Annotated in this window: 403 protein-coding genes, 13 tRNA genes, 3 pseudogenes and 1 riboswitch (2 of these 420 only partly in view); of the genes and pseudogenes, 228 read left to right on the top strand and 191 right to left on the bottom strand. The window is 71.3% G+C overall.

Features of this window, described 5'->3' with window-relative positions; translation table 11 throughout:
- The 17 genes from ACUYMY_RS10070 to ACUYMY_RS09990 all read left to right on the top strand — a co-directional run.
- Positions 1–1,308, top strand: partial view of a carbon starvation CstA family protein gene (locus ACUYMY_RS10070; protein WP_481703431.1) — the 3' portion only. 981 nt of this gene lie to the left of the window's left edge; 1,308 of the gene's 2,289 nt are visible here — the last part of the coding sequence; its start codon lies off the left edge, out of view; the stop codon is at positions 1,306–1,308.
- Positions 1,260–1,535 (top strand): YbdD/YjiX family protein, encoded by a 276-nt coding sequence (locus ACUYMY_RS10065; RefSeq protein ID WP_481703430.1) that lies wholly within the window; start codon positions 1,260–1,262, stop codon positions 1,533–1,535. The genes ACUYMY_RS10070 and ACUYMY_RS10065 overlap by 49 nt, the downstream gene beginning before the upstream one ends.
- 25 nt (positions 1,536–1,560) lie before the next feature.
- Positions 1,561–2,739: a histidine kinase gene (locus ACUYMY_RS10060; protein ID WP_481703429.1), complete on the top strand. Its 1,179-nt coding sequence runs from the start codon at positions 1,561–1,563 to the stop codon at positions 2,737–2,739.
- Positions 2,736–3,506, top strand: coding sequence for a LytR/AlgR family response regulator transcription factor (locus tag ACUYMY_RS10055; protein ID WP_481703428.1), 771 nt, complete (start codon positions 2,736–2,738; stop codon positions 3,504–3,506). The genes ACUYMY_RS10060 and ACUYMY_RS10055 overlap by 4 nt, the downstream gene beginning before the upstream one ends.
- Positions 3,503–3,922, top strand: coding sequence for a DUF4212 domain-containing protein (locus ACUYMY_RS10050; protein WP_481703427.1), 420 nt, complete (start codon positions 3,503–3,505; stop codon positions 3,920–3,922). The genes ACUYMY_RS10055 and ACUYMY_RS10050 overlap by 4 nt, the downstream gene beginning before the upstream one ends.
- Positions 3,919–5,376, top strand: a complete 1,458-nt coding sequence (locus tag ACUYMY_RS10045) for a sodium/solute symporter (RefSeq protein WP_481703426.1) — start codon at positions 3,919–3,921, stop codon at positions 5,374–5,376. The genes ACUYMY_RS10050 and ACUYMY_RS10045 overlap by 4 nt, the downstream gene beginning before the upstream one ends.
- Positions 5,377–5,410: 34 nt before the next feature.
- A complete protein-coding gene (locus ACUYMY_RS10040; RefSeq protein ID WP_481703425.1) occupies positions 5,411–6,373 on the top strand; it encodes a hypothetical protein in 963 nt (320 codons plus the stop codon).
- Positions 6,374–6,427: 54 nt separating this feature from the next.
- Positions 6,428–6,910: a ribose-5-phosphate isomerase gene (locus tag ACUYMY_RS10035; RefSeq protein ID WP_481703424.1), complete on the top strand. Its 483-nt coding sequence runs from the start codon at positions 6,428–6,430 to the stop codon at positions 6,908–6,910.
- A 17-nt stretch (positions 6,911–6,927) separates the two neighbouring features.
- Positions 6,928–7,851, top strand: a complete 924-nt coding sequence (locus ACUYMY_RS10030) for an Fpg/Nei family DNA glycosylase (protein ID WP_481703423.1) — start codon at positions 6,928–6,930, stop codon at positions 7,849–7,851.
- Positions 7,852–7,898: 47 nt separating this feature from the next.
- Positions 7,899–7,969, top strand: a tRNA-Gly gene (locus ACUYMY_RS10025).
- 161 nt (positions 7,970–8,130) lie between these two features.
- Positions 8,131–8,913 carry a glycoside hydrolase family 16 protein gene (locus tag ACUYMY_RS10020; protein WP_481703422.1) on the top strand — a complete coding sequence of 261 codons (783 nt, stop codon included), beginning with the start codon at positions 8,131–8,133 and terminating at the stop codon, positions 8,911–8,913.
- A gap of 79 nt (positions 8,914–8,992) precedes the next feature.
- Positions 8,993–9,067 (top strand) — tRNA-Pro (locus ACUYMY_RS10015).
- A 66-nt stretch (positions 9,068–9,133) separates the two neighbouring features.
- Positions 9,134–10,513, top strand: a complete 1,380-nt coding sequence (tig, locus tag ACUYMY_RS10010; protein ID WP_481703421.1) for a trigger factor — start codon at positions 9,134–9,136, stop codon at positions 10,511–10,513.
- 221 nt (positions 10,514–10,734) lie between these two features.
- Positions 10,735–11,361 carry an ATP-dependent Clp protease proteolytic subunit gene (locus tag ACUYMY_RS10005; protein ID WP_481703420.1) on the top strand — a complete coding sequence of 209 codons (627 nt, stop codon included), beginning with the start codon at positions 10,735–10,737 and terminating at the stop codon, positions 11,359–11,361.
- A gap of 30 nt (positions 11,362–11,391) precedes the next feature.
- Complete coding sequence (locus ACUYMY_RS10000) at positions 11,392–12,051, top strand: ATP-dependent Clp protease proteolytic subunit (RefSeq protein WP_481703419.1); 660 nt, start codon at positions 11,392–11,394, stop codon at positions 12,049–12,051.
- Between the two features lie 116 nt (positions 12,052–12,167).
- Complete coding sequence (gene clpX, locus ACUYMY_RS09995; RefSeq protein WP_481703418.1) at positions 12,168–13,457, top strand: ATP-dependent Clp protease ATP-binding subunit ClpX; 1,290 nt, start codon at positions 12,168–12,170, stop codon at positions 13,455–13,457.
- 69 nt (positions 13,458–13,526) lie between these two features.
- On the top strand, positions 13,527–14,150 hold the full coding sequence (locus ACUYMY_RS09990; protein ID WP_481703417.1) for a mycothiol-dependent nitroreductase Rv2466c family protein: 624 nt from the start codon (positions 13,527–13,529) through the stop codon (positions 14,148–14,150).
- Between the two features lie 362 nt (positions 14,151–14,512).
- Here ACUYMY_RS09990 and valS read toward each other — a convergent pair whose 3' ends face one another.
- Positions 14,513–17,137, bottom strand: coding sequence for a valine--tRNA ligase (gene valS / locus ACUYMY_RS09985; RefSeq protein WP_481703416.1), 2,625 nt, complete (start codon positions 17,135–17,137; stop codon positions 14,513–14,515).
- A 70-nt stretch (positions 17,138–17,207) separates the two neighbouring features.
- On the opposite strand from valS, the gene ACUYMY_RS09980 reads away from it, so the two are divergent.
- Positions 17,208–17,561, top strand: coding sequence for a DUF488 domain-containing protein (locus tag ACUYMY_RS09980; protein WP_481703415.1), 354 nt, complete (start codon positions 17,208–17,210; stop codon positions 17,559–17,561).
- 17 nt (positions 17,562–17,578) lie between these two features.
- Here ACUYMY_RS09980 and ACUYMY_RS09975 read toward each other — a convergent pair whose 3' ends face one another.
- A complete protein-coding gene (locus tag ACUYMY_RS09975) occupies positions 17,579–18,127 on the bottom strand; it encodes a hypothetical protein (RefSeq protein ID WP_481703414.1) in 549 nt (182 codons plus the stop codon).
- A 367-nt stretch (positions 18,128–18,494) separates the two neighbouring features.
- On the opposite strand from ACUYMY_RS09975, the gene ileS reads away from it, so the two are divergent.
- Genes ileS through ndk form a run of 4 tightly spaced genes read left to right on the top strand, consistent with a single transcriptional unit; the run spans position 18,495 to position 24,159 of the window.
- A complete protein-coding gene (ileS, locus tag ACUYMY_RS09970; protein ID WP_481703413.1) occupies positions 18,495–21,872 on the top strand; it encodes an isoleucine--tRNA ligase in 3,378 nt (1,125 codons plus the stop codon).
- Positions 21,869–23,242 (top strand): bifunctional folylpolyglutamate synthase/dihydrofolate synthase, encoded by a 1,374-nt coding sequence (locus ACUYMY_RS09965; RefSeq protein ID WP_481703412.1) that lies wholly within the window; start codon positions 21,869–21,871, stop codon positions 23,240–23,242. Before ileS ends, ACUYMY_RS09965 begins: the two co-directional genes overlap by 4 nt.
- On the top strand, positions 23,242–23,700 hold the full coding sequence (locus tag ACUYMY_RS09960) for a DUF4233 domain-containing protein (protein ID WP_481703411.1): 459 nt from the start codon (positions 23,242–23,244) through the stop codon (positions 23,698–23,700). Before ACUYMY_RS09965 ends, ACUYMY_RS09960 begins: the two co-directional genes overlap by 1 nt.
- A 39-nt stretch (positions 23,701–23,739) precedes the next feature.
- Positions 23,740–24,159 carry a nucleoside-diphosphate kinase gene (ndk, locus tag ACUYMY_RS09955; protein ID WP_481703410.1) on the top strand — a complete coding sequence of 140 codons (420 nt, stop codon included), beginning with the start codon at positions 23,740–23,742 and terminating at the stop codon, positions 24,157–24,159.
- Between the two features lie 100 nt (positions 24,160–24,259).
- Here the strand turns inward: ndk and ACUYMY_RS09950 are convergent, their stop codons facing one another.
- Positions 24,260–24,889 carry a vitamin K epoxide reductase family protein gene (locus tag ACUYMY_RS09950; protein WP_481703409.1) on the bottom strand — a complete coding sequence of 210 codons (630 nt, stop codon included), beginning with the start codon at positions 24,887–24,889 and terminating at the stop codon, positions 24,260–24,262.
- 399 nt (positions 24,890–25,288) lie between these two features.
- Here ACUYMY_RS09950 and ACUYMY_RS09945 point away from each other — a divergent pair, with 399 nt between their 5' ends.
- From ACUYMY_RS09945 to ACUYMY_RS09875, 15 genes are all read left to right on the top strand, one after another.
- On the top strand, positions 25,289–28,792 hold the full coding sequence (locus ACUYMY_RS09945) for an Rne/Rng family ribonuclease (RefSeq protein WP_481703408.1): 3,504 nt from the start codon (positions 25,289–25,291) through the stop codon (positions 28,790–28,792).
- A gap of 11 nt (positions 28,793–28,803) precedes the next feature.
- Positions 28,804–30,312, top strand: coding sequence for a bifunctional hydroxymethylpyrimidine kinase/phosphomethylpyrimidine kinase (thiD, locus tag ACUYMY_RS09940; RefSeq protein ID WP_481703407.1), 1,509 nt, complete (start codon positions 28,804–28,806; stop codon positions 30,310–30,312).
- 285 nt (positions 30,313–30,597) lie between these two features.
- On the top strand, positions 30,598–30,909 hold the full coding sequence (gene rplU, locus ACUYMY_RS09935; protein ID WP_481705033.1) for a 50S ribosomal protein L21: 312 nt from the start codon (positions 30,598–30,600) through the stop codon (positions 30,907–30,909).
- Between the two features lie 55 nt (positions 30,910–30,964).
- Positions 30,965–31,216, top strand: coding sequence for a 50S ribosomal protein L27 (rpmA, locus tag ACUYMY_RS09930; protein ID WP_481703406.1), 252 nt, complete (start codon positions 30,965–30,967; stop codon positions 31,214–31,216).
- Positions 31,217–31,373: 157 nt separating this feature from the next.
- The gene (obgE, locus tag ACUYMY_RS09925) at positions 31,374–32,987 is read left to right on the top strand and encodes a GTPase ObgE (RefSeq protein ID WP_481703405.1); all 1,614 of its coding nucleotides are present in this window, start codon (positions 31,374–31,376) and stop codon (positions 32,985–32,987) included.
- Positions 32,971–34,107 carry a glutamate 5-kinase gene (gene proB, locus ACUYMY_RS09920; RefSeq protein ID WP_481703404.1) on the top strand — a complete coding sequence of 379 codons (1,137 nt, stop codon included), beginning with the start codon at positions 32,971–32,973 and terminating at the stop codon, positions 34,105–34,107. The genes obgE and proB overlap by 17 nt, the downstream gene beginning before the upstream one ends.
- Positions 34,108–34,181: 74 nt before the next feature.
- Positions 34,182–35,528: a glutamate-5-semialdehyde dehydrogenase gene (locus ACUYMY_RS09915; protein WP_481703403.1), complete on the top strand. Its 1,347-nt coding sequence runs from the start codon at positions 34,182–34,184 to the stop codon at positions 35,526–35,528.
- Positions 35,529–35,632: 104 nt separating this feature from the next.
- Positions 35,633–35,875 (top strand): hypothetical protein, encoded by a 243-nt coding sequence (locus ACUYMY_RS09910; protein ID WP_481703402.1) that lies wholly within the window; start codon positions 35,633–35,635, stop codon positions 35,873–35,875.
- Positions 35,876–35,937: 62 nt separating this feature from the next.
- Positions 35,938–36,570, top strand: a complete 633-nt coding sequence (gene nadD, locus ACUYMY_RS09905; protein ID WP_481705032.1) for a nicotinate-nucleotide adenylyltransferase — start codon at positions 35,938–35,940, stop codon at positions 36,568–36,570.
- On the top strand, positions 36,567–37,967 hold the full coding sequence (locus ACUYMY_RS09900; RefSeq protein ID WP_481703401.1) for a hypothetical protein: 1,401 nt from the start codon (positions 36,567–36,569) through the stop codon (positions 37,965–37,967). The genes nadD and ACUYMY_RS09900 overlap by 4 nt, the downstream gene beginning before the upstream one ends.
- A 33-nt stretch (positions 37,968–38,000) precedes the next feature.
- Positions 38,001–38,393 carry a ribosome silencing factor gene (rsfS, locus tag ACUYMY_RS09895; protein ID WP_481703400.1) on the top strand — a complete coding sequence of 131 codons (393 nt, stop codon included), beginning with the start codon at positions 38,001–38,003 and terminating at the stop codon, positions 38,391–38,393.
- Positions 38,394–39,059, top strand: a complete 666-nt coding sequence (locus ACUYMY_RS09890; protein WP_481703399.1) for a histidine phosphatase family protein — start codon at positions 38,394–38,396, stop codon at positions 39,057–39,059. It abuts the gene before it with no gap.
- A gap of 121 nt (positions 39,060–39,180) precedes the next feature.
- A tRNA-Ala gene (locus tag ACUYMY_RS09885) sits at positions 39,181–39,253 on the top strand.
- Between the two features lies 1 nt (position 39,254).
- Positions 39,255–39,330: transfer RNA gene (locus ACUYMY_RS09880), tRNA-Ala, on the top strand.
- 144 nt (positions 39,331–39,474) lie between these two features.
- A complete protein-coding gene (locus ACUYMY_RS09875; RefSeq protein ID WP_481703398.1) occupies positions 39,475–39,891 on the top strand; it encodes a MarR family winged helix-turn-helix transcriptional regulator in 417 nt (138 codons plus the stop codon).
- Between the two features lie 93 nt (positions 39,892–39,984).
- On the opposite strand, the gene ACUYMY_RS09870 is transcribed toward ACUYMY_RS09875, so the two are convergent.
- From ACUYMY_RS09870 to ACUYMY_RS09860, 3 genes are all read right to left on the bottom strand, one after another.
- Positions 39,985–40,944, bottom strand: a complete 960-nt coding sequence (locus tag ACUYMY_RS09870) for a 2-hydroxyacid dehydrogenase (protein WP_481703397.1) — start codon at positions 40,942–40,944, stop codon at positions 39,985–39,987.
- Positions 40,941–42,140: a pyridoxal phosphate-dependent aminotransferase gene (locus ACUYMY_RS09865; protein ID WP_481703396.1), complete on the bottom strand. Its 1,200-nt coding sequence runs from the start codon at positions 42,138–42,140 to the stop codon at positions 40,941–40,943. Before ACUYMY_RS09865 ends, ACUYMY_RS09870 begins: the two co-directional genes overlap by 4 nt.
- Before the next feature lie 192 nt (positions 42,141–42,332).
- Positions 42,333–42,710 (bottom strand): cupin domain-containing protein, encoded by a 378-nt coding sequence (locus tag ACUYMY_RS09860; protein ID WP_481703395.1) that lies wholly within the window; start codon positions 42,708–42,710, stop codon positions 42,333–42,335.
- Between the two features lie 51 nt (positions 42,711–42,761).
- Here ACUYMY_RS09860 and ACUYMY_RS09855 point away from each other — a divergent pair, with 51 nt between their 5' ends.
- Complete coding sequence (locus tag ACUYMY_RS09855) at positions 42,762–43,430, top strand: alpha/beta hydrolase family protein (RefSeq protein WP_481703394.1); 669 nt, start codon at positions 42,762–42,764, stop codon at positions 43,428–43,430.
- A 15-nt stretch (positions 43,431–43,445) separates the two neighbouring features.
- The gene (locus ACUYMY_RS09850) at positions 43,446–43,739 is read left to right on the top strand and encodes a DUF1905 domain-containing protein (protein ID WP_481703393.1); all 294 of its coding nucleotides are present in this window, start codon (positions 43,446–43,448) and stop codon (positions 43,737–43,739) included.
- A 42-nt stretch (positions 43,740–43,781) separates the two neighbouring features.
- Here the strand turns inward: ACUYMY_RS09850 and ACUYMY_RS09845 are convergent, their stop codons facing one another.
- On the bottom strand, positions 43,782–45,614 hold the full coding sequence (locus tag ACUYMY_RS09845; protein ID WP_481703392.1) for a SulP family inorganic anion transporter: 1,833 nt from the start codon (positions 45,612–45,614) through the stop codon (positions 43,782–43,784).
- 77 nt (positions 45,615–45,691) lie between these two features.
- Here ACUYMY_RS09845 and ACUYMY_RS09840 point away from each other — a divergent pair, with 77 nt between their 5' ends.
- Together ACUYMY_RS09840 and ACUYMY_RS09835 are read left to right on the top strand one after the other, a co-directional pair.
- A complete protein-coding gene (locus tag ACUYMY_RS09840) occupies positions 45,692–47,119 on the top strand; it encodes a phytoene desaturase family protein (protein WP_481703391.1) in 1,428 nt (475 codons plus the stop codon).
- 21 nt (positions 47,120–47,140) lie between these two features.
- Entirely contained in the window at positions 47,141–48,289 is a 1,149-nt protein-coding gene (locus ACUYMY_RS09835; protein WP_481703390.1) for a class I SAM-dependent methyltransferase, read from the top strand.
- Here ACUYMY_RS09835 and ACUYMY_RS09830 read toward each other — a convergent pair.
- Positions 48,264–49,250 (bottom strand): aminoglycoside phosphotransferase family protein, encoded by a 987-nt coding sequence (locus ACUYMY_RS09830; protein WP_481703389.1) that lies wholly within the window; start codon positions 49,248–49,250, stop codon positions 48,264–48,266. The genes ACUYMY_RS09835 and ACUYMY_RS09830 overlap by 26 nt on opposite strands.
- Positions 49,251–49,378: 128 nt before the next feature.
- Here ACUYMY_RS09830 and ACUYMY_RS09825 point away from each other — a divergent pair, with 128 nt between their 5' ends.
- The 8 genes and pseudogenes from ACUYMY_RS09825 to ACUYMY_RS09790 form a co-directional block, all read left to right on the top strand.
- A complete protein-coding gene (locus ACUYMY_RS09825; protein WP_481703388.1) occupies positions 49,379–50,638 on the top strand; it encodes an ROK family protein in 1,260 nt (419 codons plus the stop codon).
- 26 nt (positions 50,639–50,664) lie between these two features.
- Positions 50,665–51,708 carry an AAA family ATPase gene (locus ACUYMY_RS09820; RefSeq protein WP_481703387.1) on the top strand — a complete coding sequence of 348 codons (1,044 nt, stop codon included), beginning with the start codon at positions 50,665–50,667 and terminating at the stop codon, positions 51,706–51,708.
- A gap of 9 nt (positions 51,709–51,717) precedes the next feature.
- A complete protein-coding gene (locus tag ACUYMY_RS09815) occupies positions 51,718–52,599 on the top strand; it encodes a DUF58 domain-containing protein (RefSeq protein WP_481703386.1) in 882 nt (293 codons plus the stop codon).
- Positions 52,589–53,056: a hypothetical protein gene (locus tag ACUYMY_RS09810; protein ID WP_481703385.1), complete on the top strand. Its 468-nt coding sequence runs from the start codon at positions 52,589–52,591 to the stop codon at positions 53,054–53,056. Before ACUYMY_RS09815 ends, ACUYMY_RS09810 begins: the two co-directional genes overlap by 11 nt.
- On the top strand, positions 53,047–54,027 hold the full coding sequence (locus ACUYMY_RS09805) for a vWA domain-containing protein (RefSeq protein WP_481703384.1): 981 nt from the start codon (positions 53,047–53,049) through the stop codon (positions 54,025–54,027). Before ACUYMY_RS09810 ends, ACUYMY_RS09805 begins: the two co-directional genes overlap by 10 nt.
- Complete coding sequence (locus ACUYMY_RS09800) at positions 54,024–55,022, top strand: vWA domain-containing protein (protein WP_481703383.1); 999 nt, start codon at positions 54,024–54,026, stop codon at positions 55,020–55,022. Before ACUYMY_RS09805 ends, ACUYMY_RS09800 begins: the two co-directional genes overlap by 4 nt.
- Positions 55,019–55,849: a tetratricopeptide repeat protein gene (locus ACUYMY_RS09795; RefSeq protein WP_481703382.1), complete on the top strand. Its 831-nt coding sequence runs from the start codon at positions 55,019–55,021 to the stop codon at positions 55,847–55,849. Before ACUYMY_RS09800 ends, ACUYMY_RS09795 begins: the two co-directional genes overlap by 4 nt.
- A 139-nt stretch (positions 55,850–55,988) precedes the next feature.
- Positions 55,989–56,572: pseudogene (locus ACUYMY_RS09790) on the top strand (hypothetical protein); the annotation flags it as partial.
- A 48-nt stretch (positions 56,573–56,620) separates the two neighbouring features.
- On the opposite strand, the gene ACUYMY_RS09785 reads toward ACUYMY_RS09790, so the two are convergent.
- Genes ACUYMY_RS09785 through ACUYMY_RS09775 form a run of 3 tightly spaced genes read right to left on the bottom strand, consistent with a single transcriptional unit; the run spans position 56,621 to position 58,965 of the window.
- Positions 56,621–57,124: a DUF2004 domain-containing protein gene (locus ACUYMY_RS09785; protein WP_481703381.1), complete on the bottom strand. Its 504-nt coding sequence runs from the start codon at positions 57,122–57,124 to the stop codon at positions 56,621–56,623.
- Between the two features lie 60 nt (positions 57,125–57,184).
- Positions 57,185–58,012, bottom strand: a complete 828-nt coding sequence (locus ACUYMY_RS09780; RefSeq protein ID WP_481703380.1) for a DUF72 domain-containing protein — start codon at positions 58,010–58,012, stop codon at positions 57,185–57,187.
- Between the two features lie 26 nt (positions 58,013–58,038).
- Entirely contained in the window at positions 58,039–58,965 is a 927-nt protein-coding gene (locus ACUYMY_RS09775) for a LysR family transcriptional regulator (RefSeq protein ID WP_481703379.1), read from the bottom strand.
- 395 nt (positions 58,966–59,360) lie between these two features.
- Between ACUYMY_RS09775 and nrdH the strand changes: the two genes are divergently transcribed.
- From nrdH to nrdF, 4 genes are read left to right on the top strand one after another with little or no spacing between them, the layout of a single operon-like run.
- Positions 59,361–59,609, top strand: coding sequence for a glutaredoxin-like protein NrdH (gene nrdH / locus ACUYMY_RS09770; RefSeq protein WP_077487782.1), 249 nt, complete (start codon positions 59,361–59,363; stop codon positions 59,607–59,609).
- A 34-nt stretch (positions 59,610–59,643) separates the two neighbouring features.
- Entirely contained in the window at positions 59,644–60,129 is a 486-nt protein-coding gene (gene nrdI / locus ACUYMY_RS09765) for a class Ib ribonucleoside-diphosphate reductase assembly flavoprotein NrdI (RefSeq protein ID WP_481703378.1), read from the top strand.
- Complete coding sequence (nrdE, locus tag ACUYMY_RS09760; RefSeq protein ID WP_481703377.1) at positions 60,099–62,270, top strand: class 1b ribonucleoside-diphosphate reductase subunit alpha; 2,172 nt, start codon at positions 60,099–60,101, stop codon at positions 62,268–62,270. Before nrdI ends, nrdE begins: the two co-directional genes overlap by 31 nt.
- A gap of 37 nt (positions 62,271–62,307) precedes the next feature.
- Entirely contained in the window at positions 62,308–63,285 is a 978-nt protein-coding gene (nrdF, locus tag ACUYMY_RS09755; protein ID WP_481703376.1) for a class 1b ribonucleoside-diphosphate reductase subunit beta, read from the top strand.
- Positions 63,286–63,342: 57 nt separating this feature from the next.
- On the opposite strand, the gene ACUYMY_RS09750 is transcribed toward nrdF, so the two are convergent.
- From ACUYMY_RS09750 to ACUYMY_RS09705, 10 genes are all read right to left on the bottom strand, one after another.
- Positions 63,343–64,410, bottom strand: coding sequence for a hypothetical protein (locus tag ACUYMY_RS09750; protein ID WP_481703375.1), 1,068 nt, complete (start codon positions 64,408–64,410; stop codon positions 63,343–63,345).
- Between the two features lie 9 nt (positions 64,411–64,419).
- A complete protein-coding gene (locus tag ACUYMY_RS09745; protein WP_481703374.1) occupies positions 64,420–65,631 on the bottom strand; it encodes a cobalamin-independent methionine synthase II family protein in 1,212 nt (403 codons plus the stop codon).
- 68 nt (positions 65,632–65,699) lie between these two features.
- Positions 65,700–66,383, bottom strand: coding sequence for a 4-carboxy-4-hydroxy-2-oxoadipate aldolase/oxaloacetate decarboxylase (locus ACUYMY_RS09740; RefSeq protein ID WP_481703373.1), 684 nt, complete (start codon positions 66,381–66,383; stop codon positions 65,700–65,702).
- Between the two features lie 39 nt (positions 66,384–66,422).
- Positions 66,423–67,448, bottom strand: a complete 1,026-nt coding sequence (locus ACUYMY_RS09735) for an amidohydrolase family protein (RefSeq protein WP_481703372.1) — start codon at positions 67,446–67,448, stop codon at positions 66,423–66,425.
- Between the two features lie 20 nt (positions 67,449–67,468).
- Complete coding sequence (locus ACUYMY_RS09730; protein WP_481703371.1) at positions 67,469–68,728, bottom strand: ABC transporter substrate-binding protein; 1,260 nt, start codon at positions 68,726–68,728, stop codon at positions 67,469–67,471.
- Complete coding sequence (locus ACUYMY_RS09725) at positions 68,725–69,855, bottom strand: branched-chain amino acid ABC transporter permease (RefSeq protein ID WP_481703370.1); 1,131 nt, start codon at positions 69,853–69,855, stop codon at positions 68,725–68,727. The genes ACUYMY_RS09730 and ACUYMY_RS09725 overlap by 4 nt, the downstream gene beginning before the upstream one ends.
- Entirely contained in the window at positions 69,855–70,736 is an 882-nt protein-coding gene (locus ACUYMY_RS09720; protein ID WP_481703369.1) for a branched-chain amino acid ABC transporter permease, read from the bottom strand. The genes ACUYMY_RS09725 and ACUYMY_RS09720 overlap by 1 nt, the downstream gene beginning before the upstream one ends.
- Positions 70,737–70,740: 4 nt before the next feature.
- Positions 70,741–71,451 (bottom strand): ABC transporter ATP-binding protein, encoded by a 711-nt coding sequence (locus ACUYMY_RS09715; protein WP_481703368.1) that lies wholly within the window; start codon positions 71,449–71,451, stop codon positions 70,741–70,743.
- Entirely contained in the window at positions 71,438–72,220 is a 783-nt protein-coding gene (locus ACUYMY_RS09710; protein ID WP_481703367.1) for an ABC transporter ATP-binding protein, read from the bottom strand. Before ACUYMY_RS09710 ends, ACUYMY_RS09715 begins: the two co-directional genes overlap by 14 nt.
- A 65-nt stretch (positions 72,221–72,285) precedes the next feature.
- Positions 72,286–73,110: a DUF1932 domain-containing protein gene (locus ACUYMY_RS09705; protein ID WP_481703366.1), complete on the bottom strand. Its 825-nt coding sequence runs from the start codon at positions 73,108–73,110 to the stop codon at positions 72,286–72,288.
- Between the two features lie 102 nt (positions 73,111–73,212).
- Between ACUYMY_RS09705 and ACUYMY_RS09700 the strand changes: the two genes are divergently transcribed.
- Entirely contained in the window at positions 73,213–73,881 is a 669-nt protein-coding gene (locus ACUYMY_RS09700) for a GntR family transcriptional regulator (protein ID WP_481703365.1), read from the top strand.
- Positions 73,882–73,894: 13 nt separating this feature from the next.
- Here ACUYMY_RS09700 and ligM (ACUYMY_RS09695) read toward each other — a convergent pair whose 3' ends face one another.
- Positions 73,895–75,298 (bottom strand): vanillate/3-O-methylgallate O-demethylase, encoded by a 1,404-nt coding sequence (gene ligM, locus ACUYMY_RS09695; RefSeq protein ID WP_481703364.1) that lies wholly within the window; start codon positions 75,296–75,298, stop codon positions 73,895–73,897.
- 178 nt (positions 75,299–75,476) lie between these two features.
- On the opposite strand from ligM (ACUYMY_RS09695), the gene ACUYMY_RS09690 reads away from it, so the two are divergent.
- The 13 genes from ACUYMY_RS09690 to ACUYMY_RS09630 all read left to right on the top strand — a co-directional run bounded on the left by ACUYMY_RS09690 (position 75,477) and on the right by ACUYMY_RS09630 (position 89,807).
- The gene (locus ACUYMY_RS09690) at positions 75,477–76,841 is read left to right on the top strand and encodes an aminomethyl transferase family protein (RefSeq protein WP_481703363.1); all 1,365 of its coding nucleotides are present in this window, start codon (positions 75,477–75,479) and stop codon (positions 76,839–76,841) included.
- 21 nt (positions 76,842–76,862) lie between these two features.
- A complete protein-coding gene (locus ACUYMY_RS09685; RefSeq protein WP_481703362.1) occupies positions 76,863–77,960 on the top strand; it encodes a 4-oxalomesaconate tautomerase in 1,098 nt (365 codons plus the stop codon).
- A gap of 15 nt (positions 77,961–77,975) precedes the next feature.
- Positions 77,976–78,929 carry a VOC family protein gene (locus tag ACUYMY_RS09680; RefSeq protein WP_481703361.1) on the top strand — a complete coding sequence of 318 codons (954 nt, stop codon included), beginning with the start codon at positions 77,976–77,978 and terminating at the stop codon, positions 78,927–78,929.
- A gap of 45 nt (positions 78,930–78,974) precedes the next feature.
- Complete coding sequence (locus ACUYMY_RS09675; RefSeq protein ID WP_481703360.1) at positions 78,975–80,477, top strand: aldehyde dehydrogenase family protein; 1,503 nt, start codon at positions 78,975–78,977, stop codon at positions 80,475–80,477.
- 18 nt (positions 80,478–80,495) lie between these two features.
- On the top strand, positions 80,496–81,764 hold the full coding sequence (locus tag ACUYMY_RS09670) for an MFS transporter (protein WP_481703359.1): 1,269 nt from the start codon (positions 80,496–80,498) through the stop codon (positions 81,762–81,764).
- An 81-nt stretch (positions 81,765–81,845) separates the two neighbouring features.
- Positions 81,846–82,733, top strand: coding sequence for a methylenetetrahydrofolate reductase (locus tag ACUYMY_RS09665; RefSeq protein WP_481703358.1), 888 nt, complete (start codon positions 81,846–81,848; stop codon positions 82,731–82,733).
- A 10-nt stretch (positions 82,734–82,743) separates the two neighbouring features.
- Entirely contained in the window at positions 82,744–83,616 is an 873-nt protein-coding gene (gene purU, locus ACUYMY_RS09660) for a formyltetrahydrofolate deformylase (protein WP_481703357.1), read from the top strand.
- A 26-nt stretch (positions 83,617–83,642) separates the two neighbouring features.
- Entirely contained in the window at positions 83,643–85,058 is a 1,416-nt protein-coding gene (ligM, locus tag ACUYMY_RS09655; RefSeq protein WP_481703356.1) for a vanillate/3-O-methylgallate O-demethylase, read from the top strand.
- A 58-nt stretch (positions 85,059–85,116) separates the two neighbouring features.
- Positions 85,117–85,770, top strand: coding sequence for a PadR family transcriptional regulator (locus tag ACUYMY_RS09650; RefSeq protein WP_481703355.1), 654 nt, complete (start codon positions 85,117–85,119; stop codon positions 85,768–85,770).
- A gap of 41 nt (positions 85,771–85,811) precedes the next feature.
- Positions 85,812–86,687 (top strand): hypothetical protein, encoded by an 876-nt coding sequence (locus ACUYMY_RS09645; RefSeq protein ID WP_481703354.1) that lies wholly within the window; start codon positions 85,812–85,814, stop codon positions 86,685–86,687.
- A 128-nt stretch (positions 86,688–86,815) separates the two neighbouring features.
- Positions 86,816–87,235, top strand: a complete 420-nt coding sequence (locus ACUYMY_RS09640) for a YciI family protein (RefSeq protein WP_481703353.1) — start codon at positions 86,816–86,818, stop codon at positions 87,233–87,235.
- Entirely contained in the window at positions 87,232–88,551 is a 1,320-nt protein-coding gene (locus ACUYMY_RS09635) for an RNA polymerase sigma factor (protein ID WP_481705031.1), read from the top strand. The genes ACUYMY_RS09640 and ACUYMY_RS09635 overlap by 4 nt, the downstream gene beginning before the upstream one ends.
- 92 nt (positions 88,552–88,643) lie before the next feature.
- On the top strand, positions 88,644–89,807 hold the full coding sequence (locus tag ACUYMY_RS09630) for a hypothetical protein (protein WP_481703352.1): 1,164 nt from the start codon (positions 88,644–88,646) through the stop codon (positions 89,805–89,807).
- 11 nt (positions 89,808–89,818) lie between these two features.
- Here ACUYMY_RS09630 and ACUYMY_RS09625 read toward each other — a convergent pair whose 3' ends face one another.
- Together ACUYMY_RS09625 and ACUYMY_RS09620 are read right to left on the bottom strand one after the other, a co-directional pair.
- Positions 89,819–91,558, bottom strand: a complete 1,740-nt coding sequence (locus ACUYMY_RS09625) for an alpha-amylase family protein (protein WP_481703351.1) — start codon at positions 91,556–91,558, stop codon at positions 89,819–89,821.
- Between the two features lie 19 nt (positions 91,559–91,577).
- Positions 91,578–92,576 (bottom strand): TIGR03885 family FMN-dependent LLM class oxidoreductase, encoded by a 999-nt coding sequence (locus ACUYMY_RS09620; protein ID WP_481703350.1) that lies wholly within the window; start codon positions 92,574–92,576, stop codon positions 91,578–91,580.
- A gap of 103 nt (positions 92,577–92,679) precedes the next feature.
- Between ACUYMY_RS09620 and ACUYMY_RS09615 the strand changes: the two genes are divergently transcribed.
- From ACUYMY_RS09615 to ACUYMY_RS09600, 4 genes are all read left to right on the top strand, one after another.
- The gene (locus tag ACUYMY_RS09615) at positions 92,680–93,255 is read left to right on the top strand and encodes a DedA family protein (RefSeq protein ID WP_481703349.1); all 576 of its coding nucleotides are present in this window, start codon (positions 92,680–92,682) and stop codon (positions 93,253–93,255) included.
- Positions 93,239–94,057, top strand: a complete 819-nt coding sequence (locus ACUYMY_RS09610; protein WP_481703348.1) for a thioesterase family protein — start codon at positions 93,239–93,241, stop codon at positions 94,055–94,057. The genes ACUYMY_RS09615 and ACUYMY_RS09610 overlap by 17 nt, the downstream gene beginning before the upstream one ends.
- A gap of 3 nt (positions 94,058–94,060) precedes the next feature.
- Complete coding sequence (locus ACUYMY_RS09605; protein WP_481703347.1) at positions 94,061–94,828, top strand: lipoate--protein ligase family protein; 768 nt, start codon at positions 94,061–94,063, stop codon at positions 94,826–94,828.
- A gap of 78 nt (positions 94,829–94,906) precedes the next feature.
- The gene (locus tag ACUYMY_RS09600; protein ID WP_481703346.1) at positions 94,907–97,201 is read left to right on the top strand and encodes an FdhF/YdeP family oxidoreductase; all 2,295 of its coding nucleotides are present in this window, start codon (positions 94,907–94,909) and stop codon (positions 97,199–97,201) included.
- A gap of 22 nt (positions 97,202–97,223) precedes the next feature.
- Here the strand turns inward: ACUYMY_RS09600 and ACUYMY_RS09595 are convergent, their stop codons facing one another.
- Positions 97,224–97,484 carry a mycoredoxin gene (locus ACUYMY_RS09595; RefSeq protein ID WP_481703345.1) on the bottom strand — a complete coding sequence of 87 codons (261 nt, stop codon included), beginning with the start codon at positions 97,482–97,484 and terminating at the stop codon, positions 97,224–97,226.
- A gap of 111 nt (positions 97,485–97,595) precedes the next feature.
- Entirely contained in the window at positions 97,596–98,342 is a 747-nt protein-coding gene (locus tag ACUYMY_RS09590; protein ID WP_481703344.1) for an SOS response-associated peptidase, read from the bottom strand.
- A gap of 192 nt (positions 98,343–98,534) precedes the next feature.
- Between ACUYMY_RS09590 and ACUYMY_RS09585 the strand changes: the two genes are divergently transcribed.
- From ACUYMY_RS09585 to ACUYMY_RS09550, 8 genes are all read left to right on the top strand, one after another.
- Positions 98,535–98,867 carry a hypothetical protein gene (locus ACUYMY_RS09585; RefSeq protein ID WP_481703343.1) on the top strand — a complete coding sequence of 111 codons (333 nt, stop codon included), beginning with the start codon at positions 98,535–98,537 and terminating at the stop codon, positions 98,865–98,867.
- A gap of 10 nt (positions 98,868–98,877) precedes the next feature.
- Complete coding sequence (locus ACUYMY_RS09580; protein ID WP_481703342.1) at positions 98,878–102,324, top strand: DNA polymerase III subunit alpha; 3,447 nt, start codon at positions 98,878–98,880, stop codon at positions 102,322–102,324.
- A 124-nt stretch (positions 102,325–102,448) separates the two neighbouring features.
- On the top strand, positions 102,449–104,464 hold the full coding sequence (gene thrS / locus ACUYMY_RS09575; protein ID WP_481703341.1) for a threonine--tRNA ligase: 2,016 nt from the start codon (positions 102,449–102,451) through the stop codon (positions 104,462–104,464).
- Position 104,465: 1 nt separating this feature from the next.
- A complete protein-coding gene (locus ACUYMY_RS09570) occupies positions 104,466–105,143 on the top strand; it encodes an HIT family protein (RefSeq protein WP_481703340.1) in 678 nt (225 codons plus the stop codon).
- The gene (gene pgsA / locus ACUYMY_RS09565; protein WP_481703339.1) at positions 105,133–105,759 is read left to right on the top strand and encodes a phosphatidylinositol phosphate synthase; all 627 of its coding nucleotides are present in this window, start codon (positions 105,133–105,135) and stop codon (positions 105,757–105,759) included. The genes ACUYMY_RS09570 and pgsA overlap by 11 nt, the downstream gene beginning before the upstream one ends.
- A 134-nt stretch (positions 105,760–105,893) precedes the next feature.
- Positions 105,894–106,802, top strand: a complete 909-nt coding sequence (pdxS, locus tag ACUYMY_RS09560) for a pyridoxal 5'-phosphate synthase lyase subunit PdxS (protein WP_481703338.1) — start codon at positions 105,894–105,896, stop codon at positions 106,800–106,802.
- Between the two features lie 596 nt (positions 106,803–107,398).
- On the top strand, positions 107,399–107,911 hold the full coding sequence (locus tag ACUYMY_RS09555) for an SRPBCC family protein (RefSeq protein WP_481703337.1): 513 nt from the start codon (positions 107,399–107,401) through the stop codon (positions 107,909–107,911).
- Between the two features lie 555 nt (positions 107,912–108,466).
- On the top strand, positions 108,467–111,250 hold the full coding sequence (locus ACUYMY_RS09550) for a phytase (RefSeq protein WP_481703336.1): 2,784 nt from the start codon (positions 108,467–108,469) through the stop codon (positions 111,248–111,250).
- A gap of 129 nt (positions 111,251–111,379) precedes the next feature.
- Here ACUYMY_RS09550 and ACUYMY_RS09545 read toward each other — a convergent pair whose 3' ends face one another.
- The 3 genes from ACUYMY_RS09545 to asnB form a co-directional block, all read right to left on the bottom strand.
- The gene (locus ACUYMY_RS09545; protein WP_481703335.1) at positions 111,380–112,687 is read right to left on the bottom strand and encodes a phosphoribosyltransferase family protein; all 1,308 of its coding nucleotides are present in this window, start codon (positions 112,685–112,687) and stop codon (positions 111,380–111,382) included.
- Positions 112,688–112,795: 108 nt separating this feature from the next.
- On the bottom strand, positions 112,796–114,808 hold the full coding sequence (locus ACUYMY_RS09540; RefSeq protein ID WP_481703334.1) for a M3 family metallopeptidase: 2,013 nt from the start codon (positions 114,806–114,808) through the stop codon (positions 112,796–112,798).
- A gap of 66 nt (positions 114,809–114,874) precedes the next feature.
- Entirely contained in the window at positions 114,875–117,538 is a 2,664-nt protein-coding gene (asnB, locus tag ACUYMY_RS09535; RefSeq protein WP_481703333.1) for an asparagine synthase (glutamine-hydrolyzing), read from the bottom strand.
- Between the two features lie 140 nt (positions 117,539–117,678).
- Between asnB and pdxT the strand changes: the two genes are divergently transcribed.
- The 9 genes from pdxT (at position 117,679) to ACUYMY_RS09490 (ending at position 127,699) form a co-directional block, all read left to right on the top strand.
- Complete coding sequence (gene pdxT / locus ACUYMY_RS09530) at positions 117,679–118,353, top strand: pyridoxal 5'-phosphate synthase glutaminase subunit PdxT (RefSeq protein ID WP_481703332.1); 675 nt, start codon at positions 117,679–117,681, stop codon at positions 118,351–118,353.
- A 2-nt stretch (positions 118,354–118,355) separates the two neighbouring features.
- Positions 118,356–119,111: a YebC/PmpR family DNA-binding transcriptional regulator gene (locus ACUYMY_RS09525; protein WP_481703331.1), complete on the top strand. Its 756-nt coding sequence runs from the start codon at positions 118,356–118,358 to the stop codon at positions 119,109–119,111.
- Between the two features lie 21 nt (positions 119,112–119,132).
- A complete protein-coding gene (gene ruvC, locus ACUYMY_RS09520; protein ID WP_481705030.1) occupies positions 119,133–119,774 on the top strand; it encodes a crossover junction endodeoxyribonuclease RuvC in 642 nt (213 codons plus the stop codon).
- A 236-nt stretch (positions 119,775–120,010) separates the two neighbouring features.
- Positions 120,011–120,661: a Holliday junction branch migration protein RuvA gene (ruvA, locus tag ACUYMY_RS09515; RefSeq protein WP_481703330.1), complete on the top strand. Its 651-nt coding sequence runs from the start codon at positions 120,011–120,013 to the stop codon at positions 120,659–120,661.
- Positions 120,654–121,736 (top strand): Holliday junction branch migration DNA helicase RuvB, encoded by a 1,083-nt coding sequence (ruvB, locus tag ACUYMY_RS09510; protein ID WP_481703329.1) that lies wholly within the window; start codon positions 120,654–120,656, stop codon positions 121,734–121,736. Before ruvA ends, ruvB begins: the two co-directional genes overlap by 8 nt.
- A 129-nt stretch (positions 121,737–121,865) precedes the next feature.
- A complete protein-coding gene (gene yajC, locus ACUYMY_RS09505) occupies positions 121,866–122,333 on the top strand; it encodes a preprotein translocase subunit YajC (protein ID WP_481705029.1) in 468 nt (155 codons plus the stop codon).
- Positions 122,334–122,431: 98 nt separating this feature from the next.
- Positions 122,432–124,201, top strand: a complete 1,770-nt coding sequence (gene secD, locus ACUYMY_RS09500; RefSeq protein WP_481703328.1) for a protein translocase subunit SecD — start codon at positions 122,432–122,434, stop codon at positions 124,199–124,201.
- A complete protein-coding gene (gene secF, locus ACUYMY_RS09495; protein ID WP_481703327.1) occupies positions 124,201–125,199 on the top strand; it encodes a protein translocase subunit SecF in 999 nt (332 codons plus the stop codon). The genes secD and secF overlap by 1 nt, the downstream gene beginning before the upstream one ends.
- Positions 125,200–125,257: 58 nt before the next feature.
- Positions 125,258–127,699, top strand: coding sequence for a RelA/SpoT family protein (locus ACUYMY_RS09490; RefSeq protein WP_481703326.1), 2,442 nt, complete (start codon positions 125,258–125,260; stop codon positions 127,697–127,699).
- Here ACUYMY_RS09490 and ACUYMY_RS09485 read toward each other — a convergent pair whose 3' ends face one another.
- From ACUYMY_RS09485 to ACUYMY_RS09475, 3 genes are all read right to left on the bottom strand, one after another.
- A complete protein-coding gene (locus tag ACUYMY_RS09485; RefSeq protein ID WP_481703325.1) occupies positions 127,700–128,302 on the bottom strand; it encodes a hypothetical protein in 603 nt (200 codons plus the stop codon). It lies immediately after the preceding gene.
- 153 nt (positions 128,303–128,455) lie between these two features.
- Positions 128,456–129,892, bottom strand: a complete 1,437-nt coding sequence (locus ACUYMY_RS09480) for a DUF349 domain-containing protein (protein WP_481705028.1) — start codon at positions 129,890–129,892, stop codon at positions 128,456–128,458.
- A gap of 5 nt (positions 129,893–129,897) precedes the next feature.
- Entirely contained in the window at positions 129,898–130,638 is a 741-nt protein-coding gene (locus ACUYMY_RS09475; protein WP_481705027.1) for a peptidylprolyl isomerase, read from the bottom strand.
- 117 nt (positions 130,639–130,755) lie between these two features.
- Between ACUYMY_RS09475 and hisS the strand changes: the two genes are divergently transcribed.
- On the top strand, positions 130,756–132,114 hold the full coding sequence (gene hisS / locus ACUYMY_RS09470; protein ID WP_481703324.1) for a histidine--tRNA ligase: 1,359 nt from the start codon (positions 130,756–130,758) through the stop codon (positions 132,112–132,114).
- Between the two features lie 25 nt (positions 132,115–132,139).
- On the opposite strand, the gene ACUYMY_RS09465 is transcribed toward hisS, so the two are convergent.
- On the bottom strand, positions 132,140–133,399 hold the full coding sequence (locus tag ACUYMY_RS09465) for an APC family permease (RefSeq protein ID WP_481703323.1): 1,260 nt from the start codon (positions 133,397–133,399) through the stop codon (positions 132,140–132,142).
- Between the two features lie 56 nt (positions 133,400–133,455).
- Here ACUYMY_RS09465 and aspS point away from each other — a divergent pair, with 56 nt between their 5' ends.
- The 15 genes from aspS (at position 133,456) to nusB (ending at position 149,271) form a co-directional block, all read left to right on the top strand.
- Positions 133,456–135,231 (top strand): aspartate--tRNA ligase, encoded by a 1,776-nt coding sequence (gene aspS, locus ACUYMY_RS09460; protein ID WP_481703322.1) that lies wholly within the window; start codon positions 133,456–133,458, stop codon positions 135,229–135,231.
- A gap of 175 nt (positions 135,232–135,406) precedes the next feature.
- On the top strand, positions 135,407–136,837 hold the full coding sequence (locus tag ACUYMY_RS09455) for a replication-associated recombination protein A (RefSeq protein ID WP_481703321.1): 1,431 nt from the start codon (positions 135,407–135,409) through the stop codon (positions 136,835–136,837).
- A 184-nt stretch (positions 136,838–137,021) separates the two neighbouring features.
- Positions 137,022–137,645: a 30S ribosomal protein S4 gene (rpsD, locus tag ACUYMY_RS09450; RefSeq protein ID WP_481703320.1), complete on the top strand. Its 624-nt coding sequence runs from the start codon at positions 137,022–137,024 to the stop codon at positions 137,643–137,645.
- A gap of 148 nt (positions 137,646–137,793) precedes the next feature.
- On the top strand, positions 137,794–138,168 hold the full coding sequence (locus ACUYMY_RS09445) for a DUF948 domain-containing protein (RefSeq protein ID WP_481703319.1): 375 nt from the start codon (positions 137,794–137,796) through the stop codon (positions 138,166–138,168).
- A gap of 59 nt (positions 138,169–138,227) precedes the next feature.
- Positions 138,228–138,440: a hypothetical protein gene (locus ACUYMY_RS09440; RefSeq protein WP_481703318.1), complete on the top strand. Its 213-nt coding sequence runs from the start codon at positions 138,228–138,230 to the stop codon at positions 138,438–138,440.
- A 103-nt stretch (positions 138,441–138,543) separates the two neighbouring features.
- On the top strand, positions 138,544–141,231 hold the full coding sequence (gene alaS / locus ACUYMY_RS09435) for an alanine--tRNA ligase (protein ID WP_481703317.1): 2,688 nt from the start codon (positions 138,544–138,546) through the stop codon (positions 141,229–141,231).
- A 12-nt stretch (positions 141,232–141,243) separates the two neighbouring features.
- Positions 141,244–141,795: a Holliday junction resolvase RuvX gene (gene ruvX / locus ACUYMY_RS09430; protein ID WP_481703316.1), complete on the top strand. Its 552-nt coding sequence runs from the start codon at positions 141,244–141,246 to the stop codon at positions 141,793–141,795.
- Positions 141,796–141,800: 5 nt separating this feature from the next.
- Positions 141,801–143,903, top strand: coding sequence for an endolytic transglycosylase MltG (gene mltG, locus ACUYMY_RS09425; protein WP_481703315.1), 2,103 nt, complete (start codon positions 141,801–141,803; stop codon positions 143,901–143,903).
- Entirely contained in the window at positions 143,900–144,793 is an 894-nt protein-coding gene (locus ACUYMY_RS09420; RefSeq protein ID WP_481703314.1) for a shikimate dehydrogenase, read from the top strand. The genes mltG and ACUYMY_RS09420 overlap by 4 nt, the downstream gene beginning before the upstream one ends.
- Positions 144,794–144,819: 26 nt before the next feature.
- Entirely contained in the window at positions 144,820–146,019 is a 1,200-nt protein-coding gene (gene aroC / locus ACUYMY_RS09415; protein ID WP_481703313.1) for a chorismate synthase, read from the top strand.
- Entirely contained in the window at positions 146,016–146,585 is a 570-nt protein-coding gene (locus tag ACUYMY_RS09410; protein WP_481703312.1) for a shikimate kinase, read from the top strand. Before aroC ends, ACUYMY_RS09410 begins: the two co-directional genes overlap by 4 nt.
- Positions 146,582–147,694 (top strand): 3-dehydroquinate synthase, encoded by a 1,113-nt coding sequence (gene aroB / locus ACUYMY_RS09405; RefSeq protein ID WP_481703311.1) that lies wholly within the window; start codon positions 146,582–146,584, stop codon positions 147,692–147,694. The genes ACUYMY_RS09410 and aroB overlap by 4 nt, the downstream gene beginning before the upstream one ends.
- On the top strand, positions 147,691–148,200 hold the full coding sequence (locus ACUYMY_RS09400; protein WP_481703310.1) for a tetratricopeptide repeat protein: 510 nt from the start codon (positions 147,691–147,693) through the stop codon (positions 148,198–148,200). The genes aroB and ACUYMY_RS09400 overlap by 4 nt, the downstream gene beginning before the upstream one ends.
- Positions 148,201–148,297: 97 nt before the next feature.
- A complete protein-coding gene (gene efp, locus ACUYMY_RS09395; RefSeq protein ID WP_481703309.1) occupies positions 148,298–148,861 on the top strand; it encodes an elongation factor P in 564 nt (187 codons plus the stop codon).
- Positions 148,861–149,271: a transcription antitermination factor NusB gene (gene nusB, locus ACUYMY_RS09390; RefSeq protein WP_481703308.1), complete on the top strand. Its 411-nt coding sequence runs from the start codon at positions 148,861–148,863 to the stop codon at positions 149,269–149,271. Before efp ends, nusB begins: the two co-directional genes overlap by 1 nt.
- A 119-nt stretch (positions 149,272–149,390) precedes the next feature.
- Here the strand turns inward: nusB and ACUYMY_RS09385 are convergent, their stop codons facing one another.
- On the bottom strand, positions 149,391–150,491 hold the full coding sequence (locus ACUYMY_RS09385) for a PrsW family intramembrane metalloprotease (protein ID WP_481703307.1): 1,101 nt from the start codon (positions 150,489–150,491) through the stop codon (positions 149,391–149,393).
- A 446-nt stretch (positions 150,492–150,937) separates the two neighbouring features.
- On the opposite strand from ACUYMY_RS09385, the gene pyrR reads away from it, so the two are divergent.
- The 13 genes from pyrR to ACUYMY_RS09320 all read left to right on the top strand — a co-directional run bounded on the left by pyrR (position 150,938) and on the right by ACUYMY_RS09320 (position 165,884).
- A complete protein-coding gene (gene pyrR / locus ACUYMY_RS09380; protein ID WP_481705026.1) occupies positions 150,938–151,513 on the top strand; it encodes a bifunctional pyr operon transcriptional regulator/uracil phosphoribosyltransferase PyrR in 576 nt (191 codons plus the stop codon).
- A complete protein-coding gene (locus ACUYMY_RS09375) occupies positions 151,510–152,517 on the top strand; it encodes an aspartate carbamoyltransferase catalytic subunit (RefSeq protein ID WP_481703306.1) in 1,008 nt (335 codons plus the stop codon). The genes pyrR and ACUYMY_RS09375 overlap by 4 nt, the downstream gene beginning before the upstream one ends.
- Positions 152,514–153,842 (top strand): dihydroorotase, encoded by a 1,329-nt coding sequence (locus ACUYMY_RS09370; protein ID WP_481703305.1) that lies wholly within the window; start codon positions 152,514–152,516, stop codon positions 153,840–153,842. Before ACUYMY_RS09375 ends, ACUYMY_RS09370 begins: the two co-directional genes overlap by 4 nt.
- Positions 153,842–154,375, top strand: a complete 534-nt coding sequence (locus ACUYMY_RS09365) for a PH-like domain-containing protein (protein ID WP_481703304.1) — start codon at positions 153,842–153,844, stop codon at positions 154,373–154,375. Before ACUYMY_RS09370 ends, ACUYMY_RS09365 begins: the two co-directional genes overlap by 1 nt.
- 11 nt (positions 154,376–154,386) lie before the next feature.
- Complete coding sequence (carA, locus tag ACUYMY_RS09360; protein WP_481705025.1) at positions 154,387–155,565, top strand: glutamine-hydrolyzing carbamoyl-phosphate synthase small subunit; 1,179 nt, start codon at positions 154,387–154,389, stop codon at positions 155,563–155,565.
- Positions 155,565–158,903, top strand: coding sequence for a carbamoyl-phosphate synthase large subunit (carB, locus tag ACUYMY_RS09355; protein WP_481703303.1), 3,339 nt, complete (start codon positions 155,565–155,567; stop codon positions 158,901–158,903). Before carA ends, carB begins: the two co-directional genes overlap by 1 nt.
- The gene (gene pyrF / locus ACUYMY_RS09350) at positions 158,896–159,780 is read left to right on the top strand and encodes an orotidine-5'-phosphate decarboxylase (RefSeq protein ID WP_481703302.1); all 885 of its coding nucleotides are present in this window, start codon (positions 158,896–158,898) and stop codon (positions 159,778–159,780) included. Before carB ends, pyrF begins: the two co-directional genes overlap by 8 nt.
- A 121-nt stretch (positions 159,781–159,901) precedes the next feature.
- Positions 159,902–160,234, top strand: coding sequence for an integration host factor, actinobacterial type (gene mihF / locus ACUYMY_RS09345; protein WP_481703301.1), 333 nt, complete (start codon positions 159,902–159,904; stop codon positions 160,232–160,234).
- Positions 160,235–160,248: 14 nt separating this feature from the next.
- Entirely contained in the window at positions 160,249–160,869 is a 621-nt protein-coding gene (gene gmk / locus ACUYMY_RS09340) for a guanylate kinase (RefSeq protein WP_481703300.1), read from the top strand.
- A 42-nt stretch (positions 160,870–160,911) separates the two neighbouring features.
- On the top strand, positions 160,912–161,187 hold the full coding sequence (gene rpoZ / locus ACUYMY_RS09335; protein ID WP_481703299.1) for a DNA-directed RNA polymerase subunit omega: 276 nt from the start codon (positions 160,912–160,914) through the stop codon (positions 161,185–161,187).
- A 37-nt stretch (positions 161,188–161,224) separates the two neighbouring features.
- A complete protein-coding gene (coaBC, locus tag ACUYMY_RS09330) occupies positions 161,225–162,478 on the top strand; it encodes a bifunctional phosphopantothenoylcysteine decarboxylase/phosphopantothenate--cysteine ligase CoaBC (protein ID WP_481703298.1) in 1,254 nt (417 codons plus the stop codon).
- Positions 162,475–163,710 (top strand): methionine adenosyltransferase, encoded by a 1,236-nt coding sequence (gene metK, locus ACUYMY_RS09325; protein ID WP_481703297.1) that lies wholly within the window; start codon positions 162,475–162,477, stop codon positions 163,708–163,710. Before coaBC ends, metK begins: the two co-directional genes overlap by 4 nt.
- Positions 163,711–163,781: 71 nt before the next feature.
- Positions 163,782–165,884, top strand: a complete 2,103-nt coding sequence (locus ACUYMY_RS09320) for a primosomal protein N' family DNA-binding protein (RefSeq protein WP_481703296.1) — start codon at positions 163,782–163,784, stop codon at positions 165,882–165,884.
- Positions 165,885–165,891: 7 nt separating this feature from the next.
- Here the strand turns inward: ACUYMY_RS09320 and ACUYMY_RS09315 are convergent, their stop codons facing one another.
- The 3 genes from ACUYMY_RS09315 to ACUYMY_RS09305 all read right to left on the bottom strand — a co-directional run bounded on the left by ACUYMY_RS09315 (position 165,892) and on the right by ACUYMY_RS09305 (position 168,971).
- Positions 165,892–167,034, bottom strand: coding sequence for a glycosyltransferase family 4 protein (locus ACUYMY_RS09315; protein ID WP_481703295.1), 1,143 nt, complete (start codon positions 167,032–167,034; stop codon positions 165,892–165,894).
- Positions 167,031–167,960 carry an alpha/beta fold hydrolase gene (locus ACUYMY_RS09310; protein ID WP_481703294.1) on the bottom strand — a complete coding sequence of 310 codons (930 nt, stop codon included), beginning with the start codon at positions 167,958–167,960 and terminating at the stop codon, positions 167,031–167,033. The genes ACUYMY_RS09315 and ACUYMY_RS09310 overlap by 4 nt, the downstream gene beginning before the upstream one ends.
- A gap of 87 nt (positions 167,961–168,047) precedes the next feature.
- A complete protein-coding gene (locus tag ACUYMY_RS09305; RefSeq protein ID WP_481705024.1) occupies positions 168,048–168,971 on the bottom strand; it encodes a sugar-binding transcriptional regulator in 924 nt (307 codons plus the stop codon).
- Between the two features lie 206 nt (positions 168,972–169,177).
- Between ACUYMY_RS09305 and ACUYMY_RS09300 the strand changes: the two genes are divergently transcribed.
- From ACUYMY_RS09300 to glpK, 3 genes are read left to right on the top strand one after another with little or no spacing between them, the layout of a single operon-like run.
- Positions 169,178–170,899 carry a glycerol-3-phosphate dehydrogenase/oxidase gene (locus ACUYMY_RS09300; protein WP_481703293.1) on the top strand — a complete coding sequence of 574 codons (1,722 nt, stop codon included), beginning with the start codon at positions 169,178–169,180 and terminating at the stop codon, positions 170,897–170,899.
- A 28-nt stretch (positions 170,900–170,927) separates the two neighbouring features.
- Positions 170,928–171,680, top strand: a complete 753-nt coding sequence (locus tag ACUYMY_RS09295; protein ID WP_481703292.1) for an MIP/aquaporin family protein — start codon at positions 170,928–170,930, stop codon at positions 171,678–171,680.
- 53 nt (positions 171,681–171,733) lie between these two features.
- Positions 171,734–173,269 (top strand): glycerol kinase GlpK, encoded by a 1,536-nt coding sequence (gene glpK, locus ACUYMY_RS09290; protein ID WP_481703291.1) that lies wholly within the window; start codon positions 171,734–171,736, stop codon positions 173,267–173,269.
- Positions 173,270–173,344: 75 nt separating this feature from the next.
- On the opposite strand, the gene ACUYMY_RS09285 is transcribed toward glpK, so the two are convergent.
- The 4 genes from ACUYMY_RS09285 to ACUYMY_RS09270 are packed head-to-tail and all read right to left on the bottom strand — an operon-like array spanning position 173,345 to position 181,045.
- Entirely contained in the window at positions 173,345–174,241 is an 897-nt protein-coding gene (locus tag ACUYMY_RS09285; protein WP_481703290.1) for a hypothetical protein, read from the bottom strand.
- 27 nt (positions 174,242–174,268) lie between these two features.
- On the bottom strand, positions 174,269–177,406 hold the full coding sequence (locus tag ACUYMY_RS09280; RefSeq protein WP_481703289.1) for an efflux RND transporter permease subunit: 3,138 nt from the start codon (positions 177,404–177,406) through the stop codon (positions 174,269–174,271).
- A 1-nt stretch (position 177,407) separates the two neighbouring features.
- Positions 177,408–177,884, bottom strand: coding sequence for a hypothetical protein (locus ACUYMY_RS09275; protein WP_481703288.1), 477 nt, complete (start codon positions 177,882–177,884; stop codon positions 177,408–177,410).
- Positions 177,881–181,045, bottom strand: coding sequence for an efflux RND transporter permease subunit (locus ACUYMY_RS09270; protein ID WP_481703287.1), 3,165 nt, complete (start codon positions 181,043–181,045; stop codon positions 177,881–177,883). Before ACUYMY_RS09270 ends, ACUYMY_RS09275 begins: the two co-directional genes overlap by 4 nt.
- A gap of 473 nt (positions 181,046–181,518) precedes the next feature.
- On the opposite strand from ACUYMY_RS09270, the gene leuS reads away from it, so the two are divergent.
- From leuS to holA, 5 genes are all read left to right on the top strand, one after another.
- Positions 181,519–184,050, top strand: a complete 2,532-nt coding sequence (gene leuS, locus ACUYMY_RS09265; protein ID WP_481703286.1) for a leucine--tRNA ligase — start codon at positions 181,519–181,521, stop codon at positions 184,048–184,050.
- Between the two features lie 11 nt (positions 184,051–184,061).
- Positions 184,062–185,066: a DegV family protein gene (locus tag ACUYMY_RS09260; protein ID WP_481703285.1), complete on the top strand. Its 1,005-nt coding sequence runs from the start codon at positions 184,062–184,064 to the stop codon at positions 185,064–185,066.
- A 437-nt stretch (positions 185,067–185,503) separates the two neighbouring features.
- The gene (locus ACUYMY_RS09255; RefSeq protein WP_481703284.1) at positions 185,504–186,202 is read left to right on the top strand and encodes a ComEA family DNA-binding protein; all 699 of its coding nucleotides are present in this window, start codon (positions 185,504–185,506) and stop codon (positions 186,200–186,202) included.
- Positions 186,202–188,991 carry a ComEC/Rec2 family competence protein gene (locus ACUYMY_RS09250; RefSeq protein WP_481703283.1) on the top strand — a complete coding sequence of 930 codons (2,790 nt, stop codon included), beginning with the start codon at positions 186,202–186,204 and terminating at the stop codon, positions 188,989–188,991. The genes ACUYMY_RS09255 and ACUYMY_RS09250 overlap by 1 nt, the downstream gene beginning before the upstream one ends.
- A 241-nt stretch (positions 188,992–189,232) precedes the next feature.
- Complete coding sequence (holA, locus tag ACUYMY_RS09245) at positions 189,233–190,186, top strand: DNA polymerase III subunit delta (protein ID WP_481705023.1); 954 nt, start codon at positions 189,233–189,235, stop codon at positions 190,184–190,186.
- A 105-nt stretch (positions 190,187–190,291) separates the two neighbouring features.
- Here the strand turns inward: holA and rpsT are convergent, their stop codons facing one another.
- Together rpsT and ACUYMY_RS09235 are read right to left on the bottom strand one after the other, a co-directional pair.
- Complete coding sequence (gene rpsT, locus ACUYMY_RS09240; protein ID WP_481703282.1) at positions 190,292–190,552, bottom strand: 30S ribosomal protein S20; 261 nt, start codon at positions 190,550–190,552, stop codon at positions 190,292–190,294.
- Positions 190,553–190,725: 173 nt separating this feature from the next.
- On the bottom strand, positions 190,726–191,298 hold the full coding sequence (locus ACUYMY_RS09235) for a type II toxin-antitoxin system PemK/MazF family toxin (protein WP_481703281.1): 573 nt from the start codon (positions 191,296–191,298) through the stop codon (positions 190,726–190,728).
- 114 nt (positions 191,299–191,412) lie between these two features.
- Between ACUYMY_RS09235 and lepA the strand changes: the two genes are divergently transcribed.
- Both lepA and hemW read left to right on the top strand, forming a co-directional pair.
- Positions 191,413–193,269: a translation elongation factor 4 gene (lepA, locus tag ACUYMY_RS09230; RefSeq protein ID WP_481703280.1), complete on the top strand. Its 1,857-nt coding sequence runs from the start codon at positions 191,413–191,415 to the stop codon at positions 193,267–193,269.
- A 41-nt stretch (positions 193,270–193,310) separates the two neighbouring features.
- Entirely contained in the window at positions 193,311–194,561 is a 1,251-nt protein-coding gene (hemW, locus tag ACUYMY_RS09225; protein ID WP_481703279.1) for a radical SAM family heme chaperone HemW, read from the top strand.
- 42 nt (positions 194,562–194,603) lie between these two features.
- On the opposite strand, the gene ACUYMY_RS09220 is transcribed toward hemW, so the two are convergent.
- Together ACUYMY_RS09220 and ACUYMY_RS09215 are read right to left on the bottom strand one after the other, a co-directional pair.
- Positions 194,604–195,008 (bottom strand): DUF4870 domain-containing protein, encoded by a 405-nt coding sequence (locus ACUYMY_RS09220; RefSeq protein WP_481703278.1) that lies wholly within the window; start codon positions 195,006–195,008, stop codon positions 194,604–194,606.
- 95 nt (positions 195,009–195,103) lie between these two features.
- Positions 195,104–195,946, bottom strand: a complete 843-nt coding sequence (locus tag ACUYMY_RS09215; protein ID WP_481705022.1) for a DUF3097 domain-containing protein — start codon at positions 195,944–195,946, stop codon at positions 195,104–195,106.
- A 240-nt stretch (positions 195,947–196,186) separates the two neighbouring features.
- Between ACUYMY_RS09215 and hrcA the strand changes: the two genes are divergently transcribed.
- From hrcA to ACUYMY_RS09200, 3 genes are read left to right on the top strand one after another with little or no spacing between them, the layout of a single operon-like run.
- Positions 196,187–197,203, top strand: coding sequence for a heat-inducible transcriptional repressor HrcA (hrcA, locus tag ACUYMY_RS09210; RefSeq protein ID WP_481703277.1), 1,017 nt, complete (start codon positions 196,187–196,189; stop codon positions 197,201–197,203).
- 22 nt (positions 197,204–197,225) lie between these two features.
- Positions 197,226–198,356, top strand: a complete 1,131-nt coding sequence (dnaJ, locus tag ACUYMY_RS09205) for a molecular chaperone DnaJ (RefSeq protein WP_481703276.1) — start codon at positions 197,226–197,228, stop codon at positions 198,354–198,356.
- Between the two features lie 2 nt (positions 198,357–198,358).
- Positions 198,359–199,165 carry a 16S rRNA (uracil(1498)-N(3))-methyltransferase gene (locus ACUYMY_RS09200; protein ID WP_481703275.1) on the top strand — a complete coding sequence of 269 codons (807 nt, stop codon included), beginning with the start codon at positions 198,359–198,361 and terminating at the stop codon, positions 199,163–199,165.
- 39 nt (positions 199,166–199,204) lie between these two features.
- Here ACUYMY_RS09200 and ACUYMY_RS09195 read toward each other — a convergent pair whose 3' ends face one another.
- A complete protein-coding gene (locus ACUYMY_RS09195) occupies positions 199,205–200,170 on the bottom strand; it encodes a GerMN domain-containing protein (protein ID WP_481703274.1) in 966 nt (321 codons plus the stop codon).
- 320 nt (positions 200,171–200,490) lie between these two features.
- Here ACUYMY_RS09195 and ACUYMY_RS09190 point away from each other — a divergent pair, with 320 nt between their 5' ends.
- From ACUYMY_RS09190 to ACUYMY_RS09170, 5 genes are all read left to right on the top strand, one after another.
- The gene (locus tag ACUYMY_RS09190) at positions 200,491–201,501 is read left to right on the top strand and encodes a PhoH family protein (protein ID WP_481705021.1); all 1,011 of its coding nucleotides are present in this window, start codon (positions 200,491–200,493) and stop codon (positions 201,499–201,501) included.
- Between the two features lie 17 nt (positions 201,502–201,518).
- Positions 201,519–201,992, top strand: a complete 474-nt coding sequence (ybeY, locus tag ACUYMY_RS09185) for an rRNA maturation RNase YbeY (RefSeq protein ID WP_481703273.1) — start codon at positions 201,519–201,521, stop codon at positions 201,990–201,992.
- On the top strand, positions 201,989–203,293 hold the full coding sequence (locus ACUYMY_RS09180; protein WP_481703272.1) for a hemolysin family protein: 1,305 nt from the start codon (positions 201,989–201,991) through the stop codon (positions 203,291–203,293). Before ybeY ends, ACUYMY_RS09180 begins: the two co-directional genes overlap by 4 nt.
- Entirely contained in the window at positions 203,286–204,242 is a 957-nt protein-coding gene (era, locus tag ACUYMY_RS09175) for a GTPase Era (RefSeq protein WP_481703271.1), read from the top strand. Before ACUYMY_RS09180 ends, era begins: the two co-directional genes overlap by 8 nt.
- Before the next feature lie 87 nt (positions 204,243–204,329).
- Positions 204,330–205,859, top strand: coding sequence for an LCP family protein (locus ACUYMY_RS09170; protein WP_481703270.1), 1,530 nt, complete (start codon positions 204,330–204,332; stop codon positions 205,857–205,859).
- Between the two features lie 57 nt (positions 205,860–205,916).
- Here ACUYMY_RS09170 and ACUYMY_RS09165 read toward each other — a convergent pair whose 3' ends face one another.
- A complete protein-coding gene (locus ACUYMY_RS09165; protein WP_481703269.1) occupies positions 205,917–207,881 on the bottom strand; it encodes a M13 family metallopeptidase in 1,965 nt (654 codons plus the stop codon).
- Between the two features lie 232 nt (positions 207,882–208,113).
- Here ACUYMY_RS09165 and leuA point away from each other — a divergent pair, with 232 nt between their 5' ends.
- The 3 genes from leuA to ACUYMY_RS09150 all read left to right on the top strand — a co-directional run bounded on the left by leuA (position 208,114) and on the right by ACUYMY_RS09150 (position 211,638).
- Positions 208,114–209,859, top strand: coding sequence for a 2-isopropylmalate synthase (gene leuA / locus ACUYMY_RS09160; protein ID WP_481703268.1), 1,746 nt, complete (start codon positions 208,114–208,116; stop codon positions 209,857–209,859).
- A gap of 103 nt (positions 209,860–209,962) precedes the next feature.
- Entirely contained in the window at positions 209,963–210,727 is a 765-nt protein-coding gene (gene recO, locus ACUYMY_RS09155; protein WP_481703267.1) for a DNA repair protein RecO, read from the top strand.
- A 95-nt stretch (positions 210,728–210,822) separates the two neighbouring features.
- On the top strand, positions 210,823–211,638 hold the full coding sequence (locus ACUYMY_RS09150) for an isoprenyl transferase (protein WP_481703266.1): 816 nt from the start codon (positions 210,823–210,825) through the stop codon (positions 211,636–211,638).
- A 3-nt stretch (positions 211,639–211,641) separates the two neighbouring features.
- On the opposite strand, the gene ACUYMY_RS09145 is transcribed toward ACUYMY_RS09150, so the two are convergent.
- The gene (locus ACUYMY_RS09145; protein WP_481703265.1) at positions 211,642–212,631 is read right to left on the bottom strand and encodes an alpha/beta hydrolase; all 990 of its coding nucleotides are present in this window, start codon (positions 212,629–212,631) and stop codon (positions 211,642–211,644) included.
- A gap of 100 nt (positions 212,632–212,731) precedes the next feature.
- Here ACUYMY_RS09145 and ACUYMY_RS09140 point away from each other — a divergent pair, with 100 nt between their 5' ends.
- Entirely contained in the window at positions 212,732–213,817 is a 1,086-nt protein-coding gene (locus ACUYMY_RS09140) for a quinone-dependent dihydroorotate dehydrogenase (protein ID WP_481703264.1), read from the top strand.
- 100 nt (positions 213,818–213,917) lie between these two features.
- Here ACUYMY_RS09140 and ACUYMY_RS09135 read toward each other — a convergent pair whose 3' ends face one another.
- Positions 213,918–214,505 (bottom strand): DUF3043 domain-containing protein, encoded by a 588-nt coding sequence (locus ACUYMY_RS09135; RefSeq protein WP_481703263.1) that lies wholly within the window; start codon positions 214,503–214,505, stop codon positions 213,918–213,920.
- 69 nt (positions 214,506–214,574) lie between these two features.
- On the opposite strand from ACUYMY_RS09135, the gene ACUYMY_RS09130 reads away from it, so the two are divergent.
- The 6 genes from ACUYMY_RS09130 to ACUYMY_RS09105 all read left to right on the top strand — a co-directional run bounded on the left by ACUYMY_RS09130 (position 214,575) and on the right by ACUYMY_RS09105 (position 220,697).
- The gene (locus ACUYMY_RS09130) at positions 214,575–215,999 is read left to right on the top strand and encodes a M20/M25/M40 family metallo-hydrolase (protein WP_481703262.1); all 1,425 of its coding nucleotides are present in this window, start codon (positions 214,575–214,577) and stop codon (positions 215,997–215,999) included.
- Positions 216,000–216,148: 149 nt separating this feature from the next.
- Positions 216,149–216,514, top strand: a complete 366-nt coding sequence (gene erpA, locus ACUYMY_RS09125; protein WP_481703261.1) for an iron-sulfur cluster insertion protein ErpA — start codon at positions 216,149–216,151, stop codon at positions 216,512–216,514.
- A 208-nt stretch (positions 216,515–216,722) separates the two neighbouring features.
- A complete protein-coding gene (gene ctaC / locus ACUYMY_RS09120; RefSeq protein ID WP_481703260.1) occupies positions 216,723–217,580 on the top strand; it encodes an aa3-type cytochrome oxidase subunit II in 858 nt (285 codons plus the stop codon).
- Positions 217,581–217,586: 6 nt separating this feature from the next.
- Complete coding sequence (gene ctaD, locus ACUYMY_RS09115; protein ID WP_481703259.1) at positions 217,587–219,308, top strand: aa3-type cytochrome oxidase subunit I; 1,722 nt, start codon at positions 217,587–217,589, stop codon at positions 219,306–219,308.
- Complete coding sequence (locus ACUYMY_RS09110; RefSeq protein WP_481703258.1) at positions 219,305–219,706, top strand: cytochrome c oxidase subunit 4; 402 nt, start codon at positions 219,305–219,307, stop codon at positions 219,704–219,706. The genes ctaD and ACUYMY_RS09110 overlap by 4 nt, the downstream gene beginning before the upstream one ends.
- Before the next feature lie 256 nt (positions 219,707–219,962).
- Positions 219,963–220,697 carry a GntR family transcriptional regulator gene (locus tag ACUYMY_RS09105; RefSeq protein ID WP_481705019.1) on the top strand — a complete coding sequence of 245 codons (735 nt, stop codon included), beginning with the start codon at positions 219,963–219,965 and terminating at the stop codon, positions 220,695–220,697.
- A gap of 91 nt (positions 220,698–220,788) precedes the next feature.
- On the opposite strand, the gene qcrB is transcribed toward ACUYMY_RS09105, so the two are convergent.
- The 4 genes from qcrB to ctaE all read right to left on the bottom strand — a co-directional run bounded on the left by qcrB (position 220,789) and on the right by ctaE (position 225,118).
- Complete coding sequence (gene qcrB, locus ACUYMY_RS09100) at positions 220,789–222,477, bottom strand: cytochrome bc1 complex cytochrome b subunit (RefSeq protein WP_481703257.1); 1,689 nt, start codon at positions 222,475–222,477, stop codon at positions 220,789–220,791.
- On the bottom strand, positions 222,474–223,529 hold the full coding sequence (qcrA, locus tag ACUYMY_RS09095; RefSeq protein WP_481703256.1) for a cytochrome bc1 complex Rieske iron-sulfur subunit: 1,056 nt from the start codon (positions 223,527–223,529) through the stop codon (positions 222,474–222,476). Before qcrA ends, qcrB begins: the two co-directional genes overlap by 4 nt.
- 94 nt (positions 223,530–223,623) lie before the next feature.
- Entirely contained in the window at positions 223,624–224,409 is a 786-nt protein-coding gene (qcrC, locus tag ACUYMY_RS09090) for a cytochrome bc1 complex diheme cytochrome c subunit (RefSeq protein ID WP_481703255.1), read from the bottom strand.
- Positions 224,410–224,479: 70 nt separating this feature from the next.
- Positions 224,480–225,118, bottom strand: coding sequence for an aa3-type cytochrome oxidase subunit III (ctaE, locus tag ACUYMY_RS09085; protein ID WP_481703254.1), 639 nt, complete (start codon positions 225,116–225,118; stop codon positions 224,480–224,482).
- A 170-nt stretch (positions 225,119–225,288) separates the two neighbouring features.
- On the opposite strand from ctaE, the gene trpD reads away from it, so the two are divergent.
- Positions 225,289–226,368, top strand: coding sequence for an anthranilate phosphoribosyltransferase (trpD, locus tag ACUYMY_RS09080; RefSeq protein WP_481703253.1), 1,080 nt, complete (start codon positions 225,289–225,291; stop codon positions 226,366–226,368).
- 21 nt (positions 226,369–226,389) lie between these two features.
- Here the strand turns inward: trpD and ACUYMY_RS09075 are convergent, their stop codons facing one another.
- Positions 226,390–226,668, bottom strand: coding sequence for an Lrp/AsnC family transcriptional regulator (locus ACUYMY_RS09075; RefSeq protein WP_481703252.1), 279 nt, complete (start codon positions 226,666–226,668; stop codon positions 226,390–226,392).
- Positions 226,669–226,705: 37 nt separating this feature from the next.
- Positions 226,706–227,110, bottom strand: a complete 405-nt coding sequence (locus ACUYMY_RS09070) for a DUF3054 domain-containing protein (RefSeq protein ID WP_481703251.1) — start codon at positions 227,108–227,110, stop codon at positions 226,706–226,708.
- A gap of 113 nt (positions 227,111–227,223) precedes the next feature.
- Here ACUYMY_RS09070 and ACUYMY_RS09065 point away from each other — a divergent pair, with 113 nt between their 5' ends.
- On the top strand, positions 227,224–227,703 hold the full coding sequence (locus tag ACUYMY_RS09065; protein ID WP_481703250.1) for a VOC family protein: 480 nt from the start codon (positions 227,224–227,226) through the stop codon (positions 227,701–227,703).
- A gap of 12 nt (positions 227,704–227,715) precedes the next feature.
- Here the strand turns inward: ACUYMY_RS09065 and ACUYMY_RS09060 are convergent, their stop codons facing one another.
- Positions 227,716–228,378 (bottom strand): transmembrane-type terpene cyclase, encoded by a 663-nt coding sequence (locus tag ACUYMY_RS09060; protein ID WP_481703249.1) that lies wholly within the window; start codon positions 228,376–228,378, stop codon positions 227,716–227,718.
- An 82-nt stretch (positions 228,379–228,460) separates the two neighbouring features.
- On the opposite strand from ACUYMY_RS09060, the gene ACUYMY_RS09055 reads away from it, so the two are divergent.
- Both ACUYMY_RS09055 and ACUYMY_RS09050 read left to right on the top strand, forming a co-directional pair.
- Positions 228,461–229,336 (top strand): FRG domain-containing protein, encoded by an 876-nt coding sequence (locus ACUYMY_RS09055; RefSeq protein WP_481703248.1) that lies wholly within the window; start codon positions 228,461–228,463, stop codon positions 229,334–229,336.
- A gap of 313 nt (positions 229,337–229,649) precedes the next feature.
- Positions 229,650–229,829, top strand: coding sequence for a hypothetical protein (locus ACUYMY_RS09050; RefSeq protein WP_481703247.1), 180 nt, complete (start codon positions 229,650–229,652; stop codon positions 229,827–229,829).
- Positions 229,830–229,989: 160 nt separating this feature from the next.
- Here ACUYMY_RS09050 and ACUYMY_RS09045 read toward each other — a convergent pair whose 3' ends face one another.
- Together ACUYMY_RS09045 and ACUYMY_RS09040 are read right to left on the bottom strand one after the other, a co-directional pair.
- Positions 229,990–230,172, bottom strand: coding sequence for a hypothetical protein (locus ACUYMY_RS09045; protein WP_481703246.1), 183 nt, complete (start codon positions 230,170–230,172; stop codon positions 229,990–229,992).
- The gene (locus ACUYMY_RS09040) at positions 230,169–230,381 is read right to left on the bottom strand and encodes a hypothetical protein (RefSeq protein WP_481703245.1); all 213 of its coding nucleotides are present in this window, start codon (positions 230,379–230,381) and stop codon (positions 230,169–230,171) included. The genes ACUYMY_RS09045 and ACUYMY_RS09040 overlap by 4 nt, the downstream gene beginning before the upstream one ends.
- 324 nt (positions 230,382–230,705) lie before the next feature.
- On the opposite strand from ACUYMY_RS09040, the gene ACUYMY_RS09035 reads away from it, so the two are divergent.
- The gene (locus tag ACUYMY_RS09035) at positions 230,706–232,136 is read left to right on the top strand and encodes a GntR family transcriptional regulator (protein WP_481703244.1); all 1,431 of its coding nucleotides are present in this window, start codon (positions 230,706–230,708) and stop codon (positions 232,134–232,136) included.
- A 376-nt stretch (positions 232,137–232,512) separates the two neighbouring features.
- On the opposite strand, the gene ACUYMY_RS09030 is transcribed toward ACUYMY_RS09035, so the two are convergent.
- Entirely contained in the window at positions 232,513–233,433 is a 921-nt protein-coding gene (locus ACUYMY_RS09030) for a LysR substrate-binding domain-containing protein (RefSeq protein WP_481703243.1), read from the bottom strand.
- Between the two features lie 170 nt (positions 233,434–233,603).
- On the opposite strand from ACUYMY_RS09030, the gene solA reads away from it, so the two are divergent.
- The 3 genes from solA to ACUYMY_RS09015 all read left to right on the top strand — a co-directional run bounded on the left by solA (position 233,604) and on the right by ACUYMY_RS09015 (position 236,687).
- Positions 233,604–234,788 carry an N-methyl-L-tryptophan oxidase gene (gene solA, locus ACUYMY_RS09025; RefSeq protein ID WP_481703242.1) on the top strand — a complete coding sequence of 395 codons (1,185 nt, stop codon included), beginning with the start codon at positions 233,604–233,606 and terminating at the stop codon, positions 234,786–234,788.
- 95 nt (positions 234,789–234,883) lie between these two features.
- On the top strand, positions 234,884–235,558 hold the full coding sequence (locus ACUYMY_RS09020) for a haloacid dehalogenase type II (RefSeq protein ID WP_481703241.1): 675 nt from the start codon (positions 234,884–234,886) through the stop codon (positions 235,556–235,558).
- A 184-nt stretch (positions 235,559–235,742) separates the two neighbouring features.
- A complete protein-coding gene (locus ACUYMY_RS09015; RefSeq protein ID WP_481703240.1) occupies positions 235,743–236,687 on the top strand; it encodes a phosphoglycerate dehydrogenase in 945 nt (314 codons plus the stop codon).
- 914 nt (positions 236,688–237,601) lie between these two features.
- Here the strand turns inward: ACUYMY_RS09015 and otnC are convergent.
- The 4 genes from otnC to ACUYMY_RS08995 all read right to left on the bottom strand — a co-directional run bounded on the left by otnC (position 237,602) and on the right by ACUYMY_RS08995 (position 240,705).
- Positions 237,602–238,222 (bottom strand): 3-oxo-tetronate 4-phosphate decarboxylase, encoded by a 621-nt coding sequence (gene otnC, locus ACUYMY_RS09010; RefSeq protein WP_481705018.1) that lies wholly within the window; start codon positions 238,220–238,222, stop codon positions 237,602–237,604.
- A gap of 5 nt (positions 238,223–238,227) precedes the next feature.
- Positions 238,228–239,514: a 3-oxo-tetronate kinase gene (gene otnK / locus ACUYMY_RS09005; protein WP_481703239.1), complete on the bottom strand. Its 1,287-nt coding sequence runs from the start codon at positions 239,512–239,514 to the stop codon at positions 238,228–238,230.
- A 31-nt stretch (positions 239,515–239,545) separates the two neighbouring features.
- A complete protein-coding gene (locus tag ACUYMY_RS09000; RefSeq protein ID WP_481703238.1) occupies positions 239,546–240,295 on the bottom strand; it encodes an aspartate/glutamate racemase family protein in 750 nt (249 codons plus the stop codon).
- Between the two features lie 65 nt (positions 240,296–240,360).
- The gene (locus ACUYMY_RS08995; protein WP_481703237.1) at positions 240,361–240,705 is read right to left on the bottom strand and encodes a cupin domain-containing protein; all 345 of its coding nucleotides are present in this window, start codon (positions 240,703–240,705) and stop codon (positions 240,361–240,363) included.
- A 328-nt stretch (positions 240,706–241,033) separates the two neighbouring features.
- Here ACUYMY_RS08995 and ACUYMY_RS08990 point away from each other — a divergent pair, with 328 nt between their 5' ends.
- The gene (locus tag ACUYMY_RS08990; protein WP_481703236.1) at positions 241,034–241,393 is read left to right on the top strand and encodes a cupin domain-containing protein; all 360 of its coding nucleotides are present in this window, start codon (positions 241,034–241,036) and stop codon (positions 241,391–241,393) included.
- 113 nt (positions 241,394–241,506) lie between these two features.
- Here ACUYMY_RS08990 and ACUYMY_RS08985 read toward each other — a convergent pair whose 3' ends face one another.
- From ACUYMY_RS08985 to ACUYMY_RS08940, 10 genes are all read right to left on the bottom strand, one after another.
- Positions 241,507–241,854 carry a cupin domain-containing protein gene (locus ACUYMY_RS08985; protein ID WP_481703235.1) on the bottom strand — a complete coding sequence of 116 codons (348 nt, stop codon included), beginning with the start codon at positions 241,852–241,854 and terminating at the stop codon, positions 241,507–241,509.
- A gap of 192 nt (positions 241,855–242,046) precedes the next feature.
- Positions 242,047–242,580, bottom strand: a complete 534-nt coding sequence (locus ACUYMY_RS08980; RefSeq protein ID WP_481703234.1) for a DUF488 domain-containing protein — start codon at positions 242,578–242,580, stop codon at positions 242,047–242,049.
- A gap of 180 nt (positions 242,581–242,760) precedes the next feature.
- A complete protein-coding gene (locus tag ACUYMY_RS08975) occupies positions 242,761–243,018 on the bottom strand; it encodes an ATP-binding protein (RefSeq protein ID WP_481703233.1) in 258 nt (85 codons plus the stop codon).
- Between the two features lie 134 nt (positions 243,019–243,152).
- Positions 243,153–243,806 carry an NUDIX domain-containing protein gene (locus ACUYMY_RS08970; protein ID WP_481703232.1) on the bottom strand — a complete coding sequence of 218 codons (654 nt, stop codon included), beginning with the start codon at positions 243,804–243,806 and terminating at the stop codon, positions 243,153–243,155.
- Between the two features lie 67 nt (positions 243,807–243,873).
- Positions 243,874–245,394 (bottom strand): nicotinate phosphoribosyltransferase, encoded by a 1,521-nt coding sequence (locus ACUYMY_RS08965; RefSeq protein WP_481703231.1) that lies wholly within the window; start codon positions 245,392–245,394, stop codon positions 243,874–243,876.
- 3 nt (positions 245,395–245,397) lie between these two features.
- A complete protein-coding gene (locus ACUYMY_RS08960) occupies positions 245,398–246,228 on the bottom strand; it encodes a phosphoribosyltransferase family protein (protein WP_481703230.1) in 831 nt (276 codons plus the stop codon).
- A gap of 91 nt (positions 246,229–246,319) precedes the next feature.
- A complete protein-coding gene (locus tag ACUYMY_RS08955; protein WP_481703229.1) occupies positions 246,320–248,710 on the bottom strand; it encodes an ATP-binding cassette domain-containing protein in 2,391 nt (796 codons plus the stop codon).
- Between the two features lie 87 nt (positions 248,711–248,797).
- Positions 248,798–249,241, bottom strand: coding sequence for a helix-turn-helix transcriptional regulator (locus tag ACUYMY_RS08950; RefSeq protein ID WP_481703228.1), 444 nt, complete (start codon positions 249,239–249,241; stop codon positions 248,798–248,800).
- A gap of 409 nt (positions 249,242–249,650) precedes the next feature.
- Positions 249,651–250,304, bottom strand: a complete 654-nt coding sequence (locus ACUYMY_RS08945) for a hypothetical protein (protein ID WP_481703227.1) — start codon at positions 250,302–250,304, stop codon at positions 249,651–249,653.
- Positions 250,305–250,726: 422 nt separating this feature from the next.
- Positions 250,727–251,818 carry an LCP family protein gene (locus ACUYMY_RS08940; RefSeq protein WP_481703226.1) on the bottom strand — a complete coding sequence of 364 codons (1,092 nt, stop codon included), beginning with the start codon at positions 251,816–251,818 and terminating at the stop codon, positions 250,727–250,729.
- A gap of 107 nt (positions 251,819–251,925) precedes the next feature.
- Between ACUYMY_RS08940 and ACUYMY_RS08935 the strand changes: the two genes are divergently transcribed.
- Positions 251,926–253,050, top strand: coding sequence for an FUSC family protein (locus ACUYMY_RS08935; protein ID WP_481703225.1), 1,125 nt, complete (start codon positions 251,926–251,928; stop codon positions 253,048–253,050).
- A gap of 34 nt (positions 253,051–253,084) precedes the next feature.
- Here ACUYMY_RS08935 and ACUYMY_RS08930 read toward each other — a convergent pair whose 3' ends face one another.
- From ACUYMY_RS08930 to ACUYMY_RS08910, 5 genes are all read right to left on the bottom strand, one after another.
- On the bottom strand, positions 253,085–254,884 hold the full coding sequence (locus ACUYMY_RS08930; protein ID WP_481703224.1) for a family 16 glycosylhydrolase: 1,800 nt from the start codon (positions 254,882–254,884) through the stop codon (positions 253,085–253,087).
- A 64-nt stretch (positions 254,885–254,948) separates the two neighbouring features.
- A complete protein-coding gene (locus tag ACUYMY_RS08925) occupies positions 254,949–255,125 on the bottom strand; it encodes a hypothetical protein (protein WP_481703223.1) in 177 nt (58 codons plus the stop codon).
- Positions 255,126–255,278: 153 nt separating this feature from the next.
- The gene (locus ACUYMY_RS08920) at positions 255,279–256,091 is read right to left on the bottom strand and encodes an SDR family oxidoreductase (protein WP_481703222.1); all 813 of its coding nucleotides are present in this window, start codon (positions 256,089–256,091) and stop codon (positions 255,279–255,281) included.
- A gap of 72 nt (positions 256,092–256,163) precedes the next feature.
- A complete protein-coding gene (locus tag ACUYMY_RS08915) occupies positions 256,164–257,264 on the bottom strand; it encodes a PHP domain-containing protein (RefSeq protein ID WP_481703221.1) in 1,101 nt (366 codons plus the stop codon).
- 70 nt (positions 257,265–257,334) lie between these two features.
- Positions 257,335–258,381 (bottom strand): YeiH family protein, encoded by a 1,047-nt coding sequence (locus tag ACUYMY_RS08910; protein ID WP_481703220.1) that lies wholly within the window; start codon positions 258,379–258,381, stop codon positions 257,335–257,337.
- Between the two features lie 70 nt (positions 258,382–258,451).
- On the opposite strand from ACUYMY_RS08910, the gene ACUYMY_RS08905 reads away from it, so the two are divergent.
- Positions 258,452–259,339, top strand: a complete 888-nt coding sequence (locus ACUYMY_RS08905) for a LysR family transcriptional regulator (protein WP_481703219.1) — start codon at positions 258,452–258,454, stop codon at positions 259,337–259,339.
- Between the two features lie 54 nt (positions 259,340–259,393).
- Positions 259,394–260,083, top strand: a complete 690-nt coding sequence (locus tag ACUYMY_RS08900) for a peptide deformylase (protein WP_481703218.1) — start codon at positions 259,394–259,396, stop codon at positions 260,081–260,083.
- Here the strand turns inward: ACUYMY_RS08900 and ACUYMY_RS08895 are convergent.
- Entirely contained in the window at positions 260,080–262,182 is a 2,103-nt protein-coding gene (locus tag ACUYMY_RS08895) for a S9 family peptidase (protein WP_481703217.1), read from the bottom strand. The two genes, ACUYMY_RS08900 and ACUYMY_RS08895, sit on opposite strands and share 4 nt — an antisense overlap.
- Positions 262,183–262,263: 81 nt before the next feature.
- Between ACUYMY_RS08895 and ACUYMY_RS08890 the strand changes: the two genes are divergently transcribed.
- On the top strand, positions 262,264–263,097 hold the full coding sequence (locus ACUYMY_RS08890) for a methyltransferase domain-containing protein (RefSeq protein ID WP_481703216.1): 834 nt from the start codon (positions 262,264–262,266) through the stop codon (positions 263,095–263,097).
- On the opposite strand, the gene yczE is transcribed toward ACUYMY_RS08890, so the two are convergent.
- Positions 263,075–263,788 carry a membrane protein YczE gene (gene yczE / locus ACUYMY_RS08885; RefSeq protein ID WP_481703215.1) on the bottom strand — a complete coding sequence of 238 codons (714 nt, stop codon included), beginning with the start codon at positions 263,786–263,788 and terminating at the stop codon, positions 263,075–263,077. The genes ACUYMY_RS08890 and yczE overlap by 23 nt on opposite strands.
- Positions 263,789–263,850: 62 nt before the next feature.
- Between yczE and yczR the strand changes: the two genes are divergently transcribed.
- The 4 genes from yczR (at position 263,851) to ACUYMY_RS08865 (ending at position 267,466) form a co-directional block, all read left to right on the top strand.
- Positions 263,851–265,245, top strand: a complete 1,395-nt coding sequence (gene yczR / locus ACUYMY_RS08880; protein WP_481703214.1) for a MocR-like transcription factor YczR — start codon at positions 263,851–263,853, stop codon at positions 265,243–265,245.
- A gap of 89 nt (positions 265,246–265,334) precedes the next feature.
- Positions 265,335–265,799, top strand: coding sequence for an NfeD family protein (locus ACUYMY_RS08875; RefSeq protein WP_481703213.1), 465 nt, complete (start codon positions 265,335–265,337; stop codon positions 265,797–265,799).
- 44 nt (positions 265,800–265,843) lie between these two features.
- A complete protein-coding gene (locus ACUYMY_RS08870; protein WP_481703212.1) occupies positions 265,844–266,995 on the top strand; it encodes an SPFH domain-containing protein in 1,152 nt (383 codons plus the stop codon).
- 135 nt (positions 266,996–267,130) lie between these two features.
- A complete protein-coding gene (locus ACUYMY_RS08865) occupies positions 267,131–267,466 on the top strand; it encodes an RNA polymerase-binding protein RbpA (RefSeq protein ID WP_481703211.1) in 336 nt (111 codons plus the stop codon).
- Positions 267,467–267,548: 82 nt separating this feature from the next.
- Here the strand turns inward: ACUYMY_RS08865 and ACUYMY_RS08860 are convergent, their stop codons facing one another.
- The 18 genes from ACUYMY_RS08860 to ACUYMY_RS08775 form a co-directional block, all read right to left on the bottom strand.
- Positions 267,549–268,286 carry a polyprenol monophosphomannose synthase gene (locus tag ACUYMY_RS08860; RefSeq protein ID WP_481703210.1) on the bottom strand — a complete coding sequence of 246 codons (738 nt, stop codon included), beginning with the start codon at positions 268,284–268,286 and terminating at the stop codon, positions 267,549–267,551.
- A gap of 343 nt (positions 268,287–268,629) precedes the next feature.
- Positions 268,630–270,291, bottom strand: coding sequence for an amidohydrolase (locus tag ACUYMY_RS08855; protein WP_481703209.1), 1,662 nt, complete (start codon positions 270,289–270,291; stop codon positions 268,630–268,632).
- Between the two features lie 76 nt (positions 270,292–270,367).
- Entirely contained in the window at positions 270,368–273,415 is a 3,048-nt protein-coding gene (locus ACUYMY_RS08850) for a DEAD/DEAH box helicase (protein WP_481703208.1), read from the bottom strand.
- 26 nt (positions 273,416–273,441) lie between these two features.
- Positions 273,442–274,236, bottom strand: a complete 795-nt coding sequence (tatC, locus tag ACUYMY_RS08845; RefSeq protein ID WP_481705017.1) for a twin-arginine translocase subunit TatC — start codon at positions 274,234–274,236, stop codon at positions 273,442–273,444.
- Between the two features lie 44 nt (positions 274,237–274,280).
- Complete coding sequence (gene tatA, locus ACUYMY_RS08840; protein WP_481703207.1) at positions 274,281–274,556, bottom strand: Sec-independent protein translocase subunit TatA; 276 nt, start codon at positions 274,554–274,556, stop codon at positions 274,281–274,283.
- Between the two features lie 27 nt (positions 274,557–274,583).
- A complete protein-coding gene (locus ACUYMY_RS08835; protein WP_481703206.1) occupies positions 274,584–274,973 on the bottom strand; it encodes a hypothetical protein in 390 nt (129 codons plus the stop codon).
- A 10-nt stretch (positions 274,974–274,983) separates the two neighbouring features.
- A complete protein-coding gene (locus tag ACUYMY_RS08830) occupies positions 274,984–276,987 on the bottom strand; it encodes a helix-turn-helix transcriptional regulator (RefSeq protein WP_481703205.1) in 2,004 nt (667 codons plus the stop codon).
- 77 nt (positions 276,988–277,064) lie between these two features.
- Positions 277,065–277,460, bottom strand: a complete 396-nt coding sequence (locus ACUYMY_RS08825; protein WP_077488455.1) for an FKBP-type peptidyl-prolyl cis-trans isomerase — start codon at positions 277,458–277,460, stop codon at positions 277,065–277,067.
- 55 nt (positions 277,461–277,515) lie between these two features.
- A complete protein-coding gene (locus ACUYMY_RS08820; RefSeq protein WP_481703204.1) occupies positions 277,516–278,436 on the bottom strand; it encodes an FKBP-type peptidyl-prolyl cis-trans isomerase in 921 nt (306 codons plus the stop codon).
- A gap of 79 nt (positions 278,437–278,515) precedes the next feature.
- The gene (gene pafA, locus ACUYMY_RS08815) at positions 278,516–279,892 is read right to left on the bottom strand and encodes a Pup--protein ligase (RefSeq protein WP_481703203.1); all 1,377 of its coding nucleotides are present in this window, start codon (positions 279,890–279,892) and stop codon (positions 278,516–278,518) included.
- Positions 279,893–280,588 (bottom strand): proteasome subunit alpha, encoded by a 696-nt coding sequence (gene prcA, locus ACUYMY_RS08810; protein WP_481703202.1) that lies wholly within the window; start codon positions 280,586–280,588, stop codon positions 279,893–279,895.
- Position 280,589: 1 nt separating this feature from the next.
- Positions 280,590–281,399 carry a proteasome subunit beta gene (prcB, locus tag ACUYMY_RS08805; protein WP_481703201.1) on the bottom strand — a complete coding sequence of 270 codons (810 nt, stop codon included), beginning with the start codon at positions 281,397–281,399 and terminating at the stop codon, positions 280,590–280,592.
- A 7-nt stretch (positions 281,400–281,406) separates the two neighbouring features.
- The gene (locus ACUYMY_RS08800; RefSeq protein WP_481703200.1) at positions 281,407–281,610 is read right to left on the bottom strand and encodes a ubiquitin-like protein Pup; all 204 of its coding nucleotides are present in this window, start codon (positions 281,608–281,610) and stop codon (positions 281,407–281,409) included.
- A gap of 152 nt (positions 281,611–281,762) precedes the next feature.
- Positions 281,763–283,418 carry a depupylase/deamidase Dop gene (gene dop / locus ACUYMY_RS08795; RefSeq protein WP_481703199.1) on the bottom strand — a complete coding sequence of 552 codons (1,656 nt, stop codon included), beginning with the start codon at positions 283,416–283,418 and terminating at the stop codon, positions 281,763–281,765.
- An 8-nt stretch (positions 283,419–283,426) separates the two neighbouring features.
- Positions 283,427–285,178 carry a proteasome ATPase gene (gene arc / locus ACUYMY_RS08790; protein WP_481703198.1) on the bottom strand — a complete coding sequence of 584 codons (1,752 nt, stop codon included), beginning with the start codon at positions 285,176–285,178 and terminating at the stop codon, positions 283,427–283,429.
- A gap of 176 nt (positions 285,179–285,354) precedes the next feature.
- Entirely contained in the window at positions 285,355–286,374 is a 1,020-nt protein-coding gene (locus ACUYMY_RS08785; RefSeq protein WP_481703197.1) for a tRNA (adenine-N1)-methyltransferase, read from the bottom strand.
- Positions 286,375–286,426: 52 nt separating this feature from the next.
- Complete coding sequence (locus ACUYMY_RS08780) at positions 286,427–287,569, bottom strand: site-2 protease family protein (protein ID WP_481703196.1); 1,143 nt, start codon at positions 287,567–287,569, stop codon at positions 286,427–286,429.
- On the bottom strand, positions 287,566–288,309 hold the full coding sequence (locus tag ACUYMY_RS08775) for an HAD family hydrolase (protein WP_481703195.1): 744 nt from the start codon (positions 288,307–288,309) through the stop codon (positions 287,566–287,568). Before ACUYMY_RS08775 ends, ACUYMY_RS08780 begins: the two co-directional genes overlap by 4 nt.
- A 141-nt stretch (positions 288,310–288,450) precedes the next feature.
- Here ACUYMY_RS08775 and ACUYMY_RS08770 point away from each other — a divergent pair, with 141 nt between their 5' ends.
- Entirely contained in the window at positions 288,451–289,350 is a 900-nt protein-coding gene (locus ACUYMY_RS08770) for a PAC2 family protein (protein ID WP_481703194.1), read from the top strand.
- 83 nt (positions 289,351–289,433) lie between these two features.
- Here ACUYMY_RS08770 and mshC read toward each other — a convergent pair whose 3' ends face one another.
- From mshC to ACUYMY_RS08755, 3 genes are read right to left on the bottom strand one after another with little or no spacing between them, the layout of a single operon-like run.
- Complete coding sequence (mshC, locus tag ACUYMY_RS08765; RefSeq protein WP_481703193.1) at positions 289,434–290,717, bottom strand: cysteine--1-D-myo-inosityl 2-amino-2-deoxy-alpha-D-glucopyranoside ligase; 1,284 nt, start codon at positions 290,715–290,717, stop codon at positions 289,434–289,436.
- 9 nt (positions 290,718–290,726) lie between these two features.
- The gene (locus ACUYMY_RS08760; RefSeq protein ID WP_481703192.1) at positions 290,727–291,566 is read right to left on the bottom strand and encodes an undecaprenyl-diphosphate phosphatase; all 840 of its coding nucleotides are present in this window, start codon (positions 291,564–291,566) and stop codon (positions 290,727–290,729) included.
- Positions 291,567–291,602: 36 nt separating this feature from the next.
- Positions 291,603–291,908: a hypothetical protein gene (locus tag ACUYMY_RS08755; RefSeq protein WP_481703191.1), complete on the bottom strand. Its 306-nt coding sequence runs from the start codon at positions 291,906–291,908 to the stop codon at positions 291,603–291,605.
- Between the two features lie 120 nt (positions 291,909–292,028).
- Between ACUYMY_RS08755 and ACUYMY_RS08750 the strand changes: the two genes are divergently transcribed.
- Entirely contained in the window at positions 292,029–292,262 is a 234-nt protein-coding gene (locus ACUYMY_RS08750) for a DUF5703 family protein (RefSeq protein WP_481703190.1), read from the top strand.
- A 12-nt stretch (positions 292,263–292,274) separates the two neighbouring features.
- Here ACUYMY_RS08750 and ACUYMY_RS08745 read toward each other — a convergent pair whose 3' ends face one another.
- Entirely contained in the window at positions 292,275–293,429 is a 1,155-nt protein-coding gene (locus ACUYMY_RS08745) for an acyl-CoA dehydrogenase family protein (RefSeq protein WP_481705016.1), read from the bottom strand.
- Between the two features lie 17 nt (positions 293,430–293,446).
- Complete coding sequence (locus tag ACUYMY_RS08740; RefSeq protein WP_481703189.1) at positions 293,447–294,769, bottom strand: M20/M25/M40 family metallo-hydrolase; 1,323 nt, start codon at positions 294,767–294,769, stop codon at positions 293,447–293,449.
- Between the two features lie 149 nt (positions 294,770–294,918).
- Between ACUYMY_RS08740 and ACUYMY_RS08735 the strand changes: the two genes are divergently transcribed.
- Positions 294,919–295,005 (top strand) — tRNA-Leu (locus ACUYMY_RS08735).
- Here ACUYMY_RS08735 and ACUYMY_RS08730 read toward each other — a convergent pair.
- Positions 294,984–295,877: a hypothetical protein gene (locus ACUYMY_RS08730; RefSeq protein ID WP_481703188.1), complete on the bottom strand. Its 894-nt coding sequence runs from the start codon at positions 295,875–295,877 to the stop codon at positions 294,984–294,986. The two genes, ACUYMY_RS08735 and ACUYMY_RS08730, sit on opposite strands and share 22 nt — an antisense overlap.
- A 169-nt stretch (positions 295,878–296,046) precedes the next feature.
- Between ACUYMY_RS08730 and ACUYMY_RS08725 the strand changes: the two genes are divergently transcribed.
- Positions 296,047–296,130, top strand: a tRNA-Leu gene (locus tag ACUYMY_RS08725).
- A gap of 64 nt (positions 296,131–296,194) precedes the next feature.
- On the opposite strand, the gene ACUYMY_RS08720 is transcribed toward ACUYMY_RS08725, so the two are convergent.
- The 4 genes from ACUYMY_RS08720 to ACUYMY_RS08705 form a co-directional block, all read right to left on the bottom strand.
- A complete protein-coding gene (locus ACUYMY_RS08720; RefSeq protein WP_481703187.1) occupies positions 296,195–296,983 on the bottom strand; it encodes a ZIP family metal transporter in 789 nt (262 codons plus the stop codon).
- Positions 296,984–297,085: 102 nt separating this feature from the next.
- Positions 297,086–298,048 carry a MaoC/PaaZ C-terminal domain-containing protein gene (locus ACUYMY_RS08715; RefSeq protein WP_481703186.1) on the bottom strand — a complete coding sequence of 321 codons (963 nt, stop codon included), beginning with the start codon at positions 298,046–298,048 and terminating at the stop codon, positions 297,086–297,088.
- Positions 298,048–299,457: a 3-oxoacyl-ACP reductase gene (locus tag ACUYMY_RS08710; protein ID WP_481703185.1), complete on the bottom strand. Its 1,410-nt coding sequence runs from the start codon at positions 299,455–299,457 to the stop codon at positions 298,048–298,050. Before ACUYMY_RS08710 ends, ACUYMY_RS08715 begins: the two co-directional genes overlap by 1 nt.
- Positions 299,458–299,466: 9 nt before the next feature.
- Complete coding sequence (locus tag ACUYMY_RS08705) at positions 299,467–300,798, bottom strand: acetyl-CoA C-acetyltransferase (protein ID WP_481703184.1); 1,332 nt, start codon at positions 300,796–300,798, stop codon at positions 299,467–299,469.
- Between the two features lie 66 nt (positions 300,799–300,864).
- Here ACUYMY_RS08705 and ACUYMY_RS08700 point away from each other — a divergent pair, with 66 nt between their 5' ends.
- From ACUYMY_RS08700 to ACUYMY_RS08690, 3 genes are all read left to right on the top strand, one after another.
- Positions 300,865–301,596, top strand: coding sequence for a TetR/AcrR family transcriptional regulator (locus tag ACUYMY_RS08700; protein WP_481703183.1), 732 nt, complete (start codon positions 300,865–300,867; stop codon positions 301,594–301,596).
- Complete coding sequence (locus tag ACUYMY_RS08695) at positions 301,593–303,725, top strand: acyl-CoA dehydrogenase family protein (protein ID WP_481703182.1); 2,133 nt, start codon at positions 301,593–301,595, stop codon at positions 303,723–303,725. The genes ACUYMY_RS08700 and ACUYMY_RS08695 overlap by 4 nt, the downstream gene beginning before the upstream one ends.
- Before the next feature lie 128 nt (positions 303,726–303,853).
- Positions 303,854–304,297, top strand: coding sequence for an Hsp20/alpha crystallin family protein (locus ACUYMY_RS08690; RefSeq protein ID WP_481703181.1), 444 nt, complete (start codon positions 303,854–303,856; stop codon positions 304,295–304,297).
- An 88-nt stretch (positions 304,298–304,385) separates the two neighbouring features.
- Here ACUYMY_RS08690 and glgA read toward each other — a convergent pair whose 3' ends face one another.
- Positions 304,386–305,579, bottom strand: a complete 1,194-nt coding sequence (glgA, locus tag ACUYMY_RS08685; protein ID WP_481703180.1) for a glycogen synthase — start codon at positions 305,577–305,579, stop codon at positions 304,386–304,388.
- Positions 305,580–305,749: 170 nt separating this feature from the next.
- Between glgA and ACUYMY_RS08680 the strand changes: the two genes are divergently transcribed.
- Positions 305,750–307,141 (top strand): glucose-1-phosphate adenylyltransferase, encoded by a 1,392-nt coding sequence (locus ACUYMY_RS08680; RefSeq protein ID WP_481705015.1) that lies wholly within the window; start codon positions 305,750–305,752, stop codon positions 307,139–307,141.
- Positions 307,142–307,198: 57 nt separating this feature from the next.
- A complete protein-coding gene (locus ACUYMY_RS08675) occupies positions 307,199–308,662 on the top strand; it encodes an SDR family NAD(P)-dependent oxidoreductase (RefSeq protein ID WP_481703179.1) in 1,464 nt (487 codons plus the stop codon).
- 143 nt (positions 308,663–308,805) lie between these two features.
- Here the strand turns inward: ACUYMY_RS08675 and ACUYMY_RS08670 are convergent, their stop codons facing one another.
- The 4 genes from ACUYMY_RS08670 to ACUYMY_RS08655 form a co-directional block, all read right to left on the bottom strand.
- Positions 308,806–309,726: a hypothetical protein gene (locus ACUYMY_RS08670; RefSeq protein WP_481703178.1), complete on the bottom strand. Its 921-nt coding sequence runs from the start codon at positions 309,724–309,726 to the stop codon at positions 308,806–308,808.
- 186 nt (positions 309,727–309,912) lie between these two features.
- Positions 309,913–310,764, bottom strand: coding sequence for a transglutaminase family protein (locus tag ACUYMY_RS08665; protein WP_481703177.1), 852 nt, complete (start codon positions 310,762–310,764; stop codon positions 309,913–309,915).
- A complete protein-coding gene (locus tag ACUYMY_RS08660; RefSeq protein WP_481703176.1) occupies positions 310,761–311,687 on the bottom strand; it encodes an alpha-E domain-containing protein in 927 nt (308 codons plus the stop codon). The genes ACUYMY_RS08665 and ACUYMY_RS08660 overlap by 4 nt, the downstream gene beginning before the upstream one ends.
- Before the next feature lie 87 nt (positions 311,688–311,774).
- On the bottom strand, positions 311,775–313,340 hold the full coding sequence (locus tag ACUYMY_RS08655) for a circularly permuted type 2 ATP-grasp protein (RefSeq protein ID WP_481703175.1): 1,566 nt from the start codon (positions 313,338–313,340) through the stop codon (positions 311,775–311,777).
- Positions 313,341–313,427: 87 nt separating this feature from the next.
- Here ACUYMY_RS08655 and pepN point away from each other — a divergent pair, with 87 nt between their 5' ends.
- The 3 genes from pepN (at position 313,428) to ACUYMY_RS08640 (ending at position 317,823) form a co-directional block, all read left to right on the top strand.
- Positions 313,428–316,109: an aminopeptidase N gene (gene pepN, locus ACUYMY_RS08650; RefSeq protein ID WP_481703174.1), complete on the top strand. Its 2,682-nt coding sequence runs from the start codon at positions 313,428–313,430 to the stop codon at positions 316,107–316,109.
- On the top strand, positions 316,097–316,738 hold the full coding sequence (locus tag ACUYMY_RS08645; protein ID WP_481703173.1) for a dihydrofolate reductase family protein: 642 nt from the start codon (positions 316,097–316,099) through the stop codon (positions 316,736–316,738). Before pepN ends, ACUYMY_RS08645 begins: the two co-directional genes overlap by 13 nt.
- Before the next feature lie 332 nt (positions 316,739–317,070).
- Positions 317,071–317,823: a polysaccharide deacetylase family protein gene (locus tag ACUYMY_RS08640; RefSeq protein ID WP_481703172.1), complete on the top strand. Its 753-nt coding sequence runs from the start codon at positions 317,071–317,073 to the stop codon at positions 317,821–317,823.
- A gap of 39 nt (positions 317,824–317,862) precedes the next feature.
- Here ACUYMY_RS08640 and lplAB read toward each other — a convergent pair whose 3' ends face one another.
- The 4 genes from lplAB to ACUYMY_RS08620 all read right to left on the bottom strand — a co-directional run bounded on the left by lplAB (position 317,863) and on the right by ACUYMY_RS08620 (position 320,274).
- Entirely contained in the window at positions 317,863–318,921 is a 1,059-nt protein-coding gene (gene lplAB, locus ACUYMY_RS08635; RefSeq protein ID WP_481703171.1) for a lipoate-protein ligase LplAB, read from the bottom strand.
- 107 nt (positions 318,922–319,028) lie between these two features.
- Entirely contained in the window at positions 319,029–319,286 is a 258-nt protein-coding gene (locus ACUYMY_RS08630; protein WP_481703170.1) for a type B 50S ribosomal protein L31, read from the bottom strand.
- Between the two features lie 145 nt (positions 319,287–319,431).
- Positions 319,432–319,854, bottom strand: a complete 423-nt coding sequence (locus ACUYMY_RS08625) for a ChaB family protein (RefSeq protein ID WP_481703169.1) — start codon at positions 319,852–319,854, stop codon at positions 319,432–319,434.
- Positions 319,855–319,935: 81 nt separating this feature from the next.
- The gene (locus ACUYMY_RS08620) at positions 319,936–320,274 is read right to left on the bottom strand and encodes a hypothetical protein (RefSeq protein ID WP_481703168.1); all 339 of its coding nucleotides are present in this window, start codon (positions 320,272–320,274) and stop codon (positions 319,936–319,938) included.
- Between the two features lie 392 nt (positions 320,275–320,666).
- Between ACUYMY_RS08620 and ACUYMY_RS08615 the strand changes: the two genes are divergently transcribed.
- From ACUYMY_RS08615 to ACUYMY_RS08605, 3 genes are all read left to right on the top strand, one after another.
- Positions 320,667–322,133, top strand: a complete 1,467-nt coding sequence (locus tag ACUYMY_RS08615; RefSeq protein WP_481703167.1) for a MinD/ParA family ATP-binding protein — start codon at positions 320,667–320,669, stop codon at positions 322,131–322,133.
- A gap of 399 nt (positions 322,134–322,532) precedes the next feature.
- Positions 322,533–322,688, top strand: coding sequence for a hypothetical protein (locus tag ACUYMY_RS08610; protein WP_481703166.1), 156 nt, complete (start codon positions 322,533–322,535; stop codon positions 322,686–322,688).
- A gap of 529 nt (positions 322,689–323,217) precedes the next feature.
- On the top strand, positions 323,218–324,252 hold the full coding sequence (locus ACUYMY_RS08605; RefSeq protein ID WP_481703165.1) for an AAA family ATPase: 1,035 nt from the start codon (positions 323,218–323,220) through the stop codon (positions 324,250–324,252).
- 66 nt (positions 324,253–324,318) lie between these two features.
- On the opposite strand, the gene ACUYMY_RS08600 is transcribed toward ACUYMY_RS08605, so the two are convergent.
- From ACUYMY_RS08600 to ACUYMY_RS08585, 4 genes and pseudogenes are all read right to left on the bottom strand, one after another.
- Positions 324,319–325,218: an RNA polymerase sigma-70 factor gene (locus ACUYMY_RS08600; protein WP_481703164.1), complete on the bottom strand. Its 900-nt coding sequence runs from the start codon at positions 325,216–325,218 to the stop codon at positions 324,319–324,321.
- Between the two features lie 5 nt (positions 325,219–325,223).
- Positions 325,224–325,805: a carboxymuconolactone decarboxylase family protein gene (locus tag ACUYMY_RS08595; protein ID WP_481703163.1), complete on the bottom strand. Its 582-nt coding sequence runs from the start codon at positions 325,803–325,805 to the stop codon at positions 325,224–325,226.
- 257 nt (positions 325,806–326,062) lie between these two features.
- Entirely contained in the window at positions 326,063–327,079 is a 1,017-nt protein-coding gene (locus ACUYMY_RS08590; protein WP_481703162.1) for a glycoside hydrolase family 16 protein, read from the bottom strand.
- An 857-nt stretch (positions 327,080–327,936) separates the two neighbouring features.
- Positions 327,937–328,173 (bottom strand): annotated as a pseudogene (locus ACUYMY_RS08585) (TrmH family RNA methyltransferase); the annotation flags it as partial.
- Positions 328,174–328,996: 823 nt separating this feature from the next.
- Here ACUYMY_RS08585 and ACUYMY_RS08580 point away from each other — a divergent pair.
- A complete protein-coding gene (locus ACUYMY_RS08580) occupies positions 328,997–330,382 on the top strand; it encodes an NAD(P)-binding protein (protein WP_481703161.1) in 1,386 nt (461 codons plus the stop codon).
- Positions 330,383–330,636: 254 nt separating this feature from the next.
- Here ACUYMY_RS08580 and ACUYMY_RS08575 read toward each other — a convergent pair whose 3' ends face one another.
- The 3 genes from ACUYMY_RS08575 to ACUYMY_RS08565 all read right to left on the bottom strand — a co-directional run bounded on the left by ACUYMY_RS08575 (position 330,637) and on the right by ACUYMY_RS08565 (position 333,168).
- Positions 330,637–331,455: a TrmH family RNA methyltransferase gene (locus tag ACUYMY_RS08575; RefSeq protein ID WP_481705014.1), complete on the bottom strand. Its 819-nt coding sequence runs from the start codon at positions 331,453–331,455 to the stop codon at positions 330,637–330,639.
- A 79-nt stretch (positions 331,456–331,534) separates the two neighbouring features.
- On the bottom strand, positions 331,535–332,335 hold the full coding sequence (locus ACUYMY_RS08570) for a sulfite exporter TauE/SafE family protein (RefSeq protein WP_481705013.1): 801 nt from the start codon (positions 332,333–332,335) through the stop codon (positions 331,535–331,537).
- Between the two features lie 8 nt (positions 332,336–332,343).
- Positions 332,344–333,168, bottom strand: a complete 825-nt coding sequence (locus ACUYMY_RS08565; RefSeq protein WP_481703160.1) for an ABC transporter ATP-binding protein — start codon at positions 333,166–333,168, stop codon at positions 332,344–332,346.
- A gap of 69 nt (positions 333,169–333,237) precedes the next feature.
- On the opposite strand from ACUYMY_RS08565, the gene serB reads away from it, so the two are divergent.
- Positions 333,238–334,113 (top strand): phosphoserine phosphatase SerB, encoded by an 876-nt coding sequence (serB, locus tag ACUYMY_RS08560; protein WP_481703159.1) that lies wholly within the window; start codon positions 333,238–333,240, stop codon positions 334,111–334,113.
- A gap of 103 nt (positions 334,114–334,216) precedes the next feature.
- On the opposite strand, the gene ACUYMY_RS08555 is transcribed toward serB, so the two are convergent.
- A complete protein-coding gene (locus ACUYMY_RS08555; protein WP_481703158.1) occupies positions 334,217–334,960 on the bottom strand; it encodes an SDR family oxidoreductase in 744 nt (247 codons plus the stop codon).
- Between the two features lie 118 nt (positions 334,961–335,078).
- Positions 335,079–335,804, bottom strand: coding sequence for a 3-oxoacyl-ACP reductase FabG (fabG, locus tag ACUYMY_RS08550; RefSeq protein WP_481703157.1), 726 nt, complete (start codon positions 335,802–335,804; stop codon positions 335,079–335,081).
- A 181-nt stretch (positions 335,805–335,985) separates the two neighbouring features.
- Here fabG and ACUYMY_RS08545 point away from each other — a divergent pair, with 181 nt between their 5' ends.
- From ACUYMY_RS08545 to ACUYMY_RS08530, 4 genes are read left to right on the top strand one after another with little or no spacing between them, the layout of a single operon-like run.
- Positions 335,986–336,450, top strand: a complete 465-nt coding sequence (locus tag ACUYMY_RS08545) for a DUF3099 domain-containing protein (protein WP_481703156.1) — start codon at positions 335,986–335,988, stop codon at positions 336,448–336,450.
- Positions 336,447–336,728, top strand: coding sequence for a hypothetical protein (locus ACUYMY_RS08540; RefSeq protein ID WP_481703155.1), 282 nt, complete (start codon positions 336,447–336,449; stop codon positions 336,726–336,728). The genes ACUYMY_RS08545 and ACUYMY_RS08540 overlap by 4 nt, the downstream gene beginning before the upstream one ends.
- On the top strand, positions 336,728–337,642 hold the full coding sequence (locus ACUYMY_RS08535; protein WP_481703154.1) for an SURF1 family cytochrome oxidase biogenesis protein: 915 nt from the start codon (positions 336,728–336,730) through the stop codon (positions 337,640–337,642). Before ACUYMY_RS08540 ends, ACUYMY_RS08535 begins: the two co-directional genes overlap by 1 nt.
- A gap of 59 nt (positions 337,643–337,701) precedes the next feature.
- Complete coding sequence (locus tag ACUYMY_RS08530) at positions 337,702–338,196, top strand: YbaK/EbsC family protein (RefSeq protein ID WP_481705012.1); 495 nt, start codon at positions 337,702–337,704, stop codon at positions 338,194–338,196.
- A gap of 14 nt (positions 338,197–338,210) precedes the next feature.
- Here ACUYMY_RS08530 and ACUYMY_RS08525 read toward each other — a convergent pair whose 3' ends face one another.
- Both ACUYMY_RS08525 and ACUYMY_RS08520 read right to left on the bottom strand, forming a co-directional pair.
- Positions 338,211–339,812 carry an ABC-F family ATP-binding cassette domain-containing protein gene (locus ACUYMY_RS08525; RefSeq protein ID WP_481703153.1) on the bottom strand — a complete coding sequence of 534 codons (1,602 nt, stop codon included), beginning with the start codon at positions 339,810–339,812 and terminating at the stop codon, positions 338,211–338,213.
- Positions 339,813–339,862: 50 nt separating this feature from the next.
- Positions 339,863–341,554, bottom strand: coding sequence for a RecQ family ATP-dependent DNA helicase (locus ACUYMY_RS08520; RefSeq protein WP_481703152.1), 1,692 nt, complete (start codon positions 341,552–341,554; stop codon positions 339,863–339,865).
- 211 nt (positions 341,555–341,765) lie between these two features.
- Between ACUYMY_RS08520 and ACUYMY_RS08515 the strand changes: the two genes are divergently transcribed.
- The 3 genes from ACUYMY_RS08515 to ACUYMY_RS08505 are packed head-to-tail and all read left to right on the top strand — an operon-like array spanning position 341,766 to position 343,767.
- The gene (locus tag ACUYMY_RS08515) at positions 341,766–342,413 is read left to right on the top strand and encodes a biotin transporter BioY (protein WP_481703151.1); all 648 of its coding nucleotides are present in this window, start codon (positions 341,766–341,768) and stop codon (positions 342,411–342,413) included.
- Positions 342,410–343,144: an energy-coupling factor ABC transporter ATP-binding protein gene (locus ACUYMY_RS08510; RefSeq protein ID WP_481703150.1), complete on the top strand. Its 735-nt coding sequence runs from the start codon at positions 342,410–342,412 to the stop codon at positions 343,142–343,144. The genes ACUYMY_RS08515 and ACUYMY_RS08510 overlap by 4 nt, the downstream gene beginning before the upstream one ends.
- On the top strand, positions 343,144–343,767 hold the full coding sequence (locus ACUYMY_RS08505; protein ID WP_481703149.1) for an energy-coupling factor transporter transmembrane component T family protein: 624 nt from the start codon (positions 343,144–343,146) through the stop codon (positions 343,765–343,767). Before ACUYMY_RS08510 ends, ACUYMY_RS08505 begins: the two co-directional genes overlap by 1 nt.
- 387 nt (positions 343,768–344,154) lie before the next feature.
- Here the strand turns inward: ACUYMY_RS08505 and ACUYMY_RS08500 are convergent, their stop codons facing one another.
- Together ACUYMY_RS08500 and ACUYMY_RS08495 are read right to left on the bottom strand one after the other, a co-directional pair.
- A complete protein-coding gene (locus ACUYMY_RS08500) occupies positions 344,155–345,363 on the bottom strand; it encodes a thiolase family protein (RefSeq protein ID WP_481703148.1) in 1,209 nt (402 codons plus the stop codon).
- 34 nt (positions 345,364–345,397) lie between these two features.
- Positions 345,398–346,819 carry a class I adenylate-forming enzyme family protein gene (locus tag ACUYMY_RS08495; RefSeq protein WP_481703147.1) on the bottom strand — a complete coding sequence of 474 codons (1,422 nt, stop codon included), beginning with the start codon at positions 346,817–346,819 and terminating at the stop codon, positions 345,398–345,400.
- Between the two features lie 41 nt (positions 346,820–346,860).
- On the opposite strand from ACUYMY_RS08495, the gene ypfJ reads away from it, so the two are divergent.
- Positions 346,861–347,760, top strand: a complete 900-nt coding sequence (gene ypfJ, locus ACUYMY_RS08490) for a KPN_02809 family neutral zinc metallopeptidase (RefSeq protein ID WP_481703146.1) — start codon at positions 346,861–346,863, stop codon at positions 347,758–347,760.
- A gap of 7 nt (positions 347,761–347,767) precedes the next feature.
- Positions 347,768–348,868, top strand: a complete 1,101-nt coding sequence (locus tag ACUYMY_RS08485; protein ID WP_481703145.1) for a S1C family serine protease — start codon at positions 347,768–347,770, stop codon at positions 348,866–348,868.
- 103 nt (positions 348,869–348,971) lie between these two features.
- Here ACUYMY_RS08485 and ACUYMY_RS08480 read toward each other — a convergent pair whose 3' ends face one another.
- Genes ACUYMY_RS08480 through ACUYMY_RS08460 form a run of 5 tightly spaced genes read right to left on the bottom strand, consistent with a single transcriptional unit; the run spans position 348,972 to position 353,698 of the window.
- Positions 348,972–349,301 carry a metal-sulfur cluster assembly factor gene (locus tag ACUYMY_RS08480; protein WP_481703144.1) on the bottom strand — a complete coding sequence of 110 codons (330 nt, stop codon included), beginning with the start codon at positions 349,299–349,301 and terminating at the stop codon, positions 348,972–348,974.
- 11 nt (positions 349,302–349,312) lie between these two features.
- Complete coding sequence (sufC, locus tag ACUYMY_RS08475; protein ID WP_481703143.1) at positions 349,313–350,083, bottom strand: Fe-S cluster assembly ATPase SufC; 771 nt, start codon at positions 350,081–350,083, stop codon at positions 349,313–349,315.
- A gap of 51 nt (positions 350,084–350,134) precedes the next feature.
- A complete protein-coding gene (gene sufD / locus ACUYMY_RS08470) occupies positions 350,135–351,448 on the bottom strand; it encodes a Fe-S cluster assembly protein SufD (protein ID WP_481705011.1) in 1,314 nt (437 codons plus the stop codon).
- Between the two features lie 10 nt (positions 351,449–351,458).
- The gene (sufB, locus tag ACUYMY_RS08465; RefSeq protein WP_481703142.1) at positions 351,459–352,928 is read right to left on the bottom strand and encodes a Fe-S cluster assembly protein SufB; all 1,470 of its coding nucleotides are present in this window, start codon (positions 352,926–352,928) and stop codon (positions 351,459–351,461) included.
- Positions 352,928–353,698, bottom strand: coding sequence for a helix-turn-helix transcriptional regulator (locus ACUYMY_RS08460; RefSeq protein ID WP_481703141.1), 771 nt, complete (start codon positions 353,696–353,698; stop codon positions 352,928–352,930). Before ACUYMY_RS08460 ends, sufB begins: the two co-directional genes overlap by 1 nt.
- Positions 353,699–353,811: 113 nt before the next feature.
- On the opposite strand from ACUYMY_RS08460, the gene ACUYMY_RS08455 reads away from it, so the two are divergent.
- From ACUYMY_RS08455 to ACUYMY_RS08445, 3 genes are read left to right on the top strand one after another with little or no spacing between them, the layout of a single operon-like run.
- Positions 353,812–354,801 carry an ABC transporter ATP-binding protein gene (locus ACUYMY_RS08455; protein WP_481703140.1) on the top strand — a complete coding sequence of 330 codons (990 nt, stop codon included), beginning with the start codon at positions 353,812–353,814 and terminating at the stop codon, positions 354,799–354,801.
- Entirely contained in the window at positions 354,798–355,538 is a 741-nt protein-coding gene (locus ACUYMY_RS08450; protein WP_481703139.1) for an ABC transporter permease, read from the top strand. Before ACUYMY_RS08455 ends, ACUYMY_RS08450 begins: the two co-directional genes overlap by 4 nt.
- Before the next feature lie 5 nt (positions 355,539–355,543).
- Positions 355,544–356,482, top strand: a complete 939-nt coding sequence (locus ACUYMY_RS08445) for a COX15/CtaA family protein (protein ID WP_481703138.1) — start codon at positions 355,544–355,546, stop codon at positions 356,480–356,482.
- Between the two features lie 861 nt (positions 356,483–357,343).
- Here ACUYMY_RS08445 and ACUYMY_RS08440 read toward each other — a convergent pair.
- Positions 357,344–358,105, bottom strand: a complete 762-nt coding sequence (locus ACUYMY_RS08440) for an IclR family transcriptional regulator (RefSeq protein WP_481703137.1) — start codon at positions 358,103–358,105, stop codon at positions 357,344–357,346.
- A 227-nt stretch (positions 358,106–358,332) separates the two neighbouring features.
- On the opposite strand from ACUYMY_RS08440, the gene ACUYMY_RS08435 reads away from it, so the two are divergent.
- The 6 genes from ACUYMY_RS08435 (at position 358,333) to ACUYMY_RS08410 (ending at position 365,322) form a co-directional block, all read left to right on the top strand.
- A complete protein-coding gene (locus ACUYMY_RS08435; RefSeq protein WP_481703136.1) occupies positions 358,333–359,688 on the top strand; it encodes an FAD-dependent oxidoreductase in 1,356 nt (451 codons plus the stop codon).
- Between the two features lie 35 nt (positions 359,689–359,723).
- A complete protein-coding gene (locus ACUYMY_RS08430; protein ID WP_481703135.1) occupies positions 359,724–361,115 on the top strand; it encodes an FAD-dependent oxidoreductase in 1,392 nt (463 codons plus the stop codon).
- Between the two features lie 9 nt (positions 361,116–361,124).
- Positions 361,125–362,717: an FAD-dependent oxidoreductase gene (locus ACUYMY_RS08425; protein WP_481703134.1), complete on the top strand. Its 1,593-nt coding sequence runs from the start codon at positions 361,125–361,127 to the stop codon at positions 362,715–362,717.
- Positions 362,714–363,511, top strand: a complete 798-nt coding sequence (locus tag ACUYMY_RS08420; protein WP_481703133.1) for an SDR family NAD(P)-dependent oxidoreductase — start codon at positions 362,714–362,716, stop codon at positions 363,509–363,511. The genes ACUYMY_RS08425 and ACUYMY_RS08420 overlap by 4 nt, the downstream gene beginning before the upstream one ends.
- Positions 363,512–363,573: 62 nt before the next feature.
- Entirely contained in the window at positions 363,574–364,941 is a 1,368-nt protein-coding gene (locus ACUYMY_RS08415; RefSeq protein ID WP_481703132.1) for an MFS transporter, read from the top strand.
- A 15-nt stretch (positions 364,942–364,956) separates the two neighbouring features.
- Entirely contained in the window at positions 364,957–365,322 is a 366-nt protein-coding gene (locus ACUYMY_RS08410; RefSeq protein ID WP_481703131.1) for an NIPSNAP family protein, read from the top strand.
- Between the two features lie 511 nt (positions 365,323–365,833).
- Here ACUYMY_RS08410 and ACUYMY_RS08405 read toward each other — a convergent pair.
- Positions 365,834–366,784: a heme o synthase gene (locus ACUYMY_RS08405; RefSeq protein WP_481703130.1), complete on the bottom strand. Its 951-nt coding sequence runs from the start codon at positions 366,782–366,784 to the stop codon at positions 365,834–365,836.
- A 491-nt stretch (positions 366,785–367,275) separates the two neighbouring features.
- Here ACUYMY_RS08405 and tkt point away from each other — a divergent pair, with 491 nt between their 5' ends.
- The 6 genes from tkt to pgl are packed head-to-tail and all read left to right on the top strand — an operon-like array spanning position 367,276 to position 375,512.
- On the top strand, positions 367,276–369,402 hold the full coding sequence (tkt, locus tag ACUYMY_RS08400) for a transketolase (protein ID WP_481703129.1): 2,127 nt from the start codon (positions 367,276–367,278) through the stop codon (positions 369,400–369,402).
- Positions 369,403–369,455: 53 nt separating this feature from the next.
- Entirely contained in the window at positions 369,456–370,580 is a 1,125-nt protein-coding gene (gene tal / locus ACUYMY_RS08395) for a transaldolase (protein ID WP_481703128.1), read from the top strand.
- A 2-nt stretch (positions 370,581–370,582) separates the two neighbouring features.
- Complete coding sequence (locus ACUYMY_RS08390) at positions 370,583–372,193, top strand: glucose-6-phosphate isomerase (protein WP_481703127.1); 1,611 nt, start codon at positions 370,583–370,585, stop codon at positions 372,191–372,193.
- A 19-nt stretch (positions 372,194–372,212) separates the two neighbouring features.
- Positions 372,213–373,766: a glucose-6-phosphate dehydrogenase gene (gene zwf / locus ACUYMY_RS08385; RefSeq protein ID WP_481703126.1), complete on the top strand. Its 1,554-nt coding sequence runs from the start codon at positions 372,213–372,215 to the stop codon at positions 373,764–373,766.
- On the top strand, positions 373,763–374,704 hold the full coding sequence (locus tag ACUYMY_RS08380) for a glucose-6-phosphate dehydrogenase assembly protein OpcA (protein ID WP_481703125.1): 942 nt from the start codon (positions 373,763–373,765) through the stop codon (positions 374,702–374,704). The genes zwf and ACUYMY_RS08380 overlap by 4 nt, the downstream gene beginning before the upstream one ends.
- Positions 374,694–375,512 (top strand): 6-phosphogluconolactonase, encoded by an 819-nt coding sequence (pgl, locus tag ACUYMY_RS08375; RefSeq protein WP_481703124.1) that lies wholly within the window; start codon positions 374,694–374,696, stop codon positions 375,510–375,512. The genes ACUYMY_RS08380 and pgl overlap by 11 nt, the downstream gene beginning before the upstream one ends.
- A 94-nt stretch (positions 375,513–375,606) precedes the next feature.
- On the opposite strand, the gene secG is transcribed toward pgl, so the two are convergent.
- The 13 genes from secG to ACUYMY_RS08310 form a co-directional block, all read right to left on the bottom strand.
- On the bottom strand, positions 375,607–375,864 hold the full coding sequence (gene secG / locus ACUYMY_RS08370; RefSeq protein ID WP_481703123.1) for a preprotein translocase subunit SecG: 258 nt from the start codon (positions 375,862–375,864) through the stop codon (positions 375,607–375,609).
- Between the two features lie 57 nt (positions 375,865–375,921).
- Positions 375,922–376,734: a triose-phosphate isomerase gene (gene tpiA, locus ACUYMY_RS08365; RefSeq protein WP_481703122.1), complete on the bottom strand. Its 813-nt coding sequence runs from the start codon at positions 376,732–376,734 to the stop codon at positions 375,922–375,924.
- Between the two features lie 91 nt (positions 376,735–376,825).
- A complete protein-coding gene (locus tag ACUYMY_RS08360) occupies positions 376,826–378,070 on the bottom strand; it encodes a phosphoglycerate kinase (RefSeq protein ID WP_481703121.1) in 1,245 nt (414 codons plus the stop codon).
- Positions 378,071–378,108: 38 nt separating this feature from the next.
- Positions 378,109–379,113 carry a type I glyceraldehyde-3-phosphate dehydrogenase gene (gene gap, locus ACUYMY_RS08355; RefSeq protein WP_481703120.1) on the bottom strand — a complete coding sequence of 335 codons (1,005 nt, stop codon included), beginning with the start codon at positions 379,111–379,113 and terminating at the stop codon, positions 378,109–378,111.
- 235 nt (positions 379,114–379,348) lie between these two features.
- On the bottom strand, positions 379,349–379,984 hold the full coding sequence (locus tag ACUYMY_RS08350) for a superoxide dismutase (protein WP_481703119.1): 636 nt from the start codon (positions 379,982–379,984) through the stop codon (positions 379,349–379,351).
- A gap of 89 nt (positions 379,985–380,073) precedes the next feature.
- Positions 380,074–381,054: a DNA-binding protein WhiA gene (gene whiA, locus ACUYMY_RS08345; protein ID WP_481703118.1), complete on the bottom strand. Its 981-nt coding sequence runs from the start codon at positions 381,052–381,054 to the stop codon at positions 380,074–380,076.
- A 49-nt stretch (positions 381,055–381,103) separates the two neighbouring features.
- Entirely contained in the window at positions 381,104–382,135 is a 1,032-nt protein-coding gene (locus ACUYMY_RS08340) for a gluconeogenesis factor YvcK family protein (RefSeq protein ID WP_481703117.1), read from the bottom strand.
- Positions 382,132–383,052, bottom strand: a complete 921-nt coding sequence (gene rapZ, locus ACUYMY_RS08335; RefSeq protein ID WP_481703116.1) for an RNase adapter RapZ — start codon at positions 383,050–383,052, stop codon at positions 382,132–382,134. The genes ACUYMY_RS08340 and rapZ overlap by 4 nt, the downstream gene beginning before the upstream one ends.
- 13 nt (positions 383,053–383,065) lie before the next feature.
- Positions 383,066–385,009, bottom strand: a complete 1,944-nt coding sequence (gene uvrC, locus ACUYMY_RS08330) for an excinuclease ABC subunit UvrC (RefSeq protein ID WP_481703115.1) — start codon at positions 385,007–385,009, stop codon at positions 383,066–383,068.
- 78 nt (positions 385,010–385,087) lie between these two features.
- A complete protein-coding gene (locus tag ACUYMY_RS08325) occupies positions 385,088–385,756 on the bottom strand; it encodes a lysophospholipid acyltransferase family protein (protein ID WP_481703114.1) in 669 nt (222 codons plus the stop codon).
- Positions 385,750–386,517, bottom strand: coding sequence for an HAD hydrolase-like protein (locus ACUYMY_RS08320; RefSeq protein WP_481703113.1), 768 nt, complete (start codon positions 386,515–386,517; stop codon positions 385,750–385,752). The genes ACUYMY_RS08325 and ACUYMY_RS08320 overlap by 7 nt, the downstream gene beginning before the upstream one ends.
- 133 nt (positions 386,518–386,650) lie before the next feature.
- Positions 386,651–389,497, bottom strand: coding sequence for an excinuclease ABC subunit UvrA (gene uvrA, locus ACUYMY_RS08315; RefSeq protein WP_481705010.1), 2,847 nt, complete (start codon positions 389,495–389,497; stop codon positions 386,651–386,653).
- A 179-nt stretch (positions 389,498–389,676) separates the two neighbouring features.
- A complete protein-coding gene (locus tag ACUYMY_RS08310) occupies positions 389,677–390,054 on the bottom strand; it encodes a GntR family transcriptional regulator (RefSeq protein WP_481703112.1) in 378 nt (125 codons plus the stop codon).
- A gap of 38 nt (positions 390,055–390,092) precedes the next feature.
- Here ACUYMY_RS08310 and ACUYMY_RS08305 point away from each other — a divergent pair, with 38 nt between their 5' ends.
- Complete coding sequence (locus ACUYMY_RS08305) at positions 390,093–390,752, top strand: MBL fold metallo-hydrolase (protein WP_481703111.1); 660 nt, start codon at positions 390,093–390,095, stop codon at positions 390,750–390,752.
- Positions 390,753–390,929: 177 nt separating this feature from the next.
- Positions 390,930–391,076 (top strand): annotated as a pseudogene (locus ACUYMY_RS08300) (AMIN-like domain-containing (lipo)protein); the annotation flags it as partial.
- A 6-nt stretch (positions 391,077–391,082) separates the two neighbouring features.
- Here ACUYMY_RS08300 and ACUYMY_RS08295 read toward each other — a convergent pair.
- From ACUYMY_RS08295 to ACUYMY_RS08285, 3 genes are all read right to left on the bottom strand, one after another.
- Complete coding sequence (locus ACUYMY_RS08295) at positions 391,083–392,363, bottom strand: ArgE/DapE family deacylase (RefSeq protein ID WP_481705009.1); 1,281 nt, start codon at positions 392,361–392,363, stop codon at positions 391,083–391,085.
- 14 nt (positions 392,364–392,377) lie between these two features.
- Positions 392,378–393,697, bottom strand: coding sequence for an MFS transporter (locus ACUYMY_RS08290; protein WP_481703110.1), 1,320 nt, complete (start codon positions 393,695–393,697; stop codon positions 392,378–392,380).
- Between the two features lie 272 nt (positions 393,698–393,969).
- A complete protein-coding gene (locus tag ACUYMY_RS08285) occupies positions 393,970–395,160 on the bottom strand; it encodes a helix-turn-helix domain-containing protein (RefSeq protein WP_481703109.1) in 1,191 nt (396 codons plus the stop codon).
- A gap of 92 nt (positions 395,161–395,252) precedes the next feature.
- Between ACUYMY_RS08285 and ACUYMY_RS08280 the strand changes: the two genes are divergently transcribed.
- Entirely contained in the window at positions 395,253–396,947 is a 1,695-nt protein-coding gene (locus ACUYMY_RS08280; RefSeq protein ID WP_481703108.1) for an amidohydrolase, read from the top strand.
- On the top strand, positions 396,944–398,197 hold the full coding sequence (locus tag ACUYMY_RS08275) for a M20 family metallo-hydrolase (protein WP_481703107.1): 1,254 nt from the start codon (positions 396,944–396,946) through the stop codon (positions 398,195–398,197). The genes ACUYMY_RS08280 and ACUYMY_RS08275 overlap by 4 nt, the downstream gene beginning before the upstream one ends.
- A gap of 1 nt (position 398,198) precedes the next feature.
- Here the strand turns inward: ACUYMY_RS08275 and ACUYMY_RS08270 are convergent, their stop codons facing one another.
- Positions 398,199–398,996 carry a trans-aconitate 2-methyltransferase gene (locus tag ACUYMY_RS08270; protein WP_481703106.1) on the bottom strand — a complete coding sequence of 266 codons (798 nt, stop codon included), beginning with the start codon at positions 398,994–398,996 and terminating at the stop codon, positions 398,199–398,201.
- A 34-nt stretch (positions 398,997–399,030) separates the two neighbouring features.
- Between ACUYMY_RS08270 and ACUYMY_RS08265 the strand changes: the two genes are divergently transcribed.
- From ACUYMY_RS08265 to ACUYMY_RS08245, 5 genes are read left to right on the top strand one after another with little or no spacing between them, the layout of a single operon-like run.
- The gene (locus ACUYMY_RS08265; RefSeq protein WP_481703105.1) at positions 399,031–401,592 is read left to right on the top strand and encodes a DEAD/DEAH box helicase; all 2,562 of its coding nucleotides are present in this window, start codon (positions 399,031–399,033) and stop codon (positions 401,590–401,592) included.
- A 24-nt stretch (positions 401,593–401,616) separates the two neighbouring features.
- Positions 401,617–402,141, top strand: coding sequence for an N-acetyltransferase family protein (locus tag ACUYMY_RS08260; protein ID WP_481705008.1), 525 nt, complete (start codon positions 401,617–401,619; stop codon positions 402,139–402,141).
- The gene (locus tag ACUYMY_RS08255) at positions 402,138–403,490 is read left to right on the top strand and encodes an alpha/beta fold hydrolase (RefSeq protein ID WP_481703104.1); all 1,353 of its coding nucleotides are present in this window, start codon (positions 402,138–402,140) and stop codon (positions 403,488–403,490) included. The genes ACUYMY_RS08260 and ACUYMY_RS08255 overlap by 4 nt, the downstream gene beginning before the upstream one ends.
- Positions 403,491–403,550: 60 nt before the next feature.
- Positions 403,551–403,970: a hypothetical protein gene (locus ACUYMY_RS08250; RefSeq protein WP_481703103.1), complete on the top strand. Its 420-nt coding sequence runs from the start codon at positions 403,551–403,553 to the stop codon at positions 403,968–403,970.
- Positions 403,895–405,337: an HNH endonuclease gene (locus tag ACUYMY_RS08245; RefSeq protein ID WP_481703102.1), complete on the top strand. Its 1,443-nt coding sequence runs from the start codon at positions 403,895–403,897 to the stop codon at positions 405,335–405,337. Before ACUYMY_RS08250 ends, ACUYMY_RS08245 begins: the two co-directional genes overlap by 76 nt.
- Before the next feature lie 91 nt (positions 405,338–405,428).
- On the opposite strand, the gene ACUYMY_RS08240 is transcribed toward ACUYMY_RS08245, so the two are convergent.
- The 3 genes from ACUYMY_RS08240 to coaE are packed head-to-tail and all read right to left on the bottom strand — an operon-like array spanning position 405,429 to position 409,779.
- Positions 405,429–406,994 carry an MFS transporter gene (locus ACUYMY_RS08240; protein ID WP_481703101.1) on the bottom strand — a complete coding sequence of 522 codons (1,566 nt, stop codon included), beginning with the start codon at positions 406,992–406,994 and terminating at the stop codon, positions 405,429–405,431.
- The gene (gene uvrB, locus ACUYMY_RS08235) at positions 406,987–409,095 is read right to left on the bottom strand and encodes an excinuclease ABC subunit UvrB (RefSeq protein ID WP_481703100.1); all 2,109 of its coding nucleotides are present in this window, start codon (positions 409,093–409,095) and stop codon (positions 406,987–406,989) included. Before uvrB ends, ACUYMY_RS08240 begins: the two co-directional genes overlap by 8 nt.
- Positions 409,096–409,143: 48 nt before the next feature.
- Complete coding sequence (gene coaE / locus ACUYMY_RS08230; RefSeq protein WP_481703099.1) at positions 409,144–409,779, bottom strand: dephospho-CoA kinase; 636 nt, start codon at positions 409,777–409,779, stop codon at positions 409,144–409,146.
- A 111-nt stretch (positions 409,780–409,890) separates the two neighbouring features.
- Between coaE and ACUYMY_RS08225 the strand changes: the two genes are divergently transcribed.
- Positions 409,891–410,544 (top strand): IMPACT family protein, encoded by a 654-nt coding sequence (locus ACUYMY_RS08225; protein WP_481705007.1) that lies wholly within the window; start codon positions 409,891–409,893, stop codon positions 410,542–410,544.
- A 122-nt stretch (positions 410,545–410,666) separates the two neighbouring features.
- Here ACUYMY_RS08225 and rpsA read toward each other — a convergent pair whose 3' ends face one another.
- The 3 genes from rpsA to polA form a co-directional block, all read right to left on the bottom strand.
- Entirely contained in the window at positions 410,667–412,130 is a 1,464-nt protein-coding gene (gene rpsA, locus ACUYMY_RS08220; RefSeq protein WP_481703098.1) for a 30S ribosomal protein S1, read from the bottom strand.
- A gap of 158 nt (positions 412,131–412,288) precedes the next feature.
- A complete protein-coding gene (locus ACUYMY_RS08215) occupies positions 412,289–413,653 on the bottom strand; it encodes a GNAT family N-acetyltransferase (protein WP_481703097.1) in 1,365 nt (454 codons plus the stop codon).
- Positions 413,650–416,319 carry a DNA polymerase I gene (polA, locus tag ACUYMY_RS08210; protein WP_481705006.1) on the bottom strand — a complete coding sequence of 890 codons (2,670 nt, stop codon included), beginning with the start codon at positions 416,317–416,319 and terminating at the stop codon, positions 413,650–413,652. The genes ACUYMY_RS08215 and polA overlap by 4 nt, the downstream gene beginning before the upstream one ends.
- Positions 416,320–416,440: 121 nt before the next feature.
- Between polA and ACUYMY_RS08205 the strand changes: the two genes are divergently transcribed.
- The gene (locus ACUYMY_RS08205; protein ID WP_481703096.1) at positions 416,441–417,049 is read left to right on the top strand and encodes a hotdog fold thioesterase; all 609 of its coding nucleotides are present in this window, start codon (positions 416,441–416,443) and stop codon (positions 417,047–417,049) included.
- Between the two features lie 30 nt (positions 417,050–417,079).
- Here ACUYMY_RS08205 and ACUYMY_RS08200 read toward each other — a convergent pair whose 3' ends face one another.
- The 3 genes from ACUYMY_RS08200 to ACUYMY_RS08190 form a co-directional block, all read right to left on the bottom strand.
- Entirely contained in the window at positions 417,080–417,619 is a 540-nt protein-coding gene (locus ACUYMY_RS08200; protein ID WP_481703095.1) for a dihydrofolate reductase family protein, read from the bottom strand.
- Positions 417,620–417,708: 89 nt separating this feature from the next.
- Complete coding sequence (locus ACUYMY_RS08195) at positions 417,709–417,930, bottom strand: hypothetical protein (protein WP_481703094.1); 222 nt, start codon at positions 417,928–417,930, stop codon at positions 417,709–417,711.
- Positions 417,927–419,114 carry an inorganic phosphate transporter gene (locus ACUYMY_RS08190; protein WP_481703093.1) on the bottom strand — a complete coding sequence of 396 codons (1,188 nt, stop codon included), beginning with the start codon at positions 419,112–419,114 and terminating at the stop codon, positions 417,927–417,929. The genes ACUYMY_RS08195 and ACUYMY_RS08190 overlap by 4 nt, the downstream gene beginning before the upstream one ends.
- Positions 419,115–419,367: 253 nt before the next feature.
- Here ACUYMY_RS08190 and ACUYMY_RS08185 point away from each other — a divergent pair, with 253 nt between their 5' ends.
- The 3 genes from ACUYMY_RS08185 (at position 419,368) to ligD (ending at position 421,897) form a co-directional block, all read left to right on the top strand.
- Positions 419,368–420,183 (top strand): hypothetical protein, encoded by an 816-nt coding sequence (locus ACUYMY_RS08185; protein ID WP_481703092.1) that lies wholly within the window; start codon positions 419,368–419,370, stop codon positions 420,181–420,183.
- Positions 420,180–420,578, top strand: a complete 399-nt coding sequence (locus ACUYMY_RS08180) for a VOC family protein (protein ID WP_481703091.1) — start codon at positions 420,180–420,182, stop codon at positions 420,576–420,578. Before ACUYMY_RS08185 ends, ACUYMY_RS08180 begins: the two co-directional genes overlap by 4 nt.
- Positions 420,579–420,652: 74 nt before the next feature.
- Positions 420,653–421,897 carry a non-homologous end-joining DNA ligase gene (gene ligD, locus ACUYMY_RS08175; protein WP_481703090.1) on the top strand — a complete coding sequence of 415 codons (1,245 nt, stop codon included), beginning with the start codon at positions 420,653–420,655 and terminating at the stop codon, positions 421,895–421,897.
- A 99-nt stretch (positions 421,898–421,996) separates the two neighbouring features.
- On the opposite strand, the gene ACUYMY_RS08170 is transcribed toward ligD, so the two are convergent.
- Positions 421,997–422,078 (bottom strand) — tRNA-Leu (locus tag ACUYMY_RS08170).
- A 150-nt stretch (positions 422,079–422,228) separates the two neighbouring features.
- Here ACUYMY_RS08170 and ACUYMY_RS08165 point away from each other — a divergent pair.
- Positions 422,229–422,855, top strand: coding sequence for an ANTAR domain-containing response regulator (locus ACUYMY_RS08165; RefSeq protein ID WP_481703089.1), 627 nt, complete (start codon positions 422,229–422,231; stop codon positions 422,853–422,855).
- A 119-nt stretch (positions 422,856–422,974) separates the two neighbouring features.
- On the opposite strand, the gene pyk is transcribed toward ACUYMY_RS08165, so the two are convergent.
- The 11 genes from pyk to hisI form a co-directional block, all read right to left on the bottom strand.
- On the bottom strand, positions 422,975–424,483 hold the full coding sequence (gene pyk, locus ACUYMY_RS08160; protein WP_481703088.1) for a pyruvate kinase: 1,509 nt from the start codon (positions 424,481–424,483) through the stop codon (positions 422,975–422,977).
- Positions 424,484–424,592: 109 nt separating this feature from the next.
- Positions 424,593–426,050 (bottom strand): glutamate synthase subunit beta, encoded by a 1,458-nt coding sequence (locus ACUYMY_RS08155; RefSeq protein ID WP_481703087.1) that lies wholly within the window; start codon positions 426,048–426,050, stop codon positions 424,593–424,595.
- Positions 426,043–430,650, bottom strand: coding sequence for a glutamate synthase large subunit (gene gltB / locus ACUYMY_RS08150; protein WP_481703086.1), 4,608 nt, complete (start codon positions 430,648–430,650; stop codon positions 426,043–426,045). Before gltB ends, ACUYMY_RS08155 begins: the two co-directional genes overlap by 8 nt.
- A gap of 454 nt (positions 430,651–431,104) precedes the next feature.
- Positions 431,105–432,136, bottom strand: a complete 1,032-nt coding sequence (gene lgt / locus ACUYMY_RS08145) for a prolipoprotein diacylglyceryl transferase (RefSeq protein ID WP_481703085.1) — start codon at positions 432,134–432,136, stop codon at positions 431,105–431,107.
- A gap of 5 nt (positions 432,137–432,141) precedes the next feature.
- Positions 432,142–432,951 (bottom strand): tryptophan synthase subunit alpha, encoded by an 810-nt coding sequence (trpA, locus tag ACUYMY_RS08140; RefSeq protein WP_481703084.1) that lies wholly within the window; start codon positions 432,949–432,951, stop codon positions 432,142–432,144.
- Positions 432,948–434,249: a tryptophan synthase subunit beta gene (gene trpB / locus ACUYMY_RS08135; RefSeq protein WP_481705005.1), complete on the bottom strand. Its 1,302-nt coding sequence runs from the start codon at positions 434,247–434,249 to the stop codon at positions 432,948–432,950. The genes trpA and trpB overlap by 4 nt, the downstream gene beginning before the upstream one ends.
- 157 nt (positions 434,250–434,406) lie before the next feature.
- Complete coding sequence (trpC, locus tag ACUYMY_RS08130; RefSeq protein WP_481703083.1) at positions 434,407–435,234, bottom strand: indole-3-glycerol phosphate synthase TrpC; 828 nt, start codon at positions 435,232–435,234, stop codon at positions 434,407–434,409.
- Positions 435,234–435,494, bottom strand: coding sequence for an HGxxPAAW family protein (locus tag ACUYMY_RS08125; RefSeq protein WP_481703082.1), 261 nt, complete (start codon positions 435,492–435,494; stop codon positions 435,234–435,236). Before ACUYMY_RS08125 ends, trpC begins: the two co-directional genes overlap by 1 nt.
- A gap of 87 nt (positions 435,495–435,581) precedes the next feature.
- Complete coding sequence (locus tag ACUYMY_RS08120; RefSeq protein ID WP_481703081.1) at positions 435,582–436,196, bottom strand: Trp biosynthesis-associated membrane protein; 615 nt, start codon at positions 436,194–436,196, stop codon at positions 435,582–435,584.
- Entirely contained in the window at positions 436,189–437,760 is a 1,572-nt protein-coding gene (locus ACUYMY_RS08115) for an anthranilate synthase component I (RefSeq protein WP_481703080.1), read from the bottom strand. Before ACUYMY_RS08115 ends, ACUYMY_RS08120 begins: the two co-directional genes overlap by 8 nt.
- A gap of 78 nt (positions 437,761–437,838) precedes the next feature.
- Complete coding sequence (gene hisI / locus ACUYMY_RS08110) at positions 437,839–438,261, bottom strand: phosphoribosyl-AMP cyclohydrolase (protein WP_481703079.1); 423 nt, start codon at positions 438,259–438,261, stop codon at positions 437,839–437,841.
- Positions 438,262–438,393: 132 nt separating this feature from the next.
- Here hisI and ACUYMY_RS08105 point away from each other — a divergent pair, with 132 nt between their 5' ends.
- Positions 438,394–439,038, top strand: a complete 645-nt coding sequence (locus ACUYMY_RS08105) for a TIGR03085 family metal-binding protein (protein WP_481703078.1) — start codon at positions 438,394–438,396, stop codon at positions 439,036–439,038.
- A 43-nt stretch (positions 439,039–439,081) separates the two neighbouring features.
- Here the strand turns inward: ACUYMY_RS08105 and hisF are convergent, their stop codons facing one another.
- The 14 genes from hisF to ACUYMY_RS08035 all read right to left on the bottom strand — a co-directional run bounded on the left by hisF (position 439,082) and on the right by ACUYMY_RS08035 (position 450,318).
- Positions 439,082–439,855 carry an imidazole glycerol phosphate synthase subunit HisF gene (hisF, locus tag ACUYMY_RS08100; RefSeq protein WP_481703077.1) on the bottom strand — a complete coding sequence of 258 codons (774 nt, stop codon included), beginning with the start codon at positions 439,853–439,855 and terminating at the stop codon, positions 439,082–439,084.
- A gap of 14 nt (positions 439,856–439,869) precedes the next feature.
- Positions 439,870–440,730 carry an ATP phosphoribosyltransferase gene (gene hisG / locus ACUYMY_RS08095; protein WP_481703076.1) on the bottom strand — a complete coding sequence of 287 codons (861 nt, stop codon included), beginning with the start codon at positions 440,728–440,730 and terminating at the stop codon, positions 439,870–439,872.
- A gap of 84 nt (positions 440,731–440,814) precedes the next feature.
- Positions 440,815–441,078, bottom strand: a complete 264-nt coding sequence (locus ACUYMY_RS08090) for a phosphoribosyl-ATP diphosphatase (RefSeq protein WP_481703075.1) — start codon at positions 441,076–441,078, stop codon at positions 440,815–440,817.
- A 110-nt stretch (positions 441,079–441,188) separates the two neighbouring features.
- Positions 441,189–441,662: a 6,7-dimethyl-8-ribityllumazine synthase gene (ribH, locus tag ACUYMY_RS08085; RefSeq protein ID WP_481703074.1), complete on the bottom strand. Its 474-nt coding sequence runs from the start codon at positions 441,660–441,662 to the stop codon at positions 441,189–441,191.
- Between the two features lie 65 nt (positions 441,663–441,727).
- Complete coding sequence (gene ribA, locus ACUYMY_RS08080; RefSeq protein ID WP_481703073.1) at positions 441,728–442,408, bottom strand: GTP cyclohydrolase II; 681 nt, start codon at positions 442,406–442,408, stop codon at positions 441,728–441,730.
- Positions 442,405–443,055 (bottom strand): 3,4-dihydroxy-2-butanone-4-phosphate synthase, encoded by a 651-nt coding sequence (ribB, locus tag ACUYMY_RS08075; RefSeq protein ID WP_481703072.1) that lies wholly within the window; start codon positions 443,053–443,055, stop codon positions 442,405–442,407. The genes ribA and ribB overlap by 4 nt, the downstream gene beginning before the upstream one ends.
- Entirely contained in the window at positions 443,052–443,690 is a 639-nt protein-coding gene (locus ACUYMY_RS08070; protein ID WP_481703071.1) for a riboflavin synthase, read from the bottom strand. The genes ribB and ACUYMY_RS08070 overlap by 4 nt, the downstream gene beginning before the upstream one ends.
- Positions 443,690–444,820, bottom strand: a complete 1,131-nt coding sequence (ribD, locus tag ACUYMY_RS08065) for a bifunctional diaminohydroxyphosphoribosylaminopyrimidine deaminase/5-amino-6-(5-phosphoribosylamino)uracil reductase RibD (protein WP_481703070.1) — start codon at positions 444,818–444,820, stop codon at positions 443,690–443,692. The genes ACUYMY_RS08070 and ribD overlap by 1 nt, the downstream gene beginning before the upstream one ends.
- A gap of 80 nt (positions 444,821–444,900) precedes the next feature.
- A riboswitch (FMN riboswitch) is annotated at positions 444,901–445,042 on the bottom strand.
- 149 nt (positions 445,043–445,191) lie between these two features.
- Positions 445,192–445,884 carry a ribulose-phosphate 3-epimerase gene (gene rpe, locus ACUYMY_RS08060; protein ID WP_481703069.1) on the bottom strand — a complete coding sequence of 231 codons (693 nt, stop codon included), beginning with the start codon at positions 445,882–445,884 and terminating at the stop codon, positions 445,192–445,194.
- Entirely contained in the window at positions 445,885–447,579 is a 1,695-nt protein-coding gene (locus ACUYMY_RS08055) for an RsmB/NOP family class I SAM-dependent RNA methyltransferase (RefSeq protein WP_481703068.1), read from the bottom strand.
- Positions 447,576–448,496: a methionyl-tRNA formyltransferase gene (locus ACUYMY_RS08050; RefSeq protein WP_481703067.1), complete on the bottom strand. Its 921-nt coding sequence runs from the start codon at positions 448,494–448,496 to the stop codon at positions 447,576–447,578. The genes ACUYMY_RS08055 and ACUYMY_RS08050 overlap by 4 nt, the downstream gene beginning before the upstream one ends.
- Complete coding sequence (gene def / locus ACUYMY_RS08045) at positions 448,493–449,056, bottom strand: peptide deformylase (protein WP_481703066.1); 564 nt, start codon at positions 449,054–449,056, stop codon at positions 448,493–448,495. The genes ACUYMY_RS08050 and def overlap by 4 nt, the downstream gene beginning before the upstream one ends.
- A gap of 164 nt (positions 449,057–449,220) precedes the next feature.
- Positions 449,221–450,117 (bottom strand): cytochrome, encoded by an 897-nt coding sequence (locus tag ACUYMY_RS08040; protein ID WP_481703065.1) that lies wholly within the window; start codon positions 450,115–450,117, stop codon positions 449,221–449,223.
- A 129-nt stretch (positions 450,118–450,246) separates the two neighbouring features.
- Positions 450,247–450,318 (bottom strand) — tRNA-Val (locus tag ACUYMY_RS08035).
- A gap of 320 nt (positions 450,319–450,638) precedes the next feature.
- Between ACUYMY_RS08035 and ACUYMY_RS08030 the strand changes: the two genes are divergently transcribed.
- The 6 genes from ACUYMY_RS08030 to ACUYMY_RS08005 all read left to right on the top strand — a co-directional run bounded on the left by ACUYMY_RS08030 (position 450,639) and on the right by ACUYMY_RS08005 (position 452,666).
- Positions 450,639–450,711 (top strand) — tRNA-Gly (locus ACUYMY_RS08030).
- 41 nt (positions 450,712–450,752) lie between these two features.
- A tRNA-Cys gene (locus ACUYMY_RS08025) sits at positions 450,753–450,823 on the top strand.
- 33 nt (positions 450,824–450,856) lie between these two features.
- Positions 450,857–450,928, top strand: a tRNA-Val gene (locus ACUYMY_RS08020).
- Between the two features lie 23 nt (positions 450,929–450,951).
- Positions 450,952–451,024: transfer RNA gene (locus ACUYMY_RS08015), tRNA-Gly, on the top strand.
- A gap of 47 nt (positions 451,025–451,071) precedes the next feature.
- Positions 451,072–451,143, top strand: a tRNA-Val gene (locus tag ACUYMY_RS08010).
- Between the two features lie 269 nt (positions 451,144–451,412).
- Complete coding sequence (locus tag ACUYMY_RS08005) at positions 451,413–452,666, top strand: benzoate/H(+) symporter BenE family transporter (protein ID WP_481703064.1); 1,254 nt, start codon at positions 451,413–451,415, stop codon at positions 452,664–452,666.
- 78 nt (positions 452,667–452,744) lie between these two features.
- Here the strand turns inward: ACUYMY_RS08005 and zapE are convergent, their stop codons facing one another.
- Positions 452,745–453,782 (bottom strand): cell division protein ZapE, encoded by a 1,038-nt coding sequence (zapE, locus tag ACUYMY_RS08000; protein WP_481703063.1) that lies wholly within the window; start codon positions 453,780–453,782, stop codon positions 452,745–452,747.
- 189 nt (positions 453,783–453,971) lie between these two features.
- On the opposite strand from zapE, the gene ACUYMY_RS07995 reads away from it, so the two are divergent.
- The 3 genes from ACUYMY_RS07995 (at position 453,972) to ybaK (ending at position 456,072) form a co-directional block, all read left to right on the top strand.
- Positions 453,972–454,886 (top strand): sulfurtransferase, encoded by a 915-nt coding sequence (locus tag ACUYMY_RS07995; protein WP_481703062.1) that lies wholly within the window; start codon positions 453,972–453,974, stop codon positions 454,884–454,886.
- 204 nt (positions 454,887–455,090) lie between these two features.
- Positions 455,091–455,564 (top strand): SufE family protein, encoded by a 474-nt coding sequence (locus ACUYMY_RS07990; protein ID WP_481703061.1) that lies wholly within the window; start codon positions 455,091–455,093, stop codon positions 455,562–455,564.
- A 1-nt stretch (position 455,565) separates the two neighbouring features.
- Positions 455,566–456,072, top strand: coding sequence for a Cys-tRNA(Pro) deacylase (gene ybaK / locus ACUYMY_RS07985; RefSeq protein ID WP_481703060.1), 507 nt, complete (start codon positions 455,566–455,568; stop codon positions 456,070–456,072).
- A gap of 25 nt (positions 456,073–456,097) precedes the next feature.
- On the opposite strand, the gene ACUYMY_RS07980 is transcribed toward ybaK, so the two are convergent.
- Positions 456,098–456,302: the end of an alpha/beta hydrolase family protein gene (locus ACUYMY_RS07980; RefSeq protein ID WP_481703059.1), read on the bottom strand. 1,070 nt of this gene lie beyond the right edge of the window; the window shows 205 of its 1,275 coding nt (coding positions 1,071–1,275); its start codon lies beyond the right edge, outside the window; it ends in the stop codon at positions 456,098–456,100.

Below are 456,302 nucleotides of genomic sequence, written 5' to 3'. Positions count from 1 at the left end.
GTCATCGTCATGCTCGCCGGGGCCATTGTGCTCGTCCGTCCCGAGGTCGCGGTGCCCGCATTCAGCGAGTTCGCGGGCGGTGAGCGCGGGCCCGTGTTCTCCGGTTCCCTGTTCCCCTTCTTGTTCGTGACGATCGCCTGCGGTGCCCTGTCGGGGTTCCACGCGCTGATCGCCTCGGGGACGACGCCGAAGCTCATCGAGAAGGAGCGCCAGACGCGCTTCATCGGATACGGCGGCATGCTCATGGAGTCGTTCGTTGCGATCATGGCGCTCGTTGCGGCCATCTCGCTCGACCGCGGCATCTACTTCGCGATGAACTCCTCCGCCGCGGCCACCGGCGGAACCGTCGAGGGTGCCGTCGCCTTCGTCAACTCGCTCGGCCTCGCCGGGGTCAACCTGACGCCCGACATGCTGACCTCGACGGCTGCGGCGGTCGGCGAGGAGTCGATCGTCTCCCGAACGGGCGGGGCTCCGACCCTCGCCCTCGGCCTGGCGCAGATCATGCAGCAGGCCTTCGGCGGAGCGGCCATGGCGGGCTTCTGGTACCACTTCGCGATCATGTTCGAGGCGCTCTTCATCCTCACGGCCGTCGACGCCGGAACCCGTGTGGCGCGCTTCATGCTGCAGGACTCCATCGGCAACGTCCTTCCGAGATTCAAGGACACCGCCTGGCGCCCAGGCGTCTGGATCACGACCGGCATCATGGTGGCTGGGTGGGGGTACATCCTGATCCTGGGAGTCACGGATCCCCTCGGAGGCATCAACACCTTCTTCCCGCTGTTCGGCATCGCCAACCAGCTGCTGGCGGTGATCGCCCTGGCCGTGGTGCTGGCGATCGTCGCGAAGAGGGGACGCAGCTACTTCAGGTGGCTCTGGATCGTGGCCCTGCCGCTCGCGTTCACCGCGGTCGTCACGATCAGCGCGTCGATGTTCAAGATCTTCTCGCCTGTGCCGCAGGTGGGCTACTGGGCCAACCACGTGGCCTTCCGGAATGCCCTCGATGCGGGCGAGACCTCCTTCGGCACGGCACGGACGGTCGAGGCCATGGAGGCCGTCGTGCGAAACACCTTCGTGCAGGGCACCCTGTCGGTCGTGTTCGTCACGTTGGCGATCGTCGTGCTCGTGGCCTCGGTCATCTCGACCGCGAAGGCCCTGCGGAACGGCGGCGGCGACAACCTCGAGGACCCGCCCGTGGCATCCCGCCGTTTTGCTCCGGCCGGACTCGTCGCCACCAAGGCGGAGAAGGCGATCGAGGACGCATGGTCGACGCTTCCTGCGGGTCGGCGGCCCGAGGCGGTGCATCACTGATGTCGTCACTCGGTACGTCGGTCGGTATGTCGATCCGGCCTCTTTCCCGCGTGGCCCGGGCCGTGCGCTGGTACGTGCAGGAGCTTATGGGCGAAAGCTCGTATCGGAGATATCTTGAACATCACCTAGCACACCAGGGCATCGACCACCCTCCGCTGAGCGAACGCGAGTTCTGGCGGCGGAGGATGGATGACCAGGACCGCAACCCGGGAGCCCGCTGCTGCTGACGTTCGACGTGACGAGGAGCCGCACATGATCGAGGATGTGTGGCTCCTCGTCTTCGCCGGCACCGGCATTGGCGCGGCAGCGACCCTCCTGCTCCAACTCCTGTGGAGGCTCGCCCGGGGCTCGCGTGATCTTGGCAGCGATGCGGAACGTGCGACGTTCCGGACGCTCTCGCTCGCATCGCGCGCTGCAGTGCACCTGCGCGGTGGCCTCGAGAACGGCGACCTGCATCGTGCCGCCCGTTCCTTGCGTCTGCTGCTCGGCAGCGATGCCATCGCCATCGCCGATCGGCATGGCATCGTGTCGATCGACGGGCGGGCGAATCTCTCGGACGCAGCATGGCAGGTGGCGTCCAGCGTCATCTCGACGGGCCAGGCGCAGCTGCTCGCCGATGCCGACTCCCATGCAGTCGGAGCGCCGATCGTCGCGAACGGGCGGGCCGTTGGCGTCATCGTGGCGTTCGCCGCCAAGGTGCGGCCTCCCCTCGTGCGGGCAACGACCGAAGTCGCCACGTGGTGCGGCGCCCAGATCGAACTCGGCGAGCTCGAGACCTCCCGTGCCGCCCTCGCCGAGGCCGAGCTGCGCGCCCTGCGCGCGCAGATCAGCCCGCACTTCATCTACAACGCACTGGGCGCCATTGCCTCGTACATCAGCACCGACCCCGAACGCGCCCGGGACCTCGTGCTGGACTTCGCCGACTTCACCAGGTACTCCTTTCGGCGGCAGGGGGAGTTCACGACGCTGGCCGAGGAGCTCAAGAGCGTTCACTCCTACGTCGAGCTTGAGCGCGCCCGCTTCGAGGAGCGCCTGAGCGTCACCCTCCAGATAGCCCCCGAGACGCTGGCGACCGTCATCCCCTTCCTCAGCGTTCAGCCCCTCGTCGAGAACGCGGTGCGGCATGGGCTCGAGCCTCGGGAGCGCGGCGGAACCATCGTGATCGCCGCGCACGACGACGGCACCCACACCGAGATCAGCGTCGACGACGACGGTGTCGGTATGCAGCCGGCGCAGCTTCGGGCGCTGCTCACGGCCAGTGGGCCGACGGACCACGTCGGCCTGCGCAACGTGGATGCCCGGGTGCGGCGCATCTACGGCGACGACCACGCGCTGGTGATCGAGACCAATCCCGGTGCAGGGACGATGGTGCGCATGCGCATCCCCAAATCCCAGCCGTTCAATGAGACTGAAAGGGCCCTGAACCGATGAACCCGGCCAGCGATCCAGACCCCGGCACGGGGGCAGGAGCGCTCGATGTGCTCATCGCCGACGATGAGCGTCCCGTGCTGGACGAGCTCGAGCTGCTGCTGCGCCGCGACTCCCGTATCCGGCACATCCGGCGGGCATCGTCGGGATCCGAGGCGCTGCGCCTGCTCGCGGAGCAAGCAGTGGATGCCGCGTTCCTCGACATCCACATGCCCGGGCTCTCGGGCTTCGATCTGGCGCGCGCCCTCTCCCGGTTCAGCGCGCCGCCGGCGATCGTGTTCGTCACCGCCGACGAAGCGGGGGCACTCGAAGCGTTCGATGTCGCCGCCGTCGACTACATCCTCAAACCGATCCGCCGCGAAAGGCTGCACCGTGCCATCGGTCGCATCCTCGCCGGACGGGAGCCTGCCGAGGAGCCCGAAGCCCTCGACGACGAGAGCATCCCCGTGCGCGTCGGGCACAACTTGCACGTCGTCCACCGTAGCGACGTGCGATGGGTGCAGGCGCAGGGCGACTACTCTCGGCTCGTCACCGACACGGACAGTCACCTGGTCCGCGAGACCATCTCCGAGCTCGAGGAGCGTTGGGCGGGGGCGGGCTTCCTCCGCGTCCACCGCTCATTCCTCGTCGACCGCTCGGCGATCAGGGCCGTGCGACTGACCGGATCACACCCCTCCGTCACGATTGCAGGCGAGGAGATCCCGGTCAGCCGGCGATCGATCGCCGCGGTCCGCGAAGCGATCCTGCAGACACCCGAGGACCGACGATGACCGACGCGGAGGAGACGCAGAACGGCGCCCCTGCCGAGCGGCGGCGCGGCAACGGCAGGCCGGTTCGCGAGCGGGTCACATCCGCGGACCTGACTCCGAACCGGGCCCAGCCCCTGGTGCGGATCGGCAGCAAGCAGGTCGGCGAGCCCCAGAGGGTGTTCACGCGCAGCCTGATGCGCACCCAGCTGCGCCTGGCCCTGGCCTGCCTGGTTTCCTTCCTGGCCGCGGTGGCCTTCTTCTCGTTCCTCATCACAGAGGTTCCAGCGCTGCGCGAGGTGGCGATCGCCGGCGTGCCTCTCCCGTGGCTCATGCGGGCCTACGGCTTCTACCCGATCATCATCGTCTCCGCGGTGGTCTACGCGATTGCCGCCGTGCGGATCGAACGACGGTTCGCGGCCCTCGTGGAGGATGATTGAACCCCCTGCTCATCGGGGGCGCGATTGCGGCGGTGCTGGTCATCACGGCCGTGATCGGCATGTACGGCCTGCGCATCTCACGCACCACGAGTGACTTCTTCGTCGCCTCGCGCACAGTCCGCCCGGTCTGGAACGCCTCCGCCATCAGCGGCGAATACCTCTCCGCGGGAACCTTCCTCGGCCTCTCGGGACTCGTCCTGCTCTCTGGCTCCGACGCGTTCTGGTTCCCCATCGGCTACGCGGCGGGATACCTTCTCGTCCTGATGCTCGTGGCCAGCCCTCTGCGTCGCAGCGGCGCCTACACCATCCCCGACTTCGTCCACGCGCGGCTGGACTCCATCGCCGCGCGGCGGATCACGAGCGTGCTGGTGCTCGTGATCGGCTGGCTCTACATCGTGCCGCAGCTGCATGGTGCGGCGCTCGCCATCACGGTCGTGGCCGACATCCCACGCTGGGTCGGTGCAGTCGCGGTCGCCGTCGTCGTCAGCGGCTCGGTCGCGGCCGGTGGGATGCGGTCCATCACCTTCGTGCAGGCATTCCTGTTCTGGCTGAAGCTAGGGGCGCTCGCGGTTCCCGCCGTCTTCTTCATGATCACCCTCAGCGGACGCGAGCCGAGCATCGACCCCACGCTCGTCTTCCCGGCCGACAGCGGTTCGAACGGGCTCGGCACCTACCTCACCGTTTCGCTGCTGCTCGCCCTGCTCTGCGGCACGATCGGCCTTCCCCACGTCGTCGTGCGCTTCTACACGAGCCCCACAGGGAACTCCGCCCGATGGACGACCGTCATCGTCATCGTGCTGATCAGTGCCTTCTACATGACCTCGGGCACGATCGGCCTCATTGCCCGGGTCACCGCACCGGATCTCGCACAGCCAGACGTTGCCGACACCGTCGCGCTCCTGCTCCCATCGCGGCTCATCCCGGGCACGGTCGGAGACCTGCTCACGGCACTCGTGGTCGCCGGGGCACTGGCCGCGTTCCTCGGAACGTCCTCTGGCCTCGTCGTGTCGCTGTCGAGCGTCGTCAGCCAGGACCTCTTCCACGGCACTGTCCGCTCGTTCCGGTGGGCGGCCCTGTTCTCGAGCGCGGTGCCGCTCGCCGTCGCGGTGGCGACTGTCCCGCAGGCGCTCGTCACCTCCGTCGCCAACGTCTTCGTGTTCGCCGCCTCTGCGCTCACACCGGTCATCGTGCTCGGGATCTGGTGGCGGCCCCTCACCGCGCGAGGGGCGATTGCCGGGATGCTGGTCGGGACAGTGCTCTGCGCCGCCGCGCTCACCGCGGCGTCGCTGCTCGGGCGGCAGGCCGGCCCTGCGGCCGCTGTTCTCGCCCAGCCCGGGGCGTGGACGATCACCGCCAGCACGCTGACCACGATCGCCGTCTCGCTGCTCGACCGCCGGAAGCCGCCGAACACCGAACGGATGCTGAGCCGGCTGCACACCCCCGAGCTCCGCTGAGCGTCGTGGCGTTCCCGTGCAGTAGCGTGGGGGCATGGCCAGCGGGACGGAGCAGAAGTGGGACCGGCGGGCCCTGCGCTTCGCGCTCATGTTCCCCCTCCTGCTCGGCGCCGGCTTCGCCCTCGCCGCCTTCACCTTCCGCGGCCGCGTACCCGAGCCGGTCGCGTTCCTGTGGGACGCCGACGGCGGGCGCGCCTTCGTCCCGTTCGCCGGCTATCTCGCTGGCGGCGCTGGTGTCGTAGCCCTTGTCGGCGCGCTCGCGTGCCTCCCGGCGGCGCGGCTGTCCAGGCCGCCGATCGCGCGCAGGATCATGATGGGCGGGGGCGTCGGATTGGCCATGTTCCTCACGACCGTCCTCGCCGCGGGCCTCATGGGCCAGGTCGGGCTGGCCGACGCGCACGAGTCCCGCCCGGACGCCATCGTCCTGGCCATGGGCAGCGGCGCGACCCTCGCCCTCGCCGTCGTCATGATGATGGCCTTCAAGCCCGACGAGCAGTGGAGCCCCCGGGACGAGGCCGCCCTCCTGGCCGAGCTCGAGCCGGAGCGCACCCGATCGACGTTCGTGTACTGGGCCCATGCGCGCTCCTCGGTCTTCGTCATGCTGAGCGTGATCGCAGTCCAGCTGTCCCTGCTGCTCCTGCTCGTCTCCGTCTGGATCAGCGCGCTCCTGACGCTCGCGGGGCTCGTCGCAGCGGCATCCCTCGTGCTGCGGGTGTCGGTGAGCCCGGAGCGGGTCCGGCTGCGCGCGGGAGGGCTCGTTCCCGTCCTGTCCTTCGCCCCGGAAAGCGTCCTGCGGGCCGGGGCGCGCGACGTCGCCGCACGCGAGTTCGGCGGCTGGGGCTACCGCCGGCGCGGCGCCGACACCTCCGTGCTCGTCGCGAGCGGCCGAGCCGTCGAGGTGATCCTCGAGGACGGGCGCCGGTGCACGTTCTCCGGCCGTGATGCCGAGACGTCGCAGCGGGTCGTCGAGGTGCTCCGGGCATCCTCCGGCGCGTAGGCTTGACTCCGGTCCGTCAGGGCCCCGAGAGCCGCCCACAGAGAGAGGAACGCCGTGCCCAAGCCGCGCGTCCACATTGCCACCGACCACGCGGGGATGGAGCTGAGCGCCCACCTCGCCGAGCACCTGCGCGGCCAGGGCTTCGAGGTCGTCGACCACGGCCCGACGGAGTACGACCCGCTCGACGACTACCCGGCCTTCTGCATCAACGCGGCCCGCGCCGTCGTCGCCGACCAGGAGGCAGGCACCCACGCGCTCGGGATCGTCCTCGGCGGCTCCGGCAACGGCGAGCAGATCGCCGCGAACAAGGTCAAGGGCGTCCGCGCCGCGCTGGCCTGGAACCTCGACACGGCGCGCCTCGCCCGGGAGCACAACGACGCGAACGTCATCGCCGTCGGCGGCCGGCAGCACAGCCTCGAGGAGGCCACCGCGATCATCGAGGCCTTCCTCACCGAGCCCTTCAGCAACGACGAGCGCCACGTGCGCCGCATCGGCAAGATCGCGACGTACGAGACCACCGGCGAGATCGTCGAGTGACTGCCGAGTAGCCACCGTTGCCTGAGGGTCACTCCGTCCACCGCCTCGCGCGCCAGTTCACGGACGTCTTCGCCGGCCAGCGGCTCGCCGTCACGAGCCCCCAGGGCCGCTTCGCCGCCGGCGCTGCCCTGCTCGACAGCCGCGTCCTGCTCGGCGCCCGCGCGCACGGCAAGCAGCTCTTCCTCCGCTTCGAGGGCGGCCTCGTCCTGAGGGTCCACCTCGGCCTGTATGGGGCATGGGACTTCGGCGGGGACGAGACGTTCCGCGGGGCCTCGAGCATTGGCGCCCCGCGGCGCGTCGGGGAGCGGGAGATCGCGGACCACGGCGTGCTGCCGGCCGGCGGGGCGCGCGGGGCGGCGGAGCCGCCGGCGCCCGTCGGGGCCGTCCGGGTCAGGCTCGTGTCCGAGCACGGCTGGGCCGACCTGCGGGGCGCGAGCGTGTGCGCGGCGGAGACCGAGGCCGAGGCCGAGGCGGTGCGGGCGAGGCTGGGGCCGGACCCGCTCCACGCTGATCCCCTCGATGGCAAGGAGGCCACGGCGGGCGGCGAGGAGTTCGCCCGCCGGATCACGCGCCGTCGGACGCCCGTCGGCCAGCTGCTCATGGACCAGGCGGTCGTCGCTGGGATCGGCAACGTCTACCGCGCCGAGCTGCTCTTCCGGGCCGGGCTCGACCCTGCGCTGCCGGGCGTGCACCTCGGCGCGGAGCGGGCCCGCGCCCTGTGGCTCGACGCGTGTGCGGCCCTCGCGCAGGGCGTCCGGGACGGGCGCATCATCACGACCGATCCCGCGCTCTGGCCACAGACGGGTGAGCTGCCCCCGGCCGACCATGCCCACTACGTGTACCGGCGCCACGGGCTTCCCTGCCGCCGCTGCGGCTCCGAGGTGGCCCTGGCCGAGGCTGCCGGCAGGAAGCTCTACTGGTGCCCGGCGTGCCAGGCGTGAGGGGATTTGACAGAGGGCGGCCCCGGCGGCTTTAGTGGAAGGCGCTCGGGGACGTAGCTCAATGGTAGAGCCTCAGTCTTCCAAACTGATTACGCGGGTTCGATTCCCGTCGTCCCCTCTGAGTTCCCGCAGGTCAGAGGCGGATCGGAAGACCACTGTTGATGTGGTCTTCCGATCCTCCGCTGGCGGGGTGATGCCCCCTACAATCACTGTGACGCACACCATCCTCGGCGCCGATGACGCGCAGGATCCTCGGCGCCTCCTCGCCAGGAGGATGACATGTCCGGGAGGAAGGCACTGGCTGCGGCAGGGGCGGGACTCGCGCTCCTGCTCTCCGGCTGCACCGCGACGTCGACGCCGACCCCGACTCCGATCTCGGAAGACGGGGCGACTGCTGCGGCGGCCTTCGACTGGGGCGCTCCAGTAGCGGGGGACGAGTTCAACTACACCGGCCCGCCAGAGGCGGCCAAGTGGAACGTCTACAACGGCGCGGGCCACGACGGCAAGGGAATCCGCAGTCCTCAGCAGGCGTCTGTTGACGGCTCCAAGCTCGTCATCACCGGCACCCACGGCGGCACCACCGCTGGCTTGAGCGCGAAGTTCGCCAACCAGAAGTACGGACGCTGGGAGGTCCGGGCAGCAGGCTCGGGCGACGACGAGTACCACATGGTCTCGATCCTGTGGCCTGACAGTGAGAATTGGCCGTGCGACGGCGAGGTCGACTACGCCGAGACCACCGGCGACTGGAACGCTATCCACTTCTTCCTGCACTACTCCTGCTCCAACTCACAGGTGCAGGCAGCGAAGGCCCTGGACGTGTCCCAGTTCCACAACTACGCCGTGGACTGGTCCCCTGCGGGGATGGTCGGCTACGTGGACGGGGTGGAGTGGTTCCGCGACACCGACCCTGCTCACCAGCCGCCCGGTTCGATGCACCAGACGCTGCAGCTCGACTGGTTCCCCGACGGGACCGCGGACGGCGCGGGGCAGATGCTGGTGGACTGGGTCCGGGTGTACGCGGCGGGCGGCGAAACCCCGACGCCTGCATCGCCCTCCCCCTGATCGGAGGGGCCCACCCGCGTCCCGGGCCCAATGTGCATTGCCGCGTTGCGTCACTGTATCGTGGTCTGTGCACCAAAGACGGGGTGTAGCTCAGCTTGGCTAGAGCGCCTGCTTTGGGAGCAGGAAGTCGCAGGTTCAAATCCTGTCACCCCGACAGTCGCGTCCTGAGGCAGACGGCCCAGGGCGGCACCCCCATCCGACCATCCAGGAGAGCCACGCTGTGAAGAGCGCTGCCGAGAACCTCAGCCCCACCCGGGTCAAGCTCAACGTCGAGGTCCCGTTCGACGAACTGAAGCCGAACATCGACGCCGCCTACAAGGCCGTCGCTGAGCAGATCCAGGTCCCGGGCTTCCGCAAGGGCAAGGTCCCGGCCCGCCTCATCGACCAGCGCGTCGGCCGCGGCTACGTCCTCGAGACGGCCATCAACGAGGGCCTCAACGACTGGTACCAGCAGGCCGTTGCCGAGACGGGCATCCGCCCGCTCGCGCGCCCCGAGGTCGAGATCACCGAGGTTCCCGACCCGTCCGCCACCGACGGCGAGCTCAAGTTCACCGTCGAGGTCGACGTGCGCCCCGAGGTCGAGCTGCCCGACTACTCCGGCATCAAGGTCGACGTCGCTGCCGCCGAGGCCTCCGACGAGGACGTCGAGAAGGCCCTCGACGAGCTCCGCGGCCGCTTCGGCACGCTCAAGCCCGTCGACCGCCCGGCCCAGGCCAAGGACTTCCTCACGATCGACATCACCGCGTCGATCGAGGGCGAGGAGGTCGACTCCGCATCGGGCCTCTCCTACGAGGTCGGCTCCGGCACGATGCTCGAGGGCCTCGACGAGGCCGTGACCGGCCTCTCCGTCGGCGAGGAGGCCGTGTTCGAGACGAAGCTGGCCGGCGGCGAGCACGCCGGCGAGGACGCCTCCGTCAAGGTCAAGGTCACCGCGGTCAAGGAGCGCGAGCTCCCCGAGGCCGACGACGACTTCGCCCAGCTCGCGTCCGAGTTCGACACGATCGCCGAGCTCCGCGAGGACCTCACGAAGCAGGCGGCCCAGTCCAAGGTCGTCGGCCAGGGCGTCGAGGCCCGCGACAAGGTCCTCGACAAGCTCGTCGAGCTCATCGAGGTGCCCGTCCCCGAGGCCGTCCTGGCCGAGCAGGTCGAGTCGCACTTCAACCAGGCCAATGGCGGCCACGCGGCCGGCGAGGACCACGACACCGAGGAGCACCGCGCCGAGGTCCAGGCCAACACGGAGCGCGCCTTCAAGAACGAGGTCATCCTCGACGCGATCGCGGACAAGGAGGAGATCGGCGTCTCCCAGTCCGAGCTCATCGAGTACCTCGTCACGACCGCGAGCCAGTACGGCATGGACCCGAACCAGTTCGCGCAGATCATGGACCAGTCCGGCCAGGTCCCGATGATGGTCGGCGAGGTCCGCCGCCGCAAGGCACTCGCCGTCGTCCTCGGCCAGGCCGAGGTCACCGACTCCGAGGGCAACCCCGTCGACCTGAGCGAGTTCGTCCGCCCCGCCGGCGAGGAGCCGGCCGCGGAAGCGGCTGGCGAGGAGGCCGCAGAGGTCGTCCCGAGCGACGACCCCGCCGCCGCCAAGTTCTAGAGGCACGCCGTCCGGTCCGTTGGACCCGGCCGGCTTCCACGGCCGCCGCGCCCAGCCATGCGCTGGGCGCGGCGGCCGTTCCGCATGGGCCTGCATGGCAGCCCGCGGGGGTATGCGCCGTCAGCGAACAGTGCCCGCGCGGGCGCCACGGGCACGCCGAAAGCGGCTAGTGTCCCTGTAGCAGCATTCGCACACTGCAGCAGATGGAGAAGGATCGCACCATGACCACCCAGCAGGAGAGCATGCCCCGGCTCGCAGCGCCCGCCGAGGCGAACGGCCAGGACAACTTCATCTACCAGCGGCTCCTCAAGGAGCGCATCATCTGGCTCGGCTCGGAGGTCCGGGACGAGAACGCCAACACCATCTGCTCCCAGCTCCTCCTCCTCTCGGCCGAGGACCCGGAGAAGGACATCTACCTCTACATCAACTCGCCCGGCGGGTCGGTCACGGCCGGGATGGCCATCTACGACACGATGCAGTTCATCCCGAACGACGTCGTCACCGTCGCGACCGGCCTCGCGGCCTCGATGGGGCAGTTCCTGCTCTCCTCCGGGACGAAGGGCAAGCGCTACGCGACGCCGCACGCCCGCATCCTCATGCACCAGCCGTCGGGCGGCATCGGGGGCACGGCCTCGGACATCAAGATCCAGGCCGAGCTCATCCTGCACATGAAGCGGGTCATGGCCGAGCTCACGGCGGAGCAGACGGGCCAGACGGTCGACACGATCCTCAAGGACAACGACCGCGACAAGTGGTTCACGGCGACAGAGGCCCTCGAATACGGGTTCTTCGACAAGATCGCCGCGCGTGCCGGGCACGTCTCCGGCGGCGGCGGAACCGACAAGTAGAGACGCCTGAGCAGGCAAGGAGCATTCGAGATGGACATGAGCATGGGCGTCAACCCCGCCGGCCTCCCCACGGCCCGCTACGTTCTCCCGCAGTTCGAGGAGCGCACCCCCTACGGCTTCAAGCGGCAGGACCCGTACACCAAGCTGTTCGAGGACCGCATCATCTTCATGGGCGTGCAGGTCGACGACGCGTCCGCCGACGACATCATGGCGCAGCTGCTCGTCCTCGAGGCGAACGATCCTGACCGGGACATCACGATGTACATCAACTCCCCGGGCGGCTCGTTCACCGCGATGACGGCGATCTACGACACGATGCAGTTCATCCGCCCGGAGATCCAGACCGTGTGCCTCGGCATGGCGGCCTCGGCGGCGGCCGTGATCCTGGCGGCGGGCACCCCGGGGAAGCGCCTCGCGCTGCCGAACTCCACGGTCATGATCCACCAGCCGGCCCTCTCGGGCGGCTCGGGCGGCCAGGCGACGGACCTCGAGATCCAGGCCCGCGAGGTCCTGCGCATGCGCGAGTGGCTCGAGCGCACGTGGGCCAAGCACACGAACAAGACCCCCGAGGAGATCAGCGCCGACATCGAGCGCGACAAGTTCCTCACGGCTGAGGAGGCCAGGGACTACGGGCTCGTGGACGAGGTCTTGCAGTCCCGGAAGATCCGCCCGAGCGCGATCGCGCGCTGAGGCCCTGCGGCGCCGGTGTCCGGTCGATCCGGACACCGGCGTCGTGCTTCCCGACGAGTGTCGGCGGGGTGGCCTACAGTGGGAAGGTCACAGCTTCTGCAGAAGGGAAACGACGAATGGCGCGCATAGGCGAGAGCGCAGACCTGCTGAAGTGTTCCTTCTGCGGGAAGAGCCAGAAGCAGGTCCGGAAGCTCATTGCCGGCCCCGGTGTCTACATCTGCGACGAGTGCATCGAGCTCTGCAACGAGATCATCGAGGAGGAGCTCGCGGAGGTCTCGGACCTCGGCTCGTTCGAGCTGCCCAAGCCGCGGGAGATCTTCGACTTCCTCCAGGAGTACGTGATCGGCCAGGAGCCCGCCAAGCGTGCCCTCGCCGTCGCCGTCTACAACCACTACAAGCGCATCCAGTCCGGCCATCCGTCGAAGTCGGGCTCGCTCGCCGAGGGGCACGCCCACGACGACGTCGAGGTCGCCAAGTCGAACATCCTCCTCATCGGCCCCACGGGCTGCGGCAAGACCTACCTCGCGCAGACCCTCGCGCGCCGCCTCAACGTCCCCTTCGCCGTCGCCGACGCCACGGCCCTGACCGAGGCCGGCTACGTGGGCGAGGACGTCGAGAACATCCTCCTCAAGCTCATCCAGGCCGCCGACTACGACGTCAAGAAGGCCGAGCAGGGCATCATCTACATCGACGAGATCGACAAGATCTCGCGCAAGAGCGAGAACCCCTCGATCACGCGAGACGTCTCCGGCGAGGGCGTCCAGCAGGCCCTGCTGAAGATCCTCGAGGGGACGGTGGCCTCGGTTCCGCCGCAGGGCGGGCGCAAGCACCCGCATCAGGAGTTCATCCAGATCGACACGACGAACGTCCTGTTCATCGTGGCGGGCGCGTTCGCGGGCCTCGAGGAGATCATCGGCCAGCGGGCGGGCAAGAAGGGCATCGGGTTCGGGGCGCCCCTGAGCTCGATCACGAAGCACGAGAGCACGTACGCGGACGTCATGCCCGAGGACCTGCTCAAGTTCGGGCTCATCCCCGAGTTCATCGGCCGCCTGCCCGTCATCACGACCGTCGAGAACCTCGACCGGACCGCGCTCATGCAGATCCTCACGCAGCCGAAGAACGCGCTCGTCAAGCAGTACCAGAAGATGTTCCACCTCGACGGGATCGAGCTGCACTTCGAGGACGAGGCCCTCGAGGCCGTCGCCGACCTGGCCCTCGACCGGGGCACCGGCGCGCGAGGACTCCGCGCCATCCTCGAGGAGGTCCTCCTCCCCGTCATGTTCGACCTCCCGAGCCGCGACGACATCGCGGGTGCGGTCGTGACGCGTGACGTGGTGCTGGGGAAGGCCCAGCCGACGCTGATCCCGCACAGCGTCGTCGCCAAGCGGCGGAACAAGTCCGCCTGAGACTCCAGTGCCCGGCGGCGCGCCGGGCCCCACACCCTGCACGAGCAGCAGCGCAAGGAGAGCACACCCATGACCGCTGAGGCCTCAGCCGCGAAGCAGACGGCAGACTTCTGGTTCGACCCCGCGTGCCCGTTCGCCTGGGTCACGTCGAGGTGGATCGAGGAGGTCGAGAAGGTCCGCGACATCGACACGCGGTGGCACGTCATGAGCCTTTCGGTGCTCAACGAGGGCCGCGAACTCGACCATGACTACCAGCGCCGCATGGACGAGAACTGGGGGCCGGTCCGGGTCATCATCGCGGCCTCGGAGCTGCACGGGCCGGAGCACATCAAGCCGCTCTACGACGCGATGGGCACGCTCATCCACAACGAAGGCGTCACCGACCGGACGGAGGTGGTCCGCCGGGCCCTCGAGCAGGTCGGCCTGCCCGCGGAGCTGGCCTCGGCCGCTGACTCCGACGACTTCGACCCCCAGCTGCGCGCGAGCCACAAGGAGGGCATCGACAAGGTCGGCCAGGAGGTCGGGACCCCTATCGTGGCGTTCAACGGCACGGCCTTCTTCGGACCGGTCATTACGCGCGTCCCCGCGGGTGAGGAGGCCGGCCGGATGTGGGACGCGTCGGTGACGCTCGCCGCCAATCCCCACTTCTTCGAGATCAAGCGCACGCGCACCGAGCGGCCCAAGGCCGTCTGACAGCCGCGGGGGAGGGCGCTAAGGGCCCCCAGAACTACATGAGAGTAGTTTTCCCGAGGCCCTTGCGCACCCCCGTGAGGCGCATCACAATAATCAGTACCTCATCCGAGAGGATGAGGACGTGGAAACCAAAGATTCAGTGACAATTGTTCGACGCAGCCTCAGGCAAAGCCGACAATTGACCGCCAGTGACGGAGCGGTAAGACCTGGATTCCAAGGATTCCACCAGACTGCAAGAACGTCACCGCGCAGCCGAAAAGTCGAAGCCCCACCAACGTTCTCGCTGATGGGGCTTCCCCTTTGCCCGAATTCCGCCCGGACGCGGGGGCCGGCCCGGAGGGCCGGCCGCCGCTGCAGTTGGCCTAGGCCTCTGTCGGGGCGAGCTCGACGGCGCTCACCGTGAGCTCGTCGGCCCCGTTGACGAGCTCGATCGTACGGGCGTTGGCCGCCGCCCGCAGGTCTCCCAGGCCGCCCTCGAGCTGCGCGAGCTGCTCGGCCGGGGCCGAGACGACGGCGGAGAGCACTTCGGTGCGCTGCTTGACCTTCGCCTCGGACTTGGCCTTGCGGATGCCGGACAGCGCGGCGCCGACCGTCGGCAGCATGCCCGTGTCGCCGTCGGCCACGGCAACCGGCGAAGGCCACGCGGCGCGGTGCACCGAGCCCGAGCGCCACCAGCTCCACACCTCGTCGGTCGCGAAGGGCAGGATCGGGGCGAAGAGCCGCAGGAGCGCGTCGAGCGTCGTGGCGAGGGCCGCGAGGACCGAGGCCTTCTGCTCGTCGCCCTGGGCACCGTAGGCGCGGTCCTTGACGAGCTCGACATAGTCGTCGGTGAACTGCCAGAAGAAGGACTCGGTGATCTGCAGCGCCTTGGCCGGGTCATAGGCGGCGAAGGCAGCGCCGGCCTGCTCCACGACGTCAGCGAGCTGGGCGAGGAGCGCGCGGTCGAGGGCGTTGACGAGGACGGGGTCCGAGCCGTCAGCGAGGACGTCCGCCTCCGTCGCGCCGAGGCCGAGGACGAACTTGGACGCGTTGAGGATCTTGATCGCGAGGCGCCGGCCGATCTTCATCTGGGCGACCTCGAACGCCGTGTCCGCGCCGAGCCGGGCCGAGGCGGCCCAGTACCGGACGGCGTCCGCGCCGTACTCCTCGAGGATGTCCGTCGGGACCACGACGTTGCCCTTGGACTTGGACATCTTCTTGCGGTCAGGGTCGAGGACCCAGCCCGAGATCGCGGCGTGCTTCCACGGCACCTGGCCGTGCAGCTCCTCCGCGCGGACCACGGTCGCGAAGAGCCACGTGCGGATGATCTCGTGGGCCTGCGGGCGCAGGTCGAAGGGGAACACCTTGCTGTAGAACTCGTCGTCGGTGCTCCAGCCGCCCACGATCTGCGGCGTCAGCGAGGACGTCGCCCACGTGTCGAAGATGTCGGGATCGCCCGTGAAGCCGCCGGGGACGTCGCGCTGCGACTCCTCGTACCCGGGCGCCGGCTCCGCGACGGGGTCCACGGGGAGCGCCTCATCTGCGGGGACGATCGGCGAGGCGTAGTCCGGGTTGCCGTCCTCGTCGAGGCGGTACCAGACGGGGATCGGAACACCGAAGAAGCGCTGGCGCGAGATGAGCCAGTCGCCGTTGAGGCCCTCGACCCAGTTCTCGTAGCGCGAGCGCATGAACGCGGGATGCCACTCGAGCTCCCGGCCCCGCGTGATGAAGGTCGCCCGCCGGTCCTCGTCCCGGCCGCCATTGCGGATGTACCACTGGCGGCTCGTGACGACCTCGAGCGGCTTGTCGCCCTTCTCGTAGAAGTTCACGGGGTGCAGGATCTTCTTCGGCTCGCCGTCGAGGAGTCCGCGCTCGGTGAGCATCTTCACGACCGCCTCCTTGGCGGAGAACGCCGTCTTGCCCGCGATCTCGGCGTAGGCCTCCCGGCCCTCGTCGGTCGTGATCCAGTCCGGGGTCTCGCTCTGGATGCGGCCGTCGCGGCCGATGATGGCCCGCGTGGGCAGCTGGAGCTCGCGCCACCACGTGACGTCCGTGAGGTCGCCGAAGGTGCAGACCATTGCGATGCCCGAGCCCTTGTCGGGCTTCGCGAGCGGATGGGCCTTCACCTCGACCTCGACGCCGAAGAGCGGCGAGGTCACCTTCGTGCCGAAGAGGTGCTGGAAGCGCTCGTCGTCCGGGTGCGCGACGAGGGCCGCGCAGGCCGCGAGGAGCTCGGGGCGCGTCGTCTCGATGTGGATGGGCTCGCCGTCTGGCGTCGTGAAGGCGTAGCGGTAGTACGCGCCGGGGACCTCGCGGTCCTCGAGCTCTGCCTGGGCGACGGCGGTGCGGAACGTCACGTCCCACAGGGTCGGCGCCTCGGCGAGGTAGGCGTCGCCGTCCGCGAAGTTCTTGAGGAACGCCCGCTGGGACACCGCACGCGATGTCGCATCGATGGTCCGGTACGTCAGGTTCCAGTCGACCGAGAGGCCGAGCGTCTTGAAGAGGTGCTCGAAGACCTTCTCGTCCTCGACCGCGAGCTCCTCGCACAGCTCGATGAAGTTCCGGCGCGAGACGACGTCGAAGTCGCGCTGGTTCTTGGCGGGCTGCGCCGGCGGGCGGTAGTCGGCGTCGTACGGAATCGAGGGGTCGCAGCGCACGCCGTAGTAGTTCTGCACGCGCCGCTCGGTCGGCAGGCCGTTGTCGTCCCAGCCCATCGGGTAGAACACGTTCTTGCCCGTCATGCGCTGGTAGCGCGCGAGCAGGTCGGTCTGCGTGAAGGAGAACATGTGGCCGACATGCAGGGAGCCCGAGGCCGTGGGTGGGGGAGTGTCGATCGAGTAGACCTGCTCCCGCGTGGTCTCGGGGTCGAACCGGTAGGTCCCCTCTGCGAGCCAGCGCTCGGTGAGCTTGGACTCGAGGCCCTCGAGGGCCGGCTTGTCGGGAACTGTCGTTCGGGTGTGCAGGGTGCTTCCGGGCGTGTCTGTACCCGCGGTGGCTGCTTCAGGCATGGGCCCAATTCTTCCATGGATTGCGCCTGTATCGGCGACGGAACGGTGGGTGCGGCCTAGCATGGGGCGCATGGGCGCGATCGGCATCCGCCGGGTCTACGAGGCCTCGCCGGAGGGGACGTACCGGATCCTCGTCGACAGGGTCTGGCCGCGCGGGTTGAGCAAGGACGACGCCGCCGTCGACCTCTGGCTCAAGGAGGTCGCCCCGTCGACGGAGCTCAGGACGTGGTTCGGCCACGATCCGGGGCGCTTCGAGGAGTTCGAGCGCCGGTACCGGGACGAGCTCGCGGGCTCCGATGCCCTCGCCACGCTGGCCGACGCCGCGAAGGGCCACCACGCCGTCGAGCTCGTCTACGGGGCGCGCGACGAGGAGCACAACCAGGCGGTTGTCCTGCGGAAGCTGCTCGCACGGAAGGTGCGCTGACCCGCGGGGCGATCACCTCATGCGGACGTCGCGGCCCAGAGGCTCAACCGGCGGCCCCTGAGCCTCCCGGGCCACCTGGTCGACCGGCGCCACGGCCGTGCCGAGGAGTTCGGAGCCGGGAAGCGGGCCAGGAGCGAGAAGCCGTCTGGGCTCATGCCCGCCCGGAGTGCGCCGCCGGCGCGTGCCGCGTGCTGCTCGAGGGCAGCGATGTCCGCCCCGGCGGTGAGCAGCTGCCCGAGCGACGTCTCCCCGGGGGTGTCAGTGAGGCGCAGCTCGAGGCCGCCGGGCGACCAGTGGAGCTCGAGCACGACCGGCGACGCCGCGTCCGCGTGCGCGGCGGCGTTGGCGAGGCCCTCGCGGATGACGCGATAGGCGGCCGCCTCGCGAGCGGGCCCGAGGGACACGGGACTCCCGGTCTGCGCGATCTGCAGGCGCAGGCCGAGGCGGCGTCCGGCGCGGACGAGGCCCTCGGCCTGCGCAAGGCTCGGGCCGGCTGGACCGGACGGCGTCCGCGTGCCGTCGAGCGTCCACCGGGTTCGGGTCCAGGGGCTGGACAAGCGGGGCATGGGGCCTCCTCGGGAAGGGCTCATCAGGTGCCGACCCCAGCAGTATCGGCGGCCACTGCCAATAAGTCCAGTTGCTAGATAAATTGTCATTTGTTCCCGCCGGCCCCGCTTCGACACGCGCGGGCGGCTCGCCGTAGACTTGACCCCAAAGCATTGACCCGGCCATCACCGGTGAGCTTCCGGAAGAACGGCACGCGCCTGTTTGCGGCGGCCCAGTAGAACCGGACGGGCAGGCCCGTCACAGCCGCAATGAGAGGCCCGCTGTGCAGGCATGACGCCGGCGGGCAAGTGAGGTGGTACCGCGGTGCCTCCCGGCAGATCCGGGCGGAGGCCGTCCTCGCATCGTCAGCAGCGAGCCAGGATCCGAGTGAGCGTGTACCCCAAGGCCACCAGCGCAGCGGACGCAGTCAGCAGCGAGAGCACCCCCAGCCGGACGCAGCCCGGCGCTGTGCGCTTCCCCGAGGTGGAGGAGCGCATCCTGAAGTACTGGGACGAGGACGGCACGTTCCAGGCCTCCATCGACGCCCGGGACGCCGGCCGCAACGGCGACAACGAGTTCGTCTTCTACGACGGCCCGCCCTTCGCCAACGGCCTGCCCCACTACGGCCACCTGCTCACGGGCTACGCGAAGGACCTCGTGGCCCGCTACCAGACCCAGCGCGGCCGCCGCGTCGAGCGCCGCTTCGGGTGGGACACCCACGGCCTGCCCGCCGAGCTCGAGGCCATGAAGCAGCTCGGCATCAGCGACAAGGCCCACATCGACCGCATGGGCGTCGACCGGTTCAACGACGCGTGCCGGGCCTCGGTCCTGAAGTACACCCACGAGTGGGAGGCGTACGTCAAGCGCCAGGCCCGCTGGGTCGACTTCGAAAACGACTACAAGACGCTCAACGTCGAGTACATGGAGAGCGTCATCTGGGCCTTCAAGACGCTCTACGAGAAGGGCATGACCTACAACGGCTACCGCGTCCTGCCGTACTGCTGGAAGGACGAGACACCGCTGTCCAACCACGAGCTGCGGATGGACGACGACGTCTACAAGGACCGCCAGGACCAGACCGTCACCGTCACGTTCCCCCTGCGCGCCGGCGAGTCCGAGCTCTCGCGCGAGCTCGAGGGCGTGCTCGCCCTCGCGTGGACGACGACGCCCTGGACCCTGCCCACGAACCTCGCCCTCGCCGTCGGGCCCGAGGTGCGCTACGCCGTGGTGCCCGTAGGGCCGAACGGGGTGAAGGCCGCTGGCGAGGGCGCGTTCGACGGCGCGAGGTTCCTCCTCGCCGAGGACCTGCTCGGCTCCTACGCCAAGGATCTGGGGTACGACGACGGCGCTGCCGCCCTCTCCGCCGTCGAGCGCACCCTCGCCGGGGCCGAGCTCGAGGGCATCCGCTACGAGCCGCTCTGGGACTACTACGCCGACGCCTCGACGTGGGGCACGCAGAACGCGTGGCAGATCCTCGTCGCCGACTACGTCACGACGACCGACGGCACCGGCGTCGTCCACCAGGCCCCGGCCTACGGCGAGGACGACCAGAAGGTCTGCGAGGCCGCCGGCATCCACGTGATCCTGTCCGTGGACGAGGGGGCGCGCTTCCTCTCGACCTTCGCGTCCGGCCCGCTCGCCGACATCGCCGGCCTGCAGGTCTTCGAGGCCAACAAGCCCATCACGCGCGTGCTGCGCGAGCAGGGCCGCCTCGTCAAGCAGGCCAGCTACGAGCACAGCTACCCGCACTGCTGGCGCTGCCGCAACCCGCTGATCTACCGCGCGGTCTCGAGCTGGTTCGTCGAGGTCACGAAGATCAAGGACCGCATGATCGAGCTCAACGAGCAGATCACCTGGATCCCCGGCAACGTCAAGCACGGCCAGTTCGGCAAGTGGCTCGAGAACGCGCGCGACTGGTCCATCAGCCGCAACCGGTACTGGGGCAGCCCGATCCCGGTCTGGGTGTCGGACGACCCGGAGTACCCGCGGACCGACGTCTACGGCTCGCTCGCCGAGATCGAGCGCGACTTCGGCCGGCTGCCTCTCAACCACGCCGGCGAGCCTGACCTGCACCGGCCGTTCATCGACGAGCTCACGCGCCCCAACCCGGACGATCCGCGCAGCCCCGAGGAGGGGCAGTCGACGATGCGGCGCGTCCCCGACGTCCTCGACGTCTGGTTCGACTCCGGCTCGATGCCCTACGCCCAGGTGCACTACCCGCACGAGAACCAGGACTGGTTCGAGACGCACAACCCGGGCGACTTCATCGTCGAGTACATCGGGCAGACGCGCGGCTGGTTCTACACCCTGCACATCCTCGCGACGGCGCTCTTCGACCGCCCGGCGTTCCGCAACGTCATCAGCCACGGGATCGTCCTCGGCTCCGACGGGCAGAAGATGTCCAAGAGCCTGCGGAACTACCCGGACGTCTCCGAGGTCCTCGACCGGGACGGCTCGGACGCGATGCGCTGGTTCCTCATGTCGAGCCCGATCCTGCGCGGCGGCAACCTCATCGTCACCGAGCAGGGCATCCGCGACGGCGTGCGCCAGGTGATCCTCCCGCTGTGGAACGTGTACAGCTTCTTCACGCTCTATGCGAACGCTGCGGGGGAGTCCGGCTACGAGGCGCGCCTGCGGTACGACGGCTACACCGAGCCGCTGGACCGCTACCTCCTCGCCGAGACCGGGCGCCTCGTGGAGGCCATGCAGGGGCACCTCGACGCCTACGACATCTCGAGTGCGTGCGACGTCCTGCGCGAGTACCTCGACATGCTGACCAACTGGTACGTGCGCCGCTCCCGCCAGCGCTTCTTCGACGAGGACGCGGACGCGTTCGACGCGCTCTACACCGCCCTCGAGGCCGTGTGCCGCGCGTCGGCGTCGCTCCTGCCGCTCGTGACCGAGGAGATCTGGCGCGGCCTGACCGGCGGGCGCTCGGTGCACCTCGCCGACTGGCCCGACGCCGGCCTCTTCGCCGACGACGCGGCGCTCGTGGCGCAGATGGACCGCACCCAGGCCGTGTGCTCGGCCGGGTCGTCGCTGCGCAAGGCCGCGAAGCTGCGGGTGCGGCTGCCGCTGCGGGCGCTCACCGTCGTCGTGCCCGACGCCGGCGCGCTGGCCGGCACCGAGCCGGTGATCGCCGACGAGCTCAACCTCAAGTCCGTCCGGCTGCTCGACGCTGCCGAGGCGAGCGAGGAGGAGTTCGGCATCGAGCGGAAGCTCGTCGTCAACGCCCGCGCCGCCGGCCCGCGCCTCGGCAAGGGCGTCCAGCAGGCCATCAAGGGCAGCAAGAGCGGCGACTGGTCCGTCTCCGACGCCGGCACCGTGACCGCGGGCGGGCTCAAGCTCGAGCCGCACGAGTACACGCTCGAGACGGTCGTGGACCCGGCGAAGGCCGGCGCCTCCGCCGCCGTGGCCATGCTCCCGGGCGGCGGCTTCGTGGTCCTCGACACCGAGGTCACCCCGGAGCTCGAGGCCGAGGGCCTCGCCCGCGACCTCGTCCGCACGGTCCAGCAGGCCCGCAAGGACGCCGACCTCAACGTGAGCGACCGCATCCGCACCACGATCACGGCGCGCGGCGACGTCCTCGCCGCCGCCCGCGCCCACGAGGAGCTCGTGGCCGGGGAGACCCTGAGCGTCGAGCTTGTGCTCGTCGAGGCCGACGCCGAGCCGTCGGCCGCCGTCGAGGTCCTCGCGTCAGCGGAGTCTGCTGCACCGGCGGGCGCGCAGTCCGCGGGGCAGCCGGCAGGGGAGGGTGCACTGTGAGCGGCGGCCTGTCGGAGCTGACGACCGTCGAGGAGGTCTACGCCGAGCTCCTCGGCCGTGCCCCCGAGAACAAGATGGAGCCGCGGCTCGCGCCGCTCTTCCGCGCCATGGACGTCCTCGGCGAGCCGAACAGGGCCTTCCCGATCGTCCACATCACCGGAACGAACGGCAAGACGTCCACGGCCCGCATGATCGAGGCGGGCCTGCGGGCCCACGGCCTTCGCACGGGACGCTACACGAGCCCGCACCTCGTGAAGGTGACCGAGCGGATCAGCATCGACGGCGAGCCCGTGCCCGACGCGACATTCGTGCGGATCTGGAACGAGATCGCCCCCTACCTGGGGATTGTCGACGCCGAGCTCGAGGCCGCAGGGCAGCCCCGGCTGACGTACTTCGAGTGCGTGACGATCCTCGGCTTCGCGGTCTTCGCCGACGAGCCCGTCGACGTCGCCGTGATCGAGGTCGGCCTCGGCGGCATCACCGACGCGACCAACGTCGGGGACGGCGCCGTCTCGGTGGTCACCCCGATCTCCCTCGACCACACCGACCTGCTCGGCGACACCGAGGCGGACATCGCCGCGGAGAAGGCCGGCATCATCAAGCCGGGCGGCTTCCTCGTGAGCGCCGCCCAGCCCGCCGAGGCCGCCCAGGTCCTGCTCGAGAAGGCCCGCGAGGTCGGCGCGGCCTACCGGTTCGAGGGCGTCGAGTTCGGCGTCGAGTCCCGCTCGCTCGCCGTCGGCGGGCAGCTCGTGACCGTCCAGGGGCTCGCGGGCCGCTACGACGACATCCCCGTGCCGCTGCACGGGGCGCACCAGGCGCAGAACGCCGCCGTCGCCATCGCGGCCCTCGAGGCGTTCATCGGCGGGGGCGAGCGCGAGCTCGATGCCGACGTCCTGCGGGAGGCCTTCGCGTCCGTGAGCTCGCCCGGCCGGCTCGAGGTCGTGCGCACCTCGCCCACGATCGTGCTCGACGCCGCCCACAACCCCGAGGGGATCCGCGTCAGCTCGGTCGCCCTGGCCGAGGCGTTCGACTTCTCGGTGCTCGTCGTCGTCCTCGGCGTGCTCCGCGAGAAGGACGCCGAGGAGATCCTGCGGACCCTGCAGGAGGAGCTCGCCGAGCTGCCGGTCGAATACTGCTTCACCCAGTCCGGCTCCCCGCGCGCGATCCCCGCCGAGGAGCTCGCCGAGCTCGCCCTGGACCTCGGCTTCGCCGAGGACGCGGTACACGTCGAGGCGAAGCTCGACGACGCCCTCGAGTACGCGGTCGAGCGCGCCGACGCCGCGGGCGACTTCGGCGGCGGGGTGCTCGTGACCGGCTCGATCACGGTTGTCGGCGAGGCTCGGCTCCTGCTCGGGAAGGGGGCCTCGTGATGGCCCGCCTGACCAAGGCGCAGCGCGAGTGGCGCCCCGGCATGCCGAAGAAGCGCCGCAGCGTCAGGGTCATGTTCGCGTCCCTGACGCTCGTGACCGAGGCGTTCGTCGTGTTCTTCGCGACGCTCGTCGTGTTCGGCCTGCGCGGGCGGGAGCTCGGCGCGCCCCTCGTCCTGCTCGGCGGCTTCGGCCTCGTTGTCGTCTTCGTCCTGGCCTGCGCCGTCGTCGCACGGCCGTGGGGCGTCTGGGTGGGGTGGGCGCTCCAGGCCGTGCTGGTCGCGATGGGCTTCCTCGAGCCCATGATGTTCGCCGTCGGCGGCGTCCTGGCCCTCACGTGGTGGTACGGCCTCGTCACGGGCGCGCGGATCGACCGCGAGAGCGCCCAGCGCGAGCGGGAGCAGGCCGAGTGGGAGAAGGCGCACCCGGAGGAGGCCGGTGGGGCCTCCGACGGAAAGTAGACTGGCACGGAACCCCAGTACCCCGATCCAGGAGCATCTGTGAGCACTGAACGCACCCTTGTCCTCGTCAAGCCGGACGGCGTGGCCCGCGGGCTGACCGGGACGATCCTTGCCCGCGTCGAGGCCAAGGGCTACCGCCTCGCCGAGCTCAAGCAGCTCGTGCCGAGCCGGGACCTGCTGGCCGAGCACTACGCCGAGCACGAGGGCAAGCCGTTCTACGAGCCGCTCCTCGAGTTCATGGCCGGCGGCCCCGTCGTCGCCGCAGTGTTCGAGGGCCACCGCGTCATCGAGGGCTTCCGCTCGCTCGCCGGCACCACCGACCCGACGACGGCGGCCCCGGGCACCATCCGCGGCGACTTCGGCCGCGACTGGGGCCTCAAGGTCCAGCAGAACCTCGTCCACGGCTCCGACTCGTCCGAGTCGGCTGAGCGCGAGATCAAGATCTGGTTCGGCGCGTGAGCCGCTGAGCCGAGGCGAAGGGCGCCTCCCGCAGATGCGGGAGGCGCCCTTCGTGCCTCTGGGGGGCCGCCGTGGACAGAAGCCGCGCCTGGCCGGGCAGCTACATCGTCGAGGGCACGAACATGTGGATGAACCGGAAGAAGATCGACGCCGCGACGCCCACGAAGAGGACGGCCACGATGACCCAGCCCCAGTCGGCGAGGCCGCGGACGACGGCGGGCGGGGCCGGGATGACGCCCTGGATCACGTTCCGGGCGGTCGTCCAGACGAACATCGGGATCATCATGGCCCACACGACCATGCAGAGCGGGCACAGGATCCCGATCGCGTAGAGCGCCTGGGTCCACAGCCACACGACGAACGCGAAGCCGAGCGTGACCCCGACCTGGAGCCCGATCCAGTACGGCCGCCCGAAGCGGGCGCCCGCGAGGAGGCCGACCGCCGTCGTGATGGTCACCGCGAAGGCGACGATCCCGATGAACATGTTCGGGAAGCCGAAGACCGAGCTCTGCCACGTCTCCATGACCTCGCCGCACGAGATCCAGGGGTTCACGTCGCAGACGGTCACGTGGTCCGGGTTCTCGAGCTTCTCGAGCTTCTCGAGGACGAGCGCGCCCGAGGCGAGCCAGCCGACGATGCTCGTGCCGAGGAGCAGCCAGGCGAACGGCCGGGTGCGGGCCATCGCGGGTCCGGTCTCGGCGGCCGGCACGGTGGGGGTCTGGGTGAACATGGGTGAGCGGTCCTTCCTCGCCTACTGGCGGCATTCTAGGACGGCAGGCTGGACGCGGGCCGTACGGATCGCCCGGCTTCGTCTCCTGGAGGGCGGCCGTGTGAGAGAATGCCAGTGGCCGGGCACTGTCCCACATGCAGTGGCCGGTCCGGTGTTCAGCGCGAAGACCGCCGGCCCCCTGAGGGCCCCGCCGGATCGATGGTCCGCACGGGGACGGGGGGCCAGAGCGGCACCTGGCCGGCCCTGACGGTAGGCGGGTTGCACGCGGCACCGGCCCTGCGCGGCGCACCCGCGCGGGCAACGGACTGACTTCTGTCGGCGCCTGCGGGTGCCGGCTCGTGGTGCCGCCGCGAGCGCCGTATGTGGGGGCGCTTGGGGCGGCCTTTGGAGTACGCACAGATGGATATCGAACAGCAGGCCGGCGAGACGGCCCCTGAAGCAGCCCCTGCGGAGGAGACGGAGAAGCCTCGTCGCCGGACGGCTCGGCGGCGGACCGCCGCCACGACGACCGCTCCCGCGGACGCCGCCGACGCGGGGACGGAGGCGTCCGACGCCCCCGCCTCCGGGGAGGCGGCAGCACCGGCCGCGGAGGCGGCCGAGGCCGCGTCAACCGCGGAGCTCGCCCCCGAGAAGCCCAAGCGCGCGCCGCGCAGCCGCAAGAAGACCGCCCCGGCCGAGGAGGCCGCGGAGGAGCCTGCACACGAGCAGGGGAGCGCTGTGCAGGAGGGCGCCGCGCAGGCCGAGGCCGCGCAGGCTGAGGCTGCGCGGTCTGAAGCCGCACTGCCTAGGGCCGACCAGCCCGGGGCCGACCAGCCCGAGGCGGACCAGCCCGAGGCGGCGCCGCGCGAACCCGCCCCCGTGCGCTCCCGCCGTCGTGCAAGCGCCCGCGCAGCGGCCGCCCAGGCCGACTCGAAGTCCGCCGCGGCGACGCCTGCCCCCGAGGCTGTGGCCCCGGCGCCGGCCGAGGCCCCCGTCGCAGAGTCCGCGGCGCCTGCGTCCCGCGCGAAGAGCTCGGTCCGCGCCCGGCGCCGCGCCGCCGGGGCGTCGGCTGCCCCCGTGGCAGCCCCCGTCACCCCCTCGGGCGCGACCGAGGCCGACACCGTGCAGGCTGAGGTGCCTCAGGCCGTTGCCCCCCAGGCCGCTGTCCAGCAGGCCGCTGTCCAGCAGGCGCCGGCCGCGAAGGAGGCTGCCCCCGCTCCGGTCGAGGCAGCTGCCTCCCCCGAGGCCGAGGAGGCGACCCAGGACCAGGAGCTCAGCGGGTTCGCGGCCCTGTTCAGCGACGCCGTCTCTCCGACCTCGCTCCTGTTCCAGGCCCCGGACCTGAGCGCGATCGTCCGCCCGGCCCCTGCGGAGGAGCCCGAGGAGGAGGAGACCGAGGAGGACGAGGAGACGCTGCCCTCGCGCCGCCGTCGTCGCAGCCGGGGCCGCCGCGGGCGCTCTCGCGTCAGCGACGAGACGGGCGAGGAGGGCGCCGAGGAGGGCGAGGACGAGGAGGCCGACGCCGACGAGGTCACCTCGCGCCGTCGTCGTCGCCGCCGCCGTGGCGAGGCCGACCTCGAGCTCACGGGCGGCGAGGACGACGATCCGCCCAACACCATCACGCGGGTCCGCGCGCCGCGCACCCCCTCCGAGGGGACGTCCAACCGCGTCCAGAGCGTCAAGGGCTCGACGCGCCTCGAGGCGAAGAAGCAGCGCCGCCGCGAGTCCCGCGAGTCTGGCCGCCGCCGGCACGTCATCACCGAGGCCGAGTTCCTCGCGCGCCGCGAGTCGGTCGACCGGCAGATGGTCGTGCGGCAGAAGGAGGACCGCATCCAGATCGCGGTCCTCGAGGACGGCGTGCTCGCCGAGCACTTCGTCTCGAAGACGCAGCAGGACTCGCTCATCGGCAACGTGTACCTCGGCAAGGTCCAGAACGTCCTGCCGTCGATGGAGGCCGCGTTCGTCGACATCGGGCGCGGGCGCAACGCCGTGCTCTACGCGGGCGAGGTCAACTGGGACGCGGCGGGCCTCGAGGGCGCCCCGCGGCGCATAGAGAACGCGCTCAAGTCCGGCGACTCCGTGCTCGTCCAGGTCACGAAGGACCCGGTCGGCCACAAGGGTGCCCGCCTGACGAGCCAGATCTCCCTCCCGGGCCGGTACCTCGTGTACGTTCCCGGCGGGTCCATGACGGGCATCTCGCGCAAGCTGCCCGACGTCGAGCGCAACCGGCTCAAGCGGATCCTCAAGGACCGGCTCCCCGAGGACGCCGGCGTGATCGTGCGCACCGCGGCCGAGGGGGCGAGCGAGGAGGAGCTCACCCACGACATCAACCGCCTGCGGGCGCAGTGGGAGTCGATCCAGTCCCAGGCGTCCTCGACGAAGGTGCTCGCCCCCGAGCTCCTCTACGGCGAGCCGGACCTGACCATCAAGGTGGTCAGGGACGTGTTCAACGAGGACTTCTCGAAGCTCATCGTGAGCGGCGAGGAGGCGTGGGACACGATCGAGGCCTACGTGACGTATGTGGCCCCGGACCTCCTCGGCCGGCTCGAGAAGTACCAGGGCGAGGACGACGTCTTCGCGCAGTGGCGCATCGACGAGCAGATCCACAAGGCCCTCGACCGCAAGGTGTTCCTGCCCTCGGGCGGCTCCCTCGTGATCGACCGCACCGAGGCCATGACGGTCATCGATGTCAACACGGGGAAGTTCACCGGCTCGGGCGGCAACCTCGAGGAGACGGTCACGAAGAACAACCTCGAGGCCGCCGAGGAGATCGTCCGCCAGCTGCGCCTGCGCGACGTGGGCGGGATCATCGTCATCGACTTCATCGACATGGTCCTCGAGTCGAACCGCGACCTCGTGCTGCGCCGCCTCGTCGAGTGCCTCGGCCGCGACCGCACCAAGCACCAGGTCGCCGAGGTCACGTCCCTGGGCCTCGTCCAGATGACCCGCAAGCGCATGGGCACGGGCCTGCTCGAGGTCTTCAGCGAGACCTGCGAGGTGTGCGCGGGCCGCGGCGTGATCACCCACGACGAGCCGATCGAGCGCGGCGGCCGCCCCTCGATCCCGGCTGCGGAGCCCCAGCAGCCCCGCTCCGACGCCAACGGCGCCGGCGCCGGTGCTGGCCGCAAGCGGCGCCGGCGTGGGGGCCAGGCCGGCGAGGCCGTGCCGGCCCCGGCACCGGCGCCCGCTCCGGTCCCCGCGGACGAGGCCCAGCGGCAGGCCCGGGCCCAGGCGACGCGCGCTGCCCTCGCGGCGGTCGCCGCGGCGGCCCACGCTGCGCACCTGCACGACGACGAGGTGGCCGCGGCCCGCGCGGCCGAGGCCCAGTCGCACGCAGCCGAGGCACTCGCGTCCCAGCCGGCCACCCCAGCCCCGGCCGCCGCGGGCGCACCGGCCCACGCCGCCCGTGGCGAGGGCGAGGCCGAGGCGCCCGAGGTCCCCGCGGCCTTCGCCGCCCCGCCTGCGCCCGAGGTCGCCACGGGTCCGCTCGGCCTGCCGCTGCCCACCGCCTCGACGCCGCGCCTGCCGGCGCCCCCGGCCTCCGGCCACGGCGCCCCGGCCGTGCTGACCATCGGCGGGGAGCGGATCCAGTTGCCGCACGGAGAGGGAGTGCCCGAGGCCCCCGCGCCGGCCCCGATCCTGAGCCTCGACGACCTCAGCCACGCCTTCGACCAGCTCACGGGCGAGCGGCACACGCCCGCCGAGGGAGAGCGCCCGGGCCGACGCCGCCGCAGCCGCGGCGCGCGCAGCGGCCAGGGCTCGGCTGAGGTGACCCGCGTCGAGCAGTCCACGGGCGCCGTCGGCGGCCAGACGCGGTCCGTCTCGGCCCCCGCGAAGCCCCAGCAGGCCGAGCCGGCCACCGGCACCGACGAGGGCGATGGCCCGCTGATCCTGGGCGTCGGCGTGCCGGCGTCGGAACTCTAGAGGTGGCGCTGGTGGCGCGCGTCCCCCGCGTGCTCAGCATCGCCGGATCCGACCCCTCCGGCGGCGCGGGCATCCAGGCGGACCTCAAGAGCATCGCGGCCATGGGCGGCTACGGCATGAGCGCCATCACGGCGCTCACGGCCCAGAACACGCGGGGCGTCACCGCAGTGCACACGCCCCCCGCCGACTTCCTCGCGGCGCAGCTCGACGCCGTGTCGAGCGACATCGCGATCGACGCCGTCAAGATCGGCATGCTCGCCGACGCCGAGGTGATCCGCACGGTCGGGGAGTGGCTCGAGCGGACCCGGCCCGGCGTCGTCGTGCTCGACCCGGTCATGGTGGCCACGAGCGGCGACCGGCTGCTCGCGGCGGAGGCCGAGGAGGCGCTGCGGGGGCTCCTGTCCCGCGCGCACCTCGTGACGCCGAACCTCCCCGAGCTCGCGGCCCTCCTCTCGGAGCCCGAGGCCGAGACGTGGACGGAGGCGCTCGGGCAGGGCCTGCGGCTCTCCGAGCGCACCGGGGCCGCCGTGCTCGTCAAGGGCGGGCACCTCGACGGCGCCGAGTGCCCGGACGCGCTCGTCGACGCGGCGGCGCCGGGCGACGGCCGAGTCCTCGAGGTCCCCGGCCTGCGCGTGGACACGCCGAACACCCACGGCACGGGCTGCTCGCTCTCCTCGGCCCTCGCGACCGTCCAGGCGCGGACGGGCGACTGGGCCCGCTCCCTCACCGTGGTCAAGCAGTGGCTCCGGGGCGCGCTCGAGGCCTCGGCGGTCCTCGAGGTCGGCGGCGGCCACGGACCCGTGCACCACTTCCACCATGCCGAGGCGGCCGTGCCGCTGGCTGAGGGGGAGTTCGCCGGGGCGCTGTGGGACGCGACGGAGAAGGTGCGGGCGGAGATCGACGCGCTGCCGTTCATCGCGGAGCTCGACGCCGGCACGCTCGCCGAGCGGGACTTCGCCTACTACCTCGCCCAGGACGCCCAGTACCTCAACGGCTACTCCCGGGTCCTCGCCCGCGCGAGCGCGCTCGCGCCGACCGAGGCGGAGCAGGCCTTCTGGGCGGAGGGCGCTCGGGTGTGCCTCGAGGTCGAGGCGGAGCTGCACTGCACGTGGCTCTCGCGCCATCCGCAGGACGGCGGGAGCCTCACCCTCGGGCCGGTCACGAAGGCCTACGTGGACCACCTGCTCGCGGCCTCGGCCTCGGGCAGCTACGCCGTGCTCACGGCCGCCGTCCTCCCGTGCTACTGGATCTACGCAGAGGTGGGGGCCGCGCTGCACGCGCGCCTCGTGTCCCGGCGGGAGGCCGGAGAGCACGGGGACGCCGGGGAGCACCCGTACGCGGACTGGATCGCGACCTACGCGGACGAGGGCTTCGCCGAGGCCACACGCCGCGCGATCGCGTACACGGACGCGGCCGGGCGGGCTGCGGCGGCGGGGGAGCGGCAGGCGATGCGCGCGGCCTTCGCGGCCTCGGCCGTGTACGAGCGTGAGTTCTTCGACGCGCCGCGCCGGTATGCGTGAGCCGGCGGACCGCCGGCATGGTCTAGACTAGAGGAGCGTGCTTTCCGGCCCAGCCGTCCTTTCCGGCTGACGGGCCGGACCGGCTCATTTGCAGCCGGGCTGAGGACTGGCGTATCCTTGATCCTCGGTGCTTTCGCCGTCATTTGGGCTCTGCTCCCAGGGATTCCCTCGCGGACTCACGGCACGAAGCACAGCTGGGCGCCTGACTCCCCGTGCATGGGCACGGACGCCGGGCGCCGCGCGCAAAGAGCTTTAGAAATATCGTCGAGAGAAGTGAGTTCCCAAGTGGTGTACGCGATTGTCCGCGCTGGCGGCCGCCAGGAGAAGGTTTCCGTCGGAGACTTCGTGACCCTCAACCGCGTGGCCGGCGCCGCCGGCAGCACCATTGAGCTGCCCGCGCTGCTCCTGGTCGACGGCGACAAGGTCACCTCTGCCCAGGCCGAGCTGGCCAAGGTCACGGTCACGGCCGAGGTCCTCGAGGACCTCCGTGGTCCGAAGATCGTCATCCAGAAGTACAAGAACAAGACCGGGTACAAGAAGCGCCAGGGCCACCGCCAGGAGCTGACCAAGGTCAAGATCACCGGCATCAACGCCTGAACCTGATCTTTCTGTAGTTCCCCAGATTTCCTGATTCCCTAGGGAGGCATAGCTCATGGCACACAAGAAGGGCGCAAGCTCCACCCGCAACGGCCGCGACTCGAACGCGCAGCGCCTCGGCGTCAAGCGCTTCGGCGGCCAGACCGTCAACGCCGGCGAGATCCTCGTCCGCCAGCGCGGCACGCACTTCCACCCGGGCAACGGCGTGGGCCGCGGCAAGGACGACACCCTGTTCGCCCTCACCGCGGGCGCCGTCCAGTTCGGCACCCGCCGCGGCCGCCGCGTCGTCGACATCGTCGCCGCGTAGCGAACAGCACCGCAGCTTTCCGCGCCCCCACTCGGGGGCGCACACCACGCACAGGGTGGAGCGGGCCAGTGGTCCGCTCCACCCTTTGCTGTGCCCGGGCAGTCCCGGGCTGCACCACTAGACTCGGGGGAGACCCCGACGACCTAAGGAGAACACCGTGGCGAGCTTCGTGGACCGCGTCGTGCTGCATGTCTCGGGCGGCAACGGAGGCCACGGCTGTGTCTCCATCCGGCGCGAGAAGTTCAAGCCCCTCGCCGGCCCCGACGGGGGCAACGGCGGCAACGGCGGCAGCGTGATCCTGCGCGTGTCGTCGCAGACGACGACGCTGCTCGACTACCACCACTCGCCGCACCGGCACGCCGAGAACGGCGGGCCCGGCATGGGCGACTGGCGCGCCGGGCACCAGGGCGCCCCGCTCATCCTGCCCGTCCCGGACGGCACGGTCGTCAAGTCGCGCGACGGCGAGGTCCTCGCTGACCTCGTCGGCGAGGGCGCCGAGTACGTCGCGGCCGAGGGCGGCCAGGGCGGCCTCGGGAACGCCGCGCTCGCCTCCGCCAAGCGCAAGGCCCCCGGCTTCGCCCTGCTCGGGATCGAGGGCGAGGCCCGAGACATCGTCCTCGAGGTCAAGACGATCGCGGACATCGCGCTCGTGGGCTACCCCTCCGCGGGCAAGTCGAGTCTCATCGCAGCGATGTCCGCGGCCCGGCCGAAGATCGCCGACTACCCGTTCACGACCCTCGTGCCCAATCTCGGCGTCGTCCAGGCCGGCGACGTGCGCTTCACGATCGCCGACGTCCCCGGGCTCATCGAGGGCGCGAGCGAGGGCCGCGGCCTCGGCCACGACTTCCTGCGGCACGTCGAGCGCTGCGCGGCGCTCGTGCACGTGCTCGACTGCGGCACGCTCGAGGCGGACCGCAACCCGCTCGACGACCTCGCGGTGATCGAGGCGGAGCTCGAGAAGTACTCGGCGGACATGGGCTTCGCCGGGGCCGACGGCGAGGTCGTGCCGCTCAACGAGCGCCCCCGCCTCGTCGCCCTGAACAAGGTGGACCTGCCCGACGGGCGGGACATGGCCGAGATGGTCCGGCCCGAGCTCGAGCGCCGCGGCTACCGCGTGTTCGAGGTCTCGGCGACGAGCCACGCGGGCCTCAAGGCGCTCGGCTTCGCCATGGCGGAGATCGTCCAGGCCGCGCGTGACGCCGTCAAGGCCGCGCCGCCCAAGGTCGCGCCCGCCGTCCTCCGCCCCCGCGCCGTCAACGAGACCGGCTTCCGGATCCGGCGTGAGGAGCGGAACCTCGAGCCGCTGTTCCGCGTGATCGGAGAGAAGCCCGAGCGCTGGGTCAAGCAGACCGACTTCGCGAACGAGGAGGCCATCGGCTACCTCGCCGACCGGCTCAACCGGCTCGGGGTCGAGGACGAGCTGTTCAAGGCCGGCGCCAAGGCCGGGGACACGGTCGTGATCGGCGAGGAGGACGGCGTCGTCTTCGACTGGGAGCCGACCATGATGACCGGTGCCGAGGTCCTCACGGGCCCGCGCGGCACGGACCTCCGCCTCGCCGACTGGGAGCGGCCCACGCGCGCCCAGAAGCGCGAGGAGCACGAGGAGCGCAAGGCCGCCAAGGCCGCGGCCCGCGCCGAGCTCGAGGCAGAGCGCCGCGCCGGCATCTGGACCGAGTCGAGCCGCCGCCGGCAGCAGCCGGCCACGGACCGGGAGGCCGTCGCCGGCGACGCGGCCGCGGAGGGGGAATGGGCGGATGACGACGACCTCTGAGACGCTCGTGCGCGGGCGCGAATGGCTCCCCGAGGCGCAGCGGATCGTGGTCAAGGTGGGCTCGTCGTCCCTCACGACCATCCGGGGAGGTATCTCCGAGAAGGCCCTCGCCGCGCTCGTGGACACGCTCGCCGAGCGCGCCAACGCCGGCACCGAGATCGTGCTCGTCTCCTCGGGCGCGATCGCCGCGGGCCTCGCCCCCCTGGGCCTGGCCCGGCGCCCCAAGGACCTCGCGACGCAGCAGGCCGCCGCGAGCGTCGGCCAGGGCCTGCTCATGGCCCGATACACGCAGGCCTTCGCAGCCCACGGCGTGACCGTGAGCCAGGTGCTGCTCACCGCGGAGGACCTCGTGCGCCGCACGCAGTACGCCAACGCGCACCGGGCCCTCGAGCGGCTCCTGAACCTCGGCGTCGTGCCGATCGTGAACGAGAACGACACCGTGGCCACGCACGAGATCCGCTTCGGCGACAACGACCGCCTCGCGGCCCTCGTCGCGCACCTCGTCCACGCCGACGCGCTCGTGCTCCTCTCTGACGTCGACTCCGTCTACACGGGCCCGCCCGCCGAGGGCGGCGTGCGGATCGAGCACGTCCGTGGGCCCGAGGACCTCGACGGCGTCCGGATCGGCAGCGCGGGCAAGGCCGGCGTCGGCACCGGCGGGATGGCCACGAAGGTCGAGGCCGCCGGGATCGCGGCCGGCTCCGGCATCCCCGCGCTCGTGACCTCGACGGCCGCCGCGGCGCGCGCCCTCGCGGGCGAGGACGTCGGCACCTGGTTCAGCGTGAACGGCCGCCGCAAGCCCGTCCGGCTCCTGTGGCTCGCGCACCTCGCCGCGACCCGCGGCTCGCTCGTGCTGGACGACGGCGCCGTGCGGGCCGTGCGGCACCGGCACCGCTCGCTCCTGCCGGCCGGGATCACCGCAGTGTCGGGCGACTTCGAGGCCGGCGACCCGGTTGAGCTCACCGACGCCGCGGGATCGGTCATCGCCCGAGGGCTCGTGAACTTCTCGGCAGGCGAGCTCCCCGCGATGCTCGGGCGCTCGACCCGTGAGCTCGGGCGGGAGCTCGGGCCCGAGTACGAGCGCGTCGTCGTGCACGTCGACGACCTCGTGCTCGTGTGACCCCTCCCGGAACCGATCGGTGCTGCGTGATGTGCGCGACGGCGGGGCCCTGACCCGCTCGGTAGACTTGATGCATGACTGACACCGCGCACGAGACCCTTCCCGTCGAGCACACGCCTGCCTCAGAGGCCCCCGGGGCCGCGCAGCCGACGTTCTCGCCGGCAGAGGTCGACGCCGCGGTCAACGCCATCGGGGACCGCGCGCGCCGCGCCGCCCGGCACATGGCGCGCGCCAACCGCGCGTGGAAGGACCGTGCCCTCACGGCCATCGGCGCCGCCCTCAAGGCCAAGGAGACGGACATCCTCGCGGCCAACGCGCTGGACCTCGAGGCCGGCCGCGCCAACGGCACCTCCAAGGCCCTCCTCGACCGCCTCGCCCTCACGCCCCAGCGCATCGACGGGCTCGTTGACGCCCTCGAGAACCTCGCGGGCCTGCCCGATCCCGTCGGGAACGTGGTCCGCGGCCAGACCCTGCCCAACGGCCTGCGCCTGCGCCAGGTCAACGTCCCTATGGGCGTCGTCGCCGCGATCTACGAGGCGCGCCCCAACGTCACCGTCGACATCGCTGGCCTCGCGCTCAAGAGCGGCAACGCGGTCATCCTGCGCGGCGGGAGCGCCGCCGCGAACACGAACACCGCGCTCGTGGCGATCCTGCGGGACACCCTCGTGGAGGTCGGGCTGCCCGCCGACGCCGTGCAGAGCGTCGACGCGTACGGGCGCGAGGGTGCGAACGTGCTCATGAGGGCCCGCGGCCGCGTCGACGTCCTCATCCCCCGCGGCGGGCGCGAGCTCATCCAAAGCGTCGTGCTCAACTCCACCGTCCCCGTCATCGAGACGGGCGAGGGCAACGTGCACATCTTCGTCGACGAGAGCGCCGACGAGCAGATGGCGGTCGACATCCTGCTCAACGCCAAGACGCAGCGCCCGAGCGTGTGCAACACGGTCGAGACCCTTCTCGTGCACCGGGGGAGCACGGTCCTCCCCGCGGTCGCCCGGGCCCTCGCCGCCAAGGGCGTACGCCTGCACGTCGACGGCCGCACGATGGAGGCCCTGCCCGAGGGCGTCGAGGCGACCGCCGCGACGGACGAGGACTGGGCCACTGAGTACATGGACCTCGACCTGGCGGTCGCGACCGTCGACTCGCTCGACGACGCCATCGACCACATCCGCCGCTGGAGCACGGGCCACACCGAGGCGATCCTCACCAACGACCTGCGCAACGCCGAGCGCTTCGTCGCGGAGATCGACTCGGCCGCGGTCATCGTCAACGCCTCGACGCGCTTCACCGACGGCGGGGAGCTCGGCCTCGGCGCCGAGGTGGGCATCTCGACCCAGAAGCTCCACGCCCGTGGCCCCATGGGCCTGACGGAGCTCACGACCACGAAGTGGATCGTCCAGGGCGAGGGTCAAGTCCGCGCCTGATGCTCACGGTAGGATGATCCAAGCAGCCGGACGGCCGCGCCCCGTGGACGGTCACCCGTCCCGCCGGGCGCGGCCGCCGCATCAACCGACCTGAAGGGACAACAATGCTGGCATCGCTGATCAGCACCGCAGTGAACGTGACCGGCGAGGCGGCCGGCCACGAGGAGCGCGCCCCGCTCATCGCAGAGCCGTGGGTGATCGGCGTCACGCTGTTCACGGTCCTCGTGGCCCTCATGTTCACCACGATGGCGTTCAAGAGCCTCGGCCGCCGTCACGAGGCCGTCGAGGAGCACGCGGACCCGCACCGCCAGCACCCGAACAAGCACGACCGCGGCGTGGGCCACTGAACCCTCTGACCGTGGGCCCGGCTGACCAGCAGGCGAGCGGACGGCGAGTCCGCCTCGGCGTCATGGGAGGAACCTTCGACCCGATCCACCACGGCCACCTCGTGGCCGCCAGCGAGGTCGCGTCGAAGTTCGCCCTCGACGAGGTGGTCTTCGTCCCGACCGGGGAACCGTGGCAGAAGTCGAAGCGGCGGGTCAGCCAGCCCGAACACCGCTACCTCATGACGGTGATCGCCACGGCCTCCAACCCGCGGTTCACCGTGAGCCGGGTGGACATCGACAGGCCCGGGCCCACGTACACGATCGACACCCTGCGGGACCTGCACCGGCTCCGGCCGGAGGCGGACCTGTACTTCATCACCGGCGCGGACGCGATGGCGCAGATCGTCTCGTGGAAGGACGTCGACGAGCTCTGGGACCTCGCCCACTTCGTGGGCGTCACGAGGCCTGGGCACGAGCTCCACGATCTCGGGCGCAAGGACGTGAGCCTGCTCGAGGTCCCGGCCATGGCGATCTCCTCGACCGACTGCCGCACACGCGTCGCGGCGGCCGAGCCCGTCTGGTACCTCGTGCCGGACGGGGTCGTGCAGTACATCGCCAAATACGGCCTATACCGCGCCCACGACGGCGCGGGCTCGGTGGGGGAGCCCGCGCCGGAACGTGAGCGTTCCGGCAGCACTGGAACGACCAAGCCATGAGCAACGACGAGACACCGATCACGAGCAGGCGCCAGCGGCGCCGCGCACAGGCCCAGCTGTCCGAGAGCGGCCAGGAGCAGCAGCTCACGCCGGCCCAGGCGGAAGCCGAGGCCAAGGCGAAGGCCGAAGCCGAGGAGCGGGTCGCCCGCGCCCGGGCAGAGGGGCTCGCTGCCGCCCATGAGGCCGCGGCGGGTGTGGCCCGGCCGGGACAGTCCCCCCCGTCGGCTCCCGGCGCCCGCCGCTCCCCGTCCGCACCCCCGGCATCGGCCTCCGTGCAGCCGGGACGGACGCGGGGCCAGGAGGCGCCCGCCGGGCGCGCGCGGCGCGCCCTCGACGCCCCCATCGACGGGAGCGAGGCGCATGCCGAGCGCTCGTCCCAGGCGCGTGCCCGAGACCGGGCCACGCACCGGGCGCTGCGGGAGCTCCACGAGAAGGAGCAGGCGGCCCAGACCGCGGCCCAGGCAGCCGGGTTGCCCAGCCGTCGCGCCCTGCGCCAGCAGGGGGACACCGGCCGGATCGCGGTGACGGGCGAGCAGCTCCGTCCTGCTCCCGAGGCGGGCCAACCGCTGCCGGGCCGACCCGAGGGGCAGCAGGGGACCGGTCGTCAGGCAACCCCCCAGGAGGCCCCGAGGAGGGACGAATCCGCTCCGGCGGCGGGTCCGATCCCCGTGGTTCCCCCCGCGGCCGGCGGGCCCGCCGGGCCAGGCCCAGTGCCCGGCGTCGACCCCGCCCCGCCGACGGCGATGCAGGGCATCGTGCCGAACGGCCTCACCGTGGTGCCGGCCCTCGGGCCCGAGACCGGCTCGTTCCGCAAGCTCAGCCACGAGCAGATCGCTGCCGCGCGTGAGATGCTCAAGGAGCAGGCCAAGAACCAGGCAGCGATGATTGAGGCCCAGCGCACGGGGGGCACCGACGTGGACCCCGAGGTGCTCGCGCAGCAGGTCGCGATGGCCGAGCGCGCCGCCGTCCTGAACCGGCGTGCGCGGGCCAAGCAGCGGCTCGCCGAGGAGAGCAAGCGGGAGAGCGCCGGGCCCCCACGCCAGGCGCCTACGCCGAGCTCGACGGACAACCTCGCGATGGTCACCCCGCTCGAGTTCATGCGGGTCCCCGGCGTCCCGCACCCGGTGATGAAGCCGCCGTCGACGACCCACGTCCCCCTCCCCACGGGCCGGGTCACGAAGCAGCCCGTCCGGAGGCCGGCGCCCGACGCCGCCCCTCCGGCCGAGGCCGCCCCGGTCTCGGCGCGCAGTGCCCACGGGCTCGACCCGCTGGGCTCGGCCGAGGCCGGCGCGGGGCGGGCCGAGCGCGAGCGGCTCATCCTGCTGGGAATCGGCGCGCTGGGCGTCCTCGCCCTCATCGTCGCCGTCATCATGACCGTGCTCGGCGGCGGCAGCTAGCCGCCGCCAGACACCACAGCTCCAAGGAGAAGAGTGAGCGCAACAGATAACGCGGTCCAGCTGGCCCGCACGGCCGCGAAGGCCGCCGCCGACAAGCTCGCGGAGAACATCGTCGCCGTCGATGTCAGCGACCGGCTCGCCATCACCGACGTCTTCGTGATCGCCTCGGCGCCGACCGAGCGCCAGGTCAACGCCGTCGTCGACAACGTCGAGGACGAGCTCATCGTCCAGCTCGACCGCCGGCCCGTGCGCCGCGAGGGCCGTTCCGAGGGCCGCTGGGTCCTGCTCGACTTCGGCGACGTCGTCGTGCACGTCATGCACGACGAGGACCGTGCCTTCTATGCGCTCGAGCGCCTCTGGAAGGACTGCCCCGTCGTGGACCTCGGGCTCGAGGACGGCGGCGCCGCGGCGCCCGCCGCGGGCTGAGTGCGGGAGCGCAAGGGGCGCAGGATCGTCTTCTGGCGGCACGGGCGTACCGACTGGAACGCCGCCGGCAGGTTCCAGGGCCAGACTGACATCCCCCTCAACGACGACGGCCGCGCGCAGGCGCAGAGCGCCGCGCTGCGGCTCGCCTCGCTCAGCCCGGACGCGATCGTGTCCTCGGACCTCGAGCGCACGCGGGCGACGGCGGAGGCGCTCTCGGCGGTCACCGGGCTGCCTCTGGCACTCGACGCCGGTCTGCGCGAGACCAACGCCGGCCAGTGGCAGGGGCACACCTTCGACGCGATCCGGGCGCTCGACGGGGACAGGCTCCACCGCTGGGAGGACGGGGACGTGCACGTGCCGGCGGGGGGCGCCGAGACGCGCCTCGACGTGGCCGCCCGGGTGCGCCGCGCCGTCGACCGCGCCCTCGGTGACGTGCCCGCGGACGGCACGCTCGTCGTCGTGAGCCATGGCGGCGCGATCCGCGTGGGGCTGGCCGAGCTGCTGGGCCTCCCGCACGGCCTGTGGGGCGCCCTGTCGGGGCTCGCGAACTGCTCGTGGTCCGTCCTCGAGGAGCGCCGGCCCCACGCCGACGGAGCGGTGCGCTGGCGCCTCGGCGAGCACAATGCGGGGACCCTTCCGGTGCCCGTGACGCTCGAGGAAGGCTGACCGCCGGGGCGTCTCTCGATTTGTGCAGAGGGGCCGCCACGTTCTAAGATATTCGAGTTGCTCCGGACGGGAAGCAGCGAAAGGCGAAGGCCTTTCCGAGGCCGTCCGAGGCTTCACTTCCGGGGCTGTGGCGCAGCTGGTAGCGCACCTGCATGGCATGCAGGGGGTCAGGGGTTCGAGTCCCCTCAGCTCCACGGGGGTATGGCGCAGTTGGTAGCGCGTCTGCATGGCATGCAGAAGGTCAGGGGTTCGAATCCCCTTACCTCCACCACAGGAGGCCCGGATTTCCGGGCCTCTTTCGTTTCCCCCTCACCATTGCATCTGCCCAGCTCCCTGGAGCGGGACACGGACTGAAGGCCCTAGTCTGAATGGCCGGCATCGGGCACAGTGGACCTGCCGCCCGAAGGAGGACGCGATGGCCGCACCCGAAAAGCCCCTGGGCTACCTGCTCCGCACCCTCGACAGGCTCCTCGAGGAGCGCTTTGAGGAGGCCCTCGAGAGCCACCAGCTGAGCCGGCGGCAATGGCAGCTGCTGAACATCCTGGCGGACGGCCAGAAGACGCTCCGGCGGCTCGACGAGGCCGTGGCTCCCTTCCTCGACGCGCATGCTGGCGAGACGTCTGAGCGCCATCTCGAGCCGCTCGTCAGCGCTGGCCTCGTGGGGAAGGAGGCGGGGGAGTACCGGCTCACGGATGCTGGCCGGGCAGGGCTGCGCTCTGCCCGTGAGGCCGTCGAGGGCCTCCGGGCCCGCATGGTGAAGGGGCTCGACGACGGGGAGTACGCGCGCACGGTCCGCTCCCTCGAGGCGATGATCCGCAACCTGGCCCGATGACACCAATGAGTACGAGCCCCGTCCTGGTAGGACGGGGCTCGTGCTCTTTGGGCAGTGGTCGTGCCGTTGGCGATTCCTGCGGGTGGCCGCAGACTAGCCGATCGGTGTCGGCGGCCGTTCGCCGCCGAGCACCGCGAGCGTGTTCTCGGCGGCGAGCATCGCCATCGCAGTGCGCGTCTCCACCGTGGCGGAGCCCAGGTGCGGGAGCAGCGCGACGTTCTCGAGCTCGAGCAGCCCGGGGTGCACCTGGGGCTCGTGCTCGTAGACGTCCAGTCCGGCACCCGCGATCTGGCCCTCGCGGAGCGCGGACGCGAGCGCAGCCTCGTCGACGATCGGTCCGCGCGCGGTGTTGACGAGGTACGCGGAGCTCTTCATCGCCGCGAGCTGCTCGGCGCCGATCAGGTGATGCGTGGCAGGCCCGTAGGGGCAGTGCAGCGAGACGACGTCGGAGACGGCCAGCAGCTCGTCGAGGTCGAGGCGCTTGGCGTCCAGCTCGGCAGCGATCGCGGGATCGATCTCGCTGCGCGACTGGTAGACGATCTCCATGCCGAAGGCCTTGGCCCGGCGCGCGGTGGCCTGGCCGATGCCGCCCATGCCGACGACGCCGAGGGTCTTGCCCTGCAGGCCACTGCCGAGCAGGAAGAACATGCCCCACTTCCAGGCCTGGCCGGAGCGGATGAGCCGCTCGCCCTCGCCCAGCCGGCGGGTCGCCATGAGGATGAGGCTGAGCGCGATGTCGGCCGTGGCGTCCGTGAGCACACCGGGGGTGTTGGTGGCCACGACGCCGCGTGCGGTGCAGGCGGGCACGTCGATGTTGTCATAGCCGACGGCGACGTTCGCGACGACCTTGAGCTGCGGGCCGGCGGCGTCGAGCAGCTCGCCGTCAATGCGCTCGGTGAGCAGGCTCACGATCGCATCGGCGCCGGCGACCCGGCGCAGGAGCTCCTCGCGGCCGATCGACTCCGGGCCCTGCCAGGCATCGACCTCGTGCTCGGCGCGGAGCTTCTCGATGGCGGCGTCGGGGATACGCCCCGTGACGACGACCCGGCTCATGCGGTCTCGATCCACTCGCGCAGGCGGCCGAGGCCGTCGCGGATGTCGGCGACGTCGATGCCCGAGTAGGCGAGCCGGATGTACTGCCGCTCCTCGCCGGGCTGGCGCCGGCCGAAGTGCTCACGGGTGCAGAAGGAGACGCCGGTCTTGTACAGGGCCTCCGTGGCGAAGTCGCCGACCGCCGTGAAGCCCAGGCGCGCCATGGCGTCGGTGACGTCGGGGAACAGGTAGAAGGTCGACTGCGGCACGGCGACGTGCATGCCGGGAATCGCGTTCAGGAGATCGCATGCGGCATCCCGGCGCTCGCGCAGGACGTCGAGCATCTGCTGCACGGGCTCCTGGGGGCCGCGCAGCGCCTCGATGCCGGCCCACTGCACGTAGTGCGTCGTGCACGACTCATCGTTCGTGTTGAGCGTGCTGAGCACCTTGGCGATCTCCACCGGGGCGACGGCGCAGCCGAGGCGCGAGCCGGTCATGGCGAACTTCTTGCTGAACGTGTACAGGATGACCGTGCGCTCGGCCATGCCGGGGAGCGAGGCGATCGAGCTCGAGACCCCCTCGTAGCGGGTCTCGAAGTAGGCCTCGTCGGAGAGCACCCAGAGATCGTGCTCCTGGGCGATCTGTGCGATGGCCTCGCGCTCGGCGGCCGTGGACTCGGCGGAGATGGGGTTCTGCAGGTCGTTGTAGATGATGGCGACCGTGTTCGGGGTGATCGACGCGCGCACCTGGTCGAGATCGATCGCGAAGCCCGCGCTCGTGGGCAGGTAGCGGTAGGGCACCGCCGTGCCGCCGAGGTACTCGATCTGCGACTCATAGATCGGGAAGCCGGGGTTCGGGTAGAGCACCTCCTGGCCGGGGTTCATGACGGCCTGGAGGAACTTGGTGATGACGGGCTTGCCGCCGGTCATCACCACGACGTTCTCGGGGGTGAAGCTGATGCCACGGCGCGAGCCGAGGTCGTCGGCGAGAGCTTCGCGCAGCTGCGGGATGCCGGGGCCGGGGCAGTAGCCGGTGTAGCCGTCAGCGATGGCGCGGTTCATCGCCTCGACAATGTGCGGGGCCGTCGGGATGTTGATGTCGCCGAGGTGGAAGGGGTACACGCGGTTCCCCTGGGCCTTCCACGCGGCCGCGGCTTGCGCGACGCTGAAGGCGGTCTCGGTGCCCAGGCGTTCGAGCCGGTTGGCGAGTTTCTGCATGCAGTTCCACTCCTCATCGAGTTGACGGTGGGGTCTTCCGGCGGGTGCAGGATTAGTATGGAACTAATATATCAATCTGCGCACTCTGATGTGCAACAGATCTCACAGAAAAATGCCCCACATGTCGAGATCTGTCCGAGCGGACACTGACGCCCGCGGAGGAGGCGGGGGATCAGTCTCTGCCCCCGAGGATCATGGCGCCGGCGGTGCGGACAGCCCGAGGCCCGGCTTGCGGCGGTGCACCGAGAAGTACACGAGGCCCTCGGCTCCAGCCCTGAAGGCCCGGCGCGTGCGGCGCGGCAGCCACACGATGCCGCCCGGCTCGAGCGCGACGTCCCCGCCGTCGGTCGCGAGGGTCCCGGAGCCCGAGACGACGTGCAGGATCACGTCCAGGTCGGGCCCCGCATGCTCGCCGATGGAATCCCCCGGCGAGAGCGCGATGACGTTGGCGTCGAGGTCCCGCTCGCCCATGGCGAGCTTCCAGACGGCGCCCGACCCTCCGCCGTCGTGCGCGAGGGAGCGGGTGTTGGCGAGGGCGCGGGGGAGGTCTTCCGGGCAGGTGTCGGCCATGCACGCCACTCTAGGGGCGCCGGTGCTGCAGAGGGCAGGCATGATGGTCCCATGAGCGAGCACGGCACACGGATCACGATCGCGACGCCCTCGGGCGATGTCTCCGGCGTCCACACGCGCCCCGACGGCGCGGACGCGACGATCGTCGTGGCCCACGGCGCCGGCGCCGGGATGGACCACCCTTTCATGGCGGGCTACTGCGAGGCCCTCGCCGGGCTCGGGATCGCCGCGCTGCGCTTTAACTTCGCCTACATGGAGGCCGGGAAGAAGCTCCCGGATCGGGCGCCCAAGGCCCTCCCCGTGTGGGCGGCCGCGCTCGAGGAGGCGCGGCGCCGGTCGGAGGGGGAGCCGGTGTGGGCCGCGGGGAAGTCGTTCGGCGGCCGGATGGCGTCCATGGCCCTCGCCGAGGGCGCGATGGAGGCCGCCGGGCTCGTCTTCCTCGGCTACCCGCTGCACCCGGCCGGCAAGCCGGAGAAGCTCCGCGACGAGCACCTCTACGGCCTCACGGTCCCGATGCTGTTCCTCCAGGGCACCCGGGACACCCTCGCGACGCGCGGGCTGCTCGAGGGCGTCGCTGGGAAGCTCCCGACGGCGACCCTCACCTGGGTCGAGGAGGCCGACCACTCCTTCGCGGTCAAGGGCGTCAAGCGCACCCCGCACGAGATCGGCGCCTCGCTCGCCGCCCCGACGGCGGAGTTCGTCCGCTCCCACCGGGGTTGAGGGCGAGGGGTCGGCATGGACTTCGAGGCGCCCGTCTGGCGCTACCCCGGGCCCGGAGGGTGGCACTTTGTGACCCTCCCGCCCGAACTCGCCGACGAGCTGAGGGAGCGGACGGCCCGGACGCGCTCCGGCTTCGGCTCGATCCGGGTCCGGGTCACGGCCGGCGGCGTCTCGTGGGACACCTCGGTCTTCCCGGACGCGGCCTCCGGCTCCTATCTGCTGCCGGTGAAGAAGTCGGTGCGGACCGCGGCCGGCCTCGGCGACGGCTCCCTGGTGCGGATCGGGCTCGTCCTGGCCGACGAGGACTGAGGGGGCCGGGGACGGCCCGGCGCCCGGCGGGCGCCGACGTGGTCAGAGGCCGTGGCCCTCGACGCCGGGGGTGCCCTTCCCGCCGCCGTGCCCGCCGCCGTCGTGCGTGCCGTTGCCCTGCCCGTCGGCATGCCCCTCGTCCTGCCCGCCCTCGCGCCCGTCCGGCCGCAGCGCGCGCACCGCCGCGCTGACGGTCGGGTAGAAGTGGTCCGGCCCGAAGCGGGCCCGCGTGCCGAAGCGCAGGAGGCGGTCCTTGACCGGACCCTTGAGCTCGGCGAACACGAGCTCAATCCCCCGGTCGGCGAGCCACTCGTCGAGATCCACGAGCTCGTCGAGCGCCGTCGTGTCGATCCCGGTGATCGGCTCGGCGGCGAGGATGACGTGCGTGAGGTCCCGGTCGGGGTCGTCCTCCGCCTCCTCGACGAGGGAGCGGACGAAGCCCGTGAACACCGCGCCGTTGGCGAAGAACAGCGGCGCATCGAAGCGCGCGATGACGAGCCCCGGGACCCGCACGCCCTCGGGGTGGCGCGAGAGGTCGTGGTAGCCGGGGACGTCCGGGAGGTCCCCGAGCTCCGCCCTGTACGGGGCCCACGCGCGCCGCACGAACTCGAGCAGCGCGAGGGCCACGGCCACCACGACCCCGGGGAGCACGCCGAGCGTCGTGACGCCGAGGAACGCCGCGGCCAGGACCACGGTCTCGCTGCGGCTCATGCGCGCGAGCCGGGCGATCGCCTCGAAGTCGATGAGGCCCACGACGGCGGCGATGACGACGGCGGCGAGCGCCGCGGTGGGCAGGTATTCCGTCGCGCCCGGGGCGACGAGCATGAAGACGACGACGAGCCCCGCCGAGATCACTCCGGCGAGCTGGCTCTTCGCCCCCGCGGCGACGGCGACGGGTGTGCGCGAGGAGCTGCCGGAGACCGGGAAGCCGCCGAAGAGGCCCGCCGAGGTGTTCGCAATGCCGACCGCGGCGAGCTCGCGGTTGCCCGACACGCGCAGTCCGTCCCGGCGGGCGAGGCTCTGCGAGAGGACCCCCGTGTCCGCGAAGGACATGAGGGCGATGCCCGCCGCGGGGGCCGCGAGCGCGAGGACGTCGCCCCACGCCACGCCTCCGAGCGACGGGGCCGGCAGGCCCTGGGGGAGGGCGCCGGTGACGGGCACCCGGTCGTGGAGCCCAGCGGCCCACGTCACGACAGCGGCGAGCACGACGGCGGGCAGCACCCCCGCGAGCCGGCGCCCCAGGAGCCGGCCGGCGGCGATCACGGCGAGGGCGCCGAGGCCCAGGCCCGCGGCGGCGGCGTTCGCCTCGCCCGAGGCGACGGCGGCCGCGGTGGTCGCGAGGCGCTCCCACGGCGTCCCGCCCTCGGCCTCGAGGCCGAGCAGGACGGGCAGCTGGGAGGCGATGACGACGAGCGCGATCCCGGCCAGGTAGCCGATCCGGATGGGCCGCGAGAGCAGGCCCGTGATCGCCCCGAGCCGCAGGACGGAGGCGAGGACCATGATGACGCCCATGACCACGGCCAGCAGGCCCGCGAGCGCGAGCGCCCGGTCGGGGCTGCCCGCCGCGAGCGGCAGGACCGCCGCGGCGATCATCGGCGCGAGCGCGGAGTCCGGCGCGAGGACGAGGACGCGGCTCGGCCCCACGATCGCGTAGACGACCATCGGAACAATCGTCGCGTACAGCCCCGCCACGGGCGGCAGCCCCGAGGCCTGCGCGTAGGCCATGCCCGAGGGGATGAGGAGGCCGAAGAGGGCGGCACCCGCGAGGGCGTCATTGCGCAGCCAGGCCGGCCTGTACCTCGTGAGCCACGGCGCGACCGGGACCCACCGCGGCAGGCGGCCGGCCGCCGTCGTGCGTTCCCCGGTGCGCTCCATGCACGGGATCATTCCGCCTCGTGGCGCCCCGCGCCAGAGCCTGCGGCGGGCGCACCGGCGGGTGGCAGGATGGGGGGATGAGCACAGCCGTCGTCGTCGGGAGCGGGCCCAACGGCCTCGCCGCCGCCGTGCACCTGGCCGGCCGCGGCCTCTCGGTGCGGGTCCTCGAGGCCGAGGACCGGATCGGGGGCGGCTGCCGCAGCTCCGAGCTGACCCTGCCGGGCCTCGTCCACGACGAGTGCTCCGCGTTCCACGGCCTCGCCGCGGGCTCGCCGTTCCTCGCGGGCCTCGGGCTCGAGGAGCACGGGCTGCGCTGGCTCTGGCCAGAGGTCCAGCTCGCGCACCCGCTCGACGGCGGGCGGGAGGCGCTGCTGTGGCGGGACGCCGCGCGCACGGCCGCGGGCCTCGGGGACGACGGCGCCGCGTGGGACGCGCTCGTCGGCCGGACCGCGCGGGGCTTCGGGGACCTCCTCGGGGACATCCTGGGGCCCCTCGCGCACGTCCCCCGGCACCCGGTGGCGCTCGCCCGGTTCGGGCTCGACGCCCTCCTGGCGGCCTCGCTCGTGGCACGCCGCTGGCGCGGCGAGGAGGCCCGCGCCCTCTTCGGGGGCATCGCGGCACACGCCTTCACGCGGCTCGACGCGCCCCTCACGGGTTCGATCGGGATCGTCCTCGCCGCGTCCGGGCACGCCGTGGGCTGGCCCGTCGCGGCCGGGGGATCGGCGGCGATCACCGACGCGCTCGCCGCGAGGCTCGCGGCGCTCGGGGGGACCGTCGAGACGGGCCGCCGGGTCGCCGACGCGCGCGAGCTCGACGCCGACGTCGTCCTCCTCGACGTCGCCCCCGGCGCCGCGGCGCGCATCCTCGGCCCCCGCCTGCCCGGCCGCACGGCCCGCGCCTACCGGCGCTACCGGCACGGCCCGGCCGCGTTCAAGGTCGACTACGCCGTCGAGGGCGGCATCCCGTGGGCCAGCGAGGGCGCCCGCCGGGCGGGCACGGTGCACCTCGGGGGGACCTTCGAGGAGATCGCCGCGGCCGAGGCGGCGACCGTGCGCGGGGCGATGCCGGCCCGGCCGTTCGTGCTCGTGGGCCAGCAGTACCTGGCCGATCCATCCCGCTCGCGGGACGACGTCCACCCGATCTGGGCCTACGCCCACGTCCCGCACGCGTGGGCCGGGGACGGGCTCGAGGCCGTGACGGCGCAGATCGAGCGCTTCGCCCCGGGCTTCCGGACCCGGATCCGGGCCATCGCGGTGCGCGGGCCGGCAGCGATCGAGGCTGCCAACGCGAACTATGTGGGCGGGGACATCAGCACGGGCTCGAACGGCGGGCTCCAGCTCCTCGCCCGCCCCCTGCCCGCGCTCGACCCGTACGCGACCGGCGTCCCGGGCGTCTACCTGTGCTCCGCCGCGACGCCGCCGGGGGCGGGCGCCCACGGGATGCCGGGGTACCACGCCGCGGAGGCCGCCCTCGCGTGGCTCGCCAGGGGACCAGGCCGGCGCTGAGCCGGACGTTAAGGTGGACGGGTGCACGACGACCCCCGCACGCCCCCCGGCGCCTTCCCCTTCGAGCTCCTGAGCCGCTTTCCCGACGTCGAGGCGGAGAACCTCCAGGCCCACGACGCGACGGACCGGCTCCTCGCCGCGCGCGGCCTCGCCGACGCCGGGGAGCGCGGGCTCGGCGGGCACGAGGTCGCCGTCATCGGTGACGCCTACGGGGCCATCACGCTCCAGCTCGCCGCGGCCGGGCTCACGGGCATCAGGGTCCACCAGGACCTCGCGACCGGCCGGGCCGCGCTCGCGGCCAACGCCGAGCGGCTCGGGCTGGCCGGGACGTTCGAGGCGTGCGAGCTCGACGAGGGGCTCCTGCGCGGCGCCCGGCTCGTGCTCGCCCAGCTCCCGCGCGGGCTCGCCGAGCTCGAGGAGGCCGCCGACGCCGTCGCCCGCTGGGCCGCGCCGGACGCCGTGCTCGTCGCGGGCGGCCGCGTCAAGCACATGAGCCTGGGCATGAACGAGGTCCTGGGCACGCGCTTCGCCGACGTCGCGGCCGGGCTCGCGTCGCAGAAGTCCCGCCTCCTGACCGCGAGCGGGCCGCTTCCCGTGCCGGAGCGGCCCCCGTTCCCGGTGTGCGAGCGGCACGGCGACCTCGGGCTGACGCTGTGCGCCCACGGCGGAGCGTTCGCGGGCGCGCGCCTGGACATCGGGACGCGGTTCCTCCTGGGCTTCCTCGACAGGATCCCGGCAGGGGACGCGGTGGACCTCGGCTGCGGAACGGGCGCCCTCGCCGTCGCCTACGCCCAGCGGCACCCGGGCGCCCGGGTCGTCGCGACCGACCGCTCGGCCGCGGCCGTCCGCTCCGCGCGGGCCACGGCCGCGGCGAACGGGCTCGCGGACAGGATCCGGGTCGAGCACGACGACGCCGGCGGCCTCCTCGAGGCGGGCTCGGCCGACGTCGTGCTCCTCAACCCGCCGTTCCACCTCGGCTCGGCCGTCCACGCGGGGGCCGGGATCCGGCTCATCGAGGCGGCGGGGCGGCTCCTGCGCCCGGGCGGCGAGCTGTGGTGCGTCGCGAACCGGCACCTCGACTACCGCCGCGCCCTGGCCGCGGTCGGGCCGACTGAGCCGGTGGGCCGCAACCGCAAGTTCACGGTCACCCGGTCCGTGCGCCGGGGCTGAGCCCGAACTCGTCGAGCAGGCCCGCGAGCGTCTCCTCGCCGTTGCGCACGAACGCCGGGTCGTTGCCCTCGGTCGCGACCGAGAGCAGCCCGAAGTGCAGGGCCCAGCCCGCCGCCCGGAGCCAGCACGCCGCCCCGTACCCGCCGCCGTCGTCCTCCAGGAGCGAGCGGAAGGCCGCACGGTCCCTCGAGCCGAAGAGCTGCCACGCCGCGGCGAGGTCCACCGCCGGGTCGCCCGCGCACACGTCGCCGAAGTCGATGATCCCGGCCAGCCCGCCGCCCGGGGCGAAGAGCACGTTGCCCGCGTGCAGGTCCCCGTGGATCCAGGAGCGCGGGACGTCGAGCTCAGGGGTGTCCCGCAGCCGGTCCCAGAGCCCGGCGAGGGCGGGGGCGTGCTGCGCCGTGATCCGGGCCAGGGGCGGCGCGCCCGCGGTCCCGAGCCGGGCGAGGCGCGCGGCCACGGCCGTGTCGAGGCGCGCGAGCCCACCGCCGCGGAAGGGGTTCTCGGGCGCCCCGGCGGGGGCGGGCACGTGCAGGGCCCGCAGGAAGGCGGCGACTGCGGGGACGGCGGCCGCACGCTTTGCGGCGGGGACCTCGAGCCCGGGAGTGCCTTCGGTCCAGCGGCACACGCTCCACGGCCAGGGGTAGCCGCGCCCCGGACGCCCCTCGCGGACCGGCACAGGCAGCGCGACCCCGACGCCGGCGGCGGCCAGGCGCGAGTCGAGGGCGGGGACGACGTCGAGCTCCTTGCGCACGAGCTCCGCGGCGAGCGCCCGGCGGGGGACGCGCACGCACAGGCCGTCCCCCAGCCGGTACACGACGTTGTCCCAGCCCACCGCGGCGGGCCGCAGGGGCAGGCCGGCGAGGTCCGGGTGCTGGTCGGCGAGGAGCCCCGCGACGAGCCCGAGGGTGATGGGGAACTCCTCCGCTGGGACCGCCGAGGCGGCCGGGACGCTGGTCATGGGCACGCCCTCCACGAGTGCGGTGAATGAACGGGTGTTGAGGGTAACGTACTACTAGAACCGCGCTGGCTCAGGCAGACAGCAGTCAGAGAGTGCAGCGCGGCCGAGGGGACCTGGGGAAGGACACTGTGACGGAGCCACGCCAGCCCGCCGCCCGACGAGGTACCAACCTGCCGCGGATGGGCGACTTCAACCTGACCGTGATCCTCGACGCCATCCGCCGCTCGGAGGCCGGGCTGAGCCGGGTCGAGCTGGCCCAGATCGTCGGACTGTCCCCGCAGACCATCTCCAACATCTCCCGCCGCCTGCTCGACCAGAGGCTCATCGTCGAGGCCGGCAAGGAGGGGACCGGGCCCGGCAAGCCGCGCACCATCCTGCGGCTCAACCCCACCGGCATGTACGCCGTGGGTGTGCACCTCGACCCGAGCATCATCACGGTCGTGCTCCTGGACCTCGTCGGCGCGATCGTCGCGAAGAACACGTTCACGACGCCGCGCAGCCACGTCCCCTCCGAGATCGTCGCCGCGATCGCGGACTGCGTCGAGATGCTCATCGGCTCCTCGGGCGTGGACCGCAGGCTGGTCGCGGGCGTGGGCGTCGCCGCCCCCGGACCCATCGACCTCGACCGCGGCGCCGTCGTCGGGCCCCCGCTCCTGCGCGGCTGGGGCGACGTCCCCCTCCAGGCCATGGTCCAGGAGGCCACCGGGCTCGAGACCACGATGGACAAGGATGTCACGGGCGCCGCCGTCGCCGAGGTCTGGGCAGGCGGCCCGGGGAGCTCCGAGAGCTTCGCCGTCTTCTACCTCGGCACCGGCCTCGGCTGCGGGCTCGTCCTCGGCGGCGAGGTCTACCGGGGGAGCTCGGGGAACGCCGGCGAGATGGGCCACATCATCGTCGACCCGGATGGGCCCGAGTGCTTCGACGGCTGCGGCATGCGGGGCACCATCGCGACGGTCCTCGAGCCGGTCCGCCTGGTCGGGGAGGCGATCGCCGCGGGCGCCCTGCCGCCGCTGCCGGCCGAGCCCGTCGCGGCCGACTTCCAGGCCGGCTTCGCGCGCCTGTGCGAGCTCGCCGGGGAGGGCCACGAGGCGGCCGTCGGAATCCTGAGCGGGGCGGCGCGGAACATGGCCTGGGCCGCCGCCGTCGTCGGCAACCTCCTCGACGTCGAGCGCATGGTCTTCGGCGGCCCCTTCTGGGAGCCCGTCGCCGAGTTCTGCCTCCGGGTCATGCCGGACATGGTCAACGACCTGCTCGCGACCCGCGGCATCCACCGGGTGGAGCTCACCGGCACGGCGCTCGGGGAGGATGTCGGCGCCGTCGGGGCGGCCTGCCTCGTCCTCGAGCGCGCGCTCGCACCCCGCGCGGAACGGCTCCTGCTCGGCGGGTAGCATAGGAGGACGGGCCCGGCGCAACCATGGTGCCCCGGGCCGGCGCACACGAGGGGGAAACCGTGACGCAGCATGTGGACAGGGCGCCGCTCGAGGGCGTCGACCTCGAACGGGCGCACGAGACGATCGGCGCGATCACGGCCCAGTTCGAGGCCACGGTCGTGGGCCAGTCCCGGCTCCGCGAGACGCTGCTCATCGGGCTCCTGACCGGCGGCCACGTGCTCCTCGAGTCCGTCCCGGGCCTGGCCAAGACGACCGCCGCCGCGACGCTCGCCCACTCCGTCCAGGCCGTCTTCAGCCGCATCCAGTGCACCCCGGACCTCCTGCCGAGCGACATCGTCGGCACCCAGGTGTACGACGCGCGGGACGCCTCCTTCACGACCCAGCTGGGACCGGTCCACGCGAACATCGTGCTCCTGGACGAGATCAACCGCTCGAGCGCCAAGACCCAGAGCGCGATGCTCGAGGCCATGCAGGAGCGGCAGACGAGCATCGGCGGGCAGATCCACCGCCTGCCCGAGCCCTTCCTCGTGCTCGCGACCCAGAACCCCATCGAGCAGGAGGGCACGTACCAGCTGCCTGAGGCCCAGATGGACCGCTTCATGCTCAAGGACGTCCTCGACTACCCGAGCCCCCAGGAGGAGGCCGAGGTCCTGCACCGGATCGACCTCGGCGTGTTCGAGGCGGCCCGGGCCAGCACGCCCGCGGCGACGCTCGAGGACGTGCTGGCCCTGCAGGACGCCGCCCGCCGGGTCTACCTCGACCCCGCGATCGTGCGCTACATCGTGGGCCTCGCCTACGTGACGAGGCACGCCGAGCAGTACATCGAGGCGCGCCTTGCCCGCTTCATCGAGTTCGGCGCGAGCCCCCGCGCGAGCATCGCCTTCAGCGCCGCGGCCCGGGCGGCGGCGCTCCTCGCGGGCCGGGACTACGTGGTGCCCGAGGACGTGAAGTCCCTAGCCCACCGCGTCCTGCGGCACCGCGTCATCCTCGGCTTCGAGGCCGTCGCGGAGCAGGTCCCGGTCGAGGCCGTCATCGACGCCGTGGTCGCGGCGGTGCCCACCCCCTAGGCGCGCACCGTGACGAGCCTCGTGACCAAGGTCAAGACGAAGATGTTCATCTTCGCCCACCGCCGCGCGCGCACGATGCTCGACGGCGAGTACGGCTCGGTGTTCCGCGGGCGCAGCCTCGACTTCGACGACCTGCGGGCCTACGTGCCGGGGGACGAGGTGCGGGACATCGACTGGAAGGCCACGGCCCGGATCGGCTCGCCGCTCGTGAAGCGGTATGCCGCCGTGCGCAAGCAGACCGTCCTGCTGCTCGCCGACACCGGCCGCAACATGGCCGCCGTCTCCCGCGGCGGGGAGCCCAAGAAGGAGATCGCCCTCATGGCGCTCGGCGTGGTCGGCTACCTCGCCCACCGCCACGGCGACCAGGTCTCGCTCGTCTCGGGGGACGAGTCCTCGTCCGAGACCCTGCCGCCCCGCGGCGGCGAGGCGCACCTCGAGGTCATCCTGCGCAGGGTCGACGCCGCCGTCGGCCTCGACGCCGCGCCCAGCGACCTGACCGCCCAGCTCGCGCACGTGGCCCGCACCGTGGCCCGGCGGAGCCTGATGTTCATCGTCGCCGACGAGGCCGCCGTGGGGGAGGAGGACGCCGCGCTCCTGCGCCGGCTCGCCGCCCAGCACGAGATCCTTTGGTTCACGGTGCGCGACGCCGAGCTCGCCGGGGCCGGGGCCCCGCGGCGCAGCTACGACGTGGCAGACGGCGGGTACCTCCTGAGCCTGCTGGCCGAGGGGGGCGAGGTGGCGGAGGACTACCGCCGGCTCGTGGAGGAACGCAGCGCCCGGCGGGCGCAGATCCTCGCGGGCCTCGGGATCGTTCAGGCGCACGCCGACTCGGTCGAGGACGTCCTGCCGGCCCTGTTCCGGCTCCTCGAGAGGCACCGCCGTGCCCGGTGACCCCCAGTTCTACGGACCGCTCGGCTACTCGGGATTCTGGCTCTTCCTGGGCCTGGCCCTCGCGGTCGCGGCGCTGGGCTGGGTCGCGTACTCGGTGTGGAGCACGCGCCCGCCCCGGCCCGGCCGGGACGTCCCCGTGCCCCGCTTCCATGCGCCCGCGGGCCTGCGCCAGGAGTACCTCGCGCAGATCGACGAGGTGGGCCTGCTGCTCGACGCCGGGGAGATCACCCCGCGCACGGCCACCCAGGAGCTCTCCCGGATCGTGCGCGGCTTCGTCCAGGAGGCCACGGGGGTGCGCGCGTCGAAGATGACCCTCGACGAGCTCCGGTCCGAGCGCGTGCCCGCGGTCGCAGAGGCCATCGAGCGCTTCTACCCGGCCGAGTTCTCGGCGCCGGAGGCGCACGACGCCGACGGTGCCCTGAGCGACGCCCGGACGGTGGTGGCCACGTGGACCTGATCTTCGGATGGCTCCTGCTCCCCGGCGCGATCGCCCTCGTGGGGGCGCTCGTCCTCGCCGTGCGGCGGGGGAGGCGTGGCGAGGGGGCGGTCCCCGTCGCCCACGGCGACCGCCTCGCGTCCCTGCCCAGCTACCAGCGCCTCGTGCGCCGGCAGCGGCTGTGGCTCTCCGTCGTCGTGCTCGCCGCGCTCGTGCTCGCCGGGGCGCTCCTCTTCGCCGCGGCCCGCCCGGCCCTGACGGCCTCGCAGCGGCCCGAGCAGCGCAGCCGGGACATCATGCTGTGCCTCGACACGTCCGGGTCCATGAGCCGGGCGGACGCCGCGATCGTGGACGTCTTCGCCTCGATGGTGCGTGACTTCCGCGGCGAGCGGATCGGCATGACGATCTTCGACGCGAGCGGCGTCCAGGTGTTCCCGCTGACGGACGACTACAGCTACATCGAGGAGCAGCTCAGCCGCGCGCGGTACGCCTTCGACCGGCGCAGCGTCGACCCGGGGTTCTTCGAGGGCACGCGCGAGGGCCGCGGCACGTCCCTCATCGGCGACGGCCTCGCCTCGTGCGTGCAGAACTTCCCTCGTCTCGACACCGAGAGGCGGTCACGGTCCGTGATCTTCTCGACCGACAACTACCTCGCCGGCACGCCGGTGTTCTCCCTGCCGCAGGCGGCCGAGCTCGCCACGGCCAAGGACGTGCGGGTCTTCGCGCTCAATCCCGCCGACTTCGGCACGCGCACCACGAACGAGGAGGCCCTCGAGCTGCGCGCGGCCGCCGAGTCGACCGGCGGGCAGTACTTCCCGCTGCGGAGCCCGACGGCGGCGCGCTCGATCATCGACCAGATCCAGGCCAGCGAGGCCACGGCGACCCAGGGCAGCGCGCGGGGCCTCGTGGCCGACAGGCCCGACGTGCCGCTCGCCATCGCCCTCGTCGCCGGGGCGGTCCTGGCCGTGGGCCTGTGGAGGGTGCGGTCATGACCCTGCTGCCCGTGTTCCCCTGGTGGGCCACCCTCACGCTGACGCTCGCCGTGCTCGGCGGGGTCGGCTGGGCCGCGTGGCGCGCCCTCTCCGCGGGCGGCGAGCGCAGGCCCTGGATCCTGCGCGGACTGCTCGTGGCGTGCCTCCTCGCGGCGGCGTGGCGGCCCGGCATCCCGGGCGCCGAGGCCAAGGGCGCCGTGAACGACCTCAACGTGTTCTTCGTCGTCGACTTGACCACGAGCTCCTCCGCGGAGGACTACGGCGGAGCGCAGCGGCTCGAGGGCATGCGCGCCGACATGGTCCGGATCGCCGAGCGGCTCGCGGGGGCCAAGTTCGCGGTGCTCGCGTTCGACACGCGGGGCAGCGTCCGGATGCCGCTCACGACCGACACCTCGGCCGTCGAGGCCACCGCCGAGGTCATGCGTCCGGCCTACTGGCTCTACTCGAAGGGATCGAGCATCTCCGCCGGGGCGGACGTGCTCCGCCAGCGGCTCGAGGCCTCCTCCCGGGACGCGCCGGAGCGGGCCCGGATCGTGTTCTACCTCGGCGACGGTGAGCAGACGAGTGCGGATCCGCCCGCACCGATGGGGATCGACAAGAGCCTCGTCAACGGGGGAGCCGTGCTGGGCTACGGGACCTCGGCCGGCGGGCGGATGCGGGAGAACCCGCCGCTCCAGGACGAGCGTGAGCAGGGCTACATCCAGGACCCCCTCACGGGACAGGATGCCGTGTCCCGGATCGACGAGGACGCCCTGCGCGGGGTCGCCGGGGAGCTCGGCGTCCCGTACGTGCACCGCGGACCTGGCGACGCCGTCGACGAGGCGCTCGTCCAGGCCCAGCCCGGCCAGCTGCGCGTGAGCGAGGAGTCGGGGCTGTTCGGCCGGTTCGAGCTGTACTGGATGTTCGCCCTCGCGGCGTTCGGCCTCGCGCTCGCGGAGGTCGTGCGCTCGGGGAGGGCGCTCCGGGAGCTCGTTCCTGGGGGGAGGCCGCGATGAGCGCGCTGCTCGACGGCGTGCCCCCGGCCCCCGCCGGGGGACCCGACGCCCAGGAACGCCCGGAGGAGCGGGCCGCGCGGATGCGGCGCCGCCGGCGGCTCCTCGCGTGGGGCATGCTGCCCGTCCTGGCCGCCCTCCTCGTCGCGGCGAAGCTGCTGGGCATGAGCGCCTTCGCCCAGCAGGCCAACTGGGCCTTCGACGCCAAGGACGGGGCCGGGGTCTCCTCCGCCGCAGACGGCATGGGCGTCGCGGACATCGTCGAGACGCACAAGTCCCACTTCGCCCGCGGGGACGCCTATGTCCTCGCCGGGGACTACGCCCGGGCGCGCGGGGCCTTCGAGGAGGCCCTCCGGCGGACGGGCACTGACGACGAGTGCACAGTGAGGGTGAACCTCGTGCTCTCGATCGAGAAGCTCGCCGCCGCCGCGAAGGAGTCCGGGGACACGGCCGGGGCGGCAACCCTCTACGACGAGGGGCTCGCCGTCGTCGAGGCGGCGCCCGAGGGGTGCTTCCAGCCGGACAGCCCGCAGAACCAGCGCCAGCAGGGGGAGCGGCTCGGCGAGTCCCGGGAGCGCATGGAGCGCGAGCGCGCCGAGGCGCAGCCGCAGCCCGGGCGACAGCAGCAGGGACAGCCCGGAACCCAGCCGAGCCCGGCGCCGTCCCCGAGCCAGGACCCGGCCCAGGCCGCCGAGGAGCAGGCGCGGCAGGAGCGGCTCGAGGAGCTCGAGCAGAAGTCCGAGGCCGGCCAGCAGGAGCGGGTCGAGAGCGAGCAGCGCCGCGACTATCTCGACAGCCCCCCGCAGGCTCCCGTCGACCGGCCCTGGTAGGCCTGCCCGGCACAGTCACATTGCATCATGCTCGGACACATTGCTCCACAGGGCTTGATGGCGCCGGGCCCGGATTCCTATGGTCGTAACCAAGTTGCTCCTGCAACGTGTCAGCGATCCCCGTCTCGGGGATGTGGGCGTCGAGGAGGAGACCCAGCTCGACGCCCAGCTGCGCAGCTGGCTCGCGTTCGCCGACCAGAAGGTCCGCGAGGTCTCCGTGCTGGCCTCGTACCTCGCCGACCCGGCCTCGGCCGCCGGCGCCATCGAGGAGGCCACCCGGGTCATCGCCTCCCGCGCCGAGGCCCCCGGCGTCCGCCGCCCCGAGGTGCGCGAGCGCACCGCGGCCCTGACGAGGCGGACTTCTCCCGCCCGGCCTTCGCCACGCGCGCCGCCGCGCGGGACGCCGTCCTCAACCTCCCGCCGCTGCCGACGACCACGATCGGCTCGCTCCCGCAGACCGCCGAGGTCCGGGGCGCCCGCGCCCGCCTCAACAAGGGCGCGATCGACGCGGCCGAGTACGACATCCACTCCCCGCGCGTTCCCGGCCAGGACGAGATCAAGGAGCTGCTCAAGACCGCCGTCGCGCACGTGCCCTCGCGCCAGCTCTGGGTCAACCCGGACTGCGGCCTCAAGACCCGCGGCTACGCGGAGACGGAGGAGTCGCTGCGCAACCTCGTCGAGGCTGCCAAGGCGGCCCGCACGCTCCAGGGCATCAGCGCCTGAGGCGCCCCTGACGCGCTAGAGGCATGACGGCGTCGTGCGGCGGCGAGTTCAGTCCCAGCTGAGCTCGTCGTCCACGACGCCGTCCTCGTCTGCCGCGGCGACGAGGATCTCATCGGTGAAGCCCTCACCGAGGGTGAAGCCGAGCACGAAGTAGCGCTCCGGCTGCCCGGGGAAGATCCCGACCTTGGCCAGCCTGAGCGCGGCGACGAACCTGTCGGCGTCGACCTCCTCCGGGGTGTCGACGCCGAAGAGCTCCCGGGCCTTGCCGTTGTGCAGGTTCTCGCGGTGGAAGTGCATGTACTCGACGGCCGGGGAGTCCTCGTCCTCGAGGTCCTGGCTGATGCGCTCGCGTGCGGCGTCGATGAGCTCGGGCAGGAACCGCAGGCGGTAGTCCACCTTGTGCAGGGCCGCCTCGTCGAGCCGCTCGTGCTCGCCGATGCTCAGGTCCAGGTCGACCGGCATGCCATTGTACTCGTAGCTCCCCGAGATGAGCCGCTGCCCCGTCGAGGCCAGGGCGACCTGGCCGAAATGCGGGCTGTCTGCCGTCTCCATGACTAAAAGATAGTCCCGCCCCCACAGGCTGGCCAGCTTTTCGAGCCCCAGCCGAACCCCTCAGCCGAGCCGCTCGAGCAGCGCCATCGCGTCGTGCGGCGCCCTGCCCCCGATGTCGTTGTCGAAGTACACGTACGTGTCCAGCCCGTCGTCGAGCCAGCCGCGGACCCGATCCGCCCAGCGGTCGAGGGACGCAGGCCCGTAGCCGCCCGAGTACAGCTCCGACTCGCCGTGCAGGCGGACGTAGCGGAATCCGCCCGTCTCGTCCGCCATGCGGGGCCAGCGGCCCGCGCTGTCCGCGACGACGGTGCAGACGCCGCGGGCGGCCAGCAGCCGGCGCGCCTCGTCGCTGTCGAAGCTCGCATGCCGGGGCTCGACGGCGTGCCGCAGCGGCGCGTCGACGGCGGCCTCGGTGAGCGCGCGGTCCGCGGGGAGCTTCTCGGAGTGGCCCTTCGCCGTGGCGGCGGCCTCCGCCGTCGTCCGCGGGAGCAGGTCGAGGAACCCGCCCACGAGATCGGCGTCGAACGCGACGCTCTCGGGGAGCTGCCACAGGATCGGCCCGAGCCTCTCGCCGAGGGCGAGCACGCCCGAGGCGAAGAAGTTGGCCAGCGGGACCTGGACGTCGCGCAGCCGCTTGAGGTGCGTGATGTAGCGCCCGCCCTTGACCGCGAACACGAAGCCCTCGGGCGTCGCCTCCCGCCAGGCCGCATACGAGGACGGGCGCTGGAGCGAGTAGAAGGAGCCGTTGATCTCGACCGAGGTCATGCGCTCGGCGGCGTAGGCGAGCTCGTCGGCCTGCCGGAGCCCGCGCGGGTAGAAGTCGCCGCGCCAGTGCCGGTAGCGCCAGCCCGAGACGCCCACGTAGGCCCTGCCCCGCGCGCCGCCCATTTGCGCCCCCTGCCCCCGACGACCAGCTAGCCTCGGACGCCGACCCGGGCGGACAGCGCCGCGAGCGTCTCCGCGACGAGGTCGAGGAAGAGCCCGGCCTGGGTGTCGCGCTGGCCTGAGAGCCGCAGGGCGAAGATGTTGCGCGCGAGCCGGATCTCGGGGACGTCGACGACGGCGACGCCGCCCGGGCGGGCCTGGAGCGCGAGCTCGGGGACGAGGGCCGCGCCGAGGCCGGCCGCGGCGAGGCCGAGGCTCGCGTTGAAGTCGTCGCTGTAGCCCACGATCCGAGGGTGCATGCCGCAGCTCGCGAAGAGCCGGTCGATCACCGTCGCGTCCGCCGTCCCGGGGTGGTGGACGATCCACGGCATGCCGCCGAGCTGGTCGGCGCTCATCCGCGAGCCCTCCGCGATGCCCCAGGTCGCGGGGATCACGACCTTGAACGCGTCATCGCCGATCCACTGCCGGTCCACCGTATGCGGCCACGCGAGCCCGGCCTGGCCCACCTGGTAGACGAGCACGACGTCGAGCTCGCCGCCCGCGCGCAGGCCCTGGATGGCCTGGCCCGGCTCCGCGATGGAGACATGCAGGTCGATCCCGAGCCCGCGCCAGCGCTCGCTGCGCAGCACGGCCGGCAGGACGTACGTCGCGAGGCTCGGGAAGATGCCGAGCCGCAGCTCGCGGCCGGCCGCGTCCGCCGCCCGGGCCGTGGCGGCGAGCAGCGCGTCGATGTCCGTGAGCACCTTCGCGGCGTGCCGGGTCATGACGACGGCGGCCTCCGTGGGCGCGATGCTGCGGGCCGTGCGCTGGAACAGCGCGACGCCGGTCTCGCGCTCGAGCGCGGCCATCTGCTGGGACACGGCCGACGGCGTGTACCCGAGGCGCGTCGCGGCCGCGGCGAACGAGCCCTGGCGCACCACCTCGAGGAGGGTCTGGAGGTGGACCGGATTGACCATGCCTGCTCCTTTCCCCTGTCCCGCTCGTGCGTTGGCACCTGCGCGTCGCTCCCATGACAGTGCTTCAGCCTACGACACGCCGGGAGACGAACGACACGGAACTTTTTTCGGGTGTGCACGGCGGCGTCCACAGACTGTGGACGCACTGACTCGAGGGGCGGAAATCCGCGGAAGTCGCTGCGAATCACGGTGCATTTCGTGTGCGCAGCGTGTGGACTACGGGCGTGAGGAATGACATACTTGTAATACATCATCTAGGGGTCCGCAGCGGCGGCGCGCACAACATGTAGTATCGAGGGCAGCCGAGGCGCTCCGGATCCGGAGCAGACCGCCGGTGCGGCAGGTGGAGTGAAACGCCCAGCCGGAGAAAGACTTTTCGCAGGAGGGGAAGATCCATGAACGTCACGGTCTACACGAAGCCGGCGTGCGTGCAGTGCAACGCTACCTACCGTGCCCTCGACAAGAAGGGCATCGAGTACCAGAGCGTCGATGTCACGCAGGACCCGGAGGCCCTCGCGCGGCTCAAGGCGATGGGCTACATGCAGGCGCCCGTCGTCGTGGCCGACGGCGACCACTGGTCCGGCTTCCGCCCCGACAAGATCGCGGCGCTCGCCCAGGGCGCAGCGACCGCGTCGGTGGCCTGACCGCCGTCATAGGCCCTCAGCAGGAGGTGCTCGCATGACCGCCCAGGCCATCGGGGCGGGAGAGGCGCGGGCCCTGGGATCAGACCCGGGGCCGCGCCTGACGGCGAGCCGCCTCATCTACTTCTCCTCCGTCTCCGGCAACACCCACCGCTTCGTGGGCAAGCTCGGCCTCGAGGCCGAGCGCATCCCGCTGCTCTCCCACGAACGCCCCCTGCGCGCGACCGAGCCCTTCGTGCTCATCGTGCCGACCTACGGCGGCACCGGGGGAGCGGGGTCAGTGCCGAAGCAGGTCATCAGATTCCTCAACGACCCGCACAATCGGGGCCTCATCCGGGGCGTCATCAGCGCGGGCAACACGAACTTCGGGGACAACTACTGCGCTGCAGGCGACATCATCGCCGTCAAGTGCGGGGTGCCCCACCTCTACCGATTCGAACTCATGGGCACGTCAGAGGACGTGGACCGGGTCACCAAGGGATTGGACGAATTTTGGACACGACTGTCGCTTCCCCCGCAGTAGCGCCTGCAGACCCCAAGGAGCTTCCCGCGAAGTTCAAGGGCCTCGGCTACCACGAGCTCAACGCGATGCTCAACCTGTACGGCGAGGACGGGAAGATCCAGTTCGACGCCGACCGGTACGCCGCGCGCCAGTACTTCCTCGACCACGTGAACACCAACACGGTGTTCTTCCACGACCTGGACGAGAAGCTCGAGTACCTCATCAAGAACGACTACTACGAGCGCGAGACCCTCGACCAGTACACGATGAACTTCGTGCGCGAGCTCTGGAGCCGCGCGTACAAGAAGAAGTTCCGCTTCGAGACTTTCCTCGGCGCGTTCAAGTTCTACACCTCGTACACGCTCAAAACCTTCGACGGGAAGCGCTACCTCGAGCGCTACGAGGACCGCGTGTGCATGGTCGCCCTGCACCTCGCGCGCGGCGACGAGCAGCTCGCGACCCAGCTCGTGGACGAGATCATCTCCGGCCGCTTCCAGCCGGCCACCCCCACGTTCCTCAACGCCGGCAAGAAGCAGCGCGGCGAGCTCGTCTCGTGCTTCCTCCTGCGCATCGAGGACAACATGGAGTCGATCGCGCGCGGGATCAACTCGGCCCTGCAGCTGTCCAAGCGCGGCGGCGGCGTCGCCCTGTCGCTGACGAACATCCGCGAGCACGGCGCCCCGATCAAGCAGATCGAGAACCAGTCCTCGGGCGTCATCCCCGTCATGAAGCTCCTCGAGGACTCCTTCTCCTACGCGAACCAGCTCGGCGCGCGCCAGGGCGCCGGCGCCGTGTACCTGCACGCGCACCACCCGGACATCTACCGCTTCCTCGACACCAAGCGCGAGAACGCGGACGAGAAGATCCGCATCAAGACCCTCTCGCTCGGCGTCGTGATCCCGGACATCACGTTCGAGCTCGCCAAGAAGAACGAGGACATGTACCTCTTCTCGCCGTACGACGTCGAGCGCGTCTACGGCATGCCGTTCTCCGACGTCTCGGTCACCGAGAAGTACTACGAGATGGTCGACGACGCGCGGATCAAGAAGACGAAGATCAACGCGCGCGAGTTCTTCCAGACCCTCGCGGAGATCCAGTTCGAGTCGGGCTACCCGTACATCATGTTCGAGGACACGGTGAACCGGGCGAACCCGATCGCCGGCAAGGTCACGATGAGCAACCTGTGCTCCGAGATCCTCCAGGTGTCCACGCCGTCGCTCTACAACGAGGACCTCTCGTATGCGGCGGTCGGCAAGGACATCTCGTGCAACCTCGGGTCCATGAACATCGCCAAGACGATGGACTCGGAGGACTTCGGCCTCTCGATCGAGACCGCCATCCGGGCCCTCTCCGCCGTGTCGGACATGAGCTACATCAACTCCGTCCCGTCCGTGGCGGAGGGCAACGCCCAGTCGCACGCGATCGGACTCGGGCAGATGAACCTCCACGGCTACCTCGCCCGCGAGCGCGTCCACTACGGCTCCGAGGAGGGCCTGGACTTCACGAACATCTACTTCTACACGGTGCTCTTCCACGCCCTGCGTGCCTCGAACCTCCTCGCGAAGGAGCACGGCCAGCCGTTCGGCGGCTTCGAGCACTCGAAGTACGCGTCCGGGGAGTTCTTCGACAAGTACACCGAGCAGGAGTGGGTCCCGCAGACCGAGAAGGTCCGCGAGCTGTTCGCGAACGTCCACATCCCCACCCAGGAGGACTGGCGCGCGCTCAAGGCCGAGATCATGGCCCACGGGATCTACAACCAGAACCTCCAGGCCGTCCCGCCGACGGGCTCGATCAGCTACATCAACAACTCGACCTCCTCGATCCACCCCGTGGCCTCGAAGATCGAGATCCGCAAGGAAGGCAAGATCGGCCGCGTCTACTACCCGGCGCCGTACCTGACGAACGACAACCTGGAGTACTACCAGGACGCGTACGAGATCGGCTACGAGAAGATCATCGACACCTACGCCGCCGCAACCCAGCACGTGGACCAGGGCCTGTCGCTGACGCTGTTCTTCAAGGACACCGCCACCACTCGCGACATCAACAAGGCCCAGATCTACGCTTGGCGCAAGGGGATCAAGACGCTCTACTACATCCGCCTCCGCCAGCTCGCCCTCGAGGGGACCGAGGTGGAGGGTTGCGTCAGCTGCATGCTCTAGTGGTAGTCGGATCTCACATACTTCGAAAGGACAGGCCATGACCGCCGAGAAGCTCAAGCTCCTCGACCACGTCCAGGCGATCAACTGGAACCGGATCCAGGACGACAAGGACGTCGAGGTGTGGAACCGCCTCGTGAACAACTTCTGGCTGCCCGAGAAGGTGCCGCTCTCCAACGACGTCCAGTCGTGGCACACCCTCACGGCGCAGGAGCAGCAGCTCACGATGCGCGTCTTCACCGGCCTGACGCTGCTGGACACGATCCAGGGGACCGTCGGCGCCGTGAGCCTCATCCCGGACGCGCTGACCCCGCATGAGGAGGCCGTGTACACCAACATCGCCTTCATGGAGTCGGTGCACGCCAAGAGCTACTCCTCGATCTTCTCGACCCTGTGCTCGACCAAGGAGATCGACGACGCGTTCCGCTGGAGCCTCGAGAACGAGAACCTCCAGCGCAAGGCGCACATCGTCATGGACTACTACCGGGGCGACGAGCCGCTCAAGCGCAAGGTCGCCTCGACGCTGCTCGAGAGCTTCCTGTTCTACTCGGGCTTCTACCTGCCGATGTACTGGTCCTCGCGCGCCAAGCTCACGAACACGGCCGACCTCATCCGCCTCATCATCCGCGACGAGGCCGTGCACGGGTACTACATCGGCTACAAGTTCCAGAAGGGCCTTGAGCTGGTCTCGGAGGAGAAGCGCCAGGAGATCAAGGACTACACCTTCGAGCTCCTCTTCGAGCTGTACGAGAACGAGGTGCAGTACACCCACGACCTCTACGACGCCGTCGGGCTCTCCGAGGACGTCAAGAAGTTCCTGCACTACAACGCCAACAAGGCGCTCATGAACCTCGGCTACGAGGCCATGTTCCCGTCCTCCGTCACGGACGTGAACCCGGCGATCCTCTCGGCGCTGAGCCCGAACGCGGACGAGAACCACGACTTCTTCTCCGGCTCCGGCTCGAGCTACGTGATCGGCAAGGCCGTCAACACCGAGGACGAGGACTGGGACTTCTGATCCCTCGAGATAGAGGCTGAGGGGAACGACCGGCCTCACGTACGCGGGAGGGGCGGCCTACCCGGAATCTTCCGGGTGGGCCGCCCTTTTGGCGCTGGCGGTAACTGCGCCCCGCGACGCCGCCATCCAGCCGGAGAGCAGCGTCAGGACGGCAGCCATGGCTGCGCTCAGGAGCACCGAGCCAAGCCACATGGATACCGGCCACCCGAGGCCGTTGGCCATCGCGATGGCGATGAGCTGCCCGGTCCAGACCAGTGCGGCGATCGCGGCCGTGACGGCGGGCAGGCACCGAGAGAGCCACGCATCGCGGAGCCGGGGCAGCGCCAGGTCTGCGACCACGGCCGCGACCGTCCCGCCCGCCGCGCCGGCCACCGCCACGGGCCTGAAGCCGACCATCCCCACCGGAAGCCACGCCGCCGAGACCACCAGCAGGGTCACGATCCCGCGCGGGGGCCGGACCGAGAGCGAGAGGGCGTACAGCAGGGGCGCGGTGATCAGCGCCGTCGTCAGCAGGTAGCTGGCGAGGCCGATGACGACGGGCATCTCCGACTGGTTGTGCCCGGGGCTGCCGACCAGCGTCGGCACGAAGACGGCCGCGGGCGCTGCCCGGGCGAACGCAGAGCAGTAGACGAGGAAGAAAGCTCCGAGCCCCGTCATGAGCGCGAGGGACAGGACGGCTGGCGGGGTCCACCTGAACGGCTCGCGGGCGCTGCCGGCACGGGCGCTGCGGATGCCAGTGCCCAGGATGAGGAACAGGCTGAAGCCGAGCATCAAGTGCGTCGGGCTGACGAGGGCGTCGAGGGAGACCTCGATGCCGAGAGTCTCGTGCCAGAGCATGTCCAGGGCACCGGCGACGCCGAAGGCCCCGACCCCGAGCACCGTGCCCCGGTATCCGGGAGGGACGGCCGCGGCCAGAGGGCGCCCGGGGATTCGGTTCCGCCACACCACGACGGAGGTCCACACCGCGGCCGCCGCGAACCCGGAGTAGATGCCCGCGTGCCAGGGGGTGAAGAAGCTCTCCAGGCCGGGCTGGTTGAGGTGCGCCCAGCCGTCGACGAAGACGGCGAGCAGCAGCCAGACGCCGAGCAGCTCGGTGACCAGATCGCGCGTGCCGCTGGCGCTCACGGAGCGGCTCTAGCCCCAGAGCCTCTGGGTGGCGATCGTCGCGCCCTCGGAGAGCGCCTCGAGCTTGGCCCAGGCGATCTGCGGGTGGACCCGCCCGCCAAGGCCGCAGTCGGTCGAGGCGATGACGCGCTCCCGCCCCACGATCTGGGCGAAGCGCTCGATCCGGTCCGCGACGAGCTCGGGGTGCTCGACGACGTTGGTCGCGTGGGAGACGACGCCGGGCACGATCGCCTTCTCCTCCGGCAGCTCGAGGTCGCGCCAGACCTTCCACTCGTGCTCGTGCCGCACGTTGGCAGCCTCGAACGAGTACGAGCCGGCGTTGATCGAGAGCATCGTCTCGGCGAGGTCCTTGAAGGGGATGTCCGTGGTGTGCGGGCCGTGCCACGAGCCCCAGCACAGGTGGAAGCGGATCTGCTCCTGCGGCAGGTCGCGGATGGCGTAGTTGAGGGCGTCGACGCGCAGCTGGGTGAAGGCCAGGTAGTCCTCGAGGGAGGGCTCTGGGTTGATCATGTCCCAGTTCTCGGCGATCGAGGGGTCGTCGATCTGGACGATGAGGCCGGCGTCGACGATGGCCTTGTACTCCTCGCGCATCGCGTCGGCGCACGCGTACACGAGCTCCTCGTCATTCGTGTAGTACTCGTTGGCAAGGCGCGAGGCCGAGCCGGGGGAGAGCGCGGGGAGGAAGCCGGTCTCGAAGCCGTTCGCGGCCAGGGCCGCCTTGAGGTGCTCGACGTCGCGCTGCACGGCCTGCTGCCCGGTGTACGTGATGGGCCCGGTCACGGTGGGCTGAGGCACGGGCTTGCGGCCGGTGAGGATGAACGAGTTCGGGTCGTTGTAGGCCTCGTCGAAGCGCACCCGGTCGCGCCGGTCCCGCATGCTGGTCAGCCGGATCTTGCCCGGCTCCGAGCGGATCTTCTCCGTGACCTGCCACCGGTCCACTCCGCCCTGGGTGAGGCCGCCGAGGCGCGAGAACGAGTAGTTCCACCACGCCCCGTAGTCCACGGCGTTGGACATCGTGTGCCCGTACTCGCCATCGTTGGGGAGCGTGATGCCGACCTCCCGCTGGCGGGCGACGACGTCCTTCACCGACGAGGCGAGCAGCTCCTCGTAGGCCGCCGGGTCCCCGGGGTTCTCTGCCATGGCGGCGTTCGCCGCGAGCAGCTCCGGCGAGCGGGGGAGCGAGCCGGCGTGCGACGTCTGGATGAAGTCGGTGTTGTGCATGGGCAGCTTCCTTGTCTCGGGTGAGGGGAGGTCGAAGGGAGACTATCGTCTCAGTCGGGAGGGCGTCTTTAGTCCACATAGCGGAGGCCCGCGGCCGCGAGCTTCTCGCGCATGCCGTAGACGTCGAGGCCGAGCTCGCCCGCGGCGAACCGCTCGCGCTTGCCGGCCTCGTTCTCCTCGCGCCGCGCGGCGGCCTCGGCGACCTCGGCGGCGCGCTCGGCTGGGACGACGACGACGCCGTCGGAATCCGCCCGGACGACGTCGCCCGGGTGGACGAGCGCGTTCGCGCAGACGACGGGGATGTTGACGGAGCCGAGGGTGGCCTTGACGGTGCCCTTGGCGTGGATGGCCCTGCTGAAGACGGGGAAGTCCATGGCCCGGAGCGCGTCGGCGTCGCGGCAGCCGCCGTCGATGACGAGCCCGCCGCAGCCCTGAGCGCGGGCGGACGTGGCGAGGAGCTCGCCGAAGAACCCGTCCTCGCTCTCGGTGCTGCACGCGGCGACCAGCACGTCCCCGGGGCGCAGCTGCTCGACGGCGACGTGGAGCATCCAGTTGTCCCCCGGCTGGAGCAGGACGGTCACGGCCGTGCCGCAGAGCGAGGCCCCCTCGTAGACGGGGCGCAGGTAGGGGCGCATGAGCCCCGTGCGGCCCAGGGCCTCGTGGAGCGTGGCCACGCCGTACTGGGCGAGGGCCTTGACCGCGGTGGGCTCGGCGCGCCGGACCGTGCGGTGCACGACTCCGATCTCGTACATGGTTCTCCTTCACTCCTGAGGGTCGTCCTCCGCGGCGTCCTAGCGGCCCTGGCCGGTCAGCAGGGCGTCGAGCTGGGGGTAGACGGCCCGGGCGTTTTGCTCGAGGACGGCGGCGAGGCTGTCGGCGTCGAGCCCCGCGGCCTCGAGGTAGCGGCGGGTGTCGTCGAAGTGGTGCCCCGTCAGGGGATCGATCCCGCGGACGGCCCCGACCATCTCCGAGGCGAAGAGGATGTTCCGATGGGGGATCACGTCCAGCAGCAGGTCGATGCCCGGCTGGTGGTAGACGCACGTGTCGAAGAAGACGTTCCCCAGCACGTGCTCCCCGAGGTCCGGCCGGCCGAGCGCCTGGGCGAGGCCGCGGAAGCGGCCCCAGTGGTAGGGGACGGCGCCGCCCCCGTGGGGGATGACGAGGCGGAGCTCGGGGAAGTCGCGGAACAGGTCGCCCTCGACGAGCTGCATGAAGACGGTGGTGTCCGCGTTGAGGTAGTGCGCGCCCGTGGTGTGGAAGGCGGGGTTGATGCTCGTGCTGACGTGGACCATCGCCGGCAGGCCGTACTCGCACAGCGCCTCGTAGAGCGGGTACCAGGAGCGGTCGGTGAGCGGGGGCGCGTCCCAGCGTCCGCCGGAGGGGTCGGGATTGAGGTTGACGGCGACGGCCCCGTACTCGCCGGCGGCCCGCTTGAGCTCGGGCAGGCATGTCGCCGGGTCGACGCCGGGCGACTGGGGCAGCATGACCGCCGGGGCGAACCGCTCGGGGTAGAGCTGGCTGATGCGGTAGCAGAGCTCGTTGCAGACCGCGGCCCACGCCGCGGAGGTCTCGAAGCCCCCGATGTGGTGGGCCATGAACGAGGCGCGGGGTGAGAAGACCGTGAGGTCGATCCCGCGCTCGTCCATGAGCCTGAGCTGATTGGCCTCGATCGTCTCGCGCAGCTCGTCGTCGCTGATCCGCAGCTCAGCCGGCGACGGCGGCGCGGCGGCGCGGGCGACGGCGTCGACCTGCCGCCCGCGCCACTCGCCGAGCGCCGGGGGCGCCGTCGTGTAGTGGCCGTGGATGTCGATGATCATGGCTCGGGATCAGCCGGCCGTCATCCGAACTTCTCCGCCGTCGCGTAGCCCCTGCCGTTGTACTTCTGCACGAGCACCGAGGAGACCGCGGGCTGGCCGTCCACGGTGGTGTCGACCGTGGTGCCTTCGAGCATGAGCGGCGCCTGGAGGCCCTTGATGTTCCTCAGGGACCCCATGAAGCTGTCACGCGTGGGCTGGTCCATGCCCTTGAAGGCCTCCTCGAGGGTGGCTCCGATGATGTAGCTCCACGCGCAGTGGGGGAATGCCGGGACGTCCGGGTAGTCGGCGTACTGCTTCAGTTCGGCGAGGAACTTCACGACGTCCTCGTCCTGGGCGAACTCCGGGCTCTGCGGCGTCTTGGAGAAGGACACGGAGTAGATGCCCGGGAAGGCCGTCGCGTTGCCCGGCTGGAGGATCGCCGTCGGGCTCGAGGTGTTCGAGGGCAGGAACCAGCTCGGCTTCCAGCCGATCTGCTGCGTCTTCTGCAGCGACGAGATCACGAGCGGGGTGATCGACATGGCGTTGAAGAAGACATCCGCCCCCGACGCCGCCAGCTGGGTCAGCTGGGCGTCCACCGAGGTGTCCGTGGCCTCGTAGGACAGCTCGCCGACGACCGTGATGTTGGCGGCGTCCTTGATGGCATCCTTGAAGCCCTCGACGTAGCCCTTGCCGTAGTCGTCGTTCTGGTACAGGATGGCAACCTTGTGCTGCTGGCCCGACGCGGCGAGGAGCTTCCCGAAGGCGGAGCCCTCGTTCTGGTAGATCGGCACGAAGCCGAGCTGCCACGGGCTCTCCTCGCGGTTGCTGAAGAGCGGATCCCCGGTCTGGATGAGCACCTGCGGCACCTTCTGGCTGATCGCCGCGTCGCGGAATGCCCGGTTGGTCGGGGTGCCGAGCCCGGCGGTCACGGCGAAGACGTTGTCTGCGACCATCTGCTGGAAGTTGGCGAGCGACTTCTGGGGATCGTAGACGTCGTCGTAGCTCTTGATCTCGACCTGGCGCTTCTTGCCGTCCCCGAACTCCACCCCGCCCGCGGCGTTCTTCGCGCCGAAGTAGGCCTTGACGCCCGCCACGGTGCACGTGCCCGGACCTGCGGTCGGGCCGCTCAAGGGGGTCGTGACGCCGAGGGTGATGGTGGTGTCCGTGATGCCGGGGGAGGTGGCAGCCCCAGCGCCTCCGCCGTCCCCGGTGCCGCCGCGGCAGCCTGCCGCCGCGAGGACGAGGGCCGACGCCATGGCAACGGCGCCGAGGGCCCTGCGTGTCCTGTTCCGAACCTTCATGACCGTTCCTGCCTCTCTGTCCTGGCTGGTGCTGTGGTAGCGGGTGGGGTGGTTGCGGGTGCCGCAGCGTTCGGGCCGGCGCTGGTCCCCGGGGTTGACGACGCCGGGGCTGACGCCGCCGCTGCGGCCGGCGACGACGGAGGGGGAGGCTTCCGGCGCGCGAGCCGTCGGGCGACGCGGGGGAGGCTCACGAGCCCCTCGGGCAGGAGGAACAGCACCGCGAGGAGGATCACGCCCTGGCTGAGGGCCGTGTAGCTGGGGTCGATCGCGTTGGTCAGCTGCGGGACGAAGACGTAGTACACGCCGCCGATGAGCGAGCCGGCGATGCTCCCGGCGCCGCCGATGACCATGGCGGCGAGGAGGCCGATCGAGTGGCCGAAGCTCAGCGTCTCGGGGGAGGTGTACTGCACCGCCGCGAGGTAGAGGAAGCCGCTCGCGCCGCCGTAGACCGAGGCGATCGTGAAGGCGAGGACCTTGGTCCAGTACGGCGAGACGCCCAGCGAGGCGGCGACTGCCTCGTTCTCGCGCACGATGGCGAAAGCTCGCCCGTACTTGCCACGGACAAGCTGCGCGGCCAGGAGGAAGGCCACGGCGCTCACGAGCAGAACGATGTAGAACTGCCACTGGTCCGTGAAGAGGCCCGACCACTCGGGCGCGTCCGTGAAGCGGGCCGAGACCCCCTGGGACCCGCCCGTGAACTCGTCGAGGCGCTTGGCCAGAGGGACGCCGACGATGGGCAGGGCGATCGTGACCATCGCGATGGCGAGACCGCCGAGACGGGCGGCGGCCAGGGCCACGAGGAGCCCGACGACGCCCGCGACGACGCAGGCCGCGGCGAACACGACGAAGACGTTCCAGTCCTGGTTGACGCAGTAGGCGGACACGTAGGCCCCGAGCCCGACGAAGAAGATCTGGCCGAGGTGGACCTGGCCGGTGTACCCCATGATGACGTTCAGGCCCAGGATGGCGACCGCGTAGACCCCGATGCGCACGAGCGTCTGGTTGGCGATCGGGGGAAGCACGAGCGGGGCCACGATGAGCGCGACGGCCGCGAGGGCGATGAGGGCGAGGCGCAGCCACCTGCGTCGCGGGGCGGAGGACGCCGGGGCGTCAGGACGTGCAGTCATCAGACCCTCACCACGACCTTCCGCCCGAACAGGCCCTGGGGACGGAGGACGAGGATGACGAAGATCAGCACGAACGGCACAGCGATCTTGAGGTCATGCCCGATGAGCGGCACGTACACCGCCGCCAGGTTCTCGAGGACCCCGATGAGCCACGCCGCGGCGACCGCCCCGATGGGGCTGTCCAGCCCGCCGAGGATGACGGCCGCGAGCGCATAGACGAGCGCGCCGTCGAGCATCCCCGGGGTCAGGGTGAGCTGCGGGCCGACGAGGACGCCCGCGACGGCGCCGAGGGCGGCGGCGAGGCCCCAGCCGACCATGAGCAGCCGGCCGACCGGGAGCCCGGAGAGTGCGGACGAGGCGGGGTTGTCCGCCACCGCCCGCAGGGCCAGCCCGAGCTTCGTCTTCAGGAAGAGCAGCTGGAGGAGACCCATGATGGCGAGGATCGTCAGCGTCGTCGCGAGCGAGCGCAGGCTCACGACGGCCCCGAGGATGTTGACGCTCGTGAGGGGGAACAGTGAGGGGAACTGTCGGTTGTTGTACCCCCAGATCACGGCGACGACGCCCGTGACGAGGGTCAGCAGGCCGATGGTCACGACCACGGCGGTGTCCGGATCGCCGCGCTCGAACCGGCGGATGAGCAGGCGCTCGACGAGGGCGCCGACGGCGAACGAAAGCAGGACCGAGATGAGGATCGCGAGGATCAGCGGGAGGCCGAGCTCGACGGCGGCGAAGGCGAGGTACGCCGACAGCACGGCCAGGCCGCCCTGGGCGAAGTTGATGAGGCCGGTGGCCTGCCTCACGAGGACGATCGCGAGGGCGAGAGCCGCGTAGATGGATCCCGTGGAGAGGCCGTCGACGGTGAGCTGGATGAAGGTCTCCACGGTCTCAGCCCCCCAGGTAGGCGCGGCGGATCTCGTCCATGCCCTTGAGCTCGGCGGAGGTCCCCGTGAGGACGCTGCGCCCCGTCTCGAGCACGGTCGCGGTGTCGACGAGCGTGAAGGCGAGGTTGGCGTTCTGCTCGACGACGAGCATCGCGATGCCCGATTCGATCCGAAGCCGGCGGATGGCCCCGTACACCGTCCTGGCGGTGCTGGGCGCGAGCCCGAGGGAGGCCTCGTCGAGCAGCAGCAGCTTGGGCTTGGCCATGAACGCCCGGGCCACGGCGAGCATCTGCTGCTCGCCCCCCGAGAGCGCCGCCGCCCGCGAGCCGATGCGGGCCTCCAGCTGGGGGAACAGGTCGAGGCAGTAGTCGACGTCGGCGGAGATCTCCCTCCGCGCCTTGCGCAGGTAGGCGCCGACGAGGAGGTTCTCGCGCACGCTCAGCTGGGGCAGCGTCCCGCGGCCCTCGGGGACGTGGGCGATGCCGAGGGCGGCCACCTGGTCTGGCCGCAGTCCCCGGACCTCCCTCCCGGCGAACCTGATCCGCCCGCCGGTGTGGACGGTGCCGCTGATGGCGCGGAGGGTCGTCGTCTTGCCCGCACCGTTCGCGCCGAGGATGCCCGCGGCCCCGCCCTCGGGCACGGTGAGCGAGACGCCGTGCAGCACCCGCACCGGGCCGTAGGACGCGGTGACGTCCGCGAGCTCAAGCAGCGTCATCGACGGCGTCCTTCCCGATGTACGCCTCGATCACGCGGGGATCGGACTGCGCCTCGGCCGCCGTCCCCTCCATGAGCTTGCGGCCGTGGTCGAGCACGACGACCCGGTCGGTGAGCGCCGAGATGAGGCCCATGTGGTGCTCGACGACGACGATGGTGATGTCCTGCTCGTCGCGGACCTTCTTGACGGTGGCGATGAGCTGCTCGACCTCCGCGTGCGAGAGCCCGGCGGCGGGCTCGTCGAGCAGGAGCAGCGAGGGCCTGGAGAGGAGTGCGCGCCAAAACTCGACTCCCTTGTGGAGGCCGTGGGAGAGCTCGTCGGCGGGCAGGTGCGCGGCCCAGCCGAGGCCGGCCCGCTCCAGCAGGCCGAGCGCCTCGCGGCGGATCGCGCGCTCGGCCCTCGCCGTGAAGGGAAGACCGAGGGCCCAGGGGACCGGTCCGCCGGGAAGGCGGGTGTGCCCGCCGAGGAGGACGTTCTCGAGCACTGTGGCCCGCAGCTGCAGGGCGGGATGCTGGAAGGTGCGGGCGAGCCCGAGCCGGGCGAGGTGCGACGGCGCGGCCCCCACGACCTCGGTCCCGTCGATCGTGATCGAGCCGGAACTGGGCCTGTAGTGGCCGCTGATGCAGTTGAAGAGCGAGGTCTTCCCGGCGCCGTTCGGGCCGACGAGGCCGAAGATGACCCCCGGCTCGACGTCGAAGCTCACGTCCTCGAGCACCTTGACGCCGCCGAAGTGCAGGCTGACGCCGTTCAGGCCCAGACGTGCGGCCATCTGCACCTCCCTTTCGCACACCGCGCGGGAACTGCCGTCGCAAGAGGACGCCAGTGGAACTGACGCTACGGATCGGAGACGAGATTGTCAACGATTTTGGATGGCGTGCTGGGCTGTTTGGTGGCCGCGCCGTCGGCCAGCGACCCCAGCCACTCGATGGCGCCGTCGGTCATGGGGTGAGGCGCTCCCAGGGCATCGAGGAAGGAGCGTGCCTCGCGCATCTCGGCCTCGCGCCGCCCGGCGTGGAGCGCGGTGCCCTCAAGAAGCCGCTGCACGAGGGCACCGCCCGACGGGCCGAGCTCGGCCGCGATCTGGCCGAGGATCCAGTCCCTCGCGCCCAGGGCCGCGGCAGCCTCTGCGGCTTCGAAGACGGTCGCGGCGAGGCCCTTCATGAACACGCTGCGCAGCATCTTGAGACCGGCGGCGACCCCCGCTTCGGGGCCCAGCGCCGTCGCAGGCACGCCTAGTTCGGCGAGCCTCCTCCCGAGCTCGTCCGCCCCCGAGCCGCTCAGGATCAGGGGTGTGTCGACGCGGGCCCGCGGAACGGGTGCGAGGATGGCGCCGTCGGCGAAGGCGATGCCCGCGTCCTCCGCCCTGCGGGCGAGCCTGCGTTTGGCGTCCGGCCCCATGGTGTTCAGGTCGCCGAAGACGGCGGAGCGCTCCATGGCCGGCAAGGCTTCGGCGAGGGCGGCCTCCGCGGCCTCGGCCGTGACGAGGCTCAGCACGACATCCGCGCCCCTCGCTGCCGCGGCGACCCCGTCGGCGAGCGCGACCCCCGCCGGGGCGGCGTCGGCGAGCGGGTCCGCCGCACTGACCGCCGCCCCGCGTGCGGCGAGCTCGGCCGCATAGATGCTCCCGGCCTCGCCGAGGCCCAGGACCGCGATGCGCATGTGGTCCTCCCAAGATTGGCTCTAGAATTGTCGACAAAATCGTGGCTCTCGGAGCCGCGGCACCAACGAGCGAAGGAAGCGAGCGGGAACATGGCGCCAGCGGTGGGAAGCAGGACGGCTGCTGACGAGGAGATGGCCGAGGGCCCTGCGGTTCCCGAGGCGCGTGTCACGGACCTGCTCCGCGACGCGATCGTCCGGGGGGAGTACTCGCCCAACCAGCGGCTCGTCGAAGCGGACCTGAGCACGGAGTTCTCCGCGAGCCGTGCGACGGTGCGGACCGCGCTGCTCGAGCTCGCAGGCGAGGGACTCATCGAGCGCCTCCCGAACCGCGGGTCGCGCGTCCGGGCGGTCTCCCTGGCCGAGGCCATCGAGATCCTCGAGGTGCGCATGCGCGTCGAAGGCCTCTGCGCGGCGAAGACGGCGGCGAGCCTCAGCGACGAGGACGCCGAGGACCTGCGGCGGCTCCGGGCGGAGATGCTCGAGTCCGTCGCGGAGGGCGACCTCGTCGAGTACTCGCGGCTCAACCAGCTCCTCGACGTCCGGGTGCGCGAGATGAGCCGTCATGCCACGGCGGCGGAGGTGCTGGCGCGGCTGCACGCGCAGAGCGTCCGCCATCAGTACAAGCTGTCGTCGCGGCCCGCGCGGGCCAAGGTCTCCGTGCTCGAGCACGCGGCGATCATCGACGCGATCCTCGCCCGGGATCCCGAGGCGGCCGAGGAGGCGGTGCGCCGCCATCTGCTCAGCGTCATCGAGGCCCTGCGGGAGCTCTGACGGCCCGCCGGGCTCAGGACGCCGCCGTGCGCCAGCCGCCGTGGTATTCGGTGCGGGCGGTGACGGCATAGGGGGCGGGGCTCACGACGGCCCGTACATGGATCTGCTCGTGCGGCTCTACGGTCGTCTTGCGCGAACCGCCGTCGGGCTCGCCCCAGACGACCCGGACCTCCGTGCCGATCGCGACGTTCGGGTCCACCGTGGCCAGGGACAGGCCGCGCCGCTCGTTGGCCGTCACCCCGGTGAAGAGGGAGAGCCCCACGACCGTGCCGTCCGCGTCCACCACCGAGTCGTAGTTCGATGAGCCGTAGTTGGCGTTCGGGATGTCGAAGAACTGGTACCCGAGGCCGTCGCGGTCCAGGAACGAGGCCCAGATCCTCGCGAGATCGTCGTCGTTCCATGCAAGCGTGACCTTCTTGCGCTGGGCGGCCGGGTCGATCTTCTCGAGGGCGTCACGGCCGATGAAGTCGTGGTCGAACTTCACGAACGAGCCGTACCCCAGCTCCCAGGGGTTCAGGTAGTAGTCGTCGATCTCGTGGGCCACGAAGGAGCCGGCGAGCGCGTTGATGGCCTCGTAGCTCGTGGCGGAAAGCCACTGGCGGTAGGGCCGCTCGGCCTCGCCGCTGTAGATCGCCGGCAGCGGCGAGGGGATCCATCCGGACTCGAGGGTGTTCGAGGAGTACGCGCGCGAGCCGCAGGGCTCGATGCCGAACTCCGCTCCCGCCTCGAGGATCGCCTCCCGGACCCTCCCATGCTGCTCATAGGGCCCCCAGATCTCGAGGCCGGGCGCGCCGGCCATGCCGTGCCGCAGGGTCCGCACCTGCTCGCCGGCCATCGTCATGCGGCGCATGTGGAAGAACTTGACCGGCTCGACGGTGCCTCCCGCGAGCTTCTCGATGATCTGCCAGGCGGCGGGGCCCTGGATCTGGAACCGGTAGTACTCCCGGTGCACGGCCTGCCCGTAGGGCCGCGAGGGGGAGCGGTCGTCGTAGGTGAATTCGACGTCGTAGCCGCCGGTCTCGGCATGGAACTGCAGCCAGTTCGCTACGGGGGCGCGCCCGACGAAGACGAAGTCCTGCTCGGCCTCGTGGAACAGGATGCCGTCCCCGATCACGCCTCCGTTCGATGCCGTCGGCACGAACTGCTTCGCGGTGTCCACGGGGAAGTTCGCGAAGCTGTTGACGCCTGTGTCGGAGAGGAGCCTGAGCGCGTCAGGGCCCTTGAGGAAGAAGTTCACCATGTGGTGCGACTGGTCGTAGAGGACCGCTGTCTCGCGCCAGGCCTTCTGCTCACGCCGCCAATTGGTGAACTCCGCGGGGACCACTGGATAGATGTAGGTGCCGAGCTGGGAGTTGCGGAGGTGTTCGACGGTGCCGCCTGCCGCGTCGAGCACGTCTTGGAGGTTCTTGGCTGCCATCGGTTCTCCTTTGAGCAACGACTCTGAGGGACTCTGAGAGACACTGTCCAACACTCACGACACAATTGGTGACAATAATGTAGTGGAGGCCTTGACCCGCCACCAGAGGGGTGGTTTTCTGGCAGCGGCCCCTTGATGGGCCTTCCCCCACGGCACTCGCCGAAAGGATGTGTCGACGATGACCTCCGATTCCCTTGCGCAGGCCTTGGCCCGGGTGGGCAGCCCCGTGGAGCTCCTGCGCAACCAGGACTGGCCGGCCTTCACGTTCCCGGTGGCCCCCGAGTTCACCAACTGGAGGGACGAGCAGCGTGCGTGGAACACGACGGTTGCCCTCATGGACCAGTCCCACCACATGACGCAGCTGTTCCTCGGCGGCGGCGATCTCCTGCCGCTGCTGGCCTCCATCTCGCCGAACACCTTCGCGACGTTCCGGCCGGGGGTCGCGAAGCAGCTCATCTCGGTCAACCACGACGGCTACCTCGTCGGCGACGGCATCCTGTTCTACAACGCCGATGCCCCCGAGGGGATCGTGCTCATCGGGCACCACCTGCTCATCGACTGGGTGCGCTTCAACGTAGAGAAGGCCGCGGCCGCGGGCAAGGACGTCCAGCACCGCCTCGAGCCGAACTCTGTCATGCGGCAGGGCCCTCCGACGTTCTACCGCTACCAGCTGCAGGGACCACGAGCCAACCAGGTCATGGAGAAGGTGTTCGCGGGGCCGATCCCGGAGGTCAAGTTCTTCCACATCGCCGACGTCGAGATCGCCGGGCGTCGGGTGAAGGCGCTGCGCCACGGGATGGCCGGGCAGCCCGGGTTCGAGTTCTACGGACCGTGGGACGACAACGAGACCGTGCTCGACGCGCTCATGGAGGCGGGCGCCGAGTTCGGCATCCGCCGGATCGGGGCCAAGGCCTACTCGGCCTCGCCGCTCGAGTCCGGCTGGGTGCCCACCCCCTTCCCCGCGATCTTCGATGACGACTTCGCGGAGTACCGCGAGTGGCTGCCGGCCGCCCGCGCGGGGTCCATCGGCGGATCGCTCTATTCGACAGACGTCCACGACTACTACATGACCCCTTACGACATCGGCCTCGGGAGGTCCGTCCGGTTCGACCACGACTTCCACGGCCGCCAGGCCCTCGAGAAGCACGCGGAGAACCAGCGGCGCCGCAAGGTCACGCTCATCTGGAACGCCGAGGACGTCGCCGCCGTCGTGCGCTCGCAGATGGAGCCAGGAGCGCCGGCGAAGTACCTGGACTTCCCGAAGGCCCGGTACGGCCTCTTCCAGATGGACGAGGTTCTTCAGGAGGGCAGGCGCGTCGGCATCTCGACGGACGCCGGCTACGTCGCCTACGACCAGCTGTACATGTCCCTTGCAACGCTCGACAACGAGGTGCCGGACGGTGCTCAGGTCGAGGTCGTCTGGGGCGAGGATCCGGTGTCCCGCAAGGCGAGCGTCGACGCCAACCACCGCCAGGTGCGCATCCGCGCGACCGTTGCCCCTGCGCCCTACCACGACTTCGCCCGCACGGTCTACCGGGCATGAGGAGCAGTGCGGAAGTGCGGCATGGCAGATAGCGGCATCCCCTGCCTCTACCTTCGTGGCGGCACGTCGAAGGGCGCCTACTTCCTGGCCTCCGACCTCCCCTCGGACCCCGCGGAGCGCGATGACCTGCTGCTGCGGATCATGGGCACCCCCGACGCCCGCCAGATCGACGGCCTCGGTGGTGGGCATCCGCTCACGAGCAAGGTCGCCGTGGTCTCGCCGTCCCGGGACGGCGCCACTGACGTCGACTACCTCTTCCTCCAGGTCGGCGTGGACGAGGCGTTCGTGACCGACCGGCAGAACTGCGGCAACATCCTCGCCGGCATCGGGCCGTTTGCCGTCGAGCGCGGCCTCGTGCAGCCCGGCGACCCGTGGACGGAGGTGCGCATCCGCATGGTCAACACCGGCAGCATCGCCGTCGCGCGGTTCTCGACCCCCCATGGTGAGGTGGAGTACGACGGCGATCTCGCGATCGACGGCGTCCCCGGCACTGCCGGGGCGGTCGCCCTCGACTTCGAGGGCACCGCGGGCTCGTCAACGGGCGCGCTCTTCCCCACGGGCAGCGTGCGCGACACGGTCGCGGGGGTCGAGGCCACGTGCGTGGACAACGGCATGCCGAGCGTGCTGCTGCGCGCCGCCGAGCTCGGCCTCGCGGGCGACGAGTCACCCGAGGACCTCGAGGCCGATGCCGCGCTCGCGGCCCGCCTCAAGGAGATCCGCCTCGCTTCCGCGCAGCTCATGGGCATGGGCGACGTGAGCGCGGCGACGGTGCCCAAGCTCGTGCTGCTGTCCCCGCCCCGCCATGGCGGCGTCGTGTCGACCCGCAGCTTCCTGCCGGTGCGGGTGCATACCTCGATCGGGGTCCTCGGGGCCCTGACGGTGGCCGCGGGCGTGCTCGCGAAGGGATCGGTGGGGGAGGGGATCGCCGTGCTGCCGGAGGCTGGAGGGCCCTGGCGCATCGAGCACCCGACCGGCTACTTCGACGTCGACGTCGCTCTCGAGCAGACCGACGGCGCGTCTGCCGAGGGCGCACCGTCATTCACCGTGACCCGCTCGGCGGCCCTCCGCACCGCCCGCAAGATCTTCGACGGGCGGGTCTTCCCGCGCCCGCGCCTGTAGAGAGAGGACAGACCCGTGACCGCCTCCACCTCGTTCGACATCGCCCATGTGGGCAACGTCGAGCTCCTGACCCCGACGTTCGAGAAGAGCCTCTGGTTCTTCCGCGACCTGCTCGCGATGCGCGTGGTGGCGGAGGCCGGGGATTCCGTCTACCTGCGCACGTGGGACGAGTACCAGCTCTACACGATCAAGCTCACCGCCTCCGACGACGCCGGCGTGGGCCGCACGACCTTCCGGGCCACGAGCCAGGAGGCCCTCGAGCGGCGCGTCGCGGCGATCGAGGCCTCGGGTCTCGGGATCGGCTGGACCGACGGCGAGGTGGGCACCGGCCCCTCGTACGCCTTCCGCGACCCGGACGGGCACGACATGGCGATCTACTACGAGACCGAGCGGTACGTCGCGACCGACGACAAGCCCGCACTCAAGAACCAGGCCTCCGCGTTCCCCGGGCGGGGGGTCAACGTCCGGCGCCTCGACCACATCAACTACCTCGCCAAGGATGTCGTGGCCAACGGCCGGTTCGTCGCCGACGTCCTGTGCGGCCGCGAGAGCGAGCGCATCAAGCTCGACGAGGGCGGCTACGCGGCCTGGTGGTTCCACTTCAACAACAAGTCCTACGACATCGTGTACTCCGACGACTGGCTCAAGCACGGCAACCGGCTCCACCACGTCGCCTTCGCCCCGGACACGCGCGAGGACATCCTCAAGGCGGCGGACATCTTCCTCGAGAACGGCATCCACATCGAGTCGGGCCCGCACAAGCACGCGATCAACCAGACGTTCTTCCTGTACGTCTGGGAACCCGGCGGGAACCGCATCGAGCTTGCCAACGCCGGCGCCCGCCTGCTGCTCGATCCCGACTCGCCCGTCGTGGAGTGGTCCATGGAGGAGCGGAAGAAGGGCCAGGCCTGGGGCATGAAGACGATCGAGACGTTCCACACGCACGGCACGCCCGTCGTGCAGAAGTGAGCTGACCAGTTTCAACCCCAACCGCGCACAAGGAGTGTGGAGCCAATGACCGAGACACTGAATCCCTCGGCGCCCACGGCACCCGTGGTGACCGGCCTGTACATCGGCGGCCGGGAGCGCCAGACCGAGGCGACGCTCGAGGTGGCCGACCCAGGGAAGCCCGGCCGCGTCGTCGGACACGCGGCGGCGGCGAGCCCCGACGACGTCGACGACGCCATCGCCGCTGCCAAGGCCGCCTTCCCAGCGTGGTCGGCGCTGAGTGCTCAGGAGCGCGCCGCGTACATGCAGCGGGCGATCGAGGGCATCGCCGAGGCCCGCGACGAGGACGCGGCGATCCTGTCCCAGGAGAACGGGAAGATCCGGATGGAGGCCTGGGTCGACTCGCTCGTGTTCGAGATCCGGTGGAACCTCGCGATCGCGCTCGCGGACGAGGTCGACGCCGTCAAGGTGCTCCCTCCGGCCCCCGGCATCCCCGTCTCGACCACGGTCTCCTACCAGCCGCTCGGCGTCGTGACGGTCATCGTGCCGTTCAACTGGCCCATTGCGATCCTGGGAGCGTCGCTTCCGCACGCGCTGATCGCGGGCAACACCGCGATCGTCAAGCCGCCGCCCACCACCCCGCTCGCGATGGCGAGGGTCGTGCAGCGGGTCGCGGAGAAGCTCCCGCCGGGCGTGCTGAACGTCGTCACGGGCAAGGACGCCGACATGGCCGCCCTGATCACGAGCCCCGATGTCGGGAAGGTCTGCTTCACCGGGAGCGTCGCCGGCGGCAAGCGGATCATGGAGATGGCCTCGAAGTCCCTCACGCGCGTGACCCTCGAGCTCGGCGGGAACGACGCGGCCCTCATCCTCGAGGACGCGGTCCTCGACGACGAGCATCTCGACCGCCTCTATGCCGGGATCTTCGACACCACCGGCCAGATCTGCATGGCCGCCAAGCGGGTCTACGTCCACCGCTCGCGCCTCGACGAGGTGGTGGCCGGGCTCTCGGCGCGGCTGGAGAAGGCGGTGGTCGGCTACGGCCTCGACGAGGGCACCACGATGGGGCCGCTCCACCAGGCCGCCCAGAAGGCCTTCGTCAGCGAGATCATCGAGGAGGCGAAGGCCTCCGGGGCCGACGTGAGGGAGTTCGGATCGCTTCCGACGGACCCCGAACTGCAGGGCGGCAACTTCCTGCGCCCCGCCATCGTCATCGACCCGGACCCGTCGCTGCGCGTCGTGACGCAGGAACAGTTCGGGCCGGTCATCCCGATCATCCCGTTCAACAGCGACGAGGAGGCCATCAAGGCCGCCAACGACACCTGGGCAGGGCTGTGCGGATCGGTGTGGACGGCGAGCAGCGAGGCCGCTGGCCGGGTGGGCAGCCAGCTCGCCTGCGGCTACGTCTGGGTCAATGACCACGGTGCCACGAGGCTCGACCTGCATGCCCCGTTCGGAGGCATGAAGCAGTCCGGGTTCGGCCGGGAGCAGGGGATCGAGGGGGTGCGGGCGTTCCAGGACACGCGCTCGGTCGCCAACCTCGATCCCGAGGCCCTCGCGGCCGGCTGAGACCGCCGAGCGCGGGCCATGGGCAGCGAGGCGCGGGCGCCGCACCCGGCAGGGGTGGGGCGCCCGCGCCTCCTCCTTGTCCTCGTCGCCGTCCTGCTCATCGCGGCCAACCTGCGTGCGACCATCACCGGCGTCGGGCCGCTGTTGGGGCAGATCGCGGGCGACCTCGGTACGACCGAGGCCGCCCTCGGCCTGCTCGCCGCGATCCCGCTCATCGCCTTCGCCGTCGTCTCCCCGCTCGCCCACGGCCTGAGCGCGCGGTTCGGCGTCAACGCCGTCGTGCTCGCCTCGCTCCTCGCCCTCGGCGTCGGAACCGCATGGCGCTCGGTGCCCGGCCCGCAGGCCAATGTCTGGGGAGGCACCGTCCTCATCGGGGCGGCGCTCGCGGTCGGGAACGTGCTGCTGCCTGCCGTCATCAGGAAGGACTTCAGCGACCGCGTCCCGACTGTCACGTCGCTGTTCACGGCCTTCCTCAGCGGCGCGGGAGCCCTCGCGTCCGGCGTCGTCGTCCCCGTGTCCGAGATCGATGCCGGAGGCGAGGACCTCGGATGGCGCTGGGCGCTCCTGTCCACCGGGGTGCTCCTGCCGCTCGCCGTCGCCGCCTGGGTCGCCGGCGTCATGCTGCGGCCGGGGCCCGACGGCGTCGACAGTGCCGGGGTCCTCCCAAGCGGTCAGGCCATCCGGGCCGAGGCCGAGCCTGCGGCGGGGCGGCTCGGCATCTGGGGCGACGCCGTAGCCTGGCTCGTGCTGGCGTACATGGGCGCCCAGGCGATGACCTTCTACATGATGGTCACGTGGCTCGCGCCCTTCGCCCAGAGCCTCGGACGGGGCGACGTCGTCGCGGGCGTGGACGTCATGCTGCTCCAGGCGACGTCGCTGCTCGGATCGCTCGCCGTCCCGCTCCTCCTGCGCGGCCGTGTCGCGCGCTGGGCGCCGTGCCTCATCCCCGTCCTCGGCCTCGCGGCCATGGCAGGGCTCATCGCCCTGCCTGCGCTGTTCCTCGGCTGGGTCCTCGCGTACGGGCTCTCCTCGGGCGCGTCCCTCGCCATGTCCTTCAGCCTCTTCAGCCTCCGGGCGCGCACGCACGCCACGGCGGCGCGGCTCTCGGGCATGGCGCAGTCAGGCGGCTACGCCATCGCGGCGATCGGGCCGGTCGTGTTCGGCGGGCTCCTGGCCTGGAGCGGGGGCTGGCTCGTGCCGCTGCTGTCCGTCGAACTCGTCCTGGCCGTGCAGCTCGTGGTCGGCCTGTTCGTGGGCAGGCAGCGGCCGGTCTTCGCGCTCCGCTGACTTTACCTATGGACCGTACCTATCTACAAAGGTATCTTCGAAGTGGGCGCGACGAAGCGCTCTCGTCGAAAGGACGCGATCGTGACCAAGTCGAAACCCGCGATCAACCGGCACGCATCACTCGAACTCATCCACGGCTTCTCCCTCGAGATGACCGGCAAGGATGTCCCCGCGCTCCTCGAGGCCAGGGACCGCATCCCCTCCGGGACCAGGATCAACGTCACCTTCCTCGGCAATGAAGACCTCGAGATGCGGGTCGCCGCCGCCAAGGCGGTCGGTGAGAGCGGCTTCGTCCCGGTCCCCCACGTCTCCGCGCGCAGGCTCAGGTCGCGGGCGCAGCTCGAGGAGTTCCTCGGCCGGCTCCAGGACGTCGGCGCCTCAGAGCACATCTTCGCAATCGGCGGCGATCCGGCCGTCCCCGAGGGCCCGTTCGAGGACTCCCTCTCGCTGATTTCGAGCGGCCTCCTGCCGACGTACGGGGTCCGCGAGGTGGGCATCGGCGGGTACCCCGAGGGCCACCCGGACATCCCGAAGCACATCCTCGCGCGGGCCCTCGAGGACAAGGTCGTGGCCCTCAGGGAGCAGGGCCTCGATGCCGCCATCCTGACCCAGTTCGCCTTCGACACCAATCCCGTCGCGGCGTGGATCGCCGGCGTGCGTGACCGGGGCATCGAGGCCCCGATCCGCGTCGGAGTCCCGGGGCCCGCGGGCGTCAAGCGCCTGGTCAGCTTCGCCAAGCGCTTCGGAGTGGGCGCGAACGCGATGATCGTGAAGAAGTACGGTTTCTCGCTCACGAATCTGATCGGGGAGGCCGGCCCGGAGCATTTCGTGGACAACCTCGCGTCGGAGCTCGTGGACCATTGGCGCGGCACGGCCATCCCGGGCCAGGTGGGCCTCCACTTCTACACCTTCGGCGGGCTGCAGGCCACGGCCGACTGGGCCCGCAGATTCATCGCCGAGCGGGAGTGACGGTGCAGCGATGGCAGTGCACGCCGAGTCCACGAGGGATCAGGCCTGCCTGATCGTCCACGGCCCGGACCAGCCGGGCATCGTCGCCGCCGTCGCGGCCCTCGTGACGCGCAATCAGGGGAACATCATCGCCCTCGACCAGTACTCGACCAATCCCAGGAGCGGGGACTTCTTCCAACGGGTCGTCTTCGCCCGCCGGGACCTCACCCTCGCGATGCCGGACCTCGAGGCCGACCTCGCGGCGACGCTCGGCCCCCTCGGGCTCGAATGGAGGCTCACGGACCGCTCCATCCCCAAACGCATGGCGATCATGGTCTCGACATCGGACCACTGCCTGCTCGAGCTGCTGTGGAGGCACCGCCGCGGTGAGCTGCCGGTCATGATCCCCATGGTGATCTCGAACCACACGAACACGGCCGAGGACGTGCGCGCCTTCGGCATCCCGTTCTTCCACGTCCCCTCCTCGGGCCCCGACAAGTCCGCCGCCGAGGCGGAGATCCTGCGGCTGCTGGGCGGGAACGTCGACTTCGTCGTGCTCGCCCGGTACATGCAGGTCCTCTCGGCCGGCTTCCTCGACCAGATCGGGGTGCCCCTGATCAACATCCACCACTCGTTCCTGCCGGCCTTCATCGGGGCGGCCCCGTACCGCAAGGCCAAGGAGCGGGGCGTGAAGCTCATCGGGGCGACGGCGCACTATGTGACCAAGGACCTCGACGAGGGCCCGATCATCGAGCAGGACGTGGCCCGTGCGACCCATGCCTACACCGCGGCGGACCTCCAGGCCCGCGGCGCGTACGTCGAGCGGGCCGTGCTCTCGCGGGCCGTGGAATGGCACGCCGACGACCGTGTCATCCGGCACGGCAACCAGACCATCGTTTTTTGACCCACTCACCGAAGGAGAGGTTCATCATGGCACCGAAGAATCTGCAGGAAGTCCTCGACGGGGCGTCACGCGGCACCGTCGACCTGCTCCGCAACTCGCCGATCGGCTCGTACATCTACCCCGTGGTCCCCGCCGACTTCCAGAACTGGATCAAGGAGCAGAAGGCGTGGCGGGACACGACGGTCCTGTTCGACCAGTCACACCACATGGACAACCTCTTCCTGAGGGGCTCGGACGCCATCAAGCTCATCTCGGCGACGGCCATCAACTCCACGGCCGCCTTCCCCGTCGACAGGGCCAAGCAGTACGTGCCCACCACCGAGTCGGGGCACGTCATTGGAGACGGCATCCTCTTCCACCTCGCGGAGGACGAGTACGTCTACGTCGGCCGCTCGCCCGCGGCGAACTGGCTCCTCTACCACGGGGAGACCGGCGGCTACCCGAACCTGGACATCACGGTAGACCGCCGCTCGCCGTCGCGCCCCTACGGCCAGGCGGTCTCCCGCGAGTACTACCGGTTCCAGATCCAGGGGCCGAATGCCTGGCAGGTGATCGAGAAGCTCAATGGCGGCCCGCTCGAGCAGCTCAAGTTCTTCAACATGTCGACGATGACGATCGACGGCACCTCCGTCCGGACGCTCCGCCACGGCATGGCCGGCGCGCCGGGCCTCGAGGTCTGGGGCCCCTACGCCGACCACGGCCGCATCCGCGACGCGATCGTCGAGGCCGGGGCTGAATTCGGGCTCGTGCCCGTCGGCTCGCGCGCCTACCCGTCGAACACGCTCGAGTCCGGCTGGATCCCGTCCCCGCTGCCGGCCATCTACACCGGAGAGGCCGAGCGCGGCTACCGCGAGTGGCTCCCGGCCGACGGCTACGAGGCCACGGCGACCCTCGCCGGCTCCTTCGTCTCCGACAGGATCGAGGACTACTACCTGACGCCGTGGGAGCTCGGCTACGGGTCCTTCGTGAAGTTCGACCACGACTTCATCGGCCGCGATGCGCTCGAGAAGATCGACCCGTCCAGCCAGCGGAAGAAGGTGACCCTGGCCTGGAACGGCGAGGATCTGACCAGGATCTTCGCCTCGCTGTTCGACGTCGACGGCCCGCACTACAAGTTCTTCGACCTTCCGCTCGCGAACTACGGCTCGGCGAACTACGACTCCGTCGTCGACGCCGACGGCACGGTGGTGGGCTACTCGATGTTCACCGGCTACAGCGCCAACGAGCGTCGCGGGCTCTCCCTCGCGACGGTGGACCAGAACGTGCCCGAGGGCACCGAGCTCAAGGTCGTCTGGGGCGAGCCGAACGGCGGCACCTCGAAGGCCGCGGTCGAGCCCCACGAGCAGGTTCAGGTGCGCGTCGTCGTGAGCCCCGTGCCGTACTCGACGGTCGCCCGCTCCACGTACCACGGCGGGTGGCGCACCAACTACCAGCCTGCCTAAGGTTGTCGCCGTCCGCACCGTCCGACGCCGCCGGTCAAGGGAGTGAAGGAGAGGGCCCATGAGCCTGAGATTCGCGCTGCTCGCGCTGCTCCGCGTGGGCCCCCTCTCCGGCTACGAGCTGCAGAAGCAGTTCTCGGTCTCGGTCGGGCACGTGTGGCACGCGCCCGACTCGCAGATCTACCCGGAGCTGCGGAAGATGGAGGCCGAGGGCCTCATCGAGGGCGAGGAGCAGCAGCGGGGCCAACGCGGCGTCCGGAAGGTCTACCACACCACCGAGGCCGGGGAGCAGGCGTTCCTCGACTGGATGCGGACGCCGCTCGAATACGCCCGGGTGCGCGACCCCGCGCATCTGCGCGCCGCCTACCTCGAGGCCGTCACCCCCGACGTCGCCCGGGAGTTCTTCCGTGCGCACATCTCCCAGTGGGAGGGCGAGCTTGCTCAGTGGGAGGGCGAGCTGCTGCGGATCGCCGCACGCGACAACCCGATGCTCGTCCGCCGCCTCGACGTCACGCCGCCCGAGGAGCACGAACGGACCATCGCGTTCAAGCGGTTCACCTACGAGGGCCTCGTCGAGCGGGCGCGCGGCGAGATTGCCTGGGCCCAGCGCGGGCTGGACCTCGTCGACGAGTTCGCCGAGTCGCCCGATGCCGACTCGCCCCCTGCGTGGGCCCCGCGTGCAGCATCCCGTGTCAGCGGTGCGTCCCGGGGGTAATGCCTCGGGGCAAGCACTGGATCGCTCGAGGGAGGGGCACGATGGACGTCAGGAGGGTGGCACCGGCCGGACTGGCCGCCGCCGCGGTGGTGATGATGGTGGGGGCCTGCACCGGCGGGGGAGGGACGACGGCGTCGCCCACGGCGACCTCCTCGCCCACGAAGACCGATCGCGTCTACAGCGAGGACGAGCTGCGCAGCCTGATCACGGGCCTGCGGGACACGGACGGCAACGAGCTCCAGCTCTACTCCGAGCAGCAGGTCGCCCAGGGCAAGGGCCTCGGGGACATCCTGCTCAACACGGCTACCGTGGATCCCACCGACTGCAAGTCCATCGCGACGGCAGGCCTCGAGAGCAGCGTCGACAGCGGCTCCGTCGCCGTGGCCATCTCCGAGAGCGCGGAGCCGAGGACGGTCTCGGCCCAGTCCGGCCGGGAGGGCCCTGATGCCGAGCAGATCCTCAGCGACATCAAGTCCAAGATGGCCAGCTGCTCGACGTTCACCGTCGAGGCCCTCGGGCAGCGGACCACGGTCGCGAGCAAGGAGCTCGACGCAAGGACCGACGCCAAGGAGAGCTTCGGGACCGTCAGCACCCGCGACGACAACACCTCCGACATGCTCATGCAGGTCTCCGGTGCGCAGGGGCGGCTGCTCGTCGTCGCCACCAAGAGCGGCACCGACCTCTCCGGCGACGACCAGACGGAGCTCGAGGACCTCGTCAACAAGGTCCTGAACCGCGCCGAGTCGCCCAGCCCGACGACCACGTCCACCACGACCTCGACCGTCCGCCCGACGACGACGGCCCCCGCCACCCGCGGCACGGCCTCCCCGACGGACACCACGACCCTCCCGACGACGACCCCCGGCGTCACCGGCACGACGCTCCCGACGCCAGGCGCCACGACCCCGGTGCCCTGAGCCCGCACGCGCCGGATGTGGAGGCCGGGAAAGAAAATCCTGGGGCCGTGTCGATCTGCGCCTTCCCCGTTCGACCTAGGGATGAAAGGGTCGAGAGGCGACCCCGACACCCTCAGGAGTGAACGACCATGGCCAAGTACATGCTGATCATGCGCAACACCGACGAGTCCCTCAAGCTCATGATGGACACGCCGTTCGAGGAGATGCTCGAGTCGGTGGGCCGGTTCAACGACGAGCTCATCAAGGCCGGCGTCCTCGTCGCCGCCGAGGGCCTCGACGACCCGTCCACCGGCGTCGTCGTCGACTACAGCGGCGAGACGCCCGTGGTCACGGACGGGCCCTACGGCGAGACGAAGGAGCTCTTCGGCGGCTTCTACCTCCTCGACGTCGCCTCCCAGGAGGAGGCCGTCGAGTGGGCTCGACGGATGCCGGCGATCCCGGGCTCGAAGTGCGAGATCCGCCGCGTGCCCGGGATCGACGAGTTCCCGCAGGACAACGAGTACGTTGCCAGGGAGCGTGCGTGGCGCGAGCGGACGGGCCAGCTCTGAGCCCTGCTGGGCCAAGCGCCGCGGCCGCGGCAGGCTCCGAGGCGGCGCGCCGCGCCGTCGAGGCGGTGTGGCGCATCGAGTCCCCGCGGATCGTCGGTGCGCTCGCCCGCTACACCGGGGACTTCGCCCTCGCGGAGGACGTCGCACAGGAGGCCGTCGCGGAGGCCCTCGTGGCCTGGGCCCGCGACGGCCTCCCGGCCAATCCCGCCGGGTGGCTGCTCGCGGCCGCTCGGCGCCGCGCGATCGACGCCTTCCGCCGGCGCTCCGCCCTCGACGCCCGGTACGGCCTGCTCGCGGGGCAGCTCGCGGAGGGGCAGGCGACGACGGGCGCGTCCTCCCCTCCGGAGGGCGCCGACGGCCTGCTCTGGGACCCGGACAAGGTCGACGACGACGTCCTCGCCCTGATCTTCACAGCGTGCCACCCCGTGGTCTCCCCGGAGGCCCGCATCGCCCTGACCCTGCGGGTCGTCGCGGGCCTGACGAGCGAGGAGATCGCCCGGGCGTTCCTCGTCCCGGTGGCGACCGTCCAAGCGCGCATCACGCGGGCCAAGAAGACCATCGCGGCCGCGGCGGTGCCCTTCGAGGTGCCGCCCGCGGACGAGCGCCGGGAGCGGCTCGCCGCCGTTCTGAGCGTGCTCTACGTGGTCTTCACCGAGGGATCGACGGCGACGAGCGGCGGCAGCCTCCTGCGCACCGACCTCGCGCGGGAGGCCATAAGGCTCGCGCGCATGCTCGTCGCGACGCTGCCCGACGAGCCCGAGGCGCACGGGCTCCTGGCGCTGTTCGAGCTCACCGCGGCCCGGTTCCCGGCCCGTACCGGCCCCGACGGGGAGGCCGTCCTGCTCGAGGACCAGGACCGCAGGCTCTGGGACCGCTCGGCGATCCGCCGAGGCACGGCCGCGCTCGCCCGCGCCCAGGCCGCGGGCCGCGGGCTCGGGCCCTACGGCCTCCAGGCCGCGATCGCCGCATGCCACGCCTCGGCGCCCTCCGTCCGGGAGACCGACTGGGAGCGGATCGTGCTGCTGTACGAGGCGCTCGGCCGGGTCGCGCCGTCGCCCGTCGTCGAGCTCAACCGCGCCGTGGCCGTGGCCATGGCAACCGGGCCGGCCGAGGCGCTGGGGATCGTGGACGGCCTCGTCGTCTCCGGGCGGCTCGCCGGCTCCCACCTGCTCCCGGGCGTGCGCGGGGAGATCCTGGCCAGGCTTGGCCGACGCGACGAGGCCAGGGCCGAGCTCGAGCTCGCCGCCCGCCTCTGCGCCAACGACCGCGAGCGCGCGGTCCTCGAGCGCAAGGCGGCCGCCCTCACCGCCGGCTGACTACGCCGCATCGCGACACGCGGTTGTCCGCGCCGGATCGCAGCGTGGGCGATGCCGCGTTGCGGCCCGGGCCGGCGCCTATGATGCGAGGCATGGACCTGGCCGACGTCGCCGCCGAGCTCTACGCCCTGCTCCCCGCGGAGTTCACCGCGGCGCGCAACCGGCGGGCCAAGGAGGCGAAGGCCGAGGGGCATCCGCTCCTCGCGAAGCAGGTCGCCCGGCTGCCCAAGCCCGCGGCGTCCGCGTGGGCCGTCAACCTCATCGCGCGGCAGCATCCCGAGGAGCTGGCCCCCGTGCTCGACCTCGGCGCGGCCCTCCGCGACGCTCAGGAGATGCTCGACGCCGAGCGGCTGCGCGAGCTTGGGCAGCAGCGCAGCCGCGTCCTTGCCGGCGCCGTCCGCGGAGCTCGCTCCGCCGCCGAGGCGCAGGGCGTCCGGATCAGCGACGCCGCCGCGGGCGAGATCGAACAGACCCTCCGCGCCGCGATGGGCGATCCGGAGGCCGCCGCGGCGGTCCGCAGCGGGCTGCTCGTGCGCCCGTTCGCCGGGGGCGGCTTCGGTCCCGCGGACCTCTCGGGGGCGGTCGCCGTGCCGGGCGCCCTCGCTGAGGGCGGGAGGGCCGACGGCGGGCTGGGGACGGGCAGGCTGGGCACCCGTGGGGCGGGCGACGGCGCGCTGGGCACGGGCGGGGCGGCCGACGGCGGGGCGACGGCCGCGCCCGCGAAGGCTCGCACTGGGCGGGCGGGGGCGAAGCGCGCCGCGGAGGCTCCGATGGTTGCCGCCGGGACCGCCGTCACGGACCACGCGGCCGACTCCGGGAGGACAGAGGCCGAGCGCATGGAGGCCGAGCGCGTGGAGGCAGAGCGCGTGAAGGCCGAGGCCGCGGAGGCCAGACGGGTCGAGGCGGAGGAGGCCGAGGCGCGCCGGGAGGCACGGCGCCAGGCCGAGGAGGCGAAACGGCGGGAGCGCGAGGAGGCCGAGCGCGAGCTCGGGGAGGCCGAGGAGGCGCTCTCAGCCGCCGAGGCGGAGCTCGAGGAGGCCGAGCGCCAGACCGCCGAGGCCGCGGCGCGCCGGGAGGCCGTCGAGGGCGAGCTCGCCGGGCTGCGCGCGAGGCTCGCCGAGCTCGAGGACGATCTCGCCGCCGCGGAGCGGGAGGAGGGCCTCGCCGGCCGCGCCCGCCGGCTCGCCGCGCGCGTCGCGGAGCAGGAGCGGCGCGTCCTTGCGAGGGCCCGCGAGCGCCTCGACCGGCTCACGTGACCCCGCGCGCCTCAGATGAGCCGCCGCACGCCGGGGTGCTGGATCCGCAGCCACGCGTGCCCGTAGCCGTCGAGCGTGACCTCCACGGCGCCGTCGTCCGCGACCGGAAGGCCGCTGTCCGGGAAGTCGCCCGAGGAGAGCAGGTCCTGCAGCACGACGCCCTCCCAGCTCGGCTCCGCTCCCGGCTCCCCAGACAGCGCCGGTCCGTCAGGCGGGGACCCGAGGGCGAGCTGGACGGTCACGGCCTCGGAGGAGAGGTTGTGCACCGCGAGCAGGCTCGCGTCCTCCCACGTGCAGCGGTGCGCGAGGACGGCATCCGCGCGGTGGTCGAGGACCTCGCACCGGCCCCAGCCCAGCTCCGGGCACTCCCGGTAGCGCTGCGCGAGCCGGGTGATGAAGTTCAGCAGAGAGTCGGGGTCCCGGCGGGCCGCCGCGACGTTGACGTGTGCGGGCCCGTAGCCCCCGGCGGGGATCCTGCTCACGAGCCTGTTCGGCGGCGCCGAGGAGAAGCCCGCGCTCGGCTCCGAGGTCCACTGCATGGGCGTGCGCACGGCCATCCGGCCCTCGGCCGAGAGGTCCTCGCCCATGCCGATCTCCTCGCCGTAGTAGAGGACGGGGGTGCCGGGCAGGGCGAACAGCAGCGAGTACAGGAGCCGGATCCGGCGCGGGTCGCCGTCGAGCATGGGCGGGACCCTGCGCTTGAGGCCCCTGCCGTAGACCTGCATCTCCGGCTCGGGGCCGAACGCCGAGAAGACCTCCTGGCGCTCCTCGTCGGTGAGCTTGTCGAGGGTGAGCTCGTCGTGGTTGCGCACGAACGTGGCCCACTGGTTGTCCGGGGCGACCTCGGGCCGCTTCCTGAGCGCGGTCGCGAGCGGCCGGGCGTCCTGCCGGGCCATGGCGAGGTAGGCGTTCTGCATCGTGATGAAGTCGAACATCATCGTCAGCTCGTCCCCCTCCGGCCCGCCGAAGTAGCTCACCAGGTCCTTGGAGGGCAGGTTGACCTCGCCCAGGAGGATCGACTCTCCGCTGCGGCGGCCCATGAACTTCCGCAGCGAGCGCAGGTACTCGTGGGGGTCGCTGAACTGCTCGAGTTCCTTCCCGTCGACACCCAGGGTCGAGAGGAAGTAGGGCACGGCGTCGACCCTGAAGCCGCTCAGGCCCATCTGCAGCCAGAACCCGATCGCCTTCGCGATCTCGTCCCGCACCTTGGGATTGGCCACGTTGAGGTCCGGCTGGTGCCGATAGAAGTGGTGGAGGTACCACTCGCCGGTCTTCTCGTCGAGCGTCCAGATCGACTGCTCCTGGTCGGGGAAGACGACCTCGCGGGACGTGTCCGGCGGCGGGTCGGAGCGCCACACGTAGAAGTCCCGGTACGGACTGTCCTTCGAGGAGCGCGCGGCCTTGAACCAGGGGTGCTGGTCGGAGGTGTGGTTGACCACGAGGTCCGCTATGACCCGCATGCCGCGGTCCCGGGCCGTGCGGATGAGCTCGACGAGGTCGCCGTGGTGGCCGAGGCGGTGGTCGACGCCGAAGAAGTCCGTCACGTCGTAGCCGTCGTCCCGGTCCGGGCTCGGGTAGAAGGGCATGAGCCACAGGCAGGTCACGCCCAGCTCGGCGAGGTAGTCCACGCGCTGGGCGAGCCCCGCGAGGTCCCCGATGCCGTCGCCGTCGGAGTCGAAGAACGTCTCGACGTCGAGGCAGTACACGACGGCGGTCTTCCACCAGAGGTCTGAGGTGTCCGTGATGCGCATGGCAGGCTCCTCGTGGAGGTCAGTACGTGACCTGCTCGTCGGCGGGGCTGAGGTTCTCAGGCGTGAGCAGGGCCGGGATGACGCTCCGGCCGAACGTCTCGATGAAGCCGGCCTGCGCCTGCCCGACGTGGTGGAGGTAGAGCTCGTCGAAGCCGAGGTCGATGAACTCCTGGAGCCACGCGGCGTGCTGCTCGGGGTCGGGGGAGACGAGGACCGAGCGGCGGACCTGCTCCTCGGTCATGTCACGGCCCGCCTCGTCGAACTCGGCGGCGGTCGCCACGTCCCACGTGTGCGGGTGGGGAACGGCGCCGGGGCGCCACTGGTCGTGCGCGATCGCGATGGCCTCGTCGTCGCTCTCGGCCCAGGAGAGGTGCACCTGCAGGACGGCCCGGCCGTGCCCGCCGCGGGTCCGGTAGGCCGAGAGGACCTCCCGGAGCGTCGCGTGCTCCTGGTTGACCGTGATGAGCCCGTCCGCCCACACGGCCGAGCGCGCGGCGGTCTCGGCGGTCACCGCCGCCGCGACGAGGGCGGGCGCCGGGTCCGGGACGTCCCACACGCGCGCCCGATCCACGCGCACGCGCCCCCCGTGGGTCACCTCCTCGCCGTCGAGCAGCCGACGGATGACGCCGACGCTCTCCTCGAGGCGCTCCTGCCGCTCCTCCTTGGGCGGCCAGGGGTCCCCAGTGACGTGCTCGTTCATGTTCTCGCCGCTTCCGAGGGCGATCCAGAACCGGCCGGGGAACATGCACCCGAGCGTCGCGGCGGCCTGCGCGACGATCGCGGGGTGGTAGCGCTGGCCGGGGGCGTTGACGACGCCGAAGCGCAGCCGCGTCGTCGCGAGGGCCGCGCCGAGCCACGAGAAGGCGAACCCGGAGTGGCCCTGCCGCGCGGACCACGGCTCGATGTGGTCCGAGCACATGGCGCCCTGGAAGCCCGCTCGCTCGGCGTGCTGGACGTCGCGCAGGAGCTGGGCCGGGCCGATCTGTTCATGCGAGGCGTGGAAGCCGATGACAGCCATCCTCCCGTGTGTAGCAGGGCACCGGTGCACTGTCGAGGGCCCGATCGAGGGTCCGCTAAGCTGGGGAATTGCGCAAGGGACAGCTTGCGCAATCTGCTGGTGCGTGTCCCACAGCGGGCGGGAGGTGCTCATGGACGCGATCCTCTCCCTGCCCTTCGCCCTCGCCGTGGCCATCCTCTTCTGCATCGTGCTCCTGCGCACCAACGCGACCTACTGGGCCGGGCGCGGCGCCGCGGCGGGCCTCGCACGCAGCCGGCGGCTCTCGGCACGCCTCGCACGGCCGGGTCCTGCTCGGGCCCTCGCCCGCGCGGGGCGGCTCATCGATCGCTGGGGGCCGATCGCCGTCGTCCTGGCCTACCTCACGGTGGGGCTCCAGACCGCGATCCACCTCGCCGCCGGCATGGCCCGCATGCGCCTGCGGCACTACCTTCCCGCCGCCGTCGTCGGCTCGGCGGCGTGGGCGGTCCTCTACGCGACCATCGGCCTCGCCGCCATCGAGCTGTGGGTCGACGCCGCGCTCGTCTCGCCGTGGCTGTGGCTCGTCGTCTGCGGCGTGGTGCTCGTCGTCGTCGTGCGCGTGCTCCTGATCCGGCGCCTCCGGGCAGACCGCGCTACTGTGGGTGAGGCCGTCCAGCGAGGTTCGGCCGGGAGAGGAGCGGGACGTGACGCAGGCGTCTGAATGGACGGCGCAGCTGCCGGGGCTGGCCGAGGGGGACTCCTACTACGAGAACCTCGGCGGGGGCCGCTTCCGCTCCACGATCCACGCCCAGGGCGCCTGGAACCCGCACGAGCAGCACATGGCCCCGGCGTCGGGCATCATCGCCCACTGCCTTGCCCTGCACGAGCCCAGGGCCGGGATGCGGATCGCCCGCCTGAGCTACGAGATCCTGGGGCTCATCCCTGCGGGCGAGTTCGGGGTCACGGTGCGGACGGTGCGCCCCGGCAGGACCATCGAGCTCCTCGAGGCCGAACTCACCGCCGCCGGCCGCGTCGCGATCCGCGCGAACGCGTGGCGGCTCATCACCTCCGACAGCTCCGAGGTCGCCGCCGTCGAGGACGCGGGCATCCTTCCGGTTCAGGAGTGCGAGCCCTGGGACGGCGCCGAGTGGCCGGGCGGCTACATCCGCTCCCTCGAGATGTACCAGGCCCCGCACCACCGCTCGGGCCGCGGCAGCGTCTGGATCCGCACTTCCCACCCCCTCGTCGCCGGCGTCGCGAGCCCCGACTGGGTGCGCCTCATCGGCCTCGTGGACACGGCCAATGGCATCGCGACCCGCGTCCCGCCCGGACCGGGCAGCTGGGCCTTCCCCAACGTCGACCTCCAGATCCACCTCTACCGCGAGCCCACCGGCGAATGGCTCGGCATCGACAACGCCGTCTCCTTCGGCGCCGACGGAATCGGGCTCACCTCCTCCGTGCTCCACGACGCGAGCGGTCCGTTCGGCCGCGCGGAGCAGATCCTGACCCTGCGCAGGGCCTGACCCATGGCGGAGTGGAACGAGGGCGGCTCCGTCCCCCTCGACGTCGTCGCCGGCAGCGGCCTGCCCGCGGGCTCCGATGCCGCCGCCGAGCTCGCCGGCGCGGCCGAGCTCCTCGACGAGGTCAAGCGCGGGCGGCGCGGGGGGACCCTGCGCCTGTACCGGCCCCACCCGACCATGGCCTTCGGCCAGCGCGACACGCGCCTGCCGGGCTTCGAGGCGGCCCGCGAGGCCTCGCTCGCCCACGGCTTCGAGCCCGTCGTCCGCAGGGCGGGGGGCAGGGCTGCGGCGTACCACGGGGGCACGCTCATCGTGGACCACATCGAGCCCGCGCACGAGGCCATGGTCGGGCACCGGCACCGCTTCGAGGTCTTCGGGGAGCTCTACGCGCGCGTGCTGCGCACGCTCGGTGTCGACGCGCGGGTCGGCGAGATCCCCGGCGAGTACTGCCCGGGCGAGTACAGCGTCCACGGCGTCCCGGACGGCGTGCGGGCCGGGGCGGACGACCCCGAACTGACGACGGCGTCGGGCCGGGTCAAGCTCGTCGGCACGGCCCAGCGCGTGGTCGCCGGGGCATGGCTCTTCTCCTCGGTCTTCGTCGTGAGCGATGCCGCGCCCGTCCGAGAGGTCCTCACCGACGTGTACCAAGCCCTGGACCTGCCCTTCGACCCGGCCACGGCCGGCGCCGCGGACGACCTCGTGCCCGGGATCGCCGTCGACGACGTCGAGGCGGCGCTCCTGGCGATGTACCGGGACCACGGCGCCCTCGGCTGAGGGAGGGGCGTAGGCTCGGGGAGCCCCGCTCAGGGAGCCCGTTGCCTTTTCCCACGCACCGGTGCTAGACCTTCAGCTATGGCGAGGAAGCCGCCCGTTCACGACGTCGACGACTCGCACCTGAGGGTCGGGCCGCCACGACGATCCGCCGCGGGACTCGAGAGCGTCTCGGAGACCCTTCCGCTCGCCGTGTCCCGGCTCGGGTCGGCCAGGACCGCGACGGCGCTGGCCAACCTCAACCAGCGCGGCGGCTACGACTGCATGAGCTGCGCGTGGCCCGACCCGCCGGATCGGAAGGTCGCCGAGTTCTGCGAGAACGGCGCCAAGGCGGTCATCTGGGAGGCCGAGCCGCTGCGGATCCCCAGCTCGTTCTGGGCCGAGCACCCGCTCTCGGAGCTGCGGGAGCGCACCGAGTACTGGCTCGGCCAGCAGGGGCGGCTCGTCGAGCCCGTGTACCGGGCGCCGGGCACCGACCACTACGTGCCGATCGGCTGGGAGGAGGCGTTCGACGTCGTCCGCCGCGGCCTCGCCGCGCTCGACTCGCCGGACGAGGCCACGTTCTACACCTCCGGGCGGACGAGCAACGAGGCGGCCTTCGCGTACCAGCTCTTCGTGCGCTCCTTCGGCACGAACAACCTGCCCGACTGCTCGAACATGTGCCACGAGTCCACCGGCGCCGCGATGGGCGCGACCCTCGGCATCGGCAAGAGCGCGATCACCTACGAGGACTTCGCCAAGGCGCAGCTCATCGTGATCATGGGCCAGAACCCCGGAACCTGCCACCCCCGCATGCTCACCGCGCTCGAGGAGGCCAAGGAGGCTGGGGCGCAGATCGTCGCCGTCAACCCGCTCCCCGAGGCCGGGCTCATCAACTTCCGCAACCCCCAGCGCCCGCGTGGGCTCCTCGGGCACGGCACCGACCTCGCCGACCAGTTCCTGCAGATCCGGCTCGCCGGGGACATGGCGCTCCTGCAGGCCGTGTCCAAGCGCGTCCTGGCCGCGGAGGCAGCCGCGCCCGGCACCGTCCTGGACCACGCCTTCCTCGACGAGCACTGCGAGGGGCTCGAGGCGTTCGCCAAGCACGTCGCGGCGCTCGACGACGAGGAGGTGCGGGCCGCGACCGGGCTGCGGGACGAGGAGATCGACGAGCTCGCCGCGCGGTACATCGCCTCCGAGCGGACCATCATCACGTGGGCCATGGGGCTGACGCAGCACCGCAAGGCCGTCGCCACGATCCGCGAGATCGTCAACCTCCTGCTCCTGCGCGGCAACATCGGCCGGCCCGGCGCGGGGCCCTCGCCCATCCGGGGGCACTCGAACGTCCAGGGCGACCGGACCATGGGCATCTGGGAGAGGATGCCGGAGCCCTTCCTCGACCGGCTCGGGGCCGAGTTCGGGATCGCCATGCCGCATGAATTCGGCCTCGATTCCGTGGACAGCATCCGCGCGCTCGCGGACGGCCGGGTCAAGGCCTTCGTCGCGCTCGGCGGGAACCTCGTCTCGGCGATCTCGGACACCGCCGTCGCCGAGCAGGCCCTGAGCAGGGCCCGGCTCTCGGTGTCCATCTCGACCAAGCTCAACCGCACGCACGCGTTCGCCGGCGAGGAGGCGCTCATCCTGCCCACGCTCGGGCGCACCGAGGTGGACCTGCAGGCGTCGGGACCGCAGTTCGTGAGCGTCGAGGACACGGTCTGCGCCGTGCACGCGTCCGAGGGGAAGCTCCCCCCGATCGCCCCCGGCGTGCTCTCGGAGGTCTCGATCGTGGCGCGCATGGCCCGGGCGGTCCTCGGCCCAGAGCATCCCGTGGACTGGGAGGGCTTCGAGGCGGACTACGACGCGATCCGGGAGCGGATCGCGCGCGTCGTGCCGGGGTGCGAGGACTACAACGAGCGGATCCGGCGCCCAGGCGGTTTCGTGCTCGCGCACGCCCCGCGGGACGAGCGCCGCTTCCCGACCCCGAGCGGGAAGGCCAGGATCACGGTCAACGAGCTCGAGACCATCCGCGTGCCGGCCGGGCGCCTCCTCCTGCAGTCAGTGCGCTCGCACGACCAGTTCAACACCACGATGTACGGCCTCAACGACCGCTACCGCGGCATCCACGGCGGCCGGCACGTCCTGTTCGTCAATCCCGAGGACCTCGCCGAGCTCGGTCTCGCCGACGGGCAGCACGTGGACGTGCACTCCGAGGCGGACGACGGCGTCGACCGCACCCTGCCCGGGCTGCGGATCGTCGCGTACCCCACGGCGCGGGGCTGCGCCGCGACGTACTTCCCCGAGGCGAACGTGCTCGTGCCCCTCGACGCGACGGCCGAGGTGAGCAACACGCCCGTGTCGAAGGCCGTCGTCGTGCGCCTCGAGCCAGCCGCGGCGTGATGCCGAGACGGATGGGTGGGTCCTAGACGCCCAGCTTCTGGACGACCTGGGCGGCCGAGGGGTTCGTGGCCGCCGTGCCGTCCGGGAAGATCACGGTCGGGACGGTGCGGTTGCCGCCGTTGAGCTTCTCGACGAGCTCCGCCGTGCCCTCGACCTCCTCGATGTTGACCTCCGTGTAGCCGATGCCCTTGGCGTCGAGCTGCTTCTTGAGCCGGGTGCAGTAGCCGCACCACGTCGTGGAGAACATCGTGATCGTGCCGTCGGCGGGGGTGAAGCTGTCCATGCGTGTGCTCCTCAGGGGGAAATACGGTCGTCGAAAGGGGATCCTCCGCATCAACGGTACGCGGGCGCACGGTATTCCGGGCGCTCGGTTAAGCCAGCTGACGCTGGGAGGTCAGCCGGCCGGCTCGATGAGCTCCGGGCCGTTGTTGCGCACGCTGTTGACGAGGTCGCCCACGATGCGCGGGACGAGGTGCGGCTCGGGCATCGAGTCGATGAGCGCCCGGACGTCCGCCTCCTTCGTCGTCTCGGGGTCGAGCCAGTCTGCCCACATCTCGCGGGGGACGATGACGGGCGTGCGGTCGTGGATGTACCCGAGGCTGTCCGACGCCGGGCCGGTGAGGATCGTGCACGTGCGCAGCCACCGCTCGGGGTGGTCCGGCGGGAGGGACGGGTCCGGCCAGTTCTCGAACAGGGCCGCGAAGGCGAGCAGCCCGCCGTCGGCCGGGTAGAGGTAGGTGGGGACCTTCACCGGCTTTCCGGTCCCCCCTCCTGCCCCGCCCGTCCCAGAGGATTCGCGCTTCTCCCACTCGTAGTACCCGTCGGCGGGGATGAGCGCGCGCTTCGTCGCCGCGGCCTTGCGGAACGAGGGCTTCTCGGTGACGGTCTCGCGGCGGGCGTTGATGAGCCGCGCGGCGCCCTTGGTGTCCTTGGACCACGGCGGCACGAGGCCCCAGCGCGCCGTCACGAGCTTGCGCGAGGGCTCGCCTGTTTCCTTGTCCTTCCGGTCCAGGACGAGGGGGACTGGGTCCGTCGGGGCGATGTTCCACGAGGGGGTCGTCTCGTCGATATAGGTCTCGTCGACGTCGAACTCCGCCACGAGGTCGCCCACGGCTCGGGCCATGACGTATCTGCCGCACATGGGGCCCATTATGTCCCGCGGCCTTCGCAGAGCGAGAGGTGCCGCGGGGCGTTCACGGCTGTCGGAGGCCGGGTCTACACTGGAAGAGTTCGAAGATACTTTCGAACAGGTAAGGCGATGCAGGTAAAGCACTGCAGGCAAAGCACGACAGTCGAAGCAGTACGTCAGTTCCGAGCGTTCCGGGAGCGTCCGATGGGCATATTCAGCGAGGCGGTGCAGGTCTGGTCCTCCGCTGAGGGGAGGCCTGAGCGCCTGCGCTGGAAGGACGTGGACTACCGCTTCGCCTCCGAGCCCATCCGCTGGTTCGAGCGGCGGCCCTGGTGGCGCGACGAGGGCCGCGCCCCCGTGGGCTACGGGCCGGGGCTCGTGGACCACGAGATCTGGCAGGTCCAGGCGGTGCCCGAAAGCGCGCCGGCCGAGTCTGTGGAGCCCGTGACCCTCGAGATCGTCCACTACGGGGCCACCGGGGTGTGGCGCCTCCTGCGCGTGCACCGCGGCGAGGCCACGACCCGCCGGCTGGCCTGAGGGGAGGCGCATGGCATCGGCATCCTTCACACACCTGCACGTCTCGAGCGCCTTCAGCGCCCACTACGGCGTGTCCTGGCCGGACGAGCTCGCCGCCGCGGCGAAGGCCGACGGCGCGAGCGCGCTCGCGTGCACTGACCGCGACGGCCTCTACGGCGCCGTCAAGCACTTCAAGGCCTGCCGGGAGCACGGCCTCGACCCGATCGTCGGCGTCGACCTCGCCCTGCTCGCCGATCCCGAGGAGGCGCACGACGGCGGGTACCGCGGGTCCCATCAGAATGCACGGAAGCAGCGGCGCGGGGCCGCAGGCGTGGCGGGGCGCGTCGTCGTGCTTGCCCACGGCGGCAACGGAGGGGCGGGCTGGAAGGCGCTGTGCCGCCTTGTCTCGGACGCCCATGTCCACACGACCGGGAAGGCCAACAGCCCCGTGCCCGCCGGCGTGACCCACGCCGAGCTCGCCGCGCGCTGCCTCGACGAGGGCACAGGGAAGCCGGTCCTGACAGTCCTGATCGGGCCGGACTCCGACGTGGGGCGCGCGATGGGTGGGCGCCGCTTCCTGCGCCCCCGGACGCTCTTCCGCCAGTGGCTCGAGGCGATGCCCGCCGGCGTGCTCGCCGTCGAGCTCGTGACGCACCTGAGCGCCCCCGGCCAGCAGCTGAGCACGAGCCACGCCGTGCGCATGCTCCGGCTCGCGAACGAGCACGGCGTCCCCGCGGTCCTGACCAACGCGGTGCGCTATGTCGAGGAGGACGGCGCGGCCACCGCGGACGTGCTCGACTCCGCCCGAACCCTCACGCCCCTCGAGCGGCTCATCGCCCCCCTGGACGAGGACGGCGAGTATCCGCTGGGCCCGTCCCTCCAGCCCACGGGGCAGGGGTGGCTCAAGCCTGCGGAGCTCATGCACGCCCTCGGCCGCGAGATCATCCACGCCGCCGGGCTCGGCGGGAAGGACCTCACGCACCTGCTCTCCAACACCGAGCGGATCGCCGACCGCTGCCGGCTCGACCCGGTCGCCGACGCCGGGTGGGGGAGGCCCGTCGTTCCCGAGGCCTCGGTCATCGGCATCACCGGGGAGCCCCAGCAGGAGCTCAGCGAGCGCGCGCTCGCAGGCATCGGGCGGCGCTTCCCCGCGCTCGCGGGCAGCGGGCTCGAGCAGGTCCACGCCCGGCTCAAGCACGAGCTCGACATCATCCATGACCTCGGCTTCGCCTCCTACTTCCTCACCGTCGCCGAAGTCGCCGAGATGATCCGGGGGATGGGCGTACGCTCGGCCGCGCGCGGCTCCGGCGCGTCGAGCCTCGTGAACTACCTCCTCGGCATCAGCCACGTGGACCCGCTGCGGCACGACCTCATCTTCGAGCGCTTCCTCTCGCGGGACCGCTCGACCCTGCCGGACATCGACATCGACGTCGAGAGCGCCGAGCGGCACAACGTGTACCGGAGGATCTTCGAGCGCTTCGGCGCCGAGCGCGTCACCCTCATGAGCATGCAGAACGGCTACCGGGCCCGCGGCGCCGTGCGGGACGCCGGCCTGGCCCTCGGCCTCGACGAGGAGGAGGTCGGGGACATCGCCAAGCAGCTGTGGCGCTTCTCCGCGAGCCACTTCCGCGAGGCGCTCGCGGAGAAGCCCGAGCTGCGGGGCTTCTCGGAGCAGGTGGGTGGCAACCACCAGCTCGAGCTCCTTGTCGACCTCACCGAGCGGCTCGACCGCCTGCCGCGGCACATCTCGATGCACCCGTGCGGCGTGATCCTCGGGGACGCCGGCCTCCTCGACCGCACCCCGGTCCAGCCCAGCGGCATGGGGCTGCCCATGAGCCAGTTCGACAAGCACGACATGGACCCGATGGGCATGCTCAAGCTCGACGTCCTCGGCGTGCGGATGCAGAGCTCGATGGCGTTCGCCGTGCGGGAGGCGGAGCGGATCGACGGGACCAGGATCGACCTCGACGCCGTCCCGCTCGACGACGAGGCCACGTACGAGCTCATCCGCTCGACCCACACCCTCGGCTGCTTCCAGATCGAGTCCCCGGGCCAGCGGGAGCTCGTCGGGAAGATGGCGCCGCGCGAGTTCAACGACCTCATCATCGACATCTCCCTCTTCCGCCCGGGGCCGATGAAGAGCGACATGGTCCGGCCGTTCCTCGAGCACCGGCACGGGTTCGCGCCCGAGCGCTACCCGCACCCGGACATGAAGCCGTATCTCGCCGAGACCCACGGCGTGACCGTGTTCCATGAGCAGGTGCTGCGCACCTTCGACACCTTCACCGGCTGCGGGCTCGCGAAGGCGGACGAGTTCCGCAGGCTCCTCGGCAACGAGGAGAGGGAGCCGGAGATCGAGGCGTACTTCCGTGAGCATGCGGCCGCAAAGGGCTACACCTCCGAGGTCATCGAGAAGGTCTGGCACACCCTCAAGTCGTTCGCGAGCTTCGGCTTCTGCAAGGCCCACGGCGCGGCGTTCGCGGTGCCGACCTACCAGTCGGCGTGGCTCAAGGCCCACCATCCGGAGGCGTTCCTCGCGGGCATCTTCGAGCACGATCCGGGCATGTACCCCAAGCGGCTCCTCGTCGCCGAGGCCAGGCGCATGGGCATCCCGATCCTGCCCGTGGACATCAACGCGAGCCGCGACGAGTACCGGGTCGAGCGGATCGCCGACGGCCCCGACGCCGGCAGGCTCGGCATCCGACTCACGCTCAAGGGCATCTACGGCCTCTCCGAGGGCGAGCTCGCCCGGATCGTCGCAGGCCAGCCCTACGCCTCGATCGCGGACGTGCGGGACCGGGCCAGGATCACCCGCTCGAGCCTCAGGCGGCTCGCCGAGCTCGGCGCGTTCGACTCGCTGCACCGGGCCGTGGGCGCGCGGGGGAGCAGGGCTGATCTCGTCGCCCACCTTGCCGAGCTCGCCCCCAGGACCTCGGCCAGGAAGGACGCCCCGATCGAGGGACAGCTCTCGCTCGAGATCGGGGACGTCGAGCTCGAGAACCTGCCCGCGCGGCTGCCCGAGCCAGGCCCGGCAGAGAAGGTTCGCACCGAGCTGGACCTCATGGCCGTGGACGCGAGCGCGCACCTCATGGACAGCCACCGACCGCTCCTGGACCGGCTCGGCGTGACGACGGCGGACAGGCTCCTGTCCCTGCGCAACGGTACCCAGGTCCTCGTGGCCGGGATCCGTGTCGCGACCCAGACCCCGCCCATGCGCGGCGGGCGGCGGGTCGTGTTCATCAGCATCGACGACGGGACGGGCTGCGTCGATTCGGTGTTCTTCACCGAGGCGCAGGAGAGGAGCGGGCCGCTCCTGTTCGGCACGCGCCTGCTCCTCATCCGCGGGACGACCCGCCGCACGGGCCCCCGGGGGATCAGCCTCAGCGCGGACATGGCGTGGGACCTCGCCGAGCTCGAGCGCTCGCTGGACCCCGAGAACCCTGTCCTCCCCGAGCCCGGGCACACCCCGGCCGCGTGAGCCGCGGCTCCGGACCGTGCCTGCGCCCTGGCTCTCTCGGTTTGTTCGATACGCTTGACCGTGGCTGGCTGTGGTCACCGTACGCCACAAGCTATGAAGCCGACAGACGAACAGGAGACACCCCGTGCCAGATGCCCAGCAGACCACCATCACCGTCGACGGCGAGGAACGCACCGTCACGGCGGGCACCACGGGAACCGAGCTCTTCGACGGCCGCCGCGAGATCGTCGTCATGCGCGTCGACGGGGTCCTGAAGGACCTCGACCAGCCCGTGCCGGACGGCGCCGCCGTCGAGGGCGTCGACATCGCGAGCGAGGACGGGCTCAACGTCCTGCGCCACTCGACCGCCCACGTCATGGCCCAGGCGGTCCAGCAGCTGCGCCCCGACGCCAAGCTCGGCATCGGCCCCTACATCAAGGACGGCTTCTACTTCGACTTCGACGTCGCCGAGCCGTTCACGCCCGAGGACCTGCGGACCCTCGAGAAGATGATGCTCAAGATCGTCAACCAGAACCAGGTCTTCCGCCGCCGCGTCGTGACCGAGGACGAGGCCCGCGAGGCCATGGCACAGGAGCCGTACAAGCTCGTCATCCTCGGGGCCAAGGACAACCAGTCCGAGGGCGCCACGAAGGAGGGCGCGAACGTCGAGGTCGGCGCGGGCGAGATCACGATCTACGACAACATCGACCGCAAGAGCGGCGACGTCGTCTGGTGCGACCTCTGCCGCGGCCCGCACCTGCCCAACACCAAGCTCATCTCCAACGCGTTCGCCCTCACGCGCTCCGCCGCCGCCTACTGGCTCGGCTCCGAGAAGAACGTCCAGCTCCAGCGCATCTACGGCACGGCGTGGCCCACCAAGGAGGCGCTCAAGGAGTACCAGGAGCGCATCGCCGAGGCCGAGCGCCGCGACCACCGCAAGCTCGGCGCCGAGCTGGACCTGTTCTCCTTCCCGGACGAGCTCGGCTCTGGCCTTCCCGTGTTCCACCCCAAGGGCGGGATCATCCGCAAGGCCATGGAGGACTACTCGCGCCAGCGCCACACCGAGGCCGGCTACGAGTTCGTCTACACCCCGCACATCACGAAGGGGCACCTCTACGAGGTCTCGGGGCACCTCGACTGGTACCGCGAGGGCATGTTCCCGGCGATGCACATCGACGCTGAGCACGCCGAGGACGGGACGGTGCGCAAGCCCGGCCAGGACTACTACCTCAAGCCCATGAACTGCCCGATGCACAACCTGATCTTCCGCTCGCGCGGGCGCTCCTACCGCGAGCTGCCGCTGCGGCTGTTCGAGTTCGGCTCGGTGTACCGCTACGAGAAGTCGGGCGTGGTCCACGGCCTCACCCGTGTGCGCGGCATGACCCAGGACGACGCGCACATCTACTGCACCCGCGAGCAGATGAAGGACGAGCTCACCACGACGCTGACCTTCGTCCTCGACCTGCTCAAGGACTACGGCCTCGACGACTTCTACCTCGAACTCTCCACGAAGGACCCGGAGAAGTACGTCGGGAGCGACGACGCGTGGGACGAGGCCACGCGCACCCTCGCCGAGGTCGCCGAGGCCTCGGGCCTCGAGCTCGTCCCGGACCCGGGCGGGGCCGCGTTCTACGGTCCCAAGATCTCGGTCCAGGCGCGGGACGCGATCGGCCGGACCTGGCAGATGTCCACGATCCAGCTCGACTTCAACCTGCCCGAGCGCTTCGAGCTCGAATACCAGGCGGCCGACGGCACGCGCCAGCGGCCCGTCATGATCCACCGTGCGCTGTTCGGCTCCGTCGAGCGGTTCCTCGGCGTGCTCACAGAGCACTACGCAGGGGCGTTCCCCGCGTGGCTCGCCCCCGTCCAGGTGGTCGCCATCCCGGTCGCCGAGGCGTTCAACGACTACCTGTACGACGTCGTCGCCCAGCTCAAGCGCGAGGGCATCCGCGCCGAGGTGGACGCCGGGAGCGACCGCTTCCCGAAGAAGATCCGGACCGCGAGCAAGGACAAGATCCCGTTCGTGCTCATCGCCGGCGGCGAGGACGCCGAGGCCGGGGCCGTCTCCTTCCGCTTCCGCGACGGGAGCCAGGACAACGGCGTGCCGGTCGAGGCGGCCGTGAAGCGGATCGTCGAGGCCGTCCGAACGAGGGCGGTCTGACATGGCGGAGTCCACGGGGATGGGGGCCCCGCGGGAAGGCGGGCCGGAGGCTGTCCCCAGCGGCAGCGCACCGGATCGCGACGTGACGGACGGCTTCGAGCTGGCCGGGACGCCGGACGCCTTCGGGCGCCTGTGGACTCCGCACCGCATGGCCTACGTGACGGGCGGGCAGGGCCGCTTCAAGAGCCAGGACGAGTGCCCCTTCTGCGCCGCGCCTGGGCGCAGCGACGAGGAGTCGCTGATCGTGCACCGCGGGGTGACGTGCTTCGCGGTCCTGAACCTGTTCCCGTACAACCCGGGCCACCTGCTCGTCTGCCCGTACCGCCACGTGGCCGACTACACGGACATCTCCGCCGAGGAAACCGCGGAGATGTCGGAGATCACCCAGACCGCGATGCGCGTGATCCGCAAGGTCGCCGGCCCGCACGGGTTCAACGTCGGCATCAACCAGGGCGACGCCGGCGGGGCCGGGATCGCGGCCCACCTCCACCAGCACATCGTGCCCCGATGGGGCGGGGACGCGAACTTCCTGCCGATCATCGCCCAGACGAAGCAGATCACGCAGACGCTCCAGGAGACCCGGGCGCTCCTCGCCGAGGCCTGGCCGGAGGCACACCCGGCGGCCGACCGCGGCGCGCGGCTCGCGCAGGACGGCGGGAAGGCGACGGGTGCTGAATAGGCACGCCCGCAGGCTGTTCACTCGGCTCTTCACGCCGCTCGCCGCCCTCCTGCTGCGATGGCGCGTGTCCCCGGACGCCGTGACGGCCGTCGGGACGATCGGGGTCTCGGTGAGTGCCCTCGTCCTGTACCCCCTCGGCGAGCTCTTCTGGGGGACGATCGCGATCACCCTCTTCGTCTTCTCCGACGTCGTCGACGGGATCATGGCCCGGCTCGCGGGCCGAACCGGGCGCAGCGGGAGCTGGGGGAGCTTCCTGGACTCGACGCTCGACCGCGTCCAGGACGGGGCCGTGTTCTCCGGCATCGCCTTCTGGTTCTTCGCGGGCGGCGCCCACTTCGCGACGGGCGTGCTCGCCATAGCGTGCCTTGCGCTCGGCTACCTCGTCTCCTACGCGCGGGCCAAGGCCGAGTCTCTCGGCTACGACGCGAATGTGGGGATCGCCGAGCGCGCCGAGCGGCTCGTCGCGACCCTCGTGGTCACGGGCCTGTGCGGGCTCGGCCTGCCCGTCCCCGTCCTGACCTGGACCCTCGTGGCACTCGCCGCGGCGAGCGCCGTCACGGTCGTCCAGCGCATCGCGGCGGTGCGGGCGCAGGCCATCACGGGCCACGCGGCCTGAGGCCCTGTGCAGGCGTCTAGAGGGTCTGCGGGGCCGTTGGAAGTCATGCCAGTCACAGTCGGTCCGCTGCGGGGATAGACTGTGGTGTCCCCACAGACGTATCCAGCTTTTCGCGCGACAAGAAAGACGAGTACGTGTCTACTGAAGCAAACGCCTCGGCGCCGACGACTGGCAGCAACCGCGTCAAGCGCGGCATGGCCGAGATGCTCAAGGGCGGCGTCATCATGGACGTCGTCAACGTCGAGCAGGCGAAGATCGCCGAGGACGCCGGCGCCGTCGCCGTGATGGCCCTCGAGCGCGTTCCTGCCGACATCCGCGCCCAGGGCGGCGTGTCGCGCATGTCCGATCCGGACATGATCGACTCGATCGTCAACGCGGTCTCGATCCCGGTCATGGCCAAGGCCCGCATCGGGCACTTCGTCGAGGCCCAGGTCCTGCAGTCCCTCGGCGTGGACTACATCGACGAGTCCGAGGTCCTGACCCCGGCCGACTACGAGAACCACATCGACAAGTGGGCCTTCACGGTCCCGTTCGTGTGCGGTGCGACGAACCTCGGTGAGGCCCTGCGCCGGATCAACGAGGGCGCGGCGATGATCCGCTCCAAGGGCGAGGCCGGCACCGGCGACGTCTCCAACGCCACGACCCACATGCGCAAGATCCGCGCCGAGATCCGCCGCCTGTCCTCGCTTCCCGAGGACGAGCTCTACGTTGCGGCCAAGGAACTCCAGGCCCCGTACGAGCTCGTCAAGGAGATCGCCGAGACCGGCAAGCTCCCGGTCGTGCTCTTCACCGCCGGCGGCATCGCGACCCCGGCCGACGCGGCCATGATGATGCAGCTTGGCGCGGACGGCGTGTTCGTCGGCTCGGGCATCTTCAAGTCCGGCAACCCGGCCCAGCGCGCCGCGGCCGTCGTGAAGGCCACGACCTTCTTCGACGACCCGGACATGATCGCCAAGGTCTCCCGCGGCCTCGGCGAGGCCATGGTCGGCATCAACGTCGACGAGATCCCCCAGCCGCACCGCCTCGCGGAGCGCGGCTGGTAAGCGCTGGTAAACGAGGCGTTTCGGGCCCACGCCGCCATTGTCTGGCGGCGTGGGCCTCGCTCGTTCGGCGCTGCGGTCGGCACTGATGCCGTGGTCCAAGATGGGTCATCCGTCGACGCTCGGGATCGCCGACGGCCGCATGGCAGTACAGCGCTGACCTGCCCTGTGAACAACGCCGATCAGTGCTGCAGACGGACAGCGGAACGCGGCAGTGAGAGAAACCACGGGCTCCTCCCTTAGCTCTAGCTAGGGCGTCAACTTTGGACCGCAGTATCAATGTCGACGAGATCCCCCAGCCCCACCGCCTCGCGGAGCGCGGCTGGCAAGGCTGACACACGAGGGTCTTCAAGCTCGTGCCGCCGCTGGTCCGGCGGTGCGAGTCCGTATCCACAGGTGGCATTGACGGAGCCCCAAGGCGGATGCCTTGGGGCTCCGTTGATCGTGCTGGGTATCCAGGCCTGCGGTGACATCCTGGGCCCACCCTGTGGCCAGCCGTCGGTGAATGTGGGCGGACCCTTGGCCGCACCTTGTCCGACGGTTAACCTCAGTGGCAGGTGACCCGGCTGGGGGCGGTTCCATGTCGAAGGGGCGGCGTTATGGCCGACTACCAATTCATCACCCGATGGCAGTTCAAGGCGCCGATCCAACGGGTCTGGGATGCGATTGCGGATCCGCACTCGTATCCGACGTGGTGGCCGCACTTCACCGTAGTGACCCTCGTCAGGGAGGGCGACCGTGAGGGCATTGGGAGCGTCTACCGCATCCACACCACTACCAAACTGCTGTACTCCCTGACTTTCGAGACGGAGACGATCAGGCGCGAGCCGCCGCGGCGCCTCGAACTGAGGTCCACTGGGCAGCTCGAAGGCACGGGCCTGTGGGAGCTCGCGGAGGAGGGTGGAGCGACCAGTGTCGTCTACCACTGGCATGTGCGCACGAGGAAGCGGTGGATGAACCTCACTGCGCCGCTGCTGCGTCCCGTCTTCAAGTGGAGCCACAACATGCTCATGGACGAGGGCGGCGAGGGCCTCGCCAAGTACTTGGGGGTGCGGCTGCTGGCGAACGAATCGGGCGAAGAGGCGGGTCATCGGGAAGTTCATAGGCGCTAGAGGGGAGCGTCACTCCGCGGACTTGGAAGTCCCGGCCGACAACGCGTGTCCTGACCACGACGACTCGCTCCACGTCGTGTCGCCGCCATTCGCGGAACGGATCAGTTCCGCGTGGAAATCGGGAATGCTGCGAACATCGCTCGCCAGTCGGCCTGCATTTGTGCCCGTCCAACAAAGGCTCTGCGGGGGTGGGCGGGTTGCTCGCTGCCGCTATCGGTCAGGCTCGGCCTCAGCACCCTTCATGCTGTCAACGGTGCGGGTTTCTGTGCCTGATGCCTTCAGGCCATACTCGGCCACGCGGCCGCAAGGGCGACCCCCTCTGCCAGGTTCATCATGAGCGACCAAAGCGCCATGAGACGGGCAACCGCCGGCTCTCTCGGACCCAGGGAAACAGGTAGTGCCAGCTCACGAGACAGGTACTGACTACTGATGACCGCAGGCTTGCCTGGTCTATAACCTCCGGATTGAGCCGTTATATCGGCCAGCCGTGATAAGGGTGTCTGCCGGCACCCGGTGCTGCCCTTGTGCCGCGCACGGCCAACGGATAGGAAATCCATGGCTCACACCGTTAGTTTTCCACGCACTCAGACGGCTGGCGGATCCTTGCGCCACCCACCCACGCTGCTCCGGCCCCTGCTTGTCGCGGTTTTGGCTGCCGCCCTCGCAGGCCTCAACGTACTCATCGCCCCGCAAGCGCACGCGGCGGATATCCTCGTGACTCCGTCAGCAGAGACAACACCCGTTCCGAGCTCAAGTGACGCGGCAGATGACACCGCGATTTGGATACACCCCACTGACCCGTCGCAGAGCGTGGTGATCGGCACGGACAAACTGAGTACTGGAGGGGTGGGGGTCTACGACCTGTCGGGGCGCCAGCTGCATTTCTACCTGCACGGCAGCATGAACAACGTCGATCTCCGGTACAACTTTCCGTTGGGCAGTGAGCGCGTCGCCCTCGTCGGCGTGACGGAGAGGAATGTGGAGTCGACCGGCGTTCGATTCTACAAGGTGAACGTCGCGGACCGGTCCCTGACAGAGGTGGGGCGCATCAGCACTCCAGGCAGGCCTCGAGGCTTCGGAATGTATCACTCCCCAGTCTCGGGAAAGTATTACGCCTTTGTGCATGACTTCAATACGAATGTGATAACCCAGTTCGAGCTCGACGGCTCCAATGGAACGGTTCGAGGCACTGCCGTGCGTTCTTTCGACAACGGCGACAGCTCCGAAGGCATTTCGGCTGATGATGAGCTGCAACGTCTCTACGTGTCCGAGGAGAAAGTCGGCCTGTGGCGGTACGGAGCTGAGCCCGGGGACGGTTCAACCCGGACACTCGTGGATCGCACCGTGGCGACCGGTGGACGAATAGTGGAGAACGTCAAGAACTCCGCCATTTACTATGGTCGGCAGGGGACCGGTTATCTGATTGTATCGAGCCAGGGTGGATCCAACTTCGTCATCTACAACCGCGGTGACAACGCCTTCGTCGGCTCCTTCAAGATCGTGGATGGTGGCGGCGTCGACGGTGTGAATGGTCAAGACGGGATTGATGTCACCAATTTCCCGCTCGGACCTTCCTATCCCGCTGGACTTTTCACGAGCCAGGACCACAACAACACCAATGCGGGCAACGGCAACAGCGGCAACCAAAATCACAAGCTTGTCTCCTGGCAGCGGATTGCCGATGCTTTCAGCCCTCGGCTGCTTGTGGACAGCACGTTTGACCCGCGTCAAATAGGAGCAGAGGGCGGGGGAGGAGTCCCCGGACCGGATACCACACCGCCCGATACCTCGATCACAGGCGGTCCATCAGGGACCAGTAGCAGCACTTCGGCCGATTTCACATTCAGTGCGACGGAGCCTGGGACTTTCGAGTGTGCCTTGGATGGCGGTGCCTTCGAGGGATGTGCGTCACCGAAGAAATACGCTGATCTCGCTGCCGGCTCGCACGTCTTCGCGGTGCGAGCGACCGACGGGGCGGGAAACTCGGACCCAACTCCTGCGGAGCGAACGTGGGTCATCGACACCTCGGCGCCTCAAACGGAGACCTTGGCACCGACGGCGGACGCCTACGTTTCGAGCGCGGCGACGACGACGAACTACGGGACGGCGTCGAAGCTCGCCGTGGACAACAGCCCGGTGGAGAACGCGTATCTGAAGTTCGATCTGTCGCCACTCGCGGGAAGGACGATCGTCAGCGCGAAACTCGAACTGCGGGCCACGACCAGCGGCTCAACGGGCACGCAGAACGTCCGGCTGGTGACGCAGGACGCGTGGACGGAGAGCGGCCTCACGTACAGCACGAGGCCGGCCTTGGGCACCAGTGTGCTGGGCAGTGTCGGACCGGTCGCGGCGAACACCGGTTATGAGGTGCCGCTGTCTGCGTCCGTTCTGCAGGGTGAGGTTGGCGGCATCCTGTCGCTTGGCATCAACACCACCAGCGGCGACGGGGCAGACTTCGGCTCCAGAGAGACTCCGACCCCGCCAAGGCTCGTGCTCCAGTTGGGATCGGGCACGGGGACGCCGCCACCCGGGGATACAACGGCACCCACGGTGACCTCGGTGACTCCGGCAGAGAATGCCACAGACGTGGCGGTCACCGGAAATGTCACGGCGACGTTCTCGGAGGCCATGGACTCGGCGACGGTCAACAGGACGACGTTCACACTGACCGAGGGAACGTCAGCCACTCCTGTGGACGCGGTCGTCACCTTCAGCAACAACACCGCGACCTTGGATCCCACCGCCAATCTCACTCCTGGTACGCAGTACACCGCGAGGGTCACCGGCGCGAAAGATTCCTCCGGCAACACAGTCATCGCCAAGTCGTGGACTTTCACGACGGCCGCGGCCGCGACGCCCTCGGAGACGGTGACGTTGACCCCGACAGCGGACACCTACGTCTCCAGCGCGGCGACGACGACGAACTACGGGACGGCCCCGAAGCTCGCCGTGGACAACAGCCCCGTGGAGAACGCGTATCTGAAGTTCGATCTGTCGCCACTCGCGGGAAGGACGATCGTCAGCGCGAAGCTCGAACTGCGGGCGACGACGAGTGGCTCAGTGGGCACGCAGAATGTCAGGCCGGTGACGGAGGACGCGTGGACGGAGAGCGGCCTCACGTACAGCACGAGGCCGGCCTTGGGCAGCAGTGTGCTGGGCAGCCTCGGACCGGTCACGGCGAACACCGGTTATGTAGTGCCCCTGTCTGCGTCCGCCCTGCAGGGTGAGGTTGGCGGCATCCTGTCGCTGGGCATCAACGCCACCAGCAGCGACGGGGCCGACTTCGGCTCCAGAGAGACGACGACCCCGCCAAGGCTCGTGCTCCAACTGCAGCCGTAGACAGTCGCGGCTGGGCCTGCTCCAGGCCTCAGCGCACCGAACAGTCGTCGCCCGACGGCGGCCCGCACCTCGTCACGCGAGCTGAGGGCCGCCGTCGTCTGTGTCCGCCACGGCCGACGCCGGTCCCGCCTACGCGAGGTGCCGGGTGAACCAGTCCCGCGCGAGCTCGGCCACGACGTCGAGGGCGCCCGGCTCCTCGAAGAGGTGCGTCGCGCCGGGCACGATCTCAAGGCGGTGCTGGCAGCGCAGGCGGGCAGCCGCCTGCCGGTTGAGGGCCAGCACCTCGGTGTCCGCCCCGCCGACGACGAGCAGCGTCGGCGCCTCGACGCTCCCGAGCCGCTCGCCCGCGAGGTCAGGCCGCCCGCCCCGCGAGACGATGGCCGCGATCCCGGCGTCGGGCTCCGCGGCCGCCCACAGCGCCGCGGCGGCGCCGGTGCTCGCCCCGAACCAGCCGATGGGGCGCTGGGGCCCCGTGCGGCCACGCAGCCACGCCGTCGCAGCGCCGAGCCGCCCGGCGAGGAGGCCGATGTCGAAGACGGCGCGCCGGTCGAGCTCCTCCTCGTGGCTCAGCAGGTCCATGAGCAGGGTCCCCAGGCCGGCCCTCTCGAGCACGCGGGCGACGGCGCGGTTGCGTGGGCTGTGCCGGCCGCTGCCGCTGCCGTGGGCGAACACGACGACGCCGCCGGCCGGCGGCAGGTGGAGGCGTCCCCCGAGGACCGCGTCCCCGGTCCGGATCTCGACGTCCTCGTCGACGTTGCTGCCGGAGCCGGTGGTGTCCGGGTCCGGATCCGCCGCGGCCGTGCGCCGGGCCGCGGCCTCGAGCAGGGCCAGCACCTCGCCGTCGTCCGTGGGGGAGAAGTCGCGGTAGAAGCGTCCGACGGCGCGGAACACCGCCGGCGTCGAAAGGCACACGATCTCGTCCGCCTCGGGGACGCTCTGTGCGGTCTCTATGGGCCCGACGGGGACCGCCACGACGACCCGCGAGGCGCCGAGCTCGCGGGCGATCCGGCATGCAACGCGCGCGGTCGAGCCGGTGGCGATGCCGTCGTCGACGATGACCGCCGTCCTGCCGGCGAGCGGGACCGGGGCGTGGCGGGCGCGGATCGCGGCGAGGCGCTCGTCGAGCACGCGGCGCTCCTCGGCCTCGACCGCCGCGAACTCCCGCGGGGTCGCTCCCGACATCGCGAGCACGCGCTCGTCGGTCACGAGCGTGCCATGCTCGCCGATCGCCCCCATGGCGAGCTCGGGCTGGAACGGCACGCCGAGCTTGCGGACCACGATGACGTCGAGCGGCGCGTCGAGGGCGGTCGCGACCTCGGCGGCCACGGGCACTCCGCCTCGCGGGAGCCCGAGGACGACGACGTCCTGGCCCCGGTAGTCCTCGAGCGCGCGGGCCAGCTCGCGCCCGGCCTCCACCCTGTCCTTGAACACGTGCACGGCGGCCTCCTCCTCGCCCTGCTTCCACTCTCCCGCGCGGGGGCGGGATGGGGGAGGGGTGACGCCGTGCTTTGTCAGCGGCCGTCAGGGGCAGGCAGCCCCGGCCGCTCAGCCGAGGCCGCGCCGGGCGATGAGATGCGCGACGTCGGCGTCCCGGCCGCGCAGGGCGCGGAAGGACTCGAGCGGGTCACGTGAGCAGCCGCGCGAGAGGAGCTCGCGGCGGAAGTCCTCGCCGGCCTCGCGCGTGAGCCCGCCGTTCTCCTTGAACCACTCGACCGTGTCCGCGTCCAGGACCTCGCTCCAGATGTACGACCAGTAGCCCGCCGCGTACCAGCCGCCCGCGAAGATGTGCTGGAAGTAGCCCGTGCGGTAGCGCGGGGGCACGAGCGGGAGGGCGATGCCCGCTGCCTCGAGCGCGCGCGACTCGAACTCGGCCACGGTCCCCGGGTCCTCGCCGTCCGCGAGCCCGTGCCACGCGAGGTCGAGGAGGGCTGCGCCGAGGTACTCGGTGGTCGCGAAGCCCTCGCCCCACAGCCGGGCGGCCTCGAGCCGGTCGAGCTCCTGGGGGTCGAGCGGCTCGCCGGTGGCGTGGTGCCGCGCGTAGCTCGCCACGACCTCGGGCCACAGCATCCACATCTCGTTGACCTGGGACGGGTACTCCACGAAGTCCCTGGGCACGTTGGTCCCGGAGAAGCGCGGGTACTGCACGTCGGAGAGGAGCGCGTGCAGCGCGTGCCCGAACTCGTGGAAGACCGTGCGCAGCTCGTCGAGGGTGAGCAGCGCGGGCTCCCCGGGCGGGGGCTTGGGCACGTTGAGGTTGTTGACGACGACGGGCCGGTGGCCCAGAAGCCGGGACTGCTCGACGAGGGAGTTCATCCAGGCCCCGCCGCGCTTGGTCGCGCGCGCGAAGTAGTCCCCGAGGAAGAGGCCGAGGCCGGAGCCGTCGGCGTCGAGCACCTCCCAGACGCGCACGTCCTCGTGGTAGCCCTCCAGGTCGGGGCGCTCCTCGAAGCGGAGCCCGTAGAGCTCGCCGGCGGCATAGAACACGCCGTCGCGCAGCACGCGGTCGAGCTCGAAGTAGGGGCGCAGGGCCTGCTCGTCGACAGAGTGCCGGGCGCGGCGCACGCGCGCGGAGTAGAAGGCCCAGTCCCACGGCTCGAGCTCGTGGCCCGCCTCCTCGGCGAGCGCCGCGGCCTCCGCGTGGGCGTTGCGGACGGCGGCCGGCGCGAGCCGGGCGAGCATGCCGCGCACGGCAGCGATCGAGGGCGCGGTCTGGTCGTCGACGGCGAGCTCGGCGAAGTCTCTGTATCCGAGGAGTGCGGCCTTCTCGGCACGCAGCCGCGCCATCGAGGCCGCGAGGCCGGTGACGTCCGTCGGGCCGCCGGAGCTGCCCCGGGCCACGGACGCCTCGAAGATCCGCCGGCGCAGGCCGCGGTCCTCGAGCACGGCCAGGAGCGGCTGGTTCGTGGGCTGGATGAACGTCAGGAGCCACCCCGACTCGTGCCCGGCCTCGCGCGCGGCCTCCGCGGCGGCTGCCCGATCGTCGTCGGACATCCCCGCGAGCTCGGCCTCGTCGGTGACGAGGATCGCGGCGTCGTTGATCGCCGCGGCGACGCGCTGGCCGTACTCGGTGCCGAGACGGGAGAGCTCGGCGTTGATCTCGCGCAGGCGCGCCTGGCCCGCGTCGTCGAGCGCGACGCCGGCGCGGCGGAAGGCGGCGAGCCACTCGGAGACGAGCCGGGCCGACTCCGGGTCGAGCCCGTCCGTGGCGATGGCGGCGAAGCGCGCATGCAGTGCGCGGTTGAGGTGGATCGCGTCCTCGTGCGCGCTGAGCTCCGGCATGAGCTCCGTCTCGAGGGCCCGGATCTCCGGCGTGCCGTGGGACGAGACGAGCGTCGAGAACGCGGCCACGGCCCGTTCGAGTAGCCGCCCGGAGCGCTCCATGGCGACCGCCGTGTTCTCGAAGTCCGCGGGCTCGGGCGACGACGCAATCGCCTCGATCTCTGCAAGGTGCTCCGCGAGGCCCGCGCGGACGGCCTCGGCATAGTGCGCTTCGCTGAGCTCGCCGAACACCGGGAGGCCGTAGGGCAGCGGGCTCGGCTCGAGGAGGGGATTGACCATGAAGCGAGCCTTTCACGCAGCGGGGGCCGCGGCAAGCGCCGCGGCCCCCGACGGGGCTGGCCTGGGTCAGTCCTGGGCGAACACGAGGGACATCGGGGTGGCCTGGGAGCCCTGCCCCTGCGGGTTGTCCTTGAACATCCCGGCGATGGTCTCCTTCGGCAGCGCCGTGTCGTGGCCCATGACGACGACGCCGAGGTCGTTCGCGTCCATGATCGCCGTGCCGCCGAAGGTCTCCAGGGCCTCGGCCGGGAGCGCGGCGCGCACCGCCGCGCTCAGGGCGCGGGCGACGCCGTCGGGGTCCTTGGGCGCGAGCTTCACCGAGTTGCTCGCCGCGCCGAGGCTGTACGGCGTCGCGCCGTCGATCGCGTTGATGTTGTTCCCGACGACGTCGTAGAAGACGCCGCTCTTGCCCTGGAGCTTGCCGACCACCGAGGCGGCGGCCGCCTTGACGATGAGCGGCAGGCCCACCTCGTCGATGGCGATCTGCATCGACCACGGGCTCCCGAGGCCGATGCCCGCCGGGGTGCGCGTGACGAACTTGCTCAGCACACGGGCGGCGGGGGAGACCTTGATCTCCCAGACGGGGAAGGAGCGGCCCTGGGTGATCGCGACGATCTTCTCGCTCACGAGCAGGTACCACTGGCGGCGGTCGACGGCGGCACGCGCCTCCTGGGGGGCCGAGGGCAGGCCGTCGAAGAAGCGCTTGACGTATCCCGTGACGGCCGGGGCCAGCTCGGTCTCGCGCGCGAACACGTCCGTCTGGAGCGGGAAGCGCCGGTACGTGGTCCCTGCGGAGACGATGTCGAGCTCCTTGCCCGGGTTCGCCTCGTAGTCGCTCTTGCCCACCGCGACGTCGGCCGGGGCCTCGTCCTTGTCGATGAACTCGCGGAACCACAGCTCGACGTTGAGCAGCCGCCAGAAGACCATCGTGTCGGCGTCGTTCTTGCCGTTGAGGTACTCCTCGAACGCCGTCAGGACCGCCTCGCGGTCCCAGTACGGCCGGCTGTAGAACGAGTTGGACATGAAGACCTTGTAGATCCGCTCCTTCATGAGGCGGAACCACTCGGCCTCCGGGGTCGTGAAGCCGATCTTGTTGCGCCGGTTGCTGATCACCTCCGGCAGGAGCCCGCGCGTCGCGTCGCGCAGGACGCGCTTGTTCCAGCCCTCCTTGATGATCGCCTCGTCGGAGAGGCTGAAGAGGTACTTGACGACCTCCTTGTCGAGGAACGGCACGCGGCCCTCGAGCGAGAAGCGCATCGTGTTCTTGTCCTCGTAGCGCAGGAGCGAGGGCAGCGACTTGGCGAAGAGGTCGTCGATGAGGCGCAGCTTGAGGTTGTCCGGGATGTTCGTGAAGGACTCGCCGCTGAACTTCTTGGCCCAGTCCCGCTTGAGGAGCGAGCCCATGCCCACGGTCTTCTTCCCGCTCACCATGCCCGCCAACCGGAACCGGCCGAGGCGGTAGAAGACGTCGAGGCTGTTCCGGGTCTCCCTGGCCAGCGTCGCGTAGTCGCCGGCGGCCTTGAGCTGGCGCAGGTACGCGAAGTAGTAGGGGATGTAGCCGGCCATCATCTCGTCGGCACCCTGCCCGTCGAGGAGGACCGTGACGTGCTTCCTGGCCTCCTTCATGACGCAGTACTGCGCGTAGGGGCCGGAGGAGATGATGGGCTCCTCCATCGTGCGGACGAAGTCCTCCAGGTCCGCGGCGAAGCCCTCGGGGGTCGGCTTGATCTTGTGGCCGGCGATGTTCCCGCGGCACGCGTGGATCGCGGCGTCCGCGTACGCCTCCTCGTCGTTGATCGAGTTGGGGAAGACGGCGCTGAACGTGTTCTGCTTGGCGCCGACGGCCTCAAGGCCCTCGGCGTTCTCCTGCATGAGCTTGTTGATCGTCACGACGACGGCCGAGGAGTCGAGCCCGCCCGAGAGGGCGCTGCCGACGGGTACCTCGGAGTTGAGCCGGAGGCGGACGGCCTCGGTGAAGCGGCGCCGGTACTCGTCGACGACCTCGGGCGTGTAGGGCGTGTTGACCTTCGAGAGCTCCTCGAGCTCCTCGCGCAGTCGGGTGTAGGACGAGATGCGGAACCGGCCCGTGCCGAGGTCCACCGTCATCATCTCGCCTGGGAGGAGCTTGTTGACGCCGGCGAAGAACGTCTCCGCCGTGTCGTCGTGGATGCGGAACCTGAGGTAGCGGTAGAGGATGCGCTCGTTGGGCGCGGCCTCGATGTGCTCGGTGGCGAGGATCGGGCGGATCTCGGAGGCGAAGAGCAGCTTCGGCTCGGCCTCGGTCCCGGCGTTGGCCCAGTAGAGCGGCTTGATGCCGAAGTGGTCGCGCGCCAGGACGAGCTGGTTGCGGTGGCGGTCGAACAGGGCGAGGCCGAACATGCCATTGAAGCGGTCGAACGCGTCGGTGCCCCACTCCTCGTAGGCCTGGAGCACGACCTCGGTGTCCGACGCCGTGCGGAACGAGCGGCCGAGCGCCTCGAGCTCGGCGCGCAGCTCGCGGTAGTTGTAGACCTCGCCGTTGTACACGAGGACGGTCGCGCCGTCGGCGCTCACCATCGGCTCCTGCCCGTGGGCGACGTCGACGATCGCGAGCCGCCGATGCGCGAGGCCGACGCTGCCCTCCGAGAAGTACCCCTCGCCGTCGGGCCCCCGGTGCTCGATGCAGCTGTTCATCTCCTTCAGGAGAGTCTCGTCCTGCCCGAAGCCGTAGTAGCCGGCGATTCCGCACATAGGTGCAACCTCATCTTCTCGTCCGTCAGGTCCCGCGCTCCATGCTACCGGCGCTCCATGGAGAGGGCCGGAGCGGGATGCCGGGAAGCCCTCGGGTGGGGCCGGGAAAGGAGCCTCACGGCCTTGACTACACTGGACAGGTGACTTCCGCACCCCCGTTTGTCCCGGACCCTCCCGTCGTCGGCGTCCTCGCCCTGCAGGGCGACGTCCGAGAGCACCTGGCCGCCCTTGAGACCGCAGGAGCCCGCGCGGTCAAGGTCCGCCGCCCCGAGGAGCTCGACGGGATCGACGGGCTCGTGATCCCCGGCGGGGAGTCGACGACGATCGACAAGCTCGCGCGCGCGTTCGGCGTCGCGGAGCCCCTGCGGGCCAAGATCGCCGAGGGGTTCCCCGTGTACGGCTCGTGCGCGGGCATGATCCTGCTTGCCGACGAGATCGCCGATCCGACCAAGGACCTCTCGGGCCACGCCCAGGAGACCTTCGGCGGCCTCGACATCACGGTGCGGCGCAACGCGTTCGGGCGCCAGCGCGAGTCCTTCGAGACGGACCTCGACTTCAAGGAGGTCGACCAGACGGGCGGGCCCGTGCACGCGGTGTTCATCCGGGGCCCGTGGGTCGAGCGGGTCGGGCCGAGCGTCGAGGTGCTCGCAGAGGTCGACCCGCAGCACGCGTCCCACACGGCGACGCTGGAGGGCAAGGCTAGAATTGTCGCAGTTCGTTCAGGGCGGCTGCTCGCGACATCGTTCCACCCCGAGGTGACGGGCGAGACACGGATCCATGAACTTTTCATCCGCATGATCAAGGGAGAAGCGTAGGCATGTCCGGCCACTCCAAATGGGCGACCACCAAGCACAAGAAGGCCGCCATCGACGCCAAGCGGGCCAAGGCGTTCGCGAAGTACATCAAGACGATCGAGGTCGCGGCGCGCCTCGGCGGGCCTGACGTCTCCGGCAACCCGGCCCTCGACCTCGCCGTCAGCAAGGCCAAGAAGAACTCGGTCCCGAACGACAACATCGACCGCGCAATCAAGCGCGGGGCGGGCCTGACCGGCGAGGCCATCGAGTACACGGAGATCATGTACGAGGCCCGCGGCCCCCAGGGCTCCGCGCTGCTCATCGAGTGCCTCACCGAGAACCGCAACCGCGCCGCTGCGGACGTGCGCCTCGCCGTGACCCGCAACGGAGGCAGCATGGCGGACCAGGGCTCGGTCAACTACCTCTTCACCCGCAAGGGCGTCGTGAGCCTGCCGAAGAACGGCCTCTCCGAGGACGACGTCCTCATGGCCGTGCTCGAGGCGGGCGCCGAGGAGGTCAAGGACGGCGGCGAGAACTGGATCGTCTACTCCGAGCCGGCGGACCTGCAGGCCATTCGCGACGCACTCACCGAGGGACACATCGAGTACGAGACCGACGAGGTCGAGTTCGTCCCCTCCATGGAGGTCCAGCTCGACGCCGACGGCGCACGCAAGTTCGTGCGCCTCGTCGACGCCCTCGAGGACCTCGACGACGTGCAGAACGTGTACACGAACGCGGACGTGAGCGACGAGGTCATGGCGGCCCTCGAGGACGACTGAGGAATGGCCGGCCCTGCCCGGATGCCCGACGACGCCGCCGGGACCGCCGACGGCACCCGTGTGAGGCCCGGGTCCCCCCTGCGCGTGCTGGGCGTGGACCCGGGCCTCACGCGTTGCGGGCTCGGGGTCGTGGACATCCACCGCGACCGCACGGCGACCCTCGTCGGCGTCGGGGTCGTGGGCACGGACGCCCAGCAGCCCCTCGACGCGCGCCTGCTCGCGATCGCGAGCGCGATGGAGGAGTGGCTCGACCGCTACACCCCGGGGGTCGTCGCCGTCGAGCGGGTCTTTTCCCAGCTCAACGTGAGCACCGTCATGGGCGTCGCGCAGGCCTCGGGGATCATCATCGCGGCGGCTGCCCGCCGCGGGATCCCGGTCGCGCTGCACACGCCGTCGGAGGTCAAGGCCGCCGTGACGGGCAGCGGGCGGGCGGACAAGGCCGCCGTGACGCGGATGGTGACCAAGATTCTCCGGCTCGAGACGCCGCCGCGCCCGGCCGACGCCGCCGACGCCCTCGCGCTCGCCCTGGCCCACGCGTGGCGGGGGAGCGCGCCCGGCTCGCCATCCGCCGTCGGGCGCACGACGGCAATGACGGCGACGGCGCTGACGCCGGCGCAGAGGGCGTGGCAGGAAGCGGAAGCGAAGGCGCGGCGCGGCAGATAAGCCGAGCAGGACCAGGGTGGCGGAAAGGGCGGGCGGAAGCGAAAGCCCGCCGCGGCAGATAAGCCGACCAGGACCAGGGTGGCGGAAAGGGCGGGCGGAAGCGAAAGCCCGCCGCGGCAGGTAGCCGAGCAGGACCAGGGTGGCGGAAAGGGCGGGCGCGCCGCGGCAGATGAGCCAGCCCGGCGCCGTCGGCCGCTAGAGTTCTCGTAGATATGTTCGGGTGACAAGGAGTTCTCGTGATCAGCTTCCTCCGCGGGCCCGTGGCCCATGTTGGCCTGTCCTCGGCGGTGATCGATGTCAACGGCGTCGGCATGGCGTTCTGGGCGACGCCGCAGACTCTGGCCGGCCTGCGCGAGGGTGCCGAGGCTACGGTGCACACGTACCTCGTGGTGCGTGAGGACTCGCTCACGCTGTTCGGCTTCGAGGATCCCGGCGCGCGCGAGGTGTTCGAGGTGCTGCTCGGGGTCTCGGGCGTCGGGCCTCGTCTGGCCCTGGCCGTGCTCGCCGTGCACAGCCCCGAAGCGGTCCGCGTCGCGGCGCACTCCGAGGACTCGAAGGCGTTCACGAAGGTCCCGGGGATCGGGCCCAAGGTCGCCGCACGCCTCGTCCTCGAGCTCAAGGGCAAGCTCGTGCCCCTCGGCACCCCGGGCGAGCCCGCCCCCGTGCTGCCGGCCGCCGCCGGCGAGGAGGCGTGGAGGGCCCGGGTCGTCGAGGCGATGGCCTCGCTCGGCTGGAGCGAGAAGGACGCATCCGCGAACATCGACCGGGCGCTGGCCGACCAGCCCGAGCTCGCCGAGACGGGGAGTGTCCCCGAGATCCTCCGCGCGACGCTTCGCTGGCTCGGACAGGGCGCGAGGCCCGGCGTGAAGGCGGGCGCCCGTGGCTGAGGCGTCCCTCGTCTCGAGCGGGGAGGAGCCCGAGGAGCGCGTCATCGAGGCGGCGCTCAGGCCCAAGTTCCTCGACGAGTTCGTCGGCCAGGCGCGCGTGCGCCGGCAGCTCTCGCTCGTGCTCGAGGCCAGCCGCCTGAGGGGCCGCACGGCGGACCACGTGCTCCTGTCCGGCCCGCCCGGCCTCGGCAAGACGACGCTGTCCATGATCATCGCGGCGGAGATGAACGCCCCGCTGCGCATCTCCTCCGGCCCCGCCATCCAGCACGCCGGCGATCTCGCCGCGATCCTGTCCTCGCTCACCGAGGGCGAGGTGCTCTTCCTCGACGAGATCCACCGCATGTCGCGGCCCGCCGAGGAGATGCTCTACATGGCGATGGAGGACTTCCGCGTCGACATCGTGGTGGGCAAGGGCGCGGGCGCGACGGCGATCCCGCTCGAGCTGCCGCCCTTCACCCTCGTTGGAGCGACGACCCGGGCCGGGCTCCTGCCCGGCCCCCTGCGGGATCGGTTCGGGTTCACGGGGCACCTCGAGTTCTACTCCGTCGAGGAGCTCGAGCTCGTGCTGCGCCGCTCTGCGGGGCTCCTCGACCTCCGCGTGACCTCCGCCGGCTTCACCGAGGTGGCAGGGCGGTCCCGGGGGACGCCCCGCATCGCCAACCGCCTCCTGCGGCGCGTCCGCGACTGGGCGCTCGTGCACGGGATCGCCGAGATCGATGCGCGCTCCGCTGCCGCGGCGCTGGACATGTACGAGGTGGACGCCAAGGGGCTCGACCGGCTCGACCGCTCGGTGCTCACGGCCCTCGCGACGAAGTTCGGCGGCGGGCCCGTGGGACTCTCGACGCTCGCGATCGCCGTCGGGGAGGAGCCCGAGACGGTCGAGACCGTCGCCGAGCCATACCTCGTGCGCGAGGGTCTCATGGGCCGCACACCGCGGGGCCGCATCGCGACCCCGCTCGCCTACGCGCATCTCGGACTGCCGGTGCCCGCGGGCGCCCCGTTCGCGGACAGCGCAACCCTCTTTGGCCCGGGCTCAGAGGAGGGCCCGGAGGACTCCTCCGACGCCGCTCCCTGAGCGCCCGGCCAAGCCCGTGCGCTTAGACTGGGTACACGCCTCCCGCCACGGCGGGGGCCACTATGCTGTGCCCGCAGGCGGCCGCACGCCTCCCGGGCCTTCCGACAGATTGGACCTCTCATGGACTTGATGACCATCCTCCTGCTGGCCGTCTTCGCCTTCTTCATCTTCTCGATGTTCCGCCGGAACAAGAAGGCCCAGCAGCAGCAGGCCGAGATGCAGTCGAAGTTCGCCCCCGGCGTCGAGGTCATGACGAGCTTCGGCCTCTACGGGCGCATCGTCGCCATCGACGACGCCGAGAACAAGGTCGTCCTCGAGCTGAGCCCGGGGAGCCAGGCCACCGTGCACCGCCAGGCCGTGACCAAGATCGTCGAGCCGGCCGCCGTCGAGCCCGGCGCCCCTGTGGCGGGGGAGGCCGCCGCCCCGGCCGAGGCCCCCGAGGCCGGCCCGGTGGTGTCTGGCCCGACGGCCTCCACGTCGACGCCGCTCGGCCTCGGCAAGCCCGCTGCGGACGCGGGCACCCCGCAGGAGCAGCTCTCCGAGACCCCCGAGGAGACGCTCAAGCGCCTCAACGGCGAGGACAAGAACCAGAAGTAGCCATCGCCGCGCCGCCCGGGACCGTTCCCGGGCGGCAGTGATGCCCAGTGCCCGCGCACCGCTTTCGCCGGCGCCGCGACCCCGACCGAAGGACCACCATGGCACGATCCCGCACGAGGCCGGGACTCAAGACGCTCGTCTGGCTGGGCGTCATCCTCATCGCGCTCACCGGCGTGCTCGCCGGCGGCACCCTCGCGGGGCAGGCCTCGTGGGCGCCCAAGCTCGCGCTCGACCTCGAGGGCGGCACCCAGATGATCCTCGCGCCCAAGGTCTCGGGCGGCTCGCAGATCAGCCAGGAGCAGCTCGACCAGGCGGTCGAGATCATCCGCCAGCGCGTCGACGGCTCCGGCGTCGCCGAGGCCGAGATCAGCACGCAGTCCGGGCGGAACGTGGTCGTGAGCCTCCCGGGCACGCCGTCCGGCGAGACGCGCCAGCTCATCCAGGCCTCGGCAGACATGAACTTCCGCCCCGTGCTTGCCGCGGGCAACCCCGGCGCCGTGCCCGAGGACCAGCGGACCCCCGAGGAGCAGCTCCCCAAGCCCACGGCCGCCCCCGCGAATGCGAGCGACCAGAACTGGATCACGGCCGACGTCTACCGCCAGTTCGAGGCCCTCGACTGCACGGGCGCCCTGCCCGAGAAGACCGAGCGCTCCGACCCTGCGAAGCCGCTCGTGACGTGCGAGGGCGGGAGCAACATCGGCGGCCCCATCAAGTACATCCTCGGCCCGGTCGAGGTCGTCGGCACGGACATCGCCGGCTCGACCTTCCAGCTCCAGCAGGGCCGCCAGGGCGCCGTCACGAACGAGTGGGCCGTCAACATCCAGTTCAACGAGTCCGGCACGGAGAAGTTCAAGGCCGTCACGCAGCGGCTCAACGGCTTCTACGTCGCAGACCCCAACGACGTCCGCTCCCAGTTCGCGATCGTCCTCGACGACAAGGTCATCTCGGCGCCGCGCTCCCTCGCGGTCATCACCGACGGCCGCCCCCAGATCACCGGAAGCTTCACCGAGGCCACGGCCAAGACGCTCTCCGACCAGCTGCGCTACGGTGCCCTTCCGATCAGCTTCGACATCCAGAGCGAGGAGCAGATCTCCGCGACGCTCGGCGGCGAGCAGCTGCGCATGGGCCTCCTCGCGGGCGGGATCGGCCTCCTGCTCGTCATCGTCTACTCCCTCTTCCAGTACCGGGCCCTGGGCTTCGTCACGATCGCCTCGCTCGTCGTCGCCGGCGCCCTGACCTACCTCGCGATCGCGATCCTGGGCTGGACCGAGAACTATCGGCTCTCCCTCGCCGGCGTGGCCGGCCTCATCGTGGCCATTGGCCAGACGGCTGACTCGTTCATCGTCTACTTCGAGCGCATCCGCGACGAGCTGCGCGAGGGGCGCGGCCTCGTCTCGGCCGTCGAGAACGGCTGGAAGCGGGCCAAGCGCACCGTCCTCGCCTCCAAGGCCGTCAACCTGCTGGCCGCCGTCGTGCTCTACTTCGTCGCCGTCGGCAACGTGCGGGGCTTCGCCTTCACCCTCGGCCTCACCGCGATCGCGGACCTCCTCGTCGTGTTCCTCTTCACGCATCCGACCCTGCAGCTGCTCGCGCGCACGCGCTTCTTCGGCGAGGGGCACCGCTTCTCGGGCCTCGACCCCGAGCGGCTGGGCGCCGTGCCGCTGTACCGCGGCGCCGGCCGCCTGCGCGAGGCCTCCGAGGCCGCCCAGAGCGCACGCAGGCCGAAGAACGCAGCCGCCGCAGGCGAGGCCGGCCGCCGCATGACCATCGCCGAGCGCCGCGCCGCCGAGGCCCAGAGGCAGTCGGAGATGTCCTCCGCCTCCGGCCGGGCCGGCCGCGCGTCCGAGCGGAAAGAGGAGCAGAACTGATGTCCACCTTCTTCGCGCGCTTCGGCAACGAGCTGTACACGGGCAAGCGCTCCTACGACTTCGTCGGGCCGCACAAGCGCCTGTGGTTCGCCATCGCGGGCGCGCTCGTGCTCGTGTCCATCCTCATCCCCGTGCTCACGGGCGGGTTCAACCTCGGCATCGAGTTCCGCGGCGGCAGCGAGTTCCGTGTCTCGCAGGTCTCCGACACCGACCCGGGCCTCGGGGAGCAGGCCGTCAACGCCGTCGCGCCCGGCAACGCCCCGCGCGTGGCCAACATCGCCCCGGGCACGATGCGCGTCCAGACGGACCAGCTCACCGATGACGAGACGCTCGAGGTCAAGTCCAACCTCGCGTCCTCCTACGGGGTCGGCGAGGAGAACGTGACCTCGTCCTTCGTCGGGCCTACGTGGGGCGCCGACGTCACGCAGCAGGCCACGATCGGCTTCTTCGTGTTCGTCTTCCTCGCGGCCGTCCTCATGGCCCTGTACTTCCGGACGTGGAAGATGTCCCTCTCGGCCCTCACGGGCATGTTCGTCACGATGGCGATCACCGGCGGCGTCTACGCCGCGAGCGGCTTCGAGGTCACGCCGTCGGCCATCATCGGCTTCCTGACGATCCTGAGCTACTCGCTCTACGACACCGTCGTGGTGTTCGACAAGATCCGCGAGAACACCGCCGACATCTCCGCCTCGACCAGGCGGACCTTCGCCGAGGAGGTCAACCTCGCGGTGAACCAGACCCTCGTGCGCTCGATCAACACCATGATGGTCGCCGTCCTGCCGGTCGCCGCGATCCTCTTCATCGGCGCTGGCCTCCTCGGAGCCGGCACGCTGCGGGACCTCTCCCTCGCGCTCTTCGTGGGCATCCTCATCGGCACGGCGGCGACGATCTTCATCGCTGCCCCGATGTACGCGTGGCTGCGCGAGCGCGAGCCCGAGCTCGTCAAGCAGGCGGAGCGGGTCCGCTCGCGGCGGTCGACGGCGACTGCGGGCGTCTGAGCCCCGCTCTCGGGCATACACTGAGGGCAACCCGTCGTCAGTAGTGGAGGTGCCATCAGTGGTCGAGCGTCCGACGTCGTCCCCGGCCCAGCCCGGGGCCCCCGGTGCGGCCCAGAGCGGCCGCCCCGGCCCGGCGTCGTCTGCGCCCACCGCGCCCCCCGCCCCGGCCGCCCCAGCCGCGGATTCGGCACTGAATCCGGCGCCTATGCCACTGGGCGGCAACAGCCTGCTCGAGCGCCCGGCCCTGGGCCGGCGGGACTGGACGTTCTCACGGCTCGCCCGGCTCACGGGCCGCGGGCCGAGCGCGCACTCGCCCATCCTCGAGCCGCTCCTTCGGACCGTGCGGGCCAACAACCCGCGCGAGGACTTCGACCTCATCCGGCGGGCCTACGAGGTCGCGGAGCGGAGCCACCAGGGGCAGAAGCGCAAGAGCGGCGACCCCTACATCACGCACCCCGTCGCCGTCGCGACGATCCTCGCCGAGCTCGGCATGACGGGCACGACGCTCGCCGCGGCGCTCCTGCACGACACCGTCGAGGACACTCCCTACACGCTCGATGACCTCCGCCGGGACTTCGGGCCCGAGGTGGCCATGCTCGTCGACGGCGTGACCAAGCTCGACAAGGTCCAGTTCGGCGACGCCGCCCAGTCGGAGACGGTGCGCAAGATGGTCGTGGCGATGGCCAAGGACATCCGGGTCCTCGTCATCAAGCTCGCCGACCGCCTGCACAACGCCCGCACGTGGCGCTTCGTCTCGCCCGAGTCCTCCGCACGCAAGGCCCGCGAGACGCTCGAGATCTTCGCCCCGCTCGCGCACCGGCTCGGCATGAACACGATCAAGTGGGAGCTCGAGGACCTCTCCTTCGCGGCCCTGTACCCGAAGGTGTACGAGGAGATCGTGCGCATGGTCGGCGCGCGGACCCCCGAGCGCGAGAAGCAGCTCTCCGTGATCCGCGCCCAGATCGCCGACGACCTGCGCACGGCCAAGATCAAGGCGGAGATCACGGGCCGGCCCAAGCACTACTACTCGATCTACCAGAAGATGATCGTCCGCCAGAAGGAGTTCGACGACATCAACGACCTCATGGGAGTTCGCGTGCTCGTGGACAGCGTCCGCGACTGCTATGCCGCCCTGGGGACACTGCACGCGCGGTGGAACCCGCTCCCGGGCCGGTTCAAGGACTACATCGCGATGCCCAAGTTCAACATGTACCAGTCGCTGCACACGACGGTCATCGGGCCCAGCGGCAGGCCGGTCGAGATCCAGATCCGCACCCACGAGATGCATCGCCGCGCCGAGTACGGTGTGGCCGCGCACTGGAAGTACAAGGACCAGCCGCAGGCCCAGAGCCACACGCCCAGCGGCAAGGCCTCCGAGATGGGCTGGCTCCGCTCCCTCGTGGACTGGCAGCAGGAGACCTCGGACCCGGGGGAGTTCCTCGACTCGCTGCGGTTCGAGATCAACGCCCGGGAGGTCTTCGTCTTCACCCCCAAGGGCGAGGTCATGGCCCTGCCCGCCGGGTCGACGCCGGTCGACTTCGCCTACGCCGTCCACACCGAGGTGGGGCACCGCACGATCGGCGCGCGCGTCAACGGCAAGCTCGTGCCGCTCAACAGCGAGCTCAACCACGGCGACTGGGTCGAGATCTTCACCTCCAAGGCCGAGGGCGCGGGGCCCAGCCAGGACTGGCAGCACTTCGTCAAGAGCGCCAGGGCGCGGAACAAGATCCGCCAGTGGTTCACCAAGGAGCGCCGCGAGGAGGCCATCGACAAGGGCAAGGAGCTGCTCACGCGCGCCATGCGCAAGCAGAACCTGCCGCTCCAGCGCCTCCTGAGCCACGACGCGCTCCTCGCCGTCGCGCAGGAGTTCCGCTACCAGGACATCGCGGGCCTCTACGCCGGGATCGGCGACGGTCACGCGTCGGCGCAGTCCGTCGTCGAGAAGCTCGTCGACAGCCTCGGGGGCGCCGCGGGGGCCGCCGAGGACATCGCCGAGACCATCGCGCCGACGAAGGGCAGCATCCCGCCGCGGTACTCGAACTCCGGCGTGATCGTGCGCGGGGTCGGCGACGTGTGGGTCAAGCTGGCCCGCTGCTGCACGCCCGTCCCGCCGGATCCGATCGTCGGCTTCGTCACGCGGGGCTCCGGCGTGTCGGTGCACCGCTCGGACTGTACGAACGTCGCGGGCCTGAGGGCGGAGCCGGACCGCATGGTCGAGGTCGACTGGGCACCGACGCAGTCGAGCGTGTTCCTCGTCGAGATCCAGGTCGAGGCCCTCGACCGCAAGAGCCTCCTCTCCGACGTCACGCGCGTGCTCTCGGACAACCACGTCAACATCCTCTCCGCCCACGTGCACACCTCGACCGACCGCCTGGCCGTCTCCCGGTTCGCGTTCGAGATGGGCGACCCGAAGTACCTCAGCCACGTCCTGAGCGCCGTGCGCCGGATCGACGGCGTCTTCGACGTCTACCGCACCACGGGCAACCGGCGCCGCGGCTGACTAGCCCTCCCGTCCCGGGCGCAGCCGGGCGAGCGTCCGGCGAGCCCTCTCCTTGTGCGGCTGCCGGGGCAGCGCCTCGAGCGCCCTCGCCACGAGGCCGAGCGTGAGGCCGAGGCCCGGCTGGGCAAGCATCCTCCGCAGCGCCGGCACCGCGCGCAGGTCCTCGCCGTGCACCGCGAGGTCGACGGCGGTGCGCAGCGGGGCGGTGACCTGGAGCCCACCGAGCTCGATCACGTCGAACGGCCCGAAGCTGACCTCGTGCACGAGCAGACGGCTCGAGGAGCGCAGGCCCGAGATCCGGTGCGAGCTCTCGACGAGCATGACCGGCGTCTCGGGCGCGGGCGCGCAGCCGTAGACCCACGCCGCGGTCAGCCGGCCCGCCACGGTCCGGGCCCGGACCCGCTCGGGCAGTAGGACCGCGATCGTGCGAGCCCGGAGCTCCGGCCCGTCCGCGGCCAGCGCCGGCACATAGGCGCCGCCGACGCTGCGGCGCAGGACGCCGTCGGCCTCCATGGCCTGGAGCTCGACGGCGGTGAAGGGCAGGCCAGCGACAAGCACCGGGGCTCCGCCGGGGACGGGGTGCGGTGGAGGGGCGCTGGGCATGGGGACATCATGCCCGCTCCCGGCGGCCCGGCGCTGGACACGGCCGCGGGCCTGTGGACAACCTCAGGCAGGCAGGGACAAAGCAGCGGGCCCCGCGGCGTACTCGGCGAGTGCGGCGCGGGGCCCGGTGACTGCGTGCGCAAGGGCGGGGGCTCAGGCGAGCTCGTTCGCCGACTTCCGGAGCTGGTCGAGCCACGAGCGGCGGGCCTCGAGGGCCTCACGGGCCTTCGAGGCGGCGCGGGAGTCGCCCTTGCGCTCGGCCTCGGCGATCTCCGCCTCGAGGGCCTCGATCGACGACTCGAGCTGGCTCAGGGCGGAGTCGGTGCGGGCCTTCGTCTCAGGGTCCGTGCGGCGCCAGTTCTCCTGCTCGGCGTGCGTGATGGCGTCCTCGATCTTGCGGAAGCCCGCCTCGATCCGGCCCATGTCGGCGCGCGGAACCCGGCCGGCGTCCTCCCACCGGTCCCGGATCGACTGGAGCGCGCGCTTGGCCGCGGCGAGGTCGGTGACCGGGAGGAGCTTCTGGGCCTCGGCCAGGAGCTGCTCCTTGACCTTGAGGTTGGCCTCGTACTCGCGGTCGACGGCGTCGTTGGCCGCCTTGCGGGCCTCGAAGAAGACGTTCTGCGCGGCGCGGAACCGCGCCCAGAGGGCGTCGTCCTCCTTGCGGCTCGCCCGGGGGGCCGCCTTCCAGGCGTCCATGAGCCGGCGGTACTCGCCCGCGGCCCAGCCCCACTCCTGGGAGCTCTGGAGCGTCTCCGCCTCGGCGATGAGCTTCTCCTTGACCGACTTGGCCTGGGCGTTCATGCTGTCCAGCTGCGAGAAGTACGCCCGGCGGTGCCGGTCGAACTGCGTGCGCGCGGCGCGGAAGCGCTTCCAGAGGGCGTCCTCGGCGGTGCGGCCGAGGCGCAGGCCCGACTTCTGCGAGGTCTTCCAGGCCTCGAACAGCTCGTTCATCCGGGCGCCGCTGACCTTCCACTGCGTCCGCTCGGGGTCCTGGGCGCTGATCTGCTCGGCCTCGGCGACGATGGCCTCGCGCTTGGCGAGCTCCTCGGCGCGGGCCTGATCATGCGCGGCCTTCTCGTGCGCCTCGGCGTCGGCGAGGGCGGCCTCGAGCGCGTCGAGGCGGGCCTCGGCGGAGCGAATGTCGCCGACCATGGACCGCTCGGCGAGCTGGGCCCGCAGGTGCTCGACGCCCTTGCGGACGTCGGCCGCGTTGGCGTGGGTGCTCACGCGCTGCTCGAGCAGGACGATCTGCGCGAGGACGTCCTCATACTTGCGCGCGAAGTAGGCGAGGGCCTCGTCCGCGGACACGCCGGGATACTGGCCGACCGGGTGCTCCTCGCCGTCGACGGTCAGGAACACGTGGCCGTCGCCCTCGACGCGGCCCCACTTCGAGGCCTCGGCGAGCGAGACGGACGGCGCGGCCGGGGCGGCGGCCGGGGCGGACGGCGCCGCAGGCTTCGGCTTGGCGGCGAAGGCCGCGGGGGAGGGAACAGGTGCGGCCGAGGGGGCCGCGGCGTCGTCGGATTTCTGACTTTCGGTCACCGCTAGAACTCTTTCGCTTGGTTGTGCCTGGGCTGGCGGGCTTGCCAGACCATCTAGTTCACCGTCAACGAGTCTATCGTGACAGGTGTCACGGGCGCCCCGTCCTCGCCGGCGGACGTTCCGGCCGCGGCGAACTGCTGGACCGACTCGAGCCCCGACGTGACGTGGCCGACCACGCTGTAGCCGCCCGCGCTGTCCGAGGGGATGGTCGTGTCCCGGTAGACGATGAAGAACTGCTGGCCGTTGCTGTACGCGTCGTTGCCCTTGCGGGCGACCGCGATCGTGCCGGCCGGGTACACGCCGTCCGCCGGCGCGTTCTCGATGGGGCCCCACGAGTAGTCGGGCTCCGAGGCCCCGGTGAGGTCCAGGGCGCCGCACTGGAGGACGGCGAACGAGGCGCCGGTCGTGAGGCGGTGGCAGGGCCGGCCCGAGAGCGTGCCGGAGTCGGCGAGCGATTTGAAGACCGCCGCAGCCTGGGGCGCGGCCGTGCCGTCGAGCTCGACGCCGAGCGGCTGGCCGTTGAGGACGAGCTCGCCGGTGAACGTCCTGCCGGCCGCCGTCTCCGGCGAGGGGATGTGGGGAGCGTTGGGGACGGAGGGGCTCGGCGAGGGGCTCGGGGTCTCGAGGCCGGCCTGCGCCGCGGCGTACTCGGCGGCGGTGGGGTTGGAGGCGAACACCGTGCCCTGAAGGACGGCGGCGAGCACGATGGCCCCGGCCGTCACCGCGGAGGCGATGACGTTGTCCTTCCGGCGGCGCTCCTCCTGGCCGCGGCGCAGGGCAGCCTTGGCCTCCATGAGCTGGACCCGACGCCGTTCCTCCTGCGCGCTCCGCCTGGCCACGCGACCGCCCTCCCTGCTGCCACCGCATAAACTTGTGCAGCAGTCAGTCTACGCACAAGGAGCTCTCACCCCATGGCACGTACCGCCTCGCTGTCCGGATTCCCCGAGTGGCTTCCGCAGGAACGGCTGGTGGAGCTCCATGTGCTCGACACCCTGCGGCGAACCTTCGAGCTGCACGGCTTCTCGTCGATCGAGACCCGCGCGGTCGAGACGGTGGGCCAGCTCCTGCGCAAGGGCGAGATCGACAAGGAGGTCTACGGCCTCTCGCGGCTCCAGGACGACGAGGACGCGGCCCGCAAGGACGACGCCGGGGCCCTCGCCCTCCACTTCGACCTCACCGTCCCGTTCGCCCGCTACGTCGTCGAGAACGCCGGGCACCTCGCGTTCCCGTTCCGCCGCTACCAGATCCAGAAGGTGTGGCGCGGCGAGCGCCCCCAGGAGGGGCGTGCGCGCGAGTTCACCCAGGCCGACATCGACGTCGTCGGCGACGGCCAGCTGCCGTTCCGCTACGACGTCGAGCTCGCCCTCGTGATCGCCGAGGCGCTCTCCGCCCTCCCGATCCCCGAGTTCCGGCTCCGGATCAACAACCGCAAGCTCGCCGAGGGGTTCTACCGCGGGATCGGGCTCACCGACACCGCCGGCGTCCTGCGCAGCATCGACAAGCTCGAGAAGGTCGGGCCCGAGCGCGTGGCGGAGCTGCTCCAGGAGGAGCTCGGCGCCACGCCGGAGCAGGCCAAGGCCGCGCTCGAGCTCGCCTCGATCCGCACCGAGGACACGTCCTTCGTGGCCCAGGTCCGCGCGCTCGGCGTCGAGGACGAGCTGCTCGAGGAGGGCCTCGCGGAGCTCGAGCAGGTCATCGCGGCGGCCTCGACCGCGGCGCCCGGCAAGGTCGTCGCCGACCTCAGCATCGCGCGCGGCCTCGACTACTACACGGGCACCGTCTACGAGACGGTCCTCGTCGGCCACGAGCAGCTCGGGTCGATCTGCTCGGGCGGGCGCTACGACGCGCTCGCGACGAAGGGCAGCCGCACGTTCCCCGGCGTGGGCCTCTCGATCGGCGTGACCCGCCTCGTGTCCCGCATCCTGAGCCAGGAGCTCGCCACGGCGACCCGCTCGGTGCCCACCGCCGTGCTCGTGACCCTCGTCGACGACGACTCGTGGACGGCCGCGCAGAGCGTCGCCCGCCAGCTGCGGTCCCGCGGCATCTCGGTCGAGGTCGCCGCGAAGGCGGAGAAGTTCGGCAAGCAGATCAAGTACGCGGACCGCCGCGGCATCCCGTTCGTGTGGTTCACGCACGAGGACGGCCGGCACGAGGTCAAGGACATCCGCTCGGGCGAGCAGGTGCCCGCCGACCCCGCGAGCTGGATGCCGCCCGCGGCCGACCTCGTCCCCCAGGTCGTCGCCCCGGCCGCCGCGCAGCCTGCGGAGTAGGCGTCGGCCGGCGCGGCGACAGGCGTCAGCCGGCGCGGCGCCGTCGTGCGCTGAGCACAGCCGCGCGTCCGGCCACGCCCGCGGCCAGCACCCCGGCCATGACGGCGGCCGACTGCCACGGGAGCGTGAAGGCCAGCACGAGGCAGCCGGCGGCCCCCGCGGCGTTGAGCCAGCGCGGGGCGTACCGCGGCCGCTCGGCGGGGGCCAGGGTGAAGGCCGAGGCGTTCGCGACCGCGTAGTACATGAGCACGCCGAAGCTCGAGAAGCCCACGACCGTCAGCACGTTCCCGGTCAGGACCAGCAGCACGACGACGGCGCACACCGCGAGCTCGGCCGCCCAGGGGACGCTGTGCGAGCCGCCGATGCGGGCGAGCCCGCGCGGCAGGTCGCCCTCGCGGGCCATCGCGAGCGACGTGCGCCCCACGCCGGCGATGAGAGCCAGGAGCGCGCCGAGGCACGCGGCTGTCGCGCCCGCCCGGACGATGGCCTCGGCCCACGCGCCGGCGGGGGAGACGAGGTCCGCGACGGGGGCGGTGGAGCGGGCAAGCTCCGAGCCGAGGCCTGTGCTCAGGACGGCGGCCAGACCGGCGTAGACCACGAAAGCCCCGGCGAGGGCGCCGATGATCGCGCGGGGGATCGTCCGCGCCGGGTCGCGCACCTCCTCGCCGAGCGTCGCGATGCGCGCGTAGCCGGCGAAGGCGAAGAACAGGATGCCCGAGGCCGAGAGGACCGCAAGCGGCGTGACACCCGGAGAGTCCAGCATCACGGGCGGCACAGGCCGGGCCGGCAGCGCGAGCCCGACGGCGGCTGCGAAGCCGAGCACCGCGAGCACGACGGCGAGCAGCACCTTCGTCACGAAGGCCGTCCGGGTGATGCCCGCGAGGTTGACGCCTGTCAGGGCGAGGACGGCCGCGACGGCGACGGGCACCGCGTAGTCTGGGGCGACGTAGTGGGCGAACGTCAGGGCCATCGCGGCGCACGAGGCGCTCTTGCCGGTCACGAACCCCCAGCCCGCCACGAAGCCTGCCCAGTCCCCGAGCCGCTCGCGCCCATAGAGATAGGTGCCGCCGCTCGAGGGGTACTTGGCTGCGAGGGCCGCCGAGGCGACCGCGTTCGCATAGGCCACTGCCCCCGCGAGGACGAGCGCGGCCAGGAGCCACGGCCCAGCCAGGGCGGCGGCCGGGCCGAAGACGGCGAACACGCCCGCGCCCAGCATCGAGCCGAGGCCGATGGCTGTCGCGTCGATCGCTCCGAGCCGGCGCTGGAGGCTGGGGACGGGCGGCACGGGACCTCCGGGTAAACTCGACTGGAATCATCTCCGATCCTAGTGAGGGAACAGCTGTGCTGCGCACACACGGCCTCGGGACGCTGCGCCCCGAGCACATTGGACAGACCGTCATCCTCGCCGGCTGGGTGGCCCGCCGCCGCGACCACGGCGGGGTGGCCTTCGTGGACCTGCGCGACTCCTCGGGCGTCTCGCAGATCGTGGTCCGCGAGGAGGAGGTCTTCCACGGCCTGCGCAACGAGTTCGTCCTCCAGGTCAAGGGCACGGTCGAGCGCCGCCCCGAGGGCAACGAGAACCCGCAGCTCGCCTCGGGCGAGATCGAGGTCATCGCCGAGAGCGTGACCGTGCTCAACACCGCGGACCCGCTCCCGTTCCAGGTCGACGAGCACGTCGAGGTCGGCGAGGAGGCGCGCCTCAAGCACCGCTACCTCGACCTGCGCCGTCCCGGCCCGGCCCGCGCGATGCGCCTGCGCTCCGAGGCCAACCGCGTGGCCCGCGAGCTCCTGCACTCCGAGGGCTTCACCGAGGTCGAGACCCCGACCCTCACGCGCTCGACGCCCGAGGGCGCCCGCGACTTCCTGGTCCCGGCCCGGCTCGCGCCCGGCTCGTGGTACGCCCTGCCGCAGTCGCCGCAGCTGTTCAAGCAGCTCCTGCAGGTCGGCGGGATCGAGAAGTACTACCAGATCGCGCGCTGCTACCGCGACGAGGACTTCCGCGCGGACCGCCAGCCGGAGTTCACGCAGCTGGACATCGAGGCGAGCTTCGTCGAGCAGGACGACATCATCGGCCTCGGCGAGCGCATCGTCGCCGAGCTGTGGAAGCTCATCGACGTCGAGATCCCGATGCCGATCCGGCGGATGACGTACTGGGAGGCGATGGCCAAGTACGGCTCGGACAAGCCGGACCTGCGCTTCGGCCTCGAGCTCACGGAGCTCACCGAGTACTTCAAGGACACGACCTTCGGCGTCTTCAAGGCCCCGTACGTCGGCGCCGTCGTCATGCCCGGCGGGGCCTCCCAGCCCCGCCGCACGCTCGACGCGTGGCAGGAGTGGGCCAAGCAGCGCGGCGCCAAGGGCCTCGCCTACGTCCTCTACAAGGAGGACGGCGAGCTCGCGGGCCCCGTCGCGAAGAACCTCACCGAGACCGAGCGGGCGGGCCTGGCCGAGGCCGTCGGCGCCAAGCCCGGCGACTGCATCTTCTTCGCCGCCGGCGAGCAGGGCGATGCCCGCGCGCTCCTCGGCGCGGCGCGCGTCGAGATCGGGCACCGCACGGGCCTCATCGACCCCAACGACTGGGCGTTCGTGTGGATCGTCGACGCGCCCCTCTTCGAGCCGGCCGCGACGGTGAAGGCCGCTGGCGACGTCGCCCTCGGCTACTCGGCCTGGACCGCCGTGCACCACGCGTTCACCTCGCCCAAGCCGGAGTTCCTCGACACGTTCGACCAGGACCCCGAGAACGCGCTCGCCTACGCCTACGACATCGTGTGCAACGGCAACGAGATCGGCGGCGGCTCGATCCGTATCCACCGCCGCGACGTCCAGGAGCGCGTCTTCGCGGTCATGGGCATCGACCACGACGAGGCGCAGGAGAAGTTCGGCTTCCTCCTCGAGGGCTTCAAGTACGGCGCCCCGCCGCACGGCGGCATCGCGTTCGGCTGGGACCGCGTCGTCGCCCTCCTCGCCGGCGTCGAGTCGATTCGCGAGGTCATCGCGTTCCCGAAGACCGGCGGCGGCTTCGACCCGCTCACGGCCGCGCCCGCGCCGATCACGCCGCAGCAGCGCAAGGAGGCCGGCGTCGACGCGAAGCCGGAGCCGAAGAAGCCCGAATCCTAAGCACGACAGCACGACGTCGAGGGGCGGCACCCGCGGGTGCCGCCCCTTCCGTGCGCCTACCCCCTCCCGGGGAGGGTGACCTCCACGAGGACCGAGGCCCGCTCCGTCCCGGCGCCGGTCTCCGCCGCCACGACGAGAGCGCCGACTGTCGGTGCCGCGCGGTAGCGTAGTGGCGATGGAAGATCTGTTCGGATTCGGCGACGACGGCGAGGACGAGTCGCCGTCGTCCTCGGCGCGGGCGGCGCAGCGCGGCCCCCTCGCCGTGCGCATGCGCCCCCGCAGCCTCGACGAGGTCGTCGGGCAGCAGCACCTGCTCGGGGCGGGCTCCCCACTGCGCCAGCTCGCCGCTGGCGAGACCGGCAGCGGCCCCACCGGGCCCAGCTCGGTGATCCTGTGGGGTCCACCCGGCACGGGGAAGACGACGCTCGCGCACGTGATCGCCCGCGGTCCGGGCCGCAAGTTCGTCGAGCTCTCGGCCGTCACGGCGGGAGTCAAGGACGTGCGCCGGGTCATGGACGAGGCCCTCACCGCCCGGGACCTGCACCGCACGACGACGGTGCTCTTCCTCGACGAGATCCACCGCTTCACGAAGGCACAGCAGGACGCGCTCCTGCCCGGCGTCGAGAACCGGTGGGTCGTGCTCGTCGCCGCGACCACCGAGAACCCGTCGTTCTCCGTCGTCTCGCCGCTGCTCTCGCGCTCGCTCCTGCTCACGCTCAAGCCGCTCACGGACGCGGACATCCGCGGCCTCATCGAGCGCGCGGTGACGGACCCGCGCGGGCTGGGCGGCGCCGTCGTGCTCGCGGACGACGCCGCCGAGCACCTCGTGCGCCTCGCCGGCGGGGACGCGCGGCGCGCCCTCACGGCGCTCGAGGCAGCGGCCGCCGTCGCCCTCGGCGACCCGGGGGAGCGGGCGGGCGGGGAGGACAGCGCGACAGGCGACGGCGGCGACGCGGCCGGGCGCGGTCCGGTCACGGTCGAGCTGCGGCACAGCGAGAAGGCCGTGGACTCCCACGCCGTGCGCTACGACCGCGCGGGGGACATGCACTACGACGTCATCAGCGCGTTCATCAAGTCGATCAGGGGCTCCGACGTCGACGCGGCCCTGCACTACCTCGCACGCATGGTCGAGGCGGGGGAGGATCCGCGGTTCATCGCGCGGCGGCTCATCATCTCCGCCTCGGAGGACATCGGCATGGCCGACCCGACCGCCCTCCAGACGGCCGTCGCGGCGGCGCAGGCGGTGCAGCTCATCGGCATGCCCGAGGGCCGGATCGTCCTGGCCGAGGCCGTCGTCCACCTCGCCACGGCGCCGAAGTCCAATGCCGCCTACATGGGCATCAACGCCGCGATCGCCGACGTCCGCGCGGGGCTGGGCACGGGCATCCCGCCCCACCTGCGCGACGCGCACTACGCCGGGGCCCAGCGCCTCGGGCACGGCAAGGGCTACAAGTACGCCCACGACGCGCCGCATTCCGTCGCAGCGCAGCAGTACCCGCCGGACGACCTCGTCGGCAAGGACTACTACGTGCCCACGGGCAACGGCGCCGAGCGCGACATCGCGGCCAGGCTCGAGAGGCTGCGGGGGATCGTCCGCGGGACATGATCCGGCGGGGGCCGTGCCCCGGACGTGCTAGGCTTGATGACCGTCTGGCACGTCCGGCGCGCTCCCTCCTGAAGAGATTCGGCAGGGCCAGTGCGCCCGACGGTAGCAGAAGGCAGCCGCGGGCCAACGCTCTCCACCTCGGGAGGCCAGTGATCCGATGCCGCGGCAGTATGAAAGGACACACGTGTCGAGCACTCGTGCCCGCCGTCAGACGCGCCTCTCGCGCTCTCTCGGCCTCGCCCTCACCCCCAAGGCCGCCAAGTACATGGAGCGCCGCCCGTACGGCCCCGGTGAGCACGGCCGCGCCCGCAAGAAGCAGGACTCGGACTACGCCGTCCGCCTCCGCGAGAAGCAGCGCCTCCGCGCGCAGTACGGCATCCGCGAGGCGCAGATGACCCGCGCCTTCGAGGAGGCCAAGCGCACCAAGGGCCTGACCGGTGAGAACCTCATCGAGCTCCTCGAGATGCGCCTCGACGCCCTCGTGCTCCGTGCCGGCTTCGCCCGCACGATCGCCCAGGCCCGCCAGCTCGTCGTGCACCGCCACATCACCGTGGACGGCAAGCGCGTCGACCGCCCGTCGTTCCGCGTCGCCGAGGGCCAGCTCATCGGCGTGCACGAGCGCTCCGAGAAGTTCGCCCCGTTCCAGGTCGCCGCTGCCGGCGCGCACCGCGACGTCCTCCCGGCCGTCCCGGGCTACCTGGACGTCAAGCTCGAGTCGCTCCAGGCCCGCCTCGTGCGCCGCCCGAAGCGCTCCGAGGTCCCCGTGACCTGCGAAGAGCAGCTCGTCGTCGAGTACTACGCCCGCTGATCCGCCTCCCGCCTGGGCTCAGGCGGGGCATCAGCACGAGGAGCCCGTGGCGCGAGCCGCGGGCTCCTCGCGTGTGTAAGGTAGCCAAGGGGCCCGCCGCAGGACGGCGCAGGCCAGGTCTAGACAGCTGGACGAACGGGAGGAATCTGTGTCCGGAGGCGATATCGCAGGGCTCATCGCGGCGGGGGTGTTCGCAGTGCTCGTCGCCCTGCTCGCGGTGCCCATCCTCAAGCTGGGGAGGGTCCTCGACGAGCTGCGCGGGTCCATCCGCAGCCTGTCCGACGGCGCGACGCCGCTCATGGACGAGGTGACCGCGACGGTCACCACGACCCACGGCCAGCTCAAGAAGGTCGAGGGCATCGCCTCGAACGTCTCGGACGCGACCGCCAACGTCTCGGCGCTGTCCTCCCTCGTGGCCGCGACCGTCGGCTCGCCGCTCGTGAAGGTCGCCGCCTTCTCCTACGGCGTCCGCACAGCCCTGTCCCAGCCCCGACAGCGTCGCTCGGGCCGGCGCAGCCGCTGACGCCGGCGCAGCAGCCGCCGCTAGAAGTCGCAGAAGCCGAAGGAAGCGTGAGGAACACCATGAAGCGCATTGTCTGGCTCGGCATCGGGGTGGCCATCGGGGCCATCGCATGCCAGAAGGTCATCGAGGCCCGCTCCCTCGCCTCGCCCGGCGGGCTCAACCGCGCCGTCGGCGAGCTCGCCGACAGCATCGCCCACTTCGCGGACCAGGTGCGCGCGGGCATGGCCGAGCGCGAGACGGAGCTCCGCCGCGGCCTCGGGCTCGACTCCTAGGCACGGCACTTAGAATTGACTTTCGTGGCGGGGCCCTGGGGCCAGACGCCACACGCTGCGCGCATCGGCGCGTCAGAACCCCCGGAAGGTTGAAGCACACAGCATGAAGTCGCACGAGATCACTCGACGCTGGATCGACTACTTCGTCAGCAAGGGGCACACGGCAGTGCCCTCGGCGTCGCTCGTGTCCAGCGATCCCTCCCTCCTGTTCACGGTCGCGGGCATGGTCCCGTTCATCCCGTACCTCACCGCCCGCGAGGAGCCCCCCTTCCCCCGCGCGACGAGCGTCCAGAAGTGCATCCGCACCGGGGACATCGAGGAGGTCGGGAAGACGGCCCGCCACGGCACGTTCTTCCAGATGTGCGGCAACTTCTCCTTCGGCGACTACTTCAAGCAGGACGCGATCAAGTTCGCGTTCGAGCTCCTGACCAAGAGCGTGGACGACGGCGGCTACGGCCTGCCCGCGGAGAAGCTCTGGGTCACGGTCTACGAGGAGGACGACGAGGCCGAGCGCCTCTGGCTCGCCAACACCTCGATCCCGGCCGAGCGCATCCAGCGCATGGGCAAGAGCGACAACTACTGGTCGACCGGCCAGCCCGGCCCGGCCGGCCCGTGCTCCGAGATCTACTACGACCGCGGCCCGGCCTACGGCCCCGAGGGCGGCCCCGCCGTCGACGACAACCGGTACATCGAGATCTGGAACCTCGTGTTCATGCAGTACCAGATCGACAACGTGCGCTCGAAGACCGACTTCACGATCCTCGGCGAGCTGCCCAAGAAGAACATCGACACGGGCCTCGGCATGGAGCGCCTCGCGATGATCCTCCAGGGCGTCGAGAACATGTACGAGACCGACCAGGTCCGCCCTGTCATCGACAAGGCCGCCGAGCTCTCGGGCAAGGAGTACACCTCGGCGGAGACCGACGACGACCCGCACCACGCGGACGACGTCCGGATGCGCGTCGTGGCCGACCACGTCCGCAGCGCGCTCATGCTCATCACCGACGGCGTCACGCCCTCGAACGAGGGCCGCGGCTACGTCCTGCGCCGCCTCATCCGCCGCGCCGTGCGCGCGATGCGGCTCCTGGGCGTCGAGAAGCCCGTCCTGCCCGAGCTGCTCCCGGCGTCTCGGGACGCGATGAAGGGCGTCTACCCGCAGGTCGAGAAGGACTTCGACCGGATCAGCCGCATCGCCTACGGCGAGGAGAAGGCGTTCCTGCGCACGATCGCGGCCGGCACGGCGCGCCTCGACGAGGCCGTGGCCGCCTCGAAGTCCTCGGGCTCCAAGCTCAGCGGCGAGGAGGCCTTCACGCTGCACGACACCTACGGCTTCCCGATCGACCTGACGCTCGAGATGGCTGAGGAGGCCGGCGTCGCAGTGGACGAGGCCGGGTTCCGCGCCCTCATGGAGGACCAGCGCCAGCGCGCCCGGGCCGACGCCAAGGAGAAGAAGAGCGGGCACGCGGACATGAGCCTGTTCCAGGAGCTCCTCGCCGGCGGCGAGACCGTCTTCACGGGCTACACCGGGCTCGACGGCGAGGCCCGCGTCCGCGGCCTGGTCTCGGGCGGGGCGCTCGTGGACCGCATCGGCGCCGGGAGCGAGGTCGAGATCGTGCTCGACGAGACCCCGTTCTACGCCGAGGCCGGCGGCCAGGCCGCCGACACGGGCATCATCACCGGCGACGGCTTCGTCGTCGAGGTCCTCGACGTCCAGCGACCCGTGAGGGGCCTGAGCGTGCACAAGGCGCTCGTCCGCGAGGGCGAGCTGCACGCCGACGCCCTCGTCCGCACCGCCGTCGACCGGGAGCGCCGGCACGCCGCCGAGCAGGCCCACACCGCGACGCACCTCGTGCACGCGGCCCTGCGCCAGATCCTCGGGCCCGAGGCCGTCCAGCGCGGCTCCTTCAACAAGGCCGGCTACCTCCGGTTCGACTTCGCGTGGGGCGAGCAGCTCTCGGGCGCCTCCAAGAGCGAGATCGAGGAGGTCGCGAACCTAGCGATCCGCGACAACTACACGGTCAACACCTCGGAGATGCCCCTCGCGGAGGCCAAGGCCGCCGGCGCGATGGCCCTCTTCGGCGAGAACTACGGCTCGCGCGTGCGGGTCGTCGAGATCAACGGCCCGTGGTCCATGGAGCTCTGCGGCGGCACGCACGTCGACACGACGGCACTCATCGGCTCCCTCACGCTGCTCGGCGAGCAGTCGGTCGGATCCGGCAACCGCCGTGTCGAGGCGTTCGTGGGCCTCGACGCCTTCCGCCACCAGGCCGCCGAGCGCGCGCTCGTGTCCGAGCTGACCGAGATCTTCAAGGTCCCGGCCGGCCAGCTGAGCGAGCGCATCTCCGCGACCCTGGACAAGCTCAAGGCGGCCGAGAAGGAGCTCGAGCGCCTGCGCAGGGAGAAGCTCGTGGCCGCCGCGGCGGCGCTCGTGGGCTCGGCGAAGGATGTCGGGGGGGTGCGCCTCATCACGCACGACGCCGGCGAACTCGCCTCGGCGGACGAGCTCCGCGCCCTCGCGCTCGACCTGCGCGCCCGCCTCGGAGCTGGTTCTTCGGCTGGCGCCGTCGTCGCCGTCGCCGGCGTCGCCAAGGGCCGCCCCGCAGTCCTCGTCGCCACGAACGACGAGGCGCGCGCCGCTGGCGTGAAGGCCGGGGCGCTCGTGCGCACCGCGGCCGGGATCCTCGGCGGGGGCGGAGGCGGCAAGGACGACGTCGCGCAGGGCGGTGGGACCGACCCGGCGAAGATCGTCGACGCGCTGGCCGCCGTGGCCGACGCAGTCGCCCAGCGCTAGAGGCGCCGCCGGATGACTGCCCCCGACAGCAGTTCGCCCGTGTTCCGGCGCGGCGTCCGCCTCGCCGCGGACGTGGGGACGGTGCGCGTCGGCGTCGCCGTGTGCGACGCCGACGGCATCCTGCCGACCCCGCTCGCGACGCTCAAGCGGGACCGGAAGGGGAACCGCGACATCGCGGCGATCGTGCGCGAGGCCGTCGAGCGGTCCGCGATCGAGGCCTACGTCGGCCTGCCGCGGCTTCTCTCGGGCCGTGAGGGCGAGTCCGCCCAGCTCGCGAGGGATTTCGCTGCCAAGCTCGCGCAGGGTCTCGCCGACGCCGGGAGCGAGTGTGAGGTTCGACTCGTCGATGAGCGCCTCACCACGGTCGAGGCGCATCGCAGCCTTCACGCGGCTGGCCTCGGCTCTCGCGAACACCGTAGAGTGGTGGACCAAGTGGCCGCGGTCGGCATCCTCCAGCATGCGCTGGACCTGATCCGCGGTCGGGGTGCGGCGGGGACGGCAGTGGCCGCGTCCGGCACGCGGAGTGGGGAAATCCGTGGCGACGACTCGGACATGAGAGGCTAGCGAGGATGGACCCGAAGGAGAACACGACACCTGCCGTGCCCGAACGGCCCCTGACGCGCCGAGAGATGCGGGAGCGCGAGCGCGCCCAGCAGGAGGCCCAGCAGCGCATGCTGAGCCCGCAGCGGCGGGCCTACACGCCGCCGCCGTCGGCCTTCCCCCGCGCCGCGGCGGCCAGCGCCCCGCCCCCGAGCCCCTCGGCGAGCACGCGCCCGACCCCGACCGGGCCGACGACGTCCGTCCCGCCCACGGCCGCGGGCAAGAGCGTCCCGCCGGCGCCCCCGGTGACCGGAGCGCCCAGCGCGCCGCCCGCGGAGGCGTCGCACACGCCCGCACCGCCCGCCCGGCACGGCGGGCTGCGCGGCCGCCGCGCGTCGTCGTCCTTCGAGACCACCCCCGGCGCCGGCCCTTCCGCGTCACTGCCTGGGGCGTCCCCGACCTCGGCCTCGATGGGCTGGGGCTCGTACCCGCCGTCCTCGGGCCCGGCCGCCGCGGCGCCGAGTGCCCAGGCCGCTCCCAGCGCCCAGGCTCCCAGCGCCCCGGCCCCGACGTCTGCGTCCGCCGAAGCGCCATCCGACGGCGGGGGAACCCTGCCCGCACCGGTTCCCGCGGCCTCGCCCGCTACCGCCTTCCTCCCCGCCATCGTGCGCCGGGGCACCCCCGCCAGGACGCCGGCCGCGGGGGCACCCGGGGCAGCGCCCGAAGCCCCCGCGACCCGGCCCGTCGACCGCGTCACCGCGACCGGAATGCACACGGGTGGGGAGGCCGACGCCGGCCGCCGCCACACCTTCCCGGTCGCCGCCCAGCGTTTCGCCTCGCCGGCCACCGTCGCTGAACCTGAGGCGCCCACTGCAACCGAGCCCGCCAACACGGACTACGTCCATGAGGAGCCGCTGCACACCGGCCCCCTGCACACGGAGATGCTCGCCGCGGACCATGGCCACGACGAGTCGCTGCACGCCGGCCCCCTGCACACGGAGATGCTCGCCGCGGACCACGGCCACGACGAGTCGCTGCACGAGGTCTTCGGCGAGCCCGTGGCCCCGGCCCCGCGGCGCCGCAACCGGCGGCTGCGCGTCATCATCGGGCTGGGCCTCGCGATCGCCCTCTTCGTCGGCGCCGCCCTCGTCGGCATCCAGTTCCTCTCCCCGATCCTCGGGCTCGATCGCGTGAGCGACTACCCCGGGCCCGGAAAGGACGAGGTCGTCGTGACCGTCCAGGCGGGCTCCGGCCCGGCGGCCGTGGCCAACAGCCTCGAGAAGCAGGGCATCGTCGCCGACGCCAAGACGTTCCTCAAGGAGTTCGCCGCCACGGGGGCGAGCCTGCACCCGGGCGACTTCACCCTGAGGAAGGAGATGCGGGCCAAGGACGCCGCGCAGATCCTTGCGGGGTCCGGCGGCGAGAAGGTCCTCTACTTCGCGCTCAGCGCCGGACTGCGCGTCAATGAGTCGCTCGACGCGATCGCCGCGGGCACGGGGGCCGACCGCAAGGAGCTCGACGCGCTCAACGCCCAGCCCGCGCAGTTCGGCCTCCCCGCCCAGGCCAAGAACCTCGAGGGCTACCTCGCCCCCGGCGAGTACCGGTTCCCGGTCGGCACGAGCCCGAAGGACATCCTCGCCAAGCTCGTCGGCACGACGCTCGACACGCTCAAGGACGCGGGCGTCACGGACCCGGTCAAGCAGTACGACGTGCTCACTGTCGCGAGCATCGTCCAGGCCGAGGGCGGCCGCGCCGACTATGGCAACGTCGCCGGCGCGATTTACAACCGGCTCAAGCCCAACCCTGAGACCAACGGCCTCATCCAGTCGGACGCGACCGTCACCTACGGGCTCGGCCGCAAGAGCTATCACATCACCGAGCAGGAGAAGGCCGACACTTCCAACCCGTACAACACGTACGCCCACGCGGGCCTTCCGGCCGGGCCGATCGGATCGCCGGGGGCGACGGCGATCAAGGCCGCGGCGAACCCCACGGCGAACGACTACCTGTACTGGGTGACGGTGAATCTGGACACGGGCGAGACGAAGTTCTCCAAGACGTACGCCGAGCACCTCGGTTACGCCCAGGAGTACGAGCGCTGGTGCCAGGCCAATGCGGGGAAGTGCCAGTGACAGCTGAGCCTGGGGCCGCGCGCGCGGCCGTCCTGGGCCACCCGATCGGGCATTCGAAGTCGCCTGCCCTGCACCGCGCCGCCTATGACCTGCTCGGCGTGGAGATGGACTACGGGCGCTTCGACGTGACGGAGGAGGGCCTCGCGGACTTCGCGCGGCGCGTCCGCACTGAGCCCGGCTGGCGCGGGCTCTCCGTGACCATGCCGCTCAAGTCCGCCTTCGTGCCGCTCGTCGACAGGCTCGAGGGGCTCGCCGCCGAGCTGGGCGTGCTCAACACGGTCGTCGTCGAGGACTCCGCAGCGGGGCGCCTCCTCGTGGGGCACAACACGGACGTCGTCGGGATTGTCGAGGCGTTCCGGCACGCGGGGGTCTCCGCCGCCGTCGACCCGGTCATCGTGGGAGCGGGCAACACCGCCCTCGCCGCCGTCGCCGCGCTGACGCAGATGGGCGCCCGCCGCGTGGCCTTCCTCGTCCGCGACCCCGCGCGGGCGGGGGAGGCGGTCGGACTCGCCGGGCGTCTCGGGCTCGCGGTGCAGATCGCGGACATCGGGGCCTCGGCCGATCGGCTCGCCTCCGCCGACGTCGTCGTCAGCACCCTCCCGCCGCGCGCCGCGGACGGGCTCGCGGCGCGCCTCGCCGAGGTGCCGGAGCTCCCTGCCGCGGACGACGGCGGCCCCCGGGTGCTGCTCGACGTCGCCTACGACCCGTGGCCGAGCGAGCTCGGCCTGGCCTGGGAGGCCCGCGGCGGAACCGTGCTGCACGGGCTCGAGATGCTCGTGTACCAGGCCGTCGAGCAGGTCGTGCTCTTCACGGGCCGCGAGGAGGCCCGGTCTCCGCGCGTCACAGATGTGATGTGCGACTCAGTCGGTGTCCCGCGCCGCACGGCGTAGCGGGCCCCCGTGGCAGGATGGAAGATATGTTGCGTTGGTTGACCGCCGGTGAGTCCCATGGCCCGGCACTCGTAGGAATCGTCGAGGGCCTCCCCGCGGGCGTGGAGCTCACGAGCGAGGACATCCGGCGGTCCCTCGCGCGCCGCCGTCTCGGCTATGGCCGCGGCGCGCGCATGAAGTTCGAGCAGGACGAGGTCACCATCATCGGCGGCGTCCGCCACGGCCTGACCCAGGGCGGCCCCGTCGCCATTCAGGTGGGCAACACGGAGTGGCCCAAGTGGGAGCAGATCATGGCCGCCGACCCGGTCGCCGCGGCCGAGCTCGAGGGCCAGGCCCGCAACGCGCCCCTGACACGCCCGCGCCCGGGCCACGCCGACTTCACGGGCATGCAGAAGTACGGCTTCGACGAGGCCCGCCCGGTCCTCGAGCGCGCCTCGGCCCGCGAGACCGCGACCCGCGTCGCGCTCGGCACCGCCGCCGCGGCCCTCCTGCGCGCCCTCGGCATCGAGCTCGTGAGCCACACGACCCAGATTGCCGGCGTCGCGGCCCCCGAGGACGCCCCGCTCCCGCTGCCCTCCGACGTCGAGGCTCTGGACGCCGACCCGCTGCGCTGCTTCCACCCGCAGACCTCTGCCGCGATGGTCGCCGAGGTCGACGCCGCGCACAAGGAGGGCGAAACCCTCGGCGGCGTCGTCGAGGTCCTCGCCTACGGCCTCCCGCCGGGCCTCGGAAGCTACGTCCACTGGGACCGGCGGCTCGACGCGCGCCTCGCGGCGGCGCTCATGGGCATCCAGGCGATCAAGGGCGTCGAGGTCGGCGACGGCTTCCGCACCGCCGCGCGCCGCGGCTCGGCCGCGCACGACGAGATCGTGCGCGACAGCTCGGGCAAGATCGTCCGCTCGACCAACCGCGCCGGCGGGATCGAGGGCGGCATGAGCATCGGCGACGTGCTGCGCGTGCGCGCGGCCATGAAGCCCATCGCGACCGTCCCGCGTGCCCTGCGCACGATCGACGTCGCGACCGGCGAGGCCGCCAAGGCCCACCACCAGCGCTCCGACGTGTGCGCGGTGCCCGCGGCCGGCGTCGTGGCCGAGGCCATGGTCGCGCTCGTCCTGGCCCAGGCCGTGCTCGAGAAGTTCGGCGGGGACTCCGTGGCCGAGACGCGCCGCAACCTCGAGTCGTACCTCGATTCCATCCCGGCGAGCCTCGACTCGGTGGCCGGATGACCCCGACCCTGCGCCGGCTGGACCGGCCCGTCGTGCTGTTCGGGCCCATGGCAGCCGGCAAGACGTCCGTTGGCGTGGCCCTGGCCGAGCTCACCGGAGCCGAGTTCGTGGACACCGACGCACTCGTCGTGGCCGAGCACGGGCCGATCCCGGAGATCTTCGCCGCGCACGGCGAGGAGGGCTTCCGCGAGGCGGAGGCTGCGGTGATCGCCCGCGTCCTGGGCGGCGAGCACCCCGGGGGGCTCGTCCTCGCCCTGGGCGGAGGCGCCGTCCTGCGCGAGGAGACGCGCGCCCGGCTCGGCGGCGTGCACCGGGTCTACCTGAGGGCCTCGTGGGAGGACGTCGCCCCCCGCCTCGTGGGCAGCGACGACAGGCCGCTCCTGCACGGGGACGCCGAGGGCAGCTGGAAGGCGCTCATGGAGCGCCGCCGCCCCGTGTTCGAAGCGCTCGCGACCCTGAGCGTGGACACCGGGCGTGGTACGGCGCAGGACGTCGCGGCCGAGATCGCCGCCAGCCTGTGCGACATCGACGAGCCATGCGACATCGACCAGGGAGTGCAGGCATGAGCAGCGACGCTGCGGTCATCAAGGTCACGGGGAGCAGCCCCGCGGAGAACTACGACGTCGTCGTCGGCCACGGGCTCCTCGACCGGCTCGCGCCCATGCTCGGCGAGCGCGTGCGCCGGGTCCTCGTCATCCACCCCCGGGCCCTCCGCGCGACCGGCGACGCCGTGCGCGAGTCGCTCGCTGCGGACGGATTCACGGCGCTCACGGCCGAGATCCCGGATGCCGAGGAGGGCAAGCACATCCAGGTGGCAGCCTTCTGCTGGCAGGTCCTGGGGCAGAACGACTTCACGCGCTCCGACGCCGTCGTCTCCGTCGGCGGCGGAGCGGTGACCGACCTCGCGGGCTTCGTCGCGGCGACGTGGCTGCGCGGCGTCCGCGTCGTCCACCTCCCCACGAGCCTCCTCGGCATGGTCGACGCCGCGGTCGGCGGCAAGACGGGCATCAACACCGCCGAGGGCAAGAACCTCGTCGGCGCCTTCCACCCGCCCGCCGGCGTCCTGGCCGACCTCGACGCCCTCGCGACCCTGCCGCGCAACGAGCTGGTCTCGGGCATGGCCGAGGTCGTCAAGTGCGGCTTCATCGCCGACCCGCGGATCCTCGAGCTCGTCGAGGCGGATCCCGAGGCCGTCGCCGACCCGGCGTCTGCGACCGTGCGAGAGCTCATCGAGCGCGCCATCGCGGTCAAGGCGCGCGTCGTGTCCTCGGACCTCAAGGAGGCCGGGCTGCGCGAGATCCTCAACTACGGGCACACCCTCGGCCACGCGATCGAGCTCGCCGAGCGCTACTCATGGCGGCACGGCGCCGCGGTGAGCGTCGGGATGATGTTCGCCGCGGAGCTCGCCCGCAGCGTCGGGCGGCTCAGCGACGAGGTCGCCGACAGGCACCGGACCATCCTCGAGTCGCTCGGCCTGCCCACCTCGTACCGCGGGGACCGCTGGCAGGCGCTTCTCGACGGGATGCGGCGGGACAAGAAGTCCCGCGGGGACCTCCTGCGCTTCGTCGTCCTCGACGACGTCGCCAAGCCCGGCATCCTCGAGGTCCCGGACACGTCCCTGCTCTTCGCCGCGTACCAGGAAATCTCCGAAGGATCAGAGGGAACGGCCGCATGATCCTCGAACGTCGCGAATGGCCAGACGCCGGGTTCCCCGGCCTCGCCGTCAACCCCGAGACCCTCAGCGCGGAGATCGTCGACGAGGAGCGCTGCGAGGCGGCCCTCTCCACGAGCGATGAGCCGGCCGACCGCGCGATCGTCGAGCTCGCCCGCGGGCACGTCAACACCGCGGCCGAGATCATCGTCGAGGCCCGGTACCAGGACCCGGAGTCGTTCCAGCTCAAGGTCCTCGAGCTCGACGTCATGCGCGCTGGGAACCGGAACGACCGCGCCGTCGAGCGGGCGCAGCAGCTGCTCGCCGAGACCAAGGGCACCCCGCGCGAGGCGGTCGTCTACCAGTACCTCGGCAAGATCCAGTTCTCGCGCGGGCAGTACGCCGCCGCCGAATCGGCGTTCTCCAAGGCCCTCGACCTGCGGGTAGCCCAGGCGGCCGATGCGAGCCTCATCTACTCCACGACCGTGGCCCTTGGCCGCGCGCGCGAGCTCCTCGGCGCCCACGGCTGACCGGCGGGGACCGAGAGGGCGGCGCGGTCCGCTCCCACTTGGCTTGTAGAATGGTCTGCGGACTTCTCCCAGACCGCAGACCCCAGAGAGGCTTTTCGTGGCAACCACCAACGACATCAAGAACGGCACCGTGCTGAACCTGGACGGCCAGCTGTGGAACGTCATCGAGTTCCAGCACGTCAAGCCGGGCAAGGGCGGTGCCTTCGTGCGCACGAAGCTGCGCAACGTCCTCTCGGGCAAGGTCGTCGACAAGACGTTCAACGCGGGCACGAAGATCGACACCGCGACCGTGGACCGCCGCGACTACCAGTACCTGTACAAGGACGGCCAGGACTTCGTGTTCATGGACACCGACACGTACGACCAGCTCCACGTCTCCGGCGAGACCGTGGGCGACGCCGCGAACTTCATGCTCGAGAACCAGACGGTCCTCATCGCGCTGCACGACGGCGCCCCGCTCTACATCGAGCTCCCGCCGAGCGTCGTGCTCGAGATCACCTACACCGAGCCGGGCCTCCAGGGCGACCGCTCGTCGGCCGGCACCAAGCCCGCCACCGTCGAGACCGGCTACGAGATCCAGGTCCCGCTCTTCCTCGAGACGGGCACCAAGGTCAAGGTCGACACCCGCGACGGCAGCTACCTGGGACGTGTCAACGACTAGTGAGTGCCCGTGGCAAGGCCCGCTCGCGGGCCATCGAGATCCTCTTCGAAGCGGAGCAGCGCTCCGCCACGGTGTCTGAGGTCATCCAGCGCCGCCGGGACAACACCGAGCAGCTGATCAACCCGTACACCGTCCAGGTCGTGGACGGCGTCATCGCCAAGCAGGCCCAGATCGACGAGATCCTGCGCACGTACGCGCAGGGCTGGACGCTCGAGCGGATGCCCGCCGTCGACCGCGTGATCCTGCGGGTCGGCGTGTGGGAGCTCCTGTTCAACGACGAGGTCCCGGACGGCGTCGCCGTGAGCGAGGCCGTGGCCCAGGCCCGGACGCTCTCGACCGACGACTCGCCGGCGTTCGTCAACGGCCTCCTCGGCCGGATCCAGCAGCTCAAGCCGACGCTCCTGGCCTGAGCCCGGCATCCAGCCGCCGGGGGAGCGCCCGCTGCCCGAAGGGCCCCGCACCTGCGGGGCCCTTCGCGCTGCCCGGGTGTCTGCCCTGTTCGGACATCATGCCCTGCCTGGGCGTCAGCTCACAGGGGCCGCTGGTGGGCCGGGATGCCCGTCACCGCCGCCCTCAGCTGGACGACGCGCTCGAGCAGGGCCCGCTCGGTGCTCGCGTGCCCGGCGATGTCCCGGCCGCTGAGCACGCGCTGGCGCGTGTACGCGAGGTCCGTCGCGACGCGGATGAACTGCACCATCTCGGGCCGCCGGCCCACCGAGGCGGCCCAGCGCAGCCCGGCGGAGCGGCCCCGCGGCGTGGCGAGCATGTCGACCTCGAGCGGGGTGAACCAGCCGGCATCGGCATACTCCACGAGCCGGCGGTGCGTGAGGCGCGCGTCCGCGCGGCGCAGGAGGTACACGCCCACGACGGAGGCGGCGAAGAGCGGGATCTGGACGACGGCGTAGAGGATGAAGAAGTCCTCGCCGGCGCCGTTCCAGATGTTGTGCAGGAGCATCGCGGGCACGAGCCCGACGCCGAAGGAGACGACGGCGAGCCACGGGTTCCAGCGGCGCGCGGCGAGACCCATGACGAGGCCCGTAGCGCCCGTGAACATCGCGTGCGCGAACGGCGACAGCACGCCGCGGAGCGTGAAGATCACCGCGAGCGAGGCGGCCGAACCGCCGGTCTGGTCGTAGAGGCGGCCGAAGTACAGGATGTTCTCGGTGAAGGCGAAGCCGGCGGCGATCGTCATGCCGAAGACGATCCCGTCCACGGGCCCGTCGAAGTACTTGCGCGCCGCGAGCATGAGGATGAGCAGCCCGAGCCCCTTGGCCACCTCCTCGACGATGGGCGCCTGGACTGTGGCCAGGAACTCCATCGTGCGGGCCTCGCTCGCCCCGCGCGGGCCGAAGACCGCCATGAAGAGCGGCTGGATGAGGGTCGTGGCGGCGACCGCGACGGCGGCGCCCCACGCGAGGGCGAACACGAGCAGGCCCCGCGGCTCCGGCTCCCAGCGGTCGATGGCGAACACCGCGAGCAGCACGATGCCCAGCGGGAAGAGCGAGAGCACGAACCCGACCGTGAGCCCGCCGCTCCCTGTCGCGTCGAGGAGGAACGGCACGACGAGCGCGAGGCTGCCCACGACGAGCACGGCGCCGGCGACGAGGAGCACGACCAGGCCAGGGGCCATGGGGGGCCGCCCGGCGAGGGCGGGCACCGCTCTGGCCGCCGGCGCCGAGGCGGGCGGACGCACGGCCTTCGGCCGCGAGACGCCGGGCCGGTGCGGCCCCTGCCGAGGCTCCCTCTGTGATTCCCTCTGTGACTCCCTCCGGGAGGTCTCCCGCCCATGCGTTCCCTCCGCGGGCTGCTGCCCCTGCGGCGGGAAGCGCGGGGGCGGCACGAATCCGCCGGGATCCTCGGGCCCCTGCCGTGGGTCCGGCTGGTTGCTCGTCATGCCTCAAGGCTAGGCCCGCGAGCCCTCCCATGGGGCGTGACGGGGCTTACGGCCGCGGAATCCCGGGCAACGCGCTGTGGTAGCGTGGAGGAACAGTCTGTCCTTTTTAATTCCGTCCTGTGAGGCGGGGAAAGGGGTCTGCTGTGGCAACTGCCCCTGCAGAACAACAGGGTGACGGCGGCATGCGCCGGATCGTCCTGAGCGCCGGCGACATCGACCGGGCCCTCACGCGCATCGCGCACGAGATCCTCGAGGCCAACAAGGGCCCGGAGGGACTCGTCCTCCTCGGCATCCCGCGCAGGGGCTACCCCCTCGCCGTCCGGCTCGCCGCCAAGCTCGCCGCGGCCGACCCGGCCGTCGACCCCGAGCGCATCGTGGGCCAGCTCGACATCACGATGTTCCGCGACGACCTCGCCCGCCAGCCCACGCGCCCGCCGGCCCGGACCGTGCTGCCCGCGGGCGGCATCGACGACCGCGTCGTGGTCCTCGTGGATGACGTGCTCTTCTCCGGCCGCACCATCCGTGCCGCGCTGGACGCGATCGTCGACCTCGGCCGCCCCCGCAGCGTGCGGCTCGCCGTCCTCGTGGACCGCGGCCACCGCGAGCTGCCCATCCGCGCCGACCATGTGGGCAAGAACCTCCCCACCTCCCGCTCCGAGAAGGTCCGCGTCCGCCTCGCCGAGGTCGACGCCGGCGCCGGCTTCGCCGAGGACCTCGTCGCCATCGAGTCCGCCCCCGCGCAGGGGGAGGCCCGGTGAGGCACCTGCTCTCGACCCATGACCTCTCCCGCGCGGACGCGATCCGGATCCTCGACACGGCCGAGGAGATGAGCGCCGTCAACGACCGGGAGGTCAAGAAGCTCCCCGCGCTGCGCGGCCGCACGGTCGTGAACCTCTTCTTCGAGGACTCGACCCGCACGCGCATCTCCTTCGAGGCCGCCGCGAAGCGGCTCTCGGCGGACGTCATCAACTTCGCCGCCAAGGGCTCCTCGGTCTCGAAGGGCGAGTCCCTCAAGGACACCGCCCAGACCCTCGAGGCCATCGGCGCGGACGCCGTCGTCATCCGCCACCCCGCCTCCGGCGCGGCGCAGCGCCTCGCGACGACGGACTGGATCAGCGCCGCCGTCGTCAACGCCGGCGACGGGACTCACGAGCACCCCACCCAGGCGCTCCTTGACGCGTTCACCCTTCGCCGGCACTGGGCGAAGCTCGCGGGCACGCCCTCGGGCGGCACCGACCTCGCGGGGGCCAAGGTCACGATCGTCGGGGACGTCCTGCACTCCCGCGTCGCCCGCTCGAACGTGTGGCTCCTCACGACGCTCGGCGCGCACGTGACCCTCGTGGCCCCGCCGACGCTCCTGCCGATCGGCGTCGAGCACTGGCCATGCACGGTCTCCTACGACTTCGACGAGGCCATCGACGCCAAGCCCGACGCCGTCATGATGCTCCGCGTCCAGGCCGAGCGGATGAACGCCTCCTACTTCCCCTCGACCGGCGAGTACTCCCGCCGCTGGGGGCTCGGCGACGAGCGCTTCGCGCGCCTCGCCGAACTGGGGCTCAACGACACGGTGATCCTGCACCCGGGGCCGATGGTCCGCGGGCTCGAGATCTCCTCGACGGCGGCCGACTCGGCGCGCTCCCAGGTCCTGAGCCAGGTCGCCAACGGCGTCTCGGTGCGCATGGCCGTCCTCTACTTGCTCATGTCCTCCGGCCTCGACGGCCAGGACGCCACGATCGCCCACGCCAAGGAGACCGCATCATGACCGAGACCCGCTACCTGATCTCCGGCGCCTCCCTCTACGGCGAGAAGACGGCGGACATCCTCGTCGCCGACGGGCGGATCGCCGAGGTCGGCACCGGCCTCGACGCCTCCGGCGCGACCGTCGTCGACGCCGACGGCCTTGTCGCGCTTCCCGGGCTCGTCGACGTCCACACGCACCTGCGCGAACCCGGCCGCGAGGACGCCGAGACGGTCGAGACCGGCACCCGCGCGGCGGCCCTCGGCGGCTACACCGCGGTGCACGCGATGGCGAACAGCAACCCCGTTGCGGACACCGCCGGCGTCGTGGAGCAGGTCCAGACCCTCGGCCGCCGCGCCGGCTGGGCCGAGGTCCGCCCCGTCGGCGCCGTCACCGTGGGGCTCGCGGGCGAGCAGCTCGCCGAGCTCGGCGCGATGGCCGACTCGGCCGCCGCCGTGCGGATGTTCTCCGACGATGGCATCTGCGTGCACGACCCCGTGCTCATGCGCCGCGCCCTCGAGTACGTCAAGGCGTTCGACGGCGTCGTGGCCCAGCACGCGCAGGAGCCCCGCCTCACGGCCGGCGCCCAGATGAACGAGGGCGTCGTCTCGGCCGTGCTCGGCCTCCCGGGCTGGCCTGCCGTGGCCGAGGAGAGCATCATTGCCCGCGACGTCCTGCTCGCTGCGCACGTCGGCTCGCGCCTGCACGTGTGCCACGTCTCGACGGCCGGCTCGGTCGAGATCATCCGCTGGGCCAAGGCCCGCGGGATCGACGTCACGGCCGAGGTCACGCCGCACCACCTGTGGCTCACGGACGAGCTCGCGCGCACCTACAACCCGGTCTACAAGGTCAACCCGCCGCTGCGCACGGACGACGACGTGCAGGCCCTGCGCGCGGCCCTCGCCGACGGGACGATCGACGTCGTCGGCACCGACCACGCCCCGCACCCGAGCGAGCACAAGGAGTGCGAGTGGGCGCAGGCGGCGATGGGCATGACCGGGCTCGAGACCGCGCTGAGCGTCGTGCAGCACACGATGGTCGAGACGGGCCTCATGACGTGGCGCGACATCGCGCGGACCATGTCCGAGGTCCCGGCCCGGATCGGTCGCGTGGCCGACCAGGGCCGGCCGATCGCGGCGGGGGAGCCCGCGCACCTGACGCTCGTGGATCCCGCCGCCCGCTGGACGGTGGACCCGTCGGTGCAGGCCACGAAGGGGCGCAACTCGCCCTTCGCGGGCCGTGAGCTGCCGGGCCGGGTCGTCGCGACGTTCTATACGGGGCACCCGACCGTCCTGGACGGCGCCCTCAACGCGCCTCATCCGGCGGCCGAGGCCGCCGGGGCGCGCTGATGGAGCGTCTCGGCCCGGGCCTGCTCATGCTGGCCCTCGCCCTCGCGCTCATGGGGCTCGTCCTCGTGGGCTGGCGGGGGAGGCTGCGCCGGCAGTCCGGGATCGCGGCGCCCGCGCCCGTGCCCGACGCCGCGGCGCTCGGGGCCGAGCGGCTGCGCTGCAGCGGGCAGTATGTGGTCACGACCGGGGCGGGCGACTGGCTCGACCGGATCGCGGTGCACCGGCTCGGGGTCAGGACGACCGCGGACGCCGTGGTGTACGACGCCGGGCTCGTGCTCGAGCGCGCGGGCGCGCCGGACGTGTTCATCGCCGCGGGCGACCTGGACGGCGTCCGGCTCGAGGCGGGGATGGCCGGGAAGTTCGTCGAGGAGGGCGGGCTCGTGGTCGTGGCCTGGCGGCTCGGCGGCACGGCCGTGGACACGGGGTTCCGGCCGCGCTACGCACAGGAGAAGAATGCCCTCGTGGCAGCAATCGGGGATTTGGTACAGACCGCGCCGCGTGACGGCGACGGCGAGGGAAAGAGTGGACAGTGACTGAGAAGGGTATGAAGCGGCAGCAGGCCGTGCTCGTCCTCGAGGACGGGCGCGCGTTCCGCGGCCACAGCTACGGGGCCGTCGGCACGAGCCTCGGCGAGGCGGTCTTCGCCACCGGGATGACCGGCTACCAGGAGACCATCACCGATCCCTCGTACGCCCGCCAGATCGTGGTGCAGACGGCGCCGCACATCGGCAACACGGGCGTCAACGGCGAGGACGCCGAGTCCCGCCGCATCTGGGTCGCCGGCTACGTGGTCCGCGACCCCGCGCGCCGCCCCTCGAACTGGCGCAGCGAGCGCAGCCTCGACGAAGAACTCGAGGAGCAGGGCATCGTGGGCATCCAGGGCGTCGACACGCGCGCCATCACGCGCCACCTGCGCGAGCACAAGACGATGCGCGCCGGCATCTTCTCGGGCGAGGCCGCCCTGCGCTCGGACGCCGAGCTGCTCGAGACGGTCCGCGCCTCCCAGCGGATGGAAGGCTCACGCCTGGCGGAGGAGGTCAGCATCGACGAGGCCTACACCGTCGAGCCGGCCGACCACGGCTGGGACGGCGAGCCGCGCTTCACCATCGCCGCCGTCGACCTCGGCATCAAGTCCATGACCCCGCACCGGTTCGCCGAGCGCGGCGTGCGCGTGCACGTCCTGCCCGCCACCGCGACCCTCGAGGACGTCCAGGCGGTCCGCCCGGACGGCTTCTTCATGTCCAACGGCCCCGGCGACCCCGCGACCGCGGACGCCCAGGTCGGGCTCCTGCGCGAGGTCCTGGACAGCCGCCTGCCGTACTTCGGCATCTGCTTCGGCAACCAGATCCTCGGCCGCGCGCTCGGCTTCGGCACGTACAAGCTGCGCTACGGGCACCGCGGCATCAACCAGCCCGTCATGGACCGCCGCACGGGCAAGGTCGAGATCACGAGCCAGAACCACGGCTTCGCCGTGGACGCGCCGCTCGACGGCGCCCCCGTGGCCCCCGAGGAGCGCTACGGCCGCGTCGAGGTCTCGCACATCAGCCTCAACGACCAGGTCGTCGAGGGCCTCGCGTGCCTCGACATCCCGGCCTTCTCGGTCCAGTACCACCCCGAGGCCGCGGCCGGCCCGCACGACGCCGCGTACCTCTTCGACCGCTTCATCGACCTGATGGAGCAGTCGGCAGCCAACAAGACCCCCGAGACCGAGGAAGCGAAGTAATGCCCAAGCGCACGGATCTCAAGAGCGTCCTCGTCATCGGCTCCGGCCCGATCGTCATCGGCCAGGCCGCCGAGTTCGACTACTCGGGCACGCAGGCGCTGCGCGTGCTCAAGGAGGAGGGCCTGCGGGTCATCCTCGTCAACTCCAACCCGGCCACGATCATGACCGACCCGGAGTTCGCCGACGCGACCTACGTCGAGCCCATCACCCCCGACGTCGTCGAGAAGATCATCGCCAAGGAGCGCCCGGACGCCGTCCTGCCGACCCTCGGCGGGCAGACCGCGCTCAACACCGCGATCGCCCTCGACAAGAACGGCGTCCTCGCGAAGTACGACGTCGAGCTCATCGGCGCGAACATCGACGCGATCGAGCTCGGCGAGGACCGCGAGAAGTTCAAGGGCGTCGTGGAGCGCTGCGGCGCCGAGAGCGCCAAGAGCCACATCGTCCACACGATGGACGAGGCTCTCGTGGCCGCCGAGGACCTCGGCTACCCGATGGTGGTCCGTCCGTCGTTCACGATGGGCGGCCTGGGCTCGGGCCTGGCCTACGACGAGGCAGACCTGCGCCGGATCGTCGGCCAGGGGCTCCAGTACAGCCCGACCACCGAGGTGCTCCTCGAGGAGAGCATCCTCGGCTGGAAGGAGTACGAGCTCGAGATGATGCGCGACAAGAACGACAACGTCGTGGTCGTGTGCTCGATCGAGAACTTCGACCCGGTCGGCGTCCACACGGGCGACTCGATCACGGTCGCGCCGGCGCTGACCCTCACCGACCGCGAGTACCAGAAGCTGCGCGACGTCGCGATCGCCGTCATCCGCGAGGTCGGCGTCGACACGGGCGGGTGCAACATCCAGTTCGCCGTCGACCCCAAGACGGGCCGCGTCGTCGTGATCGAGATGAACCCGCGCGTGTCCCGCTCCTCGGCGCTCGCGTCGAAGGCGACGGGCTTCGCGATCGCCAAGATTGCCACGAAGCTCTCGCTCGGCTACACGCTCGACGAGATCCCCAACGACATCACCCAGAAGACGCCGGCGAGCTTCGAGCCGACCCTGGACTACGTCGTCGTCAAGGTCCCGCGCTTCGCGTTCGAGAAGTTCCCGGCAGCGGACCCGACGCTCACCACGACCATGAAGAGCGTCGGCGAGGCCATGGCCCTGGGCCGCAACTTCACCGAGGCCCTCCAGAAGGCCCTCCGCTCGCTCGAGCAGAAGGGCGCCCAGCTCGACTTCTCCTCGGTGCCGGAGTACGAGGTCGCCGAGCTCGTCGAGAAGGCCAAGCGGCCGACGACGGACCGCCTCGCCCAGGTGCAGCGCGCGCTCCTCGGCGGCGCGACCGTCGAGGAGCTCTACGAGGCCACGGGCATCGACCCGTGGTTCCTCGACCAGCTGCAGCTGCTCAACGAGGTCGCCGCCGAGATCAAGGCCGCCCCGGCCCTGACGGAGGAGATCCTGCGCCTGGCCAAGCGCCACGGCTTCTCCGACGAGCAGATCGCCGCGCTCACGCACTCGAGCGAGGCCGTCGTGCGCGGCGTGCGCCAGGCCCTCGGCGTCCGGCCCGTGTACAAGACCGTGGACACGTGCGCGGCCGAGTTCGCCGCCTACACCCCGTACCACTACTCGTCCTACGACGAGGAGGACGAGGTCGAGCTGCACGCCAAGCCGTCCATCATCATCCTCGGCTCGGGCCCGAACCGGATCGGCCAGGGCATCGAGTTCGACTACTCGTGCGTCCACGCGACGATGGCCCTGCGCAAGGCCGGCTACGAGACGGTCATGGTCAACTGCAACCCGGAGACCGTCTCGACCGACTACGACATCTCGACCCGCCTGTACTTCGAGCCGCTCACGCTCGAGGACGTGCTCGAGGTCATCGCGGCCGAGGAGCGCACGGGCGGCGTGCTGGGCGTCTTCGTCCAGCTCGGCGGCCAGACCCCGCTCAAGCTCGCCCAGCAGCTGGCCGACGCGGGCGTGCCGGTCCTCGGCACCTCGCCCGAGGCGATCGACCTCGCCGAGCACCGCGGCGCGTTCGCCAAGGTCCTCGACGACGCTGGCCTCGTCTCCCCGAAGAACGGCACCGCCGTCTCGTTCGAGGAGGCCAAGCGGATCGCGGACGAGATCGGCTACCCGGTCCTCGTGCGCCCGTCCTACGTGCTCGGCGGCCGCGGCATGGAGATCGTCTACGACGAGGCCAACCTCTCCCGCTACATCGCCAACGCGACCGAGATCACCCCGGACCACCCGGTGCTCATCGACCGCTTCCTCGAGGACGCCGTCGAGATCGACGTCGACGCCCTCTACGACGGGCGCGACCTGTACCTCGGCGGGATCATGGAGCACATCGAGGAGGCGGGCATCCACTCCGGCGACTCGGCGTGCGTCCTGCCGCCCGTGACGCTCGGGGAGAACATCGTCGAGCGCGTGCGCACGGCGACGGAGGCCATCGCCAAGGGCGTCGGCGTGCGCGGCCTCATCAACATCCAGTTCGCGCTCGCCTCGGACGTCCTCTACGTGCTCGAGGCCAACCCCCGCGCCTCCCGCACGGTGCCGTTCGTCTCGAAGGCCACGGGCGTGCAGCTCGCGAAGGCCGCCGCGCTCATCGGCACGGGCGTGACGATCAACCAGCTCCGCACGGCGTACCGCATGCTGCCCGAGGAGGGCGACGGCGCGCACGTCCCCGTCAACGCGCCGGTCGCCGTCAAGGAGGCCGTGCTGCCGTTCAGCCGGTTCCGCACGCCGGAGGGCACGGTCGTGGACAGCCTGCTCGGGCCCGAGATGCGCTCGACCGGCGAGGTCATGGGCATCGACAAGCACTTCGACACGGCGTTCGCCAAGAGCCAGGCGGGGGCCAACAACGCCCTGCCGACGTCGGGCCGCGTCTTCGTCTCGGTCGCGAACCGCGACAAGCGCTCCGTGATCCTGGGCGTGAAGAAGCTCGCGGACCTCGGGTTCGAGATCCTCTCGACCGGGGGCACGGCCGCCGTCCTGCGCCGCAACGGCATCCAGGCCACGGTCGTGCGCAAGGTCGGCGAGGGCGCGAGCGCCGAGGGCGAGGGCACGATCGTTGACCTCATCAACGACGGCGGCATCGACATGGTCTTCAACACGCCCTCGGGAGGCGCCGCGCGCGGCGACGGCTACGAGATCCGCGCGGCCGCGACCTCGAACGGCAAGCCCTGCATCACGACGGTCGCGGAGTTCAACTTCGCGGTCCTCGCGATCGAGGCCATGCGCAGCTTCGAATGGAGCGTCACGAGCCTCCAGGAGCACGCGGCCGCCGTACGCGGGGATGCTGTCGCTCCATCGACAAATGCGCCGTCGACTGAGGCCGCGAGTGTCTGACGCTGCCGGCGCCCACGCTGACGCGGCCTCGCACCGCGCCCCCTTCGGCGAGCGGCTCGGCGACGCCGTCGCCGAGCGCGGCCCGCTGTGCGTCGGCGTCGACCCGCACCCCTCGCTGCTCGCGGCGTGGGGCCTCGCGGACGACGCCGACGGGCTGCGCCGCTTCTCGCTCACCGTGCTCGAGGCGGTCGGGCCCGTCGCCGCCGCGCTCAAGCCGCAGGTCGCGCTCTACGAGCGCCACGGCTCGGCCGGCATCGCGGTGCTCGAGGAGCTCCTCGCGGCCTCGGCCGAGGAGGGGCTGCTCACGATCGCCGACGCGAAGCGCGGGGACATCGGCTCGACCATGGCCGCGTACGCGGACGCGTGGCTTCGCGAGGGCTCGCCGCTCGCCGCCGACGCCGTGACGCTCAGCCCGTACCTCGGCTTCGAGTCGCTGCGCCCGGCCCTCGACCTCGCGGCCGAGACCGGTCGGGGCGTCTTCGTCCTCGCGCTGACCTCGAACCCCGAGGGCGCGTCGGTGCAGCACGTCGGCGGCCCGGACGGCTCCGTCGCGCGGCGCATCGCCGAGGCCGCGGGCGCCGAGAACCGGCGCTACGCGGCGGCGGGGGCGGGCCAGGGCTCGGTCGGGCTCGTCGTCGGAGCGACCGTGGGCGACGCCGTCGGCCGGCTCGGCCTCGACCTCGCCGCGATGGGCGGCCCCATCCTCGCCCCGGGCCTCGGCGCCCAGGGCGCGACGGGCGCCGTCCTGCGCGAGACCTTCGGCGCCGCGTACCGCCAGGTGCTCGGGACCTCGAGCCGGGAGATCCTCGCGGGCGGACCGAGCGCCGCGGGCGTGCGCGAGCGCGCCGAGCGCACCCTCGCCGAGCTCGCGGCCTGATCCGCCGTTGCCAACCGGGCGGGGTCGGACTAGGTTCAACCATGCCCCGGGGTGACGGGCCTCCGGGCGGGGTTCCCTCGCGGGCGGGGGAGCCTCAGGCCAGCCTCCGGAGGTACGTGCAATGGTCCTGAATCCGTTGACCCCCCAGCAGCGGGCCGAGGCCCTCGAGAAGGCCACCGCCGCCCGCTCGGTGCGGGCCGAGGCCAAGTCCGCCCTCCGCAACGGCACGCTCGAGGTGGGGGAGCTCCTCGAGCGCTCCCGCGACGACGAGGCCCTCGCCCGGCTCAAGGTCACGGAGATGCTCGAGTCCCTGCACGGGATCGGCAGCGTGCGCGCCTTGGCCATCCTCGAGGCCCTCGGCATCGCCCCGAGCCGCCGCCTGCGCGGACTCGGGGTCCACCAGCGGCGCGCGCTGGTAGATTTTCTGGGAGCGCAGCATCAGCGCGAGAACTGACACGGAAGGACAGCGTGGAGCACAACGAAGGCCATGAGCCGGACCGGGCCGGTGCCAAGGAGAGCTGGCTGACGGTCCTCGCGGGCCCGACGGCCGTGGGCAAGGGCACCGTCTCGACCTACATCCGGGACACCTACCCGGAGGTCTGGCTCTCGGTCTCGGCGACCACGCGCGAGCCGCGCCCCGGCGAGGTGGATGGCGTCCACTACTTCTTCAAGACCGCCGAGGAGTTCGACCGCCTCGTCGCCGAGGGCGCCTTCCTCGAGTGGGCCGTCGTGCACGGCAAGAACCGCTACGGGACGCTGCGCAGCTCCGTCGAGGAGGCGATCGCGGACGGGCGCCGCGTCCTCCTCGAGATCGACCTCCAGGGGGCCCGGCAGGTCAAGGCCGCGATGCCCGAGGCGCGCTTCGTGTTCCTGGCCCCTCCGAGCTGGGAGGAGATGGTGCGCCGGCTCGTCGGGCGCGGCACGGAGAGCCCCGAGGAACAGCGGCTCCGCCTCGAAACGGCTAAAATAGAACTCGCTGCCGAGCCGGAGTTCGATTTCACCGTCGTCAACGACGATGTCCGGCGGGCAGCGGACGAGCTTGTGTCACTCATGGGGCTGACCCCGCACGCCCGCCAGTCGACGCGCTAGCGCGCCGGTCCCCGTCTACTTGATCAGAGCATTGGAGAACCCATGTCCGCGAACCCCGAAGGCATCATCAACCCGCCGATCGACGACCTCCTGACGAAGTCCGACTCCAAGTACGGCCTCGTGATCTTCGGTGCCAAGCGCGCGCGCCAGATCAACGCGTACTACGCCCAGCTGCACGAGGGCCTCTTCGAGTACGTCGGCCCGCTCGTCGACACCCGGCTGAACGAGAAGCCGCTCTCGATCGCCCTCCGCGAGATCAACGACGGCCTGCTCGTCGCCAACCGTGTCGAGGAGCAGGCCGAGGACGGCCAGCAGTAGCGGAAGCACCGGAAGCATCGGAAGGGAGCGCGGGGGAGTGCGCATCGTCCTCGGCGTAGGCGGCGGGATCGCCGCCTACAAGGCCGCCTCGCTCCTGCGCCTGTTCACCGAGGCCGGCCACGAGGTCACGGCGGTCCCCACGGAGGCCGCCCTCGCGTTCGTCGGCAAGCCCACGTGGGAGGCCCTCTCCGGCCGGCCCGTCCGCACGGACGTCTTCGAGGCGGTCGAGACCGTCAACCACGTCCGGCTCGGGCACGAGGCCGAGCTCGTCGTCGTCGCCCCCGCGACCGCTGACCTGCTCGCGCGGGCGGCCGGCGGGCACGCCGACGACCTGCTGACCAACACCCTCCTCGTCGCCACGTGCCCCGTGCTCATGGCGCCCGCCATGCACACCCAGATGTGGCACCACCCCGCGACCCAGGCGAACGTCGCGACGCTGCGCGAGCGCGGCGTCACCGTCCTGGACCCCGCCGTCGGGCGCCTCACCGGCGCCGACACCGGCCCGGGCCGGCTCCCGGACCCGGAGGAGATCTTCGCCGCGGCGCTCGCCCTCGTGGGCCAGGGGGCGGACGACGGCGCGCTGGGCGGGCGCCGGCTCCTCGTCTCGGCGGGCGGCACGCGCGAGCCCCTCGACCCCGTGCGCTTCCTCGGCAACCGCTCCTCCGGCAAGCAGGGCGCGGCGGTCGCCGCCGCTGCCCTCCGCGCGGGCGCACGCGTGACCTTCGTCGCGGCCCACCTCGACGTCGAGCCTCCGGCCGGCGCCGAGATCGTGCGCGTCGAGACCGCCCTCGAGCTACGCGACGCGATGCACGAGCACGCGCCCGCCGCGGACGCGATCGTCATGGCCGCCGCGGTCGCGGACTTCCGGCCCGCCCAGCGGCACGGGACCAAGATCAAGAAGCAGGACGGCGCCGAGGACCCGGTCATCGCCCTCGTCCGCAACCCCGACATCCTCGCCGAGCTCGTCGAGCGCCGGAACGCCGAGGGCCGCGGGCAGCTCATCGTCGGGTTCGCCGCCGAGACCGGCGACGCCGGGGCTGGCGTCCTCGAGTACGCCCAGGCCAAGCTCGCCCGCAAGGGCTGCGAGCTGCTCGTGGTCAATGAGGTCGGGACGGAGCGCGTCTTCGGCCTCGACGAGAACAGTGTGACGATCCTCGCACGCGACGGCTCGGAACCCGAGCACGCGGCGGGAAGCAAGGACGAGGTGGCGGACGCCGTCGTACGCCGTGTGACGCGCGAGCTCGCCTCCCGCGCGGGGCGCGGCACCGCAACCAGTAAGGTAGACCAGTGACCCACGCACCCCATGCCGCAGTCGGGCATGCCTCCGACAGCACCGCCCTGCGCCTCTTCACGTCCGAGTCCGTGACGGAGGGGCATCCGGACAAGATCTGCGACCAGATCAGCGACGCGATCCTCGACGCCCTGCTCGCGGCGGACCCCGAGTCCAAGGTCGCCGTCGAGACGATGGCCACGACGGGCCTCGTGCATGTCGCGGGCGAGGTCACGACCGACGCCTACGTCGAGATCCCGCAGATCGTGCGCAACACGATCCTCGGCATCGGCTACGACTCCTCGGCCAACGGCTTCGACGGCGCCCGCTGCGGCGTCTCGGTCTCGATCGGCCAGCAGTCCTCGGACATCTTCGAGGGCGTGTTCACCTCGCTCGAGGCGCGCGAGGGCATCTCGGAGGACGAGTACGACCTCCAGGGTGCCGGCGACCAGGGCCTCATGTTCGGCTACGCCTCGGACGAGACGGCGAGCTACATGCCGACACCGATCTGGCTCGCCCACCGCCTCTCCGAGCGGCTCACGGACGTCCGCAAGAGCGGCGAGCTCGCCTACCTCCGCCCGGACGGCAAGACCCAGGTCACGGTTGGCTACGACGGCGATCGCCCCGTGAGCGTCGAGACGGTCGTCATCTCGAGCCAGCACGCGGAGGGGACCCAGCTCTCGACGCTGCGCGCGGACCTCGCCGAGCACGTCATCCGCCCCGTCCTCGAGGCGAGCCAGCTTGAGACGGACCACGTGCGCAGCATCCTCAACCCCGCCGGCGCGTTCATCATCGGCGGCCCCGTGGGCGACGCCGGCCTCACCGGCCGCAAGATCATCGTCGACACCTACGGCGGCTTCGCGCGCCACGGCGGGGGGGCGTTCTCGGGCAAGGACCCCTCGAAGGTCGACCGCTCGGCCGCGTACGCCATGCGCTGGGTCGCGAAGAACGTCGTCGGCGCCGGCCTCGCGCACCGCGCCGAGGTGCAGGTCGCGTACGCGATCGGCCAGGCCCGGCCCGTGGGCATCTACGTCGAGACCTTCGGGACCGAGAGCGTGGACCCGCTGCGGATCAGCGCGGCGATCAACGAGATCTTCGACCTGCGCCCCAAGGCGATCATCGAGGCCCTCGACCTCAAGCGCCCCATCTACGCCAAGACCGCCGCGCACGGCCACTTCGGCCGCGAGGAGCCGGACTTCACGTGGGAGCGCCTCGACCGGGTCCAGGACCTCAAGGACTTCTTCGACGCGTAGGGCGCCGCGCGCGGAGGGCATCGACTGTCGGTGGCCCGTGATGGACTGCCCTCGTGAGCCAAGGAGTTGACGTGCCCGCGCAGCCTTCAGGGGCAGAGCCCCTCCAGCCATCGCTGCTGAGCGGCTTCCCGGCGGCCCCGCCGCCGCCCTCCGGCCCGCGCCCGGCCGCAACGCTGCCGGTGGCCCGCGTGTGCGTCGAGTCGCCCCTCCCGCAGCTCGACCGGCCGTTCGACTACCTCGTCACCGAGGAGCTCGACGCCGCGGCGGTGCCGGGCGTGCGCGTGCGCGTGCGCGTCGCCGGCCAGGAGCACACGGGCTTCCTCCTCGAGCGGCGCGAGACGTCCGATGCGGGCGTGGCGCTCGCTCCCCTCGGCGCCGTCCTCTCGCCGCTGGCGGTGCTCGTCCCCGAGGTCGCGGCGCTCGCCTCCGCCGTCGCCGAGCGGTGGGCGGGGGCGCTCGGGGACGTGCTGCGCTTCGCCGTCCCGCCCCGGGCGGCCAAGGTCGAGGCCGAGTTCGCAGCGTCCCCCGCCGAGGAGGCCCCTGCCGAGGCTTCCGCTCCCACCTCCGATCCCGGCCAGGGCGACGCCGGCTGGGCGGGACTGCGACACGGCCCTGCCTTCCTGCGCCATCTCGCCGCGGGCGGCAGCCCCCGGGCCGTCCTCCAGGCCGTCCACGGCTACGGGCCGTCCGGCTGGCCCGCGGCTCTCGCTCGCGCCGTCGCCGCCGCCCGGGCGTCCCGCCGGGGCGCCCTCGTCGTCGTCCCCGACCGGCGCGACCTTGCGAGGGTCCAGGCCGCCCTCGAGCGTGCCGTCCCGGGCGAGCGCGTCGTCCGCCTCTCGTCCGACGACGGTCCGAGCACCCGCTCGCGAGCGTTCCTCGAGCTCCTCACCGGTCGGGCCCGGATCGCGGTCGGCACGCGCGGCGCCGCTTTTGCTCCGGTGCGGGACCTCGGCCTCGTGGTCTGCTGGGACGACGGCGACGACCTCCACGCCGAGCCCCGCGCCCCGTACTTCCACGCCCGCGAGGTGCTGCTCCTGCGCGCCGAACAGGCCGGGTGCGCGCTCCTGCTCGCCGGGCACAGCGTCTCCGCCGAGGCCGAGCGGCTCGTCGCCTCCGGCTGGCTCGAGCGGATCGCGGCCGAGCGGCCGCTCCTGCGCCGGGAGCTGGCCCGGGTCACGAGCACCGCGGACAGCGTCGAGTCCGCGCGCGACCCGCTCGCGCGCGTCGCCCGGCTCCCGCACGCGGCCTGGCAGCTGGCCCGCGAGGCGCTCGCCCGCGGGCCGGTCCTCGTCCAGGTCGCCAGGGCGGGGTACGCGCCGTCGCTCGCCTGCGCGGCGTGCCGCGAGCCCGCCCGCTGCCAGCACTGCTCGGGACCGCTCGCCGAGCAGGCCTCCGGCCGCGAGCGGCTCGTCGTGTGCCGCTGGTGCGGCTCCCCGGAGCTCGACTTCTCCTGCAGGGCCTGCGGGGGCCGTAGCCTGCGCCGCAGCGCCGTCGGCGCGCTGCGCACGGCCGAGGAGCTCGGCCGGGCCTTCCCCGGGGCGGTCGTCGTCACGTCCTCCGGGGACTCCGTCAAGGACGAGGTGCCGGACGCCCCCGCCCTCGTCGTCGCGACTGTCGGGGCAGAGCCGGTGGCACCCTCGGGCTACGCCGCCGCGCTCCTGCTCGACGGCGAGTCCCTCCTGCGCCGCGAGTCCCTGCGCGCGGGCGAGGAGGCCCTGCGCCGGTGGCTCAACGCCGCCGCCCTCGTGCGCCCCGGGCGGGACGGAGGCAGGGTCGTGATCACGGCGGGGGACAGCGAGGCCGTCGACGCGTTCGTGCGCTGGGATCCGGCCGGGTTCGCGGCGCGCGAGCTCGGGCTGCGGCGCGAGCTGGGCCTGCCCCCGGCGGTGCGGGTCGCGGCCGTGACCGGGGCGCGCGCCGACGTCGGGGCGCTGCTCGCGGCAGCCGCAGACGTCACCGGGCTTCCGGGGGTCCGGACCGTCGGCCCCGTCGAGGTCGTCCCGGTGCCGGCGGCGGCGTCCGACGGGCCGAGGGACACCCGCGCGCTCGTCTTCTTCCCCGTGGGCGAGGGGGCTGCGGTGACCCGCGGCCTCCGGGCAGCGCGGATCTCCCAGGCCGCGCGGCGCACGGCCGGGCCGGTGCAGCTGCGCGTCGACGCCCCCGACGTCCTCTGACGTGCCCTCAGCGGCCGGCGGCGCCGCGCCCGAGCCGGGCGATGCCCCCGAGCAGGCCGGGCCGGCGTCGGCCGCGGACCGCGAACTGAGCCCGAGCCTCCTCGGCAGCGGCGAGCAGGGCCTCGGCCGAGCGGTCCCAGCTGAACTCGCCGGCCTGGGCGAGGGCGGCCCGCGAGGCGGCCTCCCACGCACCGGGCGCCTCGAGGGCCCGGACCGCCGCGGCGAAGTCGGCGGGGGAGTCGGGGTCCACGAGCGCGGCGCCGGCGCCGCCGACCTCCCGGAAGATGGGGATGTCGCTCGCGATGACGGGCGTGCCGAGGCTCATGGCCTCCACGAGCGGGAGGCCGTAGCCCTCGGAGCGCGAGAGGCTCACGAGCGCCGTCGCGCGCAGCAGCAGCTCCTCGTACTCCGCCTCGCTCACGCCGTTGTGGAACACGAGCCGCGCCCCGGCGGGGGCCCCTGCCTCGAGCTCGGCGCGGCGGGCGGGGCTGATCCGGCTCAGGAGGTGGAGCTCGTACTCGGGGAGCTCGCGCATCCCGGCGATGGCGGTCTCGACGTTCTTGTACGGCATGAACGAGCCCATGTAGACGAGCGTCCGCTCCGCGCCGCCGTCGGCTGCCCGCGGGGTGCGGCCGGGCTGGGGCGCGTTCCCGACGATGCGCACGGGCCGGCGCGTGAGCCGCTTGCCGGCCATGAGCGCCTCGGTCGTGCGGCTCACCGTCGCCACGACATCCGCCCGGTCGAGCAGGAGCCGCTGCGGCCAGTAGGCCAGGTGGTAGAGGCGCCACAGGAGGCGGACGGGGGCGGGGAGGAAGCTGGGCGCCTGCGGGTGCTCGTAGTAGATGAGGTCGTGCAGGGTGAGGATGAGCGGGTAGCGCCGGCCCCACGTGCCCATGGTCTGCATGGGGCAGAACACGACGTCGGGCGCGAGCCGGTTGACCCGCACGGCGATGAACAGCTCGGCGGGGGAGAGCGGGCTCGGAACCAGCACGTGCGGCACGTCCGGCAGGAGGGCGAGCTGGCGCTCGTCGCTGACGAGCATCGCGACGTCGGCCCGCCGGGCGACGGCCTCGATGAGGCTCGCCCCGTACCGGCTGATCCCGTCGTGCTGGTCGGTTCGCGTGAAGCGCGCGTCGATCAGGATCCTCACGCGGGGGCCTCCTCGAGGAATGCGGTGATGGCCGCCGCGGCGGGCCGCGGCGTCTCATAGTGGATCAGGTGCCCGACGCCGGGGATGACGGTCAGGCGCGCGTCCGGCAGCAGGCCGGCGAAGCGGCGAACGTCGGGCAGGTGGGCCACCTCGTCTCGGTCGCCGGCGATGAGCAGGACGGGGAGGCGGAGGTCCTCGGCGGCCTCTGCGGCGTGGTGCGAGATGGAGGCCTTGAACGACTCGAGGAGCATCGAGCGCGAGGCGAACTCGCTGAAGTGCTCCTCGTGCTGCGCGTGGACGAAGCGGCGGAGCTCCGGCTCGCGGGTCTTGGCCATGGTCTCGCTCATGACGCGCACGATCGCGGGGGAGCGCAGGAGCGCCGCGCCGGGCCGCTCGGGGAGCCGCGCCGCGGCCCAGTAGTACACCTCGGCGAGGCGGCTCATGACGGCCTGCGGCCCCTCGAGCGCGGGAGCCGAGATGGGGTTGACGAGGACGAGCCGCGCGAACCGGCCCGGGCGGGCGGCGAGGAAGTGGGACGTGACGATCGAGCCGAATGAATGCCCGAGCAGGACCGTCTCCGGGCCGAGCCCGAGCGCGTCCGCGAGCGCGCCGAGCCAGGCGCCGTACCCCTCGATGTCGTGCTGGCCCTCGGCGAGGACGGCCGATTCGCCGAAGCCGGGGAGGTCCGGCATGACGACGCGGACCCCGGGGAGCGCGTCGACGATGCGCAGGAGCCCGTGGTGGGTCCCGCGGAAGCCGTGCACCGCGAGGATCGTGGGCGGTTCGCCGGAGGCGGCGTCCCCGAAGGGCTCGACGGGCTCGTAGGTGAAGACCGCGGTGTCCGCACCCAGGACGCTCACGGTGCTGCACTGCTCCCGCGCGGCGAGCTGGGACGAGAGGAAGGCCTGGGCCATCGGCTCCGCCATCAGTCCACCGCGAGCTGGGGCATGGGGATGGCGCGGGGCAGCGGCACGGTCGGGGTGGGGGTCATGGGGTCCAATCTACCGGCGCGCTCAGGCCTGCTCGGCCAGCAGCGCGCGCGCCGTCGCCTCGTCGACGATGAGCTCCGTCGCGAGCCGCGCGTTCAATGCCCCTCGCAGGGCGGCGGCCTTCGACGCCCCGGAGACCACGCACAGGCGCCGCGGGACCGTCCGGAGGGCCGCGAGCTCCGGGCCGGTGCCGCGCGCGTTGAGCTCGATCCCGTCCGACGAGCCGTCCGCCCGGAAGAACACGGTCGCGACGTCCCCCACGACGCCCTCCTCCCCGAGGGACTCGAGGTCCGCGGCGTCGAGGTAGCCGCTCGAGTACACGTGGCTCGGGACGTCCGCCTGGACGGATCCCACGCCGAAGACAGCGAGGTCCATGCGCGCCTGCACCTCGAGCACCCGCCGCACACTGCGCTCGCGCCACATCCAGGCCTTGGTCTCCGGTCGGTCGAAGAAGGCGGGCACCGGGAACTCCTCGACGGCGGCATCGAAGGCGGAGGCGAAGCGGCGCATGATCTCGCTCGCGTAGCCGAGGCCCATCGTCTGGGTGTTCGCCGCCCCGTTGAGCTGGACGACGGTGCTGCCGTGGGTGGGCCGGCGCCCGAGGTGGCGGCTCATCGCGCTCACGGTCGAGCCCCACGCGATGCCGATGACGCTCCGCGGCTCCACGAGGGACGTGAGGGTCCGCGCGGCGTACATCGCGACCCTGTCGAGCGACTCAGCCTCGTTGAGGTTCTCGACCTGGGGCACGACGTGCACCGACTGGGACCCGAGCCCGAACCGCGCCGAGACCTCGTTCTCGAGCTCCGCCGCGGTGTCGACGGGGCTGTGGATCTGGATCTGCACGAGCCCCTCCTCGCGCGCGAAGGACAGCAGCCGCGAGACCGTGGACCGCGAGGTCCTGAGCTGGCGCGCGATGCTGTCCATCGTGAGGTCCTGGAGGTAGTACATCCGGGCCGCGGCGAGGGCTTCGTAGTGCCTTCGCGTCGCGGGATTCTGTGCGGCGTCGGCCACACCCTGAGGCCGGAATCCCGTCTCGGAGGAGTTCATGGGCGCCCTTCCTGCACGTTTGTGCACGGATATTGATCTTTCTGTGCAGCTCTTCGAAGAATTATCGCGAGCGCTCCCCACAGCAGACCACCCCGCAAGGAGAAACCGTGGCACCAGACCGTCCCGTCCCCGACCCCCGCTCCCACACCGCCGCCCTGCGGTCCGCCCCGCGGGCGCACGTGCTCGTCGTCGGCGGCGGCATCAACGGCGTGGCGACGTTCCGGGACCTCGCCCTCCAGGGCGTCGACGTCGCCCTCGTCGAGCGGGGCGACTACTGCGCCGGGGCCTCCGGCGCGTCGTCGCACATGATCCACGGCGGCATCCGGTACCTCGAGAACGGGGAGTTCCGGCTCGTCCGCGAGTCCGTCGTCGAGCGCAACCGGCTGCTCCGCCTCGCGCCGCACTACGTCAAGCCGCTGCAGACGACGATCCCGGTCTTCTCGACGTTCTCGGGGATCCTGAACGCGCCCCTGCGGTTCCTCACGCACCGCTCGGGAACGCCGCACGAGCGCGGCGCCGTGCTCATCAAGCTCGGCCTGAGCCTCTACGACGCCTTCTCGCGCGGCGGCGGCGCGCTGCCCCGGCACCGCTTCGTCGGCCGGGAGCGCGCCCTCGCGGAGCTGCCCGCGCTGCGGCCCGACGTCAAGTACACCGCCACCTACTTCGACGCCTCCGTCCACGACCCCGAGCGGCTGACACTCGACGTCCTGCGCGACGGCCTCCTGGCGGGCCCGCACGCGCGGGCGAGCAACTACGTCAGCGCGGTCGGCGCGTCCGACGGCGCCGTCCTCCTGCGCGACGAGCTCACCGGCGAGGAGTTCCCCTTCCGCGCCGACGTGGTCGTGAACACGACCGGCGCCTGGGTGGACCGGACCAACGGCGCTCTCGGCGGACCCACTGCCTTCATGGGCGGCACGAAGGGGTCACACATCGTCCTCGACCACCCCGGGCTGCACAGGGCCTGCGCGGGGCGCGAGATCTTCTTCGAGCACAGCGACGGCCGGATCGTGCTCATCTATCCCCTCGGCGACCGCGTGCTCGTCGGGACCACCGACGTCCCGGCCGGCGATGACCTCGAGCCCACGTGCACCGACGCCGAGATCGACTACTTCTTCGACCTCATCGAGCACGTCTTCCCGGGCCTGGACGTGGACCGCAGCAGCATCGTCTACAGCTTCTCCGGAGTACGCCCGCTGCCCCGCAACGACGGCACGGCCCCGGGGTTCGTCTCGCGCGACTACCGCATCGAGAGGGACGCGCTCCCCGGCGGGACCGCACCTGTGCTGAGCCTCGTCGGCGGCAAGTGGACGACCTTCCGCGCACTGTCCGAGCACCTCTCGGACGAGGTGCTCGGCCTCCTGGGACGTCCCCGGTCCGTCAGCACAGCCGATCTGCCCATCGGGGGAGGGCGCGACTTCCCCGCCGGCCAGGAGGCGGTCGACGCCTGGGTCGCGCGCCGGCTCGGGGGCGGGATCGACCGCGGCCGCGCCGCGACGCTCCTGGCCCGATACGGCACCCGGGCGGAGCAGGTCGCGGCCTATCTCGTCGCCGGCGAGGACCGGCCCCTCGAGACCACCCGGGAGCTGAGCGTGCGCGAGCTCGCATGGATGGCGGAGCACGAGCAGGCCGCCCACGTCGAGGACGTGCTCCTGCGCAGGACGTCCCTCGCGTTCCGCGGCCTCGTCACGGCGGAGCTCGTCCACGAGGTCGCCGAGCACCTCGCGCCCTGCCTGGGCTGGGACGCGCAGCAGACGCGGCGCGAGGCGCAGCGAGCCATCGCCACGCTGTCCAGCCGGCACCGCGTCGACGTCGAGCAGCTCGTCTCCTGACGCCACCCGCTCTCGGAAGGAGCCAATGATGTCTCTCGCCACCGTCTTCCTGTCCGAAGTGCTCGGCACGGGAATGCTCACCCTGCTCGGCTGCGGCGTCGTCGCCAACGTCGTGCTCAAGGGCACCAAGGGCCATGCCGGCGGCTTCCTCATGATCACGTGGGGCTGGGGCATTGCCGTGTTCGCCGGCGTCTACGTCGCCGCGGCGTCCGGCGCCCACCTCAACCCCGCCGTGACCCTCGGCCTGCTCGCCAACGGCAGGGCCGAGTACGCCCCCGGGGTCGCCGTCGACCTCGCGTCGACCCTGGCCTATCTCGCGGGCGAGGTCACCGGGGCGTTCCTCGGGGCCGTGGCCTGCTGGCTCGCGTACAAGCAGCACTTCGACCACGAGGAGGACCCTGCCAGCAAGCTCGGGACGTTCTCCACGGGGCCGGCCATCGGCTCGACGCCCTGGAACCTCGTCACCGAGATCATCGGCACGTTCGTCCTCGTCCTCGTCGTGCTCTCGTTCGGCGGGACGCCGTCGGGCCTCGGCCCGCTCGCCGTCGCGCTCCTCGTCGTCGGCATCGGTGTCTCGCTCGGCGGCCCCACGGGCTACGCGATCAACCCCGCGCGCGATCTCGGTCCCCGCATCGCCCACGCCGTCCTGCCGATCAGGGGCAAAGGGGCCAGCAACTGGGGATACTCGTGGATACCGATCGTCGGCCCGACCCTGGGAGGCATTGCCGCCGGACACGTCGCCCTGTGGACGCCGGACGTCCTCGCGTCCGTCGTCCGGTAGCCATCGAACCCCACCCGCTTCTCCCACTGCAGACTCATCCGAAGGAGCCATGAATGTCTGAGCAGAAAGCATCCCCGAGCACGTATGTGATCGCGATCGACCAGGGCACGACGAGCACTCGCGCGATCGTCTTCGACCACGCCGGCGGGATCGTCTCGACCGGCCAGCTCGAGCACGAGCAGATCTTCCCGCAGGCCGGCTGGGTGGAGCACAGCCCGCGCGAGATCTGGGACAACACCCGCGAGGTCATCGGCCAGGCCCTCTCGAAGGCCAACCTCACGCGCCACGACATCGCCGCCGTCGGGATCACGAACCAGCGCGAGACGGCGGTGGTGTGGGACAGGACGACCGGCGAGCCCGTCTACAACGCCATCGTCTGGCAGGACACGCGGACCCAGCCCCTCGTGGACCGGCTGGCCGAGGACGGCGGCGTCGAGCGGTTCAAGAAGAAGACCGGGCTCCCGCTCGCGACCTACTTCTCGGGCACCAAGATCGCGTGGATCCTCGACAACGTCGAGGGCGCCCGGGCCCGGGCGGAGGCCGGCGACCTCCTCTTCGGCAACACCGACGCGTGGCTGATGTGGAACCTCACCGGCGGGACGGACGGGGGAGTGCACGCCACGGACGTCACGAACGCCTCCCGCACGCTCTTCATGGACCTCGAGACCCTCGCGTGGGACCAGGAGATCCTCGACGCCTTCGGCGTGCCGGCGTCCATGATGCCGGAGATCAGATCCTCCTCGGAGGTCTACGGGACAGTGCACGGCTCGCAGCTGCTGCGCGGGGTCCCGGTCGCGGGCATCCTCGGCGACCAGCAGGCGGCGACCTTCGGCCAGGCCGCCTTCGGCCCCGGCGAGGCCAAGAACACCTACGGCACGGGCTGCTTCCTCATCTTCAACACCGGTGAGGAGATCGTGCACTCGGGCAACGGCCTACTGACTACGGTGGGCTACCGGCTCGGCGACGCGGCGCCGCACTACGCGCTCGAGGGCTCGATCGCCGTCACCGGCTCCCTCGTCCAGTGGCTGCGGGACAACCTCGGCATGATCCAGACCGCCCCCCAGATCGAGGAGCTCGCCCGCTCGGTCGAGGACAACGGCGGCGTGTACATCGTGCCGGCCTTCTCGGGCCTCTTCGCCCCGTACTGGCGCCCGGACGCCCGGGGCGCGATCGTGGGCCTCACCCGCTTCGCGAATCGGGGGCACATCGCCCGGGCCGCCCTCGAGGCGACGGCCTTCCAGACCCGCGACGTGCTCGACGCCGTCAATGCCGACGCCGGGGTCCCGCTCACCGAGCTCAAGGTCGACGGCGGGATGGTCGCCAACGATGCGCTCATGCAGTTCCAGGCCGACATCCTGGGCGTCGACGTCGTGCGCCCCCGCGTCATCGAGACGACGGCGCTCGGGGCGGCCTACGCCGCCGGACTCGCCGTCGGCTTCTGGAAGGACCTCGGCGAGTGCTCGGCGAACTGGGGCGAGGACCGGCGCTGGAGCCCGTCGATGGATGCCGCGGAGCGTGACCGGCAGCTGCGGCTGTGGCGCAAGGCGGTGGCCAAGTCGATGGACTGGGTCGACGACGACGTCCGCTAGAGCCGGCCATGCGCGCGGGAGGGGCGGCACCGTGAGTGCCGCCCCTCCCGCTGATCGGATCGTTCCAGGTCGAGGCTACCCGACCTCGGCGGGCGCAGTCTTGGCGTAGACGCTCCGGCTGACCTCGTAGCCGCGTGCGTCCTGCTCGAGTGCCTGCGCGTTCACCTCCTTGAGCTCCTCAGGGCTCAGCGTGGCGATATGCACGAGATCCATGAACTCCTGGTCGGGGCCACCGACGGCGGTGACCTTCACGAGGCCGACGCCCTGAGAGTAGAACTTGCGCTGGTGCCCTGCCTCGGGAGGCTCCAACGGGTTGTACTCGTCGATGACCAGGACGTCGTTGTAGCAGCCCGTGGGGACGCACACACGCTGGTTCTTCTGGATGACGTTGCCGCAGTCGAGGAAGTCGACCTTCGGCGCATAGGCCTGAACGTAGTCCGGCGCGCTCAGCGACGGCTTGGCCAGCATGGCGATGCCGGCCTGCGCCTTGGCGAGGCCATGGATGAAGGTGCTGGGCGCTCCGATGAACTCGCCGTTCTCGTACTCCTCCGGATACTCACCGAACAGCCACACCGTTCCGTTGCGGCTTTGTGCGAAGAATGCCAGCTCTGATTCCAGCAGCTGACCGTCCTCGTAGTCACGGTCCCAGAGCACGCGGGTTGTCACGCCGTCGATCTCCTTGGTCAGTCCCGTGACAGTGTGGATCACTGAATGCGTGTGGACGCCGTCGGCCGACGTCACCGTGCCGGTGGTCACGAACTGCATGCCGGGCTTGAGCGGGAACCACTTGTTGCTGATCTTCGTGGGCTGCACGAAGTCATCGGCGTTGAAGTTGATGGCCGAGCCGGGCCCGCACAACTCGGCCGGCGGCGGTGCCGCATTGGCGCCTGCCGCTGTCGCGACCGACAGCGTGGCTGCGACCAGCAGCAGCACCGATGTGCCTGCCGTGATCCGGCGGCGTCGATGGAACATGGGGATTCCTTTCATGGGTGCGGGGCGTCAGGCGGCCGGAACCGGCTCGGCCTCGGGCTCGTTCCGGCGCTTCCGCGGCTTGGCGAACCGCAGGTACAGCGACGGAACGATGAACAGGTTGACGAGCGTCGAGGACACCAAGCCGCCGAGGATCACCACGGCCATGGGGTGTTCGATCTCGTGCCCTGGGAGGTTGCCCATGATCACGAGGGGAACGAGGGCAAGCGCCGTTGCCAGCGTGGTCATCAGGATCGGCGAGAGGCGTTCCGCAGCGCCGCGCATGACCAAGGCCCGGCCGAACTCCTCCCCCTCATGCTCCTCCAGATGCTGGCAGTGGTTGACCAGCAGGATGCCGTTGCGGGCAGCGATGCCCATCACGGTGAGGAAGCCCACCAACGATCCCAGGGAGAGGATGCCGCCCCCCATCAAGGCCGCGAGGACGCCACCCACAAGGGCAACGGGGAGCGTCAGCATGATGAGTGTCGCCAATCGCCAGCTGCGGAAAGCTGCCTGGAGCAGCAGATAGATCGCTATGACGGCACCGACGGCGAAGATCAGCAGCCGCTGGGTCGCCGCCTGGCGCTCGGCGTACTCGCCGAGCACCTCGGCATGGTAGCCGGTGGGGAAGTCAATCGTCGCGAGCCCTTCGTTGAGCTTGGCGACGACGGCAGCCAGGTCCCCTTCCTTCACATTGGCGCTGACATCGATGCGACGGGACCCAGCCGTCCGCTCAATCTGGTTGGGCGTCGCCTTGACCTGGACTGAAGCGACCTCGCCCAGACGGATCTTCTGGCCGGAGGGCGTGTCGATGGGCAGGCTTTCGATGCTGCTGACGCTCGTTCGGATGGCCGGAGGGCTCCAGACCTGCACGTCGTACGCCTTGTTGTCGCGGAAGATGTCGCCGGCTTCCTCACCCCCCACAAGAGTGGCGGCGGCGCGCCGGACGTCGCCGGGCTTCAGCCCATACTGATTCGCCTTGACCAGGTCCACTTGCACGTCGATCTGCGGCACGTCGACCTGGAGCGACATCTTGGCGCCGAGGGCGCCTGGCACCTCGCCCAGGACCTTCTTCACCTTGTCAGCCTGGGTCCGGAGCTCTTTCAGGTCGTCGCCATAGACACGGACAACGACTGCGTATCCCGTCCCGGTCAGCACCTCGCGGATGCGTTCCTTCAGGTAGGTCTGAACGTCACGCTTGATGCCGGGGTAGCCTTCCACGACCTCCTGGATCGAAGCCAGCGTCTTGTCGTAGTCAACAGCGGGGTCCACGCTGATCCAGTTCTCGCCGAAGTTCACGCCCACCACTTCGTCGGCGGCGAACGCCTGCCCGATGTGGGAGCCGCAGTTGCGGACGCCGGGGATAGTCATGAGCTCCTTGCACGCGGCCTGGCTGACCCTGACCTCCTCTGCATTGGACGTGCCCGGCTGCGTGATCCAGTGCATCAGGAAGTCGCGCTCCTTGAATTCCGGGAGCAGGGACTGCCCGAGCAGGGGAGCAGTGACGATGCCGGCGATGGCGAGCACGCCGACGGCGGCATAGCCCGGGACGGGATGCTTCACGGCGGGCTGCAGCACCTTGTTGTACCAGCGCTTCAGAACGCGCACGACCGGCGGGTCCTTGTCTTCCAGCCGTGCCTTGCGCAGGAAGATGTAGGCGAGCGCCGGCGTCACGGTCAGCGCGACGACCATCGAGGCGAGCACGGCCAAGGTGTAGGAAATGGCCAGTGGTCGGAAGAAGGCGCCGGTGAGGCCGTCCAGGAAGAAGATCGGCACTGTGGCGGCGATGATGATGAGCGTCGCGTAGACGATGGGACCGCGGACCTCGATGGACGCATTGACGACCACGCGGGCCGTGCTGGAACCGTCGCCCTGGGCCCGGTGCTTGCGCAGCCGCCGGACGATGTTCTCGACGTCGATGATGGCGTCATCAACGACGACTCCGACAGCGATGACCAGTCCCGCCAGCACCATGGTGTTGACCGTGCCACCGGTCCAGTAGAGGACCAGCAGGGCGGCCATGAGCGACAACGGGATTGCCACGACGCTCACGAAGGCCGTACGCCACTGGAACAGGAAGAGACTGAGCACGAGGATGACCAGGAGGCAGCCGAAGAGGAGCGCCAGGCTGAGGTTGTGGATGGATTCCTCGATGAACGTGGCAGGCCGGAACAGGGTGGTGTCCACCTTGATCCCGCTCAGGCCGGGTTCGATCTGCTTGAGGACTTCCTCGACGCCCTTGGTCACCTCCAGGGTGTTGCCCCAGGGCAGCTTTTCCACGATCAGCATGATTCCGGGGCCGCCGTCGATCACGGCGTCGCCGATCAGTTGCTGGTGGTCCTCGACCACGTCTGCCACGTCGCCAAGCTTCAGCGGCGCTCCTCCCGGCCGTTCCTCCACCGTGACCTGGGCGAGGTCCGCCGGAGTCGTGATGGCCTGGACGTGCCGGATGCCGAGGCTCTGGCTGGGGGTGTCCAGGGCGCCGCCGGTCCCGATGAGCGAACCGGGGGTGTACTGAAGGAGACCTGAGTCGAGGGCTTCTGACGTCGCGGTCATGACGGACTCCAGGCTCACATTGTGGGCCTGCATCCTGACAGGATCTGCCTGGACCTGGAGCATCTGGAGCCGCTCACCCCAGATGGCCACGTTGGCCACGCCAGGGACCCGAAGCAGGTGCGCCCGGATGTTCCAGTAGGAGATCATCGACATTTCCATGAGCGACCGGGTGTCCGAAGACAGCCCGATCTTCATCGCGCGGCTCGTCGAGGAGAGCGGCTGCAGCATCACCGGCGGCGCGGCCCAGGTCGGAAGTGTCGGGATGACCGTGGCCATCCTCTCCGACACGAGCTGCCTGGCATTCAGTTGGTCGGTGCCGGGCTTGAAGAGCAGGACGATGGAGGACAGCTGCGACACAGACTTCGATCGCAGCTCGTCCAGCCCATCGATACCGTTGAACGCCTCTTCGAGCGGCACGGTGACGAGTTCTTCGACCTCGGAGGCCGTCAGGCCAAGGCAGGCCGTCTGGATTTCGACGCGCGGGGGAGCGAACTCCGGGAACACGTCCACGGATGCAGTGCTCAGCTGGGCGCTGCCCACCACCATGAGCACCGCTGCGAGTGCCAGGATGATTGAGCGGAACCTCAGGCTGGCGGCAACAATGCGGCGCATGTCAGTGTGCCGTGTCGAATTCGGCGCCGAAGAGCTCGGCAGCCGCGGTCGTGACGATAGCGGTTCCCACTGGCGGCCCGGACGAAGCGAACACCGTGGCACCCTCGATGCGTGTCACAGCGACCTCCTGCCGCTGGTAGACGCGCGGCTCTGGATTCGTGTAGACCCAGGTCGCCCCCCGAGCGTCATAGATCAGCGCCTCATAGGGCAGCGTGATGGCCGCGCCGCCCGTCCCGGCCTGGACCGTCGTCGTCTTGAGGTCCAAGCGACTGATGGCCTTCTCCGAAAGCGTGATCTTGGCAATCCCCGTCTGGGCGTTCTTTTCGACCTTGGCGGCCTGCTGGGCCGCCGTGGACGTCGGGGACGCACCCACGGGGGGCGTGCCGCAGCCAGACAGGAATGACAATCCCATGACCAACCAGACACAAGTGGCCGCGCCTGCCGCCGCCTGGCGGCCGGTCGAAGGACGACGTGTCATTTTGCTTCCACCTTCTCCATGGCAGGGACATCCGCGCGGTAGGTCGCTTCCCAGTCCTCCGGGCCGTGCTGGGGACCGAACCACAGCATCAGCAGAGGAACCAGCAGGAGAGCGAAGAGCGTCGTGGTCACCAGGCCACAGACGATGATGAGTGCAATCGGCGCCACCACACCCGAGCCTGCCGCCCCGCCGAAGAGGGCGATCGGGATGAGCACGAGGGCGGTCGTGGCCGCAGCCTTCAGCACAGGAGCCACGCGTTCCTTGGCGGCCGCCATGACGATCGTGGCACGGGCGGCGCCGGGGTCCTCCCGCCACCTTCGGTCGCAGGTTGCAGCGAAGACCGCTGTGTTGCGGACCGCTATCGCCAGCAGTACGGCCAGGGCGGCCAGCGACACCCACGACACGGAACTGCCGGCCAGGAAGGCTGTCAGGAGACCGCCCGAAAGCGCCGCCGGGAGGCCGAGGAAAGCGGCCACCGCGGTCTTCCAGCTGCGGACGGCAGTCTGCAGCAGGATGAGCACGCCCAGGAGCGCGGCGCCCCCGATGCCCAGAGCGAGCAAGGTGGCGTTCTGTCTGTCGGCGTACTTGGTCGGGATCTCGGCGTGGTACTCCACCGGGAACTGCACGGTCTGGATCGCCGTCTGGATGTCGCGCTCGACATCAGCCAGGGGGCGGCCCCTGACATCGGCGACGATGTCGATGTAACGGCTCGTGGCGTTGTGGTTGACCACCGTTTCGTTCGGGACGATCCGTACCTGGGCGATATCGCCGAGCCTCACATGGCCACCGGCGGGGGCGTCCAGGAGAAGATCCCGCAGGCTCGTCAGGTCGTCGCGGACGTCGGCCGTGCCGCGGACAACCACTTCGAAGACCTTCTGCTGCTCGAACAGGTTGCCGACCACGATGCCCTGCATGAGCGTCGCCGCCGCCCGTCGGGCGTCGCCGGGCTTGACGCCTGCTGCCTGGGCTGCTTTCAGGTCCACTTCGACCTCGAGGACGGGAAGCCGGGGGGTCGAGTTGATGCGCGGAGATTCGAGGCCCTTGATGTTGGCCAGGGCTTGGCGGACCTCTTGGACCTTTTCGTTGAGGACGTTCATCTCCGTGCCGTAGACCCGGACAGTGAAGTCGGGCTCGACGCCGGCGCGAGTTTCGCCGATTTGCTGCTGCGAGTAGCTGGTGATGTTCTGGGCGATTCCGGGGTAGCCATTGACGATCTCCCGAACGGCGCTTTCAACCTGTGAATAGTCGGCGTTCTGGGCCACCGAGACCCACAGTTCGGCAGAGCTGTTGCCCACCACTTGATCGGACGAGATGGCCCGCCCCACATGGCCGCCCACTCCGGTGACGCCGGAGACGGTGCGCAGCTCGTCGGCGGCTCGTGAGGCGATCCTGCTGACTTCAGAGGTCGACGTTCCCGCCCTGGCATCCCATTGGACCAGGATCGTCCGGTCCGGCAGGGTCGGGACGATGGCGCGGTTGCCGACGAGCTGCGACGCGGCCAGCAGGCCGGCGATTCCGACGATCGCAGCTGCCGCAACACCAACAGGCAGCATCCCGCGTCCCCGCTCCAGGACACTGCCATAAGAGCGTTGGGCCTTCGTGAACCGGCTCGACTCCGGCCGGTGGAGCATGGAGCGCTTCAACAGCAGGTGCACCATGACCGGGGTCACGCTGATGCCGACGATGAACGCGGCCAGGAGCGCTAGGGCCATCGCCCAGATCAGGGGCCTGAAGAAGGCTTCCCGAAGGCCCCCGGTGAAGAGTGCAGGGACCATGACCAGGACGAGGGTGAGGGAAGCGAGCAGGAGCGGTACGCGCACCCACCGGACAACAGCGGTGACGTACGACTTGAAGTCGCCGTTCGCTTGCCTTCCCTCCGGCGCCGGGGCGCCGCGCAGTTGCGCGTGGAAGTCCTCGACGATGTCTCCCACGATCAAGGCCACGGCCAGAAGGACTCCCACGAGGACTGTGACGTTCAGCGTCTCTCCCTGCCATTGCAGGACGAGCACAGCGGCCGTCACCGACGTCGACAGGGACACGAGGGCCACCAGGGCCGCTCGCCAGGACCTGAACAGGAGCCAGAACAGGGCGACCATCAGGATGAGGCTGACCAGCAACGCGATGCCAAGCCGGTCCACGGTCTCCTGCAGGGCTGAGGCCGGCCGGTACACCGAGGTGTCGAGCTCGACGCCGGTCAGGCCAGGCGCCAGGTCCTTCAGCGCGGCTTCGACATCCTGGGTCACCTGGAGCGTGTTGGCGCCGGGGAACTTCTCGATGACCAGCAGCAGCCCCGGGTCCTGCCCGATGACGGCGTCGCCGATGAGCGGCTGGTGGTCTTCCTTCACCGTGGCCACATCGCCCAGGGCACGGGATGGATCGGAATCCTCAATGTGCACCTGGGCCAGTTCCTGGGGGTTGCGGATCGGCAGGACATGCTGGATGCCGAGACGCTGGTTGGAGGATTCGATAAAGCCACCGGTGCCCGGCGTCGATGCCTCCAGGAAGCTCAACGGCGAGACCCAGACCGCGTTGCCCGCGCTCTTGATGATCTGCTCGAGGGTCACACCCTTGTCGCGCAGGGTCGCAGGGTTGACCTCCACCTGGAGCTGCTGTTCACGCTGCCCCCAGATGGACACGTTGGCGACGCCCTGGACACCGATGAGCCGCGGCTTGATCTTCCAGCGGGCCAGCACCGACATGTCGATGCCTGACAGCTGCTTGGACGACATCCGCACCATGAGCAGCCGGCTGGTTGAAGACAGCGGCTGCATGATCAGCGGGGGAGAGGACACGTTGGGCAGGGCGTGGGCCTGCGTCATGCGCTCAGCCACCAGCTGCCTGGCCCGCATCAGGTCCGTACCAGGACGGAAGACGAGCTCAATGGAGGACAGGCCCGGGACGGACTTGGACCTGATTTCCTCGAGCCACGGGACGCCGTTGAGCAGGTCCGCCTCCATCGGAGTCGTAATGAGCTGCTCCACCTCGACCGCGGACAGCCCCAGCGCCTCGGTCTGGATCTCAACGTGGGCGGGGGCGAATTCCGGGAGGCCGTCGACGGCCATGCGCGGAATGCTGATGATTCCGAACCCGATGATGCCCGCCGCGATGGCGAGCACGAGGATGCGGAACTGCAGGCTGAATCTCGTAAACCAGCCGAACATGGCTAGCGCCTGTATTGTCCGGGAGCAGACAACTGAGGCTGTGTCGTCGTAGGCCGGCCTAGGGGCGGGCGTGCGGCGCACCAAAGTTTCATTTCAGGCTCCTCAACCTGAGACCTTTGGCTACACCCCCAGACTCAATCAACATGGTGAACCCGCTGGGAAATGGCCGCAAGACTCTCGGGTACGCGACCTGAATCGCCGTCGGTACTTGCTCTCTGGGTCCCGGTACCTACTGCCGAGCGACGTCCACGGCCAAAGGCCTCCGGCCTCCCTTTCGCGTGGGGCGCCGTGGAGCGGCTAGAGTAGAAGCGTGCACGCGAGCCTCCTGCTTACTTAGCCGCCCGGCGCATCACGTCGAGCGGCCGCCCCTCCTTGTCGAGGGGCTTTTGTGTGTTATGGATCATCTGGTCCAAGGCAGGAGCGGGAACCGTCATGGCCGGGCAGGCGTCATGGAAGAACAGAAGAGGGCAGCAGTGAGCGTTCAGCCGGAGACAGGAACCGGAACACAGGCAGCAGGCGAGGCGAGCTCCGACAGCAGCTACAGTTTCGCTGCCATGGAGGCCAAGTGGCCGGCGGTGTGGGACGAGCTCGGCGTGTTCACGCCGAAGGACGACGGCAGCCGCGAGCGCCGCTACGTGCTCGACATGTTCCCGTACCCCTCGGGCGACCTGCACATGGGCCACGCCGAGGCGTTCGCGATGGGCGACGTCGTCGCGCGCTACTGGCGGCTCAAGGGCTTCGACGTGCTCCACCCGATCGGCTGGGACTCCTTCGGCCTGCCCGCCGAGAACGCGGCGATCAAGCGCAACGCGCACCCGTCCGAGTGGACGTACGCGAACATCGACACCCAGGCGGCGTCGTTCAAGCGGTACGGCCTGAGCCTCGACTGGAGCCGGCGTCTGCACACCTCCGACCCCGGGTACTACCGCTGGACCCAGTGGCTCTTCCTGCGCTTCTACGAGCGCGGCCTCGCGTACCGCAAGAACCACCCCGTCAACTGGTGCCCCAAGGACCAGACCGTGCTCGCCAACGAGCAGGTCGTCAACGGTGCCTGCGAGCGCTGCGGCACCCCGGTGACCAAGAAGGCCCTCAACCAGTGGTACTTCAAGATCACCGACTACGCCGACCGACTCCTTGACGACATGGCCGAGCTCGAGGGCCACTGGCCCGAGCGCGTCCTGGCCATGCAGCGCAACTGGATCGGCCGCTCAGAGGGCGCGCACGTCCACTTCGCGATCGAGGCACTCGACGGCGCAGAGGGGCGCCCCGCGCGGGACGTCACCGTCTTCACGACCCGCCCGGACACTCTCTACGGTGCGACGTTCTTCGTCGTCGCGGCAGACGCCGAGCTCGCCACTGAGCTCGTCGCCCCTGCCCACGCGCAGGAGCTCGCCGACTACCAGGACCGGGTCAAGAACCTCTCCGAGATCGAGCGGCAGAACACCGACCGCGAGAAGACCGGCGTCTTCCTCGGCCGCTACGCCATCAACCCGCTCAACGGCGAGCGGCTCCCCGTCTGGGCCGCCGACTACGTCCTCGCCGAGTACGGCACGGGCGCCATCATGGCCGTTCCCGCGCACGACCAGCGCGACCTCGACTTCGCCCGCGCGTTCGGCCTGCCCGTCCGCGCCGTGCTCGACACTGGCGAGGAGGACCCGGCCGAGACTGGCGTCGCGACCGCCGGCGAGGGCACCCTCGTCAACTCCGGCCCGCTCGACGGCCTCTCAAAGGCCGAGGGCATTGCCAAGGCCATCGAGATCGTCGAGGCCGCGGGCACCGGCAAGGGCACCGTCAACTACCGGCTGCGCGACTGGCTCCTGTCCCGCCAGCGCTTCTGGGGCGCCCCGATCCCGATCATCCACTGCGCCGAGTGCGGCGAGGTGGCGGTCCCCGACGAGCAACTTCCCGTGCGCCTGCCGGACAACCTCCGCGGCGAGCAGCTCGCGCCCAAGGGAACCTCGCCCCTCGCGGCTGCGGCCGAGTGGGTCAACGTCCCGTGCCCGTCCTGCGGCGGCGCCGCCACCCGGGACACCGACACGATGGACACCTTCGTGGACTCCTCGTGGTACTACCTGCGCTACCTCTCCCCGGACTACACCGAGGGCCCCTTCGACCCGGAGGCCGCGAAGAACTGGATGCCCGTCGCGCAGTACGTCGGCGGTGTCGAGCACGCCATCCTGCACCTGCTCTACAGCCGCTTCTTCACCAAGGTCATCAAGGACATGGGCCTCATCGACTTCGACGAGCCCTTCGCGGCGCTCATGAACCAGGGCCAGGTGCTCAACGGCGGCAAGGCCATGAGCAAGTCCCTCGGCAACGGCGTGGACCTCGGGGAGCAGCTCGACCAGTTCGGGGTCGACGCCATTCGCCTCACCATGGTCTTCGCGTCCCCGCCCGAGGACGACGTCGACTGGGCCGACGTCTCGCCCTCCGGCTCGGCCAAGTTCCTCGCCCGCGCATGGCGCCTCGGCCAGGACGTCACGAGCGCCCCGGGCACGGACCCGGCTGGCGGCGACCGCGCCCTGCGCGCCGTCACGCACCGCACCCTCGCTGAGGCCACTGAGCTCGTCGAGTCGCACAAGTTCAACGTCGTCGTGGCCAAGGCCATGGAGCTGACCAACGCGACCCGCAAGGCGATCGACTCGGGTCCCGGCGGGGCCGACCCGGCCGTGCGCGAGGCCGTCGAGGCCCTCGCGATCATCCTGAGCCTCTTCGCACCGTATACGGCCGAGGACCTGTGGGCCGCGCTCGGGCACGAGCCGTCGGTCGCCAACGCGGTCTGGCCCGCGCACGATCCGGCACTCCTCGTCGAGGACACCGTGACCGCCGTCGTGCAGGTCCAGGGGAAGGTGCGCGACCGCCTCGAGGTCGCCCCCGACATCACCGAGGACGCCCTGCGCGAGCTCGCCCTGGCCTCGCGGAACGTGGCCCGTACCCTGGACGGCCGCGGGATCCGCACCGTGATCGTGCGGGCGCCGAAGCTCGTCAACATCGTCCCGGCCTGACGGTTCGAACCGTGGGGGAGGGGGAGAGGAAGGCGCCGGAGGCCCCGGCCTGGGCGTGGCTGCGGCGCGGTCTGGGCCGGCTGCGGCCCGCGCCGCCCCCCGTGCCCCCGGCCCGGCCGCGCACGGCCGTCGTCACCGACTCGGCCGCGGCCCTGCCGGCGGCGTGGACCGAGGACTTCGCTCGTGCGGGCTGCTTCGCGTCGGTGACCCTGCCCGTCATGGCCGGGGACGAGATCTTCACCGAGGGCCAGGACGTCGACACGGCCCTCGGCCTCGCCCTCGCGGCGGGCCGGCCCGTGCGGACCTCTCGGCCCTCGCCCGGGCAGTTCGAGCGCGCCTACCGCTCGTTCGAGGAAGCTGGCTTCGAAGGCATCGTGTCACTCCACCTCTCCGGGGGGCTGTCCGGCACCGCGGACGCGGCACGCCTCGCCGCGGAGCGGGTCGGGATTCCGGTCCAGGTCGTGGACTCGCGCACGGCCGGGATGGCCCTCGGCTTCGCTGTCCGCGATGCGGTGACGGCCGCGGCCGACGGCGCCGACCCCGGCGCTGTGCAGGCCGCGGCGCTGGCTCGCATCCCCGGCTCCGAGGCCCTGTTCTACGTCCCGAGCCTCGAGCAGCTGCGCCGCGGGGGGCGCATCGGCGCGGCGGCCTCCCTCATCGGCACGATGCTCGCCATCAAGCCGATCCTGACGCTCCAGGACGGGCTCATCGTCCCGCTCGAGCGGGTCCGCACCGCCACCCGCGCCGTGACTCGCCTGCGCGAACTGGCACTCGAGCGCTGCGCAGAGGCCGGGACGCCGGACGTCGCGGTGCACTACTTCGGCAACGCGGACGAGGCCGAGGACTTCGCGGCCGGTCTCGCCGGGGCAGCCGGGCGGTCCGCGGCGGAGATTGTCGTCTCGCCCCTGCCGGCCGTCCTCGCGGCGCACACTGGGCTCGGCGTGCTCGCCGTCGTGGTCTCGCCGCCCGCGGCGCAGGGCGCCCGGCAGCCCGAGGGAACCCCGGCGCCGGCCTAGGGCAGAGCGCCCGGGCTTCCCCGAACCCCTCGGTTGTGCTCCGATTCCCCCGGTGTGCCCAGAACCCGGTGTGCCCTGACTTTCCCTCAACAGGCGCCGCTTGGGCGTGTCGCTCCACATGGACCGGCCTTGGGCCCGGTCTTCCACGCTCCCCGTGCCACGGTGGTCCCATGGCATGGTCGGTGCGCGGTAGTCGTCGGGCTGAGCGGGCTGCGGCCCGCCACCGGTGGGACGAGCTGCTCCCCGCTAACGGCGGCATGCTGGAAGGGGACGCTCCCGTCCGGTCAGGGGCGCACGGCTCCCCGCCGGAGGCCGACGCCGGTCCCCTCCCGAACGCCATGGCGTCTGCCGATGGCGCTCTTCCGCCCGGGGCTCCTCCCCGGGGAGGGCCGGCGCCCGCTGAACCGGGCCAGTCCCAGCACACGCGCAGGCGCCTCGTGCTCTCCGTCCGGGCGGCTGTTGCCCTCGTGGTCGTCCTCGCGGTCTGCAGCGGGCTCTGGTGGTGGAGCTCCGCCTCGGCGGCGCCCGAGGTGCGCTCGGTCGAGACCGTCGACGAGGCGGAGGGCGGCCACGGCCAAGAGCCGGCGGCCGGACAGCCCGAGGCCAGGGGAGCGTCCGCCTCTGGGGATGCCGGCGCGGTGGACGGGCCCGACGACCGCGACGGCATTGTGGCCCATGTGGCCGGAGCAGTGGCCGCGCCCGGCGTGTACCGGCTGCCGCGCGGGGCGCGGTACCACGAGGCCATCGCGGCAGCCGGCGGAGCCGGCCCCGATGCCGACGTCCACCGGCTCAACCTCGCCGCTGCGGTCGAGGACGGCATGCGGCTCTACGTTCCCCGCGTCGGCGAGGCAGGGGACCCCGCGGCCGGCGGGGCACCCGTCGCTGGGGGGAGTGCGGCTCCGCCGGGATCCCCGACGCCGGGCGGGCCCGCCGGAGGCCCGGGCGCGAAGGTCAACCTCAACACCGCCACTGCCGAGGAGCTCGGAGCCCTCCCCAGGGTCGGACCTGTCCTCGCACAGCGCATCGTCGACTTCCGCACCCAGCACGGACGCTTCGGTGCGCCAGAGGACCTCGACGCGGTCGACGGCATCGGCCCGAAGATGCTCGAAGCCCTCCTGCCCCTCGTGACCGTCTGATGTCAGCGCGAGGAAATATCGCAGAGCGAGGAGGCCCGGCGCGAGACGCCCAGCGCGGGCACGCGTGGGAGCGCTACCGGTCGTCCGCCGCCCGGGGCGTCGCGGTGGATGGTGCCTCTGGCTCCACGCTGCTGGGCCGGGCAAGGGAGCGCGCGGCCGGCGTGTGGGCCGCCGCCGACGCTCCGCCGCCCGTGCGCGCCGGGACGTGGCGGGACCTCCGTCTCGTGCCGCCCGGAGCGGCCGCCTGGCTCGGAGCGGCCGCCGGCGCGCCCCTTGCCGCTCTGCTCGACGCTGGCTCTGGGGACGGTCCGGACTGGGGCGCAAGGCTGGTCGGCGCCGCAGCCGTCGCCTTCGTCCTGGCCGGGGCGGCCCTCGTCGCCGCGGCCGCCCTGCGCCTCCGCCTCCGGGGTCGCGCGGGCACTCTGCGGCTCCGGCCGCGAGGATCCCCGGGGTTCCGGCTCGGGGTCGGAGCCATGCCACCGCGGAAGGCCGTGGTCCTCGCGGGCTCCATCGCCGTCGCACTCGGGGCCGGGCTCGCCGCCTCCGCCGGCCAGTGGAGTGCCGAGAACTCGGGGGCCGCGGGCGCGCTGCTTGCCGGCGGCGGGCAGACCACGGCGATGGTCGAGCTGACCGACGACCCCCGCCCGCAGCGGCTTGGCGGCGCCTTCGCCACGGGGCCCCGGTTCCTCGCGGAAGCGCGGCTGCTCGAGGCGACGCACGCGGGCAGCGCGTTCTCCGCCCAGGCGCGAGTCCTGCTCGCGGGAGGGACCGAGCTCGAGGATCTGCGCGCGGGCGCGAGGCTCACACTCGCCGGGACCGTGGTCCCGGCCCAGCAGCCGGGCGGCCGGGCCCTCCTGAGCCTCGACAGCGCGCCCCGCCCCGCGGGCTCCGCGGCCGGCGCCGCAGCCGCCGCCGAGACCCGGGAGGCGCTGCACGACGCCTCGTCGTGGCTCCCCGCCGATGCGGCGGGCCTCTTTCCCGGCATGGCCGTCGGAGACACCTCGGCCCTGCCCGCCGACCTCGAGGAGGCGATGCGCGCCGTGGGCCTCGGGCACCTCACAGCGGTGAGCGGGGCAAACTTCACCATCGTCCTCGGGGCGGCGCTCCTGGCCCTGCGGTCCCTCCGCGCACCGCGCTGGCTCGCTGTCGCCGCGAGTGCCGCGGCCCTCGGCGGCTACCTCGCTGCCGTCGGGCCCGAGCCGAGCGTCGCCCGCGCGGCGGTCATGGGGGCGGTCGGCCTCGCGGCCCTCACGGCGGGCCGCCCGGGGCGCAGCTCCTCGGCCCTCTCGGCGGCCGTCCTCGCCATGGTCGTCCTCGATCCAGCGCTGGCCACGAGTCTGGGCTTCCTGCTCTCGGTGGCCGCGACGCTGGGCATCGCCCTCGTCGGGCCCCCGCTCGCGCAGGCCCTCGCCCATCGGCTCCCCGGCTGGCTCGCCCTCTCGGTCGCGGTGCCCCTGTCGGCGCAGCTGCTCTGCGGTCCGATCGTCGTCCTCATCCAGCCGCAGCTGCTCACGCTCTCCCTGGCAGCCAACGTCGCCGTCGCCCCGCTCGTCCCCCTCGTCACGCTCGCGGGAGTCGTCGCCCTCGCCATGTGCGTGTGGTGCCCTCCCGCGGCCGTCGCCTGCGCTGCAGTGGGCGGCGTCGCGGCTCAAGCCGTGGCGGCCATCGCGAGGGCCGCGGCCGCTGTCCCGGGCGCAGCCCTGCCCTGGCCCGACGGCCTCCCGGGCGCGCTCGCCATGGCCGGGCTGTCCGCCGTGAACCTCGCGGCGCTCTGGGCGCTGTTCGTGCCCTCAGGGCGTGCCCGGTCCGCGGCCGCCCTGCACGCCGTCGGCGACGCGCTCCGCGCCGCCCTATCCCCTGGGGCGTCGGAAGAGGACGATTCCCATGGGGCCTCCGCCGGGCGGGCCCTCGCCGCGCCCCGGTGGCTCGCCGGGACAGCCGTCGCAATCCTCCTCGTGGCGGCGCTCCTGGCCGGCGTGCGGCTCGTCGCGGGACACCGCGGCCTCGAGGGCTGGCACGTGGCGCTGTGCGACGTCGGCCAGGGGGACGCCGTCGTCCTCTCGGCGGGCGAGCGGGCGGCGGTGGTCGTCGACAGCGGTCCGGACCCGAGGCTCGCGGACTCGTGCCTCGACGCCCTCGGCATCGTGACCGTCGAGGCCTACGTCATCACGCACTTCCACGCCGACCACTATGGAGGGACGGCGGGCGTCCTTTCTGGCCGAACCGTCCGGCGCGTGCTCGTCCCCGCGGCGGCAGGGGCGCCGCCGCAGGAGGTCCGGGACCAGCTCGCCGCGGCTGGGATCCCCGTCGTCGCCGCGGCTGCGGGGGAGCGGGGGCGGGCCGGGCCGGTGGGCTGGAGGGTCCTCTGGCCGGCGAGGCCCGCGCGGGCCCTCGCAGTGGCCGCCGAGTCCATCGAGCAGAACAACGTGAGCCTCGTCCTCGACGTCGACTGGGACGGCATGCCCGGCGCCGGCGTCCTGCTCACAGGAGACCTCGAGGAGGACGCCGCCGCCCGGCTCCTCGCGCGCGAGCCCAGCCTGGTGCGGAACCCGCCGCCGGTCCTCAAGGTCGCGCACCACGGGGCACGGAACGGGGGGACCGCGATCCTCGATGCGCTCCGCCCGCGCGTCGCCCTCGTCTCGGCCGGCCGCGACAACGACTACGGCCACCCTCATCCCGAGATTGTCGCCGCCCTCGAGCGGCGGGGAACCGCCACCCTGCGCACGGACGAGTCCGGCACGGTCCAGCTCCGCTTCGCGCCGGGCTCCGTCGAGTGGGCTCCCCGATGACACAGACCGTGTCGCGCATCGCGGGCCCGGGCCCGGGCCCTGACCCGGGTCCGGCGCGGGGAGCGCGGCCAGGGCGGGCGCAGCAACGCACCGTGTTGGCCCGGCTGTCGGCCCCGTGGCAGAGTGGACGGGTGACGAGGACAGCAGCATCAGCACGGGGGACGGCGTGACCCCGGCGGCCCGGCCCGCACGCTCCGGTGGGGCCCGCGCCACCTCGGCCGGCACGGTCGACTGGCGCTCCGTGGCGCCGGCCCCGGTCGTCCTCGTGATGGGTCCGGAGGACTACCTCGCGGCGCGGGCCATGGACTCCGTCCGGTCCCAGGCGCGTGCGGCGAGCCCGGACCTCGAGGTCACCCGGCTCGACGCAGGATCCTATGCGGGCGGGGAGCTCCTGCTCGCGGCCTCGCCGTCCCTCTTCGGCGAGCGCAAGCTCGTCGAGGTCCACGGGCTCGAGTCGATGACCGAGGAGTTCCTGCGCGACGGCCTCGCCTACGTGGCGGCCCCGGACGAGGACGTTGTGCTCGTGCTGCGGCACGCGGGCGGGACCCGCGGGAAGAAGCTCCTCGACGCGATCAAGGCCTCCCCGGCGCCCGTCGTCGACTGCCAGCCCCTCAAGAAGGACGCCGACAAGGCCGCGTTCGTCGCGGCCGAGTTCAAGGGCTCCGGGCGGCGGATCGAGCGCGAGGCCATCGAGGCCCTCGTGGCGGCCGTCGGCAGCAGCCTCGCGGAGCTCGCCGCGGCCTGCAGCCAGCTGCAGCTCGATGCGGCCTCGACGGTCGACGCCGCGACGGTCGAGAAGTACTACGGCGGCCGGGTCGAGGCGACCGCCTTCAAGGTCGCCGACGCCGCCCTCGCGGGGGACGCGGCCCGCGCCCTGTCCGCCTTCCGGCACGCCCTCGACACGGGGGTGGACCCCGTGCCGATGGTCGCCGCAGTGGCCGCCAAGCTGCGCACCCTCGCCCGCGTAGCCGGGGCGCACGGCTCGGCGAACGCCGTCGCCCGCGAGCTCGGAATGCAGCCCTGGCTCGTCGAGCAGGCGCAGCGCGACATCCGCGGCTGGACGCCGCAGAGCCTGGCCGAGGCGATCCGGGCCGTGGCGGAGGCCGACGCCCAGGTGAAGGGCCTCGCGCGGGACCCGGCCTACGCCGTCGAGCGCGCCCTCGGGGTGGTCAGCGCGGCCGCACGGGCCCGCTGACGCCCGGCCCCCGGCGGAGCGGGCCTCACCCTGGTCAGACAGCAAACAGCCGGGGCCGGCATCCTCGACGGATGCCGGCCCCGGCTGAGAAGCGCTGAGCGTGGCTCAGAGCGCGCCAACCCGCTTCGCGATGCCCGACTTGCGGTTCGCGGCCTGGTTCTTGTGGATGACGCCCTTGCTCACGGCCTTGTCGAGCTTCTTGCTCGCGCGGGCCAGAGCGGCAACAGCGGCGTCCTTGTCGGCGGACTCGACGGCCGTGTTGACGGCGCGGATGGCCGTCTTCAGCTCGGACTTGACCGAGTTGTTGCGCAGACGCGCCTTCTCGTTGGTGAGAATGCGCTTCTTCTGGGACTTGATGTTTGCCACGTATGAACTCTCTTGTTAATGCCAACAGGGTCTAGAGGGCTTTCGGACCGGCCATCGACTGAGCGGCGTGGGGATGCCTATGGCAGCCGGTCTTCAGTGCCCGTCGACCTGCACGGACACACAGCAGACAACTCTAGCAGAACGACGAGGTCCCGGCATGCCAGCCCGCCGCCTCAGCCCCAGCCGTGGCTCGCCCGCAGCCCGGCGGCCACGGCTTCGAAGGCCGCGCGGTCCAGGATGGCCCCCTCGCGGCGCACCGCCGCGGGGTCGATCTGCAGGACGCGGTCCAGCCTGACCTCGCTCGGACGCCCCCGGGCGTCCCAGGCCCCGGTGCCGATGTCCAGGTAGTCGCCGCGGCCGCCGTTTCCCGGACCGGAGTGGTTCCGGCTCGTGAGCATGAGCGCGAGGAGCAGCCCGCCCCGGCGCGCGACGACGAGGACAGGCCGGTCCTTCCCGCGCGAGTGGTCCTCCTCGTACGGCACCCACGTCCACACGATCTCGCCGGGGTCCGGCTCGCCGTCCGGGTCGGGGCGGTATTCGGCGCGGGCCGTGCCCGAGAAGTCGCCCGCGTAGCCAGCGACGGCATCCGCGGGACGTCTTGCCTCGGGGCGGGGCCCTCCTGAGCGCGGCGACCGGGCCGCCCGCGGTGAGCCCCCGCCGTCGTGCGCCGGCCGACGGCGGGCGAGGCCGGCGCCGATCGCGGCGCGCAGGGCGGACAGGGCACGGGAAGCAGCGGAGCGCAGCATCCAGCCAGCGTAGCCCTGGCCCGGGCGAGACTCGTGAACCAGCCGGGGCGGATCCGTGGGAGACTAGGAAGTCAGCAACTCCCCGCCAGCTTCGGACAGTGAGGACCGTTCACAGTGTCTCCCATGGCCCGCACCGCCCCGGTGCCTGCCGCGACGGATCCGTCGATCATCCGCAACTTCTGCATCATTGCGCACATCGACCACGGCAAGTCCACGCTCGCCGACCGCATGCTGCAGTTCACGGGCGTCGTCCAGCCCCGCGACATGAAGGCCCAGTACCTGGACCGCATGGACATCGAGCGGGAGCGCGGCATCACGATCAAGTCCCAGGCCGTCCGCATGCCGTGGGAGGTCGAGGGCACCGCCTACGCCCTGAACATGATCGACACCCCCGGGCACGTGGACTTCACCTACGAGGTGTCCCGCTCGCTCGCCGCGTGCGAGGGCGCCGTCCTGCTCGTCGACGCGGCCCAGGGCATCGAGGCGCAGACCCTCGCGAACCTCTACCTCGCGATGGAGAACGACCTCACGATCATCCCGGTCCTGAACAAGATCGACCTGCCCGCGGCGCAGCCGGAGAAGTACGCCGAGGAGCTCGCGAACCTCATCGGCGTGGACCCGGCCGACGTGCTCAAGGTCTCGGGCAAGACGGGCGTGGGCGTCGAGGGCCTCCTGGACCGCATCGTCGCGGACATCCCGGCCCCCGTGGGGGACGCGGCGGCACCGGCCCGCGCCATGATCTTCGACTCGGTGTACGACACGTACCGCGGCGTCGTCACCTACGTGCGCGTCGTCGACGGCTCGCTCAATCCGCGCGAGCGCATCCAGATGATGTCCACCAAGGCCAGCCACGAGCTCCTCGAGATCGGCGTCATCTCCCCGGAGCCGATCCCGAGCAAGGGCCTCGGCGTGGGCGAGGTCGGCTACCTCATCACGGGCGTGAAGGACGTGCGCCAGTCCAAGGTCGGCGACACGATCACGAACCTGTCCAAGCCGGCGGCAGAGTCCCTCGGCGGCTACCAGGACCCCAAGCCGATGGTCTTCTCGGGCCTGTACCCGCTCGACGGGTCCGACTACCCCGATCTGCGCGACGCCCTCGACAAGCTCAAGCTCAACGACGCCGCGCTCGTCTACGAGCCCGAGACCTCCGCGGCGCTCGGCTTCGGCTTCCGCGTCGGCTTCCTGGGCCTGCTGCACCTCGAGATCGTGCGCGAGCGCCTCGAGCGCGAGTTCAACCTCGACCTCATCTCGACCGCGCCCAACGTCATCTACGAGGTCACCCTCGAGGACAAGTCGGTCGTGACGGTGACGAACCCGAGCGAGTTCCCGACCGGCAAGGTCAACGAGGTCCGCGAGCCCATGGTGTCCGCGACGATCCTGGCCCCCAACGAGTTCGTCGGCGCGATCATGGAGCTCTGCCAGGGCCGCCGCGGCCAGATGAAGGGCATGGACTACCTCTCCGAGGACCGCGTCGAGCTGCGCTACTGGATCCCGCTCGCCGAGATCGTCTTCGACTTCTTCGACCAGCTCAAGTCCAAGACCCGCGGCTACGCCTCGCTCGACTGGAAGGCCGACGGCGACCAGGTCGCCGACCTCGTCAAGGTCGACATCCTCCTCCAGGGCGAGCAGGTCGACGCGTTCAGCGCGATCACCCACCGGGACAAGGCCTACGCCTACGGCGTCATGATGACCGGCAAGCTGCGCGAGCTCATCCCGCGCCAGCAGTTCGAGGTGCCGATCCAGGCCGCGATCGGCTCGCGCATCATCGCACGCGAGAACATCCGCGCGATCCGCAAGGACGTCCTCGCCAAGTGCTACGGCGGCGACATCACGCGCAAGCGCAAGCTGCTCGAGAAGCAGAAGGAAGGCAAGAAGCGCATGAAGATGGTGGGCCGCGTGGAGGTCCCGCAGGAGGCCTTCATCGCCGCGCTGACCACGGACGAGTCGTCGAAGGACAAGGCGAAGAAGTAGTGCGAGTCCTCCCGGCACCGGCCCGGACGGCGGTGGCGTAGGTGCCCAGTACCCTCCCGATCGGTGACCCCGCGCCGGCCGACGGCGTGCTGCCGCAGCAGGCGGCCGTCGGCGCGGCCGAGCGCGGCTTCTCGCTGTACGCGCACATCCCCTTCTGCGCGGTGCGGTGCGGGTACTGCGACTTCAACACCTACACGGCCACGGAGCTCGGGGGCGGGGCGTCCCAGGCGGCCTACGCCTCGACGGCGGCTGGCGAGGTGCGCTTCGCCGCGGCGGCCCTGGATGCCTCGGGCGTGCCGCGCCGGCCCATGTCCACCGTGTTCTTCGGTGGCGGCACCCCGACGATCCTCCCCGCCGCCGATCTCGCCGCGATCCTCGCCGCCGCCGTCGACGAGTGGGGCCTCGAGCCCGGCGCCGAGGTCACGACCGAGGCGAATCCGGACTCGGTGACCCCGGCCTCCCTCGAGGCCCTCGCCGAGGCGGGCTTCACGCGCGTCTCCTTCGGCATGCAGTCCGCCGTCCCGCATGTGCTCAAGGTCCTGGACCGCACGCACACCCCGGCCAGGGTGCCCGACGCCGTCCGCTGGGCCCGGGACGCCGGCCTCGACGTGAGCCTCGACCTCATCTACGGCACCCCCGGGGAGAGCATGGCGGACTGGCGCGCGTCCCTCGACGCGGCCCTCGCCTGCGAGCCGGACCACGTGAGCGCCTACGCGCTCATCATCGAGGACGGCACGAAGCTCGCGGCCCAGATCCGCCGCGGCGAGGTACCGGAGCCGGACGACGACGACCACGCCGAGAAGTACGAGCTCGCCGACGCCGTGCTCGCTGAGGCGGGCTTCGGGTGGTACGAGGTGAGCAACTGGGCCCGCGGCGCCGCCGGCGACACCCCGGAGGGCATGCGCTACGCGTGCCGGCACAACCTCGCCTACTGGAACGGCGGGGACTGGTGGGGGATCGGCCCGGGCGCGCACTCGCACGTCGGCGGGGTCCGCTGGTGGAATGTCAAGCACCCCACCGCCTACGCGGGCCGGCTGGCGCGCGGCGAGTCGCCCGCTGCCGGCCGGGAGACGCTCGACGCCGACACCCGCCGCGTCGAGCGCGTCCTCCTCGGGCTTCGGCTCGCCTCGGGCCTGCCGGTCGCCGACGTCCCGCCGGAGGGCCGGGCCGCCGTCGCGGGCCTCATCGCCGAGGGGATCGTCGAGGGCCCCGCTGCCGTGCGCGGCCGCCTCGTGCTCACCCTGCGCGGCCGGCTCCTCGCCGACGCCGCGGTGCGGCGCCTGCTGCCCTAGCCGGACCTGCCCCGGCCGAACACTGACCGGCCGGGGCCTGGGCTACGGGACGAGTCGCAGGTTGTAGCGGTACCGGTACGGCTGGCCGCGGTTGACCTGCACGCCCGCCACGACGGCGAACACCGTGAGGCCGAGCCACACGAGGGTCGCGAGCACGGCGAAGACGTTCCCGATCACCGGGATGAGCGCGAGCACGTTGAAGACGATGGCCGCGGCCGTGGGCGGCAGCGTGAAGTTCAGGGCCTCCTTGGACTCCTGGGCCGTGAACGGGCCGCGGTCCCTGAAGACGAGGTAGATGAGCAGCGCCGGGACGCAGCCGAGGATCCCGCCGAAGTGCGCGAGCGTCGCCCACTGGCGGTCCTCCGTGGCCGTGAGCGGGAGCGCCCGGGCGGGGGCCCCCTGGTAGTCGCTCTCGCCGTTGTGCGGGTCCTGCGGGTACTCAGCCACTGGGAAGTTCCTTGCCTGTGCGTCGTATGGTGCGTGGTGCCCGAGGCCGGGGTTCCGGCCCCCGGGGCACTCCAAGGATAGCCAAGGTCCGGGCCTCAGGCCGTCAGGAAGTCGATGACCTCTTCGACGCGCCCCAGCAGCGCCGGCTCGAGGTCCGCGTACGTCCGCACCGCCCCGAGCAGCTTCTGCCAGCCGAGGCCGATGTCCTCGGGCCCCGCATGGGGCCAGCCGAAGGCGGCGAGGATGCCGGTCTTCCAGTCGGTGCCGCGGGGCACCGAGGGCCACGCCGGGATGCCGAGCGTCGAGGGCTTGATCGCCTGCCACACGTCGACGTACGGGTGGCCGACGATGAGCACGTTGCCCGCGGCGCCCGGCGCCGACATGGCCTGGGCGGCGATGCGGGCCTCCTTCGAGCCCTCGACGAGGTGGTCCACGAGGATCCCGAGCCGGCGCTCGGGCCCGGGCCGGAACTCGGCCACGGCGGAGGCGAGGTCGTCGACGCCGTGGAGCGGCTCCACGACGATGCCCTCGACGCGCAGGTCGTCGCCCCAGACCTTCTCGACCAGCTCGGCGTCGTGCTTGCCCTCGACCCAGATCCTGCTCGCCTTGGCGACCTGCGCGCGCAGCCCCTCGACCCTCACCGACCCGGAGGCCGTCCGCGTCGGCGCGGCGGCAGCGGCGCGGGGCGCCGGCGGGCCGATGCGGACCGGGCGTCCGTCGAGCAGGAAACCGAAGCCGAGCTGGAACGAGCGCGAGCGACCCCGGCGGTCCTCGAGGCTCATGACGTGCATGCCGCCGGACTTCTCGACCCGGATCACGGCGCCGACCCAGCCGCTCTCGGCGTCCTCGAGCACGAGGCCGAGCTCGACCGGCACAACGGGCAGCTCGCGCTTCGGGGGCGCCGCGAGGTCCGCGGGCCCCCATGAGTCGTACGACATCCGCTCCACGCGCACCGGCCTTCCTCGCTCCCGCCGCGCTGGCGCAGGCGGCGCCGCCCGCACGGGCGGCGTGATCATGCTATGGGCTCCGGCCCGGCGGCCCGGGAACCTCGCCGTGGCGGCCGACGGCGTGTGCCCCAGCAGCTGCGGGACGGGCGCCCGCGGGCATAATAGACTTAGCACTTGGTCTCAGGGAGTGCTAACAATTGCCGGGCGCTGAACGGCGTAAGGGGTGAGAGGATGAACGAGCCGCGCAAGCTCGAAGTGCTGCGCGCCATTGTGGAAGACTACGTGCACTTCCGCGAGCCGGTCGGCTCGAAGGCGCTCGTGGAGCGCCACGGGCTCGGCGTCTCGAGCGCCACGATCCGCAACGACATGGCCGCCCTCGAGGACGAGGGGCTCATCGTAGCCCCGCACACGAGCGCCGGACGCGTGCCCACCGACAAGGGCTACCGCGTCTTCGTCGACCACCTCACGGCCGTGCGCCCGCTCTCCCCGGCGGAGAAGCAGGCGATCCACACGCTCCTCGACGGCGCCGACGACCTCGACGACGTGCTCGAGCGCACCGTCCGGCTCCTGTCGCAGCTGACGAACCAGGTCGCCGTCGTGCAGTACCCGCAGCTGGGGCGGGCCCGCGTGCGCCACATCGAGGCCGTCGCCCTCGCGCCGCACGAGGTGCTGCTCGTGCTGATCGCCGACACGGGCACCGTCGAGCAGCGCGTCCACAGCGTCGTCGAGGAGGTCGACCGGGACCGGCTTTCGTACCTGCGCGACCGCTTCATCGAGGGCGCCGCCGGGACCTCGGTCGTCAACCTCGACGCGACCCTCGGCGCCGTCGTCGACGCACTCCCGCCGCACGACCAGCCCCTGGCCGCCGAGCTCGTGCGCGGCCTCTCGGTCCTGGCCGCCTCGACCCGCGAGGACCGCATGGTCATGGCGGGCACCGCCTACCTGGCCCGGTCCAACAGCGACTTCCTGCAGAGCATCTCGCCGGTCCTCGAGGCCCTCGAGGAGCAGGTCGTCCTGCTGCGGCTGCTCTCCGAGATGGCGAGCGACCCGCGCGGCGTGACCGTCACGATCGGCCGCGAGAACCCCTACGACGGGCTCATCGAGACGTCCGTGGTCGCCACCGGCTACGGGCGCACGGACGGGCCGAAGATCGGCGTGCTGGGCCCGACCCGCATGGACTACCCGGCCACGATGGCGGCGGTGCGGGCCGTGGCCCGCTACCTGTCGAAGATCCTGGCCGGAAGCTAGAGGAAGCTAGAGAAAGAAGACCGTGAGCAGCCACTACGAAACCCTGGGCGTCCCGTCTGACGCGAGCGCCGAGGAGATCAAGAAGGCCTACCGGAAGCTGGCCCGCAAGCTCCACCCCGACGTCAATCCCGGCGAGGAGGCGGCGGACCGGTTCAAGGCCGTCACGCACGCCTACGAGGTGCTCGCCGACCCGCAGAAGCGGCGCATCTACGACACGACGGGCAACGAGAACGGCAACGACAACGGGTTCGGCGGCGCGTACAACGGCTCCGGCTTCGCCTTCCAGGACATCTTCGAGACGTTCTTCGGCGGGGCGGCCGGGGGGCAGGCGGGCCCGGCCTCGCGCACCCGACGCGGCCAGGACGCGCTCATCGCGGTCCGGATCGAGCTGCGTGACGCCGTGTTCGGCGTCAACAAGAAGATCGAGGTCGACACGGCCGTGCTCTGCGGCCGCTGCGAGGGCTCCTGCTGCGAGCCCGGCACGGAGCCAGTGCGCTGCGGCGTATGCCACGGCAGCGGGCACATCCAGCGGCCCGTCCGTTCGATCCTGGGCCAGGTCATGACCATGGCCACGTGCCCCTCGTGCCAGGGCTTCGGCACCGAGATCCCGACCCCCTGCAACGAGTGCGGCGGCGAGGGCCGCGTGCGCAGCCGGCGCTCGCTCACCGTCAAGATCCCGGCGGGCGTCTCGACCGGCACGCGCATCCAGCTCTCGGGCCAGGGCGAGGCCGGCACGGCCGGCGGCCCCTCGGGCGACCTCTACGTCGAGATCCGCGTGGCGAGCCACAGCACGTTCACGCGCGAGGGGGACCAGCTGCACGCGACGCTCAGCGTGCCCATGACGGCGGCCGCCCTCGGCGCCGAGATGACCCTCGACACGTTCGACGGCGAGCAGGCCATCTCGCTGCGCCCGGGCACCCAGTCCGGCGACGTCGTCACCCTGCCTGGCCTCGGCGCCGCCCGCCTTCGCGGCGGCGGTCGCGGCGACCTGCTCGTGCAGATCCGCGTCGAGACGCCCACGCGCCTCGATCCCGAGCAGGAGGAGCTCCTGCGCCAGTTCGCCAAGCTGCGCGGCGAGCAGGTCGGCGAGGGCAAGCTCGTGGGCACGGGCGGGGTCTTCGCCAAGCTGCGCGACAAGCTCGGCAACCTCTGACGATGTCCCGCCCGCTCTTCTACGTCCCGGAAGGGGCGCTCGACGGCGCCGAGCCGGGGACGCTCGTCACCGTCGGCGGCGCCGAGGGCCGGCATGCCGCGACGGTGAAGCGGCTCGCCCCGGGCGAGGGCGTGGACCTGGCCGACGGCGCCGGCGTCCGTGCCGTGGGCACCGTCGAGAGCGCCGTGGGATCCGAGCTCGTGGTCGCCGTCGAGCGGGTCGGGCGCGAGCCGGCCCTCCCGTACCGGCTGGTCCTCGTCCAGGCCCTCGCGAAGGGCGACCGCGACGAGCTCGCCGCCGAGACGGCCACCGAGCTCGGCGTCGACGCCGTGATCCCCTGGCAGGCCGAGCGCTCGATCGTCCGCTGGAAGGGCGAGCGCGCCGAGAAGTCGCTCGCGAAGTGGCGCTCGGTCGTGTTCGCGGCCGCGAAGCAGGCGCGGCGAGCGAGCGTGCCGGTCGTGGAGCGGGCGCACGACGGCGCCGCGCTGGCGGAGCGGATCGGTGCGGCGAGGCTCGCCGTCGTCCTGCACGAGGAGGCGGCCGAGCCGCTCTCGGCGGTCCTCGCGGACCTCGCCACGGGCGACAGGGCTGCAGGCGACACCGCAACAGGCGAGGTGCTGTTCATCGTCGGCCCGGAGGGCGGGATCAGCCCCGCCGAGCTCGCGCGGTTCACGGCTGCGGGCGCGCGCATGGCGCTGCTGGGCCCGCACGTCCTGCGCTCCTCCACGGCTGGGCCGGCGGCCCTGGCCGTCGCGGGGGACCGGCTCGGGCGTTGGCCCGTCGGGGCGCGCACGGCCGAGGGAAGGTAGCGGCCGGCGGCGTCAGCCCATCGCGGGTCGCGCCGGGCGTCAGGGCCCGATGCGGAATGACTTGGTGTCCCACGCGCTGCTCCCGGCGTTCGCGGGCGCCGCGGCATCCTCGGCGGGGAGGATGCGGATCTCGTACTCGCCGTCGTCGAGGTTGACCGCAAAGGTGAACTCGCCCGGCTTGCCCGGCTCCTGTCCGGACGTGATGCTTCCGCTGAGATAGACGGACTTGGCGCCGGAGGCATCCCGCTTGAGGACCTGCCAGGCGAGCGGCGTGCCGGCGGGAACGGCGCGGCCGAACACCTTGAGCTGCCCGTCGAGCTGCGTGTTCTCCTGCGGGTCGATGATCCATCCGGGCGCGGCCATCGACGGGTCCCGCTGCATGAGCTGCCCAAGACGGACCCGCTCGAAGGCCAGCTGCGACGTCCGCCCGTCGACGAGCAGCATGACGGAGGTGGGCTGCTCGGTGTCGACGAGGCCCGCGCTGGCCGCGGCCGCCGTCGCGGTGTAGACGAGCTGCTGGACGGCCAGCTGGGCCGTGCGCTCGTCGACGTTGCTGTTGAAGGCGTCCGAGGAGACGTCGACGGTAATGATGTTCTTGCCCGAGATCGAGGCGGCGAGCTTGCGCGGCTGCTGCCACGGGGTGAAGTAGTCAGGGTCGAGCGGCTTCTGCGTCATCATGAGCTTGAGCGCGGTCGTGACCGGGTTGTCCTCGGTCCCCGCGTCCCTGAACTCGCGGTAGAGGTAGATCCCGTCGCGGGCGCGGCCGAGCCAGTACACGGGGCTCTTCGCCGAGGTCTGGGACGTCTCGAGCGGGACCGAGGCCTGGGTCGTGCGGTCGGTCGAGCCCGCGGGGGTCGCCCCAGCCGCTATGCTCGGCTCCGGCGTGCCGCCCGCGGTGCAGGCAGAGAGTGCGGCGCACACGGAGAGCAGGGCACAGGCAAGCGCTCGGGCGGCGCCGTCCCGGCGACGCCCCGGCACCCGCTCGCGCGATGCTGCACTCGGCATGGATCCTCCGCAGGTCAGCTGCCCGCCCCGGCCGCCCGGCGCGGGCGGAGACTCCCGGGGAGCCGACAGCACCATCCAGCTTGGCACAGCCCTGGGTGCCCCGGCCGCGCGCAGGCGGCCGCCTGCACCAAGTGATGCGGGATTGATACGTTCGCGCCTCCTGGGCAGGCGTCCCGGCGTACCATGTGACCAGGCCTGCCCGGCCAGACCGGCCGGGGCGACGGCCCCGACAAGGAGAGAGACCGCCTGTGACAGCGGAGTTCCCGCACACGACCCCCGCATCCCGTACCGAGGTGCTGCGCTTCGGCTCGAGCGAGGAGATGGTGAAGATCCTGGGCCCGCACGACGAGGCGCTGCGCTTCGTCGAGGAGCAGTTCCCCTCCGTGGAGATCCATGTGCGGGGGAACGAGCTCACCATCGTGGGCCCCCCGGCCGAGGCGCCGAACCTGCGCCGGCTCTTCGAGGAGATCGCCGTCATGGCACAGGCGGGCACGCCCGTCACTCCGGCGTCCCTCGCCCAGCTCGTCTCGATGCTGCGGGCCCAGACGGTGACGAGCCCCTCGGATGTGCTCACGCACAACATCCTCTCGAGCCGCGGCCGGACGATCCGGCCCAAGACGGCGAACCAGAAGGACTACGTCGACGCGATCGACGCGAACACGGTCATCTTCGGCATCGGCCCCGCGGGCACGGGCAAGACGTATCTGGCCATGGCCAAGGCCGTCCAGGCGCTGCAGCACAAGGACGTGAGCCGCATCATCCTCACGCGCCCTGCCGTCGAGGCGGGGGAGCGGCTCGGCTTCCTGCCGGGGACCCTGAGCGACAAGATCGACCCGTACCTGCGCCCGCTCTACGACGCCCTCCACGACATGATGGACCCGGAGTCGATCCCCCGGCTCATGGCCGCCGGCACGATCGAGGTGGCCCCGCTCGCGTACATGCGCGGGCGCACCCTCAACGACGCGTTCATCATCCTCGACGAGGCCCAGAACACGACGCCCGAGCAGATGAAGATGTTCCTCACGCGCCTCGGCTTCGGCTCGAAGATGGTCGTCACCGGTGACGTGACCCAGGTCGACCTGCCCTCCGGCACCTCCTCCGGGCTGCGGATCGTGCAGGAGATCCTCGACGGCATCGAGGACGTGAGCTTCTCGATCCTCGACGCCTCGGACGTCGTGCGCCATCGGCTCGTGAGCGACATCGTGGACGCCTACGGCCGGTGGGACACCCAGCTGCGCGCGCAGCAGGAGCGCCGCCGCGCCCGCGCAGCCGCGCGCCAGGGCGCTCCCGCGGCCAGCGGGGATGCGGCCGGCCGTCTGGCCGACGGTTAGACGGATAAGCTGGGTCCGTGAGCATCGAAGTCAACAACGAGTCCGGAGTCCAGGTCGACGCCGAGGCCCTCGTCCGGCTGGCCCGGTTCGTGTTCGAGCGCCTCTGGCTGCACCCCCAGACCGAGCTCTCGATCCTGCTCGTCGACGAGGAGGCCATGGAGCGGCTGCACCTCGAGCTCATGGATGAGCCCGGGCCCACGGACGTGCTCTCCGTCCCGATGGACGAGCTCACGCCGGGCCTCCCCGGCCGGCCCACGCCCCAGGGCATGCTCGGCGACATCGCCGTGTGCCCGCAGGTCGCCTCCGAGCAGGCCGCCCGCGGGGGCCACTCGGTCGACGACGAGATGCTCCTGTTGACCACGCACGGGATCCTGCACCTGCTCGGCTTCGACCACGCCGAGCCGGAGGACCGCGAGGAGATGTTCGGCCTCCAGAAGCAGCTGCTCACGGAGTTCCTCGGGCGTCCCGCGCCGAGCGAGACGGTGGCGTGACGACCACCGTCCTCCTGATCGGCCTCGCGCTCGCCTTCGTCGCCCTCGCAGGCTTCCTCGCCGCCGCTGAGGCCGCCCTCGCCTTCCTCCCGCGGCACGACGCCGAGCTCCTCATCGAGGAGGGGCGTGCCCCCTCCCTGCGCCACCTGCTCGAGGACCCCGTGCCGCACCTGCAGGCCCTGCGCTTCTGGCGCGTCTGGTTCGAGACCGCCGGCGCCGTCGCCGTCGCCGTGCTCGCCCACAGCTGGCTCGGCAACGTGTGGCTCGCGGGTCTCGCCGCGACCGCCGCGATGGCTCTCGTCGGGTTCCTGCTCGTGGGGGTCTCGCCGCGCCAGCTCGGGCGCCAGCACGCCCTGCCCGTCGCCGCGGCGGCGGCGCCGCTCGTGCGGGGCCTGCGCCTCGTGCTCGGCCCCGTGCCCGCGTGGCTCGTGGCGCTCGGCAGCACGTCCGCCGGAACCGACCCCCGCCACGAGGACTCGACCTACAGCGCCACCGAGCTGCGCGAGTTCGTCGAGCGCGCGAGCGACGCGGAGGACTTCGAGGAGGAGCAGGCCGAGCTGCTCCAGTCCGTCTTCGAGCTCGGCGAGACCCTCGTGCGCGCGGTCATGGTCCCGCGCACGGACATCGTCGCCATCGAGTCCGGCTCGACCCTGGCCCAGTCCATGTCCCTGTTCCTGCGCTCCGGCTGCTCGCGCGTTCCCGTGTTCCGTGAGAACCTCGACGACGTGGTCGGCGTGCTCTACCTCAAGGACGTGGCCGCCCGCCTGCACGAGGACCCGCGCGCCGCTTCGGAGGCGGTCGACACGCTCGCGCGGGAGCCGCGGTTCGTGCCCGAGTCCAAGCCGGTCGACGAGCTGCTCAAGGAGCTCCAGCGCGAATCGATCCACCTGGCCATCGTCGTCGACGAGTACGGCGGCACGGCGGGGCTCGTGACCCTCGAGGATCTCATCGAGGAGCTCGTCGGGGAGATCGTGGACGAGTACGACGTCGACGCCGACGAGTCCGTGCCCCTCGGCGACGGCCGCTTCCGGGTCGCGTCGCGCATGAGCCTCGACGACCTCGGCGAGCTGTTCGACACCGACGTCGAGGACGACGAGGTCGAGACGGTCGGCGGGCTGCTCGCCAAAGGCCTCGGCCGGGTCCCGATCGTGGGCAGCACGGCAGAGATCCACGGCATCCGCCTCACGGCGGAGCGGATCGAGGGCCGCCGCAACCGGATCAGCCACATCCTGGCCGAGCGGGCCGAGCCCGCCGAGACAAGCACCGACGCCACTGACGAAGCGGAGAACACCCATGGCTGACACCCCAACACGCGGCGGCGACGCCTCCGAGACCTACCGCGCCGGATTCGCCGTCCTCGTCGGCCGCCCGAACGCCGGCAAGTCCACCCTGACCAACGCCCTCGTGGGGCAGAAGGTCGCGATCACTTCCGCGAAGCCGCAGACGACGCGGCACACCATCCGCGGCATCGTGCACCGCGAGGACGGGCAGCTCATCCTCGTCGACACCCCTGGGCTGCACCGTCCGCGCACCCTTCTGGGCCAGCGGCTCAACGACCTCGTGGCCGAGACGCTCTCCGAGGTCGACGCGATCGGCTTCTGCCTGCCCGCGAACGAGCGCATCGGCCCGGGTGACCGCTTCATCGCGAACCAGCTCGCCGCCGTCGGGCGCAAGCCCATCGTCGCGATTGTGACGAAGGCCGACCTCGTGGACCGCGGCCAGCTGGCCGAGCAGCTCCTCGCGGTCGATGCCCTCGGCCGCGAGGTCCTCGGCGGTGAGGGCTGGGCCGAGCTCGTCCCGGTCTCGGCGAAGGACGGCTACCAGGTCAGCACGGTCGAGAAGATCCTCATCGCGCACATGCCCCCGTCCCCGCCGCTCTACCCGGACGGGGAGCTCACGGACGAGCCCGAGGCGGTCATGGTCGCGGAGCTCATCCGCGAGGCCGCGCTCGAGGGCGTGCGGGACGAGCTGCCGCACTCGCTCGCGGTCGTCGTCGAGGAGATCGTCCCGCGGGAGGGCCGGAGCGAGGACAACCCCCTGCTCGACGTGCGCGTGAACCTGTTCGTCGAGCGCCCGTCGCAGAAGGCGATCATCATCGGACGGGGCGGGGAGCGCCTACGCGAGGTCGGCACGTCCGCGCGGCGCGGCATCGAGGCCCTCCTCGGCACCCGCATCTACCTGGACCTGCACGTCAAGGTCGCCAAGGACTGGCAGCGCGACCCCAAGCAGCTCGGGCGGCTGGGCTTCTAGGCATCCCGTGCGAGGGCGCTCACAGCAGGCTCACAGACCGCCCCGGTACCATGGACTGACCCCAGAACCTCCAGGAAGGCCCCTTCTTTGGCTCGACGTGCCGACGCCGCCGGCGCCGTGACCCGCGCCGGCGCCCACCACGCCAGCAGCGACGAGACCCCGACGCCCCGGCACCTGAGGCCTTCGCACCGGCATCCCGCGCTCAAGGCCGTGGCCATCGTGCTCGCGCTCGTCCTCGTAGTGCTCGTGGCGGCCGCCGGCTACTGGGTCATCCGGCTCCAGACGAACCTGCGCCAGGCCCCGCTCTCGGCGGGCAGCGCGAGCGCCGACGCCTCGAGCGACGCGACGGACCGCCTGCAGCTGCTCATCGTGGGCACGGACACGCGCGACGGCGCGAACGGCGCCTACGGGACGTCCGAGGACAGCTCCGGGAGCGGCAACGCCGACGTCATGATCCTCATGGACATCTCGGCCGACAACCAGCGGATCACGATGGCCAGCTTCCCGCGCGACCTCATGGTCTCCATCCCCGCATGCACCGACCCGAAGAGCGACATACGCCACGCCGCCGTCCCGGTGGCCCAGCTGAACTCGTCGATGTCCCTCGCCGGGCCGGGCTGCACGGTGGACACGATCAACCACCTCACGGGGCTGTCCATCGACCACTTCCTCGTGGCGGACTTCAATGCCGTCAAGGAGCTCTCCAACACGATCGGCGGCGTCGAGGTCTGCGTCAACGCGGCCATTGATGACCCGTCGTCCGGACTCAAGCTCGCGGCGGGCACCAACTCCGTCCAGGGGGAGCAGGCCCTGGCCTTCCTGCGCAGCCGGCACGGCGTCGGGGACGGCAGCGACCTGTCCCGGATCAAGTCGCAGCAGGCCTTCCTCGCATCCCTCGCCCGCAAGGTCCGGGCCGACGGCACGATCGGCAACGTGCCCAAGATGCTCGGCATCGCGGACACGATCACGAAGAACCTCACGGTGGACAAGGGTCTTGCCAACCCCCAGTCCCTCCTGACCATCGGGAACCGGCTCAAGGACATCGACCTGGCCAAGGTCGCCTTCGTGACCGTCCCCACCGAGGCCTATGTGGCCGACCCGGCCCGCGTCCAGCTCAAGGAGCCCGACGCCGAGGGCCTCTTCCAGGCCCTGCGCGAGGGCCGGGACCTCACCGCGCCCCAGACTCCCGCGACCCCCGCGCCGACGCCCACCGACCCCGCCGTCAGCGGCACGCCGAGTGCCGCCCCGACGCCCGCCTACGAGAAGTCCGTGCAGCCCGTCGCCGTCGCGAACGGCTCGGGCCTGCCCGGCCGCGCCCAGGAGCTTGTCCGCTACCTCGCGGCCGACGGCTTCACGCGGGCCACCTCGTTCGCAGCGGTCCCTGTGGCCTCGACGGCGGTCTACTACGGCCCGGGCTACGAGCAGGTCGCTGCGGACATCGCCGCGCGCTTCGGCATCCCGGCCGCGCAGGTGCTCCCGTCCACGGCCGTCCCCGGCGTCCAGCTCTACGTGGGCCAGGACTTCACGGCGGGGGAGCGCCTCGAGGCGAAGGTGCCGGAGGGCATCGTCTCCCAGACCGCCGCGGACTCGACCTGCCAGGCGGCCTTCGGATACTGAGGCCAGGACGACGACGCCCCGGCCCCCTCCTGAGGGGGCCGGGGCGTCGTCTGCGGGTCACCAGATGGCGACGCGTTCCTCGGGCTCGAGCCACATGCCGTCCCCGGCCGTGACGCCGAACGCCTCGTGGAACGCGTCGAGGTTCTTCACGATGGCGTTCGTGCGGAACTCGTTCGGCGAGTGGGGGTCGATCGAGAGCCGGCGCAGCGTCTCCTCGGGGCGGCAGACCTGCCGCCACACGGTGGCCCACGAGATGAAGAACCGCTGGGCGCCCGTGAGCCCGTCGATCACAGGGGCCTCCTCGCCGCCGAGGCTCAGCTGGTACGCCTTGTACGCGATGCCCAGGCCGCCCAGGTCCCCGATGTTCTCCCCGAGGGTCAGCCTGCCGTTGACGGTGTGGCCGGGGGTCTCGGCGGGGGAGAGGACCTCGAACTGGCCCACGAGCCTGGCCGTGAGCGCCTCGAAGGCCGCGCGGTCCTCGTCGGTCCACCAGTTCCGCAGCGCCCCGTCGCCGTCGAACTGCGAGCCCTGGTCGTCGAAGCCGTGCCCGATCTCGTGGCCGATCACGGCCGCGATACCGCCATAGTTGACCGCCGGGTCGGCGTCCGGGTGGAAGAACGGTTCCTGCAGGATCGCCGCGGGGAAGACGATCTCGTTCATGAGCGGGTGGTAGTAGGCGTTGACGGTCTGCGGCGTCATGAGCCACTTGACGTGGTCCACGGGCTTGCCGATCTCGTCGAGGAGCCGGTCGAGCTCGCCCTCGTGGGCGCGCCGGGCGTTGCCGAGGAGGTCGCCGTCGCGGATCTCGACCGGGGAGAAGTCGATCCACTCGTCCGGGTAGCCGATCTTCGGCCGGAACGAGGCCAGCTTGGCGAGCGCCCGCTGGCGCGTCTCGGCGCCCATCCACGGCAGGACCGAGATGCTCTGCCGGTAGGCCTCGACGACGTTCTCGACGAGCACGGCCATCTCGGCCCGGTGCGACTCGGGGAAGTGCCGGGCCACGTAGAGCCGCCCGACGGCCATCCCGAGCCCGGACTCGACGGCGCCGACGCCGCGCTTCCAGCGCTCCTTGTTCTCGGGCGTGCCGGAGAGCACGGTCCCGTAGAACGCGAAGTGCCGGTCCACGAAGGCCGAGGACAGGTAGGGTGCGGCCGAGCCGAGCACGTGGCCCCGGAGCCACAGCTTCCAGGCGCGCAGCGGGACCTCCTCGAGCAGGCCCGTGACCCCGGCGAGGTAGTCGGGGTTGGAGACGACGAGCTCGGCCCGGGCGTCCGCGGCCACTCCCGCGGCCTCGGCCCACGCCGGGAAGTGCCCGAACGCCTCCGTGGCCTGCGCCTCGGTGCGCAGGTTGTAGGTCTTCTGCGGATCGCGCAGCGTCACGCGGTCCCAGTGCAGCGCGGCGATGCGCCGCTCGAGCGCGAGGACGTCCTCGGCGTCCTGTTCCGCGGACTCGGAGCCCAGCAGGGCGAAGACGTCCCGGAGGTAGTCGCGGTACTGGGCGACGGTCTCGGCGAACTTCTCGTCGCGGTAGTAGGACTCGTCCGGCAGGCCCAGCCCGCTCTGGCTCAGGTACAGGACCACGCGCTCGGGATCGCCCGCGTCCGGGGCGGCGTAGAAGCCGAACAGGCCGTCGGTCCCGCCACGGCTGAGCCGCGCGGAGGTGACGACGAGGCCCGCGGCGTCCTCGACGGCGTCGACCTCGGCCAGCAGCGGGGCGAGGGGCTCGGCGCCCAGGCGCTCGACGCCGTCGACATCCATGAAGGAGCGGTACATGGCCCCGATCTTCGCCTCGTCGGACCCCTCGGGGTGCTGCGCCTCGGCGAGCTCCTCGACGAGGGCCCGCACGGCCTCCTCCGAGCGGTCGCGCAGCTGGATGAACGTGCCCACGAGCGCGCGGTCCGCGGGGATCTCGGTCGAGCGGAGCCACCCGCCGTTCACATGGCGGTAGAGGTCGTCCTGCGGGCGGACGCCATCGTCGAAGTAGTCGCGGTCGACGCCGGACGGCGCACTCGAGCTGGTCATGCTGCCTCCTGTGTGGGTTGGCTTCATCTTAGGCGGGGGCGCCTGGGCGGGGCGGGGCGGCTCGCGGCAGGGTGCTATGGTTGCCGTGTGCCGAACGCGCTGCTTCTTCTTAGCTGCCGTGGCGGGGCCCACTAGTCGCTGATCCAGCGCAGGCCGGACCCCCGCCGCGGAGTCTTCACGTGCCCCCGGCCGCCGTGGATCCCAGCGACGAAGAAAGGCCTACAGTAAAACCATGCGCAACGCTCAGAAGCCCTCGGGCATGCCGGTCCACCGCTACCTGCCGTTCCACGAGCAGATCAAGGTCGAGCTGCCGGACCGGACGTGGCCCGACAAGAGGATCGAGAAGGCGCCCCGCTGGTGCGCGGTGGACCTCCGCGACGGCAACCAGGCGCTCATCGACCCCATGAGCCCGGCCCGCAAGATGAAGATGTTCAAGCTCCTCGTCGACATGGGCTACAAGGAGATCGAGGTCGGCTTCCCTTCCGCCTCGCAGACCGACTTCGACTTCGTCCGCCAGCTCATCGAGGGCGGCCACATCCCGGACGACGTCACGATCCAGGTCCTGACCCAGGCGCGCGAGCACCTCATCGAGCGCACCTACGAGGCCCTCGTCGGGGCCAAGCAGGCCATCGTCCACCTCTACAACTCGACCTCAGTCCTGCAGCGGCGCGTCGTGTTCCACCAGGACGAGGACGGCATCCTCGACATCGCGGTCCAGGGCGCCCTGCTGTGCAAGAAGTACGAGGAGACGCTGCCGGACACGCACATCACCTACGAGTACTCGCCGGAGTCCTTCACGGGCACCGAGCTCGAGTACGCGGCGCGCGTGTGCAACCGGGTCGCCGAGATCTTCGAGGCGAGCGCCGACAGCCAGGTCATCATCAACCTGCCGGCGACCGTCGAGATGGCCACGCCGAACGTCTACGCCGACTCCATCGAGTGGATGAGCCGCCACCTGCACCCGCGCGAGGGCATCATCCTGTCCCTGCACCCGCACAACGACCGCGGCACCGGCGTCGCGGCCGCCGAGCTGGGCTACCTCGCGGGCGCGGACCGCATCGAGGGCTGCCTGTTCGGCAACGGCGAGCGCACGGGCAACGTCGACCTCGTGACCCTCGGCCTGAACCTGTTCGTCCAGGGCATCGACCCGATGATCGACTTCTCGAACATCGACGAGATCCGCCGCACGGTCGAGTACTGCAACCAGCTGCCCGTCGGCGAGCGCGTCCCCTACGGCGGCGACCTCGTCTTCACGGCCTTCTCCGGCTCGCACCAGGACGCCATCAAGAAGGGCTTCGAGGCGCTCGAGCGCGACGCGGCCGCCGCCGGCAAGGACGTGCGCGACTTCACGTGGCAGGTCCCGTACCTGCCGATCGACCCGAAGGACCTCGGCCGCACCTACGAGGCCGTCATCCGGGTCAACTCCCAGTCGGGCAAGGGCGGCGTGGCCTACCTGCTCAAGAACGAGCACCACCTCGACCTGCCGCGGCGCGCGCAGATCGAGTTCTCGGGCGTGATCCAGCGCCGCACCGACACGGTCGGAGGCGAGGTCAGCGCTGCTGAGCTGTGGCAGATCTTCTCCGACGAGTACCTGCCGTCCTCGTCGGTCGACGGCGGCAAGCCGTGGGGCAAGTACGCCCTCTCCTCGGTCAACACGGAGACCACCGAGGACGGCACGATGACGCTGCACGCGACGCTGCGGGTGGACGGCGTGCAGGTGCGCCGAACGGGCACCGGCAACGGCCCGATCGCCGCGCTCCTGGACATCTTCAGCGCCGAGGGGATCGACGTGCGGGTCCTGGACTACAGCGAGCACGCGCTCTCGGAGGGGGGCAACGCCCGTGCCGCCGCGTACGTCGAGTGCGCCGTGGGGGAGCGGGTCCTGTGGGGCGTCGGCATCGACTCGAACACGTCGATGTCCTCGCTCAAGGCCGTCATCTCCGCCGTGAACCGCGCCCTGCGCGACGCCGCCGAATAGCGACCGCACCGGCCGGCCCACGGGCTGGCGGACGACGGCGGCGGGCCCCGCGTGTGAGCGGGTCGCCCGCCGCCGTCCTCGCCGCCATGGGAGAATGGCAGCCATGGCCGAGACGACGTTCGCAGCGCGGAGCTACCGCGACGACGGCGTCGTCCTGCGCACCCACCGGCTGGGCGAGGCCGACCGGATCGTCGTCCTCCTCACCCGCCGGCACGGCCAGGTCAGGGCGGTCGCGCGCGGCGTCCGGCGCACGAGCAGCCGCTTCGGGGCTAGGCTCGAGCCGTTCATGGTCGCCGACCTCCAGCTCGTGCACGGCCGCTCCCTCGACGTCGTGAGCCAGGCGGCGGCCCGCGCGAGCTACGGCGCGGCGATCGCCTCGGACTACGCCCGCTACACCGTGGCCGCGGCGATGGCAGAGACCGCGGAGCGGCTCACGGCCTCGGACACGGACGCCGGCCCGGCCCAGTACCAGCTCCTCGTCGGTGCCCTCGCGGCCCTGAGCCGAGGCGCCCACGCTCCCGGGCTCATCCTCGACTCGTACCTCCTGCGGGCGCTCGCGACGGCGGGCTGGGCGCCGAGCTTCACGGACTGCGCCCGCTGCGGCGAGGCCGGGCCGCATGCGGCGTTCAGCGCCGCGCTCGGCGGGATCGTCTGCCCCCACTGCCGGCCCCCGGGCTCGCCCGCGCCGGCGGCGGAGACGGTCGCGCTCCTCGCGGCCCTGCTCTCGGGCGACTGGGGCACCGCCGACCCCTCTGAGCCGGAGCACCGCCGGGAGGCCGCGGGCCTCGTGGCCGCGTACGCCCAGTGGCACCTCGAGCGGGCCGTCGGCTCCCTGCGGCTCGTCGAGCGGGAGCCCGCCGGAACCTGAGACCCGCCGCGCGCCGTCGTGCCTCCCGCAGACCGGCACGCGCCCGACCCCCCAATGCCCTGCCTGCCCCACACTCTTCGGATGGTGACGACCCCGTGACATCGACCCCGCGACGCCCCCGCGCCGAGAGGCCAGCGCCCATACGCCCCTTCCCGCACCCCTCGGGCGCGACGCCGCCCGACATCCCGCGCCAGTTCGTCCCCCGGCACGTCGCGATCGTCATGGACGGCAACGGCCGGTGGGCCAACCAGCGCGGGCTGCCGCGCATCGAGGGGCACAAGGCGGGCGAGCCGGCGCTCCTGGACGTCATGGCCGGGGCGATCGAGCTCGGGATCGAGTACGTCTCGGTGTACGCGTTCTCGACCGAGAACTGGAAGCGCTCGCCCGAGGAGGTCCGCTTCCTCATGGGCTTCAACAAGGACGTGCTCCGGCGCCAGCGCGACACGCTCGACTCGTGGGGCGTGCGCATCCGCTGGGCGGGGCGCCGGCCCAAGCTGTGGGGCTCCGTGATCCGCGAGCTCGAGGAGGCCGAGGCAGCGACCCGCGGCAACACGACGTGCCACCTCACGATGTGCGTCAACTACGGCGGGCGCGCCGAGATCGCCGACGCCGTCGCGGCGATCGCGCGCGACGTCGAGGCCGGGCGGCTGAGCGCGCGCAGCGTGGGCGAGAAGACGGTCCAGCGCTATCTCGACGAGCCCGACCTGCCCGACGTCGACCTGTTCCTGCGCAGCTCGGGCGAGCAGCGCCTGAGCAACTTCCTCCTGTGGCAGTCCGCCTACGCGGAGATGGTCTTCATGGACACGCTCTGGCCGGACGTGGACCGGCGGACCCTCTGGGAGGCCGTAGAGATCTACGCTCGCCGCGACCGCCGCTACGGGGGCGCCGTCGACCGCGCGCCCGCGGGGTAGCGCCTAGCCCCCACTGAGCCGGCTGATCCGGTCAAGCCAGGCTCCGAGCCGCGCGTAGGCCTCCTGCCGCACGGCCGGGGCGGAGAGCAGGACGTCGTGCAGGGCGCCGTCCACGATGGCCTCGTCGAGGTCGCTGCACAGCGCGGCCGCCGCCCGGCGCATGGGCGCCACGTTCAGCACCGCGTCCCGCGAGCGCATCTGCTCGCGCCACACCGGCCCGGTGTCCGACGCGCTCGAGGCGAGCAGCAGGGCGGGCAGGGCGATGCGCGGGCCCGCGCGGAGGGCGCGCTGGGCCTCGAGCACGCCGTGGAGCCAGCCCACGCGCACGGGGAAGGCGTTGGGCGGGCGCAGGTCGCTGCGCAGCTCCCACTCGCCGCCGGCCTCCTTGGCGATGGCCCGCCAGTAGAACCCCCGCGGCGGCAGGGGGAGCCGGGCCTGCGGCCACCGGGCCGAGGCCGGCCGCAGGGCCGCCTCGAGGACGCGGCCTGCGAGCGGCCCGCCGTGGGGCACGAGCCAGGGGCTGCTGAGCACGAGGCCCGAGAGCTCCCCGGGGCTGCGCTGCGCGAAGATCGCCGCGGCCAGGCCGCCGGTCGAGTGGCCCATGAGCACGGGCCTGGCGCCGGCCTCCGCCGCGGCGGCCTGCACCGCCGCGCCGACGCTCTCGAGGTACTGGGCCGCCGAGCCGACGTACCCCGGCACCGTCCCCTGGCCGATGCTGCGCCCGTGCTCGGGCAGGTCGAGCGCGAAGAACCGCAGGCCGAGGCGGTCCGCGAAGCGCGCGAGCTCGAGGTTGAAGAAGTAGTCGCTCCAGCCGTGGACGTACACGAGCGCGCGCCCGCGCCAGGGCGGGGGGCCGCCGTCGCCCCCCGCTGGGGCGGACGCTGAGGGATGACCGTAGCGGACGAGGATCCCGAGCGGGCCCGACGGCCCCCGGCCCAGCGGGGCCGCCTCCACGCCGTCGCCCAGGAAGTCTGGCGACCACGCAAGCTCCACGGGACACCTCCTCGCGCCATTCCTGACCCGAGGGTACCCGGCCCGGCGCGGGCGCGAACCGCATTTGGGAACCGGCCCGCGGAGACGGGAGACTGGGGGCATGCGCTTCTACCCCCTCTTCTTCCGTGCCGCGTTCTCGTGGATGGACGCCGAACGCGCCCACAAGATCGGCTTCGGCGCCATCCGGGCCGTCCACGCGGCCGGCCTCGGCAAGGCCCTCGCGCGCTTCACTGCCCCCTCCGAAGCCCTGCGCACCGAGGCCTTCGGCGTCTCCTTCCCGTCCCCGTTCGGCCTCGCGGCCGGGTTCGACAAGGAGGGCCGGGGGATCGAGGCCCTCGCCGAGCTGGGCTTCGGCCACGTCGAGGTCGGCACGATCACGGGGCAGCCGCAGCCGGGCAACCCGACGCCGCGCCTCTTCCGCCTCGTCGAGGACCGCGCCGTCGTGAACCGGATGGGCTTCAACAACGACGGCGCCGAGGCCGTCGCGCCGCGCATCGCCGCGGCCCGGGCCGCCCTCGAGGCCCGGTATGGCGCCGGGCGGCCGGTCATCGGCGTCAACATCGGCAAGACGAAGGCGGTCGAGCTCGAGGACGCCGTCGAGGACTACCGCGTGAGCGCACGGCTCCTGACCCCCGTGACCGACTACCTCGTGGTCAACGTGAGCTCGCCGAACACCCCGGGCCTGCGCCTCCTGCAGAGCGCCGAGTCGCTGCGCCCGCTGCTCGAGGCCGTCCGCGAGGAGTCCGGGCGCGCCGCGGGCCGCCGCGTGCCGCTGCTCGTGAAGATCGCCCCGGACCTGAGCGACGAGGACGTCGACGACGTCGCGCGGCTCGCGCTCGAGCTGGGGCTCGAGGGCATCATCGCCACGAACACGACGATCGGCCGCGAGGGGCTCTCGGCACCGGCGGGGAAGGTCGAGGCCGCGGGCGCGGGCGGGCTCTCCGGCGCGCCGCTCAAGGCCCGCTCGCTCGAGGTGCTCCGCCGGCTCCGTGCCGCCGTGGGGGACAGGCTCGCGCTCGTCTCGGTCGGCGGCGTCGAGACCGCGGAAGACGTGCGGGAGCGCCTCGACGCCGGGGCCACCCTCGTCCAGGGCTACACGGCCTTCCTCTACGAGGGCCCTTTCTGGGCCGCCCACATCAACGCGGGCCTCGCGCGCTCCCGCGGCTACGCGCGCTCCCGCGGATAGCAGGGGCGGCCCCGCCGCGGCGCGGCGGGCGGCAGACACGACGACGGCGCGGCACCCAAAAAGGGTGCCGCGCCGTCGTGCGCGCCGGGTGCGCGGTGGCTCAGGAGGGGTATGCGCCGCGCTTGACCTGGGGCTTGGGCAGGCGCAGCGGGCGGAACTGCAGCGCCCGCATGCTCCCGTACCAGACCGTGCCGCGCTCGACCTCGCCGAACTTCGCGGCGAGGCGCTTCTTGAGCCGGCGCGAGAGCCAGAACGTGTCCGCGAAGACGAGCAGGAACACGACCCAGAACCCGCTGAGGATGTACACCTGGGACGCGCTGTCCTGCGGGACGACGAACGAGGCCACGACGAAGACGAGCGCGGCGAACATGAGGTACTCGCCGAGGTTGAAGCGCGCGTCGACGAAGTCGCGGGCGAACCGCTTCTGCGGCCCGCGGTCGCGCCACGGCATGTGGCGCTCGTCGCCGGTCTCGAGGGCGCGGCGCACGCGTGCCCTCTCGTCCATGGCAGCCTGCCGCTCGGCCGCCTTCGAGGCCTTCCGGTCGGTCGGGACGAGGGGACGGCGGCGGGCGGCCTCCTGGTCCTTGCGCCGCGGGGTCGGCGCCCCCTTGCCGGCTAGGGAGGCGGCATTCTGGTCCTCAGGCTGCCCGGGGCTCTCGGCGGCGGGCTGGTTCTTGCGTCCAAACACCCACTCAGGATACCGGCGCGCCGGGCGGGCGTGATTGATGGCCCCCGCGGGCTTGCGTAGTGTCGGGCCATGCCTTCACAGCCTGCCCCGCCCGCCGTGTCGGACGACGACGTCGCCGCCCTGCGCGCGGCCGTCGCCCGCCGCTTCGCCCAGACCGTCGAGGAGCTCTCCCGCCTCGTCGCCATCCCCGGCATCGCGTTTCCCGCATTCCCGGCCGAGGAGCTCGAGCACAGCGCCGGGGCGGTCCTCGAACTCGTCCGCGCCGCGGGGTTCGCCGACGCCGAGATCCTGCGCGCGCCCAGGAAGGACGGGACGCCCGGCGGGCCCGCCGTCGTCGCGCACCGTCCGCCGGCCCCGGGCCAGCCCACCGTCCTGCTCTATGCACACCACGACGTCCAGCCGACCGGCGACCCTGAGCTGTGGGACTCGGCGCCCTTCCAGGCCACCGAGCGCGACGGGCGCCTCTACGGGCGCGGCACGGCGGACGACAAGGCCGGCATCCTCGTCCACCTCGGCGCATGCCTCGCGCTGTCCGCGGTGTACGGGGACACGCCCGGGGTCGGCGTCACGCTCTTCATCGAGGGCGAGGAGGAGGCCGGCTCGCCGAGCTTCCGCTCGTTCCTCGAGACGCACCGCGACCGGCTCGCCGCGGACGTCATCATCGTCGCGGACTCGAGCAACTGGGCCGTCGGCACCCCCGCCGTCACGACGAGCCTGAGGGGACTCGTCGACGGGACGTTCGAGGTGTCGGTCCTCGGGCACGCCGTCCACTCCGGCGTCTACGGCGGGCCCGTCCTCGACGCCCCGACAGTGCTGGCCCGGCTCATCGCGACGCTGCACGACGAGGAGGGCAACGTCGCCGTCGCGGGGCTCGTCGCCGGCGACGACCCCGACGTGGAGTACCCCGAGGAGCAGTACCGCCGCGACGCCGCGGTGCTCGACGGCGTCGAGCTCGCCGGCAGCGGCAGCATCGCCGCGCGGCTGTGGACGCGCCCCGCGCTCTCGATCATCGGCCTCGACGCCCCGGGCGTGGCCGTCGCCTCGAACACGATCCAGCCCCGGGCACGGGCCAAGTTCAGCCTGCGGCTCGCCCCCGGGCAGGACGCGGAGGCGGCGCTCGACGCCGTCCGGCGGCACCTCGAGGCGCACGTCCCCTTCGGTGCGCACCTGCGGTTCGAGCCGGGGGAGAGGGGCAGCGCCTACCTCGCCGACACCGGCTCGCCGGCGGCAGCCCGCCTCATGTGGGCGCTCGAGGCGGCGTGGGGGACGCCGCCGGTCCACATGGGCATGGGCGGCTCCATCCCGTTCATCGCGGACCTGACCGACGTGTTCCCGGATGCCGAGGTGCTCATCACGGGTGTCGAGGACCCGGACTCGCGGGCCCACAGCGCCAACGAGTCGCTGCACCTGGGCGAGTTCGAGCGCTGCATCCTGGCCGAGGCCCTCCTCCTGGCGGCGCTCCGGCGCACGCCCGGACCCGGCATCGGCCTGTGAACGTGCCGTTGAGCAGCACTGTGTGAGTTCGCTGGCGTGAGTGTCGCCACAGGGGGTTAGCACGGAGTCAGGGGTGAGTCGTAGCATGGATGGAAGGCCCAGAAGGCCGTCGGCGTCCCCGAGGCGGCGGCCATGGAGAGAGGTAGAGAATGAGCACTGCAACCAACGAGTCCGCAGAGGCCCTGGCCTCCCACGAGGTGACGCTCACCGAGGTGGCCGCGGGCAAGGTCCGCAGCCTCCTCGAGCAGGAGGGCCGCACGGACCTGCGCCTGCGCGTCTCCGTCCAGCCGGGCGGCTGCTCCGGCCTGATCTACCAGCTGTACTTCGACGAGCGGATCCTCGATGGTGACGCCGTGCGCGACTTCGACGGTGTCGAGGTCGTCGTCGACAAGATGAGCGTGCCGTACCTCGCGGGCGCCACGATCGACTTCGAGGACACGATCTCGAAGCAGGGCTTCACGATCGACAACCCCAACGCGCAGGGCTCCTGCGCGTGCGGCGACTCCTTCCACTGAGCCTCCCCGCACCCCCTTCCGGCCGTGCCTCCGTGGGACCCGCTGGGTCCCGCCGGGGGCACGGCCGACGCGTGCGGGGGACATGTGGGCGATTCGCCGGGGATAGCGGTAAGCTCTACACCGAGTAGTAAAACTATGTCTCCCGACACTCTGCGCGACAGCCATGCCGTGCGGGCGCCGAGGAAAGCACCAAGAGGAAGGGCCGTCTGTGAGGTCGCAGAACCGAACCAGCAGCCAGCGCACTCGAATCATCACGGTCTCGGCAGTCGCCGCGGCCGGTGCGCTCGCTCTGTCTGGATGTTCACCGGAGGTACAGCGAGGCTGGCTGCCGACTGAGAGGGACACGACCAGCAATACGGGCATCCTGACCGACCTCTGGGTCAATTCCTGGATCGCGGCCATGATCGTCGGCGTGATCACGTGGGGCCTCATGCTGTGGTGCGTCGTCGCATACCGCCGCCGCAAGGGTGCGAAGGGCTTCCCGCGCCAGATCAGCTACAACCTCCCGCTGGAGATCTTCTACACGGCGATCCCGCTGTTCCTCGTCGTCGTGTTCTTCTACTTCACGGACCGCGACCAGCGCGCTGTCGACAACCCCAACGCGAACCCGGACGTGACGATCAACGTCGTCGGCAAGCAGTGGTCCTGGGACTTCAACTACGTTCGGGGCGGCATTGTCCGCGAGGACGTCCACGAGGGCGGTGTCCAGGCACACCTCACCGGCGAGGCGTACGACCTCGAGCAGCTCCCGACCCTCTACCTCCCGGTCAACAAGAGCGTCACGGTCGAGCTCACCTCGCGCGACGTCATCCACTCCTTCTGGGTCCCGGCCTTCCTGCAGAAGCGGGACATGATCCCGGGCAAGCCCAACTACATGTACTTCACCCCGCAGAAGGAAGGCGTCTACGAGGGCAAGTGCGCCGAGCTCTGCGGCGAGTACCACTCCGAGATGCTCTTCCGCGTCAAGGTTGTCTCCGAGGCCGAGTTCCAGGCCCACCTCGCCGGCCTCGACAAGGGCCTGCTGGACGAGAAGTACGACCGCAACCCGAACCTGAACGAGAAGTAAGGGACCATGGCTACCTATACACAGTCGCCTTCGGCCGGCGCGCTGAGCGCGCCGGTGGTGCCGAAGTCCAAGGGGCGCATCGTCGTCAACTGGATCACCTCCACGGACCACAAGACCATCGGGTACATGTACCTGATCGCCTCGTTCGTCTTCTTCTGCCTCGGTGGCGTCATGGCCCTGCTGATCCGCGCCGAGCTCTTCGAGCCCGGCATGCAGATCCTGCAGACCAAGGAGCAGTACAACCAGCTCTTCACGATGCACGGCACCGTGATGCTGCTCATGTTCGCGACGCCGCTCTTCGCGGGCTTCACGAACGTGATCATGCCGCTGCAGATCGGCGCGCCCGACGTCGCCTTCCCGCGCCTGAATGCACTGGCGTTCTGGTTCTTCCTCTTCGGCTCGACCATCGCGACGGCTGGCTTCATCACCCCGCAGGGTGCGGCCTCCTTCGGCTGGTTCGCGTACGCCCCGCTGTCCAACACGACGTTCACGCCGGGCGTGGGCGGTGACCTCTGGGTCTTCGGCCTTGCCCTGTCGGGCTTCGGCACGATCCTCGGCGGCGTCAACTTCATCACGACGATCATCTGCATGCGCGCCCCGGGCATGACCATGTGGCGCATGCCGATCTTCACCTGGAACGCGCTCATCACGTCGATCCTCGTGCTCATGGCCTTCCCGCCGCTCGCGGCAGCCCTCTTCGGCCTCGGCGCCGACCGCCGCTTCGGCGCTCACGTCTTCGACCCGGAGAACGGCGGAGCCGTCCTGTGGCAGCACCTCTTCTGGTTCTTCGGCCACCCCGAGGTGTACATCATCGCCCTGCCGTTCTTCGGCATCGTCTCCGAGATCTTCCCGGTGTTCAGCCGGAAGCCGATCTTCGGGTACAAGGGGCTCGTCTTCGCGACCATCGCCATCGCCGCGCTCTCTGTGACGGTGTGGGCACACCACATGTACGTGACGGGCGCCGTCCTGCTGCCGTTCTTCGCCTTCATGACGATGCTCATCGCGGTCCCGACCGGCGTGAAGTTCTTCAACTGGATCGGCACGATGTGGCGCGGCTCGCTCACGTTCGAGACGCCCATGCTCTGGAGCATTGGCTTCCTCATCACGTTCCTCTTCGGCGGCCTCACCGGCATCATCCTGTCCTCGCCGCCGCTGGACTTCCATGTGTCCGACTCCTACTTCGTCGTGGCGCACTTCCACTACGTCGTCTTCGGCACGGTCGTCTTCGCCATGTTCGCCGGCTTCTACTTCTGGTGGCCGAAGTGGACGGGCCGCATGCTCAACGAGCGGCTCGGCAAGATCCACTTCTGGCTCCTCCTGCTCGGCTTCCACGGCACGTTCCTCATCCAGCACTGGCTCGGCGTCATGGGCATGCCGCGCCGCTACGCGGACTACCTCGTCGAGGACCAGTTCACCTGGATGAACCAGTTCTCCACGGTCTCCTCGTTCGTGCTCGGCGCCTCGCTCATCCCGTTCTTCTGGAACGTGTACATCACTGCCCGCAGTGCCAAGAAGGTCACCGTGGACGACCCGTGGGGCTTCGGCGCCTCGCTCGAGTGGGCCACGTCGTGCCCGCCGCCGCGGCACAACTTCACCTCGCTCCCGCGCATCCGCTCGGAGCGCCCGGCGCTCGACCTGCACCACCCTGAGCTGTCCATGGCCGGTGCGATCCAGCACGCCGGGACCGCTGCTGCCGTGACCGCACCCCGGAAGGACGCGTCCAAGTGAAAATCGAGACCTGGCTCTTCGGCACGGGCATCTTCTTCTTCGTCCCCGTCGCCGTCGTCTACGGCTTCATGACCAACTGGAGCGAGTGGGTCGGCATCCTCGGGATGCTCCTCGTCGGCGGCCTCGCGGCCATGATCGGCAGCTACCTCGGCGTGACCGCCAAGCGCGTGGGCATGCGTCCCGAGGACCGCGAGGACGCCGAGATCCACGAGGGCGCCGGCGAGCAGGGCCACTTCAGCCCCTGGAGCTGGTGGCCGCTCGTCCTCGGCATCTCGTGCGCGACCGGCTTCCTGGGCCTGGCCATGGGCTGGTGGATCCTCTTCATCGGCGCTGGGATCGCCCTCGTCGCCCTCGTCGGCTGGGTCTTCGAGTACAGCCGCGGCGACCACGCCCACTAAGGGCATGGCCCCGTCAGGGGCACCCCTGGGGCTGGGGCCGGCATCCGTCACGGATGCCGGCCCCAGCCCCTTTTTCGTGTGCAGTTGCGGGCCCGTTGGGGCGGCGATGGGAGAAGGGCATGGGTGTGTCACGATTGATCCGGAACCATCACCAACCCGCGCGGACCGGCTGCACGCCGCCCGCCCACCGGCAAGGAGCGCTGTGGAGAACGCGGAGGCCATCGACGGGGAGCTCGACCGCTCCTCGAAGACCGCCATGTACATCCAGCTGAGGGAGATCCTCCGCTCGCACATCGTCACGAAGCTCGCACCAGGCGCGCCCCTTCCGTCCGAGCGCGAGCTCTCGCTGCGCTTCGGCGTCGCCAGGATGACCGTGCGCCAGGCCATCGACGCCCTGGTCGCCGAGGGCGTCCTGGACCGCATCGTGGGCCTGGGCACGTTCGTGAGCCGGCCGAAGCTCGACCTTCAGATGAAGCTCACGTCCTACAGCGAGGAGATGCAGCGGCGCGGCATGGTGCCGGACGCACGGGTCCTGAGCTTCGAGCAGATCGGCGCGTCCGCGTACCTGGCCCGCGAGCTGCAGGTCGACGAGGGCACTCCCGTGGTGCGGTTCCGGCGGCTCCTGCTCGCCGACAAGGAGCCCATGAGCGTCGACGAGAACTACATCGTGGCCCACCGAGTCCCGGGCATCCTGGATGGTCCGCCGCCGACGTCCCTGTACCAGGTGCTCAGCGAGACGTACGGGCTCGTCATGGAATGGGGCGAGGACACGATCGAGGCGACGGCGGCCTCGCCTTCGACGGCTCGCCTCCTCAACGTCGAGATGGGCTCGCCCCTGCTCAAGATCCAGCGGCACGCCTACGTGTCCAAGTCGATCGTCGACTATTCGGTCTCGTACTACAGGGCTGACCGCTACAAGCTCTGGGTGCCCCTCCAGCGGCCCGGAATCCGGGCGCCGCGCAGTTACTCGACGAAGCGCTTCCCGCGCTGACAGGAGCCCGCAGGCGGCCGCTGGAGCAGGGTACGGAAAAGGCCCCGCAGCTGGAGCTGCGGGGCCTTCCCTGTGGCCAGGCTGCCGGGCGTCAGTGGCCCAGGCTCTTGGCGGTCTCGTCCTCGTGGGCGGCGATGGCCTCGTGGTGCCCGTGGGCGTGTGCCGCCTCGAGCTCCGCGACCGTCACGGGGGCGACGCGGTCCTCGAAGAACCACCGCGAGAGCTTCGCGCGGCGACGCTCCTTGCGGTCGACGACGCCCCTCGCGTTCGGCTGTGCCGGCAGGATCGCCGGCGACTCGAACGAGACGAGGCGGTAGCGCTTGTACTCGTCGAGCGGGGCGTGCACCTCGATGAACTCGCCGTGCGGCAGGCGCACGATGCGGCCGGTCTCGCGGCCGTGGAGCGCGATCTCGCGGTCCTTGCGCTGGAGCCCGAGGGCCACGCGCTTGGTCACGACGAACGCGATGATCGGGCCGAGGAAGAACAGCGTGCGCAGCCAGTACGTCACGTCGTTGAGAGAGACGTGGAAGTGCGTCGCGATGAGGTCCGAGCTCGCCGCGGCCCACATCACGCAGTAGAACGTGAAGCCGGCCATGCCGATCGCGGTGCGGGTCGGGGCGTTGCGCGGGCGGTCCAGGACGTGGTGCTCGCGGTCGTCCTTCGTGATCCAGCGCTCGATCCACGGGTAGGTGAAGAGCACCGTGAAGACGATGCCCGCCGGGATGAGGGCCGGGAGGAGCACGTTGAGCGTGAGCGTCTGGCCGAAGATCACGAACTCGAAGTGCTGGCGGTAGCCGTCCACCGCGCCGAGCACGCCCGGCATGAGGCGGAGCGCGCCGTCGACCCAGCCGATGTACCAGTCAGGCTGGGTGCCTGCCGAGACGGGGGAGGGGTCGTACGGGCCGTAGTTCCAGATCGGGTTGATCGTGAACGCCGCGGCCATGAGCGCGATGACGCCGAAGACGATGAAGAAGAAGCCGCCGGCCTTGGCCGCGTAGACCGGGCCGAGGGGGTAGCCCACGACGTTGCCGTCGTTGCGCCCCGGGCCGGGGTACTGCGTGTGCTTGTGGAGGACCACGAAGAACAGGTGCAGGACGAGCAGCAGGAGGATCAGCGCCGGGACGAGCAGGATGTGCAGCACGTACAGGCGGCCGATGATCGCGGTGCCCGGGAACTCGCCGCCGAAGAGGAAGAACGAGATCCAGGTGCCGATGAGCGGGATCGACTTGATCACGCCGTCGATGATGCGAAGGCCGTTGCCCGAGAGCAGGTCGTCCGGGAGGGAGTAGCCGGTGAAGCCCGCCGCCATCGCGAGGATGAGCAGCACGCCGCCGATGACCCAGTTGATCTCACGCGGCTTGCGGAACGCGCCGGTGAAGAACACGCGGAGCATGTGCACGCTCAGGGAGGCCACGAAGAGCAGGGCCGCCCAGTGGTGGACCTGTCGCATGAACAGGCCGCCGCGGACCTCGAACGAGATGTCGAGCGAGGACTGGTACGCGACGGACATCTCCATGCCGCGCAGCGGCACGTAGGCGCCCTCGTAGTGGGTCTCCGCCATCGAGGGGTCGAAGAAGAAGGTGAGGAAGGTGCCCGACAGCAGCAGGATCACGAAGCTGTAGAGCGCGACCTCGCCGAACATGAACGACCAGTGGTCCGGGAAGATCTTGCGGCCGAATTCGCGCAGGATCGGGGACGCGCCCGTGCGCTGGTCGACGAAATCGGCGATGCGTCCGACCTTGGTCGGCGGCTGGTAGGAGGAGGCGGTAGCGCCGCTCACGAGTACTCACGCTCCCAGTAGCTAGGTCCAACAGGTTCGTGGAAGTCCGAGGAGGCGACGAGGTAGCCCTCGGCGTCGACCTCGATGGGGAGCTGCGGCAGCGGCCGGCTCGCAGGCCCGAAGATGACCGCGCACTCGTTCGTCAGGTCGAAGGTCGACTGGTGGCACGGGCACAGCAGGTGGTGCGTCTGCTGCTCGTAGAGCGCCACGGGGCAGCCGACGTGCGTGCAGATCTTCGAGTAGGCGACGATGCCGTTGTAGCTCCAGCTCTCACGCCCGGGGGTGATGTTGAGGTCAGCCGGGTTGAGGCGCATGAGAAGGACGACGGCCTTGGCCTTCTCATTGAGCTTGCCCTCGTGGAGCTCGTTGAGCCCCTCGGGGATGACGTGGAACGCCGAGCCGATCGTGACCTCGGAGGCCTTGATGGGCGTGCCGTCGGGGTCGCGGGTGAGGCGGACCTTCTGGCCCGTTGCCTCGTCCGGGGCCCACATGGTGTGGCGCAGCTTCTGGTCCGGGCGCGGGCCCAGGTCGCCGAACACCGCGAGGGCGGGGAGCGGGGCGAGCGCCATCGCGCCGATCAGGGTGTTGCGGATGAGGGGACGGCGCTTGATGCCGGTCTCCTCGACGATGTCATCGACGATCTTGACCGCTGCCTCGCGGTCCTCGTCCGTGCGGATCGCGTGCCGCGCCTCCGAGACCTCGTGGTCCGGCATGAGGACCTTGGCCCAGTGCACGATGCCCGTCCCGATGCCGAGCATCGCGAAGGCGGTCCCGAGGCCGAGCAGGAGGTTCTGCCAGCGGATCGTCGCGATGTCGGAGTCGTGCCCGAGGTCGATCGCGAAGTACGCGACGAGGAACACGACAGTGCCGATCACCGAGATGATGAACAGCGCCGTGACCTGGCGCTCAGCGCGCTTCGCAGCCCGGGGGTCGAGGTCAGCCAGACGGGGGCGATGCGGTGGGAGACCCGGGTCCGCGAACGCCTGCTCTGTCTGACCAGCCGTAGCTACGGCGCCCCCGTGCTGGGAGGCTCCGTCACTATGGTTGCCCATATTTCCCCTCATCCTTCCTGGCCCCGGTGCAACCGGGACGGTATTCAAATCCTTGCCGCCGAGCGGGCGGCTGAAACAGTGCTGGGCGGCAGCCTCAGGAGCTGCGCGAGGTCAGCCAGATCGTGAAGCCGATGATGACGCCGAGGCCGGCGACCCACACGAACAGGCCTTCGGAGACCGGGCCGAGCGCGCCGAGGTCGGCGCCGCCGGGGGAGCCCTGCGTCTCGATGGTCTTGAGGAACGTGATGATGTCACGCTTGCCCTCGGGGGAGATGTTCGCGTCGCTGAACACCGGCATGTTCTGCGGACCGGTCGCCATGGCCTCGTAGATGTGCTTCTCCGTGACGCCCGCGAGCGACGGGGCGAACTTGCCTCGGGTCAGGGCACCGCCGGCAGCGGCGGCGTTGTGGCACATGGCGCAGTTCACCCGGAACAGCTCGCCGCCGTGCGTCGCGTCGCCCTTGCCGTCGAGCATGCTCTCGTCGGGGAGAGCGGGGCCGGCGCCGAGCGATGCGACGTAGGCCGAGAGCTGCTTGGTCTGCTCCTCGTTGAACTGGACCGGCTTCTTGTAGGCCTGCGGGCCCTGCATCTGCATGGGCATGCGGCCCGTGCCGACCTGGAAGTCAACCGCGGCTGCGCCGACGCCGATGAGCGAGGGGCCGGAGTCCGAGCCTGCGCCGCCCATGCCGTGGCAGGTCGCGCAGTTCGCCACGAAGAGCTTCTCGCCCTCGCTGATGTCGCTCGCCGTGTAGGTCGTGTCCGCCTTCGCCTGGTTGGCCGAGCTGGCCACTGCGTAGAGTCCGCCGGTCAGCAGCAGGCCCATGACCAGCAGCGCCAGGACTGCCAGCGGGTGACGCCGCTTCTGCGAGAGTGCCTTCACTAAATCGTTCCTATCCGTTTCCTGCCGCGGCCAAGGGCGCGGCCCGAGATCTGCTGCGGTGCTTCCGGTGCTACTTCAGGACGTAGATGACCAGGAAGAGGCCGATCCACACGACGTCGACAAAGTGCCAGTAGTACGACGTGACGATGGCCGAGGTGGCTTCGAAGTGCCCGAAGCGCTTGGCCGCGTAGGCGCGGCCGATGATGAAGAGGAAGGCGACGAGGCCGCCGATGACGTGCAGGCCGTGGAAGCCGGTCGTCATGTAGAAGGCGGAGCCGTAGGCGTTCGAGGACAGCGAGACGTGCTCGCTGACGAGCATCGCGTACTCGGTGGCCTGGCCGGCGACGAAGAAGGAGCCCATGAGGAACGTGAGCAGGAACCACTCGATCATGCCCCAGCGGCCGAACGCGAAGACGCCGCCCACACGGCGGGGCTGCAGGCGCTCGGCGGCAAAGACGCCCATCTGGCAGGTGAACGAGCTCGCCACGAGGACGATCGTGTTCACGAGGGCGAAGGGGAAGTTGAGCTTGGCCGTCTCCTCGGCCCACATCTCGCCGGAGGCGGCACGCAGGGAGAAGTACATGGCGAAGAGGCCGGCAAAGAACATCAGCTCGCTGGACAGCCACACCACGGTCCCGACCGAGACCATGTTGGGGCGATTCAGCGTGGGATGTGCCGGGGTCGTGGGGGCATGAGTCGCTGTCGTCACAAGGACATTATGTCTGCAAACGTCGGGTTCGCCCAACGCGAACCGCCCCCTGACGGAACTTTTTCTACAAACCCTCGAAATTCCGCGGATCGGCGGGGTTCCGCGTCAGAAGCGGGCCGTCGGGTCGATCACATTACGCGGCCGGGCCGGACGTCGATAGCATCGGAGGCGTGACCACGGACTCCACAGCACCCACTGCGAAACCGGTGATTCCCGAAACCCAGCCCACATGGCGCTCGCTCATCGGCACGCTCGTGGCGGGCGGCGACCTCTCGCAGGCCCAGACGGAGTGGGCCATGGACACGATCATGTCCGGCGAGGCGACCGAGGCGCAGATCGCTGGCTTCCTCGTCGGGCTCCGGGCCAAGGGGGAGACGGTCGACGAGCTGGCCGGCCTCGTCAGGGGCATGGTGGCGCGCGCGACGCCGATCACGATCTCGGGAGAGAAGCTCGACATCGTCGGCACGGGTGGAGACCAGCAGAACACCGTGAACATCTCGAGCACCGCGGCCCTCGTCGTCGCCGGGGCCGGGGCGCGCGTGGTCAAGCACGGCAACCGTGCCGCGTCGTCGTCGTCCGGATCCGCCGACGTGCTCGAGGAGCTCGGGGTGCGCCTCGACATGAGCGTCGAGCGCGTGGCCGCCGCGGCCGAGTCGTGCGGCATCACCTTCTGCTTCGCCCAGGTGTTCCACCCGTCCTTCAGGTACACGGCCGTCCCGCGGAAGCAGCTCGCGATCCCGACGATCTTCAACATCCTCGGGCCTCTGACCAACCCCGCGCGCGTGCAGGCCTCGGCCGTGGGTGCCGCGGACGCGCGCATGGCGCCGCTCATCGCCGGTGTGCTCGCCGACCGCGGCAGCCGCGGTCTCGTGTTCCGCGGCGACGACGGGCTCGACGAGCTGACGATCACGACGACGTCGAGGATCTGGGAGGTCCGGGACGGGAAGGTCACGGAGTCCGTGCTCGATCCCGCCGACCTCGGCATCGGCCGAGCGCCGCTCGAGGCGCTCCGCGGCGGCGACGCCGTGCACAATGCCGACGTCGTCCGCCGCGTCCTCGCCGGGGAAACCGGCCCGGTGCGCGACGCGGTCGTGCTCAACGCCGCGGCAGGGCTGACGGCCTACGACACCGCCGCCGAGGGTCCCCTCCTCGACCGGCTCGCGGACGCCAAGCGGCGCGCCGAGCACGCGATCGACTCGGGCCAGGCCGCCCGGACGCTCCAGGCCTGGGTGGACTTCAGCCGCTCGTAGCCGGGCCGGGGCGCGGCCGGCCTATGACAGGCCGAGCGAGAACGCGGCCTCCAGATCGTGCCGCGAGTACGCGCGGAAGGCGATGTGCGTCGTCGTCTCCACGACCCCGTCCACTTTGGAGAGGCGGTCCGCGACGACGTCGGCGAGCTCCTCGTGCTCGCGCACGCGCGCGATGGCAATGAGGTCCCACTCGCCTGTGACGGAGTAGACCTCGCTGATGCCCGGGATCGCCGAGATCTTCTCGGCGACCTCCGGGATCTGCGCCGTGTCGGTCTGGATGAAGACGAATGCCGTGATCATGGTCCCAGCCTACTGGGCCGGGGTGCGGCCCCTGCTGCTAGCCGCGGCTCCGGGCTGCGCGGGACGAGAGGCGTCGCGCCGCGAGGGCGACGGCCCGCCAGCCGAGCAGCCCCAGGCCGAGCGTCACGAGGGCGACGACGAGGAACGGCACGGCAGTCCCCGCTCCGGTGACAGCGCGCAGCAGCATGCCGATCGCCCAGACGCCGGCCCACGCGGCGACCCCGGTGGGCCAGAGCGCCAGCGGGCGGCGCCAGGCCCTGACGGCAGCCCATGCGACGGCGAGGCCCACAAGGAAGGGCCATGCGGTCGCGAGGACACCGAGGACGGGGTTCCCGACGGCGTGGAAGCCGCGGCCAACGGCCGCGAAGACGAGCACGACGGCGATGTCGGCCGCCGCCGCGAGCGCGAGGGCGGGTGAGCCTGGGGATGGCGAGGAATGCATCCCCCCAGCCTACGGCGGCAGGCCCGGGCACGGCGTCGTGCGTTCTTCCCACGGCGGGGCGGGGCGCGGAAGAATGCCCAGATCAGAGCACCCTCGATCAGCCAGGAGCAGCGATGCCAGCGATGACCACGTGCCTATGGTTCGACGACCAGGCCGAGGAGGCCGCGGAGTACTATGCCGGGATCTTCCCGAACTCGAAGGTCACGTCCGTCGACCGCTACGGCGAGGGAGGGCCGCGCCCGGCCGGGACGGTCATCACGGCGTCCTTCGAGCTCGACGGGAGGCCGTTCGTCGCCCTGAACGGGGGACCGGAATTCACCTTCGACGAGGCCGTCTCGATCCAGGTCCACTGCGAGGGCCAGGAGGAGGTCGACTACTACTGGAACGCGCTCACGGCCGACGGCGGCGCGGAGAGCATGTGCGGCTGGCTCAAGGACCGCTTCGGGTTCTCGTGGCAGATCATCCCGAGCCGGCTCACAGAGCTGCTCAAGGATCCTGACCCCGGGCGCGCGCAGCGGGCTCTGGGAGCGATGCTGCAGATGCGCCGGATCGTGGTCGCCGACCTCGAGGCTGCGGCCGACGCCGCACCCTGACCGCCGGGGCTGTCACGCCGTGCGGGCCTCGGCAGCCGGTGCCCGGGGCGCCCCGCGGCGCCGTTCGCGGACGAGCAGCCAGACGTAGGCGAGGTCCAGCGCGGAGCAGAGCAGCCCGACGCCGAGGACGAAGGGGGAGAAGTCCAGCAGGCCCCACTGGATCGTCGGCGCGAGGGTGCCGACCCACTTTGCCACGGCGATCGTGAGCGACTGTCCGCGTGCTCCGCGGCGGGCGATGAACATCGCGATGAAGAGGCCGGACATGAGCAGGTTCTGCAGGAACGCCGAGTAGACCGCGCCCTGGCGGTCGCCGAACTCGGCGAGGAACAGGATCTGGACAGCCACGGCGGCGGCCAGCAGCCCGGCGGTGCCCGCGAGGAATTCGCCGCGGCTGAACCTCGCCGAGAACTCCGCGTACCCGAACCTGAGGAATGTGTACAGGATCACGACGTCGGCAGCGCCCCAGAGCAGATTCACGTACGTCTGCAGGCCCGGCGTCCCGCTGAGGCCGATGACGGCGTACTGCCACTCCCATGCGAGGTTGAGGGCGAGCGCCGCGACCGGGATGGCGTAGGTCCGCTGCGCGAAGCCAACGCGGACGGCCTCGACGTACACCGTGGTCCAGGCGATCCCGCTGACGAGGATGAGGCCATAGACAGGGATCGCGTCGTTCATGGTGTGTAGGTTCGCGCCCGGGCATCGCGCGGGGCAAGGGTGCGCGCTGGTTCACCTGGCTTGGCCCGGGAAACGAGTTCCCATGGGCGACATCCCCGAGATCGAGGTCAGCGACCTGCAGGAGCTGATCTTCGTCCTGACCCAGGATGTCTGGCAGCCATCGGAGGCCAGATTCCGCATGAATGTCGCCTACCGGGGGCTCCCGTCCTCGGCCCAGGGGCTCGAGACTGGCCTGGCGAGGCTCAGCGGGCACTCGAGGGAGGCGCTCGAGGGCCATCTGCTGCGCAACTTCCGCAAGTACGCCTACCAGGAGTCGCCGCCCGGGGACTCGGTGTGGAACTGGGTGAGCCTCGCGCAGCACCACGGGCTCCCGACCCGCCTGCTCGACTGGACCTTCTCGCCCTACGTCGCGCTGCACTTCGCCACGGCCAAGCCCGACGCCTACTCACGGCCCGCCGCAGTGTGGTGCGTCGACTACGTGGCCGCGCACCAGGAGCTGCCCGAGGAATTGGCCAGCAGGATCGAGCCCATGGGCTTCGGGCTGTTCACCACGGAGATCCTCGAATCGGCGGCACCGACCCTGGCGGACTTCGACCGGTTCCGCGATGCCCAGGGGGCCGCGCTGCCGCTGTTCTTCGAGCCCCCGTCGCTCGACGAGAGGATCGTGAACCAGTCCGCCGTGTTCTCGGCCATGACCTCCGCCGAGGCGTCCCTGGGGGAGTGGCTCCGGGCACATCCCGGCCTGTGCCGGAAAGTTGTCATCCCCGAGGGCCTGAAGTGGGCCATCCGGAACCATCTCGATCAGGCGAACGTCACCGAGCGGGTGCTGTTTCCCGGCCTCGACGGCCTCAGCCGCTGGCTGCGGCGGTACTACGGCAACCGCCCGGAGGATCTGTATCCGCATGCGGACCCTGATGCGCCCGAGTCGGGGCCCGAAAGGGTCCCCGGGCCGCCGTGATGAGGCTGGGCCTCCTGAGGCCGTACGATCGGCTCGGGCGTCATCGGAACGGCGACGCTGAACGTCTGGTTCGTTGGCGCCCACGGTCGGGTCACGGATCCGCATGGCTCTGGGCAGCTAGCGCCGCCTCGCGCAGCACCCGCGCAGCACAGGGGAAGGGGGCGTCGTGATTCATCGACAAGACCGCAGACTACGACTTGACATAATGTCGATTATCGGCGCTTAGCACCTGGTGCGAGAACTGCAGTCTCGACCCGTTTTCAGCACATCAGTGGTCCACAACACTGGCTAGCTGCCTGTCGTGGATCGAGCTGTGGCGATCGTCGTCGTCCCGTTCGGCCAGCAGATCGAAGAAGTGGCCACGTTGGACCTGGACGACGTCAGCGTCACCGAGGAACCAGTCACTATCCGGCTCGGCAGCATTGAGATCGCACTGTCGTCCCGCTCGATGGCCCCTGACGCCATGTGGCACCCGATCCCGGCCATAGCCTGACGACATCACCCCCCATGGGGCATGGGTCTAGCGCGGCGTCTCCCCCGCCAGCACATCAACCCGAGTCACCTGACTCGTCAGTATTACGCCACGATTGAGGTCGCTGGCCTAACCTGGTTCGCACCAGTCGGTACGAAAATCGCGGTCAGATTGTGGGCGGTCACCGCGACCACCACAGCCATTTGGTCTCGTTGATGACAGCATGGGTGCGGCAGGTGTAGCTGACCGCCCCGTTCTCCCAGAACCGGACGACCGCGGTGCCCTTGCACCAGTGGCAATGAGTTTCCGTCTGCCCGTGATGTGTGCGCGACATCATGTTCGAAGGCACCAGCTCGGGGGTCATGCTGCGGCCTCTGCGATGAGCCCCGGTGCTCGGTGCGGGCCTGCCGCCCACTCCGCATGCATTGCGGGGATGTGATTGCCGATCGAGTCATGCTCAGCCAGCTCCGCTTTGAGGCCGGAGATCAGTTCGCGCAGGATCCGGTAGTTGCCAGAGTCCTCCTCGAGGGACTGGGCGAGATCTAGGCACTGCCCCAGGCGGGCCCGGCTCATCACGCCGCCTCCAACTCGGGGGCCCACTGCACATTGCAGTTCGCAGGCCCATCGTCCGAGGCCCGGCATGGTCCTACGGGACGATCCGCGGTCGGCGCCTGGGCGTGGTGGCCCAGGCGGTCATTCGGCGTCCGGTGTCCGGAACGGTTCCACATCTGGACGACGTCATCGACATCCACCATGGCCCCCGCCTCCTCGGTCTAGCTCTGTGGCGGTCGGTCCGGGATCTGCATCCCGTCCCGCTGTTGCTTTAACTCTAAACCTGTGAGTTCACATGTCAAGGGTTTACCATGAGGTAGATCACACGCAAGGGAGGACGGGCACATGAGCAGCTGGAGGGAACAACTCGCCTTCGCACCCCTGGAGAACGCGGTGCGCGGGGAGGAGACCGGCCGCCGGCTCCGCCAGGCCATCGAGCTGGGGCTCCTCGAGGACGGCACGCAGCTGCCGAGCGAGAACGACCTCGCCGCGATGATGGGCATCTCGACCCAGACCCTGCGCTCGGCCCTGGCCGAGCTGCGCCATCTGGGCCTCGTCGAGACCCGGCGCGGGCGCGGCGGCGGCAGCTTCGTCCGGGCCAACACCGGGGACATCGCCCGCGCCCGGCGGGAGACCCTGGCCGCGTACTCGCTCGAGGACCTGCGCGACATCCGCGAGTACCGCGCCGTCCTGGCCGGCTCCGCGGCCGCCGCCGCGGCCGGAAGGTCCCAGCAGATCTCCCTCAGCCGCCTCGCCTCCCTCGCCGCGATGGTCGGCCTGGCCGGCGAGCCCGTGGACCGGGCCCGCGCGGACAGCAAGTTCCACACCGAGCTCTCCGCCGCCTCGCGCTCGGTCCGGCTCACCCGGCAGGACATGGCCCTGCAGGCCGAGGTCGGGCCCCTGATCTGGACCAGCCCCGCCGGCGACGCCCGCCTGGCCGCCCAGGAGCACGCCGCGATCGTCGAGGCCATCCGCGCCGGCGACACAGGAGAGGCCCGCGCCCGGGCCGAGGACCACATCCGCCGCGAGATGAACGGCCTCATCGACCTGCGCGTGTCCATGGACACCGCCGCGCCCGGGGCCCCGCCCAAGGCCAGCGGGCAGGCCGACGCGATCGCCGCGATCGAGGCCCTCGCCCAGAAGATCGAGGCCACCGCCGCCGCGTCGATCCACGTCCTCGAGGACGCCGTCCACGCCGCCCTCGACGCCTCCACCGACGGGGCCTCGCTCGAGGCCCTCACCGGCGTCTACGACATCGCCCACCGCACCCTCGCCCAGGCCTCCCCCATGCTCTACGGCCTGGGCTTCTTCACCGAGGCCGCCTACTTCGGCCAGGCCGAGACCATCTGGTCCTACATCCCGCCCGGCCGCACCACACCCCAGCGGCTCGAGATGGACCTGGAGTTCTACGACTTCGCCAGCACCCCCTGGTGGCCCCGCGAGGGCACCGAGCACGCCGTCCAGAGCAGCTACGCCTACGTTGACCCCAACGGCTCCAACGCCTACATCATCAGCTTCAGCAAACGCATCATGCGCGACGGGAAGATGACCGGCGCCGCCACCGCCGACGTCCTCGTCAGCCACCTCCAGACCGACTTCGCACCACTCCTGGACGCCCTCCCCCCAGGCTCCTGCATCGTCGACCAGCTCGGCATCGTCATCGCCACCAACGCCGGCAGCCTCATCGGCGAGATCCTCACCCCCCAACCGAACGGCGGCAGCACCATCGACCTCCCCGCCGTCCCCTGGCACCTCCACATCGCCCCGACCCGCTGACCCCCAAGGTGGCCGCCTGCACGGCCTTGCGGTGGGCCTTGCCCTGGAGCGAGGCGGCGAACTCCTCGTGCCTATCGGCGGCCGCGATCGTTGCCTAAGTCCTCGGCTACTCCCCCGCCACCATCGAACTGCAGGCCCGAGGCGCCGTCGTCAACTGTGCCAGTTACATCAAGGCCGGACCCGACGCTGGCGCGGCATGGTCGGACGCCGCGCTCCAACGGCCGCAACGGCCGCAACGGTCGCGGCGCGATCGCGGCGACGAGGGGGTGCCATGGACGCACTGCCAGAGAAACTCTGCCGGGGCAGGCCGGCTCCAGGACGGATATCGTCTGCCGGCGCCTGTAACGGCGTCCTCCTCAGTGGGCAGTAGTCCTGGTCAGGCTGCCGGACGACTTGAGGAGCCCAGCCTCGCTGCAAGACCCTGCTGCAGGTGCTCAAGGGCCGAGGTGATCCGCCGAGGTGTCCTATCCACTGCGGGATACAGAGCAAATACATCGGCGCTGGGCGTCTCGATCTCCGGGAGGACATGCTGAAGTACTCCCTGCTGGATCAGCGGATTGACGTGCCATGTGGAGCGCATGATCAATCCGAGGCCCTGGACGCACCAGTTGGTCACCACGTCCCCGTCGTCGCTGATCATGCTGCCCCGAACATCGACGTACTCGTGCCCGTCCGTCCCGAAGCGCCACAGCGAGTAGTCGGGGTTGTTTTCACGCAGGACGATGCAGTTGTGCAGTTCCAGGTCCCTGATGGTCCGAAGCGGCGGGGCGCTCTCGATGTAGCTGGGGGCCGCGCACACAATCCTTCGGTTCCGGGCCAGGAGTTTCGCCTTGAGCCGTGAATCCGTGAGCCCTCCCACCCGGATGGCGATGTCGAAACTCGTACCCGAGATATTCAGAGGCAGCGGAGACAGCTGGAGGTCTATCTGGATCAGCGGGTGCTGCCGCACGAACTCTCCCAGCAGCGGTGCAATGTGCGTGCGGCCGATCCCTAGACTCGAATGCACGCTGATACGTCCCTTGAGCTCACCATGCTGTGCGGAGAGGGCTTCTTCGAGGTCCGTTTTCTGCTGCAGGATGGCCGCGGCCCCCGACGCATAACGGTGCCCCTCTTCGGTGAGGGTCAGCCGACGCGTGCTCCGCCGGACCAGTGGCACTCCCAGCCGCGACTCGAGCCGGGCGAGGCGCTTGCTCACCGCGGACACCGACTTCCCCCAGTTCCTGGCCGCTTCGGTAAGGCTCTGCGAGCGGGAGATCTGTTCAAAAAACTCCAAATCATCGATCGCGGTGAGATCCATCTCCTGCTTCTTTCGTTATGGGAAACAACACATTGTCTCCAGCGCCCTTCTGGCGCCTCTTCTTGTAGCTTACGCTGGTCGAACTGGAAGCGCAGGCAGGGGTATAGCCCCACCGAAGCAGGCCCGGAACCGGGACGACGGCGTGCGACAAGGGAAAGCAAGGTAGAAGCATGACTGCACTCGAAACGGACGTTGTGATCGTCGGAGTGGGTTCGGTGGGAAGCATGGCGAGTTGGCAGCTCGCCTCCCGTGGTCTGCGGGTCATTGGGGTAGACAGGTTCTCGATCCCGGGCCCCTTCTCTGCCTATGCCGGGGAATCGCGGCTCTTCCGCAAGGTCTACGTGGAGGGTGGGCATTACACGCCCCTCCTGCAGAGAGCCCAGGATCTGTGGCGCGACCTGGAGAAGATCAGCGGGAGCGAGCTGCTCAGCGCAACTGGCGCCGTCACGATCTATGACGAGCACAATCCTGGATTGGCGCCACTCCTTGCCGCCGCCCAGGATCATGGCCTCGACTACAAGCTTCTGCGGGGCGATGAGGCCAGGGCACGGTATCCCGAGCATGTGATCAGGGACTCGGACGTCACGGTCTTTGATCCTGAGGGAGGCTACCTGCATCCGGAAAAGGCCGTGACTGCCGCACTACTGGAGGCCGCACGGCTTGGCGCCAAGTTCCTGGGCAACCGGAAGGCACACAGCGTTGAGACGTACGGAGACCGGTACATTGTCCGGACTGATCAAGAAGAAATCATTGCCTCTCGGGTGGTCATCTCGCAGGGCAATGGTGCTGGCGCACTGTGCAAGGAACTCGGTGTTCACCTTGCCGTTCGGCCGCAGATCCTGACCTGGTTCCCGGCCATGGACCCCTCAGCATTGTTCAGGGAAGACATGCCGGTCTTCATGAGGAGGGTTGAGGAGGCTGGGAGGTCAAACCCGGGTCGATTCTACGGGTTCCCGAGCGCAGACGGTTGGACGATGAAAGTCGTCGGGAGCGTCTATCTGGACGAGGTTGAGTCCATGGAGAAGCCCCTCACGTGGGATCCCCAGTTCATGGAAACGATCAGAGCCTGGGTTCGTGAATTCCTTCCCGGACTGATTCCCGACCCCATCAGGGTTGCCACGTGCGCGGACGGACATGTGCCGGACACCACCGGCCTCTTCGGGCTCGTTCCCGGAATGGACGGCGTCATCGCCGCGGCTGGCTTCTCGGGCCACGGTTTCAAGCTGGCCTCCGCACTGGGAGCCATCGCCGCCGATCTCCTGACGGACGGAACCACCGCCACCGACGTCGGTTTCATGGACCCTGCCCGGTTCCTCGAAGCAGACAAGCGACTCGGATCACTGGCTCTGAGCTAAGAGCAGCGATCCTTCAACCAGTAGTGAGCCCCTGTCTGGCGGCGATTTTTTGCAGACCTAACCCGAAAATATAAAGAACTAGGAAGAGATCCATCATGGCAGACACGAACTTCCGGCCGAAGTACATCTCTTATGATGTCTACGGCACGCTGATCAACTTCACCATTTACCCCACGACTCAGCGTCTGCTCGATGGCCGCATCCCCGACGAGCAGTGGCTTGCCTTCAAGAAGGTTTTCCGTGCATACCGGTTCGATGAGGTTCAGGGTGACTACAAGCCCTACGAGCAGATCCTTCAGGACGCCTTTGACCGTGCCTGCAAGCGGTTTGGCATCGGGCCGACCCCCGGCGCCGGCGCAGAGCTCGCTCAGGCTGTGCGCGACGCCGTTGCCCACGAGGACGTGCCGGCGGCCCTGAAGCTCCAGGGCGACAACTACAAGCTGGTGGCTCTGTCCAACGCGGACAACAGCTTCCTCGACATCAGCATCCCCAAGCTCGGTGCAGAGTGGCACGCTGTCTTTACCGCTGAGCAGGCCCAGGCCTACAAGCCGCGCCTTCAGGCGTTCGAGTACATGCTGGACAGCCTGAACGCCAAGCCTGAGGACTTCCTGCATGTCTCCTCGCACCCGCTGTATGACCACATCCCGATGTTCAACCTGGGCTTCCGGGACCTTGTCATGCTGGACCGTGGCGCGGAGCCCTTCGCTCCGGGCTACAACATCTTCACTGTCCAGTCTCTGGACGAGCTGAACAAGCTCCTCTGTCTCTGACGGGAGCTCATACCGTCCGGCGAAAGGCGACGATGTCACCCCAGGGCGCCTGCCAGCAACTGCTGGCAGGCGTCTTTGCATCATCCGGGCGCGCTTTTCCATAAGTCATGGGCTTTCGACCTCCCTTGTCATTCGGATGTCTTAAATCAGCCGGTGAACTTCAAGAAGAGGAACCTCTCGTACTATGTCTGCCCGCATTCTGATCACCACGGACTACCTGCGCCCCGGCGACAAAGTTGACCGGCTCCTCCGAAAGCACGGTCTCGATACCATCTACTCGCCCTCTCGCGGACCGCGGACACATGCTGAGCGGCTATCGCTCTTCGACGGCGCCGCCGGCGCCATTCTGGCCAGCGAACCGGTCACCGCCGACATGCTCGCCGGCGCAACCTCGCTGAAAGTCCTCGCCCGCAGCGGTGTGGGCTACGACTCGATAGACATTGAAGCCGCGCGACGGCGTGGCATACGCGTTTGCAACACCCCTGGCGTAAACCATGACGCGGTCGCAGAGATGACCATCGGCCTGATGATCATGGCAGCACGAAGCCTCTCGAGTGTCATCCAATCGGTCAAGAACGGCCACTGGCCGCGCAGTGCCGGTCGTGAACTGCGGGGGGCCACTCTCGGCATCATTGGTTACGGACCGAGCGGCCGGGCCGTGGCACGGCTCGGCCGCGCCCTCGGAATGACAGTTCTCGTCAGCACGTCCCATCCGGTCCCCTCGGATTCCGGTATCCGGTTCACCGATCTTCAGACGACAATTGGCGCGGCCGATTACCTCACCCTTCATACCCGCTCCGAAAACTCCACTCCCCCGCTCGTCGACTGCGCCTTCCTGCACGCCATGAAATCTACTGCCATCCTCATTAACACTGCCCGCGGTTCCCTCATCGACGAAGGAGCCCTGGCCGACGCCCTCTCCGTAGGCCAGATCGCGGGAGCGGCGCTCGATGTTGTCCAAAATGAACCACTGACCGCCAATCATCGGCTCCGGGGCTTGGACAACGTCCTCATCACCTCCCATCTGGCCGGACAAACGGTCGAGGCACGAGACCGCGCCGGCATCGCGGCCGCCCACGCTGTCATCGATGTTCTCGAGGGCCGCGAACCGACACATGCCGTTGCCTGATTCCCGTCGATGATGGCTTCGCGGGCGCGGTTCTCCTTGGGCGGTCAGCGTCTTGCCGTCCGGGTGGCTTTCGTATGGGAGTAGGCCCACTCGGCCCGCCAGGAGCCCGGATGCTGGTCGACGTCCCGGCCGGGTTCGGCGCGCAGGTCTTTAGTCCGTGCCGACCACCTTTCACTGCGGGAGTGGACTCCGCGGATCCCGGGGAAGGCCGCCCGGCGAAGTTCAACACCGACCGCTAGCGGACGCTTGGGGATCAGGTCATGTTCGAACTCGTCTCGGCCGGCGACCAGGTAGCGGGTCAACCGTGCGGCGTGCCGTGGTGGCGCTGTTGGGGACGAAACGGCGAATGAATGTTGCCGTTATCGCTGCGAAGAGCGACATGAGAAGCGTGTTCGTAGAGCGGGGCCAGGGCCGCATTGCCGATGACGACGGCGAGACCTCCTACAGACGTCCGGTCCGGCTTTGCGCATGAGCCGGGCTATGGGCCACTGAAAGGTGATAGTCAGGACCGAGGCGTAGGCAAAAATCACCGCCGAGCACCTACTCCTGCTCCGCTGCGCTCCAGTTCCACTGGAAGCCCGAAATACAGCTGGTTGGTGGCCAGGAGATTGACGCTGTAGAAGGCCGTGAACCGGACGAAAGCCCGCGACCCGTACCAGGCAACCCGCGATCATTGACTGCCGTGCTCCCCATCGATCGGCAAGCCCCGCCGAAAAGAAACAGTCCTTGCTGTGCAAAGGTGCGCGCGCCAAGAACGATCCCGACCGCCAGCGTTCCCATGCCGAAGTCATCCCGCCGATGTTGAGCATCAACTGGCTGGCCAGCAACAGCTGCGGTGCAGGTCCAGCAGTGACAGGACCTTTACGCATCGTGAGGGTCACGTGCGGCTGGTTTCCTTTTCTGGATGCACCGTCCTAGGCAGGCCCTGCGGAGAGATGGGCAATCTGTTCGGGCTGGAGGGGCCGGATCGCGTGGCCTTGCAGGAGGAAGAAGAGGCGGGCGGTCTCTTCCACTTCCTCAACAGCGTCCACTGCTTGTGCAAGGGAGGGCGCGGAGACGATCGGCCCGTGGTTCGCCAGCAGCAGGGCACGGCTCGATGCTGCGGCCTTTTCCGCTGATTCCCCCAGCCCGTGATCGCCGGGTGCGAAGTAGGGCAAACGGACCAGCCGTCCGACCCTCATGACGAAATAGGCCGTCAAGGGCGGCAGGACGTCATCGTCGTCCACGTCCTCCAGGCACGAGAGCGCTGTGGCGTATGTGGAATGCACATGGGCTGCCGCATGGTCCTGGGGCCTCGCCCGGTACATCGCCAGATGCAGGAATGCCTCCTTGGACGGGCGGGCACCGGAAAGGTGTTCGCCGGCGTCCGAAACCAATGCCAGGTCGTCTGTTCTGAGTTCACCCAGAGAGGCGTTGGTTGGGGTGACTAGCATTCCGCCAGCGACGCGTACACTCAGGTTCCCGGACGTTCCCCTGGTGAGGCCTCTCTGGTGCAAGGATCTGGCCAATCGGACGAGTTCGTTGCGGCTGTCCACATCGGTCACCGATCGTGGTCCCACGCGTCAAGGAAGAGTCGCGGGTCTCCGAGGTTCCCGGACTTGAGCAGGATGGCCAGCCCGTCGTCGGTTTCCGTCGTCAGCCACGGCACGCCGGGCGTGACTTCCCTGCCGACACGGGCTGTGCTGATGCCGAGGCTGCGGACGACAGCCCCGGAGGTCTCTCCGCCCGCGACGATCAGCTGTCGGCAGCCCAGGCGGATGAGCCCTTCGGCGATCGTGGAGAGGCTCTGCTCGGTCATCTCGGCGGCCCTGGCCCGGCCCAGGTGCCCTTGGGCCCTCGATACCTCCTCTGGGGAGGCGGTGGAATGGATCAGGACCGGGCCGTCCTCGATGTTCTTGCGCGCGAAGTCAAGCGCTTCGCCGACCACGTCCTGTCCTTCAGCGATGGCGACGGGGTCGACGAGGAAGCAGGGGCGTGACTGGCGGAACGTGTCGATCTGGGCTCTCGTCATCTCCGAGCAGCTGCCTGCGACGATCGCGGCCGGACCTGCTGGCCGGGTCACCCGCGCCGATTCTGGTTGGACGAGGGACCCACGGGCAATCGCCAGCCCGCCAACCAGCCCTGATCCTCCGGTGACCAGCGGATGATCGAGCAGCGCGGCACCCAGCACCGACAGATGGTGGTCATCGAGGGTGTCGACGACGGCGTACCCGATGGACGCGGTGCTCACAGCTTGGAGGTGCGCTTGGACTGCCGCCGCACCGGCTTCGATTGCGCTGTAGCCAACATGACCGACGAGGGTCTTGGTCTGCGCCTGCAGGAGCCTCGGCACGTTCGAGTCGGACATCGGGGTCAGCGGGTGGTGGCGCATGGAGGATTCCTGCAGGAGGTCCATGCCGGCGAACAGAACACCGTTGTACACCGTCCGCCCCAGAGCCGGAGTGCCCGGAGCAACCACTGTGACCTGGCCGTCCGGGACGAACTCGTTGCGCAGCGCGTCTGCCACGGGACCGATGTTGCCTTCTGCGGTTGAGTCGAACGTCGAGCAGTACTTGAAATAGAGCTGCTGAACGCCCCACGACTTGAGGGTGTGCGCCGCCGCCAGAGACTCCTCCACAGCCTCGGCGGCGGGCACGCTGCGGGTCTTCAGGGAGATGACGACGCAGTCGACGTCGTGCAGCTGCATTGACGGCTCGGGAATGCCGAAGGTCTGGACCACACGCATCCCGGCGCGCACAAGCGTGCCGGCCACGTCGGAGGCACCCGTGTAGTCATCGGCGATGACTCCCAGCCAGGGGACATCGGCTTTCGTTGGGCTGTTTGGCATCGCCGGAATCCTTCTCGGATGTGAGCGCTTCTTATGACACTTTGGACGGGAAGATGGTGCTGAGCTGGGTCATGCCGGAGTCGGGGGAAGCAAGGATGATGGGTCCTCCAGGCTCCTCGTGGGTGTGCTTGACGACCCGGGCCATGGACGCTTGCGCGAGAACGACGACGTCGCACTCCGTCGCAAGTTCAGAGAAGGCGGCGAGCACTAACGTGTCATGCATCGCCCGGTCACCTGCGCGGAGGGCCTCGAACGCGCCGTCCACTTTTCTGGCGGTAATGGCGGGCGTCTGGTTCTGCCTCCTGGCCGCGGCTTGGACGAGCCGTGTAGTTGGTCCAAGGGTCGCAGAGATGGTCGCGAGCACGCCGATCCTGTGGCCGGAAGCTACGGCGAGTTCCGCCATGGGCGCGTCGATGCGCAGGACAGGGATCGACACGAAATCCTGCACGGTGCTCGCCGCTTCGCCAATCGAGGAGCAGCTGACCAACAACGCCTGAGCGCCAGATTCCTCCGCATAGCGGGCATAGCTGACCAGCCGCCGACGAACATGTCCTGGTGTCGTGCCCCTGGCTACGGTGTCTCGGAGCAACGACTCGTCGACATAGTGCAGGACGCGGAGGCCCGGAACCGCTTCCGTGGCCCGGGCTTCCATGTCCGTCACCAGTCCGGGGACCGTATGGAGCATCGCAAGCAGCGGCGTGTGCTTGTCTTGGGCTCCCTCGATTTCTCGTTCACAGCACGGACGGGACGAGGGATCGATGATGCTCGACGTTGAGTTCATGATCGTCTTTCTGTTGTTCGCGGCGCTCGGCGACGCTGAAGGAGGAGGCGGCTGTACGCCTGCCGCTAGTCAGTCGAGGCCGGGATGTTCTTGACGACAAACACCTTGCGAAGTGGTTCGTGGATGGTCCACGTGCCCTCCCAGCCGGCGGGAGTCACGAACAGGGTTCCCGGGCCGATGTCAAAGCTGCTGCCATCCGCTTCGGTGATGGTGGCGGACCCGCTCAGGATCTGGCAGATCTCGTCGTAGCCGGGGCGCGTGCTCTTGGACACTCCCGGAGTTGCCTCCCAGATGCCCACCCTGAAGTCGTCCCTGGTCCACAACCGGAAGGACGCTTCCGTCTGGCCGGGCGTCAGGGAAGCTTCCTTCGGCCTGTGCCCACCCAGATCTGCGGTGGTGGTGTGAGTCATGACGGTCGCCTTGACCATTGCTGCTCCCTTCGTCTTTGAGCCGCTCGTGCGAGCGTCCCGATTCCGGGACCGCACTGCTTCAGCCAGATGAACGTAGCAAACAAGAAGACGCTCGCTAGCTGCCTCAGGTGCAAGCCGTTGTTTCTAATGACGAAAGAACCGCGGAAGGCACGGGATTTGCGAGCCGCGCCTTCTTCTTGCCTTCAGGGAAACAATGCGTTTGCCCTGGAAGGCTCAATCTCGCCTCTTCTTGTCTGATACGTTCCTGTGACTGGAAGCGGAGCAGACCCCTGGAGACCGCATCAAGGGTGAGACAGAAGGAGCAGTTTTGATCAAGGCCACCGTTATGCGCGACGCAACGACCGCAGACCCGGGAGAGCACACTCCCAAGGAGAATTCGGTGACGCCCGGCCAAACGGACGTTTCCCTACGCCTTTGGGCTAGGGATGACTTCAAGGTGGGCATCTGGGAAGCCACTCCGGGAGTGTCCAAGGCCATCCGGCAGAATGACGAGATCTGCCAGATTCTGAGCGGGTCCGCCACCATCACGGAAGCGGATGGCACCAGCTTTGACATCGGTCCGGGAACCCTGTTCGTGATGCCTGCCGGCTGGGAGGGTACCTGGACCATCCACGAAACCGTCCGAAAGATGTGGGTCGTGAGGGACGTTCCCGCCTCTGCTGAGTAGCAAGCCAGGATCCCGCCGCCATGCAGAAATGCGCGCGGGTCGTCCCCCAAGGGGGACGACCCGCGCATGATGGAACTGTCAGGCTGGAAGGCTGACCTTCAGGGCAATCGAACTCAGTCGAAGCCGTGGCAGTAGACCTTGCGGACGGTCTCGAGGACCTCCCAGCGGCCCGTCCAGCCCTTGGGCTGAACGACCACATCGCCGGCCGAGACCTCGTAGACGTTGCCGGAGCCATTGTCGGTGACCCGCACGCGGCCGCTCACGATGTAGCAGAGCTCCGTGTCCTCGCGAGGGGTGATGTTCCAACCGCCCGGCTGGCACTCCCAGACCCCCATCTTAAAGGGGGTGTCGAACTTCAGGATCGCCGTCTTGGGGTCGCCCGAGTCGTAGCCGGCGCGGTGGCCGTTGGGCTCGAGCTCACCCTGGATCTTGTCGGCGGGCACGTAAACGTAAGGCTGCATGAAGCCTCTCCTCCTCGTAGGTTGTCAATTGTCGACAATACTAAAGCCGCCAGAAGGTGATGTCTAGGAGGAGACGACTAGGGGTGTAGTGACAGCGCCTGAAGCGGAGATCAAGACATGCCCCTGGCCCCTCTCCCCCACGGGTTTCCCTTCTCACGGGTTTCCCTTCCCCACGGGGTTCCCTGGGAAGGGTCAGCAGACGTCGTAGAGCAGCTGGTCCCCCGCCACCCGCACGCCCTCGGTCAGCGGATGCGCTACAGCTCGGCCCGGAGGCATAAGGTGGGACACATCGGCACCTTCGAGCAGCACGGCGTGGTCGGCGATCAGCCGACGGTGGCACCGCCACCACACGGTCTCGCTGCACATGATGGCTGTGCGGCGCTCTTCTGCTTCCTCAAGCGCACTTGTCAACGCGGCGGTGAAGTCCGGTGTACGCATGTAGGCGGCGTAGGCGCGGAAGGACTCGTTCCGCAGGGCGATATCGGGTGACCCGGCAGGCAGCTTGCGGAACCCGCCGAGCCGCTTCTCCCAGCGGTACTCGATCCCGGCCTCCGGCAGCCAGACTTCCATCTCGCCCCTGCCGAAGTGCGGGTGCTTCCGGCTGCCGGGCCCGATGCGCACGTCGATGATGGAGGCGACCTGGGCCCTGCGTAGCAGCCGCCGAAAGTCCTCGGCGCTGGCGGCGCCATGGCCAACCGTGAGCAGCAGCGTACGGGCGGCCGTCATGGACCGAGCCTACTGCCACGCCTGATTCCGCGCCGGTGTCAGGTCTTAGCCCCTCCTGTAGCTGAGAGATCCCTCGAGGGCTCGAGCGACAATCTGGTTCGCCATATCCGAAGGGGATGCCGGACTCCGCAGCCCGTGGCGATCCGCCAGGTCCGCGCGATCGAACTCGTGCCACACGGACTAAGCGGCCTCGAGATCGCTGAACTCATGGTCCGTCCGGGTCTTCACGCGTTCGAGGCAGACCTCGAGCGGCGGCAGCAGGACGGCATAGTGGACCTCGCCGAGCCCCGTGTGCTCGAGGAAAGTCTCGGCGAACCACGGCCCGATGACCCCGTCACCCTCGACGAGGGCGCTCGTCTCAAAACGGTCCGCCAGGAGCGCGGCCGTGGTCGACTTGCCGGATCCGGGAGGGCCGCTGACGATGATCAGCTGGCCCACGTCATGCTGCCCTCTTCCGCACGCTCCATGGCTCCCCCATCATCTCGGATGCTTGCGCTCGTCCTCACCGTAGGCGAACGGCCGCCGGCCCCGGAACCTGGAGAGTCCTCCTCATCTCGCCCCCGCCGCGGCGCTCACGCCTCCCAGGCCCAGCCCGCCGCAGGGAAGCCGGGGCCGCGCACGGGCAGGCCTTCGGCATCGGCCTTGACGAGCCCCGGCAGCTTCGCGAGGACGCGCGCGAAGTTGGACGTGTCGGGCTTCCCCCTGCCCGCCGCCACGGCGAGCTCCCGCGCGAGCCGCGCGGCGTCCGCCGTCGTGAACCGCTCGCCCAGGAGGGCCCGGGCGAGGTCCGCGTCGGAGAGCAGCCCGTCGGCGACCGAGGCGGCTGCATGCCGCACGATCGCGTCGTGGTCGAACGGAAGGTGGCCCAGCTCGGCGATCGGCACGGCACGGGCCCTCTCGGGGTGGACGACGGCGTGCTGCGCGAGGGCGGCGACGTGGACGACGGAGAGCGTGGGGCCACGGGGGTCGCGGTCGAAGTCGTCGAACACGGCCGTCTGCCGCAGCGCGAGCACGTGCTTCGCGCGGACCCCCGCCTTCGTCTCGAGTGCCCGGAGGGCCGCCTCGGCGAGCCGCTCGTTCGCGCGCAGCAGGACCCCCGGAAGAGCCTCCTCGCCGAGGAACGGCTCGAAGATGCGCTTGGCGACCACGACGTGCAGGTTGCCGTCCCGGAGGACGAAGGGAACGGTGTCGATCGAGACGAGGGGCTGCTGGTGCTCGGCGGTCATGCCTTCCATTGTTGCCCGGAGCTCCTCCCGGCCCGACGCACCCGGCGCACCAGGAGGAGGGCCTCGCTCACGCGACGTTGCCGAGCACGGCGCGGACCTCGGCGAACGACTGCCGGCGCAGGAACCGCCCGTCGGCCCACACCGGCTCGAGCAGGCTCGCGGCCTCCTGCTCGGGCGTTGCCCGCTCCATGAGGGAGAGCTCGCCGCGCCCGTCACGGACGACGGCGAGCCGGCCCGTCGCCGACTTCTTCGTCCCCGAGTCGGTCACGGGGTCCTTCAGCAGGTCGTGGCCGACGCCGTCGATCTGCACCCAGGTGGCCTTGACCGCCGACGAGAACGTGTCCCGCGTGACGTACTGGTAGGTGAACGAGCCGACCCCGAAGACGATGTTGGAGGCAGCGAAGCCCTTGGCCTCGAGGCGGGCGGTGATGTCGCGTGCCCGGTCGAGCGTGATCGAGTCCCCGTAGATGAGGCCCACGTGCGGGTCGAGGACCTTGAAGCCCTTCCCGTTGACGGTGCCGCCGAAGGCCTCCCAGAGAAGGTCGACGGCGCCCCGCCCGGCTGGGGTGCGCACCTCGCCTTCGTCGGGTCCGGCGGTGCCGCAGACGATGTCCGCCGGATCGCCCGAGTCGGGCCTGATGACGACCTTGCCCTCCCTGCCGAGGACCCTCTCCTTGAGGGCGGGGAGGATCCCGGTCAGGACGTTCCACAGGTCGAAGGTGTCGGAGACGATCGAGACAATCCCGGACGGGTGAAGGTCAAGGATCCGCTCGAAGGTCGCGAGCTCGCTCTCGGCGCTGATCCCTGCGCACATGACCGAGTGCTCGGTCGCGGGCACGGAGCCGAGGACGTGGCCGTTCTCCCCCGGGTAGTAGCGGCGGATCCAGTCGAGGCTCGCGAGCGAATCGGACCCCCTGGAGGACAGCAGGTGCCCCGCGCCCGAGGCGGCCGCGGCCGTCGTGCCCGCCATGCCCCGGTACGAGAAGTCGTGCAGCTGCCAGTCGACGGCGGACGGGTCCCCTCCAGTCCTGTCGGCTGCGTCCTCGAGGAGGCGACGGTACTGGTCGGCGATCGTCGCGGTCGTCGAGGGCTGCCAGACGGCCGCGCTCAGGGCGGTCTCAATGTAGTTCACGAGCCAGAAGAACTCGGGATCGGTGTTCTCGATGGTGAAGGACGGCACGCGAAGCGGCACGCGGGTCCCCTCGGGCAGCGAGCGGAAGACGAGCGGCAGGTGGCCCTTCCGGTGGAGGGCGCGGATGTGGTCGCTGCCGATGCTGTTCGGGCCGAGGATGGCCTCGAGGGTCGCGGCGTACTCCGCGACCGCCTCGTCCTCGTCGGCGGCGAAGAACGGGGCGAAGGCCTCGATGCAGTAGGCCTGCAGGAACGCCTGGAGGCCGAAGTGCACGACCTTGTCGACGCCCGGAACCCGCGAGGCGCGGTTGGTGTAGTTGCTCAGCACGTACTCCGTGCCCTCTGGGTACATGTCGCGGTGCCCGAGCTTGTAGGCGTCCGTCTGGAACAGAGCGGCGGTGGCGGCAGGGCCGGTCAGGGCGGCGGCCGGGGCGGGCGTGGTGGTCGCAGTGGTCATGGTTCAGCAGCCTTCCAGGAGGTGCGGGAGGAGGGGATGGACGACGGCGCCGACGTCGGGATTGGCGGCGCCCGGGTGGGAGTCGGTGGTGTGGATCGTCCCGTAGTGCTCGCGCAGTGCGGGCGCCTGCCCGGAGAACACCCCGTGGCTGACCCACAGGTCGAGGCGGTCGGGGCCGAGGCCGGTGGCGGCGGCGAGCCCGCGGAAGGTTCCGCCGCCGTCGCAGATATCGTCGACGACGAGGAGCCGGCCCTTCGCCGGGAGTGGCTCGCAGGAGAAGCCCGAGAGCTGCCCGCTCGCGAAGTCGCGCTTCTTCCTCGCGTGGTAGACGGGGAGGCCGAGGTGCGCGGCCGTCTTCTCGGCGCGGGTCCGGGCGCCCTCGTCGGGGCAGATGATTCCGGCGTACTCCCCCAGCCGGCTCCCGAATGCATGGGCGACGACGGCGTGCGGCTCGACGACGCGAAGCCGCTCGACCAGGCCGGGCATGACGGGCGAGTGCGGGTCGAAGCACACGACCTGGTCGGCGCCGATGGAGTTGATCAGGCCGGCATACACCCTGGCGCCGAAGGGGTTCCCACGGTCCTGCCGAGCGCCCGGCAGGTACGGGATGAGCGCCGTGACGGTGGCGCCGGCCTGGTGGGCGTAGTCGGTCCACATGGCCGCGGTGACGTAGTCGTTGGCGTCGCTGCCGGCGAGCCACAGGTACCGGGGAGTCTCCCCCGACACGAGGGCCCGCTCTGTCACGATGTGCCGCTCCCCCGCGGGAAACGTCATCGGGACGGCGATCGACTCGACGGTCCAGCCGGCCCCTGCGGTAGCGAATGCCTTGAACATGCCTCAACGATAGCCTAATACTCGTCATTTGACGAGTATTAGTTTTCCGGCAGATCTCACGTGCGCGTTTCCTACGGCGCGGGGCCCGGGATCAGGCCCCGACGTAGGCCGCGAGGTGCTTGCCGGTGAGGGTCGAGCGGTCCGCGACGAGGTCCGCGGGAGTGCCCTCGAAGACGACCCGCCCGCCGTCGTGCCCCGCCCCGGGCCCGAGGTCGATGATCCAGTCGGCGTGCGCCATGACGGCCTGATGGTGCTCGATGACGATGACCGACTTCCCGGAGTCCACGAGCCGGTCGAGGAGGGCGAGCAGCTGCTCGACGTCGGCCAGGTGCAGGCCCGTGGTCGGCTCGTCGAGGATGTAGACGTCCCCCTTCTCCGCCATCTGCGTGGCGAGCTTGAGCCGCTGGCGCTCGCCGCCGGAGAGCGTCGTGAGCGGCTGGCCCAGGGTCAGGTAGCCGAGCCCCACATCGGCAAGTCGGTCGAGGATCGCGTGGGCTGCCGGGGTGCGGGCCTCGCCCTCGGAGAAGAACTCCTCGGCCTCCGCGACCGGCATCGCGAGGACCTCGGCGATGTTCCGCCCGCCGAGCGTGTACTCGAGCACCGACGCCTGGAACCGCTTCCCCTCGCACTCCTCGCACGTCGACTCGACGGTGGCCATGACGCCGAGGTCGGTGTAGATGACCCCGGCGCCGTTGCACGTGGGGCACGCCCCCTCGGAATTGGAGCTGAAGAGCGCCGGCTTGACGCCGTTGGCCTTCGCGAACGCCTTGCGGATCGGCTCGAGCAGGCCCGTGTAGGTCGCCGGGTTGCTGCGGCGCGAGCCGCGGATCGCGCCCTGGTCGACGACGACGACGCCGTCCCGGCCCGCGACGGAGCCGTGGATGAGGGAGCTCTTCCCGGAGCCCGCGACGCCCGTCACGACAACGAGGACGCCGAGGGGGACGTCGACGTCGACATCCCGGAGATTGTGCGTCGACGCGCCGCGCACCTCGAGGGCTCCGGTGGCCGTGCGCGGGGCCTCCTTGAGCGCGGCCCTGTCGTCGAGGTGCCGGCCCGTCGTCGTGTCGCTGCCGCGCAGGCCCTCCACCGTGCCCTCGAAGCACACGGTGCCGCCCTGCGTCCCGGCGCCCGGGCCGAGATCGACGATATGGTCTGCGATCGCGATCATCTCGGGCTTGTGCTCGACGACGAGCACCGTGTTGCCCTTGTCCCGCAGCTGCAGCAGCAGGGTGTTCATCCGCTCGATGTCGTGGGGATGCAGGCCGATCGACGGCTCGTCGAAGACGTAGGTGACGTCCGTGAGCGAGGAGCCGAGGTGCCGGATCATCTTGGTCCGCTGGGCCTCGCCGCCGGAGAGCGTGCCCGAGGGTCGGTCGAGGGAGAGGTAGCCGAGCCCGATCTCGGCGAACGAGTCGAGGAGGTGCTGCAGGCCGGCGATCAGGGGGGCGACCGAGGGATCGTCGATCCCCCGGATCCACTCGGCGAGGTCGGTGATCTGCATGGCGCAGACCTCGGCGATGTTCTTGCCCCTGATCCTGGAGGACAGCGCCTCCTGGCTCAGCCTCGTGCCGCCGCACTCAGGGCATGTCTGGAAGGTGATGGCGCGCTCGACGAAGGCGCGCACGTGGGGCTGCAACGAGTCCACGTCCTTGGAGAGCATCGACTTCTGGATCTTCGGGATCAGGCCCTCGTAGGTGAGGTTGATCCCCTCGACCTTGATCTTGGTCGGCTCCCGGTAGAGCAGGTCGTGCAGTTCCCTCTTGGTGAACTTGCGGATCGGCTTGTCCATGTCGAAGAAGCCGCTGCCACTGAAGATGCGCCCGTACCAGCCGTCCATGCTGTACCCGGGGATGGTGAGGGCGCCCTCGCTCAGCGACTTGGCGTCGTCGTACAGGGCGGTGAGGTCGAAGTCGCTGACGGACCCCATGCCCTCGCAGCGCGGGCACATTCCGCCGAGCCGGTTGAAGGTAGCCTTCTCGGCCTTGGTCTTGTCCCCGCGCTCGACCGTGATCGCCCCGCTGGCCCGCACAGTCGGGATGTTGAACGAGTACGCGTTCGGCGAGCCGATGTGGGGCTGGCCGAGCCGGCTGAAGAGGATCCGGAGCATCGCATTGGCGTCGGTGGCCGTGCCGACGGTCGAGCGGGGGTTCGTGCCCATCCGCTCCTGGTCGACGATGATCGCCGTCGTGAGGCCCTCGAGGACGTCGACATCCGGCCGGGACAGCGTGGGCATGAAGCCCTGCACGAACGCGCTGTAGGTCTCATTGATCATCCGCTGCGACTCCGCGGCGATCGTGGCGAAGACCAGGGAGCTCTTGCCCGAGCCGGAGACTCCGGTGAAGACGGTGAGCCGCCGCTTGGGCAGCTCGATGCTCACGTCCTTGAGGTTGTTCTCGCGCGCGCCGTGCACGCGGATCAGGTCGTGGCTGTCGGCCAGATGCCGGGCGTCCGGCTGGATGTACCCTCTCGCGAGCGTGCTCACAGTTCCTCCATCTCCTGGCAGGGCGAGCCGCTCTCGGACGCTCCTGGATGCGGATGAGAGTGGATCGTGCTGTCCATGGCAGCCATGCTAGCCACGGGCCCCGACGGCGGCTTCTCGATTCCTGACCGGCCGCGTGACCTGCTTGGCGATGCAGGCCGGGATGCCCTCGGTCGAGCCCTCCGCGAGGCGCCGATAGGCGCTGGGCGGCATGCCGACCAGTTCCGTGAAGCGGGTGCTGAACGTGCCGAGCGACGAGCATCCCACCGCGAAGCAGACCTCGGTGACGCTCAGACCGCCACGCCGGAGCAGGGCCATGGCGCGCTCGATGCGGCGGGTCATGACGTAGCTGTACGGCGACTCCCCGTAGGCGAGGCGGAACTCTCTGCTGAGGTGGCCGGCGGACATATTCGCACCGCGGGCGAGCGACTCGACGTCCAGCGGTTGGGCGTACTCCCTGTCGATCCTGTCCTTCACCCGCCGCAGCCGCGCGAGGTCACGCAGGCGCTGTGCGGCCGCCGGGGTCGTGGTCATGTCCCGATCGTGCCACGGCCAGCCGGCCATGCCTAGCGGAGCGGGCCAGCGCGAAGGCACGCAGCGGCGTCGTGAATTGACACAACGAAAGTTCTGGAAACCCATGGCCGGCGACAATTAAAAAGGCAACTGTGTGTATTGCAAACGCCTCCTTGACACAGCAGGATTGCAGCCGGCGTGGACGGCCCGGAGATTCCGATGGGTGCGGCTGGTCCTGGGACCCTATCCGCAGCCGCCCGCGTGGGCCACCGCGCGGCCGGCCGCACTCAGGGGCGGCGAGGGCACCCTCTCCGACGGTGCAAAGTTCTGCTGGGTGGGGACATGCAATTCTCGAGGACCGTCACAGGAAATGCGCGTTGGAGGAAATTCAACATTTAGCCCGAGAATAGCCGCCCGGCCTCGACGAATTTCAGTGGAGGGCGATGAGGAGCATCTCCGACGTGCCGGGAATGCAGGTCTGCAGGAAAATCGGAGGATAGCCGCCAGAAAAGCCCGCGAGGACGCCCTGCTGGGCGCCTCGGGAGACGACCATGCGCTCGTACGCGGTGAAGGTCCCATAGCCCTGGACGGTGACGACGGTCCCCGGCTGGATCCAGCCCATCCTCGCCCAGCCGCCGCAGAAATCATGCTCTGCGATGCTGATCGAAACCGTGACGGGCGTGAAGCGGACGGGGCCGGCGCAGGCATCGACGGCCGCCTGTCCCCCCGCTCCGACGACTGGGATGTAGGCCCCCGGCGCAGGAGCCGGGGCCGGGGCGGGAGCCGGCGCAGGGGCAGGCGCAGGCGCAGCGACGACCGGCGCCGGCGCAGCCGCCGCGGCTGCCTGCGTTTCCTGGGCCTGCCGGGCCGCGGCCTCCGCCTGCCAAGCCGCTTCGGCCTCCGCCTGTCGAGTTGCCTCGGCCTGCCGCTCGGCCTCCGCGCGCTGCGCGGCCTCGGCCGCCTCGCGTTCGGCCCTGAGCCGCGCCTCCTCCGCAGCCTGTGCCGCCGCCTGCTCGTCGCGGACCCGGGCTGCCTCGGCCTCGAGCTCGTTCGCCCGCTGTGCGACGGCCCGCTGTTCCTCCACGGGATCCTGCACTGGCGGGGCCTCGCCGACCGCCGCCGCGGGCGCTGGCGCTGGCGGGGCTGCGGCCGAGAAGCCCCACACGGCCGCCAGGCCCCCAAGGGCGGCTAGCGCCGTGATGGAGGCGCGTTTCCAGGCTGGGCTCGGGGACATCGGCGGACCTCTGATCGGGACCGGTCTGTTTCCGGTCGGAGATTCAAAGATCTTCAAGCGCCAATATGCTCGTAAAGCATTTCGGGGCGATTAGAGTACCGCCCCAGGGCAATTCACGTAGTCACTTCGCGATTCCGTCACCGCGCGGAGTGAATTCAAGTACTCGGCCAAGTGCCGGGACGGCACGGGTGCGTACTCGAGGGGCCGGGAGCAGTATTCGCCACACAGAGGAGCGGCGCCGTCGTCGACGGCGCCGCTCGGGGATCAGGTGCTCAGAGGCCGCGGGCCGCGGCGTAGCCAGCCATGCCGTCCACGGCGAGTGCATCGCGGACGGCGGCGATCCCAGCGTAGTCCGGCAGGACGATGGACTGGCCGTCGGCCGAGAAGCCCGTGCCGGCGGTGGGCAGCGTGAAGAAGACGCTCGCGGCAGGGTCGACTCCCCTGAGGCCGAAGGCGAGCGTGGCCATGGCCCCCGCGTCGAAGCCGGGATCGGTTGTCACGTACGGGGCCACCGCTCCGATGACCGCGATCGCGCTCGCAGGGTCCTTGATCCTCCCCGCGCCCGTCATGTGCGCCATGATGCCGCGCACGAACGCCTGCTGGTTGCGCACGCGCTGGTAGTCGCCGTCGATGAAGGCATAGCGCTCCCGGACGAATTCGAGGGCCGTCTGGCCCCCGAGCCTGTTGATGCCGGGGGTGAACGTGTGCCTGGTGTCATGCGTGGCCGTGAACGGCACGGCAACGTCGACGTCGATGCCGCCGAGGGCATCGGTGAGCACCTTGAACCCCTCGAAGTCGATCATGGCGTAGTGGTCGATGCGCGTGTTGAGGAGCGTGCCCACCGTCTCGACGACGAGCGGCGGGCCGCCGATCTCGAGGCTCGCATTGATCTTGGAGAAGCCGTATCCGGGAATCGAGACCCACGTGTCGCGCATGATCGAGATGCCGTAGACCCTCTGCCGGTCGGCCGGGATGTGCACGAGCATGAGCATGTCGGCGCGGTGGTCGGACCTCTCCCCCGTCGTGGCCTGCCGGTGCGCCGCCTCGCGCGCGTTGCCCCGGATGTCGCTTCCGATCACCAGGACGTTCAGCGGACCCGGCGGGAGGTCTGGCAGGGTCGGCGGGGGCGGTGGTGGCGGGGTCTCTGGCGTCGGCGGCGGGGTGGGGGTCTCGCTCGGGCTCGCACTCGTCGTGCTCGGCCCGGCCGCCGGAGGAGTGGCCTGCGGCATGGCCAGGACGATCGCCGCCACGAGGGCTGTCAGTACGATCGCGATGGCCGCGGCCATGGCCGCGATCCGGCGGCGCCCCCACGGGGCCCGCCTCTGGGGGCTCGGCGCGCTCTGACCGTTGGCTGAGTCGCTCATGCGCTCAGCATTGCATCGGCAGATCAGGTGCGGGAGGTGCGTTGTGGGTTTGTAATGTCCCGCTGGCGGGCAGGGATCCCGTCATGCCGAAGTGCGACACTGTGCCCATGCCGACCGCCAGCCGGCCTGAGAGCGCCCGGCCCCGCCTGTCCCTCCGCCACCTCCGGGACGTCGCCGTCCGCAGCCTCGCGCGGGGATTCGCGCGGGGCAGGCTCGAGCTGGCCGGCAAGGCGGCCCTCGCCGCGGGAATTGCGTGGACCGTGGCGCCGCTTATGCCCGGTCCCGCCGCGGAGCACCCCTACTACGCCCCGCTCGGGGCGCTCGTGAGCATGTACCCGACGGTTGCCGGCTCGATGCGGAACGGCCTGCAGAGCCTGCTGGGGCTGGCCCTCGGGATCGGAGTGGCGATCGCAGTGACAAGCTTCGCCGACGTGAGCGCCCTCTCGGTCGCGGCAGTCATCGGCATCGGCGTCCTCGTGGGGGGCCTGCCCGGGAAGCCGACGGCGGCGGACTGGGTCCCTCTCGCGGCGTTGTTCGTCCTGGTCATCGGCGGGCGGAGCGCGGACGACTTCTCCTTCGCCTACATGCTCCAGATGGCCGTGGGGGTGGGCATCGGCCTCGCGGTCAACTGGCTCATCCTGCCCCCGCTGCGCTTCCGCGGGATCGCAGCCGCCTCGTCGCGCCACGTCGACGGCCTCGCCCGCCAGCTCGACGAGATGGCCGCCGCCCTCGTCGAGTCGTGGCCCCCAGACCACGAGGAGTGGGCAGGGCGGGACGCGCAGCTCGCAGAGACGGCTTCCCAAGTGCGGGCGGCCGTGCACGAGGCCGAGGAGAGCGCCAAGGCGAACCCGCGCCGTCGGCGGCACCCCCGAGACCTCGACGAGGACTTCAGGGACCTCCAGGCCCTCGAGCGCATGACGTTCCAGGTCCAGGACATCACCGACGTCCTCGCAAGCGTCATCTGGGAGGAGCGCGCCGGCACGACCGTCCCCGTCGGGCTGACCGACGAGCTCGCGGCGGCACTCACGTGCACTGGGGACCTCGTGCGGGGGTGGATGGCCGACGACGTCGGCGATCGCCTCGAGCGGGCCCAGGGAGCCGTGGACGGCCTCAGCTCGGCGCTGCGCGCCGCCGCGGCCGAGGACGCCTCGGTCAACGCGACGGCGTCCCTGGCGATGAGCATGCGGCGCATCATCGGCACGGTCCGCCGCCGCGCGACCGAGCGAGACTGAGGCAGCCTCAGGGGCGCCTAGACCTGGCCTGACCTCACGGAGCGGCGCGGCTTCCGCTGTCCGTCTGACTGCCCTGGACAGGGACGAAGTTCCAGGAATACGAGCCATCATCGTTCAGGGTCATCCGCAGATGCCCCCATGTGTCGCTGAACTTCCTCTCCACATAGGCCGGGTTCGACTTGAACGGCCGGAGCCCGATGCCGCCCGTTGACACCTGGAACTGCTGCATCCCGTCAGCGACGCACTGGTCCGCGATGTTCACCGGGCAGGTCCGCTCGTAGTTGTGCTGGGACCCGGACAGGAGGACCCGTACCCGGTTGTTCCAGAACACCTCGATCCAGGGCTTGGCCTGGGAGAACCGGGTGTGGCTCGACGTGTCAGAGGTGAAGTACGGGTCGTGGTAGACGACGGCCAGGTGCTTGCCTGACGCCTTCGCCGCCTTCAGGTCGGCGTCCATCTCCGCGGTCATGGCCTGCGCCCGGGTGGCGTTGTAGCGCCATGCGGCTGTAGGTGCCACAAGAAGGTGCCAGTTGCCCTTGTCGAAGGAGTACCACTCCAGCGCGTCCTGGAACCGGCCCAGCTGTTGGCTCGTCGCGGACTTCTCAGTCGAACCGGGGCACTGCCCGTCCATGTACCTGTCCAGGTCGTCGTTCCGTCCCGGCTGCACGTCATGGTTCGGCCCTGCTGCCCAGAATGTCTTCGGCACCACCGGTCCCCACAGCTTGTGGAACTCGTCCACGAGGTCAGCGCAGTAGCCGATGTCGTACTGGAAGTCACCGAGACCGATGAAGTTGTCCAGTGATCCGTCGCTCAGGCCGGACGCGATGCTGGCCGCGTTCTTGCCTGAGGCGGAGTCTGTGGACGTGTTCCTGTCAGGGTTCATGTCACCCACAGCGGCGAACGTGAACGTGCCCGTAGCGGGGGGAGGCGGGGCGGGAGCTGCCGGATAGACCCGGACCCAGTCAACGCTCATCACGCCGGTACCGTCAGGCGAGGGATCGGGGACCCAGTCCAGCTGGAGGGTCTGGTGCATCGGGCCCGGGGGCAGGTGCGTCGGGTCGGTGTCACGGAACCACTCCACCCCGTCCACGTAGCCGACCATCCCCGCGGGGGACCAGTCCACCGCGTAGTTGTGGAACTGGCTCACGTCCAGGTCCCTGCTGGCTGAGACCTGGGAGTCAGAGCATGAGTAGTGGAGGTGGAACTTGATCGCGTCCCACTGCCCGTTGGTCTCGGCGTAGTTCACCTCGCCGTCGCACGGCCACTTCCCCGAGTCGGGCCACAGGATCGACACCATGTGGTACTCGTTGTCGCCCGAGGCGGCGGCGCGTACTTCCCAACGCCCGTACTTCTGGTTCGCGAACTTCGCGGACATGCCCGCAGTGGTTCCGTCGGCGGTGCCGTTGATCCACATCTTGGCGCCGTCCACGCTGGCCTGCGCGCGGGAGCGGACGCCGTTGCCCGCGTGGCCGACGGAGTTGTAGACATTCCACTTGGCAGCATCGGGCGCGCCCACGTAGTTGAACTCGTCGCCCGCGACCGGGGTCCCCCAGCCGTACGTCGCCGCCGCGGTCGTTCCCTCATTCGGGTCAGTCGCGGCCGGGGTCGGGGTCGCGGTCTCGGTCGGGGTCGGTGTCGACGTCGGGCTCGCGCTCATCGTGGTCGGCGAGGCTGCCGGGGGGCTGGATGGCTGCATTGCCGTCAGGACCGTCCCCACGAGGGCGGCCAGCAGGACAATGGCCGCCGCGGCCCCGGCCACGATCCGGCCGCGCCGCCATCGGGCCCGCCCTGGGGGCGGGCCCGGCGCGCTATGGCCGCTGGCTGCGTCGCTCATGCCGTCAAGAATGGCACTGCTTGATCGAAACGCGCGACCCCCGGCGCGCGGAGGGGGTCGGGTCCTAGACGTCCTCGGCGAGGCTCACGGTGAAGACGTCGGGCCCGCTGCGGGTGACCTTGATGCGGTCCTTGGGGGCGTTGGCTTTGGCCGAGACGTGCGAGATGGCCTCGTCCAGCGTGTGGTCGACCGTGGCGGGGTCCCAGATCTTGAGGGTCACGGAGTGAGATTCAAAGGTCATGCGTCGTTGCTTTCTCTGATGCTCAGGAGCCGGCGCTCCTGGCCGCCTCCTCGTCGAGGCAGCCAGCCCCCACAGTATCCAGACCGGTACGGCCCTGAGATCATTCTGTGACCGATCGCACAGGCCTAGGCGGGTTGATTCCCGTCACAGCCGTCAGCCCTTCCGCCAGGTGTCGTCCTCGAGATGGGAGCCGGCCTGCGGGCCCATCTGGAGCATCCCGCCGTCGACCGTCCACGACGCGCCCGTGACGTAGGCCGCCGCCGGCGAGGCGAGGAATGCGATGACGGCCGCGACCTCCCGCGCGTCGCCCGGGCGGCCGAGCGGGACTCCGGGACGCCGCTTGCCCCGCGGGTCCTCGTCCTCCTGGCCTGTCATGGGAGTCGCGATCTCCCCCGGCGCCACCGCGTTGGCCGTGATGCGGTGCTCGCCGAGCTCGAGCGCCATGGTCTTGATGAGGCCCCCCAGGCCGTGCTTCGCCGCATCGTACGCCGACGAGCCGACGCGGGGCTGGTGCTCGTGGACGCTCGTGACGGCGATGAGCCGGCCGCCGCGGCCGGCGTCGACCATGCGGCGCGCGGCCCGCTGGAGGCAGACGAAGGCCCCGTCGAGGTCCGTCGCGACGATCTCGCGCCAGCGCGCGTAGTCCATGTCGAGGAAGGGCTCGTTCGCCCCCGTGCCCGCGTTGTTGACGAACACGTCGACGCCGTGGAGCTGCTCTGCGAGGCGGTCGACGACGTCTCCGCAGCCGGGCGCGTCGGCCACGTCGAGGCGAGCGACGACGGCCTTCCGCCCGTGGCTGCGGACCTCCTCGGCCGTCTGCTCGGCGCCCTGCTCGTCGGTGTGCCACGTGATGCCGACATCCATGCCCGCCTCGGCGAGGGCGACGGCGGTGGCGCGGCCGATGCCCGAGTCGGAGCCTGTGACGATGGCGGTGCGCGGCTCGAAGTCTCGCTGGTCCAAGTCCATGGTGTTCCTCGTTCCTGACGTGGGCTGATCACCCGAGGCCTACCCGTGGCCGACGCGTGCGAAACCGCCCCGCTACCGCCGGTGGGTCCACTCGAGCAGCGCCTCGAGCGGCCACGTCGTGACGATGCGCTCGGCGGGGACCCCGTTCGCCTCCGCGCGCGCGGCCCCGAGCTGCAGGAAATCGAGCTGGCCGGGCGCGTGGGCGTCGCTGTCGATGGAGAACAGGCAGCCGGAGTCGAGCGCCTCGCGGATGAGGGCGTCAGGGGGGTCCTGGCGCTCGGGCCGCGAGTTGATCTCGACGGCGACGCGGTGCTCGGCGCACGCGGCGAAGACCCGCGCGGCGTCGAACTCCGACTCGGGCCGGGTTCCCCGGCCGCCGGTCACGAGCCGTCCGGTGCAGTGGCCGAGGACGTCCGTGTGCGGGTCCTCGATGGCCGCGAGCATGCGCCGCGTCATCGCCCCGCTCGGCGAGCGGAGCTTAGAGTGCACGCTCGCGACGACGACGTCGAGCCGGTCGAGCATGGCCGGCTCCTGGTCCAGCGTGCCGTCCTCGAGGATGTCCACCTCGATCCCGGTCAGGATGCGGAAGGCGCGGCCCCCGCCGCCTGAGGCCCTCGCGGCGGCGTCGGCCTCCTCAGCATCCTCGGCGGCGTTGGCGGGGCTGGCGGGGTTTTCTGAGAAATCGCTGTTGAGCTCGGCGACGAGGTCGAGCTGCCGCGACAGGCGCTCGGGGCTGAGGCCGCGCGCGATCGTGAGGCTCGGCGAGTGGTCGGTGAGGGCGAGGTACTCGCGGCCGAGCCAGCGCGCGGCCTGCGCCATCTCCTCGGGCGGTGACCCGCCGTCGGACCAGTCGCTGTGACTGTGCAGGTCGCCGCGCAGGAGGGCGGCCAGGCCCCTCCCGCCCTCCGCGAGGGGCGCCTCCGCGCGCTCGCGCAGTGCCTCGAGGTACTCCGGGACTCGCCCCTCGAGGGCCTCGCGGATCACCTGGGCGGTGCGGTCGCCGATGCCGGGCATCCTGCGGAGCCGGCCGTCGCCCGCCCGGGCGGCGACGTCGCCAGGGGCGAGCGGCGCGATCGTCGCGGCGGCCCGGCGGAACGCCTGCACCTTGAAGCTCGGCGCGAGGGAGCGCTCGAGCCAGAAGGCGATCTCGTTGAGGGCGTCCACCGGGTCCATGCCTGTCCTATTCCCCACTGCGGGCCGTTCGACGCCGCAACGGCGCCGCCCGCCCTGTTTGGGCGGGGTGCTACGCCACGAGCAGGGCCCCGCCGAGGCCGAGGCCGCCCACGACGGCGGTCGAGGCTGCCGCGAGGGCGAGCGTCCGGCCGCCCCGCCGCACGAGGGATCCCAGCCGCACGCCGGCGCCCAGGGCGAGCATCGCCGTCGTGAGCAGGAGGGTCTGCGCCGCGGAGGCGGCGGCGAGGACGTCCCCGGGGACAAGCAGGGCGCTGCGCAGGGCGACGAGGGCCACGAAGCCGAGCACGAAGAGCGGCACGAGCGGGGGCCGGCGCGATCCCTGCGGCATCCCGGCGCGGCGCCCGCGCCAGGCGAGGGCCGCGGCGACGGGGGCGAGCATGAGCACGCGGGCGAGCTTGACGGTGACGGCAAGGGCGAGGGCCCCGCCGCCGAGCACCCCGCCGACGGCGACGACCTGGGCTACCTCGTGGACGCTCGCCCCCGCCCACACGGCGGCAGTGCGCGCGTCGAGGCCGAGCGCCCCGGCGAGCAGGGGCAGCGCGGGGATCATGAGCGTGCCGAAGAGGACCACGAGGGCGACCGCGGTCACGGTCGCGTTCTCCTCCTCCCTGTCCTTCGCCGTGACCACCGACTCGACGCCGGCGATGGCCGCGGCCCCGCAGATCGAGAATCCGCACGCGATGAGCAGCGCCTGGCGGCCCGGCACGCCGAGGAGACGGCCGATGCCGAGGGTTGCGGCGATGCCGAGCACGACGACGGCGGCCGCGAGCGCGGGGACCCCCCAGCCGAGGGCGGCCACGTCATGGAGGGAGAGCTGAAGGCCCAGCAGGACGATGCCGAGCCGCAGCGGGACGCGCGCCGCCACCCCCAGGCCCGGTCCCAGCCGCTCCGGCACGAGGCCTGCGGCGCGCGCGCCGATGCCGAGCACGATCGCGGCCAGGAGAGGGCTGACCCCGGGCGCGAGGCCCGCGATCGCCGCGAGCGCGAGCGCCCCGCCGAGCGCGGCGGCCAGCCCGGGCGCCACGTCCCGCGCACGGGCACGCGTGGCCGCAGCCGGTGGCACGGGACGGGGCTCGGTGTGGGTCAGGGCGGCCATGCTCCCATGCTCCCGGGACTCCCGGGCGGCCAGTAGACGGCAATCCGGCATGCGCCCATATGCTGGTGATATGAGCGTTCGCGACTGGGACCTGCGGCACTACCGGCTGCTCGCGGCCGTGGCCGAGCACGGGAGCATCGGCGCGGCCGCCCGCGCCACGGGCATGGCCCAGCCCAACGCCTCGCGCCTGCTCGAGCAGATGGAGCGCTCGGCCGGCTTCGCCCTCGCCCGGCGCACGCCCCGGGGAACGGAGCTGACCGACCGGGGGCGTGTCGTCGCGGGCCTCGCCGCCGAGCTCGTCGAGTCGGCCGAAGGCATCGTGCGCTCGGTCGCCGCCCTCGAGGCCGAGCGCGGCGCCCTGCACCTGTGCGCCTCCCTCACCGTCGCCGAGCACCTCATGCCCACCTGGCTCGCGGCGGCCCAGCAGCGCCTCCCGGGCGTCACGGCCACGCTCGACGTCGGCAACTCCGACGCCGTGTTCGAGCGGCTGCGCTCGGGTGCGGCGGACCTCGGCTTCGTCGAGGGCCCGACGGTGCAGACCGGCTTCCGGTACCTCGACGTGGCGCGGGACGAGCTCGTCGTCGTCGTCCGGCCGGACCACGCGTGGGCGCACGACGGCGATGTCCCGCCCGAGGCGGTCGCGACGGCGGGGCTCGTGGTGCGGGAGCCAGGCTCGGGGACGCGCCAGACGGCGGACGCCGCCCTCGCCCCGCACGGGACAGGCCCGCGGTTCGAGGTCGGCAGCAACGCCGCGCTCGCCGCGAGCGTCGCCGCCGGGCTGGGGCCCGGCGTCGTGAGCCGGCTCGCGGTGCTCCCCGCGCTCCGCAGCGGCCGCCTGGCCGAGGTCGCGACGCCGCAGCTGCGGCTCGGCCGCGTCCTGCGGGCGGTGTGGCCCGCGGGCCCGCCGCTGTCCCGCTCGGCCGAGGACTTCCTGAAGATCGTCCTCCCGGCCGGCTGAATGCCTCCCGGGGCGGTCCCCCCGGGGCCGCCTGCAGCGCCTACCCTGTTCCCCATGAGCACAGCGCCCGAGAGCACCGCGCCCGAGAGTACAGCTCCCGCCACGAACGCCCCGCACGACTGGAGCGCGGCGCGGCTCGCGGAGGCCGCGGCGGCGATCGTGGCCGCGGACGGGCTTCCGCCGATCGTCCAGGCCGGGCACCCCGTGCTGCGGATGCGGGCGGTCCCCTTCGAGGGGCAGCTCGACTCGGCGCTGCTCGCGGCGCTCATCGACGTCATGCGCCGCACGATGCACGCGGCCCCGGGCGTGGGACTCGCCGCGCCGCAGATCGGCCTGCCGCTGCGGCTCGCTGTCCTCGAGGACCTGTGGGCCGCGGACGAGGAGGTGGCCAGGATCCGCGAGCGCGCGCCCCTGCCGTTCACCGCCTTCCTCAATCCCGCCTACCTGCCCCTCGGCGAGGAGCGGGCGTCCTTCTTCGAGGGGTGCCTGTCGGTGCGGGGGTACACCGCCGTCGTGCGGCGCGCCGCCCGCGTCGAGGCGCGCTGGACGGCGCCGGACGGAACCCCGCGGTCGGCGCAGTTCTCGGGCTGGCAGGCGCGGATCGTCCAGCACGAGACCGACCACCTCAACGGCACGCTCTACCTGGACAGGGCCGAGCCGCGATCGCTGTGCTCGAACGAGGAGTACGCGGCGCGGTGGGCGCAGCCGACCCCCGAGCGCGCGGCGAGGGCCCTCGGCTTCTAGGCCGCCTGCGCCGGACCTTCCGGGCCCGGGTTCGCAGGAGTGGGCAGGTGCCGGGCCCACCAGCGCAGGATGTGCTCGAAGCGTGCGAGCCGGTGATGCGGGGTCCCCGAGCGGGACAGCTCGTGGTTCTCCCCGGGGAAGAGCAGGAGCTCGGACTCGGTGCCGGCGAGGCGCAGGGCGGCGTAGTACCGCTGTGCCTGCTCGACGGGGCACCGCCAGTCCTCCTCGGAGTGGATGACGAGCGTCGGCGTGCGCACGTCCCCGGCGCGGGCCATGGGGCTCTGCGCCGCCATCGCGGCGGGATCCCAGCCGACGTACTCGCCGGGGAAGAACCAGCCGATGTCCGCCGAGCCCACGAAGCTGGCCGGGTCGAGGAAGCCGCGCTCGACGACCGCGGCCCGGAAGCGATGCTCGTGCGCGATGACCCAGGCGGTGAGATAGCCGCCGTAGGAGCCGCCGAGGATGCCGAGGCGGCCCGGGTCGAGGCCGGGGATGGCGTCGAGGGCGCCGTCGAGGAACGCGAGCACGTCGGCGGCGTCGTCGGTTCCCATGCGGCCGCGGATCGCGCGCGCATGGTCCTCGCCGTAGCCGGCGGAGCCGCGGGGGTTGCACATGAGCACGGCGTAGCCCGCGCCGGTGAGGACCTGGGCCTCGTCGAACCACGCTCCCGTGTACTGCGCGAACGGCCCGCCGTGGACCATGAGCAGCGCCGGGTGGGGGCCCTCGCCGTCGGGCAGGACGGACCAGCCGTGCACGGACGTGCCGTCAGCGCCCCGCGCGACGAGCTCGCGTGGCATGCGCGGCGGCGCGATCGCCCGCAGCGGGGCGTTGAGGTGCGTGAGCCGGCGCAGCTCCCCCTCCCGGCCGACGGCGGCGAGCTCGCCGGGGCCCTCCTTGTCCGCGACGGTGGCGACGACGGCGCCAGAGCCGGCCGTGCTGCCCGCGCAGTCCACGCCCGTCACGACGACGTCTCCGCCGGCGAGCTCCTCGCGGACCGTAGCTCGGCCAGGGCCGCCAGGCGTGAGGGCCAGGACCGAGACGGTCCCGCGGTGGCGCGCGAGGACGAGGGCCCGGCCCGCCGCGTCCACCCGGAGGACGGCCGGCGCCTCGCCCAGGTCGTCGCCGTCGGCTGTGAGGCGCAGGGTCGTTCCGCCGGGGGTGTGCCAGAAGAGGTGCGCGGGGCGCCCCACGAAGTCTGTCCCCGAGGCCCCGAGCGAGCTTGCCACGATGTAGAGGCCCGAGCCGTCCGGCGCCTCGCGCACGGCCTGGACCGACGCGGCCTCCTCGGGGAGCGGGCCGACCGCCTCGCTCGCGCCCCCGCCGACGGGCGTGCGCACGGCGCGGGCGCCCAGCGTGTCGATCAGGGCCGGGTCGAGGACCGAGACGGTGTAGACCCACGCGCCGTCGGCGGAGAAGGAGGGGTGCGCGTGGTCGACGGCCGCGTCCGTGAGCTGCCGCGCCTCCGGCCGGCCGGACCCGGCACCCCCAGTGTCCTTGGCCTCACTGTCCTTTGCCTCAGCGGCCTTCGCCTCACTGGCCTTCGCCCTCCCGCGGGCCTCCACGAACGGCTCCTCGTCGAGCCCGGGCAGGTCGAGGACGAAGAGCTGCGCCCGCTGGTCCTGGGTATACCCGACGCCGTTGAGCCGGTAGTTCAGGTGCCGCACGTGGCGCGGATCCTCGGCCCCGGCGCCGACGCCGTCGAGCGTGCCGTACCGGCCCTCCTCCGGGACGCGCGCGGTGAAGGCGACCCGCGCGCCGTCGGGCGAGAAGGCGAACTCCTCAACGCCGAGCGGCGCGTCGGTGAGGACCCGAGGCTCGCCGCCGCGGGCGTCGACGACGCACAGCTGGGGACGCGTCTCCGCCTCCGCCCGCAGGAACGCGAGCCGCGACCCGTCCGGGGAGTACTGCGGGGCGGTGTCCCTGAACCCGCGCGTGAGCAGGCGCGGCCTCCCGCCGGCGAGGGGCACCTCCCAGACCTGGCCCACGTAGGCGTCCGCCCGGAAGTCGGGGCGCGTGACCGCGAGCGCGCACACGGCCCCCGAGGGGTGGAGGCTCGGGCCGGAGGGGACGCGGATGAGATCGAGGTGACGGGGCTGCACGCTCGGATCCTAGCCACGTCTGGGCGGGCGCGGGGCCCGACGCGCCCGTGCCCGACGCGCCCCGAGGCTACGATGGTGGCCATGCTCTCCGACGCCTCCGCGCTCCTGCTCTGCCCGCACTGCGGAGCCGGCTGGGACGGCTCGGCGAGCGGGCCCAGGTCCCTCGTGTGCGCCGCGGGCCACCGCTTCGACGCCGCACGGCAGGGCTACGTCAACTTCCTCACGGGGCGCGGGAGCAGGTTCACTCCGGACACCCCTGCCATGGTCCAGGCCCGCGAGCGCTTCCTCGCCGCCGGGCACTTCGCGCCGGCCGCGGAAGCGCTCGCCGAGGCCTGCGCGGAGCTCCCCCAGGACGCGTGCGTCCTCGACGCGGGCGCCGGGACGGGCTACTACCTCGCCGCAGTGCTGGGCACACGACGGCGGGCCCGCGCCGTCGCGCTCGACCTGTCCCCGCACGCCCTGCGGCGCGCCGCGAGGGTCCCGGGCGTCGCGGCGGTCGTGTGGGACCTGTGGCGGCCCCTCCCGCTCGCGGACGAGAGCGTCGACGCCGTGCTGAACGTGTTCGCGCCGCGGAACCTGCCCGAGTTCGCCCGGGTCACCCGGCCCGGCGGGCTCCTGTGCGTCGTGACCCCGCTCCCTGAGCACCTCGCCGAGCTCCGTGACCGGCTGCCGATGCTTGACGTTCCCGCGGGCAAGGCCGATGCGCTCGAGCGCGGGGCCGAGGAGTTGTACGAGCCCGTCTCCCGGCACCGGGTCACGATGCCGCTCTCGCTCGCCCCGGAGGACGCCGCCGACCTGGCCCTCATGGGGCCCGCCGGCCACCACGCCGCCAGGGACGAGATCCTCGCCCGGCTCGGCGACGGGCCCGTCGAGGCCACGGGCGCGGTGGAGCTCAGCGTCCTGCGGCGTCGCTGACCGGCGCCGCGTCCGCCGTCGCGCTGGACGCTGCGCGAGACCCTGTGCGGGATCCAGTTCGGGGTGTCGTGCGGGGAGCCGGCCGCTCGGAGAGGTCCACCCGCAGGAGCCGGAGCGCCGCCTGGACGAGGGGACCGATGCCGAACGCGAACACCGCCGTGCCGATTCCCACCGTGCCGCCGAGGAGCCAGCCCACGAGCACGACCGTGAGCTCGATGGCCGAGCGCACGACCCACACGGGCCTGCCCGTCACGCGCACGAGGCCAGTCATGAGCCCGTCCCGCGCCCCGGGGCCGAGCCCCGCTCCGATGTAGAGCGCGGAGGCGAGCGCCAGGAGCCACAGGCCTCCCCCGAGCCACGCCGCCTGCCACGCGAGGCCCTCCGCGGCGGGGACCCAGGCCAGCCCGAGGTCCGCGAAGAGGCCGATGAGGGCCGCGTTGGAGAGCGTGCCCCAGCCCGGCCGCTCGCGCAGCGGGATCCACAGGAGCAGGACGGCGAGGCTGATCGCGATCGTGGCCGCCCCGAAGCTCAGGCCCGTGGCCTCGGCGACCCCCTGGCCGAGGACGTCCCACGGCGACGAGCCGAGGCCCGAGCGCAGCAGCAGGGCGATCGCCATGCCGTAGGCGAAGAGGCCGGCGTACAGGCGGACGAGGCGGACGGGGAGGCGGCGGCTGATGAGGAACGCGGTCATGGCCATCATCCTCGCGGAGGATTGGCATCCTTTGATAGGTCCAATTCGGCTACGCTGGCCCTATGGGCAGCATCACAGCACCGCGCCTCGCGGCGCTCCTCGGTCCGTGGCAGGGCTCGGGCCCGGCCTATGCGGAGCTCGCTGAGCGGATCCGGCTCCTCGCGCTCGACGGCCGCATCCTCGACGGGACCCGGCTGCCCGCGGAACGGGAGCTCGCCGCCGCCCTCTCCCTGAGCCGCACCACCGTCGCCGGGGCCTATGCGCGGCTGCGCGAGATCGGCTGCCTCGAGAGCGTGCGCGGCTCCGGGAGCTACGTCTCGCTCCCGGCAGCGCCCGCCGTGGCCGCGCCGGACGAGGGCGGGGCCTTGGACCTGACGAAGGCGGCCATGCCCGCAGTGAGCGTCGTGGCCGAGTGCTTCGCGCGGGCAGGAGCCGAGATCAGCGCGCTGCTGGGCACGAGCGGATACGAGCCCATCGGACTGCCCCGGCTGCGCGTGGCCGTGGCCGAGCACTTCCGCCGCCGCGGCCTGCCCACTGTGCCCGAGCAGGTCATGGTCACCTCCGGGGTGCAGCACGCGATCGCACTCCTGGCCCGGCTCCTCGTCTCCCCCGGCGACCGCGCGCTCGTCGAGCAGCCCACGTACCCCCACGCGATGGACACGCTCCTGGCCGCCCGCGCGCGGCTCGGCGCCATCCAGGTCTCCCCGGCGGGCTGGGACTTCGAGGCCGCCAAGGCCTCCTTCGCCGCGGGCCCCGCCCTCGCGTACGTCATGCCCGACTTCCAGAACCCCACGGGCGCGAGCCTGCCCGTCGAGGGTCGCGAGCGGCTCGCGCGCCTCGCCGACCGGCATGGGACAGTGCTCGTGGCGGACGAGACGACCGGGCTGCTCGACCTGTCCCGTGGCCCGCTGCCGCCGCTCGCCGCCTTCTCGTCCGCCGCGGTCACGGTAGGCGGGCTGTCCAAGCTCGCGTGGGGCGGGCTCCGGGTCGGCTGGATCCGCGCCCCGAGGGCACTCATCGCGCGGCTCGCCCAGGTGCGCACGAGCCTCGACCTCGGAACGGCCGCGTTCGAGCAGCTCGTCGCCGCGGAGCTCCTCGCCCGCGAGGACCTGCTCGTCGTCGAGCGCCGCTCCCGCCTGCGGGCCGGCCTGGCCGTCCTCACGGAGGCCCTCGCCGAGCACTTCCCCGAGTGGCGCGTCCCGGAGCCCGACGGCGGGATGGCGCTGTGGCTCGACTGCTCGCCGTGGTCCTCGTCCCGGCTCGTGCTCGCGGCCCGCGCGCACGGGCTCGCGCTCACGGCGGGGCCCCGGTTCGGCCTTCACGGGGCGTTCGAGCACCGCCTGCGGCTGCCGTTCACGTCGCCGCCGGACGAGCTGCGGGCGGCCGTCGCGGCCCTGCGTGCGGCCGCCGACAGCGGGCGCTCGGCGCCCGCGCCGTCGCCGCTTGTCGCCGTCTGAGGCGCCCCGGCCGGCGCCCCGGAAACCCGTTGCCGAGGGCTCCCGCTGGGCTAGTGTGGAAGCATCAGGCGGGTGCGGGAGGGGGAACGATGGACTGGTTCGCTCAGTACGGATGGATGGTGTGGCTCGGCCTCGCCCTCGTGCTGGCCGGCGTCGAGATGGTGAGCCTGAGCCTCGTCTTCGTCATGCTCTCCGGCGGCGCCCTCGCGGCCTTCGTCGCTGCACTCCTGGGCGCGCCGGCGTGGCTCCAGGGGGTCCTCTTCGCGCTCGTCTCCGTGGCCATGATCGCGTTCGTCCGCCCCATCGCGATGCGCCACATGCGCCCTGGCATCGAGGACGCGCGCACGAACATCGACCGGCTCGTGGGCGCGCCCGCGACCGTCGTCGAGGCCGTGGACGCGCACCGCGGCCTCGTCAAGATCGGCGGGGACGTGTGGACGGCCCGGGCGGAGCGCGGCGAGTTCCTCCCGGGGGACACCGTCAAGGTCATCGCGATCGACGGCGCCACTGCCGTCGTCGCCCCGAGCGGCAGCACGTCGCCCTACCGCAGCTGACGGCCCGGTCCGGGCCGGAAGAGAAAACCATCGAAGGGGGAACCATGGACCCGGCAGGATTCCTGCTCACAGCCCTGTTCGTCGCGCTCATCGTGTTCGTCGTGACGGTGCTCGTGCGCGCCGTGCGGATCATCCCGCAGGCGCGGGCCGGCGTCGTCGAGCGCCTCGGGAAGTACCAGCGCACGCTCAACCCGGGACTGACGCTGCTCATCCCGTTCGTCGACCGGCTCCTGCCGCTGCTGGACCTGCGCGAGCAGGTCGTCTCGTTCCCGCCGCAGCCGGTCATCACCTCGGACAACCTCGTCGTCTCGATCGACACGGTCGTGTACTTCCAGGTGACCGACCCGCGGGCGGCGACGTACGAGATCGCGAACTACATCCAGGCCGTTGAGCAGCTCACGATCACGACGCTGCGCAACGTCGTCGGCGGGCTCAACCTCGAGGAGGCGCTCACCTCGCGGGACCAGATCAACGGGCAGCTGCGCGGGGTCCTCGACGAGGCGACGGGACGCTGGGGCCTGCGGGTCTCGCGGGTCGAGCTCAAGGCCATCGATCCGCCGCACTCCATCCAGGACTCGATGGAGAAGCAGATGCGGGCCGAGCGCGACCGCCGCGCCGCAATCCTCACCGCCGAGGGCACGAAGCAGTCGGCGATCCTCACCGCGGAGGGCGAGCGGCAGTCGCAGATCCTCCGGGCCGAGGGCCAGGCCAAGGCCGCCGTCCTCAAGGCCGACGGCGAGGCGCAGGCGATCCAGAAGGTCTTCGACGCGATCCACCGCGGCGACCCCGACCCGAAGCTGCTCGCCTACCAGTACCTCCAGACGCTGCCGAAGATCGCCGAGGGCGGATCCAACAAGCTCTGGATCATCCCGAGCGAGGTCGGGGAGGCGCTGCGCGGGATCGGAGGCGTGATCGGCAACGTGACGCAGTCGCAGGAGGGCCGGGCACAGGAGGGCCAGGCGCCGGGCGCACCCGCAGGGGGCAGCCAGGCGGCGCCCGGACTGGAGGCGGCGACGGACGCCGACCTCGACGCCGCCGAGGTCCCCGGGGCGAGCCTCGAGGCGGACGCCCGGGCGTTCGAGGAGCAGGCGGCGGCCCCCACCCAGCTGGACCTCGAGGCGCAGGGCTTCCTCGGCAGCGCCCCGGCGGAGGGGGACGACGGCGCCGCCTCGCCGTACGCCGGGCCCCGCCCCTGAGCGGGCCGGCTGACGGCCCGGACCGGTCGCATCTATAATGGAACGTCCGCCACGGGCCCCGGGAACACAGGGGCGCCGACAGGCGTTGGCAACTGCGCCGGGCCCGTGCGACCGGCAGAACGTGAGGGAGTAGAAATGAGCGACCGCAGCCTGCGCGGCATGCGCCTGGGTGCACAGTCCATGGAGACGGAGGCCGGAGTCGAGCCGGCCCCGCGCCAGCGCGTCGAGTACCGGTGCGAGGACGGCGAGCAGGTGTTCGTCACGTTCTCCTCCGAGGCCGAGATCCCGCCCGTGTGGACGTCCAAGACGGGCAAGGAGGCGTTCCTCGTCGACGGGGAGCGCCCGGTGGACACCGCCGAGAAGGCCGTCCGCACGCACTGGGACATGCTGCTCGAGCGCCGCAGCATTCCCGAGCTCGAGCAGATCCTCTCCGACCGGCTCGAGCTGCTCCGCAGCCGCCGCGGACAGTGACCAGCCGGGAGTGACAGCAGAATGGGGCGGGAACCGCAAGGTTCCCGCCCCATTCTCTTTCTTTCGGCCTGTACCTTCAGGCTCAGCGACCGCGGCCGCGGCCGGTCAGCTGCTCGAGGCGCTCGGCGAGGCCCCAGCGGGTCACGTTGAGCATGGCCTCGATGACGATGTTGCCGCTCATCTTCGAGCTGCCGAGCTCGCGCTCGACGAACGTCACGGGAACCTCGACGACGGTCAGGCCCATCTTGGCCACGCGCCACGCGAGGTCGACCTGGAAGCCATAGCCGCGCGACTCGATCGAGTCGAAGTCGAGCTTCTCGAGGGTCTCGCGCCGGAAGGCCCGGTATCCGGCCGTGATGTCCTTGAGCTTGAGCCCGAGCATGATGCGGGCGTACGTGCTGCCCGTCCGGGAGATGAGCTGGCGGTAGAAGGGCCAGTTGACCACGGAGCCGCCCTTGACCCAGCGCGACCCGATCACGAGGTCCGCCCCGTTCTCGATCTGCTGCAGGAGCGAGGGGAGCTGCTCGGGCTGGTGCGAGCCGTCGGCGTCCATCTCGACGACGACGTCGTAGCCGCGCTCGAGCGCCCAGCGGAACCCGGCGATGTACGCGGCGCCGAGGCCCTCCTTGCCCTTGCGGTGCAGGACGTGGACCTGGGAGTCCTCGGCCGCGATGCGGTCGGCCAGCGCGCCGGTGCCGTCAGGGCTGTTGTCATCCGCCACGAGCACGTCCGACGCCGGCACGGCTGAGCGCAGGCGGCCCAGGGTCTTGGGCAGGGACTCGAGCTCGTTGTAGGTCGGGATGATCGTGAGAATGCGCACGCAGTCGGCCTTTCGGAGCTGGATAGGGCAGGCGCCATGGGGGCGCGACTGTCCATTATATCCAGCGGCAGGCAGGCCTATGCGTCTTCGGGCCAGTACGCGGGGCCGGCAGCTGGTCAGTCCCCCGAACTGTTTTCTACTGACACACAGGCCTGCCCCGTGCCGTGCCCCGCCGTGAAGCGGACGGGACCGGGCCAGCCTCAGGCGGCAAGGCCCGATGAACATCGATCCTACGGGGTGAGCGTCCCGTGTCAACCGCCCGTTCATCTGGGCGTACGCGCGTTTGCCCTCGTCGCCCCGGCGTGTCGCCAGCGCTGGCAGGCCCGGGGAAAGAGCGGAAAAACTAGTCCCCGAAGCCGCCGCGCCGGAAGAGCTCGCGGCCCCGGTGCACCGTCTGGAGGCACACTGGGGCGTTCTCGGTGTCGAGGGCGGGCAGGAGGGGCGTGCGGGCGCGCGGATCGGTGCTCCAGGCCTGGACGCGGTCGTCGGCGACCTGCACCATGAGCTCGTCCGCCCGCCACACAGCGAAGCTCGCGGGGGCACCGGGCACGAGCTGGCCCAGGAGCGGGTTGGCGTGCCGGACGGCCCGCCAGGCCGAGCGCGTGTGCCCGATGAAGGCTGCGCGGGCCGAGATGCGCTGGCCCGGGTCCGAGTGCGTGAGGCACGCGCGGACGGTGTCCCACGGGGACATGGCGCACACGGGCGAGTCCGAGCCGAAGCACACGGGGACCCCCGCCGCGAAGAGCCGGGCGAAGGGGTTCATCCCGGCCCTGCGGGGCCCCAGCCGCCGCTCGTAGAGCCCTCCCGGGCGGCCCCACGCGGCGTCGAACAGCGGCTGCGCGCTCACGGTCACGGCGAACTCGGCGAGGACGGCGGCCTCGGCCTCGCCGACCATCTCGGCGTGCTCGAGCCGGTGGCCTGCGGCGCGGACCCTGCCCGCGCCGACGGCGTCCGCGGCGAGCCGGAGCCCGTCGAGGACGCGGTCGAGCCCGCCGTCGCCGATCACATGGAAGCCGGCCTGGACGCCGAGCTCCGTGCACGCGGCCACATGCGCGCCGATCTGCTCGGCCGTGAGGTAGCCGTGGCCGCGGTGCCCGGGGGCGTCGGCGTAGTCGGCCCTGAGCAGGGCCGTGCGGCTGCCGATGGACCCGTCCACGGTGAGGTCGCCCGCGAGGCCGAGCACGGGCGCGCCGAGCCCGTCGAGGACCTCCCGGCCCTCCTCGGCGCTGCCCACGAGCTGTCCCCAGTAGGCGAGCACCTCGGGCTCGCCCTCCGCGTCCTGGCGGGCGGCCAGCACGCGCAGGTCCTCGGCGCCGCCGAGGTGCGGGGCTGCCTGCTCGACGACGGCGACGTGCCCGTTCGCGGCGGCGTGCGCGAGGGCCGCGGAATGCAGGGCGCGTAGCTCCTCAGGGCGCGTCGGCCGTGTCGCCGCCCGTGCGGCGGCGAGCGCCTCGCGCGCGGCGACCGGCCCGCCGTCCTCCATCCCGGCCAGCCCCGCGAGCCCAGCCGAGGCCGCGAGGGCCGGCGAGACGAGCGCGGAGTGCACGTCCACCCGCGTCAGGAGCGCCGCACGGCCGCCGGCGGCCCGCGCAAGCTGCTCCGAGGTCGGCAGGGTCGGGTCGTCCCAGGCGGACTCGTCCCAGCCGTGGCCGCGCAGCACCCCCGCTCCTCCGGCTCCCCCCACTCCCCCGGCGTCCGCCGCTGCCGCGGCCGACTCGAGGGCCGCGAGCAGCCCCGCTGCCGAACGGACGCCCGAGAGGTCGAGGGACGTGAGGGCCGCGCCGGTGTCGGCGAGGTGCACGTGCGAGTCGACGAAGCCCGGCGCGACCAAGGCGCCGTCGAGGTCCAGGACCCTCATTGAGGAGTCCGCGATCGAGGACGCGGCCTGCTCGGACCCGAGCCACGCGACCGTGCCGCCGTCGACGAGCATCGCGGAGGCGAAGGGGTCCGCGGCCGAGTAGACGGAGCCGTTGCGGTAGAGGGTGAGCGTGCGCTCGTCGGGCATGGGGGCGTTCCTCTTCTTCGCCGCGGCGGCGCCGGGGCATCGTTCGGGCTGGGGCTGTTCCTGGGCTGTTCTGCGCCTATTCCGCGACAGCGGAGTAGGCGACCACGCCGCGGCGCAGCGCGCGGATGGCCTCGTGGCACAGGCGGGACACGCGCGGCTCGATGCCGGGGACGTCCGCGAGCTGGTCGAGCAGGTCGATGACCTGCCGGACCCAGCGCACGAAGTCGCCAGCGGCGAGATCGGTGCCGGAGAGCACGTTCTGCAGCTCGCGTCCGCGCGCCCACTTGTAGACCGGCCAGACGAGGCCGAACTCGGGCTCCGCCGTGCGGGGCAGCCGGTGCTGCTCCTCGTCGTCCTCGAGCTGGGACCATTCCCGCAGGACCACGTCGACCGCGATGTCGAGCGAGACGCTCGGCATCTTCGGCGGCAGGCCCCGCTCCTCGCGCTTGGCCTGGTAGACGAGCACGCTCACCAGGGCCGCGAGCTCGGCGGCGTCGACGTCGTCGAACGCGCCCGCCCGCAGCGCGAGCATCGTGAGGAGGTCCCGGTCGCCGTAGATGCGGCGCAGCTGCTGGCCCGCGGCGGAGACGCCGCCCGTGCCGGTGGCGCCCACCTCGCTGCCCTCCCCCTCGGCCTCGAGGCAGCCGTACACGGCGAGGACCTCGCAGACCCGGTCGAAGGTCTTGGCGATCGTGTTCGTCCGGCCCTGGATCTGGCCGAGGAGCCTGTCCGTCTCCCTCCGCAGCTTGATCCACCGCTCGGACCAGCGGGCGTGGTCCTCCCGCTCGGCGCAGCCGTGGCAGGGGTGCTGGCGGAGCCGGCGCCGAAGGTCCTGGATGCGACGCTCGGTGTCCTCGTAGCCGTCGGCGAAGGCGAAGTCCCGGCGCGAGCGCTTCCCGCCGCGGCGCCCCGTGTCGCCGCCGGTGCGCGCGCGCTCGACGGCGTGGCGCAGCGACGCGCCGAGGTCGCGCCGGTCCTTGGGCCGCTTCGGGTCGAAGTGCTTGGGGATGCGGATCCGCGCGACGGGCTCGACGGGGCCCGCGATGTCCTGGAGGCCGATGCGGCGGAGACTGTTCTCCTCCGTGAGCACCTGGGGGCGCGGGTCCCGCCCGTTCGTGTCCGGGGCGAGGACGACGGCGCTGCCCGAGAGCCTGCCCTCGCCGATCTCGACGACGTCGCCCGGGGCGAGCCTGGCGAGCGAGTCGAGCGTCATGGCGCGGCGGGCCCTGCCGGACTCCCGCGAGGCGAACTTCTCGGCGTCCGAGAGCTCCTGGCGGATCCGCGCGTACTCCGAGAAGTCCCCGAGGTGGCAGGTCATGGCCTTCTCGTAGCCGGCGAGGGACTCCTCGCGGCTGCGCACCTGCCGCGCGAGGCCGACCACCGAGCGGTCCGCCTGGAACTGGGCGAAGGAGCTCTCGAGGATCTCCCGGGCGGTCTCGCGGCCGAACTGGGCCACGAGGTTGATGCTCATGTTGTACGTGGGCCGGAAGCTCGAGTTGAGCGGGTAGGTGCGGCGGGAGGCGAGGCCCGCGAGGGCGGCAGGGTCGAGGCCCGGGCGCCACAGCACGACGGCGTGGCCCTCGACGTCGATCCCGCGGCGCCCCGCGCGTCCCGTGAGCTGCGTGTATTCGCCCGCCGTGATGTCGACGTGCGCCTCGCCGTTGAACTTCTCGAGCTTCTCGATCACGACGCTGCGTGCGGGCATGTTGATGCCGAGGGCGAGGGTCTCGGTCGCGAAGACGATCTTGACGAGGCCCGCGGTGAAGAGCTTCTCGACGACCTCCTTGAACGTGGGCAGGAGCCCGGCGTGGTGCGCGGCGATGCCGCGCAGGAGGCCCTCGCGCCAGGCCCAGAACCCGAGGACCGCCATGTCCGCCGGGGGGATGTCCCGCGCGGCCTCCTCGACGGCGGCGGAGATCTCGGCGCGCTCGCTCTCGCTGGTCAGGTCGAGCCCCGCGTCGAGGCACTGCTGGACGGCCGCGTCGCAGCCGGCCCGGGAGAAGATGAAGTCGATCGCGGGCAGGAGGCCCCGCCGCTCGAGCGTCTGGACCATCTGGGGCCGGCTCGTGCGCGTGCCCGCGAGCGGCGTCGCCTCGTCGGGGCGTCCCGGCCCCGGACGCATCGACTGCTTCTCGCCGCGCTGGCGCTCCTCGCGGCGGCGTGCCCGGCCGCCGTGGCCGAAGCGGCCGCGGTACTGCTGCTGGGTCTCGCGGCGTGCGAGGTCCGCCAGCTCCGGGTTGACTGCGGAGAGTTCGCTCACGGCGGCGGACCGGACACGGGGCTGGCGGCCGGCGCTGCTGGGCATCCCGGCCACGCCCGCCGCGGGGAACGAGGCCGCGGGCGCGGCGACGGCGTCGACCGCCGCGGACTCGTCGGCGAGGCCGCGGCCGGCATCGTGGGCGTCGGCCAGGGCCTCGAAGTCGCTCCGGGTCGCGAAGAGGTCTATGAGCTGGCGCCCCACGAGGACGTGCTGCCACAGCGGGACGGGCCGGTGCTCGGAGACGATGATGTCGGTCTCGCCGCGCACCGTGTCGAGCCACGCGCCGAACTCCTCGGCGTTGGAGACTGTCGCGCTGAGGGAGACGAGCCGCACGTCCTGGGGGAGGTGGATGATGACCTCCTCCCAGACGGCCCCGCGGAAGCGGTCGGCGAGGTAGTGCACCTCGTCCATGACGACGTAGCCGAGGCCGATGAGGGTGTCGGAGTCCGCATACAGCATGTTCCGAAGGACCTCGGTCGTCATGACGACGATGGGCGCGTCGCCGTTGATCGTCGTGTCGCCCGTGAGCAGCCCGACCCGCTCCGCCCCGTGGACCGCCGCGAGGTCGGTGTACTTCTGGTTGGAGAGGGCCTTGATGGGCGTCGTGTAGAAGGCCTTGAGGCCCTGCGCGAGGGCCAGGTGCACGGCGAACTCGCCGACGATGGTCTTGCCGGCGCCGGTCGGGGCCGCGACGAGCACGCCGCGCCCTGCCTCGAGGGACCGGCACGCCTCCTTCTGGAACTCGTCGAGGGGGAACGCGATGCGGGCGGCGAAGGCGCCCAGTTCCGTCTTCGCGAAGGCCCTGCGCTCGGCGGCTGCCGCGTAGCGCTCGGCGGGGGACGGATTCTCGGCGGCCGTGGACATGCCACCAGCGTAGTCCCCCGCCGGGCTCAGAACTTCTCGAGGTCCTCGCGGGTGGTCGCGACGTCCGCCACTGCGTCCGTCTCGGCGGCGGCCTTGGCCTGCCGGCGCTCGCGGCGCCGGTCGTTGAGCAGGCAGATGCCGATGGCCGCGAAGAACAGCACCAGGAGCGGCACGGCGAGCATGAACATCGAGAGCGCGTCGGCGCCGGGGGCGGCGATCGCCGAGAGCACGAAGACGAGGAAGACCGTGATGCGCCAGGCCTTGAGGATGACCTTGCCGGGCAGGACGCCGATCATGTTCGCCGCCACGAGGCCCACGGGGACCACGAAGGCGATGCCGAGGGAGAGCAGGAGCCGCGTGACGAACTCGACGTACTCGCGCACGTCGATCTGGTTGTTCACGAACGCGGGCGTGAACTGCGTCAGGGCGTGCACGATCTGCGGCAGGACGATCCAGCCCATGTAGATCCCGAGGAGGAACAGCGGCACGGCGACGATCATGAAGCCGAGCGAGTAGCGCTTCTCCTTGAGCGTGAGGCCGGGCATGACGAAAGCCCAGGCCTGGTAGATCCACACGGGGCTCGAGACGACCATGCCGATCATGACGGCCATCTGGATCTTGAAGTCGAAGGCCGAGGCGATGCTGGGGAAGTTCAGCGCCGAGATGCCGCCGGTGTGCTCCGAGATCCGGTTGACCGGCTGCTGCAGAGCGATGATGAGCGGGTCGTACAGGAACCAGCCCGCCACTGCCCCGAGGGCGATGCCGATGAGGGCCTTGATGAGCCGGTTCTTGAGCTCCCTGAGGTGCTCGAGCAGGGGCATCCGGCCTTCGGGGTTGGCCTTCCTGCCCTTGCCTGCGGCCACGCTCAGGCGCGAGTGGACGGGCCGGAGGCGCCGCCCTCAGTCTGGTCGTCGCGCTTCGGCGGGATGACCTTGCCCTCGACGGGGGCGTCGGTGCCGGCCTGGCTGGCCGTCCCGGACTCCTTGCCGTCGTTCTTCATCTCCTTGACCTCGGACTTGAGGATCCGCATCGACTGGCCGAGGCTGCGTGCCATGCCCGGGAGCTTGGGGGCCGCGAAGAGGAGGACGACGACGATGACCAGGATCAGGATGACCCACGGGTTTTCGAATGGTCGGAACACAGGAAGTCCTTTCGTACAGCTGCAAGTCTAGATGAGCCCGAGGTCCCGGAGGGACTGAGGCTGGCCGCGCAGGCGCCGTCGCTCGACGCGGCGTTCGCGCCGCGCTTCGCGGCGCCGGGCGCGCCCCTCGGCGTACTCCCGGCGCATCGCGGCGGGCTCGGCGAACACGGCGCTTCCGGGAGCCGGGGCAGCCGGGAGGGCGCCGCCGTCGTCAGCGCGGCCGCCCGCGTCCGCCCGCTCGTCCGCCACGGTGCCATCCGCTGCGCGGAGGGCCGGGGAGAGCTGCCCGAGAGCCTCTCCCGCCTCGCGCATGAGGGCGAGCCCCTTGCGGACGATGTGCACCCCGCCGAGCACGAGCCCGAGCAGCGTGCAGGCAAGGAGCGACATCCAGATGAGGACCCACGACCACCACGGCACGCTTCACAGACTATCCGGTCCCGGTTGGCCCGCCGTACCCGGCCAGGGCACGCCCCAGCCACGCGCGGCACGCCTCGACCGCCTCCCCGGGCCCCTCGAGCGCTGCGGAGCCGCCGAACTGGGCCAGGAACGCGGCGAGCCAGGCGATGTCGGCCACGCGGAGGCGGACGCGCCTGCTTCCGTCCTCGAGGTCGCGGCCGTCCTCCGCGTCGAACGCGGCCTCGGCCCACAGCGACTCCGGGGCGAGCCGCACGACGGCCACGACGTCGCTCGCACGCCGCGTGAAGAGGGCGTCCCCGCCCGGCTCGAAGTCCGGCGGAACGGGCACGGGGGCGGCGGGCGCGACGGACTCGATCCGGTCGATCCGGAAGACCCGGCGCCCGCCGGCACGATGGCAGTAGCTGTTGAGGTACCACCGGTTGGCCTCGGAGAGGATCCCGAGCGGGTTGACGAGCCGTTCGGTGACCTCGTCCTTGGTCGGGTTGAGGTAGGTCAGGCGCAGTGTCTCCCCCGCCGTCGCCGCAGCGTAGAGGGCCGGGATGAGGTCGGCGTTGCGCTGCGGCTCCGACTGCAGGTCGATCTGCGGCAGGCCCTCACGGCCGACGACAGCCGCCGCGCCGACCTTGTCGATGAGCCTCGCGATGGACTCCTTGGCGGAGTCCTCGGCGAGTGGGAGCAGCGACTGGAGGCCGAGCTGGAGCGTGACCGCCTCCCCCGCGCTGAGCCGGCGGGGGCTCGCCAGTTCGGAGGCGTTGGCGAGGCTCACGACGCCGTCGTCCTCGATGACCTCGATGTAGCTCTGGAATCCCGCGGAGTCGATCGGGCCCGCCTCCTGGAGGACGAGCAGCTCCTGGCGGACCTGCCGCTCCGTGAGCCGGAACCGCTCCGCGATCGTCTCGACCGAGGCGGGGCCGGCGAGCAGGAAGGGCACGAAGTCCATGAGCCGCTCGAGCCGTTCGTTGCCGCTCGTGACCTTCCGCGGGGGCCGCGTGACGGCGGCCTCCCGGGCTCCCTGCGTGCCGAGCGCGGCGAGGGCGCCCTCGAGCCGGGAGACGACGGCGTGCGCGAGCTCGGCAGGCTCCTCGACGACGACGGCGTCGCCGAACCCGGCGAGCCACTCGGCCGCGACCGAGACGTCGCGGAACCCGAAGTCCCCGCGATCCCAGCCCTCGGGCCCGGGGCCCGTGGGCGACCATGTGCGGCGCAGCTCGAGCGCCCGGTCCTCGGCGACCCGCAGTCGCGCCGTCCGCTCCGGCAGCTCCTCGAGCCCGTCGAGCGCCCGGCGCACCGCACCCGGCTCGGGCAGCGGGAAGGCCCCGGGCGCGTGGGCCGTGACGGCGCCCCGGATGCGGGAGAGGCGGAAGACGCGCGGGGCGCCCCGGTCGACGTCGTGCCCAGCGAGGTACCACTGGCCGAAGCGCTGCCCGAGTCCCCAGGGCTGGACCCGGCGGCGGCGCAACTCGCCCGTGCTCGAGGCGTGGTAGTCGAACGTGACCTCGGCGCCGCGCGCGGCGGCGTCGCTCAGGATGTCCCAGTGCGGCTCGTCGAGCCGGACCCGGGGCTGCACTTGGGACGGCGGCGTCTCGGGGAGCGCCCCGGCGGCCTCGAGCCGGCGCAGCGCTCGCTGGGCCTCCCGGCCCGCCACCGCCCGGTCGCATGCGAGGGCCGCCAGGGCCAGCCACGTGGACTCCTCGGCCGTGAACTGCTGCGGCGGGAGCCGGAACCCGGTCGGGTCGACACGGTACATCGTGACCTTCTCGGCGCTGTCCATGCGCTCGTAGCCCTCGCGCTCCTGGATGTCGGCGCCCATCGAGCGCAGGTCCGCCTTGTCCCGCTCGAACTGCCGCAGGACCGCCTCCTGCTCCCTCGACGAGGCGCCCTGACCGCGCTCTGCGATGTGCTCGGCGGTGTAGCCGTAGACGTCGCGCAGGATCCGGTCGCGGGACAGCCCCCGCTCGGTGTGCAGGAGCGCGATGAGGAGGTTCAGCAGGCGCGAGGTCTTGGCTTCGGACACAGTCCGAGGCTATACGCAAACGGGCGGCAGGCAGCGTGAGCTGCCTGCCGCCCGGATCGCGGAGGGTGTCCGTCCGCTCAGCGGACGCCGACGAGGTCCACGACGAAGATGAGGGCCTCGTTCGGGCCGATGGCCCCGCCGGCCCCGCGGGAGCCGTACGCGAGCTCGGACGGGATCTCGAGGCGGCGGCGCCCGCCGACCTTCATCCCGAGGAGGCCCTGGTCCCAGCCCTGGATAACCTGGCCGACGCCGACCCGGAAGTCGAGCGGGGTGCCCCGGTTCCAGGACGCGTCGAACTCCTCGCCCGTGGACCAGGCGACACCGACGTAGTGGGTCGAGACGGTGTCGCCGGCGACCACCTCGCGGCCGTCGCCCTCAATGAGGTCGACGATCTTCAGCTCGGCCGGGGCCTCGCCCTCGGGGAAGTCGATCTCGGGCTTCGTGCGGTCGTACTCGCGCTTGCCGAACGACATGGGTGCTCCTAACTCTTGATGGCCCGTCCCTGACGGGCCTGTGCTGTGGGAGAGCCTACTTGATGCCGAGGATGTCCACGACGAACACGAGGTCGCCCTTGGCCTGGCCCTGACCCTCCTCGCCGTACGCCTGCGCGGCGGGGATGACGAGGAGCACGCGGGAGCCGACGGCCTTGCCCGCGAGGCCCTTGGTCCAGCCCGGGATGACCTGCTGGAGGCCGAAGGTCGCGGGCTGCCCGCGATCGAAGCTCGAGTCGAACTTGACCCCGTCGGCGAGGTTCACGCCGACGTAGTTCGCGACGATCGTGTCGGATTCGGCGACGGTCTGGCCGTGGCCGGTAATGAGGTCCTGGGCGACGAGCTCGGTGGGCTTCGCGGCGCCTGCGACGTCGATCTGCGGGACGCCGTTGCCGTCCTCGGTGACCTTGGGCAGGCCCGCGGGGAGCTCGGTGACGGCGTCGCCCTCAGGCTTGGAGAGCGGCTGCGGCGTGTCCTTGGTCGAGAGCACCTTGATCACGAGGAGGGTCGACGCCGTAGGGGCCGTCTCCGTGGCGCTCATCTGCTGAGGGGGCGAGGCGAAGGCGATGTACGAGCCGACCTTGGCCCCGACGAAGCCGTTGTAGACAGCGGCGCCGTTCGCCTTGAGCTCGTCGGAGAGCTCGAGCTTCTCCGTCGCGCCGGAGGCGAAGGTGTCCTCGAGGACTGCGCCGTCGGCGCCGTTGAGCGCGACGTAGCCGATCTCGACCGTCTGACCGGCCTTGACCCTCTCGCCGTCGCCCTCGTCGACCACCTTGATGGTCTGCTCGTTGACGGAGAGCGGCTTGTCGAACTCCACCGCGGGGGCCTTCTCTCCGGGCGTCACCTTGAGGGAATCGAAGGCGGCGACCTGGCCGGCCGGGGTGCTGGTGGGCTCGGAGCTCCCGCAGCCGGCCACGAAGAGGGCAAGCGGGAGCAGCAGGGCGATGAGACGGCGCACTGGTCAACTTCCTGTGGGGTGTTCCACCACATGGCGTGGCGGCGGTCGGGCCCGTCAGGGCCGGATCAAGCCTACCGGCTCAGCCTGTGAAGGGCCTGAGTGCGTCGAGGAGCTCGTCCACGCGCGGGTCCTCGTTGGCGAACGGGTCCTTGCACAGGATCGTGTGGTGGGCCCGGTCGTTGAGCTTGAGGTGCACCCAGTCGACCGTGTAGTCGACGCCGGCGGCCTGGGCCGCCTGGACGAACCGGCCCCGCAGGCGCGCGCGCGTGCTCTGCGGCGGGGTCAGGGCCGCCTGCGCGATCGCGGCGTCGTCCACGACGCGCGCCGCGGCGCCGCGCTTCTGCAGGAGGAAGTACAGCCCTCGGTCCGGGCTGATGTCGTGGTACGTCAGGTCCAGCTGGGCGACCCGCGCCGAATCGAGGTCGACGCCGTGGGTGGCGCAGTAGCGGTCGATGAGCTTCTTCTTGATCGCCCAGTCCACCTCGGTGTCGATCCCGCGGGTGTCCCCGGACTCGACGGCGTCGAGGGTTCGCTCCCACAGGTCGAGGATGCGCTCGACGTGGGGGGTGTGGGCTCCGTTCGCCGCGACGAACTCGTGCGCTTTGGACAGGTACATGCGCTGCATGTCCAGCGCCGTGGTCGTCCCGCCGCTCGCGAGCCTGACGGGCGCGCGGCCCGACAGGTCATGCGAGATCTCGCGGATGCTGCGGATCGGGTTCTCCATCCGCGCGTCGCGCATGATCACCCCGGCCTCGATCATGCGCAGCACGAGGTCCACGGTGCCGAGCTTCATCATCGTGGTCGTCTCGGACATGTTCGAGTCCCCGACGATCACGTGCAGGCGGCGGAAGTGCTCGGCGTCGGCGTGCGGCTCGTCCCGGGTGTTGATGATGGGCCGCGACCGCGTCGTCGCCGAGGACAGGCCCTCCCAGATGTGGTCGGCGCGCTGCGAGAACGCGTACACGGGCCCGTGGGCCGTCCGCAGCACCTTGCCCGCCCCGCACAGGACCTGCCGCGTGACGAGGAACGGGATGAGGATCTCGGCGAGGCGCGAGAACTCGGTGCGCCGCGGGATGAGGTAGTTCTCGTGGCTGCCGTAGGAGTTGCCGGCCGTGTCCGTGTTGTTCTTGAAGAGGTAGACGTGCCCGTCGAAGCCCTCCTCGGCCAGGCGGCGCTCCGCCTCGGCGATGAGGTCCACGAGGATGCGCTCCCCCGCCCTGTCGTGCGCGATGAGCTGCGCGACGTCGTCGCATTCGGCGGTCGCGTACTCGGGGTGGGAGCCGACGTCGAGGTACAGCCGCGAGCCGTTGCCCAGGAACACGTTGGAGGACCGGCCCCAACTGACCACCTTGCGGAAGAGGTACCGGGCCACCTCCTCGGGCGCGAGCGGGCGGCCGTTGGGGCTCGAATAGGCGATGCCGAATTCCGTCTCGACGCCGAAGATCCTGCGGTCCACTCAGTCCGTCCCGTCCATGAGGGAGACGAGCTCGTCCGCCGTGATGCGCCGGAACGCGCGGCGCAGGCCGCGGGCGGTCTCGGCGTCGCGGTCCAGGACGGCGACCTCGAGGCTGATCGGCTCCGTGCGGTCCTCGCGCAGCGCCCGCGCGGCGAGCCGGATGGCCTCGCCGAAGGACGCCTCGGAGCTCCAGCCGTCGATCACGGCCTCGGCGACGCGCTCGGCGGCGCCGCCCATGACGACGAAGCGGCGCTCGTCGGCGATCGAGCCGTCGAAGGTGAGCCGGAAGAGGTGGTCGTGCTCGACGTCCTCCCCGACCTCCGCGACGGTGAGCTCGACCTCGAAGGGCTTCTGCTCGGCGGTGAAGACCGCGCCGAGGCTCTGCGCGTACACGCTCGCGAGCCCCCGGCCCGTGACGTCCTCGCGGTCGTAGGAGTACCCGCGCACGTCGGCGTACCGCACGCCGGCCTGGCGCAGGCTCTCGAACTCGTTGTACTTGCCGACGGCGGCGAACGCGATCCTGTCGTAGATCTCGCCGATCTTGTGCAGCGACGGCGAGGGGTTCTCGGCGACGAGCGCGATCCCGTCCCGGCAGCTGACGACGACGACGGAGCGGCCGCGCGCGATGCCCTTCCGGGCGAAGTCCGCCCGGTCCTTCATGAGCTGCTCGGGCGAGACGTAGAACGGCTGGGTCATCTCAGGCCTCCCGTCCTGCCGTGCTGCGGGCGGAGATGACATTGCCCGCGACGGTGGCGAGCTCGTTCTCGGCCACGCGCCGGGCGCCCGCGCGGGTCACGGTGTACACGACGGGCCACAGCTGCCGGATGGGATCGGGGCCGCCCGTGGCGGAGTCGTCGTCGGCTGCGTCGTAGAGCGCCTCGACGGCGACGCGCACGGCGTCGTCCTCGGCGAGGCCCGGCCGCCAGAGCTTCTTGAGCGCTCCGCGGGCGAACACGGACCCGGAGCCCACCGAGTGGTGCTCGAGCTCCTCGTAGCGCCCGCCGGTCACGTCGTAGGAGAAGAGCCGGCCGACGCCGGACTCGAGGTCGAAGCCCGCGAAGAGCGGGACGACGGCGAGGCCCTGCAGCGCGAGCGGCAGGTTGCCGCGGATCATCGCCCCGAGCCGGGTGGCCTTGCCCTCGAGGCTCAGGAGCATGCCCTCGATCTTCTCGTAGTGCTCGAGCTCGACCTGGAACAGGCGCGCGACGTCGATCGCGATGCCCGCGGTCCCGGCGATGCCGAGCACGGAGTAGCGGTCCGCGGGGAAGACCTTCTCGATGTGGCGGCTCGCGATGACGTTGCCCATCGTCGCGCGCCGGTCGCCGGCCATGAGGACGCCGCCCGCGAAGGACAGCGCGACGATCGTGGTGGCATGCGGCGCCACCGTCGAGGCATCCGCTGGAAGGCTCCTGGTGAAGGGGAGGAGGTCCGGCCTGGCCGCCGCCAGGTGCTCGGTGAAGGACGAGGTCGCGGCGGCGACGATGCGCTCGGCGAGGAAGTCGTTCATACCGGGCCTACTGACCGCCCTTCTGGACGAACCCGCGCACGAACTCCTCCGCGTTGGTCTCGAGGACGTTGTCGATCTCGTCGAGGAGGTCGTCGACACCCTGGGTGTTCGCCTGGTCCTGGCTGGCGCCGGGCGCCGGGGTCGGGACGTCGACCTCGACGGCCTCTTCCTCGTCCCGAGGCTGAGTGCTCTTGTGCTCCTGACCGGCCATGGCCGCCTCCTTGCATCGGGCGTCGCTGGCGGCGGCGCCGTGGTCTGTGCTGTGGCTCGCCGCCGCTGGCTGCGACGTGACCCTCAATCCAATCTCAATCCCATACTGTCACTTTTCCGGCCGGTGTCACGGCACGGCACAGTGTCCTTCGCCTACGTGTGCCGTTCGCCGAGCAGGGCCGCGAGGAAGCCCTCGAGATCGGGGTGCTCGTCGAAGAGCGCGCTGGTGAGCGCCTTGGTCCCGCGCAGCGGCTCGCGCGTGGGAACGCGCTGGAGCCGGTAGCTGTTCGGGGGCGCGAAGACGACCGAGTCCCAGCTCGCGCTCGCGACCCCGCGGGGGAAGCGCTGGATGCTCTTCCCGCGGAACCACGCGCGCGTGTCCTCGGGGGGCTCGACGACGGCGGCGGCCACCGCGGCGGGGTCGGCCATCGTCTCGAGCGTCCCGCGGGCGGCGAGCCTGAGCGCGATCCCGCGCTCGGGCCGCACGTCAGACCACTGGATGTCGACGAGGCCGAGCCGGGCGTCGCCCCATGCGAGCCCATCGCGGTTGCGGTACCCGTCCAGGACGCGCAGCTTCGCGAGCCACTCGACGTAGCGCGCCGCGGCATCGAGGTCCCCGCCGAGGTCTGTGAGGGCGGCCTCCCAGCGGCGGAGGACCTCGGCGGTGTGCCCGTCGCCGCCGTGCTCGGCGGCCACGCCCTGGTCCGCGGCGAGCTTCGCCGCGGCCTCGAAGTACATCCACTGCAGCTCGAGCCCCGTGAGCTGGCGCCCGTCGATGAGCCGCACCGTCTCGGTCATGCCGATGTCGTGGCTGAGCCGATGCATCGCCGGGACCGGGTCGTGGACCTCGATCTGCGGTGCCTTCCCGGCCTCGATGAGGCTCAGGACCAGGGCCGTCGTCCCGAACTTCAGGTAGTTGGCGACGTGGCTGACGTTGGCGTCGCCCACGATCACGTGCAGCCGGCGGTACTTGTCCGCGACAGCGTGCGGCTCGTCGCGGGTGTTGATGATCGGCCGGCGCATCGTGGTCTCGAGGCCGACCTCGGCCTCGAAGTAGTCGGCGCGCTGGCTGATCTGGTAGCCGGGCCGTGAGCCGTCCTGGCCCAGGCCCACGCGTCCCGTGCCGCACACGAGCTGGCGCGAGACGAAGAACGGCGTGAGCCCCGCGACGAGCTCGCTGAACGGGACCGAGCGCGGCACGAGGTAGTTCTCGTGCGAGCCGTACGAGGCCCCCTTGCCGTCGGTGTTGTTCTTGTACAGGTTCACCGGGCCCCGCTCACGGTCCTCGGCGAGGGCGCGCACGGCGGCGAGGGCCACGGCGTCGCCCGCGAGGTCCCACACGAGCGCGTCGCGGGGGTTGGTCACCTCGGGGCTCGAGTACTCGGGATGGGCGTGGTCGACGTAGAGCCGCGCCCCGTTGCCGAGCACGAGGTTCATGAGCGCCGGCTCCTGGTCACCGTCGAGCTCGATCTCCGCAGGCCCGTGGGCGAGGGCGACCGCCTCCGCCGTCAGGACGGGCTCGACGTCGGTGAGCTGGTCCGGGTGGGCCTGGCCGCGCGTGACCGTCCACCCGCGGGCGTCCCGCAGGGGCGTCTCGTCGGTGTAGTCCCAGCCGGTGCCGCCCTCGGCGCCCTGCCCGCCGCTGCCCTTGGCGCGCGTGAGCCGGGAGTAGGCCGCGATGACCTGCGAGGACAGGTACGTCGCGTTCGCCCCCGGCATCGCGGGCGCGTGGATGCCGAACTCGGTCTCCGAGCCCATGACGCGCAGGGCTCCCCCGGCCGCGAGGCCGGGGCTCGTGTCGCTGCTCATGCTCCCCCCTACAGGTACTGCCCGGTGCTCAGGGTCGTCTCGATCGTGCGGCCGGGCTCGGTGCCGCCCTTGCCCTGGACGATCGTTCGGATGTACGTGATCCGCTCGCCCTTCTTGCCCGAGATCCGCGCCCAGTCATCCGGGTTGGTCGTGTTCGGCATGTCCTCGTGCTCGCGGAACTCGTCGGCGACGGCGCGCAGGAGATGGTCCATGCGCAGGCCCTTCGAGCCCGTCGTGAGGAGTTCCTTGATCGCGGCCTTCTTGGCCCGGTCCACGACGTTCTGGATCACGGCGCCGGAGTTGAAGTCCTTGAAGTAGAGGATCTCGGTGTCGCCGTTGGCGTACGTGACCTCGAGGTACTCGGTGGACTTGTCGGTCGCGTACATGGCCTCGACCGTGCGCTGGATCATCATGTCCACCGTGGCCTTGGCGTCCCCGCCGTGCTCAGCGAGGTCGTCCGGGTGGATCGGCAGGTCCTCGGTCAGGTACTTCGAGAAGATGTCCGAGGCGGCCTCGGCGTCGGGCCGGTGGATCTTGATCTTGACGTCCAGGCGGCCGGGCCGCAGGATCGCCGGGTCGATCATGTCCTCGCGGTTCGAGGCGCCGATGACGATGACGTTGTCGAGCCGCTCGACGCCGTCGATCTCGCTCAGCAGCTGCGGCACGATGGTCGTCTCGACGTCGGAGGAGACGCCCGTCCCGCGGGTCCGGAAGAGCGAGTCCATCTCGTCGAAGAACACCACGACCGGGCTGCCGTCCGAGGCCTTCTCACGGGCGCGGGAGAAGATGAGGCGGATGTGCCGCTCCGTCTCGCCCACATACTTGTCGAGGAGCTCAGGGCCCTTGATGTTCAGGAAGTAGCTCTTGACGTCCTGGGTTCCGGCCCGCTCCATGGCGCGGCCGGCGAGGGAGTTCGCGACCGCCTTGGCGATGAGCGTCTTGCCGCATCCGGGCGGGCCGTAGAGCAGGATGCCCTTGGGGGCCTTGAGCCCGTGCTCGCGGTAGAGGTCGGGGTGCAGGAACGGCAGCTCGACGGCGTCGCGGATCTGCTCGATCTGGGACGCGAGCCCGCCGATGTCCTGGTAGCTGATGTCCGGGACCTCCTCGAGGACGAGGTTCTCGACCTCCGAGCGCGGGACCTTCTCGAGGGCGCAACCGGTGCGGTTGTCCACGGAGACGGCGTCGCCGACGCGCAGCCGCTCGAGCTGGAGCGGCCCGGAGAGGCGCAGGACGCGCTCCTCGTCGCCGCGGCCGATCACGAGGACGCGGTCGTGTCCGAGGAGCTCCTTGATGGTCACGAGCTCGCCCGAGCGCTCGAAGCCGAGCGAGGCGACGACCTCGAAGGCCTCGTTGAGGAGGACCTCCTGCCCGATGCTCAGGTCGGCCACGGACACGAGGGGGCTCAGGCCCACGCGCATCTTCCGCCCGGAGCTCACGACGTCGACGCTCTCGTCCGTCACTGCCGTGGAGGCGCCGCCGGCGGGTCGCTTCCGGTTGATCTGCACGATGCTGCCGAAGCTGTAGGGCGGCTGGCCCTCATGCTCGAGCGAGGACTTGAGCCGCTGGATCTCGGCCTTGGCCGCCTGGAGCATCTCCGTCATCCGGGTGTTGTTGCTCGTCGCGGAGGCAAGCTGCCTGTCGACGGCGCGCAGCTTGTCCCGCAGGACGTTGATCTGCCGCTCGGCGATGCTCAGCTGCTCGGCATGGGGCGAGGGCGGCACCGCCTCGCGGCCGTTCCCCGCCTTGTCGTTCTCTGCCATCGCGATCACATCCTTCTCCACCCGAGGGCCGGGCCTTGCGGTCCACCCTGCATCCGAGTCCTACCCGAACGCGCCCTGATGAAAAGACACTAGCGCGACCTCGCCCCGGCGAACCCGAGCAAATCGGCTTGGAACAAAAGAGTTACACGCAGTTTCCGGATGGTGGACAGGACGTGTCAGTCCTCGGCCGAACCCTGTTCCGGGACCCCCGCGCGGGCGTCCCGGGCGGCCCGGCGGAGCTTGCGGTCGGACACCGGCCGCTCGCCCACCGAGGCCGGGGTCCATGCGTTGAGGTCCTCGTCGCTGAACTCCGTCTTCGCGCGCTTCTTGCGCACGAGCGGCTCGACGCCCTCGGCCAGGCGGCGCGTGACGAGGAGGAAGCCAGTGTGCCCCACCATGCGGTGCTCGGGGCGGACGGCGAGCCCCTCGAGGTGCCAGCCGCGCACCATCGACTCCCACGCGTCCGGCTCGGTGAAGCGGCCGTCTGCGCGGATCGCCTCGGCGGTGCGGGAGAGCTGGGTCGCCGTCGCGACGTAGTTGATCCATACGCCTCCCGGGGCGAGGACGGTCGCGACGGCGTCGAGGCACTCCCATGGCGCGAGCATGTCCAGGACCACGCGGTCGATGCTGCCGGGCTCCTCGGCCTTGACGACCTCGTCCTGGAAGTCGCCGAGGGAGATGCGCCACGCGGGGTGCGGGCCGCCGAAGATCGTCTCGACATTGCCGCGCGCGATGTCCGCGAACTCCTGGCGCCGCTCGAACGAGTGGAGGTACCCGCCGTCGCCCACGGCGCGCAGGAGCGAGATCGAGAGCGCGCCCGAGCCCACGCCGGCCTCGACGACGCGGGCGCCGGGGAAGATGTCCGCCATCGTCACGATCTGGCCCGCGTCCTTGGGGTACACGACGGCCGCGCCGCGCGGCATCGACAGGACGAAGTCCGACAGGAGCGGGCGCAGGGCCTGGTACTGGTGCCCCGCGGTGTTGGTCACGACCGAGCCGTCCGGCCGGCCGATGATCTCGCTGTGGTTCAGGAAGCCCTTGTGAGTGTGGAACGCGCCCCCGTCGGCGAGGGTGACCGTGTTCATGCGGCCGCGCTCGTCGGTCAGCTGCACGCGCTCGCCGACACGGAACGGGCCGCGGCGGAGGGCCGCCCCGACGGGGCCGTCCGCGGCGACGGGCTGGGTGCTCTGGGTCATGGTGTCCTCTCTGCGGTCCGCCGGGCGCACCGGCGGAAGGTTCTGGGGAAGGCTAGCGCGCCTGGCGGCCGGAGATCGCGGCCACGACGTCGCGCTGGCTGAGGAGGCCGACAACGCGCCCGCCGGCATCCACGACGGCGTACTCGGTGCCCGCGAGCTGGGCGAGGTACTGGACGAGCTCCTGCCCGCCGGCGGTGTCCGGCACGTACGCGCCCGGGGCGAGGGCGTAGCCGACCGCCGTCACCGGCGTCGTGGGGCGCGCCGCCGGCGGCACGCGGTCCACGGCGGAGGGGTCGACGACGCCCTGCGGCTTGCCGTCCGGGGCGCAGAGCACGACGGCGACACCGTCCTGGGCGCCCGCCGCAACGGCCTGCTCGACGCTCGCGTAGTTGGGGATGCCGACAGCGGGGACAGCCAGCCGGCCCGCGACGACGCCCGGGAGGCGCGTACGGAAGCCCGCGTGCCGGATGGCGGCCGAGGCCCCCTGCCAGAGGAACACCGCGACGAGGAGCGTGACCATCGCGAACGGCAGGTCCACCGGCGCGCCCTGGGCGGCCGGGAGGACGACGCCGAACAGGACGAGGCACAGGACGATGCCGCGGCCTGTCCAGCCGGCGGCGATCGTGCCCTTCTCCTGGGAGCCGGTGGCCTTCCACACGGCGCTCTCGACGATCCGCCCGCCGTCGAGCGGCAGGCCCGGCAGGACGTTGAACACGGCGATGAGGAAGTTGGCCCACATGAAGATGTTCACGAGGATGTCCGCGACCCCGGTGAGGTGGACGCTCGAGACGATGACCCAAGCGGCGCCCGCGAGGAAGAAGTTGGCGGCGGGCCCGGCGAGGGCCACCGCGACGGAGCGGCCGGGTGAGGCGATGTACGACTCGAACTGGGTGTGCCCGCCCCAGAGGTTCAGCACGATCTTCTGGCTCGGCCAGCCGAACGCGCGGGCCGTGAGGGCGTGCGCGAGCTCGTGGACCAGGACGGACAGCAGCAGGAGCACGGCGTAGGCGAACGCGACGAGGTAGGCCCCGACCCCGAGGGCTGGCTGGCGGTCCTGGAGGGTCGGACCGTACACGAGCACCGTGAATCCCGCGATGAGGAACCACGAGTAGGCCAGGATGACGGGCACGCCCGCGATCCGTCCGAGGCGGATTCCCTCGCGGCGCCCGGTCTCGGTCCCGGGTTCGCCGCTCACGCGGGGCCCCCGGCCGCCGGGACGGCCGCCCCGCGCAGGGCCGAGGCGAGGTCCCCTGGTCCGCGCCCCTCGAGCGTCTCCCAGTGCTCGACGCCGAGGTGCACCGGGACCGCGAGGGCGTTGGGCACGACGATGGTGGCCAGCTCCGCGGCGACGGCGGAGGTCGCCCCGGGGGTCGAGTCCTCGACGGCAACGCACTCCTCAGGCTCGAGCCCGCCGAGCTGGTCGGCGAGCAGGGCGAGCCCGCGCAGGTACGGCTCGGGGTGGGGTTTGCCGCGGGACACGGAGTCCCCAGTGACGACCGCGGCGAAGGTCCCCTCCGGCAGGTGCCCGAGGATGCGCTGGACCATGGGCGCCTCGGACATCGTCACGAGCGCGCACGGGACGCCCTCCGCCGCGAGCGCGTCGAGCATCTCGCGCGCGCCTGGGCGCCAGGGCACGGCGCTGCCGAGCTGCTCGATGACCCGGGCCGTGAGGGTGTCGATGATCTCGCGGGCCTCCATGCGCACGCCGGCCTCCTGGAGGATCCCCGCCGAGGTGCTGAGGGCCTGGCCGACGAGCCGCATGGCCTGCTCGTGCGTCCAGGTGCCGCCGAAGCGCTCGACGAGCTCGTGCTCAGCCGTGATCCAGTACGGCTCGGTGTCGACCAGGGTTCCGTCCATGTCCCACAGGACGGCGCGCAGCGGCGCTAGTCCGCCGGGGGCAGGACCGGAGGCAGGGTTTTCGGCGGGGAGGCGCATATCCACCAGTCTACGGTGGCGAGGGGGGCGCCTCCGGACGCCGGGAGGGCACCGCAGGCTGTTTTGCCCTGTGGGCGAAACAGGTGCGGAACCCGGGCCGAGGGCCATGCAACGGGGCGTGCGGCGTCATAGTCTGGAGCGATGGACGACTTCGACGCCGACGCCCCGGCACCGCACCCGGGCCTGTTCCCCCCGCCGCCCGAGGGCGAGCGGGTCACTGTGATGCTCGCGGCGTTCGAGGGCTGGAACGACGCCGGCGAGGCGGCGAGCGATGCCCTGCGGTTCCTGCGCCGCCACTTCGATGCCCAGAAGGTCGGCATGATCGACTCGGACGACTACTACGACTTCCAGTTCACGCGGCCCACCGTGCGCCGCGCGGGCTCGGGGCGTCGGCGCATCAAGTGGCCGACGACTAAGGTCTCGACCGCGCGCCTGGAGGGGCACCCCCTGGACCTCGTGCTCGTCCAGGGCACCGAGCCCTCGTACCGCTGGCGCTCCTTCACCGACGAGCTCATCGAGTACGTCGAGGACCTCAACGTGGACTACCTCGTCGTCGTCGGGGCCCTGCTCGCGGACGTCCCGCACTCGCGTCCGATCCCCGTCACAGCCACGAGCGAGAACGAGGAGCTCAAGGAGCGGCTCGGCCTCGAGTCGAGCCAGTACGAAGGGCCCACCGGGATCATCGGCGTGTTCGCCGACGCCGCGGACCATCACGGCACCCCGACGGTCTCGCTCTGGGCCGCCGTGCCGCACTACGTGGCCCAGGCGCCCTCGCCCAAGGCGCAGCTCGCGCTCCTGCACCGCATCGAGGAGCTCCTGCAGGTCCCGCTCGACACGAACGACCTCGCGGAGGACGCCGAGGCGTGGGAGCGGGGGGTCAACGAGCTCGCGACAGAGGATCCGGAGGTCGCCGCGTACATCCACCAGCTCGAAGAGGCCAAGGACACGGCGGACCTGCCCGAGGCCACGGGCGAGTCGATCGCGCGCGAGTTCGAGCGCTACCTCAAGCGCCGCGGCAAGGACTCCCCCGGGGCGGGTTGATCCGAGCATCGACGCGACACGGGCAGGGCCCGGCGGGGAACCGCCGGGCCCTGCCCGTGTCAACGTGCTGGTACGGAAGGGGCCTAGCGCAGCGCGACGCCGAGCAGGGCGTCGACCGCGGCGGCGGCCAGCGCGCCGTCGTCCGCGCTCTCCCCCCGCCCCGCGGCGGCAGCGTCCTCGGCCCACTTGTCGACCGCGGCGAGGGCGCGCGGGGCGTCGAGGTCGTCGGCGAGGGCGGTGCGCAGCTCGGACAGGAGCGGCTCGGCCGAGCCCGGGACGGCGCGGGCGAGCGCCTCCCGCCAGCGCCCGAGACGGGCGACTGAGGCGTCGAGGAGGTCCTGGGTCCACTCCCAGTCGGAGCGGTAGTGGTTGGCGAGGATGGCGAGGCGGATCGCGGCGGGCTCGACGCCCGCGGCGCGCAGCTTCGAGACGAGGACGAGGTTCCCGCGGGACTTGCTCATCTTCTCGCCGTCGAGGCCCACCATGCCCGTGTGGGCGAAGTGCTTCGCAAGGGGCTTGTGGTCCATGCTCCACGCGTGACCCGCCCCCATCTCGTGGTGCGGGAAGGCGAGGTCGGAGCCGCCGCCCTGGACGGTGAAGGGCGCCGGGAGGAAGCGGCGGGCGATCACGGTGCACTCGATGTGCCAGCCCGGGCGGCCGCGGCCGAGCGTTCCGCCCTCCCAGTGGGGCTCGCCGAGGCGGGCCTCGCGCCACAGGATCGGGTCGAGCGGGCTGTGCTTGCCGGGGCGGTCGGGGTCGCCGCCGCGGTCGCCGAAGACCTCGATCATCTCCGCGACGGTGAGGTGGGAGACGTACCCGAGGCGCCACGCCTCGTCGTCGGACTCGGCGCGGCGGGTCGCCTCGGTCACGTCGTAGTAGACGTCGCCATCGGGCTCGCCCTCGGACCCGCCCAGCGTGTAGGCGAGGCCCTCGGCGAGGAGCTTCTCGACCTCGGGGACGATCCAGGGGATGGACTCGACGGCGCCGACGTAGTGCTCGGGCGCGAGGACCCGCAGGGCCTCCATGTCCGTCTGGAAGAGCGCGATCTGGCTGTGGGCGAGCGTGCGCCAGTCGACGCCGGTCTTGTCCGCGCGCTCGAGCAGCGGGTCGTCGACGTCGGTCGTGTTCTGCACATAGGTGACGGTGCTGCCGGCGTCGCGCCACAGGCGGTTGAGCAGGTCGAAGGCCACGTAGGTGGAGGCGTGCCCGAGGTGCGTCGCGTCGTAGGGGGTGATGCCGCAGACGTAGAGCGACTGCTCGGGGGCGGCGGGGATGTCGACCATGTCCTGCAGGCGCGAGTCGTAGAGCCGGACTGAGCCGCTGGTTCCGGGCAACTGCGGGACGGGGGTCTGCCTCCAAGTCTTCACCCCACTAGCCTAGTGGCCCGCCGAGATGACCCCGAATCCGAGAAGGACATACAGGAGGGCGCCGAGCCCGATCCGGTACCAGACGAAGAGCCGGTATGAGCGCGAGGAGATGTAGCGCATGAACCAGCCGATGATGATGAAGCCGACGACGAACGCGATCGCCGTCGCGAGCGCGGTCTCCGGGAGCCCGTAGGGGCCCGAGTCGAAGCCGTTCTCCAGGCTCTTGGCAAGCTGGAAGAGGCCCGAGCCGAACACTGCCGGGATCGCGAGGAGGAAGGAGTACCGGGCGGCGGCCTCACGCGTGTAGCCCATGAAGAGCCCGGCCGTGATGGTCCCGCCCGAGCGGGAGACGCCCGGGATGAGCGCGAGCGCCTGGGCGAAGCCGTAGAGGATGCCGTGGCGGGTGTCCAGCGTGTCGAGCGTGCGCACGTGTCGGCCGAGGGCGTCGGCCACCGCCAGGATGAGCCCGAACACGATGAGCGTCGTGGCCGTGATCCAGAGGCTCCTCAGGACCGTCTCGATCTGGTCCTGGAAGAGCAGCCCGAGGACGACGATGGGGAGGCTGCCGATGATCACGAGCCAGCCCATCCGCGCGTCGTGGTCGTTGCGCGCGACCCGCCCTATGAGCGAGCCGAACCACGCACCGATGATCCGCACGATGTCACGCCAGAAGTAGATGATGACGGCGGTCTCGGTGCCGAGCTGGGTGATCGCGGTGAAGGCCGCGCCCGGATCCTGCGCATTCGGCAGGAACTCCCCGACGATCCGAAGATGGGCGCTCGAGGAGATGGGCAGGAACTCCGTCAGGCCCTGGACGAGCCCGAGGAAGGCGGCTTCGAGGAAATTCACGCTCGCCACTCTAGTCGGCGAACCTCGGTGGCCCGCTCAGGTGCGGCGCGCAGCGTCCCGTCCGGCGCCGGCCTCCGCCTCGTCCATGTCCTCCTCGTCCTCGTCTTCCTCGTCCTCTTCGTCGTCCTCATCCTCGTCGTCCGAGTCCACGAGGTCGATCGGGAGATCCTCGCCGTAGGCGTCGTAGAGCGCGTCCGCGTAGGACTCGAAGGCGTCGGCGACAGCGAAGAACGCGGCCTCCACGGCGGGGTCCTCGTCGGAGCGCCTGGAGGCGGCGGCGATGAGGTGCTCTTCGAGTGCGGCTGTCAGCGAACCGAGGGCCACGCGCGGGTCAATGCTCATGGGGGCCACGGTAGTCTGAAACAGCGGGGCCTGCTAGGGAGCCACGGTGCTCACGACGGCGTGTCCCGCCCGCCGCCATCCCGCGGCGCCAGCAACAGGCAGCACGAGGAAGCGAGGGCCATGAAGGAGCGGATCCTCACCACCGCCCCGGTCGACGGGGGGAGCGCAGCGCGCCAGTACGAGTACCTGGTGCTCTCCGTCGGGCCGAAGGACTCCCTCGCGGACGCACGGCAGCGCGTGCGCGAGCACTCGGAGTACGGCCGCTGGGAGCTCGAGCGCTCCCGCCTGTACATGGGCGGCGGGCGCCAGTACTGGCTCCGGCGCAAGGTCATGGTCGTCTCGCGGACCGCGTAGCCCTGACAGGCCTCAGTCCTCGAGGGGCCCGAGGAGCTCGTTCGCGACGGTGGCGTGCGCGGACTCCGGATCCGAGGGGTGGTACAGCCCCGCGAGCACGTCGCGGTAGAGGCGCTCAAGCTCGCTGCCCCTGAAGTAGGCCCCTCCCCCGCCCACGCGCATCGCCGTGCCGACGACCGCCACGGCCGTCTCGACGACCCGGTGCTTGAGCCCGCTCAGAGCCCTGAACCACGCAGCCCCGCGGTCCACGAGTCCGTCGAGGTCGGCCGCGACGCGCTCGAGCTGCGGCAGAACGGCGTCGACCGCCATGGCCGCCTCGGCGAGCTGCCAGCGGATGTCAGGGTCCTGCGAGTAGGGCCGCCCGCCGCTGCGATGCGAGCGTCGGCGGTGGGCCGCCTCGACCGCCAGCTCGAGCGCCCGCTCGGCGATGCCCGTGTAGACGGCGGCGAGGAGCGACTCGAAGACCGCGAAGATGCCGAAGACGAGCAGGTCCTGGCTGGGTCCGACGGGGAGAGTCCGCACGATCCGCTCGACAGGGATGTGCGCGCCCTCGAGGACAGTGGTGCGGGACTGGCTCGCGCGCATGCCGAGGGCGTCCCAATCGTCGAGGTGCCGCCAGCCGGGCTCGTCGCGGCGGAGGAAGCCCCATACGAGCCGCGGCTCCTCGCCGGAGGTGTCCTTGCCGAACGTGCCGAGGCGGGTCCATGCCGGCGCGAGCGAGGTGAAGACCTTGGTGCCGGTGAAGCAGTAGCCGCCCTCGCCGTCCGGCGCCGCGTCGGTGAACGAGTCGAAGAGCACCGCGTCGTTGCCCGCCTCCGAGACGCCGAAGGCGAACACCTCGCCCGCGGCGGCCTCCTCGAGGACGACGGCGAGCGAGGCGTCGCCCCGGTCCCCGAGCACCCTCGCGACGCCGGTCCACACGAGGTGCATGTTGACGGCGAGGGCCGTGGCCGGTGCCGCCGCGGCGAGCCGCCGCTGGAGGCGCACGACGTCGGCCAGGCCGGCTCCCAGCCCGCCTGCGGCCTCGGGGACGAACGCCCTGAGGTAGCCGGCCGCGGCGAGGGCGTCGAGGTCCTCGCGCGGGAACTCATTGCGCTCGTCGTAGCCCGCGGCGCGCGAGCGGATCCCGGCCAGGAGCTCCTCGGGCAGGACTGCCTCGGGGTCCACGGGCATGCGGCGCGCCCTCAGTAGGTGGTGAGGAGTCGGCGCAGCACGCGCGCGCCGAACCGGAGCGACTCGGCGGGGACGCGCTCGTCGACGCCGTGGAACATGCCCGCGAAGTCGAGGTCGGCGGGCAGCTGGAGCGGCGCGAAGCCGTAGCCCGTGATGCCGAGACGGCTCAGGGACTTGTTGTCCGTCCCGCCCGAGAGCGTGTAGGGCAGGACCGTCGCGCCGGGGTCCTCGGCGTCGAGCGCGGCGACCATCGCATCCACGAGGGAGCCCGAGAAGGGGGTCTCGAGCGAGACGTCGCGGTGGACGTGGCTGAACTCCACGCCGTCGCCCGCGAGCTCCTTGAGCTTGGCGAGGACGAGCTCGTCCTGGCCGGGGAGGGTGCGCACGTCGATGCGCGCCTCGGCCGCGCCGGGGATGACGTTCTCCTTGTAGCCGGCGCGGAGGATCGTGGGGTTCGAGGTGTTCTGCAGCGTCGCCCCGACGAACCGGGCCAGGGTTCCGAGCTCCTTGAGCAGGATGTCCGGGTTGTCCGGGTCGAACTCGACGCCGGTCAGCTCGGTGACGCCGTCGAGGAAGCGGCGCGTCGTGTCCGTGAGCTCGATGGGCCACTCGTGCGAGCCGATGTTCGCGATCGCGCGCGCGAGCGTCGTGACCGCGTTGTCCGGGTTGGTCTGCGAGCCGTGGCCGGCCCTGCCCGTGGCGGTGAGGCGCAGCCACTGGAGGCCCTTCTCGGCGGTCTGCAGGAGGTAGGCGCGCTTGCCGCCGATCTCCGCGGAGAAGCCGCCGACCTCGCTGATGGCCTCCGTCGCGCCCTCGAAGAGCTCGGGGCGGTTGTCCACGGCCCAGCGCGCGCCGTACGTGCCGCCGGCCTCCTCGTCGGCGAACATCGCGATCACGAGGTCGCGGCGCGGGCGCGTGCCCGTGCGCTGCATCTCGCGCACGACCGAGAGGATCATCGCGTCCATGTCCTTCATGTCCACGGCCCCGCGGCCCCAGATGAGGCCGTCGCGCAGCTCGGCGGCGAAGGGATCCACGCTCCAGTCCTCCTTCTGCGCGGGGACGACGTCGAGGTGGCCGTGCACGACGAGCGCGCCCGCGCCCGGGTCGGTGCCCTCGATGCGCGCGACGACCGACGCGCGGCCGGGCGCGGACTCGAAGATCTCCGGCGTGAGGCCGACCTCCGCAAGCAGGCCCGCGGTGTATTCGGCCGCCGACCGCTCGCCGGGGCCCGTGCCGTCGCCGTAGTTCGAGGTGTCGAAGCGGATCAGGTCGCGGCAGATCCCGACGACCTCGTCTTCGGCGGGAACGTGGCTGGCGGCGGGGCTGACGGACATGGATCCTCCTCGGTGCTGGGCTTCCCCCAGCCTAGTCCCGCCCGCCGGCCGGGGCGCCGCGCGATTTCAGCTTTCGGCCCCGAATCGTGTAGAGTCTTACTCGCTGCCCGGGAGGGAAACACACGGTGTTGACGCTCGGGAGGCCGCCTGCGCGGGTGGCGGAATGGCAGACGCGCTAGCTTGAGGTGCTAGTGCCCGAATAGGGCGTGGGGGTTCAAGTCCCCCTCCGCGCACCACGGGAAGCCCCGGTCCTCGGACCGGGGCTTCCGTGCGTTCCCGGCCTCTGGGAGAGCCCTTGGGGCACGTCCTCCGCGTCGTCCCCGATCCGACTGCCGTGGGGCAGCGGGAGGGCCATCAGGACCCCCCACAGGACCATCGACACGCCCCACAGGTATCCCGGCATCGCGCCGCTCCGGTCGGGGAAGGCGAGCATGGCGACGCCGATGTACGCCGCCGAGACGCTCACGCTGACCCGCATGAGCGCCCGCCCGGGCGGCCAGACCGCCGTCACCACCGCGCACGCCGCCACCGTCAGGCCCACAGCCGTTTGTAGCGGCCAGTGGTCGAGGCCCAGCGTGTCGACCGTTTCATCGGTGCCCTCCATCGCGGACCGGGACCCCTCCACCGCGACGAGCACGTAGCCGAGCCACAGCGGCACTCCCGCCGCCGCGAGCACGCACAGTGGCCAGCTGAAGCCCCTCACCCGCGGAAGCGCTCCGGCTGCTTCTCGCGTGAGCCACGCCAGGAGCACGCCCGTTCCGAGGACGGGAATCCCCACGAGGAGTGGACGGGCGTCCCACCCGAGCACGCCGCCGAGGCAGATCGCCATGCCTGCGACGACGATCTGGACGATGGCCGGCCAGGATTTCGATGGCCAGAGTGCGGTCCAGCCATAGGCGAATGCCAGGACGAACGTGAACAGGCTCCCCCAGCTGGCATCTAGGGGGACCTGCCACTCGTAGGCGGGGTTGGCCCAGCCTGGCAGGGTGGCCAGGTCGACGATGCCGAAGAGGACGAACGCGCCGATGCCCGCGAGCGTCCAGGCGACGGGCTTCACCGCCCGCATCCGGAAGGACCGGTCCGCCTTGGCGGCTCCGTCACGGTTCATGTCCAGAGGCTAGGTCCGGCCGAATCAGGCGTAAAGGAGCCGATCGCCGCTGGGGCGGTGTGGCCTCCGGCCGCGGCAGCGGTGGTCACGAGCAGGCCAGGAATGGTGTATTGTTCTATATCGCTGCCGGGGAGGAAAAGCATGGTGTTCCTCGTCGAAACAGTCGCCTGCGCGGGTGGCGGAATGGCAGACGCGCTAGCTTGAGGTGCTAGTGCCCGAATAGGGCGTGGGGGTTCAAGTCCCCCTCCGCGCACAGAGGCAGAAGGCCCGGGAATCCACGGATTCCCGGGCCTTCTGCGTGTTTGCCGCCCCGCCGATCAGGCGAGCGAGAGCGTGTAGGCGACGACGAAGCCCGCGGCCGTGCTGAGGGCGACGGCCGGGCCGCCGTGCTCGTAGGCCTCCGGCATGAGCGTGTCCGCGAGCGAGGCGATCACGGCGCCGGCCGCGAAGGCGAGCGGAAGGGAGATGGTCTCCGGCTCGCTGCCGGACAGCGGGCCTGCCCCGATGACGACGGCGGCGACGAGCAGCACCCCGCAGACCGTCCAGAGGCCGATGATCGCCGGTGACGACATGCGCTCCTTCATCGACGCGGCCCCCACGAGCGCCTCCGGGAGGTTGGAGACGAAGATCGCGGCGAGGAGCGCGAGCCCGCCCGTCCCCTCCCCGAGCGAGACGCCGAGCGCGACGTTCTCGGGCACGCCGTCGAGCGTCACGGCGGCGAGCAGGGCAAGGCCAGCGGCCCCCCTGGCCGAGGTCGCCGATGCCGGGCGCTCCTGCACGGCGGCGTCTGTGTCGAGCTTCGCGCTGCCGCGAAACTCGTCCGCGGGCTTGGTGCGGTTGCCGGGCTGCGCCCACCGGTCCAGGAGCGCGCTCAGGACGGTGAACACGAGGGCGCCGACGAACAGGCCGATGGCCGCCCGCCAGATGCCCCCGTGCTGGTGCGCGTCCTCGAACAGCTCGAAGGCAAGAGCGGTGATGAGGGCGCCCGCCGCGAACGAGAGGAGGATGGCCAGGAGCCGCTTGGGGAGCTCGAAGCGAACCCCGATGATCGCTCCGATGATCAGGGCGCTGGAAGCCACGGCGCCGAACAGCAGCGAGGTCCACATGCGGCCCAGTATTGCCCGCGAGCGGACGGGCGGGAAGGCGACACTCAGGACTTGCCGTTCCCTGCCACGGCCCGAATGGCGGCCCACCCCTGGGGAGGCATCTCACCCCAACCGCGCCACACTCCCCACGAAGTGCCGCCTCCCCGACTTCGCGCTCCACCCCACGAACTCGCTCCGCTCCCAGGCCCCGTCCTCGTCCACGAGGTCGGCGATCCGCACGGACACGGCCGCGGGCAGGAACACCGGCGCCTCGAAGGACACGTCCCACACGAAGGAGTCGCCCTTGTGCGCCCCCACCTCGGCGAGCGCGCGCGAGGCCGTGTACATGCCGTGCGCGATCGAGCGCTTGAGCCCCAGGGCCTTCGCCGAGAGCACAGAGAGGTGGATCGGGTTGAAGTCGCCCGAGACGCCGGCGTACTCCCGCCCGAGGTCCACCCCGAGCCGCCACAGCGCGGTGGGCAGGGGCGGGCGGAACTCGCGCGCGTCGGCTCCCTGGGCCCCCGCGCCATTGGAAGTGGGCTTGTCGATCCCCGGGAGGAAGGCCCCCTTCGCAAGGTAGGTCGAGACGCCGCGCCACACCGGGGCCCCTCCCACGGCCCGCCGGATCTCCGCCACGACCTCGGCCTGGGTCCCGGCGCGGTGCCCCGAGAGGTTCTCGGCCCACGCGGTGATGTCCAGCTCGTCGTCGTACGCGACGGGCTCGCGGTACTCGACCCGGTTCCGCAGGTGCACCATCCCGAGCAGCGGCAGCGGGAAGTCCTCGCGCGCCATAAAGCTCATCGCCACGGGGAAGGCGAGAGTGTGCAGGTAGCCGGCCGGCACGACGTCGCGCGCGGGCTCCCCCAGCAGGTGCTGGTAGGCGGTGAGCCTCGCGAGGTCTGGACGCACGACGGCGACGTGGTGCCGCGCGTCCGGGAGCCGCTGGCCGCCGTCGTGCCTCGAGATGAGCAGGCGGGCGGCCTCGGCGGCGGCCGTGACGTAGAGCTTGGAGAGGGACGGCAGCTCGGGGAGCTCGACCGTCTCGGTCGGCGCGGGCCTCGTCGGCGCCGGGCTCCCGCCGGCCATCACTGCCCCATCCAGTACTGGCCGCACACCCGCAGCACGTTCCCGGAGATCCCGCCCGCGGCGTCGGAGGCGAGGAATGAGATGGCCTCGGCGACGTCGACGGGCTGCCCGCCCTGCTGGAGCGAGCTGATCCGGCGCCCGACCTCCCGCATCAGGGGCGGCACCTTCGCGGTCATCTCGGTCTCGATGAATCCGGGGGCGACGGCGTTCGCGGTGCCTCCCGTCGCTGCGAGCCGCGCCGCCGTGGAGCGCACCATGCCCATGACGCCGGCCTTGGACGCCGCGTAGTTGGTCTGCCCGCGGTTGCCCGCGATCCCCGAGGTCGAGGCGACCGAGACGATCCGGGCGCCGTCGGCGAAGCGGTCCGAGGCCAGGAGCGCCTCGTTGATCCGCAGCTGCGCGGAGATGTTCACGGCGATGACGGAGTCCCAGCGGGCCGCGTCCATGTTGGCCAGGAGCTTGTCCCGGGTGATGCCGGCGTTGTGCACGACGATGTCGAGCCCGCCGTGGCGGTGGAGGGCGTGGTCCAGGATCCGCTCCCCCGCGTCCGGCTTCGTGATGTCGAGCTGGAGCGCGGTGCCGCGGACCTCGTTCGCGATCTTCGCGAGCGCGTCCCCGGCGGCCGGGACGTCGACGGCGACGATCCTGGCGCCGTCGCGGGCCAGGGTCCGCGCGATCGCGGCGCCGATGCCGCGCGCGGCCCCGGTCACGACGGCGACCTTGCCGGCGAGCGGCCGCTCCGGGTCGGCGGGCAGCTCGCCCTTGGCGGTGCCGACCGTCAGGAACTGCCCGTCGACGAAGGCGGAGCGGCCCGAGAGGAGGAAGCGCAACGCCCCGAGGGCGCTCGGGGCGTCCGCGGGCACGCCCTCGGCGAGGAGGATGCCGTTGCCGGTCGCTCCGGCGCGCAGCTCCCGGGCCAGCGAGCGCAGGGCCCCCTCGACGCCGGCCCGGGCGGCGGCGAGCGCGGGCTCGTCGGCGGTCGAGGACCTGCGGGAGAGGGTCACGACGCGGCTGCCCGGGGCGAGCGCGCGCAGCGCCCCACCGGCGGCCAGGAACGGCGCCGAGAGATCCTCAGGGGCCGTGACGCCGTCGAGCGCCAGGACGATGGCCCCGAGCCGCTCGCGGCGCTCGCCGGCGGCCGACGACGACGGCGAGTCCCCGCCGTCGTGCATCGCGCTTTGGGCTGGCCCCCCGCTGGAATCCCGGCGCACCTCGACGTCCCAGCCCTTCAGCGCGGTCTCGAGGGCGTCCGCGCCCTCCCCCGACCCGATGAGCAGGACGGGCCCGGGCACGAGCGGGTCGCCGGGAGTGTGCCGGCGCAGCTGCACGGGCTGCGGGAGGCCGAGCTTCTTGGCCAGATCGCGGCCCCAGCCGCGCGAGACGAACTCCGTGTACTTGTCGACTGCCATGGCCTCGCCTCAGCGCCCCTCGAGCACGGCGACGACGCCCATGCCGCCCGCGGCACACACGGAAATGAGTCCCCGGGCCGGTCGGCCGAGGTCGCCGGCGGCAGTGCGCTCGTGCAGCTGCTTCGCGAGCGTCGCGACGATGCGCCCGCCCGTCGCGGCGAAGGGGTGCCCGGCGGCGAGCGAGGAGCCGTTGACGTTGAGCTTGGCGCGGTCCACCTTGCCGAACGCGCCGTCGAGGCCCAGCCGCTCGCGGCAGAAGTCCTCGTCCTCCCAGGCCGCGAGGGCGGCGAGGACAGTCCCGGCGAAGGCCTCGTGGATCTCGAGGTAGTCAAGGTCCTCGAGGGTCAGCCCGAGCCGCCCGAGCAGGCGCGGGACGGCGAAGACGGGGGCCATGAGCAGGCCGTCCTTGCCGTGGACGAAGTCCACCGCGGCCGCCTCGCCGTCCACGATCTCGGCGAGCACGGGCAGGTCGCGCTCGGCGGCCCACTCCTCCGAGGCCAAGAGCACGGCGGAGGCGCCGTCGGTCAGCGGCGTCGAGTTCCCGGCCGTCATGGACGCGTCGGCGCCGAGGTGCTTGCCGAAGACGGGCTTGAGGGAGGCCATCTTCTCCGGGGTCGTGTCCGGGCGCAGGTTCTGGTCCTTCGTGAGGCCGCGGTAGGGGGTCACGAGGTCGTCGAAGAAGCCGCGCTCGTAGGCGGCGGCGAGGTTCCGGTGCGAGGCGAGGGCGAGCTCGTCCTGTGCCTCGCGCGTGATGCCCCACTGCTTCGTGGTCAGCGCCTGGTGCTCGCCCATGGACAGCCCCGTGCGCGGCTCGGCCGTCCCGGGGGCGACGGGCGCGAGGTCCTTCGGGCGCAGCCGGGACACGGCCCTGAGCCGCTGCTGGACCGTCTTCGCCCGGGAGAGCTCGAGGATCACGCGGCGCAGCCCCTCGCCCACGACGATCGGCGCGTCCGACGTCGAGTCGACGCCGCCGGCGACGGCCGAATCGATCCGGCCGAGCTTGATCTTGTCGGAGAGCGACAGGACCGTCTCGAGGCCGGTCGCGCAGGCCTGCTGGACATCATAGGCGGGCGTCTCGGCGCTCAGCGCGGAGCCCAGCACCGCCTCGCGCGTGAGGTTGAAGTCGCGGGAGTGCTTGAGCACCGCTCCCGCGGCCACCTCTCCGATGCGCTCATCCTGCAGTCCGAAGCGGGCCACTAGCCCGTCGAGCGCGGCCGTGAGCATGTCCAGGTTCGACGTCTCGGTGTACGCGCCGTTGGCACGCGCGAACGGGATGCGGTTGCCGCCGACGACGACCGCCTTGCGCACCGTCTGGGGCTTCGCGGGCTGGGGGTTGGGCATGGCGTTCCTCCGGATGTCCTGTGACCTCAGTTACCGATACCTAGCGTACCTGATACGCTGGGTATCGTGAACTACCCCACACCAGCGGACGACGGGACGAAGAACGACCGCGCCGCCCCGGCTGCTGACGGGCGCGCCACTCGGTGGGCCAGCCACCGCGAAGAACGCCGGTCGGAGCTCATCCGCGCCGCGCGCCGCGCGGTGCACCGCCTCGGGGCCGACGTGCCTATGGAGGACATCGCCGCCGCCGCCAGCACGTCGAAATCCGTCTTCTACCGGTACTTCCGGGACAAGGCGGGCCTCGCCGCGGCCATGGGCGAGCTCGTCCTGGCCCAGATGCAGGACCGCATCGCGGCGGCGGCGGCGGCCGCGGCATCCCCGTACGACGGGCTGCGCTCGATGGTCCACGCGTACCTGGCAATGGCCGCGCGCTCGCCGAACGTGTACGAGTTCGTCACGCGCGGCCCCGCCGGGGCGGCAGCCGACCCTGCCGCGGGCGGCGCCGCCGGGGCCGCGTTCGGGACGTTCTTCGACGCCGTGGGGGCCATGATCGAGGCCCCCATGCGCCGGCACCTCGACGCCGATTCGCAGGCAACGCTCGACTACTGGCCCTGCGCAGCCATCGGCCTCGTCCGCTCCGCCGGCGAGCGCTGGCTCACCACTCCCCCGTCGCCCGCCAAGCCGTCCCTCGACGACATGGCCGGCCTCATCGCCGACTGGCTCTACGCGGGCATCGCCGCCCAGGCGGGCACCGCCGTCGTCCGCGCACCGCTTCCCGCAGCAAAGGAGCTCCCATGACCCCCGTTTCCACCGAGAACGCAGCGAACCCAGCAAACCCAGCAAACACTGCGGCCCCGGGCGCCACAGAGGCGCCGTACGACGCGGCCGAGCTCTCCGACGTCCCGGACACCGCCGAGTCCCCCTCGGTCGACGTCGCCGCGCTCGGCGAGCTGCTGCTCGGCCGCTGGGCCGACACGCGCCGGGCCGCGCGCGAGCTCGCCGGGCACCCGGAGCTGCACAAGGTCGAGGGCCTGACGCACACCGAGCACCGCGAGCGTGTGTTCGGCCAGCTCAAGTACCTCGTGGACCATCGGGCCGTGCAGCGCGCCTACCCGCGCGAGCTCGGCGGCGAGGACGACCACGGAGCCAACATCGCGGGCTTCGAGGAGCTCGTGACGGCGGACCCGTCGCTGCAGATCAAGTCCGGCGTCCAGTGGGGCCTCTTCGGCTCCGCCGTCCTGCACCTGGGCACCGAGGAGCACCACCGCCGGTGGTTGCCCGGGATCATGGAGCTCGAGGTCCCGGGCTGCTTCGCCATGACGGAGACCGGGCACGGCTCCGACGTCGCGAGCATCGCCACGACAGCGACCTACGACCCAGAGGCCGGCGAGTTCGTGATCCACACCCCCTTCCGGGCCGCGTGGAAGGACTACATCGGCAACGCGGCGAAGGACGGCGTCGCGGCGGTCGTGTTCGCCCAGCTCATCACCCGCGGTGTGAGCCACGGCGTCCATGCCTTCTACGTCCCGCTGCGCGACCCGGAGACGCACGAGTTCCTGCCGGGCGTCGGCGGCGAGGACGACGGCGTGAAGGGCGGGCTCAACGGGATCGACAACGGGCGCCTGCACTTCGACCACGTCCGCGTCCCGCGCACGAACCTCCTCAACCGCTACGGCGACGTGGCCGAGGACGGAACCTACTCCTCGACGATCGCAAGCCCCGGGCGGCGCTTCTTCACGATGCTCGGGACACTCGTCCAGGGGCGGGTCTCGCTCGACGGCGCCGCGGTGGCCGCCTCGAAGGTCGGCCTCGCCGCGGCCGTCCGCTACGCGACCGAGCGGCGCCAGTTCAACGCCTCCTCGGACGAGCAGGAGGAGGTGCTGCTCGACTACCAGCGGCACCAGCGCCGCCTCCTGCCGCTGCTGGCCGCGACCTACGCGATGTCCTTCGCGCACGAGCAGCTCCTCGCGAAGTTCGACGGCGTGTTCTCCGGCGCGCAGGACACGGACGAGGACCGGCAGGACCTCGAGACCCTCGCCGCGGCGCTCAAGCCACTCTCGACCTGGCACGCGCTCGAGACGCTCCAGGAGTGCCGGGAGGCCTGCGGCGGCGCGGGGTTCCTCATCGAGAACCGCTTCGCGTCATTGAGGGCGGACCTCGACGTGTACGTCACCTTCGAGGGCGACAACAACGTCCTGCTCCAGCTCGTGGCCAAGCGGCTCCTGAACGACTACGCCAAGGAGTTCCGCGGGGTGAGCGTGGGCGCTCTCGCGAAGTTCGCCCTCGGCCAGGCCCGCGGCATGGCCTACCGGACCGGGCTGGGTACCGTCGCCCAGTTCATCGCCGACTCGGGCCGGGCCCAGCGCTCGGCGCTCGCCCTGCGCGACCCGGACACGCAGCGCCTCCTGCTCGCCGAGCGGGTCCAGGCCATGGTCGCCCAGGCGGCGCAGTCCCTGCATGGGGCCAACCGGCTGCCGCAGGCCGAGGCTGCCGCCCGGTTCAACGCGCACCAGGACGAGCTCATCGAGGCCGCCCGCGCCCACGCCGAGCTGCTCCAGTGGGAGGCCTTCACCGAGGCGCTCGAGGGGGTCGGCGACGCCGGCACCCGCCAGGTGCTCACGTGGCTGCGGGACCTCTTCGGCCTGACGCTCGTCGAGAAGCACCTCGCGTGGTATCTCATGAACGGCCGGCTCAGCATGCAGCGCGGGCGCACAGTGGGCGAGTACATCAACCGGCTGCTGAAGAAGCTCCGCCCGCACGCGGGGGACCTCGTTGACGCGTTCGGGTACGGGCCGGAGCACATCCGTGCCACGATCGCGAGCGGCGTCGAGGCCGAGAGGCAGGCCGAGGCGGCCGAGCACTTCCGCGCCCTGCGGGCCTCGGGCCGGGCGCCGGTGCTCGAGAAGCGGCTCCCCGAGCGGGCCTAGCACGCTTGTGCGGGTGGCCGTCAGGGGCGGGCGGGCCCCCGCGCCGGGCGCTTCACACCCCCGGCGGCCGGGTCTAGCCTGAGGGCAGGGCCCGGCCGCCCGGGACGGGCCAGCGTCAGGAGGATGCGATGGGCGAAGGATGGGGCCGCAAGGGCCAGTGGGAGATGCCGGAGCACCTGAGGCGATTCGGGATCCCGGAGCCGTTCCGGCGGTTCGTCGAGGGCGAGTGGGACACCGGGTGGCTGCGGGTCGAGGAGTTCCGCGACGGCGAGTCCCTCGTCGTGCGGGTAGACGTCCCCGGCATCGACCCGGAGAACGACGTCGAGGTGACGGTCCAGGAGGGCAGCCTCAGCATCAAGGCCGAGCGCCGGGAGAGCACCGAGGACAGCCTCAAGGACGGGTACCGCAGCGAGTTCCGCTACGGCTCGTTCTCGCGCACGGTGGAGCTGCCGCGGGGCGCGCGTGGCGACGACGTCACCGCCTCCTACCGCGACGGCGTCCTCGAGGTCCGCGTCCCCGTCGCCCCCGAAGCGGGGCCCGGCCCGACGAAGGTCACCGTCAACCGCGGCTGACCCCAGGAAGCCGACGCTGCCGAACGACGACGGCGACGAACCTCGGCAGGCTCGTCGCCGTCGTCGTGCTTAACCCAGCCGTGCTGCGCTAGAGGACGCTCTTGTAGACCTCGATCGTCGTGGCCGCGATGCTCTCCCAGGAGAAGTGCTGCTCGGCACGGTCCCGGCCGGCCTCGCCCATCTTGCGGGCTCGGGCGGGGTCGGAGACGACCTCGGTCAGGGCCGCCGCGAAGTCGGTGACGAACTTCTCGGGGTCCAGCGGGGTGCCCGTGCCGTCGGTGACCTGCTCGATGGGGACGAGGAGGCCGGTCGTGCCATGGTCGACGACCTCGGGGATGCCGCCCGTCGCCGTGGCGACGACGGCCGCGCCGCAGGCCATGGCCTCGAGGTTCACGATGCCGAGGGGCTCGTAGATGCTCGGGCACGCGAAGGCGGTCGCGTGCGAGAGGACCTGGATGAGCTCGTCGCGCGGAAGCATGCGCTCGATGAGGACGACGCCCTCGCGCTCGGCGCGCAGCGCGTCGATGAGCTGGGCGGTCTCGGCGGCGAGCTCCGGGGTGTCGGCCGCGCCGAGGCACAGGACGAGCTGGACGTCGGCGGGCAGCTTCGCGGCGGCGCGCAGGAGGTACGGCACGCCCTTCTGCCGCGTGTTCCGGCCGACGAACACGACGGACGGCTTCTCGGGGTCGATGCCGAGGGCGCTCAGGTGCTCGGTCCCCTCGTCGCGGCCCCAGCGGGAGACGTCGATGCCGTTGTGGACCACGCGGACCTTGGCCGGGTCCACGTCCGGGTAGCAGCGCAGAATGTCCTCGCGCATGCCGTTGGAGACGGCGATGATCGCGTCCGCGGCCTCGTACGCCGTCTTCTCCACCCAGGACGACAGGCGGTAGCCGCCGCCGAGCTGCTCGGCCTTCCACGGCCGCAGGGGCTCGAGGCTGTGCGCGCTGAGCACGTGCGGGATGCCGTGCAGGAGCTTCGACAGGTGGCCGGCCATGTTCGCGTACCACGTGTGCGAGTGCACAAGATCCGCGCCCGCGACGTCGGGGACGATGCCGAGGTCGACGCCGAGCGTCTGCAGGGCGGCGTTCGCGCCCTCGAGGTGACTCGGCACCTGGTACGAGGCGACGGCCGCGCCGTCGACCTCCGGCTCGCGCGGGGCGCCGAAGGCGTGGACGTGCAGATCGACCTCGCGGGCCAGGACCCGGCTCAGCTCTGCCACATGCACTCCTGCGCCGCCATAGATCTCCGGCGGGAATTCCTTGGTCACAATGTCGATACGCACGGTTTCAACGTAGTCGGTGCGTGGATCGTGATCTAGTGTGAAGGTGGCCACGGTCCAACGGCCGGAGCGCGGCCCACAGACAAGCCGGAACGAGGGAATACGGGGGTTGCGCAGTGGCGCCTAGGAAAGTATTGGCGATCGTCCTGGCGGGCGGCGAGGGCAAGCGCCTCATGCCGCTCACGGCCGACCGGGCCAAGCCAGCAGTTCCGTTCGCCGGCGGGTACCGGCTGATCGACTTCGCGCTGTCGAATCTGGTCAACTCGGGGTACCGGCACATCGTCGTGCTGACGCAGTACAAGTCGCACAGCCTCGATCGGCACATCTCGGAGACGTGGCGCCTCTCGACGCTCCTGCAGAACTACGTCGCTTCCGTGCCGGCGCAGCAGCGCGTGGGCAAGAGCTGGTTCCTCGGCAGCGCGAACGCGATCTACCAGTCGCTGAACCTCATCTACGACGACCAGCCGGACATCGTCGTCGTCGTCGGCGCCGACCATGTGTACCGCATGGACTTCGACCAGATGGTCGAGGCCCACGTCGCCTCCGGTGCCAAGGCCACGGTCGCCGCGGTCCGGCAGCCGCTGAACATGGCCAACCAGTTCGGCGTCATCGAGACCGATGCCGCCGATCCCGGGAAGATCGGCGCGTTCGTCGAGAAGCCCGCGAGCACTCCGGGCCTGCCGGATGACCCGGACTCGTTCCTCGCCTCCATGGGCAACTATGTCTTCGACGCCGACGCCCTCGTCGAGGCGCTCAAGCGCGACGCCGAGCGGCTCGACACGAAGCACGACATGGGCGGGGACATCATCCCGTACTTCGTCGAGCGCGGCGAGGCGGGGGTCTACGACTTCACCAAGAACGAGATCCCGGGCTCCACCGAGCGCGACCGCACCTACTGGCGGGACGTGGGGACGCTCGACTCGTTCTACGACGCCCACATGGACCTCATCTCCCCGCTGCCGGTGTTCAACCTGTACAACTCCGAGTGGCCGATCTTCACGCGCCAGAGCGTGTCCCCGCCGGCGAAGTTCGTCCGCGGCGAGGGCGGCACCGTCGGGACGGCGCTCGACTCGATCGTCGCGAGCGGCGTCGTGATCTCCGGGGGGATCATCGAGGGCTCGGTGCTCTCGCACGACGTGCGCGTCGAGACCGCGGCCCGGGTCGTGGACTCGGTGCTCATGGACGGCGTCCTGATCGGTGCCGGGGCCGTCGTGAACCGGGCGATCATCGACAAGAACGTCGCCATCCCCGCGGGCGCGACGGTCGGCGTCGACGCGAAGCTCGACCGCCTGCGCGGCTTCGAGGTCACCGCCTCCGGGATCACGGTCCTGGCCAAGGGCCAGGTCGTCCCGGAGCCGGACGAGGACGAGCGCCGGCTTGCCGCTGCGTGGTCCTCGAAGGTCCCGGCCGCGCTCGAGGACGTCGCCGCCGAGCTCCCCGAGGTCGTCGAGCGCATCCAGGAGGTGCACGCAGCCGCCGCGTCCGGAGGAGGGAGCGCCGCAGGGACGACGAAGAGCTCCGCCGGGAACGCGCCGTCGTCCGTCACAGCACGCGTGGAGGACTAGCCGGGAGCGGGGGCCGGGGATCACCCCGGCCCCCGCTCACCGGTAGAATGGGAGTCCATGAGCTCCCCCGATGTGCCCTCCGAACTGACGCCTGAGGAGATCCAGGCCTGCCTCAAGGTCCTGGGCACGATCCACGCGTACGACGAGGAGCACCCCGACTACGTCGCGGTGCGACGCGCGACCGGCAAGATGTTCAAGGCGCACCGCCGCTTCACGCGCACCCAGAAGCGGGACGCGATCGCGGAGGCGGACAGGGCCGTCATCGCGCAGACCGCGACCGCGGCGCCCGACCGGATCGACGACGAGACGAAGGGCAACAAGCTCAAGCCCTCAGCCACCGGCTCGATCGCCGGGCACCTCCTGCGCTCCCGGCCGTGCTACATCTGCAAGCAGCACTACACGCAGGTCGACGCGTTCTACCATCAGCTCTGCCCCGACTGCGCCGCCATGAGCCACGCCAAGCGGGACGCGCGGACCGACCTGACCGGCCGGCGGGCCCTGCTCACGGGCGGGCGCGCGAAGATCGGGATGTACATCGCGCTGCGGCTCCTGCGCGACGGCGCCCACACGACCATCACGACCCGCTTTCCCAAGGACGCCGCCCGCCGGTTCGCCGCGATGGAGGACAGCGCGGAGTGGATCGACCGGCTCACGATCGTGGGCATCGACCTCCGCGACCCCTCGCAGGTCATCTCGCTGTCCGACGCGCTCGACGCCGAGGGCCCGCTCGACATCATCATCAACAACGCCGCCCAGACGGTGCGCCGCTCGCCGAACGCGTACAAGCCCCTCGCCGACGCCGAGGACGAGCCGCTGCCCGCAGCGCTGCTGGCCGGCAACGGTGGGCCGCAGCTGCTCACCTTCGGGCACGCCCACGACAGGCACCCGCTCTCGATCGCCGGCTCCGTCTCGGGGCACCCGGTCCTCGCGGGCGACGCGGTGACCGCCCTCGCGCTCTCGACCGGCTCAACGTCGCTCGAGCGGATCGAGGCCGGGACCGCGATCGACGCCGGCGGGCTCGTGCCCGACCTCGCGACCATCAACTCGTGGACGCAGGTCGTGGACCAGGTCGACCCGCTCGAGATGCTCGAGGTCCAGCTGTGCAACGTCACGGCGCCGTTCCTGCTCGTGAGCCGGCTGCGGGCAGCGATGCGGCGGTCGACGGCGCGGCGCAAGTACGTCGTCAACGTCTCCGCGATGGAGGGGCAGTTCGGCCGGAAGTACAAGGGGCCGGGGCATCCGCACACCAACATGGCCAAGGCCTCGCTGAACATGATGACGCGCACGAGCGCCGGGGAGATGTTCGAGACCGACCGCATCCTCATGACCGCCGTCGACACCGGGTGGATCACGGACGAGCGCCCGCACTACACGAAGGTCCGCCTGGCAGACGAGGGCTTCCACGCCCCGCTCGACCTCGTGGACGGCGCCGCACGCGTGTACGACCCGATCGTCATGGGCGAGGCCGGAACCGACCTCTACGGGGTCTTCCTGAAGGACTACAAGCCCTCCCCCTGGTGACCCCTCCCCCTCCCCCTTCCCCTCCCGTTGAAGGGTCCCTGGCACCCCGTTGCGGGGTCCCTGGCACCCCGTTGCGGGGTCCCTGGCACCCCGTTGCGGGGTCCCTGGCACCCCGTTGCGGGGTCCCTAAGGCGAGGGGGAGATTAGGCCGCCTTCTCGCTGAGGAGTGCGCGGAGTTCCCGTCGAACCCGCAGGAAGTCATCGGCCAGGTCTGCGGCTGTCGCGTGGATGATGTCCCACGTCGCCCGCCGGAATGCTGAATCACGCCGGAGATCGCTCAATTGCTGATCGGGGTCGCCGTGATGGGCTCCTTCGTACTGAATTCCCACTCGCATTTTCCGATACCCGATATCCACGGTGTATGACTTTGGATCCGTCGGATCCAGCGCGATCTGCAGCTCTGGTTCGGGGAACCCATGAGCGATGATGCTCAACCGCAGAAGGGTCTCGGGCACCGAGTCTGACCCGACTCGCATGTCGAAGAGTGCCTCCTTGCACCTTCCGACGCCCTTGACCTTCGGATGCCTTGTGAGCAAGGCAGCCAATGACCCCTTCGTCTCGTAGGGCTCACTTCGGCCTTCGAACTCAGGCCGTGGGAATCGGATCAGCTGGCCTCCTAGCGCAACGAGTGCTGCAGGTGTCAGCTCCTGCCCCAGATCCAACCAAGTCCGTCCCGGGCTGGTCAGCCGAACGCCGTCGACCGTCCGCACCTCTCCCTCCAGGATCCGGACGCGATGTCCCACGACGCCGGGGCGGCGCACCCTCGGCAGGTGCGAGGGCTTGCTGAGATGGACATCCGAATGGTCCTGCAGCCAGACGGGCAACCACAGCCCCAGCAGTGCTCCTGCGGTGCGATGCGATGCCCACGCATCAGGATTCACGTCGAGGTGCGCGCGCACAAGGCCCAGGAGATCCGGAATGCCTGTGCCTGGCACGAAGACGCCCTTGCTGACCTGGCGGATGTCTTCCAGTCGGAGCGCCCTTGGGTCCAGACCGTGGGCGCGCGCCTCCTGGGCCGAGAACGGTCTCCGGATCAGGTCGTCAACGCTTCCATGGTCGGTCATGCGCCCATGCTGGCACACCAACGCTGCAAGCGTCCGAAGTTATCCACAGGCCCATGAACCCCGTGCAGGGGCTGCAGGGACCCCGCAACATCGCGCCAGGGACCCCGCCACCCGGCGCCAGAGACCCCGCAACGTCGCGCCAGAGACCCCGCAAACGTCGCGCCAGGGACCCCGCAACGTGGGGGGTCAGGCGAGGCGGGTGATCTCCACCGCCACGTCGAGGTGGGAGCCGCCGCCGCCCGAGAGGATGCCCTTGAGCGGGGGCACGTCCCGGTAGTCGCGGCCGCGGGCCACGGTCACGTGGAAGTCCCCGGCCGGCTTGTGGTTGGTCGGGTCCCAGCTGCGCCACTCGCCGTCCCACCACTCGAGCCACGCGTGCGACTGGCCGGCCACCGTCTCGCCGATGCCCGCCGTCGAGCGCGGATGGAGGTAGCCGGAGATGTACCGCGCCGGGATCCCGAGGCTCCGCAGCGACCCGATCGCCAGGTGCGCGAGGTCCTGGCACACGCCCTCGCGCTGGTTCCAGGCCTGCTCCGCGTCGGTCGTGACCCCGGTGCTCCCGGGCATGTAGCGCATCTCCCCGCGCATCCACTCGAACACCGCGTGGGCGGCCTCGTTCGGGTCGCGCCCCTCCACGAGCTGCGGCACGATCCCGAGGACCTCGGCCCCGGGCCCCGACAGCCGCGACTGCGGGAGCCAGTCGCTGAACTGGTCCTCGATCTCGGGGCTGCGCAGCCGCTCCCAGGACACGACCTCGCCCTCGACCGGGACCCGCTCGACCCTGTGCACCTCGACGGTCGTCGTCGAGACGACCTCGAGGTACTCGTGCGGGATCTGCATGTCGAACGCCGTCACGCGCGTGCCCCAGTAGTCCTTGTAGGAGCTCATGGCCGCCTGCGACGGCGTGACCCGCACCTGCGACTCGAGCACCACCTGCTGCGGCTCGGTGAGCGGAGTCATACGCGCCTCGTTGTAGCTGAGCGTCACGCGCCTGTTGTACCGGTACGCCGTCCGGTGGTCGATCCTCAGACGGGTCATGAAACCTCTCCCACCCAGGCCTGCTCGTCGGCCCGATTGAAGTACTTGCGCGAGATCGCGTCGGAGGCCTGCGCGACGGCCTTCTGGACGCGCTCCATGTGCTCGGGCAGCTCGACCATGAGGTCGTCCGTGCGGTGGAACTCGAGGAAGGTCCTCGCCTGCCCCACGATCCGGCGCGCGTCGTTGATGAAGCCGACCCGCTGGTCCGAGGGGTCGAGCTTCTCGAGCGCCTTGTCCGCGTCCCGCAGCGCGTACACGATCGACCTCGGGAACAGCCGGTCCATGAGCAGGAACTCGGCCGCGTGACGATCGTCGAATGCGGCACGGCGCGTGCGCAGGAACGACTCGTAGGCCCCGGCGCAGCGGAGCATGTTGACCCAGGACATCCCGGCCGTGTGCACCTCGCGGGTCGAGAGCATGCGCGCGGTCATGTCGGCCCGCTCGAGCGAGCGGCCCAGGACCATGAACTGCCAGCCCTCGTCGTGGCTCATCGTCGTGTCGGCGTGCCCGCGCACCATGGCGGTCCGCTCGAGGACCCAGTTGCAGAAGCGGTAGGTCCCGACGACGTCCTTGCGGTGCTGGCTGAGGCCGTAGTAGGTCGTGTTGAGGCACTCCCACAGGCTCGACGACACGGTCTCGCGGGCCCGCCGCGCATTCTCGCGCGCGGCGCCCAGGGAGCCGGCGATGCTCGTCGCATGCGAGCGGTCGTAGGCGAGCGCGTGCAGGAGCTCGGACAGGCCGAACTCCTCCATCTCCGGGCGGGAGCCCATGACGCCGAGCAGCTCCTCCGCGACGCTGCGCTGCTCCTCGGGCGGAATGTGGTTGAGCCGCTCGAGGTGGACGTCGAGGATGCGGGCGGTCCCGTCGGCGCGCTCGACGTAGCGGCCGATCCAGAACAGGGATTCAGCGATGCGGCTGAGCATGGCGGCCTCCTCGGGCGGGTCGTGCGGGGGTGGCTGGGCGGGAGGATGCACACGCACGACGGCGGGCGCTCACCGGGGCGGGGCTGCTCACTGCTGCTGCTGTTCCGCCTGGCGGTCGCGGTCCCGCCAGTTGCTCTCGACGGGCCACACGCTCGTCCGCTCCCGGATGCTGATGGAGTGCCGCGGCTCGGCCTCGATCGGGACGTCGGGAGATTCGGCCAGCACCCACGTGTCCTTGGACCCGCCGCCCTGGCTCGAGTTGACGATGAGCGAGCCCTCCTTGAGCGCGACGCGCGTGAGGCCGCCGGGCAGCACCCAGACGTCCTCCCCGTCGTTGACCGCGAAGGGACGCAGGTCCACGTGCCGGGGCCCGAACTTGTCCCCCGAGAGCGTCGGGACGGTCGAGAGCTGCAGGACGGGCTGGGCGATCCAGCCGCGCGGGTCGGCCAGGACGCGGGCGCGCAGGGTCTCGAGCTCCTCGCGGGTCGCGTCCGGGCCGATGACGAGGCCCTTGCCTCCGGACCCGTCCACGGGCTTGACCACGAGCTCGTCGAGCCGGTCGAGGACCTCCTCGCGCGCGGCGTCCTCCTCGAGCCGGTAGGTGTCCACGTTGGCGATGATGGGCTCCTCGCCGAGGTAGTAGCGGATGAGGTCCGGGACGTAGGAGTAAACGAGCTTGTCGTCCGCGACGCCGTTGCCGACGGCGTTCGCGATCGTCACGCCGCCGGCCCGGGCGGCGTTGACGAGCCCCGGGCAGCCGAGCATCGAGTCCGAGCGGAACTGCAGCGGGTCGAGGAAGTCGTCGTCGATCCGCTTGTAGATGACGTCGACGCGCTGCTCGCCCGCCGTCGTGCGCATGTAGACGCGGTTGCCGCGGCAGATGAGGTCGCGGCCCTCGACGAGCTCGACGCCCATGAGGCCCGCAAGCAGCGTGTGCTCGAAGTAGGCGGAGTTGAACACGCCGGGGGTGAGCACGACGACGGTCGGGTCGTCGACGCCGGCCGGCGCCGTCTTGCGCAGCGCCGAGAGGAGGCGCCGCGGGTACTCCTCGACCGGGCGGATGGGCTGCTGGCTGAACGCCTCGGGCAGGCCCTTGGCCATGGCCCGGCGGTTCTCGAGGACGTAGCTCACGCCCGAGGGGACGCGCACGTTGTCCTCGAGGACGCGGAAGGTCCCCGCGGCGTCGCGCACGACGTCGATGCCGGAGATGTGCACGCGGACCCCGCCGGCGGGCTCGAACCCGTGGACCTGGCGGTGGAAGTGCTGGCTGGTCGTGACGAGCCGGCGCGGGATGACGCCGTCGGCCACGACTGCCATCTTCCCGTAGACGTCGTTGAGGAAGGCCTCCAGGGCGCGCACCCGCTGCGCGACGCCGCGCTCGAGGACGTCCCACTCGTTGGCCGGGATGACCCGCGGGACGATGTCGAGAGGGAAGGGGCGCTCCTCCCCCGCGTAGTCGAAGGTGACGCCCCGGTCGAGGAAGGTCCGCGCCATCGAGTCCGCGCGCGCGCTGACGTCCGCAAGGCTCAGGCCGTCGAGGGCGCCCGCGAGCTGGCGGTAGCTCGGGCGCGCGGCCTGCTGCGGGGCGAACATCTCGTCATAGGCGCCGGTGCGGGCGGCGGCTATGGAGTAGTCCTCGAAGAGATCCGACATAGTGCACAGCTTTTCACCTCCGCGGCCCTGCGCGCATATCGGCGCCGTTCCTCGGGCGTGTTCCATGACGCATGGTTGAATGGCCGCGTGTCGAGAGTGAACGAGACCACAGCCAATCCGGGCACCGCGAACCTCGGCCGCGAGGAGGCCGCCGAGCGCGCGCGGATCGTCCAGACCGAGCGCTACGACGTGACCCTCGACCTGCGCCGCGCCGGGGACCCGTCCGAGCCGTGCTTCACGACGACGGCGGCCATCGCCTTCCGCTCGCGTCCGGGTGCGGCCACCTGGGTGGACTTCATCGGCGAGGAGGTGCTCGCCGTCGTCCTCAACGGCCGCCCGCTCGGCATCGAGTACGACGGCGCGCGGCTGCGGATCGAGGGGCTCGAGGAGTCGAACCGGCTCGAGGTCACGGCGCGGGGGCGCTACAGCACCTCGGGCGAGGGCCTGCACCGCTTCACCGACCCCGCCGACGGGCGCACCTACCTGTACACGCAGTGCGAGCCCGCGGACGCCCGCCGGTTCATCCCGTGCTTCGAGCAGCCGGACCTCAAGGCCCGGTTCGGCTTCACCGTGCTCGCGCCAGAGGGGTGGGCGGTGAGCGCGAATGGCCTGCTCGCAGAGCACAGTACCGAGCACAGCGGCGAGCGCTGGGAGTTCGCCCAGACCGAGCCCATGTCCACCTACCTCGCCGCCGTGCTCGCCGGGCCGTACCACCGGGCCGAGGACTCGTGGACGGGCAGGAGCCCGGACGGCGGGACCATGACCGTGCCGCTCGCTGCATACTGCCGCGCCTCGCTGGCCCCGAGCTTCGACGCCGAGCGGATCTTCGCCCTGACCAAGCGCGGCCTCGACTTCTACCACCGCGCGTTCGGCATCGCGTACCCGTGGGGCAAGTACGAGCAGGCCTTCGTGCCCGAGTACAACCTCGGCGCGATGGAGAACCCCGGGCTCGTGACCTTCACCGAGGCGTACGTCTTCACCTCCCGCGCTGCGGACAGCCAGTACGAGGGCCGGGCGAACACCCTCATGCACGAGATGGCGCACATGTGGTTCGGCGACCTCGTCACGATGCGGTGGTGGGACGACCTGTGGCTCAAGGAGTCGTTCGCGGACTTCATGGGCACGCTCGCCGTGGACCGGGCCACGGATTGGGAGACCGCGTGGGTGAACTTCGCGAACCGGCGCAAGGGGTGGGCCTACGTCCAGGACCAGCTGCCCACGACGCACCCCATCGTCGCGGACATCGCCGACCTCGAGGGGGCCGAGCAGAACTTCGACGGCATCACCTACGCCAAGGGCGCCTCCGTGCTCAAGCAGCTCGTGGCCTACGTGGGCGAGGAGGCCTTCTTCGGCGCGGCCCGGGACTACTTCCGCCGGCACGCGTTCTCGACGGCGTCCCTCGCGGACCTGCTCGGGGCGCTCGGGCGCGCGTCCGGGCGGCCCATGGAGGAGTGGGCAGCGGCGTGGCTGCAGACCTCCGGGCTGAGCGTCCTCGAGCCGGTTGTGGAGCACGACGGCGGACGGCTCGCCCGCGTGGCCGTGCGGCAGAGCGGCCTCGACCCCGTCACAGGCCTGCAAGCGCTGCGGCCGCACCGCCTCCGGGTCGGGCTGTACTCTCGCGACGATGGCGGCCGGCTCGTGCGGACGCAGTCCGTCGAGGCGGACGTCGAGGGCGCCCTGACGGAGCTGCCCGTGCTCGCGGGCCTCCCGGTGCCCGAGCTCCTCCTGCTCAACGACGGCGACCTGACCTACGCGAAGGTCCGGCTCGATCCGGCCTCGGAGCGGACCGTGCGCGAGGGACTCGGGGACATCGAGGACCCGCTGGCGCGGGCCCTGTGCTGGACGGCGCTGTGGCACGCCGCGCGCGACGGCGAGGTGCCGGCGCGCGCGTACGTCGACGCCGTCGTGCGCTTCGCCGGCGCCGAGACGACCGTCGGGGTGCAGCTCGCGGTCCTCGACAACGCCCGCACGGCGATCGAGCGCTACACCCACGGCGAGGCCCGCGGCGAGCTGCGCACCCGCTACCTCGCCGCCGTCGTGCGCGAGCTGCGCGCCGCCGAGCCCGGGTCCGACCAGCAGCTCGCGTGGGCGCGGGCGCTCGCCGCCGGGAGCCGGTACGGCGGCGGCCAGCTCGACCTGGTCCGCGGGCTCCTGGACGGCACCGAGGCTGCCGAGGGCCTCGCGGTGGACCAGGACCTGCGCTGGGCCCTCCTCCAGGCGCTCGCAGCCCAGGGGCGGGCGGACGCCGCCGAGCTCGACGCCGAGCTCGCGCGCGACCGCACGGCGAAGGGGCGGGTGGGCCACGCCGTCGCCATGGCGGCCCGGCCGCTGCCCGAGGTGAAGCGCGAGGCGTGGGCCGCCGCCGTCGAGGGGACGGCGCTGTCCAACGAGCTCCTCGGGGCGACCGTCGAGGGCTTCATGGCCGGCCTCACGGCGCTGCGGCAGCCGTTCACCGAGCGGTACTTCGGCATGCTCACGCGGCTGTGGAAGGAGCGCTCGCAGGAGATCGCGACGCGGCTCGTGACCGGGCTGTTCCCGGCCGACGAGGTCCTCGCTGTGGGCCAGGAACCCGGGGAGAACGCCGTCCTGCGGCGCACGGACGCGTGGCTCGACGAGAACGCCGGGGCGCCCGCGGCGCTGCGCCGGCTCGTCGTCGAGGCACGGGACCACCTGCACCGCTCGCTCACGGCGCAGAACACCTCGCGCGCGGGCACGTGCGGGATCGGCCGGAAGGACGCAGAGGAAGAGGAGGAAGCATGGCACGGCTGAGGGTGCACAACCTGACGATCTCGCTCGACGGCTTCGCCGCCGGGCCCGACCAGAGCGTCGAGAACCCGCTCGGGGTCGGGGGCGAGTCCCTGCACGCCTGGATGTTCTCGACCGAGACCGGCGCGAGAAGGTTCGGGACAGAGGGCAGCTCGAGCGGGGTCGACGACGCCTTCTTCCGTGCCGGCGAGGACGGCATCGGGGCGACGATCATGGGCCGGAACATGTTCGGCCCCGTGCGCGGGCCCTGGCCGGACGAGTCCTGGCGCGGCTGGTGGGGCGAGGACCCGCCCTTCCACCATCCAGTCTTCGTGCTGACCCACCACCCGCGGCCGCCGGCGCGGATGGAGGGCGGGACCGTCTTCCACTTCGTCGAGGCCACGCCCCGCGAGGCCCTCGCGATGGCCTCAGAGGCGGCCGGCGGACTCGACGTGCGTCTCGGCGGCGGGGCGGCGACCGTCCGCGAGTTCCTCGCGGAGGGCCTCATCGACGAGCTGCACGTCGCGATCGCGCCGGTGTTCCTCGGCGCCGGCGAGCGGCTGTTCGACGGCGGCATCCCCGCCGGGTACGTGAGCGACCCGCTCCTCGGAGGCGAGGGCGGGGTTGCCCACGCGGTGATCAGGCGCGCCTGACGCCTCGTACTGCCGTCGCGTTGGCTCTCGCTGATGTCCGCAATTGTTGCGGAGTTCTACGGGTGTCTGCGTGTTAGTCCTGTCCGGTGGGTGAAGATACTTCCGTGGCAGACGCGCGGGAATGGGCCGAGGGTGTGGTCGAGGTCAAGGGGCAGCCCATCCCCGACGGGCGCCGAGTGCGCAAGGGGCGCCCTCCGCGCATCAGCCGGCGGGGCTTCACCACTGCCGTGCTGGCAGCTGCCTTGGCTGGGTGCGCGGTGGTCCCCGACGAACCCGACAACCCCGTCCACAGGGGCCCGGCAGGACAGGACGGCTCCGCAGGAAACGGGGGCATGGACGTGGGCAGCGCACTCGACGCCGCCGCCGGGGGCACTCACACCCAGGCAGTGCCCAGCAGGGAACGGATCGCCGCCGAGTACAAGGGGAAACCGCCGGGCCAGTGGGGACTGCAGCTTCCCGGGATCCAAACTCGCCTGCCCTCCAGCGCCACCGGCCCGCTCTTGACGTTCGACTGCTGCGGTGGCCCCGGCGGCAACGGCGTGGACCAGGCCCTCATCGACGTCTTGACCAAAACCGGCACGCCTGCGGTCTTCTTCCTGAATTCACGGTGGATCCAGGCGAATCCGGGACCCGCCCGCGCGCTGGCGGACAGCCCTCTTTTCGAAATCGGCAATCACGGCACGAGGCACGTCCCGCTCTCCGTGTCGGGCCGCAGCGCCTACGGCATCACCGGAACGGCCGGGGCGGTGGAGGTCTATGACGAGGTGATGGGCAGCCAGGACACCATCTTCAAGCTCACCGGGCGGACGCCCCGGCTGTTCCGCCCGGGAACGGCCTACTACGACGACGCCGCCGTCGCCATCGTCCGCGAGCTAGGTCTGGTTCCGCTCGGCTTCAGCATCAACGGCGACGGCGGAGCGACCTTTCCCGCCGCGACGGTGGCCCGCGAGGCCTCCACCGCACGGGCCGGAGACATCGTCATCTTCCATGCCAACCGTCCTGCTGGGGGAACCTCGGCAGGCATCGCCCGGGCGCTGGCAGACCTCCACAGCCGCGGCATCCAAGCTGTGCGCTTTCAAGCCTGACCAGGGCGGCGTCATGGATGCCAACTGGGGCCACCCAGGCTAGGGGACGCGATGCGTCCACGCCTGCGTCGCGAACTTGCGGGCGGCGAGCTCCCGCGCGTCGGCGAGGGAGGCCGGGGAGAGGTCTACGCGCGTGGCCCCGTAGCGCGCCTCGAAGCTGGACATCATGGCCCCGATGATCCCCTCGCGGGAGAGGCCGGTCTGCCGTTTGAGCGGGTCGACGCGCTTCGCGGCGCTCGCGATGCCCTTGTCGGAGATCTTCTCCCGGCCGATCCGCAGCACCTCGGTCATCTTGGCCGCGTCGATGTCATAGCTCATGGTCACGTGGTGGAGCACCCCACCGTTCGCGAGCCGCTTCTGTGCTGCGCCGCCGATCTTCCCCGCCTCGGTCGCGATGTCGTTCAGCGGCTTGTAGAAGGCCTTGACGCCGACCGACGCGAGCGCCTCCATGGCCCACGCATCGAGGAACGGGTACGAGTCCGCGAAGGACAGGCCGTCCACGAGCGAGGCCGGGAGGTACAGGGAGTACGTGATGCAGTTGCCGGCCTCCATGAACATGGCCCCGCCGCCGCTGATCCGCCGCACGACCGTGACGCCGTGCCGGGCGACGCCGTCAGGGTCCACCTCGTTGCGGTAGGACTGGAAGCTGCCGATCACGACCGAGCGCTCGTCCCAGTCCCACAGCCGGAGGGTCGGGCTGCGCCGGCCGTCGCCGACCTCGCGCGTGAGGACCTCGTCGAGCGCGACCTGCTCGACGATGGGCAGCCTGGTCGGGCCGATGACCTCCCACTCGTGGTCGGCCCACGTCGTCGCGTGCCCCAGCGCGCGCCGCACGGCGACCGCGACGGCGTCGGCGTCGAACCCGAACATGACGGCGGTGGGGCCGACGGCGTCGGCAACCGCGGCGCTGATCACCGCGTTGGGCGCGTGGCTCGAGAGCCCGACGAGGGCGCCGTTGATGTCCGCGAGGGCCTCGTCGGGCTCCAGGAAGAAGTCCCCGTTGATGCTCGCGGCCGTGATGAGCCCGTCCTCGGCGGCGAGGTCCGCGACCACGAGCTTCCCGCCGGGCACCTTGTACTCGCCGTGATAGTCAGCCACGGCTCCAGACTAGCCGCGCCCGGTGCCGCCGGCGTCAGCCCTCCCCCGAACGTGCGGAAGGCGCCGCCCCCTGCGGGGCGGCGCCTTCCGTGGCGGGAGAGGCCTGGTCAGGCCTTCTTGCCGAAGTTCTTGAAGCGCGCGTTGAAGCGCTCGACACGGCCGGCCGCGTCCATGATGCGCTGCTTGCCCGTGTAGAACGGGTGCGACTCCGAGGAGATCTCGACGTCGATGACCGGGTACGTGTTGCCGTCCTCCCACTCGATGGTCTTGTCAGAGGAGACCGTGGAGCGGGTGAGGAACTTGTTGCCGGAAGCGAGGTCGTGGAACACGACGGCCTCGTACTTCGGGTGGATGTCAGACTTCACAGTGGGACCTTTCTGCTGCTCCTGGATTTTGCCAGGGGCAAGGTGTGAACGCCCCCGTTTGGGGGCCAGCAGTCAATGCTACCAGCTAGCCGCCCCGGGATTCGCCCGGGTTCCGCGCGCGAGCCGGGTGAACGCCGTCGGCCGTCTAGTCCTTGCGGCTCTGCGCCGTCTTCTTCTTGTTCGCCTTCTCCAACGCCTCGACCAGCTGATCCTTCGTCATGTGCGAACGGCCCGGCACGTCGAGCTTCTTGGCGAGATCGTAGAGGTGCTTCTTCGAGGCATTGGCGTCGACGCCGCCATGGGTTTCACGCTGCGTCGTCTTGCCGCCCTTGGCCTGTTCGTCGGACGGGCCCCTGCCTTCTTTGGGCTCCCAGTGGTCGCCGACCTTCTCGTGCGTATGCTTCAAGGCCGAGTACGCGACGCGATGGGCCCTTTCCTCGTCGTGGTAGGTCTCCGCGGCCGAGTCGTGGGCCTTCGCGAAGGTCTGCTGGGCCTTTCTACCGGAGCGCTGAATGGTCGAGGGGAGTTCGTCCTTCCTCGCCTTTCCGCTCTTGTCTGTCTTCGGCATCGCGTCCTCCGTTTCGTCGATACGGCAGAGCCTGCTTCTGTAGGGCTCATACCCTCGGCGGGACGGGCTACGCGGACTGGGCTAGACCAGCGTCCGCAGCGCGATGGACAGGACTTCTGCAGCGATCTGGCGAGCGTGTGGTTCGGCCTCAGAGATGTGGACCGCGCGGCCTGTCCGGTTCCAGAAGGAAGAGACGTCCATCGTGTACTGCTCGGTCCACCCGCCTCCCGGGAGGCCGATCTCGGCTCTCGCGCAGGACTGGTGCTCGTAGTAGTCCCGCTTGACCATGACTCGCCACACGTGGCGGTCGTCGCGGCCAATGATGACGAGCTTCCAGTCTGTGCCGCCCTTGGGCGACCACTGGTAGTCGATCAGCGCGAGCTTGCGGAGCGGATCGGCGGCGGCCAGTTCAGTGTTCACAGCTCCTGCTGCCTCTCTCTTTCGGCCCCTCGGGCCCGTCACGGTGCTCCCGGCTCCGCCCTTGCCGTTGAGCGTAGGATCCGGCGAAGGGGGTGTCACGAGTAGCCCCTACGCGTTGCCTCCAGGTCCTCGCCAGGGCAGTACTCTCCGGTTCCGCACGCCAGTACTCGCCGCTCCACCGCTCCGACACTCGGCAGCGGCGCGATGACGCAGTGCACGCCGAGCACTGCCGCAGGTCCGTGCCACGCCATTAGTCTCTGTATGCGCCGCCGGACGAAATCTGCAAGAATCCGGCACTGGCGGGTTGTTCCACCGTGTGGGGGTGCTGCTGCCGTTCCGCGTGGATGTGATGGGGGCAATGGGCGTCCACCGCGCGAAGGAGAAAGGGACCGATGACCCAGATCAGCGCTGTGCTTTCTGCCTCGGGTGAGGCACGCATCACCGGATCCGACGGCAAGACGTGGAGCGCCGACTACGCCAGTCTGGAGGCGGCTCGGCGGTCGCTCCACGACACGGCCGTCGCCACCGCGGCGGCGATCGATGGGCCCGTCCATCTCGTGGTGTCCGAACCGGCTGGCGAGCAGCGCATGCTCGTGCACGCGAACGGCCACTCCGAGGTTGACGCGCCCTTCGGGTCCGCCGGCCCGGCGGCCTCGGTGAGCGTCCCGCCCGCGCCCGCCCATGCTCCGGCCCACGCGGCGCCCGGCCACGCGGAACCCCGTGATCCAGAGCCCAGCCACCTTGCCGCGAGTCACGTTGCCCCGAGCCAGGCCGCGGCCAGTCACGCCGTCGTAGTTCAGGAGCCGCCTGCGGCGGAACGGACCGCCGAGCCCCAGGCCGCGTCTCCCGCTCGCGTGGCCGCGCCGGCCGCGCCGGACGAAGCCCCTCTGCGCGAGCGCCGCCGCCGGCCGACCGCGGCGGACTTTGCCGCCTCGCGGCCGCCGATCCCGCAGAGCCCGGCGCGCGAGGGATGGCAGGGCACTGTCAACATGCTCTCGGGCGGCGCCCTGCGGCTCCCACCGGGGGAACGCGAGATGGCCCGGCGCGAGTGGCGCGCTTCGGTCCAGCGGGGCCTCGCCGGCCACAAGTGCGTCGTGTTCGTGAACCTCAAGGGCGGGGCGTCGAAGACGACGAGCTGCTACCTCACGGCCGCGACGCTCGGCCGGATCCGCGGCGGCAACGTGCTCGCGTGGGACAACAACGAGAACAAGGGCACGCTCGGCGACCGCGCCCAGCAGGCGGGCCACGACCACACGGCCGCGGACCTCCTCGCCAACATCGAGAGCTTCGCCCTGCCCTCGAATGCCCACGAGCTCGTCAACTTCGTGCGCGCCCAGGGCGAGAACAAGTTCCATGTCCTCGCGTCGCAGAACCAGGCCGGGGACAAGGAAGTGATCGACGGCAGCGCGTTCGTGCGGCTCCACTCGGTGTTGCGGCAGTTCTACCACCTCGCGCTTGTCGACACCGGCAATGCGTCGACCGCGGGGACGTGGCAGGCGGCGGTCGAGATCGCGGATGAGATCGTGCTGGTCGCCATGAACAAGGAGGACTCCTCGAAGACCCTCGCTGCGACAGTGGACACGCTCGTCGAGATGGGCTTCGCCGACAAGCTCGGCCGCGGCATCCTGCTTGTGACCCAGCCCCCGGTCCCGTCCAAGAACCGCGCGGCGCGCCTCGCGGCCAACGAGGAGCGGCTCGACCGCATCCGCGAGCACTTCAGCCACTACGTGCGCAAGATCGTCGTCGCCCCCTACGACGAGGCCCTCGACGATGGAGCGGACATCATCTTCGAGAATCTCGCCCCCGCAACTCAGGAGGCATATCTCGAGGCCACGGCAGCGATCGTGGACGGCCTCTGAGAGGGAGCTGACGCAGGCCGCTCACGCGGGCTCGACATTGCGAAGCGCGTGGCCGCGCGAAACAGGTGGCCGCGGCGCATGGCTGGGCTGTTTTCGTCAGCTGACGTCTTCCTCGTCGACTTCTTCGAAGCCTGTCCCCGCTTCGGCAGAAATTCACCGTGAGCTTGCGCCACGTGAATGGCAGGCCGCTCTCCTGAACGGCGCTGCCGACGCGCTCGGGCGCTGCCGCTGTCTCTCGCGTTTGCCAGCTGCCTGGGGGCTGCCCGACCCCCAAGCAGCATGAATCATCCAGCTGTTCCCCCCGCGCCCCCGACCACCTACCCTAACGTCTACTCCCATGTGGCTCGGCCACAGAGTCAAGTGGGGGACGCTCTTCCGCGACATTGCGAAAGGAACGAAATGATCGTCCTCGGAGTTATTCTGCTGATCGCCGGCTGGCTTCTCGGCATCGGCATCCTCACCACCATCGGCTGGATTGTGCTGATCATCGGCGTCATCCTGCTTATTCTCGGCGCGATGAACCGCCCCATCGGCGGGCGCCGATATTGGTATTAGCCCGCGGCTCCCATAGGGGTGGTGATACGCGCGGGATCATCGTGCGGTGACCAGCAGCTACTTTCAGCGTGTGCGGGTGGCTTTCGGACGACCGTGACGATCCCGTCGTGTTGTCGTCGCACGTCGTCGATGGGTATTAGTCCGAGGTGTGTAGCGGAAAGGGGATTTTGACGTGCGGAAACGCCAAAAGTCGTCCCGGTTTTGACCCATGGAAATTTGAAATCTTCTCGCCTGACGCCGCGGCCCTCGGCCACGAGCTCGTCGATCGTGATCGACCCCTCCCCCAGCATCATCTCCGGCGCGACGTGGCCTGCCTCCTTCAGCAGCCGGACGTCCTCGGGCCATAACTCGCGATCCGCGTCCATGGCATCTGGAAGACAGTGCCCAAACCGCCCCTACATTTGTGGATCGGTGAGTCTTTCAAGCACTGAAATCCTCGAACGCCCTCGTTTCTCAGGAGCGACGACCGATATTTGGAACACCTCACGCATCTGACTGCAGTGCCTGTACCGCGTACTACAGTGGATGCATGGCTCCCAGCCGCCATCCGCTCGACGACCTGCGCGAAACCATCGCCCGTCTGGCCGATCAGCTCAAGCTGCCCGGTTCGGAGCGCGTCGACGACCTGGTCGGCGAGCTCATCGGGGCGAGGCCCGGGCCGGCTCGGCCGCTGGCCGAGGTGCAGGCCGAGCTCGACGCGCTGGTCGGACTGGAGACCGTGAAGGAACAGGTGCGGGCCCTCGTCGCACTGCTCCAGGTCCAGGCCCGCCGTAAAGCGCACGGCCTGCCGGAGGTGGCCACATCACAGCATCTGGTGTTCCTCGGCAACCCGGGCACGGGCAAGACCACCGTGGCGCGGCTCCTGGCCGAGATGTACCGCGCGGTTGGTCTGCTGCAGAAGGGCCACCTGGTCGAGGTCGACCGTTCGGGCCTGGTGGGGCAGTACGTGGGCGCAACTGCCATCAAGACGGACCGGGTGATCCGGCGTGCGCTGGACGGCGTCCTGTTCATCGACGAGGCCTACGCGCTGGCCCCGGAGGACGGCCGGATGGACTTCGGCCCCGAGGCGATCGAGGTCCTGCTCAAGCGGATGGAGGACCACCGCCACCGCCTGGTCGTGATCGTGGCCGGGTACCCGCGGCTGATGGAGTCCTTCTTGCTCTCGAACCCCGGACTGCGCTCCCGGTTCGCCCGCGAGATCACGTTCCCCGACTACTCCGTCGACGAACTCGCGACGATCTTCCACCGGATGCTCGCCCAGCACGAGTACACGCTGGAGCCGGGTGCGGACCAGATACTGCGCCGCATCCTCTCCGGGCTCCATGCGGGCGAGGACTCCGGCAACGCCCGGTTCGCGCGCACGCTGTTCGAGCAGGCGCTCAACCGACAGGCGCTGCGGCTGTCGCTCACCGAGGGACAAAGTCTCGACGCGCTCGACCGTGAGGCCGTCATGACGCTCACCGCCGACGACATCCTCGAGGCCGCGCTGGCCTTGGGCGAGCAGCCGGACCCGGAACCGACGCCGGAACCGGAGCAGTCACGCTGGTGGCGCTGGCTGGTCTGACCCGTTCCACCGTCGCGCAACCGCAGGACAGCTTTCGTACCCACGCCAAGCTTGCTCGGTGAGCGCCTACCGGACCAGCCGGGTCTCCTCCTCCAAGTGGCCGAGCTTGTCCGGGTTCCGCATGGCGAAGATCCGCGCGATCCTGCCGTCCTCCACCACCAGGCTGATGAGTGACGGACCGCCCGCTTCGTCGTCGATCCGGATGCCGAGCCCGCCGTTGAGCCAGAGCAGAGCGATTTTCGGGTTGCGCGCGGCCTCTGGGAAGGGCCGCAGAAGATTTGTCACCTTCTTCGCTCCGTACACCGGCACCCGAACCGCTTGGGCGAGGCCGCCGCCGTCGGCGATGAGTACGACGTCGGGGGCCAGCACGTCCATCAAGCCCTGCACATCCCCGGTGGTGACCGCCTTCAGGAACCGTTCGAGGACCTCCTGCTGCTCAGTGCGGTCCACGCGTATGCGGGGGCGCCGGGCCGCCACATGAGAGCGCGCACGGCTGACGATCTGGCGCACGGCTGCCGCTGACTTTCCCACGGCCTCGGCAATCTCCTCGTAGGGCACGTCGAAAACCTCCCGCAGGACGAAGGCAGCCCGCTCCACAGGGGTGAGCGATTCGAGAACCGTGAGCATGGCGATCGAGACGCTTTCGGCCAGTTCCACGTCCTCGGCGACATCCGGCACGGTGAGCAGCGGTTCGGGCAGCCATTCCCCGACGTAATCCTCCCGCCGTCGCGCCAGCGTGCGGAGGCGGTTGAGCGCCTGGCGGGTGACGGTGCGAACGAGGTAAGCCCGCGGGTCGCGGACCCCCGCGCGGACGTCGGAGTCCAGTTCAGCCCACCGGAGCCAGGCCTCCTGCACCACGTCCTCGGCATCCGCGGCGGAACCGAGCATCTCGTAGGCGACGGTGAAGAGCAGGCTGCGGTGGGCGACGAACGGGTCCGCCCTGTCAGTGGCGGCGAGGCTGCTCATTCCGCTCACGCTACTCCGTGGCCAGTACGCGCTGCGAGCGGCTTCAGCTCGCAGGAATCCGCGAACCCTTCGGATTCGATGCCGAGGGCCACGTTGCTGCGGGTCGTGAGGTTGGCGAAGCCGATGACGCTGGTCAGTTCGATCAGCGCCGGCGCGCCCAATTGCTCGAGCAGCCGGGCCGACAGCCCGTCGGTCACCGAGACGGGCGTGGCGCTCATGGCCTCGGCATACTCGAGGACGTCCCGCTCCAGAGGCGTGAAGACGTCGGAATCTCGCCAGCATGGGATCTGCCGGGCCTTCTCCAGGTCCAGGCCCCGATTGTGCGCCATGAAGTAGTTGTAGTCGAGGCACCACGTGCAGCCGATGAGGGAGGCCACGGCCATGTGAGCGTAGGACTTCAGCGATTCATCGCAGCTGTTCCACTTCTGCAGCTTCTGTCCGAAGCCCATGGATGCCTTGAGAACGGGCTGGTTGTGCCACATGATGCCCAGCGATTCCGGGACTTTGCCGAACATCTTCGCGCTGAGCCTCTTGATCAGGGCGCCGTAGAAACCGGTGATCTCTGAGGCTGGGATCCTGGTGGTCATGTCTCCTCCTGCGGTCGGTTCTGGGTCCTACGACATGAAGACACCGGCGGCGCCCGATCTGTGACAGCGATGCCGTGAAACTCTCTGGAGAGCGACGCGTTTGGCCGCGACCTGATGAACCGCGTCCATCGGCCGCCCTGAGCGGACTGGAAAGCACCCCGGAAACGAAAAACCCCGGGCCTTGGTGAACTGCTCATCAAGGCCCGGGGTGTTTTCGTTCCCGGCTTGGCCACAGACCTAGGGGCTGGCAATCGGCATCAGCACTGCGGGGTTGAAGCAAGCGAGCCCGCGGCCGGGCTTCCCGTGCCATTGATGCTGTAGTTGCGCGCCCAGTCAACATCCATGGTGGAGGGCTTGGTGGGCTGCCCGTTCGGGAACCAGTCAAGCTGCATGGTCAGGTGCATGGACTGGTCCGGCTGGTGCGCCGGGTCAGTGTCCTTAAACCAAAGCTGGCCGTCCACATAGCCGGTGACACCCGACGGGCACAACTGCACCGCATAGTTGTGCCACTGGGTCATGTCCAGGGGCTTCTTCGCATAGGTCTGGACGCCAGTTGCGCAGCCGTAGTGGAGGAAGAAGCTGATATTTGCCAGATCGTTTGTTTGCTCCGCAAAATCAATCTCGGAGCACTTGGCGGAGGTGTTGTCGGGCCAGAGAATGTTCACGGCATGGTACTGCTGTTCGGCGGCGCTGGTGCGCATCCGGACTTCGTACCTGCCGTACTTTTGGCGGGCAAATTTCGCGCTCATGCCGCCCGTGACTCCAGCGGAGTCGCCCTTGATCGTCATGATCCCGTTGTTCACCGAGACGGCCTGAGGTGAACGCACACCGTTTCCTGCATGGCCCGCGGAGTTGTAAACACTCCATTTGGTGCTGTCCGGCGCGCCTGTGTAGTTAAATTCGTCGCCGGCCTGGAGGGGTCCCCATCCCAGCGCTTGGGCGGCCTCGGTGCCCGTGGAGGAAATCCCGGATGCAGTCCCCGTTGGGCTTGCTGTTGGCGTCGGAGCGGCGGCCGACGTTGGCGTGGCTGTCGCGGTCGACGTCGCCGTCGGCGCGGGAACGGCCGTCGCGGTCTGCGTCGGTGCAGAGGTGGGCGTCAACGTCGGAGTGGGGGTCGCCGTCGACGACTCAGCCGCAGCGATATGCCCCAGGGCCCTGCCGTGCTTTGGGGCGGTATTGGCGGCCTGGGCAGCGGACAGGGCAAGCAGGCCTCCCCCGCCCACGGCCAGTGTTGTTGCCGTGAACAAGGCAAGTGTGCGTTTGCGGAATTTCAAGATGCAGCTCTCCGGTCACTTCGGTTTGTATTTCGGTAGCAAGCAGCCACCAGGACAGGACGCAGTGGGCAGTGCATTGCTTCCTGAGAACCTGCCGAATCCAGTTCAGACCTCGGTGGCTTTGCCACGCGGCGGGGAGCGATAACCAACTTTCGGGACTCCGGCGGCACCGGGGGCCGCCCGAATCTTCATTCGTGGCATTGCTTCCCCCGGCATGGCCATGTGTAGTTTTCATCGTGTGCACACAGCGGTGCAGTCCCTGACCCGGTAACCATGCCAACAACAGCTGTACAGTCAGGGGTCAGCAGTTCGACGACGACGCCAAGCGCTCGTCGTCAACGCAGGCCAGGCACTCGCGCGCTGGCCGCGTACACAGCCCCAGATCTCCAGCCCGCGCTAGGCAGTGATCACAATTTGGTCACGAAACGTCCATCAACGCTAGGCAGAACGCCCACGCGGAAGCAAACACGAGGTCGACATGGCCGACGCAATTTGCATTCGACACCGCTGTTACGACAAGGTGGAGGGTTTTCGGGCTCTTCGTCGATCCGGTGGGGATGAATGGGTCAGTCCGCCGGTGGCAAGGCCCGTGCGGGTTGCGCGAGGGCTAACTCCCCCCTCGAGTCCCGGCCATGTCGTGGGATGTGACGGCAGAGCGCGAGCACGTCCAGTTTCCGTCGGGCGGAGCAGGGTCTGGTGACGCGGTCAGCACATTCGCATGACGGCCGCCAGGACCAGGGAGTGCCGCTCAATCGGCCCGACAACATGCTGGCTGGCACAACCCGTCAGGGTGCACCCGAAGTCGGTCCACAATGTGCCTGGCACCGCGGTCCGATAGGTGCAATCGTGCCAAACCACTACCCCGTCCCATAGAAGGCAACAGCAGACGAGGCAGCGACGTTGAGCGAATCCACGCCGTTCATCATCGGAATCGTGACCCGCCTGTCGAGCACCCTGTCCCTCTCCGGAGTCAGGCCCTCCCCCTCTGTTCCGAAGACCAGGGCGAGGTTCTCGTCGTCCTCCGCGACCAGCTCGTCGAGCGTGATCGCGCCCTCCCCCAGCGTCATCCCGGCAACGACGTAGCCTGCCTCCTCGTTGAACCACGCATCGGACGAGTTCGGGACGGCGCCATGCCGATCGGCCCCCGAGCTCGCCAAACGCTGCTCCGATTGAAGGGCCATGCCCCAAGGAATCCGTCAAGACGGGAATGCCTTCCAGAAGAACTGTGCCCCCTTCTCAATGGTGGATCTACTCGCGATTCCGGCAAGCCCCCTCCCCCAATGCCCGAACCAGCGCCTAGATTGGCGGGGAAGTGCAAGACGTGCCTGAAGAGGGCGAGAGCAAGGAAATGAAGTACGGGAACGCCTGTCTTAAGCCAAGGGAAATCCGTCCAACATTCTTGAGCGCGGTGACCGGATCGGCATGTTCTGGCATGGCCACTACGACCGCCTGCATCTCCACACCGCCAGGGGCTTCTCTCATCTTCAGTATTGGCCGTTCCCCCGGAAATACCCACGCTACCCGTCAGGGCTGCAGGTGATTTCCTACTTGAGGCCTATCCGGACCGTTTCGGCGTTCATCAGGCGTTTCGCCACAATGTCGGCTCTCTGGCCCTCGAAGGGGACTCCTGGCGCGTCGAAACGGAAAATGGCTGGGAACACCGGACCGGCGTCGAGCAGGGTGATGATGGCAGGGCCGAGGTGCAGTAATGGAGTCCAGGATGAAGGCGGCCACGACGGCGGTGAAGACCATCGGGCAGCGCGCAGCATGGCGGCGGTGATGTACGAAGTCGGGCCCGCTCGAGCGGCTCTTCCGCTGGGTCGGGCGCAGACCGGGCGAAACCGGTCGGCGACCTGCCCGACCGTACCTGCGCACCGGAGGATTCCCCGCGCAGCCAGCCGAGTCTACTGTGAGTGCGTGCGCGGTCGCATCGAAGCCGACTATCTGGTGGTCGGTGCTGGGACAGCGGGGATGGTCTTCACCGACCGGATCCTCGCGCATTCGAATGCCACGGTCGCGATCGTCGATCGTCGGCATGCGCCCGGGGGACACTGGCAGGACGCATATCCGTTCGTTCGGCTGCACCAGCCCGCCAACCTCTACGGCGTCGAATCCGTGCCATTCGGAGCCGACAGGCGCGACGTCAGCGGCACGAACGCCGGCATGTACGAGCTGGCCGGCCCGAGCGAGATCTGCGCGCACTTCGAAGAGGCGATGACGCGGGTCTTCCTGCCGACCGGTCGTGTCGTCTACCTGCCCGAGTGCGAGTTCGTTGACGAGGGTCGAATCGTCTCCCGCCTGGACGGCCGCACCGTGGCCATCACCGTGCGCCGCCGCGTGGTGGATGCGAGGTACCTCGAGGGCCGCATCCCCGCCACCTCCGCCCCGCCGTTCGCCGTGGCCGAGGGAGTCCGCTGCATCCCCACCGGTGGGCTCGCCCGCCTCGCCCACCCGGCCGGACGCTTCACGGTGATCGGCGCGGGCAAGACCGCCCTCGACACGTGTGTGTGGCTTCTCGAGCAGGGTGTGGATCCCGCCGACCTCACGTGGATCAAACCGCGCGAGGGATGGTGGCCGAATCGACGCTACCTGCAACCGCACGACCTCGTCGTCGACCAGTACGTCGCGAACGCCGCGCAGATCGAGGCCATGGCCCAAGCGACGACGGTTGATGATCTCTTTGCACGGCTCGACGAACAGGGAATCCTGCTGCGGGTCGATCCCTCGGTGCCGCCCACGATGTTCCACGGCGCCATCGTCGGAGAAGCCGAAATCGCCCTCCTCCGGCAGATCAAGGACGTCGTCCGCCTCGGTCACGTGCGTTCTGTCGAGCGCGACCGCATCATCCTCGACGGGGGCATCATCCCCACGACACACGACACGCTGCACCTCCACTGCGCGGCGCCGGGGCTCGCCCGGCCGCCACTCCGTCCGATCTTCGAGCCTCGCCGCATCACGCTTCAGCCGATGTTCTGGGGCACCGTCTCGTTCCAGTACGCGATGCTTGGCGTCGTCGAAGCCGAACTCCACGACGACGGCCAGAAGAACGAGCTGTGCCGTCCGCTGCACCTCTGGGATCGGAATGTCGACTTCCTCATCGCCTACGCGGCGCTGATGGCGAACGCCCGGGCTCGCGGCCAGCATCCGGCCGTGTCCGCCTGGTCGCGCACGAGCCGGCTGTACCCTTTCGCCGAGCTGGAGCGTTACGCCGACGACCCACGCCTCCCAGAGGCTCGCGAGCGCAGCCGAGCCCATGCCGCCGGAGCGCTCTCCAACCTCCCGCGCCTCATCGCCTCGGCGTGACCGGACCATCGGCGGCCGGCGATCGCTGAGGGGCGGTGAGACGCGCGCTGCAGGCTCGAGACCAGACCGGCGGCTGCGGCTTCGCGCCCGATGGGGCGGGTTCCTTACGTTGTTGAAGGATTGACCAGCCGGTGCCCCCCGCGACGGCTCGGCCGCTGATTGTTGGAATCTTCTCCCCAGACACCGCAGTGAGGTGGGTCCAGTTGCCGAGACGTCGTGACCCGAATCGAATCATGCGACTTCCGGCCAAGCCACTACCTGGTCGCATAGAAGGCAACGGCCGACGAGGCCGCGACGTTGAGCGAGTCGACGCCGTTCATCATCGGGATCGTGACCCGCCGGTCGAGCACCCTATCTGTCTCAGGCGTCAGCCCCTCACCCTCGGTGCCGAAGACCAGGGCGAGGTTCTCGTCGTCCTCGGCGACCAGCTCGTCGAGCGTGATCGCACCCTCCCCCAGGGTCATCCCCGCAACGACGTAGCCTGCCTCCTTCAGCAGCCCGACGTCCTCGGGCCACGCTTCGATCCGCGTCCACGGCACCTGGAACACCGTCCCCATCGACACCCGGATCGAGCGGCGGTACAGCGGGTCCGCGCACTGCGGCGTCACCAGCACGGCGTCGACGCCAATGGCTGCGGCGCTGCGAAAGACCGCGCCCACGTTCGTATGGTCCGTGAGGTTCTCCAGGACCGCGATCCTCGACCTCCCCCGCCCGCGAGTGCGATCAGCCACGTCGGCGAGCAGCCGCTCGACCGGCACGGGCTCGGGCCGGTGCATCGCGGCCATCGCACCACGGTGGAGGTGGAAGCCGGTGATCTCCTCGAGCAGCTCGGGCGTCCCCACGTACGCGGGGACGTCCGGAAAGGCGGCGAGCACGTCCGCGAGGCCCTCGAGCCACTTCTCGGCGAGGAAGAACGATCGCGGGCGGTGCCCGGCGTCGAGGGCCCGGCGCAGGACGCGCGTGGACTCGGCGATGTAGAGGCCCTCGGCGGGCTCGCGCACCTTCCGCAGGTGGACGTCGGTGAGCTGGGTGTAGTCGGCGACGCGTGGGTCGTCGGCGCTCTCGAGGCGCACGACGTTCGGCGGGCCGACGACGGCGGGCGGGGCGGCGCCGTCGTGCGCCTCCGCCCCGCGGGCGGGGTTCGGCGACTTCTCAGCCACGGGCAAGCCTCGAGACCATGTCGATGAGGGCCATGAGCCCCAGGAGCACGATGACGAGCCGCAGCGCGCCCGGGCGCATGCGCCGGCCGATCCCGGCGCCGAGGAACCCGCCGATCGTCGAGCCGACGGCGATGAGCAGCACGACGAGCCAGTTGATCCGCTCGAACGCGAACAGCAGGTAGGACACGGCCGCGATGAGGTTCACACCCAGCGTCAGGACGACCTTGATCGCGTTGGACTGCTGGAGCGTGCCGTGGAAGAAGATCCCGAGCACGGCCATGAGCAGGACGCCCTGCGCCGCGGTGAAGTAGCCGCCGTAGACGCCGATGACGAAGACGAGGACGTACAGGACCGCAGGGAGCCGCTGGTGGTCGGCCTCCTCGGGCGGCACGTGGCCGAGCGCCTGCCGCCGCTTGGCCCACGCGGACAGCCGCGGCTGGAACACGACGAGCAGGATGGCGACGACGATGAGCACCGGCGCGACGAACGTGAAGACCCGCTCGGGCAGGGTCAGGAGCAGAAAGGCCCCGACGAGCCCGCCGACGAGGGAGACGGGCAGGAGCCGCAGCAGGGTCCGCTTCGCGCTCGCGGCCTCGCGGCGGTAGCCGTAGGCGCCCGAGAAGCCCCCGGCCACGAGGCCCATGGCATTCGAGATGATCGAGTTCACGGGCCCGTAGCCGAGGGCCACGAGGATGGGGAACGTCACGAGGGAGCCCGAGCCGACGATCGTGTTGATCGTCCCGGCCCAGAGGCCGCCGAGGAAGACGAGCGCCTCGCGCCAGAAGTCAGCCAGCTCCACAGTCAGGAGGCGGCGGGTGCACCGGCTCGGGCGGCGGCGGCGCCGTCCTTCGCGGTGGCCGTGTAGCGCCCGTCGCGCGCGACGACGTCGAGGGCCATCCCGAACGTCTCGCTCAGGTTGCCCTCGGTGAGGGTCTCGGCGATCGGGCCCGCGGCCACGATCCCGCCGTCGCGCAGCAGGAGCGCGTGCGTGAACCCGGGCGGGACCTCCTCGAGGTGGTGCGTGACGAGCACGAGGGCGGGCGCGGCGTCGTCCGCGGCGAGCTCCGAGAGCCGGTGCACGAGCTCCTCGCGGCCGCCGAGGTCCAGGCCCGCGCCGGGCTCGTCGAGCAGCAGGAGCTCGGGGTCCGTCATGAGGGCTCGGGCGATCTGGACGCGCTTGCGCTCGCCCTCGCTCAGCGACGCGAAGACGCGGCCGAGCAGCGGGCCCATCCCCCACTCGTTGAGCAGGCGGAAGGCACGGCGCTCGTCGTCGCGCTCGTAGGCCTCGCGCCAGCGGCCCGTCACGCCGTAGGCGGCGGTCACGACGACGTTGAGCACCTTCTCGTGCTCGGGGATCTGGGCCGCGAGGGCCGCCGAGGCGAGCCCGATGCGCGGGCGCAGCTCGAAGACGTCGACCTTGCCGAGGGTCTCGTCGAGGACGTCGACGGTGCCGCGCGACGGGTGCATGCGGGCCGCGGCGAGCTGGAGGAGGGTGGTCTTGCCGGCGCCGTTCGGTCCCAGGACGACCCAGCGCTCCCCCTCGCGCACCTGCCAGTCGATGCCGTCCAGCAGCGTCTTCGTCCCACGGACGACGCTGACCTTGGACAGCTGGAGAACATTGCTCATGACTTCTGACCCTAGTGCAGATGCTTCGCCCACGGCGAACCGCCCAGGGGCTGGCTAGAATCTTGGGCTATGCCTGCAGATTTCGCCGCCGTCCTCCATGCCGCCTCGCTGTCCGAGGCCGACGCCGCCGCGGCCGCCCGCGCCCTCGAGGGCGCCGGAGCCGGCGTCGGGCCCTTCGGGCGGGCGGGCGGCTCGCGCTACGAGGTGCTGGCCGCGGACGTGACGCTCGACGGCGCGCGGCTGGGCGAGGCGCGCGAGGCCCTCGCCGGGCTCGGGTTCGGGGCGTCCCTCGTGCCCGCCGCGCTGCGCGCGGCCGAGCGGAAGCTGCTCATCATGGACGTCGACTCGACGCTCATCCAGCAGGAGGTCATCGAGCTGCTCGCCGAGCACGCGGGCAAGCGCGAGGAGGTCGCCGCGGTGACCGAGGCGGCGATGCGCGGCGAGCTCGACTTCGCCCAGAGCCTGCACGCGCGCGTCGCGACCCTCGCCGGGCTCCCGGTCGAGGTCATCGAGAAGGTGCGCGCCGCCGTCGTGCTCTCCCTCGGCGCGGAGGAGCTCATCGAGGCGTTCCACGCGGCGGGGCACGTCGTGTGCGTCGTCTCGGGCGGCTTCAACCAGATCCTCAATCCGCTCGCGGAGCGGCTCGGCCTCGACCACGCGCTCGCGAACGAGCTCGAAGTCGTGGACGGCCGCCTGACGGGCCGGGTGCTCGGCGAGGTCGTGGACCGCGCGGTCAAGGAGCGCATGCTGCGGGAGTGGGCCGGCGGGCACGGCATCCCGCTCGAGCACTGCGTCGCGGTGGGCGACGGCGCCAACGACCTCGACATGCTCGGCGCGGCCGGGCTCGGGGTCGCGTTCAACGCCAAGCCCAAGGTCCGCGCGGCCGCGGACGCGGCGATCGACCTCCCGTACCTGGACATCGTCCGCCACCTCGCGGGCGTCTGACCCCGCGTCCGGTGGGACATGACCCCTCAACCAGGGACTGGCCAAGCGTCTAAAGGCATATGACCCCTCAACGTTGAGGGGTCATGTCCCCTGCGTTGAGGGGTCAGGCCTGGAAGTGCTCCGCCCCGCCGACGTACTCCGTGTGGCCCGTCGGGACGTCCGCCGTGACCATCTTCGCGACCTCGGCGGCGAACTCCTCGACCGAGTAGAGCTTCCCGGCGGCCTCGCGGCGCGCCTCGATCGCACCGGGGGCGGCGCGGTCGAGGAGGGTCGCGGTGATCGTGCCCTCGATCATGTCCCCCGAGACGACCACGAAGGTGATGCCCTTCTCCTCAAGCCACGGGACGAGCTCGCGGAGCGCCTTCTCGCCGGCGTTCTTGGACCGGGCCACCGGCTCGTACGCGTCCATCGTCGGGACGGTGTCGATGAAGTGGGCCTGGTGGCTCGTGACGAACACGACGCGCGATCCCGGCTTCATGCGCTCGGCCGCGGCCTTGAGCATGTTCACCTGGGCGTCGCGGTTGAGCCGCAGCGCGTAGTCCTCGCCGAGGCCCGACTCCATGCCGCCCGAGGCGTTCAACACGAGGATGTCGAGGCTCCCGAAGGAGTCGATGGCCGCCTGGGCGAGCGCCTCGACGTCGTCCGCGTTGGTCAGGTCGCCGCCCACGGCGACGGCGCGGCCGCCGGCGGCCTCGATCTCCGCGACCACCTTGTTGGCGCGCGGCGCCTTCTGGCGGTAGTTGATGACGACGTTGGCGCCCTCGCCGGCGAGGATCGTGGCCGTCGCGGCGCCGATCCCGCGCGACGACCCCGTCACGATCGCGGTCTTGTTCTCCAGCAGTCCCATCCGAACTCCTCGTTGTCGCACTCGTCCAAAAGAATCAGGTCCGGGGTCCATCATGCCAGCGCATGAGGGCCCACCAGCTGTAGGAAACCTACAGAACCGGCAGAACCGGCGGCGGGGCCTAGTGGCCCATGCCGAGGCCGCCGTCGACCGGGATGACGGCGCCGGAGATGTAGGCAGCCTCGTCGCTCGCGATCCAGCGCACCACGTTGGCGACCTCCTCCGCCTCGGCGAAGCGGCCGGCGGGAACCTTCGTGAGGTACTCCTTCTGCGTCTCCTCGGGCAGCTCCGCCGTCATGTCGGTGTTGATGAAGCCCGGCGCGACGACGTTGGCCGTGATGCCGCGCGAGCCCAGCTCGCGGGTGAACGAGCGTGCGAGGCCGACGAGGCCGGCCTTCGAGGCGGAGTAGTTGATCTGGCCGGGCGCGCCGTAGAGGCCCGAGACCGAGGAGATGAGGATCACACGGCCGCGGCGCAGGCGGATCATGCCCTTGGACGCGCGCTTGACCACGCGGAAGGCGCCCGTGAGGTTCGTGTCGAGGACGGACGTGAAGTCGTCCTCGCTCATGCGCAGCAGGAGCGTGTCCTTCGTGATCCCGGCGTTGGCCACGAGCACCTCGACCGGGCCGTGCGCCTCCTCGACGGCCTTGAAGGCGGCGTCGATCGAGGCCTCGTCCGTGACGTCGGCCTGGACTCCAAGGATCCCCTCGGGCAGCTCGGAAGGCTTCCGGTACGTCACGGCGACCTTGTCCCCGTTGGCGAGGAAGGCCTTCGCGATCGCCAGGCCGATGCCGCGGTTCCCGCCGGTGACGAGGACGCTGCGCGGGGAGGGTGCTTCCAGGGTCACGGTGCTCCTTGAGAAGGGGTCGGGGCGCCTCTGATCGGCGCCGGTTCACTTCAGAATCCTAGCCGCCGCGGGCACCGAGACGGGGGCGAGGGGCCCCGAGCCGGCCCTCGGCCCATGGTCCCCGCCCCGATTGGCCCCTCCGACGGGCGCGGTGGGACAATGGACAGTGCTTGGGAGTGTGATGACGAGAGATCCTGCCGGCCGCACCGGCCACGACGCTTCCGGGAACGCCGCGGAGGTCCACAGCATCACCGCCGCCCAGCCCGGCCACAGCGTCGATATGCACCAGCGCATGGTCCGCTACGCCGTGGCCATGGGCATCCGCATGGTCTGCATCCTGCTGCTCTTCGTCCTCGACGGGTGGCTCAAGCTCCTCGCGGTGGCCGGGGCGGTGTTCCTGCCGTGGGTCGCTGTGGTCATCGCGAACGCGCAGACCCAGGCCGAGACGTACGACGGCGACATGGTCGACGCCGCGCCGCTCGCCGAGATCGGTCCCGGGGCGCCACCGGAGGCGGCCGCCGAGACGATCCAGGGCGAGGTGGTCGACGGCGAGGCCGAGCCGGGCGACGCCGCACCGGACGACGACGAGCCCGGCGACACGACAGACGAGACGACATACCGCGACAAGGAGGACGGCGCCGCGTGAACCTGCTGGACATGATCCCCGGCCCTGAGGGCGCTGACGGCGGCGACCGCGCCAATGGCGACCGGCCCGAGGAGCAGCCCGTGTGCTCCCGCAAGGGCTGCCGCGCGGCGGCGTCCTGGCGGCTCCTGTGGAACAACCCCCGGATCCACACCGCCGAGCGGCGGAAAGTGTGGCTCGCGTGCGCCGAGCACCGCGAGTGGCTCGAGGACTACCTGCGCACCCGCATGCTCTGGCGCGAGACGCTCCCGTTGGACACGCCCGCCGGGGCGTCCGCCTGATGTACCGGTTCCTGTTCTCCCGCCGCTGGCTCATGTACCTCGGGCTCGCCGCCCTCTTCGCCGTTGCGTGCGTGTTCCTGAGCCGCTGGCAGCTCGCGCGCCTCGACGAGGCGAGGGCCGTCGTCGACCGCGTCGAGCAGAACTACGACGCCGCGCCGATGCCCTTCGCCGAGGCAGCGGGCGAGTTCGGGCGGTTCGACATCGAGAGCGAGTGGCGCCCGGTCGCCCTGCGCGGGACGTACGACGTCGAGCAGACCCGGGTCGTGCGCAACCGGCCGCTCAACGGGCAGCCGGGCTACGAGGTCGTCGTGCCGCTGCGCCTCGAGTCCGGCGAGACCGTGATCGTGGACCGCGGCTGGCTGCCGATCGGCAACGCCGAGGCGGGCCGGCCGGACGCCGTGCCGGCCCCGCCCGCGGGGACGGTCGACGTCGTCGTGCGCCTGCGTCCGGCCGAGCCCGCGCTCGACCGCGGCGCGCCCGAGGGGCAGCTCGCCTCGATCGACCTCAGCGGGTACGCGGACCAGCTGCCCTACCCGATCCTCGAGGGCGCATACGGGCTGCTCGCGAGCGAGGACCCGCCCGCGGCCCAGACGCCGGCACCGCTCGCGAAGCCGCAGCCGGACGAGGGAACGCACCTCTCCTACGCGCTCCAGTGGCTCGCATTCGCCGTCCTCATGTTCATTGCGTTCGGCTGGGCCGCGCGCCAGCAGGCCCGCAACGACGCGATCGACGCGGCCGCTGACGCCGCCGAGGCGCACGCCGCCGCCCGCGCCGACGGCCGGGACGAGGGCGCCGCGCGCGAGGCCGCCGAGCGGGCCGCCGCGAGGGCGGCCCGGCTCGGGCCGCGGCAGCGGAAGCGGCCCACCGCCGAGGAGGAAGAGGACGCGATCCTCGATGCCCAGGGCTACCAGTAGGCCCGGCTAGGATCAGCCGCATGCCTGACTCTGTCCCCGACTCCCTCCCGGGCTCTCCCATGGAACGCGCGGGCTCTCCCGTGGAGCGCGCGGGCTCTCCCGTGGAGCGCGTCCGCGGCGCTCTTGTCGCCGCCGGGCTCTCCGACACCGTCCGGACCTTCGCCGAGGACGTGCCCACCGCGGCCGCGGCCGCGGAGGTGCTCGGCTGCGAGGTCGGCGCGATCGCCAACAGCCTCGTGTTCGACGCCGACGGCGAGCCGCTGCTCATCCTCGCGAGCGGCGCCGCGCGCGTCGACACCCGCCACGTGGCCCGGCAGATCGGCGTCGGGAAGATCCGGCGCGCGTCCGCCGACTTCGTGCTCGAGCACACGGGCCAGCGCGTGGGCGGGGTCGCGCCCGTGGGCCACCCGGCCCCGCTGCGCACCCTCATCGACGTGCACCTGCGCGCGTACCCGCTCCTGTGGGCGGGCGCCGGCGACCACCGCTCGATGCTCTCGATCGGGTACGACGACCTCGCCCGCGTGACCGGGGCCGAGGAGCTCGAGGTCCGGTAGCGCGGGACGCCAGCTCAGGCGAGCGTGATGAGGTCCAGGTAGTCCGCGCTCCAGAGGTCCTCGACGCCGTCGGGCAGCAGGACGACGCGCTCGGGGTTGAGCGCCTCGACCGCTCCCTCGTCGTGGCTGACCATGACGACGGCGCCCTTGTACGTCTTGAGCGCGCCGAGGATCTCGCGGCGGCTCGCGGGGTCGAGGTTGTTGGTCGGCTCGTCGAGCAGCAGGACGTTGGCGCTGGAGGCCACGATCGTCGCGAGCGCGAGCCGGGTCTTCTCGCCGCCGGAGAGCACGCCCGCGGGCTTGTCGACGTCGTCGCCCTGGAACAGGAACGAGCCGAGGATGCCGCGCACGTCGGCGTCGCCGAGGTGGTCCGGGGCAGCGCTGCGCATGTTCTCGAGGACCGTGCGGTCGTGGTCGAGGGTCTCGTGCTCCTGCGCGTAGTAGCCCACCTTGAGCCCGTGCCCGGGCTTGATCTCGCCCGTGTCCGGGGCGTCGACGCCGGCGAGCATGCGCAGGAGGGTCGTCTTGCCGGCGCCGTTGAGGCCCAGGATGACGACGCGCGAGCCGCGGTCCACGGCCAGGTCCACGTCGGTGAAGATCTCGAGCGAGCCGTACGACTTGCTCAGGCCCTCCGCCATGAGCGGGGTCTTGCCGCATGGGGCGGGCTCGGGGAAGCGCAGCGCGGCCACGCGGTCCGAGGCGCGCTCCTCCTGCAGGCCGGCGAGCATCCGCTCGGCGCGCTTGGCCATGTTCTGCGCCGCGACGGCCTTGGTCGCCTTGGCACGCATCTTGTTCGCCTGGTCGAGCAGGACGGCGGCCTTCTTCTCCGCGTTGGCCCGCTCGCGCCGTCGTGCGCGCTCGTCGGTCTCGCGCTGGGCCAGGTAGCGCTTCCAGCCCATGTTGTAGATGTCGATGACCGCGCGGTTCGCGTCGAGGTGGAAGACCTTGTTCACGGTCGCCTCGAGCAGCTCGACGTCGTGCGAGATGACGATGAGCCCGCCCTGGTGCGCCTTGAGGAAGTCGCGCAGCCACGCGATCGAGTCCGCGTCGAGGTGGTTGGTCGGCTCGTCGAGCAGGAGCGTGTCGGCCGCCGAGTACAGGATGCGCGCGAGTTCGACGCGGCGGCGCTGGCCGCCCGAGAGCGTGCGCAGCGGCTGGTTGAGGATCCGGTCCGGGAGGGCGAGGTTCGCCGAGATCGCGGCCGCCTCCGCCTCTGCGGCGTACCCTCCGCCCGCGAGGAACTCGGCCTCGAGCCGGTCGTAGCGCGCCATCGCCTTGCGCTGGACGGCGGCGTCGTCGCTCGCCATCTCGGCCTGCGCGGCGCGGAGCTTGCGGACGACGACGTCGAGCCCCCGGGCGGAGAGGATGCGGTCCCGCGCGAGCTGCTCCATGTCCGGCGTCCGCGGATCCTGCGGGAGGTAGCCGATCTCGCCCGAGCGCGTCACCGTGCCCGAGGCGGGCAGCCCCTCCCCCGCGAGGACGCGCGTGAGGGTCGTCTTGCCGGCCCCGTTCCGGCCGACGAGGCCGACCTTGTCGCCCTTGTCGATGCGGAAGTTCACCTCGTCCATGAGCAGGCGCGCGCCGGCGCGGAGTTCGAGGTTGGAGACGGTGATCACGTGGTGCAGGCCTTTCGGGAGGACGGCCCGGACGTGGGCCTCCCTCTATGCTAGTGACCCGCGGCGGCCTCCCCCACATCGGCCGGCACGAGCAGGCCCTCCTGCTCGCCGATGACGGCGAGCGAGAGCTCCCGGTAGCCGACCGACTCGAAGAGGACCGTGATCCTGTCCGCCTCGGCCGCCATGACGATCCCCGGGCCCCACTCGCGGTGCCGCACGGGCAGCTGGAGCGGCCACTCGGCCGGCGCCTCGGACTCACGCGCCTCCACCTCGGCCCGGCTGCCGGCCTCGGCGCAGCGGTCGCAGTTCCCGCACCACGCGGGCGCGTCCTCGCCGAAGTAGTTCAGCAGGTGCTGCCGTCGGCAGCCGTCCGTCTCCGCGTAGGCCCGGACCATCTCGATCCGCGAGGCGTCGATGCGGCGGCGTGACTCGTCCTCCTCGTGGGCGTGCCGGACCGCCTCGGAGGCGGACGTCCCCGGAGCCGCGCGGAAGCCGGCGCGGCCGGCGCGGACGGCGCCGCTGTGCTCGAGGAGGTTGAGCGCGCGGGAGACGGCGCGCGGGCCGAGCCCGGTCTCGCGGCGCAGCGCCGCGGCGCGGAGGGGACCCCTCTCCGAGACCGCCTCGAACACGGTGCCCAGCGTCTCGGCGTCGGCGCCTCCCCCGGCGAAGAACCGCCGCAGCCCGAGGTCCTCCGGCCGATAGTGCAGGACGGCGACGGCGGGCAGCCCATCCCGGCCTGCGCGGCCGACCTCTTGGTAGTAGCTGTCGAGCGAATCCGGCGCGTCGGCGTGGACCACGAACCGGACGTCGGGCTTGTCGATGCCCATGCCGAACGCCGTCGTGGCGACGACGACGTCGAGCCCGCCCCCGAGGAAACGCCCGTGCGCCGCCTCGCGGTCCCCGCGGGACCGCCCGGAGTGGTACGCCTCGGCGCGGAGCCCCCGTTCGGCGAGGGCGGCGGCGTACTCCTCGGTCGCCCGCCGCGTCCCGGCGTACAGGAGCCCGGGCCCCTCGAGGCCCGCGACCTCGTCGAGCACGGCCGCGCGCTTGTCCCGCTCCGACGCGTGGCGCATGACGCGAAGGCCGATGTTCGGCCGGTCGAAGCCCTGCACGAGCACGAGCGGGTCGCGCAGGCCCAGCCGCTCGACGATCTCGTCGCGCGTGTGCGGCGTCGCGGTGGCCGTGAGGGCGACGACGGCGGGCCGGCCGAGCCGGCGGATCGCCTCGCCGAGCGCGAGGTAGTCGGGCCGGAAGTCGTGCCCCCACGCGGAGACGCAGTGGGCCTCGTCGACCACGAACAGCGCGGGCGGCCGCGCCGCGAGCCGCTCGAGGGTCCCCTCGCGCGCGAGCTGCTCGGGCGCGAGGAACAGGAAGCGGGCCTCGCCGCCGTCGTAGGCCTCCCAGGCCGCGCGCTCCCGGCGTGCGCCCACGGTCGAGTTGACGGCGAAGGCGGCCTCGGCGTCGAGCGCGGCGTTGATGTCCTCGACCTGCTCGTGCTGCAGGGCGATGAGCGGGCTCACCACGATCGTGCAGCCGCCGAGGGCCGCGCCCGGGACCTGGTAGATGGCCGATTTCCCGTGGCCCGTGGGCATGACCGCGAGGACGTCGCGCCCCGCGGCGACGGCCTCGACGGCCTCCCTCTGGCCCTCGCGCCAGTCGTCGATCGCGAAGGCCTCGGCGGCCCTCTCGAGGTCGTCGGGGGTGGGCGGATGGGGGCGGCGCGGCCCGGGCTGAGGAGTCACCGGCTCCTCCTACCCCCGCCGCCGCGAGCGGAAACGGGCCGCCCGCCGCCGCCGTCGTCGTCCTTCTTGTGGCACACCGCCAAAGGAGGCGCCGGGGCGCTCGTGGGTGCCCTACAAAATGGGCCTTGCCCGGGGTGCGTACCCTACACAGCAGACGCTGCCGTACAGGACCGGCGGCACCCGCACCCGCACCCCTGCACCAGGAGGACCCATGAAGCAGAAGAGCGCCCCCGCCGCGGCCGCGGCATCGGGCACGCGTCCGCGCCGGACGTGGGACGCCCAGTCCCTCGCCCTCGTCGCCGTCTTCGCCGCCCTCATCGCCGTCTCGGCCATCGTCCCGGGCATCCCGGTCGGGGGCTTCGGCGTGCCGATCACGGTGCAGACGCTCGCGATCGTGCTCACGGGCCTCGTCCTCGGCGCCGCCCGGGCCACGGCCGCCGTCGGCCTCTACCTCGCGCTCGCCTTCGCGGGCCTGCCGATCTTCTCGGGCGGCCGCGCGGGCCTGCAGATCCTCGCCACGGGCTCGGCCGGGTACATCATCGGCTTCCTCGTCGGCGCGTTCGCGATCGGGCTGCTGGCCGAGCTCGTCATCCGGCGCACCTCCCCGCGGCGGCGCGGCCTGTGGTTCTTCCTCGCCGCGACGGCGGTGCTCGTCGTCGTGATCCACGGCCTCGGCGTCGCGGGCATGGTCGTGAACCTCAAGCTCGCGTGGGGCGCGGCGTTCCTCGCCGACCTCGCCTACTACCCGGGCGACCTGCTCAAGAACGCCGTCGCGGCGGTCGCGGCCGTGGCCGTGCACCGCGCCTTCCCGGACGTGCTCGTCCGGCGCGTCAAGGCGCCGGAGGCCCTTTCAGCGTGAGCCGGATCGAGCTCGACGGCGTCCGCGTCGCCGTCGCCGTCGAGGACCCCGAGTCGGGCCGCACCCACTCCAAGGTGCTGCTCGACGGCGTCGGCCTCGACCTCACCGAGCGGCGCATCGCCGTCGTGGGCGCCAACGGCTCGGGCAAGTCGACGCTCCTGCGCCTGCTCAACGGCCTCGTGCTGCCGAGCGCCGGGAGCGTGCGCGTGGACGGCCTCGACACGGCCGCGGACGGGCGCGGGGTGCGGGCGCGGGTCGGGTTCGTCTTCACCGATCCGCTGAGCCAGCTCGTGATGCCCACGGGCCGGGAGGACGTCGAGCTCTCGCTGCGCCGGCACCACCGCTCGCGCGCCGAGCGGGCCGCGGCCGCGCAGGCGGTCCTGGACCGGTTCGGGCTCGGGGAGCTCGCCGATCAGAGCGTCTACGAGCTCTCCGGCGGCGAGCGGCAGCTCATGGCCCTCGCCGCGGTGCTCGCCGTCGAGCCGTCGGTCTTGATCCTCGACGAGCCCTCGACCCTCCTGGACCTGCGCAACCGCGAGCTCCTGCGGCGCACGCTCGCGGGCCTGGACCAGCAGGTCATCCTCTCGACGCACGACCTCGAGCTCGCCCTCGACGCCGAGCGCGTGCTCGTGGTCGACGCCGGCCGGGTCGCCTTCGACGGCGCTCCCGCGGAGGCGGTCGCGTTCTACCGCGCCCTGTGCGCGGCCCCGGCGCACGACGGCGGCGGCTGATGCGCGCGCGGACCTCGCCCGGGCTCCTGGCCGGGTATGTGCCCGGGGACTCGTGGCTGCACCGGGCGCCGCTCTGGGCCAAGTTCGCGGGGGTGCTCGCGGCGGGGGCGGCGAGCTTCGTGCTGCTCGACTGGCGGGCCTCGGCCCTCGCCGTGGGAGCCGTGGTGGCCGCGTGGCTCTCGGCGGGGCTGGGCGTGCGCCGGCTCGTGGCGCCGTGGAAGCTCGTCGTCCCGCTCCTGGGCGTGCTCCTCGTCTTCCAGTGGTGGCAGCAGGGTCCCGCCGTCTCGGGCCGGATCGTGCTGAACCTCCTGCTGTGCTTCCTCGCCGCCGGGCTCCTCACGGCGACCGTGCCGCTGCGGGAGCTGCTCGACGCCGTCGCCGCCACGGCGCGGCCGTTCCGGCGCTTCGGCGCCGATCCGGAGCGGTTCGCCCTCGCGATCGCGATCATGCTGCGGAGCATCCCGGTCCTGGCCGGCTCCTTCGCCGAGGTCGGCGACGCGGCCCGGGCCCGGGGGCTCGAGCGCAGCGTCCGCGCGCGGACGATCCCCGTCGTCCTCTCCGCCGTCGCCTATGCCCGCCGCACGGGAGACGCCCTCGCGGCCCGCGGCCTCGGCGACAACTGACCCGCCCGCCCCGCTCTTCCCCGCGATCCGTCCCAAGGATCCGGGGTCACCTCCCAAGAATGCGGGGTCACCTCCCAAGGATCCGGGGTCACCTCCCTAGGATCCGGGGTCACCTCCCAAGGATCCGGGGTCACCTCCCTAGGATCCGGGGTCACCTCCAATGGTTTCGGGTACGGATCTCGATGCGAAACTGCCCATTCGCGGGCCGTCCGGTGGCCCAGCACGTGACCCCGCAACGCAGGAACGTGACCCCGCAACGCAGGAACGTGACCCCGCAACGCAGGAACGTGACCCCGCAACGCAGGAACGTGACCCCGCAACGCAGGAACGTGACCCCGCAACGCAGGGAGGTGACCCCGCATCGGAGGGAAGGGGTCGGCACGCTGCTCAGGGGAGGTCGGTGGCCTCGAAGAGGGCCGCGGTGCCGATCCCGCCCGCGGAGCTGATCATCGCGAGGCACAGCGAGCCCTCGGGCAGGGCCTGGGCCCGCGCCAGCAGCCGAACCACGGACACCGCTCCCGAGGCCCCGTAGGCGTGGCCGAGCGCGATGGCCCCGCCGTCCGTGTTGAGCACGGCCTCGAGCCGACCGTCCCGGAGCCCGAGCCTGTCGATGCATGCGAGCACCTGCCCTGCGAAGGCCTCGTTGAACTCGACGGCGGCCAGGTCGGCCGCGGCGACGCCGTGGGCCCCGAGCAGCTCCTCGGCAGCGGCGGCCGCGCCGAGGCCGAGCCGGCGCGGATCGACGCCCACGGAGGCAGCCCCGACGAACGCGAGCGCCCGCCGCCCGCCGTCGGAAGGCTGCGGGTCCAGGGCCTCCGGTGCCGCGACGAGCACCGCAGCGGCCCCGTCCGCATCGCCGCACGAGTTGCCGGCCGTGACCGTCCCACCGGGGACGAATGCGGCGGGGAAGCGCGCGAGCAGGGAGGCGTCGAGCCGCGGCCGGGGGCCGTTGTCCGCCCGCACCCAGCCGCCGCGCCCGCGCACGGGCACGAGCTCGCCGTCGAACGCCCCGTCCCCCGCCGCGGCGAGGGCGAGCCTGTGGCTGCGCAGCGCGAAGGCGTCCTGCCGCTCCCGGCCGACGCCGGCCTCCCGCGCCACCGACTCCGCGGCGACGCCCATGTCCGGGTCGCCGGGCTCGTCCTCCCCGGGCCGCGTGGGCGCGTGCTGGGCCCGCGAGTAGAAGTCGATGCCGCCGTCGCCCGTGCGCCGTCCGCGCACGGGCGCGGTACTGATGGACTCGGCCCCGCCGGCGAGGAAAGCGGCGCCTGCGCCGGCCTGGGCGAGCCGGCACGCGAGGACGACGGCGTCGAGCCCCGATCCGCACTGCCGGTCCACCGTGATGCCGGGGATCCGCTCGGGCAGGCCGGCCTCGAGCGCGGCGAGGCGCGCGAGATTGCCGCCTCCGCCCGCGGCGTTGCCCACGACGACGTCGGCAATCATGCCCTCCCGCACGCCCGGCCCGTCGGCGAGGGCGCGCAGCACCGGCGCGAGCAGGTCCTGGACGGGCACGTCGGCGAAGTGCGTGCCCGCGCGGGCGAGCGGGGTCCGGCGGCCGGCGACGACGAGCGGCGCGTTCTCGCGGGCAAGGCGGCGCACGCCCTGCGCCCCCGGCCCGGCCTGGGGAACGGCCTCAGACGAGCGGCCGGGCACGGCTGTCGCCCTCGAGGATCCAGCGCTGGAACTCGGCGCGGGAGAGCTTCCCGCGCTCGGTCGTGGGGAGCGCGTCGAGCTGGAGGTACTGGAGCGGGCGCTTGACCGGGGCGAGGGCGCCCTCGAGCCCCGCGCGGACGGCCAGCTGCCCGAGGCCCGCGTGCGAGGGCACGATCCCGGCCACGATGCGCTGCCCGCGCACGTCGTCGGGCACGCCCGCGACGACGACCTCGGCCACGCCGTCGAGCATCGCGAGGGCGGCCTCGACCTCGTGCGGGTACACGTTGGCGCCGCCCGTGTTGATCATGTCCGCGCGCCGCCCGAGCACGTGCAGCGTCCCGTCGTCGAGGAACCCCTGGTCGCGCACGGTGGCCCAGCCGCGGAGGTGCGTGAACGCCTCCCCGTCGTCGCCCCACACGTAGCCCGAGCTCACGAGGGGGCTGCGCACGCAGATGTTGCCCACCGCGCCGTCGGGCAGGGGCGCGCCGGCGTCGTCGAGGATCGCGAGCTCGACGCCGGGGAACGCGCGCCCGACGCCGGTGCCCACCTCGGCGGCCCCGCCGCCGGGCGCGTGGCGGCTCGCCGCGACGAACGAGAGCTCGGAGGCGCCGTAGTACTCCCACACGTCGGCGTGGGGCGCCCAGCGCCGGACGGCCTCGAGCGTGCGCCGGTCGAGCTTCTGGCCCGCGCACACGATCGCGGTGACGCCGCTCGCGTCGACCTCGCCGGCGAGGCCGCGCTCGGCGAGGACGCGGAGCATCGTCGGGACGAGGACGAGCCGCGTGATCCCCCGCCGGGTGATCTCGGCGTGCGCGTCGCCGACGTCGAAGTGCGCGAGGGTGTGGAACGACGCGCCCGCGTGGAGGCACTCGGAGAGGGTGTAGAGGTTCAGGCTCGCGGACAGCGGCCCGGGCGCGAGGACCCGGTCGTCGGGGCTCAGCCCGAAGCACTCGACGGAGGCCTCGAAGGAGCGCCGCCACGACTCCCTCGTGCGGGAGAAGCCCTTGGGCAGCGAGGTCGTGCCCGAGGTGAGGCCGACGAGGAACGACGACGAGGGGTCGCCGTCGGCGAGCTCCGCCGGCCCGTCGGCAGCACCCCCGAGGCGCCCGGCGGCACGCCCCGCGCGCTCCGCGAGGCGCGCCACGACGTCGTCCGCGAGGGCCTGGGGCCAGAGCGGGTCGAGGACGGCGCACTCGCGCTCCCCCGCGACGCCCGCGGCCCAGCGCACCGCGAAGTCCACCCCGTTGCCCTGGCGGAGGACTCCGGTCGGCTCGCCCGAGCGGGCGAGGGCCTCGGCGGCACGGTGCAGCTCCGACCACGAGAGCCGCTCCCGGCCGCACACGACGGCGGGCTCGTGCGGCTTCTCGGCAGCCCAGCGGCGCAGCCGGTCGAGGAATGGCATCCGCTCAGTCTATCGGCGGGGCGAGAGCTACCCTTGGGTACATGAGCTTCAATGACGACGCGCAGCTTGACCCGTCCCAGGTGCAGGACCAGCGCGGCGGCGGGGGGCGGTTCGGGAGGGGCACCGTCATCGGCGGGGGCATCGGCGGCGGGATCCTCGTGCTCGTCCTGAGCCTGCTCGGGATCAACCCGCAGATCCTCGAGGGGCTCATGGGGCAGGCGCCGCAGGGCCAGCAGCAGACGGGCCCCGGGACCGCGGCGGAGTGCCGCACGGGCGCGTCGGCGGACGCCCGGATCGACTGCCGGATCGTCGGGACGGTCAACAGCCTCAACGCGTTCTGGGCCGCCTACCTCCCGGAGCGGGGCGTCAAGTACCCGCAGCCCGGGGCCGTCATCTTCGACCAGGCCGTGAGCACGGGCTGCGGGACGGCGACGAGCGAGGTCGGCCCGTTCTACTGCCCGGCCGACACGACCGCGTACTTCGACCCCGGGTTCTTCGCGGTCCTCGAGACGCAGTTCGGGGCCTCGAGCGGGCCGCTCGCGCAGGAGTACGTCGTCGCCCACGAGTTCGGGCACCACGTGCAGAACCTCATCGGCACGCTCGACTACGCCCAGCAGGATCCGCAGGGGCCGCAGTCCGGCGCGGTCCGCGTCGAACTCCAGGCGGACTGCCTCGCCGGGATCTGGGCGCAGCACGCCGACTCGGCGCCCGGCCCGGGCACGGGCGAGCCCTTCCTCGAGCCGGTCACCCAGCAGGACCTGCGCGACGCGCTCTCGGCCGCGGCCGCCGTCGGCGACGACCGCATCCAGGCGGCAGCGAGGGGCCGGGTCAACCCCGAGGCCTGGACCCACGGCTCTGCCGAGCAGCGCCAGGCCTGGTTCATGCGCGGCTACGACAGCGGCGACATCGACCAGTGCAACACCTTCACGGGCCGGGTATAGCCACGGCATGAGCCTGCATCCCCGGCGACCAGGGCAGGCCCGCCGCCCCCTGCTGGGGCGCGGGCTCGCCGGCGCCGCCCTTGCCGCTGTCCTCGCTGCCGGAGCGGCAGGGTGTACGGGAGGGCAGCCAGCGCCGTCGCCCACCGCCGCGGCGACAGGCGACGGCACTCCCCCGCCGCAGGCATCGCCAGCGGCAGCGGCCGGGGACATCCCGTCGATCGTCCAGAACGTTGAGCCCTCAGTCGTTACGATCCTCACCCAGGACGGCGTGGGCAGCGGGGTGGTGTACCGCCAGGACGGGCTGATCCTCACCAACGAGCACGTGATCCGGGGGACCACCAGGGTGGAGATCGGCTTCGCCGACGGCCAACGGGCGGTGGGGACGGTCAGGGCCGCCGACCGCGTGTCCGACCTCGCCCTCGTCCAGGCGGAGCGGACGGGCCTGCCGGAGGCGCAGTTCGAGACGCGGCTGCCCCGCGTGGGCGAGCTCGCCGTCGTCATCGGCTCGCCGCTGGGGTTCGAGAACACGGTCACGGCCGGCATCGTCTCGGGCCTCCAGCGGTCCATCCCCGGCTCGGCCTCGAGCAGCCTCTCCCTCGTCGACCTCATCCAGACCGACGCCCCGATCAGCCCCGGGAACTCGGGCGGCGCGGTGGTCAACGCCCAGGGCAAGGTGATCGGGATCAGTGAGGCGTACATCTCGCCGCAGGCCGGCGCGGTGGCCCTGGGCTTCGCGATCCCGGCCGCCACGGCGGTCGAGGTGGCCGAGGAACTCCTCGCGGACGGCACCGCCGACCACGCCTTCCTCGGACTCGGCCCCGCGCCCATCACCCAGCAGATCGCCTCCGAGCTAGGCCTCCCGGACGCGCGCGGGATCCTGGTCCTCTCCGTGTCCGAGGGCGGCCCCGCGGCGAGGGCCGGGATCCGGCCCGGAGACGTCCTCCTCAGGGTGGACGGCAGCGATCTCAGCGCTCCGGAGGACCTGCTCTCCGCCCTGCGCGCCCGCAACCCCGGCGACACGGTCGACCTCGAGGTGCGGCGGGACGGGGCAACCACCCAGCTGAAGGTCACGCTCGCGGAGCGTCCCACGGGGCCCGCCAACGAATAGGGGCCGGGCTTCCCTCTGCCCAACACGCACGACGACGGGCGGTCCCCCTCCGTACGGAAGGGGACCGCCCGTCGTCGTCAGCGGCCCGGGATCCGGGCCGGGATCAGATGTTGAAGCCGAGCGCGCGCATCTGGTCGCGGCCGTCCTCGGTGATCCGCTCGGGACCCCACGGCGGCATCCACACCCAGTTGAGGCGCCACTCGTCCACCGAGCCCTCGAGCGCCTTGCCCACCTGCTCCTCGAGGACGTCGGTGAGCGGGCACGCGGCGGTCGTGAGCGTCATGCTGATGAGCAGCGCGCCATCCTCGCCGTACTCGAGGCCGTACACGAGGCCGAGGTCGACGACGTTGACGCCGAGCTCGGGGTCGATCACGTCCTTGAGCAGCTCCTCGACGTCGTCGAGGGCCGTCTGTCCAGGCTGGATCTCCGTCATGGCGGCAGTCCTCAGGCCTTGGCCGCGCCGGCGCCGGCCGCGTAGCGGTCGTAGCCCTCGTCCTCGAGGCGGTCGGCGAGCTCGGGGCCGCCCTGCTCGGCGATCCGGCCGTCGACGAACACGTGCACGAAGTCCGGCTTGATGTAGCGCAGGATCCGCGTGTAGTGCGTAATGAGGAGCGTGCCCATGTTGCCCTCGGCGTGGGCGCGGTTGACGCCCTCCGAGACGACCTTGAGCGCGTCGACGTCGAGGCCGGAGTCGGTCTCGTCGAGGACCGCGAACTTCGGCTTGAAGAGCTCGAGCTGGAGGATCTCGACGCGCTTCTTCTCGCCGCCCGAGAAGCCCTCGTTGACGTTGCGCTGGGCGAAGTCGGCGTCGATCCGCAGCTGGTCCATGGCCGCCTTGACGTCCTTGGTCCACGTGCGCAGCGCGGGGGCCTGGCCGTCGATCGCGGTCTTGGCCGTGCGCAGGAAGTTGGTCATGGTCACGCCCGGGATCTCGACCGGGTACTGCATGGCGAGGAAGAGACCGGCGCGGGCGCGCTCGTCCACGCTCATCTCGAGGACGTCCTCGCCGTCGAGCGTGATCGAGCCCGAGGTGACCGTGTAGCGCGGGTGGCCCGCGATGGTCGAGGCCAGCGTGGACTTGCCCGAGCCGTTGGGGCCCATGATGGCGTGCGTCTCGCCCGTCTTCACGGTGAGCGTGACGCCCTTGAGGATCTCCTTGACGCCCTGCTCGGTCTCGATCGAGACGTGCAGGTCCTTGATCTCCAGAGTCGACATGTGTGTTTGTTCTCCTTGTTCCCCGGTCGCACCGGGCGGGTGTTTCAGGGGTCAGTTGTCTCCGGCGGCGAGCTCGCGCTCGACGGCCTCGGTGAGGTGCTCTTCGATGGCGGGAACGCCGATCTTCTGGATGATCTCGTTCAGGAAGCCGCGCACCACGAGGCGGCGGGCGACGTCCTCGGGGATGCCGCGCGCCATGAGGTAGAAGAGGTGCTGGTCGTCGAAGCGGCCGGTCGCGCTCGCGTGGCCGGCGCCCTCGATGAGGCCCGTCTCGATCTCGAGGTTCGGCACGGAGTCCGCGCGGCAGCCGTCGGTCAGGACCAGGTTCTGGTTCTTCTCGTAGCTGTCGGTGCCCTCGGCCTGCTTCTGGATCAGGACGTCGCCGACCCACACCGTGCGCGCATCCTTGCCCTGCAGCGCGCCCTTGTAGAGCACGTTGGAGACGCAGTTCGGCTGGGCGTGGTCCACGAAGGTCCGGTGCTCGAGGTGCTGGCCGGCGTCCGCGAAGTACAGGCCGTAGAGCTCGGCCTCGCCGCCGGGGGCGGCGAAGCGCGCGGTCGGGGTCACGCGGACCACGGAGCCGCCGAGGCTCACCACGATGTGCTTGAGACGCGCGTCCCGGCCGATCTTGACCTGCTGGCTCGAGGCGTGCACCGAGGCGTCGCTCCACTCCTGGAGGGACACGACCGTGAGGTCGGCGCCGTCCCCGAGGACGATCTCGACGTTCTCGGACACGACCGCGTCGCCGACGTGGTTGAGCACGACGACGGCGCGGGCGCCCTCCTCGGCGACGACCACCACGTGCTGGGCTGCTGCCGCCGTCCCGGCGCCGGTGAGCGTGACGAGGACGTGGTCCTCGAGCTCAACCCCGGCGGGGACGGTGACGACCGTGGCCTCGGCGAAGTGGGCCCACGCGTTGGCGGACACGCGGTCCTCCGGGATGCCGGCCGAGCCGATGCGGGAGTCCTCGCGGCCGACGGTCTCGACGCGCACCTGCTCCGGCGCCTCGACAGCGACGGCCGGGGCCGCGCCGTCGAGCGCTGCGGTGTGCAGGCCGCCGAGGCGCTTGAGCGGCGTGAAGCGCCACTCCTCCTCGGTGCCGCGGATGGCCGGGAAGTCCTCAAGCGTGTAGGACGTCAGGCGGCCGGCGCGGGAGCTGTCCGGGATGCCGTAGCCGCCGCCGTGCGAGTGGCCCTTGGCGGCGGCGCCACCCAACGGAGAGGCAGAAGCGGACTGCGGGCGGGTGGCCTCCGCGGGCTCGAGCGGGGTCAGGCTCTCGCCCTCCTCCGTGAGGCCGGGGATGGACGGCGCCCCGATGCGCGCCTTCTCGGTCAGGAGCGAGTCATTCAGGGGCGTTTCAGTCATCTCAGTCATGTCAGCCGACAGACCCTTCCATCTGCAGTTCGATCAGGCGGTTCAGCTCGAGGGCGTACTCCATGGGCAGCTCGCGCGCGATCGGCTCGATGAAGCCGCGCACGATCATGGCCATGGCCTCGTCCTCGGGCAGGCCGCGGGACATGAGGTAGAAGAGCTGCTCCTCGGACACGCGCGAGACGGTCGCCTCATGGCCGAGCACGACGTCGTCCTCGCGGATGTCGATGTACGGGTAGGTGTCCGAGCGCGAGATCGTGTCGACCAGGAGGGCGTCGCAGCGCACCGTGTTGGCCGACTTCTTGGCGCCCTCGCGGACCTGGACGAGGCCGCGGTAGGCTGCCCGCCCGCCGCCGCGTGCCACGGACTTGGAGATGATCGAGGACTGCGTGTTCGGCGCGATGTGCACCATCTTCGAGCCGGTGTCCTGGTGCTGGCCCTCGCCCGCGAACGCGATCGAGAGGGTCTCGCCCTTGGCGTGCTCGCCGACCAGGTAGACGGCCGGGTACTTCATGGTGACCTTGGAGCCGATGTTGCCGTCGATCCACTCCATGGTCGCGCCCTCGTGGCAGATGGCGCGCTTGGTCACGAGGTTGTACACGTTGGTCGACCAGTTCTGGATCGTCGTGTAGCGGACGCGCGCGCCCTTCTTGACGACGATCTCGACGACGGCCGAGTGCAGCGAGTCCGAGGTGTAGATCGGGGCGGTGCAGCCCTCGATGTAGTGGACGTAGGAGTCCTCGTCCGCGATGATGAGCGTCCGCTCGAACTGGCCCATGTTCTCCGTGTTGATGCGGAAGTAGGCCTGGAGCGGGATCTCGACGTGGACGCCCTTCGGGACGTACACGAACGAGCCGCCCGACCACACGGCGGTGTTGAGCGAGGCGAACTTGTTGTCGCCGACCGGGATGACCGTGCCGAAGTACTCCTGGAAGAACTCCGGGTGCTCCTTGAGCGCGGTGTCCGTGTCGAGGAAGATCACGCCCTGCTTCTCGAGGTCCTCGCGGATCTGGTGGTAGACGACCTCGGACTCGTACTGGGCGGCGACGCCGGCGACGAGGCGGGAGCGCTCGGCCTCCGGGATGCCCAGCTTCTCGTACGTGTTGCGGATGTCCTCGGGGAGGTCCTCCCACGAGGCCGCCTGCTTCTCGGTCGAGCGCACGAAGTACTTGATGTTGTCGAAGTCGATGCCCGACAGGTCCGCGCCCCAGAGGGGCATGGGCTTGCGGTCGAAGTACTTCAGGCCCTTGAGGCGGAGGTCGAGCATCCACTCGGGCTCGCCCTTCTTGGCGGAGATGTCGCGGACGACGTCCTCGTCGAGGCCACGTCGCGCGTTGGCGCCGGCTACATCGGCGTCCGCCCAGCCGTACTCATAGGTGCCGATCCCATGGAGCTCCGGGTTCTTCTCCAGAATCTCCGAGATCACTGTGGACTCGCCGTCCACGGCCTTGTTCTCGGCCACTTGATCCGTCATCACGGCCTCTCAGTGTTGGTAGTGGTCGTCTGCGTTGTGGGTGCCTCGGCCGGCAGGGCCGCGGCAATGGCGGCCCGTCCGGTGGGAATGTGGGTCGTGCACACGTGCCCGCCCTGTGCGAGCGTCGAGAGCCTGCGCACGTCCACGCCGAGGAGGCGGGAGAACGCGGCGGTCTCGCTGTCGCAGAACTGGGGGAACTCCGCGGCCAGCTGCTGGACGGGGCAGTGCCCCTGGCACAGCTGGACGCTCGCGAGGTGTGCCGGGAGCGGGGCCTTGCCCTGGACCGACGCGGCGGAGGCCACGAAGCCGTCCGCCGTGAGCGCCTCGGCGAGGGCCCGCGAGCGGGCCGCGACGTCGTCGCCCGCGGCGTCGACGATCGGTTGATAGCGGTGCTCCATCGCGGCGAAGCGCTCCCGCGCGAACTCCTCGACGGCACTGGCCCCGCCGAGCGCGCCGAGGCGCTCGAGGGCGCTCCGCGCGATATCGAGGTAGTCGTCGCCGATCGTGGACTGGCCCCGCGAGGTCAGGACGTAGCGCCGCGCGGGCCGGCCCGCGCCGGTGCCCGAGGTCGCGACGCGCTTGACCTCGACGACGCCCGCCTGGGTCAGGGCATCGAGGTGGCGGCGCACGGCGGCCGGGGTCACGTTGAGCAGCTCGCCGAGTTCGGCGGCGCTCACAGGACCGTGCTCGAGCACGGCACTGAGGACGCGGTCGCGCGTGCGGTCCTCCGTGTCGGCGGGCGGCCGGTGGGCAGCCTTCGGCGTGGTCATGGAATACACAAAATAATGATTGCCTAATCGGGCGGGCGTCTCCAGTAAGGAGAGGCTTATCACTCCTGGCCCCCTGCCCGCGGCGCCACTGCTACGCCGCGTAGAATGTATGGGTGCTCAGAACCGGTTCACCATGCCTCGAGGTCGAGGGCCTCGTCAAGGATGTAGGCCCTATCCCTTCCCTCGACGGCCGGATGAAGCGGATCCTGGCCGGCGTCGACCTCGTCGCACGGCATGGCGAGATCACCGTGATCCTGGGCGTCAACGGCGCCGGCAAGACGACGACGCTCGAGTGCGCGCAGGGCCTCCAGACCCGGACGGGCGGGACGGTGCGGCTCCTCGGCGAGGACCCGGTGCGGGCTGGCGCGGAGCTGCGCTCCCGCGTCGGGATCATGCTCCAGGAGGGCGGGCTGCCGCCGTCCGCCCGGCCCCTCGCGCTCCTGCGCCACGTCGCGGGGATGTACACCGACCCGCGGCCGGTCGACGAGCTCGCCGGACGGCTCGGCATCGACGAGTTCGCCTCGACCACCATCCGTCGGCTCTCGGGCGGCCAGAAGCAGCGCGTGGCCCTGGCCGCCGCCCTCGTCGGCCGGCCCGAGGTCGTCTTCCTCGACGAGCCGAGCGCGGGCCTCGATCCCCAGTCGCGCCAGCTCGTCGTCGCCCTCATCGAGGAGCTCCGCGCCGAGGGGCTCGGCATCGTGCTCACGACTCACCTGCTCGACGACGCCGAGCGCCTCGCCGACGTCGTCCACATCCTCGACCGCGGGCGCGTCGTCGCGAGCGGCACCGTCGCCGAGCTGCTCGCCCACCGCCGCGACGCGGCCCGCCGCCTGACGCTCACCGCGGAGCCCGGCCTCGCGCTCGCCGACGCGTTCGCCGGCTCGGCCGCGGAGGTCAAGGAGGGCCCCGCTGGCCAGTACACCGTCGACGGCGAACTCACGACGGCGGACCTGCTCGCCGTCGCGTCGTGGCTGCACGAAAGGGGCATCATGCCGCACAGCCTCGAGCTCGGGGCGAGGAACCTCGAGGACGTCTTCCTCGCGATCGCTGCCGAATCCGCAACCGAGGCAGCCGCCGATCCAGCACAGGAGCACCGCGCATGAGCGCCGCGAGCCTGGCCCGCCGCGTCTGGCAGCAGGGCCGCTACGAGACTGGCGCCATGCTGCGCAACGGTGAGCAGCTCATCCTCATGCTCGTCCTGCCCCTCCTCGCGCTCGTCGGGCTCACCATGACGCACTTCCTCGACGGGCTCGGTCCCAGCCGGGTCGACGTCGCCGCGCCGGGCATCCTCGCCCTGTGCACCATGAGCGTCGGCTTCACCGGACAGGGCATCGCCACCGGCTTCGACCGGCGCTATGGCGTGCTGCGCTTCCTGTCGACGACCCCGCTCGGGCGCGGGGGCCTCATCGCGGGGAAGGTCGTCGCCGTCCTCGTCGTGCTCGCCGTCCAGACGGTGGTCGTCGGCGGGGTGGCCCTCGCGCTCGGCTGGCGGCCGTCGCCGTCCGGCGTGCTCCTCGGGCTGCCCCTCCTGGCCCTCGGCGCGGCCGCCTTCACGGCCCTCGGGCTCCTCATCGCCGGGACGGCCCGGCCCGAGGCCACCCTCGCCGTGACGAACCTCGTCTGGATCCTGCTCGGCGTCTTCGGCGGGATCGTCCTTCCGGCCACCCGGCTCCCAGCCGCCCTGGAGCCCGTCGTCGGCTTCCTGCCCTCCGGCGCCCTCGGCGAGGCGCTGCGCGCCGCCTTCCTCGAGGGCACTCTCAACCTCCCCGCCGCCGCGGTCCTGGCCGTCTGGGCCGTCGTCGCGGGCACCGCCGCCACCCGCTGGTTCCGATGGAGCTGATCTGAATGACCGCCACTGGCCATACGCCCCTCGCACGCCTCGCGGCGCGCCTCCCCCACGAGGTCGACCGCCGCATCCGGGCCCTGTCGATCGCCTCGCTCGTCGGGCAGACCGTGCTGATCGGCACGGGCGGCGCCGTGCGGCTCACATCCTCGGGGCTCGGCTGCCCCACATGGCCGCGCTGCACTGCCGAGTCGCTCACGACGACCCCCGAGATGGGCCTCCACGGCGTCATCGAATTCGGCAACCGGCTCCTGACGTTCGCCCTCGCCGCCGTGGCCGTCGCGATGCTTGTCATGCTCTGGAACCTCCGCAAGGAGCGCAAGGACCTCTTCTGGCTCGCCGCCGCGCTCCTCGGCAGCATCCCCGCGCAGGCGGTGATCGGGGGCATCACGGTCCTGACGCAGCTCAACCCCTGGGTCGTGGGCCTGCACTTCCTCGTCTCGATGGCCCTCGTCGTCGTCGCCATGCTCCTCGTGAACCGGGCCTTCGGCCGCACGGGCCGCCTCATGGACCGCACCCTGCCCGCCCTCCCCGGGGCCGTCTTCCCCGCCATGGCTGCCACAGCGGCGGCCGCCGCGGCCGCCGTCGTGCTCGGCGTCGTCGTCACCGGGGCCGGGCCGCACGCGGGCGACGCCGACGCACCGCGCAACGGGCTCGACTGGGACCTCTTCTCGCACATCCACGCCGTGCCCGCGTACCTCGTCGCGTTCGGCGCCCTCTTCGGCGTCTGGGCGGCCGTGCGCTCGCGCGTGCGGGGGCCCTTCCGCTCCGGCGTCCTCGTCCTCCTCGTCCTGACGCTCCTTCAGGCCGCGATCGGCATCACGCAGTACTACACGGGCATCCCGCCGCTGCTCGTCGGCACGCACATGGTCGTCGCGGCCCTTCTCATGGCCTCGGCCGTCAACGTCGCCGACATCGCCCGCCACAGCCCGCGGCTCTGAGCCCGGGCGAGGCCGCCGCGTATCGCTCACATCGCAGACACGAAGGAGGGCCGCACCCGAACGGGTGCGGCCCTCCTTCTCTGCGTCCTTGGCGCACCCTGTTTCGGGTACGGATCTCGAGGGCAGATTCTGTCTGTCAAGTGCAACGGATGGGGTCAGGCTGCGTCGGGAAGGAGGAGTTCGGTGAGTGCCTGGGCGGGGGTGGGGCCTGGGAGGTTGCTGCCTTTTGCGAACCAGAAGAGCAGGAGCCGGTTCGTGTTCCTTACCGTTTCTGGTGTGTCGTTCGGGGGCTTGCGTAGGCCGTCGATCGCCCCAGGGGCGCCCCGGTGTGGCTCGTTAGTGTTCGCCGGCTTTCATGGCTCAACGAGATTGGCCGCCGGGTGGAGCCCCACCGGATCGCGGCGTCAGTGTCTGCATACCCGCGTCATAGTCCACGGCCCGCCCGTCCGGATAGGAGCGCCCATTCTTGAGACGGGGGACCCCGTTGTCCCACTCCTGGGCCGTTGTCCGGGTGGATCCCCAACCACGCCGCTGCTTCCCGCCTGCTCAGGCCCTGTCCCCTGAGCCGATGGAAATCCTCCCGGGTCGGCATCTCCGAACGGCTCCTGGCCAATCCAGCCTTCCGGGCCCACTCGTATCCGGTATCCCTGTTCGGGCCCAAGCGGGCCGCAGCCACGGTCACGCTCCCGAGCGATCGCAGAAGCGCTAGGAACTCATCCCTGACCCGCGGGGCATAAGGCCCTCTCCCAGACGAATCTCTCCTTAGATGCCGCACGGTCGTTGCAACTCCTCGAAGTACGAGGCGTTGCGACGACCGCTAGAACCCAAGCCTCCTTAGGTGGGTGCCGCCGTCGTCCTTCTTCAAGCCCTCACCTCGCTGAGGGCGTCGCCGCCTCCGAGCGCTGTGATCTGACTCGTGGCCGCAATGACTTCCTGGACGAGGAGCTGCTCCTTCTCATCCAGCCGCAGCGTGGGCACCGCGAAGGCAAGGCTCCCCATGACAGGACCACCCACGCCGTCGAACACCGGAGCCGCAACTCCCGTCACCCCCGGATCCACCTCGGCATGCGTGATCGAGTGGCCCGCCTCCCGGATCCGCCGCAGGCTGTCCCGGAACTCCTGCCAGCATGAGCCCAGGCCGGCTCCGGCGACGTCGTCGACATGCCGGGCGTACAGCGACCTCAGGCGATGCGGTGGGAAGTGCGCGAGGATCACCTTGCTCGCCGCGCCGCGGAAGAGGCTGAGCGGTTGGCCCCGGCTGTAGTTCGTGTCCTGCGGATTGATCCAGGCCTGCGCGATGCAGACGATGTTCTCCCCGTAGTAGCTGTTCAGCAGCAGGTTCTCGCCCAGCTTGCTCGCCAGCGCGTGCATCACCTCCTGGGAGCGCTGTAGCAGCGGGTCGGTCAGACGCATCTGCCGGTCCAGCTGCAGAACTCGGCCGCCCAGGCCATAGGCCCCTCCCGCCCGGCTGGCGAGGAGCCCCGCGTCGGCAAGGACCTTGAGGTAGCGGTAGGCCGAGGTGCGGGAGGTATTAAGCGCCTCGGCCACGTCCTCGGCCGTGCAGGCGGGCTTGTTGACGGTGAGCAGGTCCAAGATGCTGACCATCTTCGTCAGGCTGTCCATCCGCGCTTCCTCCGAATCCTCGTTCTGCTGGGCAGAATCTTCTGCACAACAATGTAATCCAGCTCATACTTGAAAGAAATCCCGCTATTCAGGATTTCCTGCTGGCCCCCTAGTCCGGCGGGGTTCAGGCCCCTTCGACCAACGTTGTCTCGAAAGGCAGTTTCATGAGCACCTCTGTGTGGCGTTCTGCGCCCCCGCCCTCCCCCGGCCCAGTGAGCCCAGGCGCCATGGTCGCCGACGTTGTCGTCCTCGGCAGCGGCCTCTCCGGTCTCAGCGCCGCCTGGACCGCCGCCAAGGAGGGGGCGCGCGTCGTCGTCCTGGAGAAGCTGCCCACCGCCGGCGGATCGTCGGCCCTGTCCGCCGGCATGTTCTGGACCGCGCCGGACCTCGAGTCCTACCGACGCCGGATCCCCCTTGGGAATCTGGCCCTGGCCCGCCGTCTCCTCGAGGACTACGGGCCGGCGCTGCAGGAGATCCGCGGAACCGGTATCCCCGTCGCCGACACTCCGAAGACGGACATCATGACCTTCGGCCGCGGCTTCTCGCTCGCGATCCGCGACCTGCTCCCCTACCTCCAGCAGGAGATCCTCGACGCCGGAGGCCAGATCATCACGGGCGTCAAGACCCTGGGCATCTGCCGCACCGAGAGGGGGATCCGGCTGGAGGCAGAGACCGCCGAGGGCACCTTCGACGTTGAGCCAGCCTCGTTGGTCCTGGCCACCGGCGGCTTCCAAGGCTCCCGGCACAAGCTGAACGCGACGCTGGGCCGGAACGCCGACCGGGTGCTCCACCGGGCGAACCGCGGCAGTGTTGGCGACGGCCTGGACGCAGCCCTTGCCCTGGGCGCTGCCGGTACTGGCGGCATGGCCACCTTCTACGGCCATCTCGTGCCGCACCCCTTGGCGGAGTTCCGGCCCGAGCACTTCCTGCCGCTGTCCCAGTACTACTCCGACTACTGCATCCTCCTGAACATCCAGGGTCGCCGCTTCGTGGACGAGCATCTGGGCGACGAGCTCCTGAACCAGGAGCTGGCGTTCCAGCCGGAAGCCCGCGGGGTGCTCATCTTCGACCACAAGGTGCGGACCGAGCACGCCACCGCCGAACCCTTCCCGGGCCTGGGCGTGCTGGACCGCTTCCAGGCAGCGGCCGACGCCGGCGCCCGGCACGCGCAGGACGCAACCCTCGGGGGACTCCTCAAGCAGGTGGCCTCCTGGGGCGTACCGCTCGAGGAGGCCGAGTGGACGGTGCACGAGTACGCCGAAGCGGCGCGCGGGCAGCGCACCCATGTCGGCGGGGCTCCAGTCTCGCCGCTGGCCCGGGCTCCGCAGGAGGCGCCCTTCTATGCCCTGGAGGTCCAGCCGTCGATCACGTTCACCTTCGGCGGCATCCGGGTGGACGAGCACGGCCGGGCCCTCGACGACGACGGCGCCCCCGTGCCGGGCCTTTTCGCGGCGGGCTCGGACATCGGCGGACTCTCGAACTACGGGTACGCGGGAGGCCTCGCCCCGGCCTACATCACCGGGCGCTGGGCAGGAGCATCCGCTGCCGCTCACTCCCTGACCGGCGCAGCGGCCTCCGTCTGAGCCACCCAATCGAGCATCTGGAAGGACAGGACAAGATGAGCAACACCACTCCGAGCGAATACGACGTCGTCGTCCTCGGCGCCGGAATCGCCGGCCTGGCGACGGCGGCCTCCGCCGCGGAGGCAGGGCTGAGCGTGGCCGTGCTGGAGAAGATGGACGAAATCGGCGGCAGCTCGAAGATGAGCGGCGGCTTCTTCGCCTTCTCCGGAACCGAGGAGCAGGCGGCAGCGGGCGTCGAGGACAACAACGAGTTGTTCCGCGAGGACCTGCTCGCCGCCGGCGGCGGGGTGAACAACCGAGCGCTGACCGAGGCCTACCTCTCCCATCAGGAGGAGACCTACCGCTGGATCAAGTCCCACGGCATCTCCTTCGGCGCCCTGGAGGTCTCCAGCGGCCAGAGCCGGGCGCGGAGCCACCTCTCCCCGATCAAGGACCTGCTCGCCGCCCTCGCCGCAAGCATTGAGCGCGACGGCGGCGTGATCCTCACCGGTCACCGCGCCGTCGAACTGCTGCGCGACGATGACGGGCGGGTGGGCGGCGTCGTCGCCGACACCGCCGAGGGGCGCCGCGACTTCTCTGCGCGCGGCGGCATCGTCATCGCCTCCGGCGGCTTCAGCCGCAGCACCGACCTCCTGCAGCTCTTCGCCCCGGACCAACTCGCAGGCATCCCCTACGGCGGGCTGGGCAACACCGGCGACGGGCTCAAGCTGGCTTGGAAGCTAGGCGCAGGCCTTGCAGATATGGCCTACATTGCGGGCACCTACGGCTCCCACCCTGAGACCGGTCTGGAGTTTCACGAGCTACTGACGGCGTACTACATGGGGGCGATTGTGGTGAACAAGGACGGGCGGCGCTTCATGGACGAGTCCCAGTCGTACAAGACGCTCGGCGCTGCCTGCCTCGGCCAGCCGGAGGGTCTCGGCTTCGAGCTCTTCGACACCAAGGTGCGTGCCAAGTCCCATCCCGGCGTGCCCCTGAACGACATCGGCTTCCTCGAGGATCTCGGCCACGTCCACAAGGCCGACACGCTCGAGGAGCTGGCCGCCGTCGCCGGCATTGACGCACGGACGCTCGTCGAGACCGTGGCCGCCTACAATCAGGCCGTCGCGGGCGAGCGCGAGGACGAGTTCGGCCGCACTGGCCTGTGCAACGGCGTCGGCGAGCTGCTGCCGATCGACACGGCCCCCTTCTACGCCTACCCTGCCAAGACCCTGATGACCACCACCTACTGCGGCCTCACGATCACGCCCCAGGCGGAGGTCACCGCGATCGACGGCGAGGTCATCCCCGGCCTCTACGCCGTCGGCGAGGTGACCGGCGGGTTCCACGGGAAGGCGTACATGACCGGAACGAGCCTCGGCAAGGGCACCGTCTTCGGCCGCATCGCCGCCCGCACCATCGCCTCCGCCCTCGTCCCCGCGAGCTGAAAGGGAGCCATGTCCCCCACCCTCCCCACGCCGGAGAGCGTCGCCGACGTCGTCGTCGTCGGCGGCGGCGGCTCCGGCATGAGCGCGGCCATCTCGGCGGCGACCAGCGGATCGTCAGTGATCCTGCTTGAGAAGTGCGATGCCGTCGGCGGCAGCACCGGCCGTTCCGTGGGCTCCTTCACCGCGGCCAACACGTCCTACCAGTACCGCGCCAGCGTCAACGACTCGATTGAGATGTTTATCGAGGACATGAAGACGGCGAACGGCGCGGACGAGTCCCGTGAGAACGTCCAGCTTCGACGCCTCCTCGCCGAGAACGCGGGCCCCACCATCGAGTGGCTCGGCAGCATCGGGGTCCAGTTCCTCGGCCCCACGCCCGAGCCGCCCTACGAGAAGCCGCGGATGCACAACATCCTCCCCAACTCCTCGGCGTACGTCAGCGCCCTGCTGCGCGAGTGCCGGAAGCGGGGCGTGAGGATCGTCACCTCGGCCCGGGTCGAGCGCCTGCTGCGCAACCCCGATGGCGAGGTGATCGGCGCCCGCGCTGGTGGCCGGGACTATCTTGGCCGCCGCGGCGTCGTCCTCGCCACCGGCGACTACTCGGCAGCGACGGACATGAAGCGGGCTTTCGTCGGCGAGGCAGCCGCCCATGTCCCCCCGGTCAACCCGCACAACACCGGCGACGGCTTCCGCCTCGGCGGCGACGTCGGCGGGGTGCTGCTGCAGATGGACCGGCTCTACGAGAGCCTGCGCTTCCCGCCGTCGAAGGCGCCCGACCCGATCAAGGCGCTGCCAGCGCACCCGGCGGTCGCCAAGGCGATGCGCTTCGTCGTCGAGCGTCTGCCCAAGAGGGTCCTCGCCTTCGTGGCCCGCGGAGCCCTCACCAGCTGGGTGGGTCCCAACAACACCCTGTTCGCGGCGGGCGCCATCCTCGTCGACTCGCGCGGCCGACGCGTGGCCAACGAGGATTCGGACAAGGAGCTGGCGCGCGGTGTCGCCGGGGGCGAGAACCGGGCTTTCCTGGTATTCGATGCTGCGCTGGCCCAGAAGTTCTCCTCCTGGCCGAACCCCGTCTCCACCTTCCCCGGCGTCGCCTACGCCTACGTTCAGGACTACCGGCTGTACCGCCCGGACGTGTTCTTCACCGCCGACTCCCTGGAGGACTTGGCGCGCCAGACGCGCGTCGACGCCGAGGGGCTGCGGCAGACCGTGGAGTCCTTCCGCGGTTACGCGGCCGCGGGGCACGACCCCGAGTTCGGGCGCGCCCGCTTCGGCGCCGGGCTGGGCGAGGGGCCGTACTACGCCCTCGGCCCTCTGCAGGCCTACGTCACCCTGGCCGACGGCGGCCTCGCCGTGGACGGGAACTTGCGGGTGACCACAGCGGACGGCACTGCCGTGCCCGGCCTCTGGGCCGCCGGGAGCACTGGCCAGGGCGGCCTGCAGCTGCTCAACCACGGCCTCCACACCGGCTGGGCCATGGTCTCCGGCAGGATCGCCGGGCGCGAGGTCGCCCAGGCCACGCCGCGGGAGGACCTCGTTCCGGTCGGCGACCTCTCCTCCGTCCTCGACTCTCCCCTTGAAGAACTGCAGGTGATCGCATGAGCAACAGGCACCTTCCGGGCCGCGGCAGCTCGGCGATTGTCTCCGGGGGCGCCGGAGGGATCGGCAGCGCCGTGTGCGCACGGCTCGCGGAGCTGGGGTACGCCGTCGTCGTCGCCGACGCGGACGACGACGGCGCCAGAGCCGCCGCCGCCTCGCTCCCCGGCCCCGCCGAGCACGCGTGGGTGGCCGGAGACCTGACGACGACCGAGGTCAACCAGAAGGTCGTCTCCGCAGCGGCGGATCTCGGACCGATCCGCGTCCTGGTCAACGCTGTCGGCATCAGCCCCAAGAACGGCGGCCGGAAGAAGTCGTTCTTCGAGCTGAGCGACGAGGAATGGGACCGAGTTATGGCGGTCAACGTCAAGGCCCCGTTCCTCCTGGTCCGCGAGGCGTTCCGGCGCATGCCCACGGACGGCACGGCCAGCATCGTGAACCTGCTCTCGATCACCTCGAGGATGGGCACAGGAGGACTGCCCCATGCCCCCTTCGGGCCGTACCTGCCGTCGTCTATGGCCTACGCGGCGTCGAAGGCCGCGCTGCAGAACATGACAGCCTCGCTCGCCCGGGAGCTCGCCGGGTTCAGCATCCGCGTCAACGGCGTCGCCCCGGGCTTCGTGGAGACGGCGATGACGGCGGGAATGCCCGACGTGCGGCGCATGTTGGAACAAGTTCCCGCCGGACGCTTCGCCAGGCCGCACGAGATCACCGACGCCATCGAATTCCTGCTCAGCGACAAGGCCAGCTACATCAACGGCACCAGCCTTGACGTGAATGGCGCGTGGCAGACGTGCTGAACAGCCAGAAGACCAGCACCTCCGACCTTCCGACCACCCCACGACCGACAAAGGAGTCAGTCATGTCATACGCCAACCTCGACCAGCACGAGCTGCCCTCGGCCCTGCCGGGCAGCACCCGCCGCGAAAAAGCGACGCCCCAGGCCCGCCGGGCGCTGTTCTCCGGCGCCATGGGATCGGCCCTCGAGTGGTTCGACTTCGCCGTCTACGGCGCGCTGGCTGCCACGGTCTTCCCCGCCCTCTTCTTCGCGAAGATGGACCCCGCCATGAGCCTGCTCGCCTCGTTCGCCACCTTCGGCGTCGGGTTCTTCGCCCGGCCCCTCGGCGGCATCTTCTTCGGGCAGCTCGGCGACAAGATCGGCCGCCGCCAGGTCCTGCTGGCCACGTTCATCTCCATGGGTGTGGCCTCGCTCGTCATCGGCGTCCTGCCGCCGTACAGCGCGATCGGCTTCGCGGCCCCGCTGCTGCTGGTCCTCATGCGCTTCATCCAGGGCTTCGCCCTCGGCGGCGAGGCCACCGGCGCCCAGCTGATGACCATGGAGCACGCTCCCCGCGATCGGCGCGCCTTCTACGGCTCCCTCATGGGCATGGGCTCCCCCATTAGCCAGGTGCTCGCCAACCTGATGCTGACCGTCCTGTCGGCGACGCTGCCCAACGAGGCGTTCATGACCTGGGGATGGCGGGTGCCGTTCCTGCTGAGCATCCTGCTCGTGATGGTGGGCATCTACATCCGCCTCAAGGTGGAGGAGACGCCGATCTTCAAGGAGGGCCTCGAGGAGATCAAGCACGAGACCGCCAGCCCGCTGGTCCTGATCCGGGGCTACTGGAAGCCGATCGTGCGCCTGATCCTCGCCTACTCGCCAATCGTCCTGACGTTCTACATCATCAGCGTCTTCGGCATCAGCTACCTGAACTCCCACGGCTTCGACCGCAGCCAGACGTACTCGATCATCATGGTCTCCAACTTCCTCTCAGTCCTCGCCATTTGGTGGGGCGGGCGAGTTGCCGACCGGATCGGCCGCCGCAAGGTGCTGTTCATCGGCGGCAGCATCGCCCTCGGGGCGGGGCTGTTCTTCTTCCCGGCCGCCGACACGGGCAGCTACCCACTCGTGCTCGTGGTGGTCGCCATCGCCCTCTGCGGCACGCAGTTCGGCAACGCCGCCCAGGGCGCGCTGTACGCCGAGGCCTTCCCCACCCACGTCCGCTACACCGGCTCCGCTCTGGCCCTCACGGGCGCGAACCTGGTCTTCGCCGCCCCGGCGCCGTTCCTGGCCTCGTGGCTGACCTCCCTCGGCTTCGGCACGGCCCCGGTGGTCATCTTCTACGCCGTCACGATCGTGCTGTCCCTCGTGAACCTCTACTTCATGCGGGAGGGCCGGACGCTCGAGGGCGACGTGCAGTCCTTCGGCCGCGGCCGGCTCAGCATCTGAACCAGGAGAACTTGCATGATCGTCGAACAGCGCACCTACGTCCTACACACCGAAGTCCGGTTGGCCGAGTACCTCGAGGCCTATTCGTCGATCGGCCTGCCGGTGCAGAAGAGGCTCCTCGAGGGGTTCATCGGCTACTTTGTGACGGAGATCGGCACGCTGAACCAGTTGACGCACCTGTGGGGGTACGAGGACCTGGAGGCCCGGCGCCGGCGCCGGGCCCTCCTGGACGAGGACCCCGAGTGGCAGCGGTGCCTCAAGATCATCCGGCCGATGATCAAGAGCATGGAGAACCGGATCATGTACCCCGCGGACTTCTCTCCGATCCGCAGCCTGCCGATCGCCTCCCAAGAGCCGGGGACGGCCTTCGCATCCCGATAGGCGAGGCAGTCAACGTCCGACGGCGGGACCCATCTAGGCTTGGATTCGTTGCAACGCCGGAAACGACTAGCTGCTGGTCAGTAGATCACGCAGGCGCTCGGCTGGGCGTATCCCAGCCGAGCGTTTTGCATGGGCGGCAGTTGAGTTCTTGGGCGGGCACATCGCCCACTATGAGAACGCGGACCGGCTCGCCGGCATCGCCGGGGTCGCATTCGTCCCGCGCGGCTCGGGGCGGGTCTCCGGCAGCCACCACCGCACGAAACCCACGAAGCGGGTGCTGCCCTCGACCAGGGTCCCGATCGCGCTGGCCCCGTCGCCGCCGATGAGGTCCCTTCCCAGGGCCCGGCCCGGTCGTGGACGGGGGCGGGCGCTGGCTGATGGTCAAGGCCTCCCGGTAGGGGGATTGCACTTGATGAATCGAGCTTGGGGACGGCTTGTCGCCCTCCTGGGTAAACGGAGGTGTACCCGGAATGCCGAATCCGCGACGAGATCCGTATCCGAAACGGAGGAGCTATCCCGCGATGATCGGCCCGCCCACGAACGGGTCGATGGCGAGGGCGAGGAAGAGGATGGTGAGGTAGCTGATGGAGCCATGGAAGACCTTCATGGCCTTCTTGTCCTCGATCTCCTCGCGCTGCGCCCGCGCGTAGAGGGCGTGCGACTCGTAGAGGAACCAGCCGCCCGAGAGCACAGCGGCCGTCGTGTAGACCCAGCCCGCCCCGCCGAGGGGAACCATGAGGAGCGAGCAGATGACCATGGCCCACGCGTACAGGACGACCTGGACGGCGACGATCTTGGCCCCGGCCACGGCGCCGAGCATCGGCACGTTGGCGTTGCGGTAGTCCTCGCCGTAGCGCATGGAGAGGGGCCAGTAGTGCGGCGGCGTCCACAGGAAGATGACCATGAAGAGGATGATGGCCGGCCACTCAAGGGTGTTGGTCACCGCGGCCCACGCGATGAGGACCGGGAAGCACCCGGCGGCCCCGCCCCACACGATGTTCTGCGCGGTGCGGCGCTTGAGGATGAGCGAGTAGATGACGACGTAGAAGAAGATCGCCGCGGCACCGAGGACGCTCGAGAGCGGGTTCGCCCCGAACCACAGGATGGCGAGGGACGCGATGCCGAGGAGCCACGCGAAGGCGAGCGCCTCGCGCGGGGTCACCTCGCCGGTGACGAGGGGCCGGTTCTCAGTGCGGCGCATGAGCCGGTCGATGTCCCGGTCGATATAGCAGTTGAACGCTCCGGCACTGCCGGCCGCGAACGCACCGCCGACCATGGTCGCGAGGATGAGCCCGAGGGACGGGAAGCCGCGCTCGGCGTAGACCATCGTGGGCAGCGTGCTCACGAGCAGCAGTTCGATGACACGGGGCTTCGTGAGTGCGACGTACGCCTTGACCTTGCGGCGCAGACCCGGTTTTGCTGGCCTGGACGGGACGGTGGCGGGGGCGTCTGCTGTGCTCACGGGTGCGCGACTCTGTTCTACTCGGGGTACTAGTCGGGATCGACTCTGCCGAAGCTGCTGGCGGGGGCGCCCGGCGGCGGGCGCACAGTGCCGCCTCCATGATACCGGCCGCCGGGCGCCCTCCCGCGCGCGCGGGCGCGCGGGCGCGCGGGGCATGTGTCGGGCCGATGTCCTACTGGTCACCAAGGGCGACCGTGTGGAGTGATTCACACTCCGGAATATGGGGACAAATTTCCGGCAAGGGCTCTCCTCGGCGCCATGCCCGTGACTAGTATGTGAGCTGGACGCCCCGCTGCCGCAACACGGACCGCTGCCCTGCTACAGGCTGACCTGCAACAGGGCATGGCGCGTGCCTGCGGACGCTGCAGTGCTGCTCGGCTCGACCCCGGCGGGCTCGGGGCATCCACAGACAACGTTTCGATGGTGAACGGCTGGCAGACTGCCGCAGCCCACCATTCGCGGGCTCGCTGAGGCCTGCCCAGTCGTCAGCAATGGAGAGGGGCTCGGTCTTCGTGCCTGCAGTGGATGTGCAAGAACTGACCTGGACGGATCTGGACCGCAAGGCGGTGGACACGGTCCGCGTGCTGGCCGCGGACGCGGTGCAGAAGGTGGGCAACGGGCACCCCGGAACGGCCATGAGCCTGGCCCCGGCGGCGTACCTGCTGTTCCAGAAGCTCATGCGGCACGACCCGTCCGACCCGTCGTGGATCGGCCGTGACCGGTTCATCCTCTCCCCCGGGCACTCCTCCCTGACCCTGTACATCCAGCTGTTCCTGGCCGGGTACGGGCTCGAGGTCGAGGACCTGCAGGCGCTGCGCACGTGGGGCTCGCTGACCCCGGGCCACCCGGAGTACAAGCACACCGCGGGCGTGGAGATCACGACCGGCCCGCTGGGCCAGGGCCTGGCCTCCTCGGTCGGGTTCGCCTACTCCCAGCGCCGCGAGCGGGGCCTGTACGACCCGCAGGCGCCCGCGGGAGAGTCCCCGTTCGACCACACCGTGTGGGTCATCGCCTCCGACGGTGACCTGCAGGAAGGCGTCACGGCCGAGGCGTCCTCGCTCGCCGGCCACCAGGAGCTGGGCAACCTCGTGGTGATCTACGACGAGAACCACATCTCGATCGAGGACGACACGGACGTGGCGTTCACCGAGGATGTGCTCAAGCGCTACGAGGCGTACGGCTGGCACACCCAGCGCGTGGACTGGACCGCCACGGGCGAGTACAAGGAGGACGTCCACGCCCTCTACGACGCGCTGCTCGCGGCCAAGGCCGAGACCGGCCGCCCGTCGATCATCTCGCTGCGCACGATCATCGGCTGGCCCGCGCCGACCAAGCAGAACACCGGCAAGATCCACGGCTCGGCCCTCGGGGCCGAGGAGGTCGCCGCGCTCAAGGGCATCCTCGGCTTCGACCCGGAGAAGTCCTTCGAGGTCGACCCCGAGGTCCTCGCCCACACCCGCGGCGCGCTCGAGCGCGGCAGCAAGGCCCGCGCCGCCTGGCAGGAGTCCTTCGACGCCTGGAAGGACGCCAACTCCGAGGCCGCCCAGCTCCAGGCCCGCATCGAGGCCCGCCAGCTGCCCGCCGGGTGGGAGTCCTCCCTGCCGGTCTTCCCCGCCGGGAAGGACATCTCGACCCGCGCCGCGTCCGGCAAGGTCCTGAACGCGATCGGCCCCGTTCTGCCCGAGCTGTGGGGCGGCTCGGCCGACCTGGCCGAGTCGAACAACACGACGATCGAGGGCTCGCCGTCGTTCATCCCCGCTTCCCGCTCGACCGAGGCCTGGAAGGGCAACCCCTACGGCCGCGTGCTGCACTTCGGCATCCGTGAGCACGCCGCCGCCTCGATCGTCAACGGCATCACCCTCGGCGGGAAGACCCGGGCGTTCTCCGGCACGTTCCTCATCTTCTCCGACTACCAGCGCCCGGCGATCCGCCTCTCCGCGCTCATGGGCATCCCGTCCACCTATGTCTGGACGCACGACTCGATCGGCCTCGGCGAGGACGGCCCGACCCACCAGCCGGTCGAGCAGCTGGCCTCCCTCCGCGCGATCCCGGGCCTCGACGTCGTCCGTCCCGCCGACGCGAACGAGACCGCGTGGGCGTGGAAGACCATCCTCGAGAACACCGAGAACCCGGCCGGCATCGTCCTGACCCGCCAGAACCTCCCGGTCTGGGAGCGTGGCGACGGCGCGTTCGGCGCCGCCTCCGGCACGGCGAGGGGCGCCTACGTCCTGGCCGATGCCCAGCGCGACGGGGCCGACGTCACCCCGGACGTCATCCTCATCGCGACCGGCTCCGAGGTCCAGCTCGCCGTCGAGGCCCGCGAGGCCCTCGCCGCCGAGGGCGTCGCCGCCCGGGTCGTGTCCATGCCCTGCGTCGAGTGGTTCCGCGCCCAGGACGCCGCGTACCAGGAGTCCGTCCTGCCGGCCGCCGTCACCGCGCGCGTCTCGGTCGAGGCCGGCCTGGCCCTGGGCTGGCGCGAGTTCGTCGGCGACAAGGGCCGCACGATCAGCCTCGAGCACTACGGCGCCTCCGCCGACTACAAGACCCTGTTCCGCGAGTTCGGCATCACCGCGGAGGCCGTCACGGCCGCCGCGAAGGACTCCATCGCCTCGGCCTGACTCCACCTATTTGACCCTCATTGGCTCTCACTGGCTCTCACAAGGAGACTGACATGACAACCCCCACCCAGGCACTGTCGGACGCCGGCGTCTCGATCTGGCTCGACGACCTCTCCCGCAGTCGGCTTGCCGACGGCTCGCTCAAGGCCCTCGTCGAGGAGAAGAACGTCGTGGGCGTGACGACCAACCCGACGATCTTCCACCTGGCCATCACCAAGGGCCACGGCTACGACGCCCAGCTGGCCGAGCTCGCCGCGGCGGGCGCCGACGTCGAGCACGCAATCTTCGAGATCACGACCACCGACGTTGCCGACGCGTGCGACCTCTTCGCCCCCGTGGCCGAGGCCACGCAGGGCGTGGACGGGCGCGTCTCGATCGAGGTCGACCCGCGCCTCGCGTGGGACACGGCCGCCACGATCGCCGAGGCCAAGAAGCTGCACGCCAAGGTCGGCAAGTCCAACGTGCACATCAAGATCCCGGCCACCCTCGAGGGCCTCGAGGCCATCTCCGAGACGCTCGCCGCAGGCATCAGCGTCAACGTGACCCTGATCTTCTCGCTCGAGCGCTACCGCGCCGTGATCAACGCCTACCTCATCGGGCTCGAGAAGGCCAAGGCCAACGGCCACGACCTGTCCCAGATCCACTCCGTGGCCTCGTTCTTCGTCTCCCGCGTGGACACCGAGATCGACAAGCGCCTCGAGGCGATCGGCACCGAGGAGGCCAAGGCCCTCAAGGGCCAGGCCGGCCTGGCCAACGCGCGCCTGGCCTACCAGGTGTACGAGGAGGAGTTCTCCACGGAGCGCTTCAAGCTCCTCGCCGACGCCGGCGCCCGCCCGCAGCGCCCCCTCTGGGCCTCGACCGGCGTCAAGGACCCGAACCTGCCCGACACCCTCTACGTCACGGGCCTCGTCGCCCCCGGCGTCGTGAACACGATGCCCGAGAAGACCCTCGAGGCGACCTTCGACCACGCCGAGGTCACCGGCGACACCGTCACCGGCGCCTACGCCGAGGCCAACGCCCACCTCGACAGGCTCGCCGCGCTCGGCATCGACTACAACGACGTCGTGGCCGTGCTCGAGTCCGAGGGCCTGGACAAGTTCGTCGCCTCCTGGAACGAGCTCCTCGGCGACGTCGAGGCCGGCCTCGCCGCCCAGGGCGCGGCTGCCAAGGGGGCCTGAGCATGAGCGCACTGACTTTCGACGCGACGGGCGCGGCCCGGGCAGCCGTCGAGGCGCACGCCGCTGCCCTCGCGGCCGACGCCGTCGCGAGCCGGATCTTCGCGAAGGACCACACGCTGTGGGGACCGGAGGCCGAGGACGAGTCGGCCAAGCGCCTCGGCTGGGTCGAGGCGGCTACCGTCTCCCAGCCGCTCGTGGCCGACATCATCGCCCTGCGCGACGAGCTGCGCGGCGAGGGCGTCGACCGGATCGTGCTGTGCGGCATGGGTGGCTCCTCACTCGCCCCCGAGGTCATCACGGGCACGGCCGGAGTGCCGCTCGTGGTCCTCGACTCGACCGACCCGGACCAGGTCCGCGCCGCGCTCGACGAGCGGCTCGAGGCCACGGCCATCGTCGTGTCCTCGAAGTCGGGCTCGACCGCCGAGACCGACTCCCAGCGCCGCGCCTTCGAGGCTGCCTTCACGGCGGCGGGCATCGACGCGACGCGCCGCATCATCGTCGTGACGGATCCGGGCTCGCCGCTCGACGCAGCGAGCCGCGAGGCGGGCTACCGCGCGGTGTTCAACGCCGACCCGACCGTGGGCGGGCGCTACTCGGCCCTGACGGCGTTCGGCCTCGTGCCCTCCGGCCTGGCCGGCGTCGACATCCAGGCCCTGCTCGACGAGGCCGAGGAGGCTGCCGAGCTCCTGCGCGAGGACTCCGCGGACAACATCGGCCTCCAGCTCGGCGCGGCCCTCGGCGGCACGTCGCCGCTGCGGGACAAGATCGTCATCGTCGAGGACGGCTCCGGCATCACGGGCTTCGCGGACTGGGCTGAGCAGCTCATCGCGGAGTCGACCGGCAAGATCGGCCGCGGCGTGCTCCCCGTCGTCGCATCCGTCGACTCCCCCGAGGTCTCGGGCGGCGCCGAGGACGTGCTCGTCGTGCGCCTCGTCTCCGCCGACGCCGAGCCGCAGCTGGGCGAGAACGAGGTCGCCGTGGGCGGCGGCCTCGCGAGCCAGCTGCTCCTGTGGGAGTTCGCCACGGCCGTCGCCGGGCGCCTGCTCGGGATCAACCCGTTCGACCAGCCCGACGTCGAGGCGGCCAAGGTCGCCGCTCGCGGCCTGCTCGACGCGCGCCCGGAGCCGACCCCGGCCGCCTTCACCGACGGGCCCATCGAGGTCCGCGGCGGCGAGTGGCTCGGTGGCGCGTCCACCGCGGCCGAGGCCGTCAAGGCGCTCCTCGCCCAGCTCGGGCCGGACGGCTACCTCAGCGTCCAGGCCTACCTCGACCGGATCGCGTTCCCGGCCCTCGAGTCGGTGCGCGACCAGCTCGCCTCGGTGACCGGGCGCCCGACGACCTTCGGCTGGGGCCCGCGCTTCCTGCACTCGACCGGGCAGTACCACAAGGGCGGCCCCGCCGTCGGCGTGTTCCTGCAGGTCACGGCGGAGGCGAAGGCTGACGTCGAGATCCCGGAGCGCCCGTTCACGTTCGGCCAGCTCATCACTGCCCAGGCCGCGGGCGACGCCCAGGTCCTGGCGGAGCACGGCCGGCCGGTGCTGCGGCTGCACCTGACCGACCGCGAGGCCGGCGTCGAAGCGCTGCTCGCGCTCGTGTCCTCGCTCAGCAACTAGGTCCGACAAGAAAGCAACCATGCCTGAGAACGACAACGGCGGTGCGAAGCGGCCGGCAAACCCCCTGCGTGACCCGCGGGACCGCCGGCTCAATCGCATCGCCGGGCCGTCGTCGCTCGTCCTCTTCGGGGTGACGGGCGACCTGGCCCGCAAGAAGCTCATGCCCGCCGTGTACGACCTCGCCAACCGCGGCCTGCTTCCGCCGAGCTTCGCGCTCGTCGGGTTCGGCCGCCGCGACTGGGAGCACGAGGACTTCGCGGAAGAGGTCAAGGCCGCGGTCAAGTCCCATGCCCGCACTCCCTTCGACGAGGCGGTGTGGGCACAGCTGAGCGAGGGCGTCCGGTTCGTCCGCGGCTCGTTCGATGAGGACGAGGCGTTCCTGCGGCTCAAGGACACCCTCGAGGAGCTCGACGCCAAGCGTGGCACCCGCGGCAACCACGCGTTCTACCTCTCGATTCCGCCGAAGGCGTTCGAGCAGGTCTGCCGCCAGCTCTCCAAGCACGGCCTCGCCCAGGCCGAGGAGGGCAAGTGGCGCCGCGTCGTCATCGAGAAGCCCTTCGGGCACAACCTCGAGTCGGCGCGCCAGCTCAACGAGATCGTCGAGTCGGTGTTCCCGGCGGATGCTGTGTTCCGCATCGACCACTACCTGGGCAAGGAGACGGTCCAGAACATCCTGGCGCTGCGCTTCGCGAACCAGCTGTTCGAGCCGCTCTGGAACGCCAATTATGTGGACCATGTGCAGATCACCATGGCCGAGGACATCGGCACGGGCGGCCGGGCCGGCTACTACGACGGCGTGGGCGCGGCCCGCGACGTGATCCAGAACCACCTGCTCCAGCTCCTCGCGCTGACGGCCATGGAGGAGCCCATCTCCTTCAACGCGGACGACCTGCGCGCGGAGAAGGAGAAGGTCCTCGCGGCGGTCAAGCTCCCCAAAGACCTCTCTACGCACTCCGCACGCGGCCAGTTCACTGGCGGCTGGCAGGGCGGCGAGCTCGTCCAGGGGTACCTCGAGGAGGAGGGCATCCCCGCGGACTCGACGACCGAGACGTACGCGGCGATCCGTGTCGACATCAACACGCGCCGCTGGGCCGGGGTCCCGTTCTACCTGCGGGCGGGCAAGCGCCTGGGCCGGCGCGTGACGGAGATCGCCGTCGTGTTCAAGAAGGCGCCGAACCTCCTGTTCCTCGACCAGCACGAGGCCGAGTTCGGCCAGAACGCGGTCGTCATCCGCGTCCAGCCGGACGAGGGCGCGACGATCCGCTTCGGCTCGAAGGTCCCGGGCACCCAGATGGAGGTGCGCGACGTGAGCATGGACTTCGGCTACGGCCACTCGTTCACCGAGTCCTCCCCCGAGGCCTACGAGCGGCTCATCCTCGACGTCCTGCTCGGGGAGCCTCCTCTGTTCCCGCGCCACGAGGAGGTCGAGCTCTCGTGGAAGATCCTCGACCCGTTCGAGGAGTACTGGGCCAGCACGGGCGAGCAGCCCGAGCCCTACGCGCCGGGCAGCTGGGGGCCGGCGTCGGCCGACGAGCTCCTGGCCCGTGACGGACGTTCCTGGAGGCGGCCATGATCATCGACCTGCCCAACACGACCACGTCGAAGATCTCCAAGGAGATCACGAACATGCGCCACCGCGGTGGCGTCGTGGCCCTCGGCCGGGTGCTGACGCTCGTCGTCATCACGAAGCACGGCTACGAGGAGGAGGCCATCGAGGCTGCCAACGAGGCCAGCCGCGAGCACCCCTGCCGGATCATCGTGCTCGTCGACTCGGGCCGCGACTCCGCGGACCGGATCGACGGCCAGATCCGCGTCGGCGGCGACGCAGGCGCCTCCGAGGTCATCGTCCTGCGCGGCTACGGCCGGCTGGCCGAGGAGAGCGAGTCCCTCGTGGCCGCCCTGCTCCTGCCAGACGCGCCGATCGTGGCCTGGTGGCCCCACGGCGCGCCGAAGGACGCGGGCGAGACGTCGATCGGGCGCATCGCCCACCGACGGATCACCGACTCGGGCAACGAGCCGGACCCGACGGCGGCCCTGTACCGCCTGCGGGAGACCTACAGCGCCGGGGACACGGACCTCGCCTGGACGCGCCTGACCAACTGGCGCATCCAGCTCGCGGCCGCGCTGGACCAGGCCGACGGGAGCCCGGTCACGGGCGTCACGGTCGAGGGCGCCTCGGACTCCCCCAGCACGGTCCTGCTCGCCGCGTGGCTCACGCTCGCGTTCGACGCGCCGGTCACGATCGTCGCCGACCCGGCCGGGACCGGGATCCGCAGGGTGCGCCTGCACCGCGCGACGGGCGACATCCAGCTGTACCGCCCTGGCCTCACGGTCGCGGAGCTCACCCAGCCGGACCAGCCGTCCCAGCGCATTGCCCTCCCGCGACGGAGTCTGCAAGACTGCCTGTCCGAAGAACTGCGGCGGCTCGACGCGGACGAGGTCTTCGGCGAGGTCCTCGCGTCCGGCCTGCCGCGCACCAACCTGAGGAGTGTGCAGCCGAGTGAGCGCTGATCCCCGTGTGAGCATCCATCCCGACTCGTCCGTCCTGCTCGCGGCCATCGCAGCCCGGCTCATCACGAAGCTCGTGGACCTGCAGGACAAGTACGGGGAGGCCACGATCGTCCTCACCGGGGGCTCGATGGGGATCGGCACGCTGCGTGCCGTCGCGGAGTCGCCTGCGCGCCGCGCCGTCAACTGGTCCAAGGTCAACGTGTGGTGGGGCGACGAGCGCTTCGTCGAGGCCGGCTCGCCCGACCGCAACAGCCGGCAGGCCGCCGAGGCGCTCCTCGACGAGCTCCCCTTCGACCCCGAGCGCGTGCACGTGCCGGGGGCGGTCGGCGAGTTCGCGACCGCCGACGACGCCGCGGCGGACTACGAGCGGCGCCTCGCCGAGGAGGCTGCGCGGGAGCACGCCGCGGACTACTCGGACTCCCGGGCAGACGAGCCCGGCCGGCTCCCCCGGTTCGACGTCCTGCTTCTGGGGGTCGGCCCGGACGCGCACATCGCCTCGCTGTTCCCGGAGATGGCCGGCATCCGCGAGTCCGAGCGGCTCGTCGTCGGGGTCGAGAACGCGCCCAAGCCGCCGCCGTCGCGCATCTCCCTGACCCTGCCGGCGATCAAGTCGGCGGACGAGGTGTGGATGCTCGTCGCCGGAGAGGACAAGGCCGGCGCCGTGGGCCTGGCCCTCGCCGGCGCCGGCCCGGTCCAGGTCCCCGCCTCGGGCGCCCGCGGGCGCTCGCGCACGCTCTGGCTCCTCGACGCGGCGGCCGCCGCCAAGGTGCCACAGGAGCTCGTGCGCAAGGAGCCGGCCTCGGCATAGCGGGCCGCCGGCCGGCCGCGAAGGGCTGCCCGGAACAGGCGAAAGGGGCGGGAGCAGCAGAAGCTGCTCCCGCCCCTTCGGCGTTTCCGGCGCGTCAGGAGTCGCCGACGCTCGTGAGGCGCATGATCAGGCCCAGGGCGATGATCACGACACCCCATGTGAGGCCGAGGATGATCGTGAAGCGGTTCAGGTTGCGCTCGGCGACGCCCGAGGACGCCAGTCCCGAGGACATGCCGCCCCCGAACATGTCGGAGAGGCCGCCGCCGCGGCCCTTGTGCATGAGGATCAGGAGCGTCAGCAGGAGGCTCGTGATGCCGAGCAGGATCTGCAGGATGATCGTCAGGACTTCCACGTGGGTGCTCCGGCCTTTCTCGCTGGGGTCGGTTCGCGCCGTCGGTGCGTGCGCCGGCTAGGCCGCCGCGTGGCTCTCGAACCTGACAATGCTAGCAAACTCGGCAGGATCGAGGCTCGCGCCGCCCACGAGCACGCCGTCGACATCCGCCTCACCCAGGATGGCGGCCGCGTTGCCCGCCTTGACTGACCCGCCGTAGAGGAGCCGCGTGCGGGCCGCCGCCTCGGCGCCGAAGATCCGGGCGAGCTCGGCGCGGATGGCTGCGCACATCTCCTGCGCGTCCTCGGGACCCGCGACCTCTCCGGTGCCGATCGCCCAGACGGGCTCGTAGGCGACGACGAGCTGCGCCGCCTGCTCGGCGGTGAGGCCCTCGACGTCGGCACGCAGCTGCGAGAGCGTGTGCTCGACGTGGGTGCCGGCCTGGCGGATCTCGAGGCCCTCGCCGACGCAGAGCACGGGGACAAGGCCGTGCCTGAAGGCCGCCTTGGTCTTGGCGTTGAGGACCTCGTCCGTCTCGCCGTGGATCTCGCGGCGCTCCGAGTGCCCCACGAGGACGTAGCGGCAGCCGAGCTTGGCCAGGAACGCGCCACTGATGTCGCCCGTGTAGGCGCCCGAGTCGAACTGGGAGAGGTCCTGGCCGCCGTAGGCCACCGGGAGGTCGTCGCCCGCGACGAGGGTCTGGACACCGCGGAGATCGGTGAACGGCGGGAAGACCGCGACCTCGACGCGCGAGAAGTCGTGCTTGGCGTCGTCGAGCGTCCAGGCGAGCTTCTGGAGCAGGGTGATGGCCTGGACGTGGTCCATGTTCATCTTCCAGTTGCCCGCGATGAGCGGGGTGCGGTCGAACGTGCCGTTGGTGGAGCTGGTCACGGTGTCTCCTGGGGTCGTGGTCTGAAGGGAAACGGCCGGGCGCGGGCGCACTAGCGCGCCGCACGCCCGGCCGTGATGAAAAGCGAGACGGCTAGGCGCCGAGGGCCGTGAGGCCCGGGAGCTCCTTGCCCTCGAGGTATTCGAGGCTCGCGCCGCCGCCCGTCGAGATGTGGCCGAACTGGCCGTCCTCGAAGCCGAGCGTGCGCACCGCGGCCGCGGAGTCGCCGCCGCCGACGACGGTGAGCGCGCCGTTGCCCGTGGCGTCGGCGAGGCCCTGGGCGACGGCCTTCGTGCCCGCCGCGAACGCGGGGAACTCGAAGACGCCCATGGGGCCGTTCCAGAAGACGGTCTTCGCGCCCTTGATCTCGCGCGCGAAGGCCTCGGCGGTCTCAGGCCCGATGTCGAGGCCGATGCCGGAGGCGCCGAAGGCCGTGCCCTCGATCGCGTCCGCCGCGGCGACCTCGTGCTGCGCATCGGCCGCGAAGCCGGAGGCGACCACGACGTCGGTGGGCAGCACGAACTCGGTGCCGGCCGCCGTCGCCCGCTCGAGGTAGTCCTGGACGGTGCCGATCTGGTCCTGCTCGAGGAGGCTCGAGCCGACCTTGTGGCCCTTCGCGGCGAGGAACGTGAACAGCATGCCGCCGCCCACGAGGAGCTTGTCCGCCTTGCCGATGAGGTTGTCGATGACCGCGAGCTTGTCGGAGACCTTCGAGCCGCCGAGGACGACGACGTAGGGCCGGTCCGCGCCGTCGGTGAGGCGGCGGAGCACCTCGACCTCGGCGCGGACGAGCTCGCCGAGGTAGGCCGGCAGGATCTGGGCGATGTCGTACACGGACGCGTGCTTGCGGTGCACCGCGCCGAACGCGTCGTCGACGTACGCGCCGTTCTCCCCCGTCAGGGCCGCGAGCTCGCGCGCGAACGCCGCGCGCTCGGCGTCGTCCTTGCTCGTCTCGCGGGCGTCGAAGCGGACGTTCTCGAGGACCAGGACCTGGCCGTCCTCGAGTGCCGCCGCGAGGCGCTGGGCGCTCTCGCCGACGGTGTCCTCGGCGCGCTGGACCGTGATGCCGGCGCTCGCGCCGAGCTCAGCGAGGCGGTCCGCCGCGGGCTTGATCGAGTACTTCGGCTCGGGCGCGCCCTTGGGGCGGCCGAGGTGGGCCATGACGATCACGCGGGCGCCGGCCTCGGCCAGCTTCTGGATCACCGGGAGGGAGGCGCGGACGCGGCCGTCATCAGTGACGGTGGACCCGTCGAGCGGCACGTTCAGGTCCGACCGGACCAGAACGCGCCGCCCGCGGACACCATCGGCGAGCAGCTCGTCGAGAGTGTGTGCAGTCATGAGGTCAGGCTATCTGAGTTCCCGGAACGTTACGGGACTCAGAGCTTGGAGGCGACCAGCTCGGTGAGGTCCACGAGGCGGTTGGAGTAGCCCCACTCGTTGTCGTACCACGAGACGACCTTGACCTGGTTGCCGATGACCTTGGTCAGGCCGGCGTCGAAGATCGAGGAGGCAGGGTCCGTCACGATGTCCGAGGAGACGATCGGGTCCTCGGTGTAGGAGAGGATGCCCTTGAGCTGCTGCTCGGCGGCGGCCTTGACCGCGGCGTTGACCTCATCCTTGGTGACCTCGCGGGAGAGAGTCACGGTGAGGTCGGTCGCAGAGCCGGTCGGGACCGGGACGCGGATCGCGTAGCCGTCGAGCTTGCCCTTGAGCTCCGGCAGGACCAGGCCGATGGCCTTGGCGGCGCCCGTGGAGGTCGGGACCATGTTCAGGGCGGCGGCGCGGGCGCGGCGGAGGTCCTTGTGCGGGCCGTCCTGGAGGTTCTGGTCCGCCGTGTACGCGTGCACCGTGGTCATGAGGCCGCGCTCGATGCCGAAGGCCTCGTGGATGACCTTGGCCAGCGGGCCGAGGCAGTTGGTGGTGCAGGAGGCGTTCGAGATGATGTTGTGCGCCGACGCGTCGTAGAGCGAGTCGTTCACGCCCATGACGATCGTGATGTCCTCGTCGGTGGCCGGCGCGGAGATGATGACCTTCTTGGCGCCAGCGTCGATGTGCTTCTTGGCGTCCGCGGCCTTGGTGAAGAAGCCGGTGGACTCGACGACGATGTCGACGCCGAGGTCCTGCCAGGGGAGGTTCGCCGGATCGCGCTCGGCGAGGACCTTGATCTCCTTGCCGCCGACGACGATGGCGCCGTCACGGGCCTCCACGGACTCGGCGAGGCGACCGGTCACGGAGTCGTACTTGAGCAGGTGAGCCAGGGTCTCGGGGCTCGTGAGGTCGTTGACCGCCACGATCTCGAGGTCAGCGCCCTGGGAGAGGGCTGCGCGGAAGAAGTTGCGGCCGATGCGGCCGAAGCCATTGATGCCAATACGAGTGGTCACTCTGGTCGATCTCCTTGATGCTCAGTCGAGCACCCAGGAGACTGCTCGAACTGTTAGACGGTCCGCACATCGTTGGGCAGAGATTTTGCACGAGGAAAGGCCGACAGCCCGAGTCTCCATTGTCCATGGCTGAAAGGCCTGCGCGGCCTTTCCGCCCACCATCCTACGGGGAAAGGGCCCGTCTCGGAACAGACGGACCCTTTCGCACCGAATGTCACAGAATGTGACGCGAATCTCACGCGACGGTGATGAGGCTCCCAGCGCCCTGGCGCGCGGCCTCGAAGCGCTTGGCAACGTCGGCCCAGTTCACGATGTTCCAGAACGCCTTGACGTAGTCCGCCTTGACGTTGACGTAGTCGAGGTAGAAGGCGTGCTCCCACATGTCGAGCATGAGCAGCGGGATCGTGCCGACGGGGACGTTGCCCTGCTGGTCGTAGAGCTGCTCGATGACGACGTTGCCGCCGAGGGGCTCGTAGGCGAGGATCGCCCAGCCGGAGCCCTGGAGGCTCGTGGCCGCTGCGCTGAAGTGCGCAACGAACTTGTCGAACGAGCCGAACGCGTCGTCGATCGCCGCGGCGAGCTCGCCCTCGGGCTTGTCGCCGCCCTCCGGGGAGAGGTTGTTCCAGAAGATCGAGTGGTTGGTGTGGCCGCCGAGGTGGAACGCGAGGTCCTTGCTCAGGCGCGTGACGTTGGCGAAGTCGCCAGCCTCGCGGGCCTCGGCGAGCTTCTCGAGCGCCGTGTTGGCGCCCGCGACGTAGGCAGCGTGGTGCTTGCTGTGGTGCAGCTCCATGATCCGGGCCGAGATGTGCGGCTCGAGCGCCGCGTAGTCGTACGGAAGCTCAGGCAGTGCGTAGGTCACAAGATCCTCCATCGGTTGGTTTCCCGCGCCCATATCCCAAGAAGCACGGGCTGATGACTGCTCCATCCTATGCAGATCCCAGGGCATCCCCGCCGAAGGCGTCAGCCGTCGAGCATGTCGGGCGTAACGTTGGCCTCCGTGCCGGGGATCCCGGTCTCGGCGGCCTTCTTGTCCGCCATGGCCAGGAGCCGGCGGATCCGCCCCGCGATCGCGTCCTTGGTCAGCGGCGGCTCGGCGAGGCGGCCCAGCTCGTCGAGGCTCGCCTGCTTGTGCGCGACGCGCAGCTCGCCCGCGTAGCGCAGGTGCTCCGGCACGTCGTCGCCGAGGATCTCGAGCGCGCGCTCGACCCGCGCACCGGCGGCGACGGCTGCCTGCGCGGAACGGCGGAGGTTGGCGTCGTCGAAGTTCGCGAGCCGGTTCGCCGTCGCGCGGACCTCCTTGCGCAGGCGCCGCTCCTCCCAGGCCATGAGCGCGTCGTGCGCGCCCATGCGGGTCAGCAGCGCGGCGATCGCGTCGCCGTCGCGCACGACGACGCGGTCCACCCCGCGCACTTCCCTCGCCTTCGCGGCGATCCCCAGCCGGCGCGCAGCGCCGACGAGCGCGAGCGCGGCCTCGGGCCCCGGGCACGTGACCTCGAGCGAGCTCGAGCGGCCGGGCTCCGTGAGCGAGCCGTGGGCGAGGAACGCGCCGCGCCACACGGCCTCGGCATCCGCCGCCGAGCCGTTGACGACGACGGAGGGCAGCCCGCGCACGGGCCGGCCGCGGTTGTCGAGCAGCCCCGTCTGCCGCGCGAGGGCCTCCCCGTCGCGCACGACCCGCACGACGTACCGGCTGCCCTTGCGCAGGCCCCCGCCCGAGACGACGATGATCTCGCTCTGGTGCCCGTAGACCTCCTGGATCGCGGCACGCAGGCGCCGGGCCGTGGAGGCGAGGTCCACTTCGGCCTCGATGACGATGCGGCCGGAGATGATGTGCAGCCCGCCCGCGAACCGCAGGATCGCCGAGACCTCGGCCTTGCGCTCGGAGGACTTCTTGACGCCCAGCCGCGACAGCTCGTCCTTGACGCCCTGGGTCAGTGCCATGGTGTGCCCTCCTGCTGGGATGCGCGCGGCGGCAGGGAGCCTGCTGGGCTCATCGCCCGCCGCCGTTGAAGATCTCGTGGTACGCGCCGGCGAGCCGGAGCGCATCGTGGACCGGCCGGTGGCCGGAAGACCTCACTCTACCGAAGTGGACCTCGGCCCCGAGCTCGGCCGCGACGCGCACGAACTCGTCGCGGTCCCGGACCGAGGCGACGTCGGCGATGACGGCGTCGACGCTGAACTCGGGGGCGGTGCGTTGGAGCACCCGCAGGTGGTCCGCCGCGCTCATGCCGGACGTCTCCTGCGTGTCCACCGCGAGGTTCATCGTGAGGCATCGCCGGGCCGGGGTGTCGCACAGGGCCTGCCGGGTCTCCGGCAGGGTCAGGTGCGGGAGCACGGACGTGTACCAGGACCCGGGGCCCAGGACGACCCAGTCGGCGAGCTCGATCGCGCTGAGCGCCTCGGGGCACGCGGGGGCGTCCTCGGGGACAAGCCGTACCTCCTCGAGTCGGCCCGCGACGGCGCACGCGGCCTGGCCGCGGATCGTCTCGATCCGGTCCCCGCCGCCGTGTGCGCCCGAGCCGGAGACGAGCACGTCGCCCTCGATCATGAGCGGGACGCGGGACATCGGCAGGACCTGGCCGCGCGCGCCGAGGAGCGCCCCGGCCCAGCGCAGCCCGGCCACGATGTCGCCGAGGAGCTCGGCGAGGGTCACGATGAGCAGGTTCCCCAGCGCATGGTTGTCGAGCCCGCTCGTCCCGGCCGGGGAGCGGAAGCGGTGCTGCATGACGTCGCGCCACGTGCGGCCCCAGTCGGTGTCGTCGCACAGGGCGGCGAGGGCCATGCGCAGGTCGCCCGGGGGGACGACGCCGAAGTCGCGGCGCAGGCGGCCGGAGGACCCGCCGTCGTCCGCGACCGTGACCACGGCGGTGAGCTCCGTGGTGAGCAGGCGCAGGGCAGAAAGGGAGGCGGCGAGGCCGTGGCCGCCGCCGAGCGCGACGACGGTGGGGCCCTTGGGCACGCCCCCGTTCGTGCCAGCGCCGGGCCGTACGAGCGGGAGCTGGCCGGTGAAGAGCGCACTCACTCGCGGCCCAGATCCCGGTGCGAGGTGGTCACGGTCACGCGCGGGTGCTGGGCGAGCCGCTTGCCCAGCTCCTCTGCGATCGCCACGGAGCGGTGCTTGCCGCCCGTGCAGCCGACGGCGATCGTCGCGTAGTGCTTGTTCTCGCGCCGGTAGCCTGCGAGGACGGGTTCGAGGGCGTGGACGTAGCGGTCCACGAAGTCCTGGGCGCCGTTGGCCACGAGGACGTAGTCGCTCACGTCCGGGTCGAGGCCCGTGTGCGGGCGCAGCTGCGGGATCCAGTGAGGGTTCGGGAGGAAGCGCACGTCCGCCACGTAGTTGGCGTCCGCGGGCAGGCCGTACTTGAAGCCGAAGCTCATGATGTTCAGGCGCAGCGTGACTGGGCCCTTCTCGGAGAACAGCTCCGTGATGGCCGTCGCGAGCCCGTGCACGTTGAAGTCTGACGTGTCGAGGACGAGGGTCGCGCTCTCCTTGAGCTCCGCGAGCAGAGCGCGCTCGGCAGCGATGCCATCGGAGATGCGCCCGCCGCCCTGCAGGGGGTGCGGGCGGCGGCCCTGCTCGAAGCGGCGGATGAGCACTTCGTCGCTCGAGTCGAGGAAGAGGACGCGGTACTCGGTGCCGCTCGTGGCGAGCTGCGTGAGGGCGTCGCGGATGTCCGCGTCGAGGCCCTTGCTGCGCACGTCCATGACGACGGCGAGCTTGGGGATCTTCGCCGAGGCGTGGCCGACGAGCTCGGACAGGGTGCCCAGCAGCTGCGGCGGCAGGTTCTCGACGACGTACCAGCCGTGGTCCTCGAGGGCGTTGGCCGCCGTGCTCCGGCCCGCACCGGACATGCCGGTGACGATGAGGAGCTCCGACGCGGTGGGTTTGACGGGGGTCAGGGTGTCTTGGCTCGCGTCCGCCGCGCTCGTCTCGCTCATGGCCCCAGCCTAGCTAAGTGTCGAGGATTTCGCCGGTGCTGTAGTTGACGGCGGGGACGGTCTCCTCGGCCGGCGTGCCCGCCGGGCCGAGGCCGTGGAAGCGCGCGTGGACGGCGCTGGCGAGGGCCGGGCCGAGGCCCGGGGCCTCGGCGATCTCGGCCACGCTCGCGGCCTTGAGGCGCTTGACCGAGCCGAAGTGCGCGAGGAGCGCCTTCTTCCGGGCAGGGCCGAGCCCCGGCACCTCGTCCAGGACCGAGGCCGTCATCGACTTGCCGCGCTTCTGCCGGTGGAACGCGATCGCGAACCGGTGGGCCTCGTCGCGGATCCGCTGGAGCATGTAGAGGCCCTGCGACGCCCGCGGGAGGATCACGGGGAAGTCGCCCTCGGGCAGCCACACCTCCTCGAGCCGCTTCGCGAGGCCGACGACGCGCACCTCCTGGCCGATGCCGAGCTCGGCGAGAGCGCGCACGGCCGCCGCGACCTGCGGCTGGCCGCCGTCGACGACGACGAGGTTGGGCGGGTAGGCGAACTTGCCCCTCTCCTCGACGGGCAGCTCCCGGTCGGCCAGGTAGCTGCGGAAGCGGCGGGTCAGGACGTCGTGCATCGCAGCGGTGTCGTCGCGGGCGGCGTCGCCCGTGACCGCGAAGCGGCGGTACTCGCTCTTCTTCGCGAGCCCGTCCTCGACCACCACCATGGAGCCGACGACGTTGGTGCCCTGCACATGGGAGATGTCGAAGCACTCGATGCGCAGCGGGGGCTCGGCCAGCTCGAGGGCCTCCTGGAGCTCCTGGAGACCGAGCGATCGGGTCGTGATGTCCCCGGCCCGGCGGCTCTTGTGGAGGCGGAGGGACTGCACCGCGTTCTCGTGGACGGTCTCGAGCAGCGCTGCCTTGTCCCCGCGCTGTGGGACGCGGAGGGTCACGCGTGCCCCGCGGAGCGCGGAAAGCCACGCGGTGAGCTCCTCGGCGTCCTCGGGGAGCACGGGCACGAGCACCTCGCGCGGGAGCCGGCCGTCCGTCTCGGACTGCTCGCCGTACACCTGGGTGAGGAGGTGGGTGACGAGCCCCGCGGGTGTCGTGTCCTCGACCTTCTCGACGACCCAGCCGCGCTGGCCGCGGATCCTGCCGCCGCGGACGTGGAACACCTGGACGGCCGCCTCGAGCTCGTCCTCCTCGACGGCGAAGATGTCCGCGTCGGTGTCTTCGGAGAGCACGACGGCGTTGCGCTCGAAGACCTTGCGCATCGCGATGATGTCGTCGCGCAGCCGGGCTGCCGTCTCGTAGTCGAGCTCGGCCACGGCCGCGGCCATGCGCTTCTCGAGGCCGCCGATGAACCGCTTGGCCTCGCCTCCCATGAAGGCGCAGAAGTCCTCTGCGAGCTGGCGGTGCTCCTCGGGGGTCACCCGGCCGACGCACGGGGCAGAGCACTTGTCGATGTAGCCGAGCAGGCACGGGCGGCCGCTCTGCTCGGCGCGGCGCAGGACCCCGGCGCTGCACGAGCGGACCGGGAAGACCCGCAGGAGCGTGTCCATGGTCTCGCGGATGGCGCCGGCGGTGTACGGGCCGAAGTAGCGCGTGCCCTTGCGGCGCTCCCCGCGCAGCACCTGCACGCGGGGGTACTTCTCCCCCATGGACACGGCGAGGTAGGGGTAGGTCTTGTCGTCGCGGAAGGCCAGGTTGTACCGCGGAGAGAACTCCTTGATCCAGGTGTACTCGAGCTGGAGGGCCTCGAGCTCGCTGCCGACGACGGTCCACTCGACGCTCGCGGCCGCGTGGACCATCGCGTAGGTCTTGGGCAGGAGCGTGGCGGGGTTCGCGAAGTACGAGTTCAGCCGCTGCCGGAGGCTCTTGGCCTTGCCGACGTAGATGACGCGGCCGTGCGGGTCGCGGAACCGGTAGACGCCCGGATCCGTGGGGATCTCCCCTGTCTTCGGCCGGTAGCTCGATGGATCTGCCACTGGTCCATTCTAGTCAGGAGGGCGCCAGGTCGAATCAAGGGTGTGCCAGGCCCGCAAGCCCCGGAGCCCCGGCTGGGCTCACTCGTTCGCGGGGGGCTTGTTGTACCCAGGCGCCCGGGTCTGCCCGCTCAGGGCGGCGATCGCGTCCATGATCCGGTCCGTCGCCTCGCGGCGCGCGGGGAGCGAGTGGTCTGGGCCGGTCTTCTCGAAGTAGAGCGGCTCGCCGACGACCATCTCGAAGTGCCGCGGGACGATCGTGTTCCTGTCCGCTGGCTGGAGCTTCTCGGTGCCCTTGAGGCCGACCGGGACGACGGGCGCGCCGGTCGTGAGCGCGAGCCAGCCCACGCCTGTGCGGCCCCGGTACAGGAGCCCGTCCCGCGAACGGGTGCCCTCGGGGTAGATGCCGATGCCCCTGCCCTCGTCCAGGAGGTCGAGGAGGGTCTTGAGCGCGGCCACGCTCGCGGCCTGCTCGCCACGCTCGACCGGGATCGACCCCACGCCCTCGAAGAAGGACTTCATGAGCTTGCCCTTGATGCCCGTGCCGTTGAAGTACTCGGCCTTGGCGAAGAAGGCGACGCCGCGGGGCATGAGCGCCTGGATGATCACGGAGTCGAGGAACGAGAGGTGGTTCGAGGCGACGATGACCGGACCGTCCTTCGGGACGTTCTCAAGCCCCGTCACCGTGGGGCGGCACAGGCCCGCGATGGCGGCGCGGATGCTGTGGCGCGTGAGGGAGTAGATCACCACGCGGCGGCCTCCTGCGCCGAGCCGGCGCGGGCCGCCCTGTCCTCGTGGGGCACGCTCTCCTCGCGGGACACGCTGTCCTCGCGGGCCTGGGGCAGAGCGGCGACGATGGCCTGCTCGAGCTCGTCGACCGTCCCGACGACGGCGGCGAGGTCCAGGGCGGCGAACTCGCCCTCGGGCGCGAAGCCCCACAGGACGCCGATGCAGGGCACCCCGTTCGCGGCGGCTCCGGCCGCGTCGTGGCGGCGGTCGCCGATCATGACGGCCGCGTCCGGGCGCCCGTGGTTCGTGGCCAGGGCCGCGCGCACGATCCCCGTCTTGCCGTCCGGGGCGGGCGGCAGCGTCTCGTCGTCGGGCGCGCCGTGGATGCTGTGGAAGTGCCGGTCGAGCCCGTGCGCGGCGAGGAGGCGCTTGGCGAGGGACTCGGGCTTCTGGGTCGCGACCGTGAGGCGCAGCCCGCGGTCGCGCAGGCGCGCGAGCAGCTCGGGGATGCCCGGGTAGGGGCGGCTCTCGGCCATGCCGTGGGAGATGTACCGCTGGCGGTAGGTGTGCACGACGGCGGGGATCGCCTCGGCGGGCACCTCGGCGAGGCGGCGGAGCGACTCGACGAGGGGCGGCCCGACCATGCTCGAGAGCGTCGCCGCGTCCGGGACTGGGTAGCCGTGGTCCGCGAGGGCATGCGCGATGCCGCCCGTGATGCTTCCTGCTGGGTCGACGAGAGTTCCGTCCAAATCGAAGATCACGAGTGCGGGGCTGTCAGTCACCGGGACAGTCTCCCATATCGTCTGGAGTGCCCGAAACTCGTATGAATACGCGGGCATGGATCCAGAACTGCGGCGTTCCGAGCCCATGCCGTGCCGGTCATGCGGGCCTTCCCAGAGCCCTCTGGCCAGCGCCTCACGCCCTGCCGAGGACCTCCGCGAGGAACGTGCCCGTGTGGCTTCCGTCCACCCGGGAGACCTGCTCGGGGGTTCCCGTGGCGATGATGCGGCCGCCGCCGGAGCCGCCGTCGGGCCCGAGGTCGAGGATCCAGTCCGCGCTCTTGATGACGTCGAGGTTGTGCTCGATCGTGATGACCGTGTTGCCCTTGTCGACGAGCGACTGCAGGACGCCCAGGAGCTTGCGGATGTCTTCGAAGTGCAGGCCCGTGGTGGGCTCGTCGAGGACGTAGATGCTGCGCCCGTTCGAGCGCTTCTGGAGCTCCGCGGCCAGCTTGACGCGCTGGGCCTCGCCCCCGGAGAGCGTCGTGGCCGGCTGGCCGAGGCGCACGTAGCCGAGGCCGACGTCGTTGAGCGTGCGCAGGTGCCGCGCGATCGGCGTGAAGGCGGCGAAGAACTCCGCGGCCTCCTCGATGGGCATGTTGAGCACGTCGGCAATCGTCTTGCCCTTGTAGTGGACCTCGAGCGTCTCGCGGTTGTACCGCGCGCCGTGGCACACCTCGCACGGGACATAGACGTCCGGCAGGAAGTTCATCTCGATCTTGAGCGTGCCGTCGCCGCTGCAGGCCTCGCAGCGCCCGCCCTTGACGTTGAACGAGAACCGGCCGGGCTGGTAGCCGCGCACCTTGGCCTCGGTGGTCTCGGCGAAGAGCTTGCGGATGTGGTCGAACACCCCCGTGTACGTGGCCGGGTTCGACCGCGGCGTGCGGCCGATCGGACTCTGGTCCACGTGGATGACCTTGTCGAGGTGCTCGAGGCCCTCGATGCGAGTGTGCCGGCCGGCAACCTGCTTGGCCCCGTTCAGCCGGTTCGCGAGGACCTTGTAGAGGATGTCGTTCACGAGCGTGGACTTGCCCGAGCCGCTCACGCCGGTCACCGCGGTGAGCACGCCGAGCGGGAACGTCGCGTCGACGCTCTGGAGGTTGTGCTCGCGCGCGCCGACGACCTTGAGCTGGCGCGTCTTGTCGACCTTCCGGCGCTTGGCCGGCACTTCGATCCGGCGGCGGCCGGAGAGGTAGTCCCCCGTGATGGATCGGCGGCTCTCCTTGAGCCCCTCGAGCGGGCCCGAGTACACGACCTCGCCGCCGTGCTCGCCCGCGCCCGGGCCGATGTCGACGATCCAGTCGGACTCATGGATGGTGTCCTCGTCGTGCTCGACGACGATGAGCGTGTTGCCGAGGTCGCGCAGGCGCGTGAGCGTCTCGATGAGGCGGCGGTTGTCCCGCTGGTGCAGGCCGATGCTCGGCTCGTCGAGAACATACAGCACGCCCACGAGCCCCGAGCCGATCTGCGTCGCGAGCCGGATGCGCTGCGCCTCGCCGCCCGAGAGGGTCCCGGCGGAGCGCTCGAGGTTGAGGTACTCGAGGCCGACGTCGAGCAGGAACTCGAGCCGCGCGTCGATCTCCTTGAGCACCTGGTGCGCGATCTGCTCCTCGCGCGAGGTGAGGTCGAGCGTCGAGAGGAACTCCCGGGCCTCCCGGAGAGGGAGCCGCGAGGTCTCGGCAATGGACTTCCCGCCCACGAGCACCGAGAGGGACGCCGGGTTGAGGCGCGCGCCGCCGCACTCGGGGCACGGGATCTCGCGCATGTACTCCTCGTACCGGTCCCGGGCGAAGTCCGACTCCGTCTCGAGGTGCTTGCGCTGGATGTACTGGACGGCGCCCTCGAAGCCCGTGCTGTACTTGCGCTCCCGGCCGAACCGGTTGCGGTACTGCACGACGACCTTGTGGTCCTTGCCGTAGAGCACGGCGTCCCGCGCGTACTGCGGGAGGCTGTGCCAGGCGGTATTGACGGAGAAGCCGAGGTCGTCGGCGAGGCCCTCGAGGAGGCGGGTCCAGTACTCCTGGGTCGCGGTGCCGAGCGACCAGGGCGCGATCGCGCCCTCGGCGAGGGAGAGCGCGGGGTCCGGGACGACGAGCTCCTCGTCGACCTCGAGCTTCGTGCCGATGCCCGTGCACGCCGGGCACGCGCCGAAGGGGTTGTTGAAGGAGAACGAGCGGGGCTCGATCTCGTCGATCGCGAGCGGGTGCTCGTTGGGGCACGCGAGGTTCTCCGAGAACGCCCGGATGCGGCCGTCGTCGTCCGCGTCGCGGTCCACGAAGTCGGCGAGGACGCGGCCCTCGGCGAGCCCCAGCGCCGTCTCGACCGAGTCGGCGAGGCGCTGGCGGATGCCCTCCTTGACCACGAGGCGGTCGACGACGACCTCGATCGTGTGCTTGTACTGCTTGCCGAGCTTGGGCGGCTCGGAGAGCTGGATGAGCTCGCCGTCGACGCGGGCGCGGGCGTAGCCCTTCGCCGCGAGCTCCTTGAAGAGGTCGACGAACTCGCCCTTGCGCCCGCGCACGACCGGGGCGAGGAGCTGGAACCGGGTCCCGTCGGGGAGCTCGAGCAGCTGGTCGACGATCTGCTGCGAGGTCTGGCGCGTGACCGGCTCGTGGCAGATGGGGCAGTGCGGGCGCCCCACCCGGGCCCACAGCAGGCGCATGTAGTCGTAGATCTCGGTGATCGTGCCGACGGTCGAGCGGGGGTTCTTGCTCGTGGACTTCTGGTCGATCGAGACGGCCGGGGAGAGCCCCTCGATGAAGTCGACGTCCGGCTTGTCCACCTGGCCCAGGAACTGGCGCGCATAGGCGGAGAGCGACTCGACGTAGCGCCGCTGGCCCTCGGCGAAGATCGTGTCGAAGGCGAGCGAGGACTTGCCCGAGCCCGAGAGGCCCGTGAAGACGATCATCGCGTCGCGGGGGAGGTCGAGGTCCACATTGCGCAGGTTGTGCTCGCGGGCGCCCTTGACCACGATCCGGGTCAGGTCGTGGCGATGCGATGGCCCGGCGGCGGCGCCGGAGAGGACGCGAGGCGACCCGGCGCCGGGGGCCTGGGTCGAGGGGGAATCGTTGAGCGTCGAGAGACTCTGCACCCGTCCATGCTAGTCGACAGCGTCAAAATTTCGAAAACGTCTTCGATAGCGCGTCTCAGGCCCGGCAGGGGTCAGAGCCGGCCGTAGGCCGCCCGCAGGAGCTCGACGGCCTCCTCCAGCGTGCAGCCGCGCGCGTGGGCCGCGGAGGCGAACTCAGAGGCTGCGGCGGCGAGCTCCTGCTCACGGGCGCCGCGCGGGGCGATGCTCGTTCCGGCCCTCCCCGCGGTGACGACGACGCCCGCGTCCTCGAGCTCGCGGTAGGCCCGCGCGACCGTGTGCGGGGCGACGCCGAGCTCGGAGGCGAGCGCCCGCACGGGCGGGAGCCGATGCCCGGCCGGCAGCGCGCCGTCGTCCGCGAGGGCGATGATGCGGCGCCGCAGCTGCTCGAAGAGCGGCGTGGCCAGCTCCGCGTTCGGGCGCCAGCGCCCGGGGAAGTCGGGATGTGACATGCCGCTCAGCCTACCGGCGGCATGCCTAGACTGGCCGCATGAGCAGCCTCCTCCACGATCTCGAGCGCGTGACGGTCCGCCGCATCGCCGTGAGCGAGATGGACAACAACGTCTATCTCATCACTGGCAAGGCGTCCGGGGCGCAGGTCCTCATCGACGCCGCCGACGACCTCCCCGCCATCCAGGCCCTCCTCGCCGAGGGCGCCTCGGACGCGGAGGCCCCCGCGCGCCTGGCCCTCGTCGCGACGACGCACCAGCACTGGGACCACGTGCGGGCGCTCGAGGGGCTCGTCGCGGCGACCGGGGCGCAGGTCGGCGCGGGCCGGCAGGACGTCTCCGGGATCCCGGTGCCGGTCGACGTCGTGCTGGACCACGGGGATGTGGGGAGCTTCGGGGGCCCCGAAGGATTCAGCCTGACCGCCGTCCACCTGCGCGGGCACACGCCCGGATCGATCGCCTTCGTGCTCGAGGAGCACGACGCTCCCCCGATCATCTTCTCCGGGGACTCGCTCTTCCCCGGCGGCGTCGGCAACACCCAGCAGGATCCGGACCGGTTCGCGCTGCTCTACGCCGACGTCACCGAGCGGCTCTTCGGCGTCTACCCGGACGAGGCGGAGGTCCACCCGGGTCACGGGCGCCCGACGACGCTCGGCGCCGAGCGCCCGCACCTCGCCGAGTGGGCGGAGCGGGGCTGGTAGAACCCTCCCGCTCCCCCGGGGCCCACAGCCCATGGCGCCGGTGCCGAACGGGTCCTACCATCACAGCATCCGTTCGGACCGAGCTAAGGGAATGCGATGTTGACCGCCTCGTCATCCATTTCGACGGCAGGGTCAGCGGCTACTTCGTCCGCTACGTCGACGTGCTGACCCAGCCTCGAGGCGTTCCAGCAGGCGGTCTTCATGGCCAGTTTCGAAGGCACCACCGACTTCGGGCTGGGCCTGTCCGCCGAGCTGCCGTTCCGCGTGAAGGCAGTGGGCGGCCCCGGAGGCTCGCGTCTGGTCATCGACGTGGCCCATCCATGAACCTGACTACCCTGACGTGCGCTCCTCGATCCCGCACCAGCCGGCGACGAACAGGGCGATGCTCTTCGTGATCCGGCGGACTGACTCGACCGAGACCCGCTCGTCGAACCCGTGGATCGCCTCGGAGACGGGCCCGTAGACGAGCGAGGGCATGTCCCCGTAGAGGGTGAAGACGCGCCCGTCGAGGTAGCCGGGGGTCGTGAAGCTCTGCAGCGGGTGGCCGAACGCGCGCTCGTGGGTCTGGGCCAGCAGCGACTCCGCGTCGCTGCCCGGCTCGAGCACATAGCCCTCGGCGAAGAACCCCGTCCTGGTCGCCTCGGCATGGATCGGCGACTCCCCCGCCGCGAGCGCGGCGAGGCATTCCTGGAGCTCGGCCCAGGCCTTCTCCGCGGGCGTGCCCGGGTAGATCGCCGCGCGCACGTCGAACTCGCACCACGCCGGGACGCTCGAGGGCCAGTCCCCGCCCGCGATGCCACCGAAGTTGACGTTAATTGGGTGGTCGAGGTCCTCGAAGTAGCGGTGGCCGAACCGCTCGAGGTTCCACTTGGCCTCGAGCTCCCGCAGCGCCGACATCGCGGTATAGGCCGCGTCGATGGCGTTGAAGCCCGAGCCCATCTCCCGCGGGTGGGTGGGGCTGCCGCTCACGCGGACCCGGAACCAGAGCACGCCCACGTTGGCGCGCACGAGCATGTCCTCCTCGGGCTCGGGGATGACGACGGCGTCGGCCCCGTAGCCGCGCAGGAGCGCGGCGAGGGAGCCGTTCCCCGTGCACTCCTCCTCGACGACCGACTGGACGTGGATCCGGCCGGTGGGCTCGAAGCCCGCGGACCGGACGGCGTCGAGCGCGAAGAGGTTGGCGGCGAGCCCCGCCTTCATGTCCCCCGCACCGCGGCCGTACAGCCAGCCGTCGATGATCGGCGCGTCCCACGGGGAGCGCGACCAGGCCTCGGAAGGCCCCTCGGGGACGACGTCGATGTGGCCGTTGAGGATGAGCGAGCGTCCTCGTTCCTCCCTGGGGCGGAAGGAGCCGACGACGTTGGTCACCCCCTCGTAGGACACCGTGGTCGGCCCGTAGCCCTCGTGGGCCGAGAGCTCCTCGGGATCCAGCTCCCACCGGTCCATCACGAGCCCTCGCGAGGCCATCGCCGCATACATGAGGTCCTGGGCGCTGCCCTCCCGCGCCCGGAGCGACGGGTGCCTGACGAGCTCCTGGGTGAAGGCGAGCTGCTCATCGAACGCGGCATCCACGGCGTCGAGGATGCGGCGGCTCTGGTCCTCGGTGATCATCACTGGAGTGCTCATCAGTCGGCGACGAGGTGCTTGTCCTCGATGCGCAGGCGCCCGCCGAGGTAGCCGCCGACGGCGGTGAGCAGCGAGATGATGGCGAGGATCAGGGCCGCGCCCCAGGACTGGTTGCCGGACACGCCGAGCATTGCGGTGGCGATCATGGGCATGAAGCCGCTCGTCGCGCCGGCGATGTTGTAGCCGAGGGCGACGCCGGAGTAGCGCAGCTTCGGCGGGAACAGCTCCGTCAGCAGGGCGCCGTTGACGGCATAGGCCACGGCGATGAGCATGATGCCGATCGTGATCGCGAGGGTGATCATCAGCGGGGACTTCGTGTCGATCATCCCGAACAGCGGGAACGCCAGGAGCGCGCTCACGATGCCGCCCCACATGGTGACCTTGCCGGCCCCGACCTTCTCGGCCAGGCGGCCCATGTAGACCGTGACGACGATCTGGGCGGCAGCCGCGATGAGCGTCGCGTTGACCATGATGCTGCGGTCCACCTTGAGCGTGTTGGCGCCGTAGCTCACCGCGAAGGTCGTGATCATGTAGAAGCCGCCGACGCCGAGCAGGGCGGCGAGGACCGCCACGACGAGGCGCCCCCCGGCCCGGCGGAAGACCTCGAGCGCCGGCGCCTTGACCGTCTCCTCCTGGGCGAGCAGGTCCTTGAAGATCGGGGACTCCTCGACCTTGAGGCGGATCCAGAGCGCGACGAGCAGCATCGGGATGGCCGCGAGGAACGGGAGGCGCCAGCCCCACGCGTCGAAGGACGCGGACGGCAGGAGCAGGACGAGGGCGAACGCACCGGAGGCCATGAGGGTCGCTACCGGCGAGCCGATCTGGACCATGGCGGCATACCGGCCGCGCTTCTCGGCGGGCGCGTGCTCGACCGCCATGGTCACCGCACCGCCCCATTCGCCGCCGACGGCGAGGCCCTGGACGAGGCGCAGGACGGCGAGCAGGATCGGCGCCGCAAGGCCGATGCTGGAGAAGTCGGGCAGCATGCCGATGAGGGCGGTGGCGACGCCGATCATCACGATCGTCGCGAGCAGCGCCGGGCGCCGCCCGTAGCGGTCGCCGATGTAGCCGAAGACGACGGCGCCGATCGGGCGGGCCGCGAAGCCGACGCCGAAGGTCGCGAAGGAGGCCAGCAGGGCGGCCGTCGGGTTCAGGTCGGTGAAGTAGAGCCGGTTGAAGACGAGGGCGGCGGCGGTGCCGAAGAGGTAGTAGTCGTACCATTCGAGGGCCGTCCCCACGAAGGCGGCGCGGGCGATCTTGCCCGCGTCCTTGCCGGAGACGACCGGCGGGGCGCTCGGAGCGCCGTTGATAGACGTCACTGGGTGAGCCTTTCGAGCTGAGTGGAGTCTGCGCTGAGGGTCCCCGTGGCGGTTCCGAAAGGCCACGGCCCTCTTCCCGAGGGGCGAGCGCTGGAGGAACATCCCGCTGGCAGATCTGGGATACGTCTTCGAGCGTAAATCAGTGAGATTTCCCTGAACAATGGCGATTTCCACTCACTTCGCCTGCCTTCCTTGGGCAAATTCACATCCTGGCGCTTCAGTGCGGGACGGCCCGAGAAGAGCGCTGGACAGGCCGAGAAGCCCGGGTCCGGCTAGGCCCGGTCCATGCCGTAGCGGCTGAGCGCGACGAGCGCCCACGCGGCCTGGGCCGGGACGGTGAGGTCCAGGCCGATCACCTCCTGGAGGCTGCGGAGCCGGTTCACGACCGTGTTCCGGTGGCAGTAGAGCTCCTCGGACGTCTCCTTGATCGACCCCGTGCGGGCGTAGCTGCGGGCCACCTGCAGCAGGCGCTCGCGCTCGTGCGGCGTGCACTCATCGAGCGCGCGTGTGACGCGCGACGAGAAGCCGGGCAGCGCCGTCTCGAGCAGTCCGGCAGCGATCCGCATCCAGGCCTCCTCGACGCTGGCCAACGCCGAGCCCCCGCGGTGCTGCGCCAGGACCAGCGCCGCGGCGGCCGCGGCGGGAACGGCCCCCAGGCCCTCTGCCCCGGGGACGTAGCCTGCGCCGAAGCCCGGCTCCTCGTCGAGCCACGTGCGGCCCTTCCGCTGGCGGCGGAAGAGGTACACGGCGCCGGTGTTCTCGTAGAGGTAGACGTCCTCCGAGGAGCCGTAGCGGCGCTGGGCGAGGGGAACGGCGTCGTCGATCACGGCGAGCACCTCGAACGTGCCCTGGGCCGGCACGTCGAGGGCGACGGCGACCTCCTGGACGCCGGCCGCGTCGAGCGGGTCGCCGTGGAAGAGGCGGGACAGCAGGCGCTGCCGGTAGAGCTGCTTGTTCCGCGCCAGCAGGGCCTCCTCCTCGGCGAAGGCCTGCTGGATGCTGCTGACGTACCCCTCCACCATGTCCAGCACGCGGTCCATGTTGGCCACGAGGATGCCGATGCTGTCGGGGCGGGCCACCCGCTCGAGCCCCTTCCACAGGACGCGGAAGTCGTTGCGCACTGCGCTCAGGAACGCATCCAGGGGCACGCCCTGACGCGCGCGCCGAGTGGCGATCTCCCGGGGAAGCGCCCGGAGGTCCGGCGGGACCTCCGCCCCGCCCATCTGGAAGATCAGCAGGTCCATCGTGTCGACGGCGCCCTGGTAGACGTCCTGCTCCGGGACGCGGGCCTCGCCGTAGGAGATGGCCGCGAACTTCTGGAGGAAGTCCTCGACGAGCAGCTCCCGCTCGTGCCACAGCCGTTCGACGAGGCGGGCCCACTCCGGCTCGACCGAGGGCCCTGGCCTGAAGACCCGCTCCGAGGGTGCCGCTGCGCGGGATGGGACGGGATGCTCTGCACTCACCCCACCATTTTATGCAAATGCTTAAGCAGACGGGCGAAAGCGGCGGCCTTTGTCCATTGCGGGTGGCATAGTCCCAGCGTTGAATGTTTTTCATGCTCGTCGACCTGGTGATCCGCAACGCCCGAATCCTGACGCAGGACCCCTCGCGCCCGCTCGCGGACAGCCTGCTGGTCCACGACGGCAGGATCCTCGCCGTCGACCCGGATCCGGGCCTGGGCCTCGAGGGCGCCCGCCTGATCGACGCCGGCGGGGCCACGGTGGTCCCCGGCTTCAACGACGTGCACGCGCACAGCGTGTGGTTCGGGCTCGGCCTCATGGAGGCGAACCTCGGCTCCGTGACGAGCCTCGAGGACGTCTACCGGACCATTGCCGAGGCGGCCGCGCCGCTCGGACCCGACGAGTGGGTCATCGCCTCGGGCTTCAGCCCGCTCCTCCTCGGGGGCCAGCAGCCGGACCGCGACCGGCTCGACGCGGCGGCAGGGGGCCGGCCGGTCTGGATCAAGCACTCCTCCGGCCATGCGTGCACGCTCAACGGCGCCGCCCTCGCCCGGGTCGCCCAGAGGGCCGCCCTCGCCGCGCCCGTCGACGGCGGAGTCGTCGTCGTGGGCGACGACGGCCGGCCGACGGGGCTGCTCGAGGAGAACGCCATGCGGCTCGTGCAGGACCTCATGCTGCCCTACCCCCTGGAGACGATCGAGCGCGCGCTGGACATCGCCACGACCCACTACCTGTCCGAGGGCATCACGAGCGTCACCGACGCCGGGATTGCCGGCGGCTGGATCGGCTACTCCCCCCGCGAGTTCGCGGCCTACCAGAGCGCGAGGGACAAGGGGCTGCTGAGCGTGAGGATGCAGCCGATGATGGTGCTCGACGCCCTCCACGAGGTGCCCGGCCACGCGACGGATCCGGCCGCGCGGGGGCTCGACGGCGGCATCCGCTCAGGCCTCGGCGACGACTGGCTCCGCCTCGGATCGGTCAAGGTGTTCAGCGACGGGTCGCTGCTCGGCGGCACGGCCTACGTGAGCGAGGAGTACGTGGGCTGCCCGCACAACCACGGCTACCTGCAGATGGCGCCGGAGAAGCTCCGCACGGCCGCGCTCGGGGCCTACCGGGCCGGCTGGGCGCTCGCGATCCACGCCATCGGCGACCGCGCCGTCGACCACGCGATCGAGATCATCGAGGAGGCGCAGCGGACGTACGGCCCCAACGCGCTGCCCAACCGCATCGAGCACGGCGGCGTGGTCCGCCCCGAGCAGCTGGACCGGATCGCCGCGGCCGGCATCGTGCTCGTCCCGCAGCCGCACTTCATCACCGAGTTCGGGGACGGCATGGCCCGCCTCCTCGGCCCCGAACGCACGGCCCAGTCCTACCCGGCGAAGAGCCTGCTCGACCGGGGCGCGCTCCTGCCGGGGAGCTCGGACCGGCCGGTGTCCAAGGGACGCCCCCTGGACGTCATGCAGTCCTTCGTCGAGCGCCTGACCCCCTCGGGCGAGGTCTACGGCCCGGCGGAGAGGATCACCGCCGCCCAAGCGCTCGCCGCCTACACCACCGGCTCGGCCGAGGCGACGGGAACCGGGCACCTCAAGGGCATGCTCGCGCCCCGGTATCTCGCCGACCTCGTCTTCCTCGACCAGGACCCCACCGCCGTCGAGCCCTCGCGCATCGGGGCGACCCGCGTGCTCGGCACGATGGTGGGCGGCGAGCTCCGCTTCGGCGAGGAGAACTTCCCCACTCTGACGAACACCCCAGACTCCGCCGCAGCCTTCGCTGGAAAGGATCGTGCATGAGCACCACCGACACCGAGTTGCTCGCCGACTTCGCCGCCATGTCGCGCTTCGGGGCGACCCCGGGCGGCGGCGTCGACCGGCAGGCCGGCACGCCCGCCGACCACGAGACCCGGCGGTGGTTCAGCGAGTGGCTCGGCCGCCACGGCTACACCGAGTCCGTGGACGAGGCGGGCAACCAGTTCGGCACCCTCGAGCTCGTCCCCGGCGCCCCCTACGTCCTCATCGGATCGCACTTGGACTCGCAGCCCCTCGCTGGGCGGTACGACGGTGCCTACGGCGTGCTCGCGGCCGCCCACGCCGGGGCGCGCGTCGCCGCCGAGGCCCGCGCGGGGAGCCTGGACGCGGTGTACAACGTCGCCGTCGTCAACTGGTTCAACGAGGAGGGCAGCCGCTTCACGCCGAGCATGATGGGCAGCGGCGTCTTCACCGGCAAGCTCCCGCTCGCCGGCGCGCGCGCCACGGCGGATCCCAGCGGCGTCACGGTGGCCGAGGCGCTCGCCGCGGGGCATCGGGCTCCGGACGGGAGCGCGCCGGTGCTCGCCGACGTCGCCCGCTACGCCGAGATCCACATCGAGCAGGGCCGGAGCCTCGAGGAGAGCGGCACCCAGGTCGGCATCGTGGACCGCACGTGGGCCGCCGCGAAGTACCGGGTGACCGTCGACGGCGCGCAGTCCCACACCGGGGCCACCCGCATGGAGGACCGTCGGGACGCGCTCTACGGCGCCGCCCTGGTCATCGCCGCGGCACGGGAACTGGCCGCGGAGTTCGAGCCCGGCCTCCTGCACACCTCGGTCTCCGAGCTGTACGTCCTCCCGAATTCGCCGGTCACGATCGCCCGCCAGGTCGTCACGAACCTGGACCTGCGCTCTCCCGACGAGGACGTGCTCGCGCGGGCCACCGAGATGCTCGACAAGTGGATCGCCGACGCCGAGGCGCGCTCGCGGACCGAGATCAGCCTCGAGCAGACGCACCGCTGGGGCCTCGTGGCCTACCAGCCGGAGGGCGTGGCCCTCGGGACCGCGAGCGCCGAGCGGCTCGGCTTCACGCACACGACGATCATGACGGTGGCGGGGCACGACTCCACCAACCTCAAGGACGTCGTGCCGACGGTGATGCTATTCGTACCGAGCGTCGAGGGCATCTCGCACAACGAGGCCGAGTTCACGCGCGACGACGACGCCGTGCGCGGCGTCCAGCTGCTCACCGAGGTGGTACGAGGGCTCGTGCGCGGGGAGCTCGGGACCGCCTGATCTACATCCGCCGCCCGACGCAGAAGATGCGCCGGAACGGGTACACGACCGTCGTGACGCCATCGCGCTCGGTCGGGGGGTACGCGTCGAGGAGGAGCTGGTTGTACTGCTCCTCGAACTGCCGGCCCTCCTCCGGCGTGAGCAAGTCGAGGACGGGCCGGAGGGCGGTCCCCCGCACCCAGTTCAGGACGGCGTCCTCCCCCTCGAGCACCTGGAGGTAGGTGGTCTCCCACACGTCCGCCTCCCATCCGGCCTCGCGCAGGAGGCCGAAGTACTCCACGGGCTCGGACACGGCGTCCGTGTGCCGCAGGACCCCGCGGAGCCGGTGCTCCCACTGGATGGACTCCGCGAGCTCGCGCAGGAGGACGTGCGAGGGCGACTGGAAGTTGCCGGGCACTTGCACGGCGAGCCAGGACCCGGGGGCGAGCTGCTCGAGCCAGCGGCCCATGAGCCCCTGGTGCCCCGGCACCCACTGGAGGGCCGCGTTCGAGACGACCACGTCGACGTCGTCCTCCGGCTCCCAGTGGACGATGTCCCCCCGCGTGAAGCGCAGGTTGGAGAGCCCGGCGCCTGAGGAACGGGCCGTGCCGAGCATGGCTTCGGAGCTGTCCACCCCCTCGACGTCGGCGCCCGGCCAGCGCTCGGCGAGCGCCGCCGTCAGCTGCCCGGTGCCGCAGCCGAGGTCGACGACGCGGCGGGGCGCCTCGGCCGCGATCCGCGCCGTGAGGTCGAAGAACGGCCGCGAGCGGTGGTCGTTGAAGGCGGCGTAGACTGCCGGATCCCACGTCAGCGAGCTCATGGGTCAACGCTAGTGCCGATAGGCTGGAGGCGCCATGCGACTCGACACGCTCCTTCCCGCTCCCTCCGGCCGCCCCGACCCGTCCCGGTCCCTCCAGGACGAGGTGTACGACGCGTTCGTCGGCTGGGCCGAGGGACGCGGCCTGTCCCTCTACCCCGCCCAGGACGAGGCCGTGCTCGAGCTCGTCTCCGGCTCGAACGTGATCCTCGCCACCCCGACCGGCTCCGGCAAGTCCCTCGTCGCGATCGCGGCCCACTTCCACGGCCTCGCCACCGGCCAGCGCTCCTACTACACGGCGCCGATCAAGGCGCTGGTCTCGGAGAAGTTCTTCGCGCTGTGCGAGATCTTCGGCGCCGAGAACGTCGGCATGGTCACGGGCGACTCGGCCGTGAACCCCGAGGCCCCCATCATCTGCTGCACCGCGGAGATCCTCGCCAACCACGCCCTGCGCGAGGGGGCGGACGCCGAGCTCGGCCCCGTCGTCATGGACGAGTTCCACTTCTACTCCGACCCGCAGCGCGGGTGGGCGTGGCAGGTCCCCCTGCTCGAGCTCCCGCAGGCCCAGTTCCTCCTCATGAGCGCGACGCTCGGGGATGTGAGCCGCTTCGAGGACGAGCTCGCCGAGCGCACGGGGCGCACGACGACGACTGTCGCCCACGCGGAGCGCCCCATCCCGCTGCACTACTACTACGAGGAGCGGCCGGTCCACGAGACCCTCGAGGAGCTCCTCGCGACGAAGCAGGTCCCCGTCTACGTTGTGCACTTCAGCCAGGCCGAGGCGATCGAGCGGGCCCAGCAGCTGATGAGTGTCAACATGTGCACGCGCGAGGAGAAGGACCGGATCGCCGAGCTCATCGGCGGCTTCCGCTTCGCGGCCGGCTTCGGCAAGACGCTCAACCGGCTCGTCCGGCACGGGATCGGCGTGCACCACGCGGGCATGCTGCCCAAGTACCGCCGGCTCGTCGAGCAGCTCGCCCAGGCAGGCCTGCTCAAGGTCATCTGCGGCACGGACACCCTCGGCGTCGGCATCAACGTGCCCATCCGCACCGTCATGCTCACCGCCCTGAGCAAGTTCGACGGGAACCGGACCCGGCTCCTCAACGCCCGGGAGTTCCACCAGATCGCGGGCCGCGCGGGGCGGGCTGGCTTCGACACGGCGGGCACCGTCGTCGTGCAGGCGCCGGACCACGTCGTCGAGAACAACCGCGCGCTCGAGAAGGCTCGCGCGAAGTTCGGCGACGACGCGCGCAAGCTGCGCCAGGTCGTGAAGAAGAAGCCCCCCGAGGGGTTCGTCTCGTGGGGGAAGCCGACCTTCGAGCGGCTCGTCGAGGCGCAGCCCGAGCCGCTGTCCTCGAGCTTCACGGTCTCCCACGCGATGCTCCTGAACCTCATGGCCCGCCGGGGCAACCCGTTCACGGCGGCACGCCGGCTCCTCGGCGAGAACCACGAGCCGCGGGCTTCTCAGCTGCGGCTCATGCGCCGCGCGCTCGGGATCCTGCGCGAGCTCCTCGGCGCCGGCGTCGTCGAGCGGATCCCCGCGGCGGAGCTGACGGCTGAGGACGTCGCGAGCGAGCGCTCGCTGCGGCTCACCGTGGACCTGCAGGAGAACTTCGCGCTCAACCAGCCCCTCTCCCCGTTCGCGCTCGCGGCCCTCGACCTCCTCGACCCGGAGTCGCCGTCGTACGCCCTCGACGTCGTCTCGGTCATCGAGGCCACGCTCGAGAAGCCGCGGCAGATCCTCTCCGCCCAGCTCAAGCGCGCCCGCGCCGACGCCGTCGCCGCGATGAAGGCCGAGGGGCTCGAGTACAGCGAGCGCATGGCGCAGCTCGACGCCGTGACCTACCCCGAGCCGCTCAAGGAGCTCCTCGAGGCCGCGTTCGAGACCTACCGGCGTCACGCCCCGTGGGTGGCGGACTTCGAGCTCGCCCCCAAGTCGGTGGTCCGGGACATGTACGAGCGGGCCATGGACTTCGGCGAGTACGTCCAGTTCTACGGCCTCGCGCGGAGCGAGGGGATCGTCCTGCGCTACCTCACCGACGCGTTCAAGGCCCTGCGCCAGACCGTCCCCCAGGACGCCCTGCGCGAGGACCTCGAGGACCTCATCGCGTGGCTCGGGGAGCTCGTCCGCCAGGTCGACTCGAGCCTGCTCGACGAGTGGGAGGAGCTCACGAGCGGCCGCGACCTGCACACCCACGACGCCCCGCCGCCCCCTCCCCCGGCGCTCACGTCCAACCTCCGGGCCTTCCGGGTCATGGTCCGCAACGAGCTCTTCCGCCGCGTCGAGCTGTTCGCGGACGAGGACTCGGCGGCGCTCGCGGAGCTCGACGGCGATGCCGGCTTCGGAGTGCAGGAATGGGAGGAGGCCCTCGACGGCTACTTCGAGGAGCACGAGGACATCGGCACCGGCCCGGACGCCCGAGGCCCGCAGCTGCTCGTCATCGAGGCCAAGCCCCGCGTGTGGCACGTGCGCCAGATCTTCGACGACCCGGCCGGGCACCGCGACTGGGGCTTCTCGGCCGACGTCGACCTCGACGCGAGCGACGAGACCGGCACCGCCGTCATCCGGGTCACCGCGATCGGCCGCCTCGGCGGTTAGGTTGGTGCCATGAGTCCTTCCTCCGTGGCCACCCTCCGTCCCGCTGAGCCCGCCGACGTGCCCGCCATCCTCGAGCTCATCCGCGAGCTCGCGGCCTACGAGCGGGAGCCGGACGCCGTCAAGAACACCGTCGAGGCGCTCACGGAACAGCTCTTCGGCGAGAACCCGGCGATCTTCGCGCATGTGGTCGAGGACGTCGGGAGTGACGGCAAGGCTCCGGGGGCCGACGGCGCGCAGGGCTCGCCGAGGATCGCGGGCTTCGCCCTGTGGTTCCTCAACTACTCGACGTGGGAGGGCACGCACGGGATCTACCTCGAGGACCTCTACGTCCGCCCCGAGGCCCGCGGCCTCGGTTATGGCAAGGCGCTCCTGCAGGAGCTCGCCCGCATCGCCGTCGCGCGCGGGTACGCCCGGGTCGAGTGGAGCGTCCTGAAGTGGAACGAGCCCTCGATCGGCTTCTACCGGGGCCTCGGCGCGCACCCGATGGAGGAGTGGGACACCTTCCGGCTCACCGGCGACGCGCTCGCGGACTTCGGCTCCCCCGCATGAACGGCGCCCCCGGGCACCGCGTCCTCGGCCGCCACGAGTTCCGGGGCCTGCGCACGGCTGAGCACGTCTTCCGGCTCCCGCTGGACCACGGGCGCCCCGACGGGGAGCACCTCGAGGTCTTCGCCCGCGAGTACAGCTCCGCCGCGCACCCGCCGTCGGCCGTCGAGCGGCTGCCCTGGCTCGTGTTCCTGCAGGGCGGCCCGGGAGGCCGCGGCAACCGCGTGACGGGCCTGAGCGGGTGGATGAAGGAGGCCGCACGGGACTTCCGCATCCTCATGCTCGACCAGCGCGGCACAGGCCTCTCCACGCCGGCGGACCGCATGACCCTCCCCATGCGGGGCGGCCCCGCAGAGCAGGCGGCCTACCTCGCGCACTTCCGCGCCGATTCGATCGTGCTCGACTGCGAGGCCATCCGGCGCGCCCTCGGCTCCGGCCCCTGGACCGTCTTCGGGCAGAGCTACGGCGGCTTCTGCACGCTCACCTACCTCTCGCTCGCGCCGCAGGGCCTGCGCCGGGCCATCATCACGGGCGGGCTCGCCCCGCTCGACGCGACGGCCGACGACGTCTACCGGGCCACGTACGCGCGCGTCGCCGAGCGCAACGAGCAGTACTTCGGCTGGTACCCCGGCGACCGCGCGGCGGTGACCGCCGTCGTCGAGCATCTGCGCGAGCACGACGAGCGGCTCCCGAGCGGCGAGCGCCTGACTCCCGAGCGGTTCCAGCTCGTCGGGGGCCTCCTCGGCGGGAACACGCGCGTGGACCAGCTGCACTACCTTCTCGAGGACGCCTTCACACGCGGCCTGGACGGGCCGCGGCTCTCGGATGCCTTCCTGGCCCAGGTCCACCAGCTAGTGACCCGCGCCCCGAACCCGCTGTACGCGCTCCTGCACGAGTCGATCTACGCCCAGGGCGCGGCCACGGGTTGGGCTGCCTGGCGGGTCCTCGAGGAGTTCCCCGCGTTCCGGCCGGACGCGGAGGCCCCGCTCCTGCTCGGCGAGATGATCATGCCGTGGTACTTCGAGCAGGACCCGGCCCTTGTGCCGCTCGCCGACACCGCCGAGGCGTTAGCCGCCAAGGGCGACTGGGGCCCGCTCTACGACCCCGGGCGGCTCGCCCTCAACGACGTCCCTGTGGCCGCTGCCGTCTACCGCGACGACATCTTCGTGGACCGTCGCCTGTCATTGGATACCGCCCGGCGGGTCCGCGGGCTCGCCGTCTGGGAGACCGCGGACTTCCACCACGACGGCATCGCGGACGACGGCGAGGGCATCTTCGCGCGGCTCCTCGCCATGGCGGACGGGGAGCGCGGGGCGCTCCCTGTCGCCGGTCCGGGCCACGTCGGCGGCTGAACCTGGCGATCTCCTCCGGCCGTCGCGAGAAGTGTCGGACCCCCGTGATGGGGTGGGGCTATGGAGGAATTCCGGGAGGGGACGAACGACGGCGGGCGGCCGCCGTCGAGCGCTCCCGACGAGCCCTGGTGGGTGAAGGAACCCGAGCCGGTCCCAGACGAGGCCGGGGAGTGGGCTGGCAGGGACTACCCGGCGTACCTCGACGACCCCGCCTCGGATCCCGGCCGGGCCGACTACGAGTGCCGGGACTGGGAGGCCGAGGAGGAGGACGCCGAGGGCGGCCCCGTGATCCTCCATCCGGCGGCGGCCGCTGCCCGCAGACGGCAGCGTTCTATCGAGGCGCTGATGGCGGGCCTGGCCGGCGCCGACGCGGCCGAGGCACAGCTGCACGCCTGCGGGTCCTCATGGTCCGCGGGATCGCGAACCTCCTCGGGGCGGACGCGCCGGGCGCGCTCGAGCGCTCCCAGGCCCCGTCCCTGACGGCGGCCGAGATCGCCGCCGAGCGCTCCCTCCCCCCGCGGGCCGCAAGGGCGCTCGTGGCCGAGGCCCTGGAGATGACGGCGCCCGAGGCCGCCCCCGTGCTCACCGCGCTGCAGCAGGGCCGGCTGGACCGGCCCCGGGCCCAGACCATCCTGCGCTCCGCCGCCCCCGTCCCCGCGGCCGACGTCGCGGGGTTCCTCGAGCGCGCCGTCGCCCTCGCCGCCCCCGCCGGCGAGCCCGCCGGCGGCCCGGCCCAGCCCGCGGCCCAGGGCCCGGAGCGGCCCTCCGTGCCCGCGCTCTCGAGGGCGCTGCGGCGCATGGCCGAGGAGCACAGCGCCCAGACCCTCACCACCAGGGCCCGGCAGGCCCGGGAACATCGCCGGGTCGACCTCGAGCCCGGCGACGACGGCATGTGCCACCTCTGGGCCTACCTCCCGCTGGAGGCCGGCGCCGCCATCGACGCCCGGCTCCAGGCCGCCGCCCGAGCCCAGGCATCCCCCCAGGACCCCCGCACCACCGCGCAGCGCCGCGCCGACGCCCTCACCGACATCCTCCTCGCCCCGACCGACGGCTCCTCGGCTGATGGCTCCCCGGCTGCCGGCGCCCCAACCGGCGGCTCGCCCCGCGGTGGAGTCCGCATGGAGATCGTCGTGACCGTCCCCGCCACGACGCTCGTCCCCCAGCCGCTCCCAGCCGATCGCCGAGCCGGCGGGCCGGGCTTGGCCGAGCCAGCGAACTCGGAACCGGGCGACGAATCCGCAGCCTGCCCGGAAGAGGGCCCCACCAGCGAACTCGCCGACAGCCCCTCCGGCGAACTCGCCGACAGCCCCTCCGACGGCCCGGCCGTCGAGCTCGCCGCGGCCGGCCTGGCCTTCGGCGACGCACCCGGCGAGATCCTCGGCTACGGCCCCATCGACGCGGCCACCGCCCGCCGCCTGGCCGCCCAGGCCGACACCTGGCTGCGGATCCTCACCCACCCACAGACCGGCACCCCGCTCGCCCTCGGACGAACCCGCTACACCCCGCCCCCGGCGCTGCGGCGCTTCCTCGCCGCAAGGGACACCGGATGCCGCTTCCCCGCCTGCGACCGCACCCACCCCCACACCGAGGCCGACCACACCCATGAATGGTCCCACGGCGGCACCACAGACGCCGCCAACCTCGCCCTCCTGTGCTCGGAGCACCACCGGTTCAAAACCCTCGGACACTGGACCGCCTCCCAGCCCGGCACCGACGGGACGATCGCCTGGACCTCACCCCTTGGCCGCACCCACATCACGACGCCCGGTCTGCCCCGCCCGCCCGAAAGGCCGCCCGAGACATCGCTGCCCGAGTCGCCGCCTGAGGAATCGCCGCCGCCGTTCTGACACACTCGCACGACTGACCGTGTTGCCTGAGCTCGCTAGGCCTGAGCTCGCTACGAGCGAGCTCGCTACGCCCGAGCCCGCTATGCCCGAGCTATGCCTGAACCCTGCTGGGTCCCCGGGTGATGGCAGCCGCCAGGAGGACGGCGACGCTCAGGAGGCCCGCAATGGCGGCAAGTCCGGGATAGCCGACGAGCGCCATGGCGATTCCCGACAGTGCGCCGCCCGAGGCCCCGGCGAGGCCCATCGCGGTGTCGGTCACACCCTGGGCTTCGACCCGGTTTGCCTCCGCGACGCTCTCGGCCAGAAGCGCAGAGCCGGAGATCGTCGCAGCCGACCATCCCAGGCCCAGCAGGACGAGCCCGACCGTCACGGCCGCCGCGCTCCCGGCCCCGACGGCCGCGATGGCAACCGCGGCGAGCAGGAGCCCGTGGCCGCCGGCGAGGACGGTGCGGCGGCCGAGGCGGTCCGAGAGCCAACCCATGAGGGGCGAGAGCGCGAACATGCCGGCGATGTGGAGCGAGATCGTGAAGCCGATGAGGGCAAAGGAGTCAGTGCTGACGTGTCCCTCGTGGCCATGCCCGGCCGCCGAGACGCTCCCGACAGTCAACTGCTGGAGGTGGAGCGGGGTCATCGACATGATGGCGACCATGACCCCATGCGCCGCGACGATCGCGGCCACGGCCAGCCCCGCCCCCGGGGAGGAGCGGATGGCCCGCAGCCCGCGGCCCAGAACGGCGCCCCGCGGGGGCGATGGCGTCGAAGCGACGGCCGGGGCGGGCACGACGGCCGTGGGATCCGTCACCGGGGTGGGATCCGTCACCGGGGTGGGATCCGTCACCGGGGCCGGGGCGGCCGCAGGCCCGGGGGCGAGTTCGGCGGCTGGCCCGGGCGCGGCCATCGGAGTCCGGCGGGCCTCGAGGAGCGGGTCCGGCCGGAGCCCGACGGCGAGGAGGACGGCGGCGATGACCATGCCCGTGACCGAGATGACGAACGGCCCCGCGGACTCCGGCAGGCCGAGGGCCTGGCCGAGGACCGCGCCGGGCTTGATGAGATTCGGGCCAGCGACGGCCCCGAGCGTGATGGACCAGACGACGAGCGAGAGGTCGCGCCCGCGGTGCGCCGGGTCGGCGAGGTCCACGGCCGCGAAGCGGGACTGGAGATTCACGGCCGTCCCGACGCCGAGCAGCGCGCCGCCGACCAGCAGGAGGGCGAGGGAGGAGGCCATGGTCGAGAGGACGATGAAGAGCGAGCCGGCCGCCGCGGCGGTCAGGCCAGTGACGAGGGCCGGGCGCCGACCCCGGACCGACGCGTAGCCGCTGAGCGGGAGCGCCGCGACCGCCGCCGAAAGAGTGAGCACCGTCGTCACGGCCCCGGCCCACGCCTCGGACCCGCCGAACTCGACGGCCAGGAGCGAGCCGATCGCGAGCGTCGCGCCGTTGCCCATGCCGCTGAGCAGCTGCGCGATGGAGAGCACCGCGACGGTGCGGCGCTGGATGCGCCGCCGCGCGCCGTCGACCGCCAGGACGGCGGAGTCGGAGTCCAGCCCCTCCCCGGCAGCTGCTCCGTCTCTGGCAGCGGCGCGACCCGTGGACAGGTCCCCGGCCTCGGCGGGGCCGACGACGGCCTGCGGCTCGCGCCGCTGTTCCGGCTCAGGCATGCCCGGCGGCCTGCATCTGGCGGAGCTCCTTCTTGAGGTCGGCGACCTCGTCCCTCAGCCGGGCGGCGAGCTCGAACTGGAGCTCGGCCGCGGCGCCGTGCATCTGCTCGGTGAGCTGCTCGATGAGGCCGAGGAGGTCCTCGGCGGGGGCGGCGGCGAGGCCTTCCTTCCGGACGGCCGCCTGCCCGGCCCCGGCAGCCTTCGCCGCCGAATAGCCGCGCTTGCCTTTGCCGTACTCGAACTGCTTGACGAGCTTTGCCGTGTCCTGGTCCTCGCGCGCGAGCTGGTCGGTGATGTCGGCGATCCGCTTGCGCAGCGGCTGGGGGTCGACGCCGTGCTCGCGGTTGAAGGCGATCTGGATCTCGCGGCGCCGGTTGGTCTCGTCGATGGCCTGGGCCATCGAGTCGGTGACCTTGTCCGCGTACATGTGCACTTGCCCGGAGACGTTGCGCGCCGCGCGTCCGATCGTCTGGATGAGCGACGTCGAGGAACGCAGGAAGCCCTCCTTGTCCGCGTCGAGGATGCTCACGAGCGAGACCTCGGGCAGGTCCAGGCCCTCGCGCAGGAGGTTGATCCCGACGAGGACGTCGAAGACGCCGAGGCGCAGCTCGCGCAGGAGCTCGACGCGGCGCAGCGTGTCGACGTCCGAGTGCAGGTACTGGACCTTCACGCCATGGCCCATGAGGTACTCCGTGAGGTCCTCGGCCATGCGCTTCGTGAGCGTCGTGACGAGGACGCGCTCGTCCCGCTCGACCCGGTCCCGGATCTCGCCGAGGAGGTCGTCGATCTGGCCCTTGGTCGGCTTGACAACGACCTCGGGGTCCACGAGCCCGGTGGGCCGGATGATCTGCTGCACCACGCCGTCGGACTTCCCGAGCTCGTACTTGCCCGGCGTCGCCGAGAGGTAGATGGTCTGCCCGATCCGCTCGAGGAACTCGTCCCACTTGAGCGGGCGGTTATCCATCGCAGAGGGCAGGCGGAAGCCGTGCTCGACGAGCGTGCGCTTGCGCGACATGTCGCCCTCGTACATCGAGCCGATCTGGGGCACGGTCACATGCGACTCGTCGATGACGAGGAGGAAGTCGTCCGGGAAGTAGTCCAGGAGGCAGTGCGGGGCGGTGCCGGCGCCGCGGCCGTCGATGTGGCGCGAGTAGTTCTCGATCCCGTTGCAGAAGCCCATCTGCTGCATCATCTCGAGGTCGTACGTCGTGCGCATCCGCAGGCGCTGGGCCTCGACGAGCTTGTTCTGCGACTCGAGGGTCTCGAGCCGCTCGGCGAGCTCGTCCTCGATGGCCTTGATGGCCTTGGCCATGCGCTCGGGGCCGGCGATGTAGTGGCTCGCGGGGAAGACGTACATCTCGGTCTCCTCGCGGATCACCTCACCCGTGACCGGGTGCAGGGTGTGGATCGACTCGATCTCGTCGCCGAAGAACTCGATCCGCAGGGCGAGCTCCTCGTACATCGGGATGATCTCGACCGTGTCGCCGCGGACCCGGAACGTGCCGCGGTGGAAGTCGACGTCGTTGCGCACGTACTGCATCGAGACGAACTTCCGCAGGAGCGCGTCCCGGTCGAGCTCCATGCCCTGCCGGAGGGTGACCATCCCGGCGACGTACTCCTCGGGCGTGCCGAGGCCGTAGATGCACGAGACGGTCGCGACGACGACGACGTCGCGCCGGGTCAGGAGCGCGTTGGTCGCGGAGTGCCGCAGCCGTTCGACTTCCTCGTTGATGGAGGAGTCCTTCTCGATGAAGGTGTCCGTCTGCGGGACGTAGGCCTCGGGCTGGTAGTAGTCGTAGTAGGAGACGAAGTACTCGACGGCGTTGTTCGGCAGCAGCTCGCGGAACTCGTTGGCGAGCTGCGCGGCAAGCGTCTTGTTCTGCACCATCACGAGCGTGGGCCGCTGGAGCTTCTCGATGACCCACGCAGTCGTGGCGCTCTTGCCCGTGCCGGTTGCGCCGAGGAGGACGACGTCCTTCTCACCATTCGTGATGCGTTCCGCGATCTCCGCGATCGCCGTGGGCTGGTCCCCCGCCGGCTGGTACTCGCTGACCACCTTGAAGGGGGCGACGACGCGGTTGATCTCCTGCGCAAGGCTCATGGAACCAATCTACGCCCGGCTGCGGACAGGTCGTGTCCGTGTCTGGGCCTAGCCCGAGTCCCTGGTGCCCGCAGTGCGCGCTGCCGCCGGGACGAGCACCCCGTGCCAGAGGCGGTCGACGGCGTCGCGCAGCTCCCCGAGCGTCCCGGCATTCTCGATGACGTGGTCCGCCGCGGCGAGCCGCTCCTCGCGGGTGGCCTGGGCGGCCATGCGCGCGCGGGCCTCGTCCTCGGACAGGCCGCTCCGCCGGCGAAGGCGCTCGACGCGCACCTCGTCCGGGGCGTCCACGACGAGGACGAGGTCGAAGTTCCCCGCCTGGCCCGTCTCGACGAGCAGCGGGATGTCCTGCACGACGACGGCGCGCGGGTCCGCGACATCGGCGGCGGCGACGAGCTCGGCCGCGCGGGCCCGGACGCGGGGGTGGACGATCGCGTTGAGCTCCGCGCGCCGCGCGGGGTCCGCGAAGACGACGGCGCCGAGCGCCGCCCGGTCCAGCCCGCCGTCGTCCGCGATGACGTCCGGGCCGAACGCTGCGGCGACCGCCGCGAGCCCCTCCGAGCCCGGGGCGACGGCCTCGCGGGCCAGCACGTCCGCGTCGATGAGGACCGCGCCCAGCTCGGCGAGCCGGCGCGCCACCTCGGACTTCCCGGATCCGATCCCGCCCGTCAGACCAACTCTCAGCACGGGCCCAGCCTAGCGCCCGCCTAGACTTGCCCGGTGACCGATTCCCCGCGCCGCGCTGTATCCTCCGGCCGCGACACTCCCCCGAGCCGCCCTGTCTCCCCCAGCCACGCAGTGCGCTACACGACTGTCGACGGCGAGCACCGCCACGAGCTCGAGGTCAAGCGGTCCCGCTTCATCACCGTCCTGCGCCGGGTCGAGACCGAGGACGACGCCCGCGCCCTCGTGGCGGAGCTCCGGCGAGAGTTCCACGACGCGCGGCACCACTGCAGCGCCTTCGTCCTCGGCCCCGACCGCGGGACCCAGCGCAGCAGCGACGACGGCGAGCCCGCCGGCACCGCAGGCATCCCCATGCTCGAGGCCCTCCTCAAGCGCGAGACGCACGACGGCGTCGCGGACCTGAGCGACGTGGCCGCCGTGGTCGTGAGGTACTTCGGCGGGATCCTGCTCGGCGCCGGCGGGCTCGTCCGTGCGTACTCCGAGTCCGTCTCCTCGGCCCTCGCCGCGGCCCCGCTCGTGCGCCGCGACCGGCTCCGGATCCTCGGCGTCGAGGCCCCGCACGCGGGCGCCGGGCGGCTCGAGAACGATCTCCGCTCGGCCGGCGTCGAGGTCCTCGGCACCGACTACGGGCCGCAGGCGGCGCTCCTGCGGATCGCGATCGAGGACGGGGACGCCCCGGCGGCCGCGTTCGCGGAGCGGCTAGCGGGCCTCACGGGAGGGGCGGGAAACGCCGTCGTCCTCGGGACGGAGTGGGTGGACCTGAGGTGAGCCCCGAAGCATGACCTCAGGCGCGCGAAAGGGGCGGGCCCTGCGGTGCAGGACCCGCCCCTTTCAGGCGATCAGTCGGCCGGGCTGTCAGTCGAGGGGACTGTCAGCCGGCCAGGCCGGGATCAGTTGCCCGTGAGCTTCTCGCGCAGGGCGGCGAGGGCCTCGTCGGACGCGAGCGTTCCGGCCTCGGTGGCCGGGGCCTCCGAGGAGTAGGTCGTCGGCAGCGCCTCGTGGCCGGACGCAGCGGCGGCGTCGTCGGCGAGGTGCTGGGCGACCTGCTTCTTGTGCGCCTCCCAGCGGGACTGGGCGTCGGCGTACTGCTGCTCCCACGCGGCGCGCTGCGCCTCGTAGCCCTCGAGCCACTCGTTGGACTCCGGGTCGAAGCCCTCCGGGTACTTGTAGTTGCCCTCCTCGTCGTACTCCGCGGCCATGCCGTAGAGCGCCGGGTCGAACTCGGTCGAGTCCGGGTCCACGCCCTCGTTGGCCTGCTTGAGCGACAGGGAGATGCGGCGGCGCTCGAGGTCGATGTCGATGACCTTGACGAAGAGCTCGTCGCCGACGGAGACGACCTGCTCGGCGAGGTCCACGTGGCGGACCGCGAGCTCCGAGATGTGCACGAGGCCCTCGATGCCGTCCTCGACGCGGACGAACGCGCCGAACGGAACGAGCTTGGTGACCTTGCCCGGGACGACCTGGCCGAGCGCGTGGGTGCGCGCGAAGGTCTGCCACGGGTCCTCCTGCGTCGCCTTGAGCGAGAGGGAGACGCGCTCGCGGTCGAGATCGACCTCGAGAACCTCGACCGTGACCTCCTGGCCGACCTCGACGACCTCGGACGGGTGGTCGATGTGCTTCCAGGACAGCTCGGAGACGTGGACGAGGCCGTCGACGCCGCCGAGGTCCACGAACGCACCGAAGTTGACGATCGAGGAGACGACGCCCGGGCGGACCTGGCCCTTCTCGAGCTTGTTGAGGAAGGACGAGCGGACCTCGGACTGGGTCTGCTCGAGCCACGCACGGCGGGACAGGACCACGTTGTTGCGGTTCTTGTCGAGCTCGATGATCTTGGCCTCGATCTTCTGGCCGATGTACGGCGCGAGATCGCGGACGCGGCGCATCTCGACGAGCGAGGCCGGGAGGAAGCCGCGGAGGCCGATGTCGAGGATGAGGCCACCCTTGACCACCTCGATGACGGTGCCGGTGACGACGCCGTCCTCCTCCTTGATCTTCTCGATGTCGCCCCACGCGCGCTCGTACTGGGCACGCTTCTTGGAGAGGATCAGGCGGCCTTCCTTGTCCTCCTTGGTGAGGACGAGGGCTTCGACCTGATCGCCGACGGCGACAACCTCGCCCGGGTCGACGTCGTGCTTGATGGAGAGCTCGCGGGACGGGATGACACCCTCGGTCTTGTACCCGATGTCGAGCAGGACCTCGTCGCGGTCGACCTTGACGACGGTGCCCTCAACGAGGTCCCCGTCGTTGAAGTACTTGATGGTGGCGTCGACTGCGGCGAGGAAGTCCTCGGCCGTGCCGATGTCGTTGATGGCGACCTGCGGCGTAGCGGACGTCGAGGTGGAGGTGATGGTCATGTAGTAGGGGCTCCGATGTGGATAGTTGGTCGGTCAGCCAGTCCCCCGAGCCCGCGGCTCAGCCGCGCAGGAGTCTGCCTGAGTGTGGATTGTGTCGTGCACGCGCGTACTACGCGCCCGACCAGTCTAGTCGCGGCCCGCAATGCCGGTCAAAAGCATCAGAAGTGCGTCAGGCAGTGCGCGGGTCGCTCGACGGCGAAGAGCCGCAGGGCCGAGAGCGCCGCCCCCGGACGGAGCTCGGTGAACCGGCCGGCCGCGGCGAGGGTCACGGGGCTGACCCCGCCGCAGTACACCGAGGACAGGTCCGCGACGTCGAGCCGGGCGTCGGCCTCGGCCGTCTCCCCGGGCGAGAGCCGGGCGACCCGCGCCCTGCCGCCCTGGACGGCGAGGCGGAAGGTTCCCGAGGCCAGGCTCAGCGGGTCGGTGACGGTCAGGACGAGCTCGCCGTCGGCGTCGTAGGCCCGCGCGGCGAGGGCCGACTCGACGTCGAGGATCCGCAGCCACAGCATGTCCTGCGCCGCCTTCGCCGCGACGCAGCGCGGGTCCTCGAGCGCCCACACGAGCGGATCGTCGGCCGGGGCCTCGCGCCATACGACGCGCTCGACGAGGTCGAGCGCGCCGAGGAACTCCCACAGCCCGAGGTACGCGGCGTGCGTAGCGGCGACGAGGTCCTTGACCTCGACCGTGTACGGCTGGCTGTCCCAGCCGCGGAAAGAGTAGGCGACGTAGCCGTCCGCCTGTCCGTCGGGGCCGATGTGCAGGGCGGCCCGCAGCGCCGGGTCCGGCCCGCCGTCGTGCGAGAACCGGCCGGCCGCGGCGAGCCGGTAGCGGTCGTGCCGGTCGATCGAGCCCGGGGTGAGCCGGTGGACGCGGGCGAAGATCCGCGGCCCCAGGTCGAGCAGGGCGGAGGGCTCCGCCGCCTCGACGTGCCCCTCGGGCGCCGCGGACAGGGCGAAGCGCCGGGTCGTGTCCACTGTGACCGTGCGCTCCGAGGTGGCCACGCCGAAGCCGAAGCGGCGGTAGATGCTGCCCTCGGAGGCCGTGAGCGCGGCGACGGGCACGCCGTCGGCCTTCGCCCGGGCGAGGTCCGCGCTCAGGAGCCGGCGCAGGAGGCCGCGCCGGCGGTGGCTCGTCCGGACTGTCACCGCGGTGATGAGGTGCGCCGGGACGAGCTTGCCGAAGCCAGTGTTGAGGGTCTTGCGCATCGTCGCGAACGTGGCCACGGGGATGTGCTCGCCGAGCGTCCCCGCCGGCACGGGCCCGCGGGCGTAGACGCCGGTGAGCTCCCGCTCGTCGGCGGCGTACATGGCGGCCACGGCGTCGAGGTAGGAGTCGTCGCGGGCCTTGTCGTAGAAGCCGGCCCCGACCGCACGCAGCCAGTCCCGCGTCGCGCCGTGGCCCTCCTGCCCCGGGAGGCCCGGCGCGAAGCGGCGCAGGATGTAGGCGCCGTCGTCGAACGGCTCGCCCGCGTCGAACCGCTCGCCCTCGGCCTCCGGCGCGGCCGTGCTATCGGATCCGGTCAATGCCCCGCCTCGTTCCAGGTCCGGCCGACGCCGATCTGGACGTCGAGCGGGACGGTGAGCTCCGCCGCGGAGCCCATCTGCTCGGCCACGAGGGCGCGCACGCGCTCCTCCTCCCCCGGGGCGACCTCGACGACGAGCTCGTCATGGATCTGCAGCAGGAGCCGGGAGGCGAGGCCCTGCTCGCGCAGCTGCCCCTCGACGCCGAGCATGGCCCGCTTGATGATGTCCGCCGCGGAGCCCTGGATGGGCGAGTTCAGGGCGATGCGCTCGGCCAGCTCGCGGTGGACCCGGTTGGGGCTCGTGAGGTCCGGGAGGTAGCGGCGGCGCCCGAAGATCGTGGAGGTGTAGCCGTCCTGGCGGGCCTGCTCGACGACGCCGCGGAGGTAGTCGCGCACCCCGCCGAAGCGGTCGAAGTAGTCCTTCATGAGGGTGCGCGCCTCGTCGACCGAGATCTCGAGCTGCTTGGAGAGCCCGAACGAGGTGAGCCCGTAGGCGAGGCCGTAGGACATGGCCTTGACCTTCGAGCGCATCTCGGCCGTGACGTCCGCGGGCTCGACGTGGAAGATCCTCGAGCCGACGAAGCGGTGCAGGTCCTCGCCCTCGCTGTAGGCCTGGATGAGGCCCTCGTCGCCCGAGAGGTGCGCCATGATGCGCATCTCGATCTGCGAGTAGTCCGCGGACAGGAGCGACTCGTAGCCCTCTCCTGCGATGAACACGTCGCGGACCCGCCGGCCCTCCTCGGAGCGGATGGGGATGTTCTGGAGGTTCGGGTTGTTGGAGGACAGGCGCCCGGTCGCGGCGATCGTCTGGGCGTAGGTCGTGTGGATGCGGCCGTCGGACGAGACCGACCTCTGCAGCGTCTCGACCATCTGGCGCAGCTTGCTCGACTCGCGGTGGGCCATGAGGCCCGCGAGGAACGGGTGGCCCGTCCGGTCGAGGAGGTCCTTGAGCGAGGCGGCGTCGGTGGTGTAGCCGGTCTTGATCTTCTTCGTCTTGGGCAGGCCGAGCTCGTCGAAGAGGACCGCCTGGAGCTGCTTGGGCGAGCCGAGGTTCACCTCGCGGCCGATCGCGGCGTACGCCTGCTGGGCCGCGGCCTCGCTCGCGGCGCCGAGCTGGTCCATGAGGCTCGCGATGTGCCCGGTGTCGACGGCGATGCCGGTCCACTCCATGTCCAGGAGAACGCGCGAGAGCGGGAGCTCGAGGTCCCCGAGCAGGCCCGCGGCTCCGCGCTCGGCGAGGGCCGGGGCGAGGTGCGCGTGCAGGGCGTGCACGACGGCGGCCTCCTTCACGAGCGCCCCGGCCGCGGCGTCGCCGCCGTCGAGGTCGAGGGCGAGCTGGCCGGTCGCAGGCTGGCCAGCCCCGAGGTCCACGCCGAGGTGGTGCTGGGCGAGGTCGGCGAGGGCGTAGGAGCGGCGATCGGGCTCGGCGAGGTAGCCGGAGACCGAGACGTCGTCGACCACGCCGGCGACCTCGGCGCCCGCCGCGCGGAGCGCCTTCGCGGCCTCCTTGTAGTCGTGCATGGCCTTGGGCACGGCGGGGTCCGCGAGCCACTCCGCGAGCGGGGCGGGGACCGCGCCGTCGAGCGGGAGGACGACGGCGGCGTCGTGCGTCGCGAGGGCGATCGCCTCGGCGGTGGGCCGCGGGGACGCGCCCGAGGCGCGCAGGGCCACAGCCACGGGCGCCGCGCCCCCTGCGCCGTCAGTGCCTGCCGCGCCGGCTGCACCCGTCGTCAGCGCCGACAGCGCCGCCGCGAGCTCGGCGTCGTCTGCCGGGACCGTGTGCTGCGGCACCTCGAAGACGTCCTCGGGGGCGTCCGCCGCGTTCATCGCGAAGATCTCGTAGACGCGCGTGCGGAGGGTCTTGAACTCGAGCTCGTCGAAGAGCGACTCGACGGCCGCCCGCTCGGGGCGCGGCTCCGCGAGGTCCTCGAGCGTGAGCGGCAGCTCGAGGTCCGTCAGGAGCCGGTTGAGCTTGCGGTTCCGCTCGACCGACTCGAGGTTCTCCCGGAGCGATTCGCCCGCCTTGCCCTTGATCTCGGCCGCGTGAGCCAGGACGCCCTCGACGCCGTCGTACTGCGCGATCCACTTCGCGGCCGTCTTGGGCCCGACGCCGGGCACGCCCGGCAGGTTGTCGGCTGACTCGCCGACGAGGGCCGCGAGGTCGGGGTAGCGGGACGGCGGGACGAAGTACTTCTCCTCGATCGCGGCCGCGTCCATGCGGGGCAGGTCGGAGACGCCCTTGCGCGGGTACAGCACGGTGACGTCGTCGTTGACGAGCTGGAAGGTGTCCCGGTCGCCCGAGACGAGCAGGACCTCGAAGCCGGCGGCGGAGCCCTGGGCGGCGAGCGTCGCGAGGATGTCGTCCGCCTCGTGGCCCGGCAGCTCGAGGGTCCGGATGCCCAGGGCGGCCATGACCTTCTTGATGTAGTCGATCTGGCCCGCAAACTCCTGCGGGGTGGCGTTGCGGCCGGCCTTGTACTCGCTGTACTCGGTCCTGCGGTGGGTCGTCTCATCGCTCACGTCGAAGGCGACGGCGACGTGGGTGGGCTTCTGGTCCCGGATGAGGTTGATGAGCATGGACGTGAAGCCGTGCACGGCGTTGGTGTGCTGGCCCTCGGAGTTCTGGAAGCTCTCCGCGGGCAGCGCGAAGAACGCCCGGAACGCCATCGAGTGGCCGTCCAGGACCAGCAGCCGGGGCCTGTCCCCTGCGGCACCCCCCGCGGTGCTCGTCGGGCTGGGAAGGGGGGTGGTTTTGCTGGTTTCAGTCACGGGTGCCAGCCTAGTTCCCATGGCGGACAATTTCATTCAGCGGCCTGGCTCCCCGGATTCCCAGCGGGTCGGCTCCCCGCAGGCGGACCACCGGCAGGCGGACTACCGGGAGGCAGACTACCGGGAGGCCGAGAGTCGCCCCGTCGGAGCAGCGGACGCTATCGCGGATGAGCTCGAGGCCGCGGGAGTCCCGGCCCACCTGCGCGGCTGGCTCGTGCAGCGCGGGGTCGGCGCGCTCGTGGTCAAGCTGGGGATCGTCTTCGAGGAGCTCACGGCGGAGCGCTCGGTCGCGACGATGCCCGTCGAGGGCAACACCCAGGTCGCTGGCATCCTCCACGGAGGCGCCTCCGCCGCGCTGGCTGAGACCCTCGGCTCGTTCTCGGCCTCCCTCCACGCGGGGCCGGGCAGGCACGCCGTCGGCGTCGACCTCAACGTGACCCACCACCGGCCGGGGGTGCGGGGCCGCGTCCGGGGCACGTGCACGGCGGTGCACCTCGGCCGGACGCTCACGACGCACGAGATCGTCGTCGCCGACGAGGACGGCCGCCGCCTCGCCAGCGCGCGGATCACGAACCTCCTGCGCGACAACCCGGAGCCGAAGGACAGGACGCGCGCCCATCGCGCGTGATGGCCGGGGCCCGGGGCTGCGTCGCCGGCCTCAGGCCCGCCCGTAGGTCAGCTCGACGGTCCCGCCGCGCTCCGCGAGCCCCTCGAGGACGAAGCCCGCGGGCTCGTCGAGGGGCCTCCCGCCGAACAGCGGCACTCCTCCGCCGAGGGCGATGGGCACGAGGGTCAGGACGATCCGGTCCACGAGCCCGGCGGCGAGGAACTCGCCCGCGAGCCGGCCGCCGCCCGCGATGTAGACGTCCTTCTCCCCCGCGTCCCGGCGCAGCTCGCCCGCGAACTCGGTCACGTCTCCGCGCACGAAGACCACGTCGGCGCCGTCATCCACCCCATGGTCGTGGTGCGTGAACACCCAGCAGGGGACCTCGTAGGGCCACTGGGCGGTCGAGTGCGAGCGGATCCACGCGTAGGTCGCGCCGCCCATGACGACACACCCGACCGTCTTCGCGAAGGCCTCGTAGGACCCGGCGACGCCGTCGACCCGGTTGAACTGCTCGAGCCAGGCCAGCCCGCCGCCGTCGGCCGCGATGTAGCCGTCGAGGCTGCTGCCCACGTAGTACACGAACTCAGCCATCCGCCCACCCTAGCCGCACGCCGGAGTACTGCCCAGCAGGGGGCAGGCGCAGGTGAAAGGCTCAGGTGAACCGGCCCAGGTGAACAGTCTCAGTGGAAGTACGGGACGATCAGGTAGACGCCGACCAGGACAGCCACGCCGCACAGGCCGAAGCACACGGTCGACACGGCGCGCTGGAGCGCTCCCCCGGGACGGCGGTCGGCGGCGACCGCGGCGAGCCGCACGCCGAGTCCGTAGAGGAGGACGACAGTCCCGGCACTGAGGATGGTCGCGACGGCGACGATGGCCAGCTCGGCCCACTTGATGGTCACTTGGATTCCTTCCGGGCGAACGGGCGGCGGCGGGGGAACTCGACGGCCTCGCCTGCGTCCTCGACCTCGACGACGTTGTGGTGGCCGACCTTGTCCCGCTGGGACACGATGAACATCCAGAGGACGGCCGCGCTGCCGAGGATGGCGGTCGCGATGACGCCGGGAGTGCCGAGCCCGATCAGCAGGGCGGCCAGGCCGCCGACGACGGCGGCCGCCGGGAGCGTCAGGAGCCAGCCGACGCCGATGCGTCCTGCCGTGCCCCAGCGCACCGTGGTGCCCCGGCGGCCCAGGCCGGAGCCGATGACCGAGCCGGAGGCGACCTGCGTCGTCGAGAGGGCGAAACCGAGGTGGGAGGAGGCGAGGATCGCGGCCGACGTGCTCGACTCGGCCGAGAAGCCCTGGGCGGGCTTGACGTCCGTCAGGCCGGTGCCGAGCGTGCGGATGATCCGCCATCCGCCGGCGTAGGTGCCGACGGCGATCGCGATGGCGCAGGCTGCGATGACCCAGAACTCGGGGCCGGACCCCGTCTCCTGCAGCCCGCCGGAGATGAGCACGAGTGTGATGATGCCCATGGTCTTCTGGGCGTCGTTCGTGCCATGGGCGAGCGCGACGAGGCTCGAGGTGAAGATCTGCCCGATGCGGAACGTCGCGCGGCCCTGGTGGAGCTTCTCGCCCTCTGCCGTGCGCCGGGCCGTGACGGCATAGGCGATGCGTGTGCAGAGCCACGCCGCGAAGCCGGCGATGAGCGGGGCCGCGATGGCCGGCAGGATCACTTTCGCCACGACGGTCGTGAAGTTGACCGAGTGGAAGCCGATGCCGACGAGCGCGGCGCCGATGAGGCCGCCGAAGAGGGCATGCGAGGAACTGGACGGGAGGCCGCGCAGCCACGTGAACATGTTCCACAGCACGGCGCCCATGAGGCCCGCGAAGATCACCTCGGGGGTGATGTGGATGCCTTGCTCCCCCTCCCGGATGAGCCCGCCGGAGATGGTCTTGGCGACCTCGGTGGACAGGAAGGCGCCGACGAGGTTGAGAACGGCGGCGAGCGCGACGGCGCGGCGGGGCGTGATGGCCCCCGTCGCGATGGGGGTGGCCATCGCATTGGCCGTGTCGTGGAAGCCGTTCGTGAAGTCGAAGAAGAGCGCCAGTACGATGACCAGCACAATCATGGCGGTGATGTCCACCCGGGGGTCCCCTTCGGGGTCGTGTGACGGTTGGCTCGGGGAACTCTCCGCGCCAGGCGCACTTCTCGGGCGCCCGGTTCACTGGATGTTCACCGACTGCCACGCAGAGTTGTCTCGAGGTCTCTTGACGGATCGGGGGATCTGGGGTCGGCGCGGCGTGTCCATCCTAGGGGGCGGGCTGCCGATCACGGAAGTTGGGGCGGCCCGGCGCCCTCACGGCGTTCCCATCGAGCGGCGATAAAATGGATGGGTCATGATCGGTGCCCCGCTCCGTCTTCTGGCCTGGTTCGTCATCCCAGCGACCCTCCTCACGGGCTGCGTGCCCGCGGCCAGACTCGACGAGGCGGCCGCAGACCGACCGGCCCAGATCTCCTCGGCCCCGGCAGCTGCACGCGATGACGCCGTGGCCCCTCTGGCCCCCTCCCCCACGCCGACACCTACTCCGACGCCGCCCCCGGTGCCCCAGCCGTTCGCGCTCAACCTCTACCAGGAGGGGGACTTCGTGCCGCAGTACACCTTCGACTGGTGTGTGGCGGCCAGCATCCAGATCATGCACAACCTCATCGACGACACGGGGTCCGGCACGTGGGCTGATCGTGCACACCAGGGCGAGCTGTGGGAGATGGCGCGGGCACGGTCGTTCAATTCGTTCAACGGTGCCAACCCCCTGGGCTGGGCTCAGGTGCTGACCGAGGTCGGGATGGGGCCGTACACCGTCGTCAGCATCGCCGACTACGAGGAAGCCCTCCAGACCGCGGCGCGCGCCATCGCCGACACGGATCGTCCTGTCGGGCTGGTCCTGTGGCGCGGTCGCCACGTCTCGGTGATGAGCGGCTTCGAGTCGCTCGGCGATCCGGACCAGTTCCCGGAGTTCTCCGTCACGGGCATCCGCGTCCAGGATCCGCTCTACCCCTACGGTGGCGTGCAGTGGGGGCCGTCCCCGGCACCCAACAGCCTGCTCACCCCCGAACAGCTGGCGACGCAGTTCGTGGTCCGCGAGCCGCGACGCTGGAGCAGCGACCTGCCGACCGGCTACCTGCTCGTTCTGCCGGTTGACGAGGCGTCATGACGGTCACCTTCAACCACACCATCGTCTACGCAACGGACAAGCGGCGTTCGGCAGAGTTCCTCGCCGACGTCCTGGGGCTGCCGGAGCCGCAGGCCATGTGGTCCTTCATGACCGTGCCCCTCGAGCATGGAGTGACTCTTGATTTCGCTGCAGCGAAGGGGCCCATCTCCCCGCAGCACTATGCCTTCCTGGTCAGCGAAGAGGACTTCGACGGGATCTTCGCAAGGATCCAGGCCAGGGGCATCCCTTACTGGGCAGACCCTGGCCGGTCCCGTCCACAGCAGATCAACCACAACGACGGCGGACGCGGGGTCTACTTCTCGGACCCTGATGGGCATTTCCTCGAGGCCATCACGCGTCCGTATGGATCGGGGGCAGGTACGAACTCGCCGTAGGCCCCAGATACCCGAGCTGCGGTTGCAGCGCAGCTGGTCTGGCTGGGTCATCCGATCGTTGCTAGCGTGGCGGAATGAACCCGTCGAAGACGCCGGCCGAGATCCTCGACATTGCCGGCACCGAGGTTCGCATCTCGAGCCCGGACAAGGTGGTGTTCCCCCAGCCCGGGCTGACGAAGCTCGACCTGGTTCGCTACTACCTCACCGTCGCAGAGGGTGCGCTGCGCGGCGCCGGCGGGCGCCCCATGGTGCTCAAGCGCTTCCCCAAGGGCATCGACGCTGAGCCGTTCTTTCAGAAACGCGTGCCCGAAAACCACCCTGAGTTCATCGACACGACAACCCTGCACTACGCGTCGGGGACGTCAGCCGAAGAGGCCGTCATCCGGGACGCCGCGGGCCTGGCGTGGGTCGTGAATCTTGGATGCCTGGACCTCAACCCGCACCCCGTGCGTGCCGAGGACCTGGAGCACCCCGACGAGCTCCGCGTCGACCTCGACCCGATGCCGGGAGTCGACTGGTCGCAGATTGTCGACGTCGCCTACGTCGCGCGGGAGGTGCTCGACGACGTGGGACTGGTGGGGTGGCCGAAGACGAGTGGGTCGAGGGGACTCCACATCCTTGTGCGCATTGCGCCCGATTGGTCGTACCGCGACGTGCGGCTCGCCGCCGAAACTCTCGCCCGCGAGGTCGAGAACCGCGCTCCCGGGCTCGCCACCGCGCGGTGGTGGAAGGAGGAGCGCGGCGAGAGTGTGTTCGTCGACTTCAACCAGAACGCCAAGGACCGCACCGTGGCATCCGCGTACTCGATCCGGCCCCTGCCCGACGCCCGGGTCTCAACGCCGCTCACATGGGACGAGGTCCGCTCCGCCCGGCCGGAACAGTTCACGGTGCGCTCAGTGCCCGAGCGCTTCGCCGACGTGGGTGACCCCCACGCCGGCATCGATGACGCGGTCGGCACCCTCAACGGGCTCCTCGCCTTGGCGGCCGATATGGGCCCCGCTGAGAAGCCGCCGCGCGGGGGCGACGGCTTCGGTCGCCGGAAGTCGGTGATGCCGCTCATCGAGGTTGCCCGCACCAAGACCAAATCCGAGGCTTACGCGGCCCTCGATGAGTGGAAGGCTCGGCACGCGGACCTCGTTCCGGCCCTGCGTCCGGCCGATGTGCTCGTCGACGGAATGCGCGGATCGAGCTCGCTCTGGTACAGGGTGCGAGTGAACCTGCACCACGTCCCCGAAGCGGAGCGGCCCCCGCAGGGTGAGCTCATCGCCGACTATGACCCATGGGGCGGCAGGGAGTGGCGGGGGCGCCCGGGGTCCTGACCCGCTGCCTGCTGGAACCCCCAACTCGCATCGATCTGGCACAGTGACCATTCGTCCAGTGCCAGAGGCCCGCAAGCCCCTGAATGGGGAAACACACTGTGCCCGAGGTGGGACTCGAACCCACACACCTTTCGATACCGCATTTTGAGTGCGGCGCGTCTGCCAATTCCGCCACTCGGGCATGCGCAACCCGTGGGGACACGGGCGCCTGCGGAACCACTGTACCCTCCCGGCAGCCCCCGCGTGGCCAGACCGGCCTGGCGGATGGGCGTCGGCAGGGCGGCGCCGGTAGGATCGAGGGCAGACCCAACCCCCGAATCTAGGAGCCCGAGTGTCCGACAAGACCGCCAAGGCTGCCCCAGCCGACGAGAAGTCCCCGAGCACGGCCCCCGCGCGCCGCGTGGTCGTCGCCGAGGACGAGACCCTTATCCGCCTCGACATCATCGAGATCCTGCGCGGCGAGGGCTTCGACGTCGTCGCCGAGGCAGACAACGGCGAACGCGCCGTCGAGCTGGCCGAGGAGCTCAAGCCGGACCTCGTCCTCATGGACGTCAAGATGCCGGTCATGGACGGCATCACGGCGGCGGAGAAGATCGCCAAGGCCCGCATCGCCCCCGTCGTCCTCCTCACGGCCTTCAGCCAGAAGGAACTCGTCGAGCGCGCGCGCGACGCCGGCGCCATGGCGTACGTGGTCAAGCCGTTCACGCCGAACGACCTCATCCCGGCCATCGAGATCGCGCTCTCCCGCCACGAGGAGATCAAGGCCCTCGAGGCCGAGGTGACCGACCTCCAGGAGCAGTTCGCCACCCGGAAGCTCGTCGAGCGCGCCAAGAGCCTGCTCATCACCAAGATGGGCCTGACGGAGCCCGAGGCGTTCCGCTGGATCCAGAAGACCTCGATGGACCGCCGCCTGAGCATGCGCGAGGTCGCCGAGACGATCATCAACCAGGTCACCTGACGCGGGGCCGGGCGCGGGCCGGGGAGGACCCGCCCCGCACCGGCTCCCATCACCACGAATCGACGCGAAGAGGGCGGCACCCCCACGGGGATGCCGCCCTCTTCGCGTGCCTGGCGATACTAGATCGGCTTGGCCTTGTTCCTGTCCTTGACCGGCCACGGGCCGACCTTCTCCCGCTCGGGCGCCGCGGCGCCGCTCACGAGCTGGCCGGCGTCCGCCAGGTCGCCGACCTTGTGCACGCGCAGGGCGTTGGTCGAGCCGGCGACGCCGGGGGGCGAGCCGGCCGCGACGACGACGAGGTCGTTCGGCTCGGCGAGGCCGGAGCGCAGGAGGTACTCGTCGACCTGGGCGATCATCTGGTCGGTGTGCTCGGCGAAGTCCACCATGCGCGGCTGGATGCCCCAGCACAGGCTCAGGATGTTCAGCGTCGACGTAAGCGGCGTGAACGCGAAGACGGGCTTCTGCGGGCGGAGCCGGCTCAGGCGCCGTGCCGAGTCGCCGGACTGGGTGAAGGTGCAGATGTACTTGGCATCGAGCTGGTCGGCGATCGTGACGGCGGCGCGCGTGATGGCACCGCCGCGCGTCTTCGGCTGCGAGCCGAGCGGCGGGACGCGCTCGAGGCCGTGCTCCTCCGTGGACTCGATGATCTTGGCCATCGTCTTGACGGTCTCGATCGGGTAGGCGCCCACGCTCGTCTCGCCCGAGAGCATGACGGCGTCCGCGCCGTCGAGCACGGCGTTGGCGCAGTCCGAGGCCTCGGCGCGCGTCGGGCGGGGGTTCTCGATCATCGACTCGAGAACCTGGGTCGCGACGATGACGGGCTTGGCCCAGCGGCGGGCGAGCTCGATCGCACGCTTCTGGACGAGCGGCACCTCCTCGAGCGGAAGCTCGACGCCGAGGTCGCCGCGGGCGACCATGATCGCGTCGAACGCGTCGATGATCTCGTGCAGCTGGTCGACGGCCTGCGGCTTCTCGATCTTGGCGATGACGGGGACGCGGCGCCCCTCCTCGTCCATGATCTCGTGCACGCGCACGACGTCGCTCGCATCGCGCACGAAGGAGAGGGCGACGTAGTCGACGCCGCGCTTGAGGGCCCAGCGCAGGTCCACCTCGTCCTTCTCGCTCAGGGCAGGGACGTTGACTGCGACGCCGGGGAGGTTGATGCCCTTGTTGTTGGACACCGTGCCGGCGACGGTCACCTCGGTGACGACCTTGACGTCGTCGACCGCCGTCGCGCGGAGGGCGACCTTGCCGTCGTCGATGAGGAGGGTGTCGCCGACGCGGACGTCCTCGGTGAGGCTCTTGAGCGTCGTCGAGCAGATCTCCTTGGTGCCCGGCACGTCCTCGGTCGTGATCGTGAAGACGTCGCCGACGGCGAGCTCATGCGGGCCGTCGACGAAGCGGCCGAGGCGGATCTTCGGGCCCTGCAGGTCGGCCATGATGCCGACGGCCTTGCCGAGCTCGGCGGAGGCCTTGCGGACGTTCTCATAGGTGCTGTCGTGCACCGAGTGGTCGCCGTGGCTCATGTTCATGCGGGCCACGTCAACTCCGGCATCGATGACCGCCAGAGTGTTCTCATAGCTGGAGATGGCCGGGCCGAAGGTGGCCACGATCTTCGCGCGTCTCATATACCTACCCTAGGTCGGAAGTGGTGATCGGGGATGTCAGGGGGATGAACAGAAGGGGCCCTACGACGCCGATGGCGGGGCAGGCCATGTGGCCTGCCCCGCCATCGGGTCACAGAACGGAGATGGCGCGATCCGTCGGCGCCACCGGCGCCGGGAGGATCGTCGCGCCGGTGAGATGCCGGTCGACCGCGGCCGCGCACGCGCGGCCCTCGGCGATGGCCCAGACGATGAGCGACTGGCCGCGGCCGGCGTCGCCGGCGACGAAGATGCCGGGCGTGCTGGTCATGTAGTCGGCGTCGCGCGCGACGTTGCCGCGCTCGTCGAAGCCCGCCTTGACCTGCTCGGTGATGCCCGCCGGCTCGGCGCCGGTGAAGCCCAGCGCGAGGAAGACGAGGTCCGCGGGGATGATGCGCTCAGTGCCCGCCTTGGGCACGCGCCTGCCCTCGACGAACTCGGTTTCGGCGACCTTGAGGCCCGTGAGCCGGCCGTTCTCGCCGACGAACTCGACGGTCGAGGCGAGGTAGGTCCGCTCGCCGCCCTCCTCGTGGGCGCTCGCGACCTCGAAGAGGTTCGGGAACATCGGCCACGGCTGGTGCGCGGGCCGCTCGCTCGGGGGCTGCTTTCCGATCGCGAGCGTCGTCACCGACGCTGCCTGCTGGCGGTGTGCGGTGCCGATGCAGTCCGCGCCGGTGTCGCCACCGCCGAGGATGACCACGTGCTTGCCGCGGGCGTCGATCTGGTCGAGGACCGTGTCCCCGGCGACGACGCGGTTGGCCTGGACGAGGTAGTCCATCGCGTAGTGGACGCCCTCGAGGTGGCGGCCCGGGATGGGCAGGTCGCGCGGGACGGTCGCGCCGGTGGCGACCACGACGGCGTCGTAGCGGCGGCGCAGCTGGTCCCAGCTCACGTCCTTGCCGACGTCCACGCCGGTGCGGAAGCGCGTGCCCTCGGCCTTCATCTGGGCCAGGCGGCGCTCGAGCACCTCCTTCTCCATCTTGAAGTCGGGGATGCCGTAGCGCAGGAGGCCGCCGATCCGGTCGTCGCGCTCGTACACGGCTACGGTGTGGCCCACGCGGGTCAGCTGCTGGGCGGCCGCGAGGCCCGCGGGCCCCGAGCCGACGACCGCGACGGTCTTGCCCGTGAGGCGCGCCGGCGGGAGCGGCTCGATCCAGCCCTCGTCGAAGGCCTCGTCCGCGATCGAGACCTCGATCTGCTTGATGGTCACGGCCGGCTGGTTGATGCCGAGCACGCACGAGGTCTCGCACGGAGCGGGGCACAGCCGGCCCGTGAACTCGGGGAAGTTGTTGGTCGCGTGCAGGCGCTCGCTCGCGTCCCGGCCCTTGCCGCGCCACGTGAGGTCGTTCCACTCGGGGATGAGGTTGCCGAGCGGGCAGCCGTGGTGGCAGAACGGCACGCCGCAGTCCATGCAGCGCCCGGCCTGGCGCTTGAGCACGCCGCGCTCCTGCGCCTCGTAGACCTCCTTCCAGTCCATGATGCGGACGGGAACGGGGCGCCGCGGCTGCGTCTCACGCTGCCGGACTTTCAGGAATCCGCGTGGGTCAGCCACCGGTCACCTCCAGGATGCGAGACCAAACTTCCTCACCGTCGGGGTCGAGGCCCTCCTCGAGGGCCGACAGACGGGTCTGCAGCACTGCTGCGTAGTCGCGCGGCAGGACCTTGGTGATCCTCGCCGCCGTGTCGTCGAAATTCTCGAGCAGCCGCTGCGCGAGCGCGGACTCGGTCTCCTCGATGTGCTTCACGAGCAGGTTCCGCACGATGTCGCGGTCCTCGTCGTCGAGCGGCAGGAGCTGCAGCTCGCCCGAGTCGAGCGCCTGCTTGTTCACGCGCTCCGGCTTGAGGTCCAGCACGAACGCCGTTCCGCCGGACATGCCAGCGCCGAAGTTGCGGCCCGTGCGGCCGAGGATGAGCGCCTGGCCGCCGGTCATGTACTCGCAGCCGTGGTCGCCGATGCCCTCGACGACGGCGGTCGCGCCGGAGTTGCGCACGAGGAACCGCTCGCCGACCTGGCCGCGCAGGAACATCTCGCCGCTCGTGGCGCCGTAGCCGATCACGTTTCCGGCGATGACGTTGTGCTCCGACGGGAAGACGTTCGTGCGGTCGGGGCGCACGATCACGCGGCCGCCCGAGAGGCCCTTGCCCACGTAGTCGTTCGAGTCGCCGAACAGGCGCAGGGTCACGCCGGCAGGCAGGAAGGCGCCGAGCGACTGTCCGGCCGTTCCGGTGAGCGTGACGTCGATCGTGTCCGTCGCGAGCGTGTCGGTCCCGAAGGCCTTCGTGACCGCGTGCCCGAGCATCGTGCCGACCGAGCGGTCCGTGTTGACCACGGGCAGGCTGATCTTGACCGGGCTGCGGTCCTCAAGGGCCTCGGACGCCATCTCCATGAGCGGCGTGTCGAAGTGCTTCTCGAGCTCGTGGTTCTGGCCCGTCGTGTTGCGCAGCGGCGCGTCCTCGTCGAAGTCGAGGCTCGCGAGGATCGGCGCGAGGTCCAGGCCCTCGGCCTTCCAGTGGTCGATCGCGTCGCGCACGTCGAGCACCTCGCTGCGGCCGATCGCCTCGTCGAGCGTGCGGAAGCCGAGCTTGGCCAGGATCTCGCGGATCTCCTCCGCGACGAACTCGAAGAAGTTCACGACGAACTCCGGCTTGCCGGTGAACCGGGAGCGGAGCTCGGGGTTCTGGGTGGCCACGCCGACCGGGCACGTGTCGAGGTGGCACACGCGCATCATGATGCAGCCGGAGACGACGAGCGGCGCGGTCGCGAAGCCGTACTCCTCGGCGCCCAGGAGGGCGGCGATGACGACGTCGCGGCCGGTCTTGAGCTGCCCGTCGACCTGCACGACGACGCGGTCGCGGAGCCCGTTGAGCATGAGCGTCTGCTGGGTCTCGGCGAGGCCGAGCTCCCACGGGACGCCCGCGTGCTTGAGCGAGTTGAGCGGCGAGGCGCCGGTCCCGCCGTCGTGCCCGGAGACGAGCACGACGTCGGCCTTGGCCTTGGTCACGCCCGCGGCGACCGTGCCGATGCCCACCTCGGAGACGAGCTTGACGTGGACGCGCGCGCTCGGGTTGGACCGCTTGCAGTCGTAGATGAGCTGCGCGAGGTCCTCGATCGAGTAGATGTCGTGGTGCGGCGGCGGCGAGATGAGGCCCACGCCCGGAGTCGAGTGGCGCGTGCGCGCGACCCAGGGGTAGACCTTCTGGGCCATGAGCTGGCCGCCCTCGCCGGGCTTGGCGCCCTGCGCCATCTTGATCTGGATGTCGTCCGCGTTGGTCAGGTACAGGCTCGTGACGCCGAAGCGGCCCGAGGCGACCTGCTTGATCGCGGAGCGGCGCTCGGGGTCGAGGAGCCGGTCGACGTCCTCGCCGCCCTCGCCCGTGTTGGACTTCGCGCCGAGGCGGTTCATCGCGATCGCGAGGGTCTCGTGCGCCTCCTTCGAGATGGAGCCGTAGCTCATCGCGCCCGTCGAGAAGCGCTTGACGATGCTCGAGACCGGCTCGACCTCCTCGATCGGCACGGCCGGGCGGAGGCCCTCGCGGAACGAGAGCAGGCCGCGGAGCGTCATGAGGTTCTTCGACTGGTCGTCGACGCCGTTCGTGTACGCCTTGAAGACGTCGTAGCGGCGCTCGCGCGTCGCGTGCTGGAGGCGGAAGACCGTCTCCGGGTTGAACAGGTGCGGCTCGCCGTCGCGGCGCCACTGGTACTCGCCGCCGTTCATGAGCGGCCGGTGCGGCTGCTCGATGCCCGAGGACGGGTAGGCCATCTCGTGGCGCGCGGCGACTTCGGCAGCGATGACGTCGAGGCCGACGCCGCCGAGCTGGCTGTGCGTGCCGGCGAAGAACTCGTCGACGAGGTCCTGGGACAGGCCGAGGGCCTCGAAGGTCTGCGCGCCGCAGTAGGACGCGACCGTCGAGATGCCCATCTTGGACATGATCTTCAGCACGCCCTTGCCGAGGCCCTTGATGAGGTTGTAGACGCCGTCCTCGGGGGTCACGCCCGGGAGGTCGCCGGAGCGGATGAGCTCCTCGACGCTCTCCATCGCGAGGTACGGGTTGACCGCGGCCGCGCCGTAGCCGAGCAGGACGGCGACATGGTGCACCTCGCGCACGTCGCCGGCCTCGACGACGAGCGCCGTCTTGGTGCGGTTGGCGCTGCGCAGGAGGTGGTGGTGGACGGCGGAGAGCAGCAGGAGCGACGGGATCGGCGCCCACTGCGCGTTCGAGTCGCGGTCCGAGAGCACGATGTACTGCACGCCGCGGTTGATCGCGCCGGAGACCTGCTCGCAGATCTCGGTGAGGCGGGCGCGCAGGGCCTGCTCGCCGCCCTCGGGTCGGTAGAGGCCGCGGATCTTGACGGCGATCCGGTCGCCGTCGCCGTTCTCGATGTTCGCGATCTTCGCGAGCTGGTCGTTGTTGATCACGGGGAAGGGCAGGATGACCTGCTTCTCCGAGACCTTGCCGGTCCTCAGGAGGTTGCCGTTGGGCCCGATCGCGCTGTTGAGGCTTGTCACGAGCTCCTCGCGGATCGCGTCGAGGGGCGGGTTCGTGACCTGGGCGAAGGACTGGACGAAGTAGTCGAACAGGAGGCGCGGCCGCTTGGACAGCACCGCGACAGGCGTGTCCGAGCCCATCGCGCCGAGCGGCTCGGCGCCGGTGCGGGCCATCGGGCCCACGAGGATGCGCAGCTCCTCCTGGGTGTACCCGAAGGTGCGCTGGCGGACGTTGACGGACTGCGGCGTGTGCACGACGTGCTCGCGCTCGGGCAGGTCGTCGAGGCGGATGACGTTCTCCTCGACCCACTCGGCCCACGGGTTGGTCCCGGCGATCTCCGCCTTGACCTCCTCGTCGTCGATGATCCGGCCTGCGTCGGTGTCCACGACGAACATCTTGCCCGGAGCGACGCGGCCCTTCTTGACGACCTTGGCGGGCTCGACGTCGACGACGCCGACCTCGGAGGCGAAGACGACGAGGCCGTCCTCGGTGACCCAGTAGCGGCAGGGGCGCAGGCCGTTGCGGTCGAGGGTCGCGCCGACGAGGGTGCCGTCGGTGAAGGACACGGCGGCGGGGCCGTCCCACGGCTCCATGAGGAGCGAGTGGTACTCGTAGAAGGCGCGGCGGGCCGGGTCCATCGAGGCGTGGTTCTCCCACGCCTCGGGGATCATCATCATGATCGAGTGCGTGATGGGGCGGCCGGAGAGCCACAGGAGCTCGGCGACCTCGTCGAACGAGGCCGAGTCCGAGGCGCCCGGGGTGCAGATCGGGAACAGCTCCTCGGGGGCGTCGCCCAGGAGCGGGCTGCTCAGCTGCGACTGGCGCGCGCGCATCCAGTTGCGGTTGCCCTTGACCGTGTTGATCTCGCCGTTGTGCGCGATCGTGCGGAACGGCTGTGCGAGCGGCCACGACGGGAACGTGTTCGTCGAGAAGCGCGAGTGCACGATCGCGAGCTTGGTCGTGAACCGATCGTCCGAGAGGTCGGGGTAGAACGGCTCGAGCTGGGCGGTCGTGAGCATGCCCTTGTACACGATCGTGCGCGAGGACAGCGACGGGAAGTAGACGCCGTGCTTGTTCTGGGCGCGCTTGCGGATGCGCCAGGCGCGGGCGTCGAGCTCGTTGCGGGTGAGCTCCTCGCCCGTGGCCGAGGCCAGGAACGGCTGCTCGAAGCGGGGCATGCACGCGCGCGCCATCGCGCCGACGAGCTCCGCGACGACGGGGACCGTGCGCCAGCCCAGGACCGTGAGGCCCTCGGCGGCGGCAAGCGCCTCGACGCCCGCGCGGGCGGTCGCGGCCTCGCGGTCCTCCGCGGGGAGGAAGGCGATGCCCGCCGCGTACTGGCCCGCCGCGGGGAGCTCGAAGTCGACGACGGCCCGGAAGAACTCGTCGGGGATCTGGGTCAGGAGGCCGGCGCCGTCGCCCGTGCCCTCGTCGGCGCCGACGGCGCCGCGGTGCTCGAGCGCGCGCAGGGCGTGCAGCGCGGCGTCGACGATGTCATGGCCGCCCTCTCCGCGCAGCGTGGCCACGATCGCGAGGCCGCAGGCGTCCTTCTCAGTGTCGGCACGGTACATGCCTGCGGAGGGGGGCAGGGAGGAGAACCGCTCGAACGGCGAGATCGCCCTCGGCAACTCCTGCTCTGCGGCGCCGTGTGTCGGATGAGTCATGACGTAACGTCCTTCCTCCTGGTCGATGGCGACAGGGGACAACGTTGGCCCCGCAATGCTGGCCATGGGAGGGCACAGCAAGGCGCTGATTACTGGAAACAGTATGGCTGGCCCGCGTCAGGCGTAACAGCCTTCCGCTCGTGAGCCGGACATACTCGGGTGCCGATGCGCCCGGGCGGCTGCCGGGCGTCGGAATGGTCCACGTCGTTGTGGAGGCGAGCCTTCCGGGCGGTAGCCCGGTCTGGTCGGCAGGCGGCTCGGGAGGGCTCCGCCTGCCGGTCGGCCTCTGCAGGCGTCCAGTGCGGCCATAGATGCGGGCCACGGAGCGTCAGAGCCTTCTCGACTGTCCGCCAGACTACCACGGAGCCGCATTTCGAGACGGCATTGTCCACAATCTGAAACCCGGTTGTTACGCCGGTCTGGGCCGCGAAAAAATCCGCCCTCGCGGCCCGTGCTACCGCTCCGCCGGCTTCTCCGGGGCGCCGGGCTTCTCCGGCGAGCCTCCGGCGTCGGGATCGGCATCCCGTCGCTCGGGCTCGGCCTCGAGTTCTGCCTCGGGTCCTGCCTTCGGCGATGCCTCGCGGCCGGGGAGCAGGACGCTGTCCGTCTCGCGGCGCCGCGCCGCGGTGAGCGCGGCGAAGACGGCGACGGCGAGGACGAGGACGAGGACCGAGGTCCACACGTTCAGCCGGGCGGTCATCCCGGCGATGGTGACCATCTCCGCCTCGTCGATGCGCAGGGCCTCGATCCACACGCGGCCGAGGGTGTAGTAGGCGGCGTAGATCCAGAAGAGGCGGCCGCCGCGGAACCGGAACCGCGCATCCAGGGCGAGCAGGATGGCCACGCCCGCGAGATTCCACAGCGACTCGTAGAGGAAGGTCGGGTGGAACAGCGTCTGCGGCTCGTAGCCGGCCGGGAAGTTCGCGTTGTGGGGGTCGACCTCGAGCCCCCAGGGCAGGTCGGTGGGACCGCCGAAGAGCTCCTGGTTGAAGTAGTTGCCCCAGCGGCCGATCGCCTGCGCGAGCAGGAGCCCGGGCGCGGCGGCGTCCATGAACGCCGTGAGCCGCACGCCGGCGCGGCGGCAGCCGATCCAGGCGCCGACGGCACCGAGGAGCACGGCGCCCCAGATCCCGAGCCCGCCCTCCCAGATGCGCCAGATGGCGCTCAGGTCCCCCGTGCCGTCGTACCCCGGGCCGAAGTAGCGGTCCGGGGAGGAGAAGACGTGGTAGAGCCGCCCGCCGATGATGCCCGCGGGGATGGCCCAGATGGCGATGTCCCAGATGGCGTCCGCCGGGCCGCCGCGCTTGGCCCAGCGGCGGGCCGTGAGCCAGAGGCCCACGACGATGCCCGCCAGGATGCAGAGGGCGTAGGCGTGGATCCTGAGGGATCCCCACGGGAGCGGGATGTCGAAGCCGGACCAGTCCGGGCTCGGGATGGCGGCGGGCACACTGGCCGCCCGGGCGACCACGGCGGCGAGGGGACCCATCACGCTCAGGCCCCGGCCGCCGTCGTGCGCGCGAGCCCGCCGCTGAGCTCGGAGGCGAGCCGGCCGACGGCGGAGGGCCCGCCGTCGCGCAGCGCCGCCACGAGGGCGGATCCGACGATGACGCCGTCGGCGTAGTCCGCGATCTCGCGCACGTGCTCGGCAGTCGAGACCCCGAGGCCGACGCACACGCGCTCGGCGCCGGCCGCGCGGGCGTGCTCGACGACGTCACGCGCCGCGGAGTCGACGGCGGTGCGGGCGCCGGTGACGCCCATGAGCGAGACGCCGTAGGTGAAGCCGCGGCAGGCCTTGGCCGTCATCGCCATGCGCTCCGGGGTCGAGGACGGGGCCACGAGGAAGACGCGGTCGAGTCCGTACTTGTCGGAGGCCGCGAACCACTCCTCGGCCTCGTCGGGGATGAGGTCCGGGGTGATGAGCCCCGCTCCCCCGGCCTCGGCGAGGCGGCGGGCGAACTCGTCCACGCCCATCCGCATGACCGGGTTCCAGTAGGTCATGACGAGCACGGCCGTGCCCAGGTCGGCGGTCGCCTCGGTGATGCCGCGCACGACGTCGAAGACGCTCGCCACGCGGAAGCCGCGGGCCAGGGCCTCGGTCGTCGCGGCCTGGATGACCGAGCCGTCCATGACCGGGTCGGAGTACGGGACGCCGATCTCGATGAGGTCGGCGCCGCCGCGGGCCAGCTCGATGCCGGCCGCGATGCTCTCCTCGACGCTCGGGTAGCCGGCCGGGAGGTAGCCGATGAGGGCGGCGCGCCCCTCGGCCAGGGCCTGGTCGATCTTGGCGGCGGACTTGCTCACTGCTGCTCCTTCGCTGCGCCCCGACCGGCGGCGTGGGGCTGGGCGCCCTTGACCGTGCGGGTCGAGAGCGTCGTGCCCTTGACGTTGCCGTCCTCGTCCAGCATGCCGAACCACTCGGCGGCCGTCTGGACGTCCTTGTCGCCGCGCCCGGAGAGGTTCACGATCACGATCTTCTCGCCCGGGGCGCCGCCCTCGGCGGCGAGCCGCTGGCCGACCTTGAGGGCCCCGGCCAGGGCGTGCGAGGACTCGATCGCGGGGATGATGCCCTCGGTGCGGCACAGGAGCCGGAAGGCGTCCATCGCCTCCGCGTCGGTGATGGGCTCGTAGGTCACGCGGCCGATGTCGTGCAGGTACGAGTGCTCGGGGCCGACGCCCGGGTAGTCGAGGCCGGCGGAGATGGAGTGGGATTCGATCGTCTGGCCGTCCTCGTCCTGCATGAGGTACGAGCGGGCGCCGTGGAGCACGCCGGGGCGCCCGAGCGTGATGGTCGCCGCATGCCGGCCGGTGGAGACGCCCTCTCCCCCCGCCTCGAAGCCGTAGATCCTCACCGACGGGTCGTCGAGGAAGCCGTGGAAGATGCCGATCGCGTTGGACCCGCCGCCGATGCACGCGCACACGGCGTCGGGCAGGCGCCCGGTCTGGGCCAGGATCTGCTCGCGGGCCTCGTCCCCGATGACCTCGTGGAAGAAGCGCACGAGGGCCGGGAAGGGGTGGGCGCCCGCGGCCGTGCCGAGGAGGTAGTGGGTCGTGTGCACGTTGGCGACCCAGTCGCGCAGGGCGTCGTTGATCGCGTCCTTGAGCGTCTGGGAGCCGTTCGTGACGGGAACGACCGTCGCGCCGAGCAGCTGCATGCGCGCGACGTTGAGGGCCTGCCGGCGCGCGTCCTCGGCGCCCATGTAGACGACGCACTCGAGGCCGAGGAGGGCCGCGGCGGTCGCGCTCGCGACGCCGTGCTGGCCCGCGCCGGTCTCGGCGATGACGCGGGTCTTGCCCATCCGCTTGGCGAGCAGGGCCTGGCCGAGCACGTTGTTGATCTTGTGCGAGCCCGTGTGGTTCAGGTCCTCGCGCTTGAGGAACACGCGGACGCCGCCGGCGTGCGCCGAGAAGCGCTTCGCCTCGGTCAGGAGCGAGGGGCGGCCCGAGTAGGTCCGGTTGAGCTCGGCGATCTGGGCGAGGAACTCGGGATCGGCCTTGGCCTTCTCGAAGGTCTCCTCGAGCTCGTCGAGGGCCGCGATGAGGGACTCCGGCATCCAGCGGCCGCCGAAGGAGCCGAAGTACGGCCCGGGGGCGTGGCGCAGGCTCCCGCCCGCGAGGAAGGCGTCGGCCGTCGAGTCGACCGCCTTTCCCGTGCCCTGTCCTGTTCCGTCAGCAGCGTGCTGCGGGGCCGACGCTGGCGTGCTCTCGCCCACGGGTCCTACCTTCCTGGCGCGCCGAGGCCGGCGCTGTTCGAATTGCCTAGTGTGCGGCGAGGCGTTCGGCGATGGCCGCCGCTCCGGCGCGCTTGAATTCCTGGATCCGTGCGAGCGGATCGCCGTGGGTCACGAGAGCCTCGCCCACGAGGACGGCGCCGGCGCCGAGCCCCGCGTAGTAGGCGACGTCCTCGGGGCCCTGGACGCCCGACTCGGCGACGGCCACGGCGGAGGCGGGGAGCCGGTCGGCGAGCCGGCCGAAGACGCCCCGGTCGACGTCGAGCGTCTTCAGGTTGCGCACGTTGACGCCAACGATTCGCGCCCCGGCGGCCGCCGCCCGGTCGATCTCCTCCTCGGTGTGCGTCTCGACGAGCGCCTCCATGCCGAGGCCCTCGGCGAGCTCGAGGAGCCCGCGCAGGCGCGCGTCGTCGAGCGCGGCGACGATGAGCAGGACGAGGTCGGCGCCGTGCGCCCGCGCCTCGTGCACCTGGTACTCCTCGACCGTGAAGTCCTTGCGCAGGAGCGGGACGTCCACGGCGGCGCGGACGGCGTCGAGGTCCGCCAGGCTCCCGCCGAAGCGGCGCTGCTCGGTCAGGACGCTGATCACGGAGGCCCCGCCGCCCGCATAGAGCGCCGCGAGCTCGGCAGGGTCGGGGATGTCGGCGAGGGCGCCCTTCGACGGGCTCCTGCGCTTGACCTCAGCGATGACCCGCAGCTCCCCGGCCGGCTGCCCGCCGCCGAGGGCCGCCCATGCGTCGAGCGCCGGGGGCCGGGCCGCCGCGGCGGCCTCGATCTCCGCGGCGGGGACACGCCGGACGCGCTCAGCGAGGTCCTCGCGGACGCCCGCGATGATCTCGTCGAGGACGGTGGCCATCAGTGGGTGTTCTTGAGCTTGCTGCCGCCCACGCCGTAGCCGGCCTTGCGCATGGCCCAGCCCACGATGAGGCCGAGGACCATGACGACGATGCCGCCCCAGAACACCGGGTTCGACGCGATGACGAAGCCGACGCACGAGACGATCGCGCCGAGCATCATGACGAAGACGCACGTCCAGGCCGCCGGGCTGTTGCCGTGGCCGAGGTCCTCGCCGTGGAGGACGTCCTTCGTGTTCGCGGAACCGGGGGTGTTGCTCATCTCAATCTCCTGACGTGGGGTACTGGTGCCATTCTGCCATCAACTGCGATCGCGGCTGTCGCGCTCCGGCCCGGGCCGGGCGCGCGCTCACTGCGTCGGGTCGTCTCCGCGGCTGAGCCGGTCCCAGCCGTCGATCTCGTCCACCGGGGCGGCGGGGTTCTTCTTCGCGGTGCCGCTGCGCTGTGCGGCATCGCTGGCCGCCGTGTCGTACTTGGTCCGCAGCGGCCAGTGGCGCGAGGCGGCGAGCAGGAGCACGCCGCCCGCCGTGAGGAGGCCGCCGGCGGCGGCCGCGAGGGCCGGGAAGGCGGTGAGGGCGACGGCGGCGTCGGAGCCCGCGAGGCCGGTCGCCTGAGCGATCGTGCCCTCGGCCGCGGCCCGCGGGTCGCCGAGCACCGCGAGGCACGCCGCGACGACGCCCGCGCCGGCGAGGACGACGACGGCGCCCGCCACCGCGCGGCCGATCCGGCCTGCCACTGCGGCGGCGAGGGTCCCAGCGAGGCCCACGAGCGCGAGCGCGGAGACGGCGGTCGCGGCCTTGCTGCCCTGCACCTCGAGGTGGGTGGCGCGCACGGCGGCGCCGCTGACCTCGGCGTCGAGCCACGTCTGCGTCGTCGCGCCGAACGCCGCAAGGGCGAAGGCGACGCACAGCATCACGACGAGGGGCTTGCGGGCCCAGCGCGGCACCGCGCGCGCGTCAGCCACGCGCGCCCCCGGGAGCAGGCGCCGGCCGCGCGAGCGTCTCGGCGGGCCGGAGGGCGGACGCGGTGTGGACGGCGCGCAGCGGCGCGGCGGCCTTGTTCATGGACTCGAGGGCCTCGGCCTCGGGATCCGAGTCGGCGACGATGCCTCCCCCGGCCTGAACGTAGGCGCGGCCCTCGCGCAGGAGCGCCGTGCGGATCGCGATGGCCATGTCCATGTCCCCCGCGAAGTCGAAGTAGCCCACCACGCCGCCGTAGACGCCGCGCCGGTGCGGCTCGACCTCGTCGAGCAGCCGGAGGGCGCGCGGCTTCGGGGCGCCCGAGAGGGTGCCCGCGGGGAACGTCGCGGCGAGGACGTCGTACGCGGTCGCGTCGGGACGGAGCTTGCCGTCGACGGTCGAGACGAGGTGCATGATATGGCTGAAGCGCTCGACCTCCATGAACTCGCTGACCTCGACCGAGCCCGGGCGGCACACCTTGGACAGGTCGTTGCGTGCGAGGTCCACGAGCATGAGGTGCTCGGCGCGCTCCTTTTCGTCCGCGAGGAGCTCCTCGGCGAGGGCCTTGTCTGCCTCGACGGTGGCTCCGCGCGGCCGGGACCCGGCGATCGGGTGGGTCACGACCTGCTCACCCGTGACCGTCACGAGCGCCTCGGGGGAGGACCCCACGATGGAGTACTCGCGCCCCTCGGCGTCGGCGAGGGTCATGAGGTACATGTACGGGCTCGGGTTGGACGTGCGCAGCACGCGGTACACGTCGAGCGGCTCGGCGTCGTAGTCGAGCTCGAAGCGGCGCGAGATGACGACCTGGAACACGTCGCCGTCGACGATCGCCTCCTTGCCGCGCGCGATCGCGGCGAGGTAGCCGTCCTCGGCCCAGTCGTGGATGACCTTGTCCTTGTAGTCGACGACGGGGCTCAGGACGCTCAGCGCGGGCTCGGCCGGGCGCAGGAGGGCCTCGAGCATGACGTGGAGGCGGTCGACGGCGTCCTGCCAGGCCTCGTCGACGCGCTCGTCGCTGTTGTCGAAGTTGATCGCGTTGGCCACGAGGGTCACGGTGCCGTCGACGTTGTCGTGCACGGCGAGGTCGGTGACGAGGTTCATCGCGAGCTCGGGCAGGTGGAGGTCGTCCTCGGGCGGGGAGACCAGCCGCTCCCAGCGCCGCACGGCCTCCCAGCCCACGAAGCCGACCATTCCCGAGGTCAGGGGCGGGAGCCCCTCGAAGCGCTCGGTCCGCAGCGCCGCGACGGTCTCGCGCAGCGCCTCGAGCGGGTTGCCGGACACGGGCACGCCGGCCGGCGGCTCCCCGATCCAGTAGGCCTCGCCGTCGCGGCTCGTGAGGGTCGCCCGCGACGCGGCGCCGATGAAGGAGTACCGCGACCACGAGCCGCCCACGGCGGCCGACTCGAAGAGGAACGTCCCGGGCCGGCCGTCGGCGAGCTTGCGGTAGAGGCCGACGGGGGTCTCGGCGTCGGCCAGGACGCGCAGGTGCACGGGCACGACGCGGCGGTGGGCCGCGACGGCCCGGAACTCCTCGAGCGTGGGGCTGATGACTCCAAGGTCGTTCATGGGGTGCGATTTCGCTTTCGGTTCAAGGTCGGGAGCAGGCCGCGCTCCGTGTCCGTGCCGGAGGACGGCGGGGGTCGGTCAGTGGCGTTCGCCGACGACGGCGTCGAGCCGCCGCCCGTCGAAGCAGGTCCGGGTGCCGGTGTGGCACGCGGCCCCGACCTGGTCGACCCTGACGAGGAGGGCGTCGCCGTCGCAGTCCAGGTCCACGGACTTGACCCACTGGACGTGGCCCGACGTGTCGCCCTTGCGCCAGTACTCCCGCCGGGAGCGGGACCAGAAGGTCACCCGGCCGCTCGTGAGGGTGCGGTGCAGCGCCTCGTCGTCCATCCACCCCACCATGAGGACCTCGCCCGAGTCGTGCTGCTGCACGACGGCGGCGACGAGCCCGGCGTCGTCCCGCTTGAGCCGCGCCGCGACCTCGACGGGAAGGGGGCTCGACGGCGCGGGCCGGTCGGGGCTGCGGCCCGGGGCCGGGGACAGGGTGGAGTTCTGCTCAGACATCCCCTCAAGTCTAGTCGGCGCGGACCCGCGCTCCCGCACTGCCCTCGCCTGCCCGCGTGGCTGCCGCCCGCCCGCGTGCGTGCGCCTGGTCACGCCTGCACGGGACCCCGCCGCGTGCTAGGTTCGCTAGTGATGCATTTCGTAGACCTGTCGCGCGAAGTCCTGGCCGAGACGCTGCTTGCGGCCGGCCCCGACGCGCCCACGCTCTGCGAGGGGTGGCGCACGCGGCACCTGGCGGCCCACCTGTACCTGCGCGAGCGCAGCCCGCGCGTCGGCCTCGGCATCGTGCTCAAGCGCCTCCGGGGCGCCTCGGACCGTGCCGTGGCGCGGCTCGCCGCGGCGCACGCCTCGCCGGAGCGCTATGCCGAGCTCGTCGGGTCGTTCCGCGCCGGTCCGCCGGCCCTCTCTCCCCTGCGCATCCCCGCCATCGACGAGACGGCGAACCTCGCCGAGTACTTCGTCCACACCGAGGACGTTCGCCGCGCGGTGGACCGGTGGGCGCCCCGCGCCCTCGACGCCGCCTACGCCGGCGCCCTCTGGGAGGAGGTCATCCGGCGGGCTGCGCTCCTGTACCGGGGCGTGGACCTGGGCATCGTGCTCGTCAACAGCTCGGGGCCCCGGCACGTGGCCAAGCGGGCGCCCGTGTCGGTCGCGATCGTCGGCGAGCCCGGCGAGCTCCTCCTGCACGCCTACGGCCGGACCGCCCAGGCACTCGTGACCTACGAGGGCCAGCCGGACGCCGTCGCCCTCCTCGCGAGCGCCGACATCGGCGAGTGACCGCCGGGGTGGGCGCCCACAGGGGCGAGCGACCGCGGGTCTCCTAGCGGACCGGGAAGCCGGCGCCGCGGATCGCGGCCTTGACCTGGGCGATCATGTCGTCCGGGCCGAAGTGGAACATCGACGCCGCGAGGACCGCGTCCGCGCCCGCCTCGATCGCGGGCGGGAAGTGCTCCGGCACGCCCGCCCCGCCCGAGGCGATGAGCGGGACCGTGACGGCGCCGCGGATGAGCCGGATGAGCTCGAGGTCGAAGCCCTCCTTCGTCCCGTCGGCGTCGATCGAGTTCAGCAGGATCTCCCCCACGCCGCGGTCCGCGGCCTCCTTGGCCCACGCGACGGCGTCGATGCCCGTGCCCCGGCGGCCGCCGTGGGTCGTGACCTCGAAGCCGGACGGGGTCGACGTCTCGCCCTGGACGCGGCGCGCGTCCACGGAGAGGACGAGGACCTGGGAGCCGAAGTGGCGCGTGATCTCGTCGATGACCTCCGGGCGCGCGATCGCTGCGGTGTTGATCGAGGCCTTGTCCGCGCCCTCGCGCAGGAGCCGGTCAACCTCGGCCACGCCGCGGACGCCGCCGCCGACCGTGAGCGGGATGAAGACCTCCTCGGCGGTGCGGCGCACGACGTCGAACGTCGTCTCCCGCTCGGACGAGGACGCGGTGACGTCGAGGAACGTCAGCTCGTCGGCGCCCGCGGCGTCATAGCGGTGCGCGAGCGCGACCGGGTCCCCCGCATCGCGCAGGTCCTGGAAGTTCACGCCCTTGACGACGCGGCCGGCGTCGACGTCGAGGCACGGGATCACACGGACGGCAACAGACATCTGGCGGTCCTCCCTCAGATCCGGCAGGCGTGGATGCTGCTGACCAGGATCGCGCGGGCGCCGAGGTCGTAGAGCTCGTCCATGATCCGGTTGGTCTCGCGCTTGGGGACCATCGAGCGCACCGCGACCCACTCCGAGTCCCGCAGCGGCGACACGGTCGGCGACTCGAGGCCGGGCGTGAGCGCGGCGGCCTGCTCGACGAGGTCCTTGCGGATGTCGTAGTCCATGAGGACGTACTGCCGGGCCACGAGCACGCCCTGCAGGCGCCGGATCAGGACGTCGATCTCGCGCACGGTGCCGTTCGCGGGCCCGCCCTCACCCGAGCGGCCGATCAGGACGGCCTCCGAGCGCAGGATCGGCTCGCCGAAGATCTCCATGCCGGCGGCCTTGAGCGTGTTGCCGGTCTCGACGACGTCGGCGATCGCATCCGCGACGCCGAGCCGCACCGACGACTCGACCGCGCCGTCGAGGCGCACGACGCTCGCGTCGACACCGCGTTCGGCGAGGTAGCCGCGCAGGAGGCCGTCGTAGCTCGTCGCGATGCGCTTGCCCGCGAGGTCATCGAGCGCGCCGAAGTGGCCCACCGGCCCCGCGAAGCGGAACGTCGACGCTGCGAAGCCCAGGCCGAGGAGCTCCTCGGCCTCGACCTCGGCGTCGAGCAGGAGGTCGCGGCCGGTGATGCCGACGTCGAGGGTTCCGCGGCCGACGTAGACGGCGATGTCGCGCGGCCGGAGGAAGAAGAACTCGATGTCGTTGTCGGGGTCGACCATGACGAGCTCGCGGCTGTCGCGGCGCTGGCGGTACCCGGCCTCGGAGAGCATCGACGAGGCGGCTTCGGACAGGGATCCCTTGTTCGGGACGGCTACACGGAGCATGGGAGAGGGGCTTTCTGGCTGCTGAGGGTTCGGGGGCGGCTGGGGCCGCGGTCAGGCGCCGGCTGGAAGGCCGGCGCGCCGCGGCTACAGATGACGGTAGACGTCCTGCAGCGTCAGGCCCTTGGCCAGCATGAGGACCTGGATGTGGTAGAGCAGCTGCGAGATCTCCTCCGCCGCGGCGTCGTCCGACTCGTACTCGGCAGCCATCCAGACCTCGGCGGCCTCTTCGACGACCTTCTTGCCGATACCGTGCACTCCGGACTCCAGTTCGGCGACGGTGCGCGATCCGGCCGGGCGCTTCTCGGCCTTCTCGCTGAGCTCGGCGAACAGTGTCTCGAAATCCTTCACGCGCTCAAGACTACTGGAGCGCGGAGGGCCGCCCGCACACGGGGGCGAGTGTGACCGGCGGCCTGTGAGGCACCCCACAGGCCGCCGGGCGGTCGCGGTTGCTGGGGACGTCAGAGCGCGCGGAGAGTCTGCGCCGTGAGCAGGGCGGCAGTCGTCGCCTCGTGGCCCTTGTCCTCCGCCGAGCCGGGCAGGCCCGCCCGGTCGATGCCCTGCTGCTCCGTGTCGCACGTGAGCACGCCGAACCCGACCGGCACGCCCGTGCGGACGCTCACGTCCGTCAGGCCGACGGTCGCGGCCTCGCACACATACTCGAAGTGCGGCGTGCCGCCGCGGATGACGACGCCGAGCGCGACGACGGCGTCGTGCCTCGCCGCGAGCTTCCCGGCGGCGACGGGGAGCTCGAAGGCGCCCGGCACCCGCACGACGGTCGGCTCGGGGATGCCGGCCTCCTTCGCGGCGCGCAGGGCCCCGTCGAGGAGCCCGTCCATGATCTGGGTGTGCCAGCTGGCCGCGACGATCGCGAGCCGGAGCGTGGCGAGGTCAGGGTTGTCGAGGCTCAGGGTGGGTGCGCCGTGTCCGCTCACGTGATGGTCTCTTCCTTTGTCTGTCGTGAAGGTCTCTGGTGGGTCCAGGGGTGGGGGGGTCTGGGTCACTCGCCCTCGGCCGCGGCGCGACCGTGCGTCGCGGCGGCCTGGATGCCGAGGGTGAGGCGGTGGTCCATCCGCTCCTTCTTGGTCTGGAGGTAGCGGATGTTCTCGACGCGCGAGGGCACCTCGGTCGGGACCATGGAGACGATCTCGACTCCGGAGTCGGCGAGGCGGTGCTGCTTGTCGGGGTTGTTGCTCAGGAGCCGGATCCGGGTCAGGCCCATCTCGACGAGGATCTGCGCGGCGGCCCGGTAGGAGCGGGCGTCGACGGGCAGCCCGAGCTGCTCGTTGGCCTCGACCGTGTCGAAGCCGGCCTCCTGGAGGGAGTAGGCCTTGATCTTGTTCGCGAGGCCGATCCCGCGGCCCTCCTGACCGCGCAGGTACAGGAGGGTCCCGCCCTGCTCGCGGATCAGGCCGAGTGCGTAGGCCAGCTGCTCGCCGCAGTCGCACCGGTAGGAGCCGAAGATGTCCCCCGTGAGGCACTCAGAGTGGAGCCGCACGAGCGGCGCGACGCCGTCGGCCGGCGCCTCCGGCGAGCTGACGGCGAAGTGCTCGACGCCGGTCTCCTCGTCGGTCCAGGCCTGGGCGATGAATTCGCCGAAGGCCGTCGGGAGCTTCACGATGGGCCCGCCGCTGACGGGGTGGGGCCTGTGGTGGCCGTGGGCGGCGTGCCGCTGGGTCATCGAACTCCTCCTTGAGCGCCGCTGCGGGCGGCGACGTAGGCCGACAGGTCCTCGATCGAGATGAGCGGGCAGCCGTGCTCGTCGGCGAACTCCCGCAGGGCCGGGAGCCTCATCATCTCGCCGTCGTCGTGGACCACCTCGGCGATCACGCCCACGGGCGCGAGACCGGCGAGGCGGCACAGCTCGACCGCCGCCTCGGTGTGGCCCGGGCGGGCCAGCACACCACCGTCAACTGCACGCAGCGGGAAAATATGCCCCGGACGGTTGAAGTCGGCAGCGGTCGAGCCCGGGGACGCCAGGGCGGCGACGGTCTGGGACCGGGCGGTCGCGCTGATCCCCGTCCCGGTGCCGACGAGGTCGCACGAGACGGTGTAGGCCGTGCCCTTGGCATCCTGGTTGTCCTCGACCATGGGCGGCAGCGCGAGCCTGTCGGCCGTTGCGCCGTCCATGGGCGCGCACACGACACCCGAGCTGTGCCGGATGGTCCAGCCCATGAGCGCGGGGGTCGAGTGCTGCGCGGCGAAGATGATGTCGCCCTCGTTCTCGCGGTCCTCGTCGTCGACGACGAGGACGGGGCGGCCGGACCGGAGGGCGTCGATGGCCGCGCTGACGGGCTCGAGGCGGATGGCCTGGGCGGGGGCGCTCACAGCTGGACCTCCTGGCGGGAGAAGGACTCGCGGGTGAAGGACAGGAGGCGCGCGGTGTACTTCGCGAGCACGTCGACCTCGAGGTTAACGGCGCCGCCGAGGGGCTTGGCGCCGAGGCCCGTCTCGGCGAGCGTCGCGGGGATGAGCCCGACCTCGAACCACGGCCCGGCCTCCCCGGCCGGGCTCACCGCGGTCACGGTGAGCGAGACGCCGTCGACCGCGATCGAGCCCTTCTCGGCGATGTAGGGCGCGAGCGCGCCGGGGACCGAGAACCTGAGGCGGTGCCAGTTCTCGAGCGGCTCGCGCTCGACGAGGGTGCCGACGCCGTCGACGTGGCCCTGGACGACGTGGCCGTCGAGGCGCCCGCCGGCGGGGACGCAGCGCTCGAGGTTGACCGTGTCCCCCACGGCGAGGCCACCGAGGGTCGTGCGGTCGAGGGACTCGCCCATGACGTCCACAGTGACGCGCTGGCCGTCGTTCTCGACCGCCGTGAGGCAGCAGCCGTCGACGGCGATGGACCCGCCGAGGGGCAGGTCCCGTGCGAGCGTGGGCACGCTGAGCGTGATGACGGCGCTCTGGCCGGTGCTGCGGACAGCCTCGACCGTGCCGCGCTCGGCGATGATTCCGGTGAACATCAGTGGGACTCCTGAGAGGGGGTGCGGGCAATGCTGGCAGTGCGGCGGTCGCTCGCCGCGGGCTTGAACGTCAGGCGCAGGTCGGCGCCGAGGCGGCGCACGGCGCCGCCGTTGGCCTCGTCCCAGTCCCAGTGCTGGGCGTCGGCGAGGGTGCGGATGCCGAGGTCGGCGACGGCGGAGCGGCCGGAGCCCAGCAGGATGGGGGCCTGGTAGACGATGAGCTCGTCGACGAGCCCGGCCGCGAGGAACGCGCCGATGACGCGCGAGCCGCCCTCGACCATGAGGTGCCGGACGCCGCGCGCGAAGAGGGCCGTGAGGACCTCGGCAGGGTCCTGGGTGCGCTCGTGATGGAACAGCCCGTCGTCCCCGCGCACGGCGGCGTCCTCGGGGACGTCGCGCAGGCCCATGACGACGCGCAGGGGCTGGTGCGGCCCGAGGGACCCGTCCGGCGCGCGGGCGGTGAGCCGCGGGTCGTCGACGGCCACGGTCTGGCTCCCGACGAGGATCGCGTCGACGCGCGAGCGCAGGGCGTGGTTGTCCTCGAGCGACTCAGGGCACGTGATCCACTGGCTCGTGCCATCCTCGGCCGCGATGCGGCTGTCGAGCGTCTGGGCGATGTGGACGGTCACGAAGGGGCGGCGGGCCTCGACGGCCGCGAGCCACCGGCGGTTGAGCTCGGTCGCCTCCTCGGCCAGTAGCCCGCTCTCGACGGCGACCCCCGCCGCCCGGAGCGTCGCCGCGCCGCCCGAGGCGGCGTCGTGCGGGTCGTCGATCGCGTAGACCACGCGGGCGATCCCGGTCGTGACGATCGCGTGCGCGCACGACGGCGTGCGCCCCACGTGATTGCACGGCTCGAGGGTCACGTACATCGTCGCGCCCTCGAGGTCGATGCCGTCCCGGAACGCCGCCGCGAGGGCGTCGGCCTCCGCGTGGGGGCTCCCGGCGCCGCGGTGGTAGCCCGTCGCGAGGACGCGCCCGTCGGGGGCGACGGCCACGGCTCCGACGAGGGGGTTCGCGCCCCGCGGGCCACGGGCCGCGAGGGTGAGGGCCTCGGCCATGTGGGCCGAGTCAGATGCTGTCCATGCGGGCGGCTGTGCGCGCACGGGTGAGAGCCACTGCAGCGAATCCATCGCACTCTTCCTTTCCGCTCTGCAGCGGCTCCGGGGTTGCGACAGATGGGGCGCGCCCCCACGGGGCGCACCACAGGCTGCACGTGCTTCTCCCATCCAGACTTTGACTGTCGGTACCGGAATTCCACCGGTTCAACCGTCGGCCGCGCTCTTCACGAGCGCGGTCTCAGGGTCGCGGACTATCACCGCCGGTTCGGACTTTCACCGACCCCGGAGCACGTTTCACTTGGTGCTGGTCTCTCGGGTACCCCGATTGTTGCCGGGTCAACCAAGAGGCCACTGACATTGTGGCATAACACGAAGGGTGCTCATGCCAATTCCCGTCACGTGCCGCCATGTGGACGGCGGACGGGACATCGAGGGGCGCCGGCTCAGCCGGCCGCGGACCGCGCGGCGGCAGACTGGCCGCCCGCTTCCTGGGCGCTCGCGCGCAGGCGCGCGATGGCCTCGCCCGGGTCTGCGGCGCCGTAGACGGCCGAGCCCGCCACGAAGACGTCCGCGCCGGCCTCCGCGGCGCGGGCGATCGTCGCGTCCGAGATCCCGCCGTCGACCTGGATCGCGACCGCGGCCCCGCTGCCCTCGACGGCGGCGCGGGCCCGGCGGATCTTGGGCAGGGTCACGTCGAGGAACGCCTGCCCCCCGAAGCCGGGCTCGACCGTCATGATCAGCAGCATGTCGAGCTCGGTGAGCATGTCGACGTAGGGCTCGACGGGCGTGGCCGGCCGCAGCGCCATGCCCGCCTTGCAGCCGCGGGCGCGCAGCTCGCGCGCGAGCTTGATCGGCGCCATGGCGGCCTCCGCGTGGAAGGTCACGGAGGCGAGGCCGAGGTCCGCGTACAGCGGCGCCCAGCGGTCGGCGTCGGCGATCATGAGGTGCGCGTCGAGCGGGACGGGGCTCACGGCCTGGATCCGCTCGACGACGGGGAGCCCGAGCGTCAGGTTGGGCACGAAGTGGTTGTCCATGACGTCGACGTGCACGGCGTCGGCGGCCGAGATCCGGGCGAGCTCGGCCTCGAGGTTGACGAAGTCCGCGGACAGGATGCTCGGGTGGATGCAGGGGCTCACTCAGTCCTCCTTCTGGGGCGTGGGCAGCTTGCGGAACAGTGCTAGGAACATGGCGTCCGTCCCGTGCACATGGGGCCACAGCTGCGCGGTGTCGCCGTGGCCCGCTCCAAGCGGCCGCAGCGCGACGGCGTCGAGCGCCGCGCCGGCGTCGAGCGGCTCGATGTCGCTGCGGCGGCGGAGCGCATCCTCGACCACGGTCGTCGTCTCGGCGGGATGCGGCGAGCACGTCACGTAGCCCACGACGCCGCCGGGCGCCGTCGCGTCGATCGCGGCGTCGAGGAGGGAGCGCTGGAGCGGGCCGAGCTCGGCGAGGTCCGACGGCGTGCGGCGCCACCGGGACTCGGGGCGGCGGCGCAGGGCGCCGAGGCCGGTGCAGGGGACGTCGGCGATGACGCGGTCGAAGCCGCCCGCGAACTCGCGTGCGGCCTCCCGGCCGTCGCCCGTGCGCACGTCCCACACGTCGGACGGGACGGGCCGCAGTGCCTGGCGCACGAGCTCGGCCCGGTGGGGCGCGGCCTCGTTCGCGAGCAGGGTTGCGCCGCGCTGAGCGGCCAGCGCCCCGAGGAGGGCGGCCTTGCCGCCCGGTCCGGCGCACAGGTCGAGCCACCGCTCGGGCGAGCCCGCGCCGTCGTGCGGCTCGACGGGCACACCCGCCACGGCCCGGGCGACGAGCTGGGAGCCGACGTCCTGGACCCGGACGGTCCCCTCGCGCACAGCGGACCACCGGCCGAGGTCGCCGCCGCCGGAGAGCGCCGAGCCCTCGACGAGCTCCCCCGGCTCGGCGCCGGCCTCGAGGGCGTCCTCGAGCGAGCCGAGCCCCGGCAGCGCGACGAGGTTGACGACGGGGGCGGCGTTGTCGGCCTCGAGCAGTTCCCCGATCTCCCCCGCGGCGCGGCCGTGCGCGACGAGGGACTGCCGGAGCGCCCGGACGATCCAGGCGGGGTGCGCGTGGCGGATGGCGTCGCGCTCGGTCTCGTCGGCCGCCCCCGCAGCGAGATCGTCGAGCCACTCGTCGAGGCCGCGCTCGCTCACCCGGCGCAGGACGGCGTTCACGAGCGACGAGGGGCCCGCACCGACGACGGCGCGCGTGAGGCCCACGGTCTCGTCGAGGGCCGCGTGGGCGGGCACGCGCATGAGGAGGAGCTGGTAGGCGCCGAGGCGGAGGACGTCGAGGACGGCCTGGTCGAGCTGCTCGAGCGGCCGGTCGACGCAGCGGGACAGGACGGCGTCCAGGGTCCCGGTGCTGCGGAGCGCCCCGTAGGCGAGCTCGGTGGCAAAGCCGGCGTCCCGGCGGTCGAGCCGGTGGTGGCGGATCCGCGCGGGGAGCACGAGGTTGGCGTAGGCGTCCTCGGCCGAGACCGCGCGGAGCACCTCGAACGCGACGAGGCGCGCGGGGTCGGCCCGGCGCGACCGCTCGGAGGGAGCCGTGCGGCTCCGCTGTCGCGGCCCCTCTCCCCTGTTGCGCTCGCGGCCCTTGGCATCGCGGCGGCTCGAGCCGGAGCCGGCCTGGCCGCCCTGGCTGTCCCGGCTGCCCTGACCCCACTGGCCCTGCTGGCCTCCGCGGCCGCCCTGGCCGCCCTGGCCTCCGCGGCCGCCCTGGCCCCGCTGGCCTCCGCGGCCGCCCTGGCCGCCCTGGCCTCCGCGGCCGCCCTGGCCCCGCCCTCCATCGCGCCCGGCGTTCCCGCGCTCGCTCATCCGAGCACCTTCCCCTCGACGTCTCCCGCGCCGCGCGCCCAGTCGGCGGCGGCCATCATCTTCTTCCCGGCCGGTTGGAGCCGCACGAGCTCGAGCGCGTGCGTCCCCGTGCCGACGAGGAGGCTCCTGCCGTCCCACGCGAGGCGGCCGGGCGCGAGCCCCTCGATGTCCGGCCGCAGCCGCGGCGGGGCGAGCTTGAGCCGCTGCCCGTCGAGGAGCGTCCACGCTCCCGGCTCGGGGGTGACGCCGCGGGCGCGGCGGTGCAGGGCAACGGCGGGCTGGGACCAGTCGAGCCTGCCGTCCTCGAGCGTCAGCTTGGGGGCCAGGGTGGCGGGCCCGGACTGCGCGAGCGGCTCGAGCCGGCCCGCCTCGATGCCGCCGAGCGTCTGGACCAGAAGCTCCGCGCCGCTCACGGCCAGCTCGTCGAGGAGCTCCCCGCTCGTCGCCTCGGGCCCCGGGGTCACGGCGAGGGTCCCGTACACGGGGCCGGTGTCGAGGCCCTCCTCGAGCCGGAACGTCGAGGCGCCCACGACGTCGTCGCCATGGATGACGGAGTGCTGGAGCGGCGCGGCGCCGCGCCACGCGGGCAGGAGCGAGAAGTGCAGGTTGACCCAGCCGTGCCGCGGCACGCCGAGCGCGGCCGGGGGGACGAGCCCGCCGTACGCGACGATGGCGGCGACGTCCGGCTCCCACGCGGCCAGCTGCTCGGTCACGTCGGGGCCGATGCGGCCGGCTTTGACGGTCGCCAGCCCGAGCTCGGCGGCCCGGGCCGCGACGGGCGACGGCGTGAGGACACGCTTGCGTCCCACCGGCGCATCGGGCCGGGTCAGCACGCCCACGACCTCGTGGCCGGCGGCCAGGATCCGCTCGAGCGAGGGGACGGCCACGGCCGGGGTCCCTGCGAAGAGGACCCTCATCCGAGGCGGCCCGTGCCGAAGCTCGAGCCGACGTGCTGGGCGCGCTGCGCGGCAGTCGAGCCGGCGACGCTGCGGTAGTCCCTGGCCCTGATGGCGCGCAACGCGGCCTTGCGGTCCTCGCCCTCGAGCCGGTCCGGGAAGAGGATCCCGTCGAGATGGTCCGTCTCATGCTGGACGCACCGCGCGAGGAGGCCCTCGGCGTCGAACGCGACCGGCTGGCCGTCGGCGTCGACGCCCCGCACGGTGGCGGTGCGGCGGCGCCGGACCGGGAAGGCGACGCCGGGAATGCTGAGGCAGCCCTCGACGGCGTCGTCCTGGAAGTCCTCGGAGAGCTCGAGCTCGGGGTTGACCACGTGGCCGCGCCGCCCGTCGACCTGGTACGTGAAGACGCGCAGCCCCACCCCGATCTGGGGTGCGGCGAGACCGGCCCCGTCCACGTCCTCCATCGTCTCCATCATGTCGGCCACGAGACGACGCAGCTCTGGGCCGAAGTCCGTCACGGGCTCGGCGACGGTCCGGAGCACGGGGTCGCCGATGATCCTGATGGGCAAGACGGCCATGGGCGCGTGAACCTTTCGTGGTCGGGGGCGGGTGCCGGCGCAGGATGCGCGCGGGCGGACGGCCCTGGCAGGGGCGCGAGAGCCGAAGGGCTGTGGACAATTCTAGGCCGCGGGCCGTCCCCGGGCCCACGGCGATGCGCTTCCGCCAGATCCCGCGGGTTCCATCACGCCACGGGCTGCGCCGGGCCGACGAGGGCCTCGGGCCGCCGCGGCGCCGGGGGAGGCGGGGCGAGCGGCAGGAGCACGCGGCCGGCAGCGGCGGCCTCGACTCTGGCCGCCCAGACCCGGCGGAGCTGGCAGAACGTGATCCAGCGGCTCCTGCGGACCTCGGGATTGACGCGCACGGCAGCGGCCTCGGTCTCCCCCACGGCGACGGCGATCAGGAGCGGATCCTCGCCGTAGGCCCACGGCTCCCAGACGCCGGCCTCGGGGTCGACGAGGCTCTCCTCGGCCTTCATCCCGGCGACGAGCTGCATGGCGACCTTGTCGTCGAGGGGCTTGACGCGCCCGTCCCGAGTGGTCCCCTTGGTCTTGTAGTCGATGAGGCAGACGCGCCCGTTGATCCGCGCGACGAGGTCGAGCGTGCCCGCGTAGCCGAGCTCGTGGTTCCACACGGTCAGCTCGGCCGCGAGGGGCTCGACGCTGAAGGACTCCCACCACGCGTCGACGCTCGCGGCGTACGCCTCCTCGCCGTGCTCGCGGAGGCACTCCCGGGCCTCGGCCAGCGTGTGCGGCCTCCCGAGGGCCCGCAGCGCGAGCTGCTCGGCATAGGAGTGGACGCGGTCGCCGCGCTCGGCCGCGCTGCGGGCGTACGCCTCCGAGGCGTCCACGGCGGTGCGGACGAGACTGCGCAGTTGCGCAGGGCGATCGAGCGCCGCCCGCAGGTCCGGATGGTCGGCGACATGCTTCGCGGCCATGTAGCTGCGCCACCCATCGAGGTCGAGGGGCTGCTGGGAGATAACGGTCGTGATCGAGGGCACGGTGGGCTCCTCGTGGAACGAACGCCGGTACATGCGTCCGAAGCCGTCTGGGGAGGCTACCGCGAGTTCCGGGGCTGTCATGGGGCCACCCTTTCACGACGGGCCGACAATTCTCCTGCGCCCGCCCGACGCCGAGGCGGACGGGGCGGATGACGACGGACGGCGATGCAAACAGAAAGACCCCCGGAGCACGTCCGGGGGTCCAGCGGGTGGGCGATACTGGGTTCGAACCAGTGACCTCTTCGGTGTGAACGAAGCGCGCTACCACTGCGCCAATCGCCCGCGTCGCCATGCCGGCCTCTCGGCCTTGGCGCTCTACGACTCTAGCCCACATGGACCCGAGAACCCAAATCCCGCAGGAGCCGACGCGGCAGGCCACCCGGGAGAAGAGAGAACGCGCGCACGCGCGCGAGAGAGCCCCAGCCCTCCCGCGCCAATGTGCTGCCAGGGCGGGCGCGCCGCGCCCCGAGCCGATTTGTGCAAACCCGGGCGGTCCTATAGAGTCTTTACTCGTTGAAGCGCGGCCGAACGCCGCGGACAGCAGACCGGAAAGCCCGTGAGGCAAAACGGAATGCCGGCCGCGAGCAGAGCGCAGACAACATGCGGACGTAGCTCAGTTGGTAGAGCACCACCTTGCCAAGGTGGATGTCGCGAGTTCGAGTCTCGTCGTCCGCTCGCAGGACACTGTCGGAAGCATCCGTCCCGGATGCCAACACGGTGGGGTGGCCGAGAGGCGAGGCAGCGGCCTGCAAAGCCGTATACGCGGGTTCGAATCCCGTCCCCACCTCGGTGGACACCCTGGCTCCCTTGCAGGAGCAACGGGCGATTGGCGCAGCGGTAGCGCGCTTCCCTGACACGGAAGAGGTCACTGGTTCGATCCCAGTATCGCCCACGGAGGAGCCAAGGCTCCCCCATGCGGACGTAGCTCAGTTGGTAGAGCACCACCTTGCCAAGGTGGATGTCGCGAGTTCGAGTCTCGTCGTCCGCTCTCTTTCGCTTAAACTGCCTGTTCCTCCGGATTCCCGGCGGGACCAGGGGCGATTGGCGCAGCGGTAGCGCGCTTCCCTGACACGGAAGAGGTCACTGGTTCGATCCCAGTATCGCCCACAGCAAGGCGCCCCCTCGGGGGCGCCTTTTCGCATCTGCGCTACCATCGATGTCACGAGGGGCGATCTGGCCCCGCGGACTGAAAGGAGGTGGCCGTGTCCTTACCCAACGACATCAAGGGCAAGGCTGAAGCCCATATCGACGGAGCACCCCGGTCTCCGGAGGGAGCCGCCGTGAGAGGCTGACGCCTCCCTGACGTCTGTTGCTGGGTGCCGGTACCGCCGCGAGGCGGGACCGGCACCTTCTGCGTCTGGGCCTAGACTCCGAACGTGCCCACCTCCGACCGCTCGCCCGAGCGCGATCCTGACCTGCCCGCTTCCCCCCAGGCAGCCTCCCCCACAGCCGCCCCGGCTCCCTCCGGCCCCGGCAGCCTCGCCCCACCGGTGACCGCGGGGGTCGTCACGGCGGTCGTGGGCTACAGCTCGTCGTTCGCGGTCGTCCTCGCGGGGCTCCAGGCCGCCGGCGCCACCCCTGCCCAGGCATCCTCGGGGCTCATGGCGCTCAGCGCCGCCGTCGGGCTCGCCTCGATCGCCCTGGCCCTGCGCTTCCGCCGGCCCATCACCCTCGCATGGTCCACCCCGGGGGCGGCGCTGCTCGCCTCGTCGGGGGCGGCCGACGGCGGGTGGCCGGCCGCCGTCGGGGCGTTCCTCGTTGCGGGGCTGCTGCTCGCGATCAGCGGCGCGGTGCCGGCGCTCGGAACTCTCGTGGCCCGCATCCCAGGCCCCATCGCCCAGGCGATGCTCGCCGGCATCCTCGTCCCGCTGTGCACGGCCCCGTTCGAGGCGCTCGTGGCGAGCCCACTCGTCGTCGGCCCCGTCGTGGCGGTGTGGCTCGCGGCGACGCGCTTCGCGCCCCGCTGGGCCGTCCCGGCGGCCCTCGTCGCGGCGATCGCCGCCATCGGCGTGTCCGTCGCCGCGGGCGGCGGGGCGCCGGACCCCGCGCGGCTCGTGCCCTCCCTCGAGGTGACGGCCCCGACGCTCACGCTGGGCTCCGCCATCGGCATCGCGCTGCCGCTGTACATCGTCACAATGGCCTCGCAGAACGTCCCCGGCGCGGCGGTGCTCGCCTCGTTCGGCTACCAAGCCCCCTGGCGCACGTCCCTGCTCGCCACGGGGGCGGCAACGGCGGCCGCGGCGCCCTTCGGCGGGCACGCGGTCAACCTCGCGGCAATCAGCGCCGCGCTCGCCGCGGGCGAGGAGGCGGGGCCGGACCGCTCGCGCCGCTGGGTCGCCGCGTTCACCTCGGGTGCGGTGTACCTCGGGCTCGCGGCCGGCTCGGCGGCGCTCGGCGCCCTCGTGGCCGCTGGCCCCGGAGGCGTGCTCGAGACCGTCGCCGGCCTGGCCCTCCTGGCGACGCTCGCGTCCTCGATCACGGCGGCCCTCGCGGACGAGCGCGAGCGAGGCGGCGCCGCCGTCACGTTCGTGCTGGCCGCCTCGGGCCTGTCAGTCGCGGGGATCGGCGCGGCCTTCTGGGCCCTCGCCGGCGGCCTGGCCGTCCGGGCCGTCCTGCGCTGGAGGCGCTGAGGACACGGAGCCTGGGCGCCGCTCGTGATACGAGCTGCGCGGCGCGGGCTGCGCGTCCACTGTCTGGGGCGGCCAGCGCTAGGACGGCTCGTGCGTCTGGCCCTCCCGCGCGAGCGCGGTCAGCCGGGAGACGGCCCGGAAGTACTTCTTCATGAAGCCGCCGGCCATCATGTCCGGCGTGAACAGCTGGTCGAACGGCACGCCCGAGGCCAGGATCGGCACGTCCTTGTCGTAGAGCCTGTCGGCGAGCACGACGAAGCGCAGGGCGACGGACTGCTCCTCGATGGTGTGGACGTCGCGCCACACGATGCCGTCGATTCCGTCGATGAGCTGGCGGTACCGGCTCGGGTGGACGCCGGCGAGGTGCTTCATGAGGTCGGAGAAGTCGTCGACGGCGACGACCCCGCCGTCGAACTCCGCCTTCATCCGGGCGTCGAGCTCGTGGGGTGCGACCGGCGGGGGCGCGGCGGGCAGGCCGCGGTGCCGGTAGTCCTCGCCGTCGATTCGCACGACGTCGAACTGGTCGGCGAGCACCTGGATCTCGCGCTGGAAGTCGACGGCGGCGAAGCGGCCCTCGCCGAGGGCCCCGGGGAGCGTGTTGGACGTCGCCGCGAGCTTCACGCCGGCGTCGGCAAGCTCGCGCATGAGGCGGGACATGAGGACCGTGTCGCCCGGGTCGTCGAGCTCGAACTCGTCGATGCAAACGAGGGCATAGCCGCTGAGCGCCTCGACCGTCTTGCGGAAGGACAGGGCGCCCACGAGGTTCGTGTACTCGACGAAGGTTCCGAACGCCTTGGGGCCTGAGACCGAGTGCCACAGCGAGGCGAGGAGGTGGGTCTTGCCGACGCCGAAGCCGCCGTCGAGGTAGATGCCGGCGCGCGATGCGTCCTTCGGGCCGAAGAGCTTCGAGAAGAGCCCGCCGCTCTTCTTCGCCCCCACCGTCGTGCCGAAGTGCTGGAGCGCCCGCACGGCGGCGGCTTGGGAGGGCTGGGCGGGGTCCGGGCGGTAGCTCTCGAAGGAGACCGTGCCGAAGCGCGGGGATGGATGGAAGCCCGCGAGCAGCTCGTCGACGGAGACTCTGGGCGTGCGGGTGGTCAGGTGTGCGACAGTCGCCAAGGATTCCGTCCGGTGTGTGGGGTCTTCGGGCCAAAGACAAGGATATCCCCTAGCGGATATTGCGCCGCGTGACAAGCACCACGGGTAGCCGGTCCCACGGGCGCCCCGCGGTGGCTACTCTGGTGCCGACCACTCAGGAGCGCGGGCGGGAGCCCGCGCGCCCTGGCTCAGCCGAGCGAAAGGCACACCATGAGCTACCCCGTCGACGGCAGCGAGAAGTTCGCCGCCTACGCCCACCCCGAGCGCCTCGTCTCCACCGAGTGGCTCGCCGAGCAGATCGCCGCCGGCGCGGTGGGCTCTGGCGGCCTCGCCGTCGTCGAGTCGGATGAGGATGTGCTCCTGTACGAGACCGGCCACATCCCCGGGGCCGTCAAGATCGACTGGCACACCGACCTGAACGACGAGGTCGCGCGCGACTACGTGGACGGCAAGGGCTTCGCCGAGCTGCTCTCCAGGAAGGGCATCTCGCGGGACACCACCGTCGTGATCTACGGCGACAAGTCCAACTGGTGGGCCGCGTACGCCCTCTGGGTCTTCACGCTCTTCGGCCACGAGGACGTCCGCCTGCTCGACGGCGGCCGCGACAAGTGGATCGCCGAGGGCCGCGAGCTCACGACCGAGGTGCCCTCGCCCGAGCGCACCGAGTACCCCGTCGTCGAGCGCAACGACGCGCCGATCCGCGCATTCAAGGACGACGTGCTCGCGCACCTCGGCAAGCCGCTCATCGACGTCCGCTCCCCCGACGAGTACACGGGCAAGCGCACGCACATGCCCGCCTACCCCGAGGAGGGCGCACTCCGCGGCGGCCACATCCCGACGGCGGCCTCCATCCCGTGGGCCCGCGCGGCCGCCGAGGACGGCACGTACAAGTCGCGCCAGGAGCTCGAGGACCTCTACCTCGGCGAGGCAGGCCTGACCCCCGGCGACGAGGTCGTCGCCTACTGCCGCATCGGCGAGCGCTCGAGCCACACGTGGTTCGCGCTCAAGTACCTCCTCGGCTTCGAGGCCGTGCGGAACTACGACGGCTCGTGGACCGAGTGGGGCAATGCGGTGCGGGTTCCGATTGTGAAGGGTGAAGAGCGAGGCACCTGGCCTCTCAGCTGAGGCGCGGCACTCACGTCTCCCGGACCAGGGTGGCGGACAGGGCGACGTGGCCTCTCAGCTGAGGACATCGCGTACGACGGCGGCCGGTCACCTTCTCGCGGAGGTGACCGGCCGCCGTCGTCCGCGCAATGGGGCGTCACACAAGGCCCCGCCGACGGCGAACACACGCCGGCCGGCGGGCCCTTGCGCGTACGCTGGAAGGTGATGAGCACGAACACCTTGCCCTCCGCGCTGGCGGAGATCGTCGATGACTTCCAGGCCGTGACCGAGCGCGAGCGGCTCCAGCTGCTGCTCGAGTTCTCGCAGGCGCTGCCCGAGCTGCCGGAGCGGCTCCAGAACCACCCGGAGATGCTCGAGCAGGTCGTCGAGTGCCAGTCTCCCCTCTTCATCGCGATCGAGACGGAGCCCGCCCCCGCCGGGGCGCCGACCGGCTCGGGCCCGGTCGTGCGGCTGTTCTTCTCGGCCCCCGCCGAGGCGCCGACGACGCGCGGGTTCGCCTCCGTCCTGCACGAGGGCCTCGACGGGCTCACGGCGGCGGAGATCCTCGCGGTCCCGGACGACATGCCCGAGGAGCTCGGCCTGACCCGGGCCGTCACGCCGCTGCGGATGCGCGGCATGGCGGCCATGCTCGCGCGCATCAAGCGCAAGGTCTCCGGCGAGTGCCACCTGGGCTCCTGACGTGGCCCGGAAGGGCCGCGGCGGGCCGGGCACCCCTGCGACGACCGCGCTCGACGCGGCCGGGGTAGCGTACACGGCCCGCGCCTACGAGCACGACCCGGCAGCCCAGAGCTATGGGCTCGAGGCCGCCGAGGCGCTCGGCGTCGACCCGGCCAGCGTCTTCAAGACGCTCTTGGTGGAGGTGGCAGCGGGACACGGCAGCCGGCTGTGCGTCGCCGTCGTGCCCGTGACCGGGAGCCTCGACCTCAAGGCGACGGCCGCGGCGTTCGGCGGCAAGAAGGCGTCCATGGCGGACCCCGCGGCGGCAGAGCGGCGCACGGGCTACGTCGTGGGCGGGATCTCCCCTCTGGGCCAGCGCCAGCCCTCCCCCACGGCCCTCGATGACTCGGCGCTCGCGCACGGGACCGTCCTGGTCTCGGGTGGGCGGCGGGGGTTCGACATCGAGCTGGCGCCAGCGGACCTCGTCCGGCTCACGGACGCGGTGGTCGCCCGGATCCGGGCCGACTGACCCCGCCTCCTGCGGGTTCCCGGCGTCATACGACGCCGCCCGCCGCCTGCCGCGGCGCGAGCTGCCCGGCCAGCCACGAGGACACCGTGGCCTCCCACCGCTCGCGGTCGTAGTTCCACTCCTTCGTGTGCCGGGCCCTGCGGAAGGTCGTGAGCGTGACCATCTCGGGGTTCCGCTTCGCGAGCTCGAGCGAGGGCCCGATCGGCACGAACTCGTCGTCGATGCTGTGC

It is taken from the genome of Sinomonas sp. T428B (genome assembly GCF_056780155.1).
Note: the sequence above shows the minus strand (reverse complement) of the source record. Positions and strands in the feature narration are given on the sequence as shown.

Bases quoted from the DNA above. Each gene is read 5' to 3' on its own strand.
- ACUYMY_RS10065 (WP_481703430.1), top strand. From the start codon at position 1,260: ATGGTCGACGCTTCCTGCGGGTCGGCGGCCCGAGGCGGTGCATCACTG.
- ACUYMY_RS10060 (WP_481703429.1), top strand. From the start codon at position 1,561: ATGATCGAGGATGTGTGGCTCCTCGTCTTCGCCGGCACCGGCATTGGC.
- ACUYMY_RS10055 (WP_481703428.1), top strand. From the start codon at position 2,736: ATGAACCCGGCCAGCGATCCAGACCCCGGCACGGGGGCAGGAGCGCTC.
- ACUYMY_RS10050 (WP_481703427.1), top strand. From the start codon at position 3,503: ATGACCGACGCGGAGGAGACGCAGAACGGCGCCCCTGCCGAGCGGCGG.
- ACUYMY_RS10040 (WP_481703425.1), top strand. From the start codon at position 5,411: ATGGCCAGCGGGACGGAGCAGAAGTGGGACCGGCGGGCCCTGCGCTTC.
- ACUYMY_RS10020 (WP_481703422.1), top strand. From the start codon at position 8,131: ATGTCCGGGAGGAAGGCACTGGCTGCGGCAGGGGCGGGACTCGCGCTC.
- ACUYMY_RS10005 (WP_481703420.1), top strand. From the start codon at position 10,735: ATGACCACCCAGCAGGAGAGCATGCCCCGGCTCGCAGCGCCCGCCGAG.
- ACUYMY_RS10000 (WP_481703419.1), top strand. From the start codon at position 11,392: ATGGACATGAGCATGGGCGTCAACCCCGCCGGCCTCCCCACGGCCCGC.
- clpX (WP_481703418.1), top strand. From the start codon at position 12,168: ATGGCGCGCATAGGCGAGAGCGCAGACCTGCTGAAGTGTTCCTTCTGC.
- ACUYMY_RS09990 (WP_481703417.1), top strand. From the start codon at position 13,527: ATGACCGCTGAGGCCTCAGCCGCGAAGCAGACGGCAGACTTCTGGTTC.
- valS (WP_481703416.1), bottom strand. From the start codon at position 17,137: ATGCCTGAAGCAGCCACCGCGGGTACAGACACGCCCGGAAGCACCCTG.
- ACUYMY_RS09980 (WP_481703415.1), top strand. From the start codon at position 17,208: ATGGGCGCGATCGGCATCCGCCGGGTCTACGAGGCCTCGCCGGAGGGG.
- ACUYMY_RS09975 (WP_481703414.1), bottom strand. From the start codon at position 18,127: ATGCCCCGCTTGTCCAGCCCCTGGACCCGAACCCGGTGGACGCTCGAC.
- ACUYMY_RS09960 (WP_481703411.1), top strand. From the start codon at position 23,242: ATGGCCCGCCTGACCAAGGCGCAGCGCGAGTGGCGCCCCGGCATGCCG.
- ACUYMY_RS09950 (WP_481703409.1), bottom strand. From the start codon at position 24,889: ATGTTCACCCAGACCCCCACCGTGCCGGCCGCCGAGACCGGACCCGCG.
- ACUYMY_RS09945 (WP_481703408.1), top strand. From the start codon at position 25,289: ATGGATATCGAACAGCAGGCCGGCGAGACGGCCCCTGAAGCAGCCCCT.
- rpmA (WP_481703406.1), top strand. From the start codon at position 30,965: ATGGCACACAAGAAGGGCGCAAGCTCCACCCGCAACGGCCGCGACTCG.
- proB (WP_481703404.1), top strand. From the start codon at position 32,971: ATGACGACGACCTCTGAGACGCTCGTGCGCGGGCGCGAATGGCTCCCC.
- ACUYMY_RS09915 (WP_481703403.1), top strand. From the start codon at position 34,182: ATGACTGACACCGCGCACGAGACCCTTCCCGTCGAGCACACGCCTGCC.
- ACUYMY_RS09910 (WP_481703402.1), top strand. From the start codon at position 35,633: ATGCTGGCATCGCTGATCAGCACCGCAGTGAACGTGACCGGCGAGGCG.
- nadD (WP_481705032.1), top strand. From the start codon at position 35,938: ATGGGAGGAACCTTCGACCCGATCCACCACGGCCACCTCGTGGCCGCC.
- ACUYMY_RS09900 (WP_481703401.1), top strand. From the start codon at position 36,567: ATGAGCAACGACGAGACACCGATCACGAGCAGGCGCCAGCGGCGCCGC.
- ACUYMY_RS09875 (WP_481703398.1), top strand. From the start codon at position 39,475: ATGGCCGCACCCGAAAAGCCCCTGGGCTACCTGCTCCGCACCCTCGAC.
- ACUYMY_RS09870 (WP_481703397.1), bottom strand. From the start codon at position 40,944: ATGAGCCGGGTCGTCGTCACGGGGCGTATCCCCGACGCCGCCATCGAG.
- ACUYMY_RS09865 (WP_481703396.1), bottom strand. From the start codon at position 42,140: ATGCAGAAACTCGCCAACCGGCTCGAACGCCTGGGCACCGAGACCGCC.
- ACUYMY_RS09860 (WP_481703395.1), bottom strand. From the start codon at position 42,710: ATGGCCGACACCTGCCCGGAAGACCTCCCCCGCGCCCTCGCCAACACC.
- ACUYMY_RS09855 (WP_481703394.1), top strand. From the start codon at position 42,762: ATGAGCGAGCACGGCACACGGATCACGATCGCGACGCCCTCGGGCGAT.
- ACUYMY_RS09850 (WP_481703393.1), top strand. From the start codon at position 43,446: ATGGACTTCGAGGCGCCCGTCTGGCGCTACCCCGGGCCCGGAGGGTGG.
- ACUYMY_RS09845 (WP_481703392.1), bottom strand. From the start codon at position 45,614: ATGGAGCGCACCGGGGAACGCACGACGGCGGCCGGCCGCCTGCCGCGG.
- ACUYMY_RS09840 (WP_481703391.1), top strand. From the start codon at position 45,692: ATGAGCACAGCCGTCGTCGTCGGGAGCGGGCCCAACGGCCTCGCCGCC.
- ACUYMY_RS09830 (WP_481703389.1), bottom strand. From the start codon at position 49,250: ATGACCAGCGTCCCGGCCGCCTCGGCGGTCCCAGCGGAGGAGTTCCCC.
- ACUYMY_RS09820 (WP_481703387.1), top strand. From the start codon at position 50,665: ATGGTGCCCCGGGCCGGCGCACACGAGGGGGAAACCGTGACGCAGCAT.
- ACUYMY_RS09800 (WP_481703383.1), top strand. From the start codon at position 54,024: ATGACCCTGCTGCCCGTGTTCCCCTGGTGGGCCACCCTCACGCTGACG.
- ACUYMY_RS09795 (WP_481703382.1), top strand. From the start codon at position 55,019: ATGAGCGCGCTGCTCGACGGCGTGCCCCCGGCCCCCGCCGGGGGACCC.
- ACUYMY_RS09785 (WP_481703381.1), bottom strand. From the start codon at position 57,124: ATGGAGACGGCAGACAGCCCGCATTTCGGCCAGGTCGCCCTGGCCTCG.
- ACUYMY_RS09780 (WP_481703380.1), bottom strand. From the start codon at position 58,012: ATGGGCGGCGCGCGGGGCAGGGCCTACGTGGGCGTCTCGGGCTGGCGC.
- ACUYMY_RS09775 (WP_481703379.1), bottom strand. From the start codon at position 58,965: ATGGTCAATCCGGTCCACCTCCAGACCCTCCTCGAGGTGGTGCGCCAG.
- nrdH (WP_077487782.1), top strand. From the start codon at position 59,361: ATGAACGTCACGGTCTACACGAAGCCGGCGTGCGTGCAGTGCAACGCT.
- nrdI (WP_481703378.1), top strand. From the start codon at position 59,644: ATGACCGCCCAGGCCATCGGGGCGGGAGAGGCGCGGGCCCTGGGATCA.
- nrdF (WP_481703376.1), top strand. From the start codon at position 62,308: ATGACCGCCGAGAAGCTCAAGCTCCTCGACCACGTCCAGGCGATCAAC.
- ACUYMY_RS09745 (WP_481703374.1), bottom strand. From the start codon at position 65,631: ATGCACAACACCGACTTCATCCAGACGTCGCACGCCGGCTCGCTCCCC.
- ACUYMY_RS09740 (WP_481703373.1), bottom strand. From the start codon at position 66,383: ATGTACGAGATCGGAGTCGTGCACCGCACGGTCCGGCGCGCCGAGCCC.
- ACUYMY_RS09735 (WP_481703372.1), bottom strand. From the start codon at position 67,448: ATGATCATCGACATCCACGGCCACTACACGACGGCGCCCCCGGCGCTC.
- ACUYMY_RS09730 (WP_481703371.1), bottom strand. From the start codon at position 68,728: ATGAAGGTTCGGAACAGGACACGCAGGGCCCTCGGCGCCGTTGCCATG.
- ACUYMY_RS09725 (WP_481703370.1), bottom strand. From the start codon at position 69,855: ATGACTGCACGTCCTGACGCCCCGGCGTCCTCCGCCCCGCGACGCAGG.
- ACUYMY_RS09715 (WP_481703368.1), bottom strand. From the start codon at position 71,451: ATGACGCTGCTTGAGCTCGCGGACGTCACCGCGTCCTACGGCCCGGTG.
- ACUYMY_RS09710 (WP_481703367.1), bottom strand. From the start codon at position 72,220: ATGGCCGCACGTCTGGGCCTGAACGGCGTCAGCCTGCACTTCGGCGGC.
- ACUYMY_RS09705 (WP_481703366.1), bottom strand. From the start codon at position 73,110: ATGCGCATCGCGGTCCTGGGCCTCGGCGAGGCCGGGAGCATCTATGCG.
- ligM (WP_481703364.1), bottom strand. From the start codon at position 75,298: ATGGCAGCCAAGAACCTCCAAGACGTGCTCGACGCGGCAGGCGGCACC.
- ACUYMY_RS09690 (WP_481703363.1), top strand. From the start codon at position 75,477: ATGACCTCCGATTCCCTTGCGCAGGCCTTGGCCCGGGTGGGCAGCCCC.
- ACUYMY_RS09685 (WP_481703362.1), top strand. From the start codon at position 76,863: ATGGCAGATAGCGGCATCCCCTGCCTCTACCTTCGTGGCGGCACGTCG.
- ACUYMY_RS09675 (WP_481703360.1), top strand. From the start codon at position 78,975: ATGACCGAGACACTGAATCCCTCGGCGCCCACGGCACCCGTGGTGACC.
- ACUYMY_RS09670 (WP_481703359.1), top strand. From the start codon at position 80,496: ATGGGCAGCGAGGCGCGGGCGCCGCACCCGGCAGGGGTGGGGCGCCCG.
- purU (WP_481703357.1), top strand. From the start codon at position 82,744: ATGGCAGTGCACGCCGAGTCCACGAGGGATCAGGCCTGCCTGATCGTC.
- ligM (WP_481703356.1), top strand. From the start codon at position 83,643: ATGGCACCGAAGAATCTGCAGGAAGTCCTCGACGGGGCGTCACGCGGC.
- ACUYMY_RS09650 (WP_481703355.1), top strand. From the start codon at position 85,117: ATGAGCCTGAGATTCGCGCTGCTCGCGCTGCTCCGCGTGGGCCCCCTC.
- ACUYMY_RS09645 (WP_481703354.1), top strand. From the start codon at position 85,812: ATGGACGTCAGGAGGGTGGCACCGGCCGGACTGGCCGCCGCCGCGGTG.
- ACUYMY_RS09640 (WP_481703353.1), top strand. From the start codon at position 86,816: ATGGCCAAGTACATGCTGATCATGCGCAACACCGACGAGTCCCTCAAG.
- ACUYMY_RS09630 (WP_481703352.1), top strand. From the start codon at position 88,644: ATGGACCTGGCCGACGTCGCCGCCGAGCTCTACGCCCTGCTCCCCGCG.
- ACUYMY_RS09625 (WP_481703351.1), bottom strand. From the start codon at position 91,558: ATGCGCATCACGGACACCTCAGACCTCTGGTGGAAGACCGCCGTCGTG.
- ACUYMY_RS09620 (WP_481703350.1), bottom strand. From the start codon at position 92,576: ATGGCTGTCATCGGCTTCCACGCCTCGCATGAACAGATCGGCCCGGCC.
- ACUYMY_RS09605 (WP_481703347.1), top strand. From the start codon at position 94,061: ATGGCGGAGTGGAACGAGGGCGGCTCCGTCCCCCTCGACGTCGTCGCC.
- ACUYMY_RS09600 (WP_481703346.1), top strand. From the start codon at position 94,907: ATGGCGAGGAAGCCGCCCGTTCACGACGTCGACGACTCGCACCTGAGG.
- ACUYMY_RS09595 (WP_481703345.1), bottom strand. From the start codon at position 97,484: ATGGACAGCTTCACCCCCGCCGACGGCACGATCACGATGTTCTCCACG.
- ACUYMY_RS09590 (WP_481703344.1), bottom strand. From the start codon at position 98,342: ATGTGCGGCAGATACGTCATGGCCCGAGCCGTGGGCGACCTCGTGGCG.
- ACUYMY_RS09585 (WP_481703343.1), top strand. From the start codon at position 98,535: ATGGGCATATTCAGCGAGGCGGTGCAGGTCTGGTCCTCCGCTGAGGGG.
- ACUYMY_RS09580 (WP_481703342.1), top strand. From the start codon at position 98,878: ATGGCATCGGCATCCTTCACACACCTGCACGTCTCGAGCGCCTTCAGC.
- ACUYMY_RS09570 (WP_481703340.1), top strand. From the start codon at position 104,466: ATGGCGGAGTCCACGGGGATGGGGGCCCCGCGGGAAGGCGGGCCGGAG.
- ACUYMY_RS09555 (WP_481703337.1), top strand. From the start codon at position 107,399: ATGGCCGACTACCAATTCATCACCCGATGGCAGTTCAAGGCGCCGATC.
- ACUYMY_RS09550 (WP_481703336.1), top strand. From the start codon at position 108,467: ATGGCTCACACCGTTAGTTTTCCACGCACTCAGACGGCTGGCGGATCC.
- ACUYMY_RS09540 (WP_481703334.1), bottom strand. From the start codon at position 114,808: ATGGTCAATCCCCTCCTCGAGCCGAGCCCGCTGCCCTACGGCCTCCCG.
- asnB (WP_481703333.1), bottom strand. From the start codon at position 117,538: ATGTGCGGAATCGCCGGCTACTACGGCTTCGGGCAGGACGAGACTCTC.
- ACUYMY_RS09525 (WP_481703331.1), top strand. From the start codon at position 118,356: ATGTCCGGCCACTCCAAATGGGCGACCACCAAGCACAAGAAGGCCGCC.
- ruvC (WP_481705030.1), top strand. From the start codon at position 119,133: ATGCCCGACGACGCCGCCGGGACCGCCGACGGCACCCGTGTGAGGCCC.
- yajC (WP_481705029.1), top strand. From the start codon at position 121,866: ATGACCATCCTCCTGCTGGCCGTCTTCGCCTTCTTCATCTTCTCGATG.
- secD (WP_481703328.1), top strand. From the start codon at position 122,432: ATGGCACGATCCCGCACGAGGCCGGGACTCAAGACGCTCGTCTGGCTG.
- secF (WP_481703327.1), top strand. From the start codon at position 124,201: ATGTCCACCTTCTTCGCGCGCTTCGGCAACGAGCTGTACACGGGCAAG.
- ACUYMY_RS09485 (WP_481703325.1), bottom strand. From the start codon at position 128,302: ATGCCCAGCGCCCCTCCACCGCACCCCGTCCCCGGCGGAGCCCCGGTG.
- ACUYMY_RS09475 (WP_481705027.1), bottom strand. From the start codon at position 130,638: ATGGAGGCCAAGGCTGCCCTGCGCCGCGGCCAGGAGGAGCGCCGCCGG.
- hisS (WP_481703324.1), top strand. From the start codon at position 130,756: ATGGCACGTACCGCCTCGCTGTCCGGATTCCCCGAGTGGCTTCCGCAG.
- ACUYMY_RS09455 (WP_481703321.1), top strand. From the start codon at position 135,407: ATGGAAGATCTGTTCGGATTCGGCGACGACGGCGAGGACGAGTCGCCG.
- ACUYMY_RS09440 (WP_481703318.1), top strand. From the start codon at position 138,228: ATGAAGCGCATTGTCTGGCTCGGCATCGGGGTGGCCATCGGGGCCATC.
- alaS (WP_481703317.1), top strand. From the start codon at position 138,544: ATGAAGTCGCACGAGATCACTCGACGCTGGATCGACTACTTCGTCAGC.
- ruvX (WP_481703316.1), top strand. From the start codon at position 141,244: ATGACTGCCCCCGACAGCAGTTCGCCCGTGTTCCGGCGCGGCGTCCGC.
- mltG (WP_481703315.1), top strand. From the start codon at position 141,801: ATGGACCCGAAGGAGAACACGACACCTGCCGTGCCCGAACGGCCCCTG.
- aroC (WP_481703313.1), top strand. From the start codon at position 144,820: ATGTTGCGTTGGTTGACCGCCGGTGAGTCCCATGGCCCGGCACTCGTA.
- ACUYMY_RS09410 (WP_481703312.1), top strand. From the start codon at position 146,016: ATGACCCCGACCCTGCGCCGGCTGGACCGGCCCGTCGTGCTGTTCGGG.
- aroB (WP_481703311.1), top strand. From the start codon at position 146,582: ATGAGCAGCGACGCTGCGGTCATCAAGGTCACGGGGAGCAGCCCCGCG.
- ACUYMY_RS09400 (WP_481703310.1), top strand. From the start codon at position 147,691: ATGATCCTCGAACGTCGCGAATGGCCAGACGCCGGGTTCCCCGGCCTC.
- ACUYMY_RS09385 (WP_481703307.1), bottom strand. From the start codon at position 150,491: ATGGCCCCTGGCCTGGTCGTGCTCCTCGTCGCCGGCGCCGTGCTCGTC.
- pyrR (WP_481705026.1), top strand. From the start codon at position 150,938: ATGCGCCGGATCGTCCTGAGCGCCGGCGACATCGACCGGGCCCTCACG.
- ACUYMY_RS09370 (WP_481703305.1), top strand. From the start codon at position 152,514: ATGACCGAGACCCGCTACCTGATCTCCGGCGCCTCCCTCTACGGCGAG.
- ACUYMY_RS09365 (WP_481703304.1), top strand. From the start codon at position 153,842: ATGGAGCGTCTCGGCCCGGGCCTGCTCATGCTGGCCCTCGCCCTCGCG.
- carA (WP_481705025.1), top strand. From the start codon at position 154,387: ATGAAGCGGCAGCAGGCCGTGCTCGTCCTCGAGGACGGGCGCGCGTTC.
- carB (WP_481703303.1), top strand. From the start codon at position 155,565: ATGCCCAAGCGCACGGATCTCAAGAGCGTCCTCGTCATCGGCTCCGGC.
- mihF (WP_481703301.1), top strand. From the start codon at position 159,902: ATGGTCCTGAATCCGTTGACCCCCCAGCAGCGGGCCGAGGCCCTCGAG.
- rpoZ (WP_481703299.1), top strand. From the start codon at position 160,912: ATGTCCGCGAACCCCGAAGGCATCATCAACCCGCCGATCGACGACCTC.
- ACUYMY_RS09310 (WP_481703294.1), bottom strand. From the start codon at position 167,960: ATGGCGGAGCCGATGGCCCAGGCCTTCCTCTCGTCCCAGCTCGCCGCG.
- ACUYMY_RS09305 (WP_481705024.1), bottom strand. From the start codon at position 168,971: ATGTACTACCTCCAGGACCTCACGATGGACAGCATCGCGCGCCAGCTC.
- ACUYMY_RS09295 (WP_481703292.1), top strand. From the start codon at position 170,928: ATGTCTCTCGCCACCGTCTTCCTGTCCGAAGTGCTCGGCACGGGAATG.
- glpK (WP_481703291.1), top strand. From the start codon at position 171,734: ATGTCTGAGCAGAAAGCATCCCCGAGCACGTATGTGATCGCGATCGAC.
- ACUYMY_RS09285 (WP_481703290.1), bottom strand. From the start codon at position 174,241: ATGTTCCATCGACGCCGCCGGATCACGGCAGGCACATCGGTGCTGCTG.
- ACUYMY_RS09280 (WP_481703289.1), bottom strand. From the start codon at position 177,406: ATGCGCCGCATTGTTGCCGCCAGCCTGAGGTTCCGCTCAATCATCCTG.
- ACUYMY_RS09275 (WP_481703288.1), bottom strand. From the start codon at position 177,884: ATGACACGTCGTCCTTCGACCGGCCGCCAGGCGGCGGCAGGCGCGGCC.
- ACUYMY_RS09270 (WP_481703287.1), bottom strand. From the start codon at position 181,045: ATGTTCGGCTGGTTTACGAGATTCAGCCTGCAGTTCCGCATCCTCGTG.
- ACUYMY_RS09250 (WP_481703283.1), top strand. From the start codon at position 186,202: ATGTCAGCGCGAGGAAATATCGCAGAGCGAGGAGGCCCGGCGCGAGAC.
- ACUYMY_RS09235 (WP_481703281.1), bottom strand. From the start codon at position 191,298: ATGCTGCGCTCCGCTGCTTCCCGTGCCCTGTCCGCCCTGCGCGCCGCG.
- ACUYMY_RS09215 (WP_481705022.1), bottom strand. From the start codon at position 195,946: ATGTCGTACGACTCATGGGGGCCCGCGGACCTCGCGGCGCCCCCGAAG.
- hrcA (WP_481703277.1), top strand. From the start codon at position 196,187: ATGAACGAGCCGCGCAAGCTCGAAGTGCTGCGCGCCATTGTGGAAGAC.
- ACUYMY_RS09200 (WP_481703275.1), top strand. From the start codon at position 198,359: ATGTCCCGCCCGCTCTTCTACGTCCCGGAAGGGGCGCTCGACGGCGCC.
- ACUYMY_RS09195 (WP_481703274.1), bottom strand. From the start codon at position 200,170: ATGCCGAGTGCAGCATCGCGCGAGCGGGTGCCGGGGCGTCGCCGGGAC.
- ACUYMY_RS09190 (WP_481705021.1), top strand. From the start codon at position 200,491: ATGGTGAAGATCCTGGGCCCGCACGACGAGGCGCTGCGCTTCGTCGAG.
- era (WP_481703271.1), top strand. From the start codon at position 203,286: ATGGCTGACACCCCAACACGCGGCGGCGACGCCTCCGAGACCTACCGC.
- ACUYMY_RS09165 (WP_481703269.1), bottom strand. From the start codon at position 207,881: ATGACCAGCTCGAGTGCGCCGTCCGGCGTCGACCGCGACTACTTCGAC.
- leuA (WP_481703268.1), top strand. From the start codon at position 208,114: ATGCGCAACGCTCAGAAGCCCTCGGGCATGCCGGTCCACCGCTACCTG.
- recO (WP_481703267.1), top strand. From the start codon at position 209,963: ATGGCCGAGACGACGTTCGCAGCGCGGAGCTACCGCGACGACGGCGTC.
- ACUYMY_RS09140 (WP_481703264.1), top strand. From the start codon at position 212,732: ATGCGCTTCTACCCCCTCTTCTTCCGTGCCGCGTTCTCGTGGATGGAC.
- ACUYMY_RS09130 (WP_481703262.1), top strand. From the start codon at position 214,575: ATGCCTTCACAGCCTGCCCCGCCCGCCGTGTCGGACGACGACGTCGCC.
- erpA (WP_481703261.1), top strand. From the start codon at position 216,149: ATGAGCACTGCAACCAACGAGTCCGCAGAGGCCCTGGCCTCCCACGAG.
- ctaD (WP_481703259.1), top strand. From the start codon at position 217,587: ATGGCTACCTATACACAGTCGCCTTCGGCCGGCGCGCTGAGCGCGCCG.
- ACUYMY_RS09105 (WP_481705019.1), top strand. From the start codon at position 219,963: ATGTACATCCAGCTGAGGGAGATCCTCCGCTCGCACATCGTCACGAAG.
- qcrA (WP_481703256.1), bottom strand. From the start codon at position 223,529: ATGGGCAACCATAGTGACGGAGCCTCCCAGCACGGGGGCGCCGTAGCT.
- ACUYMY_RS09075 (WP_481703252.1), bottom strand. From the start codon at position 226,668: ATGATCACGGCATTCGTCTTCATCCAGACCGACACGGCGCAGATCCCG.
- ACUYMY_RS09070 (WP_481703251.1), bottom strand. From the start codon at position 227,110: ATGCATTCCTCGCCATCCCCAGGCTCACCCGCCCTCGCGCTCGCGGCG.
- ACUYMY_RS09065 (WP_481703250.1), top strand. From the start codon at position 227,224: ATGCCAGCGATGACCACGTGCCTATGGTTCGACGACCAGGCCGAGGAG.
- ACUYMY_RS09060 (WP_481703249.1), bottom strand. From the start codon at position 228,378: ATGAACGACGCGATCCCTGTCTATGGCCTCATCCTCGTCAGCGGGATC.
- ACUYMY_RS09055 (WP_481703248.1), top strand. From the start codon at position 228,461: ATGGGCGACATCCCCGAGATCGAGGTCAGCGACCTGCAGGAGCTGATC.
- ACUYMY_RS09045 (WP_481703246.1), bottom strand. From the start codon at position 230,172: ATGACCCCCGAGCTGGTGCCTTCGAACATGATGTCGCGCACACATCAC.
- ACUYMY_RS09040 (WP_481703245.1), bottom strand. From the start codon at position 230,381: ATGAGCCGGGCCCGCCTGGGGCAGTGCCTAGATCTCGCCCAGTCCCTC.
- ACUYMY_RS09035 (WP_481703244.1), top strand. From the start codon at position 230,706: ATGAGCAGCTGGAGGGAACAACTCGCCTTCGCACCCCTGGAGAACGCG.
- ACUYMY_RS09030 (WP_481703243.1), bottom strand. From the start codon at position 233,433: ATGGATCTCACCGCGATCGATGATTTGGAGTTTTTTGAACAGATCTCC.
- solA (WP_481703242.1), top strand. From the start codon at position 233,604: ATGACTGCACTCGAAACGGACGTTGTGATCGTCGGAGTGGGTTCGGTG.
- ACUYMY_RS09020 (WP_481703241.1), top strand. From the start codon at position 234,884: ATGGCAGACACGAACTTCCGGCCGAAGTACATCTCTTATGATGTCTAC.
- ACUYMY_RS09015 (WP_481703240.1), top strand. From the start codon at position 235,743: ATGTCTGCCCGCATTCTGATCACCACGGACTACCTGCGCCCCGGCGAC.
- otnK (WP_481703239.1), bottom strand. From the start codon at position 239,514: ATGCCAAACAGCCCAACGAAAGCCGATGTCCCCTGGCTGGGAGTCATC.
- ACUYMY_RS09000 (WP_481703238.1), bottom strand. From the start codon at position 240,295: ATGAACTCAACGTCGAGCATCATCGATCCCTCGTCCCGTCCGTGCTGT.
- ACUYMY_RS08995 (WP_481703237.1), bottom strand. From the start codon at position 240,705: ATGACTCACACCACCACCGCAGATCTGGGTGGGCACAGGCCGAAGGAA.
- ACUYMY_RS08985 (WP_481703235.1), bottom strand. From the start codon at position 241,854: ATGCAGCCTTACGTTTACGTGCCCGCCGACAAGATCCAGGGTGAGCTC.
- ACUYMY_RS08980 (WP_481703234.1), bottom strand. From the start codon at position 242,580: ATGACGGCCGCCCGTACGCTGCTGCTCACGGTTGGCCATGGCGCCGCC.
- ACUYMY_RS08970 (WP_481703232.1), bottom strand. From the start codon at position 243,806: ATGACCGCCGAGCACCAGCAGCCCCTCGTCTCGATCGACACCGTTCCC.
- ACUYMY_RS08965 (WP_481703231.1), bottom strand. From the start codon at position 245,394: ATGACCACTGCGACCACCACGCCCGCCCCGGCCGCCGCCCTGACCGGC.
- ACUYMY_RS08960 (WP_481703230.1), bottom strand. From the start codon at position 246,228: ATGTTCAAGGCATTCGCTACCGCAGGGGCCGGCTGGACCGTCGAGTCG.
- ACUYMY_RS08950 (WP_481703228.1), bottom strand. From the start codon at position 249,241: ATGACCACGACCCCGGCGGCCGCACAGCGCCTGCGTGACCTCGCGCGG.
- ACUYMY_RS08940 (WP_481703226.1), bottom strand. From the start codon at position 251,818: ATGAGCGACTCAGCCAACGGTCAGAGCGCGCCGAGCCCCCAGAGGCGG.
- ACUYMY_RS08935 (WP_481703225.1), top strand. From the start codon at position 251,926: ATGCCGACCGCCAGCCGGCCTGAGAGCGCCCGGCCCCGCCTGTCCCTC.
- ACUYMY_RS08930 (WP_481703224.1), bottom strand. From the start codon at position 254,884: ATGAGCGACGCAGCCAGCGGCCATAGCGCGCCGGGCCCGCCCCCAGGG.
- ACUYMY_RS08925 (WP_481703223.1), bottom strand. From the start codon at position 255,125: ATGACCTTTGAATCTCACTCCGTGACCCTCAAGATCTGGGACCCCGCC.
- ACUYMY_RS08920 (WP_481703222.1), bottom strand. From the start codon at position 256,091: ATGGACTTGGACCAGCGAGACTTCGAGCCGCGCACCGCCATCGTCACA.
- ACUYMY_RS08915 (WP_481703221.1), bottom strand. From the start codon at position 257,264: ATGGACCCGGTGGACGCCCTCAACGAGATCGCCTTCTGGCTCGAGCGC.
- ACUYMY_RS08910 (WP_481703220.1), bottom strand. From the start codon at position 258,381: ATGGCCGCCCTGACCCACACCGAGCCCCGTCCCGTGCCACCGGCTGCG.
- ACUYMY_RS08905 (WP_481703219.1), top strand. From the start codon at position 258,452: ATGAGCGTTCGCGACTGGGACCTGCGGCACTACCGGCTGCTCGCGGCC.
- ACUYMY_RS08900 (WP_481703218.1), top strand. From the start codon at position 259,394: ATGAGCACAGCGCCCGAGAGCACCGCGCCCGAGAGTACAGCTCCCGCC.
- ACUYMY_RS08890 (WP_481703216.1), top strand. From the start codon at position 262,264: ATGCTCTCCGACGCCTCCGCGCTCCTGCTCTGCCCGCACTGCGGAGCC.
- yczE (WP_481703215.1), bottom strand. From the start codon at position 263,788: ATGACCGCGTTCCTCATCAGCCGCCGCCTCCCCGTCCGCCTCGTCCGC.
- yczR (WP_481703214.1), top strand. From the start codon at position 263,851: ATGGGCAGCATCACAGCACCGCGCCTCGCGGCGCTCCTCGGTCCGTGG.
- ACUYMY_RS08875 (WP_481703213.1), top strand. From the start codon at position 265,335: ATGGACTGGTTCGCTCAGTACGGATGGATGGTGTGGCTCGGCCTCGCC.
- ACUYMY_RS08870 (WP_481703212.1), top strand. From the start codon at position 265,844: ATGGACCCGGCAGGATTCCTGCTCACAGCCCTGTTCGTCGCGCTCATC.
- ACUYMY_RS08865 (WP_481703211.1), top strand. From the start codon at position 267,131: ATGAGCGACCGCAGCCTGCGCGGCATGCGCCTGGGTGCACAGTCCATG.
- ACUYMY_RS08855 (WP_481703209.1), bottom strand. From the start codon at position 270,291: ATGCCCGACGAGCGCACGCTCACCCTCTACCGCAACGGCTCCGTCTAC.
- ACUYMY_RS08850 (WP_481703208.1), bottom strand. From the start codon at position 273,415: ATGTCCACGGCCGCCGAGAATCCGTCCCCCGCCGAGCGCTACGCGGCA.
- tatC (WP_481705017.1), bottom strand. From the start codon at position 274,236: ATGCCCCTGCTCGAGCACCTCAGGGAGCTCAAGAACCGGCTCATCAAG.
- ACUYMY_RS08825 (WP_077488455.1), bottom strand. From the start codon at position 277,460: ATGTCGTTCGGCAAGCGCGAGTACGACCGCACGAAGCCCGAGATCGAC.
- prcA (WP_481703202.1), bottom strand. From the start codon at position 280,588: ATGACCCAGCCGTTCTACGTCTCGCCCGAGCAGCTCATGAAGGACCGG.
- prcB (WP_481703201.1), bottom strand. From the start codon at position 281,399: ATGAACGACTTCCTCGCCGAGCGCATCGTCGCCGCCGCGACCTCGTCC.
- ACUYMY_RS08800 (WP_481703200.1), bottom strand. From the start codon at position 281,610: ATGGCCGGTCAGGAGCACAAGAGCACTCAGCCTCGGGACGAGGAAGAG.
- dop (WP_481703199.1), bottom strand. From the start codon at position 283,418: ATGAGCAGCGACACGAGCCCCGGCCTCGCGGCCGGGGGAGCCCTGCGC.
- arc (WP_481703198.1), bottom strand. From the start codon at position 285,178: ATGGCAGAGAACGACAAGGCGGGGAACGGCCGCGAGGCGGTGCCGCCC.
- ACUYMY_RS08785 (WP_481703197.1), bottom strand. From the start codon at position 286,374: ATGACCCAGAGCACCCAGCCCGTCGCCGCGGACGGCCCCGTCGGGGCG.
- ACUYMY_RS08775 (WP_481703195.1), bottom strand. From the start codon at position 288,309: ATGCGCCTCCCCGCCGAAAACCCTGCCTCCGGTCCTGCCCCCGGCGGA.
- ACUYMY_RS08770 (WP_481703194.1), top strand. From the start codon at position 288,451: ATGGACGACTTCGACGCCGACGCCCCGGCACCGCACCCGGGCCTGTTC.
- ACUYMY_RS08755 (WP_481703191.1), bottom strand. From the start codon at position 291,908: ATGAGCATTGACCCGCGCGTGGCCCTCGGTTCGCTGACAGCCGCACTC.
- ACUYMY_RS08750 (WP_481703190.1), top strand. From the start codon at position 292,029: ATGAAGGAGCGGATCCTCACCACCGCCCCGGTCGACGGGGGGAGCGCA.
- ACUYMY_RS08740 (WP_481703189.1), bottom strand. From the start codon at position 294,769: ATGTCCGTCAGCCCCGCCGCCAGCCACGTTCCCGCCGAAGACGAGGTC.
- ACUYMY_RS08730 (WP_481703188.1), bottom strand. From the start codon at position 295,877: ATGAACCGTGACGGAGCCGCCAAGGCGGACCGGTCCTTCCGGATGCGG.
- ACUYMY_RS08720 (WP_481703187.1), bottom strand. From the start codon at position 296,983: ATGTGGACCTCGCTGCTGTTCGGCGCCGTGGCTTCCAGCGCCCTGATC.
- ACUYMY_RS08715 (WP_481703186.1), bottom strand. From the start codon at position 298,048: ATGGCCGGCGGGAGCCCGGCGCCGACGAGGCCCGCGCCGACCGAGACG.
- ACUYMY_RS08710 (WP_481703185.1), bottom strand. From the start codon at position 299,457: ATGGCAGTCGACAAGTACACGGAGTTCGTCTCGCGCGGCTGGGGCCGC.
- ACUYMY_RS08705 (WP_481703184.1), bottom strand. From the start codon at position 300,798: ATGCCCAACCCCCAGCCCGCGAAGCCCCAGACGGTGCGCAAGGCGGTC.
- ACUYMY_RS08695 (WP_481703182.1), top strand. From the start codon at position 301,593: ATGACCCCCGTTTCCACCGAGAACGCAGCGAACCCAGCAAACCCAGCA.
- ACUYMY_RS08690 (WP_481703181.1), top strand. From the start codon at position 303,854: ATGGGCGAAGGATGGGGCCGCAAGGGCCAGTGGGAGATGCCGGAGCAC.
- ACUYMY_RS08680 (WP_481705015.1), top strand. From the start codon at position 305,750: ATGCCGCTCACGGCCGACCGGGCCAAGCCAGCAGTTCCGTTCGCCGGC.
- ACUYMY_RS08675 (WP_481703179.1), top strand. From the start codon at position 307,199: ATGAGCTCCCCCGATGTGCCCTCCGAACTGACGCCTGAGGAGATCCAG.
- ACUYMY_RS08670 (WP_481703178.1), bottom strand. From the start codon at position 309,726: ATGACCGACCATGGAAGCGTTGACGACCTGATCCGGAGACCGTTCTCG.
- ACUYMY_RS08665 (WP_481703177.1), bottom strand. From the start codon at position 310,764: ATGACCCGTCTGAGGATCGACCACCGGACGGCGTACCGGTACAACAGG.
- ACUYMY_RS08660 (WP_481703176.1), bottom strand. From the start codon at position 311,687: ATGCTCAGCCGCATCGCTGAATCCCTGTTCTGGATCGGCCGCTACGTC.
- ACUYMY_RS08655 (WP_481703175.1), bottom strand. From the start codon at position 313,340: ATGTCGGATCTCTTCGAGGACTACTCCATAGCCGCCGCCCGCACCGGC.
- ACUYMY_RS08645 (WP_481703173.1), top strand. From the start codon at position 316,097: ATGGCACGGCTGAGGGTGCACAACCTGACGATCTCGCTCGACGGCTTC.
- ACUYMY_RS08640 (WP_481703172.1), top strand. From the start codon at position 317,071: ATGGACGTGGGCAGCGCACTCGACGCCGCCGCCGGGGGCACTCACACC.
- ACUYMY_RS08625 (WP_481703169.1), bottom strand. From the start codon at position 319,854: ATGCCGAAGACAGACAAGAGCGGAAAGGCGAGGAAGGACGAACTCCCC.
- ACUYMY_RS08615 (WP_481703167.1), top strand. From the start codon at position 320,667: ATGACCCAGATCAGCGCTGTGCTTTCTGCCTCGGGTGAGGCACGCATC.
- ACUYMY_RS08610 (WP_481703166.1), top strand. From the start codon at position 322,533: ATGATCGTCCTCGGAGTTATTCTGCTGATCGCCGGCTGGCTTCTCGGC.
- ACUYMY_RS08605 (WP_481703165.1), top strand. From the start codon at position 323,218: ATGGCTCCCAGCCGCCATCCGCTCGACGACCTGCGCGAAACCATCGCC.
- ACUYMY_RS08600 (WP_481703164.1), bottom strand. From the start codon at position 325,218: ATGAGCAGCCTCGCCGCCACTGACAGGGCGGACCCGTTCGTCGCCCAC.
- ACUYMY_RS08595 (WP_481703163.1), bottom strand. From the start codon at position 325,805: ATGACCACCAGGATCCCAGCCTCAGAGATCACCGGTTTCTACGGCGCC.
- ACUYMY_RS08565 (WP_481703160.1), bottom strand. From the start codon at position 333,168: ATGAGCAATGTTCTCCAGCTGTCCAAGGTCAGCGTCGTCCGTGGGACG.
- serB (WP_481703159.1), top strand. From the start codon at position 333,238: ATGCCTGCAGATTTCGCCGCCGTCCTCCATGCCGCCTCGCTGTCCGAG.
- ACUYMY_RS08555 (WP_481703158.1), bottom strand. From the start codon at position 334,960: ATGGGACTGCTGGAGAACAAGACCGCGATCGTGACGGGGTCGTCGCGC.
- ACUYMY_RS08545 (WP_481703156.1), top strand. From the start codon at position 335,986: ATGACGAGAGATCCTGCCGGCCGCACCGGCCACGACGCTTCCGGGAAC.
- ACUYMY_RS08535 (WP_481703154.1), top strand. From the start codon at position 336,728: ATGTACCGGTTCCTGTTCTCCCGCCGCTGGCTCATGTACCTCGGGCTC.
- ACUYMY_RS08530 (WP_481705012.1), top strand. From the start codon at position 337,702: ATGGAACGCGCGGGCTCTCCCGTGGAGCGCGCGGGCTCTCCCGTGGAG.
- ACUYMY_RS08515 (WP_481703151.1), top strand. From the start codon at position 341,766: ATGAAGCAGAAGAGCGCCCCCGCCGCGGCCGCGGCATCGGGCACGCGT.
- ACUYMY_RS08505 (WP_481703149.1), top strand. From the start codon at position 343,144: ATGCGCGCGCGGACCTCGCCCGGGCTCCTGGCCGGGTATGTGCCCGGG.
- ACUYMY_RS08495 (WP_481703147.1), bottom strand. From the start codon at position 346,819: ATGCCATTCCTCGACCGGCTGCGCCGCTGGGCTGCCGAGAAGCCGCAC.
- ypfJ (WP_481703146.1), top strand. From the start codon at position 346,861: ATGAGCTTCAATGACGACGCGCAGCTTGACCCGTCCCAGGTGCAGGAC.
- ACUYMY_RS08485 (WP_481703145.1), top strand. From the start codon at position 347,768: ATGAGCCTGCATCCCCGGCGACCAGGGCAGGCCCGCCGCCCCCTGCTG.
- ACUYMY_RS08480 (WP_481703144.1), bottom strand. From the start codon at position 349,301: ATGACGGAGATCCAGCCTGGACAGACGGCCCTCGACGACGTCGAGGAG.
- sufC (WP_481703143.1), bottom strand. From the start codon at position 350,083: ATGTCGACTCTGGAGATCAAGGACCTGCACGTCTCGATCGAGACCGAG.
- sufD (WP_481705011.1), bottom strand. From the start codon at position 351,448: ATGACTGAAACGCCCCTGAATGACTCGCTCCTGACCGAGAAGGCGCGC.
- sufB (WP_481703142.1), bottom strand. From the start codon at position 352,928: ATGACGGATCAAGTGGCCGAGAACAAGGCCGTGGACGGCGAGTCCACA.
- ACUYMY_RS08460 (WP_481703141.1), bottom strand. From the start codon at position 353,698: ATGACCACGCCGAAGGCTGCCCACCGGCCGCCCGCCGACACGGAGGAC.
- ACUYMY_RS08450 (WP_481703139.1), top strand. From the start codon at position 354,798: ATGAGCGCCGCGAGCCTGGCCCGCCGCGTCTGGCAGCAGGGCCGCTAC.
- ACUYMY_RS08445 (WP_481703138.1), top strand. From the start codon at position 355,544: ATGACCGCCACTGGCCATACGCCCCTCGCACGCCTCGCGGCGCGCCTC.
- ACUYMY_RS08440 (WP_481703137.1), bottom strand. From the start codon at position 358,105: ATGGACAGCCTGACGAAGATGGTCAGCATCTTGGACCTGCTCACCGTC.
- ACUYMY_RS08435 (WP_481703136.1), top strand. From the start codon at position 358,333: ATGGTCGCCGACGTTGTCGTCCTCGGCAGCGGCCTCTCCGGTCTCAGC.
- ACUYMY_RS08430 (WP_481703135.1), top strand. From the start codon at position 359,724: ATGAGCAACACCACTCCGAGCGAATACGACGTCGTCGTCCTCGGCGCC.
- ACUYMY_RS08425 (WP_481703134.1), top strand. From the start codon at position 361,125: ATGTCCCCCACCCTCCCCACGCCGGAGAGCGTCGCCGACGTCGTCGTC.
- ACUYMY_RS08420 (WP_481703133.1), top strand. From the start codon at position 362,714: ATGAGCAACAGGCACCTTCCGGGCCGCGGCAGCTCGGCGATTGTCTCC.
- ACUYMY_RS08415 (WP_481703132.1), top strand. From the start codon at position 363,574: ATGTCATACGCCAACCTCGACCAGCACGAGCTGCCCTCGGCCCTGCCG.
- ACUYMY_RS08410 (WP_481703131.1), top strand. From the start codon at position 364,957: ATGATCGTCGAACAGCGCACCTACGTCCTACACACCGAAGTCCGGTTG.
- tkt (WP_481703129.1), top strand. From the start codon at position 367,276: ATGGAGAGGGGCTCGGTCTTCGTGCCTGCAGTGGATGTGCAAGAACTG.
- tal (WP_481703128.1), top strand. From the start codon at position 369,456: ATGACAACCCCCACCCAGGCACTGTCGGACGCCGGCGTCTCGATCTGG.
- ACUYMY_RS08390 (WP_481703127.1), top strand. From the start codon at position 370,583: ATGAGCGCACTGACTTTCGACGCGACGGGCGCGGCCCGGGCAGCCGTC.
- zwf (WP_481703126.1), top strand. From the start codon at position 372,213: ATGCCTGAGAACGACAACGGCGGTGCGAAGCGGCCGGCAAACCCCCTG.
- ACUYMY_RS08380 (WP_481703125.1), top strand. From the start codon at position 373,763: ATGATCATCGACCTGCCCAACACGACCACGTCGAAGATCTCCAAGGAG.
- ACUYMY_RS08360 (WP_481703121.1), bottom strand. From the start codon at position 378,070: ATGACTGCACACACTCTCGACGAGCTGCTCGCCGATGGTGTCCGCGGG.
- ACUYMY_RS08350 (WP_481703119.1), bottom strand. From the start codon at position 379,984: ATGGAGGATCTTGTGACCTACGCACTGCCTGAGCTTCCGTACGACTAC.
- whiA (WP_481703118.1), bottom strand. From the start codon at position 381,054: ATGGCACTGACCCAGGGCGTCAAGGACGAGCTGTCGCGGCTGGGCGTC.
- rapZ (WP_481703116.1), bottom strand. From the start codon at position 383,052: ATGAGCGAGACGAGCGCGGCGGACGCGAGCCAAGACACCCTGACCCCC.
- ACUYMY_RS08310 (WP_481703112.1), bottom strand. From the start codon at position 390,054: ATGTCACATCCCGACTTCCCCGGGCGCTGGCGCCCGAACGCGGAGCTG.
- ACUYMY_RS08305 (WP_481703111.1), top strand. From the start codon at position 390,093: ATGAGCAGCCTCCTCCACGATCTCGAGCGCGTGACGGTCCGCCGCATC.
- ACUYMY_RS08295 (WP_481705009.1), bottom strand. From the start codon at position 392,363: ATGATCACCGAGGACCAGAGCCGCCGCATCCTCGACGCCGTGGATGCC.
- ACUYMY_RS08280 (WP_481703108.1), top strand. From the start codon at position 395,253: ATGCTCGTCGACCTGGTGATCCGCAACGCCCGAATCCTGACGCAGGAC.
- ACUYMY_RS08275 (WP_481703107.1), top strand. From the start codon at position 396,944: ATGAGCACCACCGACACCGAGTTGCTCGCCGACTTCGCCGCCATGTCG.
- ACUYMY_RS08270 (WP_481703106.1), bottom strand. From the start codon at position 398,996: ATGAGCTCGCTGACGTGGGATCCGGCAGTCTACGCCGCCTTCAACGAC.
- ACUYMY_RS08265 (WP_481703105.1), top strand. From the start codon at position 399,031: ATGCGACTCGACACGCTCCTTCCCGCTCCCTCCGGCCGCCCCGACCCG.
- ACUYMY_RS08255 (WP_481703104.1), top strand. From the start codon at position 402,138: ATGAACGGCGCCCCCGGGCACCGCGTCCTCGGCCGCCACGAGTTCCGG.
- ACUYMY_RS08250 (WP_481703103.1), top strand. From the start codon at position 403,551: ATGGAGGAATTCCGGGAGGGGACGAACGACGGCGGGCGGCCGCCGTCG.
- ACUYMY_RS08245 (WP_481703102.1), top strand. From the start codon at position 403,895: ATGGTCCGCGGGATCGCGAACCTCCTCGGGGCGGACGCGCCGGGCGCG.
- ACUYMY_RS08240 (WP_481703101.1), bottom strand. From the start codon at position 406,994: ATGCCTGAGCCGGAACAGCGGCGCGAGCCGCAGGCCGTCGTCGGCCCC.
- uvrB (WP_481703100.1), bottom strand. From the start codon at position 409,095: ATGAGCCTTGCGCAGGAGATCAACCGCGTCGTCGCCCCCTTCAAGGTG.
- rpsA (WP_481703098.1), bottom strand. From the start codon at position 412,130: ATGACCATCACCTCCACCTCGACGTCCGCTACGCCGCAGGTCGCCATC.
- polA (WP_481705006.1), bottom strand. From the start codon at position 416,319: ATGGCGTTCCGGGCGTTCTTCGCGCTGCCCGCGGAGAGCTTCCAGAAC.
- ACUYMY_RS08205 (WP_481703096.1), top strand. From the start codon at position 416,441: ATGGCGGACAATTTCATTCAGCGGCCTGGCTCCCCGGATTCCCAGCGG.
- ACUYMY_RS08200 (WP_481703095.1), bottom strand. From the start codon at position 417,619: ATGGCTGAGTTCGTGTACTACGTGGGCAGCAGCCTCGACGGCTACATC.
- ACUYMY_RS08185 (WP_481703092.1), top strand. From the start codon at position 419,368: ATGATCGGTGCCCCGCTCCGTCTTCTGGCCTGGTTCGTCATCCCAGCG.
- ACUYMY_RS08180 (WP_481703091.1), top strand. From the start codon at position 420,180: ATGACGGTCACCTTCAACCACACCATCGTCTACGCAACGGACAAGCGG.
- ligD (WP_481703090.1), top strand. From the start codon at position 420,653: ATGAACCCGTCGAAGACGCCGGCCGAGATCCTCGACATTGCCGGCACC.
- pyk (WP_481703088.1), bottom strand. From the start codon at position 424,483: ATGAGACGCGCGAAGATCGTGGCCACCTTCGGCCCGGCCATCTCCAGC.
- gltB (WP_481703086.1), bottom strand. From the start codon at position 430,650: ATGACTCATCCGACACACGGCGCCGCAGAGCAGGAGTTGCCGAGGGCG.
- lgt (WP_481703085.1), bottom strand. From the start codon at position 432,136: ATGGGTCCCCTCGCCGCCGTGGTCGCCCGGGCGGCCAGTGTGCCCGCC.
- trpC (WP_481703083.1), bottom strand. From the start codon at position 435,234: ATGGCCACCGTCCTCGACGAGATCATCGCGGGCGTCCGCGAGGACCTC.
- ACUYMY_RS08125 (WP_481703082.1), bottom strand. From the start codon at position 435,494: ATGAGCAACACCCCCGGTTCCGCGAACACGAAGGACGTCCTCCACGGC.
- ACUYMY_RS08115 (WP_481703080.1), bottom strand. From the start codon at position 437,760: ATGAACGACCTTGGAGTCATCAGCCCCACGCTCGAGGAGTTCCGGGCC.
- hisI (WP_481703079.1), bottom strand. From the start codon at position 438,261: ATGTCTGAGCAGAACTCCACCCTGTCCCCGGCCCCGGGCCGCAGCCCC.
- ACUYMY_RS08105 (WP_481703078.1), top strand. From the start codon at position 438,394: ATGCATTTCGTAGACCTGTCGCGCGAAGTCCTGGCCGAGACGCTGCTT.
- hisF (WP_481703077.1), bottom strand. From the start codon at position 439,855: ATGTCTGTTGCCGTCCGTGTGATCCCGTGCCTCGACGTCGACGCCGGC.
- hisG (WP_481703076.1), bottom strand. From the start codon at position 440,730: ATGCTCCGTGTAGCCGTCCCGAACAAGGGATCCCTGTCCGAAGCCGCC.
- ribA (WP_481703073.1), bottom strand. From the start codon at position 442,408: ATGACCCAGCGGCACGCCGCCCACGGCCACCACAGGCCCCACCCCGTC.
- ACUYMY_RS08070 (WP_481703071.1), bottom strand. From the start codon at position 443,690: ATGTTCACCGGAATCATCGCCGAGCGCGGCACGGTCGAGGCTGTCCGC.
- ribD (WP_481703070.1), bottom strand. From the start codon at position 444,820: ATGGATTCGCTGCAGTGGCTCTCACCCGTGCGCGCACAGCCGCCCGCA.
- ACUYMY_RS08055 (WP_481703068.1), bottom strand. From the start codon at position 447,579: ATGAGCGAGCGCGGGAACGCCGGGCGCGATGGAGGGCGGGGCCAGGGC.
- ACUYMY_RS08050 (WP_481703067.1), bottom strand. From the start codon at position 448,496: ATGAGGGTCCTCTTCGCAGGGACCCCGGCCGTGGCCGTCCCCTCGCTC.
- def (WP_481703066.1), bottom strand. From the start codon at position 449,056: ATGGCCGTCTTGCCCATCAGGATCATCGGCGACCCCGTGCTCCGGACC.
- ACUYMY_RS08040 (WP_481703065.1), bottom strand. From the start codon at position 450,117: ATGACAGCCCCGGAACTCGCGGTAGCCTCCCCAGACGGCTTCGGACGC.
- ACUYMY_RS07995 (WP_481703062.1), top strand. From the start codon at position 453,972: ATGAGCTACCCCGTCGACGGCAGCGAGAAGTTCGCCGCCTACGCCCAC.
- ACUYMY_RS07990 (WP_481703061.1), top strand. From the start codon at position 455,091: ATGAGCACGAACACCTTGCCCTCCGCGCTGGCGGAGATCGTCGATGAC.